Source organism: Mycolicibacterium madagascariense (genome assembly GCF_010729665.1).
In the GTDB taxonomy this organism is placed as follows: Bacteria; Actinomycetota; Actinomycetes; order Mycobacteriales; family Mycobacteriaceae; genus Mycobacterium; species Mycobacterium madagascariense.
Genome location: NZ_AP022610.1, coordinates 227,590 through 688,962, shown reverse-complemented (window position 1 = coordinate 688,962; position 461,373 = coordinate 227,590). Strand labels below are relative to the sequence as shown.

At 69.7% G+C, this 461,373-nt stretch carries 407 protein-coding genes and 2 pseudogenes (2 of these 409 cut by a window edge); 233 read left to right on the top strand and 176 right to left on the bottom strand.

Translation table 11 applies throughout. The features are described from left to right. Positions 1-696, top strand: the 3' portion of a protein-coding gene (locus G6N60_RS03140) for an alpha/beta hydrolase family protein (RefSeq protein WP_163732429.1). It extends 513 nt beyond the left edge of the window; 696 of the gene's 1,209 nt are visible here — the last part of the coding sequence; the start codon falls outside the window, past its left edge; it ends in the stop codon at positions 694-696. A gap of 13 nt (positions 697-709) precedes the next feature. Here the strand turns inward: G6N60_RS03140 and G6N60_RS03135 are convergent, their stop codons facing one another. After that, positions 710-1,618, bottom strand: coding sequence for a class I SAM-dependent methyltransferase (locus G6N60_RS03135; RefSeq protein WP_163732426.1), 909 nt, complete (start codon positions 1,616-1,618; stop codon positions 710-712). A 32-nt stretch (positions 1,619-1,650) separates the two neighbouring features. Next, the gene (locus G6N60_RS03130; RefSeq protein WP_163732423.1) at positions 1,651-2,547 is read right to left on the bottom strand and encodes an oxygenase MpaB family protein; all 897 of its coding nucleotides are present in this window, start codon (positions 2,545-2,547) and stop codon (positions 1,651-1,653) included. 105 nt (positions 2,548-2,652) lie between these two features. On the opposite strand from G6N60_RS03130, the gene G6N60_RS03125 reads away from it, so the two are divergent. The 7 genes from G6N60_RS03125 (at position 2,653) to G6N60_RS03095 (ending at position 12,285) form a co-directional block, all read left to right on the top strand. After that, the gene (locus G6N60_RS03125) at positions 2,653-3,264 is read left to right on the top strand and encodes a TetR/AcrR family transcriptional regulator (protein ID WP_163732420.1); all 612 of its coding nucleotides are present in this window, start codon (positions 2,653-2,655) and stop codon (positions 3,262-3,264) included. Between the two features lie 24 nt (positions 3,265-3,288). Further along, on the top strand, positions 3,289-4,407 hold the full coding sequence (locus tag G6N60_RS03120) for an alpha/beta hydrolase (protein WP_163732417.1): 1,119 nt from the start codon (positions 3,289-3,291) through the stop codon (positions 4,405-4,407). A 167-nt stretch (positions 4,408-4,574) separates the two neighbouring features. Further along, positions 4,575-6,764 carry an acyl-CoA dehydrogenase family protein gene (locus G6N60_RS03115; RefSeq protein ID WP_163732414.1) on the top strand — a complete coding sequence of 730 codons (2,190 nt, stop codon included), beginning with the start codon at positions 4,575-4,577 and terminating at the stop codon, positions 6,762-6,764. 160 nt (positions 6,765-6,924) lie between these two features. After that, positions 6,925-8,601 carry an APC family permease gene (locus tag G6N60_RS03110; RefSeq protein WP_197746914.1) on the top strand — a complete coding sequence of 559 codons (1,677 nt, stop codon included), beginning with the start codon at positions 6,925-6,927 and terminating at the stop codon, positions 8,599-8,601. 91 nt (positions 8,602-8,692) lie between these two features. After that, on the top strand, positions 8,693-9,604 hold the full coding sequence (locus tag G6N60_RS03105; RefSeq protein WP_163743375.1) for a LysR family transcriptional regulator: 912 nt from the start codon (positions 8,693-8,695) through the stop codon (positions 9,602-9,604). A 136-nt stretch (positions 9,605-9,740) separates the two neighbouring features. Beyond that, entirely contained in the window at positions 9,741-11,237 is a 1,497-nt protein-coding gene (locus G6N60_RS03100; RefSeq protein WP_163732410.1) for an APC family permease, read from the top strand. A 31-nt stretch (positions 11,238-11,268) separates the two neighbouring features. Then, entirely contained in the window at positions 11,269-12,285 is a 1,017-nt protein-coding gene (locus G6N60_RS03095) for an aminotransferase class IV (protein ID WP_163732406.1), read from the top strand. Between the two features lie 68 nt (positions 12,286-12,353). Here the strand turns inward: G6N60_RS03095 and G6N60_RS03090 are convergent, their stop codons facing one another. Then, positions 12,354-13,157, bottom strand: coding sequence for a transglutaminase-like domain-containing protein (locus G6N60_RS03090; RefSeq protein ID WP_163732403.1), 804 nt, complete (start codon positions 13,155-13,157; stop codon positions 12,354-12,356). A gap of 353 nt (positions 13,158-13,510) precedes the next feature. Here G6N60_RS03090 and G6N60_RS03085 point away from each other — a divergent pair, with 353 nt between their 5' ends. The 3 genes from G6N60_RS03085 (at position 13,511) to G6N60_RS28255 (ending at position 17,591) form a co-directional block, all read left to right on the top strand. Continuing rightward, positions 13,511-14,473 (top strand): esterase family protein, encoded by a 963-nt coding sequence (locus G6N60_RS03085; protein WP_246240258.1) that lies wholly within the window; start codon positions 13,511-13,513, stop codon positions 14,471-14,473. A gap of 56 nt (positions 14,474-14,529) precedes the next feature. Then, positions 14,530-15,312, top strand: a complete 783-nt coding sequence (locus G6N60_RS03080; protein WP_372510955.1) for an MBL fold metallo-hydrolase — start codon at positions 14,530-14,532, stop codon at positions 15,310-15,312. A gap of 119 nt (positions 15,313-15,431) precedes the next feature. Then, positions 15,432-17,591 carry an HNH endonuclease signature motif containing protein gene (locus G6N60_RS28255; RefSeq protein WP_179969631.1) on the top strand — a complete coding sequence of 720 codons (2,160 nt, stop codon included), beginning with the start codon at positions 15,432-15,434 and terminating at the stop codon, positions 17,589-17,591. A gap of 20 nt (positions 17,592-17,611) precedes the next feature. On the opposite strand, the gene fadD2 is transcribed toward G6N60_RS28255, so the two are convergent. Next, on the bottom strand, positions 17,612-19,402 hold the full coding sequence (gene fadD2, locus G6N60_RS03070; protein WP_163732397.1) for a long-chain-fatty-acid--CoA ligase FadD2: 1,791 nt from the start codon (positions 19,400-19,402) through the stop codon (positions 17,612-17,614). 73 nt (positions 19,403-19,475) lie between these two features. Here fadD2 and G6N60_RS03065 point away from each other — a divergent pair, with 73 nt between their 5' ends. The 3 genes from G6N60_RS03065 (at position 19,476) to G6N60_RS03055 (ending at position 22,934) form a co-directional block, all read left to right on the top strand. Continuing rightward, a complete protein-coding gene (locus G6N60_RS03065) occupies positions 19,476-20,726 on the top strand; it encodes a DNA polymerase domain-containing protein (protein WP_163732393.1) in 1,251 nt (416 codons plus the stop codon). Between the two features lie 149 nt (positions 20,727-20,875). Next, on the top strand, positions 20,876-21,331 hold the full coding sequence (locus G6N60_RS03060) for an STAS domain-containing protein (RefSeq protein ID WP_163732390.1): 456 nt from the start codon (positions 20,876-20,878) through the stop codon (positions 21,329-21,331). 178 nt (positions 21,332-21,509) lie between these two features. Beyond that, entirely contained in the window at positions 21,510-22,934 is a 1,425-nt protein-coding gene (locus G6N60_RS03055; RefSeq protein WP_163732387.1) for a sugar porter family MFS transporter, read from the top strand. 6 nt (positions 22,935-22,940) lie between these two features. Here G6N60_RS03055 and G6N60_RS03050 read toward each other — a convergent pair whose 3' ends face one another. Beyond that, positions 22,941-23,507, bottom strand: coding sequence for a TetR family transcriptional regulator (locus tag G6N60_RS03050; protein ID WP_163732384.1), 567 nt, complete (start codon positions 23,505-23,507; stop codon positions 22,941-22,943). An 85-nt stretch (positions 23,508-23,592) separates the two neighbouring features. Between G6N60_RS03050 and G6N60_RS03045 the strand changes: the two genes are divergently transcribed. The 5 genes from G6N60_RS03045 (at position 23,593) to car (G6N60_RS03025) (ending at position 29,362) form a co-directional block, all read left to right on the top strand. Then, positions 23,593-24,519 (top strand): SDR family oxidoreductase, encoded by a 927-nt coding sequence (locus G6N60_RS03045; RefSeq protein WP_163732381.1) that lies wholly within the window; start codon positions 23,593-23,595, stop codon positions 24,517-24,519. An 84-nt stretch (positions 24,520-24,603) separates the two neighbouring features. After that, complete coding sequence (locus tag G6N60_RS03040; RefSeq protein WP_163732378.1) at positions 24,604-24,756, top strand: hypothetical protein; 153 nt, start codon at positions 24,604-24,606, stop codon at positions 24,754-24,756. A 103-nt stretch (positions 24,757-24,859) separates the two neighbouring features. Next, positions 24,860-25,180, top strand: a complete 321-nt coding sequence (locus tag G6N60_RS03035) for a hypothetical protein (protein ID WP_163732375.1) — start codon at positions 24,860-24,862, stop codon at positions 25,178-25,180. A 70-nt stretch (positions 25,181-25,250) separates the two neighbouring features. Further along, complete coding sequence (locus tag G6N60_RS03030; RefSeq protein WP_163732373.1) at positions 25,251-25,442, top strand: hypothetical protein; 192 nt, start codon at positions 25,251-25,253, stop codon at positions 25,440-25,442. Positions 25,443-25,828: 386 nt separating this feature from the next. Further along, a complete protein-coding gene (gene car / locus G6N60_RS03025) occupies positions 25,829-29,362 on the top strand; it encodes a carboxylic acid reductase (RefSeq protein ID WP_163732371.1) in 3,534 nt (1,177 codons plus the stop codon). Between the two features lie 60 nt (positions 29,363-29,422). Here the strand turns inward: car (G6N60_RS03025) and G6N60_RS03020 are convergent, their stop codons facing one another. The 3 genes from G6N60_RS03020 to G6N60_RS03010 all read right to left on the bottom strand — a co-directional run bounded on the left by G6N60_RS03020 (position 29,423) and on the right by G6N60_RS03010 (position 34,034). Next, positions 29,423-29,761, bottom strand: coding sequence for a hemophore-related protein (locus tag G6N60_RS03020; RefSeq protein ID WP_163732368.1), 339 nt, complete (start codon positions 29,759-29,761; stop codon positions 29,423-29,425). 446 nt (positions 29,762-30,207) lie between these two features. Continuing rightward, positions 30,208-30,456 carry a hypothetical protein gene (locus G6N60_RS03015; protein ID WP_179969630.1) on the bottom strand — a complete coding sequence of 83 codons (249 nt, stop codon included), beginning with the start codon at positions 30,454-30,456 and terminating at the stop codon, positions 30,208-30,210. A 95-nt stretch (positions 30,457-30,551) separates the two neighbouring features. Then, positions 30,552-34,034, bottom strand: a complete 3,483-nt coding sequence (locus G6N60_RS03010) for an indolepyruvate ferredoxin oxidoreductase family protein (RefSeq protein WP_163732364.1) — start codon at positions 34,032-34,034, stop codon at positions 30,552-30,554. Between the two features lie 147 nt (positions 34,035-34,181). On the opposite strand from G6N60_RS03010, the gene G6N60_RS03005 reads away from it, so the two are divergent. Next, on the top strand, positions 34,182-34,655 hold the full coding sequence (locus G6N60_RS03005; RefSeq protein WP_163732361.1) for an Lrp/AsnC family transcriptional regulator: 474 nt from the start codon (positions 34,182-34,184) through the stop codon (positions 34,653-34,655). A gap of 4 nt (positions 34,656-34,659) precedes the next feature. On the opposite strand, the gene G6N60_RS03000 is transcribed toward G6N60_RS03005, so the two are convergent. Then, a complete protein-coding gene (locus G6N60_RS03000) occupies positions 34,660-35,013 on the bottom strand; it encodes an SRPBCC family protein (RefSeq protein ID WP_246240252.1) in 354 nt (117 codons plus the stop codon). Between the two features lie 104 nt (positions 35,014-35,117). Between G6N60_RS03000 and G6N60_RS02995 the strand changes: the two genes are divergently transcribed. The 3 genes from G6N60_RS02995 to G6N60_RS02990 all read left to right on the top strand — a co-directional run bounded on the left by G6N60_RS02995 (position 35,118) and on the right by G6N60_RS02990 (position 37,315). Beyond that, complete coding sequence (locus G6N60_RS02995) at positions 35,118-36,479, top strand: NAD(P)/FAD-dependent oxidoreductase (protein ID WP_163732358.1); 1,362 nt, start codon at positions 35,118-35,120, stop codon at positions 36,477-36,479. A gap of 112 nt (positions 36,480-36,591) precedes the next feature. After that, a complete protein-coding gene (locus tag G6N60_RS28830) occupies positions 36,592-36,723 on the top strand; it encodes a hypothetical protein (protein ID WP_263992106.1) in 132 nt (43 codons plus the stop codon). 13 nt (positions 36,724-36,736) lie between these two features. Further along, a complete protein-coding gene (locus G6N60_RS02990; RefSeq protein ID WP_163732355.1) occupies positions 36,737-37,315 on the top strand; it encodes a hemerythrin domain-containing protein in 579 nt (192 codons plus the stop codon). 1 nt (position 37,316) lies between these two features. On the opposite strand, the gene G6N60_RS02985 is transcribed toward G6N60_RS02990, so the two are convergent. Continuing rightward, a complete protein-coding gene (locus G6N60_RS02985) occupies positions 37,317-38,180 on the bottom strand; it encodes a LysR family transcriptional regulator ArgP (RefSeq protein WP_179969754.1) in 864 nt (287 codons plus the stop codon). An 82-nt stretch (positions 38,181-38,262) separates the two neighbouring features. Continuing rightward, positions 38,263-38,685 (bottom strand): nitrogen regulation protein NR(II), encoded by a 423-nt coding sequence (locus G6N60_RS02980; RefSeq protein WP_163732349.1) that lies wholly within the window; start codon positions 38,683-38,685, stop codon positions 38,263-38,265. A 273-nt stretch (positions 38,686-38,958) separates the two neighbouring features. Between G6N60_RS02980 and G6N60_RS02975 the strand changes: the two genes are divergently transcribed. Continuing rightward, the gene (locus G6N60_RS02975) at positions 38,959-39,453 is read left to right on the top strand and encodes a MarR family winged helix-turn-helix transcriptional regulator (RefSeq protein ID WP_163732347.1); all 495 of its coding nucleotides are present in this window, start codon (positions 38,959-38,961) and stop codon (positions 39,451-39,453) included. A gap of 111 nt (positions 39,454-39,564) precedes the next feature. Beyond that, positions 39,565-39,813, top strand: coding sequence for a hypothetical protein (locus G6N60_RS02970; protein ID WP_246240249.1), 249 nt, complete (start codon positions 39,565-39,567; stop codon positions 39,811-39,813). Positions 39,814-39,871: 58 nt separating this feature from the next. On the opposite strand, the gene G6N60_RS02965 is transcribed toward G6N60_RS02970, so the two are convergent. Then, entirely contained in the window at positions 39,872-41,527 is a 1,656-nt protein-coding gene (locus G6N60_RS02965) for a PucR family transcriptional regulator (RefSeq protein ID WP_163732343.1), read from the bottom strand. Positions 41,528-41,839: 312 nt separating this feature from the next. Here G6N60_RS02965 and G6N60_RS02960 point away from each other — a divergent pair, with 312 nt between their 5' ends. Then, positions 41,840-42,277 carry an STAS domain-containing protein gene (locus G6N60_RS02960; protein WP_407665219.1) on the top strand — a complete coding sequence of 146 codons (438 nt, stop codon included), beginning with the start codon at positions 41,840-41,842 and terminating at the stop codon, positions 42,275-42,277. On the opposite strand, the gene G6N60_RS02955 is transcribed toward G6N60_RS02960, so the two are convergent. Next, a complete protein-coding gene (locus G6N60_RS02955; protein WP_163732337.1) occupies positions 42,220-43,182 on the bottom strand; it encodes an AraC family transcriptional regulator in 963 nt (320 codons plus the stop codon). The two genes, G6N60_RS02960 and G6N60_RS02955, sit on opposite strands and share 58 nt — an antisense overlap. Before the next feature lie 541 nt (positions 43,183-43,723). Between G6N60_RS02955 and G6N60_RS02950 the strand changes: the two genes are divergently transcribed. After that, a complete protein-coding gene (locus G6N60_RS02950) occupies positions 43,724-44,392 on the top strand; it encodes a GAF and ANTAR domain-containing protein (RefSeq protein ID WP_163732333.1) in 669 nt (222 codons plus the stop codon). A gap of 141 nt (positions 44,393-44,533) precedes the next feature. Here the strand turns inward: G6N60_RS02950 and G6N60_RS02945 are convergent, their stop codons facing one another. Genes G6N60_RS02945 through G6N60_RS02935 form a run of 3 tightly spaced genes read right to left on the bottom strand, consistent with a single transcriptional unit; the run spans position 44,534 to position 46,891 of the window. After that, on the bottom strand, positions 44,534-45,106 hold the full coding sequence (locus G6N60_RS02945) for a hypothetical protein (RefSeq protein ID WP_170312541.1): 573 nt from the start codon (positions 45,104-45,106) through the stop codon (positions 44,534-44,536). Between the two features lie 21 nt (positions 45,107-45,127). Further along, the gene (locus tag G6N60_RS02940) at positions 45,128-46,276 is read right to left on the bottom strand and encodes a zinc-dependent alcohol dehydrogenase (RefSeq protein WP_163732328.1); all 1,149 of its coding nucleotides are present in this window, start codon (positions 46,274-46,276) and stop codon (positions 45,128-45,130) included. 48 nt (positions 46,277-46,324) lie between these two features. Next, entirely contained in the window at positions 46,325-46,891 is a 567-nt protein-coding gene (locus tag G6N60_RS02935) for a type 1 glutamine amidotransferase domain-containing protein (protein WP_163732325.1), read from the bottom strand. A gap of 366 nt (positions 46,892-47,257) precedes the next feature. Between G6N60_RS02935 and G6N60_RS02930 the strand changes: the two genes are divergently transcribed. Both G6N60_RS02930 and G6N60_RS02925 read left to right on the top strand, forming a co-directional pair. Next, on the top strand, positions 47,258-48,397 hold the full coding sequence (locus G6N60_RS02930) for a glutathione-independent formaldehyde dehydrogenase (RefSeq protein WP_163732322.1): 1,140 nt from the start codon (positions 47,258-47,260) through the stop codon (positions 48,395-48,397). A 65-nt stretch (positions 48,398-48,462) separates the two neighbouring features. Beyond that, complete coding sequence (locus tag G6N60_RS02925; RefSeq protein ID WP_163732319.1) at positions 48,463-48,747, top strand: ANTAR domain-containing protein; 285 nt, start codon at positions 48,463-48,465, stop codon at positions 48,745-48,747. Positions 48,748-48,777: 30 nt separating this feature from the next. Here G6N60_RS02925 and G6N60_RS02920 read toward each other — a convergent pair whose 3' ends face one another. Beyond that, the gene (locus G6N60_RS02920; RefSeq protein WP_163732315.1) at positions 48,778-49,125 is read right to left on the bottom strand and encodes a DUF3887 domain-containing protein; all 348 of its coding nucleotides are present in this window, start codon (positions 49,123-49,125) and stop codon (positions 48,778-48,780) included. 120 nt (positions 49,126-49,245) lie between these two features. Here G6N60_RS02920 and G6N60_RS02915 point away from each other — a divergent pair, with 120 nt between their 5' ends. The 19 genes from G6N60_RS02915 (at position 49,246) to G6N60_RS02825 (ending at position 73,147) form a co-directional block, all read left to right on the top strand. Next, positions 49,246-49,890: a hypothetical protein gene (locus G6N60_RS02915; protein WP_163732311.1), complete on the top strand. Its 645-nt coding sequence runs from the start codon at positions 49,246-49,248 to the stop codon at positions 49,888-49,890. A gap of 49 nt (positions 49,891-49,939) precedes the next feature. After that, positions 49,940-51,388 carry an aldehyde dehydrogenase family protein gene (locus G6N60_RS02910; protein WP_163732308.1) on the top strand — a complete coding sequence of 483 codons (1,449 nt, stop codon included), beginning with the start codon at positions 49,940-49,942 and terminating at the stop codon, positions 51,386-51,388. A gap of 78 nt (positions 51,389-51,466) precedes the next feature. Further along, entirely contained in the window at positions 51,467-52,129 is a 663-nt protein-coding gene (locus tag G6N60_RS02905; RefSeq protein WP_163732305.1) for a TetR/AcrR family transcriptional regulator, read from the top strand. Positions 52,130-52,166: 37 nt separating this feature from the next. Next, a complete protein-coding gene (locus G6N60_RS02900; RefSeq protein WP_163732302.1) occupies positions 52,167-53,405 on the top strand; it encodes a cytochrome P450 in 1,239 nt (412 codons plus the stop codon). A 4-nt stretch (positions 53,406-53,409) separates the two neighbouring features. Further along, positions 53,410-54,357 carry an SDR family oxidoreductase gene (locus tag G6N60_RS02895; RefSeq protein WP_163732298.1) on the top strand — a complete coding sequence of 316 codons (948 nt, stop codon included), beginning with the start codon at positions 53,410-53,412 and terminating at the stop codon, positions 54,355-54,357. An 87-nt stretch (positions 54,358-54,444) separates the two neighbouring features. Continuing rightward, entirely contained in the window at positions 54,445-57,966 is a 3,522-nt protein-coding gene (gene car / locus G6N60_RS02890; RefSeq protein ID WP_372510948.1) for a carboxylic acid reductase, read from the top strand. An 11-nt stretch (positions 57,967-57,977) separates the two neighbouring features. Beyond that, positions 57,978-59,150, top strand: coding sequence for an amidohydrolase family protein (locus tag G6N60_RS02885; RefSeq protein WP_163732295.1), 1,173 nt, complete (start codon positions 57,978-57,980; stop codon positions 59,148-59,150). Beyond that, complete coding sequence (locus tag G6N60_RS02880; protein ID WP_163732292.1) at positions 59,147-60,379, top strand: M24 family metallopeptidase; 1,233 nt, start codon at positions 59,147-59,149, stop codon at positions 60,377-60,379. Before G6N60_RS02885 ends, G6N60_RS02880 begins: the two co-directional genes overlap by 4 nt. Beyond that, a complete protein-coding gene (locus tag G6N60_RS02875; RefSeq protein ID WP_163732289.1) occupies positions 60,369-61,499 on the top strand; it encodes a M24 family metallopeptidase in 1,131 nt (376 codons plus the stop codon). The genes G6N60_RS02880 and G6N60_RS02875 overlap by 11 nt, the downstream gene beginning before the upstream one ends. A gap of 21 nt (positions 61,500-61,520) precedes the next feature. Then, a complete protein-coding gene (locus G6N60_RS02870; RefSeq protein ID WP_163732284.1) occupies positions 61,521-62,357 on the top strand; it encodes a mycofactocin-coupled SDR family oxidoreductase in 837 nt (278 codons plus the stop codon). A gap of 32 nt (positions 62,358-62,389) precedes the next feature. After that, positions 62,390-63,361 (top strand): enoyl-CoA hydratase/isomerase family protein, encoded by a 972-nt coding sequence (locus G6N60_RS02865; protein ID WP_163732282.1) that lies wholly within the window; start codon positions 62,390-62,392, stop codon positions 63,359-63,361. Positions 63,362-63,366: 5 nt separating this feature from the next. Further along, a complete protein-coding gene (locus G6N60_RS02860; protein WP_163743357.1) occupies positions 63,367-65,739 on the top strand; it encodes a CaiB/BaiF CoA transferase family protein in 2,373 nt (790 codons plus the stop codon). Positions 65,740-65,756: 17 nt separating this feature from the next. Continuing rightward, a complete protein-coding gene (locus tag G6N60_RS02855; protein WP_163732279.1) occupies positions 65,757-66,518 on the top strand; it encodes an SDR family NAD(P)-dependent oxidoreductase in 762 nt (253 codons plus the stop codon). Further along, a complete protein-coding gene (locus tag G6N60_RS02850; protein ID WP_163743355.1) occupies positions 66,515-67,813 on the top strand; it encodes a hypothetical protein in 1,299 nt (432 codons plus the stop codon). Before G6N60_RS02855 ends, G6N60_RS02850 begins: the two co-directional genes overlap by 4 nt. Before the next feature lie 46 nt (positions 67,814-67,859). After that, positions 67,860-69,065: a cytochrome P450 gene (locus G6N60_RS02845; protein ID WP_163732276.1), complete on the top strand. Its 1,206-nt coding sequence runs from the start codon at positions 67,860-67,862 to the stop codon at positions 69,063-69,065. Next, positions 69,062-69,967 (top strand): alpha/beta fold hydrolase, encoded by a 906-nt coding sequence (locus G6N60_RS02840; protein ID WP_246240248.1) that lies wholly within the window; start codon positions 69,062-69,064, stop codon positions 69,965-69,967. The genes G6N60_RS02845 and G6N60_RS02840 overlap by 4 nt, the downstream gene beginning before the upstream one ends. Before the next feature lie 42 nt (positions 69,968-70,009). Continuing rightward, positions 70,010-71,296, top strand: a complete 1,287-nt coding sequence (locus tag G6N60_RS02835) for a hypothetical protein (protein ID WP_163732271.1) — start codon at positions 70,010-70,012, stop codon at positions 71,294-71,296. Between the two features lie 151 nt (positions 71,297-71,447). Further along, on the top strand, positions 71,448-72,194 hold the full coding sequence (locus G6N60_RS02830) for an MBL fold metallo-hydrolase (protein ID WP_163732268.1): 747 nt from the start codon (positions 71,448-71,450) through the stop codon (positions 72,192-72,194). Positions 72,195-72,418: 224 nt separating this feature from the next. After that, the gene (locus tag G6N60_RS02825) at positions 72,419-73,147 is read left to right on the top strand and encodes a GAF and ANTAR domain-containing protein (protein ID WP_179969629.1); all 729 of its coding nucleotides are present in this window, start codon (positions 72,419-72,421) and stop codon (positions 73,145-73,147) included. Between the two features lie 30 nt (positions 73,148-73,177). On the opposite strand, the gene G6N60_RS02820 is transcribed toward G6N60_RS02825, so the two are convergent. Continuing rightward, positions 73,178-73,471 carry a hypothetical protein gene (locus G6N60_RS02820; RefSeq protein ID WP_163732265.1) on the bottom strand — a complete coding sequence of 98 codons (294 nt, stop codon included), beginning with the start codon at positions 73,469-73,471 and terminating at the stop codon, positions 73,178-73,180. Positions 73,472-73,571: 100 nt separating this feature from the next. On the opposite strand from G6N60_RS02820, the gene G6N60_RS02815 reads away from it, so the two are divergent. The 3 genes from G6N60_RS02815 to G6N60_RS02805 all read left to right on the top strand — a co-directional run bounded on the left by G6N60_RS02815 (position 73,572) and on the right by G6N60_RS02805 (position 76,061). Continuing rightward, entirely contained in the window at positions 73,572-73,967 is a 396-nt protein-coding gene (locus tag G6N60_RS02815; RefSeq protein WP_163732263.1) for a hypothetical protein, read from the top strand. 348 nt (positions 73,968-74,315) lie between these two features. Then, on the top strand, positions 74,316-75,719 hold the full coding sequence (locus G6N60_RS02810; RefSeq protein WP_163732260.1) for an ammonium transporter: 1,404 nt from the start codon (positions 74,316-74,318) through the stop codon (positions 75,717-75,719). Positions 75,720-75,722: 3 nt separating this feature from the next. Next, complete coding sequence (locus tag G6N60_RS02805) at positions 75,723-76,061, top strand: P-II family nitrogen regulator (RefSeq protein ID WP_163732257.1); 339 nt, start codon at positions 75,723-75,725, stop codon at positions 76,059-76,061. A gap of 33 nt (positions 76,062-76,094) precedes the next feature. On the opposite strand, the gene G6N60_RS02800 is transcribed toward G6N60_RS02805, so the two are convergent. Both G6N60_RS02800 and G6N60_RS02795 read right to left on the bottom strand, forming a co-directional pair. After that, positions 76,095-77,009, bottom strand: coding sequence for an NAD(P)H-dependent flavin oxidoreductase (locus tag G6N60_RS02800; protein ID WP_163732254.1), 915 nt, complete (start codon positions 77,007-77,009; stop codon positions 76,095-76,097). 66 nt (positions 77,010-77,075) lie between these two features. Next, complete coding sequence (locus G6N60_RS02795; RefSeq protein WP_163732250.1) at positions 77,076-77,978, bottom strand: AraC family transcriptional regulator; 903 nt, start codon at positions 77,976-77,978, stop codon at positions 77,076-77,078. Positions 77,979-78,107: 129 nt separating this feature from the next. Between G6N60_RS02795 and G6N60_RS02790 the strand changes: the two genes are divergently transcribed. The 3 genes from G6N60_RS02790 (at position 78,108) to lysE (ending at position 79,668) form a co-directional block, all read left to right on the top strand. Continuing rightward, a complete protein-coding gene (locus G6N60_RS02790) occupies positions 78,108-78,245 on the top strand; it encodes a hypothetical protein (protein ID WP_163732248.1) in 138 nt (45 codons plus the stop codon). Between the two features lie 39 nt (positions 78,246-78,284). After that, a complete protein-coding gene (locus G6N60_RS02785) occupies positions 78,285-78,986 on the top strand; it encodes an alpha/beta fold hydrolase (RefSeq protein ID WP_220100359.1) in 702 nt (233 codons plus the stop codon). Positions 78,987-79,068: 82 nt separating this feature from the next. After that, positions 79,069-79,668 (top strand): L-lysine exporter, encoded by a 600-nt coding sequence (gene lysE, locus G6N60_RS02780; RefSeq protein ID WP_163732244.1) that lies wholly within the window; start codon positions 79,069-79,071, stop codon positions 79,666-79,668. A 13-nt stretch (positions 79,669-79,681) separates the two neighbouring features. On the opposite strand, the gene G6N60_RS02775 is transcribed toward lysE, so the two are convergent. Both G6N60_RS02775 and G6N60_RS02770 read right to left on the bottom strand, forming a co-directional pair. Next, entirely contained in the window at positions 79,682-79,933 is a 252-nt protein-coding gene (locus G6N60_RS02775) for a hypothetical protein (protein ID WP_163732241.1), read from the bottom strand. A gap of 47 nt (positions 79,934-79,980) precedes the next feature. Continuing rightward, positions 79,981-80,190 carry a deoxyribodipyrimidine photolyase gene (locus G6N60_RS02770; protein ID WP_246240245.1) on the bottom strand — a complete coding sequence of 70 codons (210 nt, stop codon included), beginning with the start codon at positions 80,188-80,190 and terminating at the stop codon, positions 79,981-79,983. Positions 80,191-80,342: 152 nt separating this feature from the next. Between G6N60_RS02770 and G6N60_RS02765 the strand changes: the two genes are divergently transcribed. The 8 genes from G6N60_RS02765 (at position 80,343) to G6N60_RS02730 (ending at position 86,925) form a co-directional block, all read left to right on the top strand. Beyond that, the gene (locus G6N60_RS02765; protein WP_163732235.1) at positions 80,343-81,323 is read left to right on the top strand and encodes an ABC transporter substrate-binding protein; all 981 of its coding nucleotides are present in this window, start codon (positions 80,343-80,345) and stop codon (positions 81,321-81,323) included. Between the two features lie 12 nt (positions 81,324-81,335). Continuing rightward, entirely contained in the window at positions 81,336-82,037 is a 702-nt protein-coding gene (locus G6N60_RS02760) for a queuosine precursor transporter (RefSeq protein WP_179969628.1), read from the top strand. Position 82,038: 1 nt separating this feature from the next. After that, a complete protein-coding gene (locus G6N60_RS02755; RefSeq protein WP_246240243.1) occupies positions 82,039-82,677 on the top strand; it encodes a 5-oxoprolinase subunit B family protein in 639 nt (212 codons plus the stop codon). Positions 82,678-82,680: 3 nt separating this feature from the next. After that, positions 82,681-83,568, top strand: coding sequence for a 5-oxoprolinase/urea amidolyase family protein (locus G6N60_RS02750; RefSeq protein WP_163732230.1), 888 nt, complete (start codon positions 82,681-82,683; stop codon positions 83,566-83,568). An 18-nt stretch (positions 83,569-83,586) separates the two neighbouring features. Next, complete coding sequence (locus tag G6N60_RS02745) at positions 83,587-84,132, top strand: GNAT family N-acetyltransferase (RefSeq protein ID WP_246240240.1); 546 nt, start codon at positions 83,587-83,589, stop codon at positions 84,130-84,132. 107 nt (positions 84,133-84,239) lie between these two features. Next, the gene (locus tag G6N60_RS02740) at positions 84,240-85,379 is read left to right on the top strand and encodes a uroporphyrinogen-III synthase (RefSeq protein ID WP_163732228.1); all 1,140 of its coding nucleotides are present in this window, start codon (positions 84,240-84,242) and stop codon (positions 85,377-85,379) included. After that, positions 85,376-86,071, top strand: coding sequence for a sirohydrochlorin chelatase (locus G6N60_RS02735; RefSeq protein ID WP_163732225.1), 696 nt, complete (start codon positions 85,376-85,378; stop codon positions 86,069-86,071). Before G6N60_RS02740 ends, G6N60_RS02735 begins: the two co-directional genes overlap by 4 nt. Positions 86,072-86,088: 17 nt before the next feature. Continuing rightward, positions 86,089-86,925, top strand: coding sequence for a hypothetical protein (locus tag G6N60_RS02730; protein ID WP_163732222.1), 837 nt, complete (start codon positions 86,089-86,091; stop codon positions 86,923-86,925). Between the two features lie 15 nt (positions 86,926-86,940). On the opposite strand, the gene G6N60_RS02725 is transcribed toward G6N60_RS02730, so the two are convergent. Beyond that, positions 86,941-87,288 (bottom strand): hypothetical protein, encoded by a 348-nt coding sequence (locus G6N60_RS02725; RefSeq protein ID WP_163732219.1) that lies wholly within the window; start codon positions 87,286-87,288, stop codon positions 86,941-86,943. 3 nt (positions 87,289-87,291) lie between these two features. Then, on the bottom strand, positions 87,292-88,050 hold the full coding sequence (locus tag G6N60_RS02720; protein WP_163732216.1) for an isocitrate lyase/PEP mutase family protein: 759 nt from the start codon (positions 88,048-88,050) through the stop codon (positions 87,292-87,294). Positions 88,051-88,162: 112 nt separating this feature from the next. On the opposite strand from G6N60_RS02720, the gene G6N60_RS02715 reads away from it, so the two are divergent. The 5 genes from G6N60_RS02715 to G6N60_RS28105 all read left to right on the top strand — a co-directional run bounded on the left by G6N60_RS02715 (position 88,163) and on the right by G6N60_RS28105 (position 92,293). Continuing rightward, a complete protein-coding gene (locus G6N60_RS02715; protein WP_163732213.1) occupies positions 88,163-88,459 on the top strand; it encodes an Rv0250c family protein in 297 nt (98 codons plus the stop codon). A 71-nt stretch (positions 88,460-88,530) separates the two neighbouring features. Beyond that, on the top strand, positions 88,531-89,346 hold the full coding sequence (locus G6N60_RS02710; RefSeq protein ID WP_163732211.1) for a succinate dehydrogenase subunit SdhC: 816 nt from the start codon (positions 88,531-88,533) through the stop codon (positions 89,344-89,346). 45 nt (positions 89,347-89,391) lie between these two features. Continuing rightward, a complete protein-coding gene (locus tag G6N60_RS02705; RefSeq protein ID WP_163743341.1) occupies positions 89,392-91,311 on the top strand; it encodes a fumarate reductase/succinate dehydrogenase flavoprotein subunit in 1,920 nt (639 codons plus the stop codon). A 1-nt stretch (position 91,312) separates the two neighbouring features. Continuing rightward, a complete protein-coding gene (locus G6N60_RS02700; protein WP_163732207.1) occupies positions 91,313-92,065 on the top strand; it encodes a succinate dehydrogenase/fumarate reductase iron-sulfur subunit in 753 nt (250 codons plus the stop codon). A gap of 66 nt (positions 92,066-92,131) precedes the next feature. Beyond that, entirely contained in the window at positions 92,132-92,293 is a 162-nt protein-coding gene (locus tag G6N60_RS28105) for a hypothetical protein (RefSeq protein ID WP_170312540.1), read from the top strand. A gap of 1 nt (position 92,294) precedes the next feature. On the opposite strand, the gene G6N60_RS02695 is transcribed toward G6N60_RS28105, so the two are convergent. Continuing rightward, positions 92,295-92,780 (bottom strand): flavin reductase family protein, encoded by a 486-nt coding sequence (locus G6N60_RS02695; protein WP_163732204.1) that lies wholly within the window; start codon positions 92,778-92,780, stop codon positions 92,295-92,297. 186 nt (positions 92,781-92,966) lie between these two features. Here G6N60_RS02695 and G6N60_RS02690 point away from each other — a divergent pair, with 186 nt between their 5' ends. From G6N60_RS02690 to G6N60_RS02680, 3 genes are all read left to right on the top strand, one after another. After that, positions 92,967-94,697, top strand: a complete 1,731-nt coding sequence (locus G6N60_RS02690; protein WP_163732201.1) for an AMP-binding protein — start codon at positions 92,967-92,969, stop codon at positions 94,695-94,697. A 28-nt stretch (positions 94,698-94,725) separates the two neighbouring features. Continuing rightward, positions 94,726-95,376 (top strand): GAP family protein, encoded by a 651-nt coding sequence (locus G6N60_RS02685; protein ID WP_163732198.1) that lies wholly within the window; start codon positions 94,726-94,728, stop codon positions 95,374-95,376. 172 nt (positions 95,377-95,548) lie between these two features. After that, positions 95,549-96,619 carry a PE-PPE domain-containing protein gene (locus G6N60_RS02680; protein WP_179969627.1) on the top strand — a complete coding sequence of 357 codons (1,071 nt, stop codon included), beginning with the start codon at positions 95,549-95,551 and terminating at the stop codon, positions 96,617-96,619. An 81-nt stretch (positions 96,620-96,700) separates the two neighbouring features. Here G6N60_RS02680 and G6N60_RS02675 read toward each other — a convergent pair whose 3' ends face one another. The 3 genes from G6N60_RS02675 to pks2 all read right to left on the bottom strand — a co-directional run bounded on the left by G6N60_RS02675 (position 96,701) and on the right by pks2 (position 107,507). Then, positions 96,701-99,673 (bottom strand): MMPL/RND family transporter, encoded by a 2,973-nt coding sequence (locus G6N60_RS02675; protein WP_163732192.1) that lies wholly within the window; start codon positions 99,671-99,673, stop codon positions 96,701-96,703. 81 nt (positions 99,674-99,754) lie between these two features. Continuing rightward, positions 99,755-101,170: a condensation domain-containing protein gene (locus tag G6N60_RS02670; protein ID WP_163732190.1), complete on the bottom strand. Its 1,416-nt coding sequence runs from the start codon at positions 101,168-101,170 to the stop codon at positions 99,755-99,757. 40 nt (positions 101,171-101,210) lie between these two features. Next, positions 101,211-107,507: a sulfolipid-1 biosynthesis phthioceranic/hydroxyphthioceranic acid synthase gene (pks2, locus tag G6N60_RS02665; RefSeq protein ID WP_163732186.1), complete on the bottom strand. Its 6,297-nt coding sequence runs from the start codon at positions 107,505-107,507 to the stop codon at positions 101,211-101,213. A gap of 805 nt (positions 107,508-108,312) precedes the next feature. On the opposite strand from pks2, the gene G6N60_RS02660 reads away from it, so the two are divergent. After that, positions 108,313-110,148 (top strand): acyl-CoA dehydrogenase, encoded by a 1,836-nt coding sequence (locus G6N60_RS02660; RefSeq protein ID WP_163732183.1) that lies wholly within the window; start codon positions 108,313-108,315, stop codon positions 110,146-110,148. Positions 110,149-110,302: 154 nt separating this feature from the next. Beyond that, on the top strand, positions 110,303-111,811 hold the full coding sequence (locus G6N60_RS02655) for an alpha/beta hydrolase (protein ID WP_163732180.1): 1,509 nt from the start codon (positions 110,303-110,305) through the stop codon (positions 111,809-111,811). Here the strand turns inward: G6N60_RS02655 and G6N60_RS02650 are convergent, their stop codons facing one another. Further along, positions 111,812-112,765 (bottom strand): TIGR03564 family F420-dependent LLM class oxidoreductase, encoded by a 954-nt coding sequence (locus tag G6N60_RS02650; protein WP_163732177.1) that lies wholly within the window; start codon positions 112,763-112,765, stop codon positions 111,812-111,814. 33 nt (positions 112,766-112,798) lie between these two features. Between G6N60_RS02650 and G6N60_RS02645 the strand changes: the two genes are divergently transcribed. After that, on the top strand, positions 112,799-113,932 hold the full coding sequence (locus tag G6N60_RS02645) for a TDT family transporter (RefSeq protein WP_163732174.1): 1,134 nt from the start codon (positions 112,799-112,801) through the stop codon (positions 113,930-113,932). A 102-nt stretch (positions 113,933-114,034) separates the two neighbouring features. On the opposite strand, the gene G6N60_RS02640 is transcribed toward G6N60_RS02645, so the two are convergent. Then, the gene (locus G6N60_RS02640; protein WP_163732171.1) at positions 114,035-115,336 is read right to left on the bottom strand and encodes an acetyl-CoA C-acetyltransferase; all 1,302 of its coding nucleotides are present in this window, start codon (positions 115,334-115,336) and stop codon (positions 114,035-114,037) included. A gap of 155 nt (positions 115,337-115,491) precedes the next feature. Here G6N60_RS02640 and G6N60_RS02635 point away from each other — a divergent pair, with 155 nt between their 5' ends. Further along, complete coding sequence (locus G6N60_RS02635) at positions 115,492-116,856, top strand: 3-oxoacyl-ACP reductase (RefSeq protein WP_163732168.1); 1,365 nt, start codon at positions 115,492-115,494, stop codon at positions 116,854-116,856. A gap of 4 nt (positions 116,857-116,860) precedes the next feature. Further along, positions 116,861-117,709, top strand: coding sequence for a MaoC/PaaZ C-terminal domain-containing protein (locus tag G6N60_RS02630; protein WP_163732165.1), 849 nt, complete (start codon positions 116,861-116,863; stop codon positions 117,707-117,709). Positions 117,710-117,738: 29 nt separating this feature from the next. Here G6N60_RS02630 and G6N60_RS02625 read toward each other — a convergent pair whose 3' ends face one another. Both G6N60_RS02625 and G6N60_RS02620 read right to left on the bottom strand, forming a co-directional pair. Next, positions 117,739-118,356 carry a TetR/AcrR family transcriptional regulator gene (locus tag G6N60_RS02625; protein ID WP_163732162.1) on the bottom strand — a complete coding sequence of 206 codons (618 nt, stop codon included), beginning with the start codon at positions 118,354-118,356 and terminating at the stop codon, positions 117,739-117,741. Between the two features lie 28 nt (positions 118,357-118,384). Next, positions 118,385-119,572, bottom strand: a complete 1,188-nt coding sequence (locus tag G6N60_RS02620) for a glycoside hydrolase family 3 N-terminal domain-containing protein (RefSeq protein WP_163732159.1) — start codon at positions 119,570-119,572, stop codon at positions 118,385-118,387. 42 nt (positions 119,573-119,614) lie between these two features. On the opposite strand from G6N60_RS02620, the gene G6N60_RS02615 reads away from it, so the two are divergent. From G6N60_RS02615 to G6N60_RS02600, 4 genes are read left to right on the top strand one after another with little or no spacing between them, the layout of a single operon-like run. Then, positions 119,615-121,054 (top strand): serine/threonine-protein kinase, encoded by a 1,440-nt coding sequence (locus G6N60_RS02615; protein WP_163732156.1) that lies wholly within the window; start codon positions 119,615-119,617, stop codon positions 121,052-121,054. Positions 121,055-121,090: 36 nt separating this feature from the next. Beyond that, positions 121,091-121,264 carry a DUF2613 domain-containing protein gene (locus G6N60_RS02610; RefSeq protein ID WP_163732153.1) on the top strand — a complete coding sequence of 58 codons (174 nt, stop codon included), beginning with the start codon at positions 121,091-121,093 and terminating at the stop codon, positions 121,262-121,264. Positions 121,265-121,268: 4 nt separating this feature from the next. Beyond that, on the top strand, positions 121,269-125,546 hold the full coding sequence (locus G6N60_RS02605; RefSeq protein WP_163743339.1) for an alpha-(1->3)-arabinofuranosyltransferase: 4,278 nt from the start codon (positions 121,269-121,271) through the stop codon (positions 125,544-125,546). Positions 125,547-125,583: 37 nt separating this feature from the next. Next, positions 125,584-126,561 (top strand): phosphotriesterase family protein, encoded by a 978-nt coding sequence (locus G6N60_RS02600; RefSeq protein WP_163732149.1) that lies wholly within the window; start codon positions 125,584-125,586, stop codon positions 126,559-126,561. 9 nt (positions 126,562-126,570) lie between these two features. Here the strand turns inward: G6N60_RS02600 and G6N60_RS02595 are convergent, their stop codons facing one another. After that, positions 126,571-127,680 (bottom strand): acyltransferase family protein, encoded by a 1,110-nt coding sequence (locus G6N60_RS02595; RefSeq protein WP_163743336.1) that lies wholly within the window; start codon positions 127,678-127,680, stop codon positions 126,571-126,573. Positions 127,681-127,904: 224 nt separating this feature from the next. Here G6N60_RS02595 and G6N60_RS02590 point away from each other — a divergent pair, with 224 nt between their 5' ends. Both G6N60_RS02590 and G6N60_RS02585 read left to right on the top strand, forming a co-directional pair. Continuing rightward, entirely contained in the window at positions 127,905-129,113 is a 1,209-nt protein-coding gene (locus G6N60_RS02590; protein WP_163732146.1) for a cell envelope lipid trafficking protein PgfA, read from the top strand. A gap of 59 nt (positions 129,114-129,172) precedes the next feature. Further along, positions 129,173-130,816, top strand: coding sequence for an MmpA family trehalose lipid delivery protein (locus G6N60_RS02585; RefSeq protein WP_179969626.1), 1,644 nt, complete (start codon positions 129,173-129,175; stop codon positions 130,814-130,816). 91 nt (positions 130,817-130,907) lie between these two features. Here the strand turns inward: G6N60_RS02585 and G6N60_RS02580 are convergent, their stop codons facing one another. Further along, the gene (locus G6N60_RS02580) at positions 130,908-132,140 is read right to left on the bottom strand and encodes an RNA polymerase sigma factor (RefSeq protein ID WP_308206222.1); all 1,233 of its coding nucleotides are present in this window, start codon (positions 132,138-132,140) and stop codon (positions 130,908-130,910) included. 8 nt (positions 132,141-132,148) lie between these two features. After that, positions 132,149-132,523: a YciI family protein gene (locus G6N60_RS02575; protein ID WP_163732140.1), complete on the bottom strand. Its 375-nt coding sequence runs from the start codon at positions 132,521-132,523 to the stop codon at positions 132,149-132,151. 173 nt (positions 132,524-132,696) lie between these two features. Between G6N60_RS02575 and G6N60_RS02570 the strand changes: the two genes are divergently transcribed. Then, on the top strand, positions 132,697-133,500 hold the full coding sequence (locus tag G6N60_RS02570; RefSeq protein ID WP_163732138.1) for a hypothetical protein: 804 nt from the start codon (positions 132,697-132,699) through the stop codon (positions 133,498-133,500). On the opposite strand, the gene G6N60_RS02565 is transcribed toward G6N60_RS02570, so the two are convergent. Further along, the gene (locus G6N60_RS02565; RefSeq protein WP_163732135.1) at positions 133,462-134,619 is read right to left on the bottom strand and encodes a glycosyltransferase family 4 protein; all 1,158 of its coding nucleotides are present in this window, start codon (positions 134,617-134,619) and stop codon (positions 133,462-133,464) included. The two genes, G6N60_RS02570 and G6N60_RS02565, sit on opposite strands and share 39 nt — an antisense overlap. Positions 134,620-134,655: 36 nt before the next feature. Between G6N60_RS02565 and G6N60_RS02560 the strand changes: the two genes are divergently transcribed. From G6N60_RS02560 to G6N60_RS02540, 5 genes are all read left to right on the top strand, one after another. Beyond that, positions 134,656-135,069: a hypothetical protein gene (locus tag G6N60_RS02560; RefSeq protein ID WP_163732130.1), complete on the top strand. Its 414-nt coding sequence runs from the start codon at positions 134,656-134,658 to the stop codon at positions 135,067-135,069. Between the two features lie 594 nt (positions 135,070-135,663). Further along, a complete protein-coding gene (locus G6N60_RS02555) occupies positions 135,664-136,830 on the top strand; it encodes a deaminase (protein WP_163732128.1) in 1,167 nt (388 codons plus the stop codon). 420 nt (positions 136,831-137,250) lie between these two features. Beyond that, positions 137,251-138,006, top strand: coding sequence for a class I SAM-dependent methyltransferase (locus G6N60_RS02550; RefSeq protein WP_163732125.1), 756 nt, complete (start codon positions 137,251-137,253; stop codon positions 138,004-138,006). 55 nt (positions 138,007-138,061) lie between these two features. Next, a complete protein-coding gene (locus G6N60_RS02545) occupies positions 138,062-139,531 on the top strand; it encodes an aldehyde dehydrogenase (RefSeq protein ID WP_163732122.1) in 1,470 nt (489 codons plus the stop codon). Between the two features lie 78 nt (positions 139,532-139,609). Beyond that, positions 139,610-139,831, top strand: a complete 222-nt coding sequence (locus G6N60_RS02540; RefSeq protein WP_163732119.1) for a hypothetical protein — start codon at positions 139,610-139,612, stop codon at positions 139,829-139,831. Positions 139,832-139,837: 6 nt separating this feature from the next. Here G6N60_RS02540 and G6N60_RS02535 read toward each other — a convergent pair whose 3' ends face one another. Continuing rightward, positions 139,838-141,673: an acyl-CoA dehydrogenase gene (locus tag G6N60_RS02535; protein WP_163732116.1), complete on the bottom strand. Its 1,836-nt coding sequence runs from the start codon at positions 141,671-141,673 to the stop codon at positions 139,838-139,840. Between the two features lie 154 nt (positions 141,674-141,827). On the opposite strand from G6N60_RS02535, the gene G6N60_RS02530 reads away from it, so the two are divergent. The 8 genes from G6N60_RS02530 to G6N60_RS02495 all read left to right on the top strand — a co-directional run bounded on the left by G6N60_RS02530 (position 141,828) and on the right by G6N60_RS02495 (position 149,222). Further along, complete coding sequence (locus G6N60_RS02530) at positions 141,828-141,995, top strand: hypothetical protein (protein WP_163732114.1); 168 nt, start codon at positions 141,828-141,830, stop codon at positions 141,993-141,995. Beyond that, positions 141,995-142,621: a TetR/AcrR family transcriptional regulator gene (locus tag G6N60_RS02525; protein WP_372510951.1), complete on the top strand. Its 627-nt coding sequence runs from the start codon at positions 141,995-141,997 to the stop codon at positions 142,619-142,621. Before G6N60_RS02530 ends, G6N60_RS02525 begins: the two co-directional genes overlap by 1 nt. An 89-nt stretch (positions 142,622-142,710) precedes the next feature. Next, positions 142,711-143,868: an acyl-CoA dehydrogenase family protein gene (locus G6N60_RS02520; RefSeq protein WP_163732111.1), complete on the top strand. Its 1,158-nt coding sequence runs from the start codon at positions 142,711-142,713 to the stop codon at positions 143,866-143,868. Continuing rightward, positions 143,865-144,872, top strand: a complete 1,008-nt coding sequence (locus G6N60_RS02515; protein ID WP_163732108.1) for an acyl-CoA dehydrogenase family protein — start codon at positions 143,865-143,867, stop codon at positions 144,870-144,872. Before G6N60_RS02520 ends, G6N60_RS02515 begins: the two co-directional genes overlap by 4 nt. Positions 144,873-144,950: 78 nt before the next feature. After that, entirely contained in the window at positions 144,951-145,454 is a 504-nt protein-coding gene (locus G6N60_RS02510) for a hypothetical protein (RefSeq protein ID WP_163732105.1), read from the top strand. Positions 145,455-145,605: 151 nt separating this feature from the next. Then, positions 145,606-146,346, top strand: a complete 741-nt coding sequence (locus tag G6N60_RS02505) for a 1-acyl-sn-glycerol-3-phosphate acyltransferase (protein WP_163743330.1) — start codon at positions 145,606-145,608, stop codon at positions 146,344-146,346. Between the two features lie 7 nt (positions 146,347-146,353). After that, positions 146,354-147,997, top strand: a complete 1,644-nt coding sequence (gene fadD12 / locus G6N60_RS02500) for an acyl-CoA ligase FadD12 (protein WP_163732103.1) — start codon at positions 146,354-146,356, stop codon at positions 147,995-147,997. A 1-nt stretch (position 147,998) separates the two neighbouring features. Beyond that, positions 147,999-149,222, top strand: coding sequence for an alpha/beta hydrolase (locus G6N60_RS02495; protein ID WP_163743328.1), 1,224 nt, complete (start codon positions 147,999-148,001; stop codon positions 149,220-149,222). Here G6N60_RS02495 and G6N60_RS02490 read toward each other — a convergent pair. The 5 genes from G6N60_RS02490 to G6N60_RS02470 all read right to left on the bottom strand — a co-directional run bounded on the left by G6N60_RS02490 (position 149,219) and on the right by G6N60_RS02470 (position 155,272). Next, positions 149,219-150,640 carry a glycoside hydrolase family 183 protein gene (locus G6N60_RS02490; RefSeq protein WP_246240234.1) on the bottom strand — a complete coding sequence of 474 codons (1,422 nt, stop codon included), beginning with the start codon at positions 150,638-150,640 and terminating at the stop codon, positions 149,219-149,221. The two genes, G6N60_RS02495 and G6N60_RS02490, sit on opposite strands and share 4 nt — an antisense overlap. 195 nt (positions 150,641-150,835) lie before the next feature. Next, positions 150,836-152,251: a WS/DGAT/MGAT family O-acyltransferase gene (locus G6N60_RS02485; RefSeq protein WP_163732100.1), complete on the bottom strand. Its 1,416-nt coding sequence runs from the start codon at positions 152,249-152,251 to the stop codon at positions 150,836-150,838. Between the two features lie 4 nt (positions 152,252-152,255). After that, entirely contained in the window at positions 152,256-153,479 is a 1,224-nt protein-coding gene (locus tag G6N60_RS02480; protein WP_163732097.1) for an alpha/beta hydrolase, read from the bottom strand. A 60-nt stretch (positions 153,480-153,539) separates the two neighbouring features. Then, positions 153,540-155,042, bottom strand: coding sequence for an amino acid permease (locus G6N60_RS02475; RefSeq protein WP_163732094.1), 1,503 nt, complete (start codon positions 155,040-155,042; stop codon positions 153,540-153,542). Then, positions 155,039-155,272, bottom strand: a complete 234-nt coding sequence (locus G6N60_RS02470; RefSeq protein WP_163732092.1) for a hypothetical protein — start codon at positions 155,270-155,272, stop codon at positions 155,039-155,041. Before G6N60_RS02470 ends, G6N60_RS02475 begins: the two co-directional genes overlap by 4 nt. A gap of 238 nt (positions 155,273-155,510) precedes the next feature. Between G6N60_RS02470 and G6N60_RS02465 the strand changes: the two genes are divergently transcribed. Then, complete coding sequence (locus G6N60_RS02465) at positions 155,511-156,827, top strand: septum formation family protein (protein WP_163732090.1); 1,317 nt, start codon at positions 155,511-155,513, stop codon at positions 156,825-156,827. On the opposite strand, the gene G6N60_RS02460 is transcribed toward G6N60_RS02465, so the two are convergent. The 6 genes from G6N60_RS02460 to G6N60_RS02435 form a co-directional block, all read right to left on the bottom strand. Next, the gene (locus tag G6N60_RS02460) at positions 156,828-157,625 is read right to left on the bottom strand and encodes an ABC transporter permease (RefSeq protein ID WP_163732087.1); all 798 of its coding nucleotides are present in this window, start codon (positions 157,623-157,625) and stop codon (positions 156,828-156,830) included. After that, on the bottom strand, positions 157,600-158,508 hold the full coding sequence (locus tag G6N60_RS02455; protein WP_372510953.1) for a 2-aminoethylphosphonate ABC transporter permease subunit: 909 nt from the start codon (positions 158,506-158,508) through the stop codon (positions 157,600-157,602). The genes G6N60_RS02460 and G6N60_RS02455 overlap by 26 nt, the downstream gene beginning before the upstream one ends. Beyond that, positions 158,505-159,671 carry an ABC transporter ATP-binding protein gene (locus tag G6N60_RS02450; RefSeq protein ID WP_246240231.1) on the bottom strand — a complete coding sequence of 389 codons (1,167 nt, stop codon included), beginning with the start codon at positions 159,669-159,671 and terminating at the stop codon, positions 158,505-158,507. The genes G6N60_RS02455 and G6N60_RS02450 overlap by 4 nt, the downstream gene beginning before the upstream one ends. Before the next feature lie 2 nt (positions 159,672-159,673). Further along, positions 159,674-160,720, bottom strand: a complete 1,047-nt coding sequence (locus G6N60_RS02445; RefSeq protein ID WP_163732078.1) for a 2-aminoethylphosphonate ABC transporter substrate-binding protein — start codon at positions 160,718-160,720, stop codon at positions 159,674-159,676. 4 nt (positions 160,721-160,724) lie between these two features. Next, positions 160,725-161,384, bottom strand: a complete 660-nt coding sequence (locus tag G6N60_RS02440; protein ID WP_246240228.1) for a phosphonatase-like hydrolase — start codon at positions 161,382-161,384, stop codon at positions 160,725-160,727. 68 nt (positions 161,385-161,452) lie between these two features. Next, positions 161,453-162,568, bottom strand: coding sequence for a TIGR03364 family FAD-dependent oxidoreductase (locus G6N60_RS02435; RefSeq protein WP_163732072.1), 1,116 nt, complete (start codon positions 162,566-162,568; stop codon positions 161,453-161,455). 110 nt (positions 162,569-162,678) lie between these two features. Here G6N60_RS02435 and G6N60_RS02430 point away from each other — a divergent pair, with 110 nt between their 5' ends. The 3 genes from G6N60_RS02430 to G6N60_RS02420 are packed head-to-tail and all read left to right on the top strand — an operon-like array spanning position 162,679 to position 164,822. After that, positions 162,679-163,209 carry an HD domain-containing protein gene (locus tag G6N60_RS02430; protein ID WP_163732069.1) on the top strand — a complete coding sequence of 177 codons (531 nt, stop codon included), beginning with the start codon at positions 162,679-162,681 and terminating at the stop codon, positions 163,207-163,209. Then, positions 163,203-163,901 carry a GntR family transcriptional regulator gene (locus G6N60_RS02425; RefSeq protein WP_163743324.1) on the top strand — a complete coding sequence of 233 codons (699 nt, stop codon included), beginning with the start codon at positions 163,203-163,205 and terminating at the stop codon, positions 163,899-163,901. Before G6N60_RS02430 ends, G6N60_RS02425 begins: the two co-directional genes overlap by 7 nt. 9 nt (positions 163,902-163,910) lie before the next feature. Further along, on the top strand, positions 163,911-164,822 hold the full coding sequence (locus tag G6N60_RS02420; protein ID WP_163732066.1) for an alpha/beta hydrolase: 912 nt from the start codon (positions 163,911-163,913) through the stop codon (positions 164,820-164,822). 52 nt (positions 164,823-164,874) lie between these two features. Here the strand turns inward: G6N60_RS02420 and G6N60_RS02415 are convergent, their stop codons facing one another. Beyond that, positions 164,875-166,053: a CoA transferase gene (locus G6N60_RS02415; RefSeq protein WP_163732063.1), complete on the bottom strand. Its 1,179-nt coding sequence runs from the start codon at positions 166,051-166,053 to the stop codon at positions 164,875-164,877. After that, a complete protein-coding gene (locus tag G6N60_RS02410; protein ID WP_163732059.1) occupies positions 166,040-167,008 on the bottom strand; it encodes a MaoC family dehydratase in 969 nt (322 codons plus the stop codon). Before G6N60_RS02410 ends, G6N60_RS02415 begins: the two co-directional genes overlap by 14 nt. Before the next feature lie 44 nt (positions 167,009-167,052). Between G6N60_RS02410 and G6N60_RS02405 the strand changes: the two genes are divergently transcribed. Then, positions 167,053-168,207: an acyl-CoA dehydrogenase family protein gene (locus tag G6N60_RS02405; RefSeq protein WP_163743322.1), complete on the top strand. Its 1,155-nt coding sequence runs from the start codon at positions 167,053-167,055 to the stop codon at positions 168,205-168,207. Here the strand turns inward: G6N60_RS02405 and G6N60_RS02400 are convergent. The 5 genes from G6N60_RS02400 to G6N60_RS02380 all read right to left on the bottom strand — a co-directional run bounded on the left by G6N60_RS02400 (position 168,204) and on the right by G6N60_RS02380 (position 174,817). Next, on the bottom strand, positions 168,204-169,085 hold the full coding sequence (locus tag G6N60_RS02400; protein WP_163732055.1) for an enoyl-CoA hydratase/isomerase family protein: 882 nt from the start codon (positions 169,083-169,085) through the stop codon (positions 168,204-168,206). The genes G6N60_RS02405 and G6N60_RS02400 overlap by 4 nt on opposite strands. Continuing rightward, complete coding sequence (fadD4, locus tag G6N60_RS02395; RefSeq protein ID WP_163732052.1) at positions 169,082-170,602, bottom strand: fatty-acid--CoA ligase FadD4; 1,521 nt, start codon at positions 170,600-170,602, stop codon at positions 169,082-169,084. The genes G6N60_RS02400 and fadD4 overlap by 4 nt, the downstream gene beginning before the upstream one ends. Positions 170,603-170,739: 137 nt before the next feature. Beyond that, positions 170,740-172,560, bottom strand: a complete 1,821-nt coding sequence (locus G6N60_RS02390; RefSeq protein ID WP_163732049.1) for a phosphoenolpyruvate carboxykinase (GTP) — start codon at positions 172,558-172,560, stop codon at positions 170,740-170,742. A 149-nt stretch (positions 172,561-172,709) separates the two neighbouring features. Continuing rightward, complete coding sequence (locus G6N60_RS02385; protein ID WP_163732046.1) at positions 172,710-173,831, bottom strand: hypothetical protein; 1,122 nt, start codon at positions 173,829-173,831, stop codon at positions 172,710-172,712. Further along, positions 173,828-174,817, bottom strand: coding sequence for a hypothetical protein (locus G6N60_RS02380; protein WP_246240225.1), 990 nt, complete (start codon positions 174,815-174,817; stop codon positions 173,828-173,830). The genes G6N60_RS02385 and G6N60_RS02380 overlap by 4 nt, the downstream gene beginning before the upstream one ends. Positions 174,818-174,950: 133 nt before the next feature. Here G6N60_RS02380 and trmB point away from each other — a divergent pair, with 133 nt between their 5' ends. The 3 genes from trmB (at position 174,951) to G6N60_RS02365 (ending at position 179,780) form a co-directional block, all read left to right on the top strand. After that, positions 174,951-175,715, top strand: a complete 765-nt coding sequence (gene trmB / locus G6N60_RS02375) for a tRNA (guanosine(46)-N7)-methyltransferase TrmB (protein WP_163732043.1) — start codon at positions 174,951-174,953, stop codon at positions 175,713-175,715. Next, positions 175,712-176,425 (top strand): NYN domain-containing protein, encoded by a 714-nt coding sequence (locus G6N60_RS02370; protein ID WP_163732040.1) that lies wholly within the window; start codon positions 175,712-175,714, stop codon positions 176,423-176,425. The genes trmB and G6N60_RS02370 overlap by 4 nt, the downstream gene beginning before the upstream one ends. A 79-nt stretch (positions 176,426-176,504) precedes the next feature. Beyond that, on the top strand, positions 176,505-179,780 hold the full coding sequence (locus G6N60_RS02365) for an MMPL family transporter (RefSeq protein ID WP_163732037.1): 3,276 nt from the start codon (positions 176,505-176,507) through the stop codon (positions 179,778-179,780). Here G6N60_RS02365 and G6N60_RS02360 read toward each other — a convergent pair. Beyond that, a complete protein-coding gene (locus G6N60_RS02360) occupies positions 179,777-180,946 on the bottom strand; it encodes an AI-2E family transporter (RefSeq protein ID WP_163732034.1) in 1,170 nt (389 codons plus the stop codon). The two genes, G6N60_RS02365 and G6N60_RS02360, sit on opposite strands and share 4 nt — an antisense overlap. 76 nt (positions 180,947-181,022) lie before the next feature. Between G6N60_RS02360 and G6N60_RS02355 the strand changes: the two genes are divergently transcribed. Genes G6N60_RS02355 through G6N60_RS02345 form a run of 3 tightly spaced genes read left to right on the top strand, consistent with a single transcriptional unit; the run spans position 181,023 to position 183,675 of the window. Beyond that, positions 181,023-182,060, top strand: coding sequence for a lysylphosphatidylglycerol synthase transmembrane domain-containing protein (locus G6N60_RS02355; protein ID WP_246240222.1), 1,038 nt, complete (start codon positions 181,023-181,025; stop codon positions 182,058-182,060). A 9-nt stretch (positions 182,061-182,069) separates the two neighbouring features. Next, positions 182,070-183,314, top strand: coding sequence for a M23 family metallopeptidase (locus tag G6N60_RS02350; protein WP_163732031.1), 1,245 nt, complete (start codon positions 182,070-182,072; stop codon positions 183,312-183,314). Next, positions 183,307-183,675, top strand: coding sequence for a DUF3054 domain-containing protein (locus tag G6N60_RS02345; protein ID WP_163732027.1), 369 nt, complete (start codon positions 183,307-183,309; stop codon positions 183,673-183,675). The genes G6N60_RS02350 and G6N60_RS02345 overlap by 8 nt, the downstream gene beginning before the upstream one ends. Here G6N60_RS02345 and G6N60_RS02340 read toward each other — a convergent pair. The 3 genes from G6N60_RS02340 to G6N60_RS02330 form a co-directional block, all read right to left on the bottom strand. Then, positions 183,578-185,038, bottom strand: coding sequence for a HAMP domain-containing sensor histidine kinase (locus G6N60_RS02340; RefSeq protein WP_163732024.1), 1,461 nt, complete (start codon positions 185,036-185,038; stop codon positions 183,578-183,580). The genes G6N60_RS02345 and G6N60_RS02340 overlap by 98 nt on opposite strands. Position 185,039: 1 nt before the next feature. Next, a complete protein-coding gene (locus G6N60_RS02335; protein ID WP_179969753.1) occupies positions 185,040-185,708 on the bottom strand; it encodes a response regulator transcription factor in 669 nt (222 codons plus the stop codon). Between the two features lie 161 nt (positions 185,709-185,869). Further along, the gene (locus G6N60_RS02330) at positions 185,870-186,406 is read right to left on the bottom strand and encodes a hemophore (RefSeq protein ID WP_163732021.1); all 537 of its coding nucleotides are present in this window, start codon (positions 186,404-186,406) and stop codon (positions 185,870-185,872) included. 223 nt (positions 186,407-186,629) lie between these two features. Between G6N60_RS02330 and G6N60_RS02325 the strand changes: the two genes are divergently transcribed. Together G6N60_RS02325 and G6N60_RS02320 are read left to right on the top strand one after the other, a co-directional pair. Continuing rightward, the gene (locus G6N60_RS02325; protein WP_163732017.1) at positions 186,630-189,593 is read left to right on the top strand and encodes an MMPL family transporter; all 2,964 of its coding nucleotides are present in this window, start codon (positions 186,630-186,632) and stop codon (positions 189,591-189,593) included. Beyond that, complete coding sequence (locus G6N60_RS02320) at positions 189,590-190,111, top strand: XRE family transcriptional regulator (protein WP_163732014.1); 522 nt, start codon at positions 189,590-189,592, stop codon at positions 190,109-190,111. Before G6N60_RS02325 ends, G6N60_RS02320 begins: the two co-directional genes overlap by 4 nt. Here G6N60_RS02320 and G6N60_RS02315 read toward each other — a convergent pair. Together G6N60_RS02315 and G6N60_RS02310 are read right to left on the bottom strand one after the other, a co-directional pair. Then, positions 190,108-190,797 carry a hypothetical protein gene (locus G6N60_RS02315; protein WP_163732011.1) on the bottom strand — a complete coding sequence of 230 codons (690 nt, stop codon included), beginning with the start codon at positions 190,795-190,797 and terminating at the stop codon, positions 190,108-190,110. The two genes, G6N60_RS02320 and G6N60_RS02315, sit on opposite strands and share 4 nt — an antisense overlap. Beyond that, positions 190,794-191,372, bottom strand: a complete 579-nt coding sequence (locus G6N60_RS02310) for a hypothetical protein (protein WP_163732008.1) — start codon at positions 191,370-191,372, stop codon at positions 190,794-190,796. The genes G6N60_RS02315 and G6N60_RS02310 overlap by 4 nt, the downstream gene beginning before the upstream one ends. Before the next feature lie 73 nt (positions 191,373-191,445). On the opposite strand from G6N60_RS02310, the gene G6N60_RS02305 reads away from it, so the two are divergent. After that, positions 191,446-193,428: a M13 family metallopeptidase gene (locus tag G6N60_RS02305; RefSeq protein WP_163732005.1), complete on the top strand. Its 1,983-nt coding sequence runs from the start codon at positions 191,446-191,448 to the stop codon at positions 193,426-193,428. Positions 193,429-193,504: 76 nt separating this feature from the next. Here G6N60_RS02305 and G6N60_RS02300 read toward each other — a convergent pair whose 3' ends face one another. The 3 genes from G6N60_RS02300 to G6N60_RS02290 all read right to left on the bottom strand — a co-directional run bounded on the left by G6N60_RS02300 (position 193,505) and on the right by G6N60_RS02290 (position 195,508). Further along, entirely contained in the window at positions 193,505-194,548 is a 1,044-nt protein-coding gene (locus G6N60_RS02300; protein ID WP_163732002.1) for a L,D-transpeptidase, read from the bottom strand. Between the two features lie 70 nt (positions 194,549-194,618). Then, positions 194,619-194,924 (bottom strand): copper-sensing transcriptional repressor RicR, encoded by a 306-nt coding sequence (gene ricR, locus G6N60_RS02295; RefSeq protein ID WP_163731999.1) that lies wholly within the window; start codon positions 194,922-194,924, stop codon positions 194,619-194,621. Positions 194,925-194,926: 2 nt separating this feature from the next. After that, a complete protein-coding gene (locus tag G6N60_RS02290) occupies positions 194,927-195,508 on the bottom strand; it encodes a DUF305 domain-containing protein (RefSeq protein ID WP_163731997.1) in 582 nt (193 codons plus the stop codon). Positions 195,509-195,589: 81 nt separating this feature from the next. Between G6N60_RS02290 and ilvD the strand changes: the two genes are divergently transcribed. The 3 genes from ilvD to G6N60_RS02275 all read left to right on the top strand — a co-directional run bounded on the left by ilvD (position 195,590) and on the right by G6N60_RS02275 (position 199,153). Beyond that, positions 195,590-197,302: a dihydroxy-acid dehydratase gene (gene ilvD, locus G6N60_RS02285; RefSeq protein WP_163731993.1), complete on the top strand. Its 1,713-nt coding sequence runs from the start codon at positions 195,590-195,592 to the stop codon at positions 197,300-197,302. 165 nt (positions 197,303-197,467) lie between these two features. Continuing rightward, positions 197,468-198,712 carry a lipase LipE gene (gene lipE, locus G6N60_RS02280; protein WP_163731968.1) on the top strand — a complete coding sequence of 415 codons (1,245 nt, stop codon included), beginning with the start codon at positions 197,468-197,470 and terminating at the stop codon, positions 198,710-198,712. 9 nt (positions 198,713-198,721) lie between these two features. Then, positions 198,722-199,153: a type II toxin-antitoxin system Rv0910 family toxin gene (locus tag G6N60_RS02275; protein ID WP_163731965.1), complete on the top strand. Its 432-nt coding sequence runs from the start codon at positions 198,722-198,724 to the stop codon at positions 199,151-199,153. On the opposite strand, the gene G6N60_RS02270 is transcribed toward G6N60_RS02275, so the two are convergent. Continuing rightward, positions 199,150-200,232, bottom strand: coding sequence for a substrate-binding domain-containing protein (locus tag G6N60_RS02270; protein WP_163743313.1), 1,083 nt, complete (start codon positions 200,230-200,232; stop codon positions 199,150-199,152). The genes G6N60_RS02275 and G6N60_RS02270 overlap by 4 nt on opposite strands. 103 nt (positions 200,233-200,335) lie before the next feature. Between G6N60_RS02270 and G6N60_RS02265 the strand changes: the two genes are divergently transcribed. Further along, positions 200,336-200,779: a MarR family winged helix-turn-helix transcriptional regulator gene (locus tag G6N60_RS02265; protein ID WP_163731962.1), complete on the top strand. Its 444-nt coding sequence runs from the start codon at positions 200,336-200,338 to the stop codon at positions 200,777-200,779. Positions 200,780-200,839: 60 nt separating this feature from the next. On the opposite strand, the gene G6N60_RS02260 is transcribed toward G6N60_RS02265, so the two are convergent. The 3 genes from G6N60_RS02260 to G6N60_RS02250 all read right to left on the bottom strand — a co-directional run bounded on the left by G6N60_RS02260 (position 200,840) and on the right by G6N60_RS02250 (position 205,216). Further along, complete coding sequence (locus tag G6N60_RS02260; RefSeq protein WP_163731959.1) at positions 200,840-202,579, bottom strand: purine-cytosine permease family protein; 1,740 nt, start codon at positions 202,577-202,579, stop codon at positions 200,840-200,842. 192 nt (positions 202,580-202,771) lie between these two features. After that, entirely contained in the window at positions 202,772-204,025 is a 1,254-nt protein-coding gene (gene fmdA / locus G6N60_RS02255) for a formamidase (RefSeq protein ID WP_163731956.1), read from the bottom strand. 141 nt (positions 204,026-204,166) lie between these two features. After that, positions 204,167-205,216: an alpha/beta fold hydrolase gene (locus G6N60_RS02250; protein ID WP_163731951.1), complete on the bottom strand. Its 1,050-nt coding sequence runs from the start codon at positions 205,214-205,216 to the stop codon at positions 204,167-204,169. 278 nt (positions 205,217-205,494) lie between these two features. On the opposite strand from G6N60_RS02250, the pseudogene G6N60_RS02245 reads away from it, so the two are divergent. Beyond that, positions 205,495-207,044, top strand: a pseudogene (locus G6N60_RS02245) (acyl-CoA carboxylase subunit beta). A gap of 3 nt (positions 207,045-207,047) precedes the next feature. On the opposite strand, the gene G6N60_RS02240 reads toward G6N60_RS02245, so the two are convergent. Next, positions 207,048-207,947: a LysR family transcriptional regulator gene (locus G6N60_RS02240; protein WP_163731949.1), complete on the bottom strand. Its 900-nt coding sequence runs from the start codon at positions 207,945-207,947 to the stop codon at positions 207,048-207,050. Positions 207,948-208,039: 92 nt separating this feature from the next. Here G6N60_RS02240 and G6N60_RS02235 point away from each other — a divergent pair, with 92 nt between their 5' ends. Further along, entirely contained in the window at positions 208,040-208,708 is a 669-nt protein-coding gene (locus tag G6N60_RS02235) for an O-methyltransferase (RefSeq protein WP_163731946.1), read from the top strand. A gap of 84 nt (positions 208,709-208,792) precedes the next feature. Here the strand turns inward: G6N60_RS02235 and G6N60_RS02230 are convergent, their stop codons facing one another. Together G6N60_RS02230 and G6N60_RS02225 are read right to left on the bottom strand one after the other, a co-directional pair. Beyond that, the gene (locus G6N60_RS02230; RefSeq protein WP_163743311.1) at positions 208,793-209,893 is read right to left on the bottom strand and encodes an FAD-dependent oxidoreductase; all 1,101 of its coding nucleotides are present in this window, start codon (positions 209,891-209,893) and stop codon (positions 208,793-208,795) included. Continuing rightward, entirely contained in the window at positions 209,893-210,777 is an 885-nt protein-coding gene (locus tag G6N60_RS02225) for a DUF1295 domain-containing protein (protein WP_163731943.1), read from the bottom strand. The genes G6N60_RS02230 and G6N60_RS02225 overlap by 1 nt, the downstream gene beginning before the upstream one ends. Before the next feature lie 119 nt (positions 210,778-210,896). Here G6N60_RS02225 and G6N60_RS02220 point away from each other — a divergent pair, with 119 nt between their 5' ends. The 5 genes from G6N60_RS02220 (at position 210,897) to G6N60_RS02200 (ending at position 215,651) form a co-directional block, all read left to right on the top strand. Continuing rightward, entirely contained in the window at positions 210,897-211,829 is a 933-nt protein-coding gene (locus G6N60_RS02220; RefSeq protein WP_163731940.1) for an efflux ABC transporter ATPase subunit, DrrA-related, read from the top strand. Further along, complete coding sequence (locus G6N60_RS02215; RefSeq protein WP_163731937.1) at positions 211,826-212,563, top strand: ABC transporter permease; 738 nt, start codon at positions 211,826-211,828, stop codon at positions 212,561-212,563. Before G6N60_RS02220 ends, G6N60_RS02215 begins: the two co-directional genes overlap by 4 nt. After that, positions 212,560-213,357: an ABC transporter permease gene (locus tag G6N60_RS02210; protein WP_163731934.1), complete on the top strand. Its 798-nt coding sequence runs from the start codon at positions 212,560-212,562 to the stop codon at positions 213,355-213,357. Before G6N60_RS02215 ends, G6N60_RS02210 begins: the two co-directional genes overlap by 4 nt. 345 nt (positions 213,358-213,702) lie before the next feature. Further along, entirely contained in the window at positions 213,703-214,443 is a 741-nt protein-coding gene (locus G6N60_RS02205) for a glycosyltransferase (RefSeq protein ID WP_163731931.1), read from the top strand. Next, the gene (locus G6N60_RS02200; RefSeq protein ID WP_163731927.1) at positions 214,425-215,651 is read left to right on the top strand and encodes a glycosyltransferase; all 1,227 of its coding nucleotides are present in this window, start codon (positions 214,425-214,427) and stop codon (positions 215,649-215,651) included. Before G6N60_RS02205 ends, G6N60_RS02200 begins: the two co-directional genes overlap by 19 nt. Here the strand turns inward: G6N60_RS02200 and G6N60_RS02195 are convergent. Beyond that, the gene (locus tag G6N60_RS02195; RefSeq protein WP_163731924.1) at positions 215,639-216,940 is read right to left on the bottom strand and encodes a UDP-glucose dehydrogenase family protein; all 1,302 of its coding nucleotides are present in this window, start codon (positions 216,938-216,940) and stop codon (positions 215,639-215,641) included. The genes G6N60_RS02200 and G6N60_RS02195 overlap by 13 nt on opposite strands. A gap of 197 nt (positions 216,941-217,137) precedes the next feature. Between G6N60_RS02195 and G6N60_RS02190 the strand changes: the two genes are divergently transcribed. Beyond that, positions 217,138-218,334, top strand: coding sequence for an acyl-CoA dehydrogenase family protein (locus G6N60_RS02190; RefSeq protein ID WP_163731921.1), 1,197 nt, complete (start codon positions 217,138-217,140; stop codon positions 218,332-218,334). Beyond that, entirely contained in the window at positions 218,327-219,559 is a 1,233-nt protein-coding gene (locus G6N60_RS02185) for an acyl-CoA dehydrogenase family protein (protein WP_246240216.1), read from the top strand. Before G6N60_RS02190 ends, G6N60_RS02185 begins: the two co-directional genes overlap by 8 nt. Before the next feature lie 6 nt (positions 219,560-219,565). Here G6N60_RS02185 and G6N60_RS02180 read toward each other — a convergent pair whose 3' ends face one another. Both G6N60_RS02180 and G6N60_RS02175 read right to left on the bottom strand, forming a co-directional pair. Continuing rightward, positions 219,566-220,117, bottom strand: a complete 552-nt coding sequence (locus G6N60_RS02180; RefSeq protein ID WP_163731918.1) for a hypothetical protein — start codon at positions 220,115-220,117, stop codon at positions 219,566-219,568. Positions 220,118-220,141: 24 nt separating this feature from the next. Then, positions 220,142-220,825: a GAP family protein gene (locus G6N60_RS02175; protein ID WP_163731913.1), complete on the bottom strand. Its 684-nt coding sequence runs from the start codon at positions 220,823-220,825 to the stop codon at positions 220,142-220,144. A gap of 68 nt (positions 220,826-220,893) precedes the next feature. On the opposite strand from G6N60_RS02175, the gene G6N60_RS02170 reads away from it, so the two are divergent. The 4 genes from G6N60_RS02170 (at position 220,894) to G6N60_RS02155 (ending at position 226,829) form a co-directional block, all read left to right on the top strand. After that, positions 220,894-221,547 (top strand): MOSC domain-containing protein, encoded by a 654-nt coding sequence (locus tag G6N60_RS02170; protein ID WP_163731910.1) that lies wholly within the window; start codon positions 220,894-220,896, stop codon positions 221,545-221,547. 55 nt (positions 221,548-221,602) lie between these two features. Next, the gene (locus G6N60_RS02165; RefSeq protein WP_163731907.1) at positions 221,603-222,475 is read left to right on the top strand and encodes an LLM class flavin-dependent oxidoreductase; all 873 of its coding nucleotides are present in this window, start codon (positions 221,603-221,605) and stop codon (positions 222,473-222,475) included. A gap of 136 nt (positions 222,476-222,611) precedes the next feature. Then, entirely contained in the window at positions 222,612-224,384 is a 1,773-nt protein-coding gene (locus tag G6N60_RS02160) for a hypothetical protein (protein WP_163731904.1), read from the top strand. A 315-nt stretch (positions 224,385-224,699) separates the two neighbouring features. Then, on the top strand, positions 224,700-226,829 hold the full coding sequence (locus G6N60_RS02155; protein WP_163731900.1) for a hypothetical protein: 2,130 nt from the start codon (positions 224,700-224,702) through the stop codon (positions 226,827-226,829). 18 nt (positions 226,830-226,847) lie between these two features. On the opposite strand, the gene G6N60_RS02150 is transcribed toward G6N60_RS02155, so the two are convergent. Both G6N60_RS02150 and G6N60_RS02145 read right to left on the bottom strand, forming a co-directional pair. Beyond that, complete coding sequence (locus tag G6N60_RS02150; RefSeq protein WP_163731898.1) at positions 226,848-227,066, bottom strand: hypothetical protein; 219 nt, start codon at positions 227,064-227,066, stop codon at positions 226,848-226,850. Positions 227,067-227,150: 84 nt separating this feature from the next. After that, positions 227,151-227,609: an FAS1-like dehydratase domain-containing protein gene (locus G6N60_RS02145; protein ID WP_163731895.1), complete on the bottom strand. Its 459-nt coding sequence runs from the start codon at positions 227,607-227,609 to the stop codon at positions 227,151-227,153. An 84-nt stretch (positions 227,610-227,693) separates the two neighbouring features. Between G6N60_RS02145 and G6N60_RS02140 the strand changes: the two genes are divergently transcribed. Then, on the top strand, positions 227,694-228,677 hold the full coding sequence (locus tag G6N60_RS02140) for an alpha/beta fold hydrolase (RefSeq protein ID WP_163731892.1): 984 nt from the start codon (positions 227,694-227,696) through the stop codon (positions 228,675-228,677). On the opposite strand, the gene hrpA is transcribed toward G6N60_RS02140, so the two are convergent. Further along, entirely contained in the window at positions 228,672-232,610 is a 3,939-nt protein-coding gene (gene hrpA / locus G6N60_RS02135; protein ID WP_163731889.1) for an ATP-dependent RNA helicase HrpA, read from the bottom strand. The two genes, G6N60_RS02140 and hrpA, sit on opposite strands and share 6 nt — an antisense overlap. Positions 232,611-232,632: 22 nt before the next feature. Further along, positions 232,633-233,451, bottom strand: a complete 819-nt coding sequence (locus tag G6N60_RS02130; protein ID WP_163731885.1) for a PHP domain-containing protein — start codon at positions 233,449-233,451, stop codon at positions 232,633-232,635. A gap of 56 nt (positions 233,452-233,507) precedes the next feature. Here G6N60_RS02130 and G6N60_RS02125 point away from each other — a divergent pair, with 56 nt between their 5' ends. Then, positions 233,508-234,446 carry an SGNH/GDSL hydrolase family protein gene (locus G6N60_RS02125; protein WP_197746913.1) on the top strand — a complete coding sequence of 313 codons (939 nt, stop codon included), beginning with the start codon at positions 233,508-233,510 and terminating at the stop codon, positions 234,444-234,446. A 9-nt stretch (positions 234,447-234,455) separates the two neighbouring features. On the opposite strand, the gene G6N60_RS02120 is transcribed toward G6N60_RS02125, so the two are convergent. Continuing rightward, a complete protein-coding gene (locus G6N60_RS02120; protein ID WP_163731882.1) occupies positions 234,456-235,451 on the bottom strand; it encodes an ABC transporter substrate-binding protein in 996 nt (331 codons plus the stop codon). A 153-nt stretch (positions 235,452-235,604) separates the two neighbouring features. Between G6N60_RS02120 and G6N60_RS02115 the strand changes: the two genes are divergently transcribed. Beyond that, positions 235,605-236,498 (top strand): mycobacterial-type methylenetetrahydrofolate reductase, encoded by an 894-nt coding sequence (locus tag G6N60_RS02115; protein WP_163731879.1) that lies wholly within the window; start codon positions 235,605-235,607, stop codon positions 236,496-236,498. Positions 236,499-236,688: 190 nt separating this feature from the next. On the opposite strand, the gene G6N60_RS02110 is transcribed toward G6N60_RS02115, so the two are convergent. The 4 genes and pseudogenes from G6N60_RS02110 to G6N60_RS02095 all read right to left on the bottom strand — a co-directional run. Further along, positions 236,689-259,074: a non-ribosomal peptide synthetase gene (locus G6N60_RS02110; protein ID WP_246240213.1), complete on the bottom strand. Its 22,386-nt coding sequence runs from the start codon at positions 259,072-259,074 to the stop codon at positions 236,689-236,691. After that, a complete protein-coding gene (locus tag G6N60_RS02105) occupies positions 259,071-260,870 on the bottom strand; it encodes an ABC transporter ATP-binding protein (protein WP_163731876.1) in 1,800 nt (599 codons plus the stop codon). The genes G6N60_RS02110 and G6N60_RS02105 overlap by 4 nt, the downstream gene beginning before the upstream one ends. After that, entirely contained in the window at positions 260,867-262,621 is a 1,755-nt protein-coding gene (locus G6N60_RS02100) for an ABC transporter ATP-binding protein (RefSeq protein ID WP_246240210.1), read from the bottom strand. Before G6N60_RS02100 ends, G6N60_RS02105 begins: the two co-directional genes overlap by 4 nt. Positions 262,622-262,707: 86 nt before the next feature. Further along, positions 262,708-262,944, bottom strand: a pseudogene (locus tag G6N60_RS02095) (MbtH family protein); the annotation flags it as partial. Positions 262,945-263,061: 117 nt separating this feature from the next. On the opposite strand from G6N60_RS02095, the gene G6N60_RS02090 reads away from it, so the two are divergent. After that, positions 263,062-264,006 (top strand): methionyl-tRNA formyltransferase, encoded by a 945-nt coding sequence (locus G6N60_RS02090; protein WP_163731870.1) that lies wholly within the window; start codon positions 263,062-263,064, stop codon positions 264,004-264,006. On the opposite strand, the gene G6N60_RS02085 is transcribed toward G6N60_RS02090, so the two are convergent. The 6 genes from G6N60_RS02085 to G6N60_RS02060 all read right to left on the bottom strand — a co-directional run bounded on the left by G6N60_RS02085 (position 264,003) and on the right by G6N60_RS02060 (position 269,938). After that, positions 264,003-265,316 (bottom strand): lysine N(6)-hydroxylase/L-ornithine N(5)-oxygenase family protein, encoded by a 1,314-nt coding sequence (locus G6N60_RS02085; RefSeq protein WP_163731867.1) that lies wholly within the window; start codon positions 265,314-265,316, stop codon positions 264,003-264,005. The genes G6N60_RS02090 and G6N60_RS02085 overlap by 4 nt on opposite strands. 225 nt (positions 265,317-265,541) lie before the next feature. Then, positions 265,542-266,372: an ABC transporter ATP-binding protein gene (locus G6N60_RS02080; RefSeq protein WP_163731863.1), complete on the bottom strand. Its 831-nt coding sequence runs from the start codon at positions 266,370-266,372 to the stop codon at positions 265,542-265,544. A gap of 11 nt (positions 266,373-266,383) precedes the next feature. After that, positions 266,384-267,433, bottom strand: coding sequence for a FecCD family ABC transporter permease (locus tag G6N60_RS02075; RefSeq protein ID WP_163743302.1), 1,050 nt, complete (start codon positions 267,431-267,433; stop codon positions 266,384-266,386). A 5-nt stretch (positions 267,434-267,438) separates the two neighbouring features. Beyond that, a complete protein-coding gene (locus G6N60_RS02070) occupies positions 267,439-268,470 on the bottom strand; it encodes an iron chelate uptake ABC transporter family permease subunit (RefSeq protein WP_163731860.1) in 1,032 nt (343 codons plus the stop codon). 29 nt (positions 268,471-268,499) lie between these two features. Further along, a complete protein-coding gene (locus G6N60_RS02065) occupies positions 268,500-269,036 on the bottom strand; it encodes a carbonic anhydrase (RefSeq protein ID WP_163731857.1) in 537 nt (178 codons plus the stop codon). Then, positions 269,033-269,938, bottom strand: a complete 906-nt coding sequence (locus G6N60_RS02060) for an NAD(P)H-binding protein (protein WP_163731854.1) — start codon at positions 269,936-269,938, stop codon at positions 269,033-269,035. The genes G6N60_RS02065 and G6N60_RS02060 overlap by 4 nt, the downstream gene beginning before the upstream one ends. 53 nt (positions 269,939-269,991) lie before the next feature. Between G6N60_RS02060 and G6N60_RS02055 the strand changes: the two genes are divergently transcribed. From G6N60_RS02055 to G6N60_RS02045, 3 genes are read left to right on the top strand one after another with little or no spacing between them, the layout of a single operon-like run. Next, complete coding sequence (locus tag G6N60_RS02055) at positions 269,992-270,567, top strand: TetR/AcrR family transcriptional regulator (protein WP_163731851.1); 576 nt, start codon at positions 269,992-269,994, stop codon at positions 270,565-270,567. Between the two features lie 43 nt (positions 270,568-270,610). Further along, positions 270,611-271,531 (top strand): NADP-dependent oxidoreductase, encoded by a 921-nt coding sequence (locus tag G6N60_RS02050; protein ID WP_163731849.1) that lies wholly within the window; start codon positions 270,611-270,613, stop codon positions 271,529-271,531. Positions 271,532-271,533: 2 nt separating this feature from the next. Next, the gene (locus G6N60_RS02045) at positions 271,534-272,682 is read left to right on the top strand and encodes an FAD-dependent oxidoreductase (protein WP_163731846.1); all 1,149 of its coding nucleotides are present in this window, start codon (positions 271,534-271,536) and stop codon (positions 272,680-272,682) included. On the opposite strand, the gene G6N60_RS02040 is transcribed toward G6N60_RS02045, so the two are convergent. The 7 genes from G6N60_RS02040 to G6N60_RS02015 form a co-directional block, all read right to left on the bottom strand. Then, positions 272,679-274,889, bottom strand: coding sequence for an acyl-CoA dehydrogenase family protein (locus tag G6N60_RS02040; protein ID WP_163731843.1), 2,211 nt, complete (start codon positions 274,887-274,889; stop codon positions 272,679-272,681). The two genes, G6N60_RS02045 and G6N60_RS02040, sit on opposite strands and share 4 nt — an antisense overlap. Continuing rightward, positions 274,889-276,073 carry an acyl-CoA dehydrogenase family protein gene (locus G6N60_RS02035; protein WP_163731839.1) on the bottom strand — a complete coding sequence of 395 codons (1,185 nt, stop codon included), beginning with the start codon at positions 276,071-276,073 and terminating at the stop codon, positions 274,889-274,891. Before G6N60_RS02035 ends, G6N60_RS02040 begins: the two co-directional genes overlap by 1 nt. 80 nt (positions 276,074-276,153) lie before the next feature. Next, positions 276,154-276,288: a hypothetical protein gene (locus G6N60_RS28825; protein ID WP_263992316.1), complete on the bottom strand. Its 135-nt coding sequence runs from the start codon at positions 276,286-276,288 to the stop codon at positions 276,154-276,156. Positions 276,289-276,338: 50 nt separating this feature from the next. Continuing rightward, positions 276,339-277,187, bottom strand: coding sequence for a nucleotidyl transferase AbiEii/AbiGii toxin family protein (locus G6N60_RS02030; RefSeq protein ID WP_179969625.1), 849 nt, complete (start codon positions 277,185-277,187; stop codon positions 276,339-276,341). Continuing rightward, on the bottom strand, positions 277,184-277,741 hold the full coding sequence (locus G6N60_RS02025) for a type IV toxin-antitoxin system AbiEi family antitoxin domain-containing protein (RefSeq protein WP_163731836.1): 558 nt from the start codon (positions 277,739-277,741) through the stop codon (positions 277,184-277,186). Before G6N60_RS02025 ends, G6N60_RS02030 begins: the two co-directional genes overlap by 4 nt. Before the next feature lie 76 nt (positions 277,742-277,817). Further along, on the bottom strand, positions 277,818-278,528 hold the full coding sequence (locus G6N60_RS02020) for a potassium channel family protein (protein ID WP_246240207.1): 711 nt from the start codon (positions 278,526-278,528) through the stop codon (positions 277,818-277,820). Between the two features lie 37 nt (positions 278,529-278,565). Further along, on the bottom strand, positions 278,566-279,426 hold the full coding sequence (locus G6N60_RS02015; protein WP_163731829.1) for an LLM class flavin-dependent oxidoreductase: 861 nt from the start codon (positions 279,424-279,426) through the stop codon (positions 278,566-278,568). Positions 279,427-279,571: 145 nt separating this feature from the next. On the opposite strand from G6N60_RS02015, the gene G6N60_RS02010 reads away from it, so the two are divergent. Genes G6N60_RS02010 through G6N60_RS01995 form a run of 4 tightly spaced genes read left to right on the top strand, consistent with a single transcriptional unit; the run spans position 279,572 to position 282,179 of the window. Then, a complete protein-coding gene (locus tag G6N60_RS02010) occupies positions 279,572-281,068 on the top strand; it encodes a potassium/proton antiporter (RefSeq protein ID WP_163731826.1) in 1,497 nt (498 codons plus the stop codon). Between the two features lie 50 nt (positions 281,069-281,118). Next, positions 281,119-281,370 carry a hypothetical protein gene (locus G6N60_RS02005; RefSeq protein WP_163731823.1) on the top strand — a complete coding sequence of 84 codons (252 nt, stop codon included), beginning with the start codon at positions 281,119-281,121 and terminating at the stop codon, positions 281,368-281,370. Beyond that, positions 281,367-281,711 (top strand): type II toxin-antitoxin system PemK/MazF family toxin, encoded by a 345-nt coding sequence (locus G6N60_RS02000; protein WP_163731820.1) that lies wholly within the window; start codon positions 281,367-281,369, stop codon positions 281,709-281,711. Before G6N60_RS02005 ends, G6N60_RS02000 begins: the two co-directional genes overlap by 4 nt. A 24-nt stretch (positions 281,712-281,735) precedes the next feature. Beyond that, positions 281,736-282,179 carry an SRPBCC family protein gene (locus tag G6N60_RS01995; protein WP_163731817.1) on the top strand — a complete coding sequence of 148 codons (444 nt, stop codon included), beginning with the start codon at positions 281,736-281,738 and terminating at the stop codon, positions 282,177-282,179. A 4-nt stretch (positions 282,180-282,183) separates the two neighbouring features. On the opposite strand, the gene G6N60_RS01990 is transcribed toward G6N60_RS01995, so the two are convergent. Together G6N60_RS01990 and G6N60_RS01985 are read right to left on the bottom strand one after the other, a co-directional pair. Continuing rightward, positions 282,184-282,966 carry a CDP-diacylglycerol diphosphatase gene (locus G6N60_RS01990; RefSeq protein WP_246240204.1) on the bottom strand — a complete coding sequence of 261 codons (783 nt, stop codon included), beginning with the start codon at positions 282,964-282,966 and terminating at the stop codon, positions 282,184-282,186. Positions 282,967-283,020: 54 nt separating this feature from the next. Further along, a complete protein-coding gene (locus G6N60_RS01985; RefSeq protein WP_163731814.1) occupies positions 283,021-283,647 on the bottom strand; it encodes a DJ-1/PfpI family protein in 627 nt (208 codons plus the stop codon). A gap of 63 nt (positions 283,648-283,710) precedes the next feature. On the opposite strand from G6N60_RS01985, the gene G6N60_RS01980 reads away from it, so the two are divergent. The 3 genes from G6N60_RS01980 to G6N60_RS01970 all read left to right on the top strand — a co-directional run bounded on the left by G6N60_RS01980 (position 283,711) and on the right by G6N60_RS01970 (position 285,897). Beyond that, positions 283,711-285,048: an aminotransferase-like domain-containing protein gene (locus G6N60_RS01980; RefSeq protein WP_163731812.1), complete on the top strand. Its 1,338-nt coding sequence runs from the start codon at positions 283,711-283,713 to the stop codon at positions 285,046-285,048. A gap of 78 nt (positions 285,049-285,126) precedes the next feature. Continuing rightward, positions 285,127-285,405, top strand: a complete 279-nt coding sequence (locus G6N60_RS01975) for a GlsB/YeaQ/YmgE family stress response membrane protein (protein WP_163731810.1) — start codon at positions 285,127-285,129, stop codon at positions 285,403-285,405. Between the two features lie 45 nt (positions 285,406-285,450). Beyond that, positions 285,451-285,897 (top strand): N-acetyltransferase, encoded by a 447-nt coding sequence (locus G6N60_RS01970; protein ID WP_163731807.1) that lies wholly within the window; start codon positions 285,451-285,453, stop codon positions 285,895-285,897. A gap of 4 nt (positions 285,898-285,901) precedes the next feature. Here the strand turns inward: G6N60_RS01970 and G6N60_RS01965 are convergent, their stop codons facing one another. The 7 genes from G6N60_RS01965 to G6N60_RS01935 form a co-directional block, all read right to left on the bottom strand. Continuing rightward, entirely contained in the window at positions 285,902-286,597 is a 696-nt protein-coding gene (locus tag G6N60_RS01965; protein ID WP_246240202.1) for a TetR/AcrR family transcriptional regulator, read from the bottom strand. A 32-nt stretch (positions 286,598-286,629) separates the two neighbouring features. Then, positions 286,630-287,373, bottom strand: coding sequence for a creatininase family protein (locus G6N60_RS01960; RefSeq protein ID WP_163731802.1), 744 nt, complete (start codon positions 287,371-287,373; stop codon positions 286,630-286,632). Further along, a complete protein-coding gene (locus G6N60_RS01955) occupies positions 287,370-288,149 on the bottom strand; it encodes an SDR family NAD(P)-dependent oxidoreductase (RefSeq protein ID WP_163731799.1) in 780 nt (259 codons plus the stop codon). The genes G6N60_RS01960 and G6N60_RS01955 overlap by 4 nt, the downstream gene beginning before the upstream one ends. After that, a complete protein-coding gene (gene glnT, locus G6N60_RS01950; protein ID WP_163731796.1) occupies positions 288,149-289,534 on the bottom strand; it encodes a type III glutamate--ammonia ligase in 1,386 nt (461 codons plus the stop codon). The genes G6N60_RS01955 and glnT overlap by 1 nt, the downstream gene beginning before the upstream one ends. Before the next feature lie 13 nt (positions 289,535-289,547). Continuing rightward, positions 289,548-290,708 (bottom strand): aromatic ring-hydroxylating oxygenase subunit alpha, encoded by a 1,161-nt coding sequence (locus G6N60_RS01945; RefSeq protein ID WP_163731793.1) that lies wholly within the window; start codon positions 290,706-290,708, stop codon positions 289,548-289,550. A gap of 29 nt (positions 290,709-290,737) precedes the next feature. Beyond that, complete coding sequence (locus G6N60_RS01940; protein ID WP_163731790.1) at positions 290,738-292,141, bottom strand: purine-cytosine permease family protein; 1,404 nt, start codon at positions 292,139-292,141, stop codon at positions 290,738-290,740. A 201-nt stretch (positions 292,142-292,342) separates the two neighbouring features. Beyond that, positions 292,343-293,392, bottom strand: coding sequence for an alcohol dehydrogenase catalytic domain-containing protein (locus G6N60_RS01935; RefSeq protein WP_163731787.1), 1,050 nt, complete (start codon positions 293,390-293,392; stop codon positions 292,343-292,345). 88 nt (positions 293,393-293,480) lie between these two features. On the opposite strand from G6N60_RS01935, the gene G6N60_RS01930 reads away from it, so the two are divergent. Further along, the gene (locus tag G6N60_RS01930) at positions 293,481-294,458 is read left to right on the top strand and encodes an aldo/keto reductase (protein ID WP_163731784.1); all 978 of its coding nucleotides are present in this window, start codon (positions 293,481-293,483) and stop codon (positions 294,456-294,458) included. Here the strand turns inward: G6N60_RS01930 and G6N60_RS01925 are convergent. Beyond that, positions 294,455-294,856, bottom strand: a complete 402-nt coding sequence (locus tag G6N60_RS01925; protein ID WP_163731781.1) for a DoxX family protein — start codon at positions 294,854-294,856, stop codon at positions 294,455-294,457. The two genes, G6N60_RS01930 and G6N60_RS01925, sit on opposite strands and share 4 nt — an antisense overlap. A gap of 47 nt (positions 294,857-294,903) precedes the next feature. Between G6N60_RS01925 and G6N60_RS01920 the strand changes: the two genes are divergently transcribed. After that, complete coding sequence (locus tag G6N60_RS01920; RefSeq protein WP_163731778.1) at positions 294,904-296,361, top strand: protein adenylyltransferase SelO; 1,458 nt, start codon at positions 294,904-294,906, stop codon at positions 296,359-296,361. Positions 296,362-296,457: 96 nt separating this feature from the next. Continuing rightward, positions 296,458-297,246 (top strand): cutinase family protein, encoded by a 789-nt coding sequence (locus G6N60_RS01915; RefSeq protein WP_163731775.1) that lies wholly within the window; start codon positions 296,458-296,460, stop codon positions 297,244-297,246. Here the strand turns inward: G6N60_RS01915 and G6N60_RS01910 are convergent. Together G6N60_RS01910 and G6N60_RS01905 are read right to left on the bottom strand one after the other, a co-directional pair. Next, complete coding sequence (locus G6N60_RS01910) at positions 297,170-297,829, bottom strand: DUF998 domain-containing protein (RefSeq protein ID WP_163731772.1); 660 nt, start codon at positions 297,827-297,829, stop codon at positions 297,170-297,172. The two genes, G6N60_RS01915 and G6N60_RS01910, sit on opposite strands and share 77 nt — an antisense overlap. Then, a complete protein-coding gene (locus G6N60_RS01905; RefSeq protein WP_197746911.1) occupies positions 297,826-299,016 on the bottom strand; it encodes a PucR family transcriptional regulator in 1,191 nt (396 codons plus the stop codon). The genes G6N60_RS01910 and G6N60_RS01905 overlap by 4 nt, the downstream gene beginning before the upstream one ends. 84 nt (positions 299,017-299,100) lie before the next feature. Between G6N60_RS01905 and G6N60_RS01900 the strand changes: the two genes are divergently transcribed. The 3 genes from G6N60_RS01900 to G6N60_RS01890 all read left to right on the top strand — a co-directional run bounded on the left by G6N60_RS01900 (position 299,101) and on the right by G6N60_RS01890 (position 301,782). Next, on the top strand, positions 299,101-300,201 hold the full coding sequence (locus G6N60_RS01900; protein ID WP_163731769.1) for a ferredoxin reductase: 1,101 nt from the start codon (positions 299,101-299,103) through the stop codon (positions 300,199-300,201). 15 nt (positions 300,202-300,216) lie between these two features. Beyond that, complete coding sequence (locus G6N60_RS01895) at positions 300,217-301,353, top strand: fatty acid desaturase family protein (protein WP_163731766.1); 1,137 nt, start codon at positions 300,217-300,219, stop codon at positions 301,351-301,353. Between the two features lie 69 nt (positions 301,354-301,422). Further along, positions 301,423-301,782 (top strand): hypothetical protein, encoded by a 360-nt coding sequence (locus tag G6N60_RS01890; protein ID WP_163731763.1) that lies wholly within the window; start codon positions 301,423-301,425, stop codon positions 301,780-301,782. Positions 301,783-301,792: 10 nt separating this feature from the next. Here G6N60_RS01890 and G6N60_RS01885 read toward each other — a convergent pair whose 3' ends face one another. After that, positions 301,793-302,452: a TetR/AcrR family transcriptional regulator gene (locus G6N60_RS01885; RefSeq protein WP_163731760.1), complete on the bottom strand. Its 660-nt coding sequence runs from the start codon at positions 302,450-302,452 to the stop codon at positions 301,793-301,795. A gap of 128 nt (positions 302,453-302,580) precedes the next feature. On the opposite strand from G6N60_RS01885, the gene G6N60_RS01880 reads away from it, so the two are divergent. The 5 genes from G6N60_RS01880 to G6N60_RS01860 all read left to right on the top strand — a co-directional run bounded on the left by G6N60_RS01880 (position 302,581) and on the right by G6N60_RS01860 (position 307,845). After that, positions 302,581-303,717 carry a VOC family protein gene (locus G6N60_RS01880; RefSeq protein ID WP_163731757.1) on the top strand — a complete coding sequence of 379 codons (1,137 nt, stop codon included), beginning with the start codon at positions 302,581-302,583 and terminating at the stop codon, positions 303,715-303,717. Beyond that, positions 303,714-304,652 (top strand): fumarylacetoacetate hydrolase family protein, encoded by a 939-nt coding sequence (locus G6N60_RS01875; protein ID WP_163731754.1) that lies wholly within the window; start codon positions 303,714-303,716, stop codon positions 304,650-304,652. The genes G6N60_RS01880 and G6N60_RS01875 overlap by 4 nt, the downstream gene beginning before the upstream one ends. Then, positions 304,649-306,175, top strand: coding sequence for a bifunctional 3-(3-hydroxy-phenyl)propionate/3-hydroxycinnamic acid hydroxylase MhpA (mhpA, locus tag G6N60_RS01870; RefSeq protein ID WP_163731751.1), 1,527 nt, complete (start codon positions 304,649-304,651; stop codon positions 306,173-306,175). Before G6N60_RS01875 ends, mhpA begins: the two co-directional genes overlap by 4 nt. After that, positions 306,172-307,359 carry a cytochrome P450 gene (locus tag G6N60_RS01865; RefSeq protein WP_246240199.1) on the top strand — a complete coding sequence of 396 codons (1,188 nt, stop codon included), beginning with the start codon at positions 306,172-306,174 and terminating at the stop codon, positions 307,357-307,359. The genes mhpA and G6N60_RS01865 overlap by 4 nt, the downstream gene beginning before the upstream one ends. 90 nt (positions 307,360-307,449) lie before the next feature. Further along, the gene (locus G6N60_RS01860) at positions 307,450-307,845 is read left to right on the top strand and encodes a transcriptional regulator (RefSeq protein ID WP_163731748.1); all 396 of its coding nucleotides are present in this window, start codon (positions 307,450-307,452) and stop codon (positions 307,843-307,845) included. Here the strand turns inward: G6N60_RS01860 and G6N60_RS01855 are convergent. The 5 genes from G6N60_RS01855 to G6N60_RS01835 form a co-directional block, all read right to left on the bottom strand. Continuing rightward, complete coding sequence (locus G6N60_RS01855) at positions 307,842-308,660, bottom strand: DUF732 domain-containing protein (RefSeq protein WP_163731745.1); 819 nt, start codon at positions 308,658-308,660, stop codon at positions 307,842-307,844. The genes G6N60_RS01860 and G6N60_RS01855 overlap by 4 nt on opposite strands. Before the next feature lie 3 nt (positions 308,661-308,663). After that, positions 308,664-309,725 carry an aminotransferase class V-fold PLP-dependent enzyme gene (locus G6N60_RS01850; RefSeq protein ID WP_163731742.1) on the bottom strand — a complete coding sequence of 354 codons (1,062 nt, stop codon included), beginning with the start codon at positions 309,723-309,725 and terminating at the stop codon, positions 308,664-308,666. 44 nt (positions 309,726-309,769) lie between these two features. After that, a complete protein-coding gene (locus G6N60_RS01845) occupies positions 309,770-311,080 on the bottom strand; it encodes an NtaA/DmoA family FMN-dependent monooxygenase (protein ID WP_163731738.1) in 1,311 nt (436 codons plus the stop codon). Between the two features lie 86 nt (positions 311,081-311,166). Next, a complete protein-coding gene (locus G6N60_RS01840) occupies positions 311,167-311,583 on the bottom strand; it encodes a hypothetical protein (RefSeq protein ID WP_163731735.1) in 417 nt (138 codons plus the stop codon). A 58-nt stretch (positions 311,584-311,641) separates the two neighbouring features. Then, a complete protein-coding gene (locus G6N60_RS01835; RefSeq protein WP_163731732.1) occupies positions 311,642-312,583 on the bottom strand; it encodes an amidohydrolase family protein in 942 nt (313 codons plus the stop codon). A gap of 126 nt (positions 312,584-312,709) precedes the next feature. Here G6N60_RS01835 and G6N60_RS01830 point away from each other — a divergent pair, with 126 nt between their 5' ends. The 3 genes from G6N60_RS01830 (at position 312,710) to G6N60_RS01820 (ending at position 314,746) form a co-directional block, all read left to right on the top strand. Beyond that, complete coding sequence (locus G6N60_RS01830; RefSeq protein WP_163731729.1) at positions 312,710-313,471, top strand: SDR family NAD(P)-dependent oxidoreductase; 762 nt, start codon at positions 312,710-312,712, stop codon at positions 313,469-313,471. Positions 313,472-313,480: 9 nt separating this feature from the next. Further along, entirely contained in the window at positions 313,481-314,359 is an 879-nt protein-coding gene (locus G6N60_RS01825; RefSeq protein WP_246240195.1) for an EamA family transporter, read from the top strand. 105 nt (positions 314,360-314,464) lie between these two features. After that, complete coding sequence (locus G6N60_RS01820; RefSeq protein ID WP_163731726.1) at positions 314,465-314,746, top strand: GlsB/YeaQ/YmgE family stress response membrane protein; 282 nt, start codon at positions 314,465-314,467, stop codon at positions 314,744-314,746. 57 nt (positions 314,747-314,803) lie between these two features. On the opposite strand, the gene G6N60_RS01815 is transcribed toward G6N60_RS01820, so the two are convergent. The 9 genes from G6N60_RS01815 to G6N60_RS01775 form a co-directional block, all read right to left on the bottom strand. After that, entirely contained in the window at positions 314,804-316,042 is a 1,239-nt protein-coding gene (locus G6N60_RS01815) for a fatty acid desaturase family protein (protein ID WP_163731722.1), read from the bottom strand. An 11-nt stretch (positions 316,043-316,053) separates the two neighbouring features. Then, positions 316,054-317,190, bottom strand: coding sequence for a ferredoxin reductase (locus G6N60_RS01810; RefSeq protein WP_163731719.1), 1,137 nt, complete (start codon positions 317,188-317,190; stop codon positions 316,054-316,056). Between the two features lie 87 nt (positions 317,191-317,277). Further along, on the bottom strand, positions 317,278-318,177 hold the full coding sequence (locus G6N60_RS01805; protein WP_163731716.1) for an alpha/beta fold hydrolase: 900 nt from the start codon (positions 318,175-318,177) through the stop codon (positions 317,278-317,280). A 96-nt stretch (positions 318,178-318,273) separates the two neighbouring features. Continuing rightward, positions 318,274-318,975, bottom strand: coding sequence for a Crp/Fnr family transcriptional regulator (locus G6N60_RS01800; RefSeq protein WP_163731713.1), 702 nt, complete (start codon positions 318,973-318,975; stop codon positions 318,274-318,276). A 133-nt stretch (positions 318,976-319,108) separates the two neighbouring features. Then, positions 319,109-319,402 carry a putative quinol monooxygenase gene (locus G6N60_RS01795; RefSeq protein ID WP_163731710.1) on the bottom strand — a complete coding sequence of 98 codons (294 nt, stop codon included), beginning with the start codon at positions 319,400-319,402 and terminating at the stop codon, positions 319,109-319,111. 35 nt (positions 319,403-319,437) lie between these two features. Beyond that, complete coding sequence (locus G6N60_RS01790) at positions 319,438-320,676, bottom strand: NAD(P)/FAD-dependent oxidoreductase (RefSeq protein ID WP_163731707.1); 1,239 nt, start codon at positions 320,674-320,676, stop codon at positions 319,438-319,440. Continuing rightward, positions 320,673-322,055 (bottom strand): NAD(P)/FAD-dependent oxidoreductase, encoded by a 1,383-nt coding sequence (locus G6N60_RS01785; protein WP_163731703.1) that lies wholly within the window; start codon positions 322,053-322,055, stop codon positions 320,673-320,675. The genes G6N60_RS01790 and G6N60_RS01785 overlap by 4 nt, the downstream gene beginning before the upstream one ends. After that, the gene (locus G6N60_RS01780) at positions 322,052-323,464 is read right to left on the bottom strand and encodes an FGGY family carbohydrate kinase (RefSeq protein ID WP_163731699.1); all 1,413 of its coding nucleotides are present in this window, start codon (positions 323,462-323,464) and stop codon (positions 322,052-322,054) included. Before G6N60_RS01780 ends, G6N60_RS01785 begins: the two co-directional genes overlap by 4 nt. Further along, positions 323,461-324,975 carry an amino acid permease gene (locus tag G6N60_RS01775; protein ID WP_163731696.1) on the bottom strand — a complete coding sequence of 505 codons (1,515 nt, stop codon included), beginning with the start codon at positions 324,973-324,975 and terminating at the stop codon, positions 323,461-323,463. The genes G6N60_RS01780 and G6N60_RS01775 overlap by 4 nt, the downstream gene beginning before the upstream one ends. 124 nt (positions 324,976-325,099) lie before the next feature. Here G6N60_RS01775 and G6N60_RS01770 point away from each other — a divergent pair, with 124 nt between their 5' ends. After that, positions 325,100-325,837 (top strand): GntR family transcriptional regulator, encoded by a 738-nt coding sequence (locus G6N60_RS01770; protein ID WP_163731693.1) that lies wholly within the window; start codon positions 325,100-325,102, stop codon positions 325,835-325,837. A gap of 177 nt (positions 325,838-326,014) precedes the next feature. On the opposite strand, the gene G6N60_RS28965 is transcribed toward G6N60_RS01770, so the two are convergent. Further along, positions 326,015-326,281 (bottom strand): hypothetical protein, encoded by a 267-nt coding sequence (locus G6N60_RS28965; RefSeq protein WP_322790886.1) that lies wholly within the window; start codon positions 326,279-326,281, stop codon positions 326,015-326,017. Between G6N60_RS28965 and G6N60_RS28960 the strand changes: the two genes are divergently transcribed. Both G6N60_RS28960 and G6N60_RS01760 read left to right on the top strand, forming a co-directional pair. Continuing rightward, positions 326,261-326,536 carry a hypothetical protein gene (locus tag G6N60_RS28960; protein ID WP_308206248.1) on the top strand — a complete coding sequence of 92 codons (276 nt, stop codon included), beginning with the start codon at positions 326,261-326,263 and terminating at the stop codon, positions 326,534-326,536. The genes G6N60_RS28965 and G6N60_RS28960 overlap by 21 nt on opposite strands. A 223-nt stretch (positions 326,537-326,759) precedes the next feature. Next, entirely contained in the window at positions 326,760-328,409 is a 1,650-nt protein-coding gene (locus G6N60_RS01760; RefSeq protein ID WP_163731686.1) for an acetolactate synthase large subunit, read from the top strand. Here the strand turns inward: G6N60_RS01760 and G6N60_RS01755 are convergent. From G6N60_RS01755 to G6N60_RS01745, 3 genes are all read right to left on the bottom strand, one after another. Further along, the gene (locus G6N60_RS01755; RefSeq protein ID WP_372510985.1) at positions 328,369-328,863 is read right to left on the bottom strand and encodes a hypothetical protein; all 495 of its coding nucleotides are present in this window, start codon (positions 328,861-328,863) and stop codon (positions 328,369-328,371) included. The genes G6N60_RS01760 and G6N60_RS01755 overlap by 41 nt on opposite strands. 2 nt (positions 328,864-328,865) lie before the next feature. Then, positions 328,866-330,143, bottom strand: coding sequence for a molybdopterin-dependent oxidoreductase (locus G6N60_RS01750; protein ID WP_372510988.1), 1,278 nt, complete (start codon positions 330,141-330,143; stop codon positions 328,866-328,868). 184 nt (positions 330,144-330,327) lie between these two features. Next, positions 330,328-331,539, bottom strand: a complete 1,212-nt coding sequence (locus tag G6N60_RS01745; RefSeq protein ID WP_163731679.1) for a DUF7373 family lipoprotein — start codon at positions 331,537-331,539, stop codon at positions 330,328-330,330. Between the two features lie 141 nt (positions 331,540-331,680). Between G6N60_RS01745 and G6N60_RS01740 the strand changes: the two genes are divergently transcribed. Further along, positions 331,681-332,244: a chorismate mutase gene (locus tag G6N60_RS01740; RefSeq protein WP_163731676.1), complete on the top strand. Its 564-nt coding sequence runs from the start codon at positions 331,681-331,683 to the stop codon at positions 332,242-332,244. Positions 332,245-332,449: 205 nt separating this feature from the next. Continuing rightward, positions 332,450-332,671 carry a long chain fatty acid-CoA synthetase Faa4p gene (locus G6N60_RS01735; RefSeq protein WP_163731672.1) on the top strand — a complete coding sequence of 74 codons (222 nt, stop codon included), beginning with the start codon at positions 332,450-332,452 and terminating at the stop codon, positions 332,669-332,671. A 53-nt stretch (positions 332,672-332,724) separates the two neighbouring features. Here the strand turns inward: G6N60_RS01735 and G6N60_RS01730 are convergent, their stop codons facing one another. Next, entirely contained in the window at positions 332,725-334,494 is a 1,770-nt protein-coding gene (locus G6N60_RS01730; RefSeq protein WP_163731669.1) for a sugar phosphate isomerase/epimerase and 4-hydroxyphenylpyruvate domain-containing protein, read from the bottom strand. 93 nt (positions 334,495-334,587) lie between these two features. On the opposite strand from G6N60_RS01730, the gene G6N60_RS01725 reads away from it, so the two are divergent. From G6N60_RS01725 to G6N60_RS01710, 4 genes are all read left to right on the top strand, one after another. After that, entirely contained in the window at positions 334,588-335,232 is a 645-nt protein-coding gene (locus G6N60_RS01725; RefSeq protein WP_163731665.1) for a TetR/AcrR family transcriptional regulator, read from the top strand. Between the two features lie 98 nt (positions 335,233-335,330). Further along, positions 335,331-336,188 carry a shikimate dehydrogenase gene (locus G6N60_RS01720; RefSeq protein WP_163731662.1) on the top strand — a complete coding sequence of 286 codons (858 nt, stop codon included), beginning with the start codon at positions 335,331-335,333 and terminating at the stop codon, positions 336,186-336,188. Between the two features lie 33 nt (positions 336,189-336,221). Further along, positions 336,222-337,565 carry an MFS transporter gene (locus G6N60_RS01715; RefSeq protein ID WP_163731660.1) on the top strand — a complete coding sequence of 448 codons (1,344 nt, stop codon included), beginning with the start codon at positions 336,222-336,224 and terminating at the stop codon, positions 337,563-337,565. 61 nt (positions 337,566-337,626) lie between these two features. Beyond that, positions 337,627-338,802, top strand: coding sequence for a 4-hydroxybenzoate 3-monooxygenase (locus G6N60_RS01710; RefSeq protein ID WP_163731655.1), 1,176 nt, complete (start codon positions 337,627-337,629; stop codon positions 338,800-338,802). On the opposite strand, the gene G6N60_RS01705 is transcribed toward G6N60_RS01710, so the two are convergent. Continuing rightward, positions 338,791-339,564 carry an IclR family transcriptional regulator gene (locus G6N60_RS01705; protein WP_163731651.1) on the bottom strand — a complete coding sequence of 258 codons (774 nt, stop codon included), beginning with the start codon at positions 339,562-339,564 and terminating at the stop codon, positions 338,791-338,793. The two genes, G6N60_RS01710 and G6N60_RS01705, sit on opposite strands and share 12 nt — an antisense overlap. Before the next feature lie 79 nt (positions 339,565-339,643). Here G6N60_RS01705 and pcaH point away from each other — a divergent pair, with 79 nt between their 5' ends. From pcaH to G6N60_RS01675, 6 genes are read left to right on the top strand one after another with little or no spacing between them, the layout of a single operon-like run. Continuing rightward, entirely contained in the window at positions 339,644-340,423 is a 780-nt protein-coding gene (pcaH, locus tag G6N60_RS01700) for a protocatechuate 3,4-dioxygenase subunit beta (RefSeq protein ID WP_163731648.1), read from the top strand. Next, entirely contained in the window at positions 340,420-340,980 is a 561-nt protein-coding gene (gene pcaG, locus G6N60_RS01695; RefSeq protein ID WP_163731645.1) for a protocatechuate 3,4-dioxygenase subunit alpha, read from the top strand. The genes pcaH and pcaG overlap by 4 nt, the downstream gene beginning before the upstream one ends. Next, positions 340,977-342,182, top strand: coding sequence for a 3-carboxy-cis,cis-muconate cycloisomerase (gene pcaB, locus G6N60_RS01690; protein ID WP_163731642.1), 1,206 nt, complete (start codon positions 340,977-340,979; stop codon positions 342,180-342,182). The genes pcaG and pcaB overlap by 4 nt, the downstream gene beginning before the upstream one ends. Further along, positions 342,179-343,339 carry a bifunctional 3-oxoadipate enol-lactonase/4-carboxymuconolactone decarboxylase PcaDC gene (gene pcaDC / locus G6N60_RS01685; protein WP_163731636.1) on the top strand — a complete coding sequence of 387 codons (1,161 nt, stop codon included), beginning with the start codon at positions 342,179-342,181 and terminating at the stop codon, positions 343,337-343,339. Before pcaB ends, pcaDC begins: the two co-directional genes overlap by 4 nt. Continuing rightward, entirely contained in the window at positions 343,336-344,028 is a 693-nt protein-coding gene (locus tag G6N60_RS01680; RefSeq protein WP_163731633.1) for a 3-oxoacid CoA-transferase subunit A, read from the top strand. The genes pcaDC and G6N60_RS01680 overlap by 4 nt, the downstream gene beginning before the upstream one ends. Continuing rightward, entirely contained in the window at positions 344,025-344,675 is a 651-nt protein-coding gene (locus G6N60_RS01675; protein WP_163731630.1) for a 3-oxoacid CoA-transferase subunit B, read from the top strand. The genes G6N60_RS01680 and G6N60_RS01675 overlap by 4 nt, the downstream gene beginning before the upstream one ends. Positions 344,676-344,706: 31 nt before the next feature. Here the strand turns inward: G6N60_RS01675 and G6N60_RS01670 are convergent, their stop codons facing one another. Beyond that, complete coding sequence (locus G6N60_RS01670; protein WP_163731626.1) at positions 344,707-345,183, bottom strand: nitroreductase/quinone reductase family protein; 477 nt, start codon at positions 345,181-345,183, stop codon at positions 344,707-344,709. Between the two features lie 56 nt (positions 345,184-345,239). Between G6N60_RS01670 and G6N60_RS01665 the strand changes: the two genes are divergently transcribed. Continuing rightward, on the top strand, positions 345,240-346,253 hold the full coding sequence (locus G6N60_RS01665) for a CobW family GTP-binding protein (protein WP_163731623.1): 1,014 nt from the start codon (positions 345,240-345,242) through the stop codon (positions 346,251-346,253). Here G6N60_RS01665 and G6N60_RS01660 read toward each other — a convergent pair. The 8 genes from G6N60_RS01660 to G6N60_RS01630 all read right to left on the bottom strand — a co-directional run bounded on the left by G6N60_RS01660 (position 346,250) and on the right by G6N60_RS01630 (position 355,147). Continuing rightward, on the bottom strand, positions 346,250-347,134 hold the full coding sequence (locus G6N60_RS01660; protein ID WP_246240192.1) for an endonuclease/exonuclease/phosphatase family protein: 885 nt from the start codon (positions 347,132-347,134) through the stop codon (positions 346,250-346,252). The two genes, G6N60_RS01665 and G6N60_RS01660, sit on opposite strands and share 4 nt — an antisense overlap. 7 nt (positions 347,135-347,141) lie before the next feature. Next, a complete protein-coding gene (locus tag G6N60_RS01655; protein ID WP_163731620.1) occupies positions 347,142-348,326 on the bottom strand; it encodes a metallophosphoesterase in 1,185 nt (394 codons plus the stop codon). Between the two features lie 72 nt (positions 348,327-348,398). Continuing rightward, positions 348,399-349,847: an aminotransferase class I/II-fold pyridoxal phosphate-dependent enzyme gene (locus tag G6N60_RS01650; RefSeq protein WP_246240189.1), complete on the bottom strand. Its 1,449-nt coding sequence runs from the start codon at positions 349,845-349,847 to the stop codon at positions 348,399-348,401. Between the two features lie 10 nt (positions 349,848-349,857). Next, on the bottom strand, positions 349,858-351,033 hold the full coding sequence (locus G6N60_RS01645) for an amidohydrolase family protein (RefSeq protein WP_163731617.1): 1,176 nt from the start codon (positions 351,031-351,033) through the stop codon (positions 349,858-349,860). Then, positions 351,020-351,409: an aminotransferase class III-fold pyridoxal phosphate-dependent enzyme gene (locus G6N60_RS29000; RefSeq protein ID WP_372510909.1), complete on the bottom strand. Its 390-nt coding sequence runs from the start codon at positions 351,407-351,409 to the stop codon at positions 351,020-351,022. Before G6N60_RS29000 ends, G6N60_RS01645 begins: the two co-directional genes overlap by 14 nt. Next, positions 351,325-352,275: an aminotransferase class III-fold pyridoxal phosphate-dependent enzyme gene (locus tag G6N60_RS01640; protein ID WP_372510908.1), complete on the bottom strand. Its 951-nt coding sequence runs from the start codon at positions 352,273-352,275 to the stop codon at positions 351,325-351,327. The genes G6N60_RS29000 and G6N60_RS01640 overlap by 85 nt, the downstream gene beginning before the upstream one ends. Beyond that, complete coding sequence (locus tag G6N60_RS01635) at positions 352,272-353,774, bottom strand: APC family permease (RefSeq protein ID WP_163731613.1); 1,503 nt, start codon at positions 353,772-353,774, stop codon at positions 352,272-352,274. Before G6N60_RS01635 ends, G6N60_RS01640 begins: the two co-directional genes overlap by 4 nt. Positions 353,775-353,797: 23 nt before the next feature. Next, positions 353,798-355,147 carry a type I glutamate--ammonia ligase gene (locus tag G6N60_RS01630; RefSeq protein ID WP_163731610.1) on the bottom strand — a complete coding sequence of 450 codons (1,350 nt, stop codon included), beginning with the start codon at positions 355,145-355,147 and terminating at the stop codon, positions 353,798-353,800. A 128-nt stretch (positions 355,148-355,275) separates the two neighbouring features. On the opposite strand from G6N60_RS01630, the gene G6N60_RS01625 reads away from it, so the two are divergent. The 6 genes from G6N60_RS01625 to G6N60_RS01600 all read left to right on the top strand — a co-directional run bounded on the left by G6N60_RS01625 (position 355,276) and on the right by G6N60_RS01600 (position 364,366). After that, on the top strand, positions 355,276-356,070 hold the full coding sequence (locus G6N60_RS01625) for a class II glutamine amidotransferase (RefSeq protein ID WP_163731607.1): 795 nt from the start codon (positions 355,276-355,278) through the stop codon (positions 356,068-356,070). Then, positions 356,067-356,930 carry a MurR/RpiR family transcriptional regulator gene (locus G6N60_RS01620; protein WP_163731604.1) on the top strand — a complete coding sequence of 288 codons (864 nt, stop codon included), beginning with the start codon at positions 356,067-356,069 and terminating at the stop codon, positions 356,928-356,930. Before G6N60_RS01625 ends, G6N60_RS01620 begins: the two co-directional genes overlap by 4 nt. Positions 356,931-357,039: 109 nt before the next feature. After that, positions 357,040-358,026 (top strand): glycerophosphodiester phosphodiesterase family protein, encoded by a 987-nt coding sequence (locus G6N60_RS01615; RefSeq protein WP_372510911.1) that lies wholly within the window; start codon positions 357,040-357,042, stop codon positions 358,024-358,026. A gap of 77 nt (positions 358,027-358,103) precedes the next feature. Beyond that, a complete protein-coding gene (locus G6N60_RS01610) occupies positions 358,104-360,731 on the top strand; it encodes a carboxylate--amine ligase/circularly permuted type 2 ATP-grasp protein (RefSeq protein WP_163731598.1) in 2,628 nt (875 codons plus the stop codon). Further along, positions 360,712-362,496: an N-acetylglutaminylglutamine amidotransferase gene (locus tag G6N60_RS01605; protein WP_163731593.1), complete on the top strand. Its 1,785-nt coding sequence runs from the start codon at positions 360,712-360,714 to the stop codon at positions 362,494-362,496. Before G6N60_RS01610 ends, G6N60_RS01605 begins: the two co-directional genes overlap by 20 nt. Positions 362,497-362,500: 4 nt before the next feature. Further along, entirely contained in the window at positions 362,501-364,366 is a 1,866-nt protein-coding gene (locus G6N60_RS01600; RefSeq protein ID WP_163731588.1) for a S9 family peptidase, read from the top strand. Here the strand turns inward: G6N60_RS01600 and G6N60_RS01595 are convergent. Further along, positions 364,353-365,495: an NAD(P)/FAD-dependent oxidoreductase gene (locus tag G6N60_RS01595; RefSeq protein ID WP_163731584.1), complete on the bottom strand. Its 1,143-nt coding sequence runs from the start codon at positions 365,493-365,495 to the stop codon at positions 364,353-364,355. The genes G6N60_RS01600 and G6N60_RS01595 overlap by 14 nt on opposite strands. A gap of 134 nt (positions 365,496-365,629) precedes the next feature. Between G6N60_RS01595 and G6N60_RS01590 the strand changes: the two genes are divergently transcribed. After that, a complete protein-coding gene (locus G6N60_RS01590) occupies positions 365,630-366,544 on the top strand; it encodes a DUF808 domain-containing protein (protein WP_163731581.1) in 915 nt (304 codons plus the stop codon). An 82-nt stretch (positions 366,545-366,626) separates the two neighbouring features. Here G6N60_RS01590 and G6N60_RS01585 read toward each other — a convergent pair whose 3' ends face one another. Continuing rightward, positions 366,627-368,201, bottom strand: coding sequence for a PucR family transcriptional regulator (locus G6N60_RS01585; protein ID WP_163731578.1), 1,575 nt, complete (start codon positions 368,199-368,201; stop codon positions 366,627-366,629). Between the two features lie 80 nt (positions 368,202-368,281). Between G6N60_RS01585 and G6N60_RS01580 the strand changes: the two genes are divergently transcribed. The 5 genes from G6N60_RS01580 to G6N60_RS01560 all read left to right on the top strand — a co-directional run bounded on the left by G6N60_RS01580 (position 368,282) and on the right by G6N60_RS01560 (position 374,731). Next, positions 368,282-369,790, top strand: a complete 1,509-nt coding sequence (locus tag G6N60_RS01580; RefSeq protein ID WP_163731575.1) for a CoA-acylating methylmalonate-semialdehyde dehydrogenase — start codon at positions 368,282-368,284, stop codon at positions 369,788-369,790. Between the two features lie 18 nt (positions 369,791-369,808). Further along, positions 369,809-371,221 carry an aspartate aminotransferase family protein gene (locus G6N60_RS01575; protein WP_179969624.1) on the top strand — a complete coding sequence of 471 codons (1,413 nt, stop codon included), beginning with the start codon at positions 369,809-369,811 and terminating at the stop codon, positions 371,219-371,221. A 103-nt stretch (positions 371,222-371,324) separates the two neighbouring features. After that, positions 371,325-372,776, top strand: a complete 1,452-nt coding sequence (sthA, locus tag G6N60_RS01570) for a Si-specific NAD(P)(+) transhydrogenase (RefSeq protein WP_163731573.1) — start codon at positions 371,325-371,327, stop codon at positions 372,774-372,776. 112 nt (positions 372,777-372,888) lie between these two features. Next, the gene (locus tag G6N60_RS01565) at positions 372,889-373,797 is read left to right on the top strand and encodes an NAD(P)-dependent oxidoreductase (RefSeq protein WP_197746910.1); all 909 of its coding nucleotides are present in this window, start codon (positions 372,889-372,891) and stop codon (positions 373,795-373,797) included. A 10-nt stretch (positions 373,798-373,807) separates the two neighbouring features. Beyond that, on the top strand, positions 373,808-374,731 hold the full coding sequence (locus G6N60_RS01560) for an NAD(P)/FAD-dependent oxidoreductase (protein WP_163731567.1): 924 nt from the start codon (positions 373,808-373,810) through the stop codon (positions 374,729-374,731). Between the two features lies 1 nt (position 374,732). On the opposite strand, the gene G6N60_RS01555 is transcribed toward G6N60_RS01560, so the two are convergent. Together G6N60_RS01555 and G6N60_RS01550 are read right to left on the bottom strand one after the other, a co-directional pair. Then, positions 374,733-376,028, bottom strand: coding sequence for an aspartate aminotransferase family protein (locus G6N60_RS01555; protein WP_163731565.1), 1,296 nt, complete (start codon positions 376,026-376,028; stop codon positions 374,733-374,735). Between the two features lie 21 nt (positions 376,029-376,049). Continuing rightward, positions 376,050-377,297: an aminotransferase class III-fold pyridoxal phosphate-dependent enzyme gene (locus G6N60_RS01550; RefSeq protein ID WP_163731562.1), complete on the bottom strand. Its 1,248-nt coding sequence runs from the start codon at positions 377,295-377,297 to the stop codon at positions 376,050-376,052. Between the two features lie 103 nt (positions 377,298-377,400). On the opposite strand from G6N60_RS01550, the gene G6N60_RS01545 reads away from it, so the two are divergent. The 4 genes from G6N60_RS01545 to G6N60_RS01530 all read left to right on the top strand — a co-directional run bounded on the left by G6N60_RS01545 (position 377,401) and on the right by G6N60_RS01530 (position 382,718). Further along, positions 377,401-378,615, top strand: coding sequence for a cysteine desulfurase-like protein (locus tag G6N60_RS01545; RefSeq protein WP_197746909.1), 1,215 nt, complete (start codon positions 377,401-377,403; stop codon positions 378,613-378,615). A 220-nt stretch (positions 378,616-378,835) separates the two neighbouring features. Beyond that, positions 378,836-379,369: a MarR family transcriptional regulator gene (locus tag G6N60_RS01540; protein WP_246240185.1), complete on the top strand. Its 534-nt coding sequence runs from the start codon at positions 378,836-378,838 to the stop codon at positions 379,367-379,369. Continuing rightward, entirely contained in the window at positions 379,366-379,800 is a 435-nt protein-coding gene (locus G6N60_RS01535) for an MmpS family transport accessory protein (RefSeq protein ID WP_163731556.1), read from the top strand. Before G6N60_RS01540 ends, G6N60_RS01535 begins: the two co-directional genes overlap by 4 nt. Continuing rightward, the gene (locus G6N60_RS01530; RefSeq protein WP_163731553.1) at positions 379,797-382,718 is read left to right on the top strand and encodes an MMPL/RND family transporter; all 2,922 of its coding nucleotides are present in this window, start codon (positions 379,797-379,799) and stop codon (positions 382,716-382,718) included. The genes G6N60_RS01535 and G6N60_RS01530 overlap by 4 nt, the downstream gene beginning before the upstream one ends. Positions 382,719-382,781: 63 nt before the next feature. Here the strand turns inward: G6N60_RS01530 and G6N60_RS01525 are convergent, their stop codons facing one another. Then, positions 382,782-383,672 carry a cutinase family protein gene (locus tag G6N60_RS01525; RefSeq protein ID WP_246240183.1) on the bottom strand — a complete coding sequence of 297 codons (891 nt, stop codon included), beginning with the start codon at positions 383,670-383,672 and terminating at the stop codon, positions 382,782-382,784. Positions 383,673-383,988: 316 nt separating this feature from the next. Here G6N60_RS01525 and G6N60_RS01520 point away from each other — a divergent pair, with 316 nt between their 5' ends. Beyond that, positions 383,989-384,243 (top strand): hypothetical protein, encoded by a 255-nt coding sequence (locus G6N60_RS01520; RefSeq protein ID WP_163731550.1) that lies wholly within the window; start codon positions 383,989-383,991, stop codon positions 384,241-384,243. 17 nt (positions 384,244-384,260) lie between these two features. Further along, positions 384,261-384,551: a hypothetical protein gene (locus tag G6N60_RS01515; protein WP_246240180.1), complete on the top strand. Its 291-nt coding sequence runs from the start codon at positions 384,261-384,263 to the stop codon at positions 384,549-384,551. Positions 384,552-384,612: 61 nt separating this feature from the next. On the opposite strand, the gene G6N60_RS01510 is transcribed toward G6N60_RS01515, so the two are convergent. The 3 genes from G6N60_RS01510 to G6N60_RS01500 all read right to left on the bottom strand — a co-directional run bounded on the left by G6N60_RS01510 (position 384,613) and on the right by G6N60_RS01500 (position 388,036). Next, a complete protein-coding gene (locus tag G6N60_RS01510) occupies positions 384,613-385,263 on the bottom strand; it encodes a TetR/AcrR family transcriptional regulator (RefSeq protein ID WP_163731547.1) in 651 nt (216 codons plus the stop codon). A 118-nt stretch (positions 385,264-385,381) separates the two neighbouring features. Continuing rightward, a complete protein-coding gene (locus G6N60_RS01505; RefSeq protein WP_163731545.1) occupies positions 385,382-386,743 on the bottom strand; it encodes a S1C family serine protease in 1,362 nt (453 codons plus the stop codon). 120 nt (positions 386,744-386,863) lie between these two features. Then, complete coding sequence (locus tag G6N60_RS01500; protein WP_179969623.1) at positions 386,864-388,036, bottom strand: ROK family transcriptional regulator; 1,173 nt, start codon at positions 388,034-388,036, stop codon at positions 386,864-386,866. A gap of 53 nt (positions 388,037-388,089) precedes the next feature. Between G6N60_RS01500 and G6N60_RS01495 the strand changes: the two genes are divergently transcribed. From G6N60_RS01495 to G6N60_RS01485, 3 genes are all read left to right on the top strand, one after another. Next, a complete protein-coding gene (locus G6N60_RS01495; protein WP_372511002.1) occupies positions 388,090-389,274 on the top strand; it encodes an MFS transporter in 1,185 nt (394 codons plus the stop codon). Positions 389,275-389,361: 87 nt separating this feature from the next. Continuing rightward, a complete protein-coding gene (locus tag G6N60_RS01490) occupies positions 389,362-390,006 on the top strand; it encodes a GntR family transcriptional regulator (protein ID WP_163731542.1) in 645 nt (214 codons plus the stop codon). Then, positions 390,003-391,223 carry an MFS transporter gene (locus G6N60_RS01485; protein WP_163731539.1) on the top strand — a complete coding sequence of 407 codons (1,221 nt, stop codon included), beginning with the start codon at positions 390,003-390,005 and terminating at the stop codon, positions 391,221-391,223. The genes G6N60_RS01490 and G6N60_RS01485 overlap by 4 nt, the downstream gene beginning before the upstream one ends. Here the strand turns inward: G6N60_RS01485 and G6N60_RS01480 are convergent. From G6N60_RS01480 to G6N60_RS01460, 5 genes are all read right to left on the bottom strand, one after another. Next, positions 391,220-391,696 (bottom strand): NUDIX hydrolase, encoded by a 477-nt coding sequence (locus G6N60_RS01480; protein WP_163731536.1) that lies wholly within the window; start codon positions 391,694-391,696, stop codon positions 391,220-391,222. The two genes, G6N60_RS01485 and G6N60_RS01480, sit on opposite strands and share 4 nt — an antisense overlap. Before the next feature lie 17 nt (positions 391,697-391,713). Further along, positions 391,714-392,430 (bottom strand): NUDIX hydrolase, encoded by a 717-nt coding sequence (locus tag G6N60_RS01475; RefSeq protein WP_163731533.1) that lies wholly within the window; start codon positions 392,428-392,430, stop codon positions 391,714-391,716. Positions 392,431-392,458: 28 nt separating this feature from the next. After that, positions 392,459-393,676 (bottom strand): formaldehyde dehydrogenase, glutathione-independent, encoded by a 1,218-nt coding sequence (gene fdhA / locus G6N60_RS01470; protein ID WP_163731528.1) that lies wholly within the window; start codon positions 393,674-393,676, stop codon positions 392,459-392,461. A gap of 147 nt (positions 393,677-393,823) precedes the next feature. Beyond that, positions 393,824-394,654, bottom strand: a complete 831-nt coding sequence (locus tag G6N60_RS01465) for an LLM class F420-dependent oxidoreductase (protein WP_163731523.1) — start codon at positions 394,652-394,654, stop codon at positions 393,824-393,826. A gap of 44 nt (positions 394,655-394,698) precedes the next feature. Continuing rightward, positions 394,699-395,946: an MFS transporter gene (locus G6N60_RS01460; RefSeq protein ID WP_163731520.1), complete on the bottom strand. Its 1,248-nt coding sequence runs from the start codon at positions 395,944-395,946 to the stop codon at positions 394,699-394,701. Positions 395,947-396,241: 295 nt separating this feature from the next. Between G6N60_RS01460 and G6N60_RS01455 the strand changes: the two genes are divergently transcribed. Next, complete coding sequence (locus G6N60_RS01455; RefSeq protein WP_163731517.1) at positions 396,242-398,227, top strand: MFS transporter; 1,986 nt, start codon at positions 396,242-396,244, stop codon at positions 398,225-398,227. On the opposite strand, the gene G6N60_RS01450 is transcribed toward G6N60_RS01455, so the two are convergent. After that, positions 398,210-399,349, bottom strand: a complete 1,140-nt coding sequence (locus G6N60_RS01450) for a glycoside hydrolase 5 family protein (protein ID WP_163743267.1) — start codon at positions 399,347-399,349, stop codon at positions 398,210-398,212. The genes G6N60_RS01455 and G6N60_RS01450 overlap by 18 nt on opposite strands. Before the next feature lie 432 nt (positions 399,350-399,781). Between G6N60_RS01450 and G6N60_RS01445 the strand changes: the two genes are divergently transcribed. Further along, entirely contained in the window at positions 399,782-400,210 is a 429-nt protein-coding gene (locus G6N60_RS01445) for a hypothetical protein (RefSeq protein WP_163731514.1), read from the top strand. Positions 400,211-400,440: 230 nt separating this feature from the next. After that, positions 400,441-401,184 carry a cutinase family protein gene (locus G6N60_RS01440; protein WP_163731510.1) on the top strand — a complete coding sequence of 248 codons (744 nt, stop codon included), beginning with the start codon at positions 400,441-400,443 and terminating at the stop codon, positions 401,182-401,184. A gap of 4 nt (positions 401,185-401,188) precedes the next feature. Here G6N60_RS01440 and G6N60_RS01435 read toward each other — a convergent pair whose 3' ends face one another. After that, entirely contained in the window at positions 401,189-402,025 is an 837-nt protein-coding gene (locus G6N60_RS01435) for an SDR family oxidoreductase (protein ID WP_163731507.1), read from the bottom strand. 78 nt (positions 402,026-402,103) lie between these two features. On the opposite strand from G6N60_RS01435, the gene phoU reads away from it, so the two are divergent. The 3 genes from phoU to G6N60_RS01420 all read left to right on the top strand — a co-directional run bounded on the left by phoU (position 402,104) and on the right by G6N60_RS01420 (position 404,508). Further along, positions 402,104-402,751 (top strand): phosphate signaling complex protein PhoU, encoded by a 648-nt coding sequence (gene phoU / locus G6N60_RS01430; protein WP_163731504.1) that lies wholly within the window; start codon positions 402,104-402,106, stop codon positions 402,749-402,751. Positions 402,752-402,765: 14 nt separating this feature from the next. Continuing rightward, the gene (locus G6N60_RS01425) at positions 402,766-403,719 is read left to right on the top strand and encodes a D-2-hydroxyacid dehydrogenase family protein (protein ID WP_163731502.1); all 954 of its coding nucleotides are present in this window, start codon (positions 402,766-402,768) and stop codon (positions 403,717-403,719) included. 192 nt (positions 403,720-403,911) lie between these two features. Further along, complete coding sequence (locus tag G6N60_RS01420; RefSeq protein WP_163731500.1) at positions 403,912-404,508, top strand: Rv1733c family protein; 597 nt, start codon at positions 403,912-403,914, stop codon at positions 404,506-404,508. Here G6N60_RS01420 and G6N60_RS01415 read toward each other — a convergent pair. Beyond that, positions 404,505-404,804, bottom strand: a complete 300-nt coding sequence (locus G6N60_RS01415; RefSeq protein WP_163731497.1) for a hypothetical protein — start codon at positions 404,802-404,804, stop codon at positions 404,505-404,507. The genes G6N60_RS01420 and G6N60_RS01415 overlap by 4 nt on opposite strands. Before the next feature lie 131 nt (positions 404,805-404,935). Here G6N60_RS01415 and G6N60_RS01410 point away from each other — a divergent pair, with 131 nt between their 5' ends. The 3 genes from G6N60_RS01410 (at position 404,936) to G6N60_RS01400 (ending at position 407,470) form a co-directional block, all read left to right on the top strand. After that, a complete protein-coding gene (locus tag G6N60_RS01410; protein WP_163731494.1) occupies positions 404,936-405,679 on the top strand; it encodes an SDR family oxidoreductase in 744 nt (247 codons plus the stop codon). A 208-nt stretch (positions 405,680-405,887) separates the two neighbouring features. After that, positions 405,888-406,367, top strand: a complete 480-nt coding sequence (locus G6N60_RS01405; protein WP_163731490.1) for a hypothetical protein — start codon at positions 405,888-405,890, stop codon at positions 406,365-406,367. Between the two features lie 98 nt (positions 406,368-406,465). After that, on the top strand, positions 406,466-407,470 hold the full coding sequence (locus tag G6N60_RS01400) for a glycoside hydrolase family 6 protein (RefSeq protein WP_163731486.1): 1,005 nt from the start codon (positions 406,466-406,468) through the stop codon (positions 407,468-407,470). A 5-nt stretch (positions 407,471-407,475) separates the two neighbouring features. Here G6N60_RS01400 and G6N60_RS01395 read toward each other — a convergent pair whose 3' ends face one another. Together G6N60_RS01395 and G6N60_RS01390 are read right to left on the bottom strand one after the other, a co-directional pair. After that, entirely contained in the window at positions 407,476-407,775 is a 300-nt protein-coding gene (locus tag G6N60_RS01395; RefSeq protein ID WP_163731484.1) for a thiamine-binding protein, read from the bottom strand. A gap of 15 nt (positions 407,776-407,790) precedes the next feature. Continuing rightward, a complete protein-coding gene (locus G6N60_RS01390; RefSeq protein ID WP_179969622.1) occupies positions 407,791-408,354 on the bottom strand; it encodes an FKBP-type peptidyl-prolyl cis-trans isomerase in 564 nt (187 codons plus the stop codon). 215 nt (positions 408,355-408,569) lie between these two features. Here G6N60_RS01390 and G6N60_RS01385 point away from each other — a divergent pair, with 215 nt between their 5' ends. Beyond that, positions 408,570-410,147, top strand: coding sequence for a glycosyltransferase family 39 protein (locus G6N60_RS01385; RefSeq protein WP_163731481.1), 1,578 nt, complete (start codon positions 408,570-408,572; stop codon positions 410,145-410,147). A 4-nt stretch (positions 410,148-410,151) separates the two neighbouring features. On the opposite strand, the gene G6N60_RS01380 is transcribed toward G6N60_RS01385, so the two are convergent. Beyond that, positions 410,152-410,781 carry a class I SAM-dependent methyltransferase gene (locus G6N60_RS01380; protein ID WP_163731478.1) on the bottom strand — a complete coding sequence of 210 codons (630 nt, stop codon included), beginning with the start codon at positions 410,779-410,781 and terminating at the stop codon, positions 410,152-410,154. An 89-nt stretch (positions 410,782-410,870) separates the two neighbouring features. Between G6N60_RS01380 and G6N60_RS01375 the strand changes: the two genes are divergently transcribed. The 3 genes from G6N60_RS01375 to G6N60_RS01365 are packed head-to-tail and all read left to right on the top strand — an operon-like array spanning position 410,871 to position 414,210. Beyond that, on the top strand, positions 410,871-411,827 hold the full coding sequence (locus G6N60_RS01375) for a WcbI family polysaccharide biosynthesis putative acetyltransferase (RefSeq protein ID WP_246240175.1): 957 nt from the start codon (positions 410,871-410,873) through the stop codon (positions 411,825-411,827). Continuing rightward, on the top strand, positions 411,824-412,852 hold the full coding sequence (locus tag G6N60_RS01370) for a glycosyltransferase (protein ID WP_163731472.1): 1,029 nt from the start codon (positions 411,824-411,826) through the stop codon (positions 412,850-412,852). Before G6N60_RS01375 ends, G6N60_RS01370 begins: the two co-directional genes overlap by 4 nt. After that, positions 412,849-414,210: a glycosyltransferase family 2 protein gene (locus G6N60_RS01365; RefSeq protein ID WP_163731469.1), complete on the top strand. Its 1,362-nt coding sequence runs from the start codon at positions 412,849-412,851 to the stop codon at positions 414,208-414,210. Before G6N60_RS01370 ends, G6N60_RS01365 begins: the two co-directional genes overlap by 4 nt. 4 nt (positions 414,211-414,214) lie before the next feature. On the opposite strand, the gene G6N60_RS01360 is transcribed toward G6N60_RS01365, so the two are convergent. Beyond that, positions 414,215-415,870 carry an ABC-F family ATP-binding cassette domain-containing protein gene (locus G6N60_RS01360; protein WP_163731466.1) on the bottom strand — a complete coding sequence of 552 codons (1,656 nt, stop codon included), beginning with the start codon at positions 415,868-415,870 and terminating at the stop codon, positions 414,215-414,217. A gap of 90 nt (positions 415,871-415,960) precedes the next feature. Here G6N60_RS01360 and G6N60_RS01355 point away from each other — a divergent pair, with 90 nt between their 5' ends. Then, entirely contained in the window at positions 415,961-416,962 is a 1,002-nt protein-coding gene (locus tag G6N60_RS01355; RefSeq protein ID WP_163731463.1) for an endonuclease/exonuclease/phosphatase family protein, read from the top strand. A gap of 10 nt (positions 416,963-416,972) precedes the next feature. Here the strand turns inward: G6N60_RS01355 and G6N60_RS01350 are convergent, their stop codons facing one another. Both G6N60_RS01350 and G6N60_RS01345 read right to left on the bottom strand, forming a co-directional pair. Beyond that, a complete protein-coding gene (locus G6N60_RS01350) occupies positions 416,973-417,962 on the bottom strand; it encodes an amidohydrolase family protein (RefSeq protein ID WP_163731460.1) in 990 nt (329 codons plus the stop codon). Next, positions 417,959-418,894, bottom strand: coding sequence for a class I SAM-dependent methyltransferase (locus tag G6N60_RS01345; protein WP_163731456.1), 936 nt, complete (start codon positions 418,892-418,894; stop codon positions 417,959-417,961). Before G6N60_RS01345 ends, G6N60_RS01350 begins: the two co-directional genes overlap by 4 nt. A 199-nt stretch (positions 418,895-419,093) precedes the next feature. On the opposite strand from G6N60_RS01345, the gene G6N60_RS01340 reads away from it, so the two are divergent. Both G6N60_RS01340 and G6N60_RS01335 read left to right on the top strand, forming a co-directional pair. Next, the gene (locus G6N60_RS01340) at positions 419,094-419,525 is read left to right on the top strand and encodes a PASTA domain-containing protein (RefSeq protein ID WP_246240172.1); all 432 of its coding nucleotides are present in this window, start codon (positions 419,094-419,096) and stop codon (positions 419,523-419,525) included. A 117-nt stretch (positions 419,526-419,642) separates the two neighbouring features. Continuing rightward, positions 419,643-420,674 carry a fused (3R)-hydroxyacyl-ACP dehydratase subunits HadA/HadB gene (locus G6N60_RS01335; protein WP_163731453.1) on the top strand — a complete coding sequence of 344 codons (1,032 nt, stop codon included), beginning with the start codon at positions 419,643-419,645 and terminating at the stop codon, positions 420,672-420,674. On the opposite strand, the gene G6N60_RS01330 is transcribed toward G6N60_RS01335, so the two are convergent. Continuing rightward, positions 420,675-422,126 (bottom strand): carotenoid oxygenase family protein, encoded by a 1,452-nt coding sequence (locus tag G6N60_RS01330; protein WP_163731450.1) that lies wholly within the window; start codon positions 422,124-422,126, stop codon positions 420,675-420,677. Between the two features lie 65 nt (positions 422,127-422,191). Here G6N60_RS01330 and G6N60_RS01325 point away from each other — a divergent pair, with 65 nt between their 5' ends. From G6N60_RS01325 to G6N60_RS01315, 3 genes are all read left to right on the top strand, one after another. Beyond that, a complete protein-coding gene (locus G6N60_RS01325) occupies positions 422,192-422,866 on the top strand; it encodes a TetR/AcrR family transcriptional regulator (protein ID WP_246240169.1) in 675 nt (224 codons plus the stop codon). 100 nt (positions 422,867-422,966) lie between these two features. Continuing rightward, positions 422,967-423,551: a hypothetical protein gene (locus G6N60_RS01320; RefSeq protein WP_163731444.1), complete on the top strand. Its 585-nt coding sequence runs from the start codon at positions 422,967-422,969 to the stop codon at positions 423,549-423,551. Next, positions 423,548-424,018 carry a hypothetical protein gene (locus tag G6N60_RS01315; protein ID WP_246240166.1) on the top strand — a complete coding sequence of 157 codons (471 nt, stop codon included), beginning with the start codon at positions 423,548-423,550 and terminating at the stop codon, positions 424,016-424,018. The genes G6N60_RS01320 and G6N60_RS01315 overlap by 4 nt, the downstream gene beginning before the upstream one ends. Positions 424,019-424,022: 4 nt before the next feature. Here G6N60_RS01315 and G6N60_RS01310 read toward each other — a convergent pair whose 3' ends face one another. Both G6N60_RS01310 and G6N60_RS01305 read right to left on the bottom strand, forming a co-directional pair. Continuing rightward, the gene (locus tag G6N60_RS01310; RefSeq protein WP_163731441.1) at positions 424,023-424,172 is read right to left on the bottom strand and encodes a hypothetical protein; all 150 of its coding nucleotides are present in this window, start codon (positions 424,170-424,172) and stop codon (positions 424,023-424,025) included. A 65-nt stretch (positions 424,173-424,237) separates the two neighbouring features. Continuing rightward, positions 424,238-424,795, bottom strand: a complete 558-nt coding sequence (locus G6N60_RS01305; RefSeq protein ID WP_246241089.1) for a TetR/AcrR family transcriptional regulator — start codon at positions 424,793-424,795, stop codon at positions 424,238-424,240. A gap of 133 nt (positions 424,796-424,928) precedes the next feature. On the opposite strand from G6N60_RS01305, the gene G6N60_RS01300 reads away from it, so the two are divergent. The 6 genes from G6N60_RS01300 (at position 424,929) to G6N60_RS01275 (ending at position 430,789) form a co-directional block, all read left to right on the top strand. Continuing rightward, entirely contained in the window at positions 424,929-425,972 is a 1,044-nt protein-coding gene (locus tag G6N60_RS01300) for a Rieske 2Fe-2S domain-containing protein (protein WP_163731436.1), read from the top strand. Further along, a complete protein-coding gene (locus tag G6N60_RS01295) occupies positions 425,969-427,060 on the top strand; it encodes an NAD(P)H-dependent amine dehydrogenase family protein (RefSeq protein ID WP_163731432.1) in 1,092 nt (363 codons plus the stop codon). Before G6N60_RS01300 ends, G6N60_RS01295 begins: the two co-directional genes overlap by 4 nt. A gap of 172 nt (positions 427,061-427,232) precedes the next feature. Continuing rightward, entirely contained in the window at positions 427,233-427,514 is a 282-nt protein-coding gene (locus tag G6N60_RS01290) for a hypothetical protein (RefSeq protein ID WP_163731429.1), read from the top strand. A 187-nt stretch (positions 427,515-427,701) separates the two neighbouring features. Continuing rightward, positions 427,702-429,357: a PP2C family protein-serine/threonine phosphatase gene (locus tag G6N60_RS01285; RefSeq protein WP_163731426.1), complete on the top strand. Its 1,656-nt coding sequence runs from the start codon at positions 427,702-427,704 to the stop codon at positions 429,355-429,357. Continuing rightward, a complete protein-coding gene (locus G6N60_RS01280; RefSeq protein WP_163731423.1) occupies positions 429,354-430,442 on the top strand; it encodes a cobalamin B12-binding domain-containing protein in 1,089 nt (362 codons plus the stop codon). Before G6N60_RS01285 ends, G6N60_RS01280 begins: the two co-directional genes overlap by 4 nt. Further along, the gene (locus G6N60_RS01275) at positions 430,439-430,789 is read left to right on the top strand and encodes an STAS domain-containing protein (protein ID WP_163743259.1); all 351 of its coding nucleotides are present in this window, start codon (positions 430,439-430,441) and stop codon (positions 430,787-430,789) included. The genes G6N60_RS01280 and G6N60_RS01275 overlap by 4 nt, the downstream gene beginning before the upstream one ends. Positions 430,790-430,813: 24 nt before the next feature. Here G6N60_RS01275 and G6N60_RS01270 read toward each other — a convergent pair whose 3' ends face one another. The 3 genes from G6N60_RS01270 to G6N60_RS01260 form a co-directional block, all read right to left on the bottom strand. After that, positions 430,814-431,089 carry a hypothetical protein gene (locus tag G6N60_RS01270; RefSeq protein ID WP_163731420.1) on the bottom strand — a complete coding sequence of 92 codons (276 nt, stop codon included), beginning with the start codon at positions 431,087-431,089 and terminating at the stop codon, positions 430,814-430,816. Between the two features lie 88 nt (positions 431,090-431,177). Next, entirely contained in the window at positions 431,178-431,903 is a 726-nt protein-coding gene (locus tag G6N60_RS01265; protein ID WP_163731417.1) for a cutinase family protein, read from the bottom strand. Between the two features lie 43 nt (positions 431,904-431,946). After that, positions 431,947-433,920, bottom strand: coding sequence for an OPT family oligopeptide transporter (locus tag G6N60_RS01260; protein ID WP_163731414.1), 1,974 nt, complete (start codon positions 433,918-433,920; stop codon positions 431,947-431,949). Between the two features lie 226 nt (positions 433,921-434,146). Here G6N60_RS01260 and G6N60_RS01255 point away from each other — a divergent pair, with 226 nt between their 5' ends. The 5 genes from G6N60_RS01255 to G6N60_RS01235 all read left to right on the top strand — a co-directional run bounded on the left by G6N60_RS01255 (position 434,147) and on the right by G6N60_RS01235 (position 444,564). Beyond that, positions 434,147-435,430, top strand: a complete 1,284-nt coding sequence (locus G6N60_RS01255; RefSeq protein ID WP_163731411.1) for a cation:proton antiporter — start codon at positions 434,147-434,149, stop codon at positions 435,428-435,430. A gap of 189 nt (positions 435,431-435,619) precedes the next feature. After that, positions 435,620-437,380 carry an NAD(P)/FAD-dependent oxidoreductase gene (locus G6N60_RS01250; RefSeq protein ID WP_163731408.1) on the top strand — a complete coding sequence of 587 codons (1,761 nt, stop codon included), beginning with the start codon at positions 435,620-435,622 and terminating at the stop codon, positions 437,378-437,380. Between the two features lie 31 nt (positions 437,381-437,411). After that, complete coding sequence (locus G6N60_RS01245; protein WP_308206281.1) at positions 437,412-442,877, top strand: type I polyketide synthase; 5,466 nt, start codon at positions 437,412-437,414, stop codon at positions 442,875-442,877. After that, a complete protein-coding gene (locus tag G6N60_RS01240; RefSeq protein ID WP_163731405.1) occupies positions 442,874-443,713 on the top strand; it encodes an ABC transporter ATP-binding protein in 840 nt (279 codons plus the stop codon). The genes G6N60_RS01245 and G6N60_RS01240 overlap by 4 nt, the downstream gene beginning before the upstream one ends. After that, positions 443,713-444,564 (top strand): ABC transporter permease, encoded by an 852-nt coding sequence (locus G6N60_RS01235; RefSeq protein ID WP_163731402.1) that lies wholly within the window; start codon positions 443,713-443,715, stop codon positions 444,562-444,564. Before G6N60_RS01240 ends, G6N60_RS01235 begins: the two co-directional genes overlap by 1 nt. Before the next feature lie 22 nt (positions 444,565-444,586). Here the strand turns inward: G6N60_RS01235 and G6N60_RS01230 are convergent, their stop codons facing one another. Beyond that, the gene (locus G6N60_RS01230) at positions 444,587-444,814 is read right to left on the bottom strand and encodes a hypothetical protein (RefSeq protein ID WP_163731400.1); all 228 of its coding nucleotides are present in this window, start codon (positions 444,812-444,814) and stop codon (positions 444,587-444,589) included. 331 nt (positions 444,815-445,145) lie between these two features. On the opposite strand from G6N60_RS01230, the gene G6N60_RS01225 reads away from it, so the two are divergent. The 4 genes from G6N60_RS01225 (at position 445,146) to G6N60_RS01210 (ending at position 448,569) form a co-directional block, all read left to right on the top strand. Then, entirely contained in the window at positions 445,146-445,307 is a 162-nt protein-coding gene (locus G6N60_RS01225; RefSeq protein WP_163731397.1) for a hypothetical protein, read from the top strand. Positions 445,308-445,386: 79 nt separating this feature from the next. Beyond that, the gene (locus G6N60_RS01220) at positions 445,387-446,340 is read left to right on the top strand and encodes a glycosyltransferase (RefSeq protein WP_163731394.1); all 954 of its coding nucleotides are present in this window, start codon (positions 445,387-445,389) and stop codon (positions 446,338-446,340) included. A 62-nt stretch (positions 446,341-446,402) separates the two neighbouring features. Further along, the gene (locus G6N60_RS01215; RefSeq protein ID WP_163731391.1) at positions 446,403-447,959 is read left to right on the top strand and encodes an FAD-dependent monooxygenase; all 1,557 of its coding nucleotides are present in this window, start codon (positions 446,403-446,405) and stop codon (positions 447,957-447,959) included. Between the two features lie 112 nt (positions 447,960-448,071). Continuing rightward, positions 448,072-448,569, top strand: coding sequence for an ATP-binding protein (locus G6N60_RS01210; RefSeq protein ID WP_246240164.1), 498 nt, complete (start codon positions 448,072-448,074; stop codon positions 448,567-448,569). Positions 448,570-448,580: 11 nt separating this feature from the next. Here G6N60_RS01210 and G6N60_RS01205 read toward each other — a convergent pair whose 3' ends face one another. Both G6N60_RS01205 and G6N60_RS01200 read right to left on the bottom strand, forming a co-directional pair. Then, positions 448,581-448,967, bottom strand: coding sequence for a nuclear transport factor 2 family protein (locus G6N60_RS01205; protein ID WP_163731387.1), 387 nt, complete (start codon positions 448,965-448,967; stop codon positions 448,581-448,583). Between the two features lie 57 nt (positions 448,968-449,024). Further along, the gene (locus tag G6N60_RS01200; RefSeq protein ID WP_163731385.1) at positions 449,025-449,291 is read right to left on the bottom strand and encodes a hypothetical protein; all 267 of its coding nucleotides are present in this window, start codon (positions 449,289-449,291) and stop codon (positions 449,025-449,027) included. A 142-nt stretch (positions 449,292-449,433) separates the two neighbouring features. Between G6N60_RS01200 and G6N60_RS01195 the strand changes: the two genes are divergently transcribed. Both G6N60_RS01195 and G6N60_RS01190 read left to right on the top strand, forming a co-directional pair. Then, positions 449,434-450,243, top strand: a complete 810-nt coding sequence (locus G6N60_RS01195) for a DNA-formamidopyrimidine glycosylase family protein (protein WP_163731382.1) — start codon at positions 449,434-449,436, stop codon at positions 450,241-450,243. A gap of 173 nt (positions 450,244-450,416) precedes the next feature. Continuing rightward, positions 450,417-450,725, top strand: a complete 309-nt coding sequence (locus tag G6N60_RS01190; RefSeq protein WP_163731379.1) for a DUF4383 domain-containing protein — start codon at positions 450,417-450,419, stop codon at positions 450,723-450,725. A 115-nt stretch (positions 450,726-450,840) separates the two neighbouring features. On the opposite strand, the gene G6N60_RS01185 is transcribed toward G6N60_RS01190, so the two are convergent. The 3 genes from G6N60_RS01185 to G6N60_RS01175 all read right to left on the bottom strand — a co-directional run bounded on the left by G6N60_RS01185 (position 450,841) and on the right by G6N60_RS01175 (position 451,972). Further along, positions 450,841-451,290, bottom strand: coding sequence for an Hsp20/alpha crystallin family protein (locus G6N60_RS01185; RefSeq protein WP_163731376.1), 450 nt, complete (start codon positions 451,288-451,290; stop codon positions 450,841-450,843). A gap of 162 nt (positions 451,291-451,452) precedes the next feature. Then, positions 451,453-451,704, bottom strand: coding sequence for a hypothetical protein (locus G6N60_RS01180; protein ID WP_163731373.1), 252 nt, complete (start codon positions 451,702-451,704; stop codon positions 451,453-451,455). Between the two features lie 19 nt (positions 451,705-451,723). After that, complete coding sequence (locus G6N60_RS01175) at positions 451,724-451,972, bottom strand: hypothetical protein (protein WP_163731370.1); 249 nt, start codon at positions 451,970-451,972, stop codon at positions 451,724-451,726. Positions 451,973-452,236: 264 nt separating this feature from the next. On the opposite strand from G6N60_RS01175, the gene G6N60_RS01170 reads away from it, so the two are divergent. Further along, positions 452,237-453,193 carry a hydroxymethylglutaryl-CoA lyase-like TIM-barrel protein gene (locus G6N60_RS01170; protein ID WP_163731367.1) on the top strand — a complete coding sequence of 319 codons (957 nt, stop codon included), beginning with the start codon at positions 452,237-452,239 and terminating at the stop codon, positions 453,191-453,193. Further along, positions 453,186-454,178, top strand: a complete 993-nt coding sequence (locus tag G6N60_RS01165) for a 2-hydroxyacid dehydrogenase (protein WP_163731363.1) — start codon at positions 453,186-453,188, stop codon at positions 454,176-454,178. Before G6N60_RS01170 ends, G6N60_RS01165 begins: the two co-directional genes overlap by 8 nt. An 18-nt stretch (positions 454,179-454,196) precedes the next feature. Here G6N60_RS01165 and G6N60_RS01160 read toward each other — a convergent pair whose 3' ends face one another. Then, positions 454,197-454,676, bottom strand: coding sequence for a MarR family winged helix-turn-helix transcriptional regulator (locus tag G6N60_RS01160; protein WP_246240161.1), 480 nt, complete (start codon positions 454,674-454,676; stop codon positions 454,197-454,199). Positions 454,677-454,863: 187 nt separating this feature from the next. Between G6N60_RS01160 and G6N60_RS01155 the strand changes: the two genes are divergently transcribed. Both G6N60_RS01155 and G6N60_RS01150 read left to right on the top strand, forming a co-directional pair. After that, entirely contained in the window at positions 454,864-457,200 is a 2,337-nt protein-coding gene (locus tag G6N60_RS01155; RefSeq protein WP_163731356.1) for a putative bifunctional diguanylate cyclase/phosphodiesterase, read from the top strand. Positions 457,201-457,254: 54 nt separating this feature from the next. Next, positions 457,255-458,139, top strand: coding sequence for a helix-turn-helix transcriptional regulator (locus tag G6N60_RS01150; RefSeq protein WP_197746968.1), 885 nt, complete (start codon positions 457,255-457,257; stop codon positions 458,137-458,139). Between the two features lie 16 nt (positions 458,140-458,155). On the opposite strand, the gene G6N60_RS01145 is transcribed toward G6N60_RS01150, so the two are convergent. After that, a complete protein-coding gene (locus G6N60_RS01145; RefSeq protein ID WP_163731350.1) occupies positions 458,156-458,983 on the bottom strand; it encodes an oxidoreductase in 828 nt (275 codons plus the stop codon). Between the two features lie 361 nt (positions 458,984-459,344). Here G6N60_RS01145 and G6N60_RS28450 point away from each other — a divergent pair, with 361 nt between their 5' ends. Together G6N60_RS28450 and G6N60_RS01135 are read left to right on the top strand one after the other, a co-directional pair. After that, on the top strand, positions 459,345-459,590 hold the full coding sequence (locus tag G6N60_RS28450; protein ID WP_246240159.1) for a hypothetical protein: 246 nt from the start codon (positions 459,345-459,347) through the stop codon (positions 459,588-459,590). Between the two features lie 184 nt (positions 459,591-459,774). Further along, positions 459,775-460,230, top strand: coding sequence for a hypothetical protein (locus G6N60_RS01135; protein ID WP_163731328.1), 456 nt, complete (start codon positions 459,775-459,777; stop codon positions 460,228-460,230). Between the two features lie 3 nt (positions 460,231-460,233). On the opposite strand, the gene G6N60_RS01130 is transcribed toward G6N60_RS01135, so the two are convergent. Together G6N60_RS01130 and G6N60_RS01125 are read right to left on the bottom strand one after the other, a co-directional pair. After that, positions 460,234-460,455 carry a hypothetical protein gene (locus G6N60_RS01130; protein ID WP_163731324.1) on the bottom strand — a complete coding sequence of 74 codons (222 nt, stop codon included), beginning with the start codon at positions 460,453-460,455 and terminating at the stop codon, positions 460,234-460,236. A 121-nt stretch (positions 460,456-460,576) separates the two neighbouring features. Further along, positions 460,577-461,373, bottom strand: the 3' portion of a protein-coding gene (locus G6N60_RS01125; protein ID WP_163731321.1) for an SDR family oxidoreductase. The gene runs 55 nt beyond the window's last position; 797 of the gene's 852 nt are visible here — the last part of the coding sequence; the start codon falls outside the window, past its right edge — the gene reads right to left on this strand; the stop codon is at positions 460,577-460,579.

The following is a 461,373-nucleotide window of genomic DNA, read 5'->3' as shown; positions in this document are numbered from 1 at the left end:
CCGACGCTGTGCCTCATCCACGGGTTCATGGGATCGGCGTACCTGTTCAACGGGCTGTTCTTCTCCCTGCCGTGGTTCTACCGGTCGGGGTACGACGTGCTGCTCTACACCCTGCCGTTTCACGGGCGCAGGGCCGAAAGGCATTCTCCCTACAGCGGTTACGGGTACTTCGCGGACGGCATGTCGGGTTTCGCCGAGGCGATGGCGCAGGCGGTGCACGACTTCCGGTCGGTGATCGACTATCTGGAATACACCGGCGTCGACCGCATCGCGCTGACGGGGATGTCGCTCGGCGGCTACACGTCGGCACTGATCGCCGGCGTCGACGACCGCGTGCAGGCCGTCATCCCCAATGTGCCCGTCGTGACGCCGGATTCGGCGTTCGACGACTGGTTCCCCGCCAACCTGCTCGTCACGCTCGGGAACCGGGTGACCGGGGCCGACCCGGGTCTGACGACCGCCGCGTCGGCCTACCACTCGCCGCTGAACTACGCACCGCTGATCCCGAAGGACCGGCGTCTCATCATCACCGGCCTCGGCGACCGGCTGGCCCCACCCGAGCAGGCCGAAATGCTGTGGCGCCATTGGGATCGCTGCGCGTTTCACTGGTTCCCGGGCAATCACGTGCTGCACGTCAGCCAGCCGGACTACCTCCGTCGGATGACGCGCTTCCTGCGGCCGTTCATGTTCTCCTGAGCGGGCCGTCGAGCTAGCCGCGCTTGACGGCGGTCACCAGGCTGTTGGAGTCGACCATGGGGCCGGCCTCTGGATCGTCGGCGGGCACCGGCCTGCCGACGCGATCGAGGTACTCCGCCAGCCGGGTCGGCGCGGCGTCCCAGCCGCGCGCGCCGAACCACTCGTCGGCAGGCGCGATCTGCTCGTTGTAGATGAGGGTGAAGAAGGTGCCCTCGTGGCCGGCGTCGCGCTCCTCGCGCCTCTTGGCGTCGAACACCGCCTGCGGCATCGGCCTGCCCTCCTCGACCGCGATCCGGCTGCCCGGGCTCGATAGTGCGTCGATGCCCGTGAACAGCTGCTCCTGCGCGGCCGCGGGCAGGTAGATCAGCAGGCCCTCCGCGATCCACGCGGTGGGCACGGTCGGGTCGAATCCGCTGTCCTGCAAGGCCTTTGCCCAATCGTCGCGCAGATCCACGGCCACCTCGCGGCGCTCGGCCCGCGGTGCGTCACCCGCCTGCGCCATGACGGTGCGCTTGAACTCCAAGACCTTCGGCTGATCGATCTCGTAGATCACCGTGCCGTCCAGCCACGGCAGCCGGTAGGCGCGGGAGTCCAGACCGGCGGCGATCAGGACGACCTGGCGGACGCCGGCCTCGATCGCCTCGGTGAAGTACGCGTCGAAGAACTTGGTCCTGGCCCCCTGGAAGGACACGAAGTATCCCCCGAAGTCACCGTCGAGCAGCTGCTGGCCGTGGCTACCGGAGATCACGCCGTCGACCACGTCGGCCCATTCGCCGCCTGCCGCGCGACAGAAGCGCGCGGCGTACGGGTCGGACGAGAGCGGTTCCGCCTTGGCCGACTCCAATGCCCTTGCCGCCGCGACGAACAGGGCCGTCGACCCGACGCTGGTGGTGATGTCCCAGGTGTCTCCCTCGGTGCGCATTCCGCCGACGATACGCCCGCATCCTGGCGCGGTTACACGAGCGGACGCCCGGTCCTGATCCGCCAGTCGAGGTCCTTGAGCAACACGTTGAACGGGAACCGCCGCACGGGCCCCGGCGACAGGTGCACCGCGGTGCGCAGGGCGGCCATCAGCCGGTCGAACCGGCGCTGTCTGCGGTCGTCCCACGGCAGCCGCATCTCGTCGCGGAAGCGCTGCGGCAGGAACCCGGTGGTGATCAGCAGGGCCAGACCCTCGTGCCACCGCTGCAACGGACCCGGTAGCGCCAGACCCCGAAGACGGCTCACCGCAATGGGATACAGATACTCGCGGACCGCGTCGTCGATGTGGATCGTGGCGAGCTGGTCCTGCCAGTACGCGTCGAAGGCGGCCCGATCCCGCGGCCACATCTGCGGTGGCACCTGCAGCGTGGTGCCCAGCGACATGCTCTGCGCGTAGTGCCGGTCGGCGGTCTCGTCGTCCATCTCGCCGACGAACGTCCGGTGGGCGTCGACGCCCCCCTTGTAGAGGCACGCGGCCACCCACAGCTGCAGATCCGGGTCGAAGGCCCGGTAGGCGACGGGGCTCTCCTCGGTCGAGTAGACCTGCGCGTGGGCCCGGTTCACCGCCCGGCGGAAGGCGGCCTTCTGCTCGTCGCTGCCGCGGCCCGCCACGGCGAGATAGGTGAACGTCGTGCGGGCCCGCTTGATGGGATGGCGGTCGATGCGGCCGCTCTCGACACGGCTCTCCAGCACTCCGTATCCGACGCCGGGCCTGGCCAGTTGCATGATCACGTTCGCGGGGCCCAGCAGCAGGGCCACGCCGAGCAGACCCTCGTCGAGCGTCGGCCCGGTGCGCCGGCGCGGGCGCCCGGCCCGTGCCAGCGGTGGCCCGCTGACGGGTCGCTCGACGTGGCCACCGCTGATCGACACTGCGCAACCTCCACCCGACAATCTGACAACGAATGTTTCCCGATATTGCTCCGGTGCCGCCGGGGTGTCAAGATCGTGGGCATGGCAGTCGTAGGTGCGGAATAGGTGCGGCCCTACGGTGGCGTGCAGGCGCGCGACCGGGTGGCCGACCGGCGGCGCCGACTCCTCGAGGCGGGCCTGCAGCTACTGGGCAGCTCCGACCGCCCCGACGAGCTGACCGTGCGCGCCGTCTGCGCCGAGGCGGCCGTCTCGGCGCGCTACTTCTACGAGAGCTTCACCGACAAGGATCAGCTGGTCGCGGCGGTGTTCGACGGCGTGATCGCCGACATCGCCGCGACGACGCAGGCCGCGGTCGCCGCGGCGCCCCGTGACGAGCAGAACCGCGCGGGCATCGCCAACCTCGTCCGCGTCATCGCCGACGACGTGCGTGTGGGGCGCTTGCTGTTCAACGCCCAGCTCACCAATCCGGTACTGGCGCGCAAACGCGCCGAACTCGGCGGCGTGTTCGCCCTGCTGTCCGGGGACCACGTGACCACGGCCTACCGGCTCCCCCGGCGCGAGTGGGTGACGGCCGTCGCGCACTTCGTCGTCGGCGGTGTCGGCCAGACGATCAGCGCCTGGGTGTCCGGTGACATCGCCATGACGCAGGCGGAGCTGGTCGATCAGCTCACCGGCATCGTCGACACCCTGGCGGCTCGCAGTCTCGACCGCACCTGACCCACGAGGGGGGAGCTCACCGCCATGACACCAGGGGTGATGCGCGAATTCGTCGGCTTGGACTCTCCGACGGCCCGTCGCGCCGCGTCCGGGGGTCACCCCTGCCAGGGCATCTACTACCGCGGCGTGGGCCGCAAGCCCAAGGTGGCGATGATCGCCACGCACTACCAGCTCGACTACTCCGAGCACTATCTGGCCGACTACCTGGCCACGCGCGGCGTCGGCTTCCTCGGCTGGAACACCCGGTTCCGCGGCTACGAGAGCAGCTTCCTGCTCGATCACGCACTGGTGGACATCGGCGTCGGCGTACGCTGGCTGCGCGAGGCGCAACACATCGAAACCATTGTGCTGCTGGGCAATTCGGGCGGCGGGTCGCTGATGGCGGCCTACCAGGCGCAGGCGGTCGATCCGCACGTCACGCCCATGGACGGCATGCGCCCGGCGACGGGCCTCGGCGAGCTACCGCCTGCGGACGGCTACGTCGCGAGCGCGGCGCACCCCGGCCGGCCCGAGGTCTTGACGGCATGGATGGACGGCTCGGTCCTCGACGAGAACGATCCACTCGCGACCGATCCCACACTCGACGTCTTCGACGAGCGCAACGGTCCGCCGTTCGCACCGGAGTTCGTCGAGCGCTACCGCGCGGCGCAGGTCGCCCGCAACGACGGGATCACCGACTGGGTGCTCGCCGAACTGAAACGCCTTCGGGCGGCGGGGTTCTCGGACCGGCCGTTCGCAGTGCACCGCACCTGGGCCGACCCGCGCATGATCGATCCCACCCTCGAACCGTCCAGGCGGCCGCCCAACACCTGCTACGTCGGCGTCCCGGTGCGGGCCAATCGCTCGGCCCACGGCATCGCCGCGGCCTGCACCCTGCGCAGCTGGCTGGGCATGTGGAGCCTGCGCACCGCGCAGACCGGCGCCGAGCCGCACCTGACGCGCATCGTCTGCCCCGCGCTGGTGATCAGCGCCGACCAGGACACCGGCGTCTACCCGTCGGACGCCCGTCGCATCCACGACGCGCTGGCCAGCACCGACAAGGGCCTGTGCTCGATCGACACCGACCACTACTTCACGACCCCGGGCGCGCGCAGCGAGCAGGCCGACACCATCGCCGGGTGGATCGCCAAGCGCTGGCGGTGAGGGCCGCCGAGACGACGGTTGCTGACCCGACACGCCGAGGATGACGTCAACTCGCGGAGTGTCGGTGCGGGGAGACATCGGGACCTGGTCAACCTGGTCAACGAAGTGGCCCTCACACGCGGTACCCTCGGACCCAACCCACCGGTTGATACAAGGGAGTTCACCGCATGCCCATCGCGATCCTTTCCGAACACGCCGACCTCGCCGAGTCCGTCCGCGATCTCGTCAAGCGCGTCGCGCCCTCCGACGTCCTGCACGAGGCGCTCGAGACGCCGATCGCCAATCCGCCGTCGTACTGGAAGGCCGCCGCCGAGCAGGGCCTGCAGGGGCTGCACCTCTCCGAGGACGTGGGCGGACAGGGCTTCGGCATCCTCGAACTCGCGATCGTGCTCGCCGAATTCGGTTACGGCGCAGTGCCGGGACCGTTCGTGCCCTCGGCGATCGCCAGCGCGCTGATCGCCGCGAACGACCCCGCCGACAAGCGGTTGGAGGGGCTCGCCTCGGGTGAGACCATCGCCGCCTACGCCATCGACTCCGGTCTGACCGCCACCCGCCAGGGCGGCGGCCTCGTCATCCGCGGCGAGGTTCGCGCCGTGCCCGCCGCCGCGGAGGCGTCCCTGCTCGTGCTCCCGGTGTCCATCGACGGCGGCGAGGCCTGGGTCCTGCTCGACGCCGACCAGGTGGAGGTCGAGGGCGTGCAGAGCGTCGACCCGCTGCGGCCGTTGGCGCACGTGCGCGCCAACGCCGTCGAGGTCGCCGACGACCGCGTCCTGGCCAACCTCGGCCGCCCGCTCGCCCGCGCCGTCATCACGACGCTGCTGTCCGCCGAGTGCATCGGCGTCGCCCGCTGGGCCACCGACACCGCCGCGGCGTACGCCAAGATCCGCGAGCAGTTCGGCCGCCCCATCGGGCAGTTCCAGGCCATCAAGCACAAGTGCGCCAACATGATTGCCGAGACCGAGCGCGCGACGGCCGCGGTCTGGGATGCGGCCCGCGCGCTCGACGAGGTGCACGGCGGCAAGGCCGACTCGCACTACGAGTTCGCCGCCGCGGTGGCCGCCACCCTGGCTCCGGTCGCCGCTCAGCACTGCGCCCAGGACTGCATCCAGGTGCACGGTGGCATCGGCTTCACCTGGGAGCACGACACCAACGTCTTCTACCGGCGGGCCATCGTGCTGGCCGCCTGCTTCGGCCGGGCCGCCGACCACCCGCAGCAGGTCATCCAGGAGGCGACGACCACCGGGATGCGGCCCATCGACATCGACCTCGATCCGGACACCGAGAAGCTGCGTGAGGAGATCCGCGCGGAAGTGGCTGCACTGAAGGCACTTTCGGGTGAGGAGCGGACCACGGCGATCGCCGAGGGCGGCTGGGTCTCCCCGCACCTGCCCAAGCCGTGGGGCCGCGCCGCCAAGCCCGTCGAGCAGATCATCATCGCCCAGGAGTTCTCCAGCGGTCGCGTGAAGCGGCCCCAGATGGGCATCGCCGCGTGGATCATCCCGTCGATCGTCGCCTACGGCACCGACGCGCAGCAGCAGCGCTTCCTACCGCCCACCTTCCGCGGCGAGATGATCTGGTGCCAGCTGTTCTCCGAGCCGGGCGCGGGTTCCGACCTCGCGAGCCTGACGACGAAGGCCACCAAGGTCGACGGCGGGTGGCGCATCACCGGCCAGAAGATCTGGACCACGGGCGCGCAGTACTCGCAGTGGGGCGCACTGCTGGCGCGGACCAACCCGTCGGCCCCCAAACACGGTGGCATCACGTACTTCCTGCTCGACATGGCCGCCGAGGGCGTCGAGGTCAAGCCGCTGCGCGAGCTCACCGGCAACGCGATGTTCAACACCGTCTTCATCGACGACGTGTTCGTGCCCGACGACATGGTGCTCGGCGAGGTCGACCGCGGCTGGGAGGTCAGCCGCAACACGCTGACCAACGAGCGCGTGTCGATCGGCAGCAGTGAGCCGCCGTTCCTGGCGAGCCTGGAACAGTTCGTCCAGTTCCTGGCCGACGGGCAGTTCGACCAGATCGAGCAGTACGAGGCGGGCAGGCTGATCGCCGAGGGCCATGCGGCCAAACTGCTCAACATGCGCTCGACGCTGCTGACCCTGGCGGGCGGGGACCCCATGCCCGCCGCCGCGATCAGCAAGCTGCTGTCGATGAAGACGGGTCAGGGCTACGCCGAGTTCGGGGTGTCGTCCTTCGGCACCGACGCGGCCATCGGCGATCAGGGCGAGCTCTCCGGAAAATGGGCCGAGTACCTGCTCGCCGGCCGGGCCACCACGATCTACGGCGGCACGTCGGAGGTGCAGCTCAACATCATCGCCGAACGGCTGCTGGGGCTGCCGCGCGATCCGTAGGTCCGCGGCGCGGGTCGTGACGCGACGTGGGGTGTCGAGGTGCCACGACCCGGGTAGGTAGCGGGTCGAGGTCCCTCGCATCGCCGCGGCGGCTCGTGAGCAGCACGTGGGAGGCAGCAATGACACACCCTCGGTTGATCCGGCGCCCGGCGGGGCGGCGTTGACCGCGACGGACGCCGTCGACTCGTCTCCCGGGTTGCGGCGCAGCGTCGGCTTCTGGGGCCTGATGTGCGTGTCCCTCGGCTCGATCATCGGCTCCGGGTGGTTGCTGAGCGCGCTGAGCGCGGCGCAGTCGGCCGGTCCGGCGGCGATCGTGTCGTGGGTGCTGGCCGCGGCGATGCTGATCGTGCTCGCCCTGGTGTTCGCCGAGCTGGGCGGGGCCTACCCCGTCGCGGGCGGCTCGGGCCGCTTCCCGTACTACTCCCACGGCGCGTTCGGTGGCTTCGTTGCGACGTTCGCGTCGTGGCTCCCCTCGGTGGCGATCGCGCCCATCGAGATCCTCGGCGCCATCACCTACCTCAACAGCGTGTCGTGGGTGAACCACCACTTCGACATGCTCAACGCCAGCACCGGTCTGCTGAACCGCACCGGCCTCCTCGTCGCCACCCTGCTGATGATCCTGTTCACCGCGATGAACCTGGCCGGGGTCAAGTTCATGTCCGAGAGCAACGGGCTCGTCGTGATCTGGAAGACGCTGGTCCCGTTGGTGGCCATCGTCGTGATCGGCTACCTGTCCTTCCATCCGGGCAATCTGACCGCGGGCGGCAGCTTCATGCCGGCCGGCATCCACGGCGTGTTTGCCGCGCTGCCGCTGGGCGTCGTATTCGCCCTGCAGGGTTTCGAGCAGGCCGTCCAACTCGCGGGCGAGGCGCGCAACCCGCAGCGGGACGTCTCGCGGGCCATCATCACCGCGATGATCATCGGCGCCCTGCTCTACATCGCGCTGCAGGCGGCGTTCATCTTCGCCGTCGACCCCAACGACGTCAGGGGCGGGTGGGCGCACCCGCTCGGCGTCGGCGGCGCCCACTCCAGCTACGGCGCCTGGTACACCCTGGCGATCGCCGTCGGCGCCGGCTGGTTGGCCGTCGTCCTGATCATCGACGCCGTCGCGTCCCCCACGGGCACCGGCATCGTGTACATCGGCACGACGGCGCGGCTGTCGTACGCGCTCGGCGTGCTGCCCGAGTTGCCGACGCGGCTGGCCACCACCGACAAGCGTGGCGTGCCGGTGTGGTCGATCGTCGTCTCCGCGGTCATCGGTTGGCTGTGCTTCGGGCCGTTCCCCAGCTGGAGCAAGCTGGTCGCCGTCGTCACCGGCGCCACCGCCATCATGTACGCGTTCGCCCCAATTGCCTTGGGCGCCTTGCGTCGTCGCGATGGGGACCGCCCGCGCAGCTACCGCATGCCGCTGCCGGACGTGCTGCTGCCCATCGCGTTCATCTCCGCGAACCTGCTGCTGTACTGGGGCTCCTACGGCGTCGAGTGGAAGCTGGACATCGCCCTGGTGGTGGGCGCTGCGCTCTTCCTCGTCGGCGCGGCGGTCAAGAAGACCTTCTCCGTGGACATGTTCCGCCACGGCTACTGGATCGTCCCCTGGCTGATCGGCGCGACGGTCATCGGTTACTTCGGCAATTACGGTGGCCTGCACCCGATCTTCAACGGCTTCGTCTTCGGCGAGTGGACCGACGTGGTCGTCGTCGCCGCCTTCAGCCTGATCGTCTACTACTGGGCGCTGGCGGTGGCCGCGCCGTCCGACCAGGTCGCCGCCGCCGTCGCGAAGGATGCCGACCACCGGTCCGGGCAGCACCACGACGCTGACGTCGCCACGCCTGCCTGACCCGGGTGCCGCTCCCGACGCTCCGGCTTATCATCGCCAGGCGAGCACATGATGGAGGTGACCCACGAGCGGCAACGACCACGGGGTCACCCTGCGCCAGCTGCGCTACTTCGCGGTGCTCGGTGAGGAGCTGAACTTCCGGCGTGCGGCCGAGAAGCTGTTCATCACCCAGCCTGCGCTGTCGACCGCCATCAAGGCGCTCGAGCACCAGACCGGTGCGACGCTGCTGAACCGCAACACCCGTGAGGTGACGCTCACCGAGGTCGGGGCGGCCTTCCTGCCGCTGGCCCGCCAGGCCCTGCTCGCCGTCGACTCGGCCGTCGACGACCTCGTGTCGATGGCGCGCCGCAATCGCCGCGTCCGGCTGGGTTACCTCATCGGCACCGGGGCCGACGTGCTGTTCCGGCTGGTTCGCCACTTCGAGGCCGTCTATCCCGAAATACGCTTGGAGCCAAGGGAATTCGACTTCTCCGACCCCACCGCCGGGCTGGCCGACGGCACCACCGAGGTGGCCCTCATCCGGCCGCCGGTCGACCTGCCCGAACACCGGATGCTCATCCTCGACGCCGAGAACTGGGTGACGTGCCTGCCCCGCGATCACCGGCTCGCCCACCGCAGCGAGGTGTCGATCACCGAACTCCTCGACGACCCGATCGTCGTGGCGCCCGGTACCGCGGGCCGGTGGCGGGACTACTGGATGGCGACGGACGCGCGCGCGGGCCGGCCACCGACGATCGCCGCCGTCGCCGCCACCTACGAGGAGGAGACCACCACGATCGCCAGGGGTCTCGGCATCAGCTTCACCAGCGAGTCGATCGCCCGCCTGTACAACCGTCAGGGAATCGTCTACGTCCCGATCGTCAACCGTCGGCACAGCTACACCGCGCTCGCCTGGCACCCCGCCCGCATCGGGGAGGAGGCGGCGGCGCTGATCCGTCAGGTGCGCGACGAATGGAGCTTCGAGGAGGGCCAGGCCACCGAGCGGCCCGCCACGTACTACTGATTGCCGGGGCACTGATAAACCCCGGTTATCAGAAGATCAGTAATCAGAACTTCCGTCGCCGCCCGGTGTGGGGTTGTCTCGGATCACTCGACGATCGAGGCCGCAGACCCGTTCCATCTCAGACCTGGAGCACCCGATGACCGAAACCGCCTCACCCATCACCCCTCCCTCGCCATCCGACGACGAAGACGCTCGGCTGGCATCATTCGGCTACACCCAGAAGCTCGACCGCTCCGTCGGCCGCCTCGCGTCGTTCGCCATCGGCTTCGCGACCATCAGCGCTACCACGGCGGTGTTCACCGGCTTCGGCGCCGGCTACTTCACCGCGGGCGGCCCGTTCGTCTGGACGCTGCTGCTCGCCGCGGCGGTGTTCGTCGTCTGGGTCGTCATCGCGGCCGACCTGACGGCCAAGATCCCGCTGGCCGGCTACGCCTACCAGTGGACGAGCCGCATCCACGGTTCCACCCTCGCCCTGTTCACCGGGGTGATGGGCCTGGCCGGCTGGGTGTGCGGCATGACCGGTGTCGGGTTCATCTTGTCCGGGTACCTCGGCAGCCTGTTCGACTGGAACATGAGCCAGACCGCCCAGATCCTGGTCGCCATCGGCGTCATGGCCGTCTGCACGCTGGTGAACCTCTATGGCGTCCGGTTCGCCACGATGGTCAACAACATCGGCGTCAGCCTCGAGCTCGTCGTCACCGTCGCCGCCACGATCCTGGTGGCCGTCGTCGCGCTCTCCGCCCCCGACAAGCACCAGCCGCTCTCGGTGCTCTTCACCGGCGGCACGTCCGACGCAGGCACCCCCTACCTGCTGGCGTGGCTCGCGGCGTCGCTCGGCCCGTTCTTCGGCCTGATCGGGGTGGAGGCCAGCGCCGACGTCGCCGAGGAAACGCTCAACGCGCGCCACGTCATCCCCCGGACGATGTTCTACGCCCTGGCCACCTCGATCGTCATCGAGTTCGGGATGTACGTCGTCTACGTATTGGCGATCCGCAACCCCGACGCGGTCGCCAACGCCTCCGCCGCCCCGATCGAGGAGATCATCAACCAGCAGGTCGGTCCGGTCATCACGAAGATCGTCGTCGCGGTGGCGCTCACCAACGTCATGGCGTGCATCCTGGCCAACATCCTGGTCGCGACCCGCCTGACCTACTCGATGGCGCGCGACAACATGCTGCCGTTCTCGCACGTGTGGCGCCACGTCTCCCCCACCAACCGCACGCCCACGTTCGCCGTGATCGGCCTGTTCGTCCTGTCCACGATGCTGCTGCTGTCCGCGCTCGTCAGCGAGAAGGCGTTCAACCTCATCATCGGGTTGTCGTCCCTGGCGGTCTTCGCGACCTACGTCCTGCAGACCGTCGCCCTGCTGATCGGACGGCGCCGGGGCACCATCCCGGCCGCCGAGCCCGGCACGTTCGACCTCGGCCGCACCCGCCTGCCGATCTACGTCCTCGGCCTGGTCTGCTTCACCCTCGTCTGCATCGCGCTGATCTTCCTGCCGCAGTTCGCCGGCAACGGTTACGTGTTCGCGGGTCTGGTCGCGCTGACCGCGCTCTGGGCCGTGACCGGGCTGCGCCGGCGGCTGGCCAGCGGCGAGGCCGGACCGGACTTCGCCAAGACCCACCTCTCCTGACCCCCACCAACGACATCTCGAAGGGAATGACATGACCGTCACCACCAGCCTGAGCAGCAACCTGGTCGCCGTCGAACCGGGCGCGATCCGCGAGGACACCCCCGCCGGTTCGGTGATCCAGTACAGCGACTACGAACTGGACACCTCCAGCCCGTTCGCGGGAGGGGTGGCCTGGATCGAGGGCGAATACCTGCCCGCCGAGGAGGCGAGGATCTCCATCTTCGACACCGGCTTCGGCCACTCCGATCTCACCTACACCGTGGCACATGTGTGGCACGGCAACGTGTTTCGCCTCGATGACCACCTCGACCGCCTGCTCGACGGCGCGGCCAAGCTGCGCCTGGACGCCGGCATGAGCAAGGCCGAGCTCGCCGAGATCACCAAGAAGTGCATCTCGATGTCGCAGCTGCGCGAGTCGTTCGTCAACCTGACGGTCACCCGCGGCTACGGCAAGAAGAAGGGCGAGAAGGACCTCACCAAGCTCACCCATCAGGTCTACATCTACGCGATCCCCTACCTGTGGGCGTTCCCCCCGGCCGAGCAGATCTACGGCACCACCGCCGTCGTGCCGCGCCACGTCCGTCGCGCCGGCCGCAACACCGTCGACCCCACCATCAAGAACTACCAGTGGGGTGACTTGACGGCGGCCAGCTTCGAGGCCAAGGACCGCGGTGCCCGCACCGCGATCCTGCTGGACGCCGACAACTGCGTCGCCGAGGGCCCCGGCTTCAACGTCTGCATCGTCAAGGACGGCAAGATCGCCTCGCCGTCGCGCAACGCGTTGCCGGGCATCACCCGCAAGACGGTCTTCGAGCTCGCCGACCAGATGGGCATCGAGGCCACCCTGCGCGACGTCACCAGCCGCGAACTGTACGACGCCGACGAGATCATGGCCGTCACCACCGCGGGCGGCGTCACTCCCATCAACACCCTCGACGGCGAACCCATCGGCAACGGCGAGCCGGGACCGGTGACCGTCCGCATCCGAGATCGCTTCTGGGCCCTGATGGACGAGCCGGGCCCGCTGATCGAGGCCATCGAGTACTAGCAGACGCCGAATGGCCGGTCACCACACGGTGTTTCACGCACCCGTGCGGTGACCGGCCATTGGTGTGGCTAGCCGAGTGAGACGAGGTCCTTGACGTCGTCGAGCGGCAACATGCCCTCGACCCACGCGGTCACGTTCATGTTCGTCAGGTTGATGCCGCCGCCGTGGTTGTCCAGGAAGGCGGTGTCTGCGGCGTCGCGCCCGGTGGCGATGCGCACCATCGTCTGCCGCGGCGCCAGGCACGTCGCGTCGACCACCCGCCACATCCCGTCGACGTACGCCTCGGCGACGGCGTGGAAGTCCATTGGGTAGCAACCCGGTGCGTAGACCGCGACCAGGCGGGCGGGCACGTTGACCGCCCGCAGCAGCGCGATCACCAGGTGTGCGTAGTCCCGGCACACCCCGGTGCCCGCCAGCACGGTGTCCGCGGCGCCGTCGATCGGGTCGCTGGACCCGGGCACGTACTGCAGCCGCGTGCCGACCCACGACGACACCTTCTCCAACAGCGCCACTGACTTCGCGAGATTGCCGAATTCCGTTGCGGCGAAACCGTAGAACTTGTCGGCCTCGGCGTAGCGGCTGGGTCGCAGGTAGGTCGAGAGATCGATCTCGTCGACCGGAGCGGGCTCGGCCTGGCCGATGATCGTCGCCGAGTAGTTGGCCATCACGGTGCCCTTGCCGGCCTCGAACTTGTGGATGCGGGTCCCGTGCTGGCCGATGAGTTCGAGCGGCTCGATGGCATTGCCGTTCATCGTGAACGACAGCTCCTCGGTGACCTCGGCACCCGGCTGCGGTGCGACCGCGATCTGGAATTCCAACGTCGTCGGGTCGAATACCTCGACCTGGAGCTGCGCTCCGACTTCACGCCTCATGACTCATCAACTTTCGGTACGGGGAACTGGGGGAGGACGTGGCGAGCGCATCACGTCGGCCCATCGATACCCAGCGAGACCGGGAACCAAACATGGTCCGCACCAGCCTGGTCACGCCGGTGTGATGCGAGGAGTCTAAGCGATGACCGGGCGACGCACCGCTGCGATTGCGCGTCGCTCCACGAGGAATTCCCAGGGCCCTGTGGAACCGTTTCGTGGTGGAGCCGTCCGCCTGAGCGACGATGCGAGGCACGGGCCAGCGGATGTGAGCAACCCATCCACCGGTGGGTCCGACACCCGCGGCACGGGGTCACCTCCAGACACGGCCCCCCTTTCGACGACGAGGAGATTCTGTGCGCCGGTTGATCATCACCGCTGTCCTGGCGGCCCTGCTGCCCGTCTTCATGGGGTTCCTCGGCGGCGCCGCCACCGCGAACGCGTTCTCCCGCCCGGGCCTGCCGGTGGAGTACCTGATGGTGCCCTCGGCGGGCATGGGCCGAAACATCAAAGTCCAGTTCCAGAGCGGCGGCCCCAACTCCCCGGCGGTGTATCTGCTCGACGGGTTGCGCGCCCAGGACGACTTCAACGGCTGGGACATCAACACCCCCGCCTTCGAGTGGTACTACGGCTCGGGACTGTCGGTCGTGATGCCCGTCGGTGGCCAGTCCAGCTTCTACAGCGACTGGTACAAGCCGGCGTGCGGCAAGTCCGGGTGCCAGACCTACAAGTGGGAGACGTTCCTCACCCAGGAGCTGCCCGCGTACCTGGCGCAGCAACGGCAGGTGAAGCCGACGGGCAGCGCCGCGGTCGGACTGTCGATGGCCGGCTCGGCAGCCCTGACGCTGGCCATCCACCACCCTGCGCAATTCCCCTATGCGGCATCGCTTTCCGGGTTCCTCAACCTGTCCGAGGGCTTCTGGCCGGGACTGGTCAACACCGCGATGGGCGACGCCGGCGGCTACAAGGCCAACGACATGTGGGGCCCCGCCGAGACCGATCCGGCGTGGAAGTACAACGACCCGATGGTCAACCTGCCCACGCTGATCGCCAACAACACCAGGATCTGGATCTACTGCGGTAACGGCACGCCCAGCGATCTCGGTGGGGACAACCTGCCGGCCAAGTTCCTGGAGAGCTTCACGCTGCGCACCAACAAGACGTTCCAGCAGAACTACCTCGCGGGCGGCGGCACGAACGGCGTGTTCAACTTCCCCGACAGCGGCACCCACGACTGGGGTTACTGGGGCCAGCAGCTGCAGGAGATGAAGCCCGACATCCAGCGGGTGCTCGGCGCCACGCCGACCGCGGTCAGCTGACCGCCCAGCACGACGGCAACCCGGACGCCGTCACCAAGCAACGTCGGGCGTGCGCCATCAGCGTGCTCGGCGGCCCCACGACTGTCGTCGACATCGCCGGTCGCCGCATCGTCATGGACCCCACGTTCGATCCGCCCGGACCCCACGCCTACCTGACCAAGACGGCGGGACCGGCGGTCGACGCGTCCGACCTCGGGCCCGTCGACGTGGTGTTGGTCAGCCACGACCAGCATCCCGACAACTTCGACGACGCCGGCCGCGCGCTCGCGGCGGCCGTCCCGCAAGTGCTCACGACCCCCGGCTCGGCCGCTCGGCTGGGCGCCAACGCGCACGGCTTGGCGGTGTGGCAGGCCGTGGAGCTGCCGGGCGGTGATGGGTTCACTTCCCTTGTCGTGCAGGCGGTTCCGGCCGTGCACGGGCCCGCCGACGGTGAGCGCGACGCGGAGGGCTTCGTCAATTGCGAGGTGTCCGGCTTCGTGCTGTCGGGTCAGGGCCAGCCGACCGTCTACCTCAGCGGCGACAACGCCTCGGTCGAGGCGGTCAAGGCCGTGGCCGACGCCGTGGGCCGAATCGACGTCGCGGTGCTCTTCGTCGGTGCGGCCCGGGTGCCGACGAAGGAACGCGGCAGGCCCCTGACGCTCACCAGCGCCCGGGCGGCCGCCGCGGCGGAGATCCTCGGCGCAAGCGTCGTCATCGCCGCGCACCTGGATTCGTGGGCGCATTTCAGCGAGGGCATGGACGACGTCGTCACGGCCTTCGACGAGGCCGGCACCGGCGCGCTCCTCGACCGAACGCCACGTGGCCACTGGACCGACCTGGAGTACCTCCTGCAGGTCTGACCCCTCCCGACTGACTGGTTCGTTTTAGTGTGCAACCGAACCCGAATCATGTTGTGCAACTCCAGTTTTCGAGGTTGGCGGGCAGGGTTCTTGTCGGTGGTCGAAGGTATGTTCGAGGCATGGGTGCAGATGAGGTGCTCGCCGCGATCGCCAAGGATGCGGCGCTGACCGATGAGCTGCTGGCCCTGGACTTCGATGCCCTGACCGATCGTGAACTGCTCACCGTGCTCCAGCGTATGGAAGGCACGCAGCGCCGCCGAGCGACGGTGAGCCACCGGATCCTGGCGCGCATGGATCGGGAGAGCAATCCGATGGCCTTGGGCGCGAAGTCGTTGCGCGAGTTGTTGATCGACCGGTTGAAGATCTCGGCGACCGATGCTGCCCGGCGCGTGGACCATGCCCGTGATCTGGGGCCGCGGGTGTCGCTGCTGGGCGAGCCCCAGGAGCCGGTGCTGGCGCGCACCGCGGCCGCGCAGGCCGAGGGGCGCATCGGGGCCGATCACGTGGCGCAGATCCGCCGGTTCTTCGCCACGTTGCCCGGCTGGGTGAGCGTCGAGGAGCGTGAGCGGTGCGAGGAGACCCTGGTGTCGGTGGCGCCGGGGTTGACCCCGGAGGGGTTGCGCCAGGCGCGGAAGCGATTGCGGGCGATGATCGATCCGGATGGGTCGGCGCCCAACGACGCCACCCGGTCCCGGCGGCGGTATCTGGTGTTCGGTCGCCAGGAGGCCGATGGCACCGTCAGTGTGCAGGGGCGGTTGGACCCGATGACCGCGGCGGCGCTGGAGGCCGTCAACGCCAAGCTCGCCGCGCCGGGGATGTGCAATCCCGACGACGAGCATCCCTGCACCTCGGGGGTGCCCAGCCGCGATCAGATCCAAGAGGATGGGCGCACGCAAGGGCAGCGCAATCACGATGCGTTGTCGGTGATCGCGCGGGGGGCGTTGGCCAGTGGGGAGTTGGGTCAGCACAACGGGTTGCCGGTGACGATCATCGTGACCACCACCCTGCAGGACCTCGAGGCCGCCGCCGGCCTGCCCGAGACCCCCGCCCCGGACTGGATCACCGACCGCGGCGCCGCACCAGAGGGGGTGCAGACCGAGATCGACCTCCCACCCGAAGCGCCGGTGGTGCAGGATGATTCGGCCGCGCCCGACGAGTCCGAGGGTGAAACCACCCCAGCAGCCGTCACGATTTGTGACGCCGCCGACGAGCAGGCCTGCCACCTTCTCCCCGACGCCCCGGGCGCCCCGGCCGAGTCCGAGGGTGAGTACACCCCAGCAGCCGTCACAAATTGTGACGCCGCTGGCGGGCAGCCTCCGACCCACACCAATCCCGCCCCGGCCGAGTCCGAGGGTCAGTACACCCCAGCAGCCGTCACGATTTGTGACGCCGCTGGCGGGCAGCCTCCGACCCACACCGATCCCGCCCCGGCCGAGTCCGAGGGTGAGTACACCCCGGCAGCCGTCACACTTTGTGACGCCGCTGGCGGACAGACCGTCGACCTTGTCCCCGACGCCCCGGGCGTTCAGGACGAGTCCGAGGACGACTGCGCCCCGGCAGCCGTCACAAATAGTGACGCCGCTGGCGGACAGACCGTCGACCTTGTCCCCGACGCCCCGGGCGTTCAGGACGAGTCCGTCACCATATGTGACGCCGCCAGCGAGCAGCCCGAACCCGACGCCGAACCGGAAGACCAAGACCCGCAAGACCCGCCGGCAACATCACCCCCGCCGGCCGCACCACCCCCACCGGTACCCCCACCCCCACCGGCATTCCGGCTCCCGCCGACGCCCGCGCGGCCGGCGATGACTGCGGTGACCGCGGGCGGCACGCTGATCCCGATGTCGGACGTCATTCGGATGGCGTCGCACGCCTACCACTACCTCACGGTGTTCGACCGCCACACCAACGAGGCGCTGTACTGCGGGCGCACCAAGCGCATCGCCCCGGCGGCGCACCGCATCGTGCTCTACGCCCGCGACCGCGGCTGCACCAAGCCCGGCTGCCGGGTCCCGGCGTACGGCACCCAGGTGCACCACGTCAACGGCTGGGCCAAGAACGGCGGGCAGACCAACGTCAACGAAGAAGTGCTGGCCTGCCCCGGGGACAACCGCCTCGCCGAATTCGGTTGGACGGTCACCATCACACCCCAAGGGGTGCAATGGATCCCACCGCCGGAACTCGACACCGGCCAACCCCGGCTCAACTACTACCACCACCCCGAACGCCTCTTCGGACGCCCGGAGGAGTGGGGTGGGGGCGAGCAGCGGTCGGGTTGACGGGCCGAGAGCCGCTGGGGTCAGGCCTTCGCGTCGGCCCCGTCGGGCTCGGCGTTGTCCGCCGTCTTTTCGGAATCCCCGTTGCTGGAAGGCTTTTCGGACTTGGCGCTGCCGCCGTCACCGCCGCCATCGCCGTCGACGTCCATGTCCTTGAGCTCCCGCTTGAGGATCTTGCCCGTCGGGTTGCGCGGCAGCTCGTCGAGGAAGATGACCTCGCGGGGCACCTTGTAGCGGGCCAGGTTGTCCTTGACGTAGGCCTTGATGGTGTCCTCGTCGACGGAGGCGCCGTCGGTCTTGACGACGAACGCGCGCAGCCGGTGGCCCCACTCCTTGTCCTCGACACCGATCGCGGTGGCCTCGACGACCTCGGGGTGGCCGCTGATCAGATCTTCGACCTCGGCGGGGAAGACGTTCTCGCCACCGCACACGATCATCTCGTCGTCGCGACCGCTCACGTAGAGCAGACCGTGCTCGTCGAAGTAGCCGACGTCACCGGATGACATGAGCCCGTCAATGATCGCCTTGTGGCCGCCCCCGGTGTAGCCCTCGAACGGGAAGGTGTTGCCGACGAAGATCCGTCCCACCTCGCCCTTCGGGACCTCCTTGCCGTTCTCGTCGAACAGCTTGACCTTGACGCCCTTGACGACCGGTCCCACCGTCGACGGATTGATCGAAAGGTCTTGTGGCCGAGCAATTGTCGCGAAGGCGATCTCCGTCGACCCGTACAGGTTGTAGACGACGGGACCGAGATCCTTCAACGCCCGGTTGGCGAGTTCACCACCCAGCTGCGACCCGGACACGAACACGATGCGCAGGCTCGACAGGTCGGGCTTCGGGCTCGTCTTCTCGAGCTCGTCCAGCAGACGCGACAACATCACCGGAACGACGATCATCGCGGTGACCCGGTGCTTCTCGATGTCGGCGAGAACCGTGGCCGGCTTGAACTTCCTGCGCAACACCAGCGTGCTGCCCAGCATCATCGCGATCGTGGCGTGCAGGTAGCCCAGCGCATGGAACATCGGCGCGGGCAACGACGTCACCTCACCGCCCTTGAACGGCACGTGCGACAGCACGCCCCCGATGGGAGCCAGCGACGGTGGGCTGCTGCGGTTCGCTCCCTTGGGGGTACCCGTCGTGCCGCTGGTCAGGATGATGATCTTGGAGTGCGCCGTGGCCCTCGGCGGCGGCGTGGACCTGCTCTTGGCGATCAGGTCGGCCAACGTCTCGTCGGAGCTCTCTGACGGATCGTCGTTGTCGGGGTTCGTCGGCAGCGCGCGCAGACGGCCCAGCTCGGGCTCCGCGGCGGAGACCGCCTTGGTGTACTCGTCGTCGAAGATGATGAGCTTCGCGCCCTCGCGCTCGGAGACCTCCTTGATCTGCGGCCCCGAGAATTCGCTGTTGAGCAGGATCAGCTTCGCACCGACCTTGGCCGCGCCGTAGAGCGCGACGAGGAACCAGCGGTGGTTGCGAATGAGGAGAGCGACTCCGTCGCCACCCGTGACGCCCCGTTCGAGCAGACCGTTCGCGACGGCGTTGGCGGCGTCGTCGAGCTCCTTGAACGTCATCTCGCCGTCGTCGTCGATGATCGCGGTGGCGTTCGGCGTGCGTCGGGCGTTGAGCGCCGGGATCATGCCGAACTCACCCCAGCGCCGGATGTCGGCCACCATGGCCGCGACGTTCTGCGGGGGCTCGAGCTTGAAGGCGCCCGCCTCGAACATCTTCCGCGCGTAGTGCAGCTCGGCCGAACCGCGCTCCAAATATTGCTGGACCTTGGCCGCCGCCTGAAAGGGGAGCTCGATGAGGTTGGGCATCCACCCACAATATGTGACGCCCGTCGCATGTGGGTCCGAGTCCCCAGGCTCGTCCGCAACTACCATTGCCGACATGGCGTCTTCGCTGTCGATGGACATCGGGGACAAGACGCTGCGGGTGACCCACCCGGACAAGATCGTCTTTCCCGGGCTGGACGGGCGCCCGGACGTCACCAAGCTCGACCTCATCGAGTACTACCTGGCCGTCGCCCACGGCGCCCTGCGCGGCGTCGCGGGCCGGCCGATGATCCTCAAGCGGTTCGTCAAGGGCATCGACCAGGAGGCCATCTTCCAGAAGCGGGCCCCCGAGAAGCGGCCGGACTGGATCGAGGTCGCCGAGCTGAAGTACGCGTCGGGCACCTCGGCCAAGGAGGCCGTCCTGTCGGACGCGGCGGGCCTGGCGTGGGCGGTCAACCTGGGCTGCGTCGACCTCAACCCCCACCCCGTGCAGGCCCACGATCTCGAGCATCCCGACGAACTCCGCGTCGACCTCGACCCGATGCCCGGCGTCGAATGGCAGCAGATCATCGACGTGGCACTGGTCGCCCGCGACGTGCTGGCCGACTACGGACTGACGGCATGGCCGAAGACCTCGGGCTCGAAGGGCTTTCACGTGTACGCGCGCATCGAGCCCAACTGGCCGTACCGGCAGGTGCGGCTGGCGGCTGAGACCATTGCGCGTGAAGTCGAAAGGCGCGCACCGGATTTGGCGACGAGCCGGTGGTGGAAGGAGGAGCGCCAGGGCGTCTTCGTCGACTTCAACCAGAACGCGAAGGACCGGACCGTGGCCTCGGCCTACTCCGTCCGCTCGCGGCCCGACGCCAGGGTGTCCACGCCCCTGCGGTGGGACGAGGTGCCCGGGTGCCGGCCCGAGGCCTTCACCGTGGCGACGGTGCCCGAGCGCTTCGCCGAGATCGGCGATCCGTGGGAGGGCATGGACGACGCCGCCGGCGGTCTGGAGGGCCTGCTCGCGCTGGCGGAGGAACTCGGCCCCGCGGAGAAGGCGCCCAAGGGTGCACGACGTGGGGACGGGTCGGGGAACCGGGTGTCGACCAAACCGCTCATCGAGATCGCCAGGACGAAGACCAAGGACGAGGCGATGGCCGCGCTCCAGACGTGGAAGGACGCGCATCCGGCCGCCGCTGAGCGGCTGGAGCCCATCGACGTCCTGGTCGACGGCATGCGCGGGCCCAGCTCGATCTGGTACCGCGTGCGCATCAACCTCCAGCACGTGCCCGAGGATCAGCGGCCGCCGCAGGAGGATCTGCTGGCGGACTACTCCCCCTGGGAGCGGTATTCGGGCGCTCAGGGCCGCCCCCGCTGAGCGATTTGCTGTTCTGGGGCAGACAAGTCTTAAGGATGTTTTAGGACTTACTCCCCGGTACCTTATTTTGGCCCCCTACCTTGGGATTCAAGTCGAAGTGACGGCATCGCCGCCTTCTCACTCGGCAATCACCGAAGGGAGGCAGTGCCATGACCACAGCGAGCACCAACTCAGTCGCGAAAAACCGCTTCCGATATGGCAATCCGTCGGTCGAGTGCCACGGAGCCGAGCTTCACAAGCAGTGCCGCCAGCTGGCGACCGTGCTGACCATCACCGGCACGATCGACGCCGTCAACGTCGGCTCCGTCGTCGCCGAGGCCAAGGGCTGCATCATCGCCGAGAAGCCGTTCATCCTCGATCTCAGCGGCGTTACCTCCTTCGCTGCGCAGGCCATCGAACTGCTCGACGCCATCGACGAAGCCTGCTACGCCGCAGGCGACGAGTGGTCGCTCATCGTCAGCCAGCCCGTGTCGCGCACGCTGCGCCTCTGCGGCGTCGACGAGGTGTTCCCCGCGACGTCGTCGGTTCCCGAAGCGCTGCACCACTTTTCGGACGTCGCCGGTGAGCGTCGTCGCATCCTCCCCATCCTGACCAAGTCCGCCTGAGCCAAGAGGAATCATCCATGCTGATCGACGTTCGTTGGTTGCGTTACCTGATCCACCCGCGGCACAAGGCTTCTGACAGCCGCTAATCCGTTCGGCCTGCGGTTCGTTCGGGACCGCAGTGGGTATCCACCTCCACCGCGTATTCGACGACGACGTCTGACGGCTGGAGGCTGGGCTCATGAGTTCCATTGGTAGTGCTCCCGGCAAGCCAGAGGTCGCGCGAGCAGACACCCCCGGTCAACTCACCGGCGCGGTCGTCATCGTCGCGCTGGTATCCGCCGTCTCCGGAATGCTGTACGGCTACGACACCGGCATCATCTCCGGCGCTCTCCTGCAGATCACGAAGGACTTCGGCATCGCCGAGAGCTGGAAACAGGTCATCGCGGCGAGCATCCTGCTCGGGGCCGTCGTCGGAGCGCTGACCTGCAGTTCCCTGTCCGAGCGGCGAGGTCGCAAGGGCACGCTGGTGATGCTGGCGGTGGTGTTCGTCGTCGGCGCCCTGTGGTGCGCGCTGTCCCCCAATCCCGTCGTCCTGTCCCTCGGACGGCTCGTGCTCGGGTTCGCCGTGGGCGGCGCCACGCAGACCGCGCCCATGTACGTCGCCGAGCTGGCGCCTCCGAAGTACCGCGGCCGGCTGGTGCTGTGCTTTCAAATCGCGATCGGCGTCGGCATCGTGATCGCCACGATCGTCGGTGCGTCGGAAGCGATCCCGTGGCGCTGGTCCATCGGTGTCGCCGCCGTTCCCGCCGCGATCATGCTCGCCCTGCTGTTGCGGCTGCCGGAGAGCCCGCGCTGGCTGGTCAAGCAGGACCGCCGCGACGACGCCACGGAGGTCCTCTCCCGCGTGCGGCCGTCGGGCTACGACGTCGAGGACGAACTGGACGAGATGGCGCAGCTCGCCCGCGAGGAGAAGACGGCCGCCACGCGCGGCTGGTCGGGGCTTCGCGAGAAGTGGGTGCGGCCCGCCGTCATCCTCGGCTGCGGCATCGCCGTCTTCACCCAGCTCAGCGGCATCGAGATGATCATCTACTACTCCCCGACGATCCTCACCGACAACGGGTTCTCCACGTCGGTGGCGCTGGACGTGTCGGTCGCCCTCGGCGTCAGCTACCTCGTCGCGCAGCTCGTCGGGCTGACCATCATCGATCGGGTGGGCCGACGCCGGCTGACGCTGATCATGATTCCCGGTGCGGCACTGAGCCTGTTCGTTCTGGGCTGGTTGTTCGTCTCCGGCCACAGTGGCCGTGACTCGGTGCCGTTCATCATCGCCTGCCTGGTCGTGTTCATGCTGTTCAACGCGGGCGGTCTGCAGCTGATGGGTTGGCTCACCGGTTCGGAGACCTACCCGTTGGCGGTGCGGCCGGCGGGTACGGCTGCGCAGTCCGCGGTGCTGTGGGGGACGAACCTGCTCATCACGCTGACGCTGCTGACGTTGATCAGCGGCATCGGCGTCGGATCGTCGATGTGGCTCTACGGCCTCTTCAACGTCGCCGCCTGGTTGTTCGTCTACTTCCGGATGCCGGATCTGACCGGCCGCAGCCTCGAGGAGATCGAGGGCAAGTTGAGCGACGGCACCTTCCGGCCCTCGGACTTCGCGCGCTGAGCGCGGTCAGGAACCCCTCGCCACCGCCTTGAAGTCCTCCATCGTCGTGCGCACGACGTCGGAGAACTCCTGGTCGTCGGGCCCGTTCACCCACCTGTCGAAACTCACCTTGAAGACGGTGATTCCCGCCTCGGCGGCCAGCACCGCGGCGGGATCGTCGACGCCGCGGGCCCGCAACGCCTCGGCGACGGCCGCGCCCAACGTCGCCAGCTTGGATAATTCGCGCTCCTGCAGGCTGGGGTTCGCGTCGATCACGGCCTGACGGGCGCGCGATTGGTGGATGCGACCCGCGAAGAACCCGCCGGCCGCCTGTAGCGCCTCCCCGACGACGTCCAGCGGCGCACGTGAATCAGGCGCCGCCGCAACGTTTTTCACGAACACCTCGATGAGCGCCTCTCCGCCGGAGAACAACACCTCGCGCTTGTCGGCGAAGTAGCGGAAGAACGTGCGCTCGGTCAGCCCGGCCCGCTCGGCGATGTCGGCCACCGCGGTCGGCTCGAAGCCCCGCTCCCCGTAGAGCTCCAGCGCCGCCTGCTGGAGGCGGCCGAGCGCGTCTGGTTGCCATCGACCCATGCAGCGAGATTAGTTGATGACAGCAACTGACATGGTCGCTACAGTGGTGATGTCAGTAGCTGACATCGGATTCTTGGAGGCAATCATGCGAGTTCTCGTCACCGGCGCATCCGGGTGGGTCGGATCGGCCGTCGTTCCGGAACTCCTCGGCGCCGGCCACCGCGTCGTCGGGCTGGCCCGCTCGGACGCGTCGGCCGCTGCGCTCGAGGCCGCGGGCGCCGACGCCGTACGCGGCGACATCGACGATCTCGACGTGCTCGCGTCGGCCGCGGGGGCGGCGGACGGCGTCATCCACCTGGCGTTCAAGCACGACATCGCGTTCTCGGGCGACTTCGACGGCGCCGTGACCGCGGATCGCCGAGCCATCGAGACGATCGGCGACGCACTGGCCGGGACCGACCGCCCATTCGTCATCGCGTCGGGAACCATGGGTGTCGCGCTGGGCCGGGTGGCCACCGAGGAGGACGGGTCGGACGTCGACCCGAACTCCCCCGCGAGCGGTCCGCTCGGCAGGCAGGCGAACGCTCGACTGGTGCAGTCCTATGCGGACCGCGGGGTGCGGTCCTCGGTGGTGCGGCTACCACCGACGACGCACGGCGACGGCGACAACGGCTTCGTCGCGACACAGATCGCGATCGCGCGCGACAGAGGCGCCTCCGGTTACGTCGGCGACGGCGCCAACCGGTGGCCGGCCGTGCACCGCTCGGACGCCGCGCGACTGTTCCGGCTGGCGCTCGAATCCGCTCCGCCGGGAACGGCCCTGCACGCGGTGGCCGACGAGGGCGTCCCGGTCCGCGAGGTGGCCGAGGTCATCGGGCGGCACCTCGACGTCCCGACCATCTCCATCGCACCCGACGACGCGGGCGCGCACTTCGGTTGGCTCGGCGCATTTCTCGCTCTCGACGGGCCCGCCTCGAGCACCTCGACCCGCTCGCTGCTCGGCTGGCAGCCCACCGGTCCGGGCCTGCTCGAGGATCTGGAGATGGGCCAGTACTTCGACGCGACGTCGTGAACGGGAGGTCAGCACCCGCCAGCGGTGGCACGGCGACGCGGTCAGCGCGTTTGGCGCCGGGCGGCCTCTGGGTACCTTGCGGGCATGAACGACCGCGACGAACCAGTAGCACCCCGGTTCACGCCCATCGCCGGCGATCCCACGCTGGAGCTCTTCGGACAGGGCTGGACTCCGTACCAAGATCAGGCCCGCGCGGCCGACGCCTACCAGGGTCGACATCGCGCGCCCGAGGTGTGACCGACGCGCACCGCGAAATGGCCTCTGCGCCAGGGTTTTAAACGATCTTGAATAGATCGCCGAACCCGCCTCGCATACGTCGCGTTGATGGCACGCTCGACGCATGGCCTTCAAACTGACCTACACCGACGGGCAATCGAGCGACTACGACGACGACACGGCCTACGCGGTCGAGCACGGCGTCCTCAAGATGGGACGCGAGGACGGCAAGTGGACGGTGCTGGTCTCCCCCAGCCACTGGGCGGTCGTCGAACTGATTCCGTCGACGTCCAACAAGGGTGACTCCTCTGACGACGCCGAGGACGCCGAGTCGAAGGACGACGAGAAGTCCGAGTCCAAGGGTAGCGACGCCAAGGCCGACTCAAAGGACGACGACTCCAAGGACAGCGACTCCAAGGACAGCGAGAAGTCGGACGACGACTGAGCCGCGCTGACAGCCGGCGGCAAGGTAATCCGCAGGCGGACGCGGCGGTCGCCGTGCCACCATCGCGAGCATGACGACCGCCCTCGCGGTGCTCCCGCACGGCGGGCCCGCCATCGCCATCTTCGTCGGCGGGCTGCTGGCCGCGGTCATCGCTGCGATCGTGGCCATGGAAACCGATCGGCGTGCGGTCGTGTGGGCGATCGGTGCATTCCTCGGCGTCGTGGTGGTGCTGAGCGTCGTGGTGGACCTGCTGACGGCCTGACGCCGTCGTGAGATCAGTCACGCCCTAGGGACGGACACCGGTCGTGCGGATTCGGCCCACCCCGCCGCCCTGGCTCGCCGCGACTGTGCTCGACGGCATGCCAGCTACCACTGAGGAAGCAGCAGCGGCTGGTCATGCCCGGTCCGGGCGTAGGTGTCCCCAGGTGTCCCCGGTTGCTGAAAATCATTGGCGAGCATCGCCTCCCGTGTCCAATCGTGGGCGGGATCACAGAAACGCTGCTAGCCGGTGACGGCCGCCACACCGTCGCGACGGCGCACAGCAACCGTCCAGGAATATTTAGTTTTGCTAACGTACTTTCTCCTATGTGGCCCCACGTGGCCCGCTATCCACGATTGAGAAACACGCACTTGTCAGGAGAAAGATCCATGTCAGACCCAGCCAACGCCCGCGAGGCTCGGCTTCAACGTCGGTTCGCCGAAATGACCTCTGGTTCGAGTTCCAGTGACCCGCAATTGGTTGCCGCTGCACCCGACCCATCGATCACCGCCGCGCTCGCCGCGCCCGGCCTGCTGCTCACCGACGTCATCAAGACCGTGATGACCGGCTACGCCGATCGTCCCGCCCTCGGTCAGCGGGCGGTCGAGTTCGTCACCGACGACTCGGGCCGCACCGTCGCCCAGTTGCAGCCCCGTTTCGACACCCTCAGCTACCGCGAGACCTGGGCGCGGGTGCGCGCCCTCGCCGACGCCCTGGCGGCCAACCCCGTCCAACCGGGCGACCGCGTCGCGACCCTCGGATTCACCAGCGCCGACTACGCCGTCGTCGACATGGCGCTCTCGCTGACCGGTGCGGTCGCGGTACCGCTGCAGACCAGCGCGCCGGTCGCGCAACTGCATCCCATCCTGGTCGAGACCGAGCCCGTCGCCATCCTGACCAGCGTCGACCACCTCGACGACGCCGTCGAGCTCGCGCTGACCGCGTTCGCTCCCCAGCGCTTCGTGGTGTTCGACTACCACCCGCAGGTCGACGATCAGCGCGAGGCCGTGGCGGCCGCGACCGCCCGCCTCGCCGAGCTTGGCATCACGATCGAATCCCTCGACGACGTCATCGCCGAGGGCGCCCAGCACTCCGACGTCGCGACGACGAGCGGTGGCGACGAGGACGCGCTGCGGCTGCTGATCTACACCTCGGGCAGCACCGGCACGCCCAAGGGCGCGATGTACACCGATCGGTTGATGGCCAACTGCTGGCGCGGCTGGTTCGGCCCCGACTGGGACACCGAGGGCAAGATGCCCGCGATCACCCTGAGCTTCATGCCCGTCAGCCACGTCATGGGGCGGGTCATCCTGTACGCGACGTTGGGCGCGGGTGGCACGGCGTACTTCGCCGCCAAGAGCGACCTCTCGACCCTGCTCGACGATCTCGCGCTGGTGCGCCCGACGAAGCTCGACCTGGTCCCCCGCATCTGGGAGATGCTGTTCCAGGAGGTGCAGAGCGAGGTCGACCGCCGCACCACCGCCGAAGGCGCCCACCGCGCCGAGGTCGAGCTCGAGGTGATGGCCGACCTGCGCGTAAATCTCATTGGCGGACGCCAGTTCTCGGCGATGACCGGATCTGCGCCGATCTCACCGGAGCTGCGCTCGTGGGTCGAGGAGTTCATCGACATCCACCTCATCAACGGCTATGGGTCCACCGAGGACGGCGTGATCCTGGTCGACGACCAGATCCGGCGGCCACCGGTCACCGACTACAAGCTCGTCGACGTGCCCGACCTCGGGTACTTCGGCACCGACCGCCCGCATCCGCGCGGCGAGCTGTGGGTCAAGACGGCGGACGTCATCCCCGGGTACTACAAGCGTCCCGACGTGACGGCCGAACTGTTCGACGCCGACGGCTGGTACCACACCGGTGACGTCTTCGCCGAGATCGGGCCCGACCACCTCACCTACGTGGACCGCCGCAACAACGTCCTCAAGCTCTCGCAGGGCGAGTTCGTCACCGTCTCCAAGCTCGAGGCGGCCTATGGCGGCCACCCGTCGATCCGCCAGATCTTCGTGTACGGCAACAGCGCTCGCTCCTACCTGCTGGCCGTGATCGTGCCGACCGACGACGCACTCGCCGGGGTCGGCGGCGACCTGTCCGCGGTCAAGCCGGTTCTCGCCGAGGCGCTGCAGAGCGTCGCCCGCGAATCGGGGTTGCAGTCCTATGAGATCCCGCGCGACTTCCTGGTGGAGACCACGCCCTTCACGCTGGAGAACGGTCTGCTGACCGGCATCCGCAAGCTGGCGCGGCCGAAGCTGAAGGACTACTACGGCCCCGAGCTCGAGCAGCTGTACGTCGATCTGGCCGACGGCCAGGCGGACGTGCTGCGGTCGCTGCGCCAGGACGGCGCCAACCGCCCCGTCCTGGAGACCGTCGGCAAGGCGGCGAGCGCACTGCTCGGCGCGGCGTCGGCGGACGTCTCCCCGGACGCCGCCTTCACCGATCTCGGTGGAGACTCGTTGTCCGCGTTGACCTTTGCCAATCTGCTGCACGAAATCTTCGAGGTCGACGTCCCCGTCGGCGTCATCGTCAGCCCGGCCAGCGACCTCGCCTCGATCGCGGCGTACGTCGAGGCCGAGCGCGCGGGCGGAAGCAAGCGCCCGACGTACGACGCCGTGCACGGCCGCGACGCCACCGAGGTGCACGCGCGGGACCTGACGCTGGAGAAGTTCATCGACGAGGCCACCCTGTCCGCCGCGCCGGCGCTGCCGGGCCCGGCCGGCGAGGTGCGCACCGTCCTCCTCACCGGCGCCACCGGATTCCTGGGTCGCTACCTGGCCCTGGAATGGCTGGAACGGATGGATCTGGTCGACGGGAAGGTGATCTGCCTGGTTCGCGCCAAGTCCGACGAGGACGCGCGGCGCAGGCTGGACGCCACCTTCGACAGCGGAGACCCGAAGCTGCTCGAGCACTACCGCTCCCTGGCCGATCACCTCGAGGTGATCGCCGGAGACAAGGGCGAGGCGGATCTGGGTCTGGATCAGGCCACCTGGCAGCGGCTCGCCGACACCGTCGACCTCATCGTCGACCCGGCCGCCCTGGTCAACCACGTGCTGCCCTACAGCCAGCTGTTCGGCCCCAACGCCGTGGGCACCGCGGAGCTGATCCGCATCGCGCTGACCACCCGCATCAAGCCGTTCGTGTACGTCTCGACGATCGGCGTGGGCGACGGCATCACGCCGGGCACGTTCGTCGAAGAGACCGACATCCGGCAGATGAGCGCGACCCGCGAGATCAGCGACGCCTACGCCAACGGCTACGGCAACAGCAAGTGGGCCGGTGAGGTGCTCCTGCGGGAGGCCCACGACCTGTGCGGGCTGCCGGTCTCGGTGTTCCGCTGCGACATGATCATGGCCGACACGTCCTACGCGGGACAGCTGAACGTGCCCGACATGTTCACCCGCATGATGCTGAGCCTGGTCGCCACCGGTGTGGCACCCGCGTCGTTCTACCCACTGGACGCCGACGGAAGTCGCCAGCGGGCCCACTTCGACGGTCTGCCCGTCGAATTCATCGCCGAGGCCATCTCCACGCTCGGGGTGAACGTCACGGAGGGGTTCGACACGTTCCACGTGATGAACCCGTATGACGACGGCATCAGCATGGACACGTTCGTCGACTGGCTCGACGAGGCGGGATACCGGATCACCCGGGTGCCCGACTACGCCGACTGGCTGGCGCGCTTCGACACGACGCTGCGGGCGCTGCCCGAGAAGCAGCGTCAGGCCTCGTTGCTGCCGCTGCTGCACAACTACCAGTCGCCGCAGCCCCCGATCAACGGGTCACTCGCACCGGCCGACCACTTCCGGGCGGCGGTTCAAGAGGCCAAGATCGGGCCCGACAAGGACATCCCGCATCTCTCGGCCCCGGTGATCGTCAAGTACGTCACCGACCTGAAGTTGCTCGGACTGCTCTGATCGACAGACGAAACTGCCCACCTCCGCCGCGGCGGGGGTGGGCAGTTTCGCAACCGGGTGTCAGTAGTTGTTGCAGGTGCTGGCAACCGAGTTGATCAGGCCGTTGTACTGCGCCGCCTGCGGGAAGGAGCGGACGAAGTCCACCTTCTGCTGGCGCTCCGGCGAGCCGGGAGGCGCAGCGATGAGCCCCTGCAGGAAGCCGTTGGCGGCGGGGTCGCCGGCCAGCGCGGCCCCGGCAGCCGGGTCCTTCGCATTGAGGGCAGCCATCACCTGCGGGTAGGTGCACGTCGAATTCACGATCGCCGCGTCACCGGGAGCAGCAGAGGCAATCCCGCTTCCCGCCACCAACGCGATGGCCGCACCACCCAGGCCAAGAGCCAATTTCTTCGTCAACGCCATTTCGTCCACCTTCCGTCACGTGAGCACGACGGCATCATCGCAGTGTCGTCATCAGCTTAACCGTTCCCCGGGCCGCCGGCGTTACACCATCGCTGCCAGCGAAAACCCCTATTTGGCCGCGTCATCACGTTAGTTAGCTAAGCTGACGATTCGATGTGGTGCCATTGGGAGTCGTCTCGACGAGGGCGAAATGGCGGGGCCGTCGACGGTCCGCAGCGGGTCGACGCGGGAGCTCCGTCACCCCGTCCGGAGCCGTCGCTGACCAGCATCTCCGAGGGTCGAGGGCCCTGTCCTCGCCAGCCACGACACCGCGATCGGCAATGCCGGGGGTGGGCTCGCACGGACGCCGGACACCGCATTCCGGCACCACTTCGGCGCAATTCAGCAAACGTCAGGCCAGGGCGGATCGGCACCTGCGCGCCGAAATGTGCGATACGTCACACACGTTATTCGGCGACCAATTGATGACTATCCACGAAGACCAGGTTGTCGTCGTCGAGCATGACCGCCCACCGCCGGGCCGGACCGGCAATGACATTGCTGCCGATCTCCACCGGAATTCCGACGCCGTCGCCGAAGTCGTCGACGACGACGCCGTGAGCTTCCCTTTCGGTGCTGGGATAGACGCACACGCGTGCAGTCACCGCGACGCCGTCGGGCGCCGATTCACCGCCAGAATCCGCCTTGTCGCTCATGACCATTTCCCGTCCGCTATTCGTTCACCCGGAATACACACAGTTTCGGGGCTGGCGGGCGAGATGGCAGCGCTTCGGACATATTGACCGGGCCGTCATTCGTCGAGCAATGCGCTCACATCGGTGAACGAGGAATCGAAACCCCATTCGCGCAAACGATCGACATAGGTCCTCACCGCCGTCAGCTTGACGTCCTCGTACCCCCGGACGACGTCGCTGAGGGAGGCCACCTCGACCGCCCGGTCATACGTCGCCACCGTGAGGTCGGCGGCCAGCCGGGTGACCACGTCGACGTACCCCGCGAGCAGACTGCGCTCGATCCTGCGCAGGCGCGCCCGGCCGAAGGGGTCCAGTGGCGTGCCGCGCAACCGTTTGCCCCTGGCGAGCAGCCTGAGCGCGACGTGGCTGCGCGGTCCGAAGCCGATCTTCTCGCGGCGGCCCAGCGCCCGCAGCGTCGGCGGATGCAACCGGTAGGTGAGGTTCGTGCCGCCCGGCAGCTGAGCGGCGACGTGCTCGACGAACCGCGGATCGGTGAGCAGCCGCGCCACCTCGTATTCGTCCTTGTACGCGGTGAACTTGTAGAGCCCCCGCGCGACGGCCTCGCTCAAGTCCGTGCGATCGGTGACCGCGCGTTCGGCCGCCCAGACCCCCTCCATCAGCGTGACGTAGCGGCGGGCGACCTTCTCGTTCTGGTAGCCGATGAGGTCACCGGCCCGGCGCGCGACGAGATCACCGATCTGCCCGGACAGGGTCGTCCCCGCCATCACGCGGTCCGGGTCGGCGGCAGGCGCGGCGTGCTGCACGGGGGTGACCGCCTCGCCGAAGCGCACCGGGTCGGCGACGGCGACCCGACCCCACCGGAACGCGGCGACGTTGGCCTCGACGGCGACGCCGTTGATGGCGATGGCCTCCTCGATGCTCTCCGCCGGAAGTCGAAGGGCGCCCGTCTGATGGGCGGCGCCGACCAGCAGCAGGTTCGCCGGCGCCGTGTCGCCGAACAGCGCCTCGGCGGCCGCGAGCGCGTCGAAGGAGTGCACGGCGTGCACCGCCTGCCCGAGCCGGTGCAAAAGGTAGGCGGTGTCGGGATAGGCGACCGACGGGTCGTAGACCATCGCGCCGGTCGGGGTCTTGCTGGTCGACGCGACGCAGATCGTGCGCTCCGGGTCGCCGTAGCCGAGGTTCTTGACGTCGGTCGCGGCGAGCAGGTCGAAGGCCACCAGGCAGTCCGCACTGGCCGGGGTGAGCCGGTTGGCCGGGGCCAGGCCACCCGCGGCGAAGCGTAGGTGCGAGACCACCGGGCCGGCCTTCTGGCTCAACCCGATCTGGTCCAGGCTCTCCACGTCGTACCCGGCGCGCAGCGCGGCGGTGGCGAGCACCTGGGTCACCGTCACGATTCCGGTGCCGCCGATGCCGGCGAAGAACACGTTGTGCGTCGACGTCACCGGCTCGGTCTCGACGTCGGGCACCGGGGGTGCCGGCGGCACGGGTCGGCGCTTCGCCCGTCCCGGTGCGACCTCGACGGTCACGAACGACGGGCAATCGCCCTGCAGGCAGCTGTAGTCGGTGTTGCAGGAGCTCTGGTCGATCCGCGTCTTGCGGCCATAGTCGGTGTCGACCGGCTGCACGGACAGGCAGTTGGACTTGACGCCGCAGTCGCCGCAGCCCTCGCACACCGCCTCGTTGATGAGGACCCGGGTGGTGCGCGCGGGCAGTGTCCCGCGCTTGCGCTGGCGTCGGGCGTCGGCCGCGCAGTGCTGGTCGTAGATGAGGACCGTGACGCCCCGGACCTCGCGCAACTGCCGCTGCGCCTCGTCGAGACGATCGCGATGCCAGACCACCGTGTTCGCTGCCATGGCCCGCTTGTCGTGTCGCTGCGGTTCGTCGGCGCACACGATGATGCGGCGAACGCCTTCGGCCGCCAGCTTGTGGGTGAGCGCCGCGACGCCGAGGGCACCCTCGGCGTCCTGGGCGCCCGTCATCGCGACGACCTCGTTGTACAGGAGCTTGTAGGTGATGTTCACCCCCGCCGCGACGCATGCCTGCACGGCGAGCTGCCCCGAGTGGAAGAACGTGCCGTCGCCGATGTTCTGGAACAGGTGGTCGACGTCGGTGAACGGCGCCTGCCCGATCCACTGGCTGCCCTCACCGCCCATCTGGGTGAGCCCGAGCACGGCGCTGTCGGTGCGCCCGGACATCGTCACCATGGTGTGGCACCCGATCCCGCCGCCGGCCAGCGAGCCCTCGGGGACCGCGGTCGAGCGGTTGTGCGGGCAGCCGGAGCAGAAGTACGGACTCCGTTCGGCGGCAAGGACTTCCAGCGATAGCGGTGGTGGGGCGGCCCTCGTCAGCTCGAGACGGTCCCGGAGCACGCGGCGCAGCGGCCCGAGCAGACGCCCGGCGGTGAGCTCGCCGCCCGCAGGGATCAGCGGTCGGCCCGCCGCGTCCCGCTTGCCGATGATGCGCGGCGCATCCGCCGAGCCATAGAGGATGTCGCGCACCTGGGCCTCGACGAAGGCCGTCTTGTCCTCGACGACGAGGATCTCGGCGAGGCCCGCGGCGAACGACGTGACGGCATCGCGACCCAGCGGGGTGGGCATGCCGATGCGCAGCAGGCGTACACCCGCACGGTGCAGCGCGACGTCGTCGGCACCCAGGTCGAGCAGCGCCTGGCGCATCGCGTCGAACGCCGTGCCGGTGGCCGCGATGCCGAGCGTCGCTCCGGGTGGGTCGAGTTCGACGACGTCGAGCCGGTTGACGGCGCCATAGGCGCGCACGACTTCGGCCCGCGGTCCGTACAGGTCGGCCTCGGCGTCCAGGCTCGTCGCCGGCGCCGCCATCGGACGCTGACGGTAGACGAAAGGCGTTCCCTCCCAAACGATTTCGGGTACGACGATGTCGACTTCGGCCACGTCGTCGTCGACCGACCAGGCACCGTCGGCCACGTCGGCGACGATCTTGAGCGCCACCACGCACCCCGAGGCCCTCGACAGCGCCACGCCGTGCATGGCCATCGAGACGACCTCGCGCGCGTTGCGCGGGAACAGCACCGGTATCCCCAGCGCCGCCAGCGACCGTTCGCTGACGGCGGGCACCGTCGAGGACTTGGACGCCGGGTCGTCGCCGACGAACAGGAGCATGCCACCGCGGGGGTTGACCCCGTACACGTTCGCGTGCCGGAGGGCGTCCGTGGCGCGGTCGAGCCCGGGCCCCTTGCCGTACCACACGCCGATCACGCCGTCCTGACGCGCGCCGCCGTCCAGGAATGCGGCCTGGCTCCCCCACACCGAGGTGGCCGCCAACTCCTCGTTCAGCCCGGGTACGAACGTGATGTCGTTGGCCTGCAACACATCTGGCATGCCCGCGAGCATCCGGTCGACGCCGCCGAGCGGGCTGCCCTGGTACCCCGAGACGAACGTGGCCACGCGACGTCCGGCGCGCGCGTCGCGCTCGTGCTGTTCGACGAGCGCGCGGGCGATGGCCTGCACGCCGGTGAGCACCACCGGGCCCGAGCCGGATCGGTAGCGGTCGCCGAGCTCGTAGGGCTGCCGGTCGGGCCTGCGGACGTCGAGATCGGTCACCGCCCTCACCTCGCTCACCTGGTCGAGCCGATCTGGTCGATCTGCTGACTTCAGGGAACCACCGCAACGCACGATGAGCAAGCAAGGCGACGTTCATTGAGCATGTTGCCCTGTTTCAGAAACCAGTGACGTGCGACACTGGGCGACATGACGAAGCTCGACCGCACCGACGCCCGGATGTTGCTCGCGATGTGTGACGCGCCGCGCGCGACGGGCGTCCAACTCGCCGCCACGCTCGGGCTGGCGCGAAACACCGTGCAGGCCCGGCTCGCCCGGTGGGACCAGGAGAAGGTGCTCGCGCCGATCGACCGCTGCGTGGCACCACGGGATCTCGGCTATCCCCTGAAGGCCTTCATCACGGCGGTGGTCGACCAGCATCGCCTCGACGACGTGATCGCGGCGCTGGCGACCATCGCTCAGGTCACCCAGGTGACCGGGTTGTCGGGTGCGGCCGACCTGCTGATCGGGGTCGTCGCCACGGACGCCGACGACCTCTACCGCGTCGCCGGCCTGGTGCTCGCGGTGCCCGGCGTCGAACGCACGACGATGTCGGTGGCGATGCACGAGGTGGTCGCCTACCGCACCCGACCCCTGCTGGAGGAACGGGCGCGCAAGCCCTAGCGCGTCACGCCGTCGCGGCGAGCTCCTCGATCTTGGGCAGCGCCACCGCGCACACGGCCGCGTAGGGCCCCGCCCACACCGGTACCCCGAACGTCACGCGGCACCCCGCTGCCTCCGCGGTCACCGAGTGCCGCGTCGCGGGAACGCCCGCGACCTTCCACGCCCAGGCATGGCCGTCGTCGAACTCGGTGACCTCGAACGGCAATGCCACCCCGAGGGGCGCCCACACCCTGCCCCGCGACCCCAGCCGCAGCGGCCCGGGCCCGTCGAACTCGGCGCGCTGAACGGTCGGCCCCCAGCGGGGCCACAGGTCCAGGTCGGTCAGCACGTGCCACGCCGATGCGGGGGAGGCGGGCATGGACCGCGCCACCGTGAGCATTCGATGCCTGCCGTGCCATCCGAGGAGCATGGCGTTGCCATCCCCGCCCCGGGCACCCAGTAAACGCGATTAACCTCGGGACGATGAGCAACGGTCGCAAACAGGTGGTGGTCATCGGGGGTGGATTCGGCGGGCTGTTCTGCGCGCGCCGCCTTGGGGGGGCCGACGTCGACGTCATCCTGCTCGACCGCGCGGCGAGCCACGTCTTCCAGCCGCTGCTCTACCAGTGCGCCACGGGGACTCTCAGCATCGGACAGATCAGTCGCTCGCTGCGCGAGGAGCTGGCCCGCCACCGCAACGTCACGACCCTGCTCGGGGAGGCCGTCGACCTCGATCCGGTCGCCCGGCGCGTGACGGCCCGTCGTCCCGACGACACCACCTTCACCCTCGACTACGACGCCCTGGTGCTCGCCGCGGGCATGCGTCAGTCCTACTTCGGCCACGAGGAATTCGCGAAGTGGGCGCCGGGCATGAAGACCCTCGACGACGCGCTCAGCATCCGGCGGCGCCTCTTCGCGGCGTTCGAGATCGCCGAGACGCTGGCCCCCGGCCCCGAGCGCGACGCGTGGCTGACCTTCGCCGTCACCGGCGGCGGACCGACCGGGGTGGAGCTGGCCGGGCAGATTCGCGAGATGGCCACCAACGCGCTGGCGCACGAATTCCACAGCATCCAGCCCGAGGAAGCCAGGGTGCTGCTCTTCGACGGCGGCCACAGCGTGCTGTCGAGCTTCGCCCCCGCGCTGTCGGCCAAGGCCGCCACCACGCTGCAGCGGCTCGGCGTCGAACTGCACCTGGGCGCCCACGTGACCGACGTGCGCGCCCACGGAATCACCGTCAGCCCCAAGGGCGGTGGACCGAGCGAGGAGTACGCGACGCGCACCGTGCTGTGGACTGCCGGGGTGGAGGCCGTGCCGTTCGCGCGCCGCGTCGCCGAGGTGCTCGGCGCCAGCACGGACCATTCGGGCCGCATCGCCGTCGACGCCGACCTCTCGGTGCCGGGCCATCCCGAGGTGTTCGTCATCGGCGACCTCGTCGGCCGCGACAACCTGCCGGGTGTCGCCGAGAACGCCATGCAGGGCGGCCTGCACGCGGCGTCGTGCATACGTCGCGACCTGGCCGGCCGCGAGCGCGCGGACTATCACTACCGCGACCTCGGTTCGGCCGCATACATCAGCCGCCGGCACGCCCTGCTGCAGGCGGGCCCGGTCAAGCTGGCGGGGTTCCTGGGTTGGCTCGCTTGGGGTCTCATCCACATCACGTTCCTCACCGGCGTGCAGAACCGGATCAGCACGGTGGCCACCTGGCTGGCGGCGATCGCGCGGGCACGGCGCACGGACCGTTCGTTCATGCTCGGCGGCTCGGCCACCGAGGAGCAGCCCTACACCTGGTCGGCCTGCGGCCCGTTCGAACTGCCGGCCCGAGAATCCCGATCCGTCGCGGATTGACCAGCCCCGGCACCGGGTAACTACCGCTGCATGGGCGGCAGGAGACCGCCACCGGTGGAAGGGGCAGGCCATGAACGTCGTCGAGCGAGGCACGGCACGATGCCCACGGTGCATGGCCCTGACGGACTACTGCTTCCACGAGACGCCGGGCGGCATCCTGCGCTACGAGGTGTCCTGCCAGCCGTGCGGGAACGTGTACGTCGAGCTGTCCGGGCCCAGCGCGCCGGCCGCGGTCGCCGCGTAGGCGCGGCTCCTCCATGGCCGACATCACCGCACTGATCCTCAAGGACCACAACTGGTTTCGCGAGCAGTTCGCTCAACTGGACTACCTGCAGGCGCGCGCCTCGGTCGAACCGTCGGAGCTCGAACGGGTGTGGCGGCCGCTGGCCGACAAGCTCGACGTGCACGCCTACATCGAGGAAGAGATCTTCTACCCGCAGCTGCTCAAACGCGGCGTCGACGACCCCGAGGCGGAGACGCTCGACGCGATCGGCGACCACAACGACATCCGTGACGGCGTCCGCGATGCCGACGCCGCCGACATCGGTTCCGACGAGTGGTGGGCCGCGGTGGGCCGGGCCCGCGAGGCCAACGACGAGCACATGGGCGAAGAGGAGCGCGAAGGCTTGTCCGACTTCCGTCGCCACGCACCGACCGAACTCCTCGAGTCGCTGGGCACGCAGTACGGCGAGTTCATGGCCGCCCACCCCACCACCGAGGGCCTGACGATCGCCGACCGCGATCCGCAGCGCTACGTCGACGAGGCCGAGACCACCCCGACGCCGCAGCCCCCGCAGGACGGCTCGCTGCGGATCGGCAGCCTCAAGGGCGAGTGACTCAGGTCGTCGCCGCGGCGCGCACCGCTGCCGTGACGGCGTCGACCACCGGGCTGTCGAGCTTCCAGCACTGCCAGTAGAGCGGTACCGACAGGTGCACGTCGGCGATCCGGACGAACGAGCCGTCGGCCAGGTCCGGTGCCGCCGAGCGCTCCGGGAACATGCCCCACCCCAGGCCGGCCCGCACCGCGGCGCCGAACCCCTCCGACGTCGGCACGTAGTGCACGGGCCGGGCGATGGTCCGCCGAAACAGCTTGCGCACCAACATGTCCTGCAGTGCGTCCTCGCGATTCCACGCCAGTGAGGGCGCCGCCGCGGCGGCGGCGGCCGTGAAACCGTCGGCCAGATACCGCTCGACGAATGCGGGTGCCGCCACCGCGACGTAGCGCATCACGCCGAGCGGTTGGGCCCGGCAACCCGACACCGCAGTGCGCTCCGTGGTCACCGCGGCCATCACCGCACCCTCGCGTAGCAGGCGGGCAGAGTGGTCCTGATCCTCGATGCGGATGTCGAACAGGACGTCGGGAAGCCGGGCGAGCACCGCGGTGAACCAGGTCGCCATCGAGTCGGCGTTGACCGCGATGGCGACCCGGGTGCGCTGGGCCGACCCGCCCCCCGACTCCGCGAGCGCCTCGGACTCCAGCAGGGCCGTCTGGGCGGCCAGCCGCAGCAGCGGTACACCCGCAGGGGTTGTGCGACAGGGCTTTTCGCGGACGACGAGGACCTGACCGACCCGCTGCTCGAGGGCCTTGATCCGTTGGCTCACTGCCGATGGCGTCACATGCAGCCGCTCGGCGGCGGCTTCGAAGCTGCCGTCCTCGATGACCGCCGCCAGGGCCGCGAGCTGGTCCGCGCCCAGGCGAATCGGCTCGCGGCGGGTGTTCGCCGAGCTCACCCGAGTAGCGTACGGGCGCGCCGAGGCGAACTCGGTCACCGCGGCTGCACCATTAGCCCGAGTGCGCGTATTCGGTCTCCCACAGCCAGTCGGTGACGTCGACGATTCCGATCAGGAGCAGGGTGTCGCCCTTCCGCAGCAGCATCGGCGACGAGACCATTCCGCGGATGACGTAGCCCTCCAGGTGATTCCACTGCACGACGGCCGAGGCCGAGCGTCGCAGCGTTTCCACGCAGTCGGCGGGGGCCCGGCCCTCCGACCCGGCCAGCAGATGCGGCAGCCGGGATCGGCTCAACGTCGCCGTGTCTCCGTAGCCCAGCATGCCGGCACACGACGGGTTGGCGTAGGCGATGCCGCCGTCGAGTTCCACTCCCAGCATGGGTGTGGGAAGCCGGTCGAGGAGCGCGAGCGCGGGCAACTGCCGAAGGTAGCCCTCGGCGCTGGTGGGTGGTGGCAGGTGCCGTCGTTCGTGCACGAGTGACCCTCTCGGCGACGTGGCAAAGCGCCGCCCGGGGTCTGGAGCGGCGCGTGTGACTGGAACGAGACGAGTCTCCCATCGCAGTGGCGTCGCCGCGCGGGTCCCAGCGAAGTCGGACGACTTGGCCATTATCCGTCAGACCTGGCCTATCATCCGGCCGCTCGAGGACCGGCCGCGGCGCGGAGCGCGGAGCGATCCCTGCGCCCGGGCGACGCACATCGACGTCACGACGATCTTCTCGCTTCGATGTCGAAGCAGTATGCTTGACCTGTGACGTCACCGCTCAACCCGGCGCAACTGCGCGCATACTTCGCCCTGACTGAAGCGGCCAACTTGCTTCAGTTCGCCGTGCAGCAGCAACTGCGGGCCGACGGCGATCTGAGCTACGTACAGTTCGACATCCTCGCCACGCTCGCCGACGCCACGCGGCCGCTCACGATGACCGACCTGGCCGACGGGGTGGTCTACAGCCGCAGCGGCCTCACCCACCAGGCCGCACTGCTGGAGAAGGCCGCACTCATCGTCCGCCGGCCCAGCCCAGCCGACCATCGCGCGACGGTCGTCGACATCACCGACGCGGGTCGCGCCCGACTCGCCGAGGTCCTGCCCGGTCACGTCGACGTCGTCCGCGAAATGCTCTACGAGCCCCTGTCGGATCAGGACGTCGACACCTTCGACGACATCACGGGCCGCATCCGAGATCACATGCGCGCGAAGCCACCTCGCTCGGCGGTCTCGCGCCGGCCCGAGACGGACGAGGGGTAGGTCACCTCGCAGAAGCGTTTGCCCACCCGTGCCAGGGGTACGTGAACACAGCCGTCGAGGCCATGCCGCGCGACGCGTGCACGACGACCACCCGACGACGGAAGGACCGCAATGTCACTGTTCGAAGACGCCAAGGAGAAGGCGCAAGACCTCGTCGACAAGGTGACCGACGAACACGCCGCCCGCGAGGAGAAGGCCGAGTCCGACATCACGCCGGACCCCCATGTCGCCGGCGCACGGGACAACACCGGCGACGAGGACGGCAGCTACGTCGGGCGCACCAACCCGCAGTACGACGCCGAGACCATGGAGAGTGGCGCCGAGGCGCGCAGTGAGGCCGCGCGCGAATCGGGCGACTGACGTTGCAGACCAAGACGCACGTCGCCGGTCGGCTCATCGCCGAAAGGGCAACGCTCGCTCAGGGTTCCGGGGTGAGGAACCGCCACGCCCGGGTGGCGGCGTGCAGGTTGAACCGGGTGTCGACGTCCCGCAGGTCGAAACCCGTCAGGTCCGCGATGCGACCGAGCCGATACCGCAACGTGCTGCGGTGCACGTGGAGCGCGGCGGCGGACTCGTCGTAGTTCCCGCCGCATTCCAGGTAGTAGTTCAGGGTGTGCACCAGGTCGGACCTCTTCGCGACGTCGTAGTCGAGGAGCACCCCTAGCCACTTGCGGACGTAGTCATGGGCCACGCCCATGGTGTGCGCCGCGTCCACCAGGTGATAGAAACCCAACTCGTCGTAGTCGGCGTGCCCCTCGGGGTGGGCCGAGTTGAGCCGGATGCTCAACGCGCGGCGAGCCTTCGAGAAGGATTGCGGGATGTCCATCGGCACGTCGCAGCGCGGCCCCAGGCCGATGGCGTGCGACCCGTGCCCCAGCTGCCGACAGACCTCCTGGTGCAGTGCGTCCAGTGACGGTCGCCCCTCGAGGAGGAGAACGACGAGCCCGTCCTGCCGCCCCAGCAGATACCGCAATCGCAGGTTGGTCGCGGCCCGATCGATGGCGGCGGCGTCGGAGTTGCCGGCACCCCGGATCACGTGGACGACCGCGACGTGGTGCGGTCGGCGCAGGTCGTGACCCAGCGCTTCGGCACGGGCATAGGCTCCGTCCGCATCGGTGCCGGCCAAGAGGTCGTCGACCAGCTCGCGACGCACGTTGAGTTCGGTTTCGGCAAGAGTGCGCCGGTGGGAGAGTTCGAGTCCGAGCACGCTGCTGCCGTACCGGAGGGCGAACAACTCCTCCTCCCCGATCTCGTCGTCGGCGCCGACGAGCGCGAGCACGCCGAGGATGTCGACGTGCGGCTGGATCAGCACACAGACCCGGCCCTCCCGCCGCACCGGTCCCCCCTGGGTGGACAACAGGCGCAGGAACTGATCGCGCTGCGCGCGACCGGGCTTCTGGTGACGAAGGGGACGTCCGGGACCGGCCCAGGCGAGGAGGTTGCCGAACGCGTCCTCCAGGCACGCGGCACATCCGGTCAGCCGATGCAGGGCCTCGACGATGCCCTCCTGTCCCGCACCCTCCGCCAACGCCGAGTCCAGCAGCTCGTAGACGCGCGAGCGCGATTCGAGGGATTGCACGGCATCGATCAGTTCACGATTGGACGCCTCCAGCCGATGGGCGCGTACGACGTCACGCTGGTGCAGGTGAGCGCACGCCAGCGCGGCACCGGCCTGCTGCGCGAGCAGGTCCAACGTCAACAGCTCGTCGCGCGATGGTTCGGCGGCGGCCCTGACCGCCAGACAACCGTGCACCACACCCTGATGGGACAGCTGCAGAACCCACCCCCAACCGCCCTGCGGCGGAACGTAACCGCCCTGCCAGTCGGCCGCGCGCAGGACCGTCTCCAGCTCCGGCGCAACGTCTTGCTCGGCGGGGTACAGCGCCATGTCGCCGTCGACCGAGCGATAGGCCGCTTCGACGCGGCACGTGCTGAGGGCGCCCACGCCGTGGGTCGCGGTCGAGAAGATCTCGGTCGGGTCCAACGACGAGAAGCTGATGCGGGCCAGCTCGACCAGGTTTCCCGTGGCGTCGCCCGCGCCAGAATCGTCGGCGATCGTCGAATCGGCGTTCATGTCGTGTGCGAGCCCGCTCCACCGCGGTGCCTGGGCAGCTTCCCTTGGTCGTGCAGGGTTGCCGAGCAAGGAATGAGGCGGCCTAGCGCACCTCCTTCCGGGGGGCGGTGAACAAGAGGCCGACGGCAGAGTTCTGGACCGCCCAACCACCCGTTCGGAGAGAGCGGTACCCACTTTCGCGCAATCGAAACCTGGGTACGCGCCGCCCGGTCGAGCCGGCGCTGTCGCCTCCGCGCGTCGGTAATCGGACATTGCCGGGACGCTGCGTGGATAGGAAGCGCACAATCGTCCTGCTTGACTTGCCTTCGTAGCGTGTGGACGTCGTGGCGGTCAGGGGGCGAGTTGGACGGTGAACGAGACGGATTCACCTGCTCGGTGCACCGGCTTCGCAGTGGGGTGAGCGTGGTCCGAGCATCCGGCCACCTCGGCGGTGACACGTCCTCGGACCTTCATCGCGTGCTCAGCGACGAACTGGGACGGTCTCCGATGCAGCTGGTGGTCGAGCTATCGGACGTGACGTCCACCGACGGCGCTGCCGTGCACGCGTTGAGCGCCGCGTCCGCGATCGCCGGCGAGTCCGACATCGCGCTGAGCCTCATCGCGCCGTCGGCCGGTCCGGTCGTGGAATCCCTGGCTGCTGCGGACGTGATCGAGCGGTTCGAGATCTTCTCCGTCATCGACGAGACCGTCGATCACCGGTCCCTGTCGGAACTGCGCAACGTCTGCGACGGGGACTCCCCGAACGCCTGACGATATTGCTGGGCGAACCGCCCAAGATGGACGAAGCCCCACCGGCTGGCCGCCGCGGTGACGGCGACCGAGGTGCCCGCCCGTGACGCATCGACGAGTTCGCCGCGGACGCGGTGCAGCCGCAAGTGCCGCAGATACGCCATGGGCGGCGACTCTCCCGACTTGGCGAACGCCTTTTGCAGTGCCCTCGAACTCACGCCGAGCTCCCGCGCGAGCCGCGGCGTCGTCCAGGCTGACTCTGGATAGCTGCGCATCAAGTCGATGGCACTCTTGACGACCGCGTGGGACGCGGACGGCCCCCCGTCGTGGAGTTCGTCGGTGTAGTTGTGCGGCTGGGTGAGCAGCAGGCCCTCGATGAGCAGCTGCTGCAGATTGGCGACCGCGAGGTGGTGTCGGAGCATCCCGTCGGCCCGTCCGGCTTCCTGACACATGACCCTCACCAGGCTCAGCCAGTTCACCGCGGCGGGAGCCGTGAGGTCCAGTTGCCGGGGAAACTCGATCGGCGCGCGAAGCGGCCGGTTCAGCAAGCTCTCCAACTCGTGGAGCGTGGCGCCTTCGTCGAACTTGATGCCGAGCAGCACGCAATCCTGCGAGCACGTCGTCTCACTGATCGTTCCGGCGGTGAACACGGTCGCCGCCCCCGGCGCGATGACGGTGCCGGCGTGCCGATCGCTCCACGTGATGGTGGCGTGACCCGACAGTGCGATGGCGATGTGGTGCCCCACGACGTCCATGGCCCGAATGACCGCCTCGCCACCCATCTCGAGGTATCCGACACCGAGCAGCGGCAACGGCTCTGCCTTCACCCGGATGCGCAGGGTCTCGCCACCGCCGGGGGTGATGTCGAGGGGGAAGAACACTGGCCGCAGCACCGCGGCCGCTTCGTCGGCGTCCGAGGTGTCCATCAACGGCGCCCATTCGGAGGACCCGGTCCCGCTCCGATGATCAACGGGCACTTGATCTTCCACGTTCACCGTGTTCCGTGCCCTCTCTTCACGGTGCCGGCCGACTGCTTCGCAGTGAGCGGTGCAGCCACCCACTGCCCTCTCCACGGTGTCGGCCAACCCAGCGGGCTGCTGGCAGCGATGGCTCTACGCACCCATTGTCGACCCATCCCCGGCTGGTGGGCGACGCGGCGCGGCGCGATGTCAGCGACACGTCATGGTTGGCGACTGGACGACATCCCGCTGCGGGTGTAGGCGCTCATGACACCGGGAGGCCCATAGCGTCGGCCAATTATTGATCTGCCGGGTCCACGATGGGTTCGCATTCCGTTGGCATAGTCAACACGCAGTCTTATTCAGCTACGAGTACATCGCGGGGTAGCACATGGATACAGCGAAGGTCGCAGCAGACCACACCACGAACGGCGGGCGGTTCCGCCGTCCACTGCCCGACGAACGCCGCGGGGGGCAGGCGACAGCGGGTCGATCGTCGATCGCGGACGTGATCACGAGATTGGCGAGCGGGAGGGCGATCGCCGACGTCCTCGCCAACCTCACCGCCGCGTCCGTGGAGTTGGTTCAGGGCGCGGACTGCGCCAAGATCTCGGTGATCGCCAACGGGGTGCTCTGTTCGACGGCCGCGACGTCGGAGATCGCGGCATCACTCGACGCCGCGCAGCAGCTCGCTCAGCGCGGTCCGTGCCTGGAGGCGATCAGCACCCGGCGGGTGATCAGGTGCGACGACCTGCGGACCGACCTGCGCTGGCCCCAGTTCGCCCCACGGGCGAGGACCGCCGGGGTGCACAGCGTCATGTCCTGCCCCATCGACACCCCCGGGACCGATGGCGCGACACTGAGCCTCTTCGGGTTCCGGGCCGGAGCCTTCGGGTCGGAATCGGAGGCGGTCGGCGCCGTACTCGCCAGTCACGCCTCGATGATGTTCCTCAATCAGCGCCAGGAACGTCAGTTCAAGGCCGCCCTGGCCACGCGGGACGTCATCGGTCAAGCGAAGGGCATGATCATGGAGCGGTTCGGAGTCGACGCCGACGACGCCTTCTCGATGCTGAAAACCCTCTCGCAGGAGATGAATTCGCCGGTTCGCGTCCTGGCCGCGCGGTTCGTCAACTCGGCGCGACGCGGCCAGGACAGCACGGCGCGACCCCCGCGATGATCGTCGTCGGTCGCCCGAGCGTCAGCCGCATCCAGCGTCCCCCTAGACCACCGGGCGAACTGCCGCCCAGGATCGCCAAAACCCCGCCCGGATCGAATCCCGTTGTGGGAGTTCGTGTTCGGGCGGGGTTGCGACAGGACTCTACGTCCTGCGCCTGAGCAGTCTGACCACGACGTAGACGGGCAGAATCCACGGCGCGGCGACGATGAAGGGGTCCAGCCACACGTGTTTCACGTCCGACCGCTTCCTGGCGAATCGCGATCGTAGGCCATCATGGGTGAACTCCGCCTTGATCCCGGTCTCGGTGAACGGGTTGTCCGGGTGCCTGGTCAGCAGCGAGCGGAGATGATTCTCGGCGGCGTCGACGCGGTCGGCATAGAGCAGGATCATCCAGTGCGCGGCGCGGCCCTCGCTGAACCTGTACGCCACTCTTCGCAGGGCACCCGAGAGACCTCCGAGCGGTTGCGCGGTGCCGAACACGGGGGTGAGGAAGCGATGTTCGACCGAGCGCTCACGTGGTGACTTCTCGGGCTGACGCTCCGGGAAGTCCCAATGGGCGCCCGTGTCAAGGAATTTGAGCTTGGGGACCGACGGCCGGTCCTTCTTGTCCAGGTCGGCGCCCCAGCCCGGTATGCGGCTCCGCAGTTCGTCGCCGTCGGGCACCGCTGGATGGTCCTGCGTGTACGCGGGCACGTGTTCTGACGTGTGGGTCATGTGGTTTCTCCTTCGGAGCGTTCAGTTCTGGCCGACGAGGACGACCGGCTTGATGACATCGTCGAGCTTGGAGGAAAAGATGTGGTAGCCCTCGGCGATGTGCTCGAGCGGGATGCGGTGCGTCACGATGTCGTTCGGCTTGAGATAGCCGTTCTCGATGTGCGACCACAGCCGCGGCCACTGCCGCTTGACCGGACACTGATTGGTGTGGATGGTGAGGCCCTTGTTCATGGCGTCGCCGAACTTCACCGCGCTGAACATGGGGCCGTACGCCCCGATCACCGAGATGGTCCCGCCCTTGCGGACCGAGTCGATCGCCCAGTTCAAGGCAACCGGAGATCCGCCCTGCAGTTTCAACTTGGCTGCGGTCACGTGTTGCAGGAGGTTGCCGTCCGCTTCGGCACCCACCGCGTCGATCGCGACGTCGGCGCCGAGGAAGTCGGTGGCCTTCTTCATCTCGACCACGATGTCGTCGTATTCGCCGAAGTCGTAGGTCTCCGCGTGGGCGAAGGTGCGCGCCATCGCCAACCGGTACTCCAGGTGGTCCACGACGATGACGCGGGAAGCGCCCATCAGCCACGAACACTTCGCGGCGTACAGACCGACCGGGCCTGCGCCGAAGACGATGACCGTGTCACCCTCGACGATGTCCCCGAGTTGCGCGCCGAAGTACCCCGTCGCCAGCGCGTCGGTGCACAGCAAGGCGTCTTCGTCCTCCATCCAGTCGGGGATCACGGACGGACCGACGTCGGCGAAGGGCACCCGGACGAACTCGGCTTGGCCACCGTCGTAACCACCGCACGTATGGGAGTAGCCGTAGATTCCGCCCACGGCGGTGGCGTTGGGATTGACGTTGTGGCAGTTCGAGTAGAGGCCCCGCGCGCAGAAGTAGCACGATCCGCAATAGACGTTGAACGGCACCATGACTCGGTCACCCGGAGACAGGTTCTGCACGGAGGAGCCCACCGCCTCGACCTCCCCGATGAACTCGTGGCCGAAGGTGTGGCCGACCCGGGTATCGGGCATCAGCCCGTGATAGAGGTGCAGATCAGAACCGCAGATCGCGGCCAACTTCACCCGGACGATCGCATCGTTGGGATGTTCGATCGCTGGAACGTCCTTCTCGTCGATGCGGACCTTGTAGGGCCCGCGGTAGGTCATGGCCTTCATGCTTCTCCTAAGAACCGGTGATTTCTGGGCAGCTGTCCTGGGTCGTCGTCAGCCTCGGGCTGCGCCCGCCGGGGAATGCGCGAAGGCCTCGACGATGGCCGTGCAGAACGCGGGTAGGTCCTTGGGAGACCGACTGGAGATGAGGTTCCCGTCGATGACGACCTCCTCGTCGACGACGGTGGCACCCGCGTTGCGGAGGTCGGTGCGCACGCTGGGGTACGACGTCAGCGTCCTGCCCGTGGCGACGCCGGCCTCCACGAGGGTCCACGGGCCGTGGCAGATCGTCGCCACCGGCTTGCCCGAGCCCACGAAGGCCCGCACGAAGGAGACGGCGGTGCCGTCGATGCGCAGCTTGTCGGGATTGACGGTCCCACCGGGGAGCAACAGTGCGTCGTAGTCGTCGACCGACGCGTCGCCCACCACCTTGTCGACGGTGAACGTGCCCGCCGCCTCGAGGTCGTCGTTGCGCGCCTGAATCTCACCGGTCTGTAGGGACAACAGTTCGGTCTGACCGCCGGCGTCCTGCACGGCCCGGCGGGGTGTCTCCAACTCGACGCGTTCGACGCCGTCGGCAGCCAGGATCGCGATCCTCTTGCCCTGCAACGTGTTCGCCATGTTCGTAGTCCTTCCTCACGGACGCGGAGCGCAGGCTCGTCCGTCGATTGCGCTGTCATGGGTGACGCCTGCCTTCCCAAGGCTCGACGTTGGCGCCATCGATTTCCTGGTCACGTTGGCATCAAGGTGCGGTCGGAATTTGGTCCCGGCGTAGCAGGGCCGCCAACCATCCTGCGGCGCTCGCGCATTCGGGCGACCGCGAACCCAGGTCAGCATGCGAATCCCGTTCGCCGCTCGTACTGGCGGGACGAACTTCGCCGCAGATATTCGACTCGTCGGCCCGGTCCCCCGGCTCCCCCGGAGGTCGCACACTACGAGGGCGCAAGCACCCTTCGAGAACACCCCGAACAGTGAGGACGATTCCACATGAAGGCACTCGTATACGACGGACCGCGTGACGTCGTCGTCAAAGACGTCCCGGATGCCAAGATCGAGCATCCGACCGACGTGCTGGTGAAGATCACCACCACCAACATCTGCGGATCGGACCTGCACATGTATGAGGGCCGCACGGACCTGGAGCCGGGCATGGTGCTCGGCCACGAGAATCTGGGCATCGTCGCCGAGGTGGGCAGCGCGGTCGTCAAGGTGTCACCCGGAGACCGGGTCTGCGTGCCCTTCAACATCGGTTGCGGATTCTGCCGCAACTGCGAAGAGGGCCTGACGGCGTTCTGTCTGACGGCGCACCCCGACCCGAAGATGGCCGGCGCCGCCTACGGGTTCGCCGGCATGGGGCCCTTCTGGGGCGGCCAGGCCGAATACTTGCGAGTTCCGTTCGGAGACTTCAACTGTCTGCGTCTCCCGGAGGACGCGCAGGACAAGGAAGCGGACTACGTGATGCTCTCGGACATCTTCCCCACCGGATGGCACTGCACCCGCCTGGCCGACATGCAACCCGGTGACTCACTCGTCGTCTACGGCGCCGGCCCCGTGGGTCTGATGGCCGCGTACTCCGCGATGCTTCAGGGCGCCAGCAAGGTGATGATCGTCGATCGTCACCCCGACCGTCTGAGCCTCGCCGAGGAGATCGGCGCGATCCCGATCGACGACTCCAAGGGCGATCCCGTGGAGCAGGTGCTCGAACAGACCCGCGGACTGGGGGCCGACAAGGGCTGCGAATGCGTCGGCTATCAAGCCCACGACCCGCAGGGACACGAGGACTCGGCGATGACCATGAATCGACTCGTCGACTCGGTGCGATTCACCGGCCACATCGGAGTGGTCGGCATCTTCCTGCCGCAGGACCCCAACGCCCCGGACAAGCTGGAGAAGGAAGGGAAGATCGCCTTCGACATGGGCAAGTTCTGGTTCAAGGGCCAGAAGATCGGCACCGGGCAGGCGAACGTCAAGCACTACAACCGCCAGCTCCGCGACCTGATCCACGAGGGCCGCGCGAAGCCGTCGTGGATCGTCTCCCACGAACTTCCGCTCGACGAGGCGCCCTCGGGCTATCAGCACTTCGACGCCCGCGACGTCGGCTGGACCAAGGTCGTCCTCCACCCCTGACGCGGACGTCGGAGGTTCGCATCAACCACTCACGCCAGCACGAGGAGCACGAGGAGCACGACACGATGGGTCACGACGTGCGCGGCATACCGCGAGATCACGACCGAGCGTTCGCGGGCAGCAGACGGGGTCTGGACCTGGCCGAGGGCATCCTGATCGGCTGGCGTCGCTATCCGCCGACGGCCGCGTTCGAGGAGTTGGTCGACGTCGCCTCGCGGCACGCCCTGTCGGTGTCGGCCGTCGCCTTGGCCCTGGTGAGCCTGGCCATCGGGGATGCCGACGTTGCCGCGCCCTCGGCCGCGGCCACGTTGGCGGCGCAACGGCAGTGGAGCGATCAATTGGTCTATTAGACCAATCAGTCTGTCAGACAACGACTTCGATCATCCGGGCGGACCGTCGCCGGCTGCCTCGGGATCGAGGATGAACAGTCCGGCAATCGTGCGATCGTCGCGAAAGGTGACGCGAGCGACGAAGTGACCGGTCTCGAAAACCAGTGGCGTGTCGGTGACGGTGAAGTGGCCCCGACGCACGACCGTGGTGTCGCCGTGGCTCTCGTACGGGCCGGCCAGGCTCACGATGTAGGCCCACCCGTCGGCGAGCTCCGCGTCGGTGAGGCGCGCGCGCATCACGTCGTCGAACCGTGCGCTGATGTCGGACCACCGGTGGTGGACGTAATCGTCGATCACGACGTCGGTCAACTCGACCGCGTCCGACTCGGGCGCACCCATGGGCAGACACTAGGCGTGCGCGGATGAAGTCCGGGGCAACTTTCGCTGCCAATATTAAATCAAGCGGTTTATTTAATGGGTATAGTCGGGCCGAGCACTCGTCGACGAGAGGTGTTCAGTGTGGCCATACACCACGTCAAGCCCGATGGACGCCGCCGCCTAGCCCGCACCCTCGCGATGTCGACGCCGCCCGCGCACCCGGTGGATGAGGTGTACCGGTATCGGTTCGACGTGATCGCGCCGACGGTCGCCCACGCGGTACAGGCGGTGGGCGGGACGATCTGCGACCGGGCGATGTCCGGATGGGACGTCGCCGTGTGCGCGAGGGACGACGCTGCCGACGCGGGCGCGGCCCTGGCGATCCTGGGAGCCGCTCCCGCAACCCTGACCGCGTCCTCGACGCCGGCAGCCGGACGCATCATCGCCGTCGCCGGTGAATTGCTGTCCAGCGACTCGAACGTTCGCGACACCGTGGCCGCCCACCTGGCCGACCGCACTGCCGACGTGCTGGTGTGGGGCGAACACGTCGCATCGAGCTTCGTGCGCGATTGCGGCGCCGTCGAACTCAGGCCGAGTTTCGCGGCCCAGCAGTTCCAGCGCCATGCGCTGGCCGCCCTCGGCGTCGCGTTCCCGTCGTCGAGCGCCGAGGTGTGCTGGCGACGGGTCGGCGCGTCGCGTCGCAGTGACCACGTCATCGCACGCGAAGGGACACCAGCGATGTCCGATGGACGATGCCCACGCACCCCGGGATGCACGACCGATTGACCGCTCGGCGCCTCTGCACGGTGCAGCGGCGCGGTGAAAGGACGAAGACATGAGCAGCGCCACGGATCACGATACCGCGGTGAAAGACTCTGGCGCCGAGATGATTCCGGTCTTCAACCCCTCCACGGAGGAACAGATCGCCGAGGTCGTCGACTCCGATGCGGCGATGGTCGACGCAGCCGTCGCCCGCGCGCGTGAGACGTTCGAGTCGGGCGTGTGGCGTACCCTTCCCGCCGCGCACCGAGCGCAGGTGCTCTTCCGCGCCGCCGACATCATCAGGGAGCGCACCGATGAGCTCGCGGGGCTGGAGTCTCGGGACAACGGCCTGAATTTCAAGGCGGCGCGTCACATCATCGACGTGTCGCGCGAGATGCTCGTCTACTACGCAGGCTGGGTCGGCAAGATCCACGGCGAGTCGAGCAATGTCGTATCCGACGGCCTGCTCGGTGATTACGAGAACTTCCACAACTTCACCCAGCTCGAGCCGGTCGGCGTGGTCGGCCTGATCATTCCGTGGAACGGACCCTTCTTCGTCGCGATGCTCAAGGTGGCGCCCGCTCTCGCCGCCGGCTGCAGCTGTGTGCTCAAACCCGCCGAGGAGACGCCACTCACGGCTCTCGCACTCGAGGGCGTCTTCCGCGAGGCCGGTGTGCCCGACGGTGTCCTGAACGTCATCACCGGGTACGGCGAGACCGCGGGTGCGGCGCTGACGGCACATCCGGACGTCGACAAGATCTCGTTCACCGGCTCCACCGAGGTCGGGCGTCTCATCGTCAAGGCCGCAGCGGGCAACCTCAAGCGCCTCACCCTCGAACTCGGCGGCAAGTCCCCGCTGATCATGTTCGACGACGCCAACCTCAAGCGGGCGATCCCGCGGGTCGGCATGGGGCTGCTGGCCGGCTCGGGACAGAACTGCTCGTGCACCTCGCGCATCTACGTCCAGCGCAACATCCACGACGAGGTGGTCGACAAGCTCGCCGCCTTCGCCAAGAGATTGCCGATGGGCGGTAGTGACGAACCGGACTCGCTGCTCGGGCCCCTGATCAGCGAGAAGCAGCGGCGCCGGGTGGAGGGCATCGTCGACGAGGGCGTCGCCGGCGGCGCGCAGGTGATCACCGGCGGCCAGAAGATGGACCGTCGGGGGTACTTCTACGAGGCCACCATCGTCATCAACACCACGCCCGACATGCGGCTCATCCGCGAGGAGATCTTCGGTCCGGTCGGCTGTGTCGTCCCCTTCGACGACGAGGACGAGGTGATCGCCGCGGCCAACGACACCGAGTACGGCCTCGCAAGTGCCGTCTGGACCGAGAACCTCGGCCGCGCCCACCGCATCGCGAATCAGCTTCGGGCGGGCCAGGTCTGGGTGAACTCCGCGCTGGCGGCCGACCCGGCGATGCCGATCTGCGGGCACAAGCAGTCGGGCTGGGGCGGCGAACGTGGCCGCAAGGGCATCGAGGAGTACTTCAACACCAAGGCCGTCTACATCAGTCATTGACTCGGCTACCACGGGCGTCCCACGACCAGTTAAATAAATTCGTTGATTTAATGCCGTCGACAGTGTTTGACTGGGGCGGTGACCGTACTAGCGCTCAGCGGCGACAGGTCCGAACGCACCCGCGAGACGCTGCTGACGGCCGCCGAAGAACTGTTCGCCGAACGCGGGATGTACGCCGTGTCGAACCGGCAGATCAGCGAGAAGGCCGGGCAACGCAACAACGCCGCCGTCTGCTACCACTTCGGCACCAGGACCGATCTGCTGCGCGCCATCGAGACCAAGCACCGCACGCCCATCGAGTCCCACCGCGAGCGGGTGCTGGCCGAGCTGGGCGACAGCACCGATCTGCACGGCTGGGTCGGTGCGCTGGTGCGTCCCCTCACCGACCACCTCGACGAACTGGGGATCCCCAGCTACTACGGGCGATTCGCCGCCCAGGCCATGGCCGACCCGAGCTGCCGGGAAGTCCTCAAGAAGGATGCCCTGGCCTCGCCACAGCTGGTGCTCGCGATGAACGGCATCATCCGCTGCCTACCGGACCTCCCGAAGCGCGTTCAGTTCGAACGCATCGTGATGGCACGAAACCTCCTCATGCACACGTGCGCCGAGCACGAGGGTGCGCTGGCCGCGCACGGCCCGTCGGCACGATCGCCGTGGCCGTTGGCGGCCGAGGGCCTCACCGACGCGATTGCGGGCCTGTGGCAGGCGCCGGTCCGCACCCGCGATCGCGGCAAGGCATGACTCTCCTCTCACCCACCGCGCCACCAGGGAGCACGACATGACCGACCTCCTCCACGGCAGTGCCGACTCCACGCAGGAAGTCCCCGACTTCCCCATGGAGCGCGCCCCCGGCTGTCCGTTCGCCCCGCCGCCAAAGGCCATGGAGCTCAATGCCTCTCGTCAGTTGAGCCGGGTCCGCATCTGGGATGGCAGCACCCCGTGGTTGATCACCGGCTACGACGCCATCCGCTCGCTGTTCACCGACGCTCGCGCCAGCGTCGACGACCGCATCCCCGGATATCCGCACTGGAACGAGGGCATGCTGTCGACGGTCCACAAGCGGCCGCGTTCGGTGTTCACCTCCGACGCCGAAGAACACACCCGATACCGCCGAATGTTGTCGCGGCCCTTCACGTTCAAGCGAGTCGAGGCGCTTCGCCCGGCGGTCCAGCGGATCGCCGACGACCACATCGACGCGATCCTGGCCGGCCCGCAGCCGGCCGATCTCGTCGCGGGCCTCGCCCTCGCGGTACCCACCCTGGTGATCAGCGAGATGCTGGGCGTGCCCTACGAGGACGCCGAGTTCTTCCAGGAACACGCCAACAAGGGCATGAACCGATACGCCACCGCCGAGGACGCCGCCGAAGGCGCAGGCACGCTGGCGAGGTATCTCAAGAAACTCATCCACGTGAAGATGGACGATCCGGGCGAGAACCTGGTGTCCGACTTGGCCGAACGCGTCAAGAGCGGTGAGATCACCGACCGCGAAGCCGCCCAACTGGCGACCGGCGTCCTCATCGCCGGGCACGAGACGACGGCGGGTCAACTCGGCGTCAGCATCGTGGCACTGCTCGAGAACCCCGACCAGGCGGCGCTGCTGCGCGATGCCGACGATCCCAAGGTGATCGCCGCCGCCATCGAGGAATTGATGCGCTACTGCAGCATCATTCAGACGGGGCAGCGGCGCATCGCGACGGAGGACATCGACGTCGACGGCGTGACCATCCGTGCGGGCGAGGGCATCATCCTGGACGTCGCACCCGCCAACTGGGACGCCCGCCAGTTCCCGGCACCCGACCGTCTCGACCTCACGCGCGACGACGGACCCCAGGTCGGCTTCGGGTACGGCCGACACCAGTGCGTCGGCCAGCAGCTGGCTCGGATGGAGTTGCAGATCGTGCTGCCCACCCTGCTGCGGCGCATTCCCACCCTGCGCTTGGCCGTTGCGCTGGAAGAACTTCCGTTCAAGCACGACGCCCTGGCCTACGGCCTCTACGAACTTCCCGTGAGCTGGTGACGCCGTGGCCCGCGATCCCGGCCTGACGCTGACGACACCCGACCTCTCGGGCCGGCTGGCCGTCGTCACCGGTGCGAACAGCGGCCTGGGGTTCGGCCTGGCCCGGTACCTGGCGCGGCACGGCGCCGACGTCACGATGGCCATCCGCAACCGCGCCAAGGGCGAGGCGGCGATCGCGGCGATCCACCGTGACGAGCCTGCCGCCAAGGTGGCGATCGCGGACGTCGACCTGGCCTCGCTGAGGAGCATCGCCGAGTTCGGTCAGGGCCTGCTGGCCCAGGGCAGACCCATCGACGTCTTGATCAACAACGCCGGCGTCATGACCCCGCCGCAGCGCGCGAGCACCGCGGACGGACACGAATTGCAGTTCGGCGCCAATCATTTGGGCCATTTCGCCTTGACCGCTGCCGTGTTGCCGCTGCTGCGGGCCGCCGAGGCGGCCCGGGTGGTGTCGGTCAGCAGCCTGGCCGCCACGCAGGACGTCGGCTTCGACGATCCCGACGCGCTACACGACTACAAACCCATGCGGTCCTACGGCATGGCGAAACTCGCACAGTTGATGTTCGCCGCGGAACTCGACCGACGCAGCCGACTCGGTGGCTGGGGCGTGACGTCCAACGCCGCCCATCCGGGATTGACCAAGACCAATCTCCTCAGCGGCGCGTCCTATGGCCGCGACAAGCCGACGCTGACCGCCCGCCTGACTCAGCTCACCTGGCACGTACTGCCGTTCCTCTGGCTCGACGTCGACGAGGGCATCAAACCCACCCTGTACGCCGCCGTGTCGCCCGACGCCAGAGGCGGCGAGTACTACGGGCCCCGTGGCTTCTACGAGACGGCTGGTGGCGGCATCACGCACGCCCGGGCGCCACGGCTGTTCCACGACGAGGACGCCGCACGTCGGCTGTGGCAGCTCAGCGAAGAACTCACCGGCGTCCGCTTTCCCCCGTAGACCCGACGCGCCCAAGACCTCGCCGTCCACACCCGTTGGACGCCAACGCTTCACCGACCGCCGAGAGGAGCAGTGACCGTGGCCTTCGTGGGACGCACCGATGTGAAGGATCCCGGCGCTGCGCAGGAGCAGTGGGAGCGCGTCGCCCGCAACCGCGAGCGGTTGTACGCCGAGGACCAGCAGTTCTGTGCGGCCCGGCCCGACGCGGGCGTCGCCGAGCAGGCTCGCCGTCCCGGCCTGCGCATCGCCGAGGTGATGGCGACCGTCATGACGGGCTACGCCATGCGTCCCGCCCTCGGCGAACGGGCCAGCGAGGTGGTGACCGACCCGGTGAGCGGACGCGCCGCGCGTCGCCTGCTGCCGTACTTCAGCACCGTCACCTACCAGGAGCTATGGGACCGGGCGCGAGCGCTGGCCGCCGACTGGCACCACCACGGGTCGGCCCCGGTGCGTGCCGGTGACTTCGTGTGCGTCCTTGGCTTCGCGAGCATCGACTACACGGCGATCCAACTCGCGTGCATCCATCTCGGCGCTGTCGTGGTCCCCCTGCAGACGAGTGCGCCTGCCTCCCAACACGCGCCGATACTGGAGGAGACCCAGCCCAGGATCGTCGCCGTCAGCATCGAATCACTGGGCACGGCCGTGGATGCCGTCCTGATGGGGACCGCACCGCAGCGCCTCGTCGTCTTCGACTACGAACCGCGAGACGACGACCACCGCGACCTGTACGACGCCGCGACCGCTCGCCTGACCGACGCCGGAAGCCCTCTCGTCGTCGAGGTCCTCGCCGACCTCGTCGAGCGCGCCGCCGAGCGTCCCGTGCCGCCGCTGCACGTCGCCTCCGACGGCGAAGATCCGTTGGCGTGGCTGTTCTACACCTCCGGGAGCACGGGCACGCCGAAGGGCGCCATGTTCACCGAAAGCCTGTGCGTCGGTTCGTGGTTGGCGCAGTCCGATCAGCCGGTGATCACCCTCAGCTACATGCCCATGAGTCATCTCATCGGCTACGGCTACGTCATCATGACGCTGGCCAACGGTGGCATCAGCTACTTCGCCGCCAAGAACGACCTCTCCACGCTCTTCGACGACCTGGCGTTGGCCCGGCCCACCACCCTGAGCCTGGTCCCACGCGTGTGCGAGATGTTCTTCCACCACTATCTCGGCGACCTGGACCGCGCCGTCATCGGCGGTGCCGATCCCGACGAGGCCGCCGAGAGGCTGCGCACCGACATCCGCCAACGCGTCCTGGGCGGACGGGTTCTCGCGGTCGGCTGCGGATCCGCCGCGCTGTCCCCGGAGATCAAGACGTTCATGGAAGCGGTCCTCGACCAACACCTGCTGATCGGTTATTCGTCCACCGAGATCGCCGGAGGCATGTTGATCGCCGACGAGCACGTACTGCGCCCACCGGTCATCGACTACAAGCTCCTCGACGTGCCCGAACTGGGTTACTTCACCACCGACCAACCTCATCCGCGCGGAGAACTGGCCGTCAAGTCCGCCCGCTTCATGGCCGGCTACTACAAGCGTCCCGACCTGACGGCGACGATGTTCGACGCCGACGGCTTCTACAAGACCGGTGACGTCATGGCCCAGGTCGGTCCCGACCAGCTGCGCTATCTCGACCGCCGCAACAACGTCATCAAGCTGTCCCAAGGTGAATTCGTCGCCGTCTCACGCCTCGAGGCGTTGTACTCCACCAGCCCTCTGCTCCAGCAGATCTACGTCTATGGCAGCAGCGCCCGCTCGTTCCTGCTCGCCGTCGTCGTCCCGACCGACGTCGCCGTCAGCCAGGCCGCAGCCCAGGGGACCGCGCTGAAGACGGCCATCGCCCGGTCACTGCTCGCGATCGCTCACGAGCACCGGCTCAACGGCTACGAGGTGCCGCGCGACTTCCTGATCGAGACCGACCCCTTCCGGCACGACAACGGTCTGCTGTCCGGCGTCGGAAAGTTCTTGCGCCCCAAGCTCAAGGAGCGCTACGGTGCGCGGCTCGAGCAGTTGTATGCCACGCTGGCCGCCGATCAGATCGACGAGTTGCGGGCGCTGCGCGCCGGTGGCCGCGATCAGCCGGTCGTCGCCACGGTGGCGCGTGCGGTGCAAGCCACCCTCGGCCTCGATGCCGCCGACGTCAGCCTCGAGGCGAGATTTCCCGACCTGGGCGGAGATTCGCTGTCGGCGCTGACGTTCTCCCGTCTGCTCGGTGACGTCTTCGGGGTCGACGTTCCCGTGGGTGTCATCGTCGACCCGACCGCCGACCTCCTGAGTATCGTCGGCTACCTGGAGCGCAGCCGCGCGGGCGATACCCGTCGGGCCACGTTCGCCTCGGTGCACGGCCGCGGTGCCACCGCAGTCCGCGCCACCGACCTCACCCTCGGCGCGTTCGTCGACGATCGCGTGCTGCAGACCGCCACCACGCTGCCCGCGCCCACGGCCGACGTGCGCACGGTCCTCCTCACCGGCGCGACCGGCTTCCTCGGCCGGTTCCTCGCCCTGGAATGGCTCGAACGCCTGCAGGCCGTGGGCGGCACGCTGATCTGTCTGACCCGCGGGACCGACCACGCCGATGCGCGGCGGCGCATCGAGTCGGTGCTCGACACCGATCCGGCACTGCTGCAACGGTTCCGCGAGCTCGCCGATGATCACCTGACCGTACTGGCCGGTGACGTCGGCCAGCCCCGCCTCGGCCTCGACGACGACACGTGGGACCGGCTGACCGCAGAGGTCGACCTCATCGTGCACCCCGCCGCGCACGTCAACCACGTCCTGCCCTACGAGCAACTCTTCCCCGTGAACGTCGCGGGCACGGCCGAGATCATCCGGCTCGCCATCACCGACCGACTGACCCCGATCCACTACGTGTCGACGCTCGGAATCACCGCGGTGGCCGGCCATCTCGTCGACGAGGACGCCGACATCCGCTACGCCGTGCCGACGTGCGAGGTCGGCGACGGCTACGCCAACGGCTACGGCGTCAGCAAGTGGGCGAGCGAGGTGCTCCTGCGCGAGGCCAACGACCTCTGCGCACTACCGGTGGCCGTGTTCCGTCCGGGAATGATCCTGGCGGACAGTCGCTTCGCCGGCCAGCTCAACATCCCCGACATCTTCACCCGGCTACTCTTCAGCGTGCTCGCCACCGGGGTGGCGCCGCGATCGTTCTACCGTCGGTCGGCCGATGACGTCACGCCGCGCTACGAGGGTCTGCCCGTCGACTTCCTGGCCGCTGCCATGGCCGCGATCGGCCCCACGACGGGAGAAGCGTTCGACACCTACAACACCACGAATCCGCACGACGACGGGATCTCGTTGGACACCTTCGTCGACTGGATGAGCGACGCAGGCCACCCGATCCGACGCATCGACGACTACGACGAGTGGCTGGCACGGTTCGAGACCGCAATGCAGGCGATGCCCGATCGGCGACGCCGGCAGTCGCTGCTCGCCGTCCTGGACGTCTACCGTCAGCCGTTGCCCGCCACCGCGGGGTCACCGGTGCCCGGTGAGCGATTCCGTGCCGCGACTCAGCTCGCCGGCCATGAAATACCGCACGTGTCACGGCAACTCATCGACAAATACCTCTCAGACCTCGTGCTGACCGGCCTACTCTAGAAGGGACGACGATGTCCATCCACGCGAACGTGCTCTACCCACCGGGAGGTTTCGGCGCGCCCAAGCACCGCCGCGGCCAGGCTGGAGATCTCCTGGACGTGGGCCTTCCGCCGGGCACGGAGGTGTTCTCCGCCGACAACCACATCTCACTGGCCTCCGACATCTTCTACGAACGCTTCCCCGACTCCCTCAAGGACCAGGCGCCGCGGGTCTGGTTCGAGGACGGGGCCTACATGATCGGGCGACCCGGCAGCTCCCTGGTCACGGGAGACTTCAGCGCCGTCCTGATGCAGTACGACGAGCTCGCTGGCGCGTCGAACCACGACGTAGCGGCGCGGATCCGCGAGCTCGCCGAAGACGGTGTCGACACCGAACTGGCGTTCCCCAACGCCGTGCTGGCGCTGTTCCACCATCCCGACAAAGCCCTGCGGGAACTCATCTTTCGGGTCTACAACGAGTTCGTCGCCGACATCCAGGAGCGTTCGGGGGGTCGCTTCTACGGTGTCGGACTGATCAATTGGTGGGACGCGGCGGGCACCGAACGCACCCTGTCGGAGTTGACGTCGATGGGTCTTCGGACGTTCCTCATGCCCCTGTATCCGGGCTTCGACGACGACGGCGTGGCGATCGACTACGGCAGCACCGCGATGCGACCCGTCTGGGACGTCATCGAAGCGTCTGGCGTGCCGGTGACCCACCACATCGGGGAGACCCCACCGAAGAGCCCGTGTGAGGTCAACAGCGTCGCCGTCGCGATGATGGTCAACGTCGACTCGTTCCGCGACAGGTTCGCCCGCTACCTCTTCTCGGGCATCCTCGATCGACACCCCGGCCTGCGGATCGGGTGGTTCGAGGGCGGCATCGCCTGGGTGCCGTCCGCGCTGCAGGACGCCGAACACGTCCTGGCGTCCTATCACCACATGCTCGATCATCAACTGCTGCACGACATCCGGTACTACTGGGACACCCACATGAGTGCATCGTTCATGGTCGACCCGTTGGGTCTGGCCCTCATCGACCAGATCGGCGTCGACAAGGTGATGTGGTCCTCGGACTATCCCCACAACGAAAGCACCTTCGGCTATTCGGAGAAGTCCCTGTCGGCCGTCGTCGACGCGGTCGGGCCCGAGTCGGCCGCCAAGATCGTCAGCGGTAACGTCCGTCGCTTCCTGGGGCTGTCATGACGGTGCCCACGACGGCGACGTCGACGCTGTGGATACCCGAGGAGCCCGACCTCGCCAGGATGTACACCGACGTCGGAGCCGCGCTGCGGTCCGCCATGGCCGAGCACGGCGTCGACGTGCTGATCCTGTTGATGAACGGGCACGTCAGCTATGCGACGGGGGCCAGCTGGCCCCTGCTCGACGCCGGGCTGTCGCACACGCAGCGTCCCGTCGCCATCGTGGTCGCCGACGACGAACATCCGCACCTCTTCATGCCGTTCCGCGAGGGCGCCGATGCGGCACTGCACGTTCCCGCCGATCACCGACACCCGCCGCTCTACCTCGAATTCGACGAAGGCGCACAACGATTGGCCGTAGTGCTGGCCGACCTGGTGCCGCCCGACGCAATCGTGGCCGTCGACGAGTTGACCGGCGCGATGCGGGACGCGGGTGCTCGGCTCTTCCCCGCCGGGCCGCCGCGGGAGGCCGCCGTGGTGATCGGCGCGTCCCAACTGGTGAAGACGCCCGACGAGATCTCGTGCATCCGGCGGGCCTGCCGCATCACCGAACAGACCATGGCAGAGGTGCAGACACAGCTGACACCGGGCGTCAGCCAACTCGCCCTGTCGGCGACCTTCGTGCGGCGCGCGTTCGAACTCGACGCCACCGCCAACATGCTGGAGGCCATCTGGCAGGTCATGCCCCACTCCCGTGCCGAGGGCCAGTGGACGACGCACGGCGATCTCGCACTGCCCCTACTCACGACCGACCGTCGGCTGCGCGCCGGCGACGTGTTGTGGACCGACGTGAGCATCACCTACGGCGGGTACTGTTCCGACTTCGGCCGGACCTGGCTCGTCGACGCCAAACCCTCACCGCGCCAACAGGATCAGTTCGAACAGTGGCGCACCATCCTGCAGGCCGTCCTGCGCGTCACCCGAGCCGGTGCGACGTCCGGCGATCTCGCCCGCGCGGCGATCGCGGCCAACGGCGGCGCCAAACCGTGGCTGCCGCACTTCTACCTGGGCCACGGCATCGGTACCTACCCGGCCGAGGCGCCGATGATCGGCACCGATCTCGGGGCGGAATTCGACGACCGCTTCGTCTATCCCGCCGGCATGGTCCTGGTGTTGGAGCCGGTGGTCTGGGAGGACGGCACCGGCGGGTATCGCAGCGAGGAGATCGTGGTCATCACCGAGGACGGCTATGAGTCCATCACCGACTACCCGTATGCGCCCTATGGAGACTGAGACCGCGCCCGACGATCGGGCCCTGCGCACCGCTCGCCGCGACCGTGCCCTGGCGCAGATGCGCGCCAACGGGTTGGACCTGCTGGTGCTGGGACGGCAAGCCAACGTCCGCTACGTGACCGGGGTCCCGCAACTGTGGGTGGCAGGCACCAGGCCCTTCGCACCCGTGTGCGTGCTCGACGGAGCCACCGGCGAGATCCATCTCAACAGCACCTCCGACGAGGGCATGCCCGAGGAGATCGACCACGACCACCTGTACGGGTTGACCTGGAGCCCCATGACCCTCATCGACGTCCTCAAGGGCCTCCCCCGAGCTCGCCAGGCACGTCGGGTGGGTTCGGACGCAATGACGCCGACGTTCGCCGAACTGCTGCCGATCGCCTTCCCCAACGCCGAATTGGTGAACGCCGAACCCGCCATGCGGGCGGCCCGCCGCGTCAAGACGCCCGAGGAGCTGGCCGCACTGACTGCCGCGGTGGGGGTCGCGGAAGCGGGTATCGGCGCCGGCGTCGCGACGGTGGCGGCGGGGGTGTCCGAGAAGACGGTGGCCGGCGCGGTACTGGAGGCCATGGCCGCCGGTGGCGTGACCACCCCCGCCAGCCAGGACGCCGCCTGGATCACGTCGCGCGAACGTCCTTGGCAGCGTGCCGACGGGTCCGGTCACGTCCAACCCGGTGACCTGGTGGCACTCTCCGCGGGCGCACTGGCCGGAGGTTACGTCGGCGAAGTGGGCCGGACCGTCGTCGCGGGCGCTGACGAGGACGCCGCCGTGCTCGCGCTCCGGCGACGCGCGGATGCGTTGGCAGAGCGGCTGATCGACGCGTGTCGCGACGGAGCGGCGGCGACGGATCTCTTCGCCGCGTACGAGGCGGCCGGCGAGCCATTGCCGGTGACGCCGATCGCCTACGGCCTCGGGCTGGGTTTCGACCCACCGGTGCTGTCGACGGAATTGCCCCGTACCGCCGCATCCGAGCGCCTGGAGACCGGAATGGTGCTGGCGGTGACCACCTACGTCTGGCAGCAGGGCATCGGCGCCCTGTTCCAGCGCGATGCGGTACTGGTCGACGACCGCGGCGGGCGCCTGCTCGATACCGCGGTGACTGCCGAGACCCATGTGTGACGACCGAGAATCGAGGCAGCAGTGGCTGGTCGGGTAGAGGGCAAAGTCGCCTTCATCACGGGAGCGGCGCGCGGCCAGGGCCGCAGCCACGCGGTCCGGTTGGCGCAGGAGGGCGCCGACATCATCGCGATCGACGTCTGCCGGGCCATTCCCGACGTGGTCTACCCGCCATCGACTCCAGCCGACCTCGCTGAAACGGCCTCTCTCGTCCTAGGACTCGGTCGGCGGATCGTCACCGCCGAGGCCGACGTACGCGACTCCGACGCCGTGACGGCCGCCGTCGAGGACGGCGTGCGACAGCTGGGGCGACTGGACATCGTCGTCGCCAATGCGGGCATCGGCAATGCGGGCAACCGGTTGCACAAGCTCGGCGAGCACGTCTGGCAGGACATGATCGACATCAACCTGACCGGCGTGTGGAAGTCGGTGAAGGCGGCCGTCCCGCACGTGATCGCCGGTGGCCGAGGCGGATCCATCGTCCTGACGAGCTCGGTGGGTGGCATGAAGGCCTTCCCCCACACGGGCCACTACATCGCCGCCAAGCACGGCGTGGTCGGGTTGATGCGCACCTTCGCCGTCGAACTGGGCCAGCACATGATCCGGGTCAACTCCGTGCACCCGACTCAGGTCAACACGCCGATGGCGATGAACGACGCCACCTTCCGGCTGTTCGCCCCGCACGAGGAGCATCCCGGTCCCGAGCACTTCGCGCCGGTGTCCCAGATGATGCACACGCTTCCGGTGCCGTGGATCGAACCCGAGGACGTCAGCAACGCGGTGCTCTTCCTCGCCAGTGACGAATCCCGTTACGTCACAGGCGTTCAGCTTCCGATAGACCTGGGCGCACTGCTCAAGTAAGACAGCTCCACCAACCAATGATGAGGAGAACAATGCCTGAGTTCGACTACGAAGAGATGAAGAAGGAAGCAGCGCAGTACATTCGGTTCGAGAAGGACCGCGCCAACCGCATTGCCTACATCACCTTCGATCGTCCCGACTCCCAGAATGCGACCAGCCTGGGGATGCGACAGCTCTACGCCGACATCATCCACAAGTGCAACATCGACGACGACGTCAAGGTCGTCGTGATCCGCGGCGAGGGCAACGACTTCGGCAGTGGCGGTGACCTTCCCGAACAGCGCGGCATGATCGAGAACCCGGGCATGCCGCTGCCGCACGAGGTGGCGATCAACGACGACGACGTCAAGTACCCGCCCGGTGGGTCCTACCGCTACCTGTCGACGGTGACGGACTTCTACGCCAAGGCACCGGCAGGCAACCGGCCGCTGCAGGAATTGCGCAAGGTCAGCATCATCGAGGCCAAGGGCTACTGCTACGGCTGGCACTTCTACCAGGCGGGTGACGCCGACCTGGTGATCTCCTCCGACGACGCCCTGTTCGGACACCCGGCGTTCCGCTACGTGGGCTGGGGCCCGCGGCTCTGGTGGTGGGCCGAGACCATGGGGCTGCGCAAGTTCTCCGAAATGCTGTTCACCGGGCGGCCCTTCAGCGCCAAGGAGATGTACGACTGCGGATTCGTCAACAGCGTCGTGCCGCGCGAGGACCTGGAGGCCGAGACCCTGAAGTATGCGATGGCCTGTTCCAAGTCGCGACCCACCGACACCGTCGCCGTGCAGAAGACCTTCCTGGAGATCTACAAGCAGCACAAGGGCGAGTACATGGGCAGCCTGCTCACCGGCATGGTCGAAGGCATGTTGCCCATGATCACCAACGACGTGGAGAACACGGTCGACCTGACCGCGGGAACCTTCGACAAGGGGTTGAACAACGTGGTCAAGGACAACGACATGAACTTCCCACCCGAGTGGCGCCTGAGCCGTTCGGGTCGCAGCAAGCCCTGACGACGGTGTCGGCGCTACGCGGCCTTCGAGTCATCGAGACGGCAGAGTCCCCGGCCGGTGAGTACTGCGGGAAACTGCTCGCCGACTTCGGCGCCGACGTCGTCAAGGTCGAACGCCCGGGGGTCGGGAGTCCGACCCGATCGATGCATCCATTGATCGGGTCGGGTCCCGAGCCCGAGAACAGCGGGCTCTTCGCCTACCTCAACACCAACAAGAGGTCGGTGGTGTGCGACCCGAGCACCGAGGCCGGTGCCGGCCTGCTGCACGGGCTGATCGCCGGCGCCCATGCCGTGGTGGACGATCACGACCCCACCTGGCTGGTCGGCGTGGGGCTCTCGCCGGGCGACGTCGAGCGGCGCTACCCCGAGTTGGTGGTGTGCTCGATCACCCCCTACGGCCATCACGCTCCGCCCCAGACGTGGAACGCCCAGAGCCTGAATGTCTTTCACGCCAGCGGTTGGGGATTCCACACGCCGAGCCACGCCGATCCCAGTACGGCGCCACTGAAGGGGCCGGGACGGTTCCTCGTCGACTACGAGGCCGGACTCGACGCCGCCCTCTGCGTCGTCGCCTGCCTGTACGGGCTGTTGCACGGCAGGCCGGGACGGTTCGTCGACGTGTCCGAACAAGCGGTCATGGCCTCCCGGTCCGACTGCGTCACAGGCCGATTCGTCACCGGGGAGATCACGCCGGAGGGCAGCAGGGAGGACTACGACCAGCAGGGGCCGGCATCGTTCTTCCCCTGCGCCGACGGCTACGTCTACCTGTACGTCACCAGCACCAGCCACTGGCGAGCGCTCAAGGACCTGCTCGGCCATCCGGCGTGGCTGGACGGGTTCGACGACGACTGGCTGGAGTTCTCCGTCACCCGGGAGAAGGTGGCACGGTTCCACGACGGCTTCGCGCGGTGGGTCTCCGACGAGGAGCGCGTCGCCGTCTCCGAGCGGGCGCAACGCATCGGGGTGCCGCTCGTTCCCGTCAACGACGCCTCCGACCTCCCCGAGTCGGCGCAATACCGTCACCGCGGCTTCTTCCGCGAGGTGCACCACCCGGTGCTCGGCACCGTTCGACATCCCACCGTTCCCTACCTCCTGAGCGCCTCACCGGCCGTGATCACCAGTGCCGCACCGGCTCTCGGCGAGCACACCGATGACCCCGCGTGGCTGGGCGACCGACCGACGGTCGTCGCCACTCAGCACAGACGCCCGGGCCGATCGCGCGGCGGCCCACTGGCCGGAATCCGCGTCGTCGAGCTGACGAAGGTCTGGGCCGGCCCCTATGCGGGGAAGCTGCTGGCTTTCCTCGGGGCCGAGGTGATCAAGGTCGAGACGTCGACGCGACCCGAGGAGATGCGCGCCTACGGGGGCACCGACGTCGACCACGCCCCCTTCTTCCTGTCCATCAACCCCGAGATCCTCAGCGTCGACCTCGACATCAAGACCCCGGCGGGTATGGACCAACTGCGCGCGCTGATCGCCGAGAGCGACGTCGTCGTCAACAATCTGCGGCCCGGAGCGATGGAGCGCCAAGGCCTCGGTCATCCCGACCTCGCCGCGATCAGACCCGACATCATCTCGGTGTCGATCAAGATGTGGGGCAACGACGGACCGCTGGGCTACCAAACCGGCTACGCACCGTGTTTCGCAGCGCTGTCGGGTCTCGCGGCGCTGGTCGGGCATCCCGGCGGCGGTCCGCTCGGCACCAGCATGCGCTACGGCGATTCGACGGTGGGCGCGGCCGCCGCCTTCGCCGCGCTGGCTGCGCTGGTGCACCGCGAGACCACCGGTGAGGGGCAATTCGTCGATCTGTCGGCCGTCGAGACGCTGTCGAGCATGGCCGGCGACAGCCTCGTCGAGCACGCCCTCACCGGGCGGCCCATGCAGCCGGACGGCAATCGACACCCGGACATGGCCCCGCACGGTTGCTATCCCTGTCGTGACGGCACCTGGCTCAGCCTCGCCGTCGTCGACGACGAGCAATGGCGGCGGCTGTGCCAAACTCTTTCGGCACCAGGGCAATTGGCATCGGCGTACGGCACGCGGACCGTTCGCCTCGCGGGTGCCGACGCGCTGGACGACGAGCTGGCCGCCCTCACCCGCGACCGCGACGTCGACGATCTGGTGCAACGGCTGCGCGCAGCTGGAGTTCCAGCGGCCAAGAGTGCCACCGCCCTCGACGTCATCGCCGACGACATGCTCTGGGCCCGAGAGTGTTTCCGCTTCGTCAGTGATCACGTGGAGGGTCTGCGCCCGGTGCTTGGCGCGTCGTGGCGGATGTCGACCGACAACGCCACGATCGAGAACGGGGCGCCCAATCTCGGAGAGCACGACGGGTACGTGTTCGGTGACGTCCTCGGCGCCCCATCCAGGTCGAACTAGGGGAGGTCGCCGCAGCGATGGAAGCACTCTCGGGAACGGTCGCCGTCGTGACCGGTGCCAGCAGCGGCATCGGCGCCGCCACCGCGGTGACGTTGGCGGCGCGTGGCGCGACGGTGGCACTGCTCGCCCGGCGCGTGGATCGACTCGAGCACGTGGCGGCCACCGTCACGGCCAACGGTGGCCGCGCGCTGGCGGTTCCCGCGGACGTCGCCGATGCCGACTCCGTCCGCGCCGCCATAGATCGCATCGTCGCCGAACTCGGCCGACTCGACATCCTGGTGAACAACGCAGGGCTGATGCGCATGGGTCGGGCCGTCGAAGCGCCCCTGTCCGACTGGGAGGCGCTGGTCTCGGTCAACGTCCTTGGGACGCTGTACGCCACGCGCGCGGCCCTCCCGCATCTGATCACCGCAGCCTCCGACTCTGCCCGCGGCGTCGCGGACGTCGTGACCGTCAGCTCGACGGCAGGACGCGTGGCGCGACCCGGCACCGCCGTCTACTCCCTGACGAAGTTTGGCATCAACGCCTTCACCGAAGGACTGCGTCAGGAGGTGCTGGGCTCACGCGTGCGGGTCGGCATCGTCGCTCCCGGCACCGTCGACACCGAGATCAGCGACGGCCTGCGGCCCGAATACCGCGAGGCCTTCGAACGCCAGACGGCCGACATGGTGAAGCTGCGCTCCGAGGACGTCGCCGACGCGGTCGCCTACATGGTGACTCGCGATCGCCGGGTCGCCGTCAACGACATCCTCATTCGCGCGGCGGAGCAGACGTGGTGATCGAGGACTGGGTCACCGGTCGAGAGCACGGGGTGGCGTTTCCGGCGCATCCGGGCGCGCTGCAGTGCGGCGATTCTCGGTCCCTCACCGCGATGTCCCTCACCACGATGTTCCGTGCGTCCGGAGCCCTGGGTCGCCATGGCGAGGTCGTGCGCGTGCACCGGTGCGACGAGACATCCGGGGGCAGCACGGGAAGGAAGCTCGTGCTCGACGTCGAATACGACGCCGCTTGCGCATCGGGGCTGCCGAGTGCGCTCTTCGTGAAGTTCTCCCGGGACTTCGACGACCCGCTGCGCGACCGGGGCCGCACGCAGATGGACGCCGAGGTGCGGTTCGCGGGCCTGTCCTCGACGCCGGGCTTCCCGATCGCCGTGCCGAGGGTCCTGTTCGCCGACTACGACGACGCCACCGGCACCGGCATCCTCGTCACGGAACGAATCACGTTCGACGCCAACGGTATCGAGCCGCACTACCCCAAGTGCCTCGACGACGAGATGCCCGATCCCGTCGGGCACTACCGAGCCCTGCTCACGGCACTCGGCAGGCTGGCGGGAACGGCACGTTCCGGCGCCATGCCCGACGAGCTCGTCGCACGGTTTCCCGTCGATCTGCGTGCCGCCGCGCTCGGGGAGCCGATGCCGCTCACCGCAGATCGGTTGTCCCGGCGCATCTCTCGTCTCGCCGAGTTCGTCGAGGCCTACCCCCGTCTGCTGCCCGCCAACGTCGGCAACCGCCGCTTCGTCGCTCGCATGGGCAGTCAGGCCCACGAGGTGATGTGCCAGGAGTCCGCCATCTGGAACCACCTCGCGACGACGACCGATTACCTCGCTCTGTGTCATTGGAACGCCAACGTCGACAACGCCTGGTTCTGGCGCGGGCCCGACGGCGCGCTCCGGTGCGGGCTGATGGACTGGGGGTGCGTCAGCCAGATGAACGTCGCCATGGCCGTGTGGGGGTGCCTCTCGGGCGCCGAGACCGCCACGTGGGATGGTCATCTCGACGAACTGCTGCAGCTGCTGGTCACCGAGGTCGCCGAATCCGGCGGCCCGCGGCTCGATCCCGCGACGCTCCTGTCCCACCTGCAGCTCTACGTCGCACTCATGGGCGTCACGTGGCTCCTCGACGTGCCGGCACTGGTCAGGCGCAGGCTCCCGGATACGGGACCCGGGGTGACGCCCGACGACCCCCGGATCCGGGGTGACGAAGGCGTTCGAGCACCGCTCCTCATGCTGACCAACGTCCTGAACCTCTGGGAGACCAGACCACTCGACGACGCCCTCGACGCTCTGCGATGACACTCCACCAGCACGGCAGCCCCCGTCCCAGAAAGGCACGACGCTCATGACCATCGACACCAGCAGCGACGTTCGGTACGACCCCTACGACGTCGAGCTCAACCGCGACCCGCATCCGATGTTCGCCCGGATTCGCGAAGAAGCACCGCTGTACTACAACGCCCAGCACGACTTCTACGCGCTGAGCCGCTACGACGACGTCGACGCCGCCCTGCTCGATCACGAGACCTTCAGCTCGGCCCGCGGAGCCATCCTGGAGATCATCAAGGCGGACATGGAGATTCCCTCGGGCACCCTCATCTTCGAAGACCCTCCGATTCACAACATCCATCGCAAGCTCCTGTCGCGGATCTTCACCCCGCGCAAGGTCGGCGCGCTCGAACCGAAGATTCGCGAGTTCACGGCGCGATGCCTGGATCCCCTGGTGGGCACGGGGCGGTTCGACTTCGTCGCCGATCTCGGCAGCCAGATGCCGATGCGCGTCATCGGGATGCTGCTCGGCATCCCCGAGGCCGATCAGTCGAACGTCATCGAACACGGCGACTCGACGCTGCGCACCGAGCGCGGCGGGAAGATGACCGAGAACCCGAACGGCGCCATCGCCACCGGCGAGGTGTTCGCCGAGTTCATCGATTGGCGCGCAGAGCATCCCGCGGACGACATCATGACCGAGCTGCTGACCGCCGAATTCGCCGACGAGACCGGGGCGACCCGGCGCCTCGGCCGCGACGAACTCCTGCTCTACCTCCAGGTGATCGCCACGGCCGGGGCCGAGACGACCACCCGTTTGATCGGCTGGGCCGGCAAGCTACTCGCCGAGCATCCCGACCAGCGCCGAGACATGGTCGCCAACCGCACGTTGCTTCCCGCCGCCGTCGAAGAACTCATCCGCTACGAGCCGCCGGCGATCCACATCAGCCGCTACGTCACACGGGACGTCGAGTACTACGGCCAGACCGTGCCCGCGGGCAGCGCGATGGTGACGCTGGTGGCCGCCGCCAACCGCGATCCACGCCGATTCGGTTCCGATGCACACGAATTCAACGTCCACCGGCCCATTCGACAGCACCTGGGCTTCGGCGTCGGCACCCACTTCTGCCTGGGGAACGCGTTGGCCCGGATGGAGGGACGCATCGCGCTCGACGAGATCCTGGACCGGTTCCCCGAGTGGGAGGTCGACCTCACCCACGCCGAGATCAGCCCGACGTCGACCGTGCGTGGATGGGAGTCCATGCCCGCCGTACTCCCGTGACCAACACCGTCGGTCCGAGACTCCGCCGCGATGAGCGCACCGTCGTCGTCGACGGCGGTGACGTCGTCTACGAAATCCTCGGCGACACCGGTGAACTCGTCGTGCTCACCCCGGGCGGCCGATTCTCCAAGGACGTGCCCGGTCTACGACCACTGGCCGAGGCCCTCGTCGCCGGTGGCTTCCGCGTGCTGCTGTGGGACCGGCCCAACTGCGGCAAGTCGGCGGTCCAGTTCTACGGCGCCTCGGAATCCCACATGAGGGCCGAGACGCTGCGCGCGCTGCTGACGTCGCTCGACACGGGACCGGTCATCCTGGCCGGCGGGTCCGGCGGCGCACGGGATTCCATGCTGACCGCCATCCTGTACCCCGAGTTTGTCACCAGGCTCGTCCTGTGGAACATCGTCGGCGGCGTGTACGGCACCTTCATCCTCGGTCACGTCTACTCGCTGCCGTCGATCGAGGCGGTGCGATTCCAGGGCATCGAGGGTCTGCTGTCGATCGCGGAATGGCAGGAGCGCATCGCCGACAATCCCGCCAACCGACGGCGGTTACTCGATTGGGACGCCGCCGAGTTCCTGGCCGTCATGATGCGGTGGCTGAAAGCGTTCGTCGTGAAGCCTGGGCAGACGATTCCCGGTGTCGACGACGGCATGTTCGATCGCATCGCGGTCCCGACCCTCATCATCCGCGGCGGCAGCGGGGATCTGAACCATCCGAAACGCACGTCGCTGGAGGTGAGTTGCCTGATCCGTGGATCGGAGGTCATCGACCCCCCGTGGCCGGAGGACGCCTGGGAGCGCGCATCGCAGGCGCGTGCGCAGGGAAAGGCCAAGGGCTTCAACATGTTCGACACGTGGGTGCAGGCAGCACCGGCGATCCTCGACTTCCTCACCCGCACCTAGCCGGTGCAGAGGAGGTACGCGAGACGAGAGGGCGGAGCGCGGATGGGCGTCGTCGACTGGGTCACGGGCGACACGACCGGGATGGGCATCCCCGCACACGTCGGCGCCCTGGGGACACGGCCGGAAGCGTTCCTCACCGAGGCGTTCCGTGCCTCCGGGGCACTGAGCGCGGACAATGCGGTCACCGCCGTCACCCGCTTCGACGAGCTCTCGGTCGGCGGGACCGGAAGCAAGCTGATCCTGTCGGTGACCTACGCCCATGCCGAGGGGGCGCCGCCGCGCGACCTGTTCGTCAAGTTCTCGCGGGACTTCAGCGATCCGTTGCGCGACGGCTCACGGTACATGCTCGACGCGGAGGTCCGGCTGGCCCTGCTCTCCCGCGGCCCGAACTTTCCCATCGCCGTGCCCCGGTGCGCATTCGCCGACTATCACGGTGAAACGGGCACCGGTGTCCTGATCACCGAGCGCATCCATTACGGCAGCGACGGCATCGAGCCGCACTACGCGAAGTGTCGGGACGACGAACTCCCCGATCAGCTCGATCACTACCGGGCTGTGATCACGGCGCTCGCGCGATTGTCCGGCAGTCACCGAGGCGGATCGTTGCCCGAGCGCACCGGCGCGCTCTTTCCCTTCGATCCCGTCGAAGCCGGCGCGGCCGACCGATTCCCCTACACGGCACGGCAATTGCAGAATCGCGTGGCGCGCTACGGTGTCTTCGCCGAGCGATATCCACGACTGCTACCGGACACCATCACGACTCCGGAATTCATCGGTTCGTGGGCCGAGGACGTCGTGCTCTTCTCCGAGAACGAGGGCCGAATACAGGACTTCCTGCAGGGTGCACCCGACCTCGTCGCGCTCTGTCACTGGAACGCGAACATCGACAATGCCTGGTTCTGGCGCAATGGAGACGGCGTGCGCGAATGCGGTTTGCTCGACTGGGGACGCGTCGGTCAGATGAACGTCGCGCGCGCCCTCTACGGCGCGCTCAGCGGCGCGGGTCCCGCCTTCTGGCGCGAGCACGCGACCGACCTGGTGGAGTCGTTCGCCGCGGAGTATCACCGCTGCGGCGGCCCCGAGGTCGACGCGGTCGAACTGCGGACCCATCTGGACATGGTCACCGCGACCATGGGACTCGCCTACCTGATGGATGCACCACCTCTCATACAGCTGGAGCTGCCCGACCTCGACGACGTGACGGGTCCCACCGACCCCCGCCTGACCTCGAACGAGAACGCACGGGTGCTGCTGCACATGATGACGATGTTCCTCAATCAATGGCAGACAAGGGATTTCGGCACGATGCTGCGTGACGTACTCGGCTGAATCCGCTTCGGCGCGGGTCGGCGATCGATCCGTGACGCCGTGGCCAGAACTTGGCACTATTTGTCCATCTGGCCACTAGCGCTCGCGGCGTCGCCGGCGCACAGTGGAGGGACATCGCCGAGAACCGTTGACCTGTAAGGAGTTGCGTCCCGTGAGAACGACGATCGTCAAGATTCCGGTCCTCGGCGACCACCTCGTCAACACGTACCTATTGATCGGACGACGCCCCATCCTCGTCGACTGCGGCATCCCGAGCAGCGGCGACCGCATCTGGAAGGGCATCACCGACGCCGGCGTCGATCCCACCGATCTCGAGATGATCATCGTCACCCACGGCCACGTCGACCACTTCGGGGCTGCCACGGAACTTCACAATCGCACCGGCGCTCCGGTCGCCGCGCACCAGGCCGACCTGGCGACGTATCTGGCCGGGCACTCCGATCGCACCCAGCGCCAGCCCATCGGCGTCTTCGGACACGTCTTCTCCCGCACTCCGCCGCCGAACGAAGTCACCCGGCCGCTGCACCCCGACATCGTCTTGACCGGCGAATATTCACTTCGACCGCACGGCGTCGACGGCCGCATCATCCACACCCCGGGACACACTCCAGGGTCGGTGTCGGTGCTGTTGGACCAGGGCGACCTGATCGCGGGTGACATGTTGACCGGCGGCTTCCTGGGTCTGCTGCAGTATCGCCCGTCCAATCCCCCCTTCCACGACGATCCCGAGCTGGCGCTCGACAGCTTGCAGGCCGCACTGAACCTCGGACCCCACACCCTGCACCTCGGTCACGGCGGCCCCATGCCCAGCGCCGACGTCCAGCGCTGGCTCGACCGTCAGCGCAGTCGCAGACGCCGATCGCCGAGGCCGCGCCAGCCAGCGCGGAACGGGTCGTGACCTAGCCGCGAAATTCGTTGCGAGGCAACGGCTCTGGTTGCCGAGGCGGGTGAGGCGTCGACCCGCGGGATGAAACCGGTCACCGCTGCCATGGGGTGGCCGGTATCGGGGCTGTCCGATCGGCACCTCTCGGGGCCCGCCCGTGCCATACTTCGTTGCGTCGACGTTCGTCGGCGCGCATGCGGCCTCGAGCGCTGAGCCCGCCCAGTCTGGGAGCGGGTGCCATGGCGGCGAATGAGGACGACGCGAGCGACCAACTCGTCGACATGATGGTGGAGTTGGCGAAGGCGTTCCCCCGCGGGGGCGAACACGACCTCGACGACACGCTCGGTGCGGTGGTGCAGGTCGCGACGGATCTGATCGACCGGGTGGCCCATGCCAGCGTGCTGTTGGTCGACGAACACGGCTTTCGCTCGGTGGCACCGTCGGACGAGGTCGCCACCGAACTCGACCGACTCCAGATCGCCTTCGGCGAGGGGCCGTGCGTCCAAGCCGCCACCGAGGACCCCATCGTCGTCTGTTCCGACCTGCGTGACGAGCCGCGCTTCCCGCAGTTCGCCGCCGCTGCGGTCGATCGCGGCGTGCTCAGCATGCTGGCCTGCCAGCTCTACACCCACCCCGGCGGCGGCGCCGGGGCGCTGAACCTGTTCGCCGCGACCCCGTCGGCGTTCCCCGCAGCCGGTCAGAGCGTGGCCGCGATGCTGGCCACCCACGCCGCGACCGCGCTCACCGCGCGGGACGCTCACGGCCAGTTCACCTCGGCGCTGGCCAGCCGCGATCGCATCGCCCAGGCCAAGGGCATCATCATGGAACGGTTTCAGCTCGACGCCGTCGCCGCATTCGACATGCTGCGAAAGCTGTCGCAAGACCTCAACACACCGTTGCGGCAGATTGCCGCCCGGGTGATCGACACCATCAACGGGCCGACCGGTACGGCAGCCCGTCAAGGGTGACGGTCGAGGCGTGCGACAGCCCTCGTCCAGCTAGATGCAGAACGGACCGAGGCAAAGGCCGCCGTTGGGCTCCCAGCCGCCGTTCCACCCGCCCGGAATGGGTCCGCCAGGCGGCGGAGGCGGCGGAGGCGGTGCCCACCCAACGGGTCCGGGGCCACCCCAGCCGGGTCCGGGAGGAGGTGGCGGTGGCGGCGGATGTCCCCAATCCGCGGGAACCGGTGCCATGCCAGGTGCGGCGCTTGCCGTGGCCGCACTCAGCCCGAGCCCGCCTGCGGCCAGGCCGCCGGCGATGGCGATGCTTGCGATCAGCTTCCTCGCGCTCATGTCTTGATCCCTTCCTGATCGGTTCGGACTCTGATGACTCGATCTTGGCCGACGATCTTCGGCGCCAGCTGTGCAGCGCCTCAGCGTGCGCTATTGATCGGTGGGGCGGGAGCTGCTGGTCGAGAGATGCCTACTATCGACCCATCGCGCTGATCGAACGAAGGAGCCGTCGACGGCCACCCAGGGCAAGACTCCGCCGACCGGACCTCTGACGGCCGGCGAGCGGCGCGGCGTGTTGATCGCCGCGACGGTCATCGTGACCGTCTTCGCGGTGGCCGCAGTCGTCTGGGCGATCTTCGGTGGTCGGTCGAATTCGCAACGCCCAGCGGAGAACTGCGTGACGGTGGCGATGGCCAGTTCGATGGGCGGCGGGGTGGAGCATGCGTGCGGACGGGCTGCGCACGACTGGTGTCAGGCCGCCTACGCCCACGGCGACGTTCATGCGCGGGCGGTACAGGTGCAGTGTCGGCGCGCCGGCATCGCGCCGGAGTCGTGATCGGTCACTCGACGGTTCGACGGGTTGGCGTCGTCGGCGAAACCCCGGTCGTCAACGAATGATGACGGTCCGCAGTCGGGTGGCGTCTTGAGAGCGGCGTGCGGTGTCACCCCCACGTCCGATAGCAACGGTAGGCATCGGTACGCTCGAACCGGCGGCCAACCCCCGGCTTGGAGTCGGGTGCGGGACGGCTGGTAACTCGCCGTTGGTATGCTGCCGTTCCACCGTGCGATCGCTCGTATTTGATTGGGAAACAAGAACTTAACGCTGACTAATACGCGCGAAACGCGGCGAGCGTAATTACTTGGGCCATTCGTTTCCGTCCTTCGGCGACCAAAGGGGCCCGCTATGAATCCGTATCCCGACTGGCTCAGCCCCGGTGACAACGCCTGGCAGATGGTGGCGGCCACGCTGGTCGGACTGATGAGCCTGCCGGGCATCGCCGTGCTGTACGCCGGTCTCGTGCAGAAGAAGTGGGCGGTCAACACCATGTTGATGGCGTTCACCGGATTCTCCCTCGTGCTGGTGGTGTGGGTGCTGTGGGGTTTCAAGATGGGCTTCGGCGATCCGCTCAAGCTGGGCCCGGGCATCCTGCAATCCGCGGTGGGCAAGCCACGGTCGATCGTGGGCACCGACAATCAGCACCAAGCGGTGATCCCACTGCTCGACGGAGCGATGCCCAGCTTCAAGTTCTCCGAAAGTACCTTGGCCTACTTCCAATTCGTCTTCGCCGCGATCACCCCGCTGCTCTTCCTGGGCAGTGTCATCGGCCGCATCAACTTCAAGGTGTGGCTGATCTTCGTGCCGTTGTGGTCGACGTTCGCCTACTGCGTGAACGCCTTCCTGGTCTGGGGAGGTGGGTTCTGGGCGCAGGCGCACACCGGGGTCAGCAGCCTGTTCAGCACCGGCGTTCTCGATTACTCCGGCGGGTACGTCATCCACTTGGCAGCGGGCACAACGGGTTTCGTCGCAGCCTGGGTGATCGGCCCGCGACTGGCCCGTGACCGCGAGCGCGCGGTGCCCAACAACCTGCCGATGGCTGCGGTCGGGGCGGGCGTGCTGTGGTTGGGCTGGAACGGCTTCAACGGCGGTGACCCCTACTTCTCGGGCGCCAACGCCTCGCTCGCGGTACTGAACACCAACGTGGCCACCGCGGTCGCGCTGCTGACGTGGGTGATCTGGGACATCTTCGCCAGTCGGGAACGCAAGCCCACCTTCCTCGGCGCGGTCAACGGCATGATCGTCGGTCTGGTCGGGATCACGCCGGCGGCGGGCTACGTCAACACCTTTGGCGCGATGATCATCGGCGTGGTGGCGTCCTCGCTGGTGTGGATGTCATGGAACTGGCTCGGCCGGACCCGACTGTTCAGCAAGGTCGACGACACCCTCGGCGTGGTCCACACCCACGGTGTGGCCGGGTTGGTCGGCGGACTGCTGGTGGGTGTGCTCGCCGACCCGAACGTCGTCATCTATCTCGGCAACGGCAAGGACGTCAGCGACGTCACCGCGTCCGGATGGCTGTGGGGTCACCACCCCGCGCAGATCCTCGTGCAGCTCTGCGCTGCCCTGACGATCATCGTGTGGGACGCGCTGATCACCATCGCGATCCTCAAGTTCCTCGGCCTGTTCATGAAACTCCGTGTGTCCGACGAGGTTCAAGAAGAAGGCGACATCGCCGTGCACCAGGAAGAGGCCTACCCGGAGGAGTCGCTCATCGGCGGCCGGGTGGTGACCGAAAGCGCAAAGGCGTGACCAATGAAACTGATAACTGCCATCGTCAAACCGTTCACCATCGATGACATCCGCGCGGCCGTCGACACCGCAGGCGTCCATGGACTGACGTTCAGTGAGGCCCAAGGCTATGGACGGCAGAAGGGGCACACCGAGGTCTACCGGGGTGCTGAGTACGCCGTCGACTTCGTTCCCAAGGCGCGTGTCGACGTGGTGGTCGACGACGATCACGTCGACGCCGTCATCGACGCCATCGTCGGGGCGGCGCGCACCGGCAAGATCGGCGACGGCAAGGTGTGGGTGACCGCGATCGAGACCCTCGTCCGGGTGCGTACCGGCGAGAAGGGCATCGACGCGCTCTAGGACGGGTGGCCGCGGCGCATGCTACCCAGCGCGTTAGACGTGAGTGCGCGCCACGTCGAGCGCAGCCTCGATGCCGCTCCACGTCTCGCGAACGATGTCGGCGACCGGCAACAGCTCATCGATCCGTGACGACACCTGACCGGTGTTGGCGACACTGGCCGTCATGTCGCCGCCGAAGTACAGGTCGGTGATCCTGCCAAGGAGCCGCGCCCCAGACTCGTGCGCCGCGACGTCGGCAGCCAACCCGACGCGCAGAACCCGCATCGTCGGGTTGCCCGGCAGCTCGAGAAGCACCGTGTCGGTGTCGCATGCCGCGACGATCGCGTCCTTGACGTTGTCATGCACGCGGGCTTCTCGACTCGCCAGCATTCGGGTGCCCATCTGTACCCCCTCCGCTCCGAGGACGACCGCCGCCGCCGCCGAGCGGGCATCGCACATGCCGCCGGCCGCGATGATCGGCAGGTGCACCGATCCCGCGACGAGCGGGAGCAGCACCATCGTCGACGCGCTCAGGGCCGACTTGAACCCTCCGCCCTCGACCCCTTCGACCACGAGTGCATCGACGCCGGCGTCGACGGCCTTCATCGCCGCCCGAAGTGACCCGACGACGTGCACGACGGTCATGCCGGCGTCGTGCAGGCGCCCGGTGAACAATGCCGGATCGCCGGCCGAGGTGAAGACGTGGCGCACCCCGGCCTCCGCCAGGGTGTCGACGATCGACGGGTCCTTCTTCCACCCTTGAATCATCAGGTTCGCCGCGACGGGCTTGTCGGTGAGTTCACGCACGCCAACCAGATCGGCTCGGCCCTGATCGGTGAGGGTCTCGATCATGCCGAGGCCGCCGGCTTCGGACACGGCGGCGGCGAGGTGGGCCCGCGCGATGTAGGTCATCGGCGCTTGAACGACCGGATAGTCGATGCCGAACAGGGCCTGAATGCGGTTGGGCACGCCTTCTCCTCGCGGGGTCATTCACGACTCGGGGGCCGCGAATGTCGTTGGCAACAGCGGCATCTCTCATTGGACTCGGCGCCATCGGCCCGGACTGATCCCGGTCCACGCGGTGAAGCTGCGCGTGAAATGGCTTTGGTCGCAATAGCCGCACCCGAGTGCAATCTCGGCTAGTGACGCCTCGCTCTCCCGGAGAAGAGTCTTTGCGCGTTCGATGCGCTGCCGGATCAGCCATTGGTGTGGGCTCTCACCTACGGTGCGTCGGAAGGCCCTGCTGAACTGAGACGTGGACAGGCCGCATTCACGTGCGAGGTCCGCGAGCCGCAGCTTACCTGAAAGGTCTTCTGACATGAGCTCTTTGGCCCATCTTTCCTGCCGCGACGTCAGACCAGCGACCTTGGGCCGGGAACGGGGGGCCAGTGCACCGTAGGTCGAGGCGACGTGATGACCGACGGCGAGCATGTAGTGATCGATGAAGAGCTGGTTGAGGTGCGATGGCGCTGCGAAGTGAGGAATCAGGGCTTCGGCAGTGTGTCGGAGGAATGCGTCCGCGTGGCTGACGGCGGGCCGATAGTGGAGTTCGTCGATCCGCGGAGCCTCGGCCTCGTCGGCGATGGCGTGGAGCGCGCTGACCGGCACGTAGAAGTGCACGGAATGGAACGCGCTGTTCAAGTGAAAGGTGGGCTTGCGCTTCACGTCGTAGACGATGGTGTCGCCAGGGTGCAGCGTAGAGATTGGGGCCGCTTTGCCGTCTTCCCAGTATTCGTAACGCTCGAACAGTTCGAGGTGCACGGCGAGGAGGAAGGCATCCTCTTCGATGGGCGGCGTCGACAGCACGAACTCCGGATGGTCGTAGCGCAGTTCGGTCACCGCGATGGTGGACTTCGGGAGCGCCCGCGTGGCGAAGGAACGTGCTCGGGCATTGAGTCGCCGGCCAAACGACTCGCCGTAACTGTCACTGAGGGACATCCGCCGTCTCCGGATTGCCGTGGGTGTTGATCGAGTCCGCTACCGGCCCCGTACGCGTTCGTTGGCTGATTCGTACAACTCCTGGTCGTTTCGTCCAAGACGCTACCGGGATCTCAGGAGATAGTCGCGGTGTCCGTGACCCTGCCCCCGGCAGACGCCCATCGCTCCGACGCCGTACGTGACCGCTCCGCAGAACTCTGCGCCCGCGGACTCCACACCCGCGGCGAGCTCCACTCGAACTTCGGCAACCACATCGCCGAGCTGTAGACGACCATCCGAAGATCAACCAGCACAGGGAGATTCATCATGACCGGCCCCACCGTCGTCCTCGTCCACGGTGCCTTCGCCGACGCCTCCGGGTACGCGGGCGTCATCACCGAACTGCGATCCTCGGGTCATACCGTCTTCGCACCCGCCAATCCCCTGCGCAGTCTCACCTCGGATGCCAACACCCTCAAGGAATTCGTCGCGGCCATCGACGGACCGGTCGTCCTGGTCGGTCACTCCTATGGCGGCGCGGTCATCACCCAGGCCTCCGCCGCCCTGGACAACGTGGTGGGCCTGGTCTACCTCGCGGCGTTCGGACTCGACGTCGGCGAGAGCTGCCAGACCGTGCAGGAGCCGTTCCCGGGCACCCTGCTGGGAAAGAACATCGCCTTCACCACCTACGACGCGGTGGGAGCGCCCGGCGGCCCCGACGTGTACGTGGCGAAGGACTTCCACGAGACGTTCTGCGCCGACCTCGATGACACCACCTCCGCGGTCATGGAAGCGACGCAACGCTTCCTCAGCGCCGCCGCCTACACCGAGACGTTGACCGCGGCGGGCTGGAAGACGATCCCCAGCTGGTTCCTCGTCTCAGAACACGACAACTCGATCCACCCCGACGCCGAACGATTCATGGCCGAGCGGATGCAGGCGACGACGCACGCAATCGACGGCTCGCACGTCGCGTTCATCGCGAAGCCGAAGGACGTCGCGGAATTCATCAGACTGGCCCTCGCCTGACGAGGGCCCCGTATTAGCTCACCTAATGGCGCCGAAGAATCCTTAGCTGTACTGAAGCAAGCCCCGACCCTAGCGTCGAGGCGTGCACTCCCCCGTCGTCCTCGGATTCCTGGCCTCCCTGACGCTGATCGCCGCGATCGGCGCGCAGAACGCCTTCGTGCTGCGTCAGGGCATCCGCGGCGAACACGTCCTCGCGGTGGTGACCGTCTGCACCGTGTCGGACGTCGTGCTGATCGCGGCCGGGATCGCGGGCATCGGCGCGCTCGTCACCGCGCACCCCGCGGCCCTGACCGTCGCCCGGTTCGGGGGTGCCGCCTTCCTCGTCGGCTACGGACTGCTCGCCGCCCGACGCGCGTGGCGGCCGGCCACGCTGACCCCGTCGGACGATGGCCCCGCGAGACTGACCCAGGTCTTGGTGACGTGTGCTGCCCTGACCTTTCTCAACCCGCACGTCTACCTGGACACCGTCGTCCTGCTCGGGGCGCTCGCCAACGAACACCGCGACGGGCGTTGGCTCTTCGGCATCGGCGCGGTGACGGCGAGTGCGGTGTGGTTCACCGGCCTCGGGTTCGGCGCCCGCCGCGTGGCCGGACTGTTCGCGACGCCGCTCACCTGGCGCGTGCTCGACGCCGTCATCGCGAGCACGATGATCGGGTTGGGCGTCTCGCTCGCCGTGTCCTAGCGTGGCCCGCTCGTCACGGGCCGAGGACCACGCCGAGTCCGCCGTCGAGGTAGCACGCGGTGCCGGAGCAGAACGATCCGTAGGAGCCCAGCGTGCCGCGACTCGGGGGCGCCGCGTGGGTACCGCGGACGTCGCCCTGCGCGCACACCACGGTGCCGCTGGAGTCGTTGCATGCGGCGGCCGCCGAGGGCGCCCCGACGAGGCCGGCGACGGCACCGAGCACGGCGACGGACAGCGATAGAACCACTCGCCATGGTCGTCGCATCGTCGGCCTCCTCGGTGCCACCTCCAGTGTGCACCCGTGGGGGCGGGTCAACTCTTCTTGCTGGGAATCACGATGACGACGATGAGCGTGATGATGCTGAAGAACAGTCCGAGAATGCCCCAGCCGATCGCGCTGCGGCCCTTGGTGCCGGCGATCACCGCGCAGATGATCGCGGCGATGACGCTGCCGATCGCGACGAAGATGCCCTTGATCCCGCGGAGGATGAACCCGGCCGCCTGAACGTTGTCCGAAGCCATGAGTACGACGTTGTGTAGCACGGCGGCCACCTCCACGGTGAGGATCGATCCGGCGACGTTCGCCGAAGCATGTGGGTACCCCGGCTGCCGCGATCGAATCCGACCCGCCGCATTGCGTGGGCGCGACGTCGGTCAGCGATTACGCTCGGCGCGTGCCATCACACTGGTCCCGACGGAGTTTCCTCGCCATGACCGCCGGACTCGCCCTGGCCACCGCGGCCTGCGGATCCCAGAAGCAGGGAGCAGTTGCCAGTGACGGCTCCGTCACCATCACCCACGCCTTCGGCGAGACCAAGATCCCGGCGGCGCCCAAGCGCGTCGTCAGCGCCGGGTTCACCGAGCAGGACGACCTGCTCGCTCTCGGCGTCGTCCCGATCGCGATCACCGACTGGTTCGGCGCCGAACCCTTCGGCACCTGGCCGTGGGCGTTGCCCAAGCTCGGGACCGCGCAACCCGCCGTGCTCAACCAGGTCAACGGCATCCAGGTCGATCAGATCGCCGCGCTCAAACCCGATCTCATCGTCGCCATCAACGCGGGTCTCGATCAGGACACCTACACCAAGCTGTCCGCCATCGCCCCGACCATCGCGCAGTCGGGCCAGGACGCGTTCTTCGAGCCGTGGAAGGACCAGGCGAACACCATCGGCCAGGCGGTGTTCAAGTCCGACGACATGACCAAGCTCGTCGCCGCCGTCGACGCGAAGTTCACCGACGTCGGGAAGAACCAGTCCTCGTTCAAGGACAAGAGGGTCGCGATCCTGAGCGCGACGACCTACCAGGATCAGTACGACCTGACCCCGCCCGGATGGCGCACGGAGTTCCTCACCCAGATGGGCTGCAAGGACCCCGACGGCATCGATTCCTACGTCAAGGACGACCGCGCGCAGGTGCCCAAGGACAAGCTGGCCTCGGTGCTCGACGGCGCGGACGTCGTGGTCTGGAAGACCGAGAGCGACGAGCAGCAGGCCGCCCTGATCGCCGATCCGACGTTCGCTGCGCTGGCGTCGACCAAGAACGGCAAGAACGTCTTCACGGGCAAGGACCTCGCCGGCGCGCTGGCGTTCACCTCGGTGCTGTCCTACCCCGTGGTCGCCGACCAGTTACCGCCCATGATCGCGCGCGTGCTCACCTGAGAAGATGACCGGGTGACCAGCGAAACGTTCGACGCACGCGAAAAGCCGCAGCAGCCCACAGCATTCGCACAGGTGGGTTCGCGCTTCTATCCGGTGCTCGTCGCGGTGTTCACGGCGCTGGTCATCATCTCCAACGTCACGGCCACCAAGGGCGTGGCGTTCGGGCCGATCATCACCGACGGCGGCTTCATCGTCTTCCCGTTGACCTACGTCATCGGCGACGTGCTGTCGGAGGTCTACGGATTCAAGGCGGCCCGCCGCGCGATCCTGCTCGGCTTCGCCATGAACATCCTTGCGGCGTCGGCGTTTTGGGTCACGATCTATCTGCCCGCCGCCGACTTCTACGAGAACGAGGCCGCGTTCGAGAACGTGGTGCACGCCTACACGCAGCTGATCATCGCGGGCCTGGCCGGCTTCATCGTCGGGCAGACCATCAATGCGTGGGTCGTCGTGGCGATCAAGGAGCGCACCAAGGAGAAGCACCTGTGGGCGCGCCTCGTCGGCTCGACGTTCGCCGGTCAGTTGGGTGACACCCTGGTGTTCTGCAGCATCGCCGCAGGGGCCATCGGCATCAACACCTTTCACGACTTCGCGGTCTACACGGCTCAGGGCTGGCTCTACAAGACCGCGGTCGAGGTGGTCATGCTGCCCATCACCTACCGCGTGATCGCCTACATCAAGCGCAAGGAGCCGACCTACGAGCCGGCCGTGTGACGTGACCGACGCGATACCCATCGCCGCGGTGCACGACTACGGGGACCGCGCACTGCTGCTGGAGTTCGCCAACACCGACGCGGTATTGGCCTGGTGCGACGCGGTCCGCGCGGCCGCGCTGCCCGCCGTCGTCGACGTGGTGCCCGCGTCGCGCACGGTGCTGGTGGAGCTGACGGACCCGGTTCGCCAAGCCGCGACCCGGGCGCACCTGGAGCGGCTCCGGGTGCCGAGGGGGACGGTCGCGGCCGCGGGCGCGCACGCCGACGTGACCATCGACGTCGTCTACGACGGTGCGGATCTCGACGATGTCGCCCGGTTGACGGGCCTGTCCGCCGAACAGGTCGTCGACGCCCACACCGCGGCTCCGCTGCGGGTCGGCTTCGCCGGCTTCGCCCCCGGCTTCGCGTACCTCATCGGTGGGGACCGGCGCCTGCACGTGCCGCGCCGGGCCGAGCCCCGCACCAGGGTGCCCGCCGGATCCGTCGGTCTGGCCGGGGAATTCAGCGGTGTCTACCCGCGCGAGACGCCGGGCGGCTGGCAGTTGATCGGGCACACCGACGCGGTGCTGTGGGACGTCGAGCGCGACCCGCCCGCGCTCCTCGTCCCCGGCACGTGGGTGCGATTCCGGGCGATCGGCTAGCCGATGGTGACCCTCGAGATCCTGACGACCGGTCCGCTCGCCCTCTTGGAGGACCTGGGTCGACCCGGGCTGGCGCACCTGGGCGTGACCCGTTCCGGGGCCGCCGACCGGAGTTCGCACGCACTGGCCAACCGGCTGGTGGCCAATCCGCCCGGGCACGCGACGGTCGAGGTGACGCTCGGCGGATTCTCGGCGCGCGTGCATGGCGGAGACGTCGCCATCGCCGTCACCGGCGCCGACGCCAGGCCGTCACTGGACCGAAAGCCGTTCGGGCCCAACAGTGTTCATTACGCCCGCGATGGCCAGGTGATCGCACTGGGCACTCCGCTGCTCGGACTGCGGAGCTACCTGGCCGTCCGCGGCGGCATCGCTGCGGAGCCGACGCTCCGATCGCGCAGCCACGACGTGCTCTCGACCCTCGGGCCGCCCCCGCTGACCCCCGGTGACGTCCTGACCATCGGCGAGCATCCCGACGACTTCCCCGAGCTCGACCAGGCGCCGGTCGCGCCGATCGGCGGCGACGCGGTCGAGGTGGCGGTCGTGCCGGGTCCGCGCGACGGCTGGTTCACCGATCCCGACGCGCTGGTCCGCACCGACTGGGTCGCCTCCGACCGCAGCGATCGCGTCGGGATGCGGCTGACGGGCGTCGCCCTCGAATCCCGCTGGCCGGACCGGCAACTCCCGAGCGAGGGCGCCGTCCGCGGGGCAATTCAGGTGCCGCCCAACGGGTTACCGGTCATCCTCGGCCCCGACCATCCCGTCACGGGCGGCTATCCGGTGATCGGCGTCGTCGTGGATCGCGACGTCGACCGGACGGCTCAGGTGCGGCCCGGGCAGCGGGTGCGGTTGCACTGGGCGCGGCCGCCGCGTCCTGCTCCGCCCGGCGGGTGATCCTGGTAGGAACGAGGTGTGCTGCACACCGCGCGTCTGGTCCACACCTCCGACCTCGACGCCGAGACCCGCGAGGACGCCCGCCGGATGCTGGTCGACGCGTTCCGGGGCGGCGAGTCCGCGTTCCTCGACAGCGACTGGGAGCACGCGCTCGGCGGCATGCACGCCCTCATCTGCGTGCGCGGCGCGCTGGTCGCGCACGGCGCCGTCGTCCAACGACGGGTGTTGCACCGGGGCGCCGCGCTGCGCTGCGGGTACGTCGAGGCCGTCGCCGTCCGGGAGGACTGGCGCGGGCAGGGTCTCGCCACCGCGGTGATGGACGGTCTGGAACAGGTGCTGCGCGGCGCCTATCAGCTGGGCGCGCTGTGTTCGTCGGAGGCGGGGAGAAGCCTCTACGCCGCGCGCGGGTGGATGCCGTGGCAGGGTGCGACGTCGGTGCTCGGCCCGTCCGGCGTCACCCCGACACCCGAGTACGACGCGATGATCTTCGCGTTGCCCGTGCACGCGGACCTCGACCCCACCGCCGAAATCACCTGCGACTTCCGCGACGGCGACGTCTGGTGAGCGACTCACCACCGGATCCGGACCGGGGTGGGTCGACGACCGGCCGCGAGACGACTGGGCAACCGCGGGGTAACCGCGATGAAACACCTCGACCCTTCACTGGGGGCATGGCCGATCCCGAATGGGCGCCGCTGACGGGATTCCGGGTGGCGGTGACCTCCGCTCGTCGTGCCGAGGAGCTGAGCACGCTGCTCACCCGTCGCGGGGCGACCGTCACCAGCGCCGCCGCGATCACCATGGTGCCGCTGCCCGACGACGACGAACTGCACCGCCACACCGAGGCCCTGATCGCCACCCCGCCCGACGTCGTCGTCGCGACCACGGGGATCGGACTGCGCGGCTGGATCGCCGCCGCCGACGGCTGGGGACTGGCCGCCGACCTGACGGCCGCGTTGGGCAAGGCGCGCATCGTGTCTCGCGGGCCCAAGGCCACCGGCGCACTGCGCGCGGCCGGGCTGCCCGAGGAGTGGTCACCGGAGTCGGAGTCCTCCCGCGAGGTGCTGCAGTACCTGCGCGAGGGTGGCATCGCCGGCCTGCGGATCGCCGTCCAGCTGCACGGAGCGACCGCGGACTGGGATCCCTTCCCGGAGTTCGTCGACGAGTTGCGCGCGGCGGGTGCCGACGTCGTGCCGATCCACGTCTACCGCTGGCATTCCGCACCCCGCGGCGGCGCGTTCGACGCCCTCGTCGGCGCCATCGCCGAGCACCGGTTCGACGCCGTCAGCTTCACGTCGGCGCCCGCCGTGGCGTCGGTGCTGATGCGCGCGGCCGAACTGGGAATCGAGGACCAGGTGCTGGCGGCGCTGCGCACCGACGTGCACGCGATGTGCGTCGGTCCGGTGACCGCTCGTCCGCTGGTGCGGCTCGGGGTGCCGACGTCCGCGCCGGAGCGGATGCGTCTCGGCGCCCTCGCGCGCCACATCACCGACGAGCTGCCGCTGCTGCAGGCCAGGACCGTCGCGGTGGCCGGCCACGTGCTGGAGGTCCGCGGCACGTGCGTCATGGTCGACGGCGAAGTCAAGGAGCTGCCACCGGCGGCCATGGCGATCATCCGGGCGCTCGCTCACCGACCGGGGTACGTGGTGTCGCGCGGTGAGCTGCTCAAGGCGTTGCCCGGCGGTGGCACCGACACCCACGCCGTCGAGACGGCCGTGCTGAGGCTGCGAACGGCGTTGGGCGACAAGAACATCGTGTCGACGGTCGTGAAGCGGGGTTACCGCCTCGCGGTCGACGACGGCGTCGCGTGAACCCGGTGCTCGTCGCCCACGGCACCCGCAGGGCCGAGGGCGTGGCGATGGTCGCCGACCTCGCCGACCGGGTCGGCAGCCAGCTGGGCACGCGCGTGCGGACCGCGTTCGTCGACGTGCTCGGTCCGACGCCCGCCGAGGTGCTGTCGGCACTGCCCGCCGGACCGGCCGTCGTCGTACCCGCCTTCCTGGCCGGCGGTTATCACGTGCACGTCGACATTCCGGCGTTCGTCGCCGCCAGCGGGCATCCCGACGTCACGGTGACCGAAGCGCTCGGGCCGTCTCAGCACCTCGTCAGGGTGGTCCTGGATCGACTCGTCGAATCCGGTTGGCGCCGTGACGATTCGGTCATCCTGGCGGCGGCTGGCACCTCCGACGCCCGCGCCCTGCGCGACCTGCGGGTCACCGCGGCGATGACCTCGGCCGCGCTGGGCAGCCGGGTGGAGCTGGCCTTCGCCGCCACCAACGAGCCGCGAGTCCGCGACGCGGTCGCCGCGCTGCGGGCCGCCGGTGCCCGTCGCGTGGTCGTCGCGTCATACCTGTTGGCGGACGGCCTGTTTCAGGATCGGCTGCGCGCGGCCGGGGCGGACGTGGTGACCGCCCCGCTCATCGCGCACCCCGGTGTCGCCCACCTCGTCGCGAACCGGTTTCGGCGGGCGTTCGTCGATGGGCGGGTTCGGCACCCCTGCTGAGGGGGGACGATGGAACGATGACGGACACCGCGGTCGCCGACACCTACCGATATCTGCGCGGCGGCATGCCCGTCATGATCGTCGCGCTGGCGGCGGGCGTGCTGATCGAACGTCTGCACGCCAGATGCTGGCAGACCTCGATCAGCGCCTACTACTTCACCTCGGCGCACGGCGTCTTCATCGCCGCGCTGTGCGTCATCGGCGCTCTGCTCATCGTCTACAAGGGCAGCAACGACACCGAGGACGTGCTGCTGAACCTGGCGGGCATCCTCGCGTTCGTCGTGGCGATGGTGCCCACGACGCGGCCGGTGCTGCTGTGCGGCAGTACGGATCTGGCGGTGGACGACCCGGCCGCGCTGCGCAACGTCTGGGCCATCGTCATCGCCCTGGGCGTCTCGCGCGCGGCATCCTGGATCATGTACCGCAGGACCGGAACCGGGCGGCGGCGCAGCAGTCTGGGCGTGGCGGCGACCTGGCTGCAGCGGGCGCTCTTCGCAGTGGGCATCGCCGCACTGGTGCTGACGCCGCAGTGGTTTCGCACCCATGCGCACGGCATCGCGGCGATCGCGATGTTCGCCGCGATCATCCTGACCGTTGGCATCACCGCCTTCGTCGCATCCGACCGCAGGCGTTATCAGCTGATCTACCAAGGCATTTCGGTGGCCATGGTGCTGACGTTGGTCGCCGTGGTCTGCCTGCACGAGCTCCTCGACGGGTTCAACCACGCGGTGATCGTGGTCGAGACGGCCCTCATCGCGGAGTTCGCCGCCTACTGGATCGTGCAGACCGTCGAGCTGTGGGGCACCGTGACACGGCCCACCGTCGGCGAGGGTCGCCTCCACCGGGCCCTCTAGACGCGCACCGCGGGCTCAGACGTGGCCCGCGTTGGTGGGCGTGGTCGTGCCGTACGGATTGGAGGGGGTGTCGGTCGTCGACGTCGGCTCGTCGGTGGCGGGCGCGTCGGTGGGCGGCGGCTCGGGCGCCGGCGGGATACCGCCGTCCTGGGTGGTCTGCACGCTGGGCACCTGATAGCTCGTCGTGGTCGTCGACGTCGTATACGCCGACTCCGACGTGGGATCCGTCGTCGACGGCGGCGGCGGAACGAACGCCGGCGCCTGCGACGAGTCCGCGGTGTGGATCACCGCCACCACCAGCACGATCAGCAGCGCGACGGCGGCAGCGCCCGCCCCGTAGATGAGTCCGCGGTCGTCGGGCACCCGCTACCGCCAACGCGCCAGCAGCGTCTCCGCGTGCCCGGACAGCGCGCGCTGGAGGAACGGACCGAAGCTGATCCGCCCGACGCCCAGCGGGCCGAACGACGCGGGGTCGTCCTGGTCGGGCAGCGCGATCGCGTTGACGGGCAGCGGCAGCTCGGAGGTCAGCCTGCGCATCGTGGCGTCGTCGTGCCGATCGACCGGGTACAGGCTGTCGGCGCCCGCCTCGGCGGCGAGCGTCAGGCGCGCGATGGCGCGGTCGACCCGGTCCGCCGCGTCGCCGTCCTCCCGGATGAACAGGTCCGTGCGCGCATTGACGACGACGTGGACGCCGGCGGCGTCGGCCGCCGCGCGCAGTTCGCCGACCAACGCCGCGTGTTCCTCGGGCGAACGCAGCCGCTTGCCCTCGCGGTGCACGGTGTCCTCGATGTTCAAGCCGACCGCGCCGACCGAGAGCAGCCCCTCGATCAGCCGCTGGGGCGTCTCGCCGTAGCCGGACTCGACGTCGACCGACAGCGGCACGTCGACCGCACCGGTGATCTGCGCGACCCTGGCGAGCAGCTCGTCGAACGACATTCCCTCGCCGTCCGGCTTGCCGACCGAATCGGCGACGGGATGACTGCCGGCGGTCAACGCAGCGAACCCCGCGTCGACGGCCAGCTGGGCGGACCAGGCGTCCCACACCGTCGGCAGGATCGCCGGGTTCCCCGGCACGTGCAACGCCTTCAGCGTCGCCGCGCGCTGCCGCACATCTTCATCGGACACTCTCGAACCTCTCCTCACACGTGATCTGTCTCACTCTGGTGTCGGCCTGTGACTAGCATCAATTGTCGTACCGTGATTCGTGACACCCTTCAGCCCAAGGAGGTCAACTCCGTTGTCTTCGACCACCGAACTCGATCAGCTGCACGAGCTGATCGGCGGCCTACGCCGCTGCGTGACGTCACTGGCATCACGCTACGGCGACACCGTGGCAATGCGCCGCATCGTGAACGACGCCGAACGCATCCTGAACGACGTCGACCGACTCGACATCGATGCCGAGGAGTTGAATCTCGCACGCGGGGTAAGTCACCACCACCGCACCCTCGAGAAGATCGGCATCCCGGACACGCAATACGCCAGCGACTTCTGGCAGGACGTGGACGACGAAGGACTCGGCGGCACGCGGTAGCCCGCCCCACCCAGCACCCGCCCCACCCAGCACACGACGAACCCAGAACACGACGAAGTGAGGGAAACCCTTTGAGCGCACCCACCGCCGACCGCCCCGGCACCGGTGTCTTCTCACCGACGCGAGCGCGGATCTCCCAGCGCACGCTGCGGACCGACAATTGGCTGAAGTCGCCGATCCTCACCGACCTCGGCTTCGCGGCGTTCGTCATCTACGCGACCGTGCGGGCGTTTCAGCAGGACCACTTCTTCGTCGAGAAGTACCACTACCTGACACCGTTCTACTCGCCGTGCATCAGCAAGGGCTGCGGCGCGGCGAGCGACTTCTGGCCGCAGATCCTGCCCGACGTCTGGTGGTTGCCCTACGCGGCGGCGTCCCTACCGTTCCTGCTGCTGTTCCGGTTGACCTGCTACTACTACCGCGGGGCCTACTACCGCTCGGTGTGGCAGGCGCCGACCGCATGCGCGGTGGCCGAGCCCCACGCGACGTACTCCGGTGAGACCAAGCTGCCGCTGATCATCCAGAACACCCACCGGTACTTCTTCTACATCGCCGGCATCATCTCGCTGATCAACACCTACGACGCGATCATGGCCTTCCATACGCCCAATGGCTTCGGCTTCGGGCTCGGCAACGTCATCCTGCTGGTCAACGTCATCATGCTGTGGGTCTACACGCTGTCGTGCCACTCCTGCCGCCACGTCGTCGGCGGACGGCTCAAGCACTTCTCCAAGCACCCCGTCCGCTACTGGCTGTGGGGCCAGGTGAGCAAGCTCAACACCCGGCACAAGCTCTACGCGTGGATCACGCTCGGCACCCTGATGCTGACCGACTTCTACGTCATGATGGTGTCCATCACCGGCTGGGACCTCAGATTCATCGGCTAATCCGTTGGCCGACAACATAATTCACTAAGCAAGGGATTTCAGATGGTGGTTGAACTCGAACGGCACGAATACGACGTCGTCGTGATCGGTGCCGGCGGGGCCGGGTTGCGCGCGGTGATCGAGGCCCGCGAGCGCGGCCTGCGCGTGGCGGTGGTGACGAAGTCGTTGTTCGGCAAGGCCCACACCGTGATGGCCGAGGGTGGCTGCGCGGCCGCCATGAAGAACGTGAACAGCAAGGACACCTGGCAGGTGCACTTCGGTGACACGATGCGGGGCGGCAAGTTCCTCAACAACTGGCGGATGGCCGAACTGCACGCGCAGGAGGCGCCCGACCGGGTGTGGGAGCTGGAGACCTACGGCGCGCTGTTCGACCGCACCAAGGACGGCAAGATCAGCCAGCGCAACTTCGGCGGGCACACCTACCCGCGGCTGGCCCACGTCGGTGACCGCACCGGGTTGGAGATCATCCGCACGCTGCAGCAGAAGATCGTCTCGCTGCAGCAGGAGGACAAGCGCGAGCTCGGCGACTACGAGGCCCGCATCCGGGTCTTTCACGAGTGTTCGGTGACCGACCTCATCAAGGACGGCGACCGCATCGCCGGGGCGTTCGGCTACTACCGCGAGACCGGCAACTTCGTCCTGTTCGACGCCCCTGCGGTGGTGCTCGCGACGGGTGGCATCGGCAAGTCCTTCAAGGTGTCGTCGAACTCGTGGGAGTACACCGGCGACGGCCACGCGCTGGCGCTGCGTGCCGGCTCGAACCTCATCAACATGGAGTTCATCCAGTTTCACCCGACCGGCATGGTCTGGCCGCTCTCGGTCAAGGGCATCCTCGTCACCGAGGGCGTGCGCGGTGACGGCGGAGTGCTGAAGAACTCCGAGGGCAAGCGGTTCATGTTCGACTACATCCCTCCGGTGTTCAAGGGCCAGTACGCCGAAACCGAAGAGGAGGCCGACCAGTGGCTCAAGGACAACGACTCGGCCCGACGCACCCCTGACCTGCTGCCCCGCGACGAAGTGGCCCGCGCCATCGTCGCCGAGGTCAAGGCAGGCCGCGGCACGCCGCACGGCGGGGTGTACCTCGACATCGCCTCGCGCATGCCCACCGAGGAGATCATGCGACGGCTGCCGTCGATGTACCACCAGTTCATCGAGCTCGCCGAGGTCGACATCACCAAGGACGAGATGGAAGTCGGCCCCACGTGCCACTACGTGATGGGTGGCATCGAGGTCGACCCAGACACCGGTGCCGCCAAGACGCCCGGACTGTTCGCCGCAGGCGAGTGCGCCGGCGGCATGCACGGCTCCAACCGGCTCGGCGGCAACTCCCTGTCGGACCTGCTGGTGTTCGGCCGACGTGCCGGTCTCGGCGCCTCGGACTACGTTCGGGCGCTGGCCGACGACCGGCCCAAGCCGCCGCAGGACGCCATCGACGAAGCCACCAAGATGGCGTTGGCGCCCTACGAGGCACACGACGACCCGGAGAACCCGTACACGCTGCACGCCGAACTCCAGCAGTCGATGAACGACCTCGTCGGCATCATCCGCAAGGAAGACGAGATCAACGAGGCGCTGGGCAAGCTCGACGAGCTGCGGGGTCGCCTGCAGAACGTCGCCGTCGAGGGCGGCCGCGTCTACAACCCGGGCTGGCACCTCGCGATCGACATGCGCAACATGCTGCTGGTCAGCGAATGCGTCGCCAAGGCGGCGCTGCAGCGCACCGAGAGCCGCGGCGGACACACCCGCGACGACCATCCCGCGATGGACGCCAACTGGCGCAACACCCTGCTGGTGTGCAAGGCCACCGAGGCCGCCACCGCCGAGCAGCTCGTTCCCAGCGTGACCGTCGAGCCCGAGCAACAGGTTCCCATGCGGCCGGACCTCCTCGAGGTCTTCGAGCTGTCCGAACTCGAGAAGTACTACACCGACGCCGAACTCACCGAACACCCACAACGGAAGGGCTGACATGGCTGCGTACGAAGCGAGCATGCGGGTCTGGCGCGGCGACGACACCGGCGGCGAGCTCAAGGATTACACGGTCGAGGTCAACGACGGCGAGGTCGTGCTCGACATCATCCACCGGCTGCAGGCCACCCAGGCCAACGACCTGGCCGTGCGCTGGAACTGCAAGGCAGGCAAGTGCGGATCGTGTTCGGCCGAGGTCAATGGCCGTCCGCGACTGATGTGCATGACCCGGATGTCGACCTTCGGGGAGGACGAGACCGTCACGGTGACCCCGCTGCGGACGTTCCCCGTGATGCGCGACCTGGTGACCGACGTGTCCTTCAACTACCAGAAGGCGCGCGAGATCCCGTCGTTCACCCCGCCGAAGGATCTGCAGCCGGGCGAGTACCGCATGCAGCAGGAGGACGTGAACCGCAGCCAGGAATTCCGCAAGTGCATCGAGTGCTTCCTGTGCAACAACGTCTGCCACGTGGTCCGCGACCACGAGGAGAACAAGGAGGCGTTCGCCGGTCCGCGGTACCTGATGCGTCAGGCCGAGCTGTCGATGCATCCGCTGGACCAGCTCGACCGTCGGGACATGGCGCAGGAGGAGAACGGCCTCGGACTGTGCAACATCACCAAGTGCTGCACCGAGGTCTGCCCCGAGCACATCAAGATCACCGACAACGCACTGATTCCCATGAAGGAGCGCGTCGCCGACAAGAAGTACGACCCCATCGTCTGGCTGGGTGACAAGCTCTTCAAACGGCGTTAGCCGACGACTGCGGCGTACTCTGAATCGAAGAAGATCCAAGCCATTCGACGACGAGGGGCGCACCGCATGAGTGCTGGAGATACGCAGAGCGTCAACGACATTCGGACCGCGATCCGCGAGCTGACCACCCGTTCGGAGCTGGCTCGCAAGGAGGGCAGGCCCGACGACGCGGCCGAGCTGGACCGTCGGATCCAGGGGTACCGCGAGGAGCTGGGCGCGCGCCCCTGAGCTATGCGCCGAGCCGGCGAAACGTGCTGCGGTGGAACACGATTGGCGCGACGTCCGCGTGCACCGTGATGTCGTGGACCCGCAGCACGACGATCGTGTGATCCCCCGCCAGCACCAGCTGATCGATCGCGGTCTCCAACCACACGCTGGTGCCGTGGATGAAGACCGCGCCGCCCTCGGTCGACGTCGTCTCCAGCCCGGCGAACCGGTCGCCGGTCTTGGCGGCGAGCGTCTTGGCGGCCGCGTCGTGCGCCTCGCCCAGCACCGAGATGCCGAGCTTGGGCAGGTCCTTGAGCTTGGGCCAGGTGGTCGAGCTGTTCTGCACGCTGAACGACACCAGCGGGGGATCCAGCGACACCGGGACGAACGTGCTGGCGGCCAGGCCCACGCGCTCCCCGTCGACCTCCGCGGCGATGGCGATGACCCCGGTCGGGAAGTGTCCGAACGCCTCGCGCAGGGATGTCGGGCTCAGGTCGGTGCCGCTCATGGCAACTCCATCTCTACGGGTATCCGGACACACGCCCTCCATCATGGCCCGCGAAGCCGCCACGGGCCAGGGTCCCGATCGACGTGAATCGAGCTCCCCAGCCGCTTTGCTACCCGGCCGCCCCCGGCTCGCGGGCGGCGCGTGCCGCGGGTACACGGGGGCCTACCGGGCGGTAATCTGACGCGCATGCCCTCCTCGTCCCTGATGTCTCTGCTGCGCGAACGGGCCGGACTGCAGCCCGATGACCCGGCATTCACGTTCACCGACTACGAAGCCGACTGGGACGGCATCACCGAGACGCTGACGTGGGCACAGGCCTACCGCCGAGCGGTCAACGTCGCGATCGAGGTGGCCAAGCACGGTGTCGTCGGCGACCGCGCGGTGATCCTCGCCCCGCAGGGCCACCACTACGTCTCCGCATTCCTCGGCGCGACGCAGGCCGGCCGCATCGCCGTGCCGCTGTCGGTGCCGTCGGTGGGCACCCACGACGAACGGGTCAGCGCCGTGTTCGCCGACACGACGCCCACGGTGATCCTGACGACGTCGGCCGTCGCGCCCAGCGTCACCGAGTACGTCGCCGAACTGAACGCCGAGGCGACCATCATCTCCGTCGACGACCTCGACCTCGACGGTCGCAACGGCTCGCCGCCGCGGGTCAAGGACGCGCCCGCGACGGCCTACCTGCAGTACACCTCGGGTTCGACGCGGGTCCCCGCCGGCGTGATGATCTCTGAGCGCAACCTCTCGGCGAACTTCGAGCAGTTGATGGCCGACTACTTCCCCAGCCTCGGTGGCGTCGCACCGCCCGAGACCACGATCGTGTCGTGGCTGCCCTTCTATCACGACATGGGCCTCATGCTCGCCGTCATCGCGCCGATCCTGGGCGGCTACCACGCCAAGATCATGAGCCCGCTGTCGTTCCTGGCCCGTCCCGCCCGCTGGATCCAGTGGCTGGCCTCCAACCCCAGCGTGTACTCGGCGGGCCCGAACTTCGCCTTCGAGTTGGCCGTCCGCAAGACGACCGACGAGGACCTCGCCGGGATGGACCTCGGTGACGTGCTGACGATCGTGACCGGCAGCGAACGCGTCCACCCGGCGACGCTGAAGCGCTTCACCGACCGCTTCGCCAAGTTCGGGTTCAAGGAGAACATGATCACGCCCTCCTACGGGATGGCGGAGGCCACGGTCTACGTCTCGACGCGGGCTGCGGGTGGCGCCCCGCAGATCGTCGACTTCGTCCCCGAGAAGCTGGGCGCCGGCATCGCCGAGCGGACCGCGTCCGGGACGGGCAGCGAGCTCATCAGCTACGGCGTGCCGCACTCGCCGCCCGTGCGCATCGTCGACACCGAGACCCGTCGCGAGTGCGAGCCCGGCGTCGTCGGCGAGATCTGGACCAGGGGCGACAACGTCTCATCCGGCTACTGGAACAAGCCGGAGGAGACCGAGCGGACGTTCGGCGGGATGATCGTCGATCCCTCGCCGGGCACGCCGGAGGGACCGTGGCTGCGCACCGGCGACCTGGGATTCATGTCGGAGGGCGAGCTGTTCATCGTCGGCCGCATCAAGGACCTGCTCATCGTGTACGGGCGCAACCACTACGCCGAGGACATCGAGGCCACGATGCAGGAGATCACCGGCGGGCGCGTCGCGGCGATCTCCGTCGACGTGGACCGCACCGAGAAGCTCGTCGCCATCATGGAGGTCAGGAAGCGCGACGACTCCGAGGAGTCCAAGGACAAGCTCGCCCTGGTCAAGAACAAGGTGACCGCGGCCATCTCGGCCTCCCACGGCCTCAACGCCGCCGACCTCGTGCTCGTCGCGCCCGGCTCGATCCCCATCACCACGAGCGGCAAGGTGCGCCGCAGCACGTGCGTCGAGCAGTACCGCGCCGGGCAGTTCACCCGGGTGGACGCCTAGCCGGTTCACCGGCACCGGCGCCGACCCGATGTGGATCACCCTGCTGGTGATGGCCGTCGCCGTCAGCCTCGAGCCGTTCCGCATCGGGATGGCCGTGCTGATGCTGAACCGGCCGCAGCCGCTGCGGCAACTCGTCGCCTTCCTCTGCGGCGGCTTCGCGATGGGTGTGTCGGTGGGCCTGATCGTGCTGTTCGTGCTGGACCCCGCGCTGCTGGGGTCTCGTCACTTCACGCTGCCCCGGGTGCAGATCGTGATCGGCGTGCTGGCCATCGTCGTCGCCGCGGCGCTCGCCGGCGGGCTGCGACTGCCAGGGTCCGGCGATGCGGGCAGGCTGACGACCTGGGCCGGGCGCCTCGCCAACGGCAGTTCGCTGTGGGTGGCCGGGCTCGCGGGCCTCGGCATCGCGCTGCCGTCGGTCGACTACCTCGCCGCGCTCGCCGTGATCCTGGCCTCCGACGCCTCGGCGGGCACCCGGGTCGGCGCGCTGGTCGGGTTCAACGTCGTGGCCTTCGCGCTGGTGGAGCTCCCGCTGCTGGCCTACCTGATCGCACCCGACCGGACCCGCGACGCGATGGGCGCCCTGCACGGGTGGGTGCGATCACGGCGCCGCCGCGACGTCGCTGCGCTGTTGGCGGCGATCGGCGCACTGCTCGTCGGCGTCGGCCTCGTCGGTCTGTGACCAGGCAGCCGACTCACAGCCGGGCACGGACGCGTCGATGGTGCACGACGTTGCCGGCTCCAGTACCGTGGGAGGCGAAACCCGGTCGAGCATCCTGGTTTTCGCGTGTCGTCGTCGTTACGATGGCCGTCTTGACGATCACCGAGGCGACGGGCTACCGAGGAAGAAGACATTGAGACGACTTCTCGCTGGGGCGATGACGCTGGGTCTGGTCGGCACGGCCGGAGGTTTCGGCACCGGCGTGGCGATGGCTGATCCGGCGAATCCCCCGGTCCCCTCGCCGGTGGGCCCGGGCAACACCGCGCAGGTCGTCTACGCGCTCGGTGGCGCGCGGCCGCCGGGCATTCCGTGGGTCGACTACACCAACCGCGCCGGCAACGAATACTTCCCCAACGCCAAGCGCGACCTGATCGACTACCCGGCGGGCGCCCCGTTCAGCTGGGTGCCGACGATGTTCCTGCCCGCCGGGTACAAGCCCGACCGCGTGACCATCGGCGACGCGGCCACCCAGGCCACCAACAGCTTGAACACCGCGATCCGCAGCGGCAGCCAGCCCGCCGCGGCGGTCGGCCTGTCCCAGGGCACCCTGGCGCTGGACCAGGAGCAGGTGCGGCTGGCCAACGATCCGAAGGCGCCGCCGCGAGACAAGCTGCAGTTCACCACGATTGGCGATCCGACCGGGTACCACGCGTTCGGCAAGAGCTTCCTGGCCGGCATGTTCCCGCCGGGGAGCTACATCCCGTTCATCGACTACACGATGCCCAAGCCGGTGGAGAGCCAGTACGACTCCAACCGCGTGATCGCGACCTACGACGGCCTCTCCGACTTCCCCGACCGGCCCGACAACATCATCTCCGACGTCAACGCGTTCGCCGCGTCGGCGATCGTCCACACGCCCGCGGCGTTCACCGGACCCGGCGACGTGCCGCCGCAGAACATGCGGACGACGGTCAACTCCAAGGGTGCGACCACCACGACCTACCTGATCCCGGTCAACCACCTGCCGATGACGCTGCCGCTGCGCTATCTGGGCATGTCCGATGGCTTCGTCGATCAGATCGACAGCGTGCTGCAGCCCATCGTCGACGCGGGATACTCGCGCTACGACGACCCGGCGAACCGCCCGACGTCCGTCGACCCGGTCCACGGCATGGACCCGATCGGCATCCTCGACCCGGCCACCCGCGACACCATCGAGGGCACCTTCGCTCAGGTGCGGAGCTTCCTGCCGCCCCTTCCCTGACCCACCCTGCCCCGGGGCGGCCGCCCATCACACGCCAAATCGCAAGAGCCGAGCCATGATTGGCCATTCGCGGCTCGTCGGTCAGACCTTGTCGAAGACCGTCCTGGGCTCCTCCGGCTCGTCGGCCGAGGCCTGCTGTTCCCACGGTCGTGACGGCCACCAGCTGGCGCGCCCAAGCAGGGCGGCGATCGACGGCACGGTGATGGAGCGCACCAGGAACGTGTCGACGAGGATGCCGACGCCGATGACGAACCCGCCCTGCACGACGACGCCGATGCTGGAGAACAGCAACCCGAACATCGACGCGGCGAAGATCAGCCCCGCCGCGGTGATGACGCCACCGGTGGAGCGCACCGTGCGGATCACCCCGGAGCGGACGCCGAGGCCGGACTCCTCCCGCAGGCGCGACGCCAGCAGCATGTTGTAGTCGGCCCCCACCGCCACCAGCACCACGAACGCCAATCCCGGTACGCTCCAATGCAATTGCTGCCCCAGGATGACCTGGAAGAACAGCACGCCGATGCCGAGCGCCGACAGATACGAAATGACCACGGAGCCCACCAGATACAGCGGCGCCACGACGGCTCGCAGCAGCACCATCAGGATCAACAGCACGACGATGACGGTGACCGACACGATGAGCGTGATGTCGTGGTCGTAGTAGTCCCTGGTGTCGCGCAGCGTGACGGGATAGCCCGACATCGAGATCTTGGCGTCGGCGAGCGTCGTATTGGGCTGTGCGCCCTTCGCGGTCGCGAGGATCGTGTTGACCTGGTCCATCGCCTGGGTGCTGAACGGGTTGAGGTCGGTCTGGACGAAGTACCGCACCGAATGTCCATCGGGTGAGATGAACAGGGCGGCCATCTTGCGGAAATCGTTGGTGCCCAACACTTCTGCGGGGATGTTGAAACCCGCCATCGAGGGATCCGACGCGTTCTGCCCCATCGACATGAGGAAGCTCGACGCCTCGTCGAGACCGATGCCCATCCGCTTGGTCTGATCGACGAGTAACGTCACGCCGTTGGCGATCTGCTGGCTCGCGCCGGCCAGATCGTTGGCGCTCTTCTGCACGACGCCGACCTGGACCTTGGCGCTGCGCGCATCGGTGATGCCCAGCTTGCGCAACGCGGTCGTCGCGGTTTGCATGGTCGAGCTGAGGCTGTTGATCGACGACGACAGCTTGTCCAGCGGGCCGGTGTCCTGCAATTGCTTGCCGAGGGTGACGATCTTGTCGAGGCTGCCGTCGTCGCGCGCGGTCTGCAGGCGGACGAACTGGCCGCGCGCCGTGACGCACACCGGGTTGACGTTGCAGACCGGGCTGTCGTTCAGCGAGGCGATCACCGGGTCGAGCCATTCGAAGGTCGGGTTGTAGTTCTGGAAGCTGGTCTCGATGAGCTGGCCGAGCTGCCGGATGCCCGCGATGATCTTCGTCGCGTCGCCGAACTGGCCGAACGTCGTCCCGCCGCCGAACTGGTTCTGCACGGCGGCCAGCGTGTCGATGAGACTGCCGACGCTGCCGATCGCCATGTTCACCCGGCCGCGGACGTCGCCGAGGCCGCCCGCCAACTGGTTCGCCCCGGACGCCAGACGGTTGAGGTCGCCGGTGCTGCCGTTGATCAGGTTCGAGGCCCCGCCGAGCTGGCTACCGACCTGCCCGGCCTGATACGTCGCCCTGGCCTCTTCGAGGGACTCGCCCGTCGGTCGCGTCACGCCGCGCACCATCGCGATGCCGGGGATCTGGCTGACGCGCTGCGCCATCTGCTCCAGATCGGCCAGCGCCCGCGGGGTGCGCAGGTCCTGCGGCGAGGTGATGAACAGGTATTCGGGGATGGTCTCGTTGACCGGGAAGTGCCGTTCGAGGGCGGCGTAGCCGACGGAGCTGTCCGCCGAGCCGGGCAGCTGCTTGCGGTCGTCGTAGTTGAACCGCACCAGCCCCGCGCAGCCGGCCAACGCCAGCAGGATCACCAGGCTGGCCACCAGCGACCGCGCGGGACGCCGCACGATGCGCACCGCGGTATGCCGCCAGAACCGTGCCGTGAGTTCGCGTCTGGGCCCGACCCATCCGCGCCGACCGGCCAGGACCAGGACCGCGGGCAGCAGGGTCACCGCGGCCAGGAACGCGACGGCGATCGCGACCGCCAGCGCCACGCCGACCGTGGAGAACACGCCGAGCTTCGCGAAGCCCATGCCGAGGAACGTGACGCCGACCGTCGCGGCGGACGCGGCGATGACTTTGCCGATCGAGACGAGGGCCTTCTGCACGGCGCGGTCCGAATCGTCGCCGAGCCGCACGTAGTCGTGATAGCGACTGATGAGGAAGACCGCGTAGTCGGTTCCCGCGCCGGCGATCATGGCGCTCAAGAACACGATCGTCTGGTTGGAGATGGACAGTCCGGTGAACAGCGAGATGGCCGCGACCACCCCCTGCGCGGTCAGCAGCGACGCGCCGATGGTGACCAGCGGCAGCATCATGGTGGCCGGATTGCGGTAGATCACGGCCAGGATGATCAGCAGCAGGATCGTGATCGCCAGCTCGATCGGCAGCCGGTCGTTGGCGCCGGCGACCGTGAGGTCGGCGACGGTCGACGCCGGACCCGTCAGATGAGCCGTGAGCGACGTGCCGCTCAGCGTGTGCCTGACGATGTCCGACACCCGGGTGTAGGCCGAATAGGACTCCGGCGTACCGAGCTCACCCGCCAGTCCGACGGGCAGGATCCACGCCTTGCCGTCTTTGCTGGCCAGCACCTGTCGCAACTCCGGCGTGCTGATGAAGTCCTGCAGCATCTGGACGTCGCCGTTGTCCTGGCGCAACCGGTCGACGAGGGTGGCGTAGGCCTTCTCGTCGGCAGGCCCGAGACCGGCGTCGTCGGTCAGCAGGACGACGAGGACGTTCTCGGACCCCGCCTCCTTGAAGGTCCGGCTGATCTCCTTGGCCGTGACCGTCGACGGCGCGTCGGCGGGCAGGATCGCGACGGGGTTGCGCTCGGACATCACCGTCAGCGACGGGACCGCCAGCGGCATCGCCACCGCGAGCACCACCCAGCACCCGATCACGACCCACGGCCACCTGGCGACGAGTTGACCTAGCCGTTCGAAGATGCGGATACCTCCGGGTTCGGTGCGGCGCCGAACGCCTCACGCCACATTGCGCCAGTGCCCACTCTCGGCCACTCGTGCGAAGACCGACTTCAGCGCGGCGAGGTACTTCGCCACCGACGCCTGCGCCTCGGGATTGTCGGGGAACATCACTGCGACGGCGGTCTCGTTGGCGACCCGCATGACGTAGATGCAGAGCTGGTAGGAGAACCGGCCGTCGCTGTAGATGCCGATGTTGAGGTCGCCGAGATCGGCCGTGAGCAACACCGACAGCGGCGCGGTGCCGGCGTCGAGGAAGTTGACCACCGGGAAGTTGGGCCGCGGCTTGCTCAGTTCGGGGGCCAGCTCCAGGACGCGGTCGTAGGGCACCTCGGCCAGGCTCAACCCGGTGTCGAAGGACACCTGCGCGGTCCGGGCGGCTTCGCCGAACGACGCGCCCGCGATCGGCACGGTGATCGGCACCAGCCCCGTGAACCAGCCCTGCGTCGCCATGTCGGTCGCGCTGCGGCGGGTGTCGCTGGGGGTGAGCCCGTAGTACGTGTCGGCCCCGATCAGTTCGTGCTCGGCCAGCGCACTGCACGCGAGCACCCCGCCGATGAACCGGGCGCCTGCGGCCGTGCACGCGTCCTCGAACCGGGCGGTCTGGTCTTCGTCGAGCATGGTCGCGGTGACGATGTCGGCGAGGTCGAGCACCGTCGGGTCACCCATCGGCAGCGGGAACGCCGGCATGTTGCCGTCGTTGCCCTGCGCGAACTGGATCCAGGACTTCACCTGCGGCGAGTCGGCCGTCAGCCCCTCGGTGAACACCAACTGCCTGCGGCAGAACTCGTCGTAGCTGCCTGCCTCCGGCAGCGGAATCGGCGGATGGCCGCCGACCAGCGCCAGGTACATCATGTGGAACTCGATCAGCGTGGTGCCGACGATCATCGCGTCGACGTGCACGTGGTCGATGCTGGCGAAGAACGTGAAGTGGTCCTCGTCCTGGACGATGCCGAACCGGAAGCAGTCCCACTGCAGCGGATCGGGCGTCGCGACCACCAGGTCCCTGGCCTCGTCCAGGGTCAGCTCGCCGTGGCGGACCGGGACGAACTCGATGTCGGCCGGGTCCTCGATCGTGCGGCGGCCGACCGGTCCGTCGCCGTCGTAGGAGAACATGCTGCGGTAGGTGTCGTGCCTGCGCAGGTGGGCGTTGATGACGTAGGTCATCGCGCGCACGTCGCAGCGGCCCGGCGCATCGCAGCTGACGATCATCAGCCGCGAGTAGTCCAGACCGTTGGCCCGCTGGTCGTAGAAGCCGCGGATGTGCTGCGCCTGCATGTAGCTGACCGGGACGTCGCTCTGCGGCGCCTGCGCTGCCGCCGCCAACGCCGCCCGTGACGGCTGCCAGGACACGGCCGTGCCCGCGCTCGGTTCCCAATCGGTGAGCGTGCCCACCGACAACGGCCCTACCCGCAACGTTCCCCTCCTTTGCCTGACTCTGGACCCACCCGTGCCGTCACGAGCTTGCCAGAGCCGCTTCCCTGGACTCCAACTGCTCGCACAGGTGCTCGGCGAGCCCGCGGACCGTCGTGATGTGCGTCGGCTGGATGCGGATGCCCGTCTCGGTCTCGATGCGCGTGCGCAGCTCGAGGTTTCCGAGCGAGTCGAGGCCGTAGTCCGACAGCGGTCGATCGGGATCGATGCTGCGTCGCAGCAGCAGGCTGATCTGGTCGGACACCAGCCGCCGGATGTGGCTCGGCCACTCCTCGCGCGGCAACGCCTGCAACTCGGCCCGGAACTTGCCCGTGTCCTTCTGACCGCCGCTCATCGCCTGGAAACCCTCGGCGAACTTGCTGCGCTGTGCGAAGGACGTCAGCCACGGCGTGCCGACGAGCGGCGCATAGCCGCTGTAGGTCCGGTCGTGGCTCAACAGCGCGGTGAGCGCGCGGACGCCCTCCTCGGAGGTGATCGCCATGCCGAAGTCCTCGGCGAAGGCCGTCGCCCGCCCGACCTCGCTCCAGGCGCCCCACGCGATGGAGGTGCCGGGGTAACCCTGGGCCGCCCGCCAGTGCGCGAACGAGTCCAGCCAGCTGTTGGCCGCGGAGTACGCGCCCTGTCCCGGCGAGCCGACCAGTGCGGCCGCCGAGGAGAACGAGCAGAACCAGTCCAGCGGCTGGGACACCTCGACCTCGTGCAGAGCCTGATGAATATTCCAGGCGCCGTGGACCTTTGGCGTCCAGCAGCGGTCGATGAGGTCACCGCTGATGTTGGTCAGCGTGGCGTCCTCGACCACCGCGGCGGCGTGCAGGACGCCCCGCACGGGCAGACCGGATGCGGTGGCCGCCGCCACGAGACGATCGGCCGTACCCGGCTCGGCGACGTCGCCGAGTTCGACGTGGACGTCGGCGCCCGCGGCGACGAAGCGGTCGATCGCCTGCTGCGCCTCGGGACTCGGCGCCGAGCGTCCGTTGAGGACGATCCGCCCGGCTCCGGCCGACGCCATCTCCCCGGCCAGGAACAGGCCGAGACCGCCGAGACCGCCGGTGACGATGTAGGCGCCGTCGGGCCGGAAGACCCGCACCTCACTCGGCGGCACGACGGCCACGCTCTTGCCGTCCTGCGGGACGTCGAGCAGGACCTTGCCGCTGTGGCCCGCGCCGCCGATGAGCCGGACGGCCGTGGTGGCATCGCTCATCGGGTAGTGCGTGGTCTCCGGCATCGGCAGCGTGCCGTCGGCGGTGCGCTCGTAGACCGTGGTGAGCAGCCGCTGCACCGTCTCGGGATGGCTGTGCGTCATGAGCGCGAGATCCACGGCGTACAGCGCCAGGTTGCGCCGGAACGGGAAGAGCCCGAGGTGGGTGTCCCCGTAGATGTCGCGTTTGCCGATCTCGACGAACCGGCCGCCGAACGCCAGCAGTTCCAGGCCGACCCGCTGGGCCGCCCCGGGCAGCGAGTTGAGCACCACGTCGACGCCGTACCCGTCGGTGTCGCGGCGGATCTCCTCGGCGAAGGCGACGCTCCTGGAATCGTAGACGTGCTCGATTCCCATGTCGTGCAACAACTGTCGACGATGCGGGCTGCCCGCCGTCGCGTAGATCTCGCAGCCCGCGGCGCGGGCGATCGCGATCGCCGCCTGGCCGACGCCGCCCGTGCCCGAGTGGATCAGCACCTTGTCGGTCGACGAGATCCTGGCCAGGTCGTGCAGTCCGTACCAGGCGGTCGCCGACGCCGTCGGGATGGCGGCGGCCTCGCTCACCGGGATCTGCTCGGGCAGCGGGATCGCCAGTCGGGCATCACAGGTCACGAACGTGCTCCAGCAGCCGTTGGGCGACATGCCGCCGACCCGATCCCCGACCCGAAGGTCGGTGACGTCGGGTCCCACCGCGGTGACCACGCCCGCGAAGTCGATGCCGAGCTGCTGCTGATAGCCCTCGAACGTGGGGTAGCGACCGAACGCGACGAGGACGTCGGCGAAGTTGATGCTCGACGCGGTGACCCTGACCTCGACCTGGCCGGGACCGGGGGCCACGCGTTCGAAGGCGGCGAACTCCAGCGACTCGACGTCGCCGGGGTTGCGGATCTGCAACCGCATGCCGTCGCGCTCGTGCTCGACGACGACGGTGCGCCGCTCGGCTGCCCGCAGCGGACCGGGACGCAGCCGGGCGGTGTACCACTGCCCGTCGCGCCACGCGGTCTCGTCTTCCTCGGCGCCGCTGCGCAACTGCTGGGCGACCTGGCGCGGCTCGGTCTCGGCGTCCACGTCGATCTGGGTGGCGCTCAGATGCGGGTGCTCGGAGTCGATGACCCGCATCAACCCGCGCAGACCGCCGTGCTCCAGGTTGGCGACGTCGCCGTCGAGCACGCTGGCCGCATTCCTCGTCACCACGAACAGGCGGGGCGACTCGCCGGGCAGTTCCGCCAATTCCGTGGCGACGCCGACGATCTGCGCCACGTACTCGCGACCGAGACGCACCAGCGCGTCGCCCGGTCCTGGGGTGCCGGTCACGACGACGACACCGGTGACCGCCCGCAGGTTGTCGCCGGCGAGGTGTGCCCGCAGCGCGGCGGTGTCGGCGAGATGGTCGGCGCCGAGCGGCCACGACATCGCCGTGCACTGGGCGCCGTCGTCGTTCAACAGTTCGGCCAGTTCGGTGGCGAGCGCGTCCGTCGGCTCGGAAGCGTTGAGCACCAACCAGTTTCCCGGCTCGGCCCGTGACGAGTCGGGCAGTTGGGCCTGTTCCCACTCGATGGTGAGCAGCCGCTCGTTGAGCATCCGGCCGGCGTGCTCGCTCTCCGACGCCCCGCCCGCGAGTCGCAGTCCCTCGACGGCGAGGAGCACCGTGCCCGACTCGTCGAGCACGTCGAGGTCGACCTCGCACTCCCCGGCCCGCGACGACGTCACCGTCGTCACGCAGTAGTGGGCGTTGCGCGTCGGGTGGTGGCACCGGATGCGGCGCACGCCGACGGGCAGGAGCAGTCCGCCCCCGCCGGCGGCCTGGACCTCCGGGTGCACCACGACCGACTGGAAGCAGGCGTCGAGCAGCGCCGGGTGGGTGGCGTACGACGACTGCTGCGAGCGGATGAGACCCGGCAGGGCGACCTCGGCGAGGATCGTGGTCACGTCACCCTCGGCGGTGTGCACCGCGGCGAGGCCGGAGAAGGCGGGTCCGTACTGGATGCCGACACCGTCGAAGGCCATGCGCAGCTCGGCGCCGTCGACGCTGTTCGGGTGCGCCGCCAGGAGCGCCTTGACGTCGTAAGCCGGTGGCAGGATGGGGGTTTCGTCGAGGGCGTGCAGCACGGCGCCGGCCCGGCGGATGCGTTCGCCGTCGGCGTGGGTGTCGACGGTGAAGTCGAGGAAGCCGGGCGCCACGACCGTCGCCCCCGCCGAGATCACGTTCTCCTCGTCAAGCAGCAGCGTCTGTTCGAAGCGGACGTCGCGCACCTCCGACGCGTGGCCGAGCGTCGTGCGCGCGGCCGTCACCGCCATCTCGCAGTACGCCGCTCCGGGAAGTGCCGGCACGCTGTGGATCTGGTGATCGACCAGCCACGGGTGGGCGGCCGTGCCCACCTCGCCCTGCCAGACGTGGCGTTCGGGCTCCTCGAACAGGTGCACGTGCGCCCCGAGCAGGGGGTGCACGGCCTGCACGGACGCGCCGTGGGACTGCTGCTCCTGACCGTCGCGGGTCAGCATCAGCTCGCGGTGCGTCCAGGTCGCCAGCGGCGCATCGACCAGCTGGCCGCCGGGGTACATGGTGGAGAAGTCGATGGCAGCGCCCGCCGCGAAGACGTTGGCGACGAAACCGCGCAGACCGTCGGGCAATTCCTGCTCGCGGCGCATCGCGGCCAGTGCGGCGATCGGCATGTCGAGGCTGCCCGCGTTCTGCTGCACGGCGTGGGTGAGCAGCGGGTGGGGCGCCATCTCGGCGAACACGCGGAAACCGTCGTTCAGCGCCGCCTGCACGGCCGCCCCGAACCGGACGGTGAACCTCAGGTTGTCGGCCCAGTAGTCACTGGTGAACGAGGGCCGGTCACGCGGATCCCACAGTGTCGCCGAGTAATACGGGATCTGCGGCTTGCGCGGCTCGAGGTCGTCGAGCACGTCGATGAGGTCGTCGAGGATCGGGTCGACCTGCGGTGAGTGCGACGCGACGTCCACCGCCACCTCGCGGGCCATCACGCCCTTCTCCTCCCAGGCCGCGACGAGGTCGCGGATGCTCTGGGTGGCGCCGCCGACCACGGTCGACGTCGGCGACGCGACCACCGAGATCACGACGTCATTGATTCCGCGGATCGACAACTCCGAGAGCACCTGCTGCGCAGGCAGTTCCACCGATGCCATGGCGCCGGTGCCCGACACCCGGTTCATGAGCTTGGAACGGCGGCAGATGACCTTGAGCCCGTCCTCCAGCGACAGCGCGCCCGCGACGACGGCCGCCGCCGCCTCACCGAGGGAATGCCCGATGACCGCACCGGGGACCACCCCGTATGCCGTCATGGTCGCGGCGAGCGCGACCTGCATCGCGAACAGCGTGGGCTGGACGCGGTCGATGCCCGTCACCGTCTGCGGCGCCGAAATCGCCTGTGAGACGGAGAAACCGGATTCGGCCTGGATCAGCGGTTCGATCGTCGCGATCGTGTCCGCGAACACGGGCTCGGTGGCCAGCAGCTCGGCGCCCATCCGCGGCCACTGCGAACCCTGCCCGGAGAACACCCAGACCGGGCCGCGGTCGTCCTGCCCGACGGCGGGCTCGATGGGCGCGTCGCTCGCCGCGACCTCGCGCAGCGCGGCGGCCAGCTCCTCGACGGTGCGCGCGGTGACCGCGGTGCGCACCGGCCGGTGCGCCCGCCGCCGCGACAGCGTGTAGCCGAGGTCGGTGAGCGAGGCGTCCGGCTCGGAGTCCAGCCAGTCGGCGAGGCGCCCGGCGGTCACCCGCAGCTGCTCGGCCGACGTCGCGGACAGCGGAATCAGTTGCGGCGCGGCGTCTTTCGCAGTCGCGGCCGCCGTCTCGGCGGCACCGACCGGTGCCTGCTCGAGCACGGCGTGCGCGTTGGTGCCCGACATGCCGTAGGACGACACCGCGGCGCGGCGCGGCCGGTCGCCGTCGTGCGGCCACGGCGTGACCTCCTGCGGCACGAACAGCCCGGTGTCGATCGACGCGATCTCCTCGGGCAACTGGTTGAAGTGCAGATTCTTCGGAACGACGCCGTGCTGCAGCGCGAGGATCGCCTTCATCATCCCCAGCGGACCCGACGTGGACTGCAGGTGACCGAAGTTGGTCTTCGCCGAGCCGAGCACCGTCGGACCACCGGTCCCGTAAACGCTTGCCAGACTGGCGAATTCGATGGGATCGCCCACCGGGGTGCCGGTACCGTGCGCCTCGACGAAGCCGACGCTGGCCGGATCGATGCCGCCCGCCGCCAACGCCGCCCGGTACACCTCGACCTGCGCGTCCTCGGACGGCGTGGCGATGTTGGGCGTGCGCCCGTCCTGGTTGGCAGCCGTGCCCTGCACGACCGCCAGGATCCGGTCGCCGTCGCGCTGCGCGTCGTCGAGACGCTTGAGGATGAACACCACGACGCCCTCGCCGGAGACGAACCCGTCGGCGTCGACATCGAACGTGTGGCAGCGCCCGCTCGGCGACAGCATGCCCTGCAGTGACCCCGCGATGGACTTGCGCGGTTCGAGCGCCACCGCGACTCCGCCCGCGGCGGCCAGGTCGCTCTCGCCGTCGTGCAGACTGCGGCACGCCAGATGGATCGCCATGAGGCCCGACGAGCAGGCGGTGTCGACCGTCAGGGCCGGCCCGTGCAGTCCCAGCGCGTAGGACACGCGGCCGGACGCGAAGCTGTTGCTCGTGCCGCTGAAGCCGTAGGGCCCCTCGGCCGCGCCGATGTCCGCCGACAGCAGCTCGTAGTCACCGTGGGTGAGCCCGATGAATACGCCGGTCTGGGTCTTCGCCAGCGACGACGGGTCGAGGCCGGCGTGTTCGAAGGCGTCCCAGGAGGTCTCGAGGAGCAACCGGTGCTGCGGGTCGACGGCGGTCGCCTCGCGCTCGGTCATGCCGAAGAAGTCGCAGTCGAAGCCACCGACGTCGTCGAGGAAGGCGCCCCAGCGGGTGATGGACCGGCCGGGCACGCCGGGCTCGGGGTCGTAGTACGCGTCCGCGTCCCAGCGATCGGCGGGAATCTCTCCCACCAGGTCGTCACCGCGGAGCAGCGCCTCCCACAGCAGCCGAGGGGAGTCGATCCCTCCCGGTAGACGGCAGGCCATTCCGATTACGGCAACGGGTGTCGCGGTGGGTTCGCGCAAGTGTGTTCTCCCTGCTCTTGCCCCGGTGCCCGGGGCGCTCGACGGCCATGCGAATGCCTCTAAGCCCCAGCGCTGAGTCACCCGCCGGTGCCGCACTGCACCAGGCTCAAGATCAGACAAACGTTCAGCGGTAGCTTAGCGGCTCAGCGCCGCTGGGCCACTTAGGCGCTGCCGCACCGCACGTGTCTGTGAAAAACGTGATGCGCGTACGGTTTGCACAGTTTGCGACCCCAAGGTCGCACCCCGGAACGCTTAGCACAGCCCCCTGTGTGGAGCGCAGCGACTTTTGCTGCGAAGCGGCGGAGTTTGCCCCGACGGGCGGCCCGTCGGCCCACCTCGTCGCGGCGGTGGCGGCGCGGCGACAAGGGTCTTATCCGGGCGATGGATGCGGTGGCCAGGGTGGTCGAGGGGCGATGGCTAAGACGCTGGTACAGGGCGGGCCGGCCGGTGCGGCGGCCCGAGGCTGGCGTCCCGGCGGTTGCGGACCGGCCCCGGCCGCGGCCGCGCGATCCGTGCGACGGCTCGCAGCGTCCGGCCGCCTAGTCCCACGCGCCTCACGCGTACCACCGGGGACGGGTGCTGCGGCCGCTCGTGGCAGATATCACATTGAACCAAATGCGCAGCTCAGGGGTCCTGACCCCACCCCATGAGAGCCCCGATCAACCGCCGGGTTGGTTAGCCGGGCCAAATTTGCTCGACACTGCTTTGCGATCAAGTTACCAGCCGGTATAGTTGGCTGCAGTTACTGGTGGGTAACTTAGCCCGAGTACCCAACCGCAGGTGGCATTCTCATCGAGGAGGAAACGTGAGCCACTACAAGAGCAATGTACGTGACCAGGCATTCAACCTGTTCGAGGTCTTCGGCGTCGACCGGGTGCTCGGCCAGGGTAGGTTCGCCGACCTCGACGAGGACACCATCCGCGAGATGCTCTCGGAGATCGTCAGGATCGCCGAGGGACCCGTCGCCGATTCGTTCGCCGAGTCCGACCGCAACCCCCCGGTCTTCGACCCGGAGGCGCACACCGTCACCCTGCCCGCGGCCTTCAAGAAGTCGGTTCGCGCGATCACCGAGGGCGGCTGGGACAAGATCGGCATCAGCGAGGAGCTCGGCGGCATGCCGATGCCCCGCGCGATCCAGTGGGCCCTCATGGAGCACGTGCTCGGCGCCAACCCGGCCGTGTACATGTACGCGATGGGTGCCGGCTTCGCCGACATCTTCTTCCACCAGGCCACCGAAGAGCAGAAGAAGTGGGCCGTGCTGGCCGCCGAGCGCGGCTGGACGTCCACCATGGTGCTGACCGAGCCCGACGCGGGCTCCGACGTCGGCGCCGGCCGCACCAAGGCCACCCAGCAGCCCGACGGCTCCTGGCACATCGACGGCGTGAAGCGCTTCATCACCTCCGGTGACGCCGACGACCTCGGCGAGAACATCCTGCACCTGGTGCTGGCCCGCCCCGAGGGCGCCGGACCCGGCACCAAGGGTCTGTCGCTGTTCTTCGTGCCGAAGTACCTCTTCGACTTCGAGACCGGCGAGCCCGGCGAGCGCAACGGCGTCTTCGTCACCAACGTCGAGCACAAGATGGGCCTCAAGGTCTCCGCGACCACCGAGCTGTCGCTCGGCCAGCACGGCATCCCCGCCAAGGGCTGGCTCGTCGGCGAGGTGCACAACGGCATCGCGCAGATGTTCGACGTCATCGAGCAGGCTCGAATGATGGTGGGCACCAAGGCAATCGCCACTCTGTCCACCGGGTACCTCAACGCGCTCGAGTACGCCAAGACCCGCGTCCAGGGTGCCGACCTGACCCAGATGACCGACAAGACCGCGCCGCGCGTGACCATCACGCACCACCCGGACGTCCGTCGGTCGCTGCTCACCCAGAAGGCTTACGCGGAATCGCTTCGCGCGCTGTACCTCTACACCGCGACGTTCCAGGATGCCGAGGTGGCCAAGGCCGTTCACGGCATCGAGCCCGAATTGGCCAACAAGGTCAACGATCTGCTGCTCCCGATCGTCAAGGGTGTCGGCTCCGAGCAGGCCTACGCCAAGCTCACCGAGAGCCTGCAGACCTTCGGTGGCTCCGGCTTCCTGCAGGACTACCCGATCGAGCAGTACATCCGCGACGCGAAGATCGACTCGCTCTACGAGGGCACGACGGCCATCCAGGCGCAGGACTTCTTCTTCCGGAAGATCGTCCGCGACAAGGGCGTTGCGCTCGGCTTCGTCGCCGGTGAGATCGAGAACTTCATCAAGGACGAGGCGGGCAACGGCCGGCTCAAGGCGGAGCGGGCGCTGCTGGCGACCGCACTGGCGGACGTGCAGGGCATGGCCGCCACGCTGACCGGCTACCTGATGTCGGCCCAGGACGATGCCGCCAGCATCTACAAGGTGGGCCTGGGCTCGGTGCGCTTCCTCATGAGCGTCGGCGACCTGGTCCTCGGCTGGCTGCTGCAGAAGCAGGCCGCCGTGGCGATCGCCAAGCTCGACGAGGGTGCCACGGGTGCCGACAAGTCCTTCTACGAGGGCAAGGTCGCGGTGGCGTCGTTCTTCGCCAAGAACTTCCTGCCGTTGCTCACCAGCACCAAGCTCGTCATCGACACGATCGACAACGACGTGATGGAGCTCGACGAGGCTGCCTTCTAAGCCCCGCTTCTCCGCGCGAACAGTCGCAAAGGGCCCTGAAATCGGTGATTTCAGGGCCTTTTGCGTCTGTTCGGCATGAGCCGTGGGCCGAAGTTATGCAATCGGTACCGCAGTTCGCCTGCACGACAGCAAACGTTCAGGAACGCCAGCCACGATGGAGGCCGTGCACGTTCCCATCGCAGTGGACACTGCCACACACCTGTTGGCCGCCAACGCTCCTGGTCAATACCGCCACGGCCTCTCGCTGCTGCGCGGCTGGCTACCGCTGACCCTGCAGATCGTCGCCATCGTCGTCCTGCTGTTGGCGATCGGCTGGCGATCACGTCGCTGGCGCCTGGTCTGGCTACCCGTGTCGGCGTTGGTGGGCCTGGCGATCGCGGCGTGGGCGCACTGGTACGTCGACTCGCAGGGGATGGCGGGTGACCCCGCGCCCGACTCGCTCTGGATCTGGACCGGCCTCAGCGGTTTCGCCCTGAGCGCCCTCATCCTTGGCTGGCGGGGCATCAAGTGGCGACGCATCGCCGCGGTCGCCGCCGTGCCGCTGTGCCTGCTTGGCACGGGACTGGCGCTCAACTCTTGGGTCGGCTACTTCCCCACCGTGCAGGTGGCCTGGAACCAGCTCACTGCTGGCCCGTTGCCAGACGAGACGGACATGAAGACCGTCCAGGCGATGCAGAAGGCGGGCACGGTGCTGAACCACGGCAGCGTCGTCTCGGTGAACATCCCGTCGACGGCGTCTGGTTTCAAGCACCGCAGCGAGTTGGTCTACCTGCCGCCGCGGTGGTTCGCCTCCAACCCGCCACCCAAGCTGCCCGTCGTGATGATGATCGCCGGCGAATTCAACACACCCGCCGACTGGCTGCGGACCGGCAACGCCGCGGCCATCATCGACGCCTTCGCCCAGAGCCATGGCGGCAACGCACCCGTCTTCGTGTTCGTCGACTCCGGCGGCTCGTTCAACAACGACACCGAATGCGTCAACGGCGTTCGCGGCAACGTGGCCGACCACCTGACCAAGGACGTCGTGCCGTACGTCAACCAGCAGTTCGGCACCAGCGCCGATCCGGCCAACTGGGGCATCGTGGGGTGGTCGATGGGCGGCACGTGCGCGGTGGATCTCACCGTCATGCACCCCGAGCTGTTCAGCAGCTTCGTCGACATCGCCGGGGACATGGGCCCGAACGCGGGCACCAAGGACCAGACCATCGCGCGGCTCTACGGTGGCAATGCCGCCGCGTGGGCGGAGTTCGACCCCACGACCGTCATCACCAAACATGGCCCCTACAAAGGCGTTTCGGGCTGGTTCGCCATCTCGACCGATGCTCCGGTCCAGCACAAGGGGCAGGGCGGCGGTGGCGGTGACGACGCCGTCGGGCTGGGCGGTCGCGATGCCGCGGGCAACCCCGGTGACCAGACCCAGGCCGCCAACTCGCTCTGCGCGCTCGGCCGGGCCAACGGCATCGACTGCGCGGTAGTGCCCACGACCGGCCGCCACGACTGGCCCTTGGCCACCAACGTCTTCACCGCGGCGCTGCCGTGGCTGGCCGGGGCCGTGCGCACCCCGGGCGTTCCCGTCATCCCGCTGCCGGACACGGGGCCGTCGCCCGCGCCTGCACCCGCGGCCGCCGCCCCGGCTGCCGCGCCCGCGCCGCTGGGTCGCTAGTCAGTCGTCCAGGCCCCGCAGCACGGCACGCGTGCGGGCCCGGCCCTCGGATGAGGCGTCGAAGGTGGCTGCCACGTACTCGTCGACGCCCGCCGCGGCGAGTTCGTCGAGACGGTCCCGGACGGTCGCCTCGTCGCCGATGATCGCCGCGTCCTCCGGGCCCGCATAACCCTCGCGGTCGAGCATGGCGCGGTAGGACGGCAGCACCCCGTACATCGAGAACTGTTGCGCCGCTTGTCTTCGGGCCCCATCGACGTCGTCGGTCACGCTGACGGGCAGGGCGGCGACGACCCGCACCGAGTCCTCGGGGCGGCCAGCGTCCGCGGCGGCTTGCCGCAGCGTCGGAGTCACGTGCCCGGCCAGGGTCTTGGGTCCGGTCATCCAGGTGCACGTGCCCGACGTGCGTCTGCCGGCGATCTTCAGCAGCTGCGGACCGAGCGCCGCGACGTAGACGTCGGGCCGCGGTGCGCCCGCGATCATCAGCGCGCCGCGGGTCGTCACGATCTCCCCCGTCGCCTCGGCGGGCTCACCGGCGAGCAGTGGCAGCAGACCGTCGAGGAACTCGTTGAGCCTGCGCACCGGCTTGTCCCACGGGATGCCCCACATGCCCTCGGTGACGGCCTGGTGCGTCATGCCGAGGCCGAGGATCAGTCGGCCCCGCGGAGGTGAGGAGCGGACCGACGCCAGGCTGACGGTCAACGCCCGCTGCGCCATCTGCATGGGGTGTTGATTCTGGATGGGCACGACGCCGGTCGCCACCTCGATGTCGTCGACCTCGCGGAACGCGATGGCGAGCACCGTGAGAAGGTCTGGCTCATAGGGCATTTGGCTCATCCACACCCGGCCGAAGCCCTCCTCGCGCAACATGGCGAGGTTCTGCACGCAGGCGTCGATGGGGTTGCCGTCACCCGCGCCACTGAGCTGTCCGAACATGCTGATCTTCACGAGCTCCATCGAAGCACAGCCCGTGCTGTTGAATGGCCAATCGTGACCAGCGAAGCGGCTCGACTGCAGAACTTCGGCCCCAACTGGTTCGCCTCGGTGATGGGTACCGGCATCGTGGCAACGGCGGGGGCGGCTCTGCCGATCCGCGTGCCGGGGCTGCGTTCGTTCTCCCTGGCGGTCTGGGTGGTCGCCACCGTCCTGCTGGTGGTGCTCCTCGTCGCGGTGACGGTGCAGTGGTTCCGTCATCCGACGGTCGCGCGAGCGCACTCGCGCAACCCGCAGATGGCCCATTTCTACGGGGCGGCGCCGATGGCCCTGCTCACCGTCGGCTCCGGCGCGATCCTCGTCGGACGGGACCTCGTCGGGCTGCGGTTCGCGGTCGACCTGGACTGGGTGCTGTGGACGATGGGCACCGTCGGCGGGCTCGTCACGGCGACGACCATCCCGTTCGTCATGTTCACGCAGCTGAACGTCGAGCCCGACGCGGCGTTCGGCGGCTGGCTCATGCCGGTCGTCCCGCCGATGGTGTCGGCCGCGGCGGGCGGTCTGCTGATCCCGCACCTGGCGCCGGGCAGCGGCCGCACCACGATGCTCTACGGCTGCTACGCGATGTTCGGCCTGTCACTGTTCGCGGCGCTGATCATCATCGGCATGATCTGGAGCAGGCTGACGCTGTACGGCACGTCGGGCACGGCACGGGTGCCGACGCTGTGGATCGTGCTCGGCCCGCTGGGTCAGGGCATCACCGCGGCGGGTCTGCTCGGCAGCGCGGCGCGGGACACCGTGACACCGGATCTCGCGCGCGGCATGGACGTCTTCGCAGTGCTGTTCGGCGTTCCGGCGTGGGGTTTCGCCGTCCTATGGATCGCGCTGGCCACCGCGCTGACCATGCGCACGCTGCGCCGCGGCATGCCGTTCGCGCTGACGTGGTGGAGCCTGACGTTCCCCGTCGGGACCTTCGTCACCGGTACGACGCAGCTGGCCGTGCACACGGGACTGCCGGCGTTTCGGGTGGCTGCGGTCGCGGCGTACGTCGGGTTGCTGGGCACGTGGGGCCTGGTCGCGGTGCGCACCGCCCGCGGCAGCGTCGGCGGCAGCCTCTTCGCGCCCCCGCCGAATGCGGGTCCGGTGCGGGCGAGGAAAGACCCGCCGCCCGCGTCCGCACCGGGGCTCTGAGTACTAAGGAGCCCCGTGTTGCCGTCGGGTCGGGGGGTCAGACGGCAACACGGAGCTAACAGGACTATCGACCCGGCCGCGCCGGGCGTTACACCCGGACGGTCAGGCTTCCAGGATCGCGGTGACGCCCTGGCCGCCCGCCGCGCAGATCGAGATCAGACCGCGCACGGGCCGACCCAGTTCGGCCTTCTTCTCCGCCAGCTGCTTGGCAAGTTGCGCGACGATGCGACCGCCGGTGGCGGCGAACGGGTGACCGGCGGCCAGCGACGAACCGTTGACGTTGAGCTTGGACCGGTCGATGGAGCCGAGGGCCGAGTCCAGGCCCAGGCGCTCCTTGCAGTACTCCTCGGACTCCCACGCGGACAGCGTCGCCAGCACCACCGACGCGAAGGCCTCGTGGATCTCGTAGAGGTCGAAGTCCTGCAGCGTCAGGCCGTTGCGGGCCAGCAACCGCGGCACGGCGTAGGTCGGCGCCATCAGCAATCCGTCCGGACCGTTGACGTAGTCGACCGCGGCGGTCTCGCCGTCGACGAAGTAGGCCAGCACGGGCAGGTTGCGCTCGGCAGCCCACTCCTCGCTCGACAGCAATGCCACCGACGCGCCGTCGGTCAGCGGCGTGGAGTTGCCCGCGGTCATCGTGGCGTCGCCGTTCTTCACGCCGAACACCGGCTTGAGCTTGGCCAGCTTCTCGGCGGACGAGTCGGCGCGCAGGTTGTTGTCGCGGTAGAGACCCAGGAACGGGGTCACCAGGTCGTCGAAGAAGCCGCGGTCGTAGGCGGCGGCCATGTTCTGGTGGCTGGCCGCGGCGAGGGCGTCCTGGTCGACGCGCTTGACGCCGAACTCCTTGGCCGTGATGGCGGCGTGCTCACCCATCGACATGCCCGTGCGGGGTTCGCCGTTGGTCGGGATCTCGACGCCGAGGGCGGCGGGCAGGGAACCGATGAGCTTCAGCCGGGCACCGTTGGACTTGGCCCGGCGCAGGCCGAGCAGCACGCGACGCAGGTCGTCGCCGAAGGCGATGGGCGCGTCCGAGGTCGTGTCGACGCCGCCCGCGGCGCCCGAGTCGTACTGGCCCAGGGCGATGCCGTTGGCCACCGCGATCGTGGACTGCAACCCGGTGCCGCACGCCTGCTGCAGGTCGTAGGCGGGCGTGTGGGCGTTCAGCGAGGTGCCCAGCACGCATTCGCGGATCAGGTTGAAGTCACGGCTGTGCTTCAGCACGGCGCCGCCGACGACGACGCCGAGGCGCTCCCCGTCGAGGTGGAACCGGTCGATCAGGCCGCTGAGCGCCGCGGTGAACATGTCCTGGTTCGACGCGTTGGCGTAGGCACCATCCGAGCGGGCGAACGGGATTCGATTGCCACCGAGGATGGCTACCTTGCGCGTGGCCTTCGTGTCGGCCATGTCTACCTCCATGCGTGACGAGGGGCGTCGGTGTCGGGGGTCATACTACCCACCGTTCTTACTCTGGAGTAAGTTATGCCCGATACGTCGGGTGCCCTGCAGCGGGTACCCCCCTGCGCGAAGGCCCTACCCGTTTCTCCCCGAAAGGCTGTTCCGTGGCTTCCGATCTGTTCTCCCAAGTGGTCAACTCCGGTCCGGGGTCGTTCCTGGCCAAGCAACTCGGCGTACCGCAGCCCGAGACGCTGCGGCGCTACCGCGCCGGTGAACCCGCGCTGGCCGGTCCCCTGCTGATCGGCGGCAACGGCCGAGTCGCCGAGCCGCTGCGCAGCGCGCTCGCCGAGGACTACGACCTCGTCGGCAACAACGTGGGCGGCCGCTGGGCGGACTCCTTCGGCGGTCTGCTCTTCGACGCCACCGGGATCACCAGACCCGAGGACCTCAAGCAGCTGCGCGACTTCTTCACCCCGGTGCTGCGCAACGTCGGCTCCTCGGGCCGACTCGTCGTGGTGGGCACCACCCCGGATCAGACCGGCAGCGTCGACGAGCGGATCGCCCAGCGCGCGCTGGAGGGCTTCACCCGTTCGCTCGGCAAGGAACTTCAGCGCGGCGCGACCATCGGGCTGGTGTACCTGTCCGCCGACGCCAAGCCTGCCGCCACCGGCCTGGAATCCACGATTCGGTTCCTGCTGTCGGCCAAGTCCGCCTACGTCGACGGGCAGGTGTTCTACGTCGACGGCCAGGACTCCGTACCGCCCGCCGACTGGGACAAGCCGCTCGACGGCAAGGTCGCCCTGGTGACCGGCGCGGCGCGCGGCATCGGCGCCGAGATCGCCAAGGTCTTCGCTCGCGACGGCGCCAAGGTCGTGGCGATCGACGTCGAACAGGCGGCCGAGGCGCTCGCCGAGACGGCGACCAAGGTCGGTGGCACCGCGCTGACGCTCGACGTCACCGCGTCCGACGCCGTCGACCGCATCACCGAACACCTGCGCGAGCACTACTCGGATCATTCGGGTGGGAAGGCTCACATCCTCGTCAACAACGCGGGCATCACCCGCGACAAGCTGCTCGCCAACATGGACGAGGGCCGCTGGGACTCCGTCATCGCGGTCAATCTGCTTGCGCCCCAACGACTTGCGCAGGGCCTGGTGGACAACGGCACGATCGGCGAGGGCGGACGCATCGTCGGGCTCTCCTCGATGGCGGGCATCGCGGGCAACCGCGGGCAGACGAACTACGCCGCGACCAAGGCGGGCATGATCGGCATGACGCAGGCGCTGGCGCCGGTGTTCGGCGAGAAGGGCATCACGATCAACGCCGTCGCACCGGGTTTCATCGAGACCAAGATGACCGAGGCGATCCCGCTCGCCACCCGCGAGGTCGGCCGCCGGCTCAACTCGCTGTTCCAGGGCGGCCAGCCCGTCGACGTCGCCGAGGCCATCGCCTACTTCGCCAGCCCCGCATCGAATGCCGTGACCGGCAACACCATTCGGGTGTGCGGCCAGGCCATGCTGGGGGCGTGAGGACATGACCCAACCCAGTGGACTCCGCAACATGGCCCTGGCCGCGGCGGGCGCGCTGCCGTTCATCAACCGCGGCGACACCGTCCCCGATCGCAAGGTCGTCGTCGACGAACTATCGATCGACGGCGCCAACGTCGCGGCCTACGCCGCGGTGACCGGGCTGCGGTTCGGTGACGCCGTGCCGCTGACCTACCCGTTTGCGCTGACGTTCCCGTCGGTGATGGCCCTGGTGAGCGGCTTCGACTTCCCCTTCCCCGCAATGGGTTCGGTCCACGTCGAGAACCGCATCACCCAGTACCGCCCGATCGCCGTCACCGACACCGTCGGCATCGCGGTGCACGCGGAGAACCTCAGGGAGCACCGCAAGGGACTGCTCGTCGACCTGATCACCGACGTCCGCGTCGGCAACGAGGTGGCCTGGCACCAGGTCACGACGTTCCTGCACCAGCAGCGGACCAGCCTGTCCGACGAGCCGAAGTCCGAGCCGGTGCGCAAGCACCAGAAGCTGCCGCCGCCCAACGCGGTACTGCGGATCACCCCCGGCCAGATTCGCCACTACGCCTCGATCGGCGGCGACTACAACCCGATCCACACCAGCTCGATCGGCGCCAAGCTGTTCGGCTTCCCGACGTCCATCGCCCACGGAATGTTCACTGCCGCAGCGGTTTTGGCGAACATCGAGGGACAGTTGCCCGACGCCGTCGAGTACTCGGTGCGCTTCGGCAAGCCGGTGCTGCTGCCCGCCAGCGTGGGTCTGTACACCGAGCACGTCGCGGGCGGCTGGAACGTGGTGCTGCGCAACCTCTCCAAGGGCTACCCGCACCTGACGGGCTCCCTGCGCGAGCAGACGTAAGGGGCCCTCTTTCGGCCTAATTCAGGGCCTTACGCGTCTGCTCGCGAGGGGATGTCGGCCGGGCGTCCCTTCAGGCCGCGCCAGAACAGGTTGATCATCAGCTCGGCGGCCTCGTGGACCTCGGCGTCGCCGGTGCTCACCCGCGTCGCGACGGCCTCGCCCGCACCCACCAGCGCGACGGCCATCATGTCGAAGTCGGTGCCCGGCTCCGGGTTTCGCGTGCCCGACTGGAGCAGCCTGCCGACGAGGTCGACGATGCGGTCACGGCCCTCGCGCACGGTGTGGGCGAACGCCTGCGAGCTGGTCGCCTGGGTGTAGAGCACCATCCACGACGCGCGGTTGGTGTCGATGTAGGACAGGAACGCCACCACCGCGGTGCGCAGCAGATCCTTGGCGGGCTGGGTGAAGTCGATGTCGGCGCGCACCGAGTCGACGAACCGTCCCAGCTCCCGATCGAGGCACGCGCCGAACAGCTCCTCCTTGGAGCCGTAGTACAGGTAGAGCATGGGCTTGCTGATCTCGGCCTGCGCGGCGATCGCGTCCATCGAGGTCTCGTGATAGCCGTTGACGGAGAACATCTGCACCGCGGCGTCGAGCATCTGTTGCTCGCGCACCGCGCGCGGCAACCGCTTCGTCCCTCCGGCCATCAGATCAGACTAGGAGATGCGGTCCGAATCAGCCGCCGCAGCGCGGGCTCTTGCCCTTGAACGAGGCCACCCGCTCGACCGATTGGTCCACCCTGGCCTTGGGGAGCTCACCGGAGTCGACGGCCGCCACCAGCCGGTCGAGCACGGCGGGCACCTGATCGGTCGTGACCCACAGCGCGACGTCGGCGCCCGCCTGCAGCGCCTTGAGCGCCGCGTCGGGCACCCCGAAGTGATCGGAGATGGCCTTCATGCTCGAGAGGTCGTCGGTGAACACGGGCCCGTCGAACGGCGGACCGCCGTAACCGCCGGACCGCAGCAGGGCGTAGGCGGCGGGCGTGAGGCTGGTCGGCTCGTCTGTGGTCAGACCGGGTACCTCCAGGTGACCGACCATGACCGCGACGGGCGCCACCGTGGTCAGCGTGCGGTAGGGCACCAGGTCGCTGGTCTTCAACTGGTCCAGCGGCGGCGTCGTGACGTCACCGAGGTGCGAGTCACCCGAACCGTGGCCGTGACCGGGGAAGTGCTTGAGCACGGGCAGCAACCCGGCGTCACGCAACCCCTGCGCGTAGGCGCCGGCGAACTCGACCACCGTTGCCGGGTCGGAGCCGAAGGACCGGTCGCCGATGACCTCGTCGTCGTCCTCGGTGGTGACGTCGACGACGGGCGCGAAGTCCACGGTGATGCCGAGCTTCTTCATCGCCTGGCCGCGCTGCAGCGCGATGTCGTGGACCTGCTGCGGGGTGTCGGTGCGCGCCAGCACGCGCGGTGACGGCTGGTCGCCGATGAGCTTGGACAGCCGCTGCACGCGGCCGCCCTCCTCGTCGACGCTGACGGCCAGCGGCAGCGGACCCGCCGACGCCGAGATGGACGTCAGGCTGCCGTCGGTAAGCATCGACATGTCGGTCCAGCTACCCAGGAAGATGCCGCCGACGTGCTGGTCGGCCACCACGGCCCTGGCGTCGTCGGCGCCCGTGACGCCGACCATCAGCAATTGGGCGAGCTCGTCACGGGTCGACATGACGGACGGCAGCGCGTCACCCTGCGCGCACACCTGGGTCGCCGACGGGGCCGCCGCCGACGGCCGCGCGGTGGGCGCGGGCTGCGCGGTCGCGTGCCGATTCTTGATGACGTAGAAGCCGGCCACCGCCACGGCGGCGATGGCGACCAGGGCGAGCACGATCGACACGACGGTGCGCCGTTGGCTGGTCAGGGGCATGTGGCGCATCGTAGCCTGCCGTTCCTGGGTACCCTCCGCTCCATGCCGCTGCGATCGGGAGAGGTGTTCGCGGGCTACACCGTGGTGCGCCAGGTGGGCGCGGGGCGCCTCGGAGCGGTCTACCTGGCCGCCCATCCGCGGGTGCTGCGGCAGGACGCGCTGCGCGTGCTGACCCCCGCCGCCTCGGCGGACCCGCACGTGCGGGCCCGCTTCCAGCAACGCGTCGACGCGGCCGCGACCCTCTGGCACCCGCACATCGTCGGCGTCCACGAACACGGCGATCACGACGGTCTGCTGTGGCTGTCGGCGGACTTCGTCGACGGTGCCGACGCGGCCGCGCTGCTGCGGGACCGCTACGACACCGGCCTGCCGGCCGACCAGGTTCTCGACGTCGTCACCGCGATCGCCGACGCGCTCGACTACGCGCACGCCCGCCGGTGCGTGCACGGTGACGTCACGGCGGCCAGCATCCTGCTCACCGCCCACGAACGCCGAATCCTGCTGACGGACTTCGGCATTCCGCGTGACGGCGACACCGATCCGCGCCATGACCGGTACGGCCTCGCCGCGACCGCCTACCACCTGCTGAGCGGCGTCGAGCCCCCCGCGTTCCCGGCTCCGGTGCCGCCGCTCGCGCACACCCGGCAGGACCTCGCCGCGTACGACCCCGCCCTGCTGCGGGCCATGGACCCGGATCCACGCGAACGGTTCGGCGCCTGCCTGGACTTCGCGGCGGCCCTGCGCGACGCGGCGACGTCCGCCACCCAGGCCCGGCGTGTCATCGACCCGGCGGCCTTCGCCCCGACCGAGCACCTCGCCAACCCGACGACGGGGTCCGGGCTGCCCGCCGTCTTCGTCCCCGCCTGGTCGGCCGAGGAGCCGGCCCCGGAGTTCGAGCCCGCGCCGACGTTCGCGCCGGACCCAGAGCTCGAGACCCGTGTCGTCCCACCGATCGCCGCCGCACCCGGCGGGCCCCGGCCGGGTCGCATCTGGGCGGTCGCCGGCATCGCCACGCTGGTCGTCCTGATCGCCGTGCTGATGGTGCTCGTGACGCGTGGCGGCGGGCCGGACCAGACCCGCGATGCAGCCCCGGCCACGACCGGCGCCAGCCCGGCCGCCCCCAGCACCACGGCGACCGGGGTGGGCGGCAGACCCCGGCCGCCGACGGTCCGGGGTGTCGACCCGACGGGCGAGGACTGTGCAGGCGGCTACCAGATCACCGGCCGGGTCGGGTGGGCCAGCCAGGGAGTGCGCGCCAGCCCCGAGGCGACGTGCACGTTCGTCGGCAACGTGCTGAAGGCCTACTGGGACATCGCGGACCCCAGCCGCGACGTCCGCACGGTCGTCGCGGCCGGTGCCATCCCGTGCGGAGCGGGCGCGGCCTGTCAGGGCAACGACTTCGTCGTCACCTGCTCGGCGGAGGGCACGGACCCCTGGATCACCTGCCGCGGCGGTCGCGATGCCGTCGTCGTCCTCTACTGAGGTCGTCCTCGCAGCGCGGGGTGCTACCTTGGCCCGGTGGATCGGTTCGTCTTGCCCGCCGCGGCCAGCATCGTCGTCGGATTGTTGCTGGGCGCCGCGGCCATCTTCGGCGTGACGCTCATGGTCCAGCAGGACACCAAGCCGCCGCTGCAGGCGGGCGACCCAGCATCGTCGGTGCTCAACAGGGTCGAGTACGGCGACCGAACCTAGCGCCCTGAACCCGCGTCCCCTCGGTCGCCGGTGGCTGTGGCTCGTCGGCGCCATCGCCCTGGTCTGTGCCTTCGCGCAGTCGCCGGGACGGATCTCGCCCGACACCAAGCTCGACCTCACGACCAACCCGGTGCGCTTCCTCGCCAGGGCCGCCAACCTCTGGAACAGCGACCTTCCGTTCGGCCAGGTCCAGAATCAGGCCTACGGCTACCTCTTCCCGCATGGTCTGTTCTTCGTCCTCGGCGACGTGCTCGGGTTGCCCGGCTGGGTGACGCAGCGACTGTGGTGGGCCTTGCTGCTGGTCGTCGGCTTCTGGGGCGTCGTGCGCGTCGCCGAGGCGCTGAACGTCGGCAGTCCGACGTCGCGGATCGTGGCGGCCGTCGCGTTCACGCTTTCGCCGCGGGTGCTCACGACCCTGGGCGCGATCTCGTCGGAGACGTTGCCGATGATGCTGGCGCCGTGGGTGTTGCTGCCGGTGATCCTCGCGCTGCGGGGCATCGGAGCCGGGCTGCCGGCGACAAGGGGCACCGGAGCCGGGCTGCCGGCGACAAGGGGCACCGGAGCCGGGCTGCCGGCGACATGGGGCAATACCGCGAACCTTCGCGTGCTGGCCGCGCGGTCGGCGCTGGCGGTCGCCCTGATGGGCGCCGTCAACGCCGTCGCCACCCTGACGGCGTGTCTGGCCGCGGTGCTCTGGTGGGCGGCCCATCGCCCGAACAAGCTGTGGTGGCGGTTCACCGGGTGGTGGGCGCTGTGCACCGCGCTGGCCGTCACGTGGTGGGTCATCGCCCTGGTCATGCTCGGCCGGGTGAGCCCGCCGTTCCTGGACTTCATCGAATCCTCCGGGGTGACGACGCAGTGGCTGTCGCTGGTGGAGGTGCTGCGCGGCACCTACAGCTGGACACCGTTCGTCGCCCCCGATGCGACGGCCGGGGCCTCGCTGGTGACGGGGTCGGTGGCCGTGCTGTCGACGACGCTGGTGACCGTGGCGGGGCTGGCCGGACTGGCGCTGCGGTCGATGCCGGCCCGCGGCAGGCTCATCGCGATGCTCCTCGCCGGGGTCACCCTGCTGGCCGCGGGCTACTCGGGCGGTCTCGGCTCCCCGTTCGCCCACACCGTGCAGACGTTCCTGGATGCGGGGGGCACGCCGCTGCGCAACGTCCACAAGCTCGAGCCGCTGCTGCGGCTGCCGCTGGCGCTGGGGATTGCCCACCTGCTCGGCCGAATCCCGTTGCCCGGCAGTACCTCTCGACGGGTGTGGCTGCAGGCGGCAGCGCATCCCGAGCGTGACAAGCGGGTCGCCGTCGGCGCCGTCGTCCTGGTCGCCCTGACGGTGGCCACGTCGCTGGCGTGGACCGGGCGACTGACCCCACCCGGCACGTTCAGCGCGATTCCGCAGTACTGGCATGACGCCGCGCACTGGCTCGACGAGCACGACGGACCGTCCGGTGGCCGCGTGCTGGTGGTGCCGGGCACGCCGTTCGCGACCCAGGTGTGGGGCACCAGTCACGACGAGCCGCTCCAGGTGCTCGGCGACGTTCCGTGGGGCGTCCGCGACTCGATCCCCCTGACCCCGCCGGAGACCATCCGCGCGCTCGATTCGGTGCAGCGCCTGTTCGCCGCGGGCCGGCCCTCCGCCGGTCTCGCCGACACCCTGGTGCGCCAGGGCATCTCCTATCTCGTGGTGCGCAACGACCTCGACGCGGACGCCTCGCGGTCGGCCCGCCCGCTGCTGGTGCACCGCGTCGTCACCGGCTCCCCCGGCTTGCAGAAGGTGGCGCAGTTCGGTGACCCCGTGGGCCCCGGGACGCTGGCCGGGTTCGTCACCGACAGCGGGCTGCGACCGCCCTACCCGGCGATCGAGATCTACCGGGTGGACGGCGCCAAGCCCCTGCGGCCCTACCTGACCGACGTCGACGCGATGGCCCGCATCGACGGCGGCCCCGAGGCCCTGCTGCGCCTCGACGAGCGGCGCAGGCTGTCCGGGCAGGCGCCGCTCGGGCCCGCGCTGCTCACCGCCGACGCCCGCGCCGCGGGCCTGCCCACGCCCGTCGTCACCGTGACCGACACCCCGGTGGCACGCGAGACCGACTACGGCCGCGTCGACGACCACTCGTCGGCGATCCGGGCGCCCAACGACGCGCGAAACACGTTCAACCGCGTCATGGACTACCCGGCCGGCGGCGCCCCTCTGGTCTACGGGCGGTGGCCGGGCGGCAGGGTCACGGTGTCGAGTTCGGCGGCCGATTCGACCGCGCTGCCCAACGTGTCCCCCGCGACCGGGGCGGCGGCCGCCATCGACGGTGACTCGGCGACGAGCTGGGTGTCCAACTCACTGCAGTCGGCGGTCGGGCAATGGCTGCAGGTCGACTTCGACCATCCGATCGCGAACGCGGCCTTCACCATCACCCCGAGTGCGACCGCCGTGGGCGCGCAGGTCCGGCGCATCGAGGTGTCGACCGCCACCGGTTCGAGCACGCTGCGCTTCGATCAGGCGGGCAAGCCGCTGTCCGGGGCACTGCCGGTCGGCGAGACGCCGTGGGTGCGCTTCACCGCCGTCGCCACCGACGACGGCTCGCCGGGAGTGCAGTTCGGCATCACCGACTTCGCCATCACGCAGTACGACGCGTCGGGTTTCGCGCAGCCGGTGAATCTGCGCCACACCGTCGACGTGCCGCCGCCACCGCCTAATTCGGTTGTCGCACAATGGGATCTGGGCTCTGAGCTGCTGGGCCGGCCCGGCTGCGCCGACGGCCCGGACGTGGTGCGGTGCGCCGCCACGATGGCGCTGACCCCCGAGGAGCCGGTCAACCTGAGCCGGACGCTGTCGGTGCCGACGGCCACGACGGTGACTCCCACGGTCTGGGTGCGCCCGCGGCAGGGCCCCAACCTGGCCGACCTGATCGCCGAGCCGGGAGCCGCCCGCGCGCTCGGGGATGCCGACCTCATCGACGTCCTCGGCTCGGCCTATGCGGCGTCCGACGGGGACCCGCGCACGTCGTGGACGGCGCCGCAGAACATCGTGCAGTACCGCACGTCGGCCAACCTGACCCTCAAGCTGCCGAAGCCGACCGACGTGGCGGCCCTGCGGTTGACGCCGAGCGCCTCCGTGCTGCCCGCGCACCCGAGCCTGGTGGCGATCGACCTCGGCGACGGGCCGCAGGTGCGCGAGCTCGCCGCCGACGGGGCGCAGACCGTCGCGCTGCATCCCAGGGTGACCGATACCGTCACGCTCTCGATCCTCGGCTGGCGCGACGTGATCGACCGCACCGCACTGGGATTCGATCAGGTGAAGCCGCCCGGCCTGGCCGAGGTCACCGCGCTCGACCCGGCGGGCCGCCCGATCGCGGCGCCCGATGCCGCCCGCAACCGGACGCGTCAGGTCACGCTGCCGTGCGGCAAGGGCCCCATCATCGCCGTCGCCGGACAGTTCGTGCAGACCTCGATCACCACCACCGTCGGCGCGCTGCTCGACGGCCGGCCCATCGCGGCGAAGCCGTGCCGGGCCGCCCCCATCGCGCTGCCCGCGGGCCAGCAGGAGCTGGTCGTCAGTCCCGGTCCGGCGTTCGTCGCCGACGGCATCCAGCTCGACGGCCCGCTGGCGGCCCAATCACCCACTGCACCAATGCTTCCCGTCACCACGACACAGTGGCGCGCCGACCATCGCGAGGTCGACGTCGCGGCGTCGGGTGCACGGCGGGTGCTGATCGTCCCCGAGAGCGTCAACCGGGGCTGGACGGCGCACGCCGCCGACGGCACCCAGCTCGAACCGATCACCGTCAACGGCTGGCAGCAGGGCTGGCTGGTGCCCGCGGGCACGTCGGGCCGCATCACGCTGGAGTTCGCGTCGAACACCCCCTACCGCGTCGGTCTGTTCGGCGGGCTCGCCCTGCTGCCGGTGCTGCTGCTGCTCGCGCTGCTGCCGCGGCGGCGCCCGCCGGTGCCCCTCGACGCACCCCGAACCTGGCGGCCGGGGGCGGGCACCGTTGCCACCGCGGTGCTCGCGATGGGCTTCGTGATCTCCGGCGTGACGGGCGCCGTCGTCGTCGGACTCGCGGTCGCGGTGCGCTACGCGTGGCGCAACCGGCCGCGTCGTGCCGAACGGGTGACCCTCGGGGCGACCGCGGTCGGGTTGAACGTGGCGGGGGCCGTGCTGAGCCAGTACCCGTGGCGTTCGGTGGACGGGTACATCGGCCACGCCTGGGGCCTGCAACTGCTGGCGCTGATCAGCGTGGCGGCACTGGCCGCGTCGCTGGTGGAGTTCACCCCGCGCGCCGAATAGGTCCGCGCGACAGGCACACGGCCCTACCCTCGGACGAGTGCCAGTCCTCAATACCGCCCGCGGTGCCATCGGCGTCGACGACCTCGGCGTCACCCTCATGCACGAGCACGTCTTCATCATGACCACCGAGATCATGGAGAACTATCCCGAGAGTTGGGGTGACGGAGCCAAGCGCGAGGCCGATGCGATCGTCAGGCTCAACGAGCTCAAGTCGCGCGGCGTCGACACCATCGTCGACCTCACCGTGGTGGGCCTGGGCCGCTACATCCCCCGCATCGCGCGGATCGCGGCCGCCACCGACCTGAACATCGTCGTCGCCACCGGCCTCTACACCTACAACGACCTGCCGATGTACTTCCACTACCTCGGGCCGGGCGCGGCGCTCGGCGGGCCGGAGCCGATGGTCGACATGTTCGTCCGCGACATCGAACACGGCATCGCCGACACCGGGGTCAAGGCCGCAATCCTCAAGTGCGCCACCGACGAACCGGGTGTCACCCCCGGCGTCGAGCGCGTCCTGCGCGCGGTCGCCCAGGCGCACCGGCAGACCGGCGTGCCCATCTCGACGCACACCCACGCCGCGACCAGACGCGGGCTGGAGCAACAGCGGATCTTCGCCGAGGAGGGCGTCGACCTGAGCCGCGTCGTCATCGGCCACAGCGGCGACACCACCGACATCGGCTACCTCGAGGAGCTCATCGCCGAGGGCTCCTACATCGGAATGGACCGCTTCGGCGTCGACGCGTTCCTGTCCACCGAGGAGCGCGTCGCGACGGTCGCGACGATGTGCGAACGCGGCCATGCTGATCGAATGGTGCTGTCGCACGACGCTTCGTGCTACTTCGACGCCCTCCCCGAGGAGACGCTGCCGGTCGCGCTGCCCAACTGGCACTACCTGCACATCCACGACGACGTCATCCCCGCGCTGACGGACCGCGGCGTCACCGACGAGCAGCTCAGGACGATGCTCGTCGACAACCCGCGCCGGATCTTCTCCGTCCAGGGCGGGTACTGACGGGACCGATCACTGCGCGACGGCGGGCTCCGGCGCGTCGGTGACCGAGCTGTCAAGCGGCGTGACGTCGTGGCGTCTTTCCCAGCGCCGCAACGCATTTCGGCACGGCGACTCGATCAGCGCATAGCTGACCGCCGCGATCGCGAACCCGAACACCAGGGTGAGCACCAGCACCACGGGCATGTGACCGTTGAACGGGAACTCCCCGATGACGGGGAACACCATCGCCAGCGCGGCGAGGTGCCAGACGAACAGGCCGTAGGACCACCGCCCCAGCGTCACCATCGTCGTGCTCCCCAGGATCCGGTGCGGGGTGTCGGGAGCGTCGAGGACCAGGGGCGCCAGCAGCGCGAAGGCGACCACCGCGCCCATCGACACCTTGATGAGGAACTGACCGAGCCCGCCCGGCGCGAGACCCGCGGGACCGGCCAGCGGGGAGGCGGCGAGCAGGTAGGCGCCCAGCGCGATGGCCGCCATCAGCACGCGTCGACGGGCCAGCCGGTGCATCCGCCCCACCGGCGTCACCGTCAGTTCGGCGATCACCATGCCGCTGGCGAACCACGAGAAGAAGGCAGGCGGCCACGTGAGGGGGTTGACGCCGGCGGGCACCGAGATGGGGATGAGCCCGTAGGCGAAGCTCGCCAGCGCGAGGATCACGAGGGCCGGAATCCTGGCCCGCACCGGCAGCCGCCGCGCGAGCAGCGCGAGCACCGGCAGGGCGAGATAGAAGCTGAACTCGACCGACAGGCTCCACATCTGCGTCAGGCCCGACGTCAATGTCAACGGCACGTAGATCTGGGTCAGCGTCAGGTTGGCCAGCCACACCACGGGGTCGGCGTTGGCGTCGGGGAACAGCAGCAGGATCAGCACGACCGCCACCAGGTAGCCGGGCATGATGCGGACGAATCTGGAGCGCAGATAGTGGCCCGTCGGCGGGGTGTGGCGCAGGCCGCGCGCCGCCGCGGCGTGCCCGCGCCACAGCAGGAAGCCCGACAGCGAGAAGAAGACCGCGACCGCGAGGTCGAAGCGGCCGAGCAGTCGCCCGCTGCTCCACGTGGTGTGGCCGGTCTGGAAGGCGACGTGGGTGATGACGACGCCGATGGCGGCGCAGGCGCGCATGCCCTCCACGGCGGGCAGGAAGCTGCGGGTCCCCGATACCTGCGCCGCACCGCCGCTCGTCACCGGACCAGTGTGCCCTAGGTCAGCGGGCGGCCCTCGCGCTTAACGCCGTACCAAGCGCCGCCCTCGTGGCGTGCTGTTAGGGTCGACACGGTTTGCCTCGGGTCCCGTACGGGCAGCTGGCGGCACAGGTGGACACGTCTCGTGACGAGAAGGAGGCACGTTTGAACCGCGCTGTGGCGCTGCGTATCGCGGCGTGCGGGCTCATGGGCCTCGGTGCCGCCCTGCTGATCGCAGCACTTCTGCTGTCGACCTACACCAAGGGCAAGATCGCCAAGATCCCGCTCGACATCGACACCACACTGGTCAGTGATGGCACAGGCACGGTGTTCGATCCCGCGTCGCTCAATAGCCAGAAGTTCGTCGTCGACAAGAACGTGCCGGTGACGTCGCAGCAGCAGATCAGTGTCGAGTCGCCGTCGAACGCCGACGTCGTCACCCTGCAGGTCGGCAACACGGTGCGGCGCACCGACAAGCAGCAGGACAACGGTTTGCTGTTGGCCCTCGTCGACACCGTGACGCTCGATCGCAAGACCGCGCTCGCCGTATCCAGCGACACCAACCCGGGCGGCTCGGTGCAGAAGCCGCGCGCCATCGGCGACACCCAGCCGCCCACCAACGTCGCCCTGCCGCACGACGGGCTGGCGTACCGCTTTCCGTTCGACACCGAGAAGAAGACCTACCCGTACTTCGACCCGATCGCGCAGAAGGCGTTCGACGCCAACTACGACGGCGAGGAGGACGTGAACGGGCTGAGTACGTTCCGCTTCACCCAGAACGTCGGCTACGACGCCGACGGCAAGCTGGTGGAGCCGGTGAAGTACGCCTCGCTCTACGGCGACGACGCCGACGCCACGGTGACCGCGCGCGCCTCGCTGTGGGGGCTGCCCGGTGACCCCGACGAGCAGATCACGATGACGAGGTACTACGCCGCCCAGCGCACGTTCTGGGTCGACCCCGTGTCGGGCACCATCGTCAAGGCCCAGGAGCACGGCTTCCACTACTACGCGCGCGATGCGCTCAAGCCCGAGGTCACCTTCGCCGACTACAAGGTCACCACCAACGAGCAGACCGTCGAGTCGCAGATCGCCAGCGCGCGCGACGAAGGCGACGTCGTCTCGCTGTGGGGCAGGGTGCTGCCCATCACCTTCACCGCGGTCGGCCTGCTGGCGCTGGTCGGCGGGATCCTGCTCGGCTCGTTCACGCTGCGCGCCGAGTCCGCACTGATCGATCCGGGTCTCGACGACACCACCGGCCACGGCTTCTTCGGCAGGCGTCCGACCGACACCGGGCCGATGCCCGCCGCCGAGGCCGCAACCGAGAAGATCCCGACGCAGCGGCCGTCGGACCTGCCTCCGGACAGACCGGCCTGACCTCTCTGCTCCGCCCGATCAGCTCCGCCGATCGCCGCGCGCTGGTCCGGCGGGCGGTCGTGCCCGCCTACGCACTGGCACTGACCCTGCTGGTCACCGGGCCGCTGCTGCGGCCGGGATACCTCCTGCTGCGCGACGCGGTGTCGACGCCGCGGTCCTACCTGACCGACGCCGCGCTCGGGCTGACGGAGGCGGCGCCAAGGGCGCTGCCGCAGGACTTCGCGGTGGCGGTGGCCTCGCACGTCGTCGACGGCGGCGTGGTGGTGAAGCTGCTGCTCATCGCCGGTCTGTGGGCCGCGGCCTGGGGCGCCGCGCGCCTGGTCGACGTCGTGGTGCCCGCCGCCGGCGTACCCGGCCAGTTCGTCGCCGCCACGGTGGCCGGGTGGAATCCCTATGTCGCCGAACGACTTCTGCAGGGGCACTGGAGTCTGCTGGTGGGGTACGGCGCGCTGCCGTGGGTGGCGGTCGCGGTGCTGCGGCTGCGCGACGGCCGGGGCCACCCGTGGGCGCTGCTGTTCTGGATCGCGGCCGCGGGCCTGACGCCGACCGGGCTGATGCTCGCGGCGGTGGTCGCGGTGGTGACCTGCGCCGGGCCGGGTTCGGGGTGGTCGCGCTGGCGCTGCGCGGCGTGGTCACTCGGTGCGGCGGTGCTCGGTGCGCTGCCGTGGCTGGTGGCGCCCCTATTGGCGGGATCGCTGCGGATGTCCGAGGTGGCCGGGGTGCCGCAGTTCGCGGCGCGTGCCGAACCCGGCCTCGGCACGCTGCTCAGCCTGGCCGGTCTCGGAGGAATCTGGAACGGGCAGGCGGTTCCCGCGTCCAGGACGACGGCCTTCGCCGTCGTCGCGACGGTGGTGCTGCTGGGGATCGTCGCGCTCGGCCTGCCCGCGGCGCTGCGTTGGCCGGCGGCACGACCACTGCTGGTGCTGGCCGCCGTCGCGGTGATCGCGCCCGCGCTGATGGCGACGGGACCAGGCCTGGCCGCCGTGGAGGCGCTCACCCGCGCGGTCCCCGGCCTCGGCGTCCTGCGCGACGGCCAGAAGTGGGTCGCACTGGCGCTGCCCGGCTACGCCGTCGCCGGTGCGTCCATCGTGGTCGTGCTGCGGCGGCGGGTGCCCGGGATCGCGACGGCGGCGGTGTGCAGCCTGGCCCTGCTGGCCGTGCTGCCCGACCTGGCCTGGGGTGTCGGCTGCAGGGTGACGTCGGTGTCCTATCCGGCCGGCTGGACCGCGGCGGCTGCGCTCATCGATGCGGATCCGCGGCCCGTCGCGGTGCTGCCGGGTGCCAGCATGCGGCACTTCTCGTGGGCCGGGCCGGCGCCGGTGCTGGACCCCCTGCCGCGCTGGGTGGCCGCCGACGTGCTGACCACCGGCGACCTCGTGATCGGCGGGCAGGTCGTACCCGGGGAGGGGCGGCGCGCCCGCGACGTCGAACGACTCGTCGGGTCGGGGGCCGGGGTCGACGAACTGGCCGCCGCCGGCGTCGGCTGGGTCGTCGTGGAGGGCCGCGACGCGCCCCGGCTCGGACTGCCCGTGGCGCTGGCCGAGGACGACCTCGTCGTCTACCGCGTCGGCGGAGACCATCGCGGCGCCCCGCACCGCGGCGTCATGATCGCCGCACACCTGGCGTGGTTGGCCGCGCTGGTGGCCGGAGCCGCGGGGACGATCGCCACCGCGGTCACCCGCCGACGCCGAGGTGCGGTCTGAACTGTCGACTGCATCACATGGTCAGGGGTGGACTTCGACACGTGCGGCTGGGGGACGGAATGGACGTGCGATGCCGGTTGATCACCCAGAGTCACGACCCGGCACGACGAAGCAGCAACGAGCGCTCGGCGGCGTTCCTGGTGAGCTCAGCGGCCCGCGCGAACTCAGCACGCGCCTCCGCATCTCGGCCCATGCGCGCCAGCAGATCTCCGCGTACCGCATGCGGCAGCGGCGATCCCGGCAGGGGATCGCCGCCGAGGGCGTCGAGAACGGCCAATCCCGCCTCGGGGCCATGGGTACGTCCGTAAGCCACCGCGCGGTTGACCTCGACCACCGGGCCAGGGGCTGCCCGTGCGAGCACGTCATAGAGGTCGGCGATCCGCCGCCAGTCGGTGTCCTCCGCTCGGGCCGCACGCGCATGACAGGCCGCGATGGCGGCCTGCAGAAAGTACGTGCCGACGGGCGTACCCGCCTGGGCCGACGCCTCGGCCCTGGCGAGCGCCTGAATTCCGCGTCGCCGCAACACCTGATCCCAGCGCGCCCGGTTCTGATCGCCCAATAGCACGGGTGCACCGTACCGGTTGATGCGCGCAGGTATCCGGCAGGCCTGAATCTCCAGAAGTGCCTGCAGCCCAAGCACATCCGGAATATCCGGCACGATGACCGCCACCATACGAGCCAACCGAACCGCCTCGAAGCACAGGTCGGGTCGCGTCCATTGATCACCCGAGGTCGCCACGTAGCCCTCGTTGAAGGTCAAATAGATCGCAGCAAGCACGTCATCGACCCGCTCGAGACGTGCGGCGCCGGTCGGCAGCTCCATGTCGACACTGGCGAGGGTCTTCTTGGCCCGGCTGATCCGTTGGCCCATCGTGGATTCCGACACCACGAAGGCCCGGGCGATTTCGGCCGTGCTGAGCCCCGACACCAGCCGAAGGGTCAACGCCGCACGCGCGACCGGCGACAGCGCCGGATGACAGGTGAGAAACATGAGTCGCAGTACGTCGTCGTCGATGAAGTCGATCTGCGCCTCGAAATCAGGCATCTCGACCTCCTCGAGCACGCGCCCCATGACCTCGGTCTTACGACGCAACGTCTCGGCACGACGCAGTTGGTCGATGGCGCGCCGCTTGGCCGCCGTCATCAGCCAGGCGGCCGGGTTCGCAGGAATCCCGCGTTGCGGCCATTCCTCCAGAGCGGACACCAGCGCATCCTGCACGGCATCTTCGGCGAGTCCGATGTCGCTGGTCATTCGGACCAGTGCCGCCACCAGGCGCGCCGATTCGGCGCGCCAGGCGGCGGTCACCGCCTCAGCAGAGGTCACCTTCGATATCAGGCGCCCGGTGCCTGGTCGGCACCACCCTCGATCAGGTGCACCTCGACCCGGCCCTCCCATGACGGCCAGTGCACTCGATGCAGCTCGGCCATCTGCCGTGCCCCTTCGGCGGCCTCGGCGTTGTCGCGGAACTCCAGCATCGCGTAGCCGCCGAGAATTTCCCGCGCCTCGGTGAACGGGCCGTCAGTGGTGCTCAATTGCCCGGACCGCACCTGATAGCCGATCCGATTCTCACCCTGTCCGAAGCCACCACCGTCGAGGAAGATGCCGTCCGCGGCGCTCTTGGCGACGTAGGCATCCATCGCGTCCATCAGCTCCTGCGTCGGCGGACCCTGGTTCGGATCCATGATGACCAAACCCATGTATCGCATTGCCGTCACCTTTCGTCGTCGTATCGATCCTTCCCACACACGTCGAGCGCGGGGGTGCCATTTCGACATCGCCTCCAGAATCGACCGCCGAGCGTGGCCAAAGTAACCAGAATGCATTCGATTGAGGGGATCTCCCCACCACAACTCGGAAGGGTGCAGAGAAACTGGACGACATGGGTTGGTTGAACGCATGGTGGCAGCACGAGGTCGTCGACGGCTACAAGGGCCCGCTGCTGCTCAGCTTCGCGGCGTTCGTCGTGACGTTCGTGACGACCCGAACCATCACGCGCCTCATCCGGGCGGGTAGGGGACCCTTCCACAACGTCAGCACCGGGGGCGTCCACATGCACCACTCGACGCCGGGCATCGTGCTGCTCATCGTGGGCGGCTTCACCGGCGTGGGCTCGCCGCCGCTGTCGCCGTGGACCTACCTCGCGGGGTTGCTCGTCGGCGTGGGCGCCTCACTGGTGCTCGACGAGTTCGCGATGATCTTCCGGCTGCAGGACGTGTACTGGTCACAGGAGGGACAGCTGTCGGTGAACGTCGTGACCCTGGCCGCGGCGTGCGTCGGCCTGGCGGCCGTCGGGGTGTCGCCGGTCAACGACCTGCCCGCATCGGTCGCGGCGGTGCGCTACTTGGCGGTCGTCGTGCTGCTGGTGAACTTCACCCTGGTCGCCGTCACCGCGCTGAAGGGCAAGTACCCCACCGCGCTGATCGGCCTGTTCCTCGGCCCCGTCGCGTGGGTGGCCGCCGTGCGACTGGCCAGGCCGACCTCGCCGTGGGCCCGTCGCCGCTATTCGCCTGCCAAACGGGCCCGCGCTCAGCGGCGGGCAGCCGCCTTCGACGACCGCTGGGCCCCGATCCGCAGCCACTGGGACGACTTCGTCGGCGGCACCCCGACGGCCGCTCCGCTAGACCACACCGCCACGGCCGCTCCGCTAGACCACACCGCCGGTCAGCCTGCCGTCGACCACTGACTGCAGCACGGTGCGCATGGCCTCGGCGCTCTGCGGCCAGGAGAACTCGCGGCTGCGGACCTGAGCCTTGGCGCCCAGTTGGTCGCGGAGGACGTGATCGCAGAGGAGCTGCTCCAGCCGCGACACCAGCTCGGCGTGGCCGTCGACCAGCACGCCGGTGACGCCGTCGACGATCGAGTCCGTCAGCCCGCCCGACGACCGGTAGCCCACCGTCGGCACGGCGTGCTGGGCGGCCTCGGTGACCGCAAGCGCCCAGCCCTCCTTGCGCGACGTCAGCACGTGCACCCAACTCCGTTGCAGCACTTCGTGTTTGGCCCGTTCGCCGACATGGCCGTGGAACGTTACGGCGTCGGTGATGCCGAGCTGGGCGGCGTGGTCGACGAGGCGCTCCTCCCACCAGCCGCCGCCGACGACGTCGAGGTGCAGATCCGGCAGCCGGGGCAGCAGGTCGGCGACCGCGTCGAGCGCGTCCTCGATCTGCTTGTGCGGCACCAGACGCGACAGCACCGCCAGGCGCGGGGTCGGCGACCGAACGCCCGCCAGGGTGTCCGCGGGCGCGCGGTCCAGCCCGTTGCGCACGACGGCGACGTGGCCGGGGTCGACGCCCAGGTCGGCCAGGTCGCGGGCCGAGGGCAGCGACACCGTCACGTACTGGTTCCTGCGGTGCGCCCACGGCGACAACACCGACTCGACGAACCAGCCGAACGCGCCGAGCCACCGACCGGCTACCGGCCACTGTTCGCGGTGGCAGTGGTGGACGAGGAGCACCGCACGTCGCCCGAACGCCAACCGCGCCATGAACGGGATGCCGTTCTGGCTGTCGATCACCACGTCGGGACGGACGCGCCGCAGCGGGCCGACGCCGAACCGCGACGCGACCATCGCCAGTCCGGCGAGGACGTACACCCCGTAGTCACCTCCGCCGCGGCTGACGGTGACGCCGTCGATCACCTCGCGACGAGGGGCGCCGGGGTAGCGGGCGGTGCGCAGGGTGACGTCGACCCCGCTCGCCGCCAATTGGCTGCCGATCCGCTGCAGGTAGGTCTCACTGCCGCCGCCCTGGGGATGTCCGGTGTCGCGCCAGCACAGCAGCAGCACGGATCGGATTGGCGCGGACATCTCGGCCAGCGTAGCGACAGCTCGTTAGCCTTGGGCATGCGTCAAGGGTTCGGCATCGCGCTGGTGGCCTCGTTGCTCGCCGTCGGCGTGGGCGCGGGCTCTCCGGTGGCGGCGGCCGACGATGCGGTGCCCGAGGCCGCCACCACCGAGGGCCGACAGACGGTGGTCGACGACCCGTCGATCGTGGGGGCCCGCCCCCTGCACGTCGACGCGTGGAGCCCGGCCGGTTCGGCCGACGCGGTGTCGGTGCAGTTCACCCTGGCGTCACCGGGTTGCTCGGGTGTCCATGCGGTCGCGCGCGAGACCGACACGTCGGTGACCGTCGAGCTACGTCAGGGGACGCGTCCGGGCGCCGTCGGCCGGATGTGCTCGATGATCGTCGTGCCCGCGACGCTCGACGTCGCCCTGCAGTCCCCGCTGGGGGACCGGACGGTGTTCAGCGCGTTCTAGGGGTGTGGGGTGCGGTCGTGCTGCGGGCCGAGCTGATCGGGCTCGGACAGGAACGAAGAAATGTCGCTGCGTTCGGTCCACACGCGCAACTGATCCGACGATCGTCGCGACATCGGGGCCCGTCAGCCCGAAGTCCGCAGCCCGCACCGCCACCTCGGCATGGGCCACCTCGCCGCGGGGACACCACGTCCAGCCGTCGCCCATCAGTGTCAGGGGTGCAAGCTCGGATTCGGCCGGTCACGGGCTGCATCTGCTGCAGCCCTGGTCGATTAATCCTGTTGGGGCACTGTGCAACCCAAGATGCTGGCTTTCCCGCACGGACTGTCTATTCTGCGGTACGTGGGGGAAGTTGTTGACTCAGAACTCGTAGTTGGCCTCGTTACGCCGGTTGGTACGGACACCGACTTCCTAGCCAAGTCCGTCCAGGGGGCTCTCACGGACTGCGGTTATGTCGCTGTCGTCATCAAGCTGTCCAACCTCTTGCCAATACCTCAAGCGCCACTGGGAGAGTGCGAAGACCAAAGGGTTCAACGATTAATCGCTGCAGGCAATAGCTTCTGCGAGGAAAACAATGACTCTGCTGCGCTTGCTCGGTTGGCCGTCAAGGAGATCCGCAGGACTCGGCTTCAGCTGCTTCGTCAGGATGGCGATGACCGGCCGGCGAAGGAGCTCATCAATCGTCCACGGACAGCGTTCATATTGCAGTCACTGAAGCGGACGGATGAAGTCGAGTTGCTCCGTGAGACATATGGCGGCCAGTTTCTCCTCATTGGCTGTCAGGGGACACCGAAGCTGCGACGGTCCAACTTGCTGGGGCGCAACCTTTCGGCAACCAGCCAGGCCGAAAAAGAAACTATCGTCGAAGATTTGATCGCGATGGATGGTGCCGCAGATGACCGGAACCGCTTCGGGCAGAACGTAAACGGTACATATCCACGTGCTGATTTCTTCCTGCATAGCAGCGATCTCTCGACGAAAGTCAACCGAATGGTTGGGCTGCTTTTTGGCGAACCGATACCGCCAACCATCGATGAATACGCGATGTACGTGGCACGGGCGAGTGCCGCTCGGTCATTGGCAGCGAGTCGCAAGGTGGGGGCGGCGATAGTCGTTGACGACGCCGTTGTTGCGACGGGTTATAACGACGTGCCCGAGGGTCAGGACCCCGATGTTCTACAAGGCGTAGATACGAGCGAGCAGTTCAAGCGCGATAACTTGCGGGATACGTTGCTCAAGTTAAGGGATGCAGGAATGCTCAGTGCAGATCTCGAGGAGGTCGACGACGGCACCGTCACCAGAGCCGCCGAGGCCCTCAAGCGGGGCGAGTTGATGTCGGTCATCGAGTACCAGCGTGCAGTGCATGCTGAGGCCCGTTCCATCGACGATGCCACTGTGAGGGGCATATCGACGAAGGGCGGCACGCTGTACGTGACGACCTACCCTTGTCACTTGTGTTACAAGCACGCGCTTTCGGCGCGTATCAGAGTCGTTCAGTACATCGAGCCGTACTCCAAGAGTCGAGCGGTGGCGATGTTTCCGCTTGGAAGCGACAACCGCTTACAGCCCTTCGCAGGTGTGGCTCCACGGCGCTACATGGACACCTTCGACGACCGCCCAGCGTTCGTGTCGGACCCATCTGGAAAGTTTCACGTAGTGGATCGGAGAGTCGCCCACCCGATCCTGAGTCACGTACGTGAAAATTCGGACCGAGCGGGTAGAGAGCGGTCTGCAAACAACGGCCTGCGAGAGGAATACCAGTGACAACAGCACTACCGCCACTGTCGGACGAGGATCGAGAGGCCTTGAGGCAGACCGCCCGTGATCTCAGCGACATGTCGGACGAGACCCGAGCTCATATAGACGCTGGTTTCGCACGCGCATATCTCGTCGCTGCGCAGATCAGGCAGGGAGTCCGCGACCCTCTACGCTGAGGCCGATACACCGACCTGGTGACGATGAGGCGGCGCGACCGGCTGCATGCGCCCCGCCGCTATCAACCGTTTGCGATCGCATCACAACGTCTTGACCTTGTGCAGTCCAGCGCGGCCAGTAAGCCAGACAACCGATGTGAAGGATTCCAGTTTCGCCGTGTGCAATCGCAGAAACCCGGAATCCGCGGTAACGACCTTTGACCGCCTTCGCGTCGGCGAGCCAATCGCGCGGCCCGCGTAGGGTGACCGCGTGGCGGTCGGGACGGCTCTGTTCGCGCGCCGGGCCACGCTCCGCCGGTCGATCCGGTTGCTCGGCGAATTCCGCTTCGAGCAGTCCGACCCAGCCCGGTTCTACGGGTCGCTGGCGGCCGACACCGTCGGCATGGTCACCGCCCTGCTCGGGGACGATCCGACCGGGCGGGTGCTGCTCGACGTCGGAGGCGGCCCCGGGTACTTCGCCACCGCCTTCGACGATGCGGGCTTCGACTACGTGGGCGTCGAGCCGGATCCCTCCGAGATGCACGCCGGGCCCGCGGGTGCGTCGGGATCGGGCGCCTTCGTGCGGGCCTCGGGTCTGGCGTTGCCGTTCGCCGACGACAGCGTCGACGTGTGCCTGTCCTCCAACGTCGCCGAACACGTCCGCGAGCCGTGGCGGATGGGACGCGAGATGCTGCGGGTGACGAAGCCGGGCGGCGTGGTCGTGCTGTCCTACACGGTCTGGTTGGGCCCGTTCGGCGGCCACGAGACGGGGCTGGCGCACTACCTCGGGGGAGGGCGCGCCGCCGAACGCTATGCCCGCAGACATGGCCGTCGGCCGAAGAACGACTACGGCTCGTCGTTGTTCGCGGTGTCGGCCGCCGACGGCCTCGAATGGGCGCGGAGCACCGGCTTGCTCGTCGCCGCTTTTCCCCGCTACCACCCGCGATGGGCGTGGTGGATGACGCGCGTGCCGCTGCTGCGGGAGTTTCTGGTGAGCAACCTGGTGTTGGTGCTGCGGCCGTCCTGAAACCCTGAACTGCAACAGGTTCTCGTTTTGCCGTTCGGTCGGTACTGTGACTGATATGACACAGAGCACTGCCTTCAAGACTCAGTGGGACAAGCTGTTCATCGGCGGCAAGTGGGTCGAGCCGGCCACGTCCGACGTCATCGAGGTGCACTCCCCCGCCACCGGCGAACTCGTCGGGACGGTGCCGCTGGCCTCGGCGGCCGACGTGGACGCCGCCTGCGCCGCCGCGCGCAAGGCGTTCGACGAAGGTCCGTGGCCGCACACCTCCCCCGAGGAGCGGGCCGCCGTGCTCGGCGCGGCGGTCAAGCTCATGGAGGAGCGCGCCGACGAGCTGAAGTTCCTGCTGGCCGCCGAGACCGGCCAGCCGCCGACCATCGTCGACATGATGCAGTACGGCGCCGCGATGTCGGGCTTCCAGTACTACGTCGGCGCCGCCGACAAGTTCACCTGGCAGGACATCCGCGACGGCATCTACGGCCAGACCCTGGTGCTGAAGGAGCCGATCGGCGTGGTCGGCGCCGTGACTGCGTGGAACGTGCCCTTCTTCCTCGCCGCCAACAAGCTCGGCCCGGCGTTGCTCGCGGGCTGCACGGTCGTGCTCAAGCCCGCCGCCGAGACCCCGCTGTCGGTGTTCGCGATGGCCGAGATGTTCGCCGAGGCCGGCCTGCCGGAGGGCGTGCTGTCCATCGTGCCGGGTGGCGCCGAGACCGGCCGCGCCCTGACCGCCAATCCCGACGTCGACAAGTTCACGTTCACCGGCAGCTCGGGCGTCGGCAGGGAGGTCGCCAAGATTGCGGCCGACAAGCTCAAGGCCTGCACCCTGGAACTCGGCGGCAAATCCGCGGCGATCATCCTCGAGGACGCCGACCTGGACTCGACGCTGCCGATGCTGGTGTTCTCGGGCTTGATGAACTGCGGTCAGGCGTGCGTCGGGCAGACCCGCATCCTGGCCCCGCGCTCGCGCTACGACGAGGTCGTCGAGAAGCTGTCGGCGGCCGTGGCCGCGATGCCGATCGGCCTTCCCGACAACCCCGGCGCCATGATCGGGCCGCTGATCTCGGAGAAGCAGCGCGAACGCGTCGAGGGCTACATCCGCAAGGGTGTCGAGGAGGGCGCCCGGATCGTCACCGGCGGCGGTCGCCCCGAGGGTCTGGACGGCGGCTGGTTCGTCCAGCCCACCGTGTTCGCCGACGTCGACAACTCGATGGTGATCGCGCAGGAGGAGATCTTCGGCCCGGTGCTGGCGGTGATTCCCTACGACGACGAGGACGACGCCGTCCGCATCGCCAACGACTCCGCCTACGGACTCGCGGGCAGCGTCTACACGACGGACTTCGCCAAGGCGGTGGAGATCGCCAAGAAGATCCGCACCGGCACCTACGCGGTCAACATGTACGCCTTCGACCCCGGCGCGCCGTTCGGTGGCTACAAGAACTCGGGCATCGGTCGGGAGAACGGGCCCGAGGGCATCGAGCAGTACTGCGAGTCCAAGAGTGTGCTGCTGCCGTTCGGCTACACGCCCTAGCGGTTGCCGTTCACCCACTGGACAGCTTGGGTGATTAGCCTCGCCAGTCCGTTGTCAGCACATGCGAAGGAGTTACCCATGGCGGTATCGGTCGATCTGGAAAAGGCGCTCGACAAGGCCTACGAGAGCAAGTCGCTCGGGGAGATCCTCGATGCTTCACCGGCCGCGCTCGCTGGCGTGACCGACGCGGACGCCAAGCACCTCGAGGAGGCGTTCAACATCAAGACCGTTCGCCAACTCGGCTCGAGCAAGTACTTTGCCGTCGCCGCGGCACTGGTCGCCCTCGAGCACGCAGGTTAGCGCGGGTTAGAACGCGCCTTCCTCGAGATCCATCGCCACGAGGTCGATGGACTCGAGGATGGCGCGGTCGGCGCCGAGGCGCGGCAGGACGCTCTTCGCGAAGAACCGTGCTGCGGCGATCTTGCCTGCGTAGAAGGCGCGGTCCCGTTCGGTGACCTCGCCGTCGAGGGCGTCGGCCGCGATCTCGGCGCCGCGCAGCAGCAACCACCCGATGACGAGGTCGCCGACGGCGAGCAGCAGCGACACCGAGCCCAATCCCACCCGGTACAGCTCACGCGAATTCTGTTGCGACGACATCAGATAGCCGGTCATGGTGGCGATCATCGACTGCACGTCGGCCAGCGCGGCGGCCAGCAGCCGGCGCGACTCGGCGAGTTCGCCTCTGCCCGAATCGACGTCGAGGAACGCCTGGATCTGACCCGCGACGTGCGCGAGGGCGCCGCCCTGGTCGCGCGCGATCTTGCGAAAGAAGAAGTCCTGCGCCTGAATTGCCGTGGTGCCCTCGTACAGTGAGTCGATCTTGGCGTCGCGGATGTACTGCTCGATCGGATAGTCCTGCAGGAAGCCGGATCCCCCGAACGTCTGCAGCGACTCCGTCAGGGTTTGGTACGCGCGTTCGGATCCCACGCCCTTCACGATGGGCAGCAGCAGGTCGTTGACCCGCGCGGCCATGTCGGCGTCGGCACCCGACACGATGCTGGCGGCCGAGACGTCTTGGTGCGCAGCGGTATACAGGTAGAGCGCCCGCAGCCCCTCGGCGTAGGCCTTCTGCGTCAGCAGGGCGCGCCGCACGTCGGGATGGTGCACGATGGTGACCCGCGGCGCGGTCTTGTCGGTCATCTGCGTCAGATCGGCGCCCTGGACGCGGGTCTTGGCGTACTCGAGGGCGTTCAGGTAACCGGTCGACAGCGTGCTGATTGCCTTGGTGCCCACCATCATTCGCGCGTATTCGATGATCTTGAACATCTGGGCGATGCCGTTGTGGGTATCGCCGACGAGCCACCCGACGGCGGGCGTGCCGTGCTGACCGAAGGTCAGTTCACACGTCGCCGACACCTTGAGGCCCATCTTGTGTTCGACGCCGGTGACGAAGACGCCGTTGCGCTCGCCGGGCTCGCCGGTCTGCGGGTCGGGCAGGAACTTCGGCACCAGGAACAGCGAGAGCCCCTTCGTGCCGGGGCCCGCCCCCTCCGGTCTGGCGAGCACCATGTGGGCGATGTTCTCGAAGAGGTCGTCGGAGTCGCCGCTGGTGATGAAGCGCTTGACGCCGTCGAGGTGCCACGTGCCGTCGGGTTGCTCGACGGCCTTGGTGCGCCCCGCCCCGACGTCGGAGCCGGCGTCGGGCTCGGTGAGCACCATCGTGGCGCCCCACTTGCGCTCGACCGACAGCGCGGCCCAATGCCTCTGCTGCTCGTTGCCGAGGTGGTAGAGGATGTTCGCCAATACCGGTCCGGCCAGGTACATGAACGCGGCGGGCTGGGCGCCGAGCGGGAATTCGTTGATGGCCCACGCCAGCATCGACGGCGCGGGCACGCCGCCGACCTCCTCGGCCAGCCCGATGCGGAACCACTCGCCCTCTTGCCACGCCCGGAACGACGCCTTGAACGACTCGGGCAGGGTCACCGCATGGGTGTCCGGGTCGAACGTCGGGGGATGGCGGTCGGCGTCGGCGAAGGATTCCGCGAGCGGCCCCTCGGCCAGCCGCGCCGCCTCGTTCAGCATGTCGTGGATCGACGCCGCGTCCAGGTCGCCGAACTCCCCGCTGGCGAGCACCTTCTCGAGTTGGAGCACCTCGAACAGATTGAATTCGAGATCGCGGACATTGCTCCTGTAGTGGCCCATGTGCGGCGTCCTTCCCGTCGAATCGCGCCTAGCAGCGTAGTCCGATCGCGCCCCAGCAACCATTGGTCGGATTCCGCCCTATGGTCGACACCATAATATGAGCGCTGCCATGTGATGAGGAATACATTCGTTGTCCGATGAGGTTCACGCTTCTATGCTGGATGACATAGCCAGGGAGGCGCCCATGTTGCTGGTCGAGGTCAACGTCCTTGGTCTGCGGTTCACCCGCTCGTTCTCGGATCGCCGCGAGGTCCTCCGGCACAGCCCGCGGTTGCATCAGTGGCGTCAATGGCGGCCGGGGCACCGACGGGCCGTCGCCTGATGGGCGTGGGCCCTAAGCTGACCAACCGACCCGGTTCGACGCGGCAACGCATGCTGGCGACGGCCGCCGAGGTGCTGCGCGAGAAGGGTGCCGCCGGGGTCACGATCGACGAGGTCCTCGAACGCAGTGGCGCGCCGCGCGGATCGGTCTACCACCACTTTCCGCACGGCCGCAGCCAATTGCTCACCGAGGCGCTGCGCCACGCGGGTGAGTCCATCACCGCCGTCATCGACGACGCCGCCGCCCAGGGATGCGTGGCGCTGGTGCGTCAGTTCGTGGCGTTCTGGGAGCGCACGCTCGTCGAGAGCGACTTCGCCGCCGGTTGCCCGGTGGTCGCAGCCGCGATCGGTTCCGCGGACGACGATCCCGCGCTGACCGGCATTGCGGGCGACATCTTCACCCGCTGGCGCGACGCCCTGGCCAAGACGTTCGTCGCCGACGGCTTCGACGCGGGCGACGCTGCCTCGCTGGCCGTGACGTGCATTTCCGCCCTGGAGGGCGCCGTGGTGCTGTGCCGCGCGACCCGTACGGCCGGCCCCTTGCGTGACGTCGCCGAGCAAATCGAATTTCTGATCAAGTCCCGGGAGTTCGTGCTGCGCTTCGGGGTGCCGAGCGCCCATCGGTAGACATCGGGCGTGCCGTGGCCACGCCGGCTGCCACCGCACCTCGACCGACCGGTTGGTGCGGCGCCGCCCACGCAGTACGTTGGACGGCAGTGAGCGAATTCGATGCACTGTGCGCCAATGACGCCGACCTCGCCAAGCTGCGGTCGGGGGTTCGGGAGTTCCTGGCGGCCGACCGCGAGGCCTTCGGGTGGACCCCGGCCGTGGACTGTTGGCTCTCCAGCTGGGACGTCGAGTTCAGCAGGCGGCTGGCCGAGGCCGGCTTCATCGGCCTGACGATCCCCGTCGAATACGGCGGCCGGGCGCCCGCCGACGGCACCGGCTACCTGCACCGCTACGTGGTCACCGAGGAACTGCTCACCCACGGCGCACCGGTGGGCGCGCACTGGATCGCCGACCGGCAGGTGGCACCCGGTCTGCTGGCCTACGGCACCGAGGAGCAACGCGCGCGGCTGCTGCCGCTGATCGCCGCCGGACGCCTGTTCTCTGCGATCGGCATGAGCGAACACGGCGCCGGTTCGGATCTGGCCGCGGTGCAGTCGCGGGCCACCCGCACCGACGACGGCTGGCTGCTGAACGGCACCAAGGTGTGGACCAGCGGGGCGCACCTCGCGCACCAGATCGTCGTGCTGGCCCGCACCAGCCCGCTGGACCCCGACCACCGCCACGCCGGCTTCAGCCAGTTCATCGTGCCGACCGACCGGCCCGGCATCACGATCAGCCCGATCGTGCTGATGAACGGCGACCACCACTTCAACGAGGTGCTGTTCGACGACGTCGCGCTGACCGATGGCGACCTCCTCGGCGGGGTGGGCTCGGGTTGGCATCAGGTCACCTCCGAGCTGGGCTTCGAACGCAGCGGGCCCGAACGCTTCCTGTCGACCGCGACGCTGCTGCTCGAGGTGGTGCAGGCGCTGCGGCGGCGCGACGTCGACGATCGGACGGCCGCCGTCGTCGGGGATCTGGTCGCGCGGATGGTGTCGCTGCGGCAGCTCTCGGTGTCGGTGGCGAGGGCGCTGACGGCCGGAGTCGACGCCAACACCAGGGCGGCGCTGGTCAAGGATCTCGGCACCCGTTTCGAGCAGGACTCCGTGGAGATCGCCGCCGACCTGATCGACCCGCTCGACGGACCGGACGTGGCCCGCCTGCGGGCGATGCTGGCCACCGCGCGCGTGCACTCGCCCCTGTTCACGCTGCGGGGCGGCACCAACGAGGTGCTGCGTGGCGTCGTGGCGAAGGCGGCGACGTGAACGACGAACTGCGCGAGCTGGTCGACGAGATCGGCCGGCGATCGTTCGATGCGAGGGTGGGTCACCACGCGCTCCCCGAACCGTTCGACGGCGAGCTGTGGGACGTATTGGAGAGTTCCGGGCTGACGCGGTTGACCACCGAGCAGGGTGCGGGTCCCGCGGAGTCCGCGGTCGTCCTGGGAGGGCTGGCCCGCTGGGCGGCAGCCGTGCCGATCGCCGAAACCGACCTGCTCGCAGGGTGGTTGGCGACCGCGGCCGAGCTGACGGTCCCCGCCGAGGGTCCGCTGACCGTCGCCATCGCCGACGCCGAACCGCGCCACGGACGGCTCACCGGCACCGCGTGCGGGGTGCCGTGGCCGGGCGTCGGGCCGGTCGTGCTGGCCGCGCGGGCGGCCGACGCCACGTACGTCGCCGTGCTCGACCCGGCGCCGGCGGCCGGCTACGACCTCGCCGGACAGCCACGCGGTGACGTGGACTTCGACGTGGCGATCGACGATGTCGTCCGCCTGCCGGTCGACGTCGGCGACGAGCTGATGCGCCGCGGCGCGTGGGCCAGGTGCGTGCAGATCGTCGGGGCCTTCGATGCCGCGGTCGAGCTGACGTCGACCCACGTCGCCGAGCGGGTGCAGTTCGGTCGCCCGCTGAACAAGCTTCAGGCCGTTCAACATTCGTTGGCGACGATGCTCGGAGAGGTCGAGAGAAGCCGCGCTGCAACGGCTTTGGCGATCGCCGCCGCCGAGTCCCATGGCTTCGACGGCCTGCGGGCGGACTACGCGGTGACCGTGGCCAAGGTGGCGGTGGGCCGCGCCGTCGTCCCGGTGACGACGATCGCCCACCAGTTGCACGGCGCCATCGGCGTGACGGCCGAACACCACCTCTGGCTCGCCACGATGCGGGCCAGGAGCTGGGCCGACGAGTTCGGCACCACCGGAAGGCACGCCGCGCGGCTGGGCCGACTGGCGCTGGCGACCGACGACCCGTGGAGCCTCATCGTCGGGGCGTGACCGTCCGGGTTCGAGATCACACCCATTGTGTGACGCCGGCCACTGCGCGGCGCGTACGCCGAGCGGCAGCATCACCCCATGAGCAAATTGACGCCGGCGGCAGTCGCCGCGCTGGTCCTGACGACCTCGCTGGGCGCCCCCGCGATGGCCTCGGCGTCGCCGGCCACCATGCAGACCGCATCGATGAGCAGCGCCATGCCATTGTCGGGCAAATGGCGGGCGTGCGACTTCACCGACCTCAAGTGGGTGCCCAACCCCGGGTACGCGCGCCCGGTCGCGCACGTCGGCACCGATACGGCCGGCAACGTCATGGCCACCGTCGACATCGCGACCGCCCGGCCGAACACCCGGTACGACGTCCGGATCGTCCAGACGCCGCGGCCCTCGAGCGGCTGCGCGGCCGGGGCTCCCGGCGTGGTGAGCGGCGGCTTGCAGACCGACGCCGCGGGCGGGGGATCGACGACCGTCGTCGGGCCCGTGGCCACCGGCGCGACCGGCGCCTGGGTGATCGTCGACCTGCCCTCGGGGTCGTCCCAAACCCCCACGGAGTTCTACACCTCGGAGTTCATCGCGGCGATCTAGACCCGGCTGCATCGCCCCGAGCCCCGCCGGTACGCTGAAACTAGAACACGTTTCACTCCAGCAGGGGGCTCCCGTGAACGCAGACGACGACCCGTCCGAGACCACACCGAGCGCCGTCACCAAGTGGGATCCCGGTCTGACTGAGCGGGTGATGGGCTGGATACGCCCGGTGACCAAGGGGTACCACCGCAGCGAGGTGCATGGCCTCGAACACTTCCCGCCGGGCGGCGCACTCGTCGTCGGCAATCACTCGGGCGGGCTGTTCGCCATGGACGTCCCGGTGTTCGCGACCGGTTTCTACGAGCGCTTCGGGTACGACCGGCCGGTCTACACGCTGAGCCACGACATCATCTTCACCGGACCCACCGCGAACTTCTTCCGCAAGACCGGCTTCATCCCCGCCAACCACGAGAACGCCGACGAGGCGCTGCGCTCGGGCGGTGTGGTCGTGGTCTTCCCCGGTGGCGACTACGACGTGTACCGGCCCACCGCCGCGGAGGGCACGATCGACTTCGGCGGCCGCACCGGTTACGTCAGGGCGGCCGTCAACGCCGGCGTGCCGATCGTCCCGATGGTCTCCATCGGCGGGCAGGAGGCACAGCTGTTCCTGTCCCGCGGCGAGTGGCTGGCCAAGGCCGTGCGGCTCGACAAGCTCTTGCGCGTCAAGATCCTGCCCATCTCCTTCGGCTTCCCGTTCGGCCTGTCGGCCGTCGTTCCGGTCAACGTGCCCCTGCCGACCAAGATCGTCACCCGCGCCCTGCCCCCCATCGACGTCGTGGCCGAGTTCGGGGAGAATCCCGACGTCGACGAGGTCGACGCCCACGTCCGCCACGTCATGCAGCGGGCCCTCGACGAATTGGCAAGGGCCCGACGACTTCCCGTGCTGGGTTAGGCCGCGCATGGGAATCACCGACCAGCTGACCGCCACGCTCGGCCTGGTGACCACGATGGCGCGCGCCGGCGTCATCGCCCCCCTGCGGCCTGACAAGTACGTCCGCATCGCCGCGGCCATGGTCCGCGAGAACATGGGCATCACATCGGGTTTCGCGAGCGCGGCCCAGCGCTGCCCCGACCGGCCCGGGCTCGTCGACGAGCTCGGCACGCTGACCTGGCACGAGCTCGACCAGCGGGCCGACGCCTTCGCCGCCGCTCTGCAGGCGCTTCCCGGGGGCGCACCCGACGTGGTGGCCATCATGGCGCGCAACCACCGCGGGTTCGTCCAGAGCCTGATCGCCGCGAGCCGCATCGGCGCCGACGTCCTGCTGCTCAACACGTCCTTCGCCGGGCCCGCGCTCGCTGAGGTCGTCACGCGCGAAGGCGCAGGCAAGTCCCTCGCCATCGTCTACGACGAGGAGTTCACCCCCACGGTCGACCGGGCGCTCACCGAGACGCCCGACGCCGTGCGCATCCTCGCGTGGACCGATGCGGGCCGGTCGGCCGAGCGCACCGTCGAGACGATGATCGCCGAGCACGTCGGCCGCCGGCCCCGCCGCTCGGGCAGCCGGTCGCGGATCATCCTGCTCACGTCAGGTACCACCGGAACACCCAAGGGCGCAACGCATTCCGGTGGCAGCCCGATGACCCTGAAGGGCATTCTGGACCGCACGCCGTGGCGCGCGGAGGAGACCACCGTCGTCGTCGCGCCGATGTTCCACGCCTGGGGCTTCTCCCAGCTGGTGTTCGCCGCCTCGATGGCGTGCACGATCGTGACGCGGCGCAAGTTCGATCCCGAGGCCACCCTCGAACTGGTCGACCGCCACCGCGCGACCGGATTGTGCGTCGTCCCCGTGATGTTCGACCGCATCATGGATCTCCCCGACGACGTGCTGGCCCGCTACGACGGGCACTCCCTGCGATTCGCGGCGGCCTCGGGTTCGCGGATGCGGCCCGACGTCGTGACGGCGTTCATGGACCGGTTCGGCGACGTCATCTACAACAACTACAACGCCACCGAGGCGGGCATGATCGCCACCGCGACGCCCGCCGATCTGCGGGCCGCCCCCGACACCGCGGGGAGACCGGCCGAGGGCACCGACATTCGCATCCTCGACGCCGATCGCCGCGAGCTGCCGACCGGCGAGGTCGGCACGATCTTCGTGCGCAACTCCACGCAGTTCGACGGCTACACCTCGGGCGCCACCAAGGACTTTCACGACGACTACATGTCCAGCGGCGACGTCGGCTACCTGGACGCGGCGGGCCGGCTGTTCGTGGTGGGCCGCGACGACGAGATGATCGTCTCCGGCGGGGAGAACGTCTACCCGATCGAGGTGGAGAGGACGTTGGTGGCGCACCCCGACGTCGCCGAGGCCGCGGTGCTCGGGGTCGACGACGCGGACTACGGCCAGCGACTGGTGGCGTTCGTGGTGCTCGACGAGGGTGCGTCGACCACCGTAGAGGGATTGAAGGATCACGTTCGCGGGAACCTGGCGAACTACAAGGTGCCGCGGACCATCACGGTGCTGACGGAGTTGCCGCGCGGCAGCACCGGCAAGATCCTCCGGCGGGAACTGCACGACCTCGTCGAGACGAACGGAGAATGACCTGAGCCACCGTAGGCGCTACCCGGTCGTCCGTGCGATCGCGGAGCTCGCGAACGCCGCCAACGCCGTACGTCCCCTGGGCCGCGAGGGTTACGTGACGATCCCGGTGTTCTTCCTCGGTTGGCCGACGGGTGAGGCCGCCCTGGTGGTCGCCGGGGCCTCGATGATCGACGCGGCCCGGCGCGGTCTGCGCGGGGACTTCACCGGCCGTCGCGGCCGAATTGCCTTGGCGCTCACGGCGACTGCGTGGGCGACGCTGGCCTTCGTGTACGTTCGCGGCGCGCGGTCTCAGGACAGCTTCGAGGGCCCGCTGCGCGACACCCTCGGCGACGACTACGCCGCCGTCGCCGCCCAGGAGCGCAGGCGCCGGCCGCACGGTGTGCTCAGGACGTCGTGGACCCGGCGCCGGTACGTGCCCAGGAGCAACGTGATCCGGTACGGGCCGCACCGCCAGAACGTGGCCGACGTGTGGCGCCGGTCCGATCTCCCCCGCGATGGGCGCGCCCCGGTCCTGCTCCAGGTCCCCGGTGGCGCCTGGGCGATCGGCATGCGCCGACCGCAGGCCTATCCGATGATGGCCGAACTGGCCGAACGGGGATGGATCTGCGTGTCGATGGCCTACCGGGTCAGTCCGCGCAACACCTGGCCCGCCCACATCGTCGACGTGAAGCGCGCGCTGGCGTGGGTCAAGGAGAACATCGCCGACTACGGCGGTGACCCCGACTTCGTGGCGATCTCCGGCGGCTCCGCGGGTGGGCATCTCACGGCGCTCGCGGCGTTGACGCCCAATGATCCGCAGTGGCAACCGGGTTTCACCGACGCGGACACCTCCGTCGTGGCCGCGGTGCCGATCTACGGCCGCTACGACTGGTTCACCGGGGAGGGCTCGGGCCGACCCGAGTTCCTCGGCATCCTGCAGCGCTACATCGTCAAGAAGCGCTTCGCCGACCACCGCGACGTGTACCTCGACGCGTCACCGATCACCCGGGTGCACCCGGACGCGCCGCCGTTCTTCGTGTTGCACGGCACCGACGACTCCATCATCCCGGTCCAGGAGGGTCGCGAGTTCGTCGAGGCGCTCACGACGACGTCGACGAATCCCGTTGTCTACGCCGAGATTCCGCACGCCCAACATGCCTTCGACTTCTTCGGCTCGCCACACGGACACTTCACCGCGACCGCCGTCGCCCACTTCCTGGACTGGGTGAAGGCCACCCGCGGCTAGGCCAGATGGGTGTGCATCAGCATCACGTTGTACGCCGACCACAGCGACAGGTTGTAGTACAGCTCCTTGCCCGTCGACCAGGGATGCAGGAACGGAGCGTAGATGCCACCGGGGATCTCGGAGTGGCTCACCACCAATTGCTCTGGGCCCCAAGGTCCCTGCGGGGTCGGCGCCGTCCGCAGCACGACGTCGTTGGAACCGCCGTTGCAGTAGAGCGCCAGATACTGCTTGAGGTAGGTGTTGTACTGCACCGACAGCTCACCCATCGGACCGGGGATCACCGGCGTCGCGGCACCGGGATCGCCTGGCACCCAAGCCTGTTGGTCGTTGTTCCAGTACTCGTACTTCGTGAGGTCCGGGATCAGCGCCGGCGACACGCGGGCCACGTAGGCCGAACCGCCGCGACCGTTGGGCGTACCGAACGAATAGAGGTACGGGTCGCCGGGGCCCGGCTTGAGGAACGCGCCCATCTGGAAGTTCTCGTTGCCGCCACCCGGCGCGCGGATCGTCCCCGGGTAGACGCCCCAGGTCTCGCCGTTGTCGGGCGACATGGCGATCGCCGAGAAGTTCGTCGTCCAGGCGCCGTTGCTGTCCCAGCTCCTGATCGACATGAAGTTCAGGAACTGCTTGCCGCCCACTGCGACGCCCGCGGTCGGGATGATGCCGGTCTCCTGCGGCGCCTGGTTGATGGTGTTGATGATCTGCTTGGAGATCCCCGGACGCCACACCGGCGAACCGGAGTACGCGTTGGACGGCACGCCGTTGGGCACCGCGACGGTCTTGGCCAGCGACCGGTCCGAGCTACGGAACAGCGCGTTGTAGCGCCACTGCTTTCCGGGGATTTGGCAGTAGCCATTGGTGTCGCCGAAGGCCATCAGCACCTGGTCGTTCGAGGCGTCGCCGTTGTCCCACATGATGCCGAGGTCGGTGCCGGTGATCGCGAATCGCTGGATGGTCTGGTTGGGGCTGTCCGGCCCGGTCACCCAGCCGACGATCGACGTCCCGGCCGGTGCGGCCGGGATGGGCGCAGCCGCGGGCACGGGCGCAGGCTTCGGCACGGCCGATGGTTGCTGGGGCGTCGCGCCCCCCGGCGTGGGCGACGGCACCACGGCGGCCTGTTGCTGGATCGGCATCGCCGGCGGGGTCAGCGCCTTGATGATGGCGGGCAACAACCCCGGCTTCGGTGTCGGCGCGGCGTCGTTCGCGCCGTTGGGCCGGTGCCCGATCGGACGGTTCAGCGGTGAGATCCCCGACGGGCTGGGAATCTCGAAGGCCTGGGTGGGCAGCGGCTGGGCGGCCGCGGCGGCGCCCTCGCACGGTTCGGCGTTTGCCGGGGCGGCGACGACGGTGGCAAAGCCGAGACCGATCGCGACCGCGAGGGCCATCGAGGCCGATGCATGACGGGGTCGCGGCGACATGTCACACCTTTCACGGAGGACGTCGCGGAGACGTCGACGACTAGCAGCTGTGACGATAGTGACCAGTGGGGTGAATGGGACCGCCGAGTTATCGCTTGGTACCCATCCGTGACCGTGTCGCAACGTCGAGGCGACGCGCCCCGCGGTAGCCAGCGGACGGGCCGTCGACCCGGTTCGTCAAATCTGGCAAACCAGCTACGGCGCCATGACCGCGTCGACGACCGTCAGCTCCTCCGACTGGCCCGCCGCCCGCCGGATGTCGACGAACGCCTCGACCATGGCGGCGGTCAGCTCGTGCGCGTCGGCCAGCGTCGCGCCGTCCGAGAGCACCGACACGTTGAGCTGGTCGACGTAGCTCCACACCGTGATGTTCAGGCCGCTGCCCGTCGTCAGTGGCCCGACCGAGTAGATCTCGGTGACCAGCGCGCCGCCGACCCGACCGTGCTCACGCGGACCGGGCACGTTGGAGATCGGCAGGTTCAGGACCTTGTTCTGGCCGTCCTTGTTGGCCAGCCAGCGGAACATGGCCTCGGCGGGAGCCGGCGGGAAGTAGGCCGACCACCGGCTCACCAGCTCCGGACCCATCAGGTGGTTGGTCTCCTTGGCCGCCACCGCGGCGTCGTGCACGGCCCGCACCCGCTCGATCGGATCGGCCAGCTCCACGGGCAGCGTCATCATGACGCCGGTGAAGTAGTTGCCGGAGATGCGATCCCTCGAGAAGTCGAAACTGACTGGGACGGAAGCCAATAGGGGATGATCGGCGTGCCCGTCGTACTTCTGCAGCAGGGTGCGCAGGGCACCCGCGGAGATGGCCAGCACCATGTCGTTGATGGTGACTCCCAGGTGCTTGCCGGTCTCCTTGACGTCGGCGAGCGCCAGCGAGGCGGTGGCGAACCTGCGGGTGCCGTCGACCATGTGGTTCATGAAGGTGGGCGGCGGCGTGAACGGACGGGTCAGTTCCGGCCCGAGGTCGTACTTGCTCCTGCGCACCCGGCCCAGGCCCTCGGCGGTGTAGCGCACGACCCCCGGCAGCCGGGCGATCTGGCGCAGGTGGTCACCGAACGCGGAGCGCACCAGCTCGGCCTTCGTCGGCGCCGGGTCGGTGGCGTAGGAGTCCCGGTCGTCGGGCGCCGTCTGCAGGTCCATTCCCCGTGCCATCAGGTTGGCCGACGCCACCCCGTCGGCCAGTGCGTGGTGAATCTTGCCGAGTACGGCGATTTTTCCGTCGGCGAGACCCTCGATGAAGTACATCTCCCACAGCGGTCTACTGCGGTCCAGGGGGGTGCTGGCGATCCTGCCCACCGCGTCGTCGAGCTCGCGGCGGCCACCGGGAGCGTCGATCCGGTACGGCCGGATGTGGTAGTCGAGGTCGACCTCGCAGTTCTCCCGCCACATCGGGTGGTGGAACTTGAACGGGATGTCGATCAACTCGTAGCGGAACGGGTCCAGCTTGTGCAGCCTGCCGTGGATGACCTTGCGGAAGTCCTCGACGCCGAAGGTGCGGTCACCGAGCGCGTCGAGGGCGATGACCGCCAGCTTCAGCGTGTGCATGTGCACGGTCGGCGTCTCGCTGTACAGCAGTACCGCGTCCCACCCGCTGAGCCTCTTCACGCGGTTATATAACCGCTCTTGCCCCGACCGTCGTCTGGTTTCGGCGAACATCGTTGAGGAACAGACCGATCGCCGTGGCCGTCGTCCCGGTGCGGGCGCCGTCGGTCATGTCGAAACCGTGTCCGGCGCCGGGCAATTCGACGTATCCGACGACGGCGCGGGACACGTTGCGCAGCGTCGTGACGAAGTCGCGCGCCTGCTGCACCGGGATGACGGTGTCGCCGCTGCCGTGGATGACGAGGAACGGCGGGGCGTCGGCATGCGCGCGGGCGATCGGCGACGCCTTGCGGAAGATCTCGGGGTGCCGGTCGATCGAGCGCTTCACCACCACGCGTTCCAGGAAGTCGACGAAGCGGACGCGCTCGACGGAGGAGCGGTCCTCCCAGTCATAGCGCCCGTAGATGCCGACGACGGCGTCGACCGAGGTGTCCGAACCCTCGGGCAGATCGCGCTGCAGCTCGGGGTCGTTGGGCGTCAGGCCGGCCAGCGCGGCCAGGTGCCCGCCCGCCGACGTGCCCGCCACCGTCACGAAGTTGCGGTCCCCGCCGAACTTGTCGACGTTGGCCCGCGCCCACGCGATGGCGGTCTTGACGTCGGTGAGGTGCTGGGGCCACGGATGATGGGGCGCGACGCGGTAGTCGATCGACAGGCACACCCACCCCATCTCGGCGAGGTGCGACATCAGCGCGTACCCCTGCAGGATGCGGCCGCCGTGCACCCACGCGCCGCCCGGCAGGAAGATCATCACCGGGGCGGGCTGCTCCGGGAGCTCCTTGGCGCGCCACACGTCGAGCAGCTGGGAGGGGTCGTCGCCGTAGCGCACCGAGGACCGGTAGACGTGGCGGCGGTGCTCGAGTGCCTTCCACACCGGAGGGGTGCGTTCGGGGCGCGGCCAAGTGATCGCGAGGTCGGCGGCCGGCACCACACCGCGCAACGCGGCCTCGGTGACGGCACTCGTCGAATCGCGCTGCTGCTTCTTGAGCTCACCCGCGCCGGGCGCGAACCACGACTTGACCGCGCTGCCGACGAAGTCGGGCGTGTGCCGAACCCCCCAGATGCTCATCGCGGTGGCCCCGCCGAGCGGCTCGAGATGCCTGCCGATCACCGGTAGCGACGTCGCCGCCACGCTGGCGGCCAGCAGGTAGTCCGCCGGCCCGGCCTTCATCAGCCAGCGAGCGCGGGTGGTCCAGGTGGGTCCGGGGTACCGGGTGTCCGGTCGAGCCGTCATCCCGGGAGGTTACCCCGGTTGCCTCGGCGTACACGACAACATCGAGAAGTTGTTCATTCGCTATTGCTTCGGCTCCCGGGGTTCGCGGGCCGGCCGGTTCGCGACCACCGGGAACTGGCCGGTGTAGCCCTCGCGCTCCCGTGCTACCGCCAGCACCCGCGAGCGGACCGCGTACCACCCCGCGATCAGCGCCGGGATGATCAGGATCAGCGACGCGACCGTCCAGGTGCCGATCGGCGGGTCGCACGCCATCAGCACCAGGACGCCGAACAGGAACGCCAGCGTGACGTATCCCGTCCACGGCGTCCCCCACAGCCGGAACGACGGGCGTTCGAGGATGCCCTTCTTCGACCACCGGTAGAGCTGGATCTGGCAGATCACGATGGTGCCCCACGACGCGATGATGCCCAGTGCCGCGACGTTCAGCACGATCTCGAACGCCTGCGCCGGCACGACGCCGTTGAGCAGCACGCCGAAGAGGCCGATGACCGCCGTCAGACAGATGCCGCCGTAGGGCACGCCGCGCTTGTTCATCAGCGACGTGAACTTGGGCGCGCTGCCGTTCATCGCCATCGAGCGCAGGATGCGGCCCGTCGAGTACAGACCGGCGTTCAGGCTGGAGAACGCCGCCGTCAGCACCACGATGTTCATGATCGTGCCCGCGCCGTCCACGCCGATCTTGGAGAAGAACGTGACGAACGGGCTCTCACCGGACTTGTAGGAGGTGTAGGGCAGCAGCAGGCCGAGCAGGAACACCGATCCCACGTAGAACAGCGCGATCCGGGCGATGACGGAGTTGATCGCCCGCGGCATGATCTTGGCGGGGTTCGCCGTCTCTCCGGCCGCGGTGCCGACGAGTTCGACTGCAGCGTAAGCGAATACGACACCCGAGGTGACGATGACCACCGGGAACAGCCCCGTCGGGAGCAGCCCGCCGTGGTCGGTGATGACGCTGAAGCCCGTCGACTGTCCCTGGATCTTGTAGCGGCCGGCCAGGAAGATCGTCCCCGCGACGAGGAACGTCACCAGCGCGACGACCTTGATCAGCGCGGCCCAGAACTCCAACTCGCCGAACACCTTCACCGAGATCATGTTCATCGCCAGCACGATGGCCAGCGCGGCCAGCGCGATCGTCCACTGCGGGATGGGCGCGAACGCCTTCCAGAAGTGGAAGTAGGTCGCGATCGCCGTCGAGTCGACGATGGCCGTCATGGCCCAGTTCAGGAAGTACATCCAGCCGGCGACGAAAGCGGCCTTCTCGCCGAGGAATTCGCGCGCGTACGACACGAACGAACCCGACGAGGGCCGGTGCAGCACCAGTTCGCCGAGCGCGCGCAGGATGAGGAACACGAAGACGCCGCAGAAGGCGTACACCAGGAACAGCGCGGGTCCGGCGCTGGCGAGACGGCCACCCGCGCCGAGGAACAGCCCCGTGCCGATCGCGCCGCCGATCGCGATCATCTGCAGCTGACGCGGTTTGAGGCCCTTCTCGTAACCCGCGTCCTCGGTGGTGAACGCCGAGTTGTCGTACTCGTCCTGCTTGGGTTCCGGCGTCGCGGTCATCGGGTGGCGCCGTTCGACGGTCCGACGACGGGCGGCGGCTTGGTGGTGTCGTTGATGTCGTGGAACGTGAAGGCGAAGCCGAACACGGCCACGACGGCGGCGATCGCGTATCCGAGGATCGACCACCACCCGGCGTGCAGCGACGCGGTGATCGCCACGATGGCCATCGCCAGGAACACCATGGTCATCCCGATCAGGGGAATCTTCGCCGTCAGATCTATTCGTGCCATGAGACCTATCCTCGCGTGATCGATGGGCCGAAGCCGCTCGGCGAACGAGACTTCGATTCGAAGGATCAGTAGATACCTCGTTCCCCGGGAATACACAGGATCGCCGTCATCTCACAGGGAAAAGAGACACGAAATGACGTTGATGCTGGTCACGGTACGGCCGCAGACGTGGCACCGCCTCGGGCCCTGTGCCAAGCTCTATTTTCGTGGCTAGCACATTCGGCGGGACCGTCGACAGGTGACCGGGCCACCGACGCCGAAGAACAGCGGCGGCGCCGACCTCGCGTCCGTTCTGGCCGCGCTCGACGAGGACCGGCGCGCCGCGGAGGGCGCCGCCGACCGTCTCGCCGCACGGGCCCACAAACGCGGATTCCTCACCCTGGTCATGGTGTTCCTGCTCGTTGGCGGCGTCATCGAACTGCTCACCGCGACGCCGGAGACCCGTGTGCCGACCGCCGTCGGCAGCCGCGCGAGCGTCGTGTTCAGCAATGCGGGCACCGGCACCTGCCTGAGCTGGCCTCCCGACGAGCCCGACAAACCGTCGTTCGTGCAGTGCCGCTCGGACCACATGTTCGAGGTCGCCAAACCCGTCGGCATGAACAACTTCGGCGACCCGTGCCAGCTCGCCGTGCGCGAGTATCTGGGCCCGCACTACGACCCCAACAGCCGCTTCACCATCAGCGTGCTGTGGGCGGGCGACGAGCCGCAGGCGAACTCCGGTGCGCGGAACCTGCTGTGCGGGTTGCAGCTGCTGGGCCCCGGCGGCAAGCCGGTCTTGTTCCGGGGCCGCATCGCCGACCTCGACCAGTCGAAGGTGTGGCCCGCGGGCACGTGCCTCGGCATCGACGGGGCAAATCACTCGACCGATCTGCCGGTGGACTGCGCGACGCCGCACGCCCTCGAGGTCACCGGCGCCGTCAGCCTCGCCGAGCGCTTCCCCGGCGGTGTGCCGTCGGACGCCGACCAGCGCACGTTCATCAACGACGCCTGCACCCGGGTCGCCGACGGGTACCTGGCCCCGAACACGTTGGCGCGGGCCGGACTCGGCCTCGGTTACGAGACGGTGTCACCGGCCAGCTGGGCCGCGGGCAGCAAACAGGTGTCCTGCAACGTCGGCAGGCCGGCCCCGCAGGGCTGGATCCCGGTGACCGGAAGCGTCCGCACGCAGTCACCCGCCGATCTGCCTCCCCCTCCCGCACCGGCGGCGCCGCCGCCCCCGCCCAGCCCGCAGGCGCCGCCCCCGCCACCGGTGTACGAGGAGCCGTTGATCCCCATCGGTCCGCTGCCCTCCGAGCCGCCCCCGCCGACCGTTCCGTCGACGACGGCGGCCGCCCCGACGACGACCACCGCTGCCCCGTCGACGACTACTGCTGCCCCGACGACGACCGCTTCCCCGACGACGACGTCGCAGCCGCTGGGGCCGCCACCGGGCCCGGCGACCACGCCGAGTGAGACGACCAGCGAGGGTCCGCCCCCCGGCGTCATCGACGTGCCGGGATTCGGACCGATCACCCTGCCGGGGTTCGCGCCGCCGGAGCCCGCACCCGCGGGATGACTAGCGCAGCGCGGCCCTGCCGCGGATGCGGCCCAGGCCCAGCAGCGCCACCAGGGTGACGAGGAGCAGCACCGTCGTGCAGGCCGCGGCCTGCAGCGCCTGGCCACGATCGGTGAGGGCGAAGATGCTGACGGGCAACGTCTTCCAGGTCGCCGGGTACACCATCACCGTGGCGCCGAGTTCGCCCATCGACAGCGCCACGGCCAGCCCGGCCGCGGCCCCGAGTGCGGGCAGCAGCAGCGGCAGCGTGACCCGCGTCAACACCCGAAGTGAGCCGGCGCCAAGGGATTCCGCGGCCTGGCGGTAGGCGGGGTCGAGCCGGTCGAGCGCCGCCGACACCGCGCTGAAGGCGAACGCCAACACCAGCACCGCATGCGCGAGGATCACGATCCACCGCGTGCCCCCCAGGAGCAGCGGCTGAGCGTTGAACGCGATCAGCAGCCCCAGTCCGATCGCCACCGACGGCACCGCGATGGGCAGGTGGAACACCGCGTCGGTCAGGCGGTGCAACCAGCGCGGCGCCTCGCGTGCCGCGATCGCGGCCCAGGTGCCGAGCACGAGCGCCAGCCCACCCGCGACGACCGCCGTCTGCAGACTCACCGACAGACTGGCCAGGTTCTCCCCGGACACGGCCTGCGCGACGCGCCCGAATCCCAGGCCCGACGGCAGCGCCCGCGTCCACGACCCCGCCAGGCCGGCCAGGACGACCGTGGCGAGCGGCGCGACGAACACGACAAGCACCACGGCGCCAAACAGGCCGAGCAGGACGGCTCTACTTCGCCTGGTCCACAACAACATTCGCGGCATCCCCTTCCCGACGGGCCGTCACGCGCGCGAAGGCCACCCGGTACACGGCGTACAGCGCCAGCGACAGCGCGATCTGCACGGTCGCGATCACGGCCGCACCGGGCAGGTCGAACGTCACGATGCCGCGCGTGTAGATCAGCACCGGCAGCGTCGTGACGCCCTTGGCCCCGGTGAACAGCACGATGCCGAACTCGTTGAGCGTCAACAGCAGCACCAGGCTGCCGCCCGCCATCAGTGCCGGCCACGCCTCGGGCATGACGACCGAGCGCAGCACGCGCAGCGGTGAGGCCCCCAGACTGGCTGCGACGTCCAGCTGCGCCCGCGGCAGGACCGAGAACGACGCCAGCAGCGGCCGCACGACGAACGGCGTGAAGAACGTGATCTCGGCGGCGATGACCCCGACGGGGGTGTAGAGCAGGTCGAGCACCGACGCACCCCCGCCCACGACACCGGCCAACGCCGCGTTGACCGCGCCCGCCGTGCCGTAGAGGAAGGTGAACGCCAGCGTCACGAGGAAGGACGGCAGCGCCAGCACGGTGTCGATGAGACGGCCGACGACGCCGCTGCCGGGGAACGGTACGAAGGCCAGGACGATCGCGAGGAACGTTCCGAGCACCAGGCAACCGGCGGTCGACGTCGCCGCGATCGCGACGGTCCGCCACAGCGCGCCGCGGAACGCCTCCGACGCGAGCACCGACGCCCAGGTACTCTGCCCCCCAACGCCTTTCGTCGACTCCAGGCACACCCGGAGCAGCGGGTAGACCGCGACGACCACCACGACGAGCACCGGCGGCACGGCCCACCAGCCGGCCGCCGAGCGCGGTACGCCCGGTCGTTCGGGCGCCTCCGTCGTCGGTTCGGCCAGGACCGTCACGACGGCGCCTGGACGAGCACGCCCGCGGGTTCGGGAAACCGCAGCCCGATCTCGCTGCCGGTGGCGAACGCGACCGCACCGGGCACGTCGACGTCGATCAGCTGATCGGGCAGCCCGTGCACCGAGAGCACCAGCCGCGTGTGCGCACCGCGCCATACCGCGGCCGTGACGTTGGCGCGCAGGGCATCTCGATCACCCAGACCGACGACCCTGATGGCATGCGGGCGGATGCACAGCAGCGCCTTGGAGCCCGGCGCCCAGTCCGTGCGGCCGACCGCGGGCTGCGGCGCCTCGGCGCTGACGGTCTTGTGCGCGACGCCGACGAGTGCTGCGGTCCCGATCACGCGGCCGACCGTGCAGGGAATCAGGTTGGCGCCGCCGAGGAATGCGGCCGTGAAGCTCGTCGGCGGACGCTTCCAGAGGTTCTCGGCGGTGTCGACGTCCATCAGCCGGGCGTCGTTCATGACGACGATGCGGTCGGCCAGCGCCAGAGCCTCGCTCTGATCGTGCGTCACGTACAGCATCGCGGTGTCCGGCAGGGCCTCCTTCAACCGTTGCAGCTCCGTCAGCATGGACTGCCGCAGTTGAGCGTCGAGCGCGGCCAGCGGCTCGTCGAGCAGCAGTACCCGCGGACGGATGGCCAGCGCCCTCGCGATGGCGATGCGCTGCTGCTGACCGCCGGAAAGCTCACGGGGCAAACGCTTTCCGTACGCCGACATGCCGACCATGTCCAGCGCCTCCCCGACGCGGGTGGCGAGCTCGCGCCGGGGCACCCGGGCCGACTTGAGTCCGAAGGCGACGTTGTCGGCCACCCGCATGTGCGGAAAGAGGGCATAGGACTGCAGCACCACCCCGATGCCCCGCTTGGCGGGCGGCAGGTCGGTGACGTCGCGGCCCGCGAGGCGCACCGCTCCCGTCGTCGGTCGGACGAAGCCGGCCAGCGCGTTGAGTGCGGTCGACTTGCCGGAACCGCTGGGACCCAGCAGCGCGACCGTCTCCCCCACTGCCACGCGGAGATTGAAGTCGATCAGCGCCCTGGTCGCCTTCTGGCCGCGGCCGTAGGACACCCCGACGCGGTCGAAGGTGATGGCCGGAACGGCGTCGTCGACGGCCGTCTCGCGGCCGGGGGCGACACCCGTGCGCGGGGCTCCGATGTCCGTCATCGTCAGCTACCGGTGGCCTTCTGATAGGCGGCGACGTCGGCGTCGAGGTCGGCCAGCACGGCCGTCCAGTCCGGCACCCACACGTCGACCCCCCGCAACACGGCCGCAGGGGTGTTGGGCGCCGCACTCTGCTCCGTCGATGCGGCGAGTGACTGCAGGACCGGAATGCCAAGGGCGTCAGGGGAAACCGTCTTCTGGACGTCCTGCGACACCAGGAACGCGAGCAGCTTCTTCGCGCCGTCGGCATGCGGGGCGCCCTTCGTGACGCCGCCGACGTACGGCAGCGACACCGTGGTCTTCGTGCCGTCGGCCGCCGCGGGGATGAAGAGGGTGAACTTCGAACCGTCGTCCTTGATCGACGCGAGATTCATCTGCACGTCTCCGTTGGCGACCAGCAGCTCGCCGTTGCTCACCTTGGGCTGCAGCTTGCCGGTGGACGAGGACGGCCCGACGTTGTTCGCCTGCAGTTTGCCCAGATAGTCCAGTGCGCCCGGCTTGCCCATGAGGTGCTGCAGCAGGACGAGCACCGCCGTGCCGTCACCGGCCTGGCCCGGCGTCGAATATTGCAGCTTGCCCCGGTATGCCGGTGACAGCAGGTCGTTCCAGGTGACCGGCGGCGGGTTGGCGCCGGGGTTGACGATGAAGCTGAGCGCGTTGTCGACGATCGGGACGTAGTTGCCACCGGGCCCGACCTGGGTGGCGGCGATGCCCGCGGTGTCGACGCCGCTCGGCTGCAGCAGGCCCGACTGGTCGGCCTTCTGAATGAACGGCGGCAGCGTCACCAGCAGGTCGGCCTGCGGGTTGGACTGCTCCTTCTCCACGCGCGAGACCACCTCGCCGGACCCGGCTTCCACGAGGTTCACGTTCATTCCCGTGCTCTTGGTGAAGGCGTCGAACTGGGGCTTGTACCAGGTGGCCAGCCCGTCGGCGCTGTAGACCGTCACGGTGGCGCCGCCGCCGGAGCCAGAGGACCCGGTGCCGCCGCACGCGCTGAGCGTGACGGCGAGGACGGCGGCCGACAGCGCAGCCAGGATCGAGCGAGGTGTCATGGCGTCAGTCCTTGGGTCGGTGGTCGAGGATGAGGTCGGCGAACTCGGTGACGTTCTTCACCACGTGGGTGGCTCCGGCGTCGAGCAGTCGGGTCTCGTCGTGCGCGCCGGTGAGAGTGCCTGCGGCGACGGCACATCCGGCCCGCAGCGCACTGTCGACGTCATTGCTGGTGTCACCGAGCGCGGCGACGTTGCCGACGCCGTCGGCACCCAGTCGCATCAGCGCGGTGAGGATCAAATCCGGGTAGGGCCTGCCCCGCACGCCGTCACCGGGCGCGAGCACCAGGTCGGCGATCGACTGCCAGCCGAGGGCGGCGAGCAGCTTGGCCTGCGTCCGACCGCTGAACCCCGTGGTGAGTGCGACCTTGATGCCCGCGTCGCGCAGCCGCGCGATGGCGTCGGCGGCGCCGTCGATGGGCGCGGCCTCGCCCGCGTCGATCGCCGACTCGTAGGCGCTCTCGAACGCCGCGTTCGCGCGGTGCGCGCGTTCCTCGGTGCCGAACAGCGCGCGGAACACGACGATCTTGGACTGTCCCATGGTGTCGAGGACGTACTGGCGGGCGTGGTCGCGTTCGGGGCCGTCCGCAGGCAGCCCGGCCGCCGTCGCGGCCGCCTCGAACGAGGCGATGACGAGTCCGTCGTCGGCGACGGTCGTGCCGGCCATGTCGAGGACTGCTAGTTGAATAGTGCTGTGCGGCAGGGTCTTATCCCTCATAGGTTGAGCCTTCTCCTTCATAGGTTGATCAGATCGGCGGTCTGCTCGGCGATCGCCGGACCCAGCGTCATGCCGCGTCCGCCGGGCCCGGTGATGACCATGACGCCGTCGGACGCCTCGGTCCTCGACACCAGCTGCGCAGGATCCACGCACTGGCTGTAGACGCCGGCCCAGCGGCGGCGCACGGCGGGCAGCGGCCGACCGAGGAACTCCTCGACCAGGGCCACCAGGTAGTCATACGGCGCGCTGTCGAGGTCGAAGGCGAACGGCTCGTCGTACTCGTGGGTGTCGCCGATGGTGAGGCCCCCGTGCAGCCGCTGTACGCACAGCAGCTGCATCCGCCCCGCGGCGGCGACCGGATCCTGCGGCTCGTCGTCCCGCAGCGCATCGAGCGCGCTGCCCGCGAAGCCCGGGTAGTAGCGGAAGCTGTCGCCGTCGGCGATGGCCGTGGTGAGCGGCTCGTCGAGCGGATCGGTCTGCATCATCTGCAGGCGGACCCGACGCACCGGCAGCTCGCCGGCGATCTCCCTGGTCAGACCGCCGTGCGCGGCGCCGGGGCACACCAGCACCAGGTCGCCGTCGTGGCGTCCGCCGCGGTCGTCGCGCACCGCCGTACCGTCGACCGACCGCGCCTCGGTGCCGGGCAGGAACTCATAGCGGCCGGTGGCCTCGAGGTGCGCTCGGATCGCGGGCATGGCCTGCCGGGACTCCACTGCGCCGTCGCGCGAACAGTGCAGTCCCGCAAGGTACTTGCCGCGCAGTGCGGGGTTCAGCGCACGGATGCGATCCGGGTCGACGACCTCGAACCCACGGGCTTCGGCGTCGGCCCGCGCGGCGACCTGCTCGGCCACGGCGATCTCGCGTGGCGTGCGCAGCAGCGTCAGCGAGCCGGCGGGGCGAAACCCGACCCCGGGGATGCGGGCGCCGATCTGCTCCCACAGTTCGCGCGACCGCAGCGCCGCGGCGAGTTCGTGCTCGGCCCGCCCGGACACCCAGACCAGCCCGAAGTTGCGGACGGTGGCCCCGCGGGCCTCGAGCTCGCGCTCGAGGTGGGTGACCCGATGACCGCGCTGGACGGCCTCGAGGGCGTGGGCCGTCCCGAGGATGCCACCGCCGATGATCGTCACGCGCATGTTCAGTGACCTTTCAGACTCCAGAAGACGGCCGGCAGGCGCTGCGATGATGGCCGCCCCAACAGCAGGTTAAGAATTGGTATAGACCAATTGAGGGTAAGCTAGCTCCGATGAATGCGCTCGCTGAAACCGCAGAACTGCTGTCGTCGCTTCGTGGCGTATGGGACGAGGAGGCCGTCGACGAACTCGATCACGCCCTCCAGTCGGCCGCCCGCGCCATCGACGACGGCGCCGACGACGAACTCGTCCTGGCCGCCGCCCTGCACGACATCGCCCACAGCCCGGCCTTCGACGCGACGGCGGCACAGCGCCACGACGAGACGGCCCGCGACTGGCTGACGCCGCGGTTCGGTGAGCGCGTCGGCTGGTTGGCCGGGCAACACGTCGCCGCCAAGCGCTACCTCGTCGCCACCGACCCGGGTTACGGGGCGGGCCTCAGCCCGACGTCGGTGCAGTCGCTTCTGGCCCAGGGCGGTGCGGGCGTCGACGACGAACTCCTCGACCATCCGTGGTGGCCCGACGCCGTCCGCCTGCGGCGCTACGACGACGCCGCCAAGGACCCCGACGCCCGCGCCACCGGCCGGGCTGCGACGATCGAGGACGTGCTGACCATCGCCGAACGCGTGCTCCGACGATCGTGAGCAAGCCGTACGCCATTCGCACCGCGCTCGAGGAAATCCTCGACGGGCTCGTCGAGGGCGACCCCTTCCCGCCGGAGCGAGAGTTGGCCCAGCGCTTCGGCGTCGCCCGTGAGACGCTGCGCCAAGCCGTGCACGAACTGCTGGTCGAGGGCCGCATCGAGCGGCGCGGACGCGGCACCGTCGTCGCCAAACCCAAACTGGTACAACCACTCTCGCTGAAGTCCTATACCGAGGGCGCGTTGCGGATGGGGCGCAAGCCGGGACGTCTGCTCGTCACGTGGGAAGACGTCGAGGCCACCCCGGAGTTGACCGCCGCACTCGACGTCCCCGACGGCGATCCCGTCATGCACCTCGAACGCGTGCTGCTCGCCGACGGGCAGCGCATCGGGCTGGAGAGCACCTACCTCCCGCGGCACCGCTTCGGTGACTTCACCGAGACGTTCGATCCGACGACGTCGCTCTACGCTGCGATCCGGGCGACGGGGGTCCGGTTCGGGTCGGCCGTCGAGCGCGTCGAGACCGTGCTGGCCGCACCGCGGGAGGCCGCGCTGCTGGAGTCCACGACCGCGATGCCGATGCTGCGGCTGCACCGGCGTTCGCTCGACGTCGACGACCGGCCCATCGAGGTGGTCCGCTCGCTGTACCGCGGCGACCGGGTCGCCTTCGAGGCACTGCTCAACGACCGGGATTAGGGTCGGGTGATGCCCGACTTCCACCCCGACCTCGCCCGCCGCGCCCGCGTCACCCCGCGCGGCCTGGTCCACCCCTACACGCTGTCACCGCTGCGGGCCGTGGCCCGACTGACGTCCCGCCGCGCGCCGCGCGACGTCGACGTCCTGGTGACGGCATCCGGTGGCCGTGTGCGCCTGCACCGGCCGCCGCCCGGGGGTGAGGACGCGGGGCCCGCGCTGCTGTGGATTCACGGCGGGGGCTACGTCATCGGCAGCGCAGCGCAGGACGACGCCATCTGCCGCAGGTTCGCCCACGAACTCGGCATCACGGTGGTGGCCGTCGACTACCGCCTCGCCCCGGAGTACCCGTACCCGATCCCCCTGCAGGACTGCTACGCCGCGCTCGGCTGGCTCGCGGCGCTACCTGACGTCGACCCGGCCAGAGTCGCGATCGGGGGCGCCAGCGCGGGCGGCGGCCTCACCGCGGCGCTCGCGCTGCTCGCCAGGGATCGCGGCGAGATCGCCGTTGCCGCACAGCTGTTGGTGTACCCGATGCTCGACGACCGCACCAGCACGCGGGACGACCTCGACGAGTCCCACTACCGCCTCTGGAACCGGAAGGCCAACGCCTACGGCTGGTCGAGCTACCTCGGTGACGCGGACCCGGACGTCGCGGTGCCCGCCCGCCGAGACGATCTGAGCGGCCTACCGCCCGCCTGGCTCGGCGTCGGGACCAACGACCTGTTCCACCGCGAGGACGTCGAATACGCCGAACGCCTGACCGCGGCGGGCGTGCCCTGCGACGTCGACGTCGTCCCCGGCGCATTCCACGGCTTCGACGCCCTGGTGGCCAAAGCGCCCGTCTCGCAAGCGTTCTTCGCGAGCCAGGTCGACTGGCTGCGCAGGACGCTCGTACAGCCGGCGCGCGCGCAGTCGTCGTGATCTGTGTCGGTTTGGTCGCGCCCGCCGCTCCCCAACTTCCGTGAATCGGCGGTTAGGCCCGCTCCGCCACCAACCGCTCGACGAGAGCGTCGTCGGCACCGAGGTCGCCAGCGCGCTGGCATACGACCGGGGCCGCGGGAGGCATTGCGGGAAGGTCGGTTTCGCTCGCCGACTCGGGCAGCATCGCGTAGGTCGCCGCCACGGAGGCCATCGCGACGTCGATGACCTCACCTCCCCCGCGGGCCAGGGATTCGGCGACCTGCAGCGCGGCCTGCATCCCCGTCAGCGGGTCGGCGATCGCGTCGCCGCAGAACACCGGCCCGTCGACACTGCGGCCGACCACCCCGCCCGCCACCGCCGCGTCGTCGCCGAAGGCGGTCCAGTTCGCCCGGTCTACGTCGGCGCCGTATCCGGTGATGCGCAGCCAGACCCGGCCGGGTTGGGCCGCAACGTCTTCCGCGCCGAGACCACGCTGGCGCAAGGCGGCCGGCCGTGAGGACTCGATGACGACGTCGGCCGTCTCGAGCAGGGCCCTGGTCTTCTCGGCGAGATCAGCTGAGTAGCAGAGCTTTCCAGCGTTCATCCAGTCGAAGAATCGGCGATCACCGGCCCGCGTCCCGTCCGGCCGCCCCGGGGTTTCGACCTTCACGACCGTCGCGCCTGCCCTCGCCAGCAGTTGCCCGCACAGCGGGCCCGCCCACATCGACGACAGGTCGACCACGAGGAGACCGGGCACGGGGCGGGGTGCGGCGCGCGGGCCGAGGCGGCGGATGACCGGCCCGGCGGGACTGGCCTCCCCAAGCGCGGCCGCGGGCAGGCCGAGGAGCCGGGACCGGTCCACCACATCGGCGACATCGCATGTGGCGCACCAGGATTCGACCGCCCGCCACGGATCGTCCGGCACGACGTCCAGCTCGACCAGGGCCGGCACCGCGTCGACGTCGTCGGGCCGCGACAGCGTCAGCGCCCACCACCCATCGGCGGCGCGCAGCAGCCGCGACGCCCCACCCGCGGACACCCGCCCCCGCCGCGACAGACCGAGCAGCCCCGCCCGGCCGGCCAGCAGTTCGGCGGCCGACACGTCGATGCCCAGTCGGCCCGCGAGGTCGTCGGCCAGGGACGCGGCCTGACGCAGGACGGCAGCGCGGGAGAAGTCTGGGGCGCCGTCGGGCCGGCCGGTCAGATGGGCCAGCCCGCTGGCCCCCCACTCGCGCGCCTCACTGCCAGACAAGCGCGCGGAATCTCCAGTCCAGCACCTGGCGGTCGGGCTCCCCGACGGCGAAGACCACCGACCGCAGGTGCAGCACGCCGTCGCGGACGTCCTCGACGTGCACGTCGCTGTAGAGGGTGTCGCCCTCGCGCACCGGGCCGGTGTGGTCGCAGGATTCCCAGCCGAGCACCGTGACGACGTTGGGCAGCACGCGGGTCACCTGAGCCAGCGCCAACCCGATGGTGTGCCCGCCATACACCAGGCGCTCACCGCCGGCGCGCCAATCATGATGGGCGGCAGCGATGTTCAACGTCAGCCGGGCGAGTTCCGGCGCGCTGCTCACCACGTCGGCCGTGGTGCGCAGCACCGTGCCCGTCGGCACCGCGCCCGACCCCGATACGCGGGACCGGAAGGCCTCGGCGTCCCAGTCGGCCGTGGGGTCGGGCGGCACCGGTGTCCCGGCACCGATCGTCGACAGATCGTCGGCGTGGCCGGTGTCGTCCGCACCGTCGCGCAGCGGGATCATCGCGCAGCGGTGAAAGTCGAGCACCAGCCGGTCGGCCTGGTCGATCGTCGTCATCCGCAGGGCCGCCAGCCCGGTCGACGGCCGCCCCGGCTTGGTCGAATTCTGTTTCAGCCCAACCACTTCGGTGCGGGTGTAGAGGGTGTCGCCGATGATGGGATACCGGTGAAACCACAGGCCGCGATAGAAGAGATTGGCCTTGACGCGCTGGGTCGCCAGCGTGCTCTGCCCGATCGCGACGTCGCACACCAGCGCCGGATGAGCGAGTGCGGCCGGGGCCCCGGTGACGGCGTGGGTCAGGCTGGCGTCGAGCGGCAGGCGCAGCCGGTCCCCGAGGATCGACTGGTGCACGGCCGCGGCCCCTGGGCTGAGCGTCATCGACGGTGCGTCGGCGAACACCTGGCCCACGTGCAGATCGTCGAAGTACGGTCCACCCGGCGTCACGTCACCCATGCTGGCAGTACGCCGATCGAGGTGTCAACGCGGCCCGGTACATGATGGAACCCGTGCTGACCACAGAAGAGACCATGCTCGTCGACACCGTCCGGGCGTTCGTCGACCGCGACGTCAAGCCGACGGTGCGCGACGTCGAACACTCCGGGGCCTACCCCGAGGCGTGGATCGAGCAGATGAAGCAGCTCGGCATCTTCGGCCTCGCGATCGACGAGGACTACGACGGCACCCCCGTCTCGACCCGGTGCTACGTGCACGTCACCCAGGAACTGGCGCGCGGGTGGATGAGCCTGGCGGGAGCGATGGGTGGGCACACCGTCGTGGCGAAGCTGCTGGGACTCTTCGGCACCGAGGAGCAGAAGCGGCGCTACCTGCCGGCGATGGCCACCGGGGAGATGCGCGCGACCATGGCGCTCACCGAGCCGGGCGGCGGGTCGGACCTGCAGGCCATGACGACCGTCGCGGCGTCCGACGGCGACGAGCTGGTGATCAACGGTGCCAAGACGTGGATCACCAATGCCCGGCGGTCCGGGCTGATCGCCCTGCTCTGCAAGACCGATCCCCGGGCGACGCCGGCCCACAGGGGGATCTCGATCGTGCTCGTCGAGCACGGCGACGGGTTGACGGTGTCCCGCGATCTGCCGAAGCTCGGCTACAAGGGGGTCGAGTCATGCGAATTGGCCTTCACCGACTACCGGATTCCCGCCACGGCCATCCTCGGCGGCGAGCCGGGCAGGGGTTTCGCGCAGATGATGAAGGGCCTCGAGACCGGGCGCATCCAGGTGGCGGCCCGCGCGCTCGGCGTCGCGACGGCGGCGCTGGAGGACGCGCTGGCCTACGCCCAGCAGCGCGAGAGCTTCGGCCAGCCCATCTGGAAGCACCAGGCGGTCGGCCACTACCTCGCCGACATGGCCACCAAGCTCACCGCCGCGCGCCAGCTGACGCTGCATGCCGCCGACCGCTACGACGGCGGCGAGCGGGCCGACATGGAGGCCGGCATGGCCAAGCTGTTCGCCTCCGAGGCGGCGATGGAGATCGCCCTGAACGCCGTCCGCATCCACGGCGGCTACGGATACTCCACCGAGTACGACGTCGAGCGCTACTTCCGCGACGCGCCGCTGATGATCGTCGGCGAGGGCACCAACGAGATCCAGCGCAACGTCATCGCGAGCCAACTGGTGGCCCGCGGCGGGATCTAGGCGACGGCGTCGACCAGACCCCACTCGAGTGCGGTCGCGGCGTCGATCGTGGCACCCGACAGCACCAGATACGCCGTGCGCCAGCGCCCGATCCGCCGGGTGACGCTGACCGTGCCGCCCGCTCCGGGGATGAGACCGAGCGTCAGCTCGGGCAGGCCGAACACGGTGTCGCAGTGGGCGCTCACGTGGCCGCAGAAGGCCATCATCTCCAGCCCGCTGCCGAGCACGCGGCCGTGCACCTCGGCGCGGCAGCTTCGCCCCAGGCGCGCGGTGATCTCGTCAAGGACGAGGGCGGGGCTGTACCGCGTGCGGGCCAGGTGCGCCGACGCCGGATCGTCGAACGTGCCGAACTCCGCGAGATCGCCTCCGCTGCAGAAGGATGGGCCGTTGCCGCACAGGACCAGTTCGGTCACCGACGGGTCGAGCCGGGCGACCTCGAGTGCCTCCAGCAGCGCCGCGCGGGCGTCGGTCGAGAAGGCGTTGTGCCTCGCGGCGCGGTTGAACCACACGTAGAGCGCGTCGCCGTCACGGGCCGACACCACCGGATCCGGCAGCGCGGGCACCGTCGCCGGACCGCGCTCGCTCAGCCAGCGCGCGAACTCCGGGCCGGCCTGCAGAGTCGAATACGCCAGCGACTCGGTGACAATGCCTGCGCGCGTGGCCATTCGGGGGTCGAAGGCACGCAGCACGTCGTCGCACACCGCGGCGGCGATCGGCCACCTGCTCACCCGTTCCGCGATCTCGGCGACGGCGTCGGGCACCGAGGCCACGGTGATCGCCCGGCGGTCGGTGCTCGGCTCCTCGGTCAGCGAGAACGAGGCGCCCTCGGGGGAATCCGACTCGACCAGGGTCCCGTCCCCGACGCTGACGTGCTTCACGAGTACTTCTTGATCAGCTCCTGCTTGTACAGCTTGCCGGTGTCGGTGCGCGGCAGCTGCGCCTCGAACGAGATCGACCGCGGACACTTGAAGTGCGCCAACCGATCTCGCAACCACGCCAGCAGTTCGTCGGCGAAGGCGTCGGTGGCATCGGCCTCGTCGACGGTCTGGACCACGCCCTTGACGCTCTGCCCCATGTCGTCGTCGGGCACGCCGAACACCGCGGCGTCCATCACCTTGGGGTGGGTGACCAACATGTTCTCCGCCTCCTGCGGGTAGATGTTGACCCCGCCCGAGATGATCATGTGGTGGCGCCGGTCGGTGAGGTACAGGTAGCCGTCCTCGTCGACGTAGCCGATGTCGCCCACGGTCTTCCAGCCGTGCGCGTCGCGCGAGGACGCCGTCTTGTCGGGATCGTTGAGGTACTCGAAGTCGTTGCCGCCCTCGAAGTAGATCTCACCGGCCACACCGGGCGGCAGTTCGTTGCCGTCCTCGCCGACGATGTGCAGCGGCGTCATCATCGACCTGCCCACCGAACCGGGGTGCGTCAGGTACTCCTCGGCCGTGATGAGCGTCGAACCGATGGCCTCGGAGGAGGCGTAGTACTCGTCGATGATCGGCCCCCACCAATCCATCATCTGCATCTTGATCTCCACCGGGCACGGTGCGGCCGCATGCATGACGCGCTGCAGGCTCGACACGTCATACGAGTTGCGCACGGCCTCGGGCAGTTTCAGCATCCTGGTGAACATCACCGGAACGAACTGGCCGTGGGTGACCCGGTGTCGCTGGATCGCCTCGAGTGCGCCCTCGGGGCTGAACTTCTCGAGTACGACGGTGGTGATGCCGGCGGCCTGCGTCTGCATCGACCACACCGAGGGAGCGGTGTGGTACAGCGGCGCGGGACTGAGGTACACCGCGTCCGGGGTCGTCCAGAATCCGACCAGGGCGGCCATCAACCCGGGCACCTCCGAGGGCGGCAGGTGTGGCAGGGCGCGCTTGATCCCCTTCGGCCGCCCCGTGGTGCCCGAGGAGTACTGCAGCAGATCGCCCTCGATCTCGTCGTCGATCGGGGTAACGGGTTGGGCGGCAACGCATTCCGGATAGCGCTGCCAGCCGTCAAGGTCGGCGTCGGCGACGAGGAGCACCGGCGGGAGCCCGCCCGGCAGCTCGGCTTCGAGATCGGCCAGGACGTCGGTCAGGCCGCCGGAGCCGACGATGGCCTTCGCGCTGGAGTTGTCGACGATGTACGCGACCTCGGCGGCGGTGAGATGGGTGTTGATGGGGACGTAGTACAGCCCGGCCCGGCGCGCCGCCCACATGACGGCATGCATGTGTTCGCTGTTCTCCATGAGGATGGCCACGGCGTCACCCTCGACGAGTCCGGCCTCGCGGAAGAAGTGCGCCAGCTGGTTCGCCCTGGCCTCCAGCTCGCCGAACGTCACCACCGTTCCCGACGGGTGCATGATGATCGCGGGCTTGTCGGGCGTGGCAACGGCGGTGTCGCGAATCTGCATGAGCAGAACTGTACGACGCCCGACTTGACGGGTGTCAAGTACCCCGCCGACCAGCCCCCCGCCACCCGCCGAGCAGACGCAAAGGGCCCTCAATCGCGTGGATTCAGGGCCCTTTGCGTCTGCTCGCGGGAAGAAACTTAGGCGAGGCGGGTCTTCAGCGCGTCGAACTCGTCCTTGATGCCGGTGGGCAGCTTCTCGCCGACGAACTCGAACCACTCCTCGATGAGCGGCAGTTCCTTGCGCCACTCCTCGGGATTGACCGCGAGCGCCTCGTCGACATCGGCGGCATCGACGTCGAGCCCGTCGAGATCCAGGTCGGCAGCCGTCGGCACGATGCCGATCGGGGTGCTCTTGCCCTCGGCCGCGTGCTCGATGCGCTCGATCGCCCACTTCAGCACCCGGCTGTTCTCGCCGAAGCCGGGCCACAGGAAGCGGCCGTTGTCACCGCGCCGGAACCAGTTCACGAAGAACACCGCGGGCAGCTTGGACTCGTCGGCGTTCTTGCCGAGGTCGATCCAGTGCTGGAAGTAATCGCCCACGTTGTAGCCGAGGAACGGCAGCATGGCCATCGGGTCGCGGCGGACGGTGCCGACCTTGCCCTCGGCCGCGGCGGTCTGCTCGGAACCGAGCGTGGCGCCGATGAAGACGCCGTGCTGCCAGTCGCGGGCCTGCGTGATGAGTGGCACCGTCGTCTTGCGCCGGCCGCCGAACAGAATCGCCGAGATCGGCACGCCCTGCGGGTCGTCCCACTCCGGGGCCAGCGTCGGGCACTGCGAGATCGGCGTGCAGTACCGCGAATTGGGATGCGCCGCCTTGCTTTCCGTCTCGCGGAGGTTCCAGTCCTGGCCCTTCCAGTCGATCAGGTGGTCGGGCTCGCCCTCGAGTCCCTCCCACCACACGTCGCCGTCGTCGGTCTTGGCGACGTTGGTGAAGACGGTGTTGCCCGCGGCGATGGTCTTCATCGCATTGGGGTTGGAGCTCCAGTTGGTGCCCGGCGCGACGCCGAAGAAGCCGAACTCGGGGTTGACGGCGTAGAGCCTGCCGTCCTTGCCGAACCGCATCCAGGCGATGTCGTCGCCGACGGTCTCCGCGCGCCACCCCGGGATGGTGGGCTGCAGCATCGCGAGGTTGGTCTTGCCGCATGCCGACGGAAAGGCCGCCGCAATGAAGTACGCCTTGTTCTCGGGGCTGATCAGCTTGAGGATCAGCATGTGCTCGGCGAGCCAGCCCTCGTCGTGGGCCATCGCCGAGGCGATCCGCAGCGAGTAGCACTTCTTGCCGAGCAGCGCGTTGCCGCCGTAGCCCGAGCCGTAGCTCCAGATCTCGCGGGTCTCGGGGAAGTGGGTGATGTACTTCGTGTCGTTGCACGGCCACGGCACGTCGGCCTGGCCCTCCTCGAGCGGCGCGCCGAGCGAGTGCAGCGCCTTGACGAAGAAGCCGTCGGAACCCATCTTGTCCAGCGCGGCCTTGCCCATCCGGGTCATGGTGCGCATCGAGACCACCACGTACTCCGAGTCGGTGATCTCGACACCCAGCTTGGGGTCCCCGGCGTCCAGCGGGCCCATGCAGAAGGGGACGACCCACATCGTGCGACCGCGCATCGATCCGCGGTACAGGTCGGTCATGATGCCGCGCATCTCGGCGGGGGCCATCCAGTTGTTGGTGGGGCCCGCGTCGATCTCGCGCTCGGAGCAGATGAAGGTCCGCGACTCCACGCGCGCCACGTCGGACGGATCCGACAGCGCGAGGTAGGAGTTGGGCTGCTTCTTCTCGTTCAGCTTCTGGAAGGTGCCCGCCGCGACGAGTTCCGCACACAGCCGCTCGTATTCCTCGGCGGAGCCGTCGGCGAATTGGACGCGGTCCGGCTGGGTCAGCTCGGCAACCTCGCGAACCCAGGCGAGCAGGCCCTCGTGCGTCGTCGGTGCGCTATCCAGACCGGGAATGGTCGCTGAGGTCATGAGGACTCCTGAAATCTCCTGGTGGCGCGGTCGCGGGTCATACCTGGACTGAGGTTAACGTGGGTGACATACCCACGGTTAATCGGGACTATGTCCGTTGTCTCACAGGAACGATTCAGATCGGGCATTCCGACCGAAACGGCCCCGAATCACCCGTCGCAACGCCATTCATACTGGTCAGTAACTTGTTTTAGGCTGCCAGCCGGGCCTTCAGGAGTCGCTCTCGACCCTACCCGGGGGCCCGCGTCACGCCCCGCCGAAGCGACCGAGAGCAACCATTCCGCGACCCTCGCCTCGGCGTGCCAACGCACGGTTCCAGCAACGTCGGCGACCCACCTGTCGAGCACCGCGCGGTCGTGCAGCAGGCGGCGCGTGCGCACCACCCACACCCCCAGCGCCAGCCCCATGACGGCACCCGCCACCAGACCGGCCGTCGAGACGCCGGGGGCCCAGCCCGCCACCAGCCGGCCGACCGCGAGCGCGGTGCCCACCCCGAAACCGAGACCGAGCACGGCCGCGAGCCGAGCCTCCAGCCGACGCGACGACGTGGGCCGCCCGGCGTCGCTCGGCTCCAGCCGGCAGGCGTGCCCCCGGGGAACTGCAACGCGGTCCCCACAGCCGAGCTCGGCCGCCGCCTCCCCCACGGCGTCGGCGACGTCGCGGTCGACGGTCTTCAGGAAGACCTCCACGCGGGCGCGCACCTGGACCTCGAAGGCCTGCGCACCGCCGGGCGGCACGGTCGCGGCGGCCGCGCGTAGTTCGGTGCGCAGCGCCGAGGCGCCGTCTCTGACCGACCGCACGAGCCGCAGCCGCGTGCGCGCCAGCACGTCGCTCGCCGACACCGCCGCTCGGACGGCCCGCGCGATCGGCGGCCGGGCCAGTCCTGCCCGCAGCACGCGGACGAGCTCGTCGACGTCGGCGTCGCCGAGAACGGGTGCGGCGGCGGCCCCGACCCACGGGATCGCGGTGCGGCTGCCCCAGCGCTCGGCCCCGTCGCGGTTGGCGGCCACGACGTCGCGCCACTGCCGGTGCGCATCGATCTTGGCGACCACGCCGACGAGCAGCCCGCTGCCCGCCGAGGCGCGCTCGACGTCCGCCCACTGCGATCGCGTCATCGGGGCGGCGGCGGAGACGACGGCGAGCACCGCGTCGGGCGCCCGCGGCGGCGGCCCCTCGACGACCTCGACGTCGGGCAGCCGGGTACGCAGCGCGGCGACGACCCCACCGACCCCCGCGCGCGACGGGCCGACGACGAGCACCACCGGCGTCACGCCGACGGTTCCCGCGCGTCGGCCAGCAGGCGCAGCGACCCTCTGACGACGTCGGCGCTGCACTGGCCGTGCACGGCAGCCACGGGACCTCGGCCGTAGCGGCGCCAGCGGACGGCGCGGGCGAGGTGGGCGCTCGCGGTGTCGCCGCGGTCGACGGACAGCCCCGCCGCCTCCAGCACGTCGACGGCGGCGGTCATCACCGCCATCGCCGTCGCATCGGCGGCCCGCAGGGCCAAGAGCTCGTCGTCGCCGGATTCGACTGCCAGACAACGCAATTCGCGCACTGCCGCGCGCAGGCGTAGATAGCGCACCGGTGCCGCGACGGCATCGAGTGCGACCAGCACCCCGTCGATCCCGCTCGCCGCGGCCAGGCGGGCGCCGAGGTCGCCGGCGTCGACCCCGTCGGACAGCGCGCGCACCGCATGCGCGACGCCGAACCGGTCGAGGCGCAGCAGCAACCGCTCGCGCAGGACCGCGGCGACGACGTGCGGGCGTGCCACGAAGGCGTCGACCGAGGTGAGGTCCGGCGGCGCGGTCACGAAGACGCGCAACGCGTCGACCAGTTCGTCGTCGAGGGGGTGGTCGAGGGCGGCGAGCAATCCGACCAGCGGCACCGTCGGCACGCCGGTCAGCCGCTGGGCATCGCCCGCCCAGCGCGTCGCCGTCGCGAGCGGGTCATCGGGTCCGGCCAGGTCGGCCTTGGTGAGGACGACCAGCGCCGGTCCGCGCGCCGCTGCCAGCGCCGCCCGGTCCTCCCCGGTGACCGTCTCGGCGATGACGAGCACCAGCACCTCGCCCGCGGCGGGGGTGGCGGTGGCCCAGCCGCGGCGCCGTAGCGCCGCCGCCACGCAGTCCCGCCCGACGCCCGGGCGGCCCGTCACCGCGACGCGCACGGGCCATCGCAGCCGATCGACGATCGGGCGCACAGCCGGCATGCCCGCGGCCCCGACCAGCTGGGTCAGCTCGTCGACGAATGCCTGCGTCATGATCGAAAGCCCTCAGCTGCCAACCCCCGGCTGCCATCGTCGCACCGCCCGGAGCACCCGCCGAGCGGCTCTTAGCCGCCTAAGGCAACTGTTGGGTATCGAATTGCACCACGATGCGGGTACACCGGTCTGGATGAGCGACCATGTACGGATGCAGGTGCAGCGCGAGCAGGCCCGCGGGGACGAAGGGTCGGTGCCCGCCCATCCCTTCCCCCGCGTCGCCAGCTTCCGATCCCGGCGGTCGGCGCTGTCCGGTCTGCAGCGGGAGACGTGGGAACGCCGCTGGCCCGAGCTCGGCATGCAGGCCAGGGACTCCGACGGGCAGCTGGCCCACCCGCTGGACGCCCCGGCGTGGTTCGGACGCTCGGCGCCGCTGGTGCTGGAGATCGGGTGCGGTACCGGCGTCTCCACCCTGGCGATGGCCGCGGCCGAGCCGCAGCTCGACGTCATCGCGGTCGAGGTCTACAAGCGTGGCCTCGCCCAACTGCTGAACGGCATCGACCGTGACGGCCTCACCAACGTGCGCCTCATCCGCGGCGACGGCGTCGACGTCCTCGAGCACCTCCTCGCGCCGGAGTCGCTGACCGGGGTGCGGGTGTTCTTCCCCGACCCCTGGCCCAAGGCCCGCCACCACAAGCGCCGGCTGCTGCAGCCGGCCACCGTCGCCCTGCTGGCCGACCGCCTGCGACCGGGCGGCATCCTGCACGCCGCCACCGACCACGCCGGATACGCCGAACAGATCGGCGAGGTCGGGGACGCCGAACCCGCCCTGCGCAGGCTCGATCCCGATGCGGGCGACGATCTGCCCATCTCGATCCGGCGGCCGGTGACGAAGTACGAGGACAAGGCCCGGCACGCCGGCAGCGCCGTCGCCGAGTTCCTGTGGGAGAAGCGATGAGCCTCACCGAGGATCTGCCCGACGTCGAGGAACTCGCCGACGAGTCCGGCGACGCCGGTCAGCCGGCGCCCAGCGGCCCGCAGCGCGTGCTGCTCGTCTGGGATGCGCCGAACCTCGACATGGGGCTCGGGTCGATCCTCGGCGGCCGTCCCACCGCGGCGCACCGGCCGCGGTTCGACGCCCTGGGCCGGTGGCTGCTCGCCCAGACGGCCGATCTGTCCCGCAGCCGCGCGCACGACGTGCCGCACGTCACGTTCGAACCCGAGGCGACGGTGTTCACCAACATCGCCCCGGGAAGTGCCGACGTCGTTCGCCCGTGGGTCGAGGCGCTGCGCAACGTCGGCTTCGCGGTGTTCGCCAAACCCAAGATCGACGACGACAGCGACGTCGACGGTGACATGCTCGACCACATTGCGCTGCGGCGGAGCGAGGGCTTGGCCGGCCTCTACGTGGCCTCCGCGGACGGCCAGGCCTTCCGGGTGCCGCTGGAGGAGATCGCCCGCGACGGCATCCCCGTCAGCGTCCTCGGATTTCGCGAACATGCCAGTTGGGCGTTAGCGTCGGATACCTTGGAGTTCGTCGACCTCGAGGACATTCCCGGTGTGTTCAGGGAGCCACTGCCGCGAATCGGCCTCGACTCGCTGCCCCAGCAGGGGGCGTGGCTGCAGCCCTTCCGGCCGTTGTCCTCGTTGCTTACCTCACGCGCGTGAACGACTCGCAGGAACAATTGAAGCCGAGGTAGAGGGTTAGCCGAGGTCGGGACGTGAAGAAGATCAGTTAGGAGCTCGAGTGTTCGCCTGGTGGGGTCGGATGGTGTACCGATTCCGATACGCGGTTATCGGGATCATGGTCGCGCTGTGCCTTGGTGGCGGCATCTACGGTGCGAGCCTTGGACAGCACGTCACGCAGAGCGGGTTCTACGACGAGACCAGCCAGTCGGTCGCGGCGTCCGAACTCGGCGACGACGTCTACGGTCGCGACCGGTTGAGCCACATCGTCGCGGTGCTGGACGCGCCCAGCGGCAAGAAGGTCAACGACCCGCAGTGGTCCAAGCAGATGAAGGACGAGCTCGACAAGGTGGTCGCCGACCACCCCGACCAGATCCTCTACTGGCGCGGCTACCTGGAGAACCCGACCGGTGACCCGACCACGAACGCCGCGCTCGCCAACAACGGGACCCGCACGTTCATCGTCATGCCGCTCAAGGGCAACGACGACGACACGATCCTCAAGAATTACAAGACCATCCAGCCCGACCTGCAGAAGGTCGACGACGGCCAGATCAAGCTGGCGGGTCTGCAGCCCATCGCGAGCGAGCTGACGGGCACCATCGGCGACGACCAGAAGCGTGCCGAGGTGGCCGCCATCCCGCTGGTCGCCGTCGTCCTCTTCTTCGTCTTCGGCACGGTGATCGCCGCCAGCCTCCCCGCCATCATCGGCGGGCTGACCATCATGGGCGCCCTCGGCATCATGCGGGTGGTCGCCAACTTCACCCCGGTCCACTTCTTCGCCCAACCGGTGGTGACGCTGATCGGCCTCGGCATCGCCATTGACTACGGCCTGTTCATCGTCAGCCGGTTCCGCGAGGAGATCGCCGAGGGCTACGACACCGAGACGGCCGTCCGCCGGACCATGATGACGTCGGGCCGCACGGTGATGTTCTCGGCGGTCATCATCGTGGCCTCGTCGGTTCCGCTGCTGCTGTTCCCGCAGGGCTTCCTCAAGTCCATCACCTACGCGATCATTGCCTCGGTCATGCTCGCGGCGATCCTGTCGAACACCGTGCTCGCGGCGGGCCTGGCGCTCCTCGGCCCGCGCGTCGACGCGCTCGGCGTGAAGTCCCTGATCAAGTTCGCCGAACCGGACACCATCCACTCCGACCCGGCCAACCCCCGACGCAGTCAACTCGCGCTGGCCTCGATCCCGGCAGGCATCCTGCTGCCCCCGGTCGGCATCGCGCTCGGCCACATCGCCCGCATCAAGATCAAGCACACCGGCGAGCAGGGCGCCACGCTGGCCCTCATCGGTCTGCTGTTCGGCTACCTGGGTACCTACGGCGGCCTGGCCTACGGCATCTATGCGCTGCGCGATGCGGGCATCGTCGAGGGCGCACTGTTCTGGGTCCTGCTCGGCATCGTCATCTTCGTCGCGACCGTGACGGCGATCCTGGTCCTGGCGCGATACGTGCCGCTGATCCGCCGGATCACCGTCTGGTGGCTGCACTTCCTGTCCGAGAAGACCCAGAAGACCAAGACCCGCGAAGAAGTCGAGAAGGGCTTCTGGGGAACGCTGGTCAACAAGGTGATGAAGCGGCCCGGCGCGTTCGCGCTGCCCATCGTCATCGTCATGATCCTGCTCGTCATCCCGCTCGGGCAGCTGGCGCTCGGTGGCATCAGCGAGAAGTACCTGCCCCCCGACAATGCGGTGCGCGTCGCGCAGAAGACCTTCGACGACAGCTTCCCCGGCTACCGGACCCAGAAGCTGACGCTGGTCATCCAGCACGCCACGCCGGAGCAGATCGCCGAGGTCAAGAACGAGGCGAGCCAGGTCACCGGGTTCACGGGCACCTGGGACGAGCGGCCCGTCGCACCGGACGTCAAGAACCCCGCCATCCCGATCGGGGCCGACGGCCAGGGTCACCCGTGCATGTCCAAGGACCTGCCGTGCGTCCTGCAGAACGGCCTGAAGGACAACGGCGACGCCGCGCAGAAGACGGCGGAACTGCGCAACCTGAGCGCCCCCAAGGGCGTGTCGATCTGGGTCGGCGGCACGCCCGCGCTCGAACAGGACAGCATCCACAGCCTCTTCGAGAAGCTCCCGCTGATGGTCGTGGTGCTGATCCTCACGACGACGGTGCTGATGTTCCTGGCGTTCGGATCGCTGGTGCTGCCCATCAAGGCCGCGCTGATGAGCGCGCTGACCCTCGGGTCGACGATGGGCATCCTGACGTGGATGTTCGTCGACGGGCACGGCTCGGGCCTGATGAACTACACCCCGCAGCCGTTGATGGCGCCGATGATCGGTCTGATCATCGCGGTCATCTGGGGTCTGTCGACCGACTACGAGGTGTTCCTGGTGTCCCGCATGGTGGAGGCCAGGGCGCGCGGCATGTCGACCGCCGAGGCGATCCGCATCGGCACCGCCACGACCGGCCGGCTGATCACCGGCGCCGCGCTCATCCTCGCGGTGGTCGCCGGCGCGTTCGTGTTCTCCGACCTGGTCATGATGAAGTACCTGGCGTTCGGTCTGCTGCTCGCACTTCTGTTGGACGCCACCATCATTCGTATGTTCCTGGTGCCCGCGATCATGAAGATGCTGGGCGACGACTGCTGGTGGGCACCGCGGTGGATGAAGCGCATCCAGGAGCGACTCGGTCTCGGTGAGGTCGAACTGCCCGACGAGCGCAAGCGCCCGACCGCCCGGGAGTCCGAGCCGGACTCCGAGGCACTCGTCGGCGCGGGCGCCCCGATGCGCGCGCTGCCGTCGCCGCACGACCCGACCCATCCGCAGGCCGGGCCAAGGTCGGCCACCACGGGCAAGGTCGCTCCGCAGCGGGTCAGCCCGCCCTCGGCCGCGGGGACGACGCGCCTGCCCGCGACGCCGGCCGCTCCGCCCGCCGAACCGCCGACGACCCGGATGCCGGCCGCCGCGCCGGTGGACCCGCCGACCACGCGGACGCCGGTGGACCCGCCGACCACGCGCACGCCGAGGGTGGACCCGGCCCGTCCGGCCACCCCGCCGCGCACCCCGGCCAAAGCCCGCGCGACGAGTTCGCGTGGATCGAGCGCCAACGGCAACCGCGAGATCGAATCGTGGCTCGGCGATCTGCGCAGCGGCGCGACCACCCCGAATGGTCCGACGGAGGCCGGTCGGCCCACGGTCGCCCGGCGTCAGGCGCCCCCGGCGGCCCCCGCTGCCGAACCGCCGACCACGGCCATCCCCACGCAGCGCGCGGAGCCCGACCAGACCGAGAAGATCGACACCCGAGGCGAGGCCGACGAGCCCAAGCGTCGCGGTGGCGGCGTCAGCGCTGCCGACCTGCTGCGTCGCGAGGGCCGGCTCTAACCTCGTCGCTCGGCGTCGATCGCCTCGATGTCGTCCGTCGTGCCCGACGAGATGGGCGGGCCGGTGTCGTCGTCGAGCGCCTGCTCCTCGGCATCGGGATCCGACGCCAGCAGCACGCGCAGCGAGCTGTTGAGCACGGCGACGAGCGGCACGGCCAGCAGCGCTCCGACGATTCCGGCGCTGACCCCACCGGCGGCGATCGCCAGCACCACCGCGAGCGGGTGCAGTGACACCGCGCGCCCCATCACCAGCGGCTGCAGCACGTGCGACTCCAGCTGCTGCACGGCCACGATCAGACCGAGCGTGATGAGCGCGAAGACCCAGCCCTTCGCGATGAGCGCCACGATGACGGCCAGGCCGCCGGCGATGACGGCGCCGATGAGCGGGATGAACGCGCCGAGGAAGACGAGCGACGCGAGCGGCAGCGCGAGCGGGATGCCCATGATCGCCAACCCCGTGCCGATGCCGATGGCGTCGGTCAGCGCGACGAGGAACGTCGCCCTGACGTAACCCGTCAGTGAGTGGAAGCCCGCGCGGCCGGCATCGCGGACGCGGTCGCGGACGTCGACCGGGAAGACCTTCGTGATGAACGCGAAGATGGTGCGGCCGCCCTGCAGCAGGAAGATCAGTGTGAACAGCATCAGCAGGGCGCCGGTGACGATCTCGGTGATGGTGCCCGCGGTGGACAGCGCACCGCTGGTCAGCTTGGCCTGATTGTCCTTGAGCGCCCCGATCGCGGCGTCGGTCGCACTCTTGATCTGGGCATTGCTGAAGTGGGCCAGCAGACCGGAGCTGAGGGAGTTGCGCGCGTTGGTGATGGTCAGGGCGACCTGGTCGATCAGCGCGGGAGCGCCCTGGATGAACTGACTGACGACGAAGGTCAGCATGCCGCCGACGACGACGATGCTGATCAGCATGACGGCCGCGACGGCGGCGCCACGCGGCAGTCCGCGCCGGTCCAGGACGTCGACGAGCGGCAACAGCATCGCGGTCACCATCGTCGCCAGCAGCACCGGCACCACGATGACCTCGAGGTGCATCGCCAGCCACAGCAGTGCGCCCAGCGCGGCGAGGATGACGAGGAACCGCCACGACCACGCGGCGGTCTTGCGGACGATGGGGTGTACCGACGCGTCGGCCTGCGGGTCCAGCGAGCGTCCTGGCATTCCGGTAGCGTAACGACTCGCCCCGACCGTTCCCGGCCCCGCGCCGCGCGAGGTCCCCGGCCTTACTCTGATATCCGTGTCCGAGCTGGTCGCGCCCCCATACCGCACGCGCGGCGGGTATTGGTGGCTGCGCTGGGTCGTCATCGGCATCGCCGTCGCGGTGCTCGCGGTCGAAGTGGTCCTGGTGTGGGATCAGCTTGCGAAGGCCTGGCGCAGCCTGCTGTCGGCCAACGGATGGTGGGTGGTCGCCGCGATCGTCGCCGCCGTCGCGTCCATGCACAGCTTCGCCCAGATTCAGCGGACGCTGCTGCGGTCGGCGGGCGTCGTCGTCAAGCAGTGGCGCTCGGAGGCAGCGTTCTACGCGGGCAACGCACTGTCCACGACCATTCCCGGCGGCCCCGTGCTCTCGGCGACGTTCGTGTACCGCCAGCAGCGCATGTGGGGGGCCTCGCCGGTCGTCGCGTCGTGGCAGTTGGTCATGTCGGGCGCGCTGCAGGTCGTCGGCCTGGGTCTGATCGGCCTCGGTGGGGCGTTCCTGCTCGGCGCCAGCAAGAACCCGCTGTCGCTGATCTTCACGCTGGGGGTGTTCGTCGCGCTGGTGCTGCTCGCGCAGACGGTCGCCTCGAATCCGCAGCAGATCGACGGCATCGGGGTGCGGGTGCTGGCGTGGGTGAACTCCGTGCGCGGCAAACCCCTCGACGCCGGAGTGGCGAAGTGGCGGGAGACGCTGGCGCAGCTCGAGTCGGTGAGCCTGTCCCGTCGCGCGCTCGGCACCGCGTTCAGCTGGTCGCTGTTCAACTGGATCGCCGACGTCGCGTGCCTGGCGTTCGCCGCCTACGCCGCGGGCGGGCACCCGTCGCTGGCCGGTCTCACCGTCGCCTATGCGGCCGCGCGGGCGGTCGGCTCCATCCCGCTGATGCCCGGCGGCCTGCTCGTCGTGGAGGCCGTGCTCGTCCCCGGTCTGGTGTCCAGCGGAATGACGTTGGCGTCGGCGATCTCGGCGATGCTCGTCTACCGCCTCGTCAGCTGGATCTTCATCTCGGCGATCGGGTGGGTGGTCTTCTTCTTCGTCTTCCGCACCGAGACGGACCTCGATCCGGATGCCGGGCCCTAGGATCGGGCCATGCCCCGTGCCGTCCGAACGTCGCTCGCCCTCCTCGCTGCGGCAGTCCTGACGGCCTCGTGTAGCGCCCCGGCCGAAAAGCCGTCTGCCAGTTCGACTTCCGCGACGCCGTCGCAGACCCCGCCGCTGGCGCCACCCGCACAGGTGACCCCCGTCCTGGCGACGGTGGTGGCCGCCCCCGTTCCCGTGCCCACCACCGACGGCAAGCGGCATCTGGCCTACGAACTACAGCTGACCAACACCCAGGCGGCCAACGTCACGCTGACGTCGCTGTCCGTCAGGGCCGCAGGCCGGGATCTGCTGGTGCTGGCCGGCGCACGGCTGGCGTACTGGACCCGCGTGCTGGGCGCCTCGCAGACGCCGACGGCCACCCTCGGCCCGGGCCAGGCGGGCATCGTGTGGCTCGACGTGGTGCTCGACGCCTCGGCTCCGGTGCCCACCGAACTGTCCCACACCATCGCCGTCGACCTGGCCGCGCCGATGCCGCCGCTGCTGCCGGCGCACATGTCCGAGGACGGCGTGGCGCCCGTGACCGTGTCCACCGAACAGCCCGCCGTCATCTCCCCGCCGCTGGACGGCCCGCGCTGGCTGGACGGTGACAGCTGCTGCGACATGACCGGACATCGGATGGCCATGAACCCGCTGGACGGAAGTCTTTGGGCCGCAGAGCGTTTCGCGGTCGACTACGTGCAGCTGAGCCCCAACGGCACACTCTTCTCCGGGGATCGCGCCGCACCGCAGAGCTATCCCTACTTCGGCGCGGCCATCCATGCCGTGGCCGACGGGCCCGTGGTCGCCGTGCTCGACGGGCTGCCCGAGCAGGTGGCGGGCCGCAGCCCGACCGGCTTACCGCTCGACCAGTACGGCGGCAATCACGTCGTGCAGGACATCTCCGGCGGAGGCGCCGAGAAGAGATACGCGTTCTACGCCCATCTGCAGACGGGCTCGGTCAAGGTCAAACCCGGCGACCAACTCAGCACGGGTCAGGTCATCGCCAACCTCGGCAACAGCGGCAACACCGACGCGCCGCATTTGCACTTCCACGTGATGAGCACCCCGGATCCGTTGCGCTCCAACGGTTTACCGTTCGTGTTCAAGGACTTCTCCCTCGCGGGCCGGCTGGCGTCGATGGACGCCCTCGACGCTGTGATGGCCGGCGCCCCGGCCCCGATGGCGCCGGGCTTCGCACCGCGCGACGAGAGCGGCGTCGGACCGCTGGTGCTGGACGTGATGAGCTATGCGTAACCGCGCCGCGGGCGCACTGCTCGCCGACGTCGCCTGCGTGATCCTGTTCTGCGCCATCGGACGACGCAGCCACGCCGAGGGGCTCACGGTGGCCGGCGTCGCCGAGACCGCGTGGCCGTTCCTGTCCGGCACGGCGGTCGGCTGGCTGGCGAGCCGGGCCTGGCAGCGCCCGACGTCGCTGGCACCGACGGGCCTGGCGGTCTGGCTGTGCACCGTCGTCGTCGGAATGGCGTTGCGCAAGGCCACTTCTGCGGGCACCGCCCTCAGCTTCGTGGCGGTGGCCTTCCTTTCGACCGCCATTCTGCTACTCGGTTGGCGCCTCGGCGCAGGGGCCCTGGCTCGCCACCGAAGAAGCCTCTGACCGACTCGACGGGGTCGACGCCCGGCTCGGGTTCCGGCGCCGTCGACACGGTCAACGTCGCACGGAGGCCGCCGAGGGGACCGTCGGACAGTTCGATCCCGCCGCGGTGGAGCGCCGCCTGCTGGGCCACCAGCGCCAGTCCGAGCCCGGAACCGCCTGCGGCAGCGGTACTTCCACGCGCGAACCGGCCCATCACGAAGTCGTGCTCGTCGGCGGGCAGCCCGCGGCCGTTGTCGTCGACGACGATGCTGAGCGCCTCGCCGCTGCCGTCGGCCGACGGATGCCGGTGCGCCGTCAGGACGATGCGCGTGGCGCCGCCGTGGGCGGCCGCGTTGCGCACCAGGTTGTCGACCGCGAGGCGCAACCCGCCGGGCCAGCCCCAGATCGTGCCGAGCGCCTCGTCGCTCTGGACGACGATCTCGACCGCGTCGCTGCGGTTGCCCATCCGGCCGTTCTCGCGGGCGACCCGGTCGAGCATGTCGGTGACGTCGATCAGTTCGCGGTCCTCGGCCTGTGCGAGTTGGCCCGACGCGAGCTGACCGAGCGCGGTGATGATGGCCTCGACGCGACGCTGGGCCCGCGCCAGGTCGCCGACCACCTCGTCGCGTTCCTCCGCGGGCAGGTCGTGGATGCGCAGCGTGTCGAGGTCCGCACGCATCGCGGTCAGCGGGGTGCGCAGCTCGTGGGCGGCGTTGGCGGCGAAGTCCTGAGCCGCCTGCAGCGAGTTCGTCGTCGCCAGCTGCGCCTCGGCGAGCCGCGCCAGCATGTCGGCCATCGCGTCGGAGAGCTCCTCGGCCTCGCGGGCACCGCGGACCGCGGTCATCCGGTCACTGCCCTTGCCGAGCCGCATGGTCTGCTCGGTGAGCCTGCGCAGCGGTCTGATCGCCGGACCGGCCAGCACCCAGCCGAGACCCCCGGCGAACAGCACGGTGATGACGCCGACCGTGGAGTACAGCGGGATGCGGGCGCGGTTCAGCAGGATGCTGTCGGCGCGGATGCCGACCGACATCAGCAGCGGGCCGCCCTGCTGGTTGACCGGTATCGTGCGCACCCGGTACTCGATGCCGTTGACCGTGACGGTCTGGGTGCCCGGCGGCAGGCTCGGCAGCTGGAATCCGCGCTGGAACACCACCTGGCCCGTCGTCTTCGACCGGCCGGTCTGCAGCACGCCGTTGGTCTGGTCGTAGACGCTGGCGTCGATGATGGCGTCCAGCCGCCGGTCGAGCTGCGCGGCGTCGTTGCTGGCCAGCACCACCGAGGTCAGCACGGTGAACACCGCGACGACGGCGGCCGCGGCGGCCGCGGCGGCCAGCGCCACGCGGGTGCGCAGCGACGCGGACCTGCCGAAGCGGGGTCGACGCACCTCAGGGCTCGTCGCGCAGGACGTACCCGATTCCGCGAACGGTGTGGATCACCCGGGGGTGGCCTTCGCGCTCGAGTTTGCGTCGCAGATAGCTGATGAAGACGTCGGCGACGTTGGTGTCGACGTCGAAGTCATAGCCCCACACCAGTTCGAGCAGCCGCTGCCGCGACAGCACCTTGCCGCTGTTCTCGGCCAGCACGGCCAGCAGGTCGAACTCCCGCTTGGTCAGCTCGGCGCGTTCGCCGTCGACGAACACCAGCCGCCGCGCCGTGTCGATGGTCAGCGGCCCCACCGTCATGGTGTCCGACGACCGGTCGGACAGACTCGACCGCCGCAGCAGCGCGTGCAGCCGGGCCACCAGCTCGCCGAGGTCGAACGGCTTGGTCAGGTAGTCGTCGGCGCCCGCCTCAAGCCCGGCGATGCGATCGTTGACGGTGTCGCGCGCCGACAGCACGCAGATCGGGATGTCATTGCCGAGCGCCCGCAGCGCCGTGACGACGGCGACCCCGTCCAACTCCGGCATCTGCACGTCGAGCACCAGCGCGTCGTGCGATTCGTTGGACAGCAGCCGCAGCGCCTCCTTGCCCGTCGCCGCGACCCTGACGTCGAACCCGGAGTGACGCAGCCCGCGCGACACCGACGTCCTGACGTCCGGGTCGTCGTCCACCATCAGGACCGTGCGACCCGCGCCGTCCAGCGCGGGTGGTTCTGCGACCCGCACCACTGCAAGCTCCTTCGACCGTCGACACCGGCATCCGACATAGGGAAGCTAAGCAGAATTGGACACGACTTTCTTGCCTTGCGTTCAACTAGCGGCCGGAAGTCGACGGACTATCGGCTCGTCGGCCCCGGTAGCGGTCCGGTGCCCGTCGCGGGCGCGGACTGCACGGGCAGCGCCGTCGCCGGCGCGCCGACCTGCTGGGCCGCCGAGAGCGCACCCGCGGGCAGGGCCGCGCCCTGGGACTGCGCGCCCTGGAGCAGACCCATCGCCTGGGGCAGCGTCAACGGCAGCTTGCACCGCGCCGAGAGGTTCATCAGCGGTTGCTGCAGCGTCTGCATGTCCTTGGCCACCTGCGGGTTGGCGTCGAAGTAGGCCTTCAGTTCGGTGAGGCTCTGCGGGCCGGTCTGCTGCTGGGAGATCGCCGTCAGCGTGTTGTCGGTCTCGGGGTGCGCATCGAGGTAGTTGGCCGACGAGACGGCCACCGAACCGATCGTGTGGGCGATCGAGCTGGCCGCGCAGGGGTCGGCGGCGGCGTCGGCCGAGGGCGTTCCCGGAATGGTCAGGGCAGCGACGACCACACCGCCGACGGCAGATGCAGCGAACACGCTGCCCAGGCACCGCCGGAGGGCGGAGGTGGTCGTCTTCATGGCTGACTCCTCAAGTGATGGCCGTTGGCGACCGCCATGATGCCATTGCCCGGACACCACGACCAAGCCGTACAGCAAACAGCCAGGTCACTTCGGCGACCGGCCGGGTGGGGTTGCCCGGAGTCCGAGAGTCGGCCACCCTACCTCGTGCTGCGGTAAGGTCGGTCGCGGAAACGCAGGGCGAAGCGCGGGGAGAAGGCAGGGGTCCGCCATCCAGCAGTTCATGTTGCGGTTGAGCAGCAAGCTGCGCCGCTATCGCTGGGTCGTGTTCACGGCCTGGCTGCTGCTGCTGGTCCCGTCGATCTATCTGGCCCTGCACGAGTCCGGCAATCTCACCGGCGGCGGCTTCGACGTCGCGGGCTCGCAATCGCTGAACGTCGAGCACACCGTTCAGAACCAGTACCCCGACCAGGGCGCCTCACCCCTGGCCCTGGTCGCGGCTCCACGTGGAGACGCGTCGTTCGGCGACATGACCGCCACCGTCGCACACCTGCAGAGCCTCGCCGCCGAGGTGCCGAGCGTCAAGGTCGTTGCCAACCCCCGGCAACCACCGCCGCAACCCGACCGGCCCTACGTCCTGACCTTGCAGACCGACTTCAACAGCGGTAGCTCGGACCTGGCCAAGCAACTGCGCAAGAAGGTCGGGATCAACGGCGACAAGCCCGGCGAGTTCGCCGGCGGCAAGGTCAAGCTCTACGTCATCGGCCAAGGTGCGCTCGGCGCCGCGGCCAGCGAGGCCACCAAGCACGACGTCGGTCAGGCCGAGAAGTGGAACCTGCCGATCGTCATGGTCGTCCTGCTGGCGGTCTTCGGATCGCTCGCGGCCGCCGCGATGCCGCTGGTGCTCGGCATCTGCACCGTCGTGGTGACGATGGGTCTGGTCTACCTGCTGTCGATGGTCGCCCAGATGTCGGTGTTCGTGACGTCGACGGTGTCGATGTTCGGCATCGCGCTCGCGGTCGACTATTCGCTGTTCATCCTGATGCGCTTCCGCGAGGAGCTGCGATCGGGCCGCGAACCCGCGCAGGCCGCCGACGCCGCGATGGCGACGTCGGGGCTGGCCGTGCTGCTGTCGGGGCTGACCGTCATCGCCTCGGTCACCGGCATCTACCTCATCCACACGCCCGTCCTGGCGTCGATGGCGACGGGCGCGATCCTCGCGGTCGCGGTCGCGGTGCTGACGTCGACGACGCTGATCCCCGCGGTGCTGGCGACCGTCGGGAAGGCGGCGTCGAAGCGGTCGTCCTGGCTGCACGTCTCGCGTCGGCCCGAGACCACGCAGTCGCGGTTCTGGACCCGCTGGGTCGGCTCGGTGATGCGCCGTCAGTGGCTGTCGGCGTTCGGCGCGACCATCGTGCTCGTCGTGCTGGCGATCCCGGCGTTCGGCATGACGCTCGGCAACAGCCTGCAGCGACAGTTCCCGCCCGGCCACGAGATCCGCGGTGGGATCAGCGCGGCGGCGCAGGCGCTGGGACCCGGCGCGCTCGGTCCCATCCGCGTCCTGGTCAGCTTCCCGAACGGCGACGCCAACGGGACCGAGAACACCGCGGCGCTCGACACGCTCGAGCAACGCATGAGCCAGGGTCCCGACGTCGCGACCGTCGCACCTCCGGTGTTCGCCACCGACAACCGCAGCGCCCTGCTCTCGGCGGTGCTCTCGATCGACCCCGAGGACCCGGCCGCCCGGCAGACCGTCGACTGGATGCGCTCGAACCTGCCCGCTGCCGTCCGGGGGGCCCCGGTCACCGTCGACGTCGGCGGGCCCACCGCGCTGCTCAAGGACTTCGACGAGCGGGTGGCCAGCACCCAGCCCATGGTGTTCGCGTTCGTCGCCTCGATCGCGTTCGTCATGCTGCTGATCTCGATCCGGTCGGTGTTCCTGGCGCTCAAGGGCGTCCTCATGACGATGCTGTCCGTGGCGGCGGCGTACGGCAGCCTGGTCGTGGTGTTCAAGTGGGGGTGGTTGGAGGCCCTGGGCTTCGCGCCGCTGCAGTCGCTCGACAGCACGATCCCGCCGCTGGTGCTGGCCATGACCTTCGGCTTGTCGATGGACTACGAGATCTTCCTGCTGACGCGCATCCGCGAACGCTTCCTGCAGACCAACGACACCCGCGACGCCGTGGCCTACGGCGTCAGCACCAGCGCCCGCACCATCACCAGCGCGGCGCTCATCATGATCGCGGTGTTCGTCGGCTTCGCGTTTGCTGGCATGCCGCTGGTCGCCCAGCTGGGCGTGGCCTGCGCGGTCGCGATCGCCGTCGACGCCACGATCGTGCGGCTGGTGCTGGTGCCCGCCCTGATGGCCATGTTCGCCCAGTGGAACTGGTGGCTGCCCGGCTGGCTGGACCGCATCCTGCCGTCGGTGGACTTCGAGAAGCCGCTGCCCAAGGCCGACATCGGCGACCTGGTCGTCATCCCGGAGGACATCTCCGCGATGGGCCCGTCGGGCTCCGACATCCGCAACGTGGTGAAGTCGGCGGCCAAGCTCAAGACCCTGGCGCCGCAGACGGTCACGGTCGCCGATCCGCTGGCGTTCAGCGGCTGCCTTCCGCTCGGTGGTTCGCTCGCCGCCCACGTCAAGGGTGGGGACGAACCACTGGCGACCCTGCGCCCCGGCGACACGGCGAAGCTCAACGGCACCGCCCGATCCGGCAGGAGCGCCGGGCGCAACGGCCGCAACGGCGCTGGCGGCGGCCGGTTCGAGCCACGTCAGCCCGTGCATCCGGTGACGATGTGGCGCGGCAGGCTGGCGGTCGCCCTCGACGCGCTCGCCACCGCGGCCGACCCCGAGCGTCAGCCCGTGCGGCGCCTCAGCCCGATGGAGACGACGAACGTCCTGCTGCCGACCGGGGACCGGCTGCAGATCCCGACGGGCGCCGAAACGCTGCGGCTGAAGTGCTACCTGATCATGTGCCGCAACAGCTCCAAGGACTACGCCGAGTTTGCCGATCTCGTGGAGTCGATGGAGACTCACATCGCCGCGGTGGTGTTGGCCGAAATGGACCGGTACTACTCTGGGGAGCGATTGGGTAGCCAGTGGGTGGCGACGCAGCTCGTACGGCGGCTGGCGGACCCACACCCCTCGGATGACGACGAGTGGTCGACCGCCGAGGCGGAGTCCGATTGGGCGCACGTTCGGCAGCGCTGCCTTTCCGTGGCGGTCGCGATGTTGGAGGAGGCGAGGTGACGTTGACGACGGACGGGCGTGGAGACGCCGCCGGCCGCCCGAACCCCGCGGCCACGGCGCGCCGGCGGTCGGGGGTCGATCAGCGACCGGTCGAATTCTGGCCGACGTCGGCGATCCGCGAGGCGCTGGAGACCGACGACCTGACGGTGTGGCAGCGCATCGTCGTGGCGATCAAGCGCGACCCCTACGGCCGGACCGCGCGGCAGGTCGAGGAGATCTTGGAGCAGGCGCCGCCCTACGGCGTCTCCAAGGCCCTCGACGAAGTGCTGACCCGCACCCGGGCGCATCTCGAGGCCAACGAATGCGCCGAGGTGGCCCGTCACATTCACATGCTGCTGCAGCGCTCGGGTCTCGGCCACGACGAGTTCGCGTCGCGCATCGGCATTCCCGGTGACCAGTTCGCGGCCTACCTCGACGGCGTCCGCAGCCCCGCGGCCTCGCTGATGATCAGGATGCGGCGGCTGTCCGACCGGTTCGCGCGGATGCGCCACGGTGACTGCCCGCCGCCGTCGCGCTAGCGCGAGTTGATCGGCGACAGGTCGTCGACGAGCCAGTTGCCGTCCTGCTTCAGCAACGACACCCGCAGCGGTAGGGCCACCGTGGTGGGCTGACGGCCCGGCGCATTCTGGGTGCCGCGCATGATGACCGCGACGACGGCGGCCTGCGGACCGATCGCCTCGATGCCCGCCGAGACGGTGCTTGCTTGCACGGACAGCCCCTTGCTCGTCAAATCCTTTGCCATGGAGTCGAATTCGCTCTTGAAGGTGTCGGCTCCCCGCGACGTCATCATGGCCGTCAGTCGGTCAAGGCTCGCGTTGGGGCTCTGCGGCGTGAACGTCGCCGAGGCCTCCGCGGCACTGCTGGCGATGCCGACGACCTCGGTCCCGTCGCGGTGCAGAGCGGCGTCGGGTGCGGTCCACTGGGTGTAGCCGACCACGACGGCGGCCGCGAGCGCCGCGGTCGCGACCCCGACGACGGCCAACCGCAGACCGGGCCCGTCGTCGTCGGTGCCGACCGTGACGCCGTCGCGCCGGAAGAGCACGGCGTTGACGACCATCCCCTGCACGATCAGCAGGCACAGCACCGAGCACACCGACACCCACCACAGCGGCCACGCCAGCGCGACGCCGAGGTACACCAGCGCCAGGATCGCGCCGAGCGGGGCGAGCACGTCGAAGGCCAGGACCCGCAACCGGTTCCTCATCGGATGGTCTCCAACCTCGACACCAGGAGTTTGCCGTCGACGTCGGAGACGGCGAGGCGCAGCGTCCAGTGCACCGTGAGCGGCTTCGCGCCGGCGTTCTGGCTGATCGACGTGGCGACGACGATGACGTCGTCGGTGCGCGACGCGATGCTGGCCAGCTCGGGCGACGGCAGCGTCGGCAGACCGGGGTCGCCGGGCGTGGCGTGGTGCAGCGACTCGATGGCGACGGACTCGACCTGGCCGACGGTCTGGGACTGCAGCTTCTGCATCACCTGGCTGAACGGCTCGACGGCGGTCTCGAAGTTGGCGTTGAGCTGGCCGACGGTACCGTCGTGCAGCGTCTTCATGCTCTGCGTCACGGTGCCGGAATTCATGTTTACCAGCACGTTCGTCCAGTCGGCAGCGGCCTGCAGCACGCGCGTCTGGTACGCGCGGTCGTCGACCTCGTGCCGGTGGCCGATCCACATCATGACGGCGAGGACGACGGCGGCCACGGACAGCACGCCGAGCACGGCGGAGGCGATCCCGTAGCCGGTCGTCCCGCCGCCCACCTGGGTTTGCTCGTCGTCGGGCATGGGCGCGAGGGTACCTGGCCCCGCTCACCTGGCGTCCCGGCACGCGACGGTCGGGCGGTGGCAGGATGGAGGGGTGACCTTGGAAGCGACCCACTCCGGTATCGACCTGTCCTACGTCGACGACGACGCCCGCCCCCAGGACGACCTGTTCGGCCACGTCAACGGCCGCTGGTTGGCCGACTACGACATCCCCGCCGATCGCGCGACCGACGGCGCCTTCCGGTTGCTTGCCGACCGCGCCGAGGAACAGGTGCGCGATCTCATCGTCGAGGCGAGCGAGACGCCCAGCGAGCCGGACACCGACGCGCAGCGCGTCGGTGACCTGTACGCCAGCTTCATGGACACCGAGACCGTCGCACGCGTCGGCGTGCAGCCGCTGCTCGACGAGTTGGCGACCATCGACGCGGCCGCGGACCCCACCGCCCTGGCGGCCGTGCTCGGCGGCTTGCAGCGCACCGGCGTGGGCGGCGGCACCGGCCTGTACGTCGACACCGACTCCAAGGACTCCACGCGCTACCTGCTTCACCTGTCGCAGTCCGGCCTCGGACTGCCCGACGAGTCCTACTACCGCGACGCCAAGCACGCCGATATCCTCGCCGCCTATCCCGGCCACATCGCGCGGATGTTCGCCCTCGTCTACGGCCCGTCGGACGCCCACGCCGACACCGCGGCCCGAATCGTGGCTCTGGAGACCAGGATTGCGGCTGCGCACTGGGACGTCATCAAGCGCCGCGACGCGGATCTGACCTACAACCTGCGCGCGTTCGATGACCTGACCGCCGAGGCGCCCGGCTTCGACTGGGCCGGCTGGATCACCGCGATCGGCACCACCACCGAGGCCGCCGCCGAGGTCGTCGTCCGTCAGCCCGACGCCCTGGTCGCGTTCGCAGGGCTGTGGGCGAGTGAGGATCTCGAGGACTGGAAGCGGTGGCTGCGCTGGCGGCTGATCAGCTCGCGGTCGTCGATGCTCACCGACGCGCTGGTCGAGGAGAACTTCGACTTCTACGGTCGCACGCTGAGCGGCACCGAGCAGATCCGCGACCGCTGGAAGCGCGGCGTGTCCATCGTCGAGAGTCTGATGGGCGACGCCGTCGGCAAGCTGTACGTCGAACGGCACTTCCCGCCGGATGCCAAGGCGCGCATGGACGAATTGGTCGCCAACCTGCGGGAGGCCTACCGCGTCAGCATCGACACCCTCGAGTGGATGACGCCGGAGACGCGCGAGCGCGCGCTCGCCAAGCTCGACAAGTTCACCCCGAAGATCGGGTACCCGGTGCGGTGGCGGGACTACCCGGGACTCGTCATCGACCGCGCCGACCTGTACGGAAACTACCGGCGCGGCAACGAAAGTGGCTACGCCCGCGAGCTGGCGAAGCTCGGCGGCCCGGTGGACCGCGACGAGTGGTTCATGACACCGCAGACCGTGAATGCCTACTACAACCCCGGCATGAACGAAATCGTCTTTCCCGCAGCGATTCTGCAGCCGCCGTTCTTCGATGCCGATGCCGACGACGCCGCCAACTACGGTGGCATCGGCGCCGTCATCGGACACGAGATCGGCCACGGCTTCGACGACCAGGGCGCCAAGTACGACGGCGACGGCAACCTCGTCGACTGGTGGACCGACCGCGATCGGGCCGAATTCGGTACGCGGACGAAGGCTTTGATCGAACAGTACGACCAGTTCGTACCGCGCCAGCTGCACGACGGCCAGCACGTGAACGGAGCGTTCACCGTCGGCGAGAACATCGGTGACCTCGGCGGCCTGTCGATCGCGCTGCTGGCCTATCAGCTGTCCCTCGGCGGCAAGCCCGCACCGGTGATCGACGGGCTGACCGGCGTGCAGCGGGTGTTCTACGGCTGGGCTCAGGTGTGGCGCACCAAGTCTCGCGACGCCGAGGCCATCCGCCGACTGGCCATCGACCCGCACTCGCCGCCGGAGTTCCGGTGCAACGGCATCGTGCGCAACCTCGACGCGTTCTACGAGGCGTTCGACGTCACCGAGGCCGACGCGCTGTACCTCGAACCCGAACGCCGCGTCAGCATCTGGAACTAACTCCCGCGCGAACAGACGCAAAGGGCCCTGACACACCGCGTGTCAGGGCCCTATGCGTCTGTTCGCCGGGAAGAAGCTACATCTGCCAGTCCTGGGCACCGTCGTTCTGGTTGTAGGTGCCGACGGAATTCTTCACGACGATCGGGTCGCCGCTGCCGAAGTTGTCGTAGAACCACTGCGCGTTGGCGGCGCTGAGGTTGATGCAGCCGTGGCTGACATTGCGCTTGCCCTGGTCGGCGACCGACCACGGGGCGCTGTGCACGAAGTTGCCGCTGTTGTCGATCCGCACGGCGTTCTGCACCGTCACCTTGTAACCGCCCGCCGCGGTGCTCGGCACGCCGTAGGTCGCCGAGTCCATCACGATCGAGGGGAACTTCTCCAGGACGTAGTAGGTGCCGTTGGGGGTGTCGTGGCCCTTCTCCCCCATCGACACCGGGAACGTCTTCTCCAGCGTGCCGTTGCGGACGACCTGCATCTGGTGGGTGGTGTTGTCGACGGTCGCCACCAGCGACTCACCCGTGCGGAAGCTCGACTTCGTGCCACCGGCGTCGACGTTCACGACCGTGTTCGCGGGCCAGAAGTCGATGGGGCGCCAGCGCAGCTGAGTGTCGCTGAGCCAGTAGAACTTTCCGGGTACCGGCGGCACCGACGACACGTGCACGGCGGCCTGCGCCATCTGCCGGTTGGCGATGGGGCGGGCGAAGTTGATGTAGATCGGCTTGGCGACGCCGACCATCGAGCCGTTGAGCGGGTTGAAGCTCGGGGGCGCGAAGACCGGGGGGCCGGTGTACGGCGTCGGGTCCTGCCCTGCGGGCGTGCCCGCCGGAATGACGGTCGGCGCAGCGGCCACCGGTGCGGGCGACGGCGGGGCGAGCGGATCGGCGGCCGGGGGCGCCATCGGGTCGGCGGGCGGCGCGAAGCCGAACGGCGCCGGTGCGGGTTCGGGCGCCGGCTGCTCGACGGGCTGTTGCGCATCGATGACCGAGGGGTCGGGGTTGGCGTCGGGGTCGGCCCAGGCGGCCGGGCTACCGACCACCAGGCCGCCGACCAGCCCGGCAGCGGCGATCACCGTCTGCAGCCTGCGGACGCGTCGACGGTAATTCAAAGATTGCTGGGGCATACCCCACCTCCCATGTGCGTGAGACCAGTGTGGCACAGCGGGGCGGCCACCCACCTCGACCAGCGCGTGCTCAGGACTTGACCAGACGCGCGATGGCGGCCGATGCCTCGGCCAGTTTGCGCTCGGCTTCGTCACCGCCCTCGGCGACGGCGTGGCTCACGCAGTGCCCGAGGTGCTCGTCGAGCAACCCGAGCGCGACGGACTGCAGCGCGCTGTTGACGGCGCTGATCTGGGTGAGGACGTCGATGCAGTACTTGTCGTCCTCGATCATCTTGGCGACACCCCTGACCTGGCCCTCGATGCGCCGCAGCCGCTTGGCGTAGTCGGTCTTGGCGGACGAGTAGCCGCGTTCGGTCGCCTCGGTCGTCTCCGGCATGGTCACCCCTTCAGCATCTGCTGCATCTGGTCGATCTCGGCCTGCTGTGCCGTCACGATCTGCTGGGCCAGGTTCTTGGCGTCGGCGTTGGCGCCGTTGGCGAGCTCGGTCTTGGCCATGGCGATGGCCCCTTCGTGATGGCCGATCATCGACTGCAAGAAGAGTGTGTCGAATTCCTGGCCGCGCAGCGACTCGAGTCGGGTCATCGTCGCGTCGTCGACCATGCCCTGCATCTGCATGCCGGACATGTCCTGGTGACCGGCGTCGGGGTGCCCCCACTGCGCGAGGAACGACCTCATGGTCTCGATCTCGGGACCCTGCGCGGCGGCGATCTTCGACGCCAGCGTGACGACGGCGGGGTTCGACGAGCGGCTGGGCACCAGGCCCGCCATCGCGACGGCCTGCTGGTGGTGCGGGATCATGTCGGTCGCGAACGTGACGTCGGCGGCGTCGTTCACGACGGCTGCGGCGGAGGTGGACGCGCCGCCCTGGTCGTGGGCGGCCGGCCCGTCGGAGTCGTGGGCGGCACAGGCGGACACCAGCACCGCGGTGATCGCGGCTACCAGAACGGTCGACGGCTTCATGGAATCCACCGTACCCCGATACCCCTGCGGGGTATGTCAAACCCGTTTGGTCGGCGAACGACCCGAGGGCATACTTGACCGATGCCCTCAGATCAGCCTCGTACCAGCCACGACGTCAAACCGCGGAGCCGCGACGTCACCGACGGCCTCGAGAAGACCGCCGCCCGCGGCATGCTCCGCGCGGTCGGCATGGGTGACGACGACTGGGTCAAGTCGCAGATCGGCGTCGCGTCGTCGTGGAACGAGATCACCCCGTGCAACCTGTCGCTGGACCGGCTGGCGAAGGCCGTCAAGGAGGGCGTGCACGCCGCGGGCGGGTTCCCGATGGAGTTCGGCACCATCTCCGTCTCCGACGGCATCTCGATGGGCCACGAGGGCATGCATTTCTCGCTGGTCTCGCGCGAGGTGATCGCCGACAGCGTCGAGACCGTCATGATGGCCGAGCGCCTCGACGGGTCGGTGCTGCTGGCGGGCTGTGACAAGTCGCTGCCCGGCATGCTGATGGCCGCCGCCCGCCTCGATCTGGCCAGCGTGTTCCTCTACGCCGGGTCGATCATGCCCGGCAAGGCCGTGCTGTCCGACGGCAGCGAGCGCGACGTCACGATCATCGACGCCTTCGAGGCGGTCGGCGCGTGCTCGCGCGGGCTGATGTCGCGTGAGGACGTCGACACCATCGAGCGGGCCATCTGTCCCGGCGAGGGCGCGTGCGGCGGCATGTACACCGCCAACACCATGGCGAGTGCGGCCGAGGCGATCGGGATGTCGCTGCCCGGCAGTGCCGCCCCGCCCGCCAGCGACCGCCGCCGCGACGGCTTCGCCAAGGCCAGCGGCGAGGCCGTCGTCGAACTGCTCAAGCGCGGCATCACCGCGCGCGACATCATGACCAAGGAGGCGTTCGAGAACGCCATCGCCGTGGTGATGGCGTTCGGCGGCTCCACCAACGCGGTGCTGCACCTGCTCGCCATCGCCCACGAGGCCGACGTCAAGCTCTCCCTCGACGACTTCATCCGGGTCGGCGCCAAGGTGCCGCACCTCGCCGACGTCAAGCCGTTCGGCAAGCACGTGATGTACGACGTCGACAAGATCGGCGGCGTGCCGGTCATCATGAAGGCCCTGCTCGATGCCGGTCTGCTGCACGGTGACTGCCTGACCGTCACCGGCCGGACGATGGCCGAGAACCTCGCCCACATCGCGCCGCCGGATCCCGACGGCAAGGTGCTGCGCGCACTGGGCAACCCGATTCACCCCACCGGCGGCATCACGATCCTGCACGGCTCGCTGGCGCCCGAGGGTGCGGTGGTCAAGTCGGCGGGCTTCGACTCCGACGTGTTCGAGGGCACCGCGCGCGTCTTCGACGGCGAGCGCAAGGCGATGGACGCGCTCGAGGACGGCACCATCGTCGCCGGCGACGTCGTCGTCATTCGCTACGAGGGCCCCAAGGGCGGACCGGGCATGCGCGAGATGCTCGCCATCACCGGCGCGATCAAGGGCGCCGGGCTCGGCAAGGACGTGCTGCTGATGACCGACGGCCGGTTCTCCGGCGGCACCACGGGCCTGTGCGTCGGGCACATCGCACCGGAGGCCGTCGACGCCGGACCCATCGCCTTCGTGCGCGACGGTGACCGCATTCGCCTCGACGTCGGCAAGGGCACGCTCGACGTCTTGGTCGACGCCGACGAATTCGATTCGCGCAAGCCCGGTTTCAGCCCGCCGGCGCCCAAGTACCCGACCGGCGTGCTGGCCAAGTACCGCAAGCTGGTGGGCTCGGCGGCGACGGGTGCGGTCTGCGGGTAGTCCCGAACGGCGGGCGCCGGGCGGTCTGGGAGTCATGTCGGATTTTTGGGCGTCATCATTCGTTGACGATCGTCATCATTCGTTGACGCCCGCGACGGCGGCATCGCCCGCGGAGACCGCCCGCGGAGACCGTCGGGCGGCACGGCCACGAGTAGGGTCTCTCCCATGACCCCGGACGGCAGAATCCGCGTCCCCGCCGACCTCGATGCGGTCACGTCGTTCGGCGACGAGGACCACTCCGGCGTCGACGCCTCGGCGATCGACCGCATCTGGCGCGCCACCCGGCACTGGTACGCGGCGGGCATGCATCCCGCGATCCAGGTGTGCGTCCGCCATCGCGGCACCGTCGTCCTCGACCGGGCGATCGGACACGGCTGGGGCAACGGTCCCGACGATCCGCCCGACGCCGAGAAGATCCCGGTCACGACGCAGACCCCGTTCTGCGTGTACTCCGCGGCGAAGGCGATGACGACCACCGTCTTCCACCTGCTCGCCGAACGCGGCGTGCTGTCGCTCGACGACCGTGTGTGCACGTACCTGCCGACGTACACCAGCCATCGCAAGGACCGCACGACGATCCGGCACGTGTTGACCCACAGCGCGGGCGTCCCCTTCGCGACGGGGCCCAAGCCCGACCTGCGGCGGATGGACGACAGCGAGTATGCCCGCGAGATGCTCGGCAACCTGCGGACGATCTACCCGCCGGGCCTCGTGCACATGTATCACGCATTGACGTGGGGTCCGCTCACGCGGGAGATCGTCTCGGCGGCCACCGGCAAGAACATTCGCGACGTGCTGGCCGACGAGATCCTGAAACCCCTCGGCTTTCGCTGGACCAATTACGGCGTCAGCCCGGAGGACGTTCCGCTGGTGGCGCCCAGCCATGCAACGGGCAAACCGCTCCCCGCGCCGATCGCCGCGGCCTTCAAGCTGGCGGTCGGCGGGACGACGCAGCAGATCATCCCGTTCACCAACACCCCGCAGTTCCTCACCAGCGTGGTGCCGTCGTCGAGCACCGTGTCGACGGCCAACGAACTGTCCCGCTTCGCCGAGATGTGGCGCCGCGGAGGCGAACTCGACGGCGTGCGCATCATGCAGCCGGCGACGCTGCGCGCGGCCACCACGCAGGCGCGGCGGTTGCGACCGGACATCGCGATGGGATTGATGCCGTTGCGCTGGGGTACCGGTTACATGTTGGGCTCCAAGCGATTTGGGCCGTTCGGGTTGAATGCGCCCGCCGCGTTCGGCCACACCGGCCTGGTCGACATCGCGGTGTGGGCCGACCCGGAGCGCGACATCGCCGTCGGCGTCGTCAGCAGCGGCAAGCCCGGCGGGCATCGGGAGGCGAAGCGCTACCCCGCGGTGCTCGACGGCATCGCCGCGGCGTTCCCGCGAACGACCGCCGGATAGCCTGAGCCCATGGCCAAGGTCGAGTTGTCACGCACGCTGTCCGTCAGCCCGGAGGAGGCGTGGTCGCACGTCTCCGATCTTTCCTCGCTCGGCGACTGGCTGACGATGCATCAGGGCTGGCGCAGCGACCTGCCCGACGAGCTGGCGGTCGGCACCACGATCGTGGGCGTCGCAGGCGCCAAGGGCATGCGCAACCGCGTCACCTGGACCGTCGAAGAGCTCGACCCGCCGCGGCTGATCGGCATCACCGGCGAGGGCGTCGGCGGCACCAGATACGCCTTGAAGATGACCGTCAAGCCGGCGCCCAAGGGTTCGACGTTCACGCTCAAGATCGACCTGGGCGGGGCACCGCTGTTCGGCCCCATCGGCATGGCGGCCTCGCGCGCCGTCAAGGGCGACATCGAGCGGTCGATCAAGAAGTTCGAGGAGCTGTACGGCTAACCGTCGCCGTCCAACTGGGTCAGCACGCTGAAGTCCAGATCGTCGGTGCCAGCCAGGAATACGGGTTGCGTCGTGTGGGCGCCCTCGACGTGCACCTCGCCGCGCGGTCCCTGATAGGTCACCCCGTGCGAGGAGGCTCGGATGTCGCGCAGGTCCAGGCTGCGGGCGGCCTCGGCCAACGACGCGAACAGTAGTAGGCCTTCATAGCAGGACTCGCCGATGTTGTTGAGCGACGGCGCGGTGGCCCCGAACCGTCGCTGGTACTCGGCGCCGAAGCTCATCGAGTCCGGCGACACCACGCTCTCGAAATAGCCACTCGCCGTGTACAAGTCGTGCGTGGCCGTACTACCGCTGGCGAACAGGACGTCCTCGCCGATCATCATCGACAGTCTCAGCCTGCTCTCGTCCAGGCGCGCGCGGGCGAAGGCGCGGTTGAAGGCGGCGTTGTCCGCGCCGACCATCAGCACCAGCACGCCCTGTGCGGTGGAGGCGTGGATTTGTCGCAGCGCGGCCCGAAAGTCGCGGCCGCCCAGGGGAAGGAACGTCTCCCCGACGTAGTCGAGGTCGGTGTTCGCGATGAACTCCCGCATCGCCCGCGCGGTCATCCTCGGCCACACGTAGTCGTTGCCCACCACGCACCACCGCCGGATGCCGCGCACCTGGCGGAGCCAGCGCAGCGCGGGGAACAACTGCTGCTCGGGAGTCTCCCCCACCATGAAGACACCGTCGTTGCTCTCGCCGCCCTCGTAGAAGGTGGTGTAGACGTAGGGGACGCGGCCGGCCGTCCTCGGCGTGATCGCGTTGCGCGCGTTGGACAGATGCCAACCGACGACACCGTCGACCGCCCCGCTGCTGACCAGTCGGTCGACCTCGTCGGCCAGCACGGGTAGCGCGGCCCCCGCGTCGACCGGATGCAGCCGAACCCGCCGGCCCAGGATGCCGCCGCGGGCATTGAGGTGTTCGACGGCGAGCTCGGCGCACGCCTCGCACGAGGGCCCGAACATGCCCGCGGGGCCACTCAACGGGACCACCAGCGCGACGTCGACCGTGTCCCGGCCCCATCGTCCATCTCGCGGCATCACGACGCTCACATCGGATCACCCGACCTCGGAGGCCACCAGCCAATCTCGTCGAATCGCAGTTCTCGGAGGGAAATATAGGAATTGGCTGTAAACTGCGGGGGTGGTAGCAGACTCTAGCATCGACACCGCTGACGCGCTGGAGGAGCTGTCGCGCACACTGCGCACGGTATCGACCCTGCTCGACAAGCGCATCGGCGGCCACCTCGACGGTATCCCCGTCGCGCAGTGGCATGTCCTCGCGGCGCTGGACGGTGGCGAGCCGCTGCCAATGGCGTCCCTGCAGAGCGCAACTCAACTCACGGGTCCAAGTCTGACCCGCCTCATCGACGCGATGATCGATGCCAATCTGGTGCTGCGCAAGGTCGGAGACGTCGACCGCAGGCACGTCCTCGTCGCCCCGACCCGCCGCGGCAGCCAGCTCTACGCCAGCCAGCGCCGCGCCCTGAGCTCACTGCGGGAAGATCTCAGCGCGGACGCCGACGAGGTGATCCCCGCGGTGCTGAACCTGCTGGATCGGCTCAAGGCCGACGACCGCGTCGGCTGACCTCGACATCCGAATGCCCACGGCCGCAAGCCAATTGCGGTCGTGGGCATTCGGGTTTGATCAGGTCGTCGGCTGTGGCTCCGCGGCGTTGCGCAGCGTCGCCGTGGTCACCGAATCGATGTAGGCGCTCGTCTTGCAGAGGTCGTGACACTTGGTGAGGGTGCACGTCAGCGACGAGATGGTGCCGCCGTGGAACGGGCAGTCGTGCACCATGTCGGGCAGCTCGTAGCGCTTCTGGTCGACGATGTCGAGCAGCGTCTGGCCCGCCCAGAGCGGTTCCTTCTCGATCTCCTCGCGGATGGGGTTCGGACGGACCAGGTAGTACTTCCCCTTGGTCAGAATGCAGATCACCGGCGAGAGGAAGAACGCCAACGCCAACGCCAGGTACGGCGACCAGGCCGCCATGAAGTCACCGAACACGTTGTAGAAGGCCAGGATCGAGAAGAACGAGCCGACCATCATCGACACGAAGCCGACGGGGTTGATGCTGTAGAGGTACGCCCGCTTGAACTCGACGTAGGACGGGCTCAACTTCAGCAGCGGCTTGTTGATGACGAGGTCGGCGACGATGGCGCCGATCCAGGCGATCGCCACGTTCGAGTAGAAGCCGAGGATGGTGTTGAGGACCGCGAACATGTTGCCGAGCATCAGCGCCAGCGCGATCGCGATGTGCAGGCCCAGCCACACCACCCGGCCCGGGTGGATGTGCAGCACGCGGCTGAAGAAGTTCGACCACGACAGCGAGCCCGAGTAGGCGTTGGTGACGTTGATCTTCACCTGCGACAGCAGCACCATGATGGTGGCCACCGCCAACGCCACCGTGTCGTTGTGCAATACCGACCCGAATCCACCGAGGAACTGCTGGATCGGTTCGGTGGCCGCGGTGAAACCCACCTTGCCTGCGACGTAGAACGCGAGGAACGCACCGCAGATCTGCTTGGCCGCTCCCAGAATCACCCAGCCCGGCCCCGCCGCGAGCACCGCACTCCACCAGCGCCACGGCGGCGTCTCGGACTTCTCGGGCATGAAGCGCAGATAGTCGACCTGCTCGCCGATCTGGGCGATCAGCGACAGTGCCACGCCAGCTCCGGCGCCGACGCCGATCGCGGTCACCCGTTCGGTGCCACCGTCGCCCGCCCAGGTGAGGAACCCGTTGAAGCCCTTGGGATCTGCCGTGGCGATGAAGACGATGGGCGCGACGAACAGGACGAGCCACAGGGGCTGGGTCCACACCTGGAACTTGGCCAGCGCGGTCATCCCGTAGAGCACGAGCGGAATGATGATCAGCGAGCCGAGGACGTATCCCAGTGCCAGCGGGATGTGCAGGGCCAGCTTCATCGCCTGCGCCATGATCGAGCCCTCGAGGGCGAAGAAGATGAAGCAGAAACTGGCGTAGATCAGACTGGTCAGGGTGGAGCCGAAGTAGCCGAAACCCGCTCCGCGCGTGAGCAAGTCCATGTCGATGTTGTACTTCGCGGCGTAGTAGGCGATCGGGATGCCGGTCAGGAAGATCGTGACCGCGGCGACGATGATCGCCACCACCGCACTCGCCGAACCGTGCGAGACGGCGATCGACGCACCGATCGAATAGTCGGCGAGATAGGCGATCCCGCCGAGGGCGGTGATCGCACATGCCATCGGGGACCACTTTCGAAAGGACTTCGGCGCGTAGCGCAGCGAGTAGTCCTCGATCGTGTCTTGACCGGCCCACGTGACGAACCGGGCCCAGGGGCCGGAACCGGGTGGCGCGGGCTGGGGATGGACCTGGACCTCGCCCACGGGTTGCTCGGAGGAACTCATGAGTGATCTTCCTGTCGGTGAGTGTGAACGCAGCACCCGCAGAGGGTCAGGCCTCCCGGCACGGTCGACGACGAGCGGCCGGGGGCTGTGGGCCTGAAACATGCTGGCAGCAGCCAACCCTAGCGTGATATTTCCATTCGGCAATTCTTCAAATGGAACGTTACGTGCCGGACACGAGCCCTTTACAGAAGGTCAGAAACTGGCGTGCGGTGCGCCCATGCCGGGGTCGATCCGCTGCGGTCCCGCTGCGGACGGAGCGACCGGGAAGTCGAAGATCGCCGTCGGGATGTAGACCGTCGCACAGGAATTCGGAATGTCCACCACACCGGACAGGCGGCCTTCGATGGGGGCGGATCCCAGCAGCAGGTAGGCCTGCTCGGGGCTGTAGCCGAAGGTGGTGAGGTAGTCGATGGCATGCAGGCATGCGCGTTGGTACGCGAGGTCAGAGTCGAGATACTTCTGTTCGCCGTCCAGGGTCACCGACGTGCCCGAGAACGCGATCCACTCCGAGTACAGCGGATCGGTGTTGCCCGGCATGAAGATCGCGTTCTCGTGGACGTTGTAGGTCGCCATGCCGCCCTTGATGAGGTCGACGTGCAGATCCATGAATCCGCCCATCTCGATCGCCCCGCAGAAGGTGATCTCGCCGTCGCCCTGGGAGAAGTGCAGGTCCCCGAACGACAGGTTCGCCCCGGGCACGAACACCGGATAGAAGACCCGCGAGCCCTTGGTCAGGTTCTTGATGTCCTGGTTGCCGCCGTTCTCCCGGGGCGGTGCGGTGCGAGCCGCCTCGGCGGCCACGCGCGTGAAGGCCTCCCCGCTCAGCGTTCCCAGGATCGCGTCGTCCGGTTCCGGCGGCAGCGCCAGCGGCGGCACCCGGTCGGGATCGGTCGCGATCAGCGCGCCCTCGCGGGCGTTCCACTTCGCGAGCAGCTCTGCCGACGGAGCGGTGCCCATCAACCCGGGGTGGACGATGCCGGTGTACTTGACGTGCGGCACGTGCCGGGACGTCGTGGTCTGGCCGGCGAAGTCCCAAATCGCCTTGTAGGCATCGGGGAACTGCTCGGTGAGGAAACCGCCACCGTTGCGCTTGGCGAAGATGCCCGTGTATCCCCAGCCCTGTCCGGCCAGCGGGCCCGAATCCTCCTGCGGGATGGGACCGACGTCGAGGATGTCGACGATCAGCAGATCCCCCGGCTCGGCCCCCTCGATCGCGAACGGGCCCGACAGCACGTGGACGCCCTTGAGCGGAGCGTTGAGGATGTCCTCGGCGGAGTCGTCGTTGTGGATGGCTCCGTCGAACCACTCACGGCAGTGCGCGCGAAACGTGTCCCCGGGCTTGACGGTGACCGCCGCCGGAATGTCCGGGTGCCAACGGTTGTGCCCGATGATCTGCTGCTCGGTGAACTTCTTCGTCGAATCCAGTGGGAACAGCAGTTCGGGCATGACGTCCTCCAGACGATCGACGGCGACTCATCGTTGCCGTTTGGAAATATTCCGTGCGAACCCTATCCCGGTGAGCGCCCGCGCGCATCGTCACGGGCGCAGTGTGCGCTCGCCGCGGGGGCACGCGAAAACCGAACATCGTCAACGTAATTCGGATGCCCCGGGCTTGGCGAGCAGTTCCCGGATCCCGGCGTCGATGAACGCCGTGTCGACGGCGTTGGCGCCGCCGCCGGCGAAATGGCCCCAAATCCCGGGTATGACACGGACTTCGCCGTGCTCGATGAACTGACTCGCCCACTGCTCGTCCTCGGGCGGGAAGTACAGATCCTTCTCGGCGGGCATCGCCAGCAGGGGGCACCTGATCGACGCCAGCGCCTTCTCGACGTCACCCCCGAAACCCGGCGTATTCCCCACGTTTCCGGTGTGCCAGGTGCGCAGCATCGCGAGGAGGTTGTTCGGATCGCGGCCGTCGCGGAAGAACCCCTCCCAGAACCCGCACAGGAAGTCGTCGAACGACGTGTAGCCGAGCTTGCGCCACTCCTCGTCCCAGTAGAAGGCCTGCGAATAACCCCACCCCGAGTACACCCGGGCGAAGGCACGCAGACCCTTGATCGGCAGTGCATCTGCGGAGTAGTCGCCGTCGGCCCAGACCGCGTCGGCCTTCATGGCGAACTCGAGCGATTCGAGGAAGACCTTGTTGTGCGGTGAGGTGATGCTGGAACCGCAGAACGGGGCGGCCCGCTCGACCATCTCGGGGTGGCTGACCGCCCACTGATAGGTCTGCCCCGCGCCCATCGACCATCCGGTGACGAGCGCGATCGTCGATATGCCGAACCGTTCGGTGACGAGCCGATACTGCGCCTCGACCTGATCGTAGAAGCTCACGTGGGGAAAGCGCGAACGGTCATGGGGCGCAGGCGTATTCGACGGTGATGACGACAGTCCGTTGCCGAGCATGTTGGGCACCACGATGAACCACCGCTCGGGATTCAGCGCCTTGTCGGTGCCGATCAACCATTCGTTGTCGGTGTGCCACCCCGAATACCAGGTGGGGTAGACGATGACGTTGGACTTGTCGTCGTTCAGCGTTCCGTACGTCGTGTAGGCGAGCGTGGCGTCGCGCAGGGTGATCCCGTTCTGCAGGGTGAAGTCTCCGAGAGCGAAATGTTCGGCATTGGTGGGCGCAGGCACGGTAGCTCCGTCCGATGGTTTCAGCTAGCACATTGCCAAATGAAACTATCCGAACTCAAGGAGCGAGGGACTTGTTTACACCGCTGTCACAGGCTCTCCCCCCGCGAGCAGCCGCAAACCTGCCCCGACGCGCGGCGTGTCGCGCACCTTTGCGGCTGCTCGCCGGGGAGATCTCGGCCCCGTCGCGCCTCGGCGGGCAGGGTCCCGGGTTGAATGTGGAGGCGGTCGGGTCTCGAGCCACCACGTGACCGCGCCGACGCCATTGCCGAAGGGGCGAGATGCCGACTGACGAACCGTTGCGGGACGACCTCGTCGAACTGCTGCGCCGGCGGGCGCTGACCGAGGACGCGGCCCGGCCCGACGCCGTGGCGCGCAGGCATGCCGCCGGCGGTCGCACGGCCCGCGAGAACGTCGCCGACCTGGTCGACGACGGGTCGTTCGTCGAATACGGCCGGTATGCGATCGCCGCCCAGCGCATGCGGCGCGACGTCGAGGACCTGATCGCCAGGACCCCCGCCGACGGGCTGGTCGCGGGCACGGCGCGCGTCGACGGCAGCCCGTGCGCGGTGCTGTCCTACGACTACACGGTCCTCGCGGGGACACAGGGCGCGCTCGGGCACCGCAAGAAGGACAGGCTGTTCGACGTCATCGAACGCTCACGGCTGCCGACGGTGTTCTTCGCCAGGGCGGTGGCGGCCGGCCCGGCGACACCGACTATCCGGTGGTCTCGTCGCTCGACGTGCCCGCGTTCGCGCTGTGGGCGGCGCTGTCCGGGGTGGTGCCACGAATCGCGGTGGTCAAGGGTCGGTGCTTCGCGGGCAACGCCGTGATCGCCGGTTGCTCGGATCTGATCGTCGCCACCGAAGACGCCACCATCGGGATGGGTGGGCCCGCGATGATCGCCGGTGGCGGGCTCGGCGAGGTCGCACCCGACGACGTCGGCCCGATCTCGGTGCAGGCGCCCAACGGCGTCGTCGACGTCGTGGTGCCCGACGAGACCGCGGCCGTCGCGGTGGCGAAGCAACTGCTCGGGTACTTCCGCGGGCCGAGTACCCCCGGCACCGTCGCCGACCAAAGTGCCTTGCGCACAATGGTTCCCGAACGCGCCCGACGCGCCTACCACGTCGGCCCGATCATCGAGACCCTCGCCGACGAGGGGTCGGTGACGTTCCTGCGGGAGCGGTTCGCGCCGGAGCTGGTGACCGCACTGGCGCGCATCGACGGCCGACCGGTGGGCGTGCTCGCCAACAACACCCGCGTCATGGCGGGTGCGATCACCGCGAACGCGGCCGACAAGGCGGCCCGCCTGCTGCAACTCTGCGACGCCTACGGCCTGCCCGTCGTGTCGCTCGTCGACTGCCCCGGCTACATGGTCGGCCCGGCCGCGGAGGCCGAGGCACTGGTGCGGCGGGGATCGCGACTGTTGATCGCCGGTGCCGCCCTGCGCACCCCGCTCGTCGCGGTGATCCTGCGACGCGGTTACGGCCTTGGCGCGCAAGCGATGTGCGGCGGCAGCCTGCACGAGCCGCTGCTGACGGTGGCCTGGCCTGGCGCCCACCTCGGGCCGATGGGCCTCGAAGGCGCGGTCCGGCTCGGCATGCGCAAGGAGCTCGAGGCCATCGCCGACGACGACGCGCGCGAGCAACGCGTGCGGGAGGCGACCGCCGCCGCGCAGGAGAACGCGAAGGCGCTCAACGCCGCAGCCCTGTTCGAGATCGACGACGTCATCGATCCGGCCGACACCCGCGCGCTGATCGCCTCGACGCTGGCTGCGGCAGCGGCACATCCGCACGACACGCCCCGGCGCCGGTTCGTCGACACCTGGTAGCCGCTACCTCGCGGCGAAGGCGTCGCGGACGCATTGGCGCAGCCAGCGTTGGGCACCGTCGGCGTCGTATCGCGGGTGCCACGACATGCTCAGCTCCAGCGCGGGCAGCTCCAGCGGGATGGGGAAGGCGTGCAGACCCCGGTCGGCGATGGCGTCCGCGCCGACGACCTCGGGGAGGATGCCGACCAGGTCGCTGTGCTGGATCAGCTGCAGCGAACTCGCCACGCTTGGCGTGCACACGACGACCCGACGCTGCAGACCGTGTTCGGCGAGCAGATCGTCGATCGGACCGGTGAGCCGGCCGCGGCGCGACGAGACGACGTGCTCGGCGTCGGCGAAGCGCCGCAGCGTGACGCGCCCGCGCGCCAGCCGATGCCCCTTGCGCACCACGCCGACCATCCGATCCGACAGCAGTGCCTCGATGTGGGTCTCGGGAAGCGTCCTGCGCATCTGGCCGATCTCCAGGTCGACCGTGCCGTCGCGCAGGCCCTCGGTGTCCTCGTGGCTGTCGCCGACGAACCGCAACGTCACTCCCGGCGCCTCGCCGCGCACCCGCGTGACCAGCCGAGAACCGATGGTGCTGGAGAGCAGGTCGCCGAGTTGCACCGAGAACGTCCGCCGCAGCACGGCCGGGTCCGAGCGCTCCACCGGTTCGAGCAGTCGACGGCCCTGATCGACGAAGTCGCGGACCCTGTCCTGCATGTCGAGTGCCCGCGGCGTCGGCACCATGGTGCGACCGGCGCGTACGAGGATCGGATCGTCGAGCAGCCGACGCAGACGAGCCAGGGTGCGGCTCATCGCGGGGGCCGAGGTGTGCAGCCGCTGCGCGGCGCCCGTGACGCTGCCCTCACCGAGCAGAGCGTCGAGCGCCACGTAGAGGTTGAGGTCGATCGCGGATTCCATTCTGGATAACCATTCCTTACCAACGATGCACTGGACGGTAATCGACGTCGATCATACGTTGGTGTCATCACCGAACCAGAAGGGTAGAGACCATGAACTCGACACTGCACACCGAACCGGTTTCCGTTGTGCTGCAACGACTACTGACCACCGAGGAGCGACACGACCCGAAGGCCATCGCCGCCACCGGCCTCGACGGCTACCCGGCGCACCTCGACGCCTCGCAGCGGGCCGAGGTCTTTCGCGACGTCTACATGTCCGTGTCGTCGAGCACGGGTGAGCTGCTGTACCTCCTGGCCAGGGCGGCCGGCGCGCGGACGGCGGTCGAATACGGCACGTCGTTCGGCGTCTCGACCATCTACCTGGCCAGCGCCGTCCGCGACAACGGCGGTGGCATGGTCGTCGGCACCGAGCTACAGACCGACAAAGCCGTTGCCGCACAACGCAATTTCGACGAAGCGGGCGTGGCGGACCTGATCGAGCTGCGGGTCGGCGATGCGCTCCAGACGCTGTCGGACGCACCGGACGCGATCGACCTCCTGCTGCTCGACGGGTGGCCCGAACTCGCGCTGCCCGTGCTGCAGCTGCTCGAATCACGTTTGCGCACGGGGTCGTTGATCATCGTCGACGACGTTCATCGGGACTGGGGCTCCGACGTCCACGGCCCGTTGCGGGCCTACCTCGCCGACCCCGACAACGGCTACTTCTCGGTCGAACTCCCCACCGGCGACGGCATCCTGGTCTGCCTCCGGATGTCCTAGCGCCGCGCTCCCCCTCGCGAGCAGACGCAAAGGGCCCTCAATTGCGCCAATCAAGGGCCCTTTGCGTCTGCTCGCGGGGAGAAATCAGCCCCGCACGCCGCGGTAGATGCCCCGGCGGACGATGAGCGGCAGCAGCACCCGCTCGATCGACCAGGCGGGGAACCGAAAGGCAGAACCGTTGGGGGCGAACACTTCCAAGCCGTCGCGCTGCGGGCCCAGCACCGAACCCCACCGCCGCGCCGGCGGGCGGTAGCTTCGCAGCGGCTTGCCGTCGAACTCGGCCAGGACGTTGTGCGCGACGAGGCCGTCCCCGCGGTTGCGGGCCGAGCTGCGCAGCGGGTCGGTCGCCGCGACGTCACCGACGGCGTACACACCGGGGTGGCCGGGCACCCGCAGTTCGGGTGTCACGCGGACGAATCCGTGGTCGTCGAGCACGTCCGGCGGCAACCAGTCGGTGTTGGGGGTGACCCGACCGATCGCCCACAGCACGGCGTCCGCGCCCGCCGGCGGCTGCCCGGTGCTCCACTGCACGGGCCCGGTGCCGATCTCGTCGCAGCCGAACCCGTCGGGCACGACCGCGCGGTGCCCGCCGTGCAGGCCAACGCCAAGTCCGTTGAGCCGCTCCCTGATTCGGGTCCAGGTCCTGGGATGGTGCGCGGGCAGCGGGCGCTCGCCGGGGTAGTACAGGTCGATGCGCTTGCCGGGCCAGGTGGCGGCCAGGTTGGCGGCGCTGCTGACGGCGGCCGCGCCGCCTCCCACGACGATCACCGAGTCGGCGCCGGCCAGTCGGTCGTTGGCGGCCCGCAGGTCGGCCGCCACGTCGTCCTGCGACTGCAGCGTCGGCCTGCGCCAGAATCCGTTGGCGACCCCGGTCGCGATGACCAGCGCGTCGTAGGGCTGCGCGCCGGTCGTCCCGTCGGCGTGCTCGACCGTGACCGAGCGCGCCTCGAGGTCGACGCCGCGCAGCACGCCGTGGACGGTGCGCACGCGATCCAGACCGCGGAACCGGTCCAGCGCGATCCAGTAGTCCCGCGCCCAGTCGTCGGGCCGGCTCAGCCGGATGCCGAGCTCCTGGCCGCTGACGAGGGCGGTCTTGCTCGAGATGCCGACGACGTCCGCGTGGCGGGCCAGCCGCATCGCGGTCAGGATGCCGCTGTCACCCAGCCCGGCCACCACGACGCGCATCACGGCAGGGCGGTCCTCTTGGGCGGCCGCGGCACGAACCGCGACACCCGGTCGACGACGTCCTGGTAGGCAGGCCGCCGCTCGAGGCTGCGTTCCTCCATCATGGGGATGCTCGCGCCGAGGAACATCGCCAGCATCGCGACGGCCCCGATGATGAGCCACCACCAGTCCGCGGGGGCGGCCGCAATGCCGAACAGCGCCATGGCGAACCAGAAGCTGAACTCGCCGAAGTAGTTCGGGTGCCGCGACCAGCTCCACAGTCCCCGGTCCATCGCCGCACCGGGTGCGCGGTCGGCGACGAACCGGTGCATCTGCACGTCGGCGACCAATTCCAGTGCCACCGCGGCCAATCCGATGACGAAGGCCACCCAGCTCAGCCACGCGAGGCCGGCGCCCGGTCGGGTCACCGCGACGTACACGGGCACCATGCCGAGGAACACCTGGCACGTCGGGATGAGGTGGATGGCGAACAGGTCCGCGACGGGTTCGAACCGTCCGGCCTGCGCCTTGAGCTTGGGATAGCGCCAGTCCTCGTGGTGCAGCCCGGGGAAGGCGTAGACCCAGTTGGCGGTCAGGCGGATCGCCCACAGCACGACGACGATCGCGACGAGCCAGCAGCGCAACCGGTCGACGCCGGGGGGTGCCTGACTCCACCAGTAGCAGAGCAGCAGCGGCGGGACCACGCTCCAGTAGGCGTCGTAGAAGCTGGAGTTGTGGAAGCCGCGGCTGAAGCCGAACACGACGAGCGTCGCGAGCCCGTCGGCGATCAGCGCGTCGAGCCACGGCCGCCCCGTGCTCGGGCCGAGTGTCAGCCATGCGGCCGCGACGCCGAGCGCGACGACGTAGGCGACGGTGACGATCGCCAGTGACCGGGTCTTGTTCATCGGCTCCTCGAGGGTCCGCGGCGGCAGAAATGTAACACGTTCTAGTTGGCCGGGAGGGCGATCGCTGCGTCGATCTCGGGAGGGTCGAAAACGCGTGGCCCGCGGTATCGTAAGAGCCCGTGATCGAGCTCATCAATGTTGCCAAGACGTTCGGCGGCGGGGTTCCTGCACTTCGGGACGTGAGCTTCAGCGTGCCGACGGGCTCGGTCTGCGCGTTGCTCGGACACAACGGCGCCGGTAAGACGACGACCGTGAACATCCTGTCGACCCTCGTCCGGCCCACGTCGGGCCGCGCCATCGTCGCGGGGTACGACGTCACCGACCAACCGGGCAGGGTGCGCGCGAGCATCGGCGTCACGGGTCAGGACGCCGCGCTCGACGTGCGGTTGACGGGTCGGGAGAACCTGGTGTTCTTCGGACGGTTGCGCGGGCTGCGGCACAGTCAGGCGCGAGCCCGCGCCGAGGAGCTGATCGCCCAGTTCGACATGGGCCACGCCGCCGATCGCCAGGTGAGCGGCTACTCGGGCGGGATGCGTCGCCGCATCGACATCGCCGTATCGCTGGTGGTGACCCCCAAGGTGCTGTTCCTCGACGAGCCGACCACCGGCCTCGACCCCCGCAGCCGCCGCGACGTGTGGGAGCTGGTCTCGTCGCTGTCCGCCCAGGACATCACGGTGCTGCTGACGACCCAGTACCTCGAGGAGGCCGACATCCTGAGCGACTCGATCGTCATCCTCAACGCGGGCCAGATCGTGGCGAGCGGGACGTCCGACGAGCTCAAGAGCCAGACCGGGGTGGGCTACTGCCAGCTGACGGCCGTCAACCCCGAGGACCTGCGGCGCATCGCCGCCGCGCTGGCCGACTTCGAGGAGGTCGAGGTCGACACCGACGCGATGACGGTCGCCGTGCCCGCCCCGCTCGGCGTCGCGACGCTGTCGGACGTCTTCCGCCGCGTCGAGGGCCTCGGCGTCCCGCTCATCGACATCTCCCTGCGGAGGCCCTCCCTCGACGAGGTGTTCCTGCACCTCACCTCGCCGGCCACCCGCACGTGAACGCCATCGCCCTGCTGACGGGCCGCATCCTGGTGAGCAGTCGACTGGACCTGGTCTTCGCCATCGTGGCCCCCCTCATCGGGCTCGTCGGGTTCACGCTCCTGCTGCGAAACGTGATCGCCACCGGCCAGATGAGCTATTCGCAGTACGTGCTGCCCGCCGTCGTCGTGCAGGCGATGCTCTTCGGCGCCCTCACCACCACCGACCGGGCCGCCTTCGAGAAGGCCAGCGGCATGAGCCTGCGCCTGCGCACCCTGCCGATCTCGCCGTACGCCGGGCTCAGTGCGCGGATGTCCTATTCGGCCATCCGCGGCACGCTGGCCCTCGTCGCCTCCGTCGTCGGCGCCTATCTGCTCGGCTTCCGCTTCACCACCGGAATCGGTTACGCCGCAGCGTTCGTCGTGCTGTCGCTGACGCTGACGCTGGCACTGTCGCTGGGCGCCGACGCGACCGGCGCCAAGGCCGGCCGCACGGAGGTGGCCAGTCAGCTGCTGCTGGTCCCGCAGTTGCTACTCGTGCTGCTGTCGACGGGGATGGCGCCGCTGGACTCGTTCCCCGGCTGGCTGCATCCCTTCGTGCGCTACCAACCCATCTCGCAGATCACCGAGACCCTGCGCGGCTTCACCAGTGGCCACGTCGACGCCGCCAACCTCGCCACCAGCCTGGGCTGGTGCGTCGCACTGCTCGCGGTGTGCGGCACCGCGGCCATCCGCCTGCAGGGGCGTCGGGAATGAAGACCTCACCGGCCCAACGGCATTCGATACTCGGCGAGAGCTGGGTCTTCGCGACGCGACTGTTCCTGCAGTGGCGTCGCTACCCCATGGTGCCGATGCAGGCGGTGCTCTTTCCCGCGCTGCTGCTGGTCGTCTACAGCCTGCTGATCGGCAAGTCGATGGTGAGGCTGACCGGCAGCACCAGCCTCGACCTGTTGATCCCGGTGTGCGCCGTCGCCGGCGGGATGTCCGGCGCACTCGGGGCCGGCATGGCCATGCCCTATGACCGCAACACCGGGCTGCTCACCCGCATGTGGATGATGCCCGTCCACCGGGCCAGTGCGCTCACCGGAACCCTGCTCGCGGAGGGCCTTCGGACGTTGGCCGCGACGGCCGTCATCACCGGCACCGGCGTCGCGCTGGGCTTCCGGTTCGAGGGCAACGTCCTGGCGCTGCTGGTCTACCTGTTCATCCCCGTGCTCCTGGTGGTGTCCTTCGCCACCGTCGTCATCACGATGGGCCTGTCGTCCAGCGGCAAGACGGTGCTCCCCTGGCTGAGTACGGCCACCATGGGGCTCGCGCTGGCGTGCACGGCTCCGGTCCACGCCCTCCCGGCCGCGGTACGGCCCCTGGCGCAGTATCAACCGATCGCGCCGATGGTCGCGGCCATGCGTGCGCTGTCGACCGGCTCGGGTGACGTCACCAAACCATTGCTGCTGACGCTGGCGTGGGTGGTCGTCCTGGGTGCGGTCTTCGGGCCGATCGCCGCGCGTGGCTACCGCAATGCCGCCGAATCGGGCAACGTCGGGGACTAGGAGCTGACCGCGCGTCGACCGGCGCGCGCGATTTCGGCAAAATCGCTCCGGGGTCGATTCACGGCCGACGGCGCCGCCCCCGATGTACGGCCCGCCGTTTGCCTTTCGCTCGCCGAGCGTCGAAGTACCAGCAATTCACCCACCATTCACCTCACCCCTATTTGCCGCAGCTCGAAGCCTCGGGCAATGCGGTCGTACACGGCGCGAAAACCCGCCCGCAAGCAATTTGACAGCAAATGAGCAGCGGCAGTTCATCAACGGCTGATTCCATGACGCGGTGCTGCAGCAGGGTTGCTGTAGCGGATTCGCCTGGGGGGCGTCTCGGAATGCATAGGGGGTAGTGCCATGGGGTTGAACACCGTGTCGACGATTTCGTTCGTCGTCCCGACGCTCAACGAGATACAGACCATCGAGAGAACTCTGCAGTGCCTGGCCGGGTATTCCGGTCGGCACCAGATCATCGTCTCCGACGGCAACAGCACCGACGGCACCATCGAGGTCTGCCGCCGCTACGCCGACGAGGTGGTCGTCTACGACGGTGCGGCCAGGCAGACCATCGGCATGGCCAGGAACATGGGTGCGGCGCTCGCCAGCGGTGACTTCATCGTGTTCGTCGACGCCGACGTCGTGATCGACGACGTCGACGCCTTCTTCGCGACCGCCTTCGACGAGTTCGAACGTCGTCCCGACGTGGTGGGACTGACTTGCCGCTACCGGGTGTTCCGCGAGGCGAGCACGTTCTTCGATCGCTACGTGTTCTTCACCCTCGGCCTGCAATTCGGGTTGCAGAACAACGTGTTTCACATCGGTGGCTCGGGCGGGGAGTTCATGATGATCACCGCCCATGCCTTCAAGCAGGTCGAGGGTTTCGACGAGCGGCTCGCGGCGTCGGAGGACATGGACCTGTTCCGCAGGCTGTCGAAGATCGGTCGGACGCGCTTCACCAACCGCCTGACGGTGTGGCACACCGGACGTCGTGCGCACGCCGTGGGATGGCCCCGCCTGCTGCTGAGTTGGTTCTCCAACTCCGTGTCGGTGTTCCTGTTCCGCAGATCCACCAGTCGGGAATGGGCGCCGGTCCGCTGACCCGGGCCAGCGGGCCCGACGGGGTGCCGACGCGCGCGCTGCGCATTGCGATCATCGCGCACAACCGATTTCCCATTCGTCAGCCCTTTCCCGGGGGCCTGGAGTCCTACGTCTGGTACCTCGTCCGCGCGCTCGCCGCGCGTGGGCACTCCGTGACGCTGTTCGCCGCTCCGCACTCCGACCTGGGCGCGGCGGACGCGCCGTTCGACGTCGACGTCCGCCCGATCGGCACGAAGATCCGTCCGCAGTGGCAGGCCCCGGTCCCCGATCACCGCGACTACCTCGCACTGATGCGAACGCTGATCGACGACGGCGGAGCCTCATTCGACGTCGTGCACAACCACGCCTACCACTACTGGCCCATCCTGCTGGCAGCGCGCCTGCGCGTGCCGATGCTGACGACGCTGCACACGGCTCCGGTGCTGTGGCTGAAGTCGGCGATCCGGGCCAGCGGCGGGCGGGGCAGCCGCTTCGCGTCGGTGAGCGAGTCCGCCGCCGAGCTGTGGCGTGACGTCGTCGACGACGTCATGGTGGTGAATGGCGGTGTCCGCGTGAGTGATTGGCCGGCCGGCCCGGGCGGTTCACATCTCGTGTGGTTCGGCCGCATCACCCCGGAGAAGGGGCCGCACGCCGCCATCGACGCGGCCCGCCGGGCGGGCATGCCACTACGGCTGGCCGGGCCGATCTACGACGAACGGTACTTCCGCCGCAAGGTCCGCCCGCACCTCGGCGGTGACGTCACCTACGTCGGGCACCTCGGCCAGCCGCAACTGGCGGAGCTCGTCGGAGGGGCTGCCGCCGCGTTGATCACCCCCTGCTGGGACGAGGCCTTCGGTCTGGTCGTCGCCGAGGCCATGTCGTGCGGCACCCCGGTGATCGCCTTCGACCGCGGCGCGATACGCCACCTGGTCACCCCCGACGTCGGCCGGGTCGTCGCGCCGGGCGACACCGCGGCGATGGCGGCGGCCGTCGCCGACGTCGCGACGCTGTCCCGCGACCGGGTGCGCAGCCACGCCGTGACCCACACGTCGGACGACGCGAGCATCGAGCGTTACCTCGGCATCTACCGGAGCCTCATCGAGGAGGGCCCGTCGTCGTCTCCGACGGACGGCTCGCCATCTCTACCCAGGTTCTTCGCCACGCTGGGCCGGACGGCCGTCGCGGACGGCATCGCCGGGGTGGCCCGACGACTGGCTCAGGTCAGGTAGGTCCACCCGCAGCCCGACCAACGCTGCCGGTCCAGACACAGCCGACCGTCGACGATCGTCTTCGTCCTGACGAGCGCGCTCAGGTCGTCGGGGTCGATGCGGACGAACTCCGGCCACTCCGTCAACACCATCACCACGTCGGCGTTCTCGCACGCGTCGTCAGCCGAGGCCGCGTAGGACAGCGTCGGAAAGATGGCCTTGGAGTTCTCGATCGCCTTGGGGTCGTACACCGTCACCGAGGCACCCTGGAGTTGCAGCTGCCCGGCGACGTTGAGCGCGGGGGAATCCCGGACGTCGTCGGAGTCGGGCTTGAACGCCGCCCCGAGGATGCCGACGTTGACCCCGAGCAGCGAGCCGTGACAGGCGCCGCGCACCACGTCGACCATCCGGGTGCGCCGCCGCATGTTGACGTTGTCGACCTCGCGCAGGAACGTCAGCGCCTCCGACGCCCCGAGTTCGCCGGCGCGCGCCATGAACGCCCGAATGTCCTTGGGGAGGCAGCCACCGCCGAAACCGATGCCCGCGTTCAGATAGCGGCGGCCGATGCGGGCGTCGTACCCGATGGCGTCGGCGACGGCCCGGACGTCCGCGCCGACGGCCTCGCACACCTCGGCGATCGCGTTGATGAACGAGATCTTGGTGGCCAGGAACGCGTTGGCCGACACCTTCACCAACTCGGCCGTCTCGGGATCGGTGAGGATGAAAGGCGTGTCGTGGCGCAGGATGTCGGCGTAGAGCTCGCGGGTGAGCGCCTCCGCTCGACCCGACGGACGCCGGCCCAGGACGATGCGATCGGGCTGCAGCGTGTCCTCGATCGCGAACCCCTCGCGGAGGAACTCGGGGTTCCACGCGATCTCGATGTCGGCGCCCTGGGATCGAGCCCGGACGCGCTCGACGAGCTTGGCGCACGTGCCCACCGGGACGGTGGACTTGCCAAGGACGAGGACGTCGCGGTCGACCAGCGGCGCCAGGTTGTCCACCACGGCCTCGACGTAGCGGAGGTCGGCCGCGGACTCCCCCTTCTTCTGCGGGGTGCCGACGGCGATGAAGAACACGTCGCCCCACTCGGCGGCCTGCCGGTAGCTCGTCGAGATCACCAGCAGACCGGTGTCGAGGTGCTTGGTCAGCAGGTCGGCGAGGCCGGGTTCGTAGAACGGCACGTCGCCCGCCTGCAGCCGCGCCACCTTCGCCTCGTCGACCTCGACGCCGAGGACTTCGTGACCGAGCTCGGCCATGCACACGGCGTGTGTCAGACCCAGATAACCCAATCCGAATACCGTCAGACGCACGGCTTCGTCACTCCTGTCAACGCGGTCGGCAGACCTTGGATTGCCAGCGCCGAACGTACCGCTCACAGCGGTGCTCAGGACCGCTCGACGCTGCCGTGCGCGAAACGTTCAACTGTTGGCCGTGTGCTCGACGCCCGCGTTCACCCCAAGGGGCCCCCCGGTGTCGGTTGACAGGTGTCGACTCCTATCGTGGCTGAATGAGCAACGTTGCTGATTCCGATCGAGTGGCCGCACTGGCGCGCGAGGTCGTGGCCGACCACGATCCGAAGTCGGTCCCCATCCAGGAGTTCCTCGGCGCCTGCTACGACGCCGGGCTGTCCTGGGTGCACTTCCCCGAAGGGCTTGGGGGACTCAATGTTTCGCGAGGCAACCAGGCCGTCGCAGATCGCGTCCTGCAGGGTGCCGGCGGGCCGGTCCCGCTCGGACTCAACCCCATGGGCTACGGCATGGCCGCCCCGACGATCCGCGAGCACGCGCAGTCCGAGGACGTGAAGCGGCAGTGGTTGCGTCCACTGGCCACCACCGAGGACATCTGGTGTCAGCTGTTCTCCGAGCCGGGCGCGGGCAGTGACCTCGCCGGTCTCGCGACGTCAGCCGTGCCCGACGGCGACGAGTGGGTGATCAACGGGCAGAAGGTCTGGACCAGCCTGGCCCACCGCGCGCGCTGGGGTCTGCTCCTGGCGCGCACGAACCCGGACGTCCCAAAGCACAAGGGGCTCACCTACTTCGTCATCGACATGCATGCCCCCGGCGTGCAGACGCGCCCGCTGCGTCAGCTCACCGGACAGGCGGAGTTCAACGAGGTGTACTTCACCGACGCCCGCATTCCGGACGCGCATCGGCTCGGCGGGGTCGGCAACGGCTGGGCCGTCGCGATGACGACGTTGATGAACGAGCGCAGCGCCCTCGGCGGCAGCGGGAGTCGCCGCGGTGCGGGCACGATCTCCGAGGCGGTCTCGCTGTGGGCGGCGCGGCCGGAACGGCAGACGCCGGTCCTGCGCGACCGGCTGAGTCAGCTGTGGCTGCGGTCGGAGGCGCAGCGTCTGACGTCGGAGCGGTCGCGCGTCTCGGCCACGGTCGGTGGCCCGGGCCCCGAAGGGTCGATCGGCAAGCTCGTCGGCGCCGAACTGAACCAGCACATCTACCAGTTCTGCATAGATCTCCTTGGGCCAGAGGCGATTCTATATCACAAGTACGCCACGCCGGAGGGTGACCGCGCGGAGTCCGACTGGCGCGGCTCGATCCAGCAGCGATATCTGCGCAGCCGCGCCAACACCATCGAAGGGGGAACGTCGGACGTGATGCGCAACATTCTGGGCGAGCGGGTGCTCGGCCTGCCCGGTGATCTGCGTGCCGATGCGGGCATGCCGTGGAAGGAGGTCCCGCGTGGCTGAGAAGCTTGCGGATCAGCCCGAAAATATTGCTGAGAAGCTTGCGGAGACTGTGGCGGACGAACCGCGCGCCGAGTTCATGTTCACCGACGAACAGCAGGAGCTGCTGGCCGCGGTGCGCCGCTTCTGCGCAGAGAACTTCGACGAGCAGACCGTGCGTCGGCTCATGGAGTCCGACCCGCCGTTCGACGCCAAGACGTGGCAGCGGTTGGGCACTGAGCTTGGCGTGCTTGGTCTTTCGGTCCCCGAGGCCGACGGCGGGGTCGGCGGCACCCTCGTCGATCAGGCCGTGGCGGTCGAGGAGCTCGGCGCTGCGCTCGCGTGCGGCCCGTTCTTCGGCACGGTGTACCTCGCGATCCCTGCATTGGTGGCCGCCTCGTCGAGTCCGGTGCGTGACGAGGTGCTCGCCGAACTCGTCGAGGGTCGGCGCACCGCGGCGTTCGCCGTGCGCGACCGCGCGGGTGATCTCGACACGACGGTCACGGTGACGGCCACGCCCGCCGGCGAGGACTGGGCGCTGAGCGGCACCGTCGAGTGGGTGGTCGATGCGGGGGCGGCCGACGATCTCCTGGTCGCCGCCGCGGGCCCAAATGGCTTGGGGCTCTTCGTCGTCGACGCCGCGGCAGCAGGAGTGGAGCGCACGCCGCTGCGCACGGTCGACCTGACCAGGCCGCAGGCCACGATCAGCCTGTCCGACGCGCCCGCACGGCTGGTCGCCGGACCCGACGAGGCCGCCCGCGTGATCAGCCACGCCCTGCACGTCGGCGCGGCACTGCTCGCGACCGAACAGGTCGGCGCCGCGCAGCACATCCTCGACGTGGCGGTGCAGTACGCGAAGGACCGCCTGCAGTTCGGTAGGCCCATCGGTTCCTTCCAGGCCGTGAAGCACCGACTCGCGGACATGATGGTGGACCTCGAACACGCGCGGTCGACGGCGTATCACGCCGTGTGGGCGCTGTCGGAGGGCTCCGACGACCCGGCGCTGGCGGCCAGCATCGCGCAGGCGACGTGTTCGGCGGCGTTCAGCCGGATCGCCGCCGACGCCATTCAGACCCTCGGCGGCATCGGCTTCACGTGGGAACACCAGGCGCATCTGTACTTCAAGCGGGCCACCGTCGACGCCGCCCTGCTCGGCAGCGCCGAGGAACACCGGTCGCGCGTCGCGGCGATGGTGCTCGACACGGCGTCGCCGGAGAAGATGCCGCGCATCGACGACGGCACCGCGTAGCCCGCCTCAGTTGTCGGCCGGCTTGGCGTCGGCGGGCCCGAAGCCGGCCAGGATGCGCAGCGACGTGAGCAGTCCGGTGTCCCGCAGGCCGACGAGCTGCCATGCCCTGCTGATGCCGACCAGCAGGTCACCGATCAGCACGTAGCACAGCGTCGACAGCGCCGTCGGGTCCGAACGGACCAGGCGAATGCCTGCGTATGCCTCGAACCCGGCGAGCAGCAGCAGGGCGACGACGACGCCGAGGGAGGCGCCGCGCTCGGTCCGCCCGCCGACCAGCGACCGGACGGTGGCCGCGACGAACATCAGCACGGTGACGCTCATCCAGACGGCCCACCAGCCGAGGGTCGTCCCGGGCACCAGCGCCGCCAGCGACAACACCAACGCGTTGGTCAGGACGAGCAGGGCCGCCGACGCGCGGTTGTGGAAGGCCACCTGGGTCTGCGCCTGCCGCGCCCGCTCCGGGAAGACGGAGACGGCCACGAACAGCAGGCCGATCAACGCCGCAGCCGCACCGGCGATGGCGACGAAGAACTCTCGGTACTCCTCGGACGGGATCATCGGTGCCACCGTAGCCCGCGTGGGTCACGACAGCATCCGGTAGTGCAGCAGCGCGTCGACCACCAGTGCTATCCCAATGGCGCAGAACAGGATTCGCACGGTGATCGGACCGTAGCGCGTCGTCACCCTGACGATGGCCCGTTGTATGCGCCTGGCCCTCAGCGTCCGCTGCGTCGAGAGCGCCAACACCGTGAGCGACGGCACCAGCGCCAGGGCGCAGTAGGCGAGGACGATCATCGGCCACAGCGTCGGCGGCAGGTTGCGCGCCGAGACCATGGTCAGTGACGTCAGGTAGGGCACCGACGTGACCGCCTGGCCGACGCCGATCACCAGGCCGACGATGGCGAACAGCCACGGGTTGCGGCGGGTCAGATTCAGCGCCCACGGGGGTGCAGCGGGTCGCGCCGAGCCGGAGACGCTCGCCACGGCGACCAAGACGACGCCGAGGATCAGCTGTCCCCAGTAGCGGATGGTGGGCGTCACCGTGAGCTCGGTCCGGTCGGTGACGAAGTCGATGCCCAGCACGGTCAGCATGCCGAACGTGGCGGTGGCGACGAACACGCCGGCCACGAAGCTCAGGCCACCGGGCAACGCTGACCTGCGGCTCAACCTGCTGTCGTAGACGACCGCCGACGTCACCCCCAGATTGAGCACGTTCAACGAGTCGAGGAACGCGAAGCCCAGGAGGGGAAGGAGGAGTCCGAGCATGACACAGAGAACCTACGCCGAGTGCCCGCTGGCAGGCGCGCCCGTCGCGCCCCCACTACCCTCGTGGGGTGGCATCGGTGTTGACGGTCAACCGCACGCACACCGCTGGTGACGACCAGCGGCCAAAGACGGGCATCGACAAGCGACCGACGGAGGAACCGGTCCTCGTCCGCGCGCCCGGCCCCATGCGCAGCGGACTGGGCAGCGGGCTCGAGGGTGACGTCATCGGCAATCAGAAGCTGCACGGCGGTGACGACCAGGCGGTGTACGCCTACGCGCGCGAGGACCTCGACGCGTGGGAGACCCGCCTCGACCGCGAGCTCACCAACGGATTGTTCGGCGAGAACGTCACCACCACGGGCGTCGACGTCAGCGGTGCCCTCATCGGCGAACGCTGGCGCGTCGGCGATGACGGTCTGCTGCTCGAGGTGACACGGCCGCGAACACCGTGCAAGACGTTCGCTACCCGGCTCGGAATACGCGGCTGGATAAGGACTTTCACGCATGGCGGCTCCCCCGGCGCCTACCTGCGGGTGCTGCACCCGGGGACGGTGCGCAGTGGCGACGACATCACCATCGTCGAACGCCCCGACCACGGGGTCACGATCGCGCTCGTCTATCGGGCCCTCATGCTCGAGCCCGAGCTGCTCCCCGAAATCCTTGTCGCGGAGGCTCTTCCCGACGACGTACGAAGGAAAGCGCTCCGCAAGGCCGCGAGCTAGCGGTTGGCCCAGGCCGCAGGCCGCACGCTGCGGTGTCTTCGCGCATGATGGGCGGATGCAGACTCGACTCGCCGTCATCTACCGCCCGACCTATCGCCCCGAAGGTCTGCGGGAGGCGGCCCTAGCGGCCGAAGCCGCCGGCGTCGACGAACTATGGCTGTGGGAGGACTGCTTCCTGCAGGGCGGCATCGCTCAGGTCGCCATTGCCCTGGCCGCGACCGAGCGGCTCAGGGTGGGCGTCGGTCTGGTCCCAGCGCCGTTGCGCAACGTCGCTGCCGCCGCCATGGAGTTCGCCACGCTGGAGGCGACGTTCCCGGGCCGGGTGCAGATCGCGGTCGGCCACGGCGTCCAGAGCTGGATGCGCCAGGCGGGTTCGGCCGTGGACTCGCCGATGACCCTGCTGCGCGAATACGTGACGGCGCTGCAGGCGCTGCTGGCCGGGGAGAACGTCACCGTGCGTGGTCGCTACGTCACTCTGACCGACGTGCAGCTCGAGTTTGCCCCGGAGCAGCGGCTGCCCATCCTCATCGGAGGCACGGGCCCGAAGACGCTGAAGCTGGCGGGCGAGATCGCCGATGGCGTCATCCTCGACAGCCGCTACTCGACCACCACGGTCGGCGAGGCGATCGGTCACGTTGCTTCGGGTCGGGCCTCCGCCGGAGACCGACCGTTCACCACGGTGATCTTTTTGGTGTGCGTGCCCGGTGACGATCCGGGTCGGCTGCTCGCCGAGGAAGCAGCGCGGCTCGAGGTGCCGGACGGCGGGGAGTTCGGCGTCGGCGGGAGTGCCGAGGACATTGCGGCCGGGCTTCAGCCCTACCGCGACGCGGGGATCGACACCATTGCCCTGCAACCCATCGAAAGTCAGGACGCGCTGCCCGGATTCATCGCCACGGCTGGCGATGTTCGTCGAATGGTCGTGCGCTAGCTCGCCTGGCTGACGCCCCGGGCGAACCTGTCCTCAATACCTCTGCTGTGCAACCGAATCCGCGACTTCAGCATCCTGGCTCTCGACGCTAATCTTCGCCGCCGAAGGAAGACTTCGACTGCGTAGGAGTGACGTCATGGTGGAGAAGCTGAATTGGGATGACCCCGCGGGCCGTGTCCGCGCGCTCATGGCCGGCATTCTGGCATCGGGGGCGTTGGCCACGGGGGCGCTGTCCGTGGCTCCTTCAGCGGGGGCGACGTGCGCCGCCGCATCGATGAATCAATCTTCTTGTCCCACAGCAGGTCGTCCCACACAGGCAGATGTTGACGCGGCCAAGCGTGACGCGCAGGCGGCTCACGACGAGGTCGACCGCCTGCGCGGGCTCGCAGATCAAGCCACCGAAGAGCTCTGGAATACGCAGAACGTCTACGGCGTGGGTAGCAGCGACCCGCGCTATCGCGAAAAGGTCGAGGGAACCCAGCGTGCTCTCAACACACTCGCGACTGGAGTGCAGAAGGCAAGCGCTGCAGACGATCGAGTCCACACGGTCGAGCAGGCCGTCGCCCCAACCGAGGATGAGATCGCTGCGGCGAAGCGCGATGCGCAGGCGGCCCTCGACGAGACGCACCGCATCAACCAGGACATGGTGAAGACGCAGCTGGAATTCTGGGATGCGCAGAAGACCTTCGGCGTCGGCAGCGCCGACCCCCGCTACCAGGAGAAGACCCGGGCATACACCGACGCCCTCACGGCGTTCCTGGCAGCGCAGGACAGGTCCGACGCCGCGGACGAACGAGTCAAGAGCCTCGAGCAGAAGTCCGGCGGGGTGGCAACGGGACAGACCCAGGACGAGACCCCCAGGCGGGAGGGTCCGACAGCCGCCGAAGTGGACGAGGCCAAGGAGGCGTCGCGCCTCGCTCGCGAAGAAGTCGACCGCGCGAGGACCGTCGAAGTCCAGGCACGGCGAGAATATGAGAATGCGACGTTGACGAACCAGGTCGTGAGCTCGGACCCGCTACAACGGGAACGACTGAGTAGCTTCGTCAGCGCACGCACCGACGCCTATACGGCCGCGCACGCGGCCCTGCGGGAGGCCGAGGACAAGGCCCGCATAGCCAGCGATCGCGCGGCTGCGCTAGCGAAGAAGTTCGACGAGGTGGACGGTGCGCGGCGCGCGCACGACGAATTGTCCGCCGTGCGAGCAGAGCGTGAGCGCCTCGATGCCGTCTTCACGAAGACGTGGCGGGAGTATGCAAAGGCCCGGTTGGACTTCGGCGTCGAGTGCCAAGACTCTCGCTGCCAGGAGAAGCACCGTGCGTTCGAAGAGGCGGCGAACACGTGGCAGCCCGTCACCGTCAAGGAGGCGAGGGCCAAGGCGCTGGCGGGTCCTTCGGTGGCGGAGATCGACGCCGCCAGGAAGAAGACCCAGGCCGCGCGAGACGAAGCCGCCCGCCTCGAAGACGTCGAGAACAAGATCAAGGACGAGCTCAACGACGCGGGCAAGACCAGCGGCGCCGACCGCAACGATCCGCGATGGGTAGAAAAACTTCGCGCGTATCACGCCGCCGATGATGCGACGAAGTCGGCAAAGGAGAAGGCCGCGCAGGCCGAAATGGAAGAACACACTCTGCAGAAGGCTGCAGAGGAGGCAGCGGCGGCACGGGCTGCCCGTGACCACGATGCCAAGGATGAGGCCGTCGACCCCTCCGCGCAGGCGAAGGATCGAGGGGACGCGGGCGCGACGAGCCCCGCGAAGAAGGAACCGACGCCGGCAGGGTCGGAAACCGAACGGCCCCAAGACGAGACGGCCAGCCCATCGAAGGATGAGCCCTCGGGCGGACAGACCCAGACTGCGACGACGGATGACGAACCCGACACGTCCGGCGGGGGCGAGACGGCTAAGCCTTAGGGCGGAGCAGCCTCCGACGACAAAAGTCGTTTCTGGACAGCGCGTCCGGGTTGGTCTTCGGGCCGTGCAAGTGCAACTAGCAGTCGCTGGGAGTCGACCCACTTTGATAACACTGCGGTGCAACGGAGTTGGGCAACACCAGGGAGTAGGAGGCTGACACCACGACGATCGACGACCTCGCCATTGAGCACGACATGACGATACGAATATCGCTGTCAGGCAATTGGATTCCGCTAGAACGAACAATCCCAGCCGGTTGGCCCATCGTCGACTCGGCTGCCTAATTCGCCCAACAACATGACCAGGAGATGATCAGTGAACGAGAAGTGGATGTGCAACGACCCGGCCAGCCGCGTGCGCGCACTCGTGGCGACCGCGGTGACGTCGGGGGCCTTCCTGTCCGGCGCCCTGATGGCAGCGGCGCCGGCATTCGCGGAGTGCACGACTGCAGACGCCAACTGCACCACCTCGTCGAACACCCAACCCTCAGGGGTCCCGTCGCAGCGAGAACGCAACGACGCGGACGTGAACTACTTGCTGGCCCGAGGTGAGTTCGTCCGGCTCCAAGGCGTCGAAGAGCAAGCGCGACGTGAACGCGACGAGGCCCTCAAGAACAGCGGCGGAAACATGGACGATCCGCGTTTCGCCGAGAAGTATCGCGTATGGAACGACGCCCAGTTGGCCCTCAAGGCGGCTGACGAGAAGGCAACTGCCGCAAGCAATATCGTCACTCAGCTGGAGAAGAGGGTTACCGACGCGGCCGCCAATGCCGCGGCCGCGCAGCGCGCGGAAGAAGATCGAGTGGCCGTCAAGTGGGGCGGGCCCACCAAAGCCGAGCTCGACGACGCATACAACAAGACAGACGCGGCTCAGAAAGAATCCAGACGCCTAAAGGACATCTACGAATCGTGGCACCAAAAGATCCACGAAACTGCCGAAGCATACTTTGCGGGAAAATATCCAAAGAGCGAACGCTCAAAAATCGAGTGGGGAGAGAACGACGCGTTCTGGGCCTGGAAAGCAGCCGAAGACAAAGCGGAGGCGGCTAGGGCAGCCCAGCGGGCTCTCATGGACCGGGCCGACGAGGCGGTGAAGAAGCGCGAGGCCCAAGAGGCTAAGGACGCGGCCGCGGAAGAGGCCGAATTCCGAAGCCTCGCCAATTGGGGCGGAGTAAGTCACGCCCAATTCGAGGAAGCCAACAACCGCACACTCGCGCTCCAAAACGAAGGCATCCGACTGCAGGCCATCGTGGACAAGGCGCAGGACGAAGCGTGGGCAGCCCGACAGGCCTACGGCATGAACGATCCGCGCTACCTGGAGAAGCAGCGCATCTTCGATGAGGCGGTGCAGGCCAACACCGTTGTGTATCACCAGGAATGGGAGAGCGGAAACTTCTACCAGAGCTTGGTCGAGAAGAACAAGGCGGCCCAGGCTCGGCAAGCGGAGGACGCAGAGGCCCGGCGACAGGAGGCCAGGAACATCTACGGTCCCCCCGCCGAAGAGGTGGACGAGGCCAAGGCGCGCATGAAGTCGGCCCAGGAAGCAGCCGCGCCCCTACAGGTCAGCGCAGACAAGGCAAACCAGGAACTCACCGATGCTCAGCAGGCCTATGGAGCCGATGACCCGCGTACGAAGGAAAAGCAGCGGGCCTTCGACGACGCCGTGAACAAGCTGGGCGGCGCCAATCAGACGGAGTTGGAAGCCCGTAAGCACTACGAAGACTTGGTGGCGCAGGTCAACAGGGCGGACAAGCGACGTGCGGCTCGGGAAGAGGCCGAGCGGCAGGCAGCCAAGGAGGCCGCGGCGGCAGACCCCGAGGCCGCGAAGAAGAAGGAGGAAGCCGACAAGCTGGCCGCCGAGCGAGATCGCCTCAGCGCCAAGGCAGCCAAGGCTTGGCTCGAACTGAAGTTCGCCTCGGACATGTATGGCCCGGGAAGCAAGAACCCGCGCTACCAGGAAAGGCTGAAGGCGTACGAAGAAGCGTCGAAGCTCCTCGAACCGTTTGCCGAGAAGAGTGACCCCGAGCCTTCCAAGGACGAGACGGCGCCGAGCCCGACACCACCGGCCAATTCGGACAATGCGGACCAGAAGAAGGAGTCGTCCGAAGAAGCGAAGACGACACCGGCCGAGACGAAGCCAACTGACTCCAAGCCAGCGGAATCCGACGCGTCGGGGTCCGCGTCGAGCGAGTCGAAGCCAGCGGAGACCAAGCCGGGCGAGTCGAAGCCGGACGAAAGCAAGCCGGCGGAGTCGAAGCCCGACGAGACCAAGCCGAGCGAGACCAAGCCGGGCGAGACCAAGCCGGCCGAGTCGAAGCCCGACGAGTCGAAGCCTGCGGAGACGAAGCCGACGGAATCCACGTCAGCGAAGACGAAGCCTGCGGAAACGAAGCCCTCGGACTCCAAGGCCGACCAGAAGCCCGCAGACTCCAAGCCCGCCGAATAATCGCCTACTACACCCCGGTCAGAACCGACCGCGGTGAATGATGATGAGCTGCGGCGGCTGCTGCACCACGGGCGCGTTGGCGGTGATCTGGCTATTGCCAGGCGACCCGCACTGCGTGGCATTGCCGACGTCGGTGCAGCTCATCTGATTGGCGGAAGCCAGCGGTGCGGCGGCAATCGCGGCGGCGGCGCCCCCGGCGATGAGGAACGGAACGAAATGGCGAGCGGTGACGTGCATGAGATCCTCTAGTCGAACAATGACGCAATGGATTGAAGTCGATGACTTCGTTAGCAACGCTCACGATCGGCACGCTATTCCGTGTCACGCCTCGGGTTCGGGGGCGCTCCGTCCGGCCATGGTGGTGTAGTCCTCCTGCACCAGGTCGCCGTCCTGGTTGGTGATCCAGCTCTTGAGCACCAGCACGTCGGCGCCGAAGGCCTGACGGAGTTCGTCGATCCGGATGCGGCAGTACAACTTGTCGCCGGCCTTGATGGGCCGCAGGAACTTCAGGCCCTGTTCGGCCTGGATCATCTTCTCGTCGAAGATCGGAATGTTGGCGTGCTCGAAGAACGCCATCTGCGCGCGGTAGCCGAACAGCGAGATGTACGTCAGCGCCGCCAGGATGGCGTCGTGGCCCAGTTCGGCCGCGGCGGCCTCGTCGAAGGACGACGGATCCACGCTCTTGACCGCGGCGGCATGATGGCGGATCTCCTCCCGACTGACCTCGTAGTAGTCGGGGTGCACGTAGGTCATGCCAACGATGTCCGGTGACAGTGCCATGGTTGTCCAAACTAGCCGGTGGCCCGTTTGCCATGACACCGGACACCCGGCGGGTGCCCAGCGTGCATGCGCGAAGATGGGGTGATGACGCTCACTCACGCGGACGTGCAGGCCAACGGCATCACCGCTCACACGGTCTCCGTGGGTGAGGGACCACTGGTGCTGTTCTGCCACGGCTTCCCCGAATCGTGGTACTCCTGGCGACACCAACTGGACGCGGTGGCCAACGCCGGGTTCCGCGCCGTCGCGATGGACATGCGCGGCTACGGCGGCACCACCGCGCCCGAGCAGATCGGCGCGTACTCGATGAGCCACCTGGTCGGTGACACCGTGGGCGTGGTCGCCGCGCTCGGCGCCGAGCAGGCGGTCATCGTGGGCCACGACTGGGGGGCGCCGGTCGCCTGGTACAGCGCGCTGATGCGGCCCGACGTGTTTCGCGCCGTCGCCGCGCTGAGCGTTCCCTACACCCCGCCGATCGGCGGCCTGCCGCCCGGATTCTCGATGAATGCGCTGATGCAGTCGGCGGCGGGCGACCGGGAGTACTACCGGCTGTACTTTCAGGAGCCCGGTCGAGCCGAGGCCGAGATCGAGGCCGACATGGAGCGCTTCGTCCGCGGGTTCCTGTACGGGGTCAGCGGCGACATCGTCGAAGACGGTGTGCACGAACAGGGTTGGGCCGGTTACTTCCCCAAGGGCGAACGGCTCGTCGACCAACTGGTGGTGCCGGAGACCCTGCCCAACTGGATTACCGAGGACGACGTCGCGTTCTACGTCGGCGAGTTGTCGCGCACGGGCATCCGCGGCGGTCTGAACTGGTACCGCAACCTCGATGCCCTGCCCACGGTGTTGGCGCCCTTCGTCGGCGCCGTGATCGAGCAACCGTCGCTCTACCTCGCGGGCGAGTACGACCTGGTGGCCGGCAACACCGAGGAAGCGTTGGCCGGGATGCGGGCCACATTGCCGAATCTACATGCGCTGCAGGTATTTTCGGGCGCCGGGCACTGGCTGCAGCAGGAGCGGCCCACCGAGGTCAACGAGGCACTGCTCGACTTCCTCGCCACCCTATGACGTGACGGCGTCGATGGCGCGGTAGATGCGCTGCTCGCTGACCGGACGCGCCGTGCCGAGCTGTTGGGCCCACAGGCTCACGCGGAACTCCTCGATGAGGCGCGCGACGTCGCGGACGTCCTCGGCCGCGGCCCGCGACGGTGAAAGCGACTGCTGCAGTTCGGCATACGCATCCTGCAGGGCGTGCACACGGGCCATCCGCTCGGAGTCGGCACCGATCGCATGGGGCAGCCGCTCCAGCCGTCGGCCGATGGCGGTCACGTAGCGCGCCAGATCGAGCAGGTGGGCCGCACCGGTCGCGCTGACGAAGCCGGCCGGTAGCAGCGCGGCCAGCTGCGCCCGGATGTCGGCGATCGCCGGGGCCTGCGCGGGTGGGGGCGTGGACGGCAGCGCGACCTGCACGTCGTGCAGCGCGGCGAGCACCCGTTCGACCCGCCGGAGGACGTCGCGGGTGGTCGACGCCAGACCGCTCACGACCCGGTCCCGCATGGTGGTGAACTCGGCGCGGCTCCACGCCGGATCCGGGGCCAGGGCGGCCACCGCCGCGTCGGCGCAATCGTCGAGAAGCGCGGCCAGCGAGCCGTCCGGGTTGGCGCCCAGGGTCAGCCGCGTCCGGGTGTCCAGCTGCTTCTCGATGGCCTTCACCGGGGACGGCACCGACAACCGCAGCAGTCGCCGGGTGCCGGGCCCCATTGCGGCGGCCTGTTCGGCGGGGGTGGCGAACACCCGCACGTCGACGCCCGCCCCCGCGTCGACGAGGGCCGGATAACCGCGGACCGCGCGCCCACCGCTCTCGACCACGCGTGGCAGCTCGTCCATGTCGTCCGGCCAGGCGCGCAGGCCCTTGCGTTCGAGCGCGCCGGCGAAGGCGTCGGCGACGGCATCGCGGACCGGCGCGGCGAGCCGCTCCTGCAGCACCTCCAGGTCCTTGCCGCGGGCCAGTTCGGTGCCGTCGTCGGACTCGACGGCGAACGTGACCCGCAGGTGGTCGGGCAGCTTGGTGAGGTCGAACGCGTCGACCGGCACCAGAATCCCGCTGCGGCGCTGCAGTTCTCGTTGCAGCGCGTCGAGCAGGGGTCCGTTGCCGGGATCCAGGGTGGTGAGGACCGCGCGGGCGGTATCGGGGGCCGGCACGAAGTTGCGACGCAGGTCCTTCGGCAGCGACCGGATCAGGGCGGTGATCAGCTCCTCGCGCAAAGCCGGTACGTGCCAATCGAATTCGTCACCACTGAGGCGTGCGAGCACCTGCACGGGGACGTGCACGGTGACGCCGTCGTCCTCGGCGTTCGGCGCGAAGCGGTAGGTCAGCGGCAGCGACAGGTCATCGGCCTCCCAGCTGTCGGGCTGCTCGGCGTCGTCGTCGTGGCGCAGCAGCTCGTCGCGCGTGAAGGTCAGCAGGTTCGGCGTGCGGTGCCGCTGCTTCTTCCACCAACCGTCGAAGTGCCGTGCCGACACCACCTCGGCGGGCACCCTGGCGTCGTAGAGCGCATAGATCTCGTCGTCGTCGACCAGCAGGTCGCGGCGGCGCGCCCGCTCCTCCAACTCGGCCAGTTCAGTACGCAGCGCGGCGTTGTCGCGGAAGAAGTGGTGGCGCGTCTGCCAGTCCCCCTCGACGAGCGCGTGCCGGATGAACAGCTCCCGCGCCAGCTCGGGATCGACCTGCGCGTACTGGATCCGACGGTGGGTGACCAGTGGCAGCCCGTACAGCGTCACGCGTTCATAGCCCATGACCGCGCCGCGCCGGGCGTCCCAGTGCGGCTCGCTGTAGGTTCGCTGCACCAGATCGCCCGCGACGCGTTCGACGGCGTCGGGCTCGATGAGTGCCGCGATGCGGCCGAACAGCCGGCTGGTCTCCACCAGATCGGCGACGACGACCCACCGCGGCGGCCTCCTGGTCAGAACCGAACCCGGCGCCAGGACGAACTTCGAGTTGCGCGCGCCCAGATACTCCCGCCCGTCGCCCTCGCGCACCCCGACGTGCGACAGCAACCCGGCCAGCAGCGCGGCGTGCACGCGCGCGGGGTCGGCCGGCTCGATGTCGTCGCTTTCGCGGATGCCCAGATCGCGAGCGATGCTGCGGAGCTGACCCGTGAGATCCTGCCACTCCCTGATGCGCAGGTAGTGCAGGAACTCCGCGCGGCACATCTTGCGAAAGGCACTGCCGGACAACGCTCTTCGCTGCTCACTCAGATAGCGCCACAGGTGCAGGTAGGAGTTGAAGTCACTGGTCTCGTCGGTGAAGCGGGCATGCCTCTGCTTGGCGGCCTCCTCGCGATCGATCGGTCGCTCGCGAGGATCGGGGATCGACAGCGCGGCGGCGAGCACCAGCACCTCGCGCACGCAGCCTTCGGCGTCCGCGGCGAGGATCATTCGGCCGATGCGCGGATCGAGTGGCAGCTTCGCCAGCCGTCGGCCGAGGTCGGTGATCGCACCCTCGGCGTCGAACGCGCCCAGCTCGCGCAGCAGCTGCACACCGTCGCGGACGCTCCGCGCGTCCGGCGGGTCCAGGAACGGGAAGCTCGCGATGTCGCCGAGTCCGAGGGCCGTCATCTGCAGGATGACCGCGGCCAGATTGGTGCGCAGGATCTCGGGATCGGTGTAGCGGGGCCGGGATTCGAAGTCGGCTTCGGAGTACAGCCGGATGCAGACGCCCGGCGCCGTGCGTCCCGACCGACCCGCCCGCTGCGCGGCCGACGCCTGCGAGATCGGTTCGATGGGCAGCCGCTGCACCTTCGTCCGACGGCTGTAGCGCGAGATGCGGGCGGTCCCCGGATCGACGACGTAGCGGATGCCCGGCACCGTCAGCGACGTCTCTGCGACGTTGGTCGCGAGCACCACGCGTCGCTGCGAATGCGGCGCGAACACCTTCTGCTGCTCGGCGGTCGGCAGCCGCGCATACAGCGGTAGCACCTCGGTGAACCGCAGCTCCTCGCGCAACGCCTCTGCGGTGTCCCGGATCTCGCGTTCACCCGATAGGAACACCAGCACGTCGCCCGGCGGCTCGGCCTCCAGCTCGCGGACGGCGTCGACGATGGCCTCGGTCTGGTCACGCACCTCGGTGCGGATGACGTCGTGGTCGGGGTCGTCGGGGTCCTCCTCGCCGTCGTCTACGACGGGGACTTCCAGTGGGCGGTAACGGATTTCGACGGGATACGTGCGGCCCGACACCTCGACGATGGGAGCATTCCCGCTGGATCCATGTTCGCCTCCGGCGCTGGATCCATGTTCGCCTCCGGCGAAGTGCGCCGCGAAGCGCTCCGGTTCGATCGTCGCCGACGTCACGATGACCTTGAGGTCGGGACGGCGCGGCAGCAGCTCGCGCAGATACCCGAGTAGGAAGTCGATGTTGAGGCTGCGCTCGTGCGCCTCGTCGATGATCAGCGTGTCGTAGCGCAGCAGCCGCCGATCGCGCTGGATCTCGGCGAGCAGGATGCCGTCGGTCATCAACTTCACCAGCGTGCGGTCACTCGCGTGGTCGTTGAACCGCACGGTGTAGCCGACCGCATCGCCGAGCGGGACGTGCAGCTCGTCGGCGATGCGCTGGGCGACGGTGCGGGCCGCGAGCCGTCGGGGCTGGGTGTGGCCGATGGTGCCGCGGATGCCGCGGCCCAGTTCCAGGCAGAGCTTCGGCAGCTGCGTCGTCTTGCCGGACCCGGTCTCGCCGGCGATCACGACGACCTGGTTGTCCCTGATCGCGGCGGCGATCTCGTCGCGCATCGCGCTGACCGGCAGATCGGGATAGGTGATCTCGGGCACGGCGGCGAGGCGGGTGGCGACGAGCGCCTCGGCGGCGGTGAACTGTTCGGCGAGCCTGGCCACCGTCTCGGGCTTGGCGCCGCGCAACCCGCGCAGCCGACGCCGGAGCCGATCGGCGTCGCGGATCGTCAGACCGTCGAGGCGCGAGCGCAGCTCGCTGACGGACGGTTCGGACACTCAGTCAACGATAGGCGAGCGTTCAGCGACGCCAGAAGTCGTACTCGTCACGCCCGGGCCGGAAGCCGGCTGCCTCGACGACGTCCACGGCCACCTCGAACTGGTCCCCCACCCGCAGCGGCACGTGGGCATCGCTACCGAACGACACCGCTGGGCCGCCCTCGTCGTACCACCACTGCATCAGCGTGGCCGACGCCAGCGGGCTGGCCGTGTTCAGCTCCAGCGGCCGGTCCGAGGCGGCAAGCGCGCGAAACACGGTGCGGTACTCCTCCTCGAAGTCGGCCTCGCGGTACGCGCCGTCCCGCGCCGGCCAGTAGCGGCGCGGGTAGTCGCAGTGTGCGAGCACCTGAAAGACGTCGGAACCCTCGACGAGGCGCAGCAGTTCGGCGAAGTAGGCCCTGACGAGGTCGGCGGCGGGCATCGTGCCGAACACGTCGTTGGCGTATACCAACCGGCCGTCGTGGACGATCGAGTGCAGCGAGCCGAGCACGCGGTCGAAGGTCCCGGACTTCAAGACCGCGGCGACGCTGCCCGCGAAGTGGTGCGGTTCGCCCGCCTCGATGCCCGACAGGATGCGAAGTTCTGGGAATTGGTCGCGACACCGCTCGATGCTCTCGAGGTATCCGTCGACGTCCAGTGAGTGGACGCGCCGACGGACGCCGACGGACGCGCCGGCGGGTGGCTGGTCGGCCTCACCCCATTCGGTGAAGTCGACGTGCTCGGTGAACGCGATGGCGGGCAGGCCGACCTCGACGGCGCGGCGGCAGGCGCCCTCCATCGAGGCCTTCGGACCGGTGTCCCAGGAGAACTGCGTATGGACGTGGTTGTCGGAGGGCAACACGCGTCCACAGTGTCACGTTCGGGGGCATGGACGCGGGGCCCGGGTATGAACGGGTGATGGCCTCGAACCGAATCCGCCGGGCGATCGGCGTCGTCCTCCTCGTGGCGTCGGTCGTGACGGCCTGCGACGACCTCCCCGCGCCGCCCCCCGGAACGGCCGCGTCGAGACCGTCAGCGGCGCCCGCCACGCAGGCCCAGCCGCCCGATGCGCCCGCCGGCTCGGGACCTCGCTACGTGGCGATGGGGGACTCGGCCGCCGCGGCACCCCTGGTCCCCGACCAGGCTCAGCCGCTGGGGTGCTTCAAGTCCACCAACGACTACCCGTCGGTGCTGGCCCGGCGGATCGGGGCCGCGTCGTTCGACGACGTCACCTGCAGTGGCGCAAGGACCGAGGACCTCGTCTCCCGCTCGCAGACGATCCGCAACGGCACGGTCGCGCCGCAGGTGGACGCCGTCGCGGCCGACACCCAGCTCGTCACCGTCACGATCGGCGGCAATGACGTCGACCTACCGAAGATCGCCTCGACGTGCCGCCGGACGTCGCTCGACGTCGCGCCGTGCGCACCGGGCCTCGTCGCCGACGGCAGCGACGGTGGGGACGGCATCTCGCAGGCGATCGACGCGCACGCCGCGAGCTGGTCGGCGCTCATCGACGCCATTCGCGACAAGGCCCCGACGGCCAGGGTGATCGTCGTCGGCTACGGCACCTACGTCCGGCCGCAGGGGTGCTTCCCCGCCGAGCCGATCAACCCCGTCGACGCCGCGTACTTCCAGAGCAAGGTCGACGAGTTGGACGCCCGTCTGCAGCAGGTCGCCCAGCAGCGGGGGGTCGACTTCTTCGACAGCAGGCCGCTGACCGTCGGACACGACATCTGCGCCGCTCCCGAGGACCGCTACGTCGAGGGCTTCGCGCCCATACACCCGGCCGCGCCGCTGCATCCCAACGGCGCAGGGGCCGCCGCGCTGGGGTCCGCGCTGGCCGCGTATCTGGGGTAGGGCCCGGCGTCAGGCGTTGGACAGGTCGGCGACCGGCTTGCCCGTGAAGGCGTTGCCCAGTTGCGGCACCAACGCGTTCAGCGCGTAGAGCATCGCGTTGGGTCCGCCGAAGGCGAGGGCGCCGCTGAGGGTCGAGTCCGAGCCCGCGTACAGGGTGCGACCGTCGCGGACCACGCCGAGCCGCTGGAAGGCGGGCGAGCCGGCCAGCTGCTCCCTGCTGAGTCCGTTGACGAACAGGGCGTCGCCGTCGAGCACGCCCAGCTTCTCCTCGGAGACGTCGCCGACGGTGTCCCCGGTGTTCAGTCCGAGCCCGTCGAAGATCGCGTTGCGGGGGTCACCCTTGCCAATTACGTAGTGCGCGTTGGCCTCTGACGTGAAGTCCGACACCAGCCTCTTGCCGGCGAATTCGGGATGCGCGGCCTTGGCTTCGTCGAACTTCGCGTCGACCCGGTCCATCAGCTCGCGGGCCCGGTCCTCCTTGCCGAGCGCCTTGCCCGTGGTCATCAGCTGCACGTTCCACGGCGTCTCTTCGGCGGGGTAGTCGGCGGACTGTAGGACGGTCGGCGCGATCTGCGAGAGCCGGTCGTAGGTCTTGCGGTCGATGGTCTCGTTGATGGCGAAGATGACGTCGGGCTTGGCCGCCGCGATGCCCTCGAAGTTGATGGTGTCGCCGTCGATGGCGGGTACGCCCTTGCCGCCGGTGGCCTGCTGCACCCACGGGAACTGGTCGTAGTTCTCGAAGTAACCCCCGCGCGTGCCGACCGGCACCACTCCGAGCGCCAGCACGAAGTCCTGGTCGATCCAGCCCGCGGTGACCACGCGCTGCGGGTTCGCGGGAATCCTGGTCTCGCCGAACTGGTGCGAGACGGTGACGGCGTCGGCCGCGGGCGCCGGTGCCGCGGGGGTGGTGGTGCCGCAGGCCGACAGCGTCGCCGCCGCGAGGAGCAGTGTGCAGAGCAGGGCCAGGGTGCGCGCCGCGCGCAGAGACGGTCCGGTGGGTCGCATTTGGTTAGGCTAACATTACCTAGGTTGGGTTTTGTTGGCTCCGTGCGCCAATCGGTAGGGTGGCGTCCCGGCGGCCCGCACCCTCGGGCCTCGCGCCACCGGTCACGCGCAACGGAGCGTCGGATGCCGGTGCATGTCGCAAGGAGCAGTCTGTTGGCCCTCAACACCATCGCGCTGGAGCTCGTCCCGCCCAACGTGGACCGGGGCGCCGCGTTCGCCGTCGACGAGGCCCACAAGGTGTTGCGCCTGGCCGCCGAGTCCGGCATCGAAGGCCGCATTCGCCACGTCATGATCCCCGGGATGATCGAGGAGGACGACGGCCGCCCCATCGAGATGAAGCCCAAGCTCGACGTCCTGGACTACTGGTCGATCATCCGGCCCGAGCTGCCGGGCACCAGCGGGCTGTGCACCCAGGTGACGTCGTTCCTGGACGAGTCGGCCCTCGGCGAGCGGCTCATCCGGTTGCGCGATGCGGACTTCGAGGGCATCGCCTTCGTCGGGGTACCGCGCACCATGGCCGACGGCGAGGGCGCCGGCGTCGCCCCCACCGACGCCCTGTCCCTCTACCGGGACGTCGTCCCCAACCGCGGCGCGATCCTCATCCCCACGCGCGACGGCGAGCAGGGCCGCTTCGGCTTCAAGTGCGGCCAGGGCGCCACCTACGCGCTGACGCAACTGCTCTACTCCGACGCGATCGTCGGGTTCCTGCGCGAGTTCGCCGCGACCACCGACCACCGCCCCGACGTCCTGCTGTCGTTCGGCTTCGTGCCGAAGGTGGAGACCAACGTTGGCCTGATCAACTGGCTGATCCAGGATCCCGGCAACCCCGCCGTCGCCGCCGAGCAGGCCTTCGTCAAGGAGCTCGCGGCCGCCGAACCCGCCGACAAGCGCAAGCGGCTGGTCGAGCTGTACAAGCGGGTCGTCGACGGCGTCGGTGACCTCGGCTTCCCGCTGAGCATCCACTTCGAGGCCACCTACGGGGTGTCCCGGCCGGCGTTCGACACCTTCGCCGAGATGCTCGACCACTGGGCCCCCGACCGCCCGTAGGCGTTGCTCGGCGCCCGTTGCTCGGCGGCCGTTCACGTGCCTGCCGCTCCGGGCCATGATGCCGTTTGGCGCGCTACACGCCGCTTCGTCACCACGGTCGCGATCTGCGCCCGAAGGGCGCTTTTCACGACCGCCACGTGCGGATCGCGATTAGTCCCCTCGCCGGCACTGTTCCGACAGACCGGCGCGCCTAATCAGCCAGTTCAGCGGCGATGAGCGGGCCCAGCCGGTCCAGTACGTCCGCGTCCATCAGCTCCGAGTGCCGGCAGTCGAGCGCCACGACGCGTAGTTCACCCGCGACGTGGTCGCGCCAGCCCTGCGACGCGACACCGGTCAGGTCCATCTCGAGCACCGTGGCGTCGACGAAGAAGACGTCACCGCCGTAGCGGCCGTAGTCCGCGCCCGCCGTGAATCGTTCTGCGGCGACGTAGTTTTCGATGACCATCGCGATCTGCGCGTCGTCGAGTATCGCGATCGCGTCGTCGCTGGAGCGCACCAGGGCGACGGCCTCGTCGACCGTCGTCCGCGCGTTCGCCGCGACGGGGAAGCCCATCTCGCGCAGCAGGCCGGTGAGCGCCGCGGCGGGATCGAACTCGGCGACCGTCGCGACGTCGGTGCGGGCATCGAGCATGCCCACGAAGGTCACGTTGCGACCACGCCGCACCAACTCCTGCGCGACGAGCAGCGCCATGGAGCCGCCGAACGACCAGCCGAGGAGGCGGATCGGGCCGCTCGGGGCGAGCGCGGACACCGTCGTTGCGTAGTCCGAGGCCAGCTCGTCGATGGTCCGGGGCAGAACGCCGGTGGAGAAGAGTGGCGACTGTAGCGCGTACATCGGAATGGTTTGCGGCACATGATTCTTCAGGCCGGTGAACTGCCAGCCGAGTCCGCTGGCGGGGTGCAGCAGGAACAGCGGCGGTTCGCTCCCCGCGGTGCGCAGTGCGAGCACCGGCGCCAGGCTGTCGGGGGCGTCGGCGTCACCCATGGCGAGCTGGGCGTCCACCTGCGCCACCGTGGGAGCCGCCATCAAGCGCGCGACCGACACGTCGACGTCGAACTCCCGGCGCAGCAGCGACGCGAGACGCACCAGCAGTAGCGAATGTCCACCGAGAGTGAAGAAGTCGTCGTCGATGCTCGCCACCGGTACCCCGAGAACGTCGGCGAACAGCTCGCACAGCCGTCGTTGGCGCGGCGTCTCCGCGGCGCGGCCCGTGCCGGTCGTCAGCTCGGGTGCCGGCAGCGCCGCGCGGTCGAGCTTGCCGCTCGGCGTCAGCGGGTAGGACGCCAACGCGACGTAGGCCGCGGGCACCATGTGCGTCGGAAGCACTGACAATGCTTGGGCGCGGAGCGATTCCGCGGACGGTGCGTCGACCCCGGACACCGTCAGATAGTAGGCGATCAGTCGGTCGCCGCGCGCGACCACCCGCGCCGAGGCCACCGCCGGATGGCCGGTCAGTACGGTCTCGATCTCACCGGGCTCGATGCGGACGCCGCGGAGCTTGATCTGCTCGTCGGTGCGGCCGCGGTACTCCAGCTGACCGTCCCCGCGCCAGCGCACCACGTCACCGGTGCGGTACATCCGGGTGCCCGCCTCGAACGGGTTCGCCACGAAGCTCTGCGCGGTGAGCCCCGTGCGGTGCAGATAGCCGTCGGCCAACTGGACTCCCGCGAGGTACAACTCACCGGGCGCGCCCACCGGCACGGGGTTCAGGTAGCCGTCGAGCACGTAGACGCGCACGTTCCAGCCCGGCACCCCGAGCGCGACCGGTCCCCCGTCGGCGGTCCACCCGAGCACGTCGACCGCGGCCTCGGTGGGGCCGTACAGATTGTGCAGGGGCACCCCGACGATGGCGGCGAAGCGGTTGGCGAGCTCGGTCGACAGTGCCTCGCCCCCAACGGTGACCCTCGTCAGCGTCGTGCACGTCGCCGCGCGGGGCTCGTCGAGGAAGAGTTCGAGCATCGACGGCACGAAGTCGACGGCCGTGACGCGGTGGCGCACGACGACCTCCGCGAGGTAGGCGGGATCGCGATGACCGCCGGGCCGGGCCACGACCAACGTCGCACCAACGGCCAACGGCCAGAACACTTCCCACACCGAGGTGTCGAAGCCGATCGGCGTCTTGACGAGCATGCGGTCGGCCGGGGTGAGCGGGTAGGCGTGCTGCAGCCACGCGATGCGGTTGACGATGCCGGCGTGCGGCACCGCGACGCCCTTCGGCCGTCCCGTCGACCCGGAGGTGTACAGCACGTAGGCCCAACCGGCGGGGTCGACGTCGGCCGACGGCGCCGCCACGTCCCGGTCGCGGGCGGCGCGTATCCAGGCCGGGTCGTCGAGCACCGTGGTCGGGCCCGCGTCGGCGGTCATGTACGCCAGGCGATCCGGCGGATACTCCGGGTCCAACGGCAAGAAGGCGGCGCCGGACTTCGCGACCGCCACCAGTGCGACGACCAGTTCCACCGACCGCGGCAGCGCGACGCCGACGATCCGGCCGGGGTCCGCGCCGCCCTCGACGAGGTTGGCCGCCAATCGATCCGACCAGGAGTCGAGTTCGGCATAGGTCAGCGCGAGGTCGTCGAACACCACGGCCGTGGCGTCGGGTGACAGCTGCGCCGTGCGCGAGACCAGCGCGCCCAGGCTCGTCGGCGCGACGACGTGGGTGGTGTCGTTGCGGTCGACTATCAGCGCGTCGCGCTCGCCGTCGGCCAGCACCTCCAGCGCGCCGATCGCGACCGCGGTGTCGGCGATCGCGTCGGCGAGCAACGTGACCAGCCGCTGGGTCAGCGTGCGCACCGTGGATTCGTCGAACAGGTCGGCGCCGTACTCCGCCATCACCGTCGCCCCGCCGCCGGCGCGGTCGTCGACGAGGGTGAACCCGAGATCGAACATCGCTGCGGTCGAGACGGGTTCACTCCACTGCGTGGGCAGCCCGAACATCTCGTCGTCGCGGCCCTCGTGCCGGTGGTAGCCGACGAACACGCCGAACAGCGGGTTGCGGCCCGCCACGCGCGGCGGGTTCAGGTCCTCGACGACCCGATCGAAGGGCACGTCCTGGTGCGCGAACGCGGCGAGGTCGGCTGTCCTCGCGCGCGCCAGCAACTCGTCGAACGACGGGTGGCCCGACGCGTCGACCCGCAGCACGACGGTGTTGACGAAGAACCCGACGAGGTCGTGCAGCGCGGTCTCGGTGCGACCCGCGACGGGCGTGCCGACGACGACGTCGTCACCGGCTCCCATGCGGTGCAGCAGCGCCACGACCCCCGCGTGGAACAGCACCAGCATGCTGACCTGACGCTCAGCCGCCAGACTCCGCAGCATCGCAACGACATCCGTCGGCACGTCCACGACCAGGCTGCCACCCTCGCCGCTGGGCTGGACTGGGCGCGGTCGGTCGGTAGGCAGGGCCAGCTCGTCGGGTGCGCCGGCCAGCGTGTCCCGCCAGAACGCGAGCTGGTCCTCACCGACCACGTCGAGCAGTCGACGCTGCCACAGCGCGTAGTCGGCGTACTGCACCAGCAGCGGGACCTGGGCGTCGGCGTCGCCGGCGACCCGGGCGGCGTACGCGCGGTTCAGGTCGGCAAGGAACGGCGCATCCGACCATTCGTCGGTGGCGACGTGGTGCAGGACGAGTGCCACCGTGTGATCGTCGTCTGCCACGCGGAAGACGTTCGCGCGCAACGGAATGTCGGAGCTCAGGTCGAACCGCGGTTCTACGGCCGCGTCGACGAGAGCGGCGACGTCGGCCGCCGCGCAGTCGACCACGCGCAGCGTCGGCGTGGTCCCCGCGGGCAGGATGCACTGGAACGGGACGCCGTCGTGCTCGCCGAACACCGTGCGCAACGACTCGTGCCGATCGACGACGTCGCCGAGCGCAGCGCCGAGTGCGTCCACGTCGAACGCGCCGCGCACGCGGAACACCAGCGGGTAATGGTATGCCGCCGCGGTGTTCTCGAGCCGGTCGAGGATCAGCAGCCGTTCCTGCGCGGGCGAGGTGGGGATGCACTCGGGTCGGCGGGCGGCTACCAGCGGGGGTCGTGGCGCCGCGGCGTCCGCCGACTGGCCGGCCAGCAGCGCGGCGAGGGCCGCGGGGGTGGGCGCGTCGAAGACGTGCTTGAGCGACATCTCCGCGCCGAGTTCGGCGCGCACCAGACCGATGAGCCGGATGCTGAGCAGTGAATGTCCACCGAGGTCGAAGAAGTCGTCGTCGACGCCGACGGCGGCCACGCCGAGGACGTCCGCGAACAGCCGGCAGAGCCGTTCCTCGGCAGCGGTCCGCGGCGGCCGGCCCGCGGGACGTCGGCCGCGCGGGTCGACGTCGGGCAGCGCTCGTACGTCGAGCTTGCCGTTGTCGGTCAGCGGCAGGGCGTCGAGCACCGCCAGCGCCGAGGGAATCATGAAGCTGGGCAGGCGATCCCGCAGATCCGCGCGGACCCGGGTGGCGAGGTCGTCGTCGGTGGGCACGGCCGGGACGACGTATCCGACGAGCCGCTGCGAGCCCGCGGCGTTCGGGTCCGGCCGGGCGACGACGGCCGCGTGTGCGACGTCCGGGTGTACGGTGATGGCGCTCTCCACGTCTCCGAGTTCGACGCGGTGACCCCGGATCTTGACCTGGTCGTCGGTGCGGCCGAGGAAGTCCAGATTGCCCGCGCGGTCGTCGGTGGATCGCCGCCGTCGGACCAGGTCACCGGTCCGGTACATCCGGCCGCCGATCTCGTGCGGATCGGCGACGAAGCGGGCCGCACTCAGCGCAGGCCGACGGAGGTACCCGCGGGCGAGTCCCGCTCCCGCGACGTACAACTCGCCCGCGACGCCATCGGGTGCCGGCCGCAGCCAGGGGTCCAGGACGTGCGCGCGGGTGTTCCAGATCGGACGGCCCACGGTGGGGGTGGCGCTGTCGTCTGTACCGCCGCCGAGGGTGTTGATGGTGTACTCGGTCGGACCGTAGAGGTTGTAACCGTAGGTGGTGTCGCTGTCGCGCAGGCGATCCCACACCGCGGTCGAGACCGGCTCACCGCCGAGCAGGACGAGGACCGGTGGGTGGCCCGACGGGTCCAGCAGGCCCTGCTCGAACAGCAGCTGCGCGTAGGTCGGGGTGACGTTGACGACGTCGATCCGATGCCGGTGGCAGTAGGCGACCAGGGCCGAGGCGTCCCTGCGCAGCTCTTCGTCGCAGACGTGCACCTCGTGTCCCTCGATCAGCCAGAGCAGCTCCTCCCACGACATGTCGAAGGAGAACGACACGGTGTGGGCGATCCGCAGCCGGCGGCCGCCCGCCTTGGCGATCGCCGGGGCGAAGATTGCCTCTCGGTGGTTGAGGTGCATGTTGGTCAGGCCGCGGTGCGGCGTGACGACACCCTTGGGCCGGCCCGTCGAGCCGGAGGTGTAGATCACGTAGGCTGCCTCGTCGAGGCTGGGCGCGTAGCCGTCCCAATCCGTCCGTTGGACAGCCAGTTCCGGCTCGTCGTCGAGGACGACGACCGCGCATCCGCCGGGCAGCAGCGGCTCGATCCGCCGTGCCACGGCCGACGTCGTCACCACGTGGGACGGCGTGGCGTCGGCGAGCATGACGGCCAGTCGCTCGTCGGGATAGTCCAGCTCCAGCGGCAGGTACGCGGCGCCCGCCCGCAGCACCGCGAACAGGGCGACGACGGTGTCGATGGACCGCGGAATGGCCAGCGCGACGGTCCGATCCGGTCCGGTGCCGCGGTGGCGGAGCAGCCACGCCAGCCGGTTGACCCGCGCGTCGAGGCCACCGAAGTCGACGCGGTCGGCACCACACACCAGCGCGGTGTCCAGCGGCGCGACGCCACCGCGCTGTGCCAGCAGGTCCAGTACGGTCGCGTCGGGCAGGTCGTGTCCGGTGGCGTCGGCGGCCGGCGCCTCATCGGGCAGGAGGACATCGATCTCGGCGAGAGTAGTTGCGCCAGTGGTCAATTGACCAAGGACGTGCCGTAGCCGCTCCAGCAGTCGCTCGGCGTACTGGCGGTCGACGACGTCGGGTCGGTATTCGAGCTTGACCCACAGTCGGCGACCCGGCGACGCCACCCAGGTGAGCGGGTAGTGCGAGGCGTCGACCGAGTCGTGTCCGGCGATGCCGTACTCGGTCTCCATGTCGGTGAACGTGTCGTCGTCGAGGAAGTTCTGCAACACGAAGAGGTTGTCGAAGAGCGGCCCGTTCACGCCGGCCGCGCGCTGGACGTCGCCCAACCCCAGATACTCGTGGTCCATCAATTCCAGGCGGTCGGCCTGGACGGCGCGCATGGTGTCCGCGGCGGATCGATTCGGCTGCAGCTGGATTCGCGTCGGCACCGTGTTGAGGAACAACCCGATGACCGACTCGATGCCGTCGAGCTCGGTGGGCCGACCCGCCACCGTGGACCCGAACACCACGTCGGCACTCCCGGTTTCGTAGGCCAGCACCATCGCCAGCGCGGTGCTGAGGACCGCGTTGAGCGTGACGCCCGCGCCGCGCGCCGTGGCCGTCAGGGCGGTCGTCTGGTCCTCGGGCAGAGTGAAGTCCACCCGCAGCGCCAGCGTCGGCTCGGTGCCGACGGCCGCGGGCACCAGCAGCGTCGGCGCCGCCAGCCCGGCAAGCGCGCCGGCCCAACGGGCCGCCGACGCCTCGCGATCCCGGCCGGCCAACCACCGCAGATAGTCGGTGAACTGGGCGCTCGGCGTCGGCAGCGCAGCCGTGGAACGCGTTCGTGCTGCGGCGTATTCGGCGAACAGCTCGCGCAGCAGCTGCTCGCGCGACCACCCGTCGAGCAGCAGGAAGTGATAGCTGAAGATCAGCCGGTCGCGTTCGGCGGACCGCAGGACGGTCATCCTGGCCAGCGGGGGTGCGGTCAGATCGAACGAGCGCAGCCGTTCGGCGGCAGTGAGTTCGGCGACCTCGGCGTCACCGGTGACTGCGACGATCTCCGGTTCGCAGACCGGGTCGACGGCGATGGCGGCCACGGGGTGGGGCAGTCCATCGGCCAGGAACGCCGACCGCAGCACCGGATTGCGGGCCATCACCGCCGAGTACGCGATGCGCAGCGCATCCGCGTCGACGGTCTCGGTCATGTCGAAGACGTTCTGGACGACGTAGACCGCGGCCTGGGCATACCGGGCCTGGAAGTACACGCCCTCCTGCAGGGGTGACAGCGGCCAGACGTCGTCGACCGCGAACCCGGTTGTCACACGGTCGACGTCGTCCTGGGACAGGTCGACCAGTGGTAGGTCCGACGGGGTGAGGCCGGCCCGTTCGCGGGCCAGTCCGCCGAACTCCCGCAAAACCGCGTGCCAGTGGTCGGCCAGACCGGCGATCGCGTCACCGGTCAGCTCGCCGTCGGCGTAGGTCAGCGTCGCCCGCAGGACGGGTCCGGCGCTCGTCTCGTCGCAGATCGCGTTGACCTCCAACAGATACGGTGTGCCGAGGTCGGGAGCCGGTCCGCCCCGCAGCGCGTCGACCTCTGGCGCGCAATCCCAGTCGTCGGTGCCGTCGGCCATCCACCGGCCGAGGTAGTTGAACAGCACCTGCGGAGCGGGCAGCCGGCTCAGGGCCGACGAGGTGCGGGGGTTGCAGTACCGCAGCTGCCCGAAGCCGAGACCGCCCTCGGGCTGTACCCGCAGGGTCTCCTTGACGCCCTTGAGGATCGAGACGAGGTCGGCGGCACCGGGGGCGGCCAGCCGCACGGGCGCAATGGCCGTACACCACCCCACCGTGCGGGACAGGTCGAGTTCGGCACCCCAGCCGTCGCGGCCGTGGCGTTCGAGATCCAGCGTCAGCGGCGCCCCGGGGCGCTCCCGCCAGCGGTCGACGGCGACCAGTAGCGCGGCGACCAGGGTTTCGGTGACGTCGGCGTTCGCCAGCGCGGGGACCGTCGTCAGCAGCGGGAGCGTCTCGGCCGTCGTCAGCCGCACGACGTGGTCCCTGGTCGCCCCGACGGTGAGCCCGACGGGAACGGCGTCGCCGTGGAGTTCGCCGCCCGCTGCCAGCGTGGCGCTCCAGTGGTCGAATTCGGCCAGTCGCGAGGCGTGCTGGGCGTTCTCGTTGACGGCCCTGGCGTAGCTGCGCAGCGACGTCGGCACGGCGGGGAGCACGGGTGGGCGCCCGGCCCGCAGCTGCTCGTAGGCGTCACCGAGGTCGTCGAGGAGTATGCGCCAGGACACCGCGTCGACGGCCAGATGGTGCACGGTGAGGAGCAGCCGGCCGCGACGCTCCCGGCCGCGGTCGAACCACACGGCAGCGATCATCACGCCGCGGTCCGGGGCCAGCGCTGCGGCCGCCGCATCGGAGTGCGTCGCGATCGCCTCCCGCAGGTCGTCGTCCGTCATCTCGACGGCGTCGACCCGGTGTACCGAGAGTGGCGGTACCGCAGCAGTTTCTAGCGACCACAGCATCGGCACCGGGCGGTGCAGCCGCAGACCGAGCGCCTCGTGGCGTCGGACCAGTGCGCCGAGCGCCGCCTGCAGGCGCTCCACTGTCGCATCAGCCGGGGCGAGGAGCAGCTCGGCCTGGTTGAACCCGTCGATCGTGCCGCCGAGTTCGGCGAGCCGCGCCACGATGGGCGTCACCATGACCTCGCCGTAGTCGGGCTCGACGTCGTCGCGGGGGGCCGGAGCCGCGGCGACGTCGGCCGCCGCGGCCAGCGCACGCGGCGTCCGACACGTGAACACCTGCTGCGGGGTGATGCGTACACCCTGCTTGCGCGCCCGGTTGACCAACTGGATGGCGACGATGCTGTCGCCGCCCGCGGTGAAGAAGTCGTCGTCGACACCGACTGGCGCGCCGAGGATCTCGGTGCACAGGGCGGCCAGCAGACCCGCCGGACCGTCGTCGGCATCGGTGACGGCGGGCGGCGGCGACGCGACGGGTACGGGCAGCGCGGCCCGGTCCAGCTTGCCGTTGACGGTCAGCGGGAGGGCGTCCAGGACGACGAACGCGGACGGCATCATGTATTCCGGCAGCCGGTCGGCGAGACGGGTGCGCACGTCGGCGGTGTCGATCGGCTCGCGTGCCACCAGGTAGCCGATTAGGCGGGTGCGGCCGCCGTCGTCGTGGGCCGCCGCAGCTGCGGTGACGACGCCCGGCAGTGCGGCGAGGGCGCTCTCGACCTCGCCGAGCTCGATCCGGTAGCCGCGCACCTTGACCTGTTGGTCGGAACGGCCGACGTAGACCAGATCGCCCGACGCGGTCCACATCGCGGTGTCACCGCTGCGGTACAGCCGAGATCCCGAGGCGTCGAAGGGGTTGGCCACGAACCGATTCGACGTCAATCCCGGCTTGCCGGCGTATCCTCGGGCGACCTGGCCGCCCTCGACGTACAGCTCACCGACGACGCCGACCGGTACGGGTCGTAGTGCGCCATCGAGCAGGTGCATGCGCAGACCGGGGATCGGGCCGCCGATCACGCTGTCGGCGTCGGCGGACGTCAGCGCCCGGTGCGAGACGTGCACGCAGGTCTCGGTGATGCCGTACATGTTGACCAGTTGCGTGGCATCGGTGGGGTGGTTGACATACCAGGCGGCGAGCCGACCCGTGTCGAGCGCCTCGCCACCGAACACCACGTACCGCAGCGCCAACGGCAGCCGCCGTCGCCGGTCCGCCTCGATCAGCGGGTAGAACGCCGACGGCGTCTGATTGAGCACCGTCACGCCCTCGCGCGACAGTAGTTCGACGAAGCGGTCCGGGTCGCGCGCGACGGCCTGCTCGACGACCACCAGACGGCCGCCGTGCAGCAGCGGCCCCCACAGCTCCCAGACTGAGAAGTCGAAGGCCGCGGAGTGGAACATCGTCCAGACGTCAGCCGGCCCGAAGTCGAAGAGCTGCGCGGCACCCTCGAACAACGCAGCCACGTTGCGATGGCTCACCGCAACGCCCTTCGGCACGCCGGTCGAGCCGGAGGTGTAGATGACGTAGGCGGCGTGGTCGGGGTCCGACGCGACTACCGGCGCGTCGAGTCCGCCGCCGGCGGCATCGGACAATACGACCGTCGGGACGTCGTCGAACGGCAGCCGGTCGGCATGATCGGTGAGTACGCACACCGGTGCCGAGTCGTCCACCACGTGACGCAACCGCGCGGCGGGCCAGTCGACGTCGAGGGGCACGTACGTGCCACCCGCCTTGAGGACGGCCAGCAGCCCGACGACGAGGTCGACCGAACGGCCCAGTGCCACCGCCACTCTCGACTCTGGTCGCACGCCGAGGTCGACGAGGGTGCCCGCGACCGCCGAGGCCCGGGCGTTCAGCTCGGCATAGGTGAGCGTGGCGTCACCGCAGCTGACCGCGACGTCGGCCGCATGGGCCCGCGCGGACGCGGCGAAGCCCTCGACGAGGGTGCGGTCGGGACCCGCCGCGGCCTGCCCGGCACCGCCGAACCCGCGCTCGGCGGCGGTCCGCAGGTCGACGTCGGCGATCGCCGCGTCGGGCCGCTCGGCGAACGCCGTGAGGACGGCCTCGACGCGCTCGGCGAGGCGTTCGGCCTCCGCGTCGCTCACCGCGCCGGAGTCGTACATGATCTCCACGGTGAGTCGGTCGTCGAGGTAGGCCACCAGCGACACCGGGTAGTGCGGGGCGTCGGCACCGGTGAAGCCCCGAAATATGAGTGCGCGAGCGTCATTGGCGTCACCCGACGGCAGGGACGGGAAGTTCTCGACGACCACCATGGTGTCGAACAGGTCGCGGACACCGGTGATGCGGGCCAGCTCCGTCAACCCGACGTGCTGCGCATCCAGTACGGCGCTCATCCGCTCCTGCAGATCCGCCAGCGCGGTACCCAGCGGCGTGTGGTGTTCCCACGCCATCGGCACCGGAATGGTGTTGATGAGCAGTCCGACGAGGGTTTCGGTGCCGGGCAGCGCACCGCCCCGGCCCGACACGGTCGAACCGAACACGACCCTGCGACGGTCCAGCAGCCTGCCGAGCAGCAGCCCCCACGCGCCGTGCAGCACCGTGCTCGTGGTGATGCCGCGCGTGCGAGCCGTATTCACCAGTGCCGCAGTCGTTTCCGGCGCCAGGCGCCGCACGGCGCTGCGATGGTCCCCCACGGTCGTCGCCTCGGGGCACAGCGTGGTGGGGACGACGTCGGCCAGTGCACTCGCCCACGTCCGCTCGGCCGCGGCACGATCGGCGCCGTGCACGACCTCCACGTGGTCGTGCAGGGTCGCGGTCACCGGCGCCGGCCCCCGACCCATTCCGAGCGAGGCGTTGTAGTGCGCGACGACGTCGCCGAAGATCACCGGATACGACCAACCGTCGGCGACGATGTGATGCATGGTCTGAATCAGCCGGTGATCGTCGGGCGCCAGAGACACCAGGGCGTAGCGGACCAGCGGCGCGTCCGATAGATCGAATTGGCGCGAGAGATGTTCTCGGGCAGCCGTTTCGAGGTCGTCGGCGACCTCGACGTCGACGGTCACCTCGGCCAGCACGACCTGCGCGAGCCAGCCGTCCTCGAGCTCGCGGAAGCAGGCCCGCAGTGCCTGATGCCGAGCGACGACGGCACGCACGCTGGCGCGCAGCGCATCGACGTCGAGCGGCCCGGTCAGCTCGGCGATCTGTTGCACGCGATAGGTGTCGGTACCCCCGAAGGCGGCATGGAAGTACATCCCCTGCTGCAGCGGCAGCAGCGGCAGGACGTCCTCGACGGTTCCGGACCGCTCCCACTCGTCGAGGTCGGCCTGGGACACGTCGACGAGCGGGAAGTCCGATGGCGTATGGCCGGCGAGCCCGTCGCAGCGGGTCAGCGCCGTCAGCGCGGCGACCCACAACTCCACCAACGCGTCGACGTCGATGGTGTCGAGCAGCGCCCGAGGCCAGGCCAGGGTGCCCGAGAGCACGGTGGCGTCGGGACCGTCCTCGGCCATGACGTTGATCTCCAGCGCCACCGCGGGATTGGTGGGATCCACGCCCTCGCGCAGCGCGCCGATCCCGGCGACCGGCTCCCATGCCCGACCGCTGCCGCCGGCGAACCGACCGAGGTAGTTGAACAGGATCTGCGGGGCGGAGCCGGGAAGGGGCCGCGTCGGATCGACGTGCCGCAGGACCCCGTAGCCCAGGCCGCGGTTCGGTACGGTGCGCAACTGCTCCTTGACCGCGCGGGCGGCGGTCACCAGGGCCGGCCCCGCCCCGACCACGTCGTCCCAGTCGAGGCGTCCGGGATCCAGTCGGACGGGGTAGATGGCGGTGAACCAGCCGATCGTGCGGGACAGGTCCAGCCGTCCCCGCACCAGGTCCGGTTCGCGCCCATGGCCTTCCACGTTCACGGCGGCGGCGGTGGCGTCGCGGTGACCGCGATCGGCCCGCCACTGCGCGAGCGCCACCGCGAAGGCACCGAGCAGGACGTCGTCGACGCCACCGTGCAACGCCGCCGGGGCGGTGGACAGCAGCGCCGCACTGACGTCCGCCGGGAGCGAGAACGATCGTCGCACAACGGTGCTCGCGGTATCGCGCGCGGGGTCGAGCGCGAGCCGGCCGAGGTCGGGATCGGGCGTCGCGAGAATGCCCCTCCAGTAGTCGACTTCGTCGTCGAAGCGAGCGTCACGCAGCGCGTGGGACCACGTCCGAAACGAGGTCGGGACGGGGTCGACGACCGGCGCTCGCCCACCGTCGACGGCCGCCCAGGCGCGGGCGAAGTCGTCGGCGAGGATGCGCCAGGACACGCCGTCGATCACCAGATGATGAACGACGAGCAGCAATTGGCCCGCGGAATACCAGACGGCCGCGATCATCCGGCCGTCCCGGGGCGAGAGCTCGGCGGCTGCCGCGGCGGTGGCGACGTCGACGTCGGAGGACCCGAGCACGCCGGTCCGCGTCGTCAGCACCCGCGCGGCCGGCACCGTCGCGTCGGACACCGACAGCGTCCAGTCGGCGTCGAGCCGGGCGCGCAGCATGTCGTGGGCGTCCAGCACTGCCTGCAGAACGGATTCGAGCTGGGCGGCGGTCATTCCGGCCGGCGTCCCGAGCACCGTGGACTGGTAGAAGTTGGCCAGCGGTGTGTCCGCTCCCGCGGTCTCGGCGAGCATCGGCGTCGGTGCGATCGCGCCGACCCCGCTGTCGGGTGCCGTGGCGACGGCCGGGCCGTCGACGGTCGCGGCGGCCGCGGCCAGCGCGGCGACGGTCCTGCGCCGGAATACGTCGCGCGGTGTGACGTCGAGCCCGGCCTTGCGGGCCCGGCCCGACACCGCGATCGACGAGATGCTGTCCCCGCCAAGAGTGAAGAAGTCGTCGTCGATGCCGAGCTCGGACAGGCCGAGCACCTCGCAGAAGACTTGCAGCAGCAGGGCTTCGCGGTCGTCCCGCGGATCTCGAGCCGTCCCGGCGGCGGGCGCGACGGGCTCGGGCAGCGCCCGGACGTCGAGCTTGCCGTTGACCGTCAGGGGGATGGCGTCGACGACGCCGTAGCGCGCCGGGACCAGGTAGTCGGGCAGTGTCTCGGTCAACCGGGCCCGCAGCTGGGCGGCGAAGGCCGCCGGGTCGCCGGTCGGCTGCTCGGGCACCACGTAGCCGACGAGCTGTTTGGCCGCCGCCGCGCCCGCGCGTCGCGCAATCGCCACCGCCTGGCGCACCCCGGGCAGCGCGGACAGTGCCGCGCCGACCTCGCCGAGTTCGACGCGGTAGCCCCGGATCTTGACCTGATCGTCGCTGCGGCCCAGGAAGTCCAGCGTGCCGCCCGCGTCGGGGCGACGGGCGACGAGGTCGCCGGTGCGGTACATGCGGCCGCCCGGCACGAACGGATCGGCGACGAAGCGCTCCGCGGTCAGCGCGGGCCGGTGCAGATAACCGCGGGCCAGTCCGGCACCGGTGACGTAGAGCTCGCCGACGACGCCGTCGGCGACCGGCCGCAGCCACGCGTCCAACACGTAGGCGCGAGTGTTCCAAATGGGTTGTCCCACGGTCGGAGTGGCACTGTCGTCGGTGCCGGCGCCGAGGGTGTTGATGGTGTACTCGGTCGGGCCGTAGAGGTTGTACCCGCCGCCGTCGGGTAGGTCCCGCAACCGGCGCCACACCTCGTCGGAGACGGCCTCGCCGCCGAGGAGCACCAGCGTCGGGGCGGGGGAAGTGCCGGGGTCGAGTAGACCCTGCTCGAACAAGTGGTGTGCATAGCTGGGCGTCACGTTGACGACGTCGATGCGATGCCGACGGCAATACGCCACCAGTGCCGTTGCATCCCTGCGCAGTTCCTCGTCGCAGACGTGGACCTCATGGCCCTCGACGAGCCACAGCAGCTCCTCCCACGACATGTCGAAGGAGAACGACACGGTGTGCGCCACCCGCAGCCGTCTACCGCCCGCCCTGGCGACCGCGGGGTCGAAGATGGCCGCGCGGTGATTGAGCTGCATGTTGGTCAGCCCGCGGTAGGGGGTCACCACACCCTTCGGCCGACCCGTCGACCCGGAGGTGAAGATGACGTAGGCGGGATGATCGAGGCGTCGTGGCCCCACGCTTCTCGAGAAGTCGCCCAGTTCGGCGTCGGTCAACGGCCCGGCCGCGCTGCGCGACAACGCCTCCGCCACCCCCGGGTCGTCGAGCCGCAGCACCCGCCGGCCGCTGCCCACCTGGTGTCCCACCAATTCGTCGCTTGCGCAGAGGCACACCAGCAGAACGGGTTTCGCGTCGTCGACCACGGCGGCCAGTCGCGCCGTCGGATAGTTGAGTTCGAGTGGGAGGTAGGCGGCCCCGGTGCGCAGTACGGCGAAGAGCGCGACGACCATGTCCAGCGACCGCGGCAGGGCCAGAGCGACGATCCGCTCGGGCCCGGCTCCGCGGGCCAGCAGTTGGCGGGCCAGGGCGTTGACCCGGCCGTCGAGCTCGGCGTAGGTCAGCGTGGCGTCCCCGCACACGAGTGCGGTGTCCGCCGGACGGCGTGCGGCGCGCTCGGCCAGGAGGTCGGCGATCGTATCGTCCCCGACCTCGTGCTCGGCCGAGCGCCAACGGCGGGCGAGCGCATCGCGCTCGGCGTCGAGCACCAGGTCGAGCTGACCGACCGCGGTATCCGGTTGCGCCAGCATCGCTTCCACCGCCAGACGTAGGCGCCGAACCATGGCGGTGGCACGCTCGGCACCGACGACGTCGGGCCGGTACTCGAGCTTGATGCCGAGGCGCTCGCCCGGTGTCAGCACCCAGGTCAACGGGTAGTGCGTGGTGTCGACGAAGTCCACGCCGACGATGCCGTGCTGGCGTTCGAAGTCGGTGAACGTGTCGTCGTCCAGGAAGTTCTGCCAGACGTACAGCACGTCGAACAGCGGCTGGTGACCTGCGGCGCGCATGACGTCACCCAGCCCCACGTAGTCGTGTCCCATCAGGTCGACGCGGAAGTCCTCGACGCGACGCAACACTTCGCGCACCGTGGTGTGTGCGGTGGCGTCGACGCGGACCGGCACGGTGTTGAGGAACTGTCCGATGACGTTCTCGACGCCGGGTAGCTCGGGCGGCCGGCCCGCGACCGTGGTGCCGAAAACCACGTCGGCACTGCCGGTTTCGGCTCCGAGCACCAGACCGAGTGCCGTCGTCAGGACGGTGTTGGCCGTCGTCCCGCCGGTGCGGGCATGCTCGGCCAGCCGGGCCGTCGCGTCGGCCGACAACTCGCCGTACACCCGCTCGGGACGGACGGGCTCGCGCCCGACGGCCTCCGGGGCGATCAACGTCGCCTCGGGCAGGCCGGCCAGCGCGTCCGCCCAGGCGCGGATCGACTCGTCGTGATCGCGGGCGTCGATCCACCGCAGATAGTCGGCGTAGGTGCTGCGCGGTGCGGGCAGCGCACCGCGGACGCCACCGGAATCGTAGAGCGCGAACAACTCTCGCAGCACCAGCTCGCGCGACCAGCCGTCCCACAGCAGGAAGTGACAGGTCAGCAGCAGCCGGTCACCGCGGTCCGGTAGCCGGATCACGGTGAGCCGGACCAGCGGCGGCACCGCGAGGTCGAAGGCGCGCTCGGCGTCCGAGCGCATCACCTCGGCCAGCCGGGCGTCGACGGCGTCAGCCGGGCCATCGGTGAGGTCGACGGTCGCGACGGTGGCCGGCACGAACCGTCCGACGTACTGCACCGGCCGCGGGATGTCGTCGCTGACGAAACCGGTACGCAGGTTGTCGTGGCGCGAGAGCAGCGCCCCGAACGCCGTGCGCATGGCGTCGACGTCGAGGTGGTGGTCGAAGTCGAACACGTTCTGCGCCAGATACGTCGTGACGTCGCTGGTGAACGTCGACTGGTAGTACACGCCGGCCTGCAGCGGCGACAGCGGCCAGACGTCTTGAACCTCGACCGGGCAGGTCTCGGCGAGCCCCGCCAGCTCGGCATCGGACAGGCCGTGCCAAGCCGCGGCGTCGACCGCGCTCGCGGGCTCCTGCGTCGCGCCGGTGCCGAGCGCGTCGTGCAGCGCGCGCGGGGTGCGCAGGTCGAACAGCGCTCGGGTCTGCAGGGTGACGCCTTCGCCGGCGAGCCGGTTGACCACGCGCAGCGCGAGCAGACTGTCCCCGCCGAGGGCGAAGAAGTCGTCGTCGATGCCGATCGTCGTGTCGGGGTCCATGCCAAGAACCGCCTCGAACGTCCGGCAGATCAACGCCTCCCGGTCGGTGCGAGGCGCCGTCCGCGACACTGCGAGTACGGGCTCGGGCAGTGCGGACCGGTCTCGCTTTCCGTTGGGCAGCAACGGAATCGACGGGATGACCGAGACGGTCGCGGGGACCAGGTGCGCGGGGACGCGGAGCGCGAGAGCGGTACGTACCGCGGCGGGATCGATCTCTGCATTCGAACCGACGACGTACGCGTCGACGCGCGTCCCGCGGACGGTGACGATGGCGTCGGCGACGTCCGGCAGGGCCGCCAGTGCGGTCTCGATCTCGCCGAGCTCGACCCGAAACCCGTTGACCTTGACCTGATCGTCGACCCGTCCGACGAACTGCACCGCCCAGTCCGGTGCCCATCTGGCGAGATCGCCTGTGCGGTAAAGCCGTTCGCCGGGTCCACCGAACGGGTCGGCGACGAAGCGCAGGGCGGTGGCGGCACTGTCCCCGAGGTAACCGCGGGCCAATTGGACACCGCCGACGTACACCTCGCCGATCGCCCCCTGGGCCACCGGCTGCAGATCCGCCCCGAGCAGGTGAATGCGGGTTCCGGGCACCGGGCGGCCCAGCGGCACCGGGCCCGCGTCGGGCACCACGCCGGCGAGCACATCGCCGGCCACCTCAGACGAGCCGTAGGAGTTGACGATCTCGGCGTCCGGCGACGCCTGCCGCAGCGCCGCGACGGTCGCGCCGTCGAGCGGTTCCCCGCTGCAGAGCCAGCGTCGCACCCCGCCGAGGTGGGAGGGCGCCACGTCGATGAGCGCGGCCGCCAGGCTCGGGACGACGAGCAGCTGCGCCGCCGACACCTCGCGCACCAGAGCGGCTAGCGCCGCACCGTCGCGGGCGGTGTCGTCGTCGGCGATCACCGTGGTCGCGCCCGCAACGAGTCCACCGAGCAGTTCGGTGAGGCCGTCGACGAAACTCGTCGAGCTCTTGGCGATCCGCACGTCACCCCGTTCGAAGGACCATGCGTCCGCGGCCCACCGCAGCCGATTGGCAAGGGCCGCATGCGTTCCCACCACGCCCCTGGGGCGGCCGGTACTGCCCGACGTGTAGACGACCCAGGCGGCGTCGTCGGGTTCCAGACCGGTGGCACGCCATGGCTCCCCCGCCGCGTCCACGGGCACGGTGGGCACGTCGTGCGCGGGCAGGGGGCTGCCGTCGGTGAGCACCACCGCGGGCCGCGCGTCGTCGAGCATCAGCGTGATGCGCGCGTCCGGGTACCGCGGGTCGACGGGCAGGCAGGCCGCGCCCGCGCGCAACGCGGCCAACAGCGCGACGACCATGCCGGTATGGCGCGCGGTGGCGACCGCGACGACGTCACCGCGTCGCACCCCGGCCGCCACCAGTGCTCCGGCCAACCGTGCCGACCTGTCGTCGAGTTCGGCGTACGTCGTCTGCCGGTCGACCCCGATGATCGCGGTCGCGGACGGCGACCGCAGGATCTGCTCGGCGACGAGGTCGACGACGGTGCCGTGCCACGCCGGGGCGCCGACACCCGCGTCGAGCGTCCGCCTCCGCTCTGTCTCCTCGAGCACTTCGATTGCCGCGCATCGGGTTTCGGCTGCACTGGCCATGGTCGTCAGGATGCGGACGTAGAGGTTCAACACGCGCTCGGCCGCTGCGGTGTCGCAGGCCCCGCGGTCGTGGGTGAGCGTGATGCGGAAGGGCTCACCCGGGTGGACCATCAGGGTGAGCGGATAGTGCGGTGCCTCGACGACGTCGATGGAGTCGACCCGGAGCGCGCCGGTGACGTCCTCGGCGACGGGCTGGTGATCGATGACGACGAGGGTGTCGAACAGTTCGGTCACGCCGACGGCGTGCTGCACGTCGGTGAGCGCGACGTGGTGATGTTCGAAGAGTGCGGACTGGGCGGCGGCGAAGCGGTCGACGGCCGCACCGAGCGATTCCACGGGGCCACAGTGGATTCGCGCCGGCACGGTGTTGACGAGCAGACCCACCATGTCGTCGATGCCCGCGACGTCGACACCGCGTCCCGACACCGTGGACCCGAACACGACGTCGGAGCGTCCGGTCAATCGCCCGACCGCAATCCCCCACGCGGCCCCGAGGATCGACCCGACCGTGACGCCCCGCTCGCGCGACCACGCCGCGAGGTTTCCCGCGACGTCGGGGGTCAGCACGGTGCTGACGTGACCGAAACCCGTTGCTTCAGAGGGTGTTAGCGCGTCGACGACCCGGGTGGGCTCCTCGACGCCGGCCAGTTCCGAGCGCCACGCGTCCAGTGCCGCGTCCACGGGTTCGTCGGCGAGCCACCGCAGGTAGTCGCGGAACGGCGCAGCGGTGGGCAGCGGTGCGTTCGGGTCGTCGTGCAGGGTCAGCAGTTCCCGCAGCACGATCGGCACCGACCACCCGTCGGCGACGAGGTGGTGCACCGTCTGGATCAGCACGTGACGGTCGGGAGCGAGGCGCACCAGCGCGTACCGCATCAGCGGTGGACGCGCCAGGTCGAACGGGCGGTTCCGCTGCTCGGCGGCGACGTCCTCGACCGCGCCGGCTTCGACGTGGTACCAGGGCATCTCGACGTCGGGTCGCACCACCGAGACGATGCTGCCGTCGCCGGTGGGCTGGAACGCGGTGGCCAGCTGCGGGTGCCTGACCAGGAGCCGGGTGGCCGCCGCCCGCAGCCGGTCGGCGTCCACGGGCCCGGACAGCGTCACGATCTGCTGCACGACGTACGGATCGACGTCGGCGTAGGTGGAGTGGAAGTAGATGCCCGCCTGCAGCGGCGTCGGCGGCAGGACGTCCAGCGCTCCGGCAAGGTCGCCGTCGAGATCGGCCTGCGTGATCGCGACGAGGGGGAAGTCCGACGGTGTCGGGCCCGCGACGGCCGGGCTGGTCGAGATCGACTGCGCCGCCTCGGTCCACAGGGCCGCGAGCCGCTGCACCTCGGCACGGCCGAGCACGCCCGACGGCCAGCTGAAGGTCGCCTCCAGCCGGGCGCCGTGTTCGGTGTCGACGGTGATGGCGTTGACCTCGAGTGCCCGCGGCAATGGCATGCGAGCATTGCGGTCCTCGGAGACGGCATCGTCGGTCAGTGTCCACGGCTCGCTGCCCGCGCCGGTGAACCGGCCGAGGTAGTTGAACAGCACCTGCGGCCGACTGGCCAGATCCGGACGCGGACGGCCCGAGAGATAGCGCAGCGCGCCATGACTCAGCCCGCGGTGGGGGATCGCCCGCAGCTGGTCCTTGACCGCCTTCACGGCGGCGCCGAGCTGCGGACCGCCCGCCGCGACGTCGTCCCACGCCAGCGCTCCGGGGTCGACGTAGGCCGGGAACAGCGTGGTGAACCACCCGAGGGTCCGCGACAGGTCGAGGTGTTCGCCCGCGGCGCCCAGGGATTCGGCCTCACGCCCGTGGCCTTCGAGTTCGAGCAGCACCCCGGAGTCGGACTGACCGCGCCACGCGGCGAGCGCCACGGCCAAGGCGGTGACCAGTATGTCGTCGACGCCGGCGCGGATGGCGCCGGGCACCGGGCCCAGCAGCCGGGCGGTCACCTCGTGGTCCAGGCGCACCACGAGCCTCTGCTCGGTGGCGACGACGTCGACCGCGGGGTCGAGCGGCCTGCTCCCGATCAGCGGGTCACGCCGGCGCGCGACCCGCTGCCAGTGGTCGTCGTCGGCGGCGAACTCACCGCGCCGGGTCGCCGCCCGCAGCGCCTGCGACCACTGCCGAAAGGGGGTAGCCGCCTTGGCCAAGGCGATCGGTCGGTCCGCCGCGAGCGCGGACCACGCGGTCCGCAGGTCCTCGGTCAGCAGCCGCAGGGACACGCCGTCGACCACGACGTGGTGGACCACGAGCACCAAGCGACCGGTTCGGTGGGCGCCTGCGTCGAGCCAGACGGCGGCGATCATCCGGCCCCGCGCCGGGTCCAGTCGCGTGACGGCGCGGGTGCGTTCGTCCGCGGCCTGCCGGTCGAGATCGTCGGCGGCGGACACCCGGGTGAGCACCGAGGCCGCGGTGACCGACCCGGCGGGCGGCACCGTCAGGCCGCCGGGCTCCGCCGCGGAAGTGCTGGCCCGCAGCACGTCGTGGCAGTCCAGCAGCGCATCTAGCATCGCCGCCAGCGACGCCATCGCGAGACCGGCCGGCGTGTGCACCGTGACCGACTGGTAGAAGCCGCCGGTGAACGACCCAATGTCGTTGAGCCAGGCCAGGATCGGCGTAGCCGGCACGTCGCCGACGGGGTCCGCCGCGGGCTCGGCCGATTCGGCGAGGTCGGTGGCCGCGGCGGCCAACGCGGCCGGGGTGCGCAGAGTGAGGATCTCGCGCGGGCGCAGGCGCAGCCCGCGCCTCCTCGCCCCGGCGATGAGACCCATGGCGACGATGCTGTCGCCGCCGAGTGCCACGAAGTCGGCATCGGCGGCGACGGAGTCGAGGCCGAGCACCTCGGCGAACGTCTCGCACAGTACGCGCTCGCGAGCGTCCCGCGGGGCGGTATGCGACCCGGTCGCCGGCGTCGGTGGCGCAGGCAGTGCGCGCCGGTCGAGCTTGCCGTTCGCCGTGACCGGGAACTCGTCGAGCACCATCACGGCGCCGGGCACCATGTGCTCGGGCAGCCGGGCGGCGCACCACGCCAGCAGATCCTCCTGCGCGAGTGCGGCATTGGAGAGCACGTAACCCGTCAACTGCGCACCACCCGCGGGCGTCTGGCGCAGCACCGCCGCGGCATGGCGGACCCCGGGGTGCGCCGCCAGCGCCACCTCGATCTCCTCGAGTTCGACCCGCATGCCGCGGATCTTGACCTGGTTGTCGGCGCGGCCGAGGAACTCCAGCACGCCGTCGGCCGTCCACCGCGCGAGGTCGCCGGTGCGGTACATCCGCGTGCCGTCGTCGTCGAACGGGTTCGCGACGAAGCGGGAGCCGGTCAGCGCCGGCGCGTGAATGTACCCGCGGCCCAACAGGAATCCCGCCGCGTACAGCTCGCCGCCGACTCCGACCGGCACCGGCTCCAGATCGGCGTCGAGGACGTAGAGCTGGGTGTGCGGGTTGGGCCGCCCGATCGACGTCTCGATCCGCTCGGCGCTGTCGCGGTAGACGACGTGGGACACGCCGATGGTCGCCTCCGCGGGACCGTACCCGTGGTACAGCGTCGTGCGCAGCTGGGCGCGGAACCGCTCGAACAGCGTGGGGGTCAGCACCTCCCCGCCGCACCACACGTGCGCGAGACCGTCCAGCAGCGTGGTCCCCGCGGCGAGGTCCAGCAGCACGTCGAGCATCGAGGAGACCAGGTAGACGAACGTGACCCCCTCGCGCGCAATGAGATCGAGCAGGTACTGCGGGTCGCGCTCGCCACCGGGCTCGGCCACCACTACGTAGCCCCCGCACACCAGCGGCAGCAGGATCTCATTGATCGAGATGTCGAACGACAGCGGCGCCTTGAACAGCGACGCGTCGCCGGGCCCGAAGCCGAGGATTTCCTCCACCTGCCAGGTGAGGCGCTCCCCGATGGCCTCGTGACGGATCATCGCCCCCTTCGGCGTACCCGTCGAACCGGAGGTGAAGATGACGTAGGCGAGCTGGCTGCCGTCGATCTCGACCACGGGCGCCTCGGTGGCGCACTCGGCGAACGCCCAGTCCGCCAGGTCGACGACGATCGGGTCGACGTCACCGGGACGTGCTCCCCCTGGCGCGGTGAGCACGGCGGTCACCCCGGTGTCGGCGAGGACCTGGCGTCGCCGTTCGTCCGGCCACTGCGGGTCGACGGGCACGAACGCGCCACCCGCGGCGAGGATCGCGGCCACGGCGGTCACCATCTCCGCCGAACGCGGGAGCGCGATCGCGACGGTCTGTTCGTGGCAGACGCCCTGACTGCGTAGGTGATTCGCGAGCTGGTAGGCCCGGGTCGCCAGCTCCCGATAGGTCAGCCTGGTCTCGCCCGCGACCACCGCCAACGCCTCGGGCGTCAGCTCGGCCTGCCGCGCGAACGCCTCGGGGACCGTCGTCGTCACCGCGGGCCGGGTTCGATCGTTCCACTGCTGCAACAGGTTCAGCATCTCGGTCGTCGTCACGTCATCGTCTCCGTCGAATACGTGTGGCGCGCCGTCCAGGCGTGCCACAGCCGGGCATACCGCCCCCCTGCTGCCATCAGCTCGTCGTGGCTGCCCTCCTCGACGACCTCTCCGTCGGCCATCACCACCACCCGGTCCGCGGACGCGGCCTGGGTCAGCCGGTGTGCGATGACCAGTGTCGTGCGGCCCTCGGTCACCGCCGCGGCCGCGCGTTCGAGCACCAGGGCGCCCTGACTGCCGGCTTCGGCCGTCGCCTCGTCGAGGACGGCCACCGTGGGGTCGGCGAGCTTAAGCCGGGCCAGCGCGAGCTGTTGAGCCTGAGCGGCCGTCAGCTGATGACCGCCCTCGCCGACCACGGTGTCGAGACCGTCGGGGAGGGCGTCCACCCAGTCGTCGGCACCGACGGTGCGCAGCGCCTCGCGCAGCTGCGCATCGGTCGCCTCCGGGTCGGCCAGTCGCAGGTCGTCGGCGAGCGGGCCAGCGAACACGTGCACCTCCTGGCTGACGATGGCGACGTGCCGCCTGCGCTGCCCCGGTGTCATGGCCGCCAACGCGACCCCGCCGATGCGGGCGCTGCCCCGCTGCGGTGTCAGCGCACCGGCAGCAAGCCCCGCGACCGTCGACTTGCCGGCGCCGGTGGACCCGACCAGCGCCACCCGCTGCCCCGGCTCGACCCGGATGCCGACCCCGCGCACCACCGGCCGGGCGTCGTCGTATCCGAATTCGACGTCGTCGAGTTCCAGTGTGCCGTCGAGGGGTTCGGGCGCGGGCGCGGTGACCGATGCCGGCGCTGCGGTCACGTTCACCAGACCGACGAGACGCGCCAGGCTGGCTCCCGCGTCCTGCGCCTCGTCGAAGGTGAACAGCAGCGTGCTGATCGGGCTGAACAGCCGGTGGAACAGCAGTGCCGCGGCGGTGGTCTGCCCCACCGTGACCTCGCCATGGCGCACCAGCCAGAAGCCCGTCACCAGAATCGTTGCCAGACCGATGAACTCGGCACGGTTGATCCTGCCGACGAACCGGGTGAAGAGCGTGAACACCCCGATCGAGATGTCGCGGACCTTGGCGCTCGCGGTCTCGATCGCACGCTGGTGGGTGGTGTGCAGTCCGTAGGCGTGCACGGTCTCCACGCCGATCATGCTCTCCATCAACACCTGGGAGCGCTCGGCGATGGCTCTGCGTTCCAGCGCGTAGCGCGGCGCCGATCTGGGCAGGTACCACCGCAGCGCGACGACGTAGCAGGGCAGCGCGATCGCCCCGGCGAGCCCGAGCCGCCAATCCAGGCCGAGCATCGCGACCAGCGACAGCAGCCCCAGTAGAACGGAGGCGAACATCGTGGGAATGACGTCGGATACCGCCTTGCCGATCGTGGCGACGTCGGTGCTGACGCGGGAGAGCAGATCGCCCCGGCCGACGCGTTCGACGGTCGTGGTGGGCAGTCCGAGCGCCCTCTCGACGCCGGCCTCCCTGAGGTCGGCCAGCGCCACGGCGCCGAGGCGTCCGATGAGGTAGTGGGACAGTCCGAGCGCCACCCCGCCGACGAGTGCCGACACCGTCACGACGACGGCGATCGTGACGATCACCGAGGACGGCGCCCGGTCGATGATGCGGTCGACGAGTACGCCCAGCACGTAGACCGGCAGCACCGCCATCGCCGCCGCCGTCAGTCCCACGACCCCGGTCGACACGACCGACCATGGGCGCGAACGCAATTCACCGCGCAGCCACGCCCAAGTCTGACGACCGGTCGCGACGGGCAGGATCTCGGGCTCGGTCGGCGAGGTCTGCTGGCTCATCGCCACACCGCCGCGCGGTAGTCGGGCCGCTCCACGAGCTCGTCGTGCCGTCCCGTCGCGACCACCCTGCCCCGGTCCAGCAGCACCACCCGATCGGTCACGGCCAGCAGCGCCGGGCTGCAGGTCACGACCACCGTCACCCGACCGGAGCGGGTATCGGAGTGCCGCAGTTCTGAGATGCCCTGCGCCACGGCGCTTTCGGTCACCGCATCGACGGCGGTGGTGGGTTCGTGCAGGACCAGGATGGGCGTCTCCCGCAGGAGGGCGCGAGCCAGTGTCAGCCGCTGACGCTGGCCACCCGACAGGCTCGCACCCCGTTCGGTGACGTCGTGGTCGAGGCCGGCGCCATGGAGCTCGACGACGTCGACCGCGGCCGACGCGCGCAGGGCGTCGGCGATGGCCACCCGGTCCGGCGCCGGTGTGCCTGCGACGAGGTTGGACCGCAGTGAGCCGGTGAACAGGTCGGGCCGGTGCGGTTCCACCAAGAGGGCGCGGCGCGTCTCGGCGGGGTCGAGGTCGACCAGCCGCACCCCGCCCACCCTGACCACGCCCGAGTAGTCATCGGGCGGCACCGCTCCCGACAGCACCGAGACGAGCGCGTCGGCGTCGGCCGACCGGACGGCGACCACACCGACGAATTCGCCTGCGGCAGCGGTCATCGTGACCCCGTCGAGGGTGCCGTGCGTGACGTCCGTCAGCTCCAGTCCGTGGGGACCGCTACCGAGCGCCGTGGTGCCGGGCGTCAGCGCGACGGGAGCGTTCTCGATCCATCCGACGCGCTCGGCCGAGGCCCTGGCTTCGGCGATCCAGCTGGGTACCTCGGCCATGGTGCCGAAGGGCTCGAGCAGGAACTGGGCCAGTCCGATCACCGTGATGAGCTCACCGATCGACAGCTGACCCCGCAGCGCGAACCAGCCTGCGAGGACGGCGATTCCGACGGCGAGCAGGGCGCTGGCGGCATTCGACAGCCCGAGGTAGGTGCTCTGCGAACGGGTTGCCCGAAGCGTGGCCGCGAGCGCCTCCCTGCTCACCGCGCGGTAGCGGTCGGCCGCCGCGGCCTGAGCACCGATGCCGCGCAACGGCCGCAGTCCCGCGATCAGGTCGGCCGACATCGTCGTCGCCCGGCCGGCCAGCTCCTGCTGATCCGCCACCCGACGCGTGATGACGGGTCCGCCGAACTGGAGGAGGAACAGGATCAGCGGCGTGCCGATCAACACCACCAGGCCCAGCTGCACGTCCACCGTCAGCAGCACGCCCGCGCACACGGCGATGGCCGTGACGGCGCCGGCGATCCGCGGCACGTAGTCCAGCAGATAGGAGGTGTCGTCGGCGTCGGTGCTCGCGATCGACAGCAGCTCACCGCTGCGCAGCCGCGTCCGCAACCGGAGGGGATGCAGGATCCGCAGCGACAGGTCGACGCGGAGCTGGTGTCCCTCGGTCGCAATGGCCTTCATCAATTGCCGTGCGCCGAACCGGTAGCAGGCGTTCAGCGCGACGAACAGGGCCGCCAGCGCCGCCACCCAGAGCAGGAGCTGGCGCGCATCACCGGTCTCGACGGCCCGGCCGATCACCAGGCCGATCATCACCGGAACCGTGGCCTCGCACAGCTGGTGGCCGCAGATCAGGAGCGAGCCCACCGTCAGCAGTCGACCGTTGCGGGTGACCGTGCGCCACAGGATGGCGGCACCACCGCGCGACGATTGGGGCTCGCAGACCGGCGGATCGGGCGGCTGCACTTCGGAATTGGTCACGACGACGACGTATCTGCCCCGGTCGGTGCCGCCGCATCGGCCCCCGTCGGCCCCGCCGCCTCAGCCCTGGTCGGCCCCGCCGCCTCTGCCCCGGTCGGCGCCGACGCGGCCATGCGGTCGCGCAGGCTCTTGGGTCGCATGTCGGTCCAGTTTTCCTCGACGTAGTCCAGGCAGCTCTGCCGCGAGGCGACCCCGTCGTCGCCGAACACCACCGTCCAACCGCCGGGCACCTGCTTGAACGTCGGCCACAGCGAGTACTGCTCCTCGTGATTGACCAGTACGCAGAAGGTCGCGGTCTCGTCGTCAAAGGGATTGGCGGACATGCATTCTCCTCAACGTCGTGGTCGATCCGGGGGTGGGCGTTGGGCAGACCCACAGGAACCTGGTAACTGTATCAAAGGTTAGGCTAACCAAACACCAGCACATACCAGGAGGCGGACATGCGGGTAGCGACGTTCGGGTACCAGACGTGGGGCCACGCGACCCTGAAGGCTCTGATCGGCTCGTCCCACGACGTCGTCCTAGCGGTCACGCACCCACCGAGTGACCAACCGTACGAGTCGATTTGGGCCGACTCCGTCGAGGACCTGGCCCGTGCCAACGGCATCCCCGTGCACCTGGCGCGGCGGCCCGACGACGAGCTGATCGCGCGCGTGCGGGACGCGCAGCCGGACATCATCGTCGCCAACAACTGGCGGACCTGGCTGCCGCGGACACTGTTCGACCTGCCACCCCACGGCACGCTCAACCTGCACGATTCGCTGCTACCCAAGTTCACCGGATTCTCCCCGGTGATCTGGGCGATGATCAGTGGCGCAACCGAAGTCGGGCTGACCGCACACCGCATGGACGACGAGCTGGACACCGGCGACGTGGTGCTGCAGCGGGCGATTCCGATCGGCCCGCACGACACGGGCACGTCGCTGGTGCAGGCCACCATCGACCTCATCCCCGGAGTACTCCTGGAGGCGCTGGATCTCATCGAGCGCGGCGCTGCGACGTGGACGCCGCAGAACCTCGACGAGCGGACGTTCTTCCACAAGCGCTCCGCGCGCGACAGCGTCATCGACTGGCGTTGGCCCGCAGATGAATTGGAGCGCTTCGTACGCGCACTGTCGGACCCGTACCCCAACGCGGTCACGTTCTACCGCGGCCAGCGCATCCGGGTGATCGAGGCCTCGGTATCGCGCTGCCGCTACGGCGGTACGCCCGGCCGGGTGTTCATCGCCGAGGGCGACGGCATGGTCATCGTCGCGGGGCCAAGTGCCCATCGTGGTGACTCCCCCGGTCTGGTGGTCGAGAAGGTACGGCTGGACGATGGCACCGAGCTCGGGGCGCTGGAGTTCTTCGGCCGCGGCGGTGGATACCTCACCGACGAGCCCTAGCCGGCGGCGCGGCCGCCGAGAACGGCACGGCCCAGTGAGCCGAATTCGGCTTCGTGGGCGATGGATTCGACGATCTCGCCGCACCGGACCGCGATGTTGGACAGCAGCGACGAGCTCAGCCCGTGCGTGTGCTCGGTGCCGCCCTGCAGGTAGATGGCCCCGGCGATCTCGCGCGACGTCCGCAGTCGGTAGTCCCGCGAGACAGCGGGCCCCTCCGCGGCGTAGACCGCCGGATCGCAGAGGTCCCCCAGGATCGCGGGCAGTGACATCGGCGCGAACCCCGTCGCATACACGATGGCGTCGCAGTCGAACGTCTCGACCGACTTCGTCGGGTGATGCTCGATGGTGACGGTGACCCCGTCGCGATCCTCGCTCGCCGACTGGATGCCGGAGGCGCCGTGGAAGTACAACCTGCGCCGGCCGGCCACGCGCTCGGCATACTCACGCGCATAGAGCGTCTCGATGAGCGGCAGGTCGACGCACGAGTAGTTCGTGGCGCGGTGGTAGTCGAGCAGACGCTGTCGCACCGGCGGCTCCGCGGCGTAGAAGTCGTCGACCGCTGCCGGATCGAAGACCCGGTTGGCGTACGGACTGTCGTCGGCGGGACTGAAGCCGTACTTGGCGAAGACGCCGTGGACCTCCGCATCGACGAACGTCGTGTGCAGGTAGTCGGTGACCTCGGCGGCACTCTGCCCGGCGCCCACGACGACGAAGCGACCGTGCCGCCGCGACGGCAGCTCCGGAACCCGCTGCAGCAGTTGGTGATTGTGGAACTGGCGGCGGGTCTCGACGATGCCACCGGGTAGCTGCGGTTGCAGCCCGCCGGCCAGCACGACCGCCCTGGCCCGCAGCGTCCGGGTAGCCGGGCCGTCGACGTCGACCGCCAGCCAGTCGTCCTCGTCGCGGACGGCGACGGCGCGCGTGCCGTAGTGCACGGTGGCCGAGACCCTTTCGGCGGCCCATTCCAGGTAGTCGTGGAATTCCAGCCGGGTGGGGAAGAACGTCTGGTGGTTGATGAACTCGTTGAGCCGCCCCCGGTCGGTCAGATAGTTCAGGAACGTGTACCGGCTGCGCACGTTGCGCTGGCTGGCGAGATCCTTGAGGAAGGAGATCTGCATCGTGGTGCCGGGGATCAACATCCCGGTGTGCCAACCGAATTCGGGCTTGGCCTCCACGAACTCGGCCGTGATGACCGCGTCGGGACCGCACGTCTGATTGTGCTCCTCGATCGCGATCGCCAGGCCCAGGTTGGAGGGTCCGAATCCGACGCCGACGACGCCGAGCACCCCGTCCGTCGCGGCGGCGCTCACCGGCCCGCCCACTGGTCGACCGGGCTCGAGAGGACGGTGGCGCGATGCACCTTGCCGCACAGCATCGTTCGGAGCATGGCCCGTCCTCCAGCATTCTCCACGGTTCTGGTAAGTCAAGGCTATCCTAACCCAGCAAGTTGCCAGGTTCCCCTTTACCCCGCCCAGCAGCCGCAAACATGCGCGAAACTACGGCGTGTCCTGCACCTTTGCGGCTGCTCGCCAGGACTAATCGGGCTCCGACGCTGGCAACTTCCTGGCCCGCAACCGGCCCGACGCCCGCGGGATCACCAGCGGCGTGCCCGTCTCGGGATCCTTGATGACCTGGCACCGCAGCCCGTAGACGTCCTCGACGAGCTCCGCGGTGATCACGTCGGACGGATGTCCTTGCGCCACCACGGCTCCCGCCTTCATGGCGACGATCTGGTCGGCGAACCGGCAGGCGTGATTGAGATCGTGCAACACCGCGACGATGGTGCGACCCTGCTCGAGGTTGAGCTCGGCGAACAACTCGAGCAACTCGATCTGGTGGGCGATGTCGAGGAACGTCGTCGGCTCGTCGAGCAGGATCAGTGGCGTCTGCTGCGCCAGCACCATCGCGATCCACACCCGCTGCCGCTGTCCGCCCGACAGTTCGTCGACGGGGCGGCCGGCGATCGGGGTCACCCCGGTGGCGGCCATCGCCTCGGCGACGGCCCGCTGATCGTCGCGGGAGAACTGCCGCAACATGGTCTGATGCGGGAACCGTCCGCGCGATACCAGGTCGGCCACCGTGATGCCCTCCGGGGCAATCGACGACTGCGGCAGCAACCCGAGCCGACGGGCCACGTCCCTGGTGCGCAGGCGGGTGATGTCGGCGCCGTCGAGGATCACCTGACCCGACGACGGGCGCAGCAACCGCGCCAGGCCGCGCAGCAGCGTCGACTTGCCACAGGCGTTGGGACCCACGATGGCCGTGATCGCGCCGGCCGCGACATCGACTGTGAGACCGTCGACGACCGACGTGTCGCCGTAACCCAGCGACAGCGAGCGCGCCCCGAGCCGCACCTCCTCCGACATCCCCGCCCCCCTTACCGCCGCCGCGCCTGCGCGACGAGCAGGTAGACGAGGTAGAGCCCACCGAGGGTCACCGTGACCGCTCCCACCGGCAACTCCGTGGGCGCGAAGATCGTCAGCGCGATCAGGTCGCTGGCCAACAGCAGGAACGCTCCCATCACCGCGGCCGACGTCAGCCCGACCCCGGCCGCGCCGGTGAGCCTGCGGGCCAGCTGCGGTGCGGCAAGCGCGACGAACGAGATCGGCCCCGCTGCCGCAGCGGCGACGGCGATCAGCAGCACTCCAACCACGAAGTACGCCAACCGAACCCGTTCCGGACGCACGCCGAGCGCCCCGGCGGCGTCGTCACCCATCTGCAGGATGGGCAGCTGCGGGCCGACGACGCTCAGGACGGCGAGCGCGACGAGGAGGCCACCGACGACGGGAACGACCTGCGCCCAGTCCATTCCGCTCAGCGAGCCCTGCTGCCAGATCGACGCGGTGATCGCCTGGTGCAGCTTGATCTTCAGGACGATCCACTGGCATACCGAACTGAGGACGGCGCTGACGGCGATGCCGACGATGATCAAGCGGAATCCGGCCAGACCGTTCCGATAGGACAGCAGGTACACCACGACCGCGGTGAGGAGCCCGCCGACGACGGCGCTGACCGCGATTTCCAGATGCCCGCCGCCCAGCACGGCGATCGCCGTCAGCGCTCCGGCATAGGCGCCGAAGTCGAAGCCGATGACGTCGGGACTGCCGAGCGGGTTCCTGGTGAGGGCCTGAAAGATCGCGCCAGAGATGCCCAGCGCCGCACCGATCAACAGCGCCACCATGATTCGCGGCAACCGCCACTGCAGGACCAACACACCGGCGAAGGAGCGATCCCGGCCGAGCACGACCGCGACGACCTGCCCCGGCGAGATCGGATACTGGCCGATCCCCAGTGCCACCACCGCGAGCACGGCCGCGACGACGCCGAGTGCGGTCAGCGTCCAGACACTGCGCCAGGGCGCCCGCAGCGCGAGCGCCGATCCGCGTCGCACGATGAGCTGACGACGGCCGAAGTCGACGGTCGGCAGCGGCGTCACAGCGCCGCCGCCGCGCGCCGGCGCACCAGCCAGATCAACACGGGCGCACCGACGAATGCGGTGACGATGCCGGCGGGCAACTCCCCCGGCGCGACGACCACGCGCCCGACCACGTCGGCGGCGAGCAGCAGTGCGGGAGCGACGATCACGCTGTAGGCGCAGATCCAGCGCCAGTCCGGACCGGTGTACCGGCGCACCGCATGCGGGACCATCAACCCCACGAACCCGATCGGACCGGCGCCCGCGGTGGCGGCGCCCGCCAGCAGGGTGACCGCGACGAGACCGAGTAGGCGCGTTCGAATGACGTTGCCGCCCATGGCCGTTGCGAGATCGTCGCCGAGCGCGACCGCATTCAGACCGCGGCTGACGTACAGGCACAGCGCGGCGCCCACCGCGATGAACGGCGCGACGACCCCGACCACCGCGAGCGAGTGGCCGTCGAGCGCGCCTGCGTCCCAGTATCGCATCGAGTCGAACGCACGCGGATCGCGCAGCCGGATCGCATAGGAGCAGCCCTCCATGACCGCGCCCGCGGCGACCCCGGCTAGCAGCATGCGCACCGGGGTCACGACGACCCGGCCCGTCATCCCGATCAGGTACACCAGCAGCATCGCCACGGCGGCCCCGACGAATGCGAACCACACGTACGACCAGATCGTCCGCAGACCGAGCAGCGAGATCGCCGCGACGACGAAGAGCCCGGCACCGGAGTTGATGCCGAGAATCTGCGCGTCCGCCAACGGGTTTCGGCTGATGCCCTGGATGAGCGCTCCGCTGGACCCCAGCGCGATGCCGACGACGATACCGAGCAGCGTGCGCGGGATCCGCAGCTCGCGCACGATCCACTCGTCGCCGGTGTCGGTGTAGTCGGTGAGTGCGTGCCATACCGTCGCAGGCTCGACGTGCTCGGCGCCGACCGCCAGGCTGAGCGCGCACGTCAGCGCGAGCACGACAACGGTGGCCAGCAGACCGACGACGCGCGGCCGCGACGGTGCGGGTTGCACCCCGGGCTCGACGACCGTCATCATGTAGTGCAGGCTAACCTAACCGGCTCGGCCTAGTCGATCGGCACCTGAGTCGGCGGGACCACCACCTCGACAGCTCCGGTGCGGACGTCGTAGACCAGCCCGGACACCAGGTAGTCCGGGGCGTGGATGCTCTGCCTGATGACCTCGACGTCGGTGCGCACCGAGCCGACCGGGTCGGTGACGGACTTCGCGTCGAGCTCGTCGACCGTTGTCTCGAAGTACTCGGCGAGCAGACCGGGAAAGGCTGCCAGATCGTTCATTCCGCAGTCGGTGTGATGCAGCAGGACGAGGTTCAACGGGCCGGGCCTGCGGGTTTCGGCGTTGGCCTGTCCCACCTTGCTCAGCATCGCCATCGTGCGCAGCGTCGCGGGGGTCACCCGACCGCCGACGTTGCGGATGATGGCCGCCTCGCCATTGGCCAGTCCCAACACGTGCCCCGGATCGACCCGCGGGTCGACGCATCCGATGACCATCACGTTGCCGCCGGGGTTGATGGTGAGGTCCCGCTCGAAACCCGCGGATGCGAAGCTAGCGTTCCGAGCGGTGAGGTCGCCGACGGTGGTCATGGGGTGAACATCTCCCGGTGGTGGGCGACGAACTCGTCGACGGATTGCCCAGGGCTGCCGGTGATCTCGGTGACGTCCTTCGTCGCCCGGTCGTAGCGACCCGCGCGGTGCAGCGCGGCCATCGTCGAGATGTGTTGAGCGGTATGCGGATCGAGTCCCAACGGTTGCAGCACCTGCCTGACCCAGTCGTCGTACGGGATGTCAATGCCCGTGATGGGGCGACCGAGGGCACGCGAATAGTGCTCGGCCAGGCCCTCGATCGTCAGCACCTCGGGTCCGGTCAGGTCGTAGACGCTCCTCGGATGCGCGGCCGGGTGCAGTAGCAGTTCGGCCACGACCCGCGCGACGTCGACGGACGCGATCGGCGAGGTACGCCCGGTGCCGAACGGCAGGAGCAGCTCGTCGCGGTCGCGCAGGCCGGGGGCGGCGAGGAAGGTGAACAGCGGATTGTCAAGGAAGACAGTCGGTCTGACGTGGGTGACGGGAAGACCGCTCCAGTCCATGACGGCGTCGGCGAGCCAGTGCAGGCGCTGCTGGCGGGATTCCGCGGTGCTCGTCAACGTCATCTGGGAGACCGTCATCTGCGACATGGCGACGATCGCCTCGATGCCACCGTGTTCCCGCGCGGCCGCGCACACGATAATCGCGGCCTCCAGGTACGACGCGGACACACTCATGTTGAAGAACACCCGCTGCACGCCGTCCAGCGCGCTGACGACGTCGCCCGGCTCGGTCAGATCGCCCACCACGACCTGCGCACCCATCCCCCGCAGCGCGTCGGCGCGAGAATCGTCGGTGCGGACCATCGCGCGAACGACGACACCCTGGCCAACGAGCAGATCGACGACCTGGCGGCTGACCCCGCCGATGGCACCGCCGGCGCCGGTGACGAGTACGTCCACCGCCAAATACTGAACCGAACGGTCCGATAAGTCAACCGCCGTACCATCGGCGGATGGGTAGGCGGCGGGAGTTCGACGACGTCACCGTCATCAGGGCGGCCCGCGACGTCTTCTGGGAGCGCGGCTACGCGTCCAGTTCACTGTCGGATCTCCAGGCCGCCACCGGACTGAGCCGGTCCAGCCTCTATGAGGCCTTCGGCAGCAAGCGGGGACTCTTCGACAGGGTCGCCAAGAGCTATCTCGACGAGGTCATCGGCCCGCTGCTCGAGCCGATGGAGGCCGAGGGCGCGGGCCGTGACGAGATCGTGGGGTACTTCCATGCCCTCGCCGACTTCCTGCGCCGCTCGCCCCGCGCCGTGGCCACCCGCGGCTGCTTGATGCTCAACACGGCCATGGAGTTGAACATCCTCGACGCCGACGCCGCCCGCGTCGTGCGCGGCTACCGCGAACGGGTGCGCGCGGCAATCCATCACGCGCTCGGCGGAATGGCGGACGCCGTCGTCGACCGGGACGGCAAGGCCGACGTGCTCACCGCCGGTCAAATGGGCCTGATGACGACGTCGCGCATCGACCCGATCCAGGCCGCAGAGCTCGCCGAGACGATCGCCGCCGACATCGCAGGCTGGTGACGCCAGCCGGTTACCGGGGGGCACTTCGGGGTACGCGTCGGCAATGGTCAAAGCATTTGGTTACAGGAGCAACGGCGGGCCCGACGTCCAGGAGTTTCTCGACCTCGACATGCCGACGCCGATGCCCGGCGAACTGCTCGTCGAGGTGCGCAGCGCAGGCGTCAACCCCGTCGACTGGAAGATCCGGTCCGGGATGATGGGCCCGGCGAGCGAGAGCGATCTGCCCGCCGTGCTGGGCAGTGAGGTCTCCGGCGTGGTGCGCGGAGTCGGCAAGGACGTCGACGGCTTCTCCGAGAACGACGAGGTGTTCGGCTCGGTCGCACCGGGTTCCGGCGGATACGCCGAGTACACCCTGGTGACCGCCACCGCCGCGGCGCGCAAGCCGCCGCAGGTCTCGTTCAACGACGCCGCCACACTTCCCGTGGCCGCCGCGACCGCGTACGACGGCGTGACCCAGCTGAACCTGAAGGAAGGGCAGACGCTGCTCATCACCGGCGCCGGGGGTGGCGTCGGCGTTGCGGCCGCACAGATCGCCCGCGACCTTGGCATCAACGTCATCGGCACGGCGAGTGAGGAGAAGCGCGCGCTGGTGGAGAGCTTGGGCGCCACGCTGATCGCCTCCGGTGACGGCGTCGCCGACCGCATCAGGGAGATCATGCCCGACGGCGTCGACGCGATCCTCGATCTGGCCGGAGGCGATGCGCTGCAGGCGGTGGCCGGTCTGGTCGTCGACCGGACCAAGCTCATCAGTGCGGGCGATCCCGGCGTCGGAGAGTTGGGCGGGCACTTCATCGAACGCGACCGCACCAGCCGCGTGCTGGAGATCGTTGCCGCGCTCGTCGCCGACGGCAAGCTGGATCCCCACGTCGAGGACGTGCGTCCGCTGAACGAGGCCGCCGACGCGCTCGCGGCCGTGGAGATCGGCCACGCCAGGGGCAAGGTCGTCATCGAAGTCAGCAGCTGAGCGTGGCGCGGTCCGTCCTGGTCAGCGGGGCGGGCATCGCAGGCGCCACCGCCGCGTACTGGCTGCAGCGGGCCGGATGCACCGTGACCGTGATCGAGCGCGCCCCGGCGCCGCGCGACGGCGGTCAGAACGTCGACGTCCGCGGAATGGGCCGAGACGTGTTGCGCCGCATGGATCTCGAGGAGACGGTGCGCTCCCGGGGTACCGGCGAGGTGGGACTGCGGTTCGTGGGCGAGGCGGGACGAACGCTGGCCGAGTTTCCCGCCGGCGCCTCCGCCAGCGGTGAGGGTTTCACCGCCGAGCTGGAGATCCTGCGCGGCGAGTTGGCCCGCCTGCTCGTCGAATCGTGCGGGGAGACAGTCGACTTCACGTATGGCACGTGCATCGAGGGCGTCGCCCAGGATGACGCCGGAGTCGACGTCACCTGCACCGACGGGACGCAGCGCCGCTTCGATCTGCTGATCATCGCCGAGGGCATCCGCTCGACGACCCGCAACGACGTCTTCGGCGGCGAGCCCGACCTTCGCGACCTGGGCTACTACACGTCCTACTGCACGATCCCCAGGACGGCCGACGACCAGTGGTGGCGGTGGTACACGACCACCGGCGGACGGGCGGTCCAGCTCCGCCCCGACAACGTCGGCACCACCCGCGCATCGCTCAACTTTCGTTGTCCGCCAACGGGTCTCGACACGGCTGACCGCGAGGCTCAGGTGCGCGCCCTGCAGCACGTCTTCGCCGACGTGGGCGACGCCGCACCCCGCATCCTGGCCCACCTGGCCAAGGACGCGAGCAGTCTCTACCTCGACAGGATCGCCCAGGTGCGAATGCCCGCCTGGTCGCGCGGCCGCATCGCGGTCGTCGGCGACGCCGCCTACTGCGCGACGCCGGTGAGCGGCATGGGCACCAGCCTGGCGCTGATCGGTGCCTATCTGCTCGCCGAGGCGCTGGGCGAGTGCGACGACCATGCCGCGGCATTCGCCGCCTACGAGGAGAAGATGCGTCCCATCGTCGACGAGGCGCAGAAGCTGCCACCCGGGGTGCCCGACATCGCGAACCCGGCCAGCCTCACGGGCGTCCGGATCCTGCGCGCCGTCGTCCGAATCGCCGGCTACGTCATGGCCGTTCGCAGGCGCTGGGGGCGGCACTAGGCGCGCGGCAGCCCGAGAATCCGTTCGGCGATCACGTTCAGCTGGATCTCGACCGTGCCGCCGCCGATCAGGAACGAGGGCACGAACATCTCGTTGGACACGACGTCGGCCGGCGCCTGCCGCAGGCTGGCCTCCGGACCCACCAGATCCAGGGAGATCGCGGCGGTGGTGCGGCTCAGCTCGGCCGAGGCGACCTTCACCACCGACGCACCCGGGCTGAACAGGTCACCGTTCAGCTGACGCACCGACTCCCGATAGTTCAGCGCGGCAACACCATTGGTCTCCGCGACGATCGTCCCGAGGGCCTGCACGGCATCCCGGCGGTCACCGGAGTACAGCCCCTTCTCGACGATGTCGCGGACCCGGTCGTCGTCGTGCAGTGTCATGACAGAACTGATGGTCGTGCGCTCGTTGAGCAGAGTCGTCAGCGTCAGCGCCCACCCCTGCCCGCGCTCACCGAGCAGCTGGTCGTCGGGGACGAACACGTCGTCGAGGAAGACCTCGTTGAAGTGGGCGTCACCACTGGGCTGGCGCAGCGGCCGCACCGTGACACCCGGCGCGTGCATGTCGACCAGGAAGTAGCTCAGGCCGCGGTGTCGCTTCTCGACGTCGAATTCGGTGCGCGCCAGGCAGATTCCCCAGTCGGCGTGGTGCGCGTCGGAGGTCCACACCTTCTGCCCGGTGAGCGACCAACCACCGGCGACTCGCTCACCCCTGGTGTTCAGGCTCGCCAGGTCTGATCCCGCCTGCGGCTCGCTGAACAGCTGGCACCAAATGATGTCACCGCGCAGGGTCGGGCCCGCAAAGCGTTCCTTCTGGGCGTCGGTGCCGTGCGTCAGGATCGTCGGCACGGCCCAGTCGCCGATCATCACGCTGGGCGGCGTCAGATCCCGTTTGGCGTACTCGTCGGCGAGGATCATCTGCTGGGCGATGGTGGCGCCCAGCCCCCACGGTGCGGGCCAGTGCGCCGCGACGAGCCCTGCCTCGGCGAGGAATTCGCGCCGACGGCCCCTGGTGTAGACCTTCGTGGGGTCGTCGGTGCTCGGCTCGTCGGGCGGCAGGGTCATCGCCTCGTCGAGCACGCGGCCGACCGACTGCCGAAACTCGTCGTCCTCCACGGCGATCGTGAAGTCACGCCCGGCGCGCAGGGCGGCCTCGCCGAGTCGTCCGGTCGCGGTACGCACCGAACCCGCTTGCGCCGCAACGCTGATCGCGCGACGCCAATACAGGTGCAGGTCGTGTTCCCACGTCACGGCGACTCCACCGTGGATCGTGATCGCCTCCATCACGGCGTCGACGGCTCTGCCGGTGCCCATCACGATCGCGGTCTCGGCCGCGATCGTCTGCTGGTCGGCGTCCTGCGAGACGCTGCGGATGGCGTCGGCCGCCACGGCCGCCGCCACCTCCTGGGCGATGAACAGCCGCGCGGCCTTGTGCCCGACGGCCTGGAACGCGCCGATCGGCCTGCCGAACTGTTCGCGCACCTTGGCATGTTCGACCGAAGCCGTCAGCGCCCACTGCACGACACCCGCGGCGTCGGCGGCGAGCAGTCCGACGACGACGGCGTGGGCGGCCGCCGCGTCGATGCCGTCGATCTCGCGACCCACCGCGCAGTCCAGGACGAGGCGACCGACGTCCCGGGTGAGGTCGGTGCCCTCCACCGCTTCTCGCGTCACTCCAGGGGCGTCGAGGTCGAGTTGCAGCCAGACGACGGCATTTCCGCACCGGGCGCCGACGATCACGACCGCCGCCGAGACGAGGCCCAGCACGGGCAGACTCGACCCCGTCAGCGTCACCCCGTCCGCGTCGCGCGCGGCAGTGATGCCGTGCGATGGCGGCACGACGGTTCCGGTTGCGCCCGCGACGAACGCGCGCAGCAGACGACCGCGCGTCGGCCCGTCGGCGGCGAGGGTGGTGACCGCGCTGGCCGTGACGGTCGGAAGGAACGGGCCGGGCAGCAGGGCGACGCCTGCGGCCTCCACGACGACGGCGAGCTCGTCGAGACCGCCTCCCTGCCCGCCGAATTCGTCGGGCAGGTGCACGGCGTGCAGGCCCTGTCGCACGAGTTCGGGCCAGTGCGCGGGCTCGGCGCCGGCGGCCAGTCGATCGACGTCGGCGCGGGTCGCCGTGATCGGTGCGTGGCGGGCGGTGAACCCGGCGACGGTCTCGGCGAGCGCGCGGTGCTCGTCGGTCAGCGCGATGGCCATTACAGCGAGAAGTGGTCGTCGATGAGGCCCAGCCACACCTGGGCCGAGTCGATCGCCACCTTCTCGCTGATGAAGGCGTGCTGGGTTCCGGTGTACACGTCGCGGAAGGCGCGCTCGAGCCGGCTGCCCTCGCGGATCGCGCTGGTGCCCGCTGCCAGGTGGGCCCATTGCGCGCACTCCCGCGCCACGTCGGTGGCGTATACCGCCGCGACCCTCATGTCGACCCGCAGCGTGGGGGTGAGCTCGTCACCGGCCGCGACGGCCGCCTCCGCGGTCGTGAAGGCGTCCAGGACGAGCAGGCGCGCCGCCCGCCACGCCGCGACGTGGTGCGCGAGGCCCTTCTGGAAGGTGGGTCTGCTGGCCAGGGACTCCATGTCGCTCATCCGGTACTTCGTGGCCGCCAGCTCCTGCACGTCATCGAGCATGCTCTTCGCCACCCCGAGCGCCCACGCGGCGTGGCCCGCTGCGGTGACGGGCATCATGCCCATCCGGCCCGCCGGGGACGACCCGCGCAGCGGCTCGGTGGTGAACAGCCGGAAGGTTCGGTGCTCCGGCACGAAGACGTCGGCCACGTGGTAGTCGTAGGACCCGGTCCCCTTGAGCCCCTGCACGTTCCAGCCGTCGGTGAACGTCACGTCGGCCCGGGGCAGCAGCGCCACCAGCAGTTCGGGAACGCCCTCGCTGACCCATCGCATCTCGCCGTCGACCATGGGGAGGAACCCGGCCGCGACGTACTGGGCGTGCCCCGTCCCCGAGCCGAAGCTCCATGCCCCGGTCAGGCGGTAACCACCGTCGACGACGACGCCCTGCCCGTTGGGGGCGAACTGGCCGCCCATGGTGACGTGATTGTCGTTGGCGCCGAAGACCTCGGCGAAACCGCGGTCGGGGAGATAGGACGCGGCCGCGAACGACGACGGCAGGTTGGCGATGCCCGTCCACCCGAATGAGCCGTCCTGCCAAGCCATTTCGATCCACGTCTCGATCATCTCGGTGAACGAGGGCTCGCTCCCACCCGCGGGCGCCGGGTTGAAGGCCGACAGCAGGCCGGTGGCCCACATCTGCTCGACGACCGCGGGCGACATCGTCCGCAGCCGTTCGGACTCCGCGGCCTGCCCGCGCACCAGGTCGCGCATCCCGACGGCCTTTGCCACGACGTTCCCGCGCATCTGCGCCACTGCGGTCATACCGGCACGCTACCGCCGCCCGCCGCACCGGTTGACAGATTGCGGGAACTGTTCAGTGGTCATGCTGGTGGCATGACGCACTACTCCGGGTCGGTCGGCTCGACCGGCGGGTCCGCGGGCGGCTGATTGAGATAGGTTCTGAGCCGCATCAGCTGGCTGGCCGCCAGGCCAATCCCCAGCAACCCCACCACGACCGCGATGACGACGATTGTCACGCCGCCAGCCTAGAGCCCGTACAAGTCCTTCAAGGCGCGAATCGGCTCGCTCACCTGCGACCGCGGGCGAACACCGGATCGAGGTAAGAGACCACCAGCGCGACCTGGTCGTCCAGTCTTTCCTCACAGACCGGTTCGAGATGCTCTTTGCGACGCCAGGCGGCCCACTTGCTCTGTGCGACTGCGCCATAGCCAGCCAGGTGAGGCGCAAGGGGCTCCAACGTCACACCGCGATGGTGTGCGACAGCCAGAGCCGATCTCAGGAGACTGTCCGGGTCGATGCCTCGACGGCAGAGCTGGACGATATCGACGTAGTCACGCCATCGCGTGCTGGTGACGCCGCGTTCGAGAATGGTGACGCCCTTCTCTGCGACGGTGGTCTCGGGCGCGTAGGCCAGGAGCGTCATCGGGTCGCCGACGATCCGCTCGATCGTCACCCGCCTGGGTGACGGCACGATGGGATCACCACTTGATACGTCCCACACCGCCATGCCATTCCACGGCAGAATCGTCGCGGCGATCCGAAGCCGCAGGGCCGGGTAGCTGGCCTGTTCGCGAATCTCCTGCACGGTGATCGTGTCGACGTCGAACCTCACACCATCGTCCGCGTCGATCGCAGCGATGTCGTGGAGCACGTCGACGAGGTGGTCGGCGGAGACGTCGGCTTTGACGGCATTCGCATCGACGTCTTTCGTCGCCCGACGTACTCCGTAGGCCGCCAACAGGATTCCGCCCTTCAGGACGAAGTCACCAGCATGTGGAGTACGGGTGAGCCGGAAGATCAGTGATTCGAGCGTATGCCGAATCAGGTACTCCTGCGTCGGCGCGCCGCCGCCTCCTCCCGTGACGGACCGCGCGAGCGCTTGAATGCGTCGAAACATCGCATCGTCCGGACTCACGCCAGCATCTCCAACGCGTTCAGCACGGTGGACTTCGCCCGGGGTAGGCGCGTCGCGATCGCTATGAGGCGGGCCGGCTTGCCGCCGCGGCGTAGCCATTCGCGCAGTGCGTCGCGCGCGACCTCGTATCCCACCTCGGCACGGAGCCTGAACGCGTCGACGATCGACCGTTCTGACGAGTAGATCCCGATTGCCTGATCCGACCCCGCGATGGCGATGTCTTCACGGCCGACGTCGAATGTGGCTCGATCGAAGCGGTGCCACGAAATCGCTCCGGTACTCACGGGGGTGCGCACCCCCCTGGGGATCGCAATGTCCAGGGCAGCGGGGACCGCGTCGACGAGATCGTGGTGAGCAAGCGCCGACAGGAGGCAGATCGTGGCTTCGGGGCGCCTGGTCGCGGCTTCGACCTGATCCCAGTCGGCGGCTGCGGCACCTACGGGCAGGTAGATGCCGCGGGCTATGCGTTCCCAACGACCTGCGCTCGCTTCGCGGTACAGGCCACTGCGGGACAGCCCGGCCTGCGTCGAGGTGTCGGGTGTCAGGGCTCCCACCGAAGTCACCTCCCGTCCGGGACTGATACGAATCGTAGCCACGTAATGTTACGTGGCTACGATTCGTCTCACCAGCCTAGAGCCCGTACAGGTCCTTCAAGGCGCGAATGGGCTCGTCTCCGTGGATGGCGGCGCGCATCGAGCTCTCCGCGGAGCTGTCGGAGACGAACAGCATCTCGTCGCCCGCCTCGAGGACGTCGTCGGCCTTGGGGAGGATGACGGTGCCCGCCCTGACGAGGGTGACCATCGCGGTGTTGGCCGGCAGGTCGAGCTGTCCGACGCGCTGCCCGACGAGCGGATTGTCTTGCGGCAGCGTCAGTTTCGCGAGATCGGCCTGGCCCTGCCGCAATCCCATCAGTCGGACCAGGTGCCCGACGTCGATGGCGCCCTCCACCCCGGCCACCATCGCACCGGGCGTCGAGACGGCGACGTCGATACCCCACGCCTGGGTGAACAGCCACTCGTTGCGAATCTCGTTGATCCTGGCCACGACCCGGGGCACGCCGAACTCGGACTTGGCCAGCAGGCCCACGACGAGGTTGGCCTTGTCGTCACCGGTCGCGGCGATCAGCACGTCGCACGTCTCGGCGCCGGCCTCCTCGAGCGTCGAGACCTCGCAGGCGTCGGCGAAGAGCCAGTCGGCGTCGGGCACGACGTGCGGCTCGAACTTGCGCCGCGCGCGCTCGATCAGCAGCACCTTGTGGCCGTTGTCGAGCAGTTCCTGCGCGACGGAACGGCCGACGTTGCCTGCGCCGGCGATACCGATGCGCGTCTTGCGGTCCGCCACACGGCCATCCTCGTCCATCCGCGGTCGCGCCGCGGGCTCACCCGATGAGCTCGTCGGCGACCCACCTCGCGACGCCCTGCGGGTACGGGCTGGGCAGACCCAGGGTGACGTGGCCGAATCCCGCATCGAGCGCCTCGGCGATGGCGGCCCGGGTGCGCCCCGGCTCGTCGTAGGAGACCGAGAGATGGATCGAGCGGGTGACCGACGCCGGGTCGCGGCCGAGGTCCGCGCAGTAGCGGTCCAGTAGCGCGCTGCGCTGCCTGACGTCGTCGATGTCGCCGCCGGGGACGTTCCACAGCTCGGCGTGCTTGGCGACGAGCCGGAGCACCGCCGCGGAGCGACCGCCGATGAGGATCGGCGGGTGCGGTCGCTGCGCGGGCTTGGGATTGCCGAACGCGCCGCGGAGGCTGACGTGGGTGCCGTCGAAGTCGAACGGACGATCCTCCGTCCACAGCCGCCGGATGACAGACAACGCCTCGTCGAGCGCCTCGACCGAATGCGAGAAGTCATGGTAGGGAAGGCCATTGGCCTCGTACTCGCGGCGAGCCATCGGATTGCTCGGCCGGGAGCCCGCGCCGATGCCGAAGACGAGTCGCCCACCGGAGACGACGTCGACCGTCGCAGCGATCTTCGCCAGCATGGCGGGCGGTCGAAAGCGGTTGCTCGTCACCAGCAGACCGAGGCGAAGGCGCTGCGTCTGCGCGGCCATGGCCGACAGCAGGGTCCAGCCCTCGAAGATCGGCCCGTCGAGGTCGCCCGCGATGGGCAGCAGATGGTCGAAGAGCCACGCGTGCTCGATCTGGGGAATCTCGTCGGCTTCGCGCCACACCCGCAGCAGGTCCGCGTAGTCGACCTGCTGCGGCGCGGTGGCGATGCCGAAACTGGGGTGCGCTGCCATGTGCGTCCTCTCCGCTCCACCGGTGAACCGGATCAGCGCTCCGTTTCCTACACCATACGGAACGTTGTTCCGTTTGCCAACCGGTCATGCGCCCGCGGCCGCCGCGACCCTGAAATACTGACCGCACCCTGCGGAACGGAAGCCCTTGAGCCTGCACGAGCTGTACCTGGCCCTGCTGATCGGCGGCGCCGTGCTGCTCGCCAGCATCGTCGGCACACGCGTGGCAACGAGGGTGGGTTTCCCCAGCCTGCTGCTGTTCCTCCTCGTCGGCGTTGCCATCGGCGAGGACGGCCTGGGCTTGCAATTCGACGACGTCGAACTCGCTCGCAACATCGGCACCGCCGCACTGGCCGTGATCCTCGTCGAGGGCGGGTTGACGACGAGGTTTGCCGACATTCGCAAGGTGCTCGCGCCGGCAGGTGCGCTGGCGACCATCGGTGTGGTGATCAGCATGGTGGTCACGGCCGTCGGAGCGCACCTGCTGCTCGGGATGGACTGGCAGTTGGCGCTGTTGCTCGGGGCCATCGTGTCCTCGACCGACGCGGCGGCCGTCTTCTCGGTGCTGCGCGTGCTGCCCCTACCCCGTCGCGTCGCCGGACTGCTCGAGGCGGAGTCCGGCTTCAACGACGCGCCCGCAGTCATCCTCGTGCTGATGTTCAGCGCGGTGCCCTTCGTCTTCGAGCCGGAACACGCCGTCGCCGACCTCGTCTACGAGTTGCTCGGCGGCGCCGCGATCGGGCTGGGCATCGGCTTCCTCGGGGCGTTTGCGCTGCGTCGCGTCGCCCTTCCCGCGTCGGGGCTGTACCCGATCGGCACGTTCGGATTCGGCATCGTGGCGTTCGCTGCGGCCGGCGCCGTCGACGCCAGTGGCTTCATCGCCGCTTACCTCGCGGCCGTGGTGCTAGCGAACTCCGGACTCCCGCACCGGTCGGCCACCCGGTCGTTCGCGGAGGGTCTCGGGTGGTTGGCGCAGATCGGGTTGTTCGTCCTGCTCGGTCTGCTGGTCGACCCCAGCGAACTGGCGGCCGACGTCGTGCCCGCGATCGTGGTCGGGTTGGTGCTCCTGCTGGTGGCGCGGCCGCTGTCGGTCGTCGGCTCGCTGGCCGGCTTCAGCGTGCCGTTGCGCGAGCAGGTGTTCCTGTCCTGGGCCGGACTGCGCGGTGCCGTGCCCATCGTGTTGGCGACGTTCCCGATCGTCGCGGGAGTGCCCGACAGCAATCGACTCCTCAACGTGGTGTTCCTGTTGGTCGTCGTCTTCACGCTCGTGCAGGGGCCGAGCCTGCGACCCATCGCCCACGCGCTGCGGCTCATTCCCCGAGACGCGCCGCGCGAAATCCAGGTCGAGTCCGCGCCGCTCGACGTCCTGGAGGCCGAACTGCTGACGCTGACGGTCCGACCGACGTCGCGGTTGCACAGCGTCACGGTGCTCGAACTGCGACTCCCCGACCCGAGCGTCATCACGCTGATCATTCGGGACGGCCACACGTTCGTCCCGCTGCCCGACACCCGGATCGAAGCGGGCGACGAACTGCTGATCGTCACCACCACGAAGACCCGCGCCGCCGCCGAGCGCCGTCTGCGCGCGGTCAGCCGCAAGGGCAAGCTCGCGTACTGGTTCGACGAATACGGCGAGCCGGATTAGTGCATTCCAGCGGTATCCGCATCAGGGATACTCGACGTATGATTCTGACCATGGCCGTCACCGATGTCACCACCATCAAGGTGAGCAAGGGGCTTCGCGAACGCATCTCGACCCGGGCAGCCGAGCGCAGTCAAACCGTGCATGACTTCCTCGAACACGTCCTCGACGACTACGAACGCCACCTTCGGATCGACTCGGTCGCCACCGCCATGGCGGCAGCGGACGACACCGCACTCGCTGAGTGGCGCGCCGAGTCCGATGCGTGGGCGGGCGTGGACGCTGGTCTCGACAGCGCGTCGTGACCCGGTCTCTCGAGCCCGGCACGGTGGTCTGGATCGACCTGGACCCGACCGTGGGTCGCGAACAGGCAGGTCGTCGCCCCGCCGTCGTGGTCGCATCGAACGGTTACCTCGGGGCGGTCAAGGAACTCGTGATCGTCGTGCCAGCCACCACGCGGCGCCGCGGATGGCCGCAGCACGTCGAGTTGACGGGACCAGGGCTACGCCTCTCCGAACCGACCTACGCCATGACCGAGCAACCCCGCACCATCAGTCGGCGACGCGTGACCGGTCGCGCCGGCCGAGTCGGCGACCCGTGCCTCGCGACGATCCGGCGCTGGCTCGACGACTTCCTCCACGACTGACCACCCGTCGGGGATAGTGGCGGTATGACGGATTCAGAGGACGGCAGGGTCACCCGGTCGGTCGAGGTCGGCGCCGACCCGGACGAATTGTTCGCCATCGTGGCCAATCCCCGGCGGCACGCCGAGCTCGACGGCTCGGGCACCGTCACCGGGAACAAGAGCGGGCCGACGAATCTCGTTGCGGGAAGCAAGTTCTCGACGAAGATGAAGATGTTCGGCGTGCCCTACCGCCTCACCAGCACGGTCACCGAGGCGACGCCGGGGCGGACCATGGAGTGGCGCCATCCCTTCGGCCATCACTGGCGATGGGAGTTCGAGCCGACGGCACCCGGCCGCACCAGGGTCACCGAGACCTTCGACTACAGCAACCGCACGTGGTACTACCGGGCGACCGGCTTCGTGAAGAGCAACGCCAGGGGCATCGAGGCGACGCTGGCCAAACTGCGCGAGCGCTACCCCGTCGCCTGACGGCTCACTTGCCAGGCGCGGCCGCCGCCAACTGCGGGCACAGCTCGTGGTCCTGAAGCTGTTCACCCTCGGCGAGGTCGCCGGTCGCGGGATCCGCATGATCGGTCAGGACGACGAAACCCGCTCTGCGGTCGGCGCCGAGAGCTCCGACCACGACGATCGTGCGGGCCGCCATGTCGGCTCGAGCACCGGGAATCTCGTTGGCCACCAACGTGAACGGGTCGACGCCGTCGAGTGCGTCCCCACCGACCCACCTCGCGTCGTACCGATGGCCGGCCAGAGGCACCGGGAACGGCGCCCAGGTCGGACCCACCGCGGCGGCCTGATCCTGCAGCGCCCGATGCACGTCGCGGCTCACGCAGTCGACGTGAATGTGCAGTTGGTCCTGCGAACGGGCGAACGCCGAGTTGATGGCCAGGCTCAGCCAGTCCCGCGGCAGCGCGAACCCCGCCGTCGCGTCGACGAACGACCGGGCCCGCCACGCCGCGGCGAAGTAGTTCGGCCTGCCGGGAGCCAGCACGGCCGGGTCGTCGATCCCCGACGTACGCACGGTCGGAATCAGCAGGTACTGGGTGGGCCCGACGAGATCCTTCAACACCGCCGACCCCTGCGCGAGGTCGACCTCGGCACAGGGCGCGGGATCGCCGTGGGCGACCTCATTCGGCACGCACCGGTCACCGACGATGTGCCACAGCGCGCTGGGGTCACCGTCCGCGTGGGCCACGCCCGCCGGAACGAGGAGTAGCGCTGCCAGCAGGGCGCCGAGGCGAAACCGGTGTGACGGCACCGCCGAACGATAGCTGCCGACGCGCGCCCCGACACGAGGAGCGGTTGCACCGGTTCAGCGCACGGGTGTCAGCGCCCGTCCCGCGGGCAGGTAGGGACTGACGTTGCGCATCGCCCGCTGCACGTAGTCGTCCTTCTCGCCGACGGGAGCCACGTAGTGCAGCGCGCTCGCGGCCGCGTCGACACCGACCAGGCGCGCGATCACCCAGGCCGCCAGGTAGGGCGACGCCAGGCAGCCCCCCGCCGTGGCGACGTTTTCCTTGGCGAAGAAGGGTTGGTTCACCACGTCGACGCCGGCCGCCTGCACCCACGGCTTCGTCGTCAGATCCGTGCACGCCGGGACGCCATCGAGCAGTCCGAGCGTGGCCAGGACCAGGGTCCCCGAGCACTGGGCGGCGACCAGCTGGCGCGACGGGTCGAGCCGCAGTCGTGCCAGGAGCGCGCCGTCGGCCACGACCTCGCGGGTCCGAATTCCGCTACCGACGATCACCGCGTCGGCGTCACTTGCCTCTTCGAGCGTGCCCATCGACTCGACCACGACCCCGTTCATCGACCGAACACGCGGAGCGGGAGCGGCGATCGACACGCGCCAACCGGGTTGCTTCACCCGATTGAGCACACCGAGGGCGATGAGCGAGTCCAGTTCGTTGTAGCCCTCGAAGGTGAGGATCGAAATGTGCATGGCCGCGATCGTAGGGCCGCTCGTCCGTGACGATCAAAGAATTGTCATGCATACAATGCGCGGGTGCCGGTCTCGCGATACAAGCGCGTCGTGGATGCGCTGGCCGCGGACATCCGGTCCGGGCGGCTCCGGGCGGGCACTCGACTACCCACCCATCGTCAGCTCGCGAGCACCGAGGGGCTTGCCCTGGTCACCGCGTCGCGGGTCTACGCCGAGTTGCAGGCCATCGGCCTGGTGAGCGGGGAACCCGGCCGGGGCACCTTCGTCAGGGACACCGTCCTCCCCCCGAGCCACGGCATCGACCAGCAAGCCGTGGCCGCCGACGTCACCGACCTCACCTTCAACTATCCCGCGCTGCCCGAACAAGCCGACCTCCTCCGCGCCGCGCTCAGGGACCTCGCCTCCTCGGGTGACCTCGACGCGCTCCTGCGCTATCAGCCCCACGGCGGTCGGTATCACGAACGAGATTCCGTCGCACGGCATTTGGCGCGACGCGGCTTGACCGTCGATGCCGAACGGGTGCTGATCGTCAACGGCGGCCAGCATGGCCTGGCCGTCACCGCCCTGGCGCTCCTGCAGCCCGGCGACGTCGTCGCGGTGGACGCACTGAGCTACCCGGGGTTCACGGCGCTCGCTCGAACGTTGCGTTTGGAGTTGGCCTCCCTACCCGCACTGGCCGACGCCACGGACCTCGACGCGCTGGAACGGCTCTGCAGGACGAGGAGGGTGCGCGCCGTCTATGCGATGCCCACCGTCCACAATCCGCTGGGCTGGGTCACCACGGTTGCGCATCGAGAACGGCTGGCGGACATCGCACGCCGGCACGAACTCGTCATCGTCGAGGACGCGGCGTATGCGTACCTGGCTGACCGGCCACCCGCTCCCCTTGCGGCGCTCGCCCCGGAGCGCACGGTGTACGTCTCGGGATTGTCCAAGAGCGTCGCCACGGGTCTTCGGATCGGGTTCGTCTGCGCCCCACAGACATTGGTTCCATCGATCGAACGTGCCATCCGCACGACCACCTGGAACACCCCCGCGTTGATGACGGGAATCGCCTGCCGCTGGCTCGACGACGGCACCGTCGACCGGTTGGAGGCGAGCAAGCGGGCCGACGCCGCAGCCCGTCAGGCCATCGCCCGCGAGGTGTTGGCCGGGCTGCCCGTCGTCGGACATCCGTCGTCGTACTTCCTGTGGCTCCCGCTGCCCGACGAGGTGCGCGCCGATCGGATCGCAGCGGCCCTGCTCGCCGAGCACGTGTCGGTCTCGACGGCCGAACCGTTCACCACCTCCGCCCACGTGCCGCACGCGGTCCGACTGGCGCTCGGCTCGGCCGAACCCGCGGCCCTACGCGCCGCGCTGGAGACCGTGCGGCGGGTCGTCGACGCACACACCAATCTTTGACCGAGCGGTCAGCGATGGTTCAGTCCCGCTCTGGCGGGTACACCGCGTTCGGTATTCATCACGGCTCAAGGAGTGGAAATGATCGGAACCCTCATCGGCGCCATCGTCGTCGGTCTCATCGTCGGCGCGCTCGCGCGTCTCGTCATGCCGGGCAAGCAGAACATCGGCATGATCATGACGATCGTGCTTGGCGCCATCGGCTCGTTCCTCGGTACCTGGGTGTCCTACAAGCTGGGGTACTCGAACCAGAACGGCGGCTTCAAGATCATTCCGTTCCTGGTCGGCATCGTCTTCGCGGTCATCCTCATCGCCGGCTACCTCGGCATCACCGGCCGCCGCGGTGCCAAGACGCGATGACCCGTGGTCCGCGTCGAGGTGTCACCCCGCGACTGACGTCGTGACGTGACGCCTCTGGTTCCCGACGACTTCGCCGTGCCGCCCGATCTTCGGGCGGCACGGTTTCGGTTGGAACCCCTTGGGCCGCAACACAACACCGCCGACCTGGCCGCGTGGACGTCGAGCATCGACCACATTCGGCACACCCCCGGTTTCGAGGGTCGCAGTTGGCCGCCGGACGGCGGGTACACCCCGGAGCGCAACCTCGCCGACCTGGTTCAGCACGCCGAGGAGTTCGAGCAGCGGGTGGCCTTCGCCTACACGGTCCTCGCGCCCGACGGCGACCACGTCATCGGCTGCCTCTACCTCGACCCCGGACCGACGCCGGGCAGCGTCCACGTGCGGTCCTGGGTGCGCGCCGACGTCGCCGACCTCGATCGGGTGCTGCGCGCTGCGGTGCGCGAATGGCTGGACGACGCATGGCCGTTCGAGGAGATCGTCTACGCGGGCTGAGCCCTCAGTCGGACTGCCGCCGTATCACGCGCAGTGCCAGTTCCACGTCGTCGAACTGCGCGGCCTGCGCCGTGACGCGGGTGATGTCGCTGGGCCGCTTCAGCAGACTGCGCACCGCGATGACGGCGACCTGCTCGGCCACCCGGATCGCCTCGTCCGCGCGATCCCCCTCGTCGGTGTGCAGCCGGGTGCGCTTCTGGGCGCCCTCGTCGAAGTTGAGCAGCAGCCCCGCCGTCTCGTCCCTGTCGCAGTCGACGAACCTGCCCTCGCTGATCGCGGCGCCGATGAGGTCGGCCGCCCACTGCTTGAGCCGCTCGTAGTCCGTCCAGAACTGACCGAACTCGCTGCGCTGCTCGTGGGCGATGCGCTGAATCTCGTTGAAGTCGATCGGCGACAGGGCGAGTTGCAGTGTGTCGTAGCGCAATAAGCGGTACAGCTTCACCGCGGGCGAGCCGGAGCCCGCACCCACCTCGGCGATGAAGTCCAATGGGGCCCGATTCACCAGCAGCGTCTCCTGCAGCAGCCCCTCCTTGTTGCGGAACCAGTAGTAGAGGGAGGACTGCTGCAACCCGGACGCGCGGGCGATGTCGCTCATCGTGGTCCGCGCGTACCCCTTCTCGGAGAACAACTTCGTCGCGGCGTTGATGATGCGCGCCCTCGGCGAACCCGGATCGGCGGCCTGCGATTCCCGTGACGGCACGCCAGAGATGGTACGGCGCGCACCGATGCGCACTACCTCAATGGTGGCACCTCGTCATGTGCGGCGACGACCATCGCCCGTGCCGCGGCGACCACGTCGTTCCACAGTTCGAGGCCTAACGTCTTCGAGGCCCGCGAGGGATGACCGGTGACACCGTTGGTGGAGACGTGCTGCACCGGGTAGCGGAACACGACGCCCGCGGTGCGATCGGGGTCGTCGGCGGTGCGCATCTGCTCGACGTCGACCAGCTCGGGACGCAGCACCAGCATCAGCGACGTCTCGGCGGCGTTGGCGTGCCAGTCCACGGCGTCGGCGGTGGCCCGCTGGGCGATATCGGGGGACAGCTCCCACCACTGCATGACCCCGACACCGCTGTCGGGGAACCGGTGTCGGAAGTCGTCGCACGCGATCCACAGCGGCGCGGCATTGCCGACGTGCCCGTTGACGAAGAGCACCCGGCGCGCGCCGGAGTCGGCACAGGCCGCGGCGACGCGCAGCGCCGCGGCCGCGGTCTCGTGGCCGGTGCAGGCGATCGTGCCGGCCAGCTCCGTGCCGTGGAACTGGCTGGCGCCGAACGCCAAGGGCGGCAACACCAGTGCGACGTCACCGGCAGCCGCGTCGGCCAGCGCCGCCGCGACGATGGTGTCGGTGCCGACCGGCAGATGCGGACCGTGCTGTTCGGTCGCGCCGACCGGTATGAGCACCACGGTGTCGGGGTCGGTTGCGAAGCGATCCGCCAGTTGCCGGGAGGACAGCTCGCCCCAGTGCCGCGTCAATGGAGTGTCACCCCGGCGTTCACGCAGATCGACTGTCCCGTCACGCTTCCCGCGGACGCACTGGCCAACCAGGCGACGGCGTCGCCGACGTCCTCGGGGGTGCACAGGGCTCCGGTCAACGTCTCGGCCGTGACGGCAGCACGGATGTCGGCGACCGGCGTCTGCGTGACGGCCGACTCGGCAGCCCACTTGTCGAGCACCATGTCGGTCTCGATGATGCCCGGGCACACGGTGTTCACGGTGATGCCCCGTCGCCCCAACTCCAGCGCCGCGACCTGTCCGAGTCCGATCTGCGCGAACTTGGACGGGGCGTAGGCGCCGTAGAGCGGCCAGGCCCGGATGCCCGCCTCGGAGGAGATGTTGACGATGCGACCACCCGCCTCCCCCATGGCCGCCGCCGCGCTCTGGATGCCGTAGAACGTCCCCAGCAGGTTGATCTCGAAGCACCGCCGGACCTGATCGCCGGTCAGTTCCAGGATCGATCCCGCCGCCATGTAGCCCGCGTTGTTGACCCAGCAGTCCAGTCGGCCGAACTCGGCGAGCGCGGCCGCGGCGAGGTCCTTCGACGTTTGCTCGTCGGCGACGTCACCGCGCACCAGAAGGGTTCGGGCCGAGGTGGTCTCGCCGATCCGGGCCGCCGTCTTGACCGCGGAGTCCTCGTCCGAGGTCCAGCCGATGACGGCGTCGAAGCCGTGCCGGGCCAGCGCGGTGCTGATGCCCGCGCCGATGCCGCGGCCCCCTCCGGTGACGACGGCGACCGGGTTGCCGGCAGCCACTAGAAGAACCTCAGGTAGCGATCGGTCTCCCACGCCGACACGTGCGCGGTGTAGGACTCCCACTCCAGACGCTTCTCCGAGACGAAGGAGTCGAACATGGCGGAGCCGAACACCGACCGCGCCAGCGGATCGCTCTCCAACGCGTCGATGGCACCGTCCAACGACCTTGGTAGCCAACCGATTCCGCGCTCGACGAGATCGGCGTCGGACAGCCGGTAGAGGTTGTCGCGGTTGGGCTCACCGGGGTCGAGACCCTCGCGGATGCCCTCGAGACCCGCCGCGAGCATCAGCGCCGCCCCGAGGTAGGGGTTGTTGGCGCTGTCGGCGGCGCGACACTCGACGCGGCCACCGCCCCGCGGGATCCGCAGCATGTTGGTGCGGTTGTTGTCTCCGTAGCAGGCGAAGATCGGCGCCCAGGTGAGACCGGACATGCTGCCCTGCTTGACCAATCGCTTGTAGCTGTTGACCGTCGGGGCAATCACGGCGCAGATCGCCGGGGCATGCCGCAGCACGCCGGCGATGAACTGATAGCCCAGCGTGGACAACCCACAGTTGCGCGGGTCGTCGGTCGCCTCGAACAGGTTCGCGCCGTCGGTGCCCGCCAGCGACATGTTGTAGTGCGCACCGCTGCCCGTCCGGTCGGCGAAGGGCTTGGGCATCCACGACGCGAACAGCCCGTGCTTGCGTGCGATCTCACCGACCATCATCCGGAAGAAGACGAACCGATCCGACATCGACACCGCGTCGGTGTAGGTGAAGTCGGTCTCGAACTGGCCGTTGCCGTCTTCGTGGTCGAACGAGTAGACATCCCAACCCAATTCGTTCATCGCCGTGACGATCTCGTCGACGATGCCGTAGTTGTGCAGCAGCCCGCGCAGGTCGTAGCAGGGCTTGTCGAGGTCGTCGTCGAGACTGGCCGGGGCGGGCGTGCCGACGCGGTCGTCGGTCAGCAGGAAGAACTCCGTCTCGATCCCGAGGTTGAAGGTGTAGCCCAGCGTGGCGGCGTCCGCCGTGACCCGCTTGAGGATCTGACGGCTGCACGCCTCGAACGGCGCGTCGCCGATCCACAGGTCCCCGGGGAACCAGGCGACCTCGCGGTTGAACGGGGTGATGATGCCCGCGTCGAGGTCGGGGTGTGGCGCGACCTCGTCGTCGTTGACGTCCTGCGGCACGCCGTCCAGGGCGGCGCCGGTGAACATCTCCGAGCCCTTCGTCGCCTGCCCGAGGTGGTTGAGCGGCACCATCTTGGCCTTGGGCTTGCCGTGCATGTCGACGAAGCTGATGGCCGCGTACTTGACGCCGGACTCCGCGAGCCGGTCGGCGACCGCCGCCGCCGTGGTCGCCGTCCCGGGTTGGGCGTGCTGCCCGTTCAACACCGTGGTCATGTGAAAGCCCTTCCTAGCCGGTGGATGCGAGAGTGGTCGTGCCGAGGAGCCCCAGTTCGCGACCGAGGTATCGGTAGAACTCCCAGAGCGGACGTTCCAGGTGCGACAGCCGGCCGACACCGGTCACCCCGGAGTTGATGGCCTTCTGCACGGCCGCGCAGACGTCGAGATCCTCGCGATGGATGTCGCAGATCGACTTGACCAGTTGGTTGCGCCGCTCCTCGAACTCCGGCGCGGCGAGCGCGGCAGGCGACATGGCGATGTCGAGATGCACCTCGATGCGCCCGGCACCCAGCGGCAGCACCTTGAGCCAGTACATGTAGCCCGGTCCCATCGCCACCTGCAGCAGCGGGTAGGCGATGAAGATCAGCGTCTTGCGGCTGTGTTCGGGGCTGAGCGTGTCCGCACCGGGCGCCATGAACGGCGCGCTGATGGGGTAACCCGGCGCCTGCGCGGACCACATCGTGGTGAAGTAGGGGCCGACCTCACCGGTGGAGCTCAGGTGGGCGGGGAACTCGTCCTCCAATGACCCGCGGTGCGGGCCCATGTGGTGGTAGCACTCCATGAAGTTGTCGACCATGATCTTCCAATCCCATTCGCACTCACCCCATTCGGTGTGCTCGACGGTCTGGTAGTTCTCGAAGTCGTAGGGGTCGACCTGTTCGGCGAGCCCGGCCAGCTGCTCGGCCACCGGCGTGGCCTGCCCGTCGAGGTTGACGAAGACGAACCCCTTCCACACCTCGTGCCGGAACTGCTTGAGCCCGTAGTCGGCGCGGTTGAAGCCGTTGGACTGCTTCATCTCCGGTGCGCCGGCCAGGTGGCCGTCGAGACCGAACGACCACAGGTGGTACGGACACTGCAGCACCTTGGCCTCGCCGGCGCCGCTGCAGAGTTCCATCCAGCGGTGCGTGCAGTTGCGCGAGAGCACCCGGACCTCGGAGTGCCGATCGCGGGTGACCACCAGCGGGGTGCCCAGGATGTCGATGCTGTAGTAACTGCCGTCGGTCGGGATCTGCTCCATGCGGCACAGCGGGATCCAGCCGCGTCTGAAGATGCGGTCGACCTCGTCGGCGTAGAGCTCGTCGCTGCCGTAGACCTCGGGGGGCAGGGTGGTGGCGTCGGCGGGTGAATCGATGGCGCAGGTGGCGGTCATTCGCGTGTAGTCGAAGGCCATGGGTGTCTCCTCGGCGTGGGGGTGGTGGGTTAGGCGACTGCGCCGGATGCGACGCTGCTGTCGGCGGTGATGGTGTACTCGGCGTCGTCGATGGTCGTGTGACGATTGAGCGCATAGTGCAGGCCGCCCGCCACGAAGAGGCCGACGAGCCAGGCGATGTCGACGCCACCGAGTGCGGTGGCGACGGGTCCGACGAACAGCGGGCAGCTCATGAAGGGCACCTCGGCGATGACGGCGATCGCGTAGGTGCCGATGGCCTTCCAGTTCACCAGGCCGTAGCGGCCCCGCATCGACACGATGCTGGCGACGTCGTAGTGGCCGCGGTGGATGACGTAGAAGTCGACCAGGTTGATCGCGGTCCACGGCACCAGCATGTACAGCAGGAACAGGATCAGGTTCGACAGGTTGGTGAGGAAGTCACCGGACAGGAAGATGCCGATGGCGGTGCCAATCAGCCCGAATCCGCCGGTGGCACAGGCACGTACGAGCCGCGACACGTGCGGTGGACCACCCGCCTGGGTCACCGTCGAGAGCCCGGCCATGTAGGGGCCGTAGAGGTTGTCGCAATTGGCCCCGATCATGCCGAGCACCAGGACGACCGCGATGACCGGGGCGCCGAACGGCGCGAGCTTCGACAGGTACACCAGGGCATCGCTGTTGAGACTGTCGAGGGCGTAGACCGCGACGATGGCGCCGAGGGCCATGAACGTGATGGCCCCCGCGCAGGTGCCGATCAGCGTGTACCAGAACGTCTTCGCGCCGCCCTGCGCCGTCGGCAGGTAGCGCGAGTAGTCCGAGACGTAGGGCGCGAAGGTGATCTGCCAGCTCGCGCAGATCGACAGGATCAGGAAGAAGTTCGCGAACGTCGGCTTGGCCGGTGCGGCCGGCGCCGACCCGTAGTGTGCGATCGCCGCGATGAACAATAGCACCAGGACGATCACCGACACGACCGCCATCGCGCGATCGAAGAGGTGGATGATGCGGTAGCCGGCGAAGGCGATCGCCCAGGTGAGCGCGTTGCAGATGACGATGCCCGCCCAGGTCGGGATGCCGGTGATGCTGGCGATGGCCTGTCCGCCGATGACACCGGCCCCGGCGAAGTAGCCGATGTACATGATGATGGCCAGCAGGTTGGGCAGGGCGGCTCCGAAGAAGCCGAATTGTGCTCGACTCTGGATCATTTGGGGCAGGCCGAGCTGAGGACCCTGGGCGGAGTGGTAGGCCATGAAGACCGCTCCGACGAGGTTGCCGATGACGATGGCGAGCAGGGTGGGCATCAGCCCGGCGCCGATCGAGATGCCGATGGCGCCCGTGGTGGCCGCCATGACCGTGGCGTTGAGCGAGAACCAGAGCGGAAGCAGATGCCAGGCCTTGCCGTGGCGTTCGGCCTCCGGGATCGCGCCGATGGAGCGCTGTTCGATCAGTGTTGCCATGTGTTGTTCCTGGTGACCTCGAGGCGGGGGCCGCCCGCCGTGGTTGATCAAGGTGAGTCACCGACGTTGTGACGACACGACCGTAAGCGCGCCCCGTTTCCGGACTGTTTCCTGGCCGTGAATGACGTATTGACACTTTCGAGCCCACTCGGGCCGGTGTTCTAGGCGCTGAGCTGTGGGTTCTCTGTGTTCATCAATAGGTTATTGAGAGCGCGGCGACGATGACCCCGGTTCCAGGATCACCTTGACGCACTCCGGACTCCGTGCCGCCACCGCGGCGTAGGCGTCGGCTGCCGCCGCGAGCGGGAACCGGTGGGTGAAGATCGCGTCGGTGCGAAGAGAACCGTTGGCCACCAACGGAATCAGCTCCGGCCACGTCTGCTGGATGGGTGCGGTGGTCATGCGCAGGGTGAGGCTGCGCACCAACCCCATCAGGATCGGCAGCGGATAGGGCTCGAGGTCGTGCACGCCCAACACCGACACCGTGCCATCGGCGCGCACGCAGGCCAGCGCATCGTTCAGCGTGGCGTCGAGCGCGACGGTGTCGATGACGCCGTCCGCCCCGCGGCCGCCGGTGTGCTCGAGCACCGCGGCGATCGTCGGCCCCTCGATCGCGATGGCTCCCGAGTCGACGGCGAGCGCGCGTCGCCCGGCCACGGGATCGGCGGCGAGCACGGTCCCCGCGCCCTGCGCGAAGGCTGCCCGCACCGCGCACAGTCCGACCGCGCCAAGACCGATGACCACGACCGTCCCACCCGGCGGGATGTCGGCCTTCTTCGCGCCGATCCACCCCGTCGAGAGGTTGTCGGTCAGCAGCAGCGCGGCCTCGTCGTCGACGCCGTCGGGAATGCGCAGCAGCTGAAAGTCCGCGGCGGGCACCGCGACCGCGGTGGCCTGCCCGCCGCCCAGCACGCCGGACCCGAAGATCTGCATGCCGCGCACGCACGTCACCGGGTTGCCCGTGGCGCAGCCCGCGCACCGTCCGCACCCGGTGACCGAGGCGGCCAGCACGCGATCCCCGACGCGCACGCCCGACACCTCCGGCCCGACTTCGGTGACGGTGCCCAGGAATTCGTGACCGACGGCCACCCCGTCCCCCACCGGCAGGTCGCCGTCGTAGAAGTGCAGATCCGATCCGCAGATAGCCGACGCCTCCACCCCGACGACCGCGCCGTCGGGTCCGGGCAGCACGGGGTCGGGAGCGTCGCGGACCTCGACGGCGCCGGGCCCGGTGATGACGACGTTGCGCATCCGGGCGACGCTACCGGTGGGTGGGCCCGCCGAAACCGGTAATGGCAGACCCTCCCAGGGGTTCTCCCACCGTCGTACCGTCGAAGGAATGAAGCACATCGAACTCGGGACCCTGGACGTCGGACGCATCGGACTCGGCGCCATGGGCATGTCCTTCGCCTACAGCGGAGCCGGCAGCGACGACGCGGAGTCCATCCGCACCATCCATCGGGCCATCGACCTCGGCGTCACGCTCATCGACACCGCCGAGATCTACGGCCCGTACACGAACGAGGAGCTCGTCGGGAAGGCGCTCAAGGGCCGCCGCGACGACGTCGTGCTGGCCACCAAGTTCGGCATGGTCTCGCACGCCGGCGACGGTCCAGGCAACCTCGACAGCAGCCCGGCCAACATCCGCACGGCGGTCGAGGGCTCGCTCAAGCGGCTCGACACCGATCGCATCGACCTCTACTACCAGCACCGGGTCGATCCCAAGACGCCCATCGAGGACACCGTCGGCGCGCTGGCCGAGCTGGTGACCGAGGGCAAGATCCGCCACGTCGGGCTGTCCGAGGCGGGGCCGGGAACGATCCGCCGGGCGCACGCCGTGCACCCGATCACCGCGCTGCAGTCCGAGTACTCGCTGTGGACGCGGGATTCCGAGGCCGAGGTGCTGCCGCTGCTACGCGAACTCGGCATCGGGTTCGTCGCCTACTCGCCGCTCGGGCGCGGCTTCCTCACCGGACAGATCCGCTCGACGGCCGACTTCGAGGACGGTGACAACCGAAAGTCCAACCCGCGCTTCGAAGGTGAGAACTTCCAGCGCAACCTCGAAGCGGTGAAGGAGGTCGAGGCCATCGCCGCCGAGGTCGGCGCGACGCCCGCCCAGGTGGCGCTCGCGTGGCTGCTGGCCCAGGGCGACGACATCGCCCCGATCCCCGGCACCAAGCGCGTCACACGCCTGGAGGAGAACGTCGGGGCCGACGCGGTCGAGCTCACCCCGGACCAGGTCGACAAGCTCACCAAGGTGTCACCCGCGGTCGGCGATCACCACAACGCCGACCAGATGAAGATGATCGGCCTCTAGCCCTCGCGCGCTCGCCACGCCGCCCACGCGCCCGTCGACCACAGCGCCCACAGCACCAGCAGCGGCTGGAACAGCAGGCGGATGGCGCGTGAGCGGTCCGAGTCGAGCCCGAAGGCATCGGAGTGCGTGACGTACTGGGAGACGTTGCCGGGGAACACCACGACGAACAGCGCGGCGGCGAGCCAGCCCAACGGCACCCGCCACCGGCTGACGAACAGCAGCGCCGCGCCGAGGACGATCTCGACGATGCCCGAGGAGATCACGACGAAGTCGGCGTTCAACGGCAGCCACGGCGGCACCTGGGCGTAGAAACTCGTCCGCGCGAAGCTGACGTGGCTGACACCGGCGAACACCAGGGCCGCACCGAGCAACCAGCGGGCACACGTGCGCAACGTCATCTCGCTCATCGTGCCAGGGCCGGGGAGTTCTCCGTACCCTGGACGGGGTGAGCGCCGCACCCGTCACCACCGTCGTCCTGCACGACCGCTTCGCCCGGGACCTGCCGGAGCTGGCGCTGCCGTGGCAGGCCGCCGCCGCGCCCGATCCGACGTTGCTCGCGCTCAACGAGCCGCTGGCCCGCGAGCTGGGGTTCGACGCAGCGTGGCTGTCCAGTCCGGACGGGCTGGCCCTGCTGGTGGGGGCCGCGGTCCCCGACGGCGCGGTCCCCGTGGCGCAGGCCTACGCCGGCCATCAGTTCGGTGGTTACACGCCGCGCCTCGGCGACGGCCGGGCGCTGTTGCTCGGCGAACTCGTCGACGCGGACGGCCGGATGCGCGACCTGCACCTCAAGGGCTCGGGGCGCACGCCCTTCGCCCGCGGCGGAGACGGTCTCGCGGCGGTCGGACCGATGCTGCGCGAGTACGTCATCAGCGAATCGATGTTCGCCCTTGGCATTCCGACGACGCGCGCGCTGGCGGTCGTGGCGACCGGTCAACCCGTCATGCGCGACCTGGTGCTGCCCGGCGCGGTCCTGGCCCGCGTCGCGAGCAGTCACCTACGCGTCGGCAGCTTCCAGTACGCGGCCGCGACCGGTGACGTCGACCTGGTGCGACGGCTCGCCGACCACGCGATCGCGCGGCACTATCCCGACGCCGCCGGGGCCGACCGGCCGTATCTCGCGTTCTTCGAGTCGGTCGTCGCGGCGCAGGCGGCACTCGTGGCCCAGTGGATGCTGGTCGGGTTCATCCACGGGGTGATGAACACCGACAACATGACGATCTCGGGCGAGACGATCGACTACGGCCCGTGTGCGTTCATGGAGGCCTACGACCCCGCGACGGTCTACAGCTCGATCGACCACTCCGGCCGCTACGCCTACGGCAACCAGCCGATCGTCGCCCAGTGGAATCTCGCCCGCCTGGCCGAGACCCTGCTGCCCCTGATCGCCGAGGACCAACCGCAGGCCATCGATCTGGCCGTGGCCGCGCTCAACGGGTTCGGACCCGCCTACGACGCCGCGCATTCCTCGGGGATGCGGGCCAAGCTCGGGCTGACCGGCGCCCCCCACGACGACGCCGACCTGGTGCCGGACCTGCTGGCACAGCTCCAGCAGAGCCGCGTCGACTACACGTCGTTCTTCCGGCAACTCGCCGACGCCGCCCGCGGTGACGCCGAGCCCGCCAGGGGGTGGTTCGTCGACCTCGCCGCCTTCGATCGCTGGCTGTCGCGATGGCGCACGCTGGCGCCGGACCCGGACGCGATGGACCGGGTCAATCCCGTCTACGTTCCGCGCAACCACCTCGTCGAGGAGGCGCTCGCGGCGGGCACGTCGGGGGATCTCGGCCCGCTGCGCGAGCTGCTGGACGCCACGGCGCGCCCGTTCGACGAACGGCCTGGCCTGGAGCGTTTTGCCGCCCCGGCACCCGACGACTTCGGCCCCTACCAGACCTTCTGCGGTACCTGAGGCACCGTGATATTCCCTACCGGAGGGTTGGATAGATCACCTAACTCGTCACATTCTGGTGGTTTGTCACGGTTCGATCACGGTCATCCCTGCGGGATGAGCCAACGCCACCTCGCCCAAGTCCTCGGTGTAGCGGCAACGGCGGCATCGGCGTTGCTCCTCGCGTCCCTGCCCGTCGCATCCGCCGATCCCGCCCCGGGCATCAGCCCGCCGGCGCCGCCGCCGGGTTGCCCCGACGTCGAGATCGTCTTCGCGCGCGGCACCGGCGAACCCCCCGGGGTCGGCTTCGTCGGCCAGGCGTTCGTCGATTCGCTGCAGTCCAAGCTCGGCCCGAAGTCGGTCAACGTGTATCCGGTGCAATACCCGGCCACGATCGACTTTCCGCGGGCGGTCGACGGCGTGAACGACGCCGCCGCGCACATCGAGGCGACGGCGGCGAATTGCCCGAAGACCAAGGTCGTGCTCGGCGGGTTCTCCCAGGGCGCCGCCGTCGCCGGATTCGTGACCTCGGCCGTGGTCCCGCCGGGGGCGGCCGACACCGGTGTCACCGGACCGATGCCGCCGAACGTCGCCGACCACGTGGCCGCGGTGACGCTATTCGGCACGCCGAACCACCGGTTCATGGGCTTCATCAACCAGCCCGACATCGTGATCGGTCCGCTGTATGCGGGCAAGACCCTGAAGTCGTGCGTCCCGGGGGATCCCATCTGCTCCGACGACGGCGGCGGCGACTACTCGCTGCACAACGACTACGTGGCCGACGGCCTGACGGATCAGGCCGCGAACTACGCCGCGGGCAAGCTGGGCGTCAAGGTGCCGCCTCCTCCTCCGCCACCGCCGGCGGACCCGGACGACGCCCCGCCGCCGCCCCCGCCCAACCCGTAAGCAGGTAGACGGCGGTCAGCGACTGCCACGCGATGATCGTGTAGACGCTGCCCCGTTCCCACGTGGCGGCGGGCAGCAGCACGGTCGTGGACGTCGTCGACGCGACGGCCAGCAGCGCGAAGCTCGTCAGACCGGTGGCGGCCAGCACGATCGATGTACGTCGTGAACGGCGATGTGCGCCAAGTGATCTCAGCACCGCACCGCTCGCCAGAATCGCGGCATTTCCCCCGAGGATTGCCAGCACCGCCCCGGTCGCATGCACCCAGGCGTGAGCGGGCACGCCGCTCGGCACGCTCGCGACCGTGACGTTGCCGATCGCGTTGAACGCCGCGCACGCCACGAACGTCCGACCCCGCCCTCGCGCACCGCGGGCGACGAGTGCGGCCCCCACGAAGAACAGCGTCCCCTGAATGACGAAGGCGGCGTTCATCAACGGGCTCAGCGGGGAGTCCGGCCGACCCAGGTCGCTGATGAAGTTGCGGGCATAGTCGTAGTGGGGCGGGGCGTGTGCCGCGATCGCCTCGGCGCTCGGGTAGGCGACCCCGGCGATCAGCCAGCACGCGGCCCCGGCGCGCACGCTCACGTCGAAACCCCCAGTGCGACGGTCAGTTCCAGGATGGTGCGCGGGTCGTTCAACCGGTCGCCGTACAGCTCGCGCAGCTGGGTCATCCGGTAGCGCACCGTCTGCGCGTGCACGAACAGATCGGCCGCGACCGCGTCGCGCTGACCCTGGTGCAGTAGCCACGACCGCAGGGTCTCGGCCAGTCGGTCGGCGGTCGAGGGCCGCAGCTCCGCCAGCGGCGCAAGGACGTGCCTGCGCAGATCGGCGGCGGCGTCGGCATCGGCGGTCAACACCAACTCGACGAGATGGTCGTCGGTGTCGACGACGTCGTCGTCCACGGCCAGCTCGCGAGCCCGCAACGCCCGGCGGTAGGACGACTCCGCGAGCATCCACGGTCGGGCCGGGCCCACCAGGGCCCGCCGCCCCTGCAGTGCCGACCGCAGTTGCCTCCGGTGCCTGCCGTCCAGGTCGGGCACCAGCAGCACCGCGAGTGGCTCCGCGGGGTCGACGCCGGGCAGATCCTCGCCCACCTGCAGGGTGGCCTGTCCGAATCGGGCTGCCAGACCGCGGGTTTGGGCCTCGGCCACCACGACGGCGGTCAACGTCTCCGGTGGCTGCCAGCCGGCCTGCTCGGCGCTGGCGCGCAACGCCTCGGGGGGCTCACCCGTCAGCAGTTGGCGGGCCAGCCGCTCGAGGTAGCGCTGCCGGACCCGTCCGGTGGTCGCCAGCTCGTCGGCGTGCCCGGACACGCTCGAGGCCGACAGCTCGTCGATGAACGCGAACACCAGCTCCGCGAACCGGGCGACGGTCCCGGCCGACAGCCCCGAATCCACTGCCGTTGCCGACAACTCCCGCCACGCGACGCGCGCGCCGACGCGGTACGCCGACAGCAGCGCATCCATCGTCCGACCCTGGCGGGCCTCGCCACGGCCCAGTTCGTAGGCGCCGTCGAGGGCGGGCGCGAGCGTCGCGGCCGGGTCGGAGCCGTGGGCGCGAACCGCCAGTCGCAGGAACGCGCCGAGCGCCATCCGCACGGCGTTCTCGATGTTCGCACCCATCTGTCCGCTGAAGGCCCTGGCGTAGCTGGGCACCTCGACCGTCACGGCGGTGACCGTGCGTTCGGCCATCCTGGGCAGTACGGCCTGCAGTGCGGCCACGACGTCCTCGTCGAGGTCGAGACCGGTCATCCTCAGCGCTGGCTCGGACAAACTATTCCTCACGAACAAATTGGCGTCGAATATTCACGCCGTGCGACCAAGACTTTATACCCCCGTCTTGGCGACAGTGGAGACATGACAACGACAGCACCCCGCCCGACCACGGTCGACGCGCTGCGGGCGCGGGTCATCAAGTTCGCCGAACGCGTGACCACGCCGCTGGTGCCCGCCGACTACCTCGACGTCATCGACCCCCTGCGCTCGGGCGCCGACCTCCGCGGCCGCATCGTCGCCATCCACCCCGAGACCCGCGACGCCGTGTCGGTGGTCATCAGGCCGGGACGCGGCTGGCGCGGCCACACCCCCGGGCAGTACGTCCGCATCGGGGTCGACGTCGACGGCGTCCGCCAGTGGCGGGCCTACTCCCTCACCTCGCGGACCGACCAGAACACCATCGCGATCACCGTGAAGGCGATCCCGGACGGCACGGTGAGCAACCACCTGGTGCGCCGGGCCACCGTGGGCACCATCGTCCAACTCGACCAGGCCGCAGGCGAATTCACCCTCGGCGACCAGACGCCTTCCAAGATCCTGTTCCTCACCGCGGGCAGCGGCATCACCCCGGTGATGGGCATGCTGCGCAACATGACCGCCAACTCCGACGCCGGCCCCGAGTCAGACATAGTCGTCGTGCACTCCGCACCCACCGCCGAGGACGTCATCTTCGGCGGCGAACTCCGGCAGCTCGCCCGGACGGGACGGATTCGGCTGCTGGAGCGCCACACCGACGCCGACGGCGTCCTCGACGTCGCCGAGCTCGACGGGCTCGTCACCGATCTGGCCGAGCGTCAGACGTGGGCCTGCGGCCCGGCGGGCCTGCTCGACGCACTCGAGAACCGTTGGGCGGCAGCCGGTGTCGCCGACCTCCTGCACACCGAGCGCTTCCGACCGACCATCGTCAGCGCCGGCGACGGCGGCCAGGTGACCTTCTCGACCTCGGGCACCGTCGTCGAGGCCGCCGGCGCCCAAACCCTGCTCGACGCCGGCGAAGCCGCGGGTGTCCTCATGCCGTCGGGCTGCCGGATGGGCATCTGCTTCGGCTGCGTGGCCCCGCTGCGGCAGGGCGCCGTACGCGATCTGCGCACCGGCGACCTCACCTCCGCCACCCCCGGCGACGACGTCCACATCCAGACCTGCGTGTCCGCCGCCGCGGGCCCCTGCGACATCGCGCTCTGATCAAGGAGATTCGACATGACCACTCAGCTCGCCAACGATCCGACCACCCACCTGACCGCCGAGGACATCGAGAACCTCGGACGCGAACTCGACGCGATCCGCGAGCAGGTCATCGCCAGCCGCGGTGAGCGCGACGCCGCCTACATCCGCAGGGTGATCGACGGCCAACGCAAGCTCGAACTCGGCAGTCGGGCGATCCTGCTCTTCTCGCTCTTCCCGCCGGCGTGGATCGTCGGCACCCTCGGCCTGTCGATCTCGAAGATCGTGGAGAACATGGAGATCGGCCACAACGTCATGCACGGTCAGTGGGACTGGATGCGCGACAACAAGATTCACTCCACCACGTGGGAGTGGGACAACGCCTCGCCCGCCGACATGTGGAAGCACTCCCACAACGAGGTGCACCACACCTACACGAACGTCCGCGGCAAGGACCACGACCTCGGCTACGGCATCATGCGCGTCGACGAGAACCAGCAGTGGGTGCCGTTCTACCTCGCCCAGCCGCTGTGGAACTTCCTCAACGCGTGCCTGTTCGAATACGGCATCGCGGCCTACGACCTGCAGATCGGCAAGTACCTCAAGGGGCGCACCGACAAGGCGGAGTTCCGCGCCAAGGGCAAGCGGGTGCTCGCGAAGATCCGCAGGCAGGCCACCAAGGACTACCTGCTGCACCCGCTGCTGTCGGGGCCGTCGGCGGTGTCCACGCTCACGGCCAACCTGACCGCCAACGTCGTGCGCAATCTGTGGACGCACTCGGTCATCATGTGCGGGCACTTCCCCGAGGGCGTGCAGACCTTCGAGCGCAGCTCGATCGACGGCGAGACCCGCGGCGAATGGTATCTGCGGCAGATGCTGGGCTCGGCCAACATCTCGGGCAGCCGCCTGCTGCACTTCATGACCGGCAACCTGTCCTTCCAGATCGAGCACCACCTGTTCCCCGACCTGCCGAGCAACCGCTATCAGGAGATCGCCCCGAAGGTTCAGGAGCTGTTCGAGCGCTACGGCCTGACCTACACGACCGGCTCGCTGCCCAGGCAGGTGGCCTCGGCGTGGAAGAAGGTCTTCGCGCTGTCGCTGCCGAACGGCTTCGCCCGCAGGGCGGTCACCGCGGTCACCCCGTCGACCGTCACGCGCGCGCACGCCGCCTGACGAGAGCGATCGGGGTAATTTCCCCGTGTAAATTCGGTGTTACGTCCGTGTTGCGCCTACAGTGGTGGCATGGACGACAAGTCGGTGTTCTCCGAGGTCGAGGCGTTGCGCGCCACCCGGACGCGGCCCGTGCTCTCACCCGCTGCGCTCGAGGTGCACGTGCGCGTCGTCGACCACCTCGCGCACAGCACGCGGGGCGCCTTCATCGCCGACGACGTCCTGGACACGCTCGCCCACGGCCGCGTCACCACGATGGCCGCCATCGAGCTGTCGCTGGCGGGTTGGTGGCGCCGTCTCGACGGCGGTTACGTCATCGCCGACCAGGACCTCATCGACGCCCTTGCGCACGGCGCCGTCTGGCGTCGCGTCGGCTCCGCGTGCCGGCGAATGTGGCGAACCCTCAACAGCGAGACCGTCATCCCGCTGTAGCCCGCCCGCGTCAGGCCGCCGAACCCGCCTGACCGAACGCCGCGAGGTCGGGCAGCGGCAACCCGCAGATCCGACGCGCTTCCTCGGGCGGCATGCCCAGCAGCTTGAGGACGTGTTCGGTGACGGCGTCCGCGGCGGAGGCGTCGTCGCGATCCGGTTCGTCGTGCAGCAGCTGCCCCAGCCCCAGCAGCGCACCGCCGACGACCGCCATCGCCAAGCTCAGGTCGGCGACCTCGAAGCGGCCGGCCGCCATCCCCGCCTGCACGTCCCGCCGGGCCCGCGGCGCCACGCCCCGATCGGAGTTCAGCAGCGAAAGTCCGCTCGCGAGAAGGACTTTGCTCTCCTGCGGGCGCCGACGGAACAGTCGACCCGTCAGGCGGAAGCTGCGGGCGAACGCCTCGGCCGGGTCGTCGAGCGACGCGGTCAGATCGTCGAGGAGCGCGCCGTGGACGTCGAGCACCTCGGTCAGCGCCGCGTCGAACAGCTCTTCCTTGCTGTCGAAGTGGTTGTAGAACGACCCCATGCCGACGTCGGCCGCCTGGGTGATCTCCAGCACGGGGACGTTGAGCTTGCCGGCCGCGATGAAGGACTGCGCCGCGGCGATGAGCGCCGCACGGGTGCGTTGTTTGCGGCGCGCCACGCGGTTGGGCGGGTCCTGCTCGACGGCCATGGGCGGTCCTCTCCGGCGATGACCGGACGATCTTAGCGCGATCGTCGGATCTGAGGATTTCGTCAGATTGCTTGACTGAGGATAGCGGCGTATGTGACGATTTCGTCAGCACGTTGAGAGGAGGCGCGGTGAGCCACACCGTCGACGCACATCGGGACCTGCACAGCGAGCAGGGCGCCCGCCCGGGCGAACACCGCCACCGGTCCCGCCAGCCCATCATCAAGGTCCGCGACATCGCCTGGCTCGAGTTCGAGAAGCCCGACCTCGTCCGCGCCGAGGCCTTCGCCCACGCCTTCGGCTTCGCGACGGCGCTGCGGACCGACGACGAGCTCCGGCTGCGGGGCACCAACTCGGCGGGACCCTGCCTCATCGCGCGCAAGGGCCCCCGGTCCCGTTTCGTCGGCTGCGCGTTCACCGCCCACGACGAGATCGACGTGCTGACCGTGGCCGACGCCATGGGCGCGACGCCCACACCCCTGCCGGAGGACATCGGCGGCATCGCCGTCGACCTGGTCGACCCCAGCGGCATCCCGGTCCGGGTCGTCGCGGGCCTGCACGACGGGGTGCCGCTGCCCGCCCAGACACCGCACGTCTACAACATGGGTCGAGAGACGTTGCGCGCCAACGCCACTCAGCGTCCGCCCAGGATGCCCGCGCGGGTGCAGCGGCTCGGCCACGTCGTCCTGCAGAGCACCAGGTACCGGGCCGCGCTGAACTGGTACCTGGACACCCTCGGCATGATCGTCAGCGACTTCCTCTACTTCCCCGGTCAGCGCGACCAGGGCCCGGCGATGAGCTTCATCCGCTGCGACCGCGGTGCCACGCCCGCCGACCACCACACGCTCGCCCTCGCACTCGGCCCGCGCACCCGGTACGTCCACTCCGCATACGAGGTCGCCGACCTCGATGCGCTGGCCGCAGGCGGAGAGTACCTGCGGGAGCGCGGATACCGGCGCTCGTGGGGCATCGGCCGGCACGTCCAGGGCAGCCAGATCTTCGACTACTGGCGCGATCCGGACGGTTTCCTCGTCGAGCACTTCACCGACGGCGACATGTTCGACTGCACCCTCGAACCGGGCTGGGCGGCGTTCACCGCGTCGGGGCTGGCGCAGTGGGGGCCGCCGGTGACCAAGGACTTCCTCGGCATCACGCCGGGCCCGGAGGCCCTCGACGAACTGCGGTCGATGGCGGCCGCGGTCCGCGACCGCGACAACGAATTCACCCTCTCCCGCCTCGGCGGCCTACTGAAGGTAGCCAGCTCGTGACCATCACCGTCCTCCGCACCGCCGACGCCTGGTACGTCAGCACCGACTCCGGCGCGGTGCCAATCGACACCGACGCCGCCACCACCGCGGAGCTGCTCGGGGATCGCGCCGCCATCGAGGCGGCCCGCGGCCGCGACGGTGGCGTCCCCGTCGAGAGCCTGGCGCTGGTCTCGCCGGTGACCGCGCCGTGCCGCGTCGTCGCCCAGATGACCAACTTCGCGTCACACGTCAAGGACGCGGGCATGGATCCCGCCACGGTGCCGTTGACGTTCTTTCGCAAGGCATCCGGGTCGATCAGCGGTCCGACCGCCGACGTCGTCAAGCCCGCGCACGTCCGGTTCCTCGACTACGAGGTCGAGATCGGGCTCGTCATCGGCAGGGAGCTTCCGGTCGGCTCGGACGTCACCGACGCGAACCTCGCCGACGTCGTCGCGGGTCTCGTCGTCACCAACGACGTGTCCGCCCGCGACGTGCAGCTGCCGAAAACCCAGTTCTACGAGTCGAAGTCATATCCCACCTTCACCCCCGTGGGGCCGTTCCTGGTGCTGCTGGAGGCCGCCGAGTTGCGCCGCCTCGGCGATCTGCGTCTGCGGTTGAGCGTGAACGGCGAGGTGCGGCAGGACTCCGTCGTGGCCGGCGACATGATCTACCGACCGGTGCGCACCCTTCGGGAGCTGACGCGCTTTCAGCGCATGGACGTCGGCGACCTGCTCCTCACCGGAACCCCCGCGGGCACCGCGCTGAGCGCACCGCCCAAGCCCGTCGAGATCATCGGGCAACTGCTCCCGCCCGCGCTGAAGTGGAAGGCGTTCTTCAGGAGCCAGTCGAGGAACGCCAAGTACCTCGCCGACGGCGACGTCGTGGCGGCTAGCGTGGCGACCGACGACGGGGCGATCGACCTCGGCACCCAGCGAACGGTGGTCCGGTACGCATGAGCACCGAGCACGTACCGGTGGTCGTCATCGGCGCCGGACCGACCGGCGTCACGGCCGCCACGCTGCTGGCCCAGTACGGCGTCCGCTCGCTGATCCTCGACCGCTGGTCGCGGGTCTACCCGCAGCCGCGCGCGGTGCACCTCGACGACGAGGTCTACCGCATCCTCGCGCGCCTGGGCGTCGCCGACGGGTTCGCCGCGATTTCGCGCCCCGCCCTCGGACTGCGGCTGCTCGATGCCACCATGGCCACCCTGGTGGAGTTCGCCCGCGATACGACGTTGAGCCGCAACGGCTTTCCGCAGGCCAACATGTTCGACCAACCCGACCTGGAGGCCCTGCTGCGGGCCAACCTGACCCACCATCCGGAGGCCGAGTTGCGCGGCGAGGTCGAGGTCACCGACGTCGTAGAGGACCCCGCCGGCCGCGTCCGGGTGACCTATGCCAATCGGGCCGGCGGCAAGGACCGGACCGTCACCGCCGACTACGTGCTGGGCTGCGACGGCGCCAACAGCCTGACCCGCAGCCGCATCGGTTCCCGCATGGTCGACCTCGGGTTCGCGCAGCGGTGGCTCGTCGTCGACGTCGCCACCTCGGCGGACCTCGCCCAGTGGGAGGGCGTGCACCAGGTGTGCGACCCGAACCGGGCGGGCACCTACATGCGGATCGGTGACACCCGCTACCGCTGGGAGTTCCGGCTGCACGACGACGAGGCGGCCGCGGACTTCGGCACGCTGGACCGTCTCGGCCCGCTCATCGCGCCGTGGGTCGGCCGCGTCGACGCCGGTGACCTCGAGATCGTCCGGGTGGCGGAGTACACCTTTCGTGCGCAACTGGCGGACCGTTGGCGGCGCGGCCGGGTCTTCCTGCTCGGGGACGCCGCTCATCTGACCCCGCCCTTCATCGGTCAGGGCATGGGCGCCGGCGTGCGCGACGCGGCGAACCTGACGTGGAAGCTGGCGGGCGTGCTGCGCGGCACCCTGGCCGACGGCGTACTCGACAGCTACGAACAGGAGCGAAAGCCGCACGCCCGCAGCATGATTCGACTAGCCCTCGTCGTCGGTCGACTGATGACCTCCGGTGGCGCGCTCGGCAGTCGCGTGCGCAGGGCCGTCCTGCCGCGGCTGAGCCGGCTCCCCGGATTGACCTCCAAGGTGCTGGACGGCAGGACCCCCGCCCTGCACCGCACCGCACTGGTGCGGCGGTCCCGATTGCCGTGGGACCTGGCGGGCACGCTGTGCCCCAATCCGCTCGGCGCCGACGGCACGCGGCTCGACGCCGAACTGGGCCTCGGGTTCGGTCTCGTCACGACCGTCGCACCCCCCGCCCGCGCCACGCACCGTGGAGCGGCGGTCCACGTCGTCGCGCCGAACTCCGAACTGGCGGCGTGGCTTCGGCGCGGACGTGCGAAGGCGGCCATCGTCCGGCCCGATCGCACCGTGCTGGCGGCCGGCCGCGACGTCGCCGCCCTGTGCGACGCGCTGCCCGCCTCCACGACGCTGCGGACGACGGAGCCCGTCTCGTGAGGACGACCCACCGCGGCGTCCCCGTCTACCGCCCCAACGTCTACCGCACCGACGCGATCATCGACCCCTACCCGCACTACACGCGCATGCGCGAGATGGGCGAGGTGGTCTGGCTCCCCCGCCAACGGGTCTACGCGCTGCCGCGCTTCGCCGAGTGCAAGGCCGTCCTCCGCGACGACGAGGGGTTCATCTCCGGCCAGGGGGTGGCGCTCAACCCCATCATCAACTGGATGTCCCGCGGGACCACCCTCAACAGCGATGGCGCCGAACATGATCGGCGACGCAAGCTCGTCGCGCATCGGATGCTGCCGCGCGCGCTGCGGGCCATCGGCGAGAGCGTCGACGCGCAGGCCGCGGCCGTCGTCGACGCCGCGCTCGCCAAGGGGGCGATCGACGGGGTGGCCGACCTCGCGATGGCGCTGCCGATGGCCGTGGTGCCCGACCTCGTCGGCTGGCCCCGCGATCAACGCGATCACCTCCTGCCCTGGGGTGGAGCGACGTTCGACGTGCTGGGTCCGGTGAACGTGCAGTCGCTGCGGGCACTGCCGGGCGCCCTGCGGATGCTGCGGTTCGCCCGCCGGGTGGTGCGCGAACGCGCGATGCTCGAGGGCAGCCTCGGGCACGACGTCCTGCTCGCCGCCGACGAGGGCAAGCTCTCCCACGACGAGTGCTCGCCGCTGATGGTCGACTACATCGCACCGTCGCTGGACACCACGATCAGCGCGATCTCGCATGCGCTGTACCTGTTCGGCACCCATCCCGAGCAGTGGCAGCGGCTGCGCGACGATCCGACGCTGCTGTCCAACGCGGTCAACGAGGTGGTCCGCTACGAGTCACCGCTGCGGGCCTTCTCGCGAAAGGCGCTGCGGGACAGTCAGATCGGTTCGACGTCGATACCCGCCGGCGCGAGGGTCCTGGTGGTCTACGCCTCGGCCAACCGCGACGAGCGAGAATGGGACGACCCGGGCACCTTCGACATCGGCCGCGACGCCACCCGCCACCTGGGCTTCGGCCAGGGCGCGCACGCCTGTGCGGGTCAGGGCCTGGCCCGGCTGGAGACCACCGCGATACTGCGGGCTCTCGTCGAGCGGGTGGAGCACATCGAGGTCACCGGTCCGCCGACCTGGGCGATCAACAACATCATCCGGCGCCACGAGCGACTGCCCCTGCGGCTCGTCGGCTAGCGGGTTTGGAGTCGACGCACAGCGGGAACACTGTCGCCGCTTGGCGGCCGCGGTGGGGACCGCGTCGCGACGACGGGGGGCTTTTCAGGGATGACGACATTCGCCGCACGATTGAATCGGCTGTTCGACACGGTGTATCCGCCGCTGCGCGAGCCGTACAAGGGGACGGAGGTCGTCGCCGCGCTCAAGGCCGCGGGCGTCAAGATCTCCGGGCCCTACCTCTCCCAGCTGCGGGCGGGCACCCGCACGAACCCGTCGAGTGCCACCATGGCCGCCCTGGCCATGTTCTTCGGCGTCGAACCGGCCTACTTCACCGACGACCAGTACTACGCCGCGATGACGAAGGAACTCGACTGGCTGGACATCGCCCGTGACGAGGGCGTACGCCGCATCGCCGCCCGCACGATCGGCATGTCGCCGCGCGCGCTGCGGGAGTTGGAGTTCGCGGCCGACGAGCTGCGCCGCGAGGGCTGCCGCGGCGCCTAGCCACCCAGCCGGATGTGGACGCCGGCGTGCTGCAGTTGGTCGAAGCCGTAGGTGAACTCGCCGCGGTGACTGACCGACACGACGTACCGCTCCTGTCCCTCGGTGATCGGAAACGTGAACGCGAACGTGCACGACCCCGGGGCGGGGTGGCCGTCGCCCAGTGCGGTGGTGGCCAGTGTCTCGCCCGTTCCGTTCTTCACGATCACCCTGGTGTCGCGTCCGATGTCGGAGAACCCGTCGCTGCCCCGGCACGTCGCGCCGTCGGTGGCGATCGAGCTGATGCCCGTCCGGTCCAGCGCATCGATGAGGACGAATGTGCCTGTGACCGTGGTCGTTTCGAGGACGTGGAAATTATCGGAGAAACGCGGGCAGAACTGGTCGACGGCGATCTTGTCGGCGGGCAGGCCCTGTTGCGGACCGCCGGCCTCGAGTTGGGCGCAGACCCGTCGGCCGTGGGCCAGCGCGTCGTCGTCGGAGGAGAAGGCGCCCGCCCAGCCGGCGTCGCGCAGGACGGACAGATACGTCGCCTCGGGCGAGGCGGCCTGGTCGCGGTGCGGATGCTGCAGGACCCACACCATGCCGGCCACCAGGACGACGATGACCGTCAACGCACCGGTGCCGAGCCATGACGACCGGACGCTGTGGCGGCCGGGGGCGGACACCTCGACGTACTGGGGCAGCATCCGGCCGCCGACCTCGTCGGTGGTCTGCGACCGTCCGTTGCGGACCCTGTTGGTGGGCCGTCCGGTGACGTAGTAGCGACCCTCGTGGCGGCCGGTGGGGTCGGGCCGCCAGCCCGTCGGCGGAGGGTCCATCGCTCACCTCCCCGCGCCGACGACCCGCACCAGGGCGTCGACGTCGCGCTGGTCGTTGTACACGTGGGTGGCGACGCGAACCAGTGCGGTCGAGGCGTCGTAGCGGCCCGTCCACGCCCGAATGTCGGCGTCGATGAGCCGTCGTCGCAGCGCGTCGAGGTCGACGCCCGGCAGCAGGAAGGACCGCAGCCGCGGCGGCCGGAACCCGACGGCCGCCGTCGGGACGGCCCCGACGGCTTCCAGTGCGTCACTCGCGTGGTCTGCGAGGTCCGCGCACTCGGCGAACAGCCCCGCCGCCTGCCACGTACGGTGCAGCGCGATGGCCTCGGGTAGGGCCAGCCGCGACGCGGGGTCGAAGGTGCCCGGCCACCCGAACCGGTCGGCGGGGCACGCCTCGTCGAAGGTCAGCGACGTCTCGGCCGGGTACAGCGGCACCGCGCCGTACACGATCCCCACCGACCGCGGCACCGGCAGCCACTTGTGCAGCGTGCCGAATACGACGTCGACGTCGCGCCACCAGTCGAGTCCGACGTGGAAGGGGCCGTGCGCGGCGTCGACCACCACCGTGGCCCCGCGCCGGCGTCCCCACGCCGCGAGCTCGGCGACGGGGAGCCGCAGCGCCGCCGACGAGGTGATGGCGCTGAACTGCAGCACGGCCACCGAATCCGGTGCACGACAGGACATCTCGTCGAGCAGCTCGCCGGCGTCGTCGAACGGCAGCCGCACCGGGACGACGGTCAGCGTCGCGCCGACCTCATCGCAGCGTCGCCGCCACCCACGGATGACCGAGGAGTACTCGCAGTCGAGGACCACGACGGTGTCCCCGGGGCCGAGGGCCACCGAACGCTGCACGGCCGCCGCGCCCGCGGTCGCACTCGTCGTCAGCGCACAGCACTCGGCGGGCCACCCGAGCTCACGGGCCACAGCGTCGACCACACCGCGCAGCCGCACCAGGAGGGCGTCGCCGAGGGTCGTGTTCGGATCGCGTTCGAGCTCGGCCCGCAGCGCGGCGCAGTGTTCCAGCATCGCGGTGGGCGCCAGACCGTAGGACGCGTGGTTCAGCATGACGATCTCCCGCGCGAGCGGGAACGCGTCGCGCCACGGGGCTCTCACCCCGCGGCCGGCCGGGACAGCCCGAGCTCATCACGCAGCGTGGAGCCGACGTACTCGGTGCGAAAGCGGTTGCGGCGCTGCAGTATCGGCACGACATGGTCGACGAAGGCCGTCAGCTCGTAGGGCAGCGTCGACCCCATGATCGTGAATCCGTCGACGGCGCCGGCGTCCTGCCAGGCGATGACGTGGTCGGCCAGCTGCTCCGGCGTCCCGACGAAGTGCGTCTGCCCAGCCCCGCCCATCACGTGCCGGGCGACGTCGCGCAGCGACGCCTCCGGGCGGGCCCGCGCGGCCGCGTAGAGCTGATCGGCGCGCGTCGACGGCGACGGCTCGGCCCACAGGCGCGCGGGCAGCGGCGCGTCGGGGTCGAACCCGTCGGGGTCCAGACCGGCCGTATACAGCGCGTTCTGCCAACGGAATTCGGCGCTCGCGAGGTCCTCCAACCGACGGGCCTTCGCCGTGGCCTCGGCCTCGGTGCCGCCCAGGGTCACCATCAGGGCGGGCAGCACCAGCACCTCGTCGGGGTGGCGTCCGAATGCGGCGGCCTGGGCGTGCAGGTCGGTCCGGAAGGCCACCGCCGCCTCCAGCGACGGCGGACCGGAGAACGCCATCTCGGCGTAGCGTGCGGCGAGCCGGATCCCCGCGCTCGACTGCCCCGCCAGCACCAGCACCGGACGCCCCTGGGGTGAGCGGGGGAACGGCTGCACCCCGTCGACGTCGTAGAACTCGCCGTGGAAGCGGGGCGCCCGCAGCCTGCTGCGCTCCGCCCACACCCCCCTCGCGCGGTCGCCGACGACGGCGTCGTCAGCCCAGCTGTCCCAGACGCGGGTGGCGACGTCGACGAACTCCTGGGCTCTGGCGTAGCGGTCGGCGTGGTCGGGATGGCTGGTCTCGCCGAAGTTGGCCGCCGCCAGCGGCGTCACCGTCGTGACGATGTTCCACCCTGCCCTGCCACCGCTGAGGTGATCTAGCGTGGCAAACCGACGGGCCAATTCCCACGGCTGGTTGTACGTCGTGGATCCCGTCCCGATCAGGCCGATGTGGTCGGTGACCGCGGCCAGCGCCGACAACACCGAGATGGGGTCGAACTGGGTCTGCGGCAGGTGCGTCGCCCGGTACTCGGCGATGGCGATGTTGTCGGCCAGGAAGATCGAGTCCAGCAGGCCGCGCTCGGCGGTCCTCGCGATGTCGGCGTAGTAGGGCAGGCCGAGGACGTTCTCGACCGGGTCGTCGACGACGCGCCAGGCCGATTCGTGATAGCCGTTGGGCCAGATGAAGGCGTTGAAGTGCAGTGGCCGCTGGCTCATCGACTCGGCTCCCTCTCCGGTGTTGGCCTGAGGAACACCCGCACGCCCCGGGGAATTCCTCGACGCCCGGTGACGAGTCGTGCGCTCTAGGCGTAGGCCGGGCCGGACGGCATGCGGGCGCCGTCGTCGATTCGCTTGGACAACAGCGCAATCCACGCTCGCAGGCCGTCCATCGCACCGCTGGCGGCACCGTCGCCACCGGCCGGGGTGCGCGCCTCCAGCAATGCGACGAGGCGGCGGCACCGCGCCACCTCGGCCGCCACCTCGGCGGGCGGGGCGCTGGACAGCCGGTCACCGGGCCAGCGGCCGTAGAACGCCGCCGACCGGTTCAGCAGCACGATCATCTCGGGAGTCGAGCGGCGGACCAGCCGGCGGACCGTGCCCGCGGCGGCGCCCGCCGCGACGATCGCCAGCAGCGAGGCGAGGGTCACGACCCACCCGCCGCGACCGAGGCTGGCCGCGATGTCGCCGAAGACCTCGCCCATCGGCGCCGTCGATTCCATCAGCAAAGTCTACTGCGGGCTGGTGGGCTCCGCCGCGGGTTTGCTCAGGCTCGTGCGCCTACCCGAGCAGGCGGGCAGCGTTGGCCGACACGAGGGCTCGCCAGTCGATCTCCTGCCCGTCCAGCGCGGCGGCCTGCTGGGCCGCCATCACCGCGGGCGTCCAGCAGTAGTCGCTGCCGTAGAGCAATCGGTCGGTGCCGACGACGTCGACCAGTGCCGCGGCGGCCGCCGGGAACGGCGTGCCCGCCAGGTCGAACCAAAGACGTTGCAGCTGTTGACGTGTCGTAAGCGTCGACGCGGGCCGCCCGTGGGAACCGGGGAGCAGACTGCGGAAGAGTTCGATGCGGTCGGCCACGACCGGCAGCGTCGCCCCGCAGTGCGGAATGACGAAGTCGATGTCCGGGTAGCGCTCGGGGACGCCCGCGAACATCAGGTCGGTCACCGTCCTGGTGGTCTCGAACATGAACTCCAGCATCGGCCGCGGCCTGCCGAGGGCCACCGCGTCGACGCCCGGTGGCGACGTCGGGTGTTCGAAGACGATGGCGTGGCGCCGATTCAACTCCTCCCACAGTGGATCGAGGCCGGGGTCGCCGAGGTACGCGCCGCGGGCGTTGCTCATCAGGACCACGCCGCGGGCCCCGAGTCGGTCCATCGCGTGGACGGCCTCGTCGACGGCGGCGGGGACGCACGGCAGCGGGATCGAGGCGAAGAACCCGAAGCGGTCACCGTGCTCCGCGACCACGGTCGCCGCGAATTCGTTGACGTGGCGCGCCAATTCGGTCGCCGCGTCGTCGTCGCCGAAGTGCACGCCGGGCGAGGAGATCGACAGGATCGCCGTGCCGGTGCGCGTCTCCTCCATCAGCGCGAGGTGGTCGTCGACCGACCAGCTGGGCCAGCCGGGCATGCCGTCGGGATGCACGACGCCGGCAGCCGTGGCCGCCGCGACGTAGTGGTCGGTCAGATAGTGGGCGTGTACGTCGACGAGGGTCTCGGCAGCCATCGCCCCATGCTAGTCGAATTCCTCATCGTTGAGGATTTCGTCAGCAGCCGTGGTCGGTCGACGGCGCGAACCGTCCGCGGGGTACAAAGACAGCCATGACGGTCATCGAAAGCCCGGGGTTCTGACATGGCCCTGATGGATCTGTTCCGCCTCGACGGCAAGGTCGTCATCGTCACCGGGGCGTCGTCCGGTCTGGGCGTGGCGTTCGCCCAAGCCTGCGCCGAGGCCGGGGCCGACGTCGTGCTGGCCGCCCGCCGCGTCGAAAAGCTCGGTGACACAGCCGGATTGGTGACCGCGGCGGGCGGCCGGGCGCTGACGGTCCGCACCGACGTGGTCGACCCCGAGCAGTGTCAGGCCATGGTGGACGCGGCGATCGAGGAGTTCGGCAGGGTCGACGTCCTGGTCAACAACGCCGGCATCGGCACCGCGGTCCCCGCGACACGCGAGACGCCCGAGGAGTTCCGGGCCGTCGTCGACATCAACCTGCACGGCTCCTACTGGGCGGCGCAGGCGTGCGCGAAGGTGATGGCGCCGGGCAGTTCGATCGTCAACATCTCCAGCATCCTCGGCCTGACGACGGCCGGCCTGCCGCAGGCGGCCTACAGCGCCAGCAAGGCGGCGATCGTCGGATTGACCCGAGATCTCGCCCAGCAGTGGGGGTCCCGCAAGGGCATCCGCGTCAACGCGATCGCACCGGGCTTCTTCAAGTCCGAGATGACCGACCAGTATCAGCCCGGATACCTCGAATCGCTGAGCGGCCGGTTCGTGCTGCCGCGGATGGGCGATCCCACCGAACTCGCCGCCACCCTGGTCTGGCTGGCCTCCCCCGCCGCGGGCTACGTCACGGGCCAGACCATTGCCGTCGACGGCGGGGTCACCATCACCTAGGCGCCGGACGTGACTCCTCCGGTGCCCTCCCGGCACGGGCCGCCCGTCGGTCCCGCCCTGCTGGTGCTGGCCGCCGCGGCGTCGCAGGAGATCGGCGCGGCGTTCGCCGTCGGGCTGTTCGCCGCGCTGGGCCCCGCCGGTGCGACACTGGCGCGGACCGGTGTCGCCGGGGTGGTGCTGTGCGTGGCCGTTCGGCCGCGCGTCCGCGGCCTCGGTCGTCGCGCCTGGGGGGCCGCGCTGGCGTTGGCCGCCGCCCTGATGGTCATGAATCTCTGCTTCTACGAGGCGATCTCACGCATCCCACTCGGAATCGCGGTGACCATCGAGGTGCTTGGACCGCTGCTGCTGTCCGTCGCGCTGAGCCGCCGGTGGACGGGGTGGGCGTGGGCGGTGCTCGCCTTCGCCGGCATCGCCGCCCTCGGCGTCACGCCCACCCAGGTCGGTCATCTCGACGGCGCCGGGGTCGCCTTCGCCGCGGCGGCCGCGGTCGGCTGGGCCTGCTACATCGTGGCGACGTCGCGCGCGGTGCGGGTGTTCCCCCGGCTGGACGCGCTCGCGATCGCCACGTTCGTCGGTGCGCTACTCCTCGCGCCGATCGCGGCGGGCTCACTTGCGACGTCCGTGGTCGCGCACTGGCACGTGGGCGCGCTGGCCGTCGGCGTCGGGCTCCTGAGCTCGGTCATCCCCTACTCGCTGGAACTGTGGTCGCTGCGCACGCTGGCACCCGGCACGTTCGCGGTGCTGACCTGCCTGTCCCCCGTCGTCGCCGTGCTCGCGGGGTGGCTGATCCTTCGGCAGCGCCTCACGGTCCTGGACTGCATCGCCATCGCCCTGGTCACGACGGCCAGCGTCGGTGCCGTCCGCTCGGCGGCGCAGTTCCCTCCCTAGGGGTGTACCGGACACCCCTGCGGGGCGTGTGAACTGATACCAGCATCGGGCACCCGCACCGGTCACCAGCGCCATCCCGGCGCCCCCATCGGAAGGATCCACATCATGCTCGGACTCATCATCGGCATCGTCGTCGTCGGTCTCATCGCCGGAGCGCTCGCTCGTCTGATCATTCCAGGCAAGCAGAGCATGTCCATCCTGATGACCATCGTCCTCGGCATCGTCGGCTCGTTCGTCGGCGGCTTCCTCGGCTACCTCATCTTCCACAAGGACGCCGCCCACGGCTTCCTGCAGCCCTCCGGTCTCATCGGCTCGGTCATCGGCGCCGTCATCGTCCTGCTGATCTGGACCCGCGTCGGCAACCGCAACTCGACCCGCATGCGCTGACCCCACCCGGAACGAGGACCGACCCCCAGGGGCCGGTCCTCGTTTCGCGTTCGGTGGCTACGCCGTGGCGACGCCCGCCGTCTGCAGTTCCCGCAGCGCGGTTCGCAGACCGCGGCGCTTGCCCGTCTCCGGATCGACGCCGAAGCTCTCGCATACGCCCTCGCGGATGCGGAACTTCAACTCGGAGTTGGTCTCCGGCGCATCGTCGGACGTCGCCTTGAGCAGCTTGTCGGGCAGTGCCAGCTTCGCGATCGTCCAGAACGACTGCGAGTACTGCCGCGCCAGCGAGCCGGTGGTGTAGGGCAGGTCGTACTTGTCGCACAGCGCCCGCACCCGCTCGCTGATCTCGGCGTACCGGTTGCTCGGCAGGTCGGGGAACAGGTGGTGCTCGATCTGGTAGCAGAGGTTGCCGCTCATGAACGCCATCACCGGACCGGCGTGAAAGTTGGCCGAGCCCAACATCTGACGCAGATACCACTCGGCGTGCGTCTCGGTCTCGAACTCGTCGCGGGTGAACTTCTCGGCACCGTCGGGGAAGTGCCCACAGAAGATCACCGCATACGACCAGTAGTTGCGGATCAGGTTCGCGACGGCGTTGGCCTTCAGCGTCGACTTCCAGTTGCGCCCGGCGAGCGCGGGGAACACCACGTAGTCCTTGCCCACCTGCTTGCCGACCTTGCGCCCGATGATCCTGAGGTCCTTGCGGACCTCGGCCAGCGACTTGTCGCCCTTGCGGTACTTGGTGGTCTCCACGCCGTGCAGCGCGACACCCCACTCGAAGAGCGTGCCCAGCGTCAGGTTGATGACGGGGTTGAAGATCATCCACTTCTCCCAGCGCTGATCGCGCGTGAGACGCATGATGCCGTAACCGATGTCGTCGTCGAGGCCGACGACGTTGGTGTACTTGTGATGGATGAAGTTGTGCGACTTCTTCCAGTGCTCGGTCGGCGAGGTGGTGTCCCACTCCCACTCCGTGGAATGGATCTCCGGATCGTTCATCCAGTCCCACTGACCGTGGGTGATGTTGTGCCCCAGCTCCATGTTCTCGATGATCTTGGCGGCAGCCAACATTCCCGTGCCGAGCACCCGCGGGATCCTGCGGTGACTGGCGAACAGCGCGACCCGCCCGCCCGCGGCGAGGCCCCGCTGCAGCTGGATGGCCCGCCGGATGTAGCGGGCGTCCCGTTCGCCGCGGGACTCCTCGACGTCGGTGCGGATGTCGTCGAGTTCGCGAGCGAGCTGCTCGACGTCCTCGGGGGTGAGATGGGCGTATTCCTTGATGTCGGTGATGGCCATGCTGATTCTCCCTAGACGTTGAGGGTGCAGTCGCCGGATGCGGCGGAGATGCAGGTCTGGATGCGGTCGCCCGGGCCGTGTTCGGCACCGGACCGGAAGTCGCGAACGTGGCCCGATTCCAGTGGCAGCACGCAACTTTGGCAGATTCCCATCCGGCAGCCGAACGGCATCTGAATGCCGGCCTGCTCACCGGCCTCGAGCAGTGACGTGGCGCCGTCGGCCTCGACCGTCTTGTCCGACAGCGCGAACGTGACGGTGCCTCCCTCACCGCCCTTGTCGGTTCTGGCGATGACGAAGCGCTCCATGTGCAGTCGATCCTCGGGGACGCCTGCGTCGGTCCAGACCTTCTCGATCGCGTCGAGCATGGCGGGTGGTCCGCACGCCCACGTCGGGCGGTCCCGCCAGTCGGGCACCAGCTCGTCCAGCTCGGTCTCGAAGTCGAGATGGCCCCGGTCATCGGTGAGGTGCAGCCGCAGGACGTAGTCGGTGTCGCCGTCGTTCAGCGTCTGCAGCTCGTCGTGGAAGATCACGTCCTGCGCCGACGGGGCGGAGTGGATGTGCACCACGTCGGGTGTCTGGCCGCGCTGGGCCATGGAGCGCAGCATCGCCATCACGGGGGTGATGCCGCTGCCCGCGGTCACCAGGAGCAGTTTGGCCGGCGGCGGATCGGGGAGGGCGAAGTCACCCTTCGGCGAGGCCAAGCGAACGATCGTTCCGGGTTTCACGCCGTTGACGAGGTGGGTCGAGAGGAAGCCCTCCGGGGTGGCCTTGACCGTGATCGAGATCAGCTTCTCGTCGCGCTCCGGGACCGACGTCAGCGAATACGACCGCCAGTGCCACCGGCCGTCGATCCGCAGCCCGATGCCCACGTACTGGCCCGGGCGGTAGTCCCCGGAGAAGCCCCAACCGGGTTTGATGGTGACGGTCGCGGAGTCCTCGGTCTCCCGCCGCACGTCGATGACCTCGCCACGGAGTTCGCGCGCCGACCACAGCGGGTTGACCAACTTGAGGTAGTCGTCGGGCAGCAGCGGTGTCGTGGCGCGGGCGGCCAGCCCGCGCAGCAGGTTGAGCTTCGGACTGGTGGCCGTCTCGACGTCCTTCGCCGGCGCGGCGCTCCACCGGGTGAGGTCGCGCAGCTTCAGCGCCATGCTGCACCGCGCACGTCGGAACGGGTCATTGGTGAACGCATGTACACCGAATACCCAACCGTGGCGCGGTTCACACCTCGGGTGTCGTCAGGGCGTGTCGTCGTCCGTGACGGGGGTGAACAGCGTCGCGATGTCGACGCCGCCGCCGTCGCGCGTCGTCTTCATGAAGTCGTCGATGATGTCGGCGACCTCGGTGGGCGCCTCCACGTGCGCGAAGTGGCCGACGCCGGGCAGCACCTCCAGCCGGCTGCCGGGCCGGGCGTGCTGCGCGGCATATCCGTGCTCGACCGGGATGATCTCGTCGTCCTCGCCCCAGATGGCGAGCGTCGGGAGCTCGGAGCGCACGTGCAGACGGTTCAGCGCGCTGACGGCCTGGCCGCGGTAGTCCACCACCGAGCGCAGGGTGCGCAGGAACGCGTCACGCGACGGCTTGTCCGAGAACGACGAATAGGCGCGCCAAATCTCGCTGGCCCGGGGATTGCGCATGCCCATCGACGTGAACCAGGACCCAATCTTGTTGCCCGCCTTGAGAACCGGGGTCGGGGCGATGATCGGCAGCACGAACTCCGCACCGGGCGCCGACAGCAGCCGCAGGATCCAGCCGACGTCGTTGCCGAGGCCGCCGCTGCTGATGAGGATGACCCGTTCGCAGTAGTCGGGGTGCTGATAGATGAACTGCATCGCCACACCGCCGCCGAGCGAATGGCCGACGATCGTGGCCTGCGCGATGCCCAACTCGTCGAGCAGATCGCGCAGCCACACCGCGAACGCGCCGAGGGAGTAGTCCCCGCGCGGCTTCGTCGACTGGCCGTGGCCGAGCAGATCGGGCGCCACCACCCGGTAGGACTTCGCCAGCCGAGGGATCAGCTCCCGCCAGGCGTCCGAGCTGCCCGCCATGCCGTGGATCAGGAGCAGGACCTCACCGGAGCCCTCGTCGCGGTAGGCGACGCGGTCGCCGTGCAGGTCGAGATATTTCAGGTCGTTCATGGTCGGTCTCTCCGCTTCGTCTCCGTCGATCACGTCAGCGTGCTACCCGCCGGTAACTTCGACACTGCCCCATGGTTGCGGCAGCGTCAACGCGAATCAGCGGGCGCGCCTGGCGAGACGCTCCGGTTCGAGGATGATCACGCTCTTGCCCTCGACGCGAATCCACCCGCGCTGGCTGAAGTCGGCGAGCGCCTTGTTGACCGTCTCCCGGGACGCGCCGACCAGCTGCGCGATCTCCTCCTGCGTCAGGTCGTGGGTCACCCTCAGGGCGTTGCCCTCCTGCGCGCCAAACCGCTGGACCAGCTGCAACAGTTGCTTCGCGACGCGGCCGGGCACGTCGGTGAAGATGAGGTCACCCAGGTTGTCGTTCGTGCGTCGCAGGCGGCGGGCGAGCACCCGCAGCAATTGCTCGGCGATCTCGGGCCGCCCGGCGATCCAGGAGCGCAGAGCCTCCCGGTCCATCGACACCGCACGGACCTGGGTGATGGTGGTGACACTGGACGTGCGCGGGCCGGGATCGAAGATCGCCAGCTCCCCGAACATGTCCGACGGTCCCATCACCGTCAGCAGGTTCTCCCGGCCGTCGGCCGCGCTGCGCACGATCTTGACCTTGCCCGACACGATGATGAACAGCCGGTCACCGGGCTCGCCCTCGACGAAGATCGTGTGGCCCTTGGGGAAGTCGATGGGCTTCAACTGGGCACTGAGGGCGACGATCGCGTCGGGCTCGACGCCCTGCACGATGCCGGACCGGGCCAGGACGTCGGCGACGTCCCCGGGATCGGCGACCGGTCTCACGGCTGGCTCGCAGTTCGCGCACGCATGCTTGTGAGCGTGACGTGGCCAATCCCGTTTGTAAAGAACTGAATGGCCACCCACGTCACGCGGTCCGCGCGACGACGTTCATCGAGCGGCCACTCGACATGGCAGCTCAGATGTCGCTGGTCACGTACCTGGTCTTGACGGGAGGTGCGGCGAGCAGCGGCGGCAGGTCGGTGATCTGGCCGTCGCCGGCGCGGAACGCCCGGTAGGCCTCGTCGTGCTCGACGGTGTCCCACACCTCGTAGATGAGCCAGTGGGTGTCGTCGTCCTCGTCGACCAGCACGTCGAGCTGCAGGCAGCCGTCGTGGGCGCGCGTCTTGACCAACTCCCTGGTGAAGACGGCGCGCGCCTGCGCGACCGCTTCCGGCTTGAACTTCAGCTCGAGCAACACGGTGACGGACATGGGTTCTCCTGACGTTCTCGGGTGCCTCCACCCTTTCAGACCTCGAGTTCGACGACGACGTCGCCACCCGACGGATCCGCGTCGGCCACCAGGGTCCACGGCGCCCGGTAGATCCGGCCCGGCGCGGCGGGCCACGGCGTGCGCGTGCGGCCGATGACGCGGCCGTCCTGGGTGGCGCGTAGCCGCGGCGCACGGTGGTACTCGTCGACCCAGAAGAGCAGGTTGCCCCGCGGCGCCACGCCCCCGTCCGCCGCGACGAGCTGCGGGGTCACCCACCGCAGCGGCGCCGTGGTCGTGATCCGAATTGCGCTGTGGCCGAATGACTTTCCCGCCAGCCAGTCGTGCACCCGCGGGGCGACGTGGCTGCCGTCCAGGGCGGCGCAGTCGGCGGTGTCGACCGGGTGCAGCAGATTGCCGACCGCGAAGACCCCCGGGCTGCTCGTCCGCAGAGCGGCATCGACGAGCGGTCCCCGGGTCGCCGGGTCCATGGCGAGGCCGGCGGTCCGCGCCAGCTCGTGGTCGGGGATCCAGTCGCCCGTGGTGATGACGGTGTCACAGTCGATCGACGTCCGGGCGCCCGTGTCGAGATGCTCGACGAGTACCGACCGCACCCGGCGCTTGCCGTCGATGCGCACCACGCGGTGACGGGTCAGCACCGGCCCGCGCAACAGCGCCCGGCCGGGAATCCGAAAGGCGGCGTAGGACTCCGAGCGCGGCTGCCCGGTGACCATCGCGACGGTCGCGCAGTGCGCCTCGCGCAGGGTCAGCACCGCCGACCAGCTGACCAGTTCGCCACCGACGACGACGGCCCGCGTGCCGACGTCCGCGTGGTGCAGATGGACGAGGTTCTGCAGCTGCCCGGTGGTGTAGATCCCGTCGGGGCGGTCACCGGGAATCAGCCGGGCGGTCCGCGGTCGCTCCCGCGCGCCGGTGGCCAGCACGACGGCGTCGGCCGTCACCACCCGACGCCCACGCGGTGACGTGACCTCCAGGGCGCGCTCCCCGCACCAGCCGGTGACCATGGCCCCGGTCTCCAACTCCGCACCCGCGTCCCGGGCGGCGTCGGTCAGCCGGCGCGCATACGCGGGGCCCGAGACGAAGCGGTGCAGATCGCGCAGCCCGTAGCCGAGATGGTCGCTGTGCCTGGGGATTCCGCCGGTCTGCGCTTCGCGTTCGAGGACCAGCACCCGGCCGTCGACGATCGGCGCCAACGCGGCGGCCGCCGTCAGCCCGGACGGACCGCCGCCCACGACGACGACACTGACCTCGCTCACCGGGCCGCCTCGAGCAGTGCCGCCGTGTGCGCACCGCAGTAGAAACCCTGACACCGGCCGTTCATCACGCGGGTACGGCGGCGCAGCCCGTCGAGGTCGCGCGGCGGGATCACCGATCCGAACGCGTCGCGGAGCTCCCCCGCGGTGACGCGCTCGCAGAAGCACACGATGCGGCCGTACTCCGGATCCTCGGCGATGCGCTGCGCGTCCTGGTACGGCCGCGTCGTCGCCTCGCCGATGTTCGGCATCCTCGGCGCGGGCGGTAGGTCCGCGCGCGGCGTCAGGTCGAGGTCCGTGTCGGCCAGCAGACCCGAAAGGTGTTCTGCCACGGCCATCCCCGACGTCAGGCCGGTGGATCGGATGCCCCCGACGAGCACGTACCGCTGGGCGGCATCGACGTCGATCAGGTAGTCGTCGCGGTCGGCGGCGGCCCGCAATCCCGCGTAGGTCGCGGTGACCTCCTCGTCGAACAGCGTCGGCATCAGTGCGCGACCCTTGCCGATCAGGAACTCCAAGCCCTCCTCGGAGGTGCCGGTCGCGGTGCGGTCGGTGAGGTTCTCCGACGTCGGCCCCACCATGACGTTGCCGTAGATGGTCGGGCTGATCAGCACCCCCTTGCCACGCGACGACGGCACGGCCAGCACGATGCACGGCACCATGGGGCGGGTCAGCTTGTCGAAGACGAGGAGTTCGCCGCGCCGCGGCGTGACGGTGAAACGGTGGTAGCCGAACGCCGCGTCGAGGTGGTCGGCGCCCAGCCCGGCCGCATTGATCACCCACCGCGTCTCGATCCGGCCCGCGGTGGTGACGACGGTCGTGTGGTCCGGTCCCACGACGACGTCGGTGACGCGCTGCCCGCGGCGCAACTCCACACCGCGCCGCACGGCGTCGGTCGCCAGCGCGAGGTTCGTCGTCCAGGTGCAGATGATCGACTCGCCGGGCACGGTCAGGCCCGCCAGCGCGCCGGGACCGAGATCGGGCACGCGGCGGTACACCTCGTCGCCCGCGACGATCTCGCAGGCGTGGTAGCCGTTGCGCGCGGCCTTGTCTGCGAGTCCGGGCAGCGCGTCGCGCTCCTCGTCGGTCCACGCCACCAGCAGCGCACCGGTCCGCTCGACGGGTATGCCGACCTCCTCGGCGTACGCGCCGAGGAGGTGGTAGCCGCGGGCGACCAGCCGGGACTCCAACGTGCCTGGCGTGGCGTCGAATCCGGTGTGGAGCAGGGCGGTATTGGCCTTGCTGGTGCCGTCGCCGACGTCGTCGCGGCCCTCGACGAGGGTCACGCTCAGGCCGGTGCCGCCGAGCACGCGGGCGATCGCGCTGCCCACGATGCCGGCCCCGACGACGACGACGTCGCGGATGTGGTTGTCGGAGTTCATGTTCGGGCCTTCCAGCGATTGAGGTAATCGGCGGCGCGATCCGCGGACCAGACGGGTTCGTAGGTGCGCTGCGGTGTCCAGGTGCCGACGACGTCGACCGGATTCAGTGCGGGGTCGATGGCGAGGCGGGCGCACGCGGCGGCCCCGAGCGGCGTGGCGTGGGCCGAGGGATAGACGTCGACGGGGATGCCGGCCAGGTCGGCCTGCGCCTGCATCAGCACCGCCGAACGGGTGAGCCCGCCGTCCACGCGCAGTCGCGTCAACGGCTGCCCGAGATCGCTCGCGACGAGCTCGGCGAGGCAGGCGACCTGCGCCGCAATGCCTTCCAGCAGCGCGCGCACCACCTGTCCACGGCCACTGCTGAGCGTCATGCCGGTGAGCGACGCGGTGGCCGTGGCGTCCCACCACGGCGCGGCCAGCCCCGCCAGCGCGGGCACGCAGAGCACGCCACCGGAATCCGCGGCGGTGGCTGCGACGGCGTCGAGTTGGTCGGCGGCGGGCACCAGGCCGAGGTCGATGGCCCACCGCACGGCCGAGGCCGCGGTGTAGACCTGCCCGTCGGCGCAATACGACGTACGGCCGCGCAGCGTCCACGCCACGGAGGTCGTCAGACCGGCCCCCGATCGCGCGGCGTTCCCGCCGAGCTGCGCCAGCAGGAAGGCGCCGGTGCCGAACGTGCACTTCGCCGCGCCAGGATCGAGACAGCTCTGGGCGAGCAGCGCAGCCTGCTGGTCGACGACGAGCCCGGCGACCGGTATCGGCTGCGGGCCGAAAGCCGTTGTCTCACCGACGAACTGATCGCACGACACGACGTCGGGCATGGCCTCGTCCGTCAGGCCGAACAGCGCGAGCAGCTCCGCGTCCCACGCGCCGGTGTCGAGGTCGAGCAGCAGGGAGCGGCTCGCGGTCGACACGTCGGTCACGAACGCGCCGCACAGCCGGTATACCAGCCACGTGTCGGTGGTGGTGATGACGCCGTCCCGGGTGACGTTGGCCCGCAGCCACGCCATCTTCGGCGCGGAGAAGTACGGGTCGAGGACGAGACCCGTCCTGGCGGCGACCATCTCCCCCGCGTCGGCGAGCCCCTGGCAGAGGGTCTCGGCGCGGCGGTCCTGCCAGACGATGGCCCGGCTCAGCGGCAGACCCGTGGCGCGATCCCACGCCAGCACGGTCTCCCCCTGGTTCGCTAGCGCGACCGCGGCGACGGTGACGCCGGCCTCGGCGATGGCGCGGCGACCGGTCTCGACGACGGAGTGCCACAGCGCCTCGGGATCCTGCTCGACGCCGCCGCCCGGCAGGTAGTCGGGCCGCAGCGCGCTCTCCGCGATCGCGACCACCCGCCCGGCGTCGTCGACGACGATGGCCTTGGTGCCCGACGTGCCCTGGTCGATGGCCAACACGTGGGTCATGGCCGCGCCGTGCCCGCTTCCTCGTCGAGGACCGCGTCGATCGAATGCTGGTCCGGCATGGCCAGCCCGCGCCGCCCGCGCCGGGCCAGCAGATAGCCCAGGTAGGTGGCACCGATCACGACCATCACGATGACATAGAGCCAGGCGTCCTTGAAGCTGGCGTCGCGAAAGAGGGCCAGCTCGAACACCAGCCACACCACGGCGACGACGAGGATCGGCTTCTCCCACGCGCCGAGGTCGAACTTGCCGTTGACGGGAAGCTCCTTGCGCTTCACCAGATACAGGACGACGGTCGCGGCATAGATGACGGCGGGCAGCAGCGTCGCGGCGCCGAAGAGCGTGAACAGGGCGTCCGAGGACTGCGAGAACGCCGCGAGGATCAGCTCGGCGAGCACGACGAACAGCACCGTCGCCCGCAGCGGGGTGTGGAAGCGCGGCGAGATCCGGTTCCACTGCTGCCAGCCGGGGAAGCGTTCGTCGCGAGACATGGCCCACGTCAACCGAACTCCGGTCATCATGATGACGAGCCCGCACGCGAAGATCGCGATGACGACCATCAGGAGCAGCAGCGTGCTGACCGCCGAACCCAGGGTGTGCTTGATGACGTCGGCGATCGGCGTCGACGACGTGGCCAGCGCCACCGGGTCACCCGCGGCGAGCGTGACCGCGACGAGGAACACGAATCCCAAGACGCCGGAGGCGATCACGGCCTGACACATGGCACGTGGCACCACCCGCTCGGGGTCGTTGGTCTCCTCGGCGAGGTTGGCCGCCGACTCGAATCCGACGATGGTGAAGGCACCGAGCAGGAAGCCGAGCATCCACGGCCCGGCCGAGGTCCAGCCGCCGAAACTCCAGAAGCCCTCGGCCGCCACGGCCCCCTTGCTGACGAGGTTGCCGACGTTCATGTCCCCCCGCACGGCCGCGACGACGAGCAGCAGCACCGTCAACGCCACCATGCCGACCAACTCCAGTGACACCGCGCCGTTGTTCACCCGCTCACTCCACTTCGTGGACAGCGCGAGCAGCACCGACTGAGCGAGCAGCACCGCCGCGGTCACGCCCCAGGTGACGGTGCCGCTGCCCTGATAGTCGAGCAGGACGGGCAGGACCGTCGAGGCGATCGTGTAGTCGACCGCGACGACCACGATGGCGAGGAACGTGAAGGAGATCCAGCCGATGATCCAGCCGAGGACCGGGTTGGCCAGCCGCGACATCCACTGATAGGCGTACCCGGTGACCGGCATCCGCGAGGCGATGGTGCCGAGCACGAACGCCACGGCGAGCTGGCCGACGACGGCGATCGGCCAGGTCCAAATACCCACCGGGCCAGACGAATTCAGCACCGCGCCATAGGTGGTGAAGATTCCGGTCGCGATCGACACGAACGCGAAGGCCACGGCGAACGAGGCGAATCTGCCGGTGTGGCGGGCCATGGACTGCGAGTAGCCGAACTGGGCCAACTCGGCTTCGTCACCCGCTCCCCTGACGCCTGACGACGGATCGGACATTGGTTCCTCCATTTGGTATATACCATGCGGTCGAACCAAAGTATGTGACAGCGAACACCGATCGTCAACCGATGGACCAGACCAGGTGGGCCACGGCAGCGCGAGGCGGCGATACCCTGCTGTCATGACGGCGTCCGGGGGTGAGCGCAGGGCCGCCGCCACGCCGCGCTACCTCGCGATAGCCGCGCAATTGCGCGATCGCATCGTCGTCGACCAGCTCGGACCGCACACGCTGCTGCCCTCCGAGCGCGAGCTGGCCGAACAGCACCGCGTCAGCCGCATGACCGCTCGGCAGGCCCTGTCGCTCCTGGAGAGCGAGGGCGTCGTCTACCGCAGGCCGCCGCGAGGAACGTTCGTGGCCGAGCCGCGGGTGCGATTCCACGTCGGCAGCTTCTCCGAGGAGGTGTCGCGCCTCGGTCGCCATCCCGCGGCGCGGCTGCTGTGGGCCGAGGTCCAGGAGCCCACGCCGTCGGTCCGCCTGGCGCTCGACCTCGACGACGGCGCGTCCGTGCACGCCTTCCACCGCCTGCGCACCGTCGACGACGTCCCGTTCGCGCTCGAAACCACCTTTCTGCCAGTCGATCTCACGCCCGGCATCCTCGAGCTCGCCGACGAGGGATCGCTGTGGGCGACCCTGCGCGACCACTACGGCATCGCGCTGACCCGTTCGACGGCCGTCCTCGAGTCGATCGTGCTCGACGACTCCTCCAGTGCTCAGCTCAACGTCAGGCCCGGCTCGGCGGGCACGCTGCTCACCCGCACCACGTTCGGCGCCGGCGAGCGGCGGGTGGAGTTCGCCCGCGACGTCTACCGCGCCGACCGGGCGTCCTTCGAGGTGACGGTGGACCTGTCGGGGCCGTAGCTGGGGGCCTGGGCGCCGAGACTGCTGGGAGATCGCGATATCGGCGGAGATCACGATCTCCCCGCAGTTTCGAGGGGCGCCTCGCTTGGTGAACGCGTTCGCCGCCAGTGATCAACGCTCCCAACGCCATTGACTACGCTAGGCGGTGTGTTGACGGCCTGGGCTGACGAGAGTGGGTCACGTCCCGACTTGGACGCCGGTGCCTATCTCCTCGCGGCCATTCTGTGCGAAGACGACGACGTCGCCGAATTGCGCCGCGCCATGGAATGCCTCCGCATCGGTGAAGCCAAGCTCCATTGGCACGGGAGCAGCGAGGCGCGACGCGCCGAGTTCGTCGCGGCCGTGTCCCGCCTGCCCGTGACTGGATTCGCCGTCGTCCACGTCGACACCGGCGCCAACGATCGCCGACATCGGCGTAAGTGCATGGAGTTCCTGCTGCCGCACCTCGCCAACATCCCCTGCTCGAGGATCACCTTCGAATCACGCGGGCAGCTGGACGCGAGCGATCTTGCGACCCTGCAGCTGCTGAGATCGCGACGAGTCATCGAACCCACCCTGCGGATCGAACACGCCGTCGGCCGCGTGGAACCAGCTCTGTGGGCCGCGGACATCCTGTGCGGTGCCGTCGTCCAAGCCAGAATCGGGAATTGCTCTCATCTGCGTGTTCTCGGCAGCGCCATGGAGATTCATTCGATCTGAACCGGAAAAGACGCGAGCCACAGGCCTCGTCGTCCGGCGAGTCGTCCTGTGGCTCACTTCCACACCCACCACAATGGGCTGGCTACGGCTGCCATCCTAGGACTCCACTCATACCCCCCGCAAGGTTCCGACCCGATGGGCGCCGAGCGCACGCTTGATGAACGCGTTCGCCGAGAGACCCCGTCAACAAGCGTGCGCTCGACGCATCGTTAGGCTCCAGGACATGCGTAGCACCGCGGAACTGATCGTCGAATGCCTGGAGAACGAGGGCGTCACCCACGTGTTCGGGATCCCCGGCGAGGAGAACATCCGGCTCGTCGACGCGCTGTCGCGGTCGTCGATCGAGTACGTGCTGACCCGCCACGAGCAAGGCGCGTCGTTCATGGCCGAGGTGTACGGCCGCCTCACCGGCAAGGCCGGCGTCTGCTCGGCGACCCTCGGCCCGGGCGCCATCAACCTGCTGCTCGGTGTCGCCGATGCCACGACGAATTCGACTCCCGTGCTTGCCCTTTCGGCCCAGGTCGGCATGAAGCGCAGCTACAAGGAATCCCACCAGGGCGTCGATCTGGTCTCGATGTTCGAACCGGTGACGAAGTGGTCGGCGCTGGTCGCCACGCCGGGGGCGGTGCCGGAGATGGTCCGCAAGGCGTTCAAGCTCGCCCAGACCGAGCGGCCGGGCGCGGTGTACCTGGCCGTGCCCGAGGACGTCGAGTCCGCCGACGCCCCGGAGGGCTCGAACCCGTTGCCCGTCAACGTTCCTCGCCCCGACGACCCGTCGGCGACGCAGATCGCCCGCGCCGCCGACATCCTCCGCGGCGCCCGCAACCCGGTGGTGCTGGCGGGCCACGGCGCGGCGCGCACCGATTCCTCCGACGCCGTTCGCCGCTTCGCCGAGACGCTGGGCATTCCGGTGGCCACCACGTTCCACGGCAAGGGCGTGATGCCCGACGACCACCCCCTGGCGCTCGGCGCCGTCGGATTCATGCGCCACGACTACGTCAACTTCGGCTTCGACCAGGCCGACGTCATCGTCGCCGCGGGCTACGAACTGCAGGAGTTCGACCCGGTGCGCATCAACCCGCGCGGTGACACGAAGATCATTCACGTGCACCGGTTTCCGGCCGAGGTCGATGCGCACTACGACGTCGCCGTCGGCCTGCACGCCGACATCGGCCGCTCCCTCGACGAGCTCGCCGCCGCCGTGCAGCGCGACCACCAGGCGATCTCGGGGCAGGAGCGCATCCGCGCGCTGCTGGCCGACGAGTTCGAGCGCGGCCGCACCGATGACCGGTTCCCACTCGCGCCGGCCCGCATCGTCGCCGACACCAGGGCCGCGCTGGACCGCGACGACATCGTGCTGGTGGACACCGGTGCGCTGAAGATGTGGATGGCGCGCCTGTACCCGACCTACGAACCCAACACGTGCCTCATCTCCAACGGGCTGTCGACGATGGCGTGGACGCTGCCCGGCGCCGTCGCCGCCAAGATCGCCCGGCCCGATGCGAACGTGCTCGTCGCGACCGGTGACGGCGCGTTCCTGATGAACTCCCAGGAGATCGAGACGGCGCTGCGCGTCGGCACCCCCATGGTCATCCTGGTCTGGGTCGACGACGCGTACGGATTGATCAGCTGGAAGATGGATCTGGAGATCGGACACAACGTCGACACCCGGTTCGCCAACCCCGACTTCGTGGCCTACGCCGAGAGCTTCGGCGCCAAGGGCTACCGCATCACCGCAGCCGACGAGCTGCTGCCGACCCTGCGAGAAGCGTTGAGCGCCCACACCGTCAGCGTCGTCGCGTGCCCCGTCGACTACTCCGCCAACGGTGCGCTCATCGAGTCGCTGGGCGAGCTGGACGAGTCCTGGTCATGACGCTGCGCACCGCGTAGCAGACTGCGCTGACCAGATAGAAGCCGGCGACGAGCAGCAGCCACCGCCCGAGGAACGGCTGCTGGGTGAGCCCCGTCGCGGCGTGATAGGTGAACGCGCCCTGCTCGATGATGCCGGGCAGGAAGAGGAAGAACGTCAAACCCGTTGCCAGCGTGGGCATCCGGAGGTAGTTCGTCACCGGAACGCGGCGCTGCTCGCCGGGATCGTCACGTCGCCCCTTCGGCAGCAGCCGTTCGGCCAGGGCGTACAGCGGGAACAGGATGAGGTCGTGACCGATCACCGCGACCGCGAACCACACCGCGATCGACTGCCACCACACCGCCGGGTTGAACAGCGCATCGATGCCGAGCACCGAGATCGTGTACGCACCGAGGGCCAACGCGGCCACCAGCACCAGCAGATGCAGGACGTGATCGCCGTAGAGGCGCCGGAACACGATCACACCTCCCGGAATTCGATCGAGGCGACCCACTTGGTGCAGTGCACACCGGGCAGCGCGGGCACGATGATGCGCGCGGGATGACCGTGATCCAGCGACAGATCGGCGCCGTTGACCCGAAGCGCCAGCAGCGCCTGCGGGTTGAGCACCTGATTGCGTTGCAGCCGAGCATGATTGAACGCCCCGAAGCGCTCCAGCGAGGACACCACCGCCGAACCGGGCGACGGGCGGCCCGCGGCGGCGGCCAGGTCCGCCAGCCGCACGCCCGACCACGTCTGCACCGTCGACCAGCCCTCCACGCAGGCCAGCGGCAGCTCGACGGTGTGCTGCGGCATGGCGGCCAGCGCCGCGCGGTCCAGCACCACCGGAGCGGGCCCGCCCAGCAGCTGCAGCCGCCACCGCTCACCGGTCAGCGCGGGGTCGATGCGCGCCGTGGCGGCGGTGCGGTTGATCTGAAAGTCGTTAGGGCCGTTGCCATAGCTGCGGCCCCGCGGCAGCAGGATCGCCAGGTGGCGCGTCCAGCCGCCGACGGTCTGCCCCACCGTCAGCACCGCCACCAGCAGGGCGCCACCCCCGACGACGGCGAGGATGCCGCGTCGGCTCAACGTCGGCGGGTCCGGGTCGGGGGCGACGAGCCCGTCGGGGTCAAGCGGTTCGGGCACCGTGTCGGCACGCGAGGTGCGCAGCACCGCCAGGAACGACCGCGAGCGCAGGCTGCGGATCATCGTCGGCAGCTTGATCGCCACGTGGGAGACGAACCCGGCGATGAACACCCACGCACCGAAGTAGTGCGCGGTGTAGAAGCTGAACCCGAAGATGTAGTCGTACTGAATGTTGAGCACGCCGGTGACGATCTCGAACAGCACGCCGCCCACGATCATCAGCAGCGAGATGCGTTCCAGCACGGTGGCCGCCGAACGGGCCGGCGGCCAGGCGAACAACCGCGGAATGACCGACCACAGCTTGGCCAGCACCACCGGGATCATGATCAACCCGAGGCCGACGTGCAGGCCCTGGGTCAGGCGGTACAGCCAGCTCGGATTGCTCGGCCAGTCGAATGACGGCAGCTTCAGCCAACCGACGTCGAAGGGGATGGCCATCCCGAACTTCGGCCCGTAGGCGATGTAGGACAGCAGCCCCGTGATGATCACGATCGGCAGGACCACCAGCAGGACGGCGCCGAAGACCGACGTCAGCCACGGCCCGCGCAATGGGCTACGCCAGCGGATCCGCGACAGCCCAGGGGGAGGATGGTTCTCCAGCGTTCGCCACAGCACGGCCGGAAAGCCGTGCCGGGGGTTCTCGTCGAGTTCGGGGGGTTCGCTGCGCACGTGTACCCATTCGTTGCCGTGGACGGGGCGGACAGGTGGTGGTGTCCCCTCGGCACGCGTACGTTACGCGCCGACGCTGGATCTAGCGCGTCGGTTGCACAGGACGCTCAGCTGGTGGTCAGCAGGACGTTCAGCTGGTGGTCAGCAGGACGTATTGGGCGGACAGCTGCTGCCGTGCGTCGTCGAGCGTGCCTGCGAGCGCCTCGATCGCATACCGTCCGGCGGGGACCACGCAGTAGAACGCCTTCGGGAGTTGGTAGCAGTGGTTGTCGGGCAGGACCTTGACCCCGTCGGCCGGCTTGGCGGAACCGTCGCTCGAGACCTCCTTGTCGAAGGCATTGGTGACCATGAGCGCCGAGCCCTCGTCCCTGGTCTGGTAGACGTTCGTCGCGCCGATGGCGACCGCCGTCGTACCGGTGTCCTTGAAGAGCGTGGCCGACGCCTTCGGGTTGCTCTGGAAGTGCTCGGCCCCGCGCGGGGCGTAGACCCCGTTCTTTGCGTTCTGCCCCGCCACCGCGGGCAGGGTCTTCGCCAGCAGCCCGGTCGGGTCCAGTGGCACGGCGGCCAGGTCGGCAGCCGGGGTGAACTGGTCGATCACCGGGGCCTGGGTGTCGATGGCCTTGGCCGCCAGCGCGGTGGCGCGGTCCACGCCGTCGACCGACTGGATGAATTGCATGAACACGTAGGGTCCGTGCGCGGCGAAGGACCTGACGGTCGCCTTCACCCGGGTCGATCCGTGCGGGGTGAAGGGATAGGTGGCCGCGACGGCCTCGGGATGACCGGGGATGGGCACGATCGTCGGCGTCACGCCCATGACGGGCTGGGCGGCCGATGCCGCGCCCATCGCGGTCGCCGCCGCCGCCGCGGCCGCCGGATCGGGAAACCGCATGACCGCGTTGAGCATCGACGTCTTGTCGGGGTCCTGCCGGGCCGAGGCGAACCCGTTGATCATGCCGTGCTGCTTCGCGGCGGCCGCGATCGACTCGGGCCCGAGATCCTGCAGTACGTCCGGTGTTCCGAGGACGTAGAAGCTGCCGAGGTACGTGTCGATGAGCGCGTCGTCGACCTCCCACGGGCCGACCACGAAGTCGGCCATGTGCTCGGCGTCGGCGACCGCCCCGAGGCCGGGGTTGCCCGAGACCCCAAGTGGCGGGCGGGGTTTCGTCGGATACGTGCCGACGTCGAGCTGAGACGCGCTGATGACGGGCCGCGGCGGCGGCGAGCTGACGGCGGTGCCCGAGTTCTTCTCGGTGGCCGTCGCGTGATCGGTGCCCCCGCCGCCACAGGCGGCCAGGATCAGCGCACAGGCACCGATGACACCGATCTGTTGGTTGCGCCGCATGACGTCTCCTGTCGTTACCCCCGGGGGCACCAACATAGTCGGCGATCCCTGGTCCGGTCGTTCATTTGCTGGACGCGGGAGGTCGCCGGCCCGGTTATCCTTCGACCCGACGGGTCGGTGACCGGATGGCGGGAGACGGGGATGCGGACGGCTGCGGTGGTGGGCGCGACGGTCGGCGCGATGCTGGCGATCGCGGCCGTAGCGCCGGCCGCCAGGGCCGACGACCCGAGTCCGCTCTACGCGTTGGTCGACGCCGCGGCGCACCGGCTGCAGACGGCCCAGGACGTGGCCGCGTCCAAGTGGATCACCGGCGGCCCGATCCAGGACCCACCCCGGGAGCGCCAGGTGCTCGACGCCGTCTCGGCCGAGGCCAGGGACCGCGGCGTCGACCAGGACGTCGTGCGGCGGGCGTTCCGCGACCAGATCGACGCGACGGTGGCCGTCGAATACGGGCTCTTCAGCGACTGGAAGCTCGACCCCGCCGGCGCCCCGACGACGGCGCCGGACCTCGCGGCCTCACGCACCACGATCGACACGCTCAACCGCACCATCGTGAATGAGATTGCGAGCCAATGGGGTTCACTGCACTCCCCCGCCTGCGACGGTGAGCTCGCGGTCGCCAGGGACGCCGTCGTCGCCGAGCGCCGCCTCGACGACCGCTATGGGCGGGCGCTCGCGTTCGCGACGCGTTCCTACTGCGGGTGAAACGCTGGGTGAAACCTTGGCGTCGGCACCCTGACGCCCCCGTGCCGAGGGCCTCTGACCGGCGCATATCACCGTCGTCAAGCGATTAGGCGATCGGGCTATCCACGCATTACTCTTGCGCGCGGCTCGTCGTCGACCCAGGAAACCTCTCATGCCCATTCAGTCCACTCTGCGTCACTCGCAGACCCTTCGCAGCAACCGCCGGATGAGCTTCGCTCCCCGGGTCAGCTGCCCCACCGTCGGTCAGTGCTTCGACATCGAGGTCACCCGCGAGCTCGACGGCTGGACGGTCCGGATCCCCGAGATCGCCGCCGTGACCCACGCCCGCCGCCGCGCCACGGTCGAGCTGGCGGCGCGCGAGTGCATCGCCGCGAAGACCGGCATCCCGATCGGCTACGTCACCGTCTTCGTCGCGACCGAGGATTAGTCCCGCGATTCGTGTCGTTTGGGGAGCGCTCGCCGCTCCTGAACCGACACGAATCACGCGGTGACGGAGCGCTGCGCAGCCAACCGCACGGGTGCATTGTCCGTGCCGTAGCCGTCGTAACCCTCGATGCGCTGGAGGAATTCGAAGAACACCGTGCCCACGGTGCGGGTGTAGAAGTGGACGAACGCGCCGTCGGCGCTGCGGTCGTAGAGCAGGTCGAGCTCGCGCAACTCGGCGACGGTCTCCGCGTCGACGCCGAACCTCCCCGCCACGTAGTCGTAGTAGTTGTCGGGGACCGACAGGAACCGCAGCCCTCGCGCTCGCGCCGCGCGGGCGAGACCAATCACGTCGCTGCAGGCGAATGCCACGTGCTGCGGCATGGCGGCCGCTTCGAGAACCTGCGGTGCGACGTTGAGCGGCAAGCGAATCGAGCCGTCCGCGGTCCGCATGACCTGGCTGCGCACCAGCCCGGTGGGCCCGGCGAATTCCGTCGGCGCGTCGGCGGACAGCCCGAACACACTCGTCAGGAACAGCACGGCCTCGTCGGCGGTCTGCCACGGCACGGCGAGGTTGACGTGGTCGATCGCGCAGACGCCATGGTCGGGCCGCGGCGGGAGCCCGTTCTCGAACTCCGACACCCACGCCGGCGCGCTGCCCGCCGGTGGTGCGCCGACCCAGAAGAACTCGGTGCCGTCGGGTCCGACCGCGCCGTCGAGGGGCTGTTCGGTGGCGTAGGTCCGCCGGTAGGCCGTCGGCGCCATCAGGTCGGCGGCGCGGCGGGTGGTGGCCGCCGCGTCGGGCACCAGCAGGCCCACCGACGCGACCCGGGGCGCCACGTCGCGCGCTTGGTGCCCGTTGAGCACGATGCGAACATCGCCTGCGGCCCAAAGGGTTACGGGCTTGGTGCGGTGCCGCCCGCGCGACGTGAAGCCGAGCTGGTCGAGCAGGATCTCGACCTCGCTGGTGTCCTCGGCCTTCAGCTCGACGAAGTCGAAACCCACCGGCGGCTTGGCATCGGTGACGTTGCCGTGCAGCCACACCAGCGACCTCAGGGCGTGGACCGCGGTGCGATCGGGATCGGTCTGCCGGAAGGTGTCGTTGAAGACCTCCAGCGACAGCGGGCCGTCGTATCCGGTGGCCAGCACGTGCGCGACGAAGGTCGCCAGGTCGAAGTCGCCCTCGCCGGGGAACAGCCGGTGGTGGCGGCTCCACGACAGCACGTCCATCGACAGTGCGGGGGCGTCGGCGAGTTGCAGGTAGAAGATCTTGTCGCCCGGAATGTCCTCGATGGCCGCCGGGTCGTGACCGCGCGAGAGGACGTGGAAGCTGTCGAGGCACACCCCGACGGCCGGATGGTCGGCCAATTCGACGATGCGCCAGGCCCGTCGGTAGTCGTCGACGAAGCGCCCCCACGCCAACGCTTCGAACGCGATTCGCACACCGTGCTCCCGGGCGACGTCGCCGAGGCGGCGCAGCTGCGCGGCGGAGTGTGCGTCGGAGTCGACGGTCGCGGTCGCCACGTTGCTGCACACCAGGACGGTCGAGATGCCGAGGCGCCGGGCCGTCGCGAACGTCGCGGCGGCGCGCCGGAGGTTCTCGGCGAACGTCGCCTCGTCGACGCCCTCGACGTCGCGCAGCGGTTGATAGAGATCCAGCGACAGGCCCAGTCGCTCGGCGAGCGCGCGGATCTCCTCGGGGCTGTGATCGCTGGCGATGAGGTCGGGTTCGAAGATCTCGACCCCGTCGAAACCGGCCGCCGCGCAGGCGTGCAGCTTCTCGACGAGGGACCCGCTGATGGACACCGTTGCGATGGACGTCTTCATGGTGTGCCTCCAATCACACACCAATGTACTAAACGGTTAATACATTGGGAAGCCGCCCCGTCGAACGGTTCGCTGCGGCACTAAGCTGCCCGGGTGACCGCCGCCCAGCCGAAACGGGAACCGCAGCGCGACGCCGAGCGGACGCGCGCCGAGGTCCTGGCCGTCGCGACCGAGGTGTTCGCCGAATCCGGCTACTCCGGCGCGCGGGTCGACGAGATCGCCGAGCGAACCCGCACCACCAAGCGGATGATCTACTACTACTTCGGCGGCAAGGAGCAGCTCTACCTCGCCGTCCTCGAGAACGCCTACCGGGGCATCCGCGACGCCGAGCAGAAGCTCCAGGTCGATCACGTCGACCCCGTGGAGGCCATGCGCCGCCTGGCCGAGCTGACCTTCGACCACCACCTCGACCACCAGGACTTCATCCGGCTGGTCTCGATCGAGAACATCCACCGGGGCGAATACATCAGCCGCCTGGACTCGCTGCGCACGCTGTCGCAGCCGGCCACCTCACTGCTCGACGACCTGCTGGCGCGGGGTCGCGCGCAGGGCGCCTTCCGCACCGACGTAGACGCCCTCGACGTGCACATCGTGATCAGCTCCTACTGCGTGTTCCAGGTGGCCAACCGGCATACGTTCGGCTTCCTCTTCGGCGTGGACTTCACCGAACTCGGCCATCGTGCGCACCTGCGCCGGATGATCGGCGACGTGGTCGTCGGGTGGCTCGTAAACCGGTGAACGAGATCCGGCTCACCTCCGCGTCTTGACGAGACGCACGCCACACTGGTCTACTCTTCCGTACGTACTAGTTAGTACATAGACGGAAGGCGGACGGCATGGGCGGCAGACCCCTCCTCGTCGGGCTCGTCGGCACGGGCGTCGGCCCGTCCCTGACGCCCGCGCTGCACATGGCCGAGGGCCGGGCGCACGGCCTCGACTACGTGTACCGGACCATCGACCTGGACGACGTCGGCGTCGCACCCGAACGCATCGGCGAGATCCTCACCTGGGCGCGGGCCCTCGGCTATGACGCACTGAACGTCACGCACCCCTGCAAGCAACTCGTCATCCCCCACCTCGACACCGTCGACGCCGCGGCCGCCGCGCTCGGCGCGGTCAACACCGTCGTCTTCGAGGCCGACCGGACGGTCGGCTACAACACCGATGCGCCCGGGTTCGGCACCGGATTCGCCGAGGGACTGCCGGGGGCGGACACCGACGACGTCGTCCTGCTCGGCGCGGGCGGAGCGGGCGCGGCGGTCGGGCACGCCCTGCTCGAACTCGGCACCGACCACCTCGTGGTCGTCGATCTCGACGTCGACCGCGCGACCGCGCTGGCGGGTCAACTGTCCGCGCGGCATCCGAACGCCCGCGTCGACGCGTCGGCCTTCGACAAGCTCGCCGTCCTGCTGGCCCAGGCCGACGGCCTCGTGCACGCCACGCCCACCGGGATGGCCGAACACCCCGGCCTACCCCTCGACGAGGGCCTGCTGCACCCGGGGCTCTGGGTCGCCGACATCGTGTACCGACCGCTGGACACCGCCCTGCTCACCGCGGCGCGCCGGCTCGGCTGTCGCACGCTCGACGGTGGACACATGGCCGTCCACCAGGCGACCACCGCCTTCGAACTGATCACCGGCCGCGCCGCGGACGCCGCCAGGATGTCACGGCACTTCCGCAGCCTCGTCGGCTGATTCACCCCCGCTTCCAGACCAGGAGGACCGCAGATGACCGCCACCCACCCCGTCGCAGCAGGGGGTCCCGCGCGCACGCCGCGCCGGGCCGCGCTGGCCAGCTTCATGGGCAGCGCCGTCGAGTACTACGACTTCTTCCTGTTCGGACAGGCCGCCGCGCTCGTCTTCCCAAGGGTCTTCTTCCCGTCCGGCGGTAGCGAGGGCGCACTGGTGATGTCGTTCGCGACGTTCGGCGTCGCCTACTTCGCGCGTCCCTTCGGGGCTTTCGTCCTCGGCCACTTCGGCGACCGCATCGGCCGCCAGCGCGTGCTGATGTTCACGATCGTCCTGATGGGTCTGTCGACCTTCGCGATCGGCTGTCTCCCGACGTACGGCACCGCCGGGTACCTCGGCCTCGGCCTGTTGGTGCTCTGCCGTCTGCTGCAAGGCTTTTCGGCCGCCGGCGAGCAGGCGGGCGCCAGCTCGCTGACATTGGAACACGCGCCCGACCACCGCCGCGCGTTCTTCACGTCGTGGACGCTGACCGGCACCCAGGGCGGTCTGATCCTCGCCTCGCTGGTGCTGATCCCGTTCGTCACGCTGTCCGACGACGCCGAACTGGCGTGGGGTTGGCGAGTTCCGTTCTGGCTCAGCGCAATCGTCGTCCTCGTCGCCTATTTCATCCGCCGCAAGCTGCACGAGACGCCGGAGTTCGAGGAGGCCAAGGCCGCGGGCACGCTGGCGCGCGTGCCGCTCAAGCCGCTGCTGCGCGACCACTGGCGCGACGTGCTGCGGGTCATCGTGTGCGCGTTCATCGCCGCGGTGTCCACGGTGTTCGGCACGCTGGCCATCGCCTACGGCAAGAAGGTCGGGCTGCCCGCGGACATCACGCTGTGGCTCGTCGTCGTGGCCAACGTCGTGGCCCTGGGCACGCAGCCGCTGTTCGGCATGCTCGCCGACCGGATCGGCCGCAAGCCGGTCTTCGTCTACGGCGCGCTGGCCTCGGCCGCGCTCATGCCGTTCTACATGCTGTCGATGAGCAACCCCGACCACACGTGGACGTTCGTGCTCGCCGTGGCGACCTTCGCGCTGGGCTACGGCGCCGCCAACGCCGTGTGGCCCTCGTTCTACAACGAGATGTTCAGCACCGAGGTGCGCTTCTCGGGGGTCGCGATCGGCACCCAACTCGGGTTCCTGGTGGCGGGCTTCGCGCCGACGATCGTCACCGCCCTCGGCGGCGTCCGCGAGGGCGGCTGGGTCGTCATCAGCGTGTTCACCGCCGTGGTATGCGTGATCGCCGCCGCGGCGGCGCTGACCGCCCGCGAGACCAGCGGCGTCCCGACGGTCCTGCTCGGCAAGACCGCGCCGACCGCGACGCAGGACCTCGTCCACCACTGAGGTTCCACTCAGCGGAAGCCGCGTCTATCGCTGTCGCGCGCCGGTGGTCTTGACTGCAGCCATGCGCCAGCGGACCCGTGTCGCCATCGTCGGAGCCGGCCCGGCCGGAATGCTGCTCGCCCACCTGCTCGACGCGCACGGCATCGAGTCGGTGATCGTCGAGACCCGTTCGCAGGCATACGTTCTCGCCAGGATCAGGGCGGGCATCCTCGAACACTCCACGGTCGAACTGCTGCGGTCGGTCGGACTCGGGGACCGGCTCGACGCCGAAGGACTGCCCCACCGCGGGATCTACCTGCAGACCCCGCAGGAGCGTCATCACCTCGACTTCGTCGACCTCGTCGGGCGCCAGGTCTGGGTGTACGGGCAGACCGAGGTGCAGAAGGATCTGGTGGCGGCCAGGACGCGCGCCGGGCAGGCGGTCTACTACGGCGTCGCCGACGTCGAACTCGACGACCTGACGACCGACCGGCCGACGGTGCGGTTCACCGACGCCGACGGCGTGCAGCGCACGCTCGAGGCCGACGCGGTGGCCGGCTGCGACGGGTCGTTCGGACCCAGCCGGGCCGCCATTCCGGCCGCGGTCACGAGCGTCTGGGAGCGGACCTACCCGTATTCGTGGCTGGGCGTCCTGGCGTCGGTGCCACCGTCGACCGACGAGCTGATCTACGCCTGGCATCCCGACGGGTTCGCGATGCACTCGATGCGCTCGGCGCAGGTCAGCAGGCTCTACCTCCAGGTGCCCAACGGCACCCGCGTCGACGAGTGGTCGCACGACCGCATCTGGGAGGCACTGTCGACGCGGCTCGGCCACACCGGTTGGGAGCTCGCGGCGGGTCCGATCACCGAGGCCGCCGTCCTGCCGATGCGTAGCTTCGTGCAGAGTCCGATGCGCCACGGCCGGCTGTTCCTGGCCGGCGACGCCGCGCATATCGTGCCGCCCACCGGGGCCAAGGGCCTCAACCTCGCGGTCGCCGACGTGGCGCTGCTGGCCCGCGCGCTGGCCGCCCTGCTCGTCGACGGCGACGCAGGACCCGCGGACGCCTACTCGGAGACCGCGCTGCGCCGGGTGTGGCGCTGTACGCACTTCTCCTGGTGGATGACCAGCATGCTGCACACCTCGGGCGACCCGTTCGACGCACAGCTCCAAATGTCGCAGCTGCGTTGGCTCTTCAGCAGCACCGCGGGTGCGACCGGGCTGGCCGAGAACTACGCCGGGTTGCCGCTAGACCTGTGAGGCGCGGTCGCGGGCGGCCAGGGTGCGCGTCACGCCGCGAGCCGCGACCTGCAGTGCGGTGACGAGCCGCTGCTTGTCGCGGCGCAGGGACGGGACCACCATTCCGAGCGCCGCAACGACGTCGTCGTCCTCCGAGAACACCGGCACCGCAACCGAACACGCGCCGAGCGTCATCTCCTCCTGGGTCGCGGCGTACCCGTCGCGACGGACCCGCCGCAACTGCTCGCCGAGCACCCCGGCATGCACGACGGTGTAGGGCGTGACCCGCGTCAGCATGGTGAAGGCCTGGCGCTGGACGGCGTCGGGGGCGTGGGCCAGCAGCACCTTGCCGACACCCGTGGCATGCAGCGGCAGCCGCGATCCGATCTGGCTGACGACGGGCACCGACGCGTGCCCGGACAACCGGTCGAGGTAGAGCACCTCGACCCCGTCGCGCACGGCCAGGTGCACGGTCGCCAGCGTGGCGCCGTAGATGTCGTGCAGGAACGGCGACGCCAGTTCGCGCAGGCCGGTGTGCACGGGGGCGAGCAGGCCGAGGTCCCATAGCCGTTGACCAATCACGTACTGCCCGTTGGGTTCCCGCCACACCGCGCCCCACTCCAGCAGCTCGCCGATCAGGCGGTGTGCGGTGGGCACAGGAACGACGGCCCGGCGCGCCATCTCGGTCAGGGTGAGCCGACGGTGGCCGGCGTCGAACGCACCAAGGAGCGCCAACGCCTTCGACGTCACGGTGGCACCCGGTGTGGTCGCGTTGCCTGACACCGTGCCACTATCGCATGGCCCTTCCGCTCAGCGGAAGCCGTGTGTTCCGCACCACGTCGGCCGGCCCTAGCCTCGAGTCATGACGCCAGCCACCACCACCTCGTCCGACAGCGCCCTGGCCAGCCAGGCGGACGTCAGCGCCGAGATCGCCGCGGCCGAAACCGCCTATCAGCGCGCCGGCGTCGAGGAGACGCAGCCCCGGCTGGACTACCCGCCGTACCGCAGCAGCCTGCTGCGCCACCCGACGAAGGACCTCCAGCCCACCGACCCCGAGGGCATCGAGCTCTGGACGCCCTGCTTCGGCAGGCGCGACGTCGACGCACTGGAGTCCGACCTCACCATCGCGCACGCGGGCTCCCCGATCGGCGAGCGGATGGTGGTCACCGGACGGGTCGTCGACGGCGACGGCAGGCCGGTGCGCGGACAGCTCGTCGAGATCTGGCAGGCCAACGCCGCGGGTCGCTACATCCATCAACGTGACCAACACCCCGCCCCCCTCGACCCGAACTTCACCGGCGTCGGACGGTGCCTGACCGACGACGACGGGTACTACCGGTTCACGACGATCAAACCCGGCCCGTATCCGTGGAAGAACCACCACAATGCCTGGCGGCCCGCACACATCCACTTCTCGCTGTTCGGAACGGAATTCACCCAGCGGATGGTCACCCAGATGTACTTCCCCGGCGACCCGCTCTTCGCGCTCGATCCGATCTACCAGTCGATCACCGATCAGAAGGCGCGCGACCGCCTGGTCGCCACCTACGACCACGACGTCACGACCCACGAGTGGGCCACCGGATACCGGTGGGACGTCGTGCTGACCGGTTCTGCCCGCACCCCCATGGAGGATTCGTGAACACCGTGCTCACCGCGACCCCCGGCCAGACCGTCGGCCCGTTCTTCGGGTACGCCCTGCCCTACGAGCGGGGCAGCGAGTTGGTCCCGCCCGGCTCACCCGGCGCGATCCGGCTGCACGGCGTGGTCACCGACGGTGCGGGTCACCCCGTTCCCGATGCGCTGCTGGAGATCTGGCAGGCCGACGCCGACGGCCGCGTCCCGACCGCGACCGGTGGGCTGCGCCGCGACGGCTGGACCTTCACAGGGTGGGGTCGCGCCGCCACCGATGGCGAGGGCCGATACTCCTTCTCGACCGTGCTGCCCGGACCGTCGAAACCCGATGCGGCACCGTTCATTGCGATGGTCGTCTTCGCCCGGGGCCTGCTGAACCGCCTGTTCACCCGCGTCTACGTACCCGGCGCCCAGCTCGCCAACGACCCGCTGCTGGCATCGCTGCCCGCCGACCGTCGCGATACCCTCGTCGCGGTGCCCGACGACCGCGGGCTGCGATTCGACATCGCCCTGCAGGGCGACCGGGAGACCGTGTTCCTGCGCTACCCCGGCCACCGCCCGTGACCGACCTGTTCTGGCCGGGGGACCACCTCGCCGGTGAGCTGATGAGCGACCGCGCCTTCCTGCGCGCGATGCTGGCCGTCGAGCAGGCGTGGCTCGACGCCCTCGTCGACGGGGGCATCGCACCGGCCGCGGCGCGGGTTACCCTGACCGGCCTGGTGGACGACGATGACGGGGAAACCCCTGCGCGCCAGGCGGATTCCGATGGCAACCCCGTCTCGGCCCTGGTCGCGTTGCTGCGCGAGCGCACGGCCGAACCGACGTCGCGCTGGATCCACCGCGGGCTGACCAGTCAGGACGTCGTCGACACTGCACTGATGCTGTGCCTGCGCGACGCGCTCGACCGCCTCGCCGAGCAGATCGCCGAACAGGTCGACGCGCTGGCTGCATTAGCCGACGCGCACCGCGGCACCCCGATGCTCGCCCGCACCCTGACTCAGCCCGCGCTGCCCAGCACCGTCGGAGTCCGGGTCGCCGCGTGGCTGACCGGTCTGCTCGACGCCGCGACACCCGTTGTCGGGCTTCGTGACTCGCTACCCGTCCAGCTCGGCGGTGCGGTCGGCACGCTGGCCGCGATCGTCGAGCTGGCCGGTTCGGTCGAGGGCGCGGTCGCGCTGAGCGACACCGTGGCCGTCGCGCTGGGGTTGGCCCCGGCGCTGCCGTGGCACACCACGCGCGCGCCGCTGACCCGCATCGGCGACCTGCTGGTCGGGCTCTGCGACGCCTGGGGGCACCTCGCCACCGACGTCGCCACGGGCAGCAGGAGCGAGATCGGCGAGTTCGTCGAGGGGACCGGGGGCGGATCCTCGACCATGCCGCACAAGCACAATCCCGTCGCGGCGGTCCTGCTTCGGCGGACCGCGCTGACCGCCGCCCCGCTGGCCGCCACCCTGCACACGGCCGCGGCGCTCACCGTGGACGAGCGCGCCGACGGCGCCTGGCACGCCGAGTGGGCCACCGTGCGCACCCTCGCGCGCCGCACCGTCGTCGCCGCCGCACACGCCACCGCGCTGGTGACCGGGCTGCGGGTCGACGCCGACCGCGCGGCCGCCAACCTCGCCGCGGCGGCCGACCTGCGCGCCGAACAGTCCACGATGGCGAAACTGGTTGGTCGCGAACCAGAGTCGTCCTACCTCGGCGCCGCCGACCTCGTCGTCGCTGCGGCGCTCGACCGTGCCAGCCGCTACCGAAAGGATCCCTCGTGACTGTCCCACGCCTCGTCGGCACCGACGTCGGCGGTCCGGCCGACGCCCCCGTGCTGCTGCTCGGGCCGTCGCTCGGCACGTCCGCCGACACGCTGTGGAGCCGCGCGGCCCAGCACCTGCGCGCGCACCTGCGCGTCGTCGCGTTCGACCTGCCCGGTCACGGCCGCAGCCCCGTCGGGGCGCCCGTCACCATCGCCGACCTCGCCGCCGGGGTGCTCGCGCTGGCCGACCGCCTCGGCGCCGACACGTTCCACTACGCCGGTGATTCCGTCGGCGGCTGCATCGGCCTGCAGCTGCTGCTGGATGCGCCGGACCGCGTGCGCACGGCCACCCTGCTGTGCACGGGAGCGTCGATCGGAGACGCGGCGGGCTGGCGCGAGCGCGCCGCCACGGTCCGCGCGGAGGGCACGACCGCACTGCTCGGCGGCGCCGTGCAGCGCTGGTTCGCCCCCGGCTTCGCCGACCGTCAGCCCGAGCGGGCGGCGGCCCTGCTCGCCGCCCTGCGCGACACCGACGCCGAGGGTTACGCCCAGGTCTGCGACGCCCTGGCGGCCTTCGACGTCACCGCGCGGCTACCGGAGATCGGCGCTCCCGTGTTGGCCGTCGCGGGCGCCGCCGACGTGCCGACCCCACCGGAGTCGTTGGCGCGCATCGCCTCTGGCGTGCGCAACCGTGGGCTCGAGGTGCTCGACGGCGTCGGGCACCTGGCGCCCGCCGAGGCGCCCACGCGGGTCGCCGAACTCATCGCCGCGCACTGCGGCATCCCGGGCGGGCGGCCCACCACCACCGACGCCGTCCACGACGCGGGCCTGGCCGTCCGCCGTGCGGTGCTCGGCGACGCGCACGTCGACCGGGCGATCGCCGCCACCACCGACCTCACCGCCGACTTCCAGCGCATGATCACCGAGTACGCCTGGGGCACCATCTGGACCCGACCCGGCCTGGACCGCCGCAGCCGGTCGCTGATCACGCTGACCGCGCTCGTCGCCCGCGGCCACCACGAGGAACTCGCGATGCACCTGCGCGCCGCGCGCCGCAACGGGGTCACCCTCGACGAGATCAAGGAGTTGCTGATGCAGACCGCCATCTACTGCGGGGTCCCCGACGCCAACACCGCGTTCCGGATCGCCACCCGCGTGCTGGAGGAAGAGCAGTGAGCCGCACCGAGATTCACGACGACGCCGCCGGCGCCGTCGCGGGCATCGCCGACGGTTCGACCGTCCTCGTCGGGGGTTTCGGGATGGCGGGCATGCCCACCACGCTCATCGACGCGCTGATCGCCCAGGGTGCCCGCGGACTCACCATCGTCAGCAACAACGCCGGCAACGGCGACACCGGGCTGGCCGCCCTGCTGGCCGCAGGGCGGGTCGACAAGGTCGTCTGCTCGTTCCCGCGCCAGACCGACTCCTACGTCTTCGACGAGCTGTACCGGGCGGGCCGGGTCCAGTTGGAGGTGGTGCCGCAGGGCAACCTCGCCGAACGCATCCGCGCGGCGGGCGCGGGCATCGGCGCGTTCTTCTGCCCCACGGGCGTCGGCACCCCGCTGGCCGAGGGCAAGGAGACCCGCACCATCGACGGCCGCGACTACGTCCTGGAGTACCCGATCCACGGTGACGTCGCGCTGATCGGCGCGCATCTCGGCGATACGGCGGGAAACCTGTTGTACCGCAAGACCGCTCGCAACTTCGGGCCCGTGATGGCCACCGCCGCCGCGCTGACCATCGCCGAGGTCGACCGCGTGGTGCCCGCCGGTGACGTCGACCCCGAGATCGTCGTCACGCCGGGCATCTTCGTCGACCGCATCCTGAACCTCTCGCCCGCGCACCGCTCGGGGCTGGCGTCGTGACGGCGACTCCCGTCGAGCATCTCGACCGCGGGCCGCTGGACCGCCACGAACTTGCGGCGCTCGTCGCCCGCGACATCCCCGCCGGGTCCTACGTCAACCTCGGCATCGGGCAGCCGACGTCGGTGGCCGACTACCTCGACCCCGCGGCCGGGGTGGTGCTGCACACCGAGAACGGCATGCTGGGCATGGGGGGCCGGGCGTCCGGCGATGCCATCGACCCCGACCTCACCAACGCGGGGAAGATCCCCGTCACCGAGACCGCGGGCGCGTCGTACTTCCACCACGCCGACTCGTTCGCGATGATGCGCGGCGGCCACCTCGACGTGTGCGTGCTCGGGGCGTTCCAAGTGAGCCATCGCGGCGATCTGGCCAACTGGCACACCGGCGCGCCGGACGCCATCCCCGCCGTGGGCGGTGCGATGGACCTCGCGATCGGCGCGAAGGACGTCTTCGTGATGATGACGCTGTTCGCGAAGGACGGCACGGCCAAGCTGGTCCCCGAATGCACCTATCCGCTCACGGGTCTGCGGTGCGTCAGCCGCGTCTACACCGACCACGCCCTGTTCGAGATCGCGGCCGACGGCGTGCGCGTCCTCGAGACGTTCGGCTCGACCGCCGCCGAAATCTCCGCGACTTGTGGAGTCTAGGGAGCGCTCGCCGCTCCCCAAACTCCACGAATCACGCGGTGAAGACGTCGATCGGGCGTCCCGGCCGCAGCATGACCACCGGGATGTGGCGCGTCGTGGCCGTCTGATAGCCGAGGTAGGGCGGATAGAGGTGCGTCATGTACGCCCACACCTGGTGGCGCTCCTCGGCCTCCGGCTCGCGCCACGTCGCCTCGAAGGCCTGGGTGGCGATCTGGACGCCGATGGTCTCGCTCGCCACGATGTTGCGGTACCACTGCGGGTCGGTGTCGGCACCGCCCTTGGACGCCACGATGACGATCTCCCCGGCGACGTTGCCGTAGATCAGCGGGGTGACGTAGACCCGGCCCGACGTGCGGCCGACCACCTTGATCAGGCAGTGCGTGGTGAACGCGTGGCCACCGACCGAGGTGAGGTCGAGGACGTGGCCGCGGGCTCCGCCGGAGCTCAGGTACTCCTCGAGATGATCGGTGACCCAGTCACGGGTCGATGCGGCGTCCACCTCGGTCATGGGCGTGTCCTCCTCGGTCTCGGACCCGACACTACTGACCCGCCTACACTCTGCGGGTGCCCGCCATCCCCGTCATCGCGCTGACCGGATATCTCGGCGCAGGCAAGACGAGCCTGCTGAACCACGTGCTGCGGGCGCCGGATGCCCGAATCGGCGTGGTGATCAACGACTTTGGCGACGTCAACGTCGACGCCGGACTGGTCACCGGCCAGGTCGACGAGCCCGTGTCGATCGCGGGCGGCTGCGTCTGCTGCCTCGACGACGAGAACGGACTCGACGCGGCACTGGAGAAGCTCGCCGACCCACGCCTGGCGCTCGACGCGATCATCGTCGAGGCGAGCGGCCTCGCCGACCCCGTCGCGGTGTCGCGGATGCTGCGGTTCAGCGGCGTCGAGGGGGTGCGCCACGGCGGCGTCGTCGACGTCATCGACGCCGTCACCCACTTCGACGTCGTCGACCGCGGCGGCGCACCGCTCGCGCGCTACGGGGCGGCATCGCTCATCGTCGTCAACAAGCTCGACCAGCTCCCCGACGACGCCCGCGACGAGGAACTGAAGCGCATCGAAGTTCGCATCCGGGAACGCAATCCGCAGGCCCACGTGGTCGGCGCGATCGGCGCGCGGATCGATCCCGCACTGCTCTACGACGTCGCCGACGCCGACGACGGCTCGGGTCAGCTGTCGATCCGCGAGCTGCTGCTCGACGCCCACGCCGAGGACCACCACCACGTCCACGCCGCGGCGGTGACCGTCGGCAGCGACGGCTGCGTCGACCCCGGCGCGCTGCTCGACCTCCTCGAGGATCCGCCGGCGGGGGTCTACCGGATGAAGGGCACCGTCGCCGTCCGGGGCAGGCGGGTCCGCCGCTACGTGGTGAACGTCGTCGGCACGTCGGTGCACGTCGCCACGGCGCGCGAGAACAACGGGCCCAACACGCTGGTGGCCATCGGCACGCACTTCGACGCCGACGCCGTGCGCGCCAGGGTGCGGGCCGCGCTGCAGGCGCACGACGGCCCTGCCGACGCGGTGGGCCTGCGCCGGCTCCAGCGCCACCGGCGGCTCAGCCTCTAGCGTCGCCAGAACCATTGGTGCCGAACGTCTTCGGCGAGCACGTCACGGCGTCGCAGGCGGCACCGCACGCCGAAGTGGTCCGACGGGAACACCCGCGGCAGGTCGGCGGACAGCGGCTCGGTGCCGAGCAGCTCGATGTCCGTCGGCGCCCAGCGGTCACCCTTGACCAGCACGCGGTCGAAGCGGACGTGGCGGTGCTTGTTCTTGCTGTCGTAGCGCATCAGGTTGATCGACGTGTCCTCGGTGTAGCCGTCCTCGCGCGGGCGCAGCGCGGGCCACACGTCGCAGAACGGGTGGGTAATGATGCCGTTCTCGGAGTCGCGCATGTTGAAATCGCCGAGCACGACGGCACTCTCGGCCCGTCGCAGTGCGCCGAACACCCGGCCGAGCTGCCGCTCGCGCAACCGCGTCGACGCCTTGCCGCTCTCCAGGTGGACGCCGGCGATCACGACGGGCCGGCCGCCGACCGTCAGCTCGGCCACCAGGAACCCGCGCTGCAGGCGCGTCGGCAGCCGCGTGTAGGTGACCCGGTCGAGCGGCAGGCGGGACAGCAGCAGCAGGCCGTAGTTGCCGACGGCGCGGCCCGTGACGGCGGCACGGCGGTAGCGCACCCGGATCCACGGCTGCTCGAGGAACAGCGCCAGCGCTTCGGGGGTCACCTCCTGAAACACCATGACGTCCGGGGGGTTTCGCGACAGCAGCTGTGCGATGGCCCGCCAGCGGTCCTGCGCGTGGAAGTCGCTGAACCAGATGTTGAACGTCGTCAGCACCAGCTCGTCGCGGTCGGTGGCGCCGGGCCCCGCGGTCCGGCCCGCGGGCACCCAGCGGTTGGCCGTCGCGTCGAACCTCGCGACGGGCACGTCGACGCGACGCGACCTCACCCGCGCGTCACGCCCTGCGCAGGGTCAGCACCGTGATCTCACTCGGTGCGAAGACCCGAAACGGCGGACCCCAGAATCCCGTACCGCGGCTGGTGTAGAGCTGCGTGCGCTCGCCGTGCCGGCTCAGACCGTGCACCACGGGCTGGTCGAGCCGGACCAGGACGTTGAACGGCCAGATCTGCCCGCCGTGCGTGTGCCCGGAGATCTGCAGGTCCACCCCCGCCCGCACGGCGGCGGGGATCTGCTTGGGCTGATGGGCGAGCAGCAGGATCGGCAGCTCCGGGTCGGCGTCCGCGAGCGCCTTCGGCAGGTCCGCGCCGTGGCCCGCGGTGCCCGATCCGCGCGCGGTCGCGTCGTCGACACCCGCGACGATCAGCCGGTCACCCCCGCGTTCGACGACGACGTGCGCGTTGTGCAGCGCGTTCCAGCCGATGCCCGTCATGTAGTCGAGCCAGGACTGCGCCTCGCTGAAGTACTCGTGGTTGCCCGTCACGTACACGCGGGCCAGCCGCGCCCGCACCGCGGCCAGCGGACGCACCTGCTGATCGCGCACGGCGGGCATGCCGTCGGCGAGGTCGCCGACGTGACACACGACGTCGGCGTCGATCTCGTTGACCCGGTCGGCGACGAGCGTCGACCATCGGGTCCGGTCGATGGGGCCGTAATGGGTGTCGGTGATCATGGCGACGCACAGACCGTCGAGACCCTCGCCGAGGCGGGGGATCACCACGTCGACGCGCTTCGTCCGCGGCAGCCGCATCGCCTCGACGAAGCCCCAGATCAGCAGGACCGCCACCACGACGACGACCGCGAGCGCCACGACCCGCGACCGCGCCGGATCAGCGACGCCGGCCAGGGCCAACGCCAGCCGCAGTAACTGCGCCAGCACCGACCAGACGAACAGCACCCAGATCGCGCCCAGGAGCGTGTCGCCGGTGACCGCCGCGCCGTCGAGGTGGCGCCTGCCCTGCCCCAGCGCCATCGCCACGGGCAGGCCGACGAACGCCGCGGCGAATGCGACGGTCCCGACGATCACCACCGGCGTCGGCCAGTGGGTCCCGGCCGACAGCAGCGTCCACCACGGCACTCCCAGCAGGACGAACGCGATCACGAAGACGACGACGCGGCGGACGAGGCCGCGACGGCGTTCGCGCGCGGCGGTCTCCACGACGACTGCCGGGGTGTCTGACATCAGCGGGGAGCCTCGTTCCGGGTTGCTGCGGGATTCCCGCCGAGGCTACCTGCGGACGCGGCCGGTGACCGGCTAGCGCACGACGGTGAGGAATTCCAGCGTCGGGTCCGCGGCGCTGATCGGGTTGCCCGCGTCGCGCAGCGCGGTCAACAGGTCGAGCACGTCGCGGTCGAGCCGCTCCCCCGGCATCACCAGGGGGATGCCCGGCGGGTAGGGCGTGATGGCCTCGGCCGAGATGCGGCCCGCGGCGCGGGTCAGGTCGACCGTCTCCGCGGCGGCGAAGTAGGCCTCCCGCGGCGTCAGCACCTGTTCGGGCCGCATGGTCAGCAACTCGGGGCGCACCGCGGGCGGGCCGTCGCCCCGCCGCCGACCGGCGTGCTCGGCGACCTCGGCGAAACCGGCCACCAGCCGGTCCAGGTCCGACGCGGTGGTACCGATCGTCGTGATGCACAGGACGTGCCCGGCACCGCTGAGCTCGGGCTGCACACCGTGCACGTCGTTGAGCCGCCGCAGGACGTCCCTGGCTGGCTGGTTCAGGCCCGCCGTCCCGACGAGCAGCTTGGTCTCGTCGAGCTGGTGCAGTCCCGTGCCCGCGCCGGCGAGGTGTTCGGGCCGTAGCACCGTCAGACCCGGGATGGCGGCCAGCCGGTCGGCCGTGTCGCGGGCGCGAACGAGGTTCTGCTGCAACATGTCTCGGCCGTCGAGCATCATCTGGCGGCGCGCGAGGTCGATCGACGCCATGATCGCGAAGTGCGGGCTGGTGGTCTGGATCAGCTGCAGGGCGCGCCGCACGGCTGCCTCCTCCAGCACCGCCGGGTCGACGTGCAGCACCGCCGCCTGGCTCAGACCCGACAGGATCTTGTGCACCGACTGCACCGTCGCCGCGGCCCCCGCCGTCTCGGCGGCCGTCGGCAGGTCGGGGTGGAAGGCGAAGTGCGGTGAGTGCGCGCCGTCGACGAGGAGGACGGCCCCGTGGCGGCGGCAGGAGTCGGCCAGCGCGGCGACGTCACCGGTGGTGCCGTAGTAGGTCGGGTGCAGTATCCACAGGGCGGTGGCTCCGCTCTCGCCGAACGCCCGCTCCACGACGTCGACGTCCACGCCGTGCGCGACCCCGAATCGGTCGTCCCAGCGCGGCTCGAGCCAGACCGGCCGCGCGCCGACCTGGACCAGGCCCGCGAGGACCGACTTGTGCGCGTTGCGGGCCACCAGCACCGGTTCGCCGGGGCGCAGCGCCGACAGCGCGACCGCCACGTTCCCGCTCGTCGACCCCTGAACCATGATGAAGCTCTTGCCGACGCCCCACGCGTCGGCGATCAACGCCTCGGCCTCCGCGATCGGACCCTCGGGGCAGTGCAGGGTGTCGGTGTCGGGCAGGTTGTTCAGGTCGACGTCGGCGAGGTGGTCGCGAAACCAGGGGTCCAGCGTCCGGCCGCCCTTGTGGCCCGGGCTGTAGAACGGCGCCTGCCCGCGTTCGACGAACCGCCTCAGCGAGTCGAATAGCGGTGCGGCCCCGTGGTTCACGACGACCAGGTCACAGCCCGTAGACGCGCTCGGCGTTGCGCACGCCGATCAGGTCGACGAGGTGGATGGCGTCGGCGACGCCGCAGTCCCCGGCCGTGATCCACTCCCCCAGCACCAGACCCATCGCCCGCCGCCACAGCACCGCGCCGAGCACGTGCAGTTCGGGCGGCCCGAACGCGTCGGAGGAGAACAGCTGCTTGGCGAAGGGCGCGGTCTCGAGCGCCTCGGCGACCAGCCCGGTCGACCGCACGCCGAGGTAGTTGATCGCCAGGCCGACGTCGAAGTTGACGTGGTCGAAGGCCTGCGCCAGATAGCCCGCCTGGCGCTGAAAGGGGTAGCAGTGCAACAGCAGAACGGGTACCGGCGTCATCGTGCGCAGCAGCGGCAGCAGCAGCATCGGGTCGCTGCGGTGCAGGTCCATGTCGCGGTCGCCGAAGCCGACGTGCACCTGGATCGGCAACCCGTGCGCGGCCGCCTCGTGCACGCCGAACGCGATGAGCACGGGGTCGGCCACGCGCACCGGGTGGGTGCCCGCGCCGAGCGTGCGGGCGTGCTCGACCACCTCGGCATCCGTCGGCCGGGACCAGTCGACGTCGAAGCCGATGCGGTAGGCCGCAATCGTCTTGGTGCCCAACACGTTCGGGTCGTCGACGGCCTTCGCCAGTGCGGCGCGGAAGGCGGCCGGGAAGTCCTCCGGCGCGGTGCCGTCGTCGAGCAGATCCTCGGTGAGCCGTTCCAACCGCAGGATCTCCGACGACGCCACCCCGCTGAGCTCGGTCAGCCGCTCCGGCGTGCAGATCAGGTCACCCTTGAATCCCGTGTCCACGATCCAGCGCGAGACCCCCGCGGCAGGCAGCATGGTGCGGGCCAGTTCCTTGGAGGAGAGCTCGGCCCGCCGGGCCCAGTACTCGTCGGTGGGTGCCAACGGCTCGAGCCCGAGCAGCGGTGCGCACCAGCGGCGAATGGAAAGGCCCAGGGGAGAGTCGAACTGGGTCATGAACGCCGGCACGGGGTCGGTCGAACCCTCGTTGATGGAGGCTTCGAAGGCCGCCCGGTCGACCGGTGCGACGAACGCGCCGTGGACGTGGTGGTCGATGAGCCCGATGCCGCGCAGGTGGTCGGCGAGTGCGGGGGGCACCGCGGCCTCGACGCCGTCGAAGACGTCGGGCAATTCACCAGCCGGCATATCGGGCCACCTCCTGCGCGTCGACTCGTCCGGCGGCCGCGTCGGCGATGGCCGCGCCGAGGATCTCCACGGCCCGCCCGGCCTCAGCCTCGGTGAGGACGAGCGGTGGCGTGATCTCCAGGACGTTGCCGCCGACGTAGTAGACGACCGCACCCAACTCCCAGGCACGGTAGACCACCTGGGCGGCCATCCGCGCGTCGCGTTCGCCGGTGTGGGGATCGACCAGTTCGAGACCGATCGCCAGCCCGCGCCCCCTGACGTCGCCGACGTGCTCGCCACCTGGGGATCCGGTCAGTCCGCGGAGGCCGTCGGCGAGCAGTCCGCCGACCGTGGCCGCGTGCTCGGGAAGGCGGTCGCCGACGATGGTGGCGAGCACCGCGCGCCCCGCTGCCGCGCACACCGGGTTGCCCGCAGTGGTGAGCAGGGCGGCCACCCGCCGGCGAGCACCTTGCCGAAGGTGACGATGTCGGGCGTGATGCCGTCGTGCTCGAAGGCGTGCAGCGTGCCCGGCCGCCCGAGACCCATCTTGACCTCGTCGCAGATGAGCGGCACGCCGGCAGCCGTGCACAGCTCCTGCAGCCGCGCGAGGAAGCCGTCGGGTGGCACGACGAGCCCGCCGTCGGACAGGATGGGCTCCACGATGAGGCAGGCGATGGTTCCGCCGGCCAGGTATTCCTGGGCCCGGGCGAGGCAGGCGTCGACGTCCGCCTCGATGCCGTCCGGTCCCGGCCGAAAGGGGTTGGGGTAGGCCAGGAATACCGCGTCCGGGTCGGCGGGCGCGCCCGCGTCGACGTGGACGCCGGACACGCCCATCGCGACGCCGACACCGCCGTGGTAACTGTGCTCGAAGGCGATGACGGTCCGTCGGCCCGACGCATGGCGGCAGGCGCGCAGCGCGACGTCGTTGGCGTCGGATCCGGCGTGCCCCAGGTACACCCGGCGTGCACCGGTGCCCGGCACCAGTGCCAGCAAATCCTCGGCCAACCCCACCGAATCCGGGTGCACGGCCGACAGTCCGCCGGAGCCCGGTGCGGTGCGGACCGCCCGGCTGACCGCCTCGACGATCGCCGGGTGGCCGTGGCCGAGCCCGCTGGCCGTCCACGTGGCCGACAGGTCGAGCAGCTCGCGGCCGTCGGGGGTGACCAGCGTGCAGCCGTGGCCCGAGACGACCTCCAGCGGGAAGAAGCGCAGCTTCTCGATGCCGGCGACCGCGGCCTCGTCGCGCTCGTAGAGCGTGCTCATTCGGTTCGGGTCGCGGGGGTGTCGGCCAGCTCGGCGGTCAACGACTCCCCCACGCGCTTGGCGATGCCCGAGGCGGCGACGGCGATCACCAATCCGACGACGCACCAATACAATCCGAGCAGCGGGGCATCCGCCCAACTGGTCGCGCCCTTGACGTTGAACCACAGCACGACCGCGATGACGATCGCGCCGAGGGCGGGCAGCACCAGCCCCGGGATCTTGCCCTTGCCCCCGTGCACGTCGAGGAACTTGCGTGCACCGACGAAGTAGATGGCGGCGATCTCGACGAGCAGGTAGCAGACCATCAGGCAGACCGAGCCCGCGACCGCGAACAGGAAGTAGGTGTTGATCGCCGGGTTGCCGGTGCCCATGTCGGGCCAGCCGACGGCGCCGCAGATCAGGTCGACGACCAGCGAGACGCCGACGACCAACCACGTGGCGAAGCGGGGTCCGCCGGTGCCCTCGTGGATGTGTGCCAACGACTTCGGACCGAATCCGTCGCGGCCGAACGCGTACAACATCCGGCCCGAGGTCGCCGAGCACGCCAGGTGGCAGCCGAACGCCGACACGATGGCGGTGAAGATGATCAGCAGGCTGAACCACTGCCCGACGTAGGTACTACCCAAGGCGCCCAGCGTGTTTCCCGCGTTCTGGAACGACGACAACCCGGCCGCGTCGGTGCCGAAGCCGACGACCTGGGCGAACATCACGACCACGAAGAGCACGCCCGTGAGGATCAGCGTCCCGGCCAGCGCGCGCGGGATGTTGCGGCCGGGGTCGTCGGTCTCCTCGCCCATCGACGCGCAGGCCTCGAAGCCCGCCCACGACAGGAAGGCCGCGACGACGGCGCTGAACACCGCGGACGCGGAAACCCCGTCGAAGGAGAACGCGCTGAAGTCGACGCCGGTGGTCGGTGCGCCGCCCTTGGCGAAGATCACCACCACCAGCACGATCATGGACACGATGCCGACGCCCTCGATGGCGAGCAGGATCTTGGCCAGCAGTCGCACGTCGCGGCCCGACAGCAGGAACGAGATCAGCGCGCCGATCACGACGACGATGAGCCACGGCACCTGAAAGGGGTTGGGGTCGTTGGGTTGTAGTTCGGCGATGAATGCGTTGACGAACGCCGCCGTCAGCGCCAGGGTGCCGATCGCGAAGCCGACGTAGGCACCGAGCATCGCGAAGCCGGAGAAGAACCCGGTCCGCGGCCCGATGGTTCCGCCCACCAGACCGTAGGCCGAGCCGGCGTGGTTGAGGTGGCGGGTCAGGCGGACGAAGCTGTACCCGACCAGCGAGACCCCGATCAGACCGATCAGGAACACCAGCGGGATGGCCTTGCCCACGGTCGCGATCAGGCCCTGCCCGTTGCCGGACATCGCGAGCGTCGGGCCGACCAGGGCGACCGACATCGCGAGCGCCACCCAGAACGGCAGCCTGCGGTGCGGGATCTGGTCGGCCCGCTCGGACGGGCCCGCCGATGGCGTGTTGGTGCTCATCGATGTCTCCTTCTCGTGGGTGGTCAACAGCTCCACGCCAGGCGCAACGCCCGGGTGGTGTCGGCGAGGGTGAGCTCGCCATAGGTCTTCAGCTCGTAGCGCCGCACGGCGACGAGCGCCTCGACGACCTCGGGTCCGAGCAATTCCGCTGCGACGCTGGAGTATTCGAACGCATCGAGCGCTGCGCGTTGATCGGAGGGCAGCGGTCGCGTCGCCACGTCGGACTGCGCGGGGTTCTCGGGGATCTCAGGCGGCAGGTCGAGCCCGAGGTCGATGCCGCGCAGCGCGCTGCCGAGGAACGCGGCCGCCGCCAGATACGGGTTCGCGCTCGGGTCGATCAGCTTCAGCTCGGCGTTGGCGCCGTGCGGGCTGCCCGCGGTGGCCGCCACGAATCGGACTGCGGCCTCGCGATTCTCGAGTCCCCAGCAGGCCGCGGCGCCCGCCCAGTTCCCCGGCCGCAGCCGCGCCGCCGACAGCACCGAACCGGCGTAGACGGCGAGCAGGTCGGGTAGCGCCTCGACGACCCCGGCGATCGCCGACCCGCCCGCGGTCCGGATGCCGTGCGGTCCGTCGCCGCCGGAGAACAGCGGACCCGCGGCGTCGGCCAGCGAGAGATGCAGGTGCGCGCCGTTGCCCGCCGCGCCGTCGAAGGGCACCGGGGCGAACGAGATGCGCAGCCCGTGCCTGGCGGCCACGCGGCCAAGCACGATCCTGGTCAGAATCACCGCGTCGGCCGCGGCGACCGGCGTCGTCGGGGCCAGTGACACCTCGAGCTGGTCGTGTCCGTACTCGGTATGGATCTGCTCGACGTCGAGCCCCGCGGTCTCGGCGGTCTCGGCGAGGTCGACGAGCAGTGCCGAACGGTCGAGCGACGTGCGGATGCCGTAGGGCGACCACGGATCGGTCGTGGCGGGGCCGCCGTCGAGGGCGACCATCGTGCACTCCAGTTCGGCGCCGACGCGTGCGGAGAGCCCCCGGTCGGCCGCGGACTGCTCGGCCCGGGCCAGCAGCGACCGCGGACACAGTGGCACCGGCGTCCCGGCCTGATCGTTGAGATTGCCTGGGGCCCAACCGATGCCGTCGTCGATGACCCGCACGTCGCGGCGGTCGATGCGGATCCGGTGATCACCGGTGACGCCGATGGTGGGCGTGAAGGCGATGCCCGAGTCGACGCAGAACACGCTCCAGCTGGGGGACACCCCCATGCCGGACCGCTCGAAGGCGCCGAGCCGGGACACCGGAACGTACTTCGCCCGCGTCACGCCGGCGGGGTCGGTCAGCGAACCGGCGATGAGCCGAACGCCGTTGGCGCGCAGATCGCGGGCCAGGTCGTCGGCAGCCGAGGTCCCCGTGGCGTCGCTCGCCCTGGCCATCGTGCATCCCTCCACGTCGCAGTCGAACAGTGAGTCTGGGAGGAATGTATGTCATGTATGTTTCAGAATCTTTAAAACCGACGATTGTTGGTTGATTCATAAGACGACCGGTTGAGAGGATGCGTGGCATGTGTCGGCTGCTGGGTGTCGTGTCCGCGGGACCGATCTCGATCGCCGACGCCGTGGGCAGCGACGTGTTGAGGGACTTCGTCGCCCTGACGAAGATCCACGGCGACGGCTGGGGACTGGCCGGCGTCGACGGTCTCGGAGATCGACCGCACGTGCGGGTCTCGGCCAACAGTGCGGTCGACGACGGCGACTTCGTCTCGGCCACCCACGACGTGCGGTCCACGGCGAGCGTGCTGCACCTGCGGTGGGCGACGAGCGGTCTCGCCGTCGAGCCCCAGAACTCCCATCCGTTCCTGGCCGACGGAATCGCCATGGCGCACAACGGTTCCATCAAACCCATGGGGCCCCTAAGCGAGTTCCTCGAGTCAGACAGCCTGGCCGCACTGCGCGGCACCACCGACAGCGAGCGCTACTTCGCCATCATTCGTCAGCATCGCCGGACCGCCCCGAACCTCGCCGAGGCCGTCCGCCGCGCCGTCGCCGAACTGCGCGGCCGCTACCCCGAGGCCAGCCTCAACGCACTCCTGCTCGGTGAGGATCAGCTGATCGTCGTCCACGCGCACGCCCGCAGCCGGCTGCCCGACGAGGACCTCGCCGAGATCGGCGCCACCGACCTGCCCGTCGAACACCTCGAGGACTACTTCTCCCTGCGCATGGCCCGCCTCGGCGACGTCGTGGCGATTGGGTCGACCGGATTCGGTGACCTCCCGTGGGAACCACTGCCGCAGGAGTCGGTCATCGCGTTCTCGCTGCGCGACGCGTCGCAGACCCACCTTCCCCTCGACCCGCCGTGACACCGGCGCTCGGAGAGACCGTCGCCGCCAGGGCCACGTCCGCCCTGCCGACGCTGAGTCGAGCCGAACGCCGCGTCGGCCGGGCGCTGCTGGCCGACTATCCGAGCGCCGGTCTGGCAAGCGCCGCGCGGTTGGCCGAACGCGCCGAGGTCAGCCCGCCGACCGTGCTCAGGTTCGCGCAGTCGCTGGGCTACGAAGGCTTCGCCGACCTGCAGGTCGCGCTGCGCGCCGAACTCACCGCCCAGTCCAGCGGACCCATCACGCGGCTGCCGAGCGCACCTCCGGCCGACGGCCCGCTGGACCGTCTACTGCGACAGGCGCATGCGCAGAACGCTTGTGCCGCAGCCACTCTCGCGGAGCTGCCCGGCTCCGCACTCGAGGCCGCCATCGCGCTGCTCGCCGACACCAGCCGGACCCTGTATCTGCACGGCGGCCGCTTCTCCCACCTGCTGGCCCTGCATCTCGCGATGCACCTGGAGCAGCTGCGCCCCGGCGTGCGGGTGCTCACCGAGCCCGGCGGACGCGACCTCGGCGCGATGATCGAGCTGACCCGGCGCGACGTCGTCGTCCTGTTCGACTACCACCGCTATCAGCGCAGCGCCGCCGACCTCGCCGCGCGCGTGCATCGCGCAGGCGCCACGGTCCTGCTGATCACCGACGACCTGGCGTGCCCGGTCGCACCGGAGGCCGAGGTGGTGCTGGCGGCGTCCAGCACCGTCGACACGACCTACCAGAGCATGGCCGCCGGGTTCCTGCTCACCGAACTGCTGGTGCCGCTGGTGATGGACGAGATCGGCGAGCCGGCCCGCACCCGGATGGCGCTCTGGGAGGACCAGCGCCGCACCGAGCTGCTGGAGTGAGCGGGGGGCGAACGGCGGATGACGACTCCGGTGTTCACCTGCACAGAGCCCGTGCCGCCCGGGCCCGGCTGACTAGTCTTCCTCCATGCGCCTACGAGTCCTGCTGGCCGTGCTGGGCTGCGCCGCAGCGTCGTTCGTCACCGCACCCTGCGCCGCGGCCGCCGACACCTTCGATCTGCAGGCCCACCGCGGCGGTCGCGGCGAGACGACCGAGGAGTCGCTGCGGGCGTTCGCGAAGGCGCTCGAACTCGGCGTCTCGACCCTCGAACTCGACATCGTCATCACCAAGGACCACCAACCCCTGGTGTGGCACGACCCGAAGATCGATCCCACGAAGTGCTCCGACACCCGGCCCGCGGTGGCGGGCGATCCGCAGTATCCCTACGTGGGCAAGCTGGTTCACGACCTGACGCTGGCGCAGCTGCGCACCCTCGACTGCGGCAAGCTGCTCGCCGGGTTCCCCACGGCCGAGGTGGTCAGGGGCAACCGGATCGCGACGCTGCCGGAGGTCTTCTCGCTCGCCGACACCTATCACGCAGGCGTCAGGTACAACGTCGAGACCAAGGTCGAGGCGGCCGCCCCCGAGGCATCAGCGCCGCCAAGGGAATTCGTCGACGTCATCCTGGCGGCGGTCCGCGCGGCGGGCAAGGTCGGCGAGGTCGAGATCCAGAGCTTCGACTGGCGCACGCTGCCGATGGTGCGCGAGGCCGAGCCGTCGATCCCATTGGTCGCGCTGTGGGACGAGACCACCTATGTGCCCGACTCGCCGTGGCTGGGCGGCGTGAACCCCGCCGACGTCCCCGATCCCATCGAGGGCGCCCAGCTGGTCGGGGCGAACATCCTGTCCCCCGGCTACTCGGTACCGCCGGACCGCACGCCACGCGACCCCGACTTCCACCTCGTCGCCGACCGGTCCTTCGTCGACCGCGCCCACGCCGCGGGGCTCACGGTCATCCCGTGGACGATCGACGACCCCGCCGCGATGAATGCGCAGATCGATGCGGGTGCCGACGGCATCATCACCGACTATCCCTCGCGACTGCGCGCGGTGCTCGCCGCGCGGGGCATGCCCCTGCCGCCCGCCTTCCATCGCTGACGCCGGCTTGCTGGCTACCCGAGGGGCGCTTCTCCCGACGTAACACGATTGACTTTCACGTCACTTAGCGTGGGGCGATGACTGCCATCGCGAGGCGGACGCTCGGCGTGGAAGAGGAGTTTCACCTCGTCGATCTGCGCACCAGGCGGCTCACGGCGCGAGCACCCGAACTGCTCGCCGAACTGTCCGACAACTACGTCGCCGAACTGCAGCGCTGCGTCATCGAGCTGAACAGCGGGGTCGTCGACACCCTCGACGGTTTGCGGGCGGACCTGCAGCGCCACCGCAGGGTGCTGGTGGACACCGCGGCGGGCCTCGGGATGGGCGTCGTCGCGGCGGGCTCGGTGCCCCTCTCGGTGCCGGCGGAGATGCAGGTCACCCAGACCGCGCGGTACCGGCGGATGCTCGCGGACTATCAGCTACTGGCACGGGAACAGCTCATCTGCGGCACGCAGGTCCACGTCGGCGTCGCCGATCGCGACGAGTCGGTCGCCGTCGCGAACCGGGTCGCGCCCTACGTGCCGACGCTGCTTGCGCTCAGCGCGAGTTCGCCGTTCTGGGCCGACGGTTCCGACACCGGCTACGCCAGCGGCCGCACGCTGGTCTGGCAGCGCTGGCCGACGACGGGCCTCGCCGCGCCGGTGTCCTCGGCAGCCGAGTACGACGAGCTGGTCTCCGACCTCGTCCACAGCGGCGCCATCGCCGACGGGGGCATGGTCTACTTCGACGTCCGGCCCGCGGTGGCGACGCCGACCGTGGAGTTGCGGGTGTGCGACAGCTGCCCGTCCGTCGACACCATCGTGCTGATCGCCGGGCTGTTCCGCGCCCTCGTCGAGCGCGAGCTCACCGGCCTGCGGTCGGGCACACCCGCGGTGACGGTGTCCGCGCCCCTCGGGCGGGCCGCGCTCTGGCGCGCGGCCAGGTCCGGTCTCGAGGGCGACCTGGTGGACGTCGCAGGCCCGCGCGGGCGCCCCGCCGCCGAGGTCGTCACCGAGCTGGTGGACCTGCTGCGACCCCAGCTCGAAGCGGCCGGCGACTGGGCGGTGGTGAGCGAGCTGACCCAGCGGGTGTTGCTGGCGGGCACGTCCGCCGCCCGCCAGCGCAGGGCGCTGCGCCGCAGGGGCAGGCTCAGCGACGTCGTCGACCAGCTGATCGACGAGACGGCGGGGACCGTCCCCGACACGGCCGCGGCCACCGTCGCCGATCCGCGGCTGCTGTTCGGCTACCACGCCGACCGCCCCACCGGGCACGACGAGGCCGTCGACGCAGACGGCAGACCCCGCCCGGCCTACGACGACATCCTGGGCACGATCGCCGCACTCGGGGTGCCGGCGCTGCGGGCCCGCGAGGGTGACGTCGAGCAGGACCAGCGCGCCGAGAACATCACCTTCCGGGTCAGCGGTCAGAGCCGCGCCCAGGTGTTCCCCCTCGACCTCGTCCCGCGGCTGATCGCGGCCGACGAATGGGCCACGCTCACCGAGGGTCTCGGCCAGCGGGCCAGGGCGCTCAACGAGTTCCTCCGCGACGTGTACTCCGACCAGGCGATCATCGCCGACGGGGTGATCGGCGTGCACGCCCTCGACCGCGCGCCGGGCTTCCGATCGGGCGGGCGCATGTCGACCGCGCCGGTGCGGGCCCACGTGTGCGGCACCGACCTGGTGTGCGACCGCGCGGGGAATTGGCAAGTGCTGGAGGACAATCTGCGCGTCCCGTCGGGAATCGCGTACGCCATCGCCAACCGTCGACTGCTGGACCGACATCTGAGCGAGCTCGGCAGGCCCGCCGACCTCGGCAGCGTCGACGAGGTGCCCGCGCTGCTCTTGGAGACGTTGCGCGCGGCCGCGCCGGCGCACTGCGCGGACGAACCGGCGGTCGCGGTGCTCAGCGGCGGCTGGGAGGACTCCGCGTGGTTCGAACACACCTTCCTCGCCAGCGAGATGGGCATTCCCCTGGTGCAGACCACGGACCTGTCGTTCCGCGACGGAAACCTCGTGCGCCACATCGGTTCCGGCGTTCGTCGCGTCGACGTGCTGTACGCGCGGCTCGACGAGGACATGCTGCTGTCGTCGACCGGTTACGACGACGTCGTCCTGCGCGAGGACCTGCTCGCCGCGGTCGCCGGCGGGAGGCTGACTATCGCCAATGCGCTCGGCAACGGGATCGCCGACGACAAGGCGATCTACGCCCACGTGCCCGCCATGATCGAGTACTACCTCGGCGAGAAGCCGAAGCTGGCCCAGGTGCCCACGTGGATCTGCGCCGAACGGGCCCAGCGTGACTACGTCCTGGAGCACTTGGCCGAACTCGTCGTCAAACCCATCGACGGCTTCGGCGGCGCGGGCGTCGTCATCGGCCCCGACGCGTCGGCGTCGGAGTTGCAGCAGCGCCGCCGCGAATTGGAGACGCAGCCCGAGCGCTTCATCGCCCAGGAGACGATCGCGCTGTCCACCCACCCGACGTTCGACGGCGAGGGCATGTACCCCCATCACGTCGACCTGCGCGCGTTCGTGCACCTGCGCTCGGAGAACGGCGGCCCGGTCACCGCGCACGTCATGCCCGCGGGGCTGACACGGGTGGCGGCGCACGGCTCGCGCATCGTCAACTCGTCGTCGGGCGGGGGCAGCAAGGACACCTGGATACTCACCGGTGGGACGTCGAACACGACGAAACAGGAAGGGGGACACCGTGTGCGGAATCTGCGGTGAGATCCGCATCGACGGCCACTCGGCCGACGTCGCGGCGGTAGGCCGGATGACCGACGCCATGGCGACCCGCGGACCCGACTCCGACGGCCTGGTGGCGCACGGCCGAATTGCGTTGGGCCACCGGCGATTGTCGATCATCGACCTGTCCGCGTGCGGGGAGCAGCCGATGGTCGACAGCGATCTCGGCCTGACGCTGGTCTTCAACGGCTGCATCTACAACTACCAGGAGTTGCGCCGCGAACTCGAAGCCGCGGGCTACGGGTTCTTCTCCGGCGCCGACAGCGAGGTGGTCATCAAGGCGTTCCACCGGTGGGGCGCCCACTGCGTGGATCACTTCAAGGGCATGTTCGCCTTCGCGATCGCCGACCGCGCCACCGGGGTGGTCACCCTGGCCAGGGACCGGCTCGGCATCAAGCCGCTCTACCTCGCCGAGTCGCCGGGCCGGATCCGCTTCGCGTCGACGGTGCGGGCACTGCTCGCCGCGGGTGACGTCGACACCAACCTCGACCGCTCGGCGCTGCACCACTACATGACCTTTCACTCGGTGGTCCCGGCCCCGCTGACGATCTACCGCGGGGTGCGCAAGCTGCCGCCCGCGACCGTGCGGGTGATCAGTCCCGACGGCTCGCACACCGACACCGTCTACTGGACACCGACGTTCGAGCGCGACCCGGCCCGCGCCGGTTGGACCGCACACGACTGGCAGGACGCCGTGATGGACGCGCTGCGCACCGCGGTGTCCCGGCGCATGGTGGCCGACGTTCCCGTCGGCGTGCTGCTGTCGGGCGGCATCGACTCGTCCCTCGTCGTGGCCCTGCTCGCCGAGGGCGGCCAGCACGGGTTGGCGACGTTCTCGATCGGATTCGATTCCGCCGGAGGCGAATCCGGCGACGAGTACTCGTACTCCGACCTCATCGCCGAACACTTCGACACCGATCACCACCGCATCCACATCGACGGTTCACGACTCGTCCCCGCGGTGCCCAAGACCATTGCGGCGATGAGCGAACCGATGGTCAGCCACGACTGCGTCGCCTTCTACCTGTTGTCCGAAGAGGTGAGCAAGCACGTCAAGGTGGTGCAGTCCGGGCAGGGCGCCGACGAGATCCTGGCCGGCTACGACTGGTATCCCCCGTTGGCGAACGTGCCGCGCGATCAGACGACGACGGAGTACGCCAAGGTGTTCTTCGACCGGAGCCATCGGGACGTCCTCGACATCTTCTCGCCCGACTACGTTGCCGCCGAGAATGATTCGAGTTGGCGATTTGCCTCCGAGCATCAGAGCGCACCCGGCGCGGAGACCGCGGTCGATGCCGCACTGCGGTTGGACACGCAGGTCATGCTCGTCGACGATCCAGTCAAGCGGGTGGACACGATGACGATGGCGTGGGGGTTGGAGGCCAGGGTGCCGTTCCTCGACCACGACTTCGTCGAACTCGCCGCGACCTGCCCGCCCGACCTCAAGCTGGGCTCCGGCGGCAAGGGCGTGCTCAAGGAGGCGTCGCGCACGCTGCTGCCCGCCGAGGTGATCGACCGCACCAAGGGGTACTTTCCGGTGCCGGGCATCCGGCACCTGCACGGCGAGATCTTCGACATGGTGCACGATGCGCTGACCAACGATGCGGCGCGCAGGCGCGGGCTGTACCGTCCGGAGACCGTGAAACGACTCCTGGCCGCTCCCAACGACACTCGCACCACCCTGGGCTCCAACGCCCTGTGGCAGCTCGCGGTGCTGGAGATGTGGTTGCAGAGCATGGAACGGTAGCGTCGTGGACCGCAACGTCCGCGCCACCTACGGGGCGTCGGTGTCCCCGGATGCGACCGCGTTCGCACACCTCGTCGACGACGGTGGGTATCCCCGTGCGGTGCAGCGCTTCTTGCGAGGCAGGCACGCCAGCCGGTCGCGGGACGTGGACCTGCCCGTCGAGGGCTCGGTCACCAGGGTCATCCACTCCGCCGACGGGCACTGGCTGGCCTGCGAGGTCGCTCCCGGCGGCGGCAACCGCAGCCAAATCTGGTGCGTCACCACCGATCCCGACGATCGCGACGCCCGTCGCATCGACCGCTGGAGCCCCGGCGTCCCCGAGGGCACCGCGGAACTGGTGGGCTGGGACGGCACCAGGGTCGCCGCGATCCTCACCGGCGACGACGGCGTGGGCACGTCGTGTCTCATCGATCCGGCCGACGGCGCCACCACGGTGCTGGACCGCCGCTCCGGCGGCAAGCTGATCGACGCGTGGGCGGGCGCCTCGCTGGTCCGGGTCGGACCCCGCGGCTACCGCGAGCTGATCATGCTGCACGGGTTGACCGAGATCGCCCTCCTGCCTTCGGATCCCGGGTCGACGACCGATGCCGGGGTGATCCTCGACGACCACCACCCGCGGCGGCTGAGGTCCGGTCCGCACGGTGACGTCCTACAGCTGTATCGCCCCGCCAAGACCTACCCGATCAACAGCCCGCGCGGCTACGTGCGGGCCCTCGTCCGCACCGACAACGGGGCCGAGCACACCCGGCTCGTCGAGGTGACCACCACCGAGGACGGGGTGTCCTATCACGTCGTCGCCGAGCGGCCGGGTTACGACCTCGACGAATTCGCGGTCAGCGACGACCTGTCGACGGTCGCCCTGCTGTGGAACATCAACGGGCTCAGCGAGTTACAGATCCTCGAGTACGCCGACTACACGCTCGGCGAGCCCATCCCGCTGCCCGGTCCGGTGGCCAGCGAGCTCAGCATCAGCGCGGGCGGGTCGATGGTGGCGATGACCGTGCAGGGGCCCTCGACGCCGCGGACGGTGGAACTGGTCGACCCCCGGTCCCGCACCTGGGAGCGCGTCGACCGCGCGCCGAGCGGCGGTGACGCGTCGACCGATCCGCGGCTGGTGCAGATGAAGGCCCGCGACGGCCTCGACTTCACGGGCTGGCTCTACGAGGCGCCCGGCGGTGCGAACGTCGGCGCGATGATCTATCTGCACGGCGGCCCCGAGGGGCAGGCCCGACCCGACTACAGCGAGGTGTTCCCCGAACTGCTCGACGCGGGAATCTCCGTGCTGAGCCCCAACGTTCGCGGCTCCGGCGGGTTCGGGCGGACGTTCTCTCACGCCGACGACCGGCACCTGCGGTTCGGCGCCTTCGACGACGTCGCCGACTGCGTCCACTTCCTGGTCGCCGAGGGCCTGGCCCATCCGGACCGCATCGCGTGCTGTGGCTGGTCCTACGGCGGCTATCTGACCCAGGCCGCGCTGGCGTTCCATCCGGAGCTGTTCGCGGCGGGGGTCAGCATCTGCGGTATGAGCGATCTCGCGACGTTCTATCGCAACACCGATCCGTGGATCGCAGCCGAGGCATATCCGAAGTACGGCCACCCCATCAACGATCGGGCCCTGCTGGACCGGCTGTCCCCGCTGCTGCGGGTCGAGGCGCTCACCGCTCCCCTGCTGCTGGTGCACGGCGGCAACGACACCAACGTGCCCGCCCACGAGTCCCGTCAGATGTTCGACGCGCTGCGACGGCTGAATCGTCGGGTCGAATACCTGCTGTTCGACGACGACGGCCACGGCATCGTGAAGCGCGAGAACCGCGCCGTACTGGTGAAGTCGATCCGTGAATGGCTCGTCGAGGCGTTCACGACGACATGACCCGGCGCGGCGCCAGCCGCTCCACGTCCAGACCCCGGTCGACGAGGTCCGGCGGTGCCTGCCGTCCGAGCACCAGCGCCGCGGCCAGTCTGGCGGTCGCCGGCGCGGTCTGGATGCCGTACCCACCCTGACCCGCCAGCCAGAAGAAGCCCGGCGCCTCGGGATCCTCGCCGAGGGCGAAGTTCCGGTCCGCGGTGAAGGTGCGCAGACCGGCCCACGACGAGGAGACGCTGCGCACGCCGAGCGTGGTCGTCGCATCGATCGCGTCGATGGCGCGGGCGATCTCCAGCTCGTCGGGCTTGGCATCGCTTGGCGCGCAGGGTGTTTCGTCCGCCGGCGAGCACAAGAACTGCGCACCTTCGGGATTGGCGTAGAAGGACTCCTCGACGTCGCTCAAGTTCGGCCAGTCCCGGCTCGCCTCGCCGAGCGGTGAGGCCACCATGAAGATCGTCCGGCGCAGCGGTCGCAGGCCCACGCCGGGGACGCCCGCGGCGGTGGCGACCACGTCGGCCCATGCGCCTGCGGCGTCGACGACGACCGGAGCCTGGAACCGGCTGCCGTCGCGGGTGGTCGCCGTCCACGTGCTCGCGCCCCGCTCGAGAGCGGCAACCGCGGAATCGCGGACGATCTCGGTGCCGTTCGACCGCGCCCCGCGCACGAAACCCTGATGCAGGGCGGCCACGTCGAGCGCCAGCGCCCTCGGTTCGTACATGCCGCACTCGACCACGTCGCGCCGCAGCAGCGAAAACAACTCGCAGCAGCGGTCGGCATCGAGCAGTTCGGCGTCGGCGACCAACGGCAGCACCGACCGGTGCAGGCTCTCGACGAGGTGACCGCGCCCCACGACGCCGAACTCCAGCAGCGGCCGCGGGGAGACCAAGGCCGAATCGAAGTGGTCGGGCGGCTGCTCGAAGAACGAGCGACTGCCCGTCGTCAAGGCTCGGATCTGTTCTCCGCCATAGGTTTCCAGGAACAACGCGGCCGACCGTCCGGTGGTGTGATAGGCCAGCGTCGACTCCATCTCGAGCAGCACGACGCGCGCGGAGCCGGACAGCTCGTAGGCCACCGACACCCCGGCGATGCCGCCGCCGACGACGATGACGTCGGCGGTGGTGTCGGACGCGCTCACCGCAGTGAAACTACGCGACACGGCGTGCCACGGCTGACTGGACGGGCAGGGATGCGCGGGCCGCCACGGCACGCAGGTGCGCTGCCAGCGCCCTGCCAGATCCCCGTATCGTGGGGTGCCATGAGCGGGATCCGATGAGTGCCGGGCTGTTCGCGCTCCTCGACGACGTCGCGGCGCTGGCGCGCTTGGCCGCGGCCTCGGTCGACGACATCGGGGCCGCGGCGGGCCGGGCGACCGCGAAGGCCGCCGGCGTCGTCATCGACGACACCGCCGTGACCCCGCAGTACGTGCACGGCATTACCGCCGAACGCGAACTCCCGATGATCAAGCGGATCGCGCTCGGGTCGCTGCGCAACAAGCTGGTGTTCATCCTGCCCGCGGCGCTGCTGCTGAGTCAGTTCGTGCCCTGGTTGCTCACGCCGATCCTCATGGTCGGTGCGACGTACCTGTGCTTCGAGGGCGCCGAGAAGGTCGTGGGCATGGTCCGCGGGAATCACGGCCATGCGGCGCCGGCGGCCGCAGCCGGAGCGGACCTCGAGCGCCAGATGACCTCGAGCGCGATCCGCACCGACTTCATCCTGTCCGCCGAGATCATGGTCATCGCCCTCAACGAGGTGACCGATCAGGCGTTCGTGCCGCGCCTGGTCATCCTCGTCATCGTGGCGCTGGTCATCACGGCCGCGGTGTACGGCGTCGTCGGCCTCATCGTGAAGATGGACGACATCGGCCTCAACCTGGCGCAGCGCTCGTCGCGCGTCGCGCAGCGGGTCGGCCTCGGCCTGGTCGCGGCGATGCCGAAGGTGCTCGCCACGCTGTCGGCCGTCGGCACGGTCGCCATGCTGTGGGTCGGTGGCCACATCCTGCTCGTCGGGACGAACACCCTGGGCTGGCACGCGCCCTACGGTGTCGTCCACCACCTGGAGGAGGGACTGGCCCCCGCGCTGGCGTGGCTGGTCGAGACGGGCATCTCGGCGGTCATCGGGCTCGTCGTCGGCGCGATCGTCGTGGGCATCGTGCACGTGCTGCCGTTCGGCAGGAAGCACGCGTAGGCGCGCCGAGACTACGGTTGTTGCGCGAATTCCGTCATTTCCGCGCAACGACCGTAGTCTCGGCGCGCAGTGTCACCCGCGGTCACCCGCGCGCGAGCGCCATCATGGCGACGTGCAGCGACGTGCGTGACTCCGCGTCGGCGAGGTCGACGCCGAGCAGTCGCTGCAGGGCGGCGAGCCGGGCGTAGAGGGTCGGCCGCGACACGTGCAGCCGCTTCGCCAGCTCGGCCTTGTTGCCGCCGACCTCGAGGAAGCCGGCCAGCAGGTCGAACATGTCGTCGCCGTACTTGGCCCGACGCTCCAGCACCCCGCGCAGCTCCGTCTCGGCGAAGGCCTGCACGCGCGGGTCGGCCCGCAGGAGCGCGAGCAGCCCGCGCAGCCGGACGTCGGCGGAGCGGTGGAACGGGCGATCGTCCGTCATCGCCAGCGCCGCCTCGGCGACGTGCGCGGACTCGGGCAGCCCGCCCGCCGCATCGATGAGCCGGCCCGACTCGGGCCCCACGCCGATCACGCACCGCGACACCCCGTCGACGTGGCACACCGCGCGGCGGATCGCCGTGGCCACGTCGTCGAGGATGCGGTCGTCGGTCCGACGGGACGGCGCAAGCAGCAGATCGATGCGGCCGTCGTCGCGGCTGGCAGTCAGCACGCTGTGGCCGCCGGACCGGATCGCGTGCACCGCGGCATCGAGCGTGCGGGCTCTGCGCTGCTGGGTCAGCAACGGGTTGGTGGTGGCGGTCTCGCGCAGGCGCGCGGTCATCGGGACGTAGCTCAGCGCGGGCCGCAACCCGAGGGCGTGTGCGCGGGCGGTGGCCTCGCCCTCGTCGCGGATGAGGCCGCGGCGGAGCTCGTCGACCAGGCCGCTCTGCGCCCGCAGCTCCAGTGACGTCCGGTCCCTCTCGACCATGCGGTGCAGCGCGAGCGCCTGGGCCGCGCGCTCCAGGGTGGTCACGGTGCGCTCGTCGGCCGTGCGGCCGCGAGGAGCCACCAGCCGACCCCACTCGTGGCGGTGCGGGCCGACCGGTCGGGCCACCCACGCACCCGTGTCGAGCCGCGACCGGCGCTCCCAGTCGGCGAGCAGTTCGGTCGGCGGCACGCCGCGTCCCACGAAGGCGAGCACCTGACGGTTCAAGTCCTCCAACACGATTGGCGTGTCGAGCATGTCGGCCGCCGCGGCGACGATGTCGTCGACCGAGGCACGCCGCATGCTGAGGTTGGTGAACGCCTCGTGCACGCGCCGCGCGTAGTCGACCTCCGCGTACTGCTCGGCGACGATCCGCCGGTGCACCTCCTCGGTGACCTCGACGAAGCGGACCTCGCGGTGCAGCGCGACGACGGGCAGGTCCAACGTCGCGCCGATCTCCCGCACCGACTGCGGCACCGCGTCGACGTGGACGCCGAGCTCGAGCACCACCGCGACGGCCCCGGCCCGCGCGAGCCGGGGAAGGTAGTCGTCGCGGTGCTCGGCGTCGGCCAGCGCCTGCCCGGTGGTGAGGACCAGTTCGCCACCCTCGAGCAGGTTCGACAGGTCCGGCAGGTCGCTGACGTGGACCCAGCGCACCGGTCGGTCGAGCGAGCCGTTGGCGCCGCACACCATCTCGGGGGCACCGGCCTGCAGGACCGGCAGCGCGAGGACCTCCCGCACGGTGGGCAGCATTTACACAGCGTAAGGCAAACGGCGATCTTCGTTACGGAGTGACGGGGTACGCGTCACCGAGGCGCGCCCACACTCGAACCATGACACTCAGCACCCGCGTTCGGACCATCGCGCACTGGGTCGACGGCAAGGGCTTCGCCGGCGCCAGCGACCGCACCTCACCCGTGACGAACCCGGCGACCGGTCAGGTCACCGGTGAACTCGCCCTCGCCGACGTGGCCGACGCGCGCGCCGCCATCGACGCCGCCGCGGCGGCCTTCCCGGCCTGGCGCGACACCTCGCTCGCCAAGCGCACCCAGATCCTCTTCGCGTTCCGGGAACTGCTGAACGCCCGCAAGAACGAGTTGGCCGAGATCATCACCAGCGAGCACGGCAAGGTCGTGTCCGACGCGCTCGGCGAGGTCAGCCGCGGCCAGGAAGTCGTCGAATTCGCTTGCGGCATAGCGCATCTGCTCAAGGGCGGGATGACGGAGAACGCCTCGACCAACGTCGACGTGGCCTCGATCCGCCAGCCGCTCGGCGTCGTCGGCATCATCAGCCCCTTCAACTTCCCGGCCATGGTGCCGATGTGGTTCTTCCCCATCGCCATCGCGGCGGGCAACACCGTCGTCCTCAAGCCCAGCGAGAAGGACCCGTCGGCCGCGCTGTGGATCGCCGAGCTGTGGGCCGAGGCAGGCCTGCCCGCCGGGGTCTTCAACGTGCTGCAGGGCGACAAGGTCGCCGTCGACGAACTGCTGACCAACCCGAAGGTCAAGGCCATCAGCTTCGTCGGCTCCACGCCGATCGCGCAGTACGTCTATGCCACCGGCACCCAGCACGGCAAGCGCGTGCAGGCCCTCGGTGGCGCGAAGAACCACGCGATCGTGCTGCCCGACGCCGACCTGGACCTGGCCGCCGACGCCATGGTCAACGCCGGCTTCGGCTCGGCGGGCGAACGCTGCATGGCCGTCTCGGCGTGCGTCGCGGTCGGCCCGATCGCCGACGAGCTCGTCGGCAAGATCGCCGACCGGGCCAAGGGACTCAAGACCGGTGACGGCACCCGCGACGCCGACATGGGACCGCTGGTCACCAAGGCGCACCGCGACCGGGTGGCCTCCTACGTCGACGCGGGCGAGGCCGACGGCGCCACGATCGTGGTCGACGGCCGCGGCATCTCCGTCGACGGAGAGTCCGACGGGTTCTGGTTAGGCCCCACGCTGATCGACCACGTCACCCCCGAGATGAGCGTCTACACCGACGAGATCTTCGGGCCCGTGCTGTCGGTCGTGCGCGTCGACTCCTACGACGAGGCGCTCGCGCTGATCAACGCCAACCCCTACGGCAACGGCACCGCGATCTTCACCAACGACGGGGGCGCGGCCCGTCGGTTCCAGAACGAGGTGGAGGTCGGCATGATCGGCATCAACGTGCCGATCCCCGTGCCCACCGCCTACTACAGCTTCGGCGGCTGGAAGAGCTCGCTGTTCGGCGACACCCACGCCCACGGCACCGAGGGAGTCCACTTCTTCACGCGTGGCAAGGTGGTAACCACCCGTTGGCTGGACCCGTCGCACGGCGGAATCAACCTCGGCTTCCCGCAGAACAGCTGACTCAGGAAGACTGGATTCATGACGACTTTCGACACCGGCAACACCCCGTCGCTGCGCTCGCCCCAGGACCTCCTCCCCAGCGGCCAGGACCTCGCCACCGCGAAGGCCGAGGGCGCCCGCGCCTACGAACTCGACCGCAAGCACGTCTTCCACTCGTGGTCGGCGCAGGCGCAGATCAACCCGATGACGATCGTGGCGTCGCAGGGCCAGTACGTCTGGGACGGCGACGGCAACAAGCTGCTCGACTTCTCCGGACAGCTGGTCTTCACCAACATCGGCCATCAGCATCCGAAAGTCGTCAAGGCCATTGCAGAACAGGCCGCCAAGCTGTGCACGGTCGCGCCGCAGCACGTCAACGCCGCCCGCTCGGAAGCCGCCCGGCTGATCGCCGAGCGCACCCCCGGTGACCTCGACCACGTGTTCTTCACCAACGGCGGCGCCGACGCCGTCGAACACGCGGTCCGCATGGCGCGCCTGCACACCGGCCGCTACAAGGTGCTCTCGCGCTACCGCTCCTACCACGGTGGCACCGACACCGCGATCAACCTCACGGGCGACCCGCGCCGCTACCCGAACGACTACGCCAGCAGCGGCGTCGTCCACTTCAACGGTCCGTTCCTGTACCGGACGTCGTTCCACGCCGAGAACGAGCAGCAGGAGACCGAGCGTGCACTGGACTACCTCGAGCGGCTGATCCAGCACGAGGGCCCGGCCACCTTCGCGGCGATCATCCTGGAATCCGTGCCGGGTACCGCGGGCATCATGGTGCCGCCGCCGGGGTACATGGCGGGCGTCCGGGCGATCTGCGACAAGTACGGCATCGTGATGATCGCCGACGAGGTGATGGCCGGCTTCGGACGGACCGGAAAGTGGTTCGCCATACAGCATTTCGACGTCATCCCCGATCTGATGACCTTCGCGAAGGGCGTCACCTCCGGCTACGTTCCGCTCGGCGGCGTGGCGATCAGCGACGCGATCTACGCGACGTTCGCCGACCGCGCCTACCCCGGTGGGCTCACGTACTCGGGTCATCCGCTGGCGTGCGCGGCCGCCGTCGCGACCATCAACGCGATGGAGGACGAGGGCATGGTGGCCAACGCCGCCCGCATCGGATCCGACGTCCTGGGGCCCGGCCTACGCGAGCTGGCGGCCAAGCATCCGTCCGTCGGCGAAGTCCGTGGGCTGGGCGTCTTCCAGGCCATCGAACTGGTCAAGGATCCGCAGACCCGGGAGCCGCTGGCGCCCTACGGCGGCTCCAGCCCGGCGATGAACGAAGTGATCGCCGCATGCAAGTCCGGCGGCCTGCTGCCGTTCGCCAACTTCAACCGCATCCACGCGGTGCCCGCCTGCAACATCTCCGACGCCGAGGTCGCCGAGGGCTTGAAGATCCTCGACGCCGCGCTGACGGTCGCTGACGGGCACGTCGTCTAGGAGGAGTGCCGCCGACACTACGGTTCTGGACGGCTTTGGCCCGATTTCCGTCATCTACCGTAGTTTCGGCGCGATGTGACGGTCGATTGGGTACACCGGACCCATGGCGACTGAGACTGAGTACGACCTGATCGTGATCGGTTCCGGGCCCGGGGGGCAGAAGGCGGCCGTGGCGGCAGCCAAACTCGGGAAGAAGGTGGCCGTCGTCGAGCATGGACACATGCTCGGCGGCGTCTGCGTCAACACCGGCACCATTCCGTCCAAGACGCTGCGTGAGGCGGTCATGTACCTCACGGGCATGAACCAGCGCGAGCTGTACGGTTCGAGCTACCGGGTCAAGGAGAAGATCACCCCGGCCGATCTGCAGGAGCGCACCTCCCACGTCATCCGCCGCGAGATCGACGTGATCCGCGACCAGCTCGTCCGCAACCGCGTCGACCTCTACCTCGGCCGCGCCAGCTTCGCCGATGCCAACACCGTGACGGTCGAGGGTCGAGACGAATCCGAACACCGCACTCTGACAGGCGATTTCATCGTCATCGCCACGGGCACCACCCCGCGCCGACCCGACGGCATCGACTTCGACGCCGAGCGCGTGCTCGACTCCGACGAGATCGTCAGCCTGGACTTCATCCCCACCTCGATGGTGGTGGTCGGCGCCGGCGTGATCGGCATCGAGTACGCGTCAATCTTCGCCGCCCTCGGCACCAAGGTGACCGTCGTCGAGAAGCGCGACACCATGCTCGACTTCTGCGACCCGGAAGTGGTCGAGGCGTTGGCATTTCACCTTCGCGAGTCCAAGGTGACCTTCCGGTTCGGCGAGGAGGTCACCAGCGTCGACGTCTCGCCGACCGGCACCCTGACGTGTCTGGCGAGCGGCAAGCAGATCGCCGCGGAGGCCGTGATGTACTCCGCCGGGAGAACGGGGCGGACCGAAGCGCTCGACCTGAAGGCTGCGGGCCTGGAAGCCGATGGGCGCGGCCTGCTCGAAGTCGACGACCAATTCCGCACCAAGGTCAAGCACATCTTCAGCGTCGGCGACGTCATCGGCTTCCCCGCGCTGGCGGCGACGTCGATGGACCAGGGCAGGCTTGCGGCTTATCACGCATTCGACGAGCCGGTTCACGACATGACCGATCTCCAGCCGATTGGCATCTACACGATTCCCGAGGTGTCCTTCGTCGGGGCCACCGAGTCCGAGCTGACCGAGAAGGCCATCCCCTACGAGTTCGGGGTGTCGCGCTACCGGGAGCTCGCGCGCGGCCAGATCGCGGGCGACTCGTACGGCATGCTCAAGCTGCTGGTGTCGACCGAGGACCGAAAGCTGCTCGGAGTCCACATCTTTGGCTCGTCGGCGACCGAGCTCGTCCACATCGGCCAGGCCGTGATGGGCTGCGGGGGCACGGTCGACTACCTCGTCGACGCGGTGTTCAACTACCCGACGTTCTCCGAGGCCTACAAGGTCGCCGCCCTGGACGTGATGAACAAGATGCGTTCGGTGGAGTCCTTCCACAAGGCCATGGCGGACAAGGAGGAGGAGCCCGCCGACGCCTGACGGGCTCGAGACCCTCGCGAACAGCCGCAAACGTGCACTTTTCCGCGGCGTGTCGGGCTTATTTGCGGCTGCTCGCGGGAGGGTCACGAGCGCAGTGGCTAGCGTGGTTGGCGTGAAAGTCCTCTACCCAGACGATCTCGGCCTGCACGCACCCGATCCGACGAGCGAGCTGGTCGCCGTCCCGTACTCCCCCGACGGGCCGTGGCCCCAGGAACATCCCGACGCGTCGGTCATCGTCGTCGGGTGGGAGCACCCGGAGGTGATCGGGCCGCGCTTGGCTCAGCTCCCCGAGCTGCGGCTGGTGCAGACCCTCAACGCCGGTTACGAGCAGTGGCTGCCGCATCTGCCCGACGGCGTCATGCTGTCCAATGGTCGTGGGGCGCATGGCGGTTCGTCGGCTGAATGGGTGATGGCAGCGCTCCTGTCGATCTATCGCGACCTCGCGACGTTCCGCAGGTACCAGGAGCAGGGCACGTGGCAACCCCGGGACACCGAGACGATGATCGGCAAGCGGATCGTCGTCCTCGGCGCCGGTGACCTCGCCCAGAACCTCGCGGCCCGGCTCGCGCCGTTCGAGACCGAGGTGACGCTCGTCGGCACGCACGCCAGAGAGGGCGTGCGGGCCATGAGCGACCTCGACGACCTGCTGCCCGACGCCGACGCGGTCGTCGCGATGCTGCCCGAGACCGAGGCGACCCACCACGTCGTCGACGCCGCATTCCTGAGCCGGCTGCGCGACGGCGCCGTGGTCGTCAACGTCGGCCGGGGCGGGGCGGTCGACACCGACGCGCTACTGGCCGAACTGAACTCCGGTCGGCTGCGCGCCGCGCTCGACGTCACCGATCCCGAGCCGCTGCCCGACGGCCATCCGCTGTGGTCGGCCCCCAATCTGCTGCTGACCCCGCACGTGGCGGGCAGCACCGAAGGCGCGTGGGATCGCGCGTGGCGCATCGCGCTGGAACAGATCGCCGTCTTCGCCGACGGTGGTCGCCCCCCGAACCTGGTGGCGGGCCCCGACTAACGTGGGGACCATGTCCCGTGTCGCAGTCATCGGTGCCGGTCTCTCGGGCGCGGCGTGCGCGCAGGCGCTGCGCGAGCACGGCGTCACCGTCGAGGTGTTCGACCGCGGCCGGGCCCCCGGCGGTCGGATGTCCTCCCCCGAACTGCACGGTCGCCGGGTCGATCTTGGAGCGGCCTACTTCACGGTCAAGGAGCCCGACTTCCGCGCGGTGGTCGACGACTGGCGCGCCCGCGGGTTGGTCCGGGAGTGGACCGACACGTTCGACGTGTTCTCGCCCGACGGCCGCGACCGCACGCAGGGTCCGATGCGCTACGGCACACCCGACGGGCTGCGTTCGCTGGTGCGGGCCTCGCTACCGGTCGACGTGCGCTCGGGCGTGACGGTCGGGGCCCTCGACGAGCTGGACCACGACGCCGTGGTCCTGGCGATGCCCGACCCGCAGGCTGCCAAGTTGGCCCCCGACGCGGTCGAGTGGCTCGACTACGAACCGGTGATTGCGGTCGCCGCCGGCTGGGCCGAGCGCGCCTGGCCGGTCGCCGACGCCGCGTTCGTCAACGACGACGCCGACGTCACCACGATCGCCGACGACGGTTCGCGCCGCGGGGACGGGGCCGCCGTGCTGGTCGCCCACACGACCGCCGAGCGCGCCAGGGCGCACCTCGAGACGCCGTACGACGCGGTGACTCCCGTACTCGCCGCGCTCGGGCGCCTCCTCGATCTGACCCAACCCCCGGAGTGGACGCACGCGCACCGCTGGACGTTCGCGAAACCCGTTGACACACATGATGATTACTATGCGCTGACCGCGCATGGCAGCCGCCCGCTCGGTGTCTGCGGCGACTCGTGGTGCCCATCGGGAGCGCCGCGCATCGAGTCGGCCTGGTTGTCGGGCCACCGGCTGGGCGCGGCGCTCGCCGCCGAGCTGCAGTCCTGAGTCAGAGGCAGAAGGCCAGGGCATCGTCGAGGATGTCAAGTCCTGCAAGGAGATCCGGCTCGTCGATGGTGAGCGGCGGGGCGATGCGGAGGATTCCGCCCATGCCCGGCAGCTGCACGATGTTCATGTGCAGCCCCCGTTCCAGGCAGGCGGCGGTGACCTTGGCGCCGAGTGCGTCGGCGGGCGCCTTGCTCTTCTTGTCCGAGACCAGCTCGATGCCCTGCAGCAGACCGCGGCCGCGGACGTCGCCGACCTGCTCGTAACGGTCGCGCAGACCGCTCAGCCGCTCCGCGAGCGTAGCTCCGAGACGACGCGCCCGCTCGACGAGCCCGTCGCGCTCGACGACGGTCAGCACCGTCAGTGCCACGGCCGCCGCCAGCGGGTCCGAGACGTGCGTGGTGAAGAAGAGGAAACCCCGCTCGTGGCAGACACTCTCGATCTCGTCGGTGGTGACGACGGCCGCTACGGGCAGACCGGCGCCGAGGGTCTTCGACAGCGTCAGCAGATCGGGCACCACGCCGTCACGTTCGAAGGCGTACATGGTGCCCGTGCGGCCGATCCCGGTCTGGGCCTCGTCGACCACGAGCAGCATGCCGCGCTCGACGCACATTCCCTTCAGCCTGCGCAGGTAGCCGGGCGGCGGTTCGATGATGCCGCCCGAGGACAGGATCGGCTCGACGAGGCAGGCCGCCAGGCTGCCCGACGACTGCGCGTCGACCGCGGCGAACCCGTACTCGAGTTCGGTCTCCCAGTCGTAGGTCCCGTCGGCCCGGCGGAAGGGCGAACGGTACGCGTTGGGCGTGGGCAGCGTCAGGTTGCCCGGCATCGGCGGCCCGTAGCCGCGGCGCCCCGCGCTGAACGTCGCGGCGGCCGCGCCCGACGTCATGCCGTGCCACGACCGGTCGAACGAGACGATTTCGTACCTGCCCGTGTAGAGCTTGGCCATCTTGATGGCGGCCTCGTTGGACTCCGCGCCGGTGGTCAGCAGCAGCGTCTTCGTCAACGGATCCGGCAGGGTCGCCGCGAGTCGCGTCGCGAGGTCCACCACCGGCTCGCTGAGCATGCCGCTGTACAGGTGGTCCAGCGAGGCCACCGCCCCCGACACCGTCGCGACGACATCCGCGTGGGAGTGTCCGAGCACCGAGCTCATCTGGCCGGAGGTGAAGTCCAGGATCGCGTTTCCGTCGGTGTCGTATACGTGACTTCCGTTGGCGCGCCTGATGATTCGCGGTACGAAGACGGCGCCGTAGCGCACCACGTGCCGGTCGGCTTCCTTCCAGAACTGCTCGCTGTCCACCGGGTGATTATGCGTCGCCGGTCAGAAGAAACGCTTGGCCACCTCGGCGAAGGCGCCATCGGTGGCCACCAGCACCGCGTCGACGTCGGCCTCGGTGAGTGCGGTGGACATGAACCCGTTGTGCTTGGGGTGGACGTAGACACCGCGAGCAGCGCATTCTGCCGACCAGGCCATGGTGAACTCGTGGTCGGTCTCGCCGGCGAACGACAGGTACGGCATGGTCACCGGGCCCGTGATGGTGACGGGCAGCGCGTAGGAGGCGGCCTGCTCGCGCAGCCCCGCGACGTACTGGTCACCGCGGGCGAACATGTGGGCCACCCCGTCCTCCTCCTCGAGGAGGGTGATCGACGTCAAGGCCGCGACCATGGGGACCGCGGAGAACCAGAAGGTTCCCGTGACGAAGAACGAGCCCGCCGACTCCCGAAGACGTTCGGCGCCAAGCACGGCCGCGATCGGGTAGCCGTTGCCGATGGCCTTGCTCCACGACGACAGGTCGGGGCGCACACCGTACTGCTCCCAGCTGCCGCCGAAGGACATCCGGAATCCGGTGCGCACCTCGTCGAGGATGAGCACCGCGCCGCTGTCGTCGCAGATGCGCCGAAGTCCTTGCGCAAAGGCCGGATCCACCATCTCGAGATCAGAGCCGGCGGGGTCGTGCCGGAACGGGGCCACGATGATTCCGGCCAGGTCACCCGCGTGCTCGGCGACGAGCTTCTCGACGCTCGCCAGGTCGTTGTACGTGTAGTACGCCAGGCCGGCGCGGTCCGACGCCAGCACACCGGTCTTGTCGGGGTTACACCAGGGCAGCGCCCCGTGGTAGGTGCCCTCCTCGACCAGGATGGTGCCGCGTCCGGTGTGCGCCCTGGCGATCGTGAGGCACAGCGTGGTGACGTCGGAGCCGTTCTTGGCGAACATCGCCCAGTCGGCGTGCTCGACGACGTCGACGAGTTTCTCGGCGAGCGCGACGAAGTGCTCGGACGGACCGTTGGCCGTATCGCAGATCCGGCGCTGGCGCTCGACCGCCTCCTCGATCTTGGGATGCTGGTAACCGTGGATGATCGGGCCCCACGAACACAGCAGGTCGATGTACTCGTGACCGTCGGCGTCCCACATCCGCGAGCCCGCCGTGCGCGACACGAACTGCGGTGCGCCAGGCCATAACCCGGTGGCGATCTGGTGGCCGTACATGCCATTGGGAACGACCTGCTGAGCCCGCTGCAGCAGAGCGTCCGAGACGGGATGGGTAGGGGTGATGATCGTCGACGTCATGGCGCGCCTTTTCGTGGAGGAGCATCCAGGTGGCGTCGTTGTCAGGGATGTTCGAACCAGACTTACAGACCGGGAGACCGCGGGCAAGTGGGAGAATCCGGCGGTGACCGAGCCCTTCGACGTCGTCAACATCCGCCGCTGCTTTCCCGCGCTCGACGACGGCACGGCCTTCTTCGACGGCCCGGGCGGCTCGCAGACGCCCACCGCGGTCGCCGACGCGATCCGCGACACCCTGCTGCGGCCGCTGTCCAACCGCGGCACCGTCACCGCCGCGGCGCGCCACGCCGAGGCCGTGGTCGAAGGGTGCCGGCGCGCCCTCGGCGACATCCTCGGTGCCGACCCCGCCGGGGTGATCTTCGGCCGCAGCATGACCGCGCTCACCTTCGACCTGTCGAGAACGCTTGCCGCCCAATGGGATCCCGGCGACGAGGTCGTGGTGACGCGACTCGACCACGACGCCAACGTTCGCCCGTGGGTCCTGGCCGCCGAGGCGGCGGGCGCCGTCGTGAGGTGGGTGGACTTCGATCCGGCGACCTCCGAGCTCACCGTCGACGACGTCGCCGCCCAACTCGGCCCGCGCACCCGGCTCGTCGCCGTCACCGCCGCGTCGAACCTGATCGGCACGATGCCCGACGTGCGGGCCATCGCCGATCGTGTACACGCCGTCGGCGCCCTGCTGTACGTGGACGGGGTGCACTACACCGCGCATGCGGTGGTCGACGTCGCCGACCTCGGCGCCGACTTCTTCGCGTGCTCGCCCTACAAGTTCCTCGGCCCGCACTGCGGCGTGGTGGCGGCCCGGCCCGACGTGCTGGCCGACCTGCGGCCTGCGAAGCTGCTGCCCGCCACCGACGACGTGCCCGAGCGCTTCGAACTCGGCACCCTGCCGTACGAACTGATGGCCGGCACGACTGCCGCCGTCGACTTCCTGGCCGGCCTGACGGGGCGGACCGGCAACCGCCGCGACCGACTCGTCGCGGGCCTGCACGCGCTGGAGCGCCACGAGGACGCGCTGCGCCAGCGCATCGAGGCAGGCCTCACCGAGCTACCGGGAGTGACGGTCCACTCGAAGGCCCGCCGACGCACGCCCACGCTCCTGCTCACCTTCGCCGGGCATGACGCCGCAACCGTCAGCGCCGCACTCGCCGAGCGCGGGGTGAACGCGCCGGCCGGGTCGTTCTACGCCTACGAGGCGTCGCGCGTGCTCGGGCTCGGCAGTGCCGGTGGCCTGCGCATCGGCTTGGCGCCGTACGACGACGCCGACGACGTCGACCGCCTGCTCGAGGCGCTGGCCGATCAACTCGGCCGAACTACATAGCCCGTCCTATGCAATCAGGCTGCGGTCGCCGAATACCCTTGCACGGCAGACCATTCCGCGACTCATCCAATCGGCCTCGGCACCGCCGACCGGCGGCGCACACCCCGGAACCGGGCAGATGACGGCCGGATATTAGCTCAGACCCCCGATCGACGCGCTAGCGACACGTCGTGGCCGTGTTCGACTAGCTACTACATAGGTCGCGTGATATATGTACCGGGTGAAAGATCGGGCGGTCGAGCGCGACGTCAGCGAGTGCGTCGGCGAGCTCCTCGACCAGGCCATGGATCTGACCGCCCGCTTCCTCACCGATCGCGCCGAGATGAGCGCCTCCGCCGGGTACGCGGTGAACCGGGTGTGCCGCGAGGGGCCGCTGCGGCTCACCACGCTGGCCGCCAAGGAAGGCATCAGCCAGCCGTCGATGACGCAGCTGATCAAACGGCTCGAGCGCCAGGACCTGGTGACCAGGCTCGCCGACCCGGAAGACGGGCGCGCCGCGCTCATCGGCATCACCCGCCGTGGCCAGGAGGTGATCGACGAGCGCAAGCGCCTGCGTCGGGAACGCCTGACCGAGCTGATGGGGACGTTGACCCCGGAAGAGGAGAACGCGCTGTGGCTGGCCGCCCGCGTCGCGTTCCCGGTCCTTCGGCGACTCATCACGAACGCGGAGCTGCCGATGGACGACGCCATGGACACGACCATGGACACGGCGGTCGAGGCGCAGTCGGCTGAACAGCGAAAGGTGTTGGGGTGAAGCGTATTCCGTTTCGTCGGATCAGCAAGACGATCTGGATTCCCGTGGTCTTGATCGTCGTGCTGGCCATCTCGGGGCTCGTCGTCAGCAGGCTGCACCGGCAGTTCGCCTCCCAGGACCTCAACGCCAACGCCGGGGCGGGCATCGAGATCGTGCAGTTCAACCCCAAGATCATGATCTACGACGTGACCGGCACGGGCACCGCGCAGATCAGCTACTTCGACCCGGACGCGAACGTGCACCTCGTCACCGTGCCCCTGCCGTGGTCGATCACCCTGTCGACGACGTTGCCGACCGTCAGCGGCAGCCTCATGGCCCAGACCACCGGCGATCAGATTGGATGCAAAGTCACCGTGAACGGAGTCGTGCGTGAGCAACAGTCGGCCGACGGGATCAACGCCCAGACCTACTGCCTGGTGAAGTCCGCATGACGCACGCGACGCCCCCGGACTCCCCGGCCGCTCCGACCGAGACCACCGAGCACCCGAGGCGGCCGTACTTCCCGCATCTGATCCGCGTGCTGTCGATCCCGATCGTGCTGTTCTGGATCGTCGTCGCGGTCATCGTGAACGTCATCGCGCCTCAGCTGGAGGTCGTCGGCGAGCTGCACTCGGCCCCGATGGCCCCCGAGGACGCGCCGTCGATGACGGCCATGAAGCTCATGGGCGGCAACTTCAAGGAGTTCAACTCGAACTCGACGGTGATGGTGGTCATCGAGGGTCAGCAACCGCTGCAGCAGAGCGCGCACGACTACTACAACGCGATCCTCAAGAAGCTCTACGACAATCCCCAACACATCCAGCACATCCAGGACTTCTGGGGTGACACCCTCACCGCGGCCGGCGCCCAGAGCACCGACGGCAAAGCCGCCTACGTGATGATCAACCTCGCCGGCGAACAGGGACAGACCGAGGCCAACGAGGGCGTCGACCAAGTCCGCAAGGCCATCGCGGATACCAAGGCCCCGCCGGGCGTGCAGGCCTACGTCGCCGGACCGGCCGCGCTGACCGACGACCTGCACGTCATCGGCAACGCCAGCTTGGCGTCGATCACGGTGATCACCCTGTTGGCGATCGCCATCATGCTGCTGATCGTCTACCGGTCGATCCGCACGACGCTGGTGCAGCTCTTCCTGACGTTCGTCGGCCTGCTGACGGCGCGCGGCGTGGTGTCGGTGCTGTCCATGCACGACGTCTTCGGCCTGACGACGTTCGCCGGCAACATCCTGACGATGCTGGCGATCGCCGCGGCGACCGACTACGGCATCTTCATCTTCGGCCGCTACAAGGAAGATCGCGGGTTGGGCCAGGACCGAGAGGAGGCCTACTACGCGACGTTCAAGTCGGTCGCCCCGGTCATCGTCGGCTCGGGTCTGACGATCGCGGGCGCCACCTACTGCCTGAGCTTCTGCCGGCTGCCGTACTTCGCCACGATGGGCGCACCCGTCGCGATCGGCATGGTCGTGGTGGTGATGTCCGCGGTCACGCTGGGTCCGGCCGTGCTGTTCCTCGGCAGCAAGATCGGGCTGTACGAATCGAAACGTCCTGTCCGGAGCCACTTCTGGCGCAAGGTGGGCACGGCGGTGGTCCGGTGGCCCGCCCCGATCTTCGTGGTCAGCCTGTTCATCGTGCTGATCGGCATCGTCGCGATCCCCGGCTACAAGCCCGCCTACAACGACCAGTACTACCTACCGGCCAACGCGCCCACCAACATTGGGTTCGCAGCCGCCGACCGGCACTTCAGCCAGGCCAGGATGAACCCCGACATCCTGATGGTCAACGCCGACCACGACATGCGCAATCCCGCGGACATGCTGGTGCTCAACGCCGTCGCCCGCAACGTCATGCACACCGAGGGCATCGCAATGGTGCAGAGCATCACCCGCCCGCTCGGCATCCCGATCCAGCACAGCTCGATCCCGTTCCAGACGTCCATCCAGGGCCAGACCAGCAACATGAACCTGCCCTTTCAGCGGGATCAGCTGGCCAACTCGCTCAAGACCGTCGACGCGATGAACGTCTCGATCGACATCCTGGAGAAGCAGTACCAGCTCTCCCTCGAGCAGACCCGTCTCACCCAAGAGTCGGACAAGAAGTCCCAGGATCTGCTGGCGAGCACCGAGGCACTGCGCGATCACATCGCGGACTTCGACGACGAGTTCAGGCCCCTGCGCGCCTACTTCTACTGGGAGCCGCACTGCTTCGACATCCCGATGTGCTTCGCCATCAGGTCGCTCTTCGACTCACTCGACGGCATCGATCAGACGACGGAGCTCACTGGCGAGGTCCAGGTGAACACCGACAAGCTCGCCGACATCGCGCCGAAGCTGACGGCGCTGCTGCCGCAGACGCTGGCGTCGATGAAGACCAGCCGGGATCTGGCGCTGGCGACCTACAACTCGCAGAAGGCGCTCTACGACCAGCAGCAGGCCTCCAACGACACGGCGCTGGCGATGGGCGCTGCGTTCGACAACGCCAAGAACGACGACCTGTTCTTCCTGCCCCCGGAGGCGTTCACCAACCCCGACTTCGAGCGCGGTCTCAAGATGTTCCTGTCCCCGGACGGCAAGTCCGCGCGCATGTTCATCACCCACGAGACCGACCCCGCGACGGTCGAGGGCATCAACCGGGTGAACAACGAACGCAAGGCCGCGCAGGAGGCCTTGAAGATGTCGTCGCTCTCCGACGCCAAGATCTACCTCGGTGGCGTGGCCGCGACCTATCGGGACATGGCCGACGGCGCCAAGTACGACCTGCTGATCGCCGTGGTGTCGGCGCTGACGCTGATCTTCATGATCATGCTGATCCTGACCAGAGCCGCCGTGGCCGCACTGGTCATCGTGACGACGGCAGCCAGCTCGATCGCCGCGTCGTTCGGCATCTCGGTACTGCTCTGGCAGGACCTGTTCGGCATGCCCGTGCACTGGCTGGTCATGCTGATGTCGGTCATCATCCTGTTGGCCGTCGGGTCGGACTACAACCTGCTGCTGGTGTCACGGTTCAAGGACGAGATCCACGCGGGCCTCAAGACCGGCATCATCCGCTCGATGGCGGGCACCGGTGGCGTCGTGACCTCGGCCGGACTGGTGTTCGCGGCGACCATGGCCGGAATGATGGGCAGCAGCCTGATCGTGTTGGCCCAGATGGGATCGACGATCGCGATCGGCCTGCTGGTGGACACCTTCATCGTGCGGTCGCTGCTGATGCCGTCGATCGCCACGCTGCTCGGCCGGTGGTTCTGGTGGCCGCAGGTGGTCTACCCCCGCGGTGACCATCACTTCCGCAAGTCCACGCCACCGTCTCCGCCGAGCGACGAGAGTGACACCGCTCCGGTGCCGGTCTCGAACTAGCACCGCACGGCGAACGGCGCCCGACCCCACGGTCGGGCGCCGTTCCCGTTTGGACGGTGTGACTCAGGAACCGTGCGTGCTGAGCGTCAGGGCGGTCGACGGCTCGGTGTTGGCGCCCGCGGACATCGCCAGCTGGTACAGCGGCGCCACCCAGGCGTGCGGGCCGCTGACCGTCGGCGCGTACGACGTGTGGATCGCCAGCGTCGCCGGCGTCAACTCGGTGTCGGAGTCGTAGTCGCAGACCGGATCGTGGACGTCGCAGACGCTCACCGTCTTGGCGCCCATCGCCGGCGGCAGCGTCGAGGTGGGGGCCGAGGCCAGGAAGGAATGCTCCTGCGCGACGCCCTTGCCCGCGTCGGGCACCGATGCGTCTGAAGAGGAGACAGCCGAGGCAGTCGAGGCCAGGGTGGCCGGGGACGGGGTGGCCGTCGTTCCCATGTCGATCGTGGTGTCGCCGGGCAGGCGGTCGCCGTCGGCGACGAGCAGTACGGCCGCGACGTTCGGGGCGTCCGCCAGGCTGGCCAGGTTGCGGTGGACGACCATGGCGCCCTGCGAGTAGCCGGCGAGGACGACCTTGGTGGCGGGGCACGCCTTGGTGAACGCCGTGTACTGCTTGGCGGTCGCCGCGGTGCCCGCCTTGACGCTGTCCATGAAGCCCATCCACCCGCCGAGACCGCCGTCCAGCGGGACCGGCGCGGCCGGGTACTGCACGGCTTCGGCGTCGATGGTCAGCCCGCTGGCCGCCAGCTCGTCGCGCAGCTGCAGATACGACTGGTACACCACGCCGCCCATGCCGCCGTTGGTCGCGAGGCCGGCGGCGTCGCGCTGACCCGACCCGGCGGCTCCGATCCAGTGGTAGTCGGCGCACTCCGCGGCGGCCGATGCGGTGGCGGTGCCCAGCCCACTCAGCGTGAGGCCGGCGATCAGCACGGCCCATCCCAGACGACGAATCACGGCGCTCTTCCTCCCATTTCTCTTCCCGGTGATCGTCCTCAGGCGCATCATGCGTTACAGCAACCGATCGGCGAGGCGCACGCAGACGAGGCCGACGGTGGCCGAACCGCGCCGAGGTGGACGAGCGGGTCCGCTGCCGAGCGGCGCCGTCAAGCCGGTTCTCGGGCGGCGGATCGGGCCGTCAACAGCAGCTTTCCTGCGCCGACCGCGACGGGAGATGCCCCCCACTTCGCCTTGACGGCAAGTCTGAATGGACGATAGAGTTCAGTTCGCACCAGATTCTCAGCGAATTCCCTCGTAAAGACAGGACTGCTCCATGAAAAGTCGGTTTCCACGCCGCGTCGCAGCGGGCCTCGGCGTCGCCGCCGTCATCTCCATGGGCGCGCTGACCGCGTGTGGTGGCAGCGGATCCAATGGGCCCTCCAGCACGACGACGACGACCACCACCACCCCGCCGAGCGTCTCGCCCACCGAGAAGAGCATCAACCCCACCGGTGGCAACCTTTTCACGCCGCCCGTGAAGGCGACGCCCGCCCCCACCGCCATCCCTGGCACCCACAACAACAACTGACCGCTGAGACGGTAGAGATGGGACCCACCATGCACAGTCGGTACACCCGCCGCGTCGCAGCGGGCCTCGGCGTTGCGGCCGTGATCTCGATGGGGACGCTGACCGCGTGCGGCGGCAGCGGATCCAACGGGCCGTCCAGCACCGAGACCACGACGACGACGACCGCGACGACCTCCGCCTCGACGCCCGCGCCGAGCGTGTCGCCCACCGAGAAGAACATCAACCCGAGCGGCGGCAACTCGTTCAGCCCGGCCATCAAGGCTCCGCCGGCGCCGACGGGCATGCCGGGTACCAACCACACCGGCTAAACGGCATCGACGACCGAAGCGGGTCAGTCTCCGGACTGGCCCGCTTCGTCGTATCCGGGGGTCAGTCCGCGATCTCGGCGGTGTCGGAGCGGAACATCATGATGTGCCCGATCGCGGAGTTGAGCGCGGTCTGCATGAGCCGGGGATCGTGCGCGGTCTGGGACAGGAGGTAACCGCCCTCGACGGCCGCGAGGAGACCGGTCGCCAGCGCGGGCCCGTCGACGTCGGCGACCAGGACCCCGGCGTTCCGCATCCGCTCGAGCGCGGCGGCCAAGATGTCGCGCCACTCGGCGAAGTGCTCGGCCAGGGAGATGCGGGCGCGGTCGTCGCTGTCGGACAGCTCGGCGGCCAGCGATCCCAGCTCGCAACCCCACAGTCCGCGCCGCAGCGTGCAGCGCTGGACCATGGCGTCGCGCCACTGGTACAGCCCGCGGAAGGAGTCGACCTTCTCGAGCCGCAATCGCTGCCAGGACAGGATCTCGTCGGCCCGCAGGGTGATGACGTCGTAGACCAGGTCGGTCTTGTCGTCGAAGTGTTGGTAGAACTGCGACTTGCTGGTGGCGCTGGCGGCGAGCACCTCGTCGATCGTCGTCGCCGCGACGCCACGGATGTGCATGAGTTCGGCGGCGGCCAGCACGATCCGATTCCTGGTGGCCACACCGCGTGAGGTCAGCTTTGGACGCGGCGCATCATCGTGGTGCGGCGGCGTCATCGTCCAACTGTAGCCCCTACTTGGACTGTGAAGTCCAAGTAGGGGCATGACGTTTGGAGCAATTGCACAGGCGGTGGGCACGGTCGCCGCGACCGCGCCCACCGCCCGAGATCGGAACCTACTGCTGGGCCGTCCCGAGAGTGACCTGCGCGGTCTGGCTCGCACCCGCAGGGTCCCGGTAGGTCAGCTGCACCTGGTCACCCGGCGCCCTCGACCGCACGGCGGCGACCAAGCCTTCGGCGCTATCGATCACGTGATCGTCCACTTTCGTGACGACCGCGCCGTCGGGCACCCCGGCCGCCGCGGCCGGGCCACCGCCGACCACCTGCGCGATGGCCGCGCCGGGTGCGGTGGAGTCGTTGCTCAGGGTCACCCCGAGCGATGCGTGGGTCGCCGTGCCCGTCGTAGCCAGCTCGTCGGCGATCCGCTTGGCCTGGTCGACCGGTATGGCGAAGCCCAGCCCGATCGAACCGCTCTGGCCGCCGGACGGGCCGCCACCGCCGCCGAGGGACGCGATGGCCGAGTTCACCCCGATCAGCTGCCCCTGCATGTCGACCAGGGCGCCGCCGGAGTTGCCGGGGTTGATGGCCGCGTCGGTCTGGATCGCGTCGAGCACCGTGCTCTGGTTCGATCCCTCACCCGCGGTGGAGACGGGCCGGTCCAGTGCGCTCACGATGCCCGTCGTGACCGTGCCCTGCAGGCCCAGCGGCGAGCCGATGGCCACCACGTTCTGGCCGACCTTCAGGTCCTTCGACGAGCCGAGCGTGATCGGGGTCAGCCCGGTCAGACCCTGGGCCCGCACGACGGCGATGTCGCTGGAGGGGTCGGCGCCGACCACGGTGAAGGGCGCGGTCCGCCCGTCGGAGAGCGTGACCGTCGCCTGCGCGGCCTGCGTCCCCGGGACGTCCTGCGCGCTCGGCGCGGCCTGATCACCCGGCCCGTCGGCCCCCGCCGGCGCCCCGTTCAACGCGGCCACCACGTGGTTGTTGGTCAGGATCAGCCCGTTCGGGTCGAGGACGACGCCCGAGCCCTCCTCGCTCTGGCCGCCCATGGAGATCTGTAGCTTCACGACACTGGGCAGCACCTTCGCGGCGACCTGTTCCACGGTGCCGTTGGGGACGTTGGCCGTGGACGGGGCCGCCACGACGGGTACGGGCTGTCCCGGTGCGGTCGCGACGGCATGGGCGAGTTCGCCTGCGGCGGAATGATCTTGCTGCGAGGTCAGTGCGACCGCCCCCGCGCCCGCCGACACGACGGCAATGGCGGCTGCGCTCGCCAGCACGATGCCGGTACGAGAACGCTTGCGCTGCTTGGTGATGACCTCGGTGGCCGCGTCAGCCGGGTACTGCGGCTGCGCGGCATAGCGCCAGTCGTAGGGGTATTGGTAGGCGTTGGGACCCTGATGGGGCGGAAGTGGTTGCCTGCCATGCTGACTCGCATACTGGCTCGGTCGTTGCGGGTAGCGCGGGTGGTTCGTCATGTCCTGGCGTCGTTCTTTCTCTCGTCGGGCAGCAACGGTGTGTCTCCCACCGTCCATTCGCCGTCTGAGAGGCGACTGAGAGCCAGTTCGGCACTGTCCAAGACTTTTGGCCCGGCACCGTCAGGAGGTCGATACCCGCCGCGCCCAGTCGGCGAGCGCTGCCTCGGTGGTGACGTGGTCGAGCGCCAACGCGGCCGCGCCGCGCAACGGGCCGTCGTCACCGTGGACGCCGTCGTGCACCGGCGGCGCCGACGCCTTGCGGAAGGACATCAGGCCGTCGCGGTAACCGTCGGCGAAGGCCTCGGGGGCCGCGGCACGCAGGGGCACGGCCAGTCCGCCGAGGGTGACGACGTCGGGATCGTGCAGGTTGACCAGACCGCCGATGCCCGCCCCCAGGGCGGCCGCCACCGCGGTGAGCGCCGCCGTCGTCCGTTCGTCGGCGGGGCGACTTAGCACCTCGTGGGCGTAGCCGACCGGATCGGTCGGTGGCGACTCGGCGAGGTGGCGGGCCAGCGCGCGGCCGTCGATCGAGAGGTCCCAGCACCCGCGCGCGCCGCACGGGCACACCAGCCGCCGGTCGCCGAAGGGCACGTGCCCATACTCGCCCGCCGCCCCGTGCGCACCGGTGACCGGTTCACCGTCGACGACGAGCGTGCCGCCGAGACCGACGGCGACGAGGAGGTGCAGCGCGGTGCCCGCCCCGCGCGCGGCGCCCGAGCGCGCCTCGGCCAGACCCGCCAGCGTCGCGTCGTTGCCGAGCAGCAGCGGCAGGCCCGCCGACACCCCCGACAGGTCGACGTCGGTCCAGCCGCGCGTGGTGAACTGCACCAGCCGCGCGTCGCTGACCGTGCCCGCCACCGAGAGTCCCATGGCGCCAACACGATTGGCGTACCGCGCCTGCACCGCACCGGTGGCCTCGGCCAACTCGGCGAGCAGTCGCGCCGGCGTGGACGCGCCGCTGCGGGCCTGCGCCACCACCGCGGGCTCGCCGTCGACCCCGACCACTGCCAGCCGCCAGTCGCCCGCCCGCAGTTCGGCTGCGAGCACCAGGGGTCCGTCGGGGTGGGCGCCGAGGACGGTCGTCGGGCGGCCGCGGCCCGACGCCGGCGCCGGGGTCTCGTCGAGCAGGCGCGCCCTGCGCAATCGGGCCACCAGGTCGGCGGCCCCGCCGCTGCCGATGCCGAGCCGTTGCGCGGCCGCCGCGCGGGTGATGCCCGGCTCGGCGCGGATGACGCCGATCAACTGCGCGGCGCCCAACCATCGATGCTGCGCCGGCTTCGACTCCCTGCTCATCGCCCGCCATGATCGCACTTGGATAAACTCACCGGCTGAGTATATTGATCGTGGTGACCTCCATAGCCTCCGTCGCACCGGTCCGCAGCCCGCTGCGGCCCCAGCTGCCGGGTCTGCTGTCGCTGGCCCTGGCGTCGTGCCTGGCGGTCACCACCGAGATGCTGCCCGTCGGACTGCTGCCGGCCATCGGCGCGTCGTTCGGCGTGGCGAACTCGAGCACCGGACTGCTGGTGAGCCTCTACGCCGTCCTGGTGGCCGCGCTCGCCGTGCCCATGACCCACGCGACCGCTCGCTTCGCCCGCAAGCCCCTGCTTCTGACCACGCTGTGCTGCTATGCCCTGAGCAATCTGCTGGTCAGCGTGGCCCCGACGTTCGCCGTGGTAGCGGCGGGCCGCGGGCTCGGTGGGCTCACCCACGCCCTGTTCTTCTCCCTCTGCATCGGCTACGTGCCCCGGCTGGTCACCGGCGCACAGGTGGGCCGGGCCCTGGCGATCGCCACCGGCGGGGCCAGCGCCGGTCTCATCGTGGGCGTCCCGCTGGCCACGTCGGTCGGGACGGCCCTCGGCTGGCGGGCGTCGTTCGGTGCGCTCGCCGCCCTCTCGGTGCTCACCCTTGTACTGGTCGCCAAGGTGCTGCCGGGCGTGTCCAATGCCGCGCCGACGCCGGTATACCAAAAACGCAGCGGCAGAACGCAACTCGTCGCGGTGGTGTCGTCCAACGCGCTGACCTACCTTGGCCAGTTCACTCTCTACACGTTCGTGAGCGTGCTCTTCCTGGCCGCCGGCGCGCGGCCGGAATTCGTCGGGCCGCTGCTGCTGCTGTGCGGGATCTGCGGGCTGGCCGGACTCGGCTACGCGGCGGGCATGGTGGACCGTCGCCCGCGCCGCACGACGTTCGCGTTGCTGACGACGGCGATTGCCGCCGTCCTGGCCGTCGGCGTCGGCTTCCCGCTGCTGGTGCCGGTGATCGTGGCCGCGGCGGTGTGGAACGGCGCGTTCGGCGGCGTGGCGTCGGTCTTCCAGGCGGCCGCCGTCCGCACCCACGCCGTCAATCCCGAGCTCGCGGGCGCCTGGGTCAACGCCAGCGCGAACACCGGCATCGCCGGCGGCGCGGCGATCGGAGCCGGGTTCCTGCCGCTGATCGGACTCGGCGGACTGCCGTGGGTGTGCGCCGCCGTGCTCGGCCTCGGCCTGGCGACGAGCATGCTCGCCCGACGGGCGTTCCCGTCGCACCTCTGACCGCACCTCGACGGCCATCGCACCGGACCAGCGTGATGCCCGTCGCACTTGCATGCAAGCTTGCATGCATAGACGTAGGCTGGTCGGGTGAGCGTCGACCAGAAGTCCAGTAGCGAACACGCCTACCGGGTGACCAAGGAGCAGATCCTGACCGGGCAGGCCCGTGGCGGGCAACTGCTCAGCGAAGTGGAGACCGCCGCGCGGCTAGGCGTCAGCCGCACGCCCGTGCACGAAGCGTTCCTGCGTCTGGCCGCCGAGGACCTCCTCGAGTTGCAGCCCCGCCGGGGCGCCGTGGTGATCCCCGCCTCCGTGCAGGACGCCTCCGATCTGCTCGAGATGCGACTGGCCCTGGAGACCGCGGCGGTCCGACGGGTGTGCCGCACCCCGGCGACGGCGGAGTCCCTGTTCGACGAACTGACCGAGTTGGTCACCCGACAGCGCGAGGTGGCCGCGGCCCGCGACCACGAGCGGTTCGCGGCGGCCGACGACGCCTTCCACCGCAGGATCGTCGACGTCGCGGGCAACGCGATCGGCCGGCGCTTCTACGGCTCGCTCAGCGACCGGCAGCGGCGCATGATGGCCGATGCGGCCCAACGGGATTCGGCCCGGCTTGCCTCGATGACCGACGAACACGAACACCTCGCGGCCGCCATCCTCGCGCGCGACGTGCACGCCTTCGAGACGGCCCTGCTGGCCCATCTCGAGTCCACCTACCGGGTGGTGCTCGGATGACGACCAACACCGAGACCGCCGCTGCCGTGCGCCCGTGGGTCGCCGTGGCACTCGCCGTCGGCTGCATCGGCTGGGGCGGAAACCAGTTCACCCCGCTGCTCATCGCCTACACCCAGCAGTCCGGCTACAGCCGCGTCGACGTCGACGTCCTGCTCGGCGCCTACGTGCTCGGACTCATTCCCGGCCTCCTGCTCGCCTCGGTGCTCTCCGACCGGCACGGCAGGCGCCGCGTGCTGCTGGCCGGCCTCGTCAGCTCGCTGCTGGGCAGCGTCATCCTCGCCGCCGGCGACGTCCTCGGCTTCTCGGCACTGTTCGCCGGCCGGCTGCTCAGCGGTCTGGCCGTCGGCATCGCGATGGCCGTCGGCTCGGCCTGGATCACCGAGCTCTCGCGCCCGCCGCACGACGACGCCTCGCCGGGGGCCGGCGCGAGGCGTGCGTCGATCTGCCTGTCGGTCGGCCTGGCGCTCGGACCGCTCTTCGCCGGTCTGCTCGCGGCGCTGGCGCCCCTCCCGCTGGTGCTCGCGTACGTACTGCACGCGGCGCTCTGCCTGCCCGCCATCTGGGTCGTGCACCGCTACTCCGTCGAGACGCGGGAGGGCCGCGGCGGCGGGACCATCCTGCAGGGTCTGCGCGTTCCCGCGGCCGCCCACCGCCGCTTCGTGCACGTCGTGATTCCCATGGCGCCGTGGATCTTTGGGTCGGCGGCCATCGCGTACGCGATCATCCCGGCTCTCGTCGCCGACGAGCTCGGCCGCTGGGCGCTGCCGTACACCGCAGGCCTGACGGTTCTGACCCTGGTGTGCGGGGTGCTGGTCCAACCCATCGCGAGGCGTCTCGACGACCACTCCAGTGCCAGGGCGATCGTCGTGTCGATGGTGCTGATGGCCTGCGGCGTGTTCGCCGCCGTGGCCACCGCGGTCACTCGGTCGGTCCTCTTGGCGCTGGTGGTTGCGATGCTCCTGGGCTGCGCCTACGGCATCGCCATCGTGTCCGGACTGCTCGAGATTCAGCGCATCGCCGATCCCGACGAGCTCGCCGGCATCTCGGGTGTCTACTACTCCCTGGCCTACCTGGGCTTCCTGCTGCCCGCCGTGCTCGCCGCGCTGGCGCACTACTTTAGCTATCCGGTGATGCTGACCGCGGTGGGGCTGCTGGCGCTGGTGTGCTCGATCTGCTGTGCGACGGGCTGGTCCAAGCACCTGGCACCGACCACCTAGCTCGCGTCGAATACCGTTGCCGCCGTGGGGTTCTCGTCACAGGCGCGGGCGATGCGGTTGCCCATGTCGGTCGACATGGGCGGCAGCGCGGTCAGGTCGAACCAGCCCGCCGCGGTGCTCTCGTCGTCGGCGGCGAACGGTTCACCGGCGACCCACTCCATCGCGAACACGTGGTCCAGATACTGGGCGTGATCGCCGTTGACGTGCACGACCGGCGCCGAGACGTGCACCCACGCCAGGCGTCGGGCCACCGCGTGCACGCCGCTCTCCTCCAGCACCTCCCGGACCGCGCAGTCGGCGGGGTTCTCCCCCGGTTCGACGATGCCCGTCACCGGTGTCCACGCCCCGCTGTCGGCGCGGCGCACCAGCAGCACGTGACCGTCGCGCACGACGACGGCGGTCGCGCCGGGCAGCCACAGCGGTGCGTGCCCCACCTGCCTGCGCAGCGCGACGATGAACTCCGGGATCGGCACGGGCCCAATCTAGCGGGCTACCGCCAGGCGAAGACCGGTTGCTCCAACTGGTCCACCGGATCGTGGCGACCCTCCAGACACCACCAGCGCACCTGCAGCAGCACCGCACCCGTCGGAGCGTGAATCAGGTCGTGCCCCAACGGGATCTGCACGACGGGGCGCGGACTCTCCGGGATGGTGAGGAAGCGCGGTGAGTCCTCGCGCTGCAGTTCGTGCAGGCCCACCCGGTAGGCGGCCACGACCTCGGCCGGCGCGGGACGGGGGTCGAGCCTGCCCCCACCCCACAGCACCACCGGGGTGATGACGTACCCCGACCGCGTCGGGTAGTCGTCGAGCAGACCGAGTACCGCCTCCTCGCCGAGCGCGATGCCCAGTTCCTCGTCGAGTTCGCGCAGCGCCGCGTCGACGACGGTCTCGCCCTCGTCGATGCGGCCACCGGGGAGCGCCCACTGCGCGGCGTGCGCGCGGAGCCGCATTGCCCTGCGGCACAACAGGAATGCCGCACCACCCGAGACGCCGACCATGCGACCGTCCAGGCCCGGCTCCATCGGCCTGCCGTCGATCCACTCGTCGACGGGGGCCGGGTCGACCCGATCCTCGCCGGGATCGGAGTCGACGAGCACCACCGCGACGGCCGCGCGCCGCTTGGTCGGGTCGATCACCTCGCGTCGCGGGTGCTCGGCCAGCCGCTCCCGGATCCGGTCACGCAGCGCGTCGTCGTAGCTGATGGTCACCGCTCGACCATAGGCGAGCGGTCCCGCGTCAGCCCGCGGGCACCATGCCGTGCGGGTCCAGGACGAACTTCTGCGCGACGCCCGAGTCGAATTCGGCGTATCCGCGCGGCGCGTCGTCGAGGGTGATCACCGTGGCGTTGACCGCGTCGGCGATGTGCGCCTTGTCGTGCAGGATGCTCATCATCAACCCGCGGTTGTACTTGAGCACCGGGCACTGGCCGGTGAAGAAGCTGTGACTCTTGGCCCAGCCGAGGCCCAACCGGACCTTGAGGGTGCCCTCCTTGGCGTCGTCGTCACCGGCGCCGGGATCGCCCGTGACGTACAGACCGGGAATGCCGAGCGCACCGCCGGCCCGCGTCAGGCTCATGATCGAGTTGAGGACGGCGGCGGGCTGCTCACCCGCCTGGTGGCCGTGACCGCTGGCCTCGAAGCCGACCGCGTCGACGGCGCAGTCGACCTCGTTCGTGCCGAGGATCTCGGCGATCTGATCCTCCAGCGCGGCGTCGGCGCCGACGTCGACGGTCTCGCACCCGAACGACTCGGCCTGCTTGAGCCGCTCGGCGTTGAGGTCACCGACGATCACGACCGCGGCGCCCAGCAGTTGCGCCGAGTACGCCGCCGCGAGCCCGACCGGCCCGGCACCCGCGACGTAGACCGTCGACCCCGTGGTGACGCCCGCGGTCTTCGCCCCGTGATAGCCCGTCGGAAAGATGTCCGACAGCATGGTGAGGTCGCGGATCTTGGCCAGCGCAGCGTCGCGGTCGGGGAACTTCAGCAGGTTGAAGTCCGCGAAGGGCACCATGACGTAGTCGGCCTGGCCGCCGAGCCAGCCACCCATGTCGACGTAGCCGTAGGCCGAGCCGGCGCGGGCCGGGTTGACGTTGAGGCACACGCCCGTCGCTTGCTCGCGACAGTTGCGGCACCGGCCGCACGCGATGTTGAACGGCACCGTGCAGAGGTCACCGATCTCCAGGAACTGGACGTCGGAACCCTTTTCGACGACCTCGCCGGTGATCTCGTGCCCGAGGGTCTGCCCGATCGGTGCCGTCGTGCGGCCGCGCACCATGTGTTGATCGGAGCCGCAGATGTTCGTCGACACGCACTTGAGGATGACGCCGTGGTCGGCCTTGCGGCTCATGCCCATGGCGCTGGCGACTTCGGCGGGCACTTCCAGTTTGGGGTAGTCGATGGTCTCGACGGCCACTTTCCCTGGGCCCTTGTAGACCACGATCCGGTTGCCAGACATGACGTTTCCCAACCGGACTCGCGGTGACCGCAGCAGGCTCTCCGTTGGGCCCGCGCGTCCTGGGATCGAGCCTAGGCACGTCGGCCCCACTTCAGTGGGCCTTCGGCGAGGCTCCGCCAAAACCTCGCCGTTGGGTGGGCTTTCGGCTCAGCCGCGGTACGTCGCGACGGCCTCGGCGTACTCGTCGAGCAGCCGCAGCGACTCGTCGCGGGGCTTGGTGGGCAGCATCAGCGCGGCCTGGCCGAAGCCCAACTCCTCGAGGGTGCGCCAGTAGTCGGGATCCTGCGGCGTGCCGAACGTCGCCAACCGGACGTCGTGGCCCAGGCCGTCGCGCATCTGCTCGATGCGCTTGCTCAGCCGTTCGGCCGGAAGCGGATTCGCGATCCAGCCCGCATCGTGGCGCACGACGCGCTTGACCGTGGCGTCGGAGTCGCCGCCGACGAAGATCGGCGGATGCGGCTGCTGCACCGGCTTCGGCCGCTGGTAGGCGGGATCGAAGTCGACGAACTTCCCGTGGTACTCGGCGGGTTCGGTCGTCCACAGCGCCTTGATCGCCTCGATGCGCTCGTCGAGCAGGGCGCCGCGGGTCTTCGGGTCGGTGCCGTGGTCGCGCAGCTCCTCGAGGTTCCAGCCGGCGCCGACGCCGAAGCCGAAGCGACCGCCGGAGATCAGGTCGATGCTCGCGGTCTCCTTGGCGGTGATGATCGGGTCGCGCTGGATCAGTAGGGCGATGCCGGTGATCAGCTCGATCGTCGACGTGACCGCGGCGGCCGCGGCGAGCGTCACGAAGGGATCCAGGGTCCGGTAGTACATGTCGGGCAGTTCCCCGCCGCCGGGGTAGGCCGACTCCCGGCTGACCGGGATGTGGGTGTGCTCGGCGATCACGAGCGACGCGAAGCCCCGCTCCTCGATGGCCGTGGCGAGGGACACCGTGTCGATGCCGTCGTCTGTGACGAACGTGGAGATTCCGAATTTCATGAGCCTCACCTTGTCGACGTCTCGGATGGGAACACCACTGCCCACTATTCTCCGATCGGTTGCGCGACACGCCGCCGGCTCCTCAACCGGCTGGTCGCCCACACGGCGAACGACGCTGCCGACAGCGCGATCCCGGCGATCGCGATGCCGTGCCAACCCCACCGACCGTGCAGGACGCCCGCGAGCGCCGACCCGAGCGCACCGCCGCCGAACACGCCACCCATGTAGACGGTGTTGATCCTGGCGCGGGCATCGGGGCGGAGCTGATAGATCTCGCGCTGGCTCAACACCTGATGGGCCGTCATGCCGACGTCGAGCAGCACCGCCGCGACCCCGAGGGCGACCACGCTGTCCGCACCCCAGCCGGCCACGACCATCGCGGCCGTCGCAATGAGCAGGGCGACTCCGCTCGCCAGGCGGTCGCCGCGGTCGGCGATGCGGCCCGCGACCGGTGACGCCACCACCCCGACCGCCCCGACGAGGGCGAACAGCCCGACCTGCGTCTGGTCGAAGTGGTGCACGGCGATCAGCTGGTAGGCGATGCCCGTCCAGAACGCGCTGAACGAGGCGAACAGCAAGGCCTGGCACAGCGCCCGCCTGCGCAGCGCGGGCTGGGTGCGCACCAGGTCCCACACCGACGCCATCAGGCTCGCGTAGCCGGTGGTGTGGTCGGGCCTGCGGGCGGGCAACACCCGCGCCAGCACGACCGACATCACCAGCACCAGACCCGCGGAGATGAAGAAGATGGCCCGCCAGCCCCACGCGGCCGCGGCGAAGCTGGACATGGTGCGCGCCAACAGGATTCCCAACAGCAGACCGCTGCCCACCCAGCCGACGATGCGGCCCCGGCTGGCCTCGGGGGCGAGGTGCGCCGCGAACGGAATCAGAATCTGGGCCACCACCGAGGTAAGGCCGACGAACACCGACGCCACCAGGAAGACGCCGAGGTGCTGCGCCGTCCCCGCAGCCACCAGCGCCACCGCCGTCACCACGAGCAGCCCCGACGTCAATCGACGGTTCTCCACCAGATCGCCCATCGGCAGCAGCAGGACCAGACCGATCGCGTAGCCGATCTGCACCAGCGTCACCGCCGCCGTCGCGGCCGACTGGCTGGTGTGGAACGAGTCGGCGAGCAGGTCGAGGATCGGCTGCGCGAAGTAGATGTTCGCGACGGCGAGCCCGCATGCGGTGGCGAGTATCACGGTCACCAGCCCGAGTCGCACCTGCGGCGTGGGTGGCGCCGCCGCGTCGGCATCGGGGGTCGGCGGGGCGGGAACGGTATGTCGTTGCATCACAGGCACTTTGGCTTGGCCAGCTCAGATCGCCGTGGCGGAGCACCTCGCGTACGGGGTTCGTCACCGGGAAGGCGCCATCGCTGGGAGGCGCGACCCCACGCTGGGCCGCACCGCGAACGTTTAGCTAGGGTCACTATAGGTTGGGCCGGGATCGATGGTGCTTCGGGCGCGAACAGCCACTCGCGAAGACCGTCCGTGCGGGAATTGATTCCGCCGAGCAGAAGTTGGAGGCACGTGTGCCCGCCCCGATCCCGACGTCCATCCGGCTGACCGACGGCATCGGGGTCGGCTAATGCGTCAGGGGCCCCTCGCCGGGCGCTACTTCGCGGTGGCCGCCATGGTCACCCTCGCACTCATCCCGTACCTCGCGCTGTCCGCCGCGATCGATCCGCTCGTCCCGATCATCACCGAACAGCTCGGCACCACCGCCCAGACCATGAGCCTGGGCTCCGGGCTCGGCAACGCGGCCTACGCCGTCGGCACCGTGCTCGCCGTCCAATTCGCCCAGCACCTTCCGCAACGCCGGATGCTGCTGGCGTACGCCGTGGTGCTCGCGGTCGGTTCGATCCTCTCCGCGGCCGCGGTGAACGCGCCGATGTTCATCGGCGGCCACGTCCTGCAGGGGCTGGCCACCAGCATGCTGCTGATCGCCGCCGCCCCGCCGCTGACGATCGGCTTCCCGAAGGACAAGCTGCGCAACACCGCCGTGATCATGAACATGTGCGTGTTCGGCGCGGTCGCGCTCGGCCCGTTCCTCGGCGGGGTGCAGGCCGAGGCCCACGCATGGCGGCCGCTGTTCTGGATCATCGCCGGCGTCGCCGTGCTCGCGCTGGTGATGGCGGCGCTGACGTTCGAGGACGCCCCGCCCGCCGACCTCGACGCGCCGCGCGATCTGCGGGCCATCGGGATGGCGGCCGTCGGCTGCGCGGCCGCCTTCGTCGGCGCCTCCCAGCTCACGACCCACGGGTTCGACGACCTCATGGTGACCGTGCCGATGTTCGGTGGCCTGGCGCTCATCGTGGGGCTCGTCGTCTACCAGTTCCGGGCCAGCCGCCCGCTGCTGACCGTGCGCACGCTGCTCACCAGCGCCATCCCGGTCGCCGGAGTCGGCGTCGCACTGTTCGCGGCGGCGTCCTCGGTCGCGGCGACCGCGCTGACGGCGAACGTGCTGCTGCAGAGCTACAGCCCGGTGCACGTCGGGATGCTGTACCTGCCCGAGCTCGCCGGCGCCGTCATCATGGCCGGGGTGTTCGGCATCGTCATCACCCGGCGGGCCATGCACTACCTGCCCCTGGTCGGCATGGTCCTGCTGGCGGTCGGCATCGCGGTGTTCAAGGTGGCCCTGCCCACCAATCAGCCGCTGCTGCTGCTCGCGTCGCTGCTCACCGGTCTGGCCCTCGGCGCGACCGTCGCCCCGGCCCTCTTCGTCGCGGGTTTCTCGCTGCGGTCCAACAGCCTGCAGCGGGTCTTCGCGATCATCGAGCTGTTCCGCGCGGTCGCCGCGTTCATGGTCGCGCCGATCCTGGCCCACTACGCCGCGACGGTCTCGACCGACCTCACCAGGGGTACCGACGACGCACTCTGGATCGGCCTGGGCCTCGCGGTGGGCGGCGCGCTGTTCGGCGTGGCGATCTACGCGCTCAGCGGCGCCCGGCCGCAGCGACCCGATCTCGACCAGTTCCTCGACGGCGACGACCCCGCGTGGTACTCCCCACCGCTTGTGGCGCGACTGCGGCCGGGCCTGCCGTCGCGCACCCCCGCCGCTCCCGTGTTCGCGCCGACGCCGGCCTCCGATCTCGACGGGACGCCCGGTCCGACCGGTGTCGTGCTCATCGCCTACGACGGTTCCGACCTCGCGGCGTCCGCGATCGGGCGGGCCGCCGCTCAGCTCGCGCCGCGGCGCGACGCGCTGGTCGTCTGCGTGTGGCAGCCCGTCGACGTCGGGTTCACCCCGGTCGACGCGACGCACTTCGACGCCGACCGCGCCGTCGAGGTCAAGCAGGCCGCCGAGCGGACCGCTGCGCGCGGTGCCGAGCTGGCCGAGCAGGCCGGTTTCAACGCCAGGAGCATCGCGGTCGAGGCGTCGCCGACGTGGCAGGGCATCGTCGAGGCCGCCGAGGACCACGAGGCGAGCATCATCGTGCTGGGTCCCCATCGGCGCGACGGGCTGCTGGGCCATCTGCAGGGCAGCGTCGCCGCCGCCGTCGTCGCGCATTCGGCCACCCCGGTACTGATCGTTCCCGAGCAGTCCGTCGGGCACCTACTTCGCACGCAGTAGCGGTGTCACGCCGCGCAGGGTCTTGACCTCGCTGTCGCGGTACGGCCGCCCGTCGGGCTGCAGCAGATCGCTGAACCACTGTGCGGGCGTGGGGTTCGGATGGTCCCAGGAATCCCACGGCAGGTAGGTCTGGGTCTTGCCCGCGACCAGACCCCAGTTGAACGCCCCGACGCCGTGCCGTACGGCCACCGGCAGGACCCCCTCGACGCTGCTGCCCAGCGTTCTGGCTAGGTACTCGGTGCACAGGATCGGGCGCTGCAGCGGCGCGAGCTCGGCGATGCGGCCCTCGAAGGCCACCGGGTCGGCGTAGGAGTGGAACGAGACGACGTCGGACTGGTCCAGCTGGATGCTTGCGATGGCGCTGCGCCGCGCCGGGTCGGCCCACGCGCCCTGCCAGACCGCACTGGTCAGCGGTTGCACCGGATCGACCGCGCGGGCCCAGTCGAAGACCTGCGGCAGGAGGTCCTCGACGAGCCGGATCTTGTCGGGCCGCTCGACCGCGCGGTACACGTCGGCGGGATTGTCCGGTTCGTTCCACAGGTCCCACCCGAGGATCCGGGCGTCACCGCGGAACTGGGTCAGCACCCCGGTCACGTAGTCCTTCAGCACGGCGCGGTAGCCCGGGTCGCCGAGACGATCGGCACCGGGACTCTGCACCCAGCCCGAGTTGTGCACGCCGGGCACCGGCGCGTGCTGCGGGCCGGCCTTCGGGTGCGGATCCCAGCAGGAGTCGAAGAACACGAACAGCGGCTTGATGGCGTACCGGGCCGCGATCGTCGTGAACTGCAGCAGCCTGCGCAGGAATCCGCGTCTGTCCTGGGTCCACAGCAGATCGTGCAGGAACACGCGCACCGCGTTGAACCCCAGGCGGTGCGCCATGCCCAGTTCGATGTCGATGCGTTGCGGGTCGTAGGTGGCGGGCTGAAACATCTCGAGCTGATTGACGGCGCTGGCCGGGATGTAGTTGACGCCGAGGAGCCGGGGTTGCGCCCGGTACCACGCGTTGGCCTGCTCGACCGACCAGCGGGCCCGCCCCTCCGCCGCCGCTGCCCGCGGCGCGCCCGCCAGCGCCGCCGCACCGGTGAGCGCCAACGGCAGCTTGAGCGCGGTCCGTCTCGGCACGGCCGGCTCGCAGCCGGGATTGCTCACCACCTGGCGATCCTTCCGGTCGACGTTCCTGGGCACCGGGCGTCCGCCGGTTCGGCACGATACCGGTCGCGACGACGGAAGTGGTTGGCGCGCAACGTGTCACGGCGCCGACCCGAGGCACCGGCGTGACCGTCGGGGGCGCCTCGGCCGGTGCTGCGGCCCACCGTACGTGAACCGCGCCGGGCGGGCATCCTCGCCGACCGGCCTGCGCCGTGACCTGGCGATAGGGTCAAGTGCTTGGCTGTCAAGCACTTTCGCGACGGACCGGTGGGACCCGCGGCGGCGCGGCCCCACCCGCCGCGCCATCGTCCGGTGGCAGGCAATCCGGCCGATCATGCATGAGATCGTGCGTTTGCGGGTAACACGCGCCAGCAAGGGTTAGACACACAGAATTGGAGTGCCACCATGACCGACACCCGGAAGACCCGTCGATTCTCCGCCGCGGCGGGCATCGCGGCCGTCATCGCCCTGAGCACGCTGACTGCGGCGTGCGGCGGTAGCGACAACGGCGGTTCCTCGAGCACCAGCAGCACGACGACCACCACGACCACGACGGCCACCACGACCATGACCCCGAGCGCGACGGCGACCGCACCCGCGGGCACCGGCACGACGGGGCCGGGTGCAGGCGCCGGACCCGGTGGCGCGTCCGCGGGCGTGCCCGGTGCGGGCGCAGGTGCCGGACCCGGTGGCGCGACCGCGGGTGCGGGCGGCACGGGCGCCGGAGCCGGACCCGGCGGTGCCAGCGCCGGCGTGCCCGGTGCGGGTGCCAGCGCCGGACCCGGTGGCGCAGGTGCGTGCGCCGGTCCCGTGTGCGTCGGCACGGGCGGCTAATCGCTAGGACGTCCTACCCCATCGCCTGCGGTGCCCTCGTGCACCGCAGGCGATGGTGGTTTGGGGGCCCGAGCCAGCGCCGGGGGCGTGGCGGCCGCCACTTCTTCGCGCAGGCAGGAATGGGTTTTGGCCGTTGGCGGTTAGCCCTGGTGGAGTTCAGCACCGCTGCGTCGTGGCGCTGACGGCGGACGCCTCCAGACGTCCGCACACACCCATCGAGAGGCACGCTCATGACCGCCAACACCGCAGCGACATCCACCCCCACCTCTCGCACGACGCACTGGCGGCGTTGGTTGGCCGCCGCCACCCTCGGCGCCGCGGCGCTCGTCGGCCCGCAGGCGGCCGGCGTGGCCTCGGCTCAGGACGCGTCCTGCTCGGCCGTCGAGGTCGTCTTCGCCCGCGGCACCTTCGAGGCGCCCGGGGTCGGCGCGACCGGCCAGGCGTTCATCGACTCCCTCAACGCACAGCTGGGCGGCGCACCCGTCGGCGTCTACGCCGTCGACTACCCCGCGTCACTCGACTTCCAGGCCGCCGCCCAGGGCGTCGCGGACGCCAGCAACAAGGTCGAGCAGCTCGCCGCGAGCTGCCCCGACACCAAGATCGTGCTGGGCGGTTACTCGCAGGGCGCGGCGGTCGCCGGGTACACGACGTTCGACGCCGTGCCCGCCGGACTGGCGCTGCCGGACAGCATCACCGGGCCGATGCCGCCCTCGGTCGCCAAGCACGTCGCGGCCGTGGCCCTGTTCGGCACCCCCGACCAGTGGTTCCTGAACCTGGTCGACCGCAGTGCGCCGCCCATCACGATCGGGCACCTCTACGCGGCCAAGACCGTGCAGGAGTGCAACGTCGGCGACCCGGTCTGCTACGCGGGCGGTCTCGACCGGTCGGCGCACAGCGCCTACAAGGACAACGGGACGGCCGACCAGGCGGCAGCCTTCGTCGCCAAGCAGATCAACTCGGCGTCGGCGGCCTAGCGACCTAGCCGGCGCCGGCGACCCTGGCCCGCTCCCTCATCGAGGCGACCACCCCGCCGTCGCAGAGGATGTCGGTGCCCGTCAGGTAGCCGGCCCGGTCGCTCGCGCAGAAGGCGAACAACTCGGCCATCTCGTCGGCCCGGCCCCACCGCGGGACGGCGAAGTCCGCGACCATCGCACCGGCGCCCGCCTCCGCCTCCAGCCGCCCCATCTCCGTGTCGACCGATCCCGGTGACACCGACACGATCCGCAGCCCGCGTGCGTTGAACCGCTCGGCCTGCGACGTGGTGTACCAGGCCACGAAGCTCTTGCTCACGGCGTAGGCGAAGCCCGGACGCGCGTCCGGTGGGATGGCGTCGCAGGTCTTCCGCATCGCCTCGACGAAGGCGGCCTCGTCCCGCGGGGCCAGGGGGAATCGGTCCGACGGGATCAGCTCGGGCGGCAGCAGGTGTGCCGCCATCGACGCGACGTTCACGATCGCGGCACCCGCGTCGGCCGACTCGTAGAAGACCTCGTCGACGTTGATCGTGCCGAGCGCGTTGGTCCGCATCACGTAGTCGGCGTCGCCCATGCTCGGGCTCACGCCGGCGGTGTGGATGACCGAGGCGATCGACCCGAGGCTCGCCGCGGTCTCGAACGATCGGCGCACTGCGGACCGGTCGGTGACGTCGGCCTCGACGAGCGTCGGCTCGATCCCGCGCTCGCGCAGTGCGACGGCGGCCTGCTCGAGGCGGTCCCGCCGCACGTCGCAGAGCACCACCCGGCGCTGGGCACCGAGGATCGTGGCCGTGGCGACGCCCATTCCACCCGCGCCGCCCGTGATGATGGTCACTGCATCCATCCCTGCACGCTATCCGGCGGCGGGTGCGCGATTGCCCCGATCCGGGGTGGGTACTAGTGCCCCGAGTAGGAGAGTGCCATGCGCAACGATTTCCACGCCGAGCTCGACTCGCTGACCGGGTCGCTGAGCCAGATGTGCGGCCTGGCGGGTCTGGCGATGGAGCGTGCGACGCAGGCGTTGCTGCAGGCCGACCTGGTACTCGCCGAGCAGGTGATCACCGACCACGAGCACCTCACCCGGATGCAGCTGCACGCCGAGGAGGCCTCCCTGCTCCTGCTGGCCCTGCAGGCTCCCGTCGCCGGTGACCTGCGCGTGGTCGTCACGTCGATGCAGAACGTCGCGGACGCCGAGCGGATGGGCGGGTTGGCGCTGCACGTCGCCAAGATCGCGCGCATCCGCCATCCCGCGCCCGCCCTGCCCGAGGAGGTGAACGGCTACTTCGCCGAGATGGGCCGCATCGCCGTCGACCTCGGCAACAACGCCAGGGACGTGGTGCTGTCCCGCGATCCCGAGAAGGCCGCGCAGATCGGTCGCGACGACGACGCCATGGATCAGCTCCACCGGCATCTGTTCACCCTGATGATGGATCGGGAGTGGGGCCACGGCGTCGCCGCCGCGGTGAACGTCACCCTGCTCGGCCGGTTCTACGAACGCTTCGCCGACCACGCGGCCGCCATCGGTCGTCGCGTCGTCTTCCAGGTCACCGGGAGCACCCCGGACGTCTAGCGCGAGGAGCCCGCGTGTCCACCGTCACCGTTCTCGACGACTACCAGGGCGTCGCCCTGAGCAGCACCGACTGGTCGGCCGTGCAGGAGACCCACACGGTCGACGTCATCGGCGAACACATCGCCGACCCCGCCGAGTTGGTGGACCGGCTGCGCGAGAGCGAGGTCGTGGTCGCGATGCGCGAGCGCACCCCGTTCCCCGCGTCGGTCCTCGACGCCCTTCCGGCATTGCGGCTACTCGTCACCACCGGCATGGTCAACGCGTCGATCGACGTGGCGGCCGCCGCGCGGCGAGGGATCACGGTGTGCGGGACGGGCGGCTCCGGCAACGCCATGCCGGAGCTGACCATGGGCATGATCATCGCGCTGACCCGCAACTTCGCGCAGGAGGACGCCGCCGTCCGCCGCGGCGGTTGGCAGCACACCATCGGACCCGGCCTGTCCGGATCCACCCTCGGCATCGTGGGGCTGGGACGGCTCGGCATCCCGGTGGCCCGCCTGGGACAGGCCTTCGGCATGTCGGTCATCGCCTGGTCGCCGCACCTGACCGCCGAGCGCGCCGCCGAACACGGCGTCCGCGCCGTCACCAAGGCCGAGCTGTTCGGGCAGGCCGACGTCATCACGGTGCACGTCCCGCTCGCCGACGGCACCCGCGGCATGGTCGGGGCGGCCGACCTGACGTTGATGAAACCGACTGCGTACCTGGTGAATACGTCACGCGGCCCGATCGTCGACCGTGACGCACTGATAAGCGCCCTGCGTGAGCAGCGCATCGCCGGGGCGGGTCTGGACGTGTACGACGTCGAGCCGCTGCCGCTCGACGACCCGCTGCGGTCGCTCCCCAACACGCTGCTGCTGCCCCACATCGGGTACGTCACTACCGACGCCTACCGCGTGTTCTACCGCGACGCCGTGGAGGACATCCTGGCGTTCGACGCCGGTGCCCCGGTGCGCGTCATCACTCCGTGAGGGATGTTTGCCGGAGCGGACGATCGTCACCGTGTGCCTGCGACCGACGCAGCCACCGACTCCCGGCCAAGACCCGCCCGCACTGTGACGTCCATCGCCTCCACGCTGCAGCAGTTGGCGGATCGACGGTCCCGGTGTCAGCATGATAGGGGTGTCCTTCGGAATCGTCCGGCCCCCGTCCGAGCTATCTCGATGACCGGTCGACCATTTGCTAGCCGGGTCCGCTGGTGGCTCGGCGCCTGCGGCGGCAACCCCATCGTGCGCCGCAGTGACCGCGTCGAGGCGCTCGTCGTCCTCGCCGCGCTGGTGCTCGCCATCCTGGCCGTTCCGTTCGCCGCCCACGTCGAGGACTCGACGTACCGGTCCCACCTTCACCTCGTCGCCGAGCAGGAGGCGACACGGCACTCCGTGCAGGCCGTCGTGCTGCAGGGCAGTACGGGCATGCCGACGGACTTCGACGCTCCGGTCACGGTCCCCGTGCAATGGCACGAGGGCAACCGGGTGCGCACCGAGGAGGTCGTCAGCCCCGGCGTCGTTGCGACGGGCGCACCGCTGACGGTGTGGCTCGACACCGCGGGGCGCGTCGTGCCGGCGCCGCTGACGCCGACCGACGTCCGGGTCAGCGCGATCAGCGTGGGTTGGACCGTGTGGGTCCTGATCGTCATCGCCGGCGGGCTGGCGGCAGTCGGCGTGCGGTGGCGACTGGACCGACACCGCGCCACGGCGTGGGACCGCGCGTTGGCGCTGCTGGCCCACAACGACGACGGCTGGGCCAACCGGCGGGCCTAGTCCCCCGGGCGCGGCACGTCCGCCGACCACCGCGCGCGACGCTCGCCGTCGGTCTGCTCCCACCACGGCGGCCTGCCCCGTTCGCCCAACGCGACCTTGCTCGCCTGGACGCCGGCCCTGGCCCCCTTCTCCTCGTCGGTTCCCTTGGTGCGCCGCACTTCTCGACGCCACGCCATCAGGATCGCGGTGAGTTCGGCGCGCCGCTCCTCGGGGATCTCGGGATCGGTGGCGCGCCAGCGCCGACCACCGATCACGCGGTAGTGGCCGTCGTCGGTCAGCGGGGGCGGATCGCTCACCCGGTCTCCTCTCGACGTGACGCCTGGTCGATCAATACCTCATCGTGACCTTATTTAAGCCTTATTTTTCTTAATAATGCGCGTACCGTGGGTTCCGACGCCGACGGCGCCACCGACGGAAGGAACCCGACATGGCACGTGCACCCCAGAGGATCGTCCTCATCACCGGTGGATCGAGGGGCGTCGGCGCCGAGGTCGCGCAGCGCCTCGCCAGCGCCGACACCCACGTCATCGTCAACTACCGCGAGAAGGCCGCCCGCGCCGAGACCATCGCCGACGCGGTGCGCGCCGCGGGTGGCAACGCCTCCACGATGGCCGCCGACATCTCCGACGGCGCGGCGGCCGCCGCCATGATCGACACCATTGCGGCGCGCTTCGGTCGACTCGACGCGCTGATCCTCAATGCCTCGGGCGGGCTCGAGCTGGGTGCCGACCCGGGCTACGCGATGCGCCTCAACCGGGATGCGCAGCGACGGCTGGCCCGGCTGGCGATGCCGCTGCTCCCGGCCGGCGGCCGCATCGTCTTCGTGACCAGTCACCAGGCGCACTTCTTCCCCCACAAGGCGGTGCCCAAGGGCTACTCCGCGGTCGCGGCGAGCAAGCGCGCCGGGGAGACGGCGCTGTACACCATGCGTCCGCAGCTCGAGCGCGCCGGCATTCACCTCTCGGTGGTGTCCGGCGACATGATCGACGGCACGATCATCGTGCGGCTCCTCGAGCGGCGCGATCCGGGCGCCGTCGAGGCACGTCGCAGCGTCGCACCGCTGCCCACGGTCGGACAGTTCGCGTCCGCCATCGCCAACGCCGTGACGACGCCCATGCCGACCGGGATCGTCTACGTCGGGGGTGCGGACTACCTCGCGACCACCGGGTGAGGCACCGGGTGTGGCGGGGCGAGAAGGGGTGAGAAAGAGGGTGGAAAAAGAGGGGTGCGCAAGAGGGGGTGAGGCCCCTACCGTCTCGGCAGCGTTTTGACATCGTTATCCAAGTTTGCCTCTTCTGTCACATGGGTAACTCTGTTAACAGCGCCGGTGCGCCGGCGTGACCACATCACGCAATGAAAGAGCCGAATGGAAGCCCCTCATGAACACCGTCCTTTACTTCAGCGCCAACGGCGCCGTCTATGAGACCCGCGCCTACACCAAGGCAGACATCGACCAGCTCGTCCATGCCCAGGGCTTGCAGTGCCTGACCAGTGCCGACAACCAATTCGACTTCTGGTTCAGCTCGACACCGGCCGGCTGCCAGCGCCGCATCAACCGCGGCGCCACTGAGATCCTGCTGAGCACCACCTCGTTCAACGGCCGTTCGGTTCCCCTGCTCCGCGGCGGCGTCGTCGTCGCCACGCACGACGCCGACGGCGACCTCGACGGGCTGAGCTGGCAGCAGCTCGAACTCCTCGTCGAGAAGAGCAGGTCGCTGACCGCGCGCGACGAGCGTCTCCTCAACCGCCGCATCAACCGCGACGTGCGCCGCAGGCAGCGTGCCGCCACGGCCGCACCCGTCGCCGTGCCCGTCCGCCCGGCCCGACCGGTCCGGCCGCGCACCCCCGCCCTGACCTGACCGCAGGGCGACGTCGACCCGAGTCGACGGTCCTGCTGGAGCGCCGTCGATCTCGTCGTGATTGGCGAATATCGAGCGCGCCAACTACTTTCCCCTGAGTGACGTCCTCAGGTGTTGGCGCGTTCGCGCGGTGGATCACTCCCCTCTTGGCAGCGGCGGTCGTCGTCGCCACGGGCACGTTGGCAGAGCCGACGCCGCTCACCTCCACCCAGGCGGTGCGCCTCGTCGACGACGCCAATCCGCTTGCGGGACAGAACTTCTACGTCAATCCGTCCTCGGCGGCCATGCGCGCAGCGCAGAGCGCCCAGCCGCCGAGCCCGGAGCTGACCGCGATCGCCAACACGCCGCAGGCGTACTGGATGGACCAGCTCTCGACGCCCGCCGTCGACGCGAAGTACATCAGCGCCGCCCAGGCCGCGGGCACCATGCCGATCTTGGCGCTCTACGGCATTCCGCACCGCGACTGCGGCAGTTTCTCCGCGGGCGGCTTCGGGTCGGGTGCTGCCTACAAGTCGTGGATCGACACCGTCGCGGGTGACATCGGCGGTGGCCCGGCGACGGTCATCCTCGAACCCGACGCCCTCGCCATGGCCGGCTGCCTGTCGGGCGATCAGCGCCAGGAGCGCTACGACCTGATCCGCTATGCCGTCGACACGCTGTCGAACAACCCGGCGACCGCCGTCTACGTCGACGCCGGTCACTCGCGGTGGACGAGCGTCGACGAGATGGCGTCGCGGCTGAACCAGGTCGACGTCGGCCGGGCCCGCGGTTTCAGCCTCAACACCGCGAACTTCTTCACCACCGACGAGGAGACCGGCTACGGCGAGGCGATCTCCGGGCTGACCAATGGGGCGCACTACGTCATCGACACCTCGCGCAACGGCGCGGGCCCGGCTCCGGATTCGCCGTTGAGCTGGTGCAACCCCAGCGGCCGGGCGCTCGGTGTCCCGCCGACCACGGCGACGGCGGGCGCGCACGCCGACGCCTACCTGTGGGTGAAGCGCCCCGGCGAGTCCGACGGGTCGTGCGGGCAGGGGGCGCCGGGCGCGGGCCGCTTCTCCGACCAGTTCGCCATCGACCTGGCCCGCAACGCGGGTCAGTAGCCCGCTCAGTCGTTCAGCGCGTCCTCGATGCGCTGCACCTTGGCGGTGAGCTGGCCGGTGAAACCGGGACGGACGTCGGCCTTGAGCACCAGGCTCACGCGCGGTGTGTGCGCGGCCACGGCGTCGACGGCCTGCTTGACCACCGCCATCACCTCGTCCCATTCACCCTCGACGTTGGTGAACATCGCGTTGGTCTCGTTCGGCAGCCCGGACGCCCGCACCACGCGCACGGCCTCGGCGACGGCGGCACTAACGCCGCCGTCGTCGTCACCGCCGGCCGGGGTGATGCTGAAGGCCACGATCATCGCCGGCGCCGGTCTCTAGTTGGCGCCGAGGATCTTGATGGCGAAGACGAGCGAGTCGCCCGGCTGAATGCCCGCGGCCGGCTGCCCGTCGGGGTAGCCGTCGGCTGAGGTCATGGCGACGGCGACGGTGGACCCGACCTTCTGGCCGACGATGGCCTTCTGGAATCCCGCCACCACCCCGTTGAGCGGGAAGTCCGCCGGCGTGCCGCGCTGATAGCTGCTGTCGAACACCGACCCGTCGCGACCGTTGACGCCGACGTAGCAGACCGAGGCCGTGGCCGTGGGGGCCACCACCGGGCCGTCACCGGCCTGCAGCACGTGGACCTGGGTCTGGCTGACGCTGAACGGCGGCGTCACGGTGACCACCGGGGCCGTCGTGTCCGTGGAACCGGTGACCGCGACGCTGCCGGTCGTGCCGGGCAGTGTCCACTGCGGGGTGGCGGAGGCCGGCGCCACCGACGGGCACGTGCCCGCAGCCTTGGCCGTGTCAGTCGCGGAGCCGCACGCGGCGAGCGCCACGACCATCGAGGCGGTGCAGGCCGCGAGCGTGAGGGGACGGGAGATGCGGGGAGAGTTCACGGGTCGACGCTACCGTTGCGCCGAAGCGGCCAGCGAACGGGCAGATTATCGGCGCCGCGACCCGGGTATCTCAGACCCACGTTTCCGGCGCCCGCAGGGAACCCGTCTCACCGGTCACCGTCGACGGCGGGACGCAGGACAGAGGTATATCGTCACCCGCGAGCCGAGGATCCGGCCGTCGCATTGCCGTGGGGAGCACCGCATTGTCGCTCGTGATGTCCGACGCCGCGGTGGCACCAGAGGCCGTCGCAGCAGCGGACGAGGTCGCCCGGCCGCACCGGCTGCGGCCGGGCTGGGACCCGGTCCTCGTCGCGATCCTGACGATCGGGATCAGCGCGGCCGGCGCGAGCCGACCGTCGTCGTGGTTCGACGAAGCCGCGACGATCTCGGCGGCGACGCGCCCGCTGACGGCGCTGTGGCGACTCCTGCAGCACATCGACGCCGTCCACGGCCTCTACTACTACGTCATGCATGGCTGGTTCGCGCTCGTCCCGGTCACCGAGTTCTCGTCGCGGGCGCCGAGCTGTCTCGCGGTCGGGGTGGCCGGCGCGGGTGTCGTCGTCCTGGCCCGGAAGTTCTGCGACCGGCCGGTCGCCGTGTGCGCGGGTGTCGTCTTCGCCGTGCTGCCCCGCACGACGTGGGCCGGCGTCGAGGCCAGGTCGTATGCGTTCACCGCGATGGCCGCGGTGTGGCTGACGGTCGTGCTGGTGGTCGCGATCCGCCGGAATCGGCCGTGGCACTGGCTGCTCTACCTGCTGCTGCTGGTGGCCGCGATCCTGCTCAATGCGTTCATGGTGCTGCTCGTCGCCGTGTACGCCGTGGGGCTGGCGGTCCTGTCGCCGCGGCGCGCCGCCGTCGCGTGCTGGGTGGTGACGACCGCCGTCGGCACGGGCCTGGCGACACCGTTCCTGTTGTTCAGTCGCACGCAAATGGGGCAGGTGGCGTGGATCTCGCCGCTGAACCACGACACCGTCATCGAGGTCTTCCAGAACCAATACTTCGACGGCAGTACGCCATTCGCGATCATCGGGGGCGTCCTCGTCGTCGCCGCGGTGCTGTCCCGGCTGCTCGGCGCTCCCCCCGCCGGGCCGGGGGTCGGACGGCTCACGGTGCTCGCGGTGGCGTGGATGGCCATTCCCACCGCGACGCTGCTGCTCTTCACCGTCTTCGCCGCGCCGATCTACTACCCGCGCTACCTGTGCTTCACCTCGCCCGCGGTGGCCCTGCTGCTGGGCGCGTGCGTCGCGCGGATCGCGCGGTCACCGGGTCCGGCGGCCCTGCTGCTGCTCGTCCTCGCGGTCGCGGCGGCGCCGAATTACGTTCTCGTACAACGTGCTCCGTACAAGCGCGAGGGGATGGACTACAGCGAGATCGCCGACGTCGTCACCCGGCATGCCCATCCGGGTGACTGCCTGTTGCTGGACAACACCACGTCGTGGAAGCCGGGACCCATCCGTCCCCTGCTCGCCTCGCGCCCCGCGGCCTACCGTGGGCTCGTCGATCTGGGCCGCGGAGCCCGTGCCACCACCACCGACCGGCTCTGGGACGGCTTCGTCCCGGTCTGGACCGTGCAGGACCGGCTGCGCCGCTGCTCGGTGATTTGGACTGTGTCCGAACATGATTGGACGCGACCCGCGCACGAGAGCGGCGTCGCACTGGCGCCGGGACCCCGGCTCGGGTCGGTGCCCGTCTACCAGATCCCGTTCCGGATGGGCTTCCGCATCGTCGAGCGGTGGCAGTTCAACTTCGCGCAGATCACCAAGTCGATGCGATGGTGGCCGGCCGGACGCTAGCGGGTCAGGGCTTGAGCCACCGCCACTGCGCCGTCAGCCAGGCCTGCGCGTCGGGCAGGGTGTCCCCGACCGCGGCGACGACGCCGGGCCAGTACCGGTCGTCGTAGTCGTCACCGGAGAGCCAACCGCCGGACATCACCTTGGGCGCCCACGCCTCGATGTCGCCGACGACGCTGTCGTAGTCGTGCCTGGCGTCGAGGTGCACCCACGCCAGCGAGCCGTCGACGAAGAAGTCGGCGGCCTTGGGCGAGCTGCTGATGAACACGTGCACGGCATCGGCGAAACCGCACGACACGATGTTGCGGTGCAGCAGACCGGCGAACGTGCCGCCGCCGTGGTCGACGGCCGGTCCGTGGGCGTTCTCGTTGGCCCGGCCCTCCGCGCCGCTGCCCCGGCAGGTGTCGATGCCGACGACCGTGAAGTCGCGGCCCGCCGTCTGGACGACGTCGGCGAGCGAGCACAGGCTGCGACCGAGATAGGAACCGACCTCGACGAAGGTGCTGCCCTCGGGGAACGTGGCGACGGCCTCCTGCTGGCCCTCCCGCCAGTGGAACCAGCCGGGGATGTCCGACCAGCTCGAGACCTCGTCGGCGAACGCCGACTGCGGCGGTGAGACCTGGGGTGACTGGACCATGTGACGGTTCTTCCTTCCTGACGCGTGCCCCGATGAGTTACCCACGGGCCCGCGATGCAATCAGCTCGCCGACAGCTACCCTCGCTGAGGTGACCGATCAGGGCCGACGGCGGCATTACGGCGGGTTCTACGACCCTCCTGCCGACGACGACACCGGGCGTCCGCTGTGGGTGGTGCTGGGCAACTGTCAGGCCGAGGCGCTGCGGCTGACGCTCGACGCCGTGGACGACCCGCCCTATCGCACGGTCCGGGTGCCCCCGGTGCACGAGCTGACCGCGGACGACATCCCCCACCTGCACGCGCTGCTGAGCCGGGCGGCGGTGTTGCTCACCCAGCCGATCAGGACCGACTACCGCGACCTGCCGCTGGGCTCGCTGCAAACCGCGGCGATGGTGCCGGCCGGGGCGACGGTGCTGCGCTGGCCTGTCATTCGATACGCCGGGCTCTACCCGTTCCAGGTGATCGTCCGCCACCCCGCCGACCGGTCGGTGGTCCCGCCCGTGGTGCCCTATCACGACCTCCGCACGATCGCGGCCGCGCTGGCCGGCCGCTCGCTGGACGACCCGTGGGACGTCGAGGTCGAGCCCGACCGGTTCCGTGCCGTGGCGCAGGAGAGCACGGCCGCCCTCGCCGCGCGGGAGCGGCGCGACACCGACGTCGGGGTGTCCGACGTACTCGCCGACGCGGGCACCGACGCCGCGCACGCCATCAACCATCCCGGCAACGTCGTGCTCGCGGCGCTCGGCCGTCGGGTGCTCGCCGAGCTGGGGGTGCGCGAGGAGCTGACCGATGCCGCGCTGGGCGATCGCCCCCTGCTCGGCTCGGTCTTCGTGCCGCTGGAACAGCGAGTGCTCGATGCGCTCGGCATCGCCGGGCAGCCCCGCAGCGACTGGTGGCTGGACGGCGAGACGATCGACCCCCAACGGGTGCACCGCACCCAAATGACCTGGTATCAGCACAATCCCGACTTCCTGCGCCTGGCCGTCGAGCGGCACCGCACGACGATCGACCTGCTGGGCCTGCCCGTGGGCGGGGCGGTGCGGTGACCGCAGCGTCGTCGACCGGTCCGCTCGTCCACCTGGTGATCGGCCCGCAGCAGCACGGGGTCGTGCGCTTCGGGGTGGAGCTGCACGCCGCGTGGTCCGACGGCTTCGCCGCGCTGCAGCGCTGGACCGGCCCCGCGGCCGAGCTTCCCGGCGACGCGGTGCCCGCCGGGTGCGGGGTGCACCTGCAGTTCACCGATCGCCTATTCGGCGCCGATGCGGTCCAGGCGGCGGCGGTCGTCGACCGGCTGGCGGCCGGTGTCCACCGCGGTGGGGGGCGGGTGACGGTCACCCTGCACGACCTCCCGCACCTGTGCGATCTCACCAACTACGCGACGCGGGCCCGCGGGTACGTCGCGCTGGCCGCGGCCGTCGACGGCATCGTCGTCAGCAGTGAACACGAACGAGAATTGTTGCGCGACATCGGCATTGGCGACGCGACAGCGGTCGTACCGCTCCCCATCGCCGCCCCCGTCATCGGGCAGTGGGAGGCGACGGCCGACCGGTCGGTGGCCGTCTTCGGATTCGTCTACCCGGGCAAGGGCCACGACGAAGTCCTCCACGCGATGCAGGGCCTGCCGCCCGACGTCCGGCTGCTCGCCGTCGGCGAACCCTCCGCGGGGCATGACGACCTGATCGTCGAGTTGGAGGAACTCGCCCGCGCCCAGGGTCGTCCGTTCGTCACGACGGGGTACGTCACCGACGACGATCTGCCCGCCCTGCTGAGATCGGTCACCGTGCCCGTCGTGCACCACCGGCACGTGTCGGCGTCGGGCTCGCTGAACTCCTGGCTCTCGGCGGGCCGACGGCCGCTGGCGCCCGCCACCCGCTACACCCGCGAGATCGCCCAGCGCAATCCAAAGGCCCTGTGGCTCTTCGACGATCGGCCCGGCGCTCTCGCCGACGCACTGCGCGCCGCGCTGGCCGACCCCACCGCGACATGGCTGCCGCCCGGTACGGTCTGCACGCCCTCGTGGGAGGAAGCCGGCGCGGCCTACCGACGCGTGCTGGGCGCCGTGCACGGATGACCGGACCGCTGCCGCTCACCGACGGCCGCTTCGTCGTGCCCGGCAACCGGTGGGATCTGCTCGCCGCGGAGCCGTCGCGCGCGGTCCGGGTGGGCGTCGTCATCCCCCACTACGAGCAGCCCGCTCAGTTGGCACTCGTGCTTCGGGCCCTCGAATTGCAGGACTACGCAAGTGATCTCATCGAGGTCGTCGTGGCCGACGACGGGTCGGCGAATGCCCCGGACGTCACCGGTGCGGCGCTGAACGTCAGGGCGGTGCGGCAGGAGGACCGGGGTTTCCGGGCGGCGGCCGCGCGCAATCTCGGCGCGGCGGCCACGACCGCGGACGTGCTGTGCTTCCTCGACGCCGACACCGTGCCCGAACCCGGGTACCTGCGGCACCTGGTGCGCCTGCCGTCGCTGCTGCCCGACGCCCTCGTGGTCGCGCGACGGCGCCACGCCGACCTCACCGGCCTCTCGCCCGCCGCACTCGAGGACTGGTGGGCCGGCCGGATCCGTCCCGAGATCCTTCCCGAGCCCGGATGGCTGGTCGACGCCTACGCCGCCAGCGCCGACCTGCTGCACGCCGACCTCGCCTCCTACCGTCACGTCATCAGCGCCGTGATGTGTTGCAGCCGTGAGCTCTTCGATGAGGTCGGCGGTTTCGACGAATCGTTCCGCGAATACGGCGGCGAGGATTGGGAATTCGCCCATCGCGCCATGGCGGGTGGCGCCGTGCTGCACCACGCCCGCGATGCGGTCGCCTGGCACGACGGGCCCGACTGGGGTGACCGTCCCGTCGCCGAACGCGCTGCGGGCAAGAACCGGGAGGCGCTGGCGATGGCTCGGCTGATTCCCGATCCCGCCGCGCGCCGCTTCGGCCTGCGCTACGACGTCCCCGCCGCGTGCGTCGAGATCGACACCGCGTCCCACGGCGCGGGTTCGCTCGTCACGACGATGGCGGGCTTCCTGGGCGAGGACGTCGGGATCTGGCTGACCGGTCCCGCCGCGGCCGGATTGCTCGACGAGCTGGGACTGCAGGATCCGCGCGTGCACGCCGGCCCGGTGCCCGACGCCCTCGCGCGGCGGTGCCGCTTCGTGGTTCGCACCACGGGACGCCCGCTGCTGCCGGACGGGTCGTTCGCCGAGCTGCTGAGGCGCTGCGGGGAACCCGGCGTCGGCGAGGTCCGCACCGTCGGAGCCGCCGCGGGGGTGGTGGTCCAGGCGACGTGGGCCGTGAGCCGCCGACGGCGGTGGACCAATGGCCATGTCCGCTTGCGTGATTCGACTCAGGCAGCGGGGCTCTCGGCGACGCTGACCGTGGCGGCGGACTCGATCGGACTGGTCGACGTCGAGCCGGACGCCGACCTGTCCTGGTGAGGGTTCACAGCTCGGTGACCCCACCGCCGTCGACCAACCACCGCCGGTCGAGTCGGACGTTCTGCAGCATCCTGCGGTCGTGCGTGACGAGGAGCAGTGCGCCGTCGTAGTTCTCGAGCGCCTGCTCCAGCTGTTCGATGGCGGGGAGGTCCAGGTGGTTGGTCGGCTCGTCGAGCACCAGCACGTTGGTGCCACGCGCCTGCAGCAGCGCGAGGCCGGCGCGGGTCCGCTCGCCCGGTGAGAGGTCGTCGACGGGGCGCTCGACGTGGTCGGCCCGCAGCCCGAACTTGGCGAGCAGGGTGCGCACGTCGGCCGTCGACCACGACGGCACCCGCTCCTCGAAGCGGTCGACGAGGCGGGCGGAGCCGGTGAAGTCCGCACGCGCCTGGTCGATCTCACCGATCGCGACGTTCGCGCCGAGGCTCGCACGCCCCTCGTCGGGCCGCTGACGGCCAAGGAGTAGCCGCAGCAGGGTCGACTTGCCCGCCCCGTTGGGACCGGTGATGCCGATCCGCTCACCCGCGTCGACCTGTACCGACACGGGTCCCAGCACGTAGTCGCCGTGGCGTACCACCGCGGCGTCGAGGACCGCGACGACCGAGCTCGACCGCGGCGCGGCACCGATGGTGAACTCCAGGGTCCACTCCTTGCGCGGTTCGACGACCTCCTCGAGCCGGGCGATCCGACTCTCCATCTGGCGCACCTTCTGCGCCTGCTTCTCACTGGACTCCGTCGCCGCGCGGCGCCGGATCTTGTCGTTGTCGGGGGACTTGCGCATGGCGTTGCGGACACCCTGGCTCGACCACTCCCGCTGGATACGGGCGCGCGCCACCAGATCGGCCTTCTTCTCGGCGAATTCGTCGTACTGCTCGCGGCGGTGCCGGCGGCCGACCTCGCGCTCCTCCAGGTAGCTCTCGTAGCCGCCGCCGAAGACGGTGTTGGTGTGCTGCGCGAGGTCGAGCTCGAGCACGCGAGTCACGGTGCGCGCCAAGAACTCTCGATCATGACTCACCAGCACGACGCCACCGCGCAGGTCGCGGACGAACAGCTCCAGCCGCGCGAGGCCGTCGAGGTCGAGATCGTTGGTCGGTTCGTCGAGGAGCACGACGTCGAACCGCGACACCAGCAGCGCGGCCAGCCCCACCCGGGCGGCCTGACCACCGGAGAGCGCGGTCATCGGCGTGACGTCCGGCCGCACCACGCCCACGTCGAGCCCGAGGTCGGCGAGCACCGCGGGCAGCCGCTCGTCGAGATCGGCTGCGCCGGAAGCCAACCAGTGGTCGAGCGCCGCGGAGTACGCGTCGGCCTGGGCCGGGGTGTGGTCGGGGTCCGCCAGCGCCGCCGCCGTCGCGTCCAGCGCCCGGGTCGCGTCGGTGCAGCCGGACCGCCGGGCGACGTAGGCGGCGACGGTCTCGCCAGGCACCCGTTCGTGCTCCTGCGGCAGCCATCCCACGAACGCGTCCGCGGGCGCCAGACTGACCGAACCGTCGAGGGGTGCGAGGTCACCGGCCAGGATGCGCAGCAGCGTGCTCTTGCCCGCGCCGTTGGCGCCGACGACCCCGACGACGTCACCCGGTGCGACGGTCACGTCGAGTCCCTCGAAGAGCGTGCGGTGGGCGAAGCCGCCTGCCACGTTCTTCGCGACGAGCGTTGCGGTCATGGGTCCATCGTCGCACCGCGCACCCGGCACGAGCGATTGGCAGCGCCCCGGAAGCCGCTGGGCCGGACGGCGTCGCTATCTTCGGCTGTCGTGCCCAGGAAACGTGCCGACGCGACAGCCCCCATCGGCGAACTCCGAGAGCCGGGGGTGCTCGTCCGCCGCGGACTCGGCGCGGCGGCGTCGCTGGCGGTGGTGCGCGCTCTGGCGGCCAGGCAGGCGACCGAACCGTCGCGCGGCACGGCGATCGTCGCCGCGGCGGCGCCGCTGATCGGCACCGCGGCCACCGTGACCGGGCTGGCCCTGGCCGCCGACCGCCGCAGTCGGGTAGCCGGGCTCGCGACCGCCGCGTTCGGCGCGGCCGCGCTGAGCCCGCACCTGGCGTCGTTCGGCGGGACCGAACCCGGCCGCGCCACGACGGCGACGCTGCGGGTCACCTCGGCCAACGTCCTGTTCGGTCGCGCGGACGCCGCGAGCCTGGTCGGTTGGGCGGCGGCGCACACCGACGTCCTCGTGGTGCAGGAACTCACCGCGGACTGCGCGGCCCGCTTCTCGGCGGCGGGCCTCGACGAGGCGTTCCCGCACCGGTTCCTCGAAACCCGGCCCCGCGCGGCGGGAATCGGGGTGTGGAGCAAGCACCCCATCACCGAGACCCGGCACCTCCCGGGCCCGCTGATGCCGTGCCTCGCGGTACGGCTGCAGGTGCCCGGCTGCCCGACCGACCCCACGGTCGTGGCGGTGCACCTGGAGAGCCCGGTGGACATCGTCGGCTGGCGCGCCGATCTCGCGGCCCTGCCGTCGACGTTGCGCGAGGCCGATGCCTGGGCCGACGGTGGCGCGGTGATCGTCGCCGGAGACTTCAACAGCACGCTGGACATGCGGCCCTTCCGCGATGGTCTCGCCGGCTACGCCGACGCGGTTCGCCAGGCTGGAGCCGGCTACCCGGCGACGTTCCCCAACCACCGGAGGTGGACGCCGCCGCTCTTCGTCATCGACCACGTCCTCACCCTGCGGTGCACGGCCACGCGCGCCCGCACCGCGGGCATCGCCGGTTCCGATCACCGGGCGCTGCTCACCGAGATTCAGCTCGGCTGACGGGGCTGCGTCAGCGCCGGATGCCGGCCCGCAGTCGCTCCCAGTTCTCCGAGGCGATCGCCGCCCGCTGGGCGTCGGTGAGGTCGGCGCCGTCGAGGAAGCCCCGCGCCTTGCCGCCGTCGGTGGGGACGAAGGGATAGTCGGCGGCGAACATGATGCGTTCGGGTCCCACCACGTCCAGCGCCCACCGCAGGTAACGCTGGCTGAACACACCGCCGGGGGTCAGGTGGACGTTGGTCGCGACGTATTCGCTGATGCTGCGCTGCAAGCCGGCGGTGGCGCTCATCCGGTCGATCCTGTCGAGGTAGAACGGCACCATCTCACCCCAGTGGCCCATGATGATCTGCAGACCGGGGAACCGGTCGAACACCCCGGCCAGGATCAGCCGCAGCAACTGCACGCCCGTGTCGTAGTGCCAGCCGACGCCGTGCGTGGCGAAGGCCGCGTCGACGACGTCGCCGAAGCCCCCGTAGTACGCCTCGCGGACGCCGGGCGGTGGCGACTGGGGGTGCAGGTACAGGGGCGCGCCGAGCGCTTCGGCCGCCTCGAAGAGTGGCCAGAAGTCGGTGTGGTCGATGCTCTGGTCGCGCACCCGGCTGAAGATCAGGGCGCCGTCGAAGTCCAGGCTGGTGACCGCGCGCTGCAGTTCGGCGGCCGCGGCGGTCGGGTCCTGCAGCGCCAGCGTCGCGAAACCGCGCATCCGGTCCGGGTGCTGCCGCACGGCATCGGCGAGGGTGTCGTTGCTCGCGCTCTGCAGGGCGACGCCGGCGCCGGGGTCCAGGTTCCACAGCCCCGGCGTGGTCAGCGACATCACCTGGGTGTCGATGCCCGCGTCGTCCATCACCGCCAGGCGTTCCTCCCCGAGCGTGAGCAACCTGCGGCCGGTGTCACCGGTCGTCGAACCCGCCGTCGCAGGATCTCGCCAGCGGGCGTCCAGCGAATTCCACGCGTCGACCACCTCGCGCGTGACGTAGTGCTCTTCGAGGCCTACGACCTTCATGAATCCTCCTCGTCGTGGATCGTTCGTCGCCGTCCGGAGATGAACGTGCTGGGGATGGCGTCCGCCTCGGCTGCCGGCCGGCCGCGGTAGTGCGCGACCGCCTCCGGCACCGACGTGGCGGAGGCCTCCCAGCCGTGCTCGCGAAGCCAGCCGACGACGTCGGTGCGCGTCTCGGCGTAGGACAGCGCGGCGACGTCGGTCGTGGCGCCCCCAGTGCTGGCGACGCTCGAGAATCGTTGCGTCAGTTCACGTTCCCGCGCGACCCGGTCCGGGCTGGCCGCGTCGTCGGTGGGCGCGTTGGCCACCACCCGACTCCCCGGGGCGCTGAGCTCGTGCAGGCGCTCGAACAGCAGGTCCTGCGCGTGCGACGGCAGGTAGCGCAGCAGCCCCTCGACCGACCACGCGGTCGGCGCCGCCTCGTCGAAACCATTCTGCCGCAACGTCATTGGCCAGTCCTGGCGTAGGTCGATCGCCACCTCGGTGCGCTCGGCGGTGGGCTGCGCACCGTGCTCGCGCAGCGTCGCGGCCTTGAAGGCGAGCACCTTGGGCTGGTCGAGTTCGAACACGCGGGTGCCGTCGGGCCACGGCAGCCGCCACGCCCTGGAGTCCAGGCCCGACGCGAGGATCACGACTTGGCGGATCCCGGCTTCGGATGCGGCGCTGAAGAAGTCGTCGATGAAGGCCGTTCGGGCGGCGAAGAAGTCCAGCAGAGATCGAAGGTGACCCGCGAGCTCGGGGTCGGCGTCACCGCCCGCGCGGTCGAAGACGTTCCACGTCCCCTCGCCCGCGGCGTCGAGGAACACGCGCGCAAGGGGATCTCGGAACAGGGGCGCGGCGCTCTCGGTCTCCGCGGCGCGGGCCCCGGCGACCATCAGCGCGGTGGCGCCGACACTCTCCGTGACGTCCCAGGTGTCGTCGTCCGTCCGGCCCATGGCTGCCCCTCTCGTCGTCGGCCCGCCGCCTCGTTCGGACGCTACGCCGCCAGGCTGTGACGCCGGCTGCCTCCAAACGCACACCAACCTTTCAGCTGGGCTTCAGGGACTGCCGGGGTGGATTCGTGACGATCATTCCCAGCCGGATGACCTGTCATCGCACGAAGCGGACACGTCCGGCCCGCCGAAGGGGGTTGACATGCGCGTCCTGACCATGGGTCTCGGCTTCACCGCGAGCGCCGCGGCGTGCGCCGTGCTGCTGGGCGCCGGTGTCGCACAAGCCGGCTCGACCCCCGACGTCGTCGGGCAGAAGTACAGCGATGCGCAGACCGCGATCACCGGCGCCGGTCTCACGCCGGTCATCTCGACCATCGTGGGCGATCAGCTGACCCAGCCCAACTGCCAGGTCGTCAACACCGTGCCGCGCACGGTCCCCGCGCCGGAGAACACGTCGGGTTCGCCGACCCAGCAGCTGCTGGTCTCGCTGAACTGCGACAACCCCGTCGCCTCGGCGACCAAGCCGGGCTTCTCCGCCGCCAGCCCGCAGGGCCAGTCGGCGATCGCGGCCGCGTCGTCGTCGGCGGCGGCGTCCTCGGCGTCGGCCGCGGCATCCGCCAGCCCATCCAGCTAAGCCTCGTCGGTTCCCTCACGACCCGCGGATCCTCATCCCGCGGGTGCTCTCCCGCATCCGCCGGTTAGTGTGCTTCGGTGACCTGAGCCCACCCGCCGATGGAGAAGAAGCACGATCATGACCGCAGCAGCAGAAGCGTCGGCGCTCGAATCGCGGGTCGGCCACTACTACCGGATGGACGACACCTACCGGGTCGGGCGCGAGAAGGTGCGCGAGTTCGCCAGGGCCGTGCAGGACTACCACCCGGCCCACTGGGACGACGCGGCCGCCGCCGAACTGGGCTACTCGGGTCTGGTGGCGCCGCTGACGTTCACCTCGGCGCCCGCCATGGCCTGCAACCAGCGGATGTTCGAGTCGGTGGTCATCGGCTACGACATGTACCTGCAAACCGAAGAGGTCTTCGAGCAGCACCGTCCGATCGTCGCGGGTGACGAACTGCAGACCGACGTCGAGCTGACCTCGGTGCGCAAGATCGCGGGCCGGGACCTCATCACCGTCACCAACACGTTCACCGACGCCGCCGGCGAATGCGTCCACACCCTGCACACGACGGTCGTCGGCGTGACGGCCGAGGACGTCGACCCGGCCATCCGGTCCGCCGTGCAGGGCGTGATGATGCACGACGTCAACCTGCTCGGCGTCGACGCCTCCGACGAGGTCTACCGCAAGACGCTGCGACCGGAGGGCGCGCTGCGGATCGCCGAGGACGGGTCGACCCGCACGCCGGGCACGCCGGCCTTCGAGGACGTCAAGGTCGGCGACGAACTGCCCACCCACCACACCCGACTGTCCCGCGGCGACCTGGTGAACTATGCCGGGGTAGCCGGGGATGCGAATCCACTGCACTGGGACGAGAACATCGCCAAGCTGGCCGGCCAACCCGACGTCATCGCCCACGGCATGCTCACGATGGGTCTCGGCGCGGCCTTCGGCTCGGCGTGGTCGGGGGACCCCGGCGCGGTGACGCGTTACGCGGTGCGCCTGTCCCAGCCCGCGGTCGTCTCGGCCGCCGAGGGCGCCGACATCGAGTTCAGCGGCCGGATCAAGTCGCTGGATCCGGAGACCCGCAGCGGTGTCGTCATCGTCGCCGCGAAGTCCGGTGGCCGCAAGATCTTCGGGTTGGCGACGCTCAACGTCCGCTTCCGCTAGTCAGGACGACGGCACCCAGTTGCCGTGAAAGCCGGCCGGGACCCGGTGCGGGAGTTGGATGCCAGCCACCTGATCCAGGCTCCGTGCATCGAGGATCGCCAGCTCGCTGCGGTCGGACGCCCGGTCGTAGACGTAGCCCATCAACACGCCGTCGTCCTCGGCGGCGTCGGGTGAGGACGGCTGGAACACGAACTCGCCCAACGCCTTTCCCGCACCGAATGACCTGGTGCGGCTGTCGCCTCCGACGAAGTCGTGCTTGAGCAGAGCGTTCTCGCCCCGTGCGCCGACGCCGACGGCCGGCGCGTAACCGAAGCGGTGGCGCTTGCCGACGCGCCGTTCGTCGACCCGGGGGAACTCCTGGCCGCGGTCGTCGATCCGCGACTCGCGAACCTTGCCGTCGGCGAGGTCGACGGTCCACCGGTCCAGTGTCGGCGGCCCCTCGTTGGGGCCGAGGTGGTCGGTGTCGAACATCTTCGCGTGGCGGATCACGTCGAGCACGACCGTGTCGCCTTCCGAGGGGTCACCGTCGTAGGCGTTCATCGGGTGGAAGACGTAGCACGGCTCGACCTCGAACCACCGCACGTCGGCGCTGCCACCCTGACGCGGCATCACGCCGACACGGGCGGGATAGCGCGGGTCCCACGAGTAGGGGAACCGACGGTCGGCGGCGTCGCCGGACGGCATCCGCGCGGTGATCGGGTCGGGGATGCGAACGCGGCCGATCAACGCGGACAGCAGAAGTCGCGCCGGTAGCCGCAGCCCGCGCGGTACCGTCATCTCCGCCGCCTGCCGGTGGTCGAACGTCACCGGCAGGTCGTAGAAGACGACATGGCGTTCGGTGAGCGAGAAGTCGTGCATCATCGGGCTGCCCGTGACCTCGACGTCGACGATGCGCCGTGCCGTGCCGTCGGCGCCGATCACCGAGTACTGAACGGTGTTTCCGCGAAACATGCTGTAGGACACCGCGTGGAGCTCCCCGGTGTCCGGGTCGCGTTTGGGGTGTGCGGTGTATCCACCGGTGATCGTGCCGCCGAAGTCGCATGGGCCGACGGTGTCCAGCTCGTCGGTCAACTCGTAGTTGGCCACGCCGCCCTCGATCAGCGCGAGCGTCCGGCCGGCGTGCCCGATGACGTTGGTGTTGGCGCCGATCGGTGAGATGCCGCCGTGGCTGGGCCGCGGCGGCTCACCGAGCAGGTGTGCCACGTGCGGGCTGCGGACCCAACGGTTGCGGTACCACTCGGCCTTCCCGTCACGGATGCGCATGCCGTGCACCATGCCGTCGCCGATGAACCAGTGGTACAGCTCGGGATCGATCTCCCCGATGGGATTGGGTCCGTTCCGCAGGTAGCGCCCGTCCAAGTAGTCGGGGATCGTGCCGGTCACCTCGAGGTCGGTCAGCGTGTGCTCTTCGCTGATCGGTGCGAAGGAGTCCTCCAGATAGCGGTTCGCCATGTCGCGCCTCCAATAACAGTGTTATCCGCCTTTGTGTATAACAGCGTTATGACAAGATGACAAGGGTGAGCGACGTACGGGACCGATTGATCGCCGGTGGCATCCGACTGCTGGAGCGCGACGGTCTGCAGGCGCTCAGCGTGCGCAACCTCGCGGCCGAAGTCGGCACGTCGACCATGGCGGTCTACACCCACTTCGGCGGCATGTCCGGAGTCGTCGACGCCGTCGCGAGCGAAGCGTTCTCCCGCTTCACCCAGGCGCTGACCGACGCGCCGCAGACCGACGATCCCGTCGCGGACTTCTTCGTCATGGGCGCGGCCTATCGCGCGTTCGCACTGGCCAATCCCCAGCGCTACCAACTGATCTTCGGCGCGACGTCCCCGGCGACCGTCACCGGTCACCGCGCCGACCTCACCAGCACCGGCGGTGCCACCCAGCGCGGTGAATGGGCGGCGTCCTTCCAGGCGTTGCGTACGGCCGTACGTCGCATGATCGATGCCGGTCGCATCCGCGACGACGGCGAGTTGACCATCGCCGGCCGGCTGTGGAGCCTGAGCCACGGCGCGGTGATGCTCGAGTTGGCGGGCTTCTTCGGCCACGACGGCCACGGGCTCACCCAGATCCTCGGCCCCCTCTCGGTCGACGCCATCGTCGGAATGGGTGACGAGCGCGAGAAGACTCTCCAATCCCTCTCAACAGCAAGGGAATTGATCGCCACGATCGATGCCGCCGCGCGATAGCCGGTCCGGGCGGCGCTACCGAATTACCGCCAAAGGGGTGTAGTCGAACCTCCCCCGATGGGTCTTCGATGAAGACACCATCGAGCGAGAGGAGAACGACATGCCCACCTGGGTTTGGATCGTGATCGCGGTGATGATCGTCGTCGCCGCAATCGTATTGGCTGCCGCCTTGGCGGTGGGTCGTCGCAAACGAAGCCAACGCCTTCGGGAGCGTTTCGGCCCTGAGTACGAACGGATGGTGTCCGAGGCCGACACGCCGGGGGCGGCCGAGAAGGAGCTCCTCGAGCGGGAGCGGCGCCACGACGATTTGGACATCGTGGCACTGCCATCCGCGGCGCGGCGGCGGTATGCCGAGCGCTGGCGGGGCGTTCAGGCTGCGTTCGTCGACGATCCCACGGGCGCGCTCGTCGAAGCGGACCGCCTGATCACCGCCGTGATGCGGGACCGCGGCTACCCGGTCGACGACTTCGACCAACGCGCACAGGACATCTCGGTCGACCACCCGACCGTCGTCGAGAACTATCGCGCCGCGCACGCCGTCCAACGGTCGGCCAGCGGCTCGGAGACCGAGGAGCAACGCCAGGCGTTCGTGCACTACCGCGCGCTGTTCAACGAACTCCTCGAACCACCCGCACACGAAACCCCTACGCCCATCGGCGAATCGACCCAGGAGGCATCCGCATGACCACCCACGACCCCGACGCCGTACCCAACATGACCCTCGCGGAGCCGAAGTCTCAGCACCGCGCGGAGCCCGACCTCGACCACGAGCACGATCACGTCCACCACGAGAGTCCCGCCGGTCGAAGCCTCGACGACGAGAGCCCCGACGTCGAAGATGTTGGGCGCGAACGGGTTTCGCACCAGACCGAACAGGACGCGTCCGCCTCGCTATTCGCCGACGACGAACTCGCCGGCCTGCGCGCTCGGTGGAACACGGTGCAAGCCGGTTTCGTCGACGATCCCCGCGACTGCGTGCAGCGGGCCGACGGGCTGGTGTCCGACGTCCTCGGTCAGCTCACCCAGGGCTTCACCGATGCGCGGTCGCGACTGGAGGAGCAGTGGAGCCGCGGCGAGGAGGCGTCCACCGAGGACCTGCGCGTCGCACTGACGCGGTACCGGGACTTCTTCGAGCGTCTGCTCGCCGTGTGAGTGACTAGGTGTTGAAGTCGGGAAGCGGGGGCGCGGCGTCGGACTCCTCGGGTGACACCCGTGGCTCGGTCTGCTCGGCGCGCTCCCGCTCCTGCACTTCGGCGGCATGGCGCAGGTTGTCGCCGGTGTTCTCGACGTGGTCGGGTGTGGTCACGAAGGGCTCCCTCGGTCGTGTGCCGTGGGGCATACCCGCATCGGGGGCGCGGGACGCACCGGCGCTCAGCCGCCCTCGAGGTAGGCGACGATCGCGTTCGTCAGACCGAGTCGCGCCAAGTCGAGATCGTAGAACGCGCCGAGCTGGCGTTCGGACGTGATGCCACGCATGGCGCCGGGGATGAACGTCGCGACCTCGTTGACCCGGTCGGGATCGACGTCGAGGTCGGCGAACGCGGCTTGACAGGTGCTCAACCATCCCCTGCCCCAGGACTGTAGTTCCGCGGCCGTCCTGGGGTAGAGGCGTTCCAGTTCGGCGGGATCGTGCGGCAGCGCGGCCCGCAGATTCTCGATCGCCCGGGAGTCGCTGGCGGTCAGGCCGTGGTACAGCGTGTCGATGACGGTGGAAACCCGTTGTCGCAGAGGCGCACTCGGGTCGGCGGGGACGAACACGTCGGCGCGCCGCTCGGCCGTGCGGTGCAGCACCGCGGCCCACAACCCGTCCGCGTCGCCGAACTGGTACTTGACCGCTCCCCACGTCGCCCCGATCAGCTTGGCGATCCGGTTGGCCGACACCGCGGCGGGATCACCGGTCGCCAGGGCGGCCAGCGCGGCCTCGAGCATGCTGGCGCGGGTCGCGTCGCCACGCCTGTTGGTGCGTTGCGCCGCCGCGCCGACCTCCGTCACGCGGTCGATGGTACGGCCGTTTCACAGAGACGTCGTTGATATTTTCAACGAACCCACTATGCTTTCGCCCATGGCCATACCGCCACTGTCGATGACGCCGACGGGCTGGTTCCAGGTCGCGTGGTCCGACGAGGTCGCGGCCGGCAGCGTCCACCGAATGCACTACTTCGGCACGGAGCTGGTGGCGTGGCGCGCGCAGTCGGGTCGGGTGAGCGTCATGGACGCCTACTGCGAACACCTCGGGGCGCACCTGGGCTTCGGCGGGCACGTCGAGGGCGAGGTCATCGAGTGCCCCTTCCACGGGTGGCAGTGGAATGCCGAGGGCCGCAACGTCCGCATCCCGTACGAGCCCCGCCCCAACCGCGGGCGTCGGATGCGCACCTACCCCGTCGTCGAACGCAACGACGCGATCTACCTCTGGCACGACACCGCGGGCCGCGAGCCGTTCTTCGACGCCCCCGACGTCTTCGCCAGCTTCGACGACGGCAGCAGCGCCGCCGACTACTGGCCCCGCGCGACGCTCGTCGAACGCGGCCTGGAACTGCACCCGCAGTACGTGCTGGAGAACGGTGTGGACGTCGCGCACTTCAAGTTCGTGCACCGCACGCCGATCGTCCCCGTCTTCACTCGACACGACTTCGCCGGGCCGGTGTCCTACGTCGACTTCACCATCACCTTCGAGGGCGACGAGAACCAGTCGATCGAGGACGTCGACAGTGGCGTGGAGGCCATCAACGGTGGCCTCGGCATCGCGGTGACCAAGAGTTCGGGGATGATCGACAACCGCACCATCTCGGCGGTCACGCCCGTCGACGACCGCACCTGCGACGTCCGTTTCACCGTGTACATCGGGCGGACCCCCGGGCGGGAGGGCCCGCGCGCCGAGACGAAGGCGCGCGAGTTCGCCCAGGAGGTCATCCGGCAGTTCGGCCAGGACGTCCACATCTGGTCACACCAGCGCTACTCCGATCCCCCCGCCCTGTCGGCGTCGGAGTTCGAGGGCTTCACCGCGATTCGCGAGTGGGCGAAGAAGTACTTCTATCCCGACGGTCGCGGGGGCAGCGCCGCCGAACTACACGCCGTGACACCGACGAGAGGGGCCGACCTCCCATGACCCGTGACGACACCCCGATCCGCGTGTTCCAGGTCGCGACCGGCAACGTCGGCAGCGAGATGATCCGACGCATCGGTGCCCGTACCGACCTGAAACTCGTTGGCCTGCACTGCTATTCGCCGGAGAAGATCGGCCGCGACGCCGGCGAAATCATCGGTGGCGAACCGATCGGCGTCATCGCGACGGGCACGGTCGAGGAGATCATCGCGGCGCAGCCCGACGTCCTGACCTTCCACGGCGTGTTCCCCGACGAGGATCTGTACGTGCGGGTCCTGGAGGCCGGGATCGACGTCGTCACGACCGCCGACTGGATCACGGGGTGGCACCGCGACGCGAACCATCCCCATCCCTCGGGCCGGCCCGTCACGCAACTGCTGGCCGACGCCGCGGCCAAGGGCGGGGCGACGTTCTACGGCACCGGGATGAACCCCGGCCTCAACCAGATCCTGGGAGTGGTGTGTTCGGCCGACGTCGCCGACATCGAGAACGTCACCACGATCGAGTCGGTCGACGTGTCGTGTCATCACAGCAGGGACACGTGGATCGAGGTGGGCTACGGACTGCCGGTCGAGGACCCGAGCATCCCCGGCCGGTTGGAGAAGTACACCAGGGTCTTCGCCGACAGCGTGTTGCTGATGGCCGACTGCTTCGGCGTCGACCTCGACGAGGTGACGTTCAGCTACGAGCTCGGCGCATGCACCAAGGACGTCGACCTCGGCTGGTACACCCTGCCCAAGGGGTCCCTCGGGGGTAACTACATCAAGTACCAGGGCATGGTCGACGGCGTGCCGCGGGTGGAGACGCATCTCGAATGGCAGATGACGCCGCATACCGACCCGAGCTGGGACATCAAGGGCTGCTACATCACTCAGATCAAGGGTGATCCGTGCATCTACAACAAGCACATGATCTTCCCCAAGCCGGGCGTCGACCTGTCCAACCCGGAGAGCTTTGCCTCCATCGGCATGACGGTCACCGGCCTGCCCGCCCTCAACGCGATCACATCGGTCGTGGCGGCACCGCCCGGTCTGCTCACGAGTGCCGACGTCCCGCTGCGCGGTTTCGCCGGTCGGTTCGCCACGGGATGACCTGAGCGCCCGTCGGCTCCGATGGACTGAGCAGTCCATCGGCTAGGGCGGTCATTGGTGGTCCATTCGGCATCGCCGCCGCAAGGCTTGTCCAGGCGATCGTCAGCTTGCCCGCAGAATTGGACGCTACGGTTCATCTCGAGACCATCCCGTATCGCAGAATGGAACCCCCATGCAGAGTTGGCACACCCGACGCGTCGCCGCCGGGCTCGGCGTCGCGGCCGTCGTCGCGATGGGAGCCCTGACCGCATGTGGCGGCAGCGGATCCGGCGGACCGTCCAGCACGACACCCTCCACCAGCACGACCCCGAGCAGCTCGTCGACGTCCAGCGTGACGCCTTCGCCCACCGAGAAGAGCCTCAGCCCCAACGGCGGTGGCAACCTGTTCACGCCGCAGCCGGTGGCACCGCCGTCGACCCAGACGCCGAGCCCCGGTCACCACAACGGCAGCTGAGCGGGCGGGCTCGACACTCCCTCGTCCCCCTCTTCGCTAGCAACGCGCAGAGTCGCGCATTACGATGGTGGTTTGCGGGTCATACCCCGCGGGTCGAAGCGCTGCGTGGTGACGCACCCCTGTGAGCGTGGCGTTCCCCCGGAGTTCTGGCCACGGCCAGTCGACCCGCGCGAGGAGGCTTGTTGACATGGGACGAGAGACGGACGTTGACGTTGGTCAGCGACGCGACGCCGGCTGGACGTCGGTTCCCCACCCGGTGCTCGTCGTCGATCCGACGGGCTTCATCCGCACGGCGAGCGCGGCGACCCGTGACGTCGTCGCCGACGTCGAGTTCGGCACGGACCTAGAGTCGCTGGCGCCGTGGCTGGCGCAGGCGCACCAGCGCTTCGTCGAGTCCCCCGCCACCCACGGCCGGGCCGACGCGATGGCACTGGGCAGCGTGGGAGACGTGGTGTTCGAAGCCCGCCCGACGCCACTGTCCGACGGGGACGTCGCATGGTGGCTCGTCGAGCAGACCGAGCTCCCCCTGCGCGAGGCGCAGCGTGCCCTGGCCCGCGAACGCGAACGGTCGGCGTTCCTCGACGAGGCCTCCGCGGTGCTGATGGCGTCGCTGAACATCGACCGGTGCATGGAGGCCACCGTCCAGATGGCGGCGCGCCACCTCGCCGATGCGGCGGTCGTCGTCGCACCGGTCGCCGGTGGACGGATTCCCGTGGTGTACGGCGGTGCCGGCGACACCGTGACGCAGTGTCGCGTCGACGCCGACCCGGCGACCGTGCCCGGCCTCGGTGAGGCGCTGCGCGGCTTCCCGCCGGTGCCGTCGCGGTGGATCGACCCGGCGTCGCTGCCAGAGTGGTTGCTGCCCAAGGACTTCGACGGTTCGGTCGGTTCGGTGGTCATCACGCCGCTGCCGGGACACGGCGTGCCCGCGGGTGCGCTCGTCCTCCTCCGGCGCACCACCCACATGGCGTTCAGCGAGGGTGAGGAACTGTTCGCCCGGCTCTTCGCGGCACGCGCCGGTGCGGCACTGTCCGCGGCCCGGCTGTACGCCGATCAGCGAACGGTCACCCACACGCTGATGCGCGAACTGCTGCCGCCGCAGCTGCACCGCATGCACGGCTTCGAACTGGCCGGTGGCTACCGCGCCTCTGAGGATCACCACCTCGTCGGCGGGGACTTCTACGACGTCCACCCCGCGGCGACCGACGAGGCCGAGACGCTCGTCGTGCTGGGCGACGTCTGCGGCAAGGGTCTGGAAGCGGCGGTGCTGACCGGGAAGATCCGCAACACGCTGCACGCGCTGGCCCCGCTCGCCGACCGGCACGAGAACGTGCTCTCGCTGCTCAACAGCGCGCTGCTGTCCACGGACAACAGCCGCTTCGCCACGGTGGTGCTGGCGTCGGTGGCGCGTCGCGACGGCGTGGTGCACCTGCGGCTGACGTGCGCCGGGCACCCGGCGCCCATCATCGTGCGCCACGATGGACGGGTCGAACGGGCCGACACCCGTGGCACCCTCGTCGGTGCGCTGCCGCAGTTCAAGGCGCGCACCTACGAGACGACGCTCGCGCCCGGGGAGACGTGCCTGCTCTACACCGACGGCCTGTCCGAGGCCCGGGGTGGCCCCCTGGGCACGAGCGTGTTCGGCGACGACGGGCTGACGGAGGCGATGGCCGAATGCGTCGCCATGCCCGCGGAGGCCGTCGTCGAACGCATCATGATGCTGGCCACCCAGTGGGTCGGCGGCCAACCCCACGACGACATGGCCGTCGTCGCCATCTCCGCGCCGCGGCGCACCTATCTGAGCGCGGTCGACGGTCACACCGCCGGGAGGTACACGGCGTGAGCCAGGGGGAGGCCGCGGCCGGGGTCGACACGGCCGATCGTGCCGTGGTGCGCGATCGGCTGTGGGGTGCGGTCGTCGATGGTGACGAATATGTCGCTGGCGCAACGGTATTCGCGGCACTCGACGGCGGGATCCCTCCCGAGGACGTCCTCCTGGAGGTGATCGCCCCCGTGCAGCGCCGCGTCGGTGCGGAGTGGGCCGCCAACCGGATGACCGTCGCGCAGGAGCACGTCGCCACCGCCATCAACGACCGCGTGATCGCCGTCCTGGCGCACCATCCGGCCGCCGCGCGCACCGCCGACGCCGGTCGCGTCGTGGTGGCGTGCGTCGACGGGGAGTGGCATGCCCTGCCCGCGCGTCTGCTGTCGGAGGTGCTGCGGCTGCGAGGCTGGCAGGTCGACTTCCTGGGAGCCCAGGTGCCGACGCCCCATCTGATCGCGCACCTGCATCAGCACGCGCCCGACGCCGTCGCACTGTCGTGCTCCATCCCCACCCGGCTGCCGATGGCCCACGCCGCGATCACCGCCTGTCAGGCCGCCGGCGCCGCGGTGATCGCCGGCGGCGCCGCCTTCGGCAGGGACGGCCGCTACGCACGCCTGCTCGGCGCCGATGGATGGGCGCCCGACGCCAGGGCCGCGGCAGACCGGCTGGCCCGCGGATTCTCGCGCACCCACCACTGCGCGACGCACCAGGCGATCGACGACCTGCCGCACCTGGCCGACCAGGAGTACACCATGGTCAGCGGCATGTCACGCGATCTCGTTCGAGTGACGTTGCGCGAGTTGGCGATTCGCCTACCCGAGATGCAGTCCTACTCCGATCGGCAGCGCCAGCACACCGCAGAGGACGTCGCGCACGTCGTCGACTATCTGGTAACCGCCGTCTACACCGGCGACGAAGAACTGTTCAGCGACTTCATCCTGTGGACGGCCGACGTCCTCACCGCGCGGGGCGTGCCCGCCGCGTCCCTGCTGCCCACCCTGGACATCATCGGGGCGCAGCTGAGGGACTTTCCGCGCACCCTGAGCGTGCTGCGTGCCGCCCGCACCGCGCTCCTATCCACCAACGCCGAGTGCCCGTCATGAATCTGGAGGTCACCATGCCCACCGATGCGAACCCCCACGCCGCGACCCTGCACGTCACGGGGGACCTCGACTACGTGACCATCGGACCGGTGCTCGACGCGGTCCGCACGCTGCTGCAGGAGCGGCCCGATCTGCAAGCGCTGCACCTGGATTGCGCGGAACTCGACTTCTGCGATTCGGCGGGCCTGTCCGGCCTCCTGGCGATGCACGACATGACCGAGACCGAAGAGGTGCTGTTCCACCTCGACAACCGCCCGTCGCAGCTCGACCGTCTGCTCGACCTCACCGGCACGACCGAGTACCTGTTGAGCGACGCCGCCGCGGCCGACTCGAGCGGGCTGGGCTAGCGGGTCGCGAGGGCCGACTGAGGGCTAACCGCCGCCGGTGTTGATGTTGGACGACAGCGTCAGGAACATGTCGTTCTTCCAGATGCCCCAGCGGCCACCCCACATGTGGGTCCACACCACGGGCTCGCCGTCCCAGAACTCGGCCGTCTTCGGCGGAGCGTTCGGCGGCACGGGGTCACCGACCGACATGTCCGGCGGCGGCGGGTCGGCGTAGGCGGCAGCCGAACCCAGGCCGAGCAACGCGGCGGCGAGGCCACCGGCGACCGCGGTGGCCGACAGGGTCTTCTTGATCAGTGTCATCAGCGTGGCTCCAGCGTGGGACGGCGGGCGATTACTTAGCAGACATAACCACGCTACGTCATCGCGAAACGTTTGGGGCACCGACCGGCTATCGGCCTATGCGGTCGGCCGCATAGTCCGCGGCGGCGGCCACCATGCCGTTCACCGGGTACAGGGTGTGCGCCACCGTCGGCGTCGCGTTGGGCGTGCCGTCGCAAATGGTGTCACCCGGCGCGCACTGCTCGGTCGTCTTCGGGGCGTACCGCGCTCCGAGGGTGATCGCCGGGGCGCCGTAGGACTCGAGGAACTGCGGCGACGGCGTCCCGAACAGCGCGACCGCGGCGACGTGGTCGGCGTCCGCGGGCGGCAGCGGGGCGGGCAGCGCGATGGCGGGCACCCCCGGCGGCGGGGCGTCGGCGGTGGTGAAGCCGGTCACGGCCGCTCCCTGGGAGTAGCCACCGAGGACCATCTTGGTGGCGGGGCAGTTCGCCGCGGTGGCCTGGATGTGATCGCCCTCGTCGCGGATGCCGGCGACGACCGTCTCCGCGAAGGCGATGCCGCCGCTGAAGTCGCTGCTGGCCGCGTAGTCCACCGGGTACACGTCGACCGTCTTGGTGCCGACCCGCGCCCGCAGGGCGTCCACGAAGGCCTGGCCCACGCCACCGACACCGGGCGGTTCGCCCGTGCCGCGGGCGAAGATCACCTCGACGTCGGGACACGGCGGCGCGGCCGACGCGACGGGCACGGCGATCGGGCTGGCGAGCAGTGTCGTGGCAGCCGCGAGGACGAGGCCGAGGTGCCGGGCGACCCGCGCGGGGGTGAAGCGAGCGTTCATGCACGGAGGCTTGCCCGGGGCCCGTCACCCGCAAACACCGGGCTCACTGGGCCAGGCGGCGGGTCCACTTGTAGAGGCCGGCGAGGATCGCCACGAAGACGACGACTCCGAGGATCTCGGCCCAGTCCGCGAAACCCTTCCCGACGATGGCGAGTGGCGAGTCGGTACCCGAGGCCACCACGATGCCCGCGAACACCACGCCGAAGATGCTCTCGCCCACGATCAGTCCGGTCGCCATCAGCACGCCGAGGCGCTTGCGATGCGCAACGTCCCCGCCTGCGCGCTCGGCCCACCTCTCGTAGAAGAGGCCGAGGAGCGCGCCGAGGGGAATGACGATGGTCAGCGACATCGGCAGGTACATGCCCATGCCGACGGCCAGCGGCGGCAGCCGCAACCGCGTCGTGCGGCGGGTCAGGACCTCGTCGATCAGGATGATCACCGCCCCGATCGCGGCGCCGAGGCCCAGCAGGTTCCAATTCAGGCCGCCCCCGAAGACACCCTTGGCCAGCGACGAGATCAGCGCGGCCTGCGGCGCGGCGAGCGCGTCGGCGCCGGCGCCGGGCGCGCCCGAGAAGCCGAACGCGGCGTTGAGCAGGTCCAGTACCGGCGCGATCACCAGGGCGCCGAAGATCACCCCCATGACGAGGGCGAGCTGCTGGCGCCAGGGTGTGGCGCCCACGAGCTGACCGGTCTTGAGGTCCTGCAGGTTGTCGTTGGAGATGGTCGCGATGCTGAACACGACCGAGGTCGCGAACAGCGCGTAGGCCACCAGGCCCAGCACCTGGGCCGGGTCGCCGCTGCGCCCGTGGACGAGCACCAGCACGACCGAGGCGATGACGACGACCAGGATGCCCAGACCCGAGAGCGGGCTGTTCGACGAGCCGATCAGACCGGCCATGTAGCCCGCGACCGACGCCAGCACGGCGCCGATCAACACGACGAACACCAGGGTCAGTGCGATGGTCAGCGGCCGCTGCTCGACGACCTGCGTGGTGTCGAGGAACCACCAGAGCAGCAGTCCGATCGGGATCAGCGACACCGCGATGGTGCCGCCGACGATGCCGATGGGGATGTCGCGTTCGGTCAGCTCGAGCCGGTCTCCCCCACGCCGGGCCCGCGCCGACGCGGCGGCGGAGCTGATGCCGCGAACGATGGGGCCGAGGATCTTCAGCAGTGTCCACACCGCGGCGATCGCGATGGCGCCCGCGCCGACGAAGCGCACGTCGTGGGAGAACGTGTCGGACACGACGTCGGAAAGTTCCTTGCCGCCGGTGAGGTCACCCCAGGTCAACGTCGGCAGCAGGACGAAGAACGAGATGACCAGGCCGACGATCATCGCGATGCCGACGGTGATGCCGACCAGGTGGCCGACGCCGATGAGCGCCAGCGACAGGCTCGCGCCGAGCATCGACCCGCCGGCGCCGACGCGGAAGTAGACCGACACGTCGGTCAGGATCACCTTGGTGGCGGCCACCAGCGACAGCCCCGCCGCGACCAACGAACCGACCAGGATGGCGCGCAGGCTCTGCCGGTTGCCCTCGCCACCGTCCTCGGCCTCGTCACCGACCTTGAGCACCTCCGCGGCGGCGACGCCCTCCGGGTAGGGCAGGTCCGACCCCGTCACCAGCGCGCGCCGCAGCGGCACCGAGTACATGACGCCGAGCACACCGCCGACGATGCACACCGCGACGGTGATCCAGTACGGAAAGCCCGTCCACCAGCCGATCATGACGAGCCCCGGCAGCACGAAGATGATCGACGACAGCGTGCCTGCGGCCGAGGCGATCGTCTGCACGATGTTGTTCTCGAGGATCGTGTGCCCCCGGAAGTACCGCAGGATCGCCATCGAGATGACGGCCGCGGGGATCGCCGTGGCGAACGTCAGACCGACCTTGAGCCCCAGGTACACGTTGGCCGCGGTGAAGACGAGCGTGACGAGCCCACCGAGCACCACACCCCGGATGGTGAGCTCGCGGGTCGACGGGGTGGTGACCTCCGTGCCGTCCACTCGTGTCATGACCGTCTCCCGCCGGACGAGGGCCGTGAAGCACCCGAGCAATCGCCTCGCCCCGGCCCGTGTCCGCGTGATGCTAGCGGTTCGGGCACGCCCCCGCGCCGGGTGTGCGACCGCGCGGCAGCACCGGGTGCATCTCGGATAGGGTCCGTGCACCAGCAGTCGAGGGGGTCGGGGCAGTGGGGTCGGATCGGGAGCTCGGCGCCGTCGCCGGGACGACGCTCTAGCCATGTCCTCACCGGTGGCGATCCACTTCTTCCTGGAGTTGGCCGCGATCATCGTGGCGTGCCGGGTCGTGGGGCTGGTGGCCCGTCGCCTCGGTCAGCCCCAGGTCGTCGGGGAGATGGTCGCCGGCGTGATCCTCGGTCCGTCGGTGTTCGGCCTGTTCGCACCCGGCCTGCAGCACGCCCTGTTTCCGAGCGGCCAGACCAACACCGTGCTGTACGTGCTGGCCCAGATCGGCCTCGTGCTCTACATGTTCCTCATCGGGGTGAACTTCGACGTCGACCTCGTCCGACATCGGGCGGGCACGGCAGGTGCGGTGTCGGCGGCGGGCATCCTGGTCCCGCTCGCGCTGGGCGCGCTGGTCGCCGGGCCCCTGCTCGCCGACGGCACGTTCTTCGGTGCGACCGTCACGCTGCCGATGGCGATGCTGTTCCTCGGCGCTTCGGTCGCGACCACGGCGTTCCCCATGCTGGCCAGGATCGTCTTCGAGAAGCGGCTGACGGGCACGTCGCTGGGCACTTTGGCACTGGCCTGCGGGGCGACCGACGACGCGCTGTCCTGGTGCATCCTGGCCGTGGTGCTCGCCATGAACCGGGGCAGCCCGGGCACCGCCGTGCTGGCGATCGGCGGCGGCGTCCTCTACGCGCTGGTGGTCGTCACGGTCGGCCGCCGCGCCCTGCGTCCCCTCGGCGCGCGTGCCGAGCGCGAAGGCGCCGTCAGCCCAGCGGTCCTCGCCTCGGTCCTGGCCCTGCTCATGCTGTGCGCCTGGGTGACCGACGCCATCGGCATCTACGCGATCTTCGGCGCCTTCATCCTCGGCACCGCGATGCCGTCGGGGTTCTTCGCGCACCGGGTCACCGCCGCGCTCGACCCGCTGGTCACGACGTTCCTGCTGCCGCTGTTCTTCGTCTACTCAGGGCTCAACACGCAGATCTCGCTGGTCGACTCGCCCGCCCTGTGGGCGGTGACGCTCGGCCTGCTGGTGGTGTCGATCGCGGGCAAGGGCGTGGCGTGCGCGCTGGCCGCGCGGCTCGGGGGCGTCCCGGGGCGCGAGTCGGTGGCGCTCGGCGCGCTGATGAACGCGCGCGGGCTCATCGAGCTGATCCTGCTCGACATCGGGCGCCAGGCCGGGATCATCACCCCGACGCTGTTCACCATCCTGGTCATCGTGGCGATCGTCACCACGCTGATGGCGTCCCCGATCTTCGAGTTCGCCTACGGCCGCCACCGCCCCGACCCGCCGCCGCGGACCGCGGACCCCTCCGACGCCGGTGCCAGGGAGTCGTAGGGATTCGTCAGGGTTTGGTCATGACTGTGACGGCCGGGCGGTGTCGCGCCGCCCCCCGTGGTCGTGGCCGCGAGCGCCCCCGGCAGGCCGTTCACCTGCGGACGCGCCCGACTGGCACGCGTCCGCGGGCGTGTTACGTTCGGGTTCTCGGAGTGGCTCACCGAGCCATCTTGCGAAAGAAGGTGACCCGTGGACGACGCCCGCGCGCGACTGTCGCAGTTGAGTCCGCAAGCTCGGCAAGCCCTCGCGCGGAAGATCAAGAGCCGGCTGTCGAACGACACCGCCGCCACCGATCACGACGTCGCGATCGTCGGTGGCGGTGCGGCCGCGCTGACGCTGGCCCTCGAACTCCGCACGGCGCACCCCGCCACCCGCATCCTGGTGGTCGAGCCCACCCCGCACCCCGTCGCCGAGATCACCCACACCGTCGGCGAATCGACGGTCGAGGTCTCCGCGCACTACCTTCGCGACCGGCTGGGTCTCGGCGAGCACCTCGAGACGTCCCAGATCCGCAAGATGGGTCTGCGGATGTTCTTCTCCGACGGTTCGAACACCGACATCGCCCGCCGCGTCGAGCTGGGCAGTTCGTCGTTCACGCCGCAGGCCACCTACCAGATCGACCGCGGCCGGCTGGAGAACGAACTGCACCGCCGCTGCGTCGCCGCAGGCATCGAGTTCGTCGTCGGCCGGGTCCGCTCGGTCGCCCTCGGCGCCGGGGACGGTGCGCACACCCTGGAGATCCAGAGCGATGACGCCACCGCCTCGACGACGGCCCGCTGGGTGGTCGACGCCTCCGGCCGCAACCGCATGCTGCCCAGGGAGCTCGACCTCAAGCGGGCCAACGGACACCTCTGCAACGCGGCCTGGTTGCGCGTCGCGGCCGAGCTCGACGTCGGCGATTGGAGTGACGACCCGCAGTGGCAGGGCCGCCTGACCGAGGGCGACCGCGCCTTCTCCACCAATCACCTGATGGGACAAGGGTATTGGGTGTGGCTCATCCGGCTGGCGTCCGGGGCCACCAGCGTCGGCATCGTGGCCGATCCCGCCTTCCACCCGTTCGAGGGGTACAACACGCTCGCCAAGGCGAAGGCCTGGCTCGCCGAGCACGAACCGCAGTGCGCGGCCGCCCTCGCCGACAACGACCACCTGATCCGCGACTTCCGGGTGATGAAGAACTACAGCCACAGCGTGACCAAGTTCTTCGACGGCCGCGACCGCTGGTGCCTCACTGGTGATGCCGGCGTCTTCCTCGATCCGCTGTACTCGTCGGGCCTCGACCTCGTGGCCATCGGCAACGGGCTGACCATCGATCTCATCGTCCGCGACCTCGGCGGTGAGGACGTCGCCGCGCGGGCCGGCATCAGCGACTCGCTGTTCCGGTCGCTCACCGACATGTGGCTGGCGATCTACCGGGACCAGTACACGCTCATGGGCTCGCCGACCGTGATGTCCGCCAAGATCATCTGGGACGTGGCGTTCTACTGGGGGTTCGTCGGCCTCCTGTACGGCAACGACCGGTTCGTCACCGTCGCCGACGACCCCGCCGTCGTGCCGCAGCTGCAGGGCCTCATCGACCTGAGCAACCGCATGCAGCTCTTCTTCCGGGAGTGGGCCGCCGTCGAAACCGGTGCTGCGACGGCCACGTTCGTCGATCTCTTCGCCCCGCTGAACTTCATGGTGACCCTGCACACCGCGATGATGGGACGCTCCGATGCCTTCGTCGAGCAGTTCGACGCGAACGCCCTGCTGCTGCGCCAGGTCGCGGGCCAACTGGTCGAGGCCGTGATCGAGGACAACGCGTCGCGGTTCGCCGAGGACGACGTCGTGCGGCAGGTGCAGGCGTGGCAGGGTGACTCCCTGCTGCGGGACCTGCGCGCCGTCTACCGACGCGAGCAGCCGGTCAACCCGGTCAGCGAGAGTTGGATCCTGAGAGCCGCACCGGCAGTGTGACGGCAGCACGGGTCATGTCATTGGACGAAGGATGACGATGGTCAGCGAGGGCGACCGCGAGCCGTTGGCGATCGTCGGCATCGGATGCCGCCTACCGGGTGACGTCGGATCGCCGGAGGAGTTCTGGCGGCTGCTGTGCGACGAGACCGATGCGACGCGCGACGTTCCCGAGACTCGTTGGAGCGCAACGCGTTACTTCGACCCAAATCCCGCCAAGGCGGGCAAGATGGTGACCCGCCGCGGCGGGTACCTCAGCGAGATCGACCAGTTCGACGCCCAGTTCTTCGGCATCTCCCCGCGCGAGGCCAACCTCCTCGATCCGCAACAGCGGCTGCTGCTGCAGACCACGTGGGAAGCCCTGGAGGACGGGGGCCTTCCCGCCGAGGACCTGGCGGGCACCGACGTCGGCGTGTTCGTCGGCGGCTTCACCCTGGACTACCAGCTGCTGCAGAACCAGGGGCGCACCAGCCGCTACCGGTTCAAGACCCATTCCGCCACCGGGATGATGATGACGATGCTGGCGAACCGGCTCTCCTATGCCTACGACCTGCGCGGGCCCAGCATGACGGTCGACACGGCGTGCTCCAGCTCGCTCGTCGCCGTTCACCTTGCCGCCCAAGCGATCTGGAACGGCGAATGCCATCTCGCCCTGGCCGGCGGCGTCAACGTCATCATCGGTCCGAGCACCGCCATCGCCGAGTCCAAGAGCGGGTTCCTGTCCCCCGACGGGCGCTGCAAGGCCTTCGACGAATCCGCCGACGGATATGCCCGCGCCGAGGGCGGGGCGGTCGTCCTCATCAAGCCGCTCGCCGATGCGCTGCGCGACGGGGACGGGATCTACGCCCAGCTCCTCGGCACGGCGGTGTCGCAGGACGGCCGCACCGACGGCATCACGGTGCCCCGCGAGGAAGCCCAGGGCGCGGCCATCACGACGGCGCTGCGCCGCGCCGGCATCGCGCCCCGCGAGGTGGGGTACGTCGAGGCCCACGGCACCGGGACGCCGGTCGGTGATCCGGTCGAGATGCGGGCACTCGCCGGCGCGCTCGCGTTCGACCGTCCGGCCGGGGAGCCGCTGCTGATCGGATCGGTCAAGACGAACATCGGTCACCTGGAGGCCGGCGCCGGAGTGGCCGGGTTGATCAAGACGGCGTTGGTGCTCAAGCACGGATACGTGCCCGCCAACCTGCATCTGCACCACCCCAGCACGCGAATCCCGTTCGCGGAGTTGAACGTCGAGGTGCCGCGGACGGGTCGGCCGTTCCCCGCGGGCGGTCGGCGCATCGCCGGGGTCAACTCGTTCGGGTTCGGCGGGACCAACGCCCACGTCGTGCTGGCCGAACCGCCCGCCCCGGTCGACGCGCCTGCCCCGACGGCCGACCGCCGACCCCCGCTGACCCTGCTGCCGATTTCCGCGCGCAGCGAGGAGGCCCTCGTCGCGACGGCCGACCGCCTCGCCGGCTACGTCGAGGCCCACCCCGACACCTCGCTCGCCGACCTCGGCTACACCCTGGGCCGGCGCCGCTCACACCTCAACCACCGCCGCGCCCTCGTCGTGTCCGGCATCGACGACGTCCGTTCGCAGCTCGCCGAACTCGCCGCGGGAGCGGCGCCGGTGTCGTCGGGCCGCACGGCGACCCCGCCGAAGGTCGCGTTCGTCTGCACCGGCATGGGGCCGCAGTGGTGGCGGATGTGCCGCGGGCTGCTCGACGAGTACCCGGCCTTCGCCGACAGCATCGCGCGCACCGATCGCGAACTGTCGCGCTACGCCGACTGGTCCGTGCTCGACGAACTCCGTCGCGACGAGGCCGATTCGCGGATGGCCCGCACCGACGTCGCCCAGCCGGCCAACTTCGCGGTGCAGGTGGCGCTGGCAGAACAGTTGCGCGCGTTCGGGATTCACCCCGACGCGGTGATCGGGCACAGCGCGGGCGAGGTGGCGGCGCATCATCTGGCCGGGCTGCTCACCTTCGAGCAGGCCGTCCACGTCATCCACCACCGCAGCAGGCTGCAGCAGCGGACCACCGGCATGGGCCGCATGCTGGCGGTCGGCCTCGGCGCCGACGCGCTGATGGACCACCTCGACGCCGAGGCGCGCGCCCGGTTCGGCCACGAGGTGTCGGTGGCCGCGATCAACAGTCCGTTCGCGGTGACCGTCGCCGGCGACGCCGATGCGCTCGCGGGCATCGCCAAGCAGCTGGACCGGGCCGAGGTCTTCCACCGCTTCCTGCCCGTCGAGGTGCCCTACCACACGCACTACATGGATCTCGTCAGAGACGAGCTCTACGACGCGTTCGCCGGGCTGTCGTCGGCGTCGGCGACGGTGCCGCTGTACTCCACGGTCACCGGTGACCGGTTGACGGAATATGCTGCGGGAGCGGCATATTGGTGGCAGAACACGCGCGCCACGGTGCTGTTCGAACCGGCCGTCCGGCAGATGCTCGACGACGGATACACGCACTTTGTCGAGCTCGGACCGCACCCGGTTCTCGCGTCGTCCATCCTGGAGACCGCCGGGGCGCGACGCGTCTCGACCATCGCCGCCCAGCGCCGCAACGACGACGACGGTAGGACGCTGATGAGCTGCGTCGCCCACCTGTACGGCCACGGCCGCGACGTCGACTGGGCGGCGCTGCACCCACGCGCGGGGGCCCGACTGCTGCGGCTGCCGTCCTACCCGTGGCAGACCAAGCGCTTCTGGAACGAAAACCCCGAGGCCGCAGAGGAATTGCACTACCGCCCGGTGCATCCGCTGCTGGGGCAGCCCGTCGACGGGGTGCACCCCACCTGGGAGGCCGAGCTGAGCACGGCGACCCTGCCGTTCCTCTCCGACCATCGGGTGCAGGGCACCACGGTGGTGCCGGGTGCGGTGTTCGTCGAGATGGCCATGGCGGCCGCCACGGAGGCCTACGGCGCGGCCTATGCCGTCGACGATCTGGTGCTGCACCGCGCGCTCATCCTCGACGACGCGTGCGATCCCCTCGTCAGGACGACGCTCGACCGCGACCGGGGCACCCTGGAATTCGCCGCGTTCACGCCCGCCGGCACCGGTGACTTCGCGTGGACGCTGACGGCCACCGCCGAACTCAACGTCCTCGGCCGCCCACCCGCGGGCGGTGACGCCACGGACGAGACCGGTGAGACCGGCTCGCTGGACGGTGCCGAGTTCTACGACCGCACCGTGGCGATGGCGTTCGACTACGGCGAGGCGTTCCGGCCGATCACCAGCCTGGTCGCCGGAACCGATTGGGCGAGAGCCGAACTCGCGGTGCCCGCGCCCATCGCCGACGAGCTCGACGCTTACGGGTTCCATCCCGCGCTGGTGGACGGCGCCTTCCAGACCCTGTTCGGCGCCACGTTCACCGGGGGCGGCGACGGTACCTTCGTCCCGACGCGGATCCGGCGCTGCGCCGTCTACGGTCCGCCCGAGGAGAAGATGACCGTGTCGGTCCGCGTGGTCTCGGCCACCGGGGAGCAGATCGAGAGCGACGTGACGGTCGCCAGCGGCCTCGGGGAGCCGCTCGCCGTCTTCACCGGCTTCACCGTTCGGTCGCTGAGCGCCTCGTCGGCCACGTCGACCGACCGCATCGACCGGGGTCTCTACGAGATCTGCTGGGAGGCAACTGCTTCCGCGGGGGAGCCCGAGACCGGCGACGCGTCCTGGCTCGTCCTGGCCGACGCGTCGGGGGTCGGCACGGCCGTGGCCGACCGGCTGCGCCGGCTGGGTCGTCGCGTGACCGTCGTCGACTCCGGATACGCGATCGACCCGGCGCTGCGCGACCAGTTCGAGGAGTTGGTGCAGGCGCACCTCGCGCAGACGCCCGACCTGGCGGGCATCGTGGACTGCTGGCCGCTGGACGTCGTCGACGGCGCGGACGCCGAGGTGAACCACCGGCTCGGCGTCTTCGCCGTCCTGCACCTGATGAAGGCGCTGGCGGCGTGCGAAACCGGTTCGCCACGAGTGCATCTCGTCACCGCGAACGCCCAACCGATCCCCGGGTCGGAGCTGCTGGCCGTCGAGCAGGCGGCCATCTGGGGTCTCGGTCGCGTCATCGGCCACCAGGAGGCCGCGGCGAACTGGGGCGGTCTCGTCGACGTCGACACCGCCGACGACCGCACCGCGACCGCCGCCCGCATCTGCCGTCACCTGCTCGCCGACGGCCCGGAGGACCAGGTCGCCCTCCGCGGTGACACGACGTTCGTGCCGCGGCTGCGGCCCTGCGCGCACCTGCGCACGCCGTTCCCCACCAAGCTCACCGCCGACGCGGCCTACGTCGTGACCGGTGGCGGCGGGGCCCTGGGCCGCAGCGTCGCCACCCACCTGGCCGAGCGCGGCGCCCGCCACGTCGTGCTGCTCAATCGCACCGCCGTCCCGCCGCGCGCCCGGTGGGATGACCTCGCGCCGGAGGATCCGGCGTTCGCGACCGTGGCGACGATCGGCCGCATCGAGCGGCTCGGCACGCGGGTGACGACGGCCGCGGTCGACGTCACCGACGCCGAGCAGGTGCGGCACTGGCTCGCCGACCACCTGCGCGACGGCGGGCGCCCGGTCCGCGGGATCGTCCACGCGGCGGGGTCGGTCGAGGACCGGCTGCTGATCAACATGACCGAGGACGACTTCACCAGGGTGCTGGCGCCCAAGGTGGCCGGCACGCGCGTGCTGCACGACGTCTTCGACGGCCACGATCTGGAGTTCTTCGTGATGTTCGGGTCGGCGGGGTCGGTCATCGCCTCCCCCGGCCAGGGCAACTACGCCGCCGCCAACGCCGTCCTCGACGCCTTCGCGCACTACCGGCGGGCCCGCGGACTGCCCGCGCTGACCATCGGCTGGGGCCCGTGGTCGGTCGGAATGGTCGAAGAGCTGGGGCTGGAGAAGGTCTACGAGCGTCGCGGCATCGAGCTGATCACGCCTGCGGCGGGCTCGCGCATCCTGGACCGGCTGCTACACCAGAGCACCCCGGCCGTGGTCGCGATCAGCGCCGACTGGAACAAGGCCCGCCAGTTCGGGCTGGGTGGCGCCCTGCCGCCGATGCTCGCCGGCCTCGAGACCGTCGACGCCTCCCCCGAGGCCGCCGAGGCGGGATCGTCGGTGCTGGCCGGTCTCGCCGACCTCTCGCCCGCCGAGCGGCTCGACGTCGTGACCGATCACGTTCGGCGCATCGTGGCCACCGTGTTCGACAGCGCCGTCGCCGACGTCGAGCCCGACGAGAGCCTCGACGACCTCGGGCTGGACTCGATGATGGCGATGGAGTTCCGGCTGCGGATCAACGCCACGTTCGCCATCGACCTCCCGGTGCTCGAGATCCTGCGGGGTGTCAGCGTCACGTCGCTGTCGCACCGCGTCCTCGCGAAGATCGAACTGCCACAGTCGGATTCGCTCGACGAGACGCCCGCCGCGGCCGACGTCGACGAGCTCATCGCGGGGTTGTCCGAGGCCGACCTGCGGGAGCTGCTCGCCGAACTCGAGGGTGGGGCCGGCGATCCGGAGCCGCAGCCATGACCGAGCCGGCGGTGCTCGTCCGCGGTCTGTCCAAGGCCTACGGTCGCCTGCAGGCGGTCCATGACCTCGATCTCGACGTGGGTGCCGGCGAGACGGTCGCCATCCTCGGTCCGAACGGGGCGGGGAAGTCGACCACCATCGAGATCCTGGAGGGCCACCGGCGCCGTGACGCCGGACAGGTGCGCGTACTGGGCGTGGACCCTGCCGAGGCGGGCCGCGACTGGCGCGCCCAGATCGGCATCGTGCTGCAGGAGGCCAGCGACTTCGGCATGCTCACGGTCAGCGAGACCATCCGGATGTTCGCCAGGTGCTACCGCACGGCCCGCGCCCCCGGGGAGCTGCTCGACCTGGTGGGCCTCGGGGCCACCGCCGGGTCGCGGGTGCGGACGCTGTCGGGGGGCCAGCGCCGGCGGCTCGACGTTGCGCTCGGCATCATCGCGCGACCGCGGCTGCTGTTCCTCGACGAACCGACCACGGGGTTCGATCCGGAGGCCAGGCACCAGTTCTGGGATCTCATCCGGCTGCTCGCCGACGACGGCACGACGATCCTGCTCACCACCCACTACCTCGACGAGGCGGCGGCGCTGGCGGACCGCGTCGCGGTGATCGCCGCGGGCCGGGTGGTGGCGATGGACACCCCGTCGGGTCTGACCGCGCACGCGAACGCGGTGGCGACGGTCCGGTGGGTCGACGCTGACGGCGTCCACGAGGTGCGGACCGCCGAGCCGACCGCGGTGATCCGGCAACGATCGGCGGAGGGCGCGGAGCTGGCGCAGCTGACCGTCACCCGGCCGACCCTCGAAGACGCCTACCTGCAACTAATCGGCCTCGCCTGATGGCGATCGAGCAGGACGGTAGGCACCGCGCCGGGGTCGCGGGGCCCGATCCGGCGCCGCTGCCGTCCGCCCTGCGCATCGGGTGCTCGCGCATCGGTCCGGAACTGAAGATGTTCTACCGGCGGCCCGAGCAGCTCGCCCTGACGTTCTCGATGCCCGCGGTGATCTGCCTGCTGCTGGGGTCGATCTTCTCGGCGAAACTCCCCAACAGCGACACCAGCACCGGCGCCGTCATCGCGGCCAGCATGCTCGCCTACGGCATCCTCTCGACGTCGTTCATCAATCTGGGCATCAGCATCGCGGCCGACCGGGACACCGGCGCGCTGCGGCGGCTGCGCGGGACCCCCGCGACCGCCGTGTCCTACTTCGTCGGCAAGATCGCCCTGGTGGCCATCGCGAGCTTCGCCGAGGCCGTCATCCTCCTGGCCGTCGGCGTGTTCGTCTTCAAGCTGAGACTGCCCGCGGACGGCTACGGCTGGTTCACGCTGGCGTGGGTCTTCGTCCTCGGCATCACGAGCTGCTCGCTGCTGGGCATTCTGGTGAGCAACGTCGCCAGCAACGCGGTCTCGGGGGCGGTCATCACCAACGGACCGGCGGTGGCCCTGCAGTTCGTGTCCGGCACCTACGTACCGCTGATGTCGTTGCCGACGTGGATGCTCGTCGTGGGTTCGGTGTTCCCGATCAAGTGGATGGCGCAGGGCTTCCGGTCGGTGCTGCTGCCCCCGCAGATGGTGGTGTTCGAGCCGGCGGGCAGTTGGGAGCACGGGCGGGTGTTCCTCGTGCTGGCCGTCTGGAGCATCGGTGGGCTGCTCTGCTGTCTGCGGGTGTTCCGCTGGTCGGACCGCGACTAGCGAGCCGACGCAGCGGGTTCGGTCAGAGGCCGAATGCCGTTGCCGCCGAACCGGTCCACAGCGCGCAGGCCGCCAGGTCGGCGATCCGCCGGGTGTCGGCCGCACTTCCGCCAAGGGCTTCGACCTCCGAGGCGATGGCCGCGCGGATCAGGTTGCCCGTCAGGTCGAGGGACGCGGACGACGGCGCCGGGCGCGCCTGCCGCTCGAGACGCCGACGACGCGGGACCTCTCGGACGGGCACTCGAGTCATCACACCCTCCTGCACGGTGCGCGGGCCTCGATGCGACCCCGACGCGGAGACCGCACTTGCACACCGTCGACGTGATGCACGTTACGCCTTTTCGGCCGAACTGATCGAGATGGCGCGCAAACACCGACGAGGTGTCCGTAATCGAACCGGCCGGGACGTCGTGGCGCGTTTCCTGCCCACGCAGCAGGGCACCCGAACCAGTAGCGGCGGGTGCGACGAGGTTGCGTGTTCATTCGCCGTCAGGCGGACCCTGGGGCAACCGCGGTGTTGAGCCAACAGCACCACCCCGGGTCCGCCGCCCCGACCCTCGCGGCTGTGGCAGGGTGCTCCCGTGAGCAATCAGGTCGACGATCCCGACGCCCCCCGCCCCAAGTCGCCAGGGCAGGATCTCGCGGAACGTCGCGACATCGCCGCCGTCCTCGACGAACTCCAAGCGATACGCCAGGTCCTCGCCGACATCCGCGAGTTGCTCCGCGAGCAGCGTCAGCCCTGACCGCACCCGGGGCGGCGCGCGTCGTCGCAAGCACCCCGAAACGGGTTTGACCGGGCGTCCGGGCGGTTAATTCCCGATCATGGCGTCCGTGGCCGTACGCAAGTCGATCTTGTTGTGGGACGACAACCCCGTGTGGACCGAGTCCTTCACCTCCGGCGCGCACCGCTACCTGATTCCCCGCCGCCATCCCGCGCGCGACTACGGACCCGCGGTCACGACGGTCGAACTCGCGGACCTGCGGTCCGAGGACGTCGACCTCGTCGTCCTACAGCATCCCGACGAACTGGAACTGACCGCGCGGTGGCTGGACCGTCGGCCGGGCACCGACGTGGCCGCCGTCTACGTCGAGCACCACACCCCGCAGCCGTTCGCCGCGGAGAGCCTGCACCCGATCGGCGGGCGCGACGACATTCCCATCGTGCACACGACGGACTTCAACCAGGTGATGTGGAACAACGGGTCCGCCCCGACCACCGTCATCATGCCGGGCCTGGCCGACCCGGAGGAACAGTTCATCGGAGACGTCGCCGCGGGCGCGGCCATCATCGACGACCCGCTGCGCCGCGTGCGCGAGACGGGCGTCGACCTGCTCGCCGAACTGGGCTCCCGCGCGCGGATCGACGTGTGGGGCAAGGACACCGAGGGCCTGACCGAGAAGTTCCGCCAGGCGGCGCGCATCCGCGGCAAGGGTCCCGCGGCGCGGCCGAAGCTCTTCCGCCAGCTGGCCCGCAGACGGGTCTACGTGCACACCGCCCGGTGGACGTCGCTGGACGTCGGGTTGATGCAGGCGATGTACGTGGGCCTGCCGGTGGTGGCGTTCGCATCGACGATGGCGAGCACGCTCATCCCGCCGGAGGCCGGCGTCGTCAGCGCCGACGTGCGGACGCTGGCCCTGGCCACCGAGGCCTTCATCGTCGACTACGGTTCGGCGGCGTTGGCGGGCAAGGCTTCTCGCGACTACGCCGTCGCGCACTTCGGCCTCGACAGGTTCCTCGCCGAGTGGGACGTGGTGATCGGCGAGATCGCCGACTAGCCCAAACCCTTGCTGCCGAGGTCCGCACTCGGGCACGCTGACACCGTCGAGAGGGGACACCCATGACCGCTGCCGAGGCGCGCCGCGACGAGCTGCCCGTCGTCGAGACCGAGGTGCTGGTCGTCGGGGCGGGTCCCACGGGACTGATGGCCGCCGTCGTGCTCGGCAGGGCCGGGGTGCCCGCGGTCGTGATCGATCACAAGGCAGGCCCCACGCGGGAGTCGCGGGCGCTCGCGGTGCAGGCCCGCACCATGGAGATCTACGACCAGCTCGGTCTGTCGGCGCAGGTGATCGCCGACGCCTTCGACGCCACCACCATGCAGATCGGCGATGCGCCGTCGGGCCGCCTCGACATCAGCACTGCACAGGTGGGTGACACCGCGTTTCCCGGGGTGCGCATCTTCGAGCAGAGCCGCAACGAGCGCCTGCTCTACGGCACCCTGACCGAGGCGGGCAGCGACGTGCTGTGGGAACACCGGCTCGTCGACCTGGTCGACCGCACCGACGACGCCGACGGCCGGATCTCGGCGCTCGTCGAGGGCCCCGACGGTCTGCTGCGGATCGTGGCCCGGTGGTGCATCGGCGCCGACGGCGCCTCCTCGTCGGTGCGCCGCCAACTCGACCTGCGCTTCGAGGGCGTCACCGACGACGCCACGTTCTGGGTCGCGGACCTGCGCGACGTGCGCGGTGTGCCCGAGTCCTCGATGGCGCTGACGTTCGGCGCCAGGACCTTCGCCGTCGCGTTCCCCCTCGGGCCGAACGGGCACACCCGGCTGATTTCGCTGGCCCCCCACGACGCCGTCACCCAGGAGCAGGCCATGGCGTCGGCGCACGACGACCTGGGGCTGACGGTCGGAACGGTCGAGTGGTTCTCCACCTACCGCGTGCACCACCGGGTGGCGTCGGCGTTTCGCGTGCGATCGGTGTTCCTCGCCGGCGACGCCGCCCACGTCCATTCACCGGTCGGCGGGCAGGGTATGAACACGGGCCTGCAGGACGCGCACAATCTGGCCCTGCTCCTGGCCGACGTCTGCCACGGTCGAGTCACCGAGGCGGCACTCGACCGCTACGCGCGCGAACGACGTCCGGTGGCCCTGCACCTGGTGCACGTCACCGACCGCGCGTTCGGCGTCATCGGCCGCCGCAACCCGCTGATCGCCCTGTTCCGCAAACGGCTCAGCGCGATCATGGCCGTCGTCGCTCCGCGCCTGCTGTCCACCGCGCTGGGGGCTCGGCTCACCGGGCTGCTGGGGCAGTACCGCATCCGCTATGCGTTCAATGCCGACGGCGGTGGCACGCCCGCCTGGGCCGACAACCCGACGGTCGGTCGGCGGCTCCCGCCGGCGGACGACAACGGCGCGGACGTGCGGTCCCTGACGTGGCAGCTGCACACGTACGGGGCCGGCACCGTGCCGCGTCCCGACGTACCCGAGTGGGTCGAGGGACCGATCGCCCACCGGGCCGATCCCCGGGGCAGGCTGCGGTCCAACCGGATGTACCTGATCCGGCCGGACGAATTCGTGGCGGCTGCGATCCCGCTACGCCACGATGGCCCCGATCCGGCCGCCGTGCGCGCGGCGCTCGCCGCCCACGACGTACGCGCGGAGAACCTGCTGTGAACTTCGTCCCAGCTCGGCTGTGAATGCGGCGAGAGACGTTGTCCGACAACGGCTTTGGTCACCGACACGGACGCCTGCCGACTTCGGCCGGCCCGTTACCCATCCGTGACGCATGGCTGGCGTGGCACCGGGTACCTCCCACTGGACCATGAACGATCTCGCCCCCGCCTCCAAGGACGCCGCCGCTGCCGCCGGGGCCGGGGCAGACTCGTTCCGGCGTGCCCAGAACCCCGCCGACGCGGACACCGTCGCGCGCGTGCGGGCCGACTTCGGCGGGTGGCTCGCCAGGCACTGCCCGCCGGCCGTCACCCTGCATCACGACGTGCTGCTCGCCGTCAACGAGGCGTTGGCCAATGCGGCCGAACACGCCTACCCCGGATCGTCGGGAATCGTGGATCTGCTGGCGCATCACGACTCCGCGCGGGACGCGCTGTCGGTCACGGTGCAGGACTACGGGAGCTGGCGGCCGCCCACCCCGACCGGATCGATGCGGGGGCGCGGCCTGCTGCTCATGCGGGCGCTGGCCGACGAGGCGGTCGTCGAGACCTCGAGCCACGGCACCGTCGTTCGGCTGACCTGGCATGACCTGCATCGGCGGCCGGCCGGCTGAGGGGCCGCCGACTATCCGACGGTGCTCTGCTTGTCGAGGAACGCGGCCGTGTCGTAGTAGGTGCGGAAGCCGTCGATGGTGTCGCCGCCGGCCTGCAGGACGCTGACCCCGTCGTAGCCGAAGTCCGCGCCGTCGGCGAGGGTCCCGTGCGACGTCCATTCCAGGAACGCGATGCCGTCGCTGGTGACGACGTGGCTGAAGGACGCGTCGATCTGGTCGAACACGTCGCGGTACTGCTGCCAGAACTGGCGTGCGCCGTCCTTGCCGTGTTGGTCGTGCGGCAGGCCGGCCTTCGCCAGCACGGCGTCGTCACTGAAGAGTGCGACGAGCGGTTCGACGTTTCGCTCCCGGTGCAACTCGTCGAGCGCGGCGGTGAACTGCTTGGTCAGATCGTCCATGTCTGACGCCTACCCGGTGCCAGGGCATTCAATCTCGCCGCCGGACGGCAGGCGTCGCTAGGCGGGGTTGAGGAACGTGTCGATGACCCGCTCGGCGAGATCGTCGGCCGTGACGTCCCAGTCGGTGACGCGGTGCACCTCGGTATTGGACCGCCAGTGGATGTCACCGCGCTCGCGGTCGATCGCGAAGTAGACGCTGACCGGGATGTCGTTGATGGACGCGTTGCACGCCCACGCGTCGTCGTCGGAGGACACGTTGGCGCCGATGCTGCGTCGGGCGAACTCGGCGCGCAGGGCTTCGGCGTGGGCTTCGGCGTCGGACACCCATTCAGCCTAGAGCGCCGAGCATTCCGGTTGTGACCGCACCGGCGCGGGTAACGCGTGACCATGCCGAGCGATGTCCGACGCGATCCGGGGCCGGCCGAGCACGCCGTCACCGGCGAACTGCTGATCCTGCGGCGGTGACGTGCCCGAGGGTGACACCGTCTTCGCGTTGGCCCGGCGGCTGGACGGCGCGCTGCGCGGGCGCGAACTCGTCAGGGGCGAGCTACGCGTGCCCGCGCACGCCACGGCCGACCTGGCGGGGCACACCGTGTCCGAACACGTCACCCACGGCAAGCATCTGCTGACCCGGCTCTCCGGGGGTCTCACACTGCACACCCATCTGAAGATGTCGGGATCGTGGACGGTCTCGGCCGCCGGGCGCTGGTTGCCGCGGGACGTGATGCCCGACGTCCGCGTCGTGCTGCGCACCGACGGTCCTGCCGCCTACGGGATCACGCTGCCGGTGGTGCATCTGCTGCGGACGCGCGACGAAGCCGAGGTGGTCGGGCATCTCGGTCCCGATCCGCTGCGCGCGGACTGGGACGAAGCCGAAGCCGTCCGGCGACTGGCGGCCGACCCCGACCGGGCCCTCGTCGCCGCGCTGCTGGACCAGCGGTGCGTCGCCGGTTTCGGCAACCTGTGGGCGAACGAATTGTGCTTCCTGCGCGGACACGACCCGTGGACGCCGGTGCGCGACGTGGACCTTCCCGGCCTGCTGCGACTCGGCGCCCGCGCGCTGCGGCACTCGGCCACCGTCCCCGGCGCGATGCAGGTGACGACCGGTCGTCGTCGAAAGGGTGAGCAGCACTGGGTGGCCGGCCGAGCGGGCCGACCGTGCCTGCGCTGCGGAACGACGGTGCTCGTGGTCGCCGAGATCCCCAACGACCCCGAACGGCGACGCACCTGGTGGTGCCCGAACTGCCAACCGGGTCGGCTCGGGCCGCCGCCCTAGCGTTTGTGCGGTGTACGGCGGGGTACGTGCCCAGGGTCGCCGCGCGCGTCCGCTGCCCAGACCCGACGGCGCACCCCAGATCGACGAAGGCGAATGCCGTGCCGCCCACTCATCCCATGCCGACGCCGCGTTCGGCGTCCCGACTCCAAAAGGCCAGTGTCGCAATCAGTTCGATGCTCGTCGCAGCGGGGGTGACGGGTCTGGTGCTGGGCGCGCCGGTGGGGTTCGACGTCGCGCAGGTGGCCATGGGCCTGGCCGGGGGATGGTGGTCACGCGGGCACGAGAGCGCCCGTACGTACCTCGTCTGGGGGAGCGCCGTCTACGTCGTCGCGTTCCTCGCGATGGGGCGGGAACCGTCGGCTCACTCGGCCTTCGCCAACACGCCGGGCAATTGGCTGCATCTCGCCTTCGCGCTGCTCATGGTCGTGCTCGGCGTAGTGCTTGGCAGGCATCCGCGACCCGTGGTGCCCATGCCTCGTTAGGCGTTGTTGCACAACACGTTTCGCAAGCAATCGCCATGAACGGGTGCGGGCCCGCCCCGACACTACGGGGCGGGCCGCGTCGTTTCCCGCTGTCGTTTCCCTATACCGTCACCCCCTATGCGTCGACGGACTTCGTCTCGATCGAACGGGCGCCACCGGCGTGGGTGACGTCGATGCGCCGTGGCTTGGCGGCCTCGGCGACCGGAATGACCACCGTGAGCACGCCATTGTCGTACGTCGCCGAAATTCGGCTGGCGTCGACGCCATCACCGAGGGCCAGCTGTCGTCGGTACGTGCCGAAGAACCGTTCGTTGGCCAGCCATTGCGCCGAGTCCTCCGAGCGCTGCGTGCGGCGCGCCGTCAGCGTCAGCGTCCCGTTGTCGGCGGTCACGTCCACCGAACCGGGGTCCACGCCGGGCAGATCAGCGGTCAGCACGTAGTGGTCGTCGACCTTGCACAGATCCATCGGCATGAACAGCGGACTGCGTTCGGATCCGCTCTGGCCACCCCGCAGCAGGGTCCGGGTGAGGGCATCGACGTCACCGAAGGGATCAAAACGGAGCACAGCAACCACCTCCAATGTCCTTGCGGGCCCGCCACCCTGGCGGGCGACCAATCACTGTGCGAGGCCAAATTTAGCACTCTCGGCGTGAGAGTGCCAAGACCCCTTCAGAAAAATTTCTCGGCAGTTTTCATGAGGGAAGGGCTGTCGCACAACACAACTGGCTTACGGCATCCGACGTCCGGCGTCGGAGTTGCGCGCTTCCTGGATGGCCATGGCGACGTGGCTCGCCTGCAATTCGGTCACGTGGAACACCCACTCGTCGTAGTCGGCGACGTCGTGCCGGCACGAGCAGCACGGGCGACCGCGAAGGTGAGACGTGAATCGGTGGTCGTCGAGATAGGCCGAGCAGATGGCCTGCAGGGCGGCGAAGGTCGGCACGCCGAGCAGCGTCTGTCGATCGCGCCGTGGCAGCATCCGGACCTCCGTCACGTCGTCATGCCGTGTCGCAGCACGCTTCGACGTGGTGGGGTCGCCTCCGGTACTGCTGGTAGGCATTGCCGCGGGCCATTCCGAGGACCTCGCCGATCTGCATCCACGTCACCCCGGCATCCGACGCCGCCGCCGCGGCCGCGCAAAGCCGCCGCTGGGCGGCACTGACCGCGTCCCGACGTCGCTGGCGCCGCGCGTGTTCGAGCATGGTTCGCGCCTCGAGGAGGTCGTGCAGGTCCGAGTCCGTGTGCATCGGCTGTCCGATTCCGTCACCTGTTTGCTGCCAATGAAGGGTGGGACTCATTATCGGCGCGGTGGCGCGGGTGCGCAACGGTTCACTTGCTGAAGCGCCTCGTAACGACGTCCGCGCTGCCGACCGCCGCCGGACGGCCGGATTTGGCCGGACCGCGGGTGCGTGGTTGCCAGGACGCGCCCGACGGGACGGGGACGGAGGCCGATCGCCCACCGCCGGGGTGCGCGCCCATAATGCTCTGGTGACGACGACGTGCCGGTGCCGATGACCGAGAACGTCGTGGCGACCGAGCCGCGCCCCTACTCGCCACGGGCCGAGGTCCGCGACGTCACGTTGCGCGACGGCCTGCAGCTGACCGCCAAGACGATGCCGACCGACGTCAAGGTGCGCGTCGTGCGCGAGTTGCTGGCCCTCGGCATGCCGGCCCTGGAGATCGGATCACTGGCCAGACCCGATCTGGTGCCCCCGCTGGCCGACACCCTCGACCTCGTCGCCGCGCTGACCCCGGAGGAACTCGACAGGTGTTGGGTGTGGGTCGCGACGCCGCGACACGTCGAGAGAGCCGCGGCCGCCGGCGCGCGACGCTTCCAGTACTGCCTGTCGGCGTCGGACTCGCACAACCGCGCGAACATCGGCCGCGACACCGAGAGCAGCGTGGCCGCCATGCCCGACGCCCTCCGCCTGGCCCGCGAGGTCGGCGGATCGGTACAGCTGTGCATCGCCACCGCCTTCACGTGCCCGTTCGAGGGCATCACCGACCCGCGGCGGGTCCTGGCGATCGCCGCGGACCCTCGCACGGAGGGCGCCGAGGACGTCGTCGTCTGCGACACCATCGGGCAGGCCATCCCCACCCAGGTCGCCGACCTCGTCCGCGCGCTGCGCGCGGCACGACCCCTGCAGCGCTTGGTCTTTCACGGCCATGACACCTGGGGTCTCGGCGTGGCCAACACCCTGGCCGCCATCGACGCCGGCGCCACCATGGTCGACGGCTCGCTCGGCGGCCTCGGTGGCTGCCCCTTCGCCCCCGGCGCCAGCGGCAACACCGCCACCGAGGATCTGCTGTTCGCCCTGCGCCCCGACTGGCTCACCCCGGCGACGCTGCGCGCCGTCGTCGAGCTGTCCGAGACCGTCCTCGCCGAGGTCGACGAGCCGAACCGTTCCAAGACCGCCAGGGGTGCCCGGGCGTCGGCGACGGCGTTCCCGTGGGTGATCGGTGGGTAGTCCCCGGTTCCTGGTCACCCTGCCGATCCCGGAGAAGGGGATGGCCGCCCTGCGCGCGGCGGGCACGGTCCACGTACCGGCCGACCCACTGACACCCGCGCAGTTGCGGGCCGCCTGTCGATCCAGGGACTACGACGTCGTCGTCGCGCAACTCGGTGACCGCTTCGACGCCGCCCTGCTGGCGGAGGCCACGCTGGTCGGCATCTCGAACTACGCCGTGGGGTTCGACAACGTCGACGTCGATGCGGCCACCGCGCACCGCATCGTCGTCGGCAATACCCCGGGCGTCCTCACCGACGCCACCGCCGACGTGGCCATGCTGCTGATCCTCGCCACCGCCCGCCGGGCCGTCGAGGGCGACCGCCTGACCCGCTCGGGGCAGTGGGTCGGCTGGCGCCCCGAACTGCTTCTCGGACACGACGTCTCGGGCGCGACCCTGGGTCTGGCCGGGTTCGGCCGGATCGCCAGGGCCACCGCCGCGCGCGCGGTCGCGTTCGGCATGGACGTCGTGTTCTGCTCCCACCCGCCGGCGGGTCGCCCGCTGTCCGACGACGACGTCGCCGCGCTGCCGTTCCCGGCGCGCCAGGTGAGCTGGGCCGAACTCGTCGACACCAGTGACTTCCTCTCCCTGCACGTTCCGCTGGCCGACGGCACCCACCACCTCGTCGACGCCGCCGTGCTGAACGCGATGAAGTCGACGGCGATCCTCGTCAACACGGCCCGCGGCTCCGTCGTGGACGAAGACGCCCTGGTCGCGGCGCTGCGCGACGGCACGCTGGCCGGCGCCGGTCTGGACGTCTACGAGCACGAGCCCCGGTTGGCGCCCGGCCTCGCCGACCTGACGAACGTCGTCCTGCTACCCCACCTGGGCAGCGCGACCGTCCGGGTCCGCGACCGGATGGCCGAACTCTGCGCCGCCAACGCCATCGCGATGGGCTCCGGGCAGCTACCGCCGCACTGCGTCAATCCGCAAGCGTGGCAATAGGTTTCACTGCTGCTTCGATCAGGCGATGTCGCTGCGGCCGGCCGCCGCCGCGGTGAGCGGGCCCGGCCCGTCGACGGCCGCGCTGTGGGCCCGCAACCGCTCCAGCACCGAGGTGAACTGCGCGAGTTGACGCGGCGTCACGGCGGAACCGATCCGCGTCGCCAATTCCTCGTCGAATGCCCGGCCGGCCTCGACGAGGAGGCGGCGGCCCCTGGGGGTCAGTTCGATCAGCGACGAGCGACGGTCGCGAGGGTTCGCCACCCGCCGGCAGTGACCCGCGGACTCGATGCGGTCGACGAGCTTGCTGGTGCCGCCGATGGTGATCGAGAGGCGGGCGGCGATGTCCTGCACGCGGCACGAAGGCACTTCGTCGATGGCCTTCATGGGCTCGAACCGGGCCAGCGGCAGCTGGAAGTCGCGGCGCAGTCGCGCGTCCACCGCATTCCAGAGCTCGGTCTCGAAGCGCACCAGTTGGTCGAACAGCACGGTGAGTTCCACGCACCAACCTCCCTGTCCTCGCACCGTGACGGGCATGAGACCCGCCATCGTAGTTCACGTCGGAGCGGTCGCCAGCGGCCCAACACGTCGTCACGCTGCGGCGGGGCAAGTTTGCTGCTGGGGCGTAAGCTGACACGGTCATCGCCGGGAGGAGCGGCGTTGGCCGATCACCAAGCTGGGAGTTTCCATGACGCGGGCACGGTTGAGCGGTATCACCGTCGTCGTGACCACCCTCTTCGTCGTCTTCGCTGCCTGGCTCGGCGGGGATTGGGGCGGGCCGCGCACGCTCGGCGTCGTCAGCGATGTGGGCTCCGTCGCCGCCGGCGGTTTCGCCGTCACCAGCGCTGCCGTGGCGGCCCGAGCCAGCCGCGGACGGCAGCGCCGCGCCTGGGCCGCCCTGACCGTCGCCGCGCTCGGATGGCTCTTCGGCGACGTCGTGTGGGCCTTCCAGGAGTTGGTCCTCAAGGTCGACGCCGCACCGTTCCCATCGGCGTCGGACGCCGGGTACCTGATGTTCCCCGTCGCCGCCTGCGTGGCGCTGATGCTGCTGCCGATCGGCAGCGCGGGACTGTCGCAGACCCGATTGGTGCTCGACGGGATCATCGTCGCGGCGTCGCTGTTCGTCATCATCTGGGCCAACGGGCTCAACGACGTCTTCACGGTCAACCGCGACAGCCTCTTTGCCTTTGCCCTGTCGGTGGCCTACCCGATCTCCGACGTGATCCTGCTGACCGTCGCGCTGCTGATGCTCACGCGGGCGCGGACGGGACAGCGCGCGGTGATGTCGGTGTTCTGCCTCGCCATCGCCCTGATGCTGGTGTCGGACGGCGCGTTTGCGCTCCTGCGCGCCAGGGACGCCTACGCCAGCGGCAACGTCATCGACGTCGGGTGGACGGCCGGTCTGCTGCTGCTCGGCCTGGCGTCGCTGATCGGGTTGCGCTCCAACGACATCGAGTTCGGCCTGGCGCGGGCTCCCTCGCGGGCCTCGCTGTGGATCATCTATCTGCCGCTGCCCGCGGCCACGGTGTACATGGTGATCAGCCCGGCATCGACGCCCCTACTGGTCGCGGCCCTGGTGTTGGTCTTCGGCGTGCTGGCACGCCAATTCATCGTCGCCGACGAGAACCGCAGCCTGCTGGTGGCCGTCGCCGAGCAGGCCTTCCGCGATCCGCTGACCGGCCTGGCCAATCGCGCACTGTTCCTCGATCGCCTCACCCACGCCACGGCGATGCAAATACGGGATGGCAGAACCGTTTCCGTGCTGTCGATCGACCTGGACGACTTCAAACTCGTCAACGACTCCCTCGGCCACCCGGCGGGTGACGCCCTGCTGGTCGACGCCGCCGAACGCATCGGGACGTGCGTGGCCGCCGGCGACACCGTCGCGCGCCTGGGCGGCGACGAGTTCGCGGTCCTCGTCGAGGACGGCGCCACGGCACCGCTCGTCATCGGCGATCGGCTGGTCGACGTCTTCGACGCACCCTTCGTCGTCGACGGGCACGAGGTGCACGTGCGGCCCAGCATCGGGGTGGCCTCACGGGCGCCGGGCGACGTCGTCGACGACGGACCCGAGAGTCTGCTCAAGCACGCCGATTTGGCGATGTACTCGGCCAAGCGCAGCCAGCACGGCGGCGTGCACGCCTACACCGCCGACATGCATCTGATCGACGTGAGCGAGGTCGACCCGCCCCGTGATCGCGAGGCGAAGGCCAAGCGCTACGGCTCCGCCGGTCTGCAGCTGTTCGCCCAACTCCGCCGAGCCATCGACGAGGCCGAGCTCACCCTGGTCTATCAGCCGAAGTTCGACGTCGCGACCGGTCGGCTCGCGGGCGTAGAGGCACTGGTCCGCTGGGAGCACCCCGAACGCGGACTGCTCCTGCCCGACGACTTCCTCCCGCTGGCCCGGCAGAACGGTTTGATGGGAGCGCTGACCGAGGCGGTGATGCGGCGTGCGGTCGACGACGCCGGGGCGTGGCGCGCCCGTGGCGTCGACATACCGTTCGCGGTCAACCTGTTTCCGCCCTCGCTGGGCGATCTGGAGCTGCCCGACCGCATCGCGGGGATCCTCGCCGACGGCGGTCTGAACACCGAGTGCCTGACCGTCGAGATCACCGAGGACTTCCTCGTGGGCAACATCCGGCGGGCCCGCGAGGTGCTCGTGCACATGCGGCGGTTGGGCATTCGGATCGCCATCGACGACTTCGGCAGCGGCTACTCGGCATTGAGCTATCTGCGGGATCTGCCGATCGACGAACTCAAGCTCGACCGGGAGTTCATCGCCCCGATCCTTGACGACGAGCGCGCCGAGGCGATCGTCCGCGCCGTCATCGACCTGACCCACCGCCTCGGCATGATCTGCGTCGCCGAGGGCGTCGAGAATGCCGCCACCGCAGCACGACTCGCGACCTACGGGTGCGACCTCGTTCAGGGGTACCACTGCGGTCCCCCGGTAGAGGCGGCGCAGGTGCCCGACATCCGGCCGCTGCTGCCCGCAGGCGTCGTCGTGCCCGGCCGCAGGGGGTAACGCCAGTACCTCCCGTGCCGGGACGGGCGCGCCTACCGTGGTGGCGTGACCGGCATGGACGTCCCCCACGAGATTCGCGAGTTCCTCAGTTCTCGGCGCGCCAGGATCAACCCCGAGCAAGCCGGACTGCCCGCCTACGGGAGCAACCGCCGGGTCAAGGGGTTGCGGCGCGAAGAGGTGGCGATGCTGGCCGGCGTCTCGGTGGACTACTACGTCCGGATGGAGCGCGGCAGCCTCTCCGGCGCCTCGGAGACCGTGCTCGACGCGCTGGCCTCGGCGCTGCAACTCGACGAGGCCGAGCGCGATCACCTGTTCGCCCTCGCCAGGGAGTCGGGCACCGCATCCGCGCGCCGCAGACGCAAGGCTCCCGGCACGCTGAAGCCGGCGCTGCTGCAGATCCTGGACGCCATCACCGACGCCCCGGCGTGGATTCGCAATGGCCGCCACGACGTCCTCGCGATGAACCGGCTGGCCCGCGCGCTCTACTCCCCCGTGCTGGCCGATCCGCGACGACCCGCCAACACCACGCGGTTCGTGTACCTGCATCCCGCCGAGGCCGAACGCTTCTTCGTCGACTACGACAAGGTCACCCGCGACGCCGCCGCGATGCTGCGGCTCGAGGCAGGCAAGAACCCGCACGACGAGAACCTCATCGCCCTCGTCGGCGAATTGTCCACGCGCAGTGAGCTCTTCCGCCAGCGATGGGCGTCGCACGACGTACGTTTCCATCGCTCGGGACGCAAGCGACTGAACCACCCGGCGGTCGGTCAGCTCGATCTGGACTTCGAGGCGCTGCCCCTGCCGTCCGAGCCGGGCCTGCAACTGAACGTCTACACCGCGGCGGCGGGCACCCCGACCGCCGACGGTCTCAAGCTCCTCGCGTCGTGGGCCGCCAGCCAGCGTGATCTGCCCACCGAGCACACCGCCCCCGTCGGCTGACCAAAGTCGTTGCGGCTCAGTCGAAGTCGGTGCTGACGGTCAGCTTCTCCCAGTCCGCGATCTCGGCGGTGCGCGCTTCGGCGACGCTCCGGTAGGTGGTCAGTGCGTCGGTGCCCAGCAGCAGGAAGGCGGGCGGGGAGTCGGCCTCGACGGCCTCGATGATGGCCGCGGCGGCCTTGTCGGGGTCACCGGCCTGGGTACCGTGCGCGGTGTCGTGCTCCTTGCGGCGCTTGCCCGCGGTGTCGGCGTAGTCCGCGATGGTGGTCGACGACTGGGTCAGTGAGCGGCCGGCGAAGTCGGTGCGGAACCCACCGGGCTCGACGATGGTGACCGAGATGCCCAGTGGTTCGAGCTCTCCGCGCAGCGAGCCGCTCATGCCCTCGACGGCGGCCTTGGCCGCCGAGTAGTAGCCGGAACCGACCGGGGTGCGTTGCGCCCCAATGGAGGAGACGTTGACGATGGCACCCGAGCGACGCGCGCGCATACCGGGCAGCACCGCCTTGATCATCGCGATCGTCCCGAAGAAGTGGGTCTCGAAGAGCGCACGCACGTCGGCGTCGTCGCCCTCCTCCACCGCGGCGCGGTATCCGTACCCGGCGTTGTTGACCAGCACGTCGACACCCCCGAAGCGGTCCTCGGCCTGCGCGACCGCAGACGTCACCTGCTCGGGCACGGTGACGTCGAGTGCGACCGCGAGCACCCGGTCCGGGGCCAGGGCGACGAGGTCGGCGACCGTCGTCGCGTCGCGTGCGGTGGCGACCACGTGGTGGCCCGACGCGATCGCCTTCCAGGCGAGCGCACGGCCGAGGCCGGTCGAACAGCCGGTGATCAACCAGGTGGACATGTGGGACTCCTCGACGGCCGGGGACGTGACCCGTCCAGTCTTCTCGCCGGGCCCGCACTCTGCGAGGTACTGCCATTACCTGGTTTGCCATACCCCCGGCGGGCTCCGCAGCTTGCGGGCCTCGTCTCAGCAGCCGTAGCGTCAGGGCACCGTGAGGGTCGATGGAAGCGCTGCTGGTAGCCGGTCCGCGCCGAAACGTGCTGTCACGCCGCAGAATCTGGGCGCCTGGGTCATCAAGTGCAACCCGCGCCGGACACCCGTCGAACCCTTCCGCGTGGCGGGCCGGACGAGGTCGACGTGGTGCGTCGCCGACAACTATCGATCCCGCCTCATCCAACCAGGCCACCGCGTGCTCTTCTGGGTGTCGAGGCACCCCCAACGCGGGATCTGGGGCGCGGGCCTGGTCACCGACGAGGTCTCGGTGCGAGACGGTCAGGCGCACGTCGAGGTGTCCATACCGCTCTTCGACGAGCCCCTGACGGCCGCGCAGCTGACCCGGCTGCCGGGCCTGCGGACGATGGAGTTGTTCCGGTCTCCCCAGCAGGCGAACCCGTCCTGGGTCAGCACGGCGGAATATGCGGTGCTGGAGCCCCTGCTCCCGCGGTGACCGCCCGGCGACGAATTTATTGACGCGACGTTTGGTCGGTGGCGGTCGCCGCGACTGAGCCATCCTCGCAAATCAAGTTTTGTTTGCCCGCGTGATGTCAATACCGCTGTTGGAGACCATGGCGGTCGCCACCGGAGCGGGGAGCGGCCGCATGGCGCGAAATGCTTGGCACAGGACATGCGCAGTGGCGCTGGCGACGGTGGGACTGGCCGGTCTCGGCTGTACGCCGTCGGCCTCCGCCGACGATCAAGTGGTGCCCCTGCCGGGCATATTCCGGGGGTGCAGCTTCACCGCCAAGACCTTCGTGCCCACCGACGGCGACGGTCGCGCGTTTGCCGTCATCAGCCCGATCCACGACGGGACGGTGACTGCGCAGGTCCAGATCGCCACCGCCAGGCCGGGCACTCAGTACGTCGTCCGGCTGATTCAGACCCCGCGCCCATCGATCGGTTGCGGGCCGACCGATCCGGGGGTGGCCACGGCTGCGCTCAACACCGACGGCGTCGGCGCGGCGGCGGTCACCGTCCAGGCCCCGGCGCTGCCGGGCACGACGGGGGCGTGGGTGTCGATCGATCTGCCTAGCGAATACTCGCAAACCCCGCTGGAGCACTACACGTCGGACTACATCGCTCCGATCTAGGCATCAGCAACGCGTGAGCGCCCGGTCGACGATGTCCCAGCCGGCAGGCTGAGGGTCGCGACTCTCGGATCCGAACACGGCCAGCGCAGCATCGAGGGTGCCCGTCAGCACGCCCAGCAGGTGCGGTGGGAAGACGAAGAGGTCGCCAAAGCGGGAGTTCGGCCGGGTCGCGCCGGACCGGTCGGCGCCGAACCGGGCCGTGGTCGTGTCCGCCGTGAGTGCCATGGCGTACTCCTTCTCATTCGTCAGCCCGTTCGTAAGCCCGTTCGTAAGCTCTTCTTGCCAGTTCCCTGCCGCTAACTTCTGCACACACGTTGCTAACAACTGTTAGCAGTCCCACATTCCGTCAGTCGTCGAACGCCACCGACCGGGCCGACGTCCGTTGCGCGCGCAGTGCCGCCAGGCGCTCGGAGAGGGCGTCGTGCACGGCGTCGTAGGAGTCGGCGCCCAAGACGAGGCGCAGCGGCGGGTCGGGCCGGCGGGTTGTGTCGTAGATCGCGGCGGCGATCTTGGCCGGGTCACCGGTCATGTCGTCGTCCCGTGCCGCACGCAGGCGTCGCTTGACCTCGCCGACGGGTCCGTCGCGGTAGGCGTCCAGTTCGGTCGCGAATTCGAGCGCACCCCGGAAACCGGTTCGGGTGCCGCCGAGTTCGACGAGGGTGACGTGGACGTCGAAACCGGACACCTCGCGATGGAGGCTCTCGCTGAAGCCCTCCAATCCCCACTTGGCGGCGTGATAGATGCTGTGCGTCGGAATGGCCACCTGCCCGCCCATGCTCGAGATTTGGATGATGCGCCCGCCGCCCTGCGCGCGCATCGACGGCAGAACGGCCCGGGTGATCGCCAGCGGCGCCGCCAGCATCACGTCGAGCTGAGCGCGAATCTGGTCGGCGCTCATCTCCTCGAGGGCTCCGACGACCGCGAAGCCGGCGTTGTTCACCACCACGTCGACGGGCCCGGCGGCGACGACCCTGCCCACCACGTCGTCGACGTCGTCGGGCCGGGTGAGGTCGAGGACTTCGACGCTCAGTCGTGCGCCGTGTTCGCGGGCCAGGTCGTCGAGCGCGTCGGCCCGGCGGACGGTGGCGGTCACGGAGTCACCCCGGGCCAGGACGTGTTCGACGACGTGGCGGCCGAGGCCAC

What these genes read in the sequence shown, in the direction of transcription:
- G6N60_RS02190 (WP_163731921.1), top strand. Translation starts at nt 217,138, where the DNA reads ATGAGCAACGTTGCTGATTCCGATCGAGTGGCCGCACTGGCGCGCGAG.
- G6N60_RS01360 (WP_163731466.1), bottom strand. Translation starts at nt 415,870, where the DNA reads ATGACCGCAACGCTCGTCGCGAAGAACGTGGCAGGCGGCTTCGCCCAC.
- G6N60_RS02175 (WP_163731913.1), bottom strand. Translation starts at nt 220,825, where the DNA reads ATGCTCGGACTCCTCCTTCCCCTCCTGGGCTTCGCGTTCCTCGACTCG.
- G6N60_RS03095 (WP_163732406.1), top strand. Translation starts at nt 11,269, where the DNA reads ATGACCGTCACCACCAGCCTGAGCAGCAACCTGGTCGCCGTCGAACCG.
- G6N60_RS01285 (WP_163731426.1), top strand. Translation starts at nt 427,702, where the DNA reads ATGGGACGAGAGACGGACGTTGACGTTGGTCAGCGACGCGACGCCGGC.
- G6N60_RS02225 (WP_163731943.1), bottom strand. Translation starts at nt 210,777, where the DNA reads ATGAACAAGACCCGGTCACTGGCGATCGTCACCGTCGCCTACGTCGTC.
- G6N60_RS01845 (WP_163731738.1), bottom strand. Translation starts at nt 311,080, where the DNA reads ATGAGCCAGCGGCCACTGCACTTCAACGCCTTCATCTGGCCCAACGGC.
- G6N60_RS01580 (WP_163731575.1), top strand. Translation starts at nt 368,282, where the DNA reads ATGACACTCAGCACCCGCGTTCGGACCATCGCGCACTGGGTCGACGGC.
- G6N60_RS02055 (WP_163731851.1), top strand. Translation starts at nt 269,992, where the DNA reads ATGGGTAGGCGGCGGGAGTTCGACGACGTCACCGTCATCAGGGCGGCC.
- G6N60_RS02690 (WP_163732201.1), top strand. Translation starts at nt 92,967, where the DNA reads ATGCCCTCCTCGTCCCTGATGTCTCTGCTGCGCGAACGGGCCGGACTG.
- G6N60_RS02180 (WP_163731918.1), bottom strand. Translation starts at nt 220,117, where the DNA reads ATGATCCCGTCCGAGGAGTACCGAGAGTTCTTCGTCGCCATCGCCGGT.
- fdhA (WP_163731528.1), bottom strand. Translation starts at nt 393,676, where the DNA reads ATGTCTGGCAACCGGATCGTGGTCTACAAGGGCCCAGGGAAAGTGGCC.
- G6N60_RS02370 (WP_163732040.1), top strand. Translation starts at nt 175,712, where the DNA reads ATGAGCCTCACCGAGGATCTGCCCGACGTCGAGGAACTCGCCGACGAG.
- G6N60_RS02070 (WP_163731860.1), bottom strand. Translation starts at nt 268,470, where the DNA reads ATGATGACGGTCGTCGAGCCCGGGGTGCAACCCGCACCGTCGCGGCCG.
- G6N60_RS02475 (WP_163732094.1), bottom strand. Translation starts at nt 155,042, where the DNA reads ATGACCGCGACGCCGGAACCCAAGCAGGACGAGTACGACAACTCGGCG.
- G6N60_RS02545 (WP_163732122.1), top strand. Translation starts at nt 138,062, where the DNA reads ATGACACAGAGCACTGCCTTCAAGACTCAGTGGGACAAGCTGTTCATC.
- G6N60_RS02700 (WP_163732207.1), top strand. Translation starts at nt 91,313, where the DNA reads ATGGCTGCGTACGAAGCGAGCATGCGGGTCTGGCGCGGCGACGACACC.
- G6N60_RS01590 (WP_163731581.1), top strand. Translation starts at nt 365,630, where the DNA reads ATGAGTGCCGGGCTGTTCGCGCTCCTCGACGACGTCGCGGCGCTGGCG.
- G6N60_RS02565 (WP_163732135.1), bottom strand. Translation starts at nt 134,619, where the DNA reads ATGTCCGCGCCAATCCGATCCGTGCTGCTGCTGTGCTGGCGCGACACC.
- G6N60_RS01930 (WP_163731784.1), top strand. Translation starts at nt 293,481, where the DNA reads ATGAAGCACATCGAACTCGGGACCCTGGACGTCGGACGCATCGGACTC.
- G6N60_RS02150 (WP_163731898.1), bottom strand. Translation starts at nt 227,066, where the DNA reads ATGCACGTCACCGCTCGCCATTTCGTTCCGTTCCTCATCGCCGGGGGC.
- G6N60_RS02360 (WP_163732034.1), bottom strand. Translation starts at nt 180,946, where the DNA reads ATGCCAGGACGCTCGCTGGACCCGCAGGCCGACGCGTCGGTACACCCC.
- G6N60_RS02535 (WP_163732116.1), bottom strand. Translation starts at nt 141,673, where the DNA reads ATGGGCCACTACAGGAGCAATGTCCGCGATCTCGAATTCAATCTGTTC.
- G6N60_RS01215 (WP_163731391.1), top strand. Translation starts at nt 446,403, where the DNA reads ATGACCGCTGCCGAGGCGCGCCGCGACGAGCTGCCCGTCGTCGAGACC.
- G6N60_RS01395 (WP_163731484.1), bottom strand. Translation starts at nt 407,775, where the DNA reads ATGATCGTGGCCTTCAGCATCACCCCGGCCGGCGGTGACGACGACGGC.
- G6N60_RS01445 (WP_163731514.1), top strand. Translation starts at nt 399,782, where the DNA reads ATGACCGACACCCGGAAGACCCGTCGATTCTCCGCCGCGGCGGGCATC.
- G6N60_RS01330 (WP_163731450.1), bottom strand. Translation starts at nt 422,126, where the DNA reads ATGGCGAACCGCTATCTGGAGGACTCCTTCGCACCGATCAGCGAAGAG.
- G6N60_RS02835 (WP_163732271.1), top strand. Translation starts at nt 70,010, where the DNA reads ATGGGCGTCGTCGACTGGGTCACGGGCGACACGACCGGGATGGGCATC.
- G6N60_RS01820 (WP_163731726.1), top strand. Translation starts at nt 314,465, where the DNA reads ATGCTCGGACTCATCATCGGCATCGTCGTCGTCGGTCTCATCGCCGGA.
- ilvD (WP_163731993.1), top strand. Translation starts at nt 195,590, where the DNA reads ATGCCCTCAGATCAGCCTCGTACCAGCCACGACGTCAAACCGCGGAGC.
- G6N60_RS02235 (WP_163731946.1), top strand. Translation starts at nt 208,040, where the DNA reads ATGAACTCGACACTGCACACCGAACCGGTTTCCGTTGTGCTGCAACGA.
- G6N60_RS01335 (WP_163731453.1), top strand. Translation starts at nt 419,643, where the DNA reads ATGACCGCAGCAGCAGAAGCGTCGGCGCTCGAATCGCGGGTCGGCCAC.
- car (WP_163732371.1), top strand. Translation starts at nt 25,829, where the DNA reads ATGTCAGACCCAGCCAACGCCCGCGAGGCTCGGCTTCAACGTCGGTTC.
- G6N60_RS02770 (WP_246240245.1), bottom strand. Translation starts at nt 80,190, where the DNA reads ATGGCTTCGGACAACGTTCAGGCGGCCGGGTTCATCCTCCGCGGGATC.
- G6N60_RS02630 (WP_163732165.1), top strand. Translation starts at nt 116,861, where the DNA reads ATGACCCAACCCAGTGGACTCCGCAACATGGCCCTGGCCGCGGCGGGC.
- G6N60_RS02525 (WP_372510951.1), top strand. Translation starts at nt 141,995, where the DNA reads ATGGGCGTGGGCCCTAAGCTGACCAACCGACCCGGTTCGACGCGGCAA.
- G6N60_RS02625 (WP_163732162.1), bottom strand. Translation starts at nt 118,356, where the DNA reads ATGGCCGGAGGGACGAAGCGGTTGCCGCGCGCGGTGCGCGAGCAACAG.
- G6N60_RS03030 (WP_163732373.1), top strand. Translation starts at nt 25,251, where the DNA reads ATGACGACCGCCCTCGCGGTGCTCCCGCACGGCGGGCCCGCCATCGCC.
- G6N60_RS01410 (WP_163731494.1), top strand. Translation starts at nt 404,936, where the DNA reads ATGGCACGTGCACCCCAGAGGATCGTCCTCATCACCGGTGGATCGAGG.
- G6N60_RS02430 (WP_163732069.1), top strand. Translation starts at nt 162,679, where the DNA reads ATGAATGCGCTCGCTGAAACCGCAGAACTGCTGTCGTCGCTTCGTGGC.
- G6N60_RS01625 (WP_163731607.1), top strand. Translation starts at nt 355,276, where the DNA reads ATGTGTCGGCTGCTGGGTGTCGTGTCCGCGGGACCGATCTCGATCGCC.
- G6N60_RS02120 (WP_163731882.1), bottom strand. Translation starts at nt 235,451, where the DNA reads ATGCGACCCACCGGACCGTCTCTGCGCGCGGCGCGCACCCTGGCCCTG.
- G6N60_RS01145 (WP_163731350.1), bottom strand. Translation starts at nt 458,983, where the DNA reads ATGTCCACCTGGTTGATCACCGGCTGTTCGACCGGCCTCGGCCGTGCG.
- G6N60_RS03090 (WP_163732403.1), bottom strand. Translation starts at nt 13,157, where the DNA reads ATGAGGCGTGAAGTCGGAGCGCAGCTCCAGGTCGAGGTATTCGACCCG.
- G6N60_RS02740 (WP_163732228.1), top strand. Translation starts at nt 84,240, where the DNA reads ATGGCCGATCCCGAATGGGCGCCGCTGACGGGATTCCGGGTGGCGGTG.
- G6N60_RS02925 (WP_163732319.1), top strand. Translation starts at nt 48,463, where the DNA reads ATGGGTCACGACGTGCGCGGCATACCGCGAGATCACGACCGAGCGTTC.
- G6N60_RS28255 (WP_179969631.1), top strand. Translation starts at nt 15,432, where the DNA reads ATGGGTGCAGATGAGGTGCTCGCCGCGATCGCCAAGGATGCGGCGCTG.
- G6N60_RS02865 (WP_163732282.1), top strand. Translation starts at nt 62,390, where the DNA reads ATGCCTGAGTTCGACTACGAAGAGATGAAGAAGGAAGCAGCGCAGTAC.
- G6N60_RS01585 (WP_163731578.1), bottom strand. Translation starts at nt 368,201, where the DNA reads ATGCTGCCCACCGTGCGGGAGGTCCTCGCGCTGCCGGTCCTGCAGGCC.
- G6N60_RS02480 (WP_163732097.1), bottom strand. Translation starts at nt 153,479, where the DNA reads ATGACGGCTCGACCGGACACCCGGTACCCCGGACCCACCTGGACCACC.
- G6N60_RS03015 (WP_179969630.1), bottom strand. Translation starts at nt 30,456, where the DNA reads ATGAGCGACAAGGCGGATTCTGGCGGTGAATCGGCGCCCGACGGCGTC.
- G6N60_RS03135 (WP_163732426.1), bottom strand. Translation starts at nt 1,618, where the DNA reads ATGCGCACCGAGGGAGACACCTGGGACATCACCACCAGCGTCGGGTCG.
- G6N60_RS02640 (WP_163732171.1), bottom strand. Translation starts at nt 115,336, where the DNA reads ATGGCCGACACGAAGGCCACGCGCAAGGTAGCCATCCTCGGTGGCAAT.
- G6N60_RS02750 (WP_163732230.1), top strand. Translation starts at nt 82,681, where the DNA reads ATGGTGACCCTCGAGATCCTGACGACCGGTCCGCTCGCCCTCTTGGAG.
- G6N60_RS01300 (WP_163731436.1), top strand. Translation starts at nt 424,929, where the DNA reads ATGGCCATACCGCCACTGTCGATGACGCCGACGGGCTGGTTCCAGGTC.
- G6N60_RS01150 (WP_197746968.1), top strand. Translation starts at nt 457,255, where the DNA reads ATGGACGTCCCCCACGAGATTCGCGAGTTCCTCAGTTCTCGGCGCGCC.
- G6N60_RS01730 (WP_163731669.1), bottom strand. Translation starts at nt 334,494, where the DNA reads ATGAAGACGTCCATCGCAACGGTGTCCATCAGCGGGTCCCTCGTCGAG.
- G6N60_RS02145 (WP_163731895.1), bottom strand. Translation starts at nt 227,609, where the DNA reads ATGGCACTGTCACCGGACATCGTTGGCATGACCTACGTGCACCCCGAC.
- G6N60_RS01405 (WP_163731490.1), top strand. Translation starts at nt 405,888, where the DNA reads ATGAACACCGTCCTTTACTTCAGCGCCAACGGCGCCGTCTATGAGACC.
- G6N60_RS01885 (WP_163731760.1), bottom strand. Translation starts at nt 302,452, where the DNA reads ATGGCCGTCGAGCAGGACCCGCCCAACCGCGTGGCGCGCCGCAAACAA.
- G6N60_RS01170 (WP_163731367.1), top strand. Translation starts at nt 452,237, where the DNA reads ATGACCGAGAACGTCGTGGCGACCGAGCCGCGCCCCTACTCGCCACGG.
- G6N60_RS02330 (WP_163732021.1), bottom strand. Translation starts at nt 186,406, where the DNA reads ATGAAGACGACCACCTCCGCCCTCCGGCGGTGCCTGGGCAGCGTGTTC.
- G6N60_RS01275 (WP_163743259.1), top strand. Translation starts at nt 430,439, where the DNA reads ATGAATCTGGAGGTCACCATGCCCACCGATGCGAACCCCCACGCCGCG.
- G6N60_RS01190 (WP_163731379.1), top strand. Translation starts at nt 450,417, where the DNA reads ATGCTCGTCGCAGCGGGGGTGACGGGTCTGGTGCTGGGCGCGCCGGTG.
- G6N60_RS01530 (WP_163731553.1), top strand. Translation starts at nt 379,797, where the DNA reads ATGACGCACGCGACGCCCCCGGACTCCCCGGCCGCTCCGACCGAGACC.
- G6N60_RS02080 (WP_163731863.1), bottom strand. Translation starts at nt 266,372, where the DNA reads ATGTCGGAGGAGGTGCGGCTCGGGGCGCGCTCGCTGTCGCTGGGTTAC.
- G6N60_RS02335 (WP_179969753.1), bottom strand. Translation starts at nt 185,708, where the DNA reads ATGGTGGACGACGACCCGGACGTCAGGACGTCGGTGTCGCGCGGGCTG.
- G6N60_RS02125 (WP_197746913.1), top strand. Translation starts at nt 233,508, where the DNA reads ATGGCCTCGAACCGAATCCGCCGGGCGATCGGCGTCGTCCTCCTCGTG.
- G6N60_RS02420 (WP_163732066.1), top strand. Translation starts at nt 163,911, where the DNA reads ATGCCCGACTTCCACCCCGACCTCGCCCGCCGCGCCCGCGTCACCCCG.
- G6N60_RS01320 (WP_163731444.1), top strand. Translation starts at nt 422,967, where the DNA reads ATGCCCACCTGGGTTTGGATCGTGATCGCGGTGATGATCGTCGTCGCC.
- G6N60_RS01295 (WP_163731432.1), top strand. Translation starts at nt 425,969, where the DNA reads ATGACCCGTGACGACACCCCGATCCGCGTGTTCCAGGTCGCGACCGGC.
- G6N60_RS01655 (WP_163731620.1), bottom strand. Translation starts at nt 348,326, where the DNA reads ATGTCAGACACCCCGGCAGTCGTCGTGGAGACCGCCGCGCGCGAACGC.
- G6N60_RS02200 (WP_163731927.1), top strand. Translation starts at nt 214,425, where the DNA reads ATGGGCGCCGGTCCGCTGACCCGGGCCAGCGGGCCCGACGGGGTGCCG.
- G6N60_RS02615 (WP_163732156.1), top strand. Translation starts at nt 119,615, where the DNA reads ATGCCGCTGCGATCGGGAGAGGTGTTCGCGGGCTACACCGTGGTGCGC.
- G6N60_RS28105 (WP_170312540.1), top strand. Translation starts at nt 92,132, where the DNA reads ATGAGTGCTGGAGATACGCAGAGCGTCAACGACATTCGGACCGCGATC.
- fadD12 (WP_163732103.1), top strand. Translation starts at nt 146,354, where the DNA reads ATGGGAATCACCGACCAGCTGACCGCCACGCTCGGCCTGGTGACCACG.
- G6N60_RS03020 (WP_163732368.1), bottom strand. Translation starts at nt 29,761, where the DNA reads ATGGCGTTGACGAAGAAATTGGCTCTTGGCCTGGGTGGTGCGGCCATC.
- G6N60_RS02825 (WP_179969629.1), top strand. Translation starts at nt 72,419, where the DNA reads ATGGCGGCGAATGAGGACGACGCGAGCGACCAACTCGTCGACATGATG.
- G6N60_RS01735 (WP_163731672.1), top strand. Translation starts at nt 332,450, where the DNA reads ATGAGCTTCGCTCCCCGGGTCAGCTGCCCCACCGTCGGTCAGTGCTTC.
- G6N60_RS01830 (WP_163731729.1), top strand. Translation starts at nt 312,710, where the DNA reads ATGGCCCTGATGGATCTGTTCCGCCTCGACGGCAAGGTCGTCATCGTC.
- G6N60_RS02990 (WP_163732355.1), top strand. Translation starts at nt 36,737, where the DNA reads ATGGCCGACATCACCGCACTGATCCTCAAGGACCACAACTGGTTTCGC.
- G6N60_RS03055 (WP_163732387.1), top strand. Translation starts at nt 21,510, where the DNA reads ATGAGTTCCATTGGTAGTGCTCCCGGCAAGCCAGAGGTCGCGCGAGCA.
- G6N60_RS03120 (WP_163732417.1), top strand. Translation starts at nt 3,289, where the DNA reads ATGACACCAGGGGTGATGCGCGAATTCGTCGGCTTGGACTCTCCGACG.
- G6N60_RS01510 (WP_163731547.1), bottom strand. Translation starts at nt 385,263, where the DNA reads ATGACGCCGCCGCACCACGATGATGCGCCGCGTCCAAAGCTGACCTCA.
- G6N60_RS02105 (WP_163731876.1), bottom strand. Translation starts at nt 260,870, where the DNA reads ATGAGCCAGCAGACCTCGCCGACCGAGCCCGAGATCCTGCCCGTCGCG.
- G6N60_RS03045 (WP_163732381.1), top strand. Translation starts at nt 23,593, where the DNA reads ATGCGAGTTCTCGTCACCGGCGCATCCGGGTGGGTCGGATCGGCCGTC.
- G6N60_RS01550 (WP_163731562.1), bottom strand. Translation starts at nt 377,297, where the DNA reads ATGACGTCGACGATCATCACCCCTACCCATCCCGTCTCGGACGCTCTG.
- G6N60_RS03000 (WP_246240252.1), bottom strand. Translation starts at nt 35,013, where the DNA reads ATGCCCGCCTCCCCCGCATCGGCGTGGCACGTGCTGACCGACCTGGAC.
- G6N60_RS01850 (WP_163731742.1), bottom strand. Translation starts at nt 309,725, where the DNA reads ATGCTGAACCACGCGTCCTACGGTCTGGCGCCCACCGCGATGCTGGAA.
- G6N60_RS02560 (WP_163732130.1), top strand. Translation starts at nt 134,656, where the DNA reads ATGCGTCAAGGGTTCGGCATCGCGCTGGTGGCCTCGTTGCTCGCCGTC.
- G6N60_RS01785 (WP_163731703.1), bottom strand. Translation starts at nt 322,055, where the DNA reads ATGAACTCCGACAACCACATCCGCGACGTCGTCGTCGTCGGGGCCGGC.
- G6N60_RS01975 (WP_163731810.1), top strand. Translation starts at nt 285,127, where the DNA reads ATGATCGGAACCCTCATCGGCGCCATCGTCGTCGGTCTCATCGTCGGC.
- G6N60_RS01770 (WP_163731693.1), top strand. Translation starts at nt 325,100, where the DNA reads ATGACGGCGTCCGGGGGTGAGCGCAGGGCCGCCGCCACGCCGCGCTAC.
- fmdA (WP_163731956.1), bottom strand. Translation starts at nt 204,025, where the DNA reads ATGCCCGAACTGCTGTTCCCACTGGATTCGACGAAGAAGTTCACCGAG.
- G6N60_RS01255 (WP_163731411.1), top strand. Translation starts at nt 434,147, where the DNA reads ATGTCCTCACCGGTGGCGATCCACTTCTTCCTGGAGTTGGCCGCGATC.
- G6N60_RS02570 (WP_163732138.1), top strand. Translation starts at nt 132,697, where the DNA reads ATGGGTTGGTTGAACGCATGGTGGCAGCACGAGGTCGTCGACGGCTAC.
- G6N60_RS02785 (WP_220100359.1), top strand. Translation starts at nt 78,285, where the DNA reads ATGACCGGCCCCACCGTCGTCCTCGTCCACGGTGCCTTCGCCGACGCC.
- G6N60_RS01270 (WP_163731420.1), bottom strand. Translation starts at nt 431,089, where the DNA reads ATGACACTGATCAAGAAGACCCTGTCGGCCACCGCGGTCGCCGGTGGC.
- G6N60_RS02940 (WP_163732328.1), bottom strand. Translation starts at nt 46,276, where the DNA reads ATGAAGGCCATGACCTACCGCGGGCCCTACAAGGTCCGCATCGACGAG.
- G6N60_RS01180 (WP_163731373.1), bottom strand. Translation starts at nt 451,704, where the DNA reads ATGCTGCCACGGCGCGATCGACAGACGCTGCTCGGCGTGCCGACCTTC.
- G6N60_RS01505 (WP_163731545.1), bottom strand. Translation starts at nt 386,743, where the DNA reads ATGACGAACCACCCGCGCTACCCGCAACGACCGAGCCAGTATGCGAGT.
- G6N60_RS02695 (WP_163732204.1), bottom strand. Translation starts at nt 92,780, where the DNA reads ATGAGCGGCACCGACCTGAGCCCGACATCCCTGCGCGAGGCGTTCGGA.
- G6N60_RS02440 (WP_246240228.1), bottom strand. Translation starts at nt 161,384, where the DNA reads ATGGCCGGCACGACCGTCGCCGACGACGGACTCGTCATCGCCTCGTTC.
- G6N60_RS01220 (WP_163731394.1), top strand. Translation starts at nt 445,387, where the DNA reads ATGGCGTCCGTGGCCGTACGCAAGTCGATCTTGTTGTGGGACGACAAC.
- G6N60_RS03050 (WP_163732384.1), bottom strand. Translation starts at nt 23,507, where the DNA reads ATGGGTCGATGGCAACCAGACGCGCTCGGCCGCCTCCAGCAGGCGGCG.
- G6N60_RS01945 (WP_163731793.1), bottom strand. Translation starts at nt 290,708, where the DNA reads ATGGCCTTCGACTACACGCGAATGACCGCCACCTGCGCCATCGATTCA.
- G6N60_RS01775 (WP_163731696.1), bottom strand. Translation starts at nt 324,975, where the DNA reads ATGTCCGATCCGTCGTCAGGCGTCAGGGGAGCGGGTGACGAAGCCGAG.
- phoU (WP_163731504.1), top strand. Translation starts at nt 402,104, where the DNA reads ATGCGCAACGATTTCCACGCCGAGCTCGACTCGCTGACCGGGTCGCTG.
- G6N60_RS28830 (WP_263992106.1), top strand. Translation starts at nt 36,592, where the DNA reads ATGGCCCTGACGGACTACTGCTTCCACGAGACGCCGGGCGGCATCCTG.
- G6N60_RS01715 (WP_163731660.1), top strand. Translation starts at nt 336,222, where the DNA reads ATGACCGCCACCCACCCCGTCGCAGCAGGGGGTCCCGCGCGCACGCCG.
- G6N60_RS02595 (WP_163743336.1), bottom strand. Translation starts at nt 127,680, where the DNA reads ATGCGCGCCTGCGCCGCCATCGGCGTCGTCATCACCCACGTCGCCTTC.
- G6N60_RS01780 (WP_163731699.1), bottom strand. Translation starts at nt 323,464, where the DNA reads ATGACCCACGTGTTGGCCATCGACCAGGGCACGTCGGGCACCAAGGCC.
- G6N60_RS02270 (WP_163743313.1), bottom strand. Translation starts at nt 200,232, where the DNA reads ATGCCGCGAGATGGACGATGGGGCCGGGACACGGTCGACGTCGCGCTG.
- G6N60_RS02050 (WP_163731849.1), top strand. Translation starts at nt 270,611, where the DNA reads ATGGTCAAAGCATTTGGTTACAGGAGCAACGGCGGGCCCGACGTCCAG.
- trmB (WP_163732043.1), top strand. Translation starts at nt 174,951, where the DNA reads ATGAGCGACCATGTACGGATGCAGGTGCAGCGCGAGCAGGCCCGCGGG.
- G6N60_RS02090 (WP_163731870.1), top strand. Translation starts at nt 263,062, where the DNA reads ATGCGGGTAGCGACGTTCGGGTACCAGACGTGGGGCCACGCGACCCTG.
- G6N60_RS02885 (WP_163732295.1), top strand. Translation starts at nt 57,978, where the DNA reads ATGTCCATCCACGCGAACGTGCTCTACCCACCGGGAGGTTTCGGCGCG.
- G6N60_RS02510 (WP_163732105.1), top strand. Translation starts at nt 144,951, where the DNA reads ATGAGCAAATTGACGCCGGCGGCAGTCGCCGCGCTGGTCCTGACGACC.
- G6N60_RS02310 (WP_163732008.1), bottom strand. Translation starts at nt 191,372, where the DNA reads ATGCCCGACGACGAGCAAACCCAGGTGGGCGGCGGGACGACCGGCTAC.
- G6N60_RS02210 (WP_163731934.1), top strand. Translation starts at nt 212,560, where the DNA reads ATGAAGACCTCACCGGCCCAACGGCATTCGATACTCGGCGAGAGCTGG.
- G6N60_RS01460 (WP_163731520.1), bottom strand. Translation starts at nt 395,946, where the DNA reads ATGCAACGACATACCGTTCCCGCCCCGCCGACCCCCGATGCCGACGCG.
- G6N60_RS02450 (WP_246240231.1), bottom strand. Translation starts at nt 159,671, where the DNA reads ATGACGGACATCGGAGCCCCGCGCACGGGTGTCGCCCCCGGCCGCGAG.
- G6N60_RS02620 (WP_163732159.1), bottom strand. Translation starts at nt 119,572, where the DNA reads ATGCCCCTGACCAGCCAACGGCGCACCGTCGTGTCGATCGTGCTCGCC.
- G6N60_RS02460 (WP_163732087.1), bottom strand. Translation starts at nt 157,625, where the DNA reads ATGTTGTTGTGGACCAGGCGAAGTAGAGCCGTCCTGCTCGGCCTGTTT.
- G6N60_RS01465 (WP_163731523.1), bottom strand. Translation starts at nt 394,654, where the DNA reads ATGAAATTCGGAATCTCCACGTTCGTCACAGACGACGGCATCGACACG.
- G6N60_RS01720 (WP_163731662.1), top strand. Translation starts at nt 335,331, where the DNA reads ATGGGCGGCAGACCCCTCCTCGTCGGGCTCGTCGGCACGGGCGTCGGC.
- fadD2 (WP_163732397.1), bottom strand. Translation starts at nt 19,402, where the DNA reads ATGCCCAACCTCATCGAGCTCCCCTTTCAGGCGGCGGCCAAGGTCCAG.
- G6N60_RS02040 (WP_163731843.1), bottom strand. Translation starts at nt 274,889, where the DNA reads ATGGCCATCGCGCTGACCGACGAGCACCGCGCGCTCGCCGAGACCGTC.
- G6N60_RS02230 (WP_163743311.1), bottom strand. Translation starts at nt 209,893, where the DNA reads ATGCGCGTCGTGGTGGCCGGGCTGGGTGACAGCGGCATCCTGACCGCG.
- G6N60_RS02900 (WP_163732302.1), top strand. Translation starts at nt 52,167, where the DNA reads ATGACCGACCTCCTCCACGGCAGTGCCGACTCCACGCAGGAAGTCCCC.
- G6N60_RS02650 (WP_163732177.1), bottom strand. Translation starts at nt 112,765, where the DNA reads ATGGAGCTCGTGAAGATCAGCATGTTCGGACAGCTCAGTGGCGCGGGT.
- G6N60_RS02300 (WP_163732002.1), bottom strand. Translation starts at nt 194,548, where the DNA reads ATGCCCCAGCAATCTTTGAATTACCGTCGACGCGTCCGCAGGCTGCAG.
- G6N60_RS02820 (WP_163732265.1), bottom strand. Translation starts at nt 73,471, where the DNA reads ATGAGCGCGAGGAAGCTGATCGCAAGCATCGCCATCGCCGGCGGCCTG.
- G6N60_RS01635 (WP_163731613.1), bottom strand. Translation starts at nt 353,774, where the DNA reads ATGAGCACCAACACGCCATCGGCGGGCCCGTCCGAGCGGGCCGACCAG.
- G6N60_RS01260 (WP_163731414.1), bottom strand. Translation starts at nt 433,920, where the DNA reads ATGACACGAGTGGACGGCACGGAGGTCACCACCCCGTCGACCCGCGAG.
- G6N60_RS01485 (WP_163731539.1), top strand. Translation starts at nt 390,003, where the DNA reads ATGACGACCAACACCGAGACCGCCGCTGCCGTGCGCCCGTGGGTCGCC.
- G6N60_RS02685 (WP_163732198.1), top strand. Translation starts at nt 94,726, where the DNA reads ATGTGGATCACCCTGCTGGTGATGGCCGTCGCCGTCAGCCTCGAGCCG.
- G6N60_RS02945 (WP_170312541.1), bottom strand. Translation starts at nt 45,106, where the DNA reads ATGACCCACACGTCAGAACACGTGCCCGCGTACACGCAGGACCATCCA.
- G6N60_RS02910 (WP_163732308.1), top strand. Translation starts at nt 49,940, where the DNA reads ATGAGCAGCGCCACGGATCACGATACCGCGGTGAAAGACTCTGGCGCC.
- G6N60_RS02345 (WP_163732027.1), top strand. Translation starts at nt 183,307, where the DNA reads ATGCGTAACCGCGCCGCGGGCGCACTGCTCGCCGACGTCGCCTGCGTG.
- G6N60_RS03065 (WP_163732393.1), top strand. Translation starts at nt 19,476, where the DNA reads ATGGCGTCTTCGCTGTCGATGGACATCGGGGACAAGACGCTGCGGGTG.
- G6N60_RS01915 (WP_163731775.1), top strand. Translation starts at nt 296,458, where the DNA reads ATGAGCCAACGCCACCTCGCCCAAGTCCTCGGTGTAGCGGCAACGGCG.
- G6N60_RS01365 (WP_163731469.1), top strand. Translation starts at nt 412,849, where the DNA reads ATGACCGGACCGCTGCCGCTCACCGACGGCCGCTTCGTCGTGCCCGGC.
- G6N60_RS01240 (WP_163731405.1), top strand. Translation starts at nt 442,874, where the DNA reads ATGACCGAGCCGGCGGTGCTCGTCCGCGGTCTGTCCAAGGCCTACGGT.
- G6N60_RS01710 (WP_163731655.1), top strand. Translation starts at nt 337,627, where the DNA reads ATGCGCCAGCGGACCCGTGTCGCCATCGTCGGAGCCGGCCCGGCCGGA.
- G6N60_RS02970 (WP_246240249.1), top strand. Translation starts at nt 39,565, where the DNA reads ATGTCACTGTTCGAAGACGCCAAGGAGAAGGCGCAAGACCTCGTCGAC.
- G6N60_RS02380 (WP_246240225.1), bottom strand. Translation starts at nt 174,817, where the DNA reads ATGACGCAGGCATTCGTCGACGAGCTGACCCAGCTGGTCGGGGCCGCG.
- pcaH (WP_163731648.1), top strand. Translation starts at nt 339,644, where the DNA reads ATGACGCCAGCCACCACCACCTCGTCCGACAGCGCCCTGGCCAGCCAG.
- G6N60_RS01205 (WP_163731387.1), bottom strand. Translation starts at nt 448,967, where the DNA reads ATGGACGATCTGACCAAGCAGTTCACCGCCGCGCTCGACGAGTTGCAC.
- G6N60_RS02325 (WP_163732017.1), top strand. Translation starts at nt 186,630, where the DNA reads ATGTTGCGGTTGAGCAGCAAGCTGCGCCGCTATCGCTGGGTCGTGTTC.
- G6N60_RS01670 (WP_163731626.1), bottom strand. Translation starts at nt 345,183, where the DNA reads ATGACCGAGGTGGACGCCGCATCGACCCGTGACTGGGTCACCGATCAT.
- sthA (WP_163731573.1), top strand. Translation starts at nt 371,325, where the DNA reads ATGGCGACTGAGACTGAGTACGACCTGATCGTGATCGGTTCCGGGCCC.
- G6N60_RS01345 (WP_163731456.1), bottom strand. Translation starts at nt 418,894, where the DNA reads ATGGGCCGGACGGACGACGACACCTGGGACGTCACGGAGAGTGTCGGC.
- G6N60_RS01350 (WP_163731460.1), bottom strand. Translation starts at nt 417,962, where the DNA reads ATGAAGGTCGTAGGCCTCGAAGAGCACTACGTCACGCGCGAGGTGGTC.
- G6N60_RS03040 (WP_163732378.1), top strand. Translation starts at nt 24,604, where the DNA reads ATGAACGACCGCGACGAACCAGTAGCACCCCGGTTCACGCCCATCGCC.
- G6N60_RS02845 (WP_163732276.1), top strand. Translation starts at nt 67,860, where the DNA reads ATGACCATCGACACCAGCAGCGACGTTCGGTACGACCCCTACGACGTC.
- G6N60_RS01940 (WP_163731790.1), bottom strand. Translation starts at nt 292,141, where the DNA reads ATGGCAACACTGATCGAACAGCGCTCCATCGGCGCGATCCCGGAGGCC.
- G6N60_RS02445 (WP_163732078.1), bottom strand. Translation starts at nt 160,720, where the DNA reads ATGACACCTCGCTCGATCCTGGCTGCGCTGTCGGCCGCCGTCCTCGCC.
- G6N60_RS02350 (WP_163732031.1), top strand. Translation starts at nt 182,070, where the DNA reads ATGCCCCGTGCCGTCCGAACGTCGCTCGCCCTCCTCGCTGCGGCAGTC.
- G6N60_RS03115 (WP_163732414.1), top strand. Translation starts at nt 4,575, where the DNA reads ATGCCCATCGCGATCCTTTCCGAACACGCCGACCTCGCCGAGTCCGTC.
- G6N60_RS02530 (WP_163732114.1), top strand. Translation starts at nt 141,828, where the DNA reads ATGCTGGATGACATAGCCAGGGAGGCGCCCATGTTGCTGGTCGAGGTC.
- G6N60_RS02065 (WP_163731857.1), bottom strand. Translation starts at nt 269,036, where the DNA reads ATGACCACCGTCGGCGACCTCACCGCTCGGAACGCTAGCTTCGCATCC.
- fadD4 (WP_163732052.1), bottom strand. Translation starts at nt 170,602, where the DNA reads ATGCAGATTCGCGACACCGCCGTTGCCACGCCCGACAAGCCCGCGATC.
- G6N60_RS28960 (WP_308206248.1), top strand. Translation starts at nt 326,261, where the DNA reads ATGGAGTTCCTGCTGCCGCACCTCGCCAACATCCCCTGCTCGAGGATC.
- G6N60_RS02015 (WP_163731829.1), bottom strand. Translation starts at nt 279,426, where the DNA reads ATGGCAGCGCACCCCAGTTTCGGCATCGCCACCGCGCCGCAGCAGGTC.
- G6N60_RS01835 (WP_163731732.1), bottom strand. Translation starts at nt 312,583, where the DNA reads ATGGCTGCCGAGACCCTCGTCGACGTACACGCCCACTATCTGACCGAC.
- G6N60_RS01995 (WP_163731817.1), top strand. Translation starts at nt 281,736, where the DNA reads ATGACGGATTCAGAGGACGGCAGGGTCACCCGGTCGGTCGAGGTCGGC.
- G6N60_RS03035 (WP_163732375.1), top strand. Translation starts at nt 24,860, where the DNA reads ATGGCCTTCAAACTGACCTACACCGACGGGCAATCGAGCGACTACGAC.
- G6N60_RS02405 (WP_163743322.1), top strand. Translation starts at nt 167,053, where the DNA reads ATGGAACCCGTGCTGACCACAGAAGAGACCATGCTCGTCGACACCGTC.
- G6N60_RS02390 (WP_163732049.1), bottom strand. Translation starts at nt 172,560, where the DNA reads ATGACCTCAGCGACCATTCCCGGTCTGGATAGCGCACCGACGACGCAC.
- mhpA (WP_163731751.1), top strand. Translation starts at nt 304,649, where the DNA reads ATGAGCACCGAGCACGTACCGGTGGTCGTCATCGGCGCCGGACCGACC.
- G6N60_RS01455 (WP_163731517.1), top strand. Translation starts at nt 396,242, where the DNA reads ATGCGTCAGGGGCCCCTCGCCGGGCGCTACTTCGCGGTGGCCGCCATG.
- G6N60_RS01895 (WP_163731766.1), top strand. Translation starts at nt 300,217, where the DNA reads ATGACCACTCAGCTCGCCAACGATCCGACCACCCACCTGACCGCCGAG.
- G6N60_RS01305 (WP_246241089.1), bottom strand. Translation starts at nt 424,795, where the DNA reads ATGCTCGAGGCCGCGCTGGCCGCCCTGGCGACCGGTGATCCCGCCGCG.
- G6N60_RS01575 (WP_179969624.1), top strand. Translation starts at nt 369,809, where the DNA reads ATGACGACTTTCGACACCGGCAACACCCCGTCGCTGCGCTCGCCCCAG.
- G6N60_RS02315 (WP_163732011.1), bottom strand. Translation starts at nt 190,797, where the DNA reads ATGAGGAACCGGTTGCGGGTCCTGGCCTTCGACGTGCTCGCCCCGCTC.
- G6N60_RS01935 (WP_163731787.1), bottom strand. Translation starts at nt 293,392, where the DNA reads ATGCGCAACGTCGTCATCACCGGGCCCGGCGCCGTCGAGGTCCGCGAC.
- G6N60_RS02290 (WP_163731997.1), bottom strand. Translation starts at nt 195,508, where the DNA reads ATGAAGCCGTCGACCGTTCTGGTAGCCGCGATCACCGCGGTGCTGGTG.
- G6N60_RS01235 (WP_163731402.1), top strand. Translation starts at nt 443,713, where the DNA reads ATGGCGATCGAGCAGGACGGTAGGCACCGCGCCGGGGTCGCGGGGCCC.
- G6N60_RS02930 (WP_163732322.1), top strand. Translation starts at nt 47,258, where the DNA reads ATGAAGGCACTCGTATACGACGGACCGCGTGACGTCGTCGTCAAAGAC.
- G6N60_RS02035 (WP_163731839.1), bottom strand. Translation starts at nt 276,073, where the DNA reads ATGACCGCAGTGGCGCAGATGCGCGGGAACGTCGTGGCAAAGGCCGTC.
- G6N60_RS01340 (WP_246240172.1), top strand. Translation starts at nt 419,094, where the DNA reads ATGCGCGTCCTGACCATGGGTCTCGGCTTCACCGCGAGCGCCGCGGCG.
- G6N60_RS01630 (WP_163731610.1), bottom strand. Translation starts at nt 355,147, where the DNA reads ATGGCCAGGGCGAGCGACGCCACGGGGACCTCGGCTGCCGACGACCTG.
- G6N60_RS02935 (WP_163732325.1), bottom strand. Translation starts at nt 46,891, where the DNA reads ATGGCGAACACGTTGCAGGGCAAGAGGATCGCGATCCTGGCTGCCGAC.
- G6N60_RS01210 (WP_246240164.1), top strand. Translation starts at nt 448,072, where the DNA reads ATGGCTGGCGTGGCACCGGGTACCTCCCACTGGACCATGAACGATCTC.
- G6N60_RS01640 (WP_372510908.1), bottom strand. Translation starts at nt 352,275, where the DNA reads ATGAGCACGCTCTACGAGCGCGACGAGGCCGCGGTCGCCGGCATCGAG.
- G6N60_RS01380 (WP_163731478.1), bottom strand. Translation starts at nt 410,781, where the DNA reads ATGGTCCAGTCACCCCAGGTCTCACCGCCGCAGTCGGCGTTCGCCGAC.
- G6N60_RS01420 (WP_163731500.1), top strand. Translation starts at nt 403,912, where the DNA reads ATGACCGGTCGACCATTTGCTAGCCGGGTCCGCTGGTGGCTCGGCGCC.
- G6N60_RS02955 (WP_163732337.1), bottom strand. Translation starts at nt 43,182, where the DNA reads ATGGACACCTCGGACGCCGACGAAGCGGCCGCGGTGCTGCGGCCAGTG.
- G6N60_RS02880 (WP_163732292.1), top strand. Translation starts at nt 59,147, where the DNA reads ATGACGGTGCCCACGACGGCGACGTCGACGCTGTGGATACCCGAGGAG.
- G6N60_RS01315 (WP_246240166.1), top strand. Translation starts at nt 423,548, where the DNA reads ATGACCACCCACGACCCCGACGCCGTACCCAACATGACCCTCGCGGAG.
- G6N60_RS01245 (WP_308206281.1), top strand. Translation starts at nt 437,412, where the DNA reads ATGACGATGGTCAGCGAGGGCGACCGCGAGCCGTTGGCGATCGTCGGC.
- G6N60_RS01500 (WP_179969623.1), bottom strand. Translation starts at nt 388,036, where the DNA reads ATGAGCAGGGAGTCGAAGCCGGCGCAGCATCGATGGTTGGGCGCCGCG.
- G6N60_RS01810 (WP_163731719.1), bottom strand. Translation starts at nt 317,190, where the DNA reads ATGGCGCTGAAGCTGCGCGACCTCACCCGGTGGAGCGCCGCGCCGGCG.
- G6N60_RS01610 (WP_163731598.1), top strand. Translation starts at nt 358,104, where the DNA reads ATGACTGCCATCGCGAGGCGGACGCTCGGCGTGGAAGAGGAGTTTCAC.
- G6N60_RS02240 (WP_163731949.1), bottom strand. Translation starts at nt 207,947, where the DNA reads ATGGAATCCGCGATCGACCTCAACCTCTACGTGGCGCTCGACGCTCTG.
- G6N60_RS02730 (WP_163732222.1), top strand. Translation starts at nt 86,089, where the DNA reads ATGACGGACACCGCGGTCGCCGACACCTACCGATATCTGCGCGGCGGC.
- G6N60_RS01745 (WP_163731679.1), bottom strand. Translation starts at nt 331,539, where the DNA reads ATGCGGCGCAACCAACAGATCGGTGTCATCGGTGCCTGTGCGCTGATC.
- G6N60_RS02205 (WP_163731931.1), top strand. Translation starts at nt 213,703, where the DNA reads ATGGGGTTGAACACCGTGTCGACGATTTCGTTCGTCGTCCCGACGCTC.
- G6N60_RS02805 (WP_163732257.1), top strand. Translation starts at nt 75,723, where the DNA reads ATGAAACTGATAACTGCCATCGTCAAACCGTTCACCATCGATGACATC.
- G6N60_RS03060 (WP_163732390.1), top strand. Translation starts at nt 20,876, where the DNA reads ATGACCACAGCGAGCACCAACTCAGTCGCGAAAAACCGCTTCCGATAT.
- ricR (WP_163731999.1), bottom strand. Translation starts at nt 194,924, where the DNA reads ATGCCGGAGACGACCGAGGCGACCGAACGCGGCTACTCGTCCGCCAAG.
- G6N60_RS01130 (WP_163731324.1), bottom strand. Translation starts at nt 460,455, where the DNA reads ATGGCACTCACGGCGGACACGACCACGGCCCGGTTCGGCGCCGACCGG.
- G6N60_RS02470 (WP_163732092.1), bottom strand. Translation starts at nt 155,272, where the DNA reads ATGGCACGAATAGATCTGACGGCGAAGATTCCCCTGATCGGGATGACC.
- G6N60_RS01175 (WP_163731370.1), bottom strand. Translation starts at nt 451,972, where the DNA reads ATGCACACGGACTCGGACCTGCACGACCTCCTCGAGGCGCGAACCATG.
- G6N60_RS02795 (WP_163732250.1), bottom strand. Translation starts at nt 77,978, where the DNA reads ATGTCCCTCAGTGACAGTTACGGCGAGTCGTTTGGCCGGCGACTCAAT.
- G6N60_RS01385 (WP_163731481.1), top strand. Translation starts at nt 408,570, where the DNA reads ATGTCCGACGCCGCGGTGGCACCAGAGGCCGTCGCAGCAGCGGACGAG.
- G6N60_RS02435 (WP_163732072.1), bottom strand. Translation starts at nt 162,568, where the DNA reads ATGCGCGTGACGATCATCGGCGGTGGCATCCTCGGGACGGCCCACGCC.
- G6N60_RS02275 (WP_163731965.1), top strand. Translation starts at nt 198,722, where the DNA reads ATGGCCAAGGTCGAGTTGTCACGCACGCTGTCCGTCAGCCCGGAGGAG.
- G6N60_RS01890 (WP_163731763.1), top strand. Translation starts at nt 301,423, where the DNA reads ATGGACGACAAGTCGGTGTTCTCCGAGGTCGAGGCGTTGCGCGCCACC.
- G6N60_RS01855 (WP_163731745.1), bottom strand. Translation starts at nt 308,660, where the DNA reads ATGGACCCTCCGCCGACGGGCTGGCGGCCCGACCCCACCGGCCGCCAC.
- G6N60_RS02540 (WP_163732119.1), top strand. Translation starts at nt 139,610, where the DNA reads ATGGCGGTATCGGTCGATCTGGAAAAGGCGCTCGACAAGGCCTACGAG.
- G6N60_RS01860 (WP_163731748.1), top strand. Translation starts at nt 307,450, where the DNA reads ATGACGACATTCGCCGCACGATTGAATCGGCTGTTCGACACGGTGTAT.
- G6N60_RS02810 (WP_163732260.1), top strand. Translation starts at nt 74,316, where the DNA reads ATGAATCCGTATCCCGACTGGCTCAGCCCCGGTGACAACGCCTGGCAG.
- G6N60_RS02165 (WP_163731907.1), top strand. Translation starts at nt 221,603, where the DNA reads ATGCAGACTCGACTCGCCGTCATCTACCGCCCGACCTATCGCCCCGAA.
- G6N60_RS01520 (WP_163731550.1), top strand. Translation starts at nt 383,989, where the DNA reads ATGAAAAGTCGGTTTCCACGCCGCGTCGCAGCGGGCCTCGGCGTCGCC.
- G6N60_RS02855 (WP_163732279.1), top strand. Translation starts at nt 65,757, where the DNA reads ATGGAAGCACTCTCGGGAACGGTCGCCGTCGTGACCGGTGCCAGCAGC.
- G6N60_RS02260 (WP_163731959.1), bottom strand. Translation starts at nt 202,579, where the DNA reads ATGAGTTCCTCCGAGCAACCCGTGGGCGAGGTCCAGGTCCATCCCCAG.
- G6N60_RS01560 (WP_163731567.1), top strand. Translation starts at nt 373,808, where the DNA reads ATGTCCCGTGTCGCAGTCATCGGTGCCGGTCTCTCGGGCGCGGCGTGC.
- G6N60_RS02410 (WP_163732059.1), bottom strand. Translation starts at nt 167,008, where the DNA reads ATGGGTGACGTGACGCCGGGTGGACCGTACTTCGACGATCTGCACGTG.
- G6N60_RS01155 (WP_163731356.1), top strand. Translation starts at nt 454,864, where the DNA reads ATGACGCGGGCACGGTTGAGCGGTATCACCGTCGTCGTGACCACCCTC.
- G6N60_RS02995 (WP_163732358.1), top strand. Translation starts at nt 35,118, where the DNA reads ATGAGCAACGGTCGCAAACAGGTGGTGGTCATCGGGGGTGGATTCGGC.
- G6N60_RS01740 (WP_163731676.1), top strand. Translation starts at nt 331,681, where the DNA reads ATGCGGACGGCTGCGGTGGTGGGCGCGACGGTCGGCGCGATGCTGGCG.
- G6N60_RS02140 (WP_163731892.1), top strand. Translation starts at nt 227,694, where the DNA reads ATGACGCTCACTCACGCGGACGTGCAGGCCAACGGCATCACCGCTCAC.
- G6N60_RS01900 (WP_163731769.1), top strand. Translation starts at nt 299,101, where the DNA reads ATGACAACGACAGCACCCCGCCCGACCACGGTCGACGCGCTGCGGGCG.
- G6N60_RS01760 (WP_163731686.1), top strand. Translation starts at nt 326,760, where the DNA reads ATGCGTAGCACCGCGGAACTGATCGTCGAATGCCTGGAGAACGAGGGC.
- G6N60_RS02965 (WP_163732343.1), bottom strand. Translation starts at nt 41,527, where the DNA reads ATGAACGCCGATTCGACGATCGCCGACGATTCTGGCGCGGGCGACGCC.
- G6N60_RS03005 (WP_163732361.1), top strand. Translation starts at nt 34,182, where the DNA reads ATGACGAAGCTCGACCGCACCGACGCCCGGATGTTGCTCGCGATGTGT.
- G6N60_RS02505 (WP_163743330.1), top strand. Translation starts at nt 145,606, where the DNA reads ATGGGCTGGATACGCCCGGTGACCAAGGGGTACCACCGCAGCGAGGTG.
- G6N60_RS02160 (WP_163731904.1), top strand. Translation starts at nt 222,612, where the DNA reads ATGGTGGAGAAGCTGAATTGGGATGACCCCGCGGGCCGTGTCCGCGCG.
- G6N60_RS01925 (WP_163731781.1), bottom strand. Translation starts at nt 294,856, where the DNA reads ATGACGTTGCGCACGTGTGCCCGCTGGTTGCTCGGTGCGGCCCTGGTG.
- G6N60_RS02005 (WP_163731823.1), top strand. Translation starts at nt 281,119, where the DNA reads ATGGCCGTCACCGATGTCACCACCATCAAGGTGAGCAAGGGGCTTCGC.
- G6N60_RS02575 (WP_163732140.1), bottom strand. Translation starts at nt 132,523, where the DNA reads ATGCGATACATGGGTTTGGTCATCATGGATCCGAACCAGGGTCCGCCG.
- G6N60_RS01805 (WP_163731716.1), bottom strand. Translation starts at nt 318,177, where the DNA reads ATGAACGACCTGAAATATCTCGACCTGCACGGCGACCGCGTCGCCTAC.
- G6N60_RS01645 (WP_163731617.1), bottom strand. Translation starts at nt 351,033, where the DNA reads ATGCCGGCTGGTGAATTGCCCGACGTCTTCGACGGCGTCGAGGCCGCG.
- G6N60_RS01985 (WP_163731814.1), bottom strand. Translation starts at nt 283,647, where the DNA reads ATGCACATTTCGATCCTCACCTTCGAGGGCTACAACGAACTGGACTCG.
- G6N60_RS03100 (WP_163732410.1), top strand. Translation starts at nt 9,741, where the DNA reads ATGACCGAAACCGCCTCACCCATCACCCCTCCCTCGCCATCCGACGAC.
- G6N60_RS02775 (WP_163732241.1), bottom strand. Translation starts at nt 79,933, where the DNA reads ATGCGACGACCATGGCGAGTGGTTCTATCGCTGTCCGTCGCCGTGCTC.
- glnT (WP_163731796.1), bottom strand. Translation starts at nt 289,534, where the DNA reads ATGACCACGGTGTTGAACGGGCAGCACGCCCAACCCGGGACGGCGACC.
- G6N60_RS01840 (WP_163731735.1), bottom strand. Translation starts at nt 311,583, where the DNA reads ATGGAATCGACGGCGCCGATGGGCGAGGTCTTCGGCGACATCGCGGCC.
- G6N60_RS01795 (WP_163731710.1), bottom strand. Translation starts at nt 319,402, where the DNA reads ATGTCCGTCACCGTGTTGCTCGAGCTGAAGTTCAAGCCGGAAGCGGTC.
- G6N60_RS02490 (WP_246240234.1), bottom strand. Translation starts at nt 150,640, where the DNA reads ATGTCGCCGCGACCCCGTCATGCATCGGCCTCGATGGCCCTCGCGGTC.
- G6N60_RS01440 (WP_163731510.1), top strand. Translation starts at nt 400,441, where the DNA reads ATGACCGCCAACACCGCAGCGACATCCACCCCCACCTCTCGCACGACG.
- G6N60_RS01515 (WP_246240180.1), top strand. Translation starts at nt 384,261, where the DNA reads ATGGGACCCACCATGCACAGTCGGTACACCCGCCGCGTCGCAGCGGGC.
- lipE (WP_163731968.1), top strand. Translation starts at nt 197,468, where the DNA reads ATGACCCCGGACGGCAGAATCCGCGTCCCCGCCGACCTCGATGCGGTC.
- G6N60_RS02875 (WP_163732289.1), top strand. Translation starts at nt 60,369, where the DNA reads ATGGAGACTGAGACCGCGCCCGACGATCGGGCCCTGCGCACCGCTCGC.
- G6N60_RS01815 (WP_163731722.1), bottom strand. Translation starts at nt 316,042, where the DNA reads ATGGCCATCACCGACATCAAGGAATACGCCCATCTCACCCCCGAGGAC.
- G6N60_RS01435 (WP_163731507.1), bottom strand. Translation starts at nt 402,025, where the DNA reads ATGGATGCAGTGACCATCATCACGGGCGGCGCGGGTGGAATGGGCGTC.
- G6N60_RS01265 (WP_163731417.1), bottom strand. Translation starts at nt 431,903, where the DNA reads ATGAACGCTCGCTTCACCCCCGCGCGGGTCGCCCGGCACCTCGGCCTC.
- G6N60_RS01290 (WP_163731429.1), top strand. Translation starts at nt 427,233, where the DNA reads ATGCAGAGTTGGCACACCCGACGCGTCGCCGCCGGGCTCGGCGTCGCG.
- G6N60_RS02655 (WP_163732180.1), top strand. Translation starts at nt 110,303, where the DNA reads ATGGAGGCCGTGCACGTTCCCATCGCAGTGGACACTGCCACACACCTG.
- G6N60_RS02920 (WP_163732315.1), bottom strand. Translation starts at nt 49,125, where the DNA reads ATGGGTGCGCCCGAGTCGGACGCGGTCGAGTTGACCGACGTCGTGATC.
- G6N60_RS01230 (WP_163731400.1), bottom strand. Translation starts at nt 444,814, where the DNA reads ATGACTCGAGTGCCCGTCCGAGAGGTCCCGCGTCGTCGGCGTCTCGAG.